Annotated in this window: 391 protein-coding genes, 4 tRNA genes, 5 pseudogenes, 1 riboswitch and 1 other annotated feature (1 of these 402 only partly in view); of the genes and pseudogenes, 232 read left to right on the top strand and 168 right to left on the bottom strand. The window is 40.6% G+C overall.

The features are described 5' to 3' along the window. Positions 1–101: 101 nt before the first annotated feature. Complete coding sequence (gene scpB, locus ACMX3D_RS13980; protein WP_482751998.1) at positions 102–656, bottom strand: SMC-Scp complex subunit ScpB; 555 nt, start codon at positions 654–656, stop codon at positions 102–104. A gap of 189 nt (positions 657–845) precedes the next feature. Next, positions 846–1,532 (bottom strand): 2-C-methyl-D-erythritol 4-phosphate cytidylyltransferase, encoded by a 687-nt coding sequence (gene ispD, locus ACMX3D_RS13975; protein WP_482751997.1) that lies wholly within the window; start codon positions 1,530–1,532, stop codon positions 846–848. Positions 1,533–1,708: 176 nt separating this feature from the next. Between ispD and ACMX3D_RS13970 the strand changes: the two genes are divergently transcribed. Continuing rightward, entirely contained in the window at positions 1,709–2,668 is a 960-nt protein-coding gene (locus tag ACMX3D_RS13970; RefSeq protein ID WP_482751996.1) for a glycosyltransferase family 9 protein, read from the top strand. 498 nt (positions 2,669–3,166) lie between these two features. Next, positions 3,167–4,114 (top strand): ADP-ribosylglycohydrolase family protein, encoded by a 948-nt coding sequence (locus tag ACMX3D_RS13965; protein ID WP_482751995.1) that lies wholly within the window; start codon positions 3,167–3,169, stop codon positions 4,112–4,114. 60 nt (positions 4,115–4,174) lie between these two features. Here the strand turns inward: ACMX3D_RS13965 and ACMX3D_RS13960 are convergent, their stop codons facing one another. The 3 genes from ACMX3D_RS13960 to ACMX3D_RS13950 all read right to left on the bottom strand — a co-directional run bounded on the left by ACMX3D_RS13960 (position 4,175) and on the right by ACMX3D_RS13950 (position 6,898). Continuing rightward, on the bottom strand, positions 4,175–5,173 hold the full coding sequence (locus ACMX3D_RS13960; RefSeq protein ID WP_482752339.1) for a transposase: 999 nt from the start codon (positions 5,171–5,173) through the stop codon (positions 4,175–4,177). Between the two features lie 14 nt (positions 5,174–5,187). Next, a complete protein-coding gene (locus tag ACMX3D_RS13955) occupies positions 5,188–6,039 on the bottom strand; it encodes a hypothetical protein (RefSeq protein WP_482751994.1) in 852 nt (283 codons plus the stop codon). Between the two features lie 199 nt (positions 6,040–6,238). After that, on the bottom strand, positions 6,239–6,898 hold the full coding sequence (locus tag ACMX3D_RS13950; protein ID WP_482751993.1) for an Npun_F0813 family protein: 660 nt from the start codon (positions 6,896–6,898) through the stop codon (positions 6,239–6,241). On the opposite strand from ACMX3D_RS13950, the gene ACMX3D_RS13945 reads away from it, so the two are divergent. The 4 genes from ACMX3D_RS13945 (at position 6,897) to ACMX3D_RS13930 (ending at position 10,701) form a co-directional block, all read left to right on the top strand. After that, entirely contained in the window at positions 6,897–7,037 is a 141-nt protein-coding gene (locus ACMX3D_RS13945) for a hypothetical protein (protein WP_482751992.1), read from the top strand. The genes ACMX3D_RS13950 and ACMX3D_RS13945 overlap by 2 nt on opposite strands. A gap of 197 nt (positions 7,038–7,234) precedes the next feature. Beyond that, a tRNA-Arg gene (locus tag ACMX3D_RS13940) sits at positions 7,235–7,307 on the top strand. A gap of 1,160 nt (positions 7,308–8,467) precedes the next feature. Next, the gene (locus ACMX3D_RS13935; RefSeq protein ID WP_482751991.1) at positions 8,468–9,565 is read left to right on the top strand and encodes a mechanosensitive ion channel family protein; all 1,098 of its coding nucleotides are present in this window, start codon (positions 8,468–8,470) and stop codon (positions 9,563–9,565) included. Positions 9,566–9,570: 5 nt separating this feature from the next. Then, positions 9,571–10,701, top strand: a complete 1,131-nt coding sequence (locus ACMX3D_RS13930; protein WP_482751990.1) for a mechanosensitive ion channel family protein — start codon at positions 9,571–9,573, stop codon at positions 10,699–10,701. A gap of 87 nt (positions 10,702–10,788) precedes the next feature. Here the strand turns inward: ACMX3D_RS13930 and ACMX3D_RS13925 are convergent, their stop codons facing one another. Then, positions 10,789–13,107, bottom strand: coding sequence for a glycoside hydrolase family 65 protein (locus tag ACMX3D_RS13925; protein WP_482751989.1), 2,319 nt, complete (start codon positions 13,105–13,107; stop codon positions 10,789–10,791). Between the two features lie 454 nt (positions 13,108–13,561). On the opposite strand from ACMX3D_RS13925, the gene ACMX3D_RS13920 reads away from it, so the two are divergent. Further along, positions 13,562–16,021: a dynamin family protein gene (locus ACMX3D_RS13920; protein ID WP_482751988.1), complete on the top strand. Its 2,460-nt coding sequence runs from the start codon at positions 13,562–13,564 to the stop codon at positions 16,019–16,021. Positions 16,022–16,154: 133 nt separating this feature from the next. Here the strand turns inward: ACMX3D_RS13920 and ACMX3D_RS13915 are convergent, their stop codons facing one another. Next, positions 16,155–16,694 (bottom strand): hypothetical protein, encoded by a 540-nt coding sequence (locus ACMX3D_RS13915; protein WP_482751987.1) that lies wholly within the window; start codon positions 16,692–16,694, stop codon positions 16,155–16,157. Between the two features lie 203 nt (positions 16,695–16,897). Then, positions 16,898–18,244 carry a helix-hairpin-helix domain-containing protein gene (locus ACMX3D_RS13910; protein ID WP_482751986.1) on the bottom strand — a complete coding sequence of 449 codons (1,347 nt, stop codon included), beginning with the start codon at positions 18,242–18,244 and terminating at the stop codon, positions 16,898–16,900. A 475-nt stretch (positions 18,245–18,719) separates the two neighbouring features. Here ACMX3D_RS13910 and gatA point away from each other — a divergent pair, with 475 nt between their 5' ends. Then, positions 18,720–20,177: an Asp-tRNA(Asn)/Glu-tRNA(Gln) amidotransferase subunit GatA gene (gatA, locus tag ACMX3D_RS13905; RefSeq protein WP_482751985.1), complete on the top strand. Its 1,458-nt coding sequence runs from the start codon at positions 18,720–18,722 to the stop codon at positions 20,175–20,177. A gap of 50 nt (positions 20,178–20,227) precedes the next feature. Here gatA and ACMX3D_RS13900 read toward each other — a convergent pair whose 3' ends face one another. Beyond that, a complete protein-coding gene (locus ACMX3D_RS13900) occupies positions 20,228–21,103 on the bottom strand; it encodes a RodZ domain-containing protein (RefSeq protein ID WP_482751984.1) in 876 nt (291 codons plus the stop codon). A 273-nt stretch (positions 21,104–21,376) separates the two neighbouring features. Between ACMX3D_RS13900 and ACMX3D_RS13895 the strand changes: the two genes are divergently transcribed. The 4 genes from ACMX3D_RS13895 to ACMX3D_RS13880 all read left to right on the top strand — a co-directional run bounded on the left by ACMX3D_RS13895 (position 21,377) and on the right by ACMX3D_RS13880 (position 30,419). Continuing rightward, positions 21,377–22,279, top strand: coding sequence for an alpha/beta hydrolase (locus ACMX3D_RS13895; protein ID WP_482751983.1), 903 nt, complete (start codon positions 21,377–21,379; stop codon positions 22,277–22,279). 417 nt (positions 22,280–22,696) lie between these two features. Beyond that, complete coding sequence (locus ACMX3D_RS13890) at positions 22,697–23,743, top strand: helix-turn-helix domain-containing protein (protein ID WP_482751982.1); 1,047 nt, start codon at positions 22,697–22,699, stop codon at positions 23,741–23,743. A gap of 108 nt (positions 23,744–23,851) precedes the next feature. After that, entirely contained in the window at positions 23,852–25,018 is a 1,167-nt protein-coding gene (gene bioF, locus ACMX3D_RS13885) for an 8-amino-7-oxononanoate synthase (protein ID WP_482751981.1), read from the top strand. Between the two features lie 334 nt (positions 25,019–25,352). Continuing rightward, complete coding sequence (locus tag ACMX3D_RS13880; RefSeq protein ID WP_482751980.1) at positions 25,353–30,419, top strand: PAS domain S-box protein; 5,067 nt, start codon at positions 25,353–25,355, stop codon at positions 30,417–30,419. Positions 30,420–30,550: 131 nt separating this feature from the next. Here ACMX3D_RS13880 and obgE read toward each other — a convergent pair whose 3' ends face one another. Together obgE and ACMX3D_RS13870 are read right to left on the bottom strand one after the other, a co-directional pair. Further along, positions 30,551–31,579: a GTPase ObgE gene (obgE, locus tag ACMX3D_RS13875; RefSeq protein WP_482751979.1), complete on the bottom strand. Its 1,029-nt coding sequence runs from the start codon at positions 31,577–31,579 to the stop codon at positions 30,551–30,553. A 106-nt stretch (positions 31,580–31,685) separates the two neighbouring features. Then, positions 31,686–32,357: a Mo-dependent nitrogenase C-terminal domain-containing protein gene (locus ACMX3D_RS13870; RefSeq protein ID WP_482751978.1), complete on the bottom strand. Its 672-nt coding sequence runs from the start codon at positions 32,355–32,357 to the stop codon at positions 31,686–31,688. 907 nt (positions 32,358–33,264) lie between these two features. Here ACMX3D_RS13870 and ACMX3D_RS13865 point away from each other — a divergent pair. After that, positions 33,265–34,359, top strand: a complete 1,095-nt coding sequence (locus tag ACMX3D_RS13865; protein ID WP_482751977.1) for a glutamate--cysteine ligase — start codon at positions 33,265–33,267, stop codon at positions 34,357–34,359. 1,044 nt (positions 34,360–35,403) lie between these two features. After that, the gene (locus ACMX3D_RS13860; protein ID WP_482751976.1) at positions 35,404–35,574 is read left to right on the top strand and encodes a hypothetical protein; all 171 of its coding nucleotides are present in this window, start codon (positions 35,404–35,406) and stop codon (positions 35,572–35,574) included. A gap of 383 nt (positions 35,575–35,957) precedes the next feature. Here ACMX3D_RS13860 and glgB read toward each other — a convergent pair whose 3' ends face one another. The 3 genes from glgB to ACMX3D_RS13845 form a co-directional block, all read right to left on the bottom strand. Beyond that, positions 35,958–38,252, bottom strand: coding sequence for a 1,4-alpha-glucan branching enzyme (gene glgB / locus ACMX3D_RS13855; RefSeq protein WP_482751975.1), 2,295 nt, complete (start codon positions 38,250–38,252; stop codon positions 35,958–35,960). Between the two features lie 163 nt (positions 38,253–38,415). Continuing rightward, on the bottom strand, positions 38,416–38,748 hold the full coding sequence (locus ACMX3D_RS13850; protein ID WP_482751974.1) for a hypothetical protein: 333 nt from the start codon (positions 38,746–38,748) through the stop codon (positions 38,416–38,418). A gap of 439 nt (positions 38,749–39,187) precedes the next feature. After that, positions 39,188–39,406, bottom strand: a complete 219-nt coding sequence (locus ACMX3D_RS13845; protein WP_482751973.1) for a hypothetical protein — start codon at positions 39,404–39,406, stop codon at positions 39,188–39,190. 536 nt (positions 39,407–39,942) lie between these two features. Between ACMX3D_RS13845 and ACMX3D_RS13840 the strand changes: the two genes are divergently transcribed. The 5 genes from ACMX3D_RS13840 to ACMX3D_RS13820 all read left to right on the top strand — a co-directional run bounded on the left by ACMX3D_RS13840 (position 39,943) and on the right by ACMX3D_RS13820 (position 49,232). Beyond that, a complete protein-coding gene (locus ACMX3D_RS13840; protein ID WP_482751972.1) occupies positions 39,943–40,614 on the top strand; it encodes a hypothetical protein in 672 nt (223 codons plus the stop codon). Positions 40,615–40,811: 197 nt separating this feature from the next. Continuing rightward, positions 40,812–42,647, top strand: a complete 1,836-nt coding sequence (locus tag ACMX3D_RS13835) for a peptidoglycan D,D-transpeptidase FtsI family protein (protein ID WP_482751971.1) — start codon at positions 40,812–40,814, stop codon at positions 42,645–42,647. A gap of 1,117 nt (positions 42,648–43,764) precedes the next feature. Beyond that, positions 43,765–46,014, top strand: coding sequence for a family 2 encapsulin nanocompartment cargo protein terpene cyclase (locus ACMX3D_RS13830; RefSeq protein ID WP_482751970.1), 2,250 nt, complete (start codon positions 43,765–43,767; stop codon positions 46,012–46,014). A gap of 132 nt (positions 46,015–46,146) precedes the next feature. Then, positions 46,147–47,556 (top strand): family 2B encapsulin nanocompartment shell protein, encoded by a 1,410-nt coding sequence (locus ACMX3D_RS13825; protein WP_482751969.1) that lies wholly within the window; start codon positions 46,147–46,149, stop codon positions 47,554–47,556. Positions 47,557–47,825: 269 nt separating this feature from the next. Further along, entirely contained in the window at positions 47,826–49,232 is a 1,407-nt protein-coding gene (locus ACMX3D_RS13820; RefSeq protein WP_482751968.1) for a family 2B encapsulin nanocompartment shell protein, read from the top strand. A 118-nt stretch (positions 49,233–49,350) separates the two neighbouring features. Here the strand turns inward: ACMX3D_RS13820 and ACMX3D_RS13815 are convergent, their stop codons facing one another. From ACMX3D_RS13815 to ACMX3D_RS13805, 3 genes are read right to left on the bottom strand one after another with little or no spacing between them, the layout of a single operon-like run. Further along, positions 49,351–50,517, bottom strand: coding sequence for a cysteine desulfurase family protein (locus tag ACMX3D_RS13815; RefSeq protein ID WP_482751967.1), 1,167 nt, complete (start codon positions 50,515–50,517; stop codon positions 49,351–49,353). Between the two features lie 3 nt (positions 50,518–50,520). After that, positions 50,521–51,147, bottom strand: coding sequence for a restriction endonuclease subunit R (locus tag ACMX3D_RS13810; RefSeq protein ID WP_482751966.1), 627 nt, complete (start codon positions 51,145–51,147; stop codon positions 50,521–50,523). Between the two features lie 44 nt (positions 51,148–51,191). Next, positions 51,192–51,911, bottom strand: a complete 720-nt coding sequence (locus ACMX3D_RS13805) for a Uma2 family endonuclease (protein ID WP_482751965.1) — start codon at positions 51,909–51,911, stop codon at positions 51,192–51,194. Between the two features lie 394 nt (positions 51,912–52,305). Here ACMX3D_RS13805 and serA point away from each other — a divergent pair, with 394 nt between their 5' ends. The 3 genes from serA (at position 52,306) to ACMX3D_RS13790 (ending at position 55,807) form a co-directional block, all read left to right on the top strand. Beyond that, entirely contained in the window at positions 52,306–53,886 is a 1,581-nt protein-coding gene (gene serA / locus ACMX3D_RS13800) for a phosphoglycerate dehydrogenase (RefSeq protein ID WP_482751964.1), read from the top strand. A 120-nt stretch (positions 53,887–54,006) separates the two neighbouring features. Next, a complete protein-coding gene (gene prmA, locus ACMX3D_RS13795; RefSeq protein WP_482751963.1) occupies positions 54,007–54,921 on the top strand; it encodes a 50S ribosomal protein L11 methyltransferase in 915 nt (304 codons plus the stop codon). Between the two features lie 250 nt (positions 54,922–55,171). Then, positions 55,172–55,807, top strand: coding sequence for a helix-turn-helix transcriptional regulator (locus tag ACMX3D_RS13790; RefSeq protein WP_482751962.1), 636 nt, complete (start codon positions 55,172–55,174; stop codon positions 55,805–55,807). A gap of 149 nt (positions 55,808–55,956) precedes the next feature. Here ACMX3D_RS13790 and ACMX3D_RS13785 read toward each other — a convergent pair whose 3' ends face one another. Further along, entirely contained in the window at positions 55,957–56,211 is a 255-nt protein-coding gene (locus tag ACMX3D_RS13785) for a SemiSWEET transporter (protein ID WP_482751961.1), read from the bottom strand. Positions 56,212–56,300: 89 nt separating this feature from the next. Between ACMX3D_RS13785 and ACMX3D_RS13780 the strand changes: the two genes are divergently transcribed. Beyond that, positions 56,301–58,229: a CHAT domain-containing protein gene (locus ACMX3D_RS13780; protein ID WP_482751960.1), complete on the top strand. Its 1,929-nt coding sequence runs from the start codon at positions 56,301–56,303 to the stop codon at positions 58,227–58,229. Between the two features lie 216 nt (positions 58,230–58,445). Here the strand turns inward: ACMX3D_RS13780 and aroC are convergent, their stop codons facing one another. Both aroC and ACMX3D_RS13770 read right to left on the bottom strand, forming a co-directional pair. Beyond that, a complete protein-coding gene (gene aroC, locus ACMX3D_RS13775; protein ID WP_482751959.1) occupies positions 58,446–59,534 on the bottom strand; it encodes a chorismate synthase in 1,089 nt (362 codons plus the stop codon). Positions 59,535–59,621: 87 nt separating this feature from the next. Then, positions 59,622–61,010 (bottom strand): IS110 family transposase, encoded by a 1,389-nt coding sequence (locus tag ACMX3D_RS13770; protein ID WP_482751958.1) that lies wholly within the window; start codon positions 61,008–61,010, stop codon positions 59,622–59,624. 142 nt (positions 61,011–61,152) lie between these two features. On the opposite strand from ACMX3D_RS13770, the gene ACMX3D_RS13765 reads away from it, so the two are divergent. Next, positions 61,153–61,311, top strand: coding sequence for a hypothetical protein (locus tag ACMX3D_RS13765; RefSeq protein ID WP_482751957.1), 159 nt, complete (start codon positions 61,153–61,155; stop codon positions 61,309–61,311). On the opposite strand, the gene ACMX3D_RS13760 is transcribed toward ACMX3D_RS13765, so the two are convergent. From ACMX3D_RS13760 to ACMX3D_RS13745, 4 genes are all read right to left on the bottom strand, one after another. Continuing rightward, positions 61,308–61,631, bottom strand: a complete 324-nt coding sequence (locus tag ACMX3D_RS13760; RefSeq protein WP_482751116.1) for a hypothetical protein — start codon at positions 61,629–61,631, stop codon at positions 61,308–61,310. The two genes, ACMX3D_RS13765 and ACMX3D_RS13760, sit on opposite strands and share 4 nt — an antisense overlap. A 13-nt stretch (positions 61,632–61,644) precedes the next feature. Continuing rightward, positions 61,645–62,109: a hypothetical protein gene (locus tag ACMX3D_RS13755; RefSeq protein WP_482751115.1), complete on the bottom strand. Its 465-nt coding sequence runs from the start codon at positions 62,107–62,109 to the stop codon at positions 61,645–61,647. Next, on the bottom strand, positions 62,106–62,345 hold the full coding sequence (locus tag ACMX3D_RS13750) for a hypothetical protein (protein WP_482751114.1): 240 nt from the start codon (positions 62,343–62,345) through the stop codon (positions 62,106–62,108). The genes ACMX3D_RS13755 and ACMX3D_RS13750 overlap by 4 nt, the downstream gene beginning before the upstream one ends. Positions 62,346–62,486: 141 nt before the next feature. Continuing rightward, positions 62,487–62,672 carry a hypothetical protein gene (locus ACMX3D_RS13745; RefSeq protein ID WP_482751956.1) on the bottom strand — a complete coding sequence of 62 codons (186 nt, stop codon included), beginning with the start codon at positions 62,670–62,672 and terminating at the stop codon, positions 62,487–62,489. A gap of 297 nt (positions 62,673–62,969) precedes the next feature. On the opposite strand from ACMX3D_RS13745, the gene ACMX3D_RS13740 reads away from it, so the two are divergent. The 4 genes from ACMX3D_RS13740 (at position 62,970) to ACMX3D_RS13725 (ending at position 64,833) form a co-directional block, all read left to right on the top strand. Beyond that, a complete protein-coding gene (locus ACMX3D_RS13740; protein WP_482751955.1) occupies positions 62,970–63,101 on the top strand; it encodes a hypothetical protein in 132 nt (43 codons plus the stop codon). Between the two features lie 85 nt (positions 63,102–63,186). Next, entirely contained in the window at positions 63,187–63,588 is a 402-nt protein-coding gene (locus tag ACMX3D_RS13735) for a hypothetical protein (protein ID WP_482751954.1), read from the top strand. Between the two features lie 178 nt (positions 63,589–63,766). Then, positions 63,767–64,411 (top strand): hypothetical protein, encoded by a 645-nt coding sequence (locus tag ACMX3D_RS13730; RefSeq protein ID WP_482751953.1) that lies wholly within the window; start codon positions 63,767–63,769, stop codon positions 64,409–64,411. Continuing rightward, on the top strand, positions 64,408–64,833 hold the full coding sequence (locus tag ACMX3D_RS13725) for a hypothetical protein (protein WP_482751952.1): 426 nt from the start codon (positions 64,408–64,410) through the stop codon (positions 64,831–64,833). Before ACMX3D_RS13730 ends, ACMX3D_RS13725 begins: the two co-directional genes overlap by 4 nt. 400 nt (positions 64,834–65,233) lie before the next feature. Here the strand turns inward: ACMX3D_RS13725 and ACMX3D_RS13720 are convergent, their stop codons facing one another. Then, positions 65,234–65,812 carry a tyrosine-type recombinase/integrase gene (locus ACMX3D_RS13720; RefSeq protein WP_482751951.1) on the bottom strand — a complete coding sequence of 193 codons (579 nt, stop codon included), beginning with the start codon at positions 65,810–65,812 and terminating at the stop codon, positions 65,234–65,236. Positions 65,813–66,027: 215 nt separating this feature from the next. On the opposite strand from ACMX3D_RS13720, the gene ACMX3D_RS13715 reads away from it, so the two are divergent. The 13 genes from ACMX3D_RS13715 to ACMX3D_RS13655 all read left to right on the top strand — a co-directional run bounded on the left by ACMX3D_RS13715 (position 66,028) and on the right by ACMX3D_RS13655 (position 74,136). Further along, a complete protein-coding gene (locus ACMX3D_RS13715) occupies positions 66,028–66,363 on the top strand; it encodes a hypothetical protein (protein ID WP_482751950.1) in 336 nt (111 codons plus the stop codon). After that, positions 66,363–67,136 (top strand): hypothetical protein, encoded by a 774-nt coding sequence (locus ACMX3D_RS13710; RefSeq protein WP_482751949.1) that lies wholly within the window; start codon positions 66,363–66,365, stop codon positions 67,134–67,136. Before ACMX3D_RS13715 ends, ACMX3D_RS13710 begins: the two co-directional genes overlap by 1 nt. 1 nt (position 67,137) lies before the next feature. After that, a complete protein-coding gene (locus ACMX3D_RS13705) occupies positions 67,138–67,608 on the top strand; it encodes a hypothetical protein (RefSeq protein WP_482751948.1) in 471 nt (156 codons plus the stop codon). Between the two features lies 1 nt (position 67,609). Further along, a complete protein-coding gene (locus tag ACMX3D_RS13700; RefSeq protein WP_482751947.1) occupies positions 67,610–68,161 on the top strand; it encodes a hypothetical protein in 552 nt (183 codons plus the stop codon). Further along, positions 68,151–70,526 carry a hypothetical protein gene (locus ACMX3D_RS13695; RefSeq protein WP_482751946.1) on the top strand — a complete coding sequence of 792 codons (2,376 nt, stop codon included), beginning with the start codon at positions 68,151–68,153 and terminating at the stop codon, positions 70,524–70,526. The genes ACMX3D_RS13700 and ACMX3D_RS13695 overlap by 11 nt, the downstream gene beginning before the upstream one ends. A 3-nt stretch (positions 70,527–70,529) precedes the next feature. Then, positions 70,530–71,354: a hypothetical protein gene (locus ACMX3D_RS13690; protein ID WP_482751945.1), complete on the top strand. Its 825-nt coding sequence runs from the start codon at positions 70,530–70,532 to the stop codon at positions 71,352–71,354. 103 nt (positions 71,355–71,457) lie between these two features. Further along, on the top strand, positions 71,458–72,045 hold the full coding sequence (locus ACMX3D_RS13685) for a hypothetical protein (RefSeq protein ID WP_482751944.1): 588 nt from the start codon (positions 71,458–71,460) through the stop codon (positions 72,043–72,045). Beyond that, the gene (locus ACMX3D_RS13680) at positions 72,045–72,275 is read left to right on the top strand and encodes a hypothetical protein (protein ID WP_482751943.1); all 231 of its coding nucleotides are present in this window, start codon (positions 72,045–72,047) and stop codon (positions 72,273–72,275) included. Before ACMX3D_RS13685 ends, ACMX3D_RS13680 begins: the two co-directional genes overlap by 1 nt. Before the next feature lie 3 nt (positions 72,276–72,278). Continuing rightward, complete coding sequence (locus ACMX3D_RS13675) at positions 72,279–72,749, top strand: hypothetical protein (RefSeq protein ID WP_482751942.1); 471 nt, start codon at positions 72,279–72,281, stop codon at positions 72,747–72,749. 73 nt (positions 72,750–72,822) lie between these two features. After that, on the top strand, positions 72,823–73,179 hold the full coding sequence (locus ACMX3D_RS13670) for a hypothetical protein (protein WP_482751941.1): 357 nt from the start codon (positions 72,823–72,825) through the stop codon (positions 73,177–73,179). Between the two features lie 34 nt (positions 73,180–73,213). Next, complete coding sequence (locus ACMX3D_RS13665; protein WP_482751940.1) at positions 73,214–73,402, top strand: hypothetical protein; 189 nt, start codon at positions 73,214–73,216, stop codon at positions 73,400–73,402. 147 nt (positions 73,403–73,549) lie between these two features. Continuing rightward, positions 73,550–73,795, top strand: a complete 246-nt coding sequence (locus ACMX3D_RS13660; RefSeq protein ID WP_482751939.1) for a hypothetical protein — start codon at positions 73,550–73,552, stop codon at positions 73,793–73,795. A gap of 2 nt (positions 73,796–73,797) precedes the next feature. Then, positions 73,798–74,136 (top strand): type II toxin-antitoxin system PemK/MazF family toxin, encoded by a 339-nt coding sequence (locus ACMX3D_RS13655; RefSeq protein ID WP_482751938.1) that lies wholly within the window; start codon positions 73,798–73,800, stop codon positions 74,134–74,136. A 67-nt stretch (positions 74,137–74,203) separates the two neighbouring features. Here ACMX3D_RS13655 and ACMX3D_RS13650 read toward each other — a convergent pair whose 3' ends face one another. After that, complete coding sequence (locus tag ACMX3D_RS13650; protein ID WP_482751937.1) at positions 74,204–75,787, bottom strand: DHA2 family efflux MFS transporter permease subunit; 1,584 nt, start codon at positions 75,785–75,787, stop codon at positions 74,204–74,206. A 268-nt stretch (positions 75,788–76,055) separates the two neighbouring features. On the opposite strand from ACMX3D_RS13650, the gene ACMX3D_RS13645 reads away from it, so the two are divergent. Further along, complete coding sequence (locus tag ACMX3D_RS13645) at positions 76,056–76,640, top strand: TetR/AcrR family transcriptional regulator (protein ID WP_482751936.1); 585 nt, start codon at positions 76,056–76,058, stop codon at positions 76,638–76,640. 283 nt (positions 76,641–76,923) lie between these two features. Here the strand turns inward: ACMX3D_RS13645 and patD are convergent, their stop codons facing one another. After that, positions 76,924–77,283 (bottom strand): heterocyst frequency control protein PatD, encoded by a 360-nt coding sequence (patD, locus tag ACMX3D_RS13640; protein WP_482751935.1) that lies wholly within the window; start codon positions 77,281–77,283, stop codon positions 76,924–76,926. Between the two features lie 283 nt (positions 77,284–77,566). Here patD and ACMX3D_RS13635 point away from each other — a divergent pair, with 283 nt between their 5' ends. Then, positions 77,567–79,837, top strand: coding sequence for a RelA/SpoT family protein (locus ACMX3D_RS13635; RefSeq protein WP_482751934.1), 2,271 nt, complete (start codon positions 77,567–77,569; stop codon positions 79,835–79,837). A 59-nt stretch (positions 79,838–79,896) separates the two neighbouring features. Here ACMX3D_RS13635 and ACMX3D_RS13630 read toward each other — a convergent pair whose 3' ends face one another. The 3 genes from ACMX3D_RS13630 to ACMX3D_RS13620 all read right to left on the bottom strand — a co-directional run bounded on the left by ACMX3D_RS13630 (position 79,897) and on the right by ACMX3D_RS13620 (position 86,170). Further along, positions 79,897–82,026, bottom strand: coding sequence for an O-linked N-acetylglucosamine transferase, SPINDLY family protein (locus ACMX3D_RS13630; protein WP_482751933.1), 2,130 nt, complete (start codon positions 82,024–82,026; stop codon positions 79,897–79,899). A gap of 108 nt (positions 82,027–82,134) precedes the next feature. After that, positions 82,135–85,728 (bottom strand): glycosyltransferase family protein, encoded by a 3,594-nt coding sequence (locus tag ACMX3D_RS13625; RefSeq protein WP_482751932.1) that lies wholly within the window; start codon positions 85,726–85,728, stop codon positions 82,135–82,137. A gap of 52 nt (positions 85,729–85,780) precedes the next feature. Further along, positions 85,781–86,170 (bottom strand): tetratricopeptide repeat protein, encoded by a 390-nt coding sequence (locus ACMX3D_RS13620; RefSeq protein WP_482751931.1) that lies wholly within the window; start codon positions 86,168–86,170, stop codon positions 85,781–85,783. A 672-nt stretch (positions 86,171–86,842) separates the two neighbouring features. Here ACMX3D_RS13620 and ACMX3D_RS13615 point away from each other — a divergent pair. Beyond that, positions 86,843–87,061 carry a DUF4327 family protein gene (locus ACMX3D_RS13615; RefSeq protein WP_062291811.1) on the top strand — a complete coding sequence of 73 codons (219 nt, stop codon included), beginning with the start codon at positions 86,843–86,845 and terminating at the stop codon, positions 87,059–87,061. Between the two features lie 101 nt (positions 87,062–87,162). Here the strand turns inward: ACMX3D_RS13615 and ACMX3D_RS13610 are convergent, their stop codons facing one another. The 4 genes from ACMX3D_RS13610 to ACMX3D_RS13595 all read right to left on the bottom strand — a co-directional run bounded on the left by ACMX3D_RS13610 (position 87,163) and on the right by ACMX3D_RS13595 (position 92,898). Next, positions 87,163–88,422 carry a protein kinase domain-containing protein gene (locus ACMX3D_RS13610; RefSeq protein ID WP_482751930.1) on the bottom strand — a complete coding sequence of 420 codons (1,260 nt, stop codon included), beginning with the start codon at positions 88,420–88,422 and terminating at the stop codon, positions 87,163–87,165. A 77-nt stretch (positions 88,423–88,499) separates the two neighbouring features. After that, a complete protein-coding gene (locus ACMX3D_RS13605) occupies positions 88,500–90,491 on the bottom strand; it encodes a serine/threonine phosphatase (RefSeq protein WP_482751929.1) in 1,992 nt (663 codons plus the stop codon). A 249-nt stretch (positions 90,492–90,740) separates the two neighbouring features. Next, positions 90,741–92,066 carry a PAS domain-containing sensor histidine kinase gene (locus ACMX3D_RS13600; protein ID WP_482751928.1) on the bottom strand — a complete coding sequence of 442 codons (1,326 nt, stop codon included), beginning with the start codon at positions 92,064–92,066 and terminating at the stop codon, positions 90,741–90,743. A gap of 205 nt (positions 92,067–92,271) precedes the next feature. Continuing rightward, a complete protein-coding gene (locus tag ACMX3D_RS13595) occupies positions 92,272–92,898 on the bottom strand; it encodes an rRNA large subunit pseudouridine synthase E (RefSeq protein ID WP_482751927.1) in 627 nt (208 codons plus the stop codon). Between the two features lie 441 nt (positions 92,899–93,339). Here ACMX3D_RS13595 and ACMX3D_RS13590 point away from each other — a divergent pair, with 441 nt between their 5' ends. Further along, on the top strand, positions 93,340–94,086 hold the full coding sequence (locus ACMX3D_RS13590; protein WP_482751926.1) for a Uma2 family endonuclease: 747 nt from the start codon (positions 93,340–93,342) through the stop codon (positions 94,084–94,086). A 67-nt stretch (positions 94,087–94,153) separates the two neighbouring features. Here the strand turns inward: ACMX3D_RS13590 and ACMX3D_RS13585 are convergent, their stop codons facing one another. Together ACMX3D_RS13585 and ACMX3D_RS13580 are read right to left on the bottom strand one after the other, a co-directional pair. Continuing rightward, on the bottom strand, positions 94,154–94,618 hold the full coding sequence (locus ACMX3D_RS13585) for a HEPN domain-containing protein (protein ID WP_482751925.1): 465 nt from the start codon (positions 94,616–94,618) through the stop codon (positions 94,154–94,156). Further along, positions 94,615–95,739, bottom strand: a complete 1,125-nt coding sequence (locus ACMX3D_RS13580; RefSeq protein WP_482751924.1) for a GmrSD restriction endonuclease domain-containing protein — start codon at positions 95,737–95,739, stop codon at positions 94,615–94,617. Before ACMX3D_RS13580 ends, ACMX3D_RS13585 begins: the two co-directional genes overlap by 4 nt. Positions 95,740–95,856: 117 nt before the next feature. Next, positions 95,857–95,953, top strand: a riboswitch (TPP riboswitch). Between the two features lie 6 nt (positions 95,954–95,959). Here ACMX3D_RS13580 and thiC point away from each other — a divergent pair. The 7 genes from thiC to ACMX3D_RS13545 all read left to right on the top strand — a co-directional run bounded on the left by thiC (position 95,960) and on the right by ACMX3D_RS13545 (position 105,830). Next, a complete protein-coding gene (gene thiC / locus ACMX3D_RS13575) occupies positions 95,960–97,333 on the top strand; it encodes a phosphomethylpyrimidine synthase (protein WP_482751923.1) in 1,374 nt (457 codons plus the stop codon). A gap of 81 nt (positions 97,334–97,414) precedes the next feature. After that, positions 97,415–99,898, top strand: a complete 2,484-nt coding sequence (locus ACMX3D_RS13570) for a BsuBI/PstI family type II restriction endonuclease (protein ID WP_482751922.1) — start codon at positions 97,415–97,417, stop codon at positions 99,896–99,898. Between the two features lie 258 nt (positions 99,899–100,156). Continuing rightward, complete coding sequence (locus tag ACMX3D_RS13565; protein ID WP_482751921.1) at positions 100,157–100,531, top strand: NINE protein; 375 nt, start codon at positions 100,157–100,159, stop codon at positions 100,529–100,531. 14 nt (positions 100,532–100,545) lie between these two features. Further along, positions 100,546–101,079 carry a ComEA family DNA-binding protein gene (locus ACMX3D_RS13560; RefSeq protein WP_482752338.1) on the top strand — a complete coding sequence of 178 codons (534 nt, stop codon included), beginning with the start codon at positions 100,546–100,548 and terminating at the stop codon, positions 101,077–101,079. A 686-nt stretch (positions 101,080–101,765) separates the two neighbouring features. After that, a complete protein-coding gene (locus ACMX3D_RS13555; RefSeq protein ID WP_482751920.1) occupies positions 101,766–102,647 on the top strand; it encodes an SDR family NAD(P)-dependent oxidoreductase in 882 nt (293 codons plus the stop codon). Between the two features lie 77 nt (positions 102,648–102,724). Beyond that, positions 102,725–104,218, top strand: coding sequence for a glycosyl hydrolase family 57 (locus tag ACMX3D_RS13550; protein ID WP_482751919.1), 1,494 nt, complete (start codon positions 102,725–102,727; stop codon positions 104,216–104,218). 256 nt (positions 104,219–104,474) lie between these two features. Continuing rightward, positions 104,475–105,830, top strand: coding sequence for a DUF2808 domain-containing protein (locus ACMX3D_RS13545; RefSeq protein ID WP_482751918.1), 1,356 nt, complete (start codon positions 104,475–104,477; stop codon positions 105,828–105,830). A gap of 60 nt (positions 105,831–105,890) precedes the next feature. Here the strand turns inward: ACMX3D_RS13545 and ACMX3D_RS13540 are convergent, their stop codons facing one another. Next, on the bottom strand, positions 105,891–107,249 hold the full coding sequence (locus tag ACMX3D_RS13540) for a sensor histidine kinase (protein ID WP_482751917.1): 1,359 nt from the start codon (positions 107,247–107,249) through the stop codon (positions 105,891–105,893). 821 nt (positions 107,250–108,070) lie between these two features. Here ACMX3D_RS13540 and ACMX3D_RS13535 point away from each other — a divergent pair. Further along, complete coding sequence (locus ACMX3D_RS13535; RefSeq protein ID WP_482751916.1) at positions 108,071–109,126, top strand: permease; 1,056 nt, start codon at positions 108,071–108,073, stop codon at positions 109,124–109,126. A 192-nt stretch (positions 109,127–109,318) separates the two neighbouring features. Further along, entirely contained in the window at positions 109,319–110,080 is a 762-nt protein-coding gene (locus tag ACMX3D_RS13530) for a TIGR03943 family putative permease subunit (RefSeq protein WP_482751915.1), read from the top strand. Here the strand turns inward: ACMX3D_RS13530 and ACMX3D_RS13525 are convergent, their stop codons facing one another. Next, positions 110,081–110,257, bottom strand: a complete 177-nt coding sequence (locus ACMX3D_RS13525) for a hypothetical protein (protein WP_482751914.1) — start codon at positions 110,255–110,257, stop codon at positions 110,081–110,083. On the opposite strand from ACMX3D_RS13525, the gene ACMX3D_RS13520 reads away from it, so the two are divergent. Both ACMX3D_RS13520 and ACMX3D_RS13515 read left to right on the top strand, forming a co-directional pair. Continuing rightward, positions 110,238–111,731, top strand: a complete 1,494-nt coding sequence (locus ACMX3D_RS13520; RefSeq protein WP_482751913.1) for a hypothetical protein — start codon at positions 110,238–110,240, stop codon at positions 111,729–111,731. The two genes, ACMX3D_RS13525 and ACMX3D_RS13520, sit on opposite strands and share 20 nt — an antisense overlap. Before the next feature lie 711 nt (positions 111,732–112,442). Beyond that, on the top strand, positions 112,443–114,017 hold the full coding sequence (locus tag ACMX3D_RS13515; protein WP_482751912.1) for a coiled-coil domain-containing protein: 1,575 nt from the start codon (positions 112,443–112,445) through the stop codon (positions 114,015–114,017). A gap of 261 nt (positions 114,018–114,278) precedes the next feature. On the opposite strand, the gene ACMX3D_RS13510 is transcribed toward ACMX3D_RS13515, so the two are convergent. Then, entirely contained in the window at positions 114,279–116,357 is a 2,079-nt protein-coding gene (locus ACMX3D_RS13510) for an NAD(P)/FAD-dependent oxidoreductase (RefSeq protein WP_482751911.1), read from the bottom strand. Between the two features lie 161 nt (positions 116,358–116,518). Here ACMX3D_RS13510 and ACMX3D_RS13505 point away from each other — a divergent pair, with 161 nt between their 5' ends. Continuing rightward, on the top strand, positions 116,519–116,752 hold the full coding sequence (locus tag ACMX3D_RS13505) for a hypothetical protein (RefSeq protein WP_062287777.1): 234 nt from the start codon (positions 116,519–116,521) through the stop codon (positions 116,750–116,752). Positions 116,753–116,917: 165 nt separating this feature from the next. Here ACMX3D_RS13505 and ACMX3D_RS13500 read toward each other — a convergent pair whose 3' ends face one another. After that, on the bottom strand, positions 116,918–119,983 hold the full coding sequence (locus ACMX3D_RS13500) for a CHAT domain-containing tetratricopeptide repeat protein (protein WP_482751910.1): 3,066 nt from the start codon (positions 119,981–119,983) through the stop codon (positions 116,918–116,920). A gap of 204 nt (positions 119,984–120,187) precedes the next feature. Between ACMX3D_RS13500 and ACMX3D_RS13495 the strand changes: the two genes are divergently transcribed. Next, the gene (locus ACMX3D_RS13495) at positions 120,188–120,484 is read left to right on the top strand and encodes a hypothetical protein (RefSeq protein WP_482751909.1); all 297 of its coding nucleotides are present in this window, start codon (positions 120,188–120,190) and stop codon (positions 120,482–120,484) included. Between the two features lie 175 nt (positions 120,485–120,659). Here the strand turns inward: ACMX3D_RS13495 and cimA are convergent, their stop codons facing one another. After that, the gene (cimA, locus tag ACMX3D_RS13490) at positions 120,660–122,315 is read right to left on the bottom strand and encodes a citramalate synthase (RefSeq protein ID WP_482751908.1); all 1,656 of its coding nucleotides are present in this window, start codon (positions 122,313–122,315) and stop codon (positions 120,660–120,662) included. A gap of 458 nt (positions 122,316–122,773) precedes the next feature. Between cimA and ACMX3D_RS13485 the strand changes: the two genes are divergently transcribed. The 3 genes from ACMX3D_RS13485 (at position 122,774) to ACMX3D_RS13475 (ending at position 127,694) form a co-directional block, all read left to right on the top strand. Next, on the top strand, positions 122,774–123,232 hold the full coding sequence (locus ACMX3D_RS13485; RefSeq protein WP_482751907.1) for a hypothetical protein: 459 nt from the start codon (positions 122,774–122,776) through the stop codon (positions 123,230–123,232). A 169-nt stretch (positions 123,233–123,401) separates the two neighbouring features. Next, a complete protein-coding gene (gene thiO, locus ACMX3D_RS13480) occupies positions 123,402–125,354 on the top strand; it encodes a glycine oxidase ThiO (RefSeq protein WP_482751906.1) in 1,953 nt (650 codons plus the stop codon). Between the two features lie 366 nt (positions 125,355–125,720). Next, the gene (locus tag ACMX3D_RS13475; protein WP_482751905.1) at positions 125,721–127,694 is read left to right on the top strand and encodes a DUF3352 domain-containing protein; all 1,974 of its coding nucleotides are present in this window, start codon (positions 125,721–125,723) and stop codon (positions 127,692–127,694) included. Positions 127,695–127,827: 133 nt separating this feature from the next. Here the strand turns inward: ACMX3D_RS13475 and ACMX3D_RS13470 are convergent, their stop codons facing one another. The 3 genes from ACMX3D_RS13470 to ACMX3D_RS13460 form a co-directional block, all read right to left on the bottom strand. Then, positions 127,828–128,859, bottom strand: coding sequence for an aldo/keto reductase (locus ACMX3D_RS13470; RefSeq protein WP_482751904.1), 1,032 nt, complete (start codon positions 128,857–128,859; stop codon positions 127,828–127,830). A gap of 206 nt (positions 128,860–129,065) precedes the next feature. Continuing rightward, positions 129,066–130,046, bottom strand: a complete 981-nt coding sequence (locus tag ACMX3D_RS13465; RefSeq protein ID WP_482751903.1) for an aldo/keto reductase — start codon at positions 130,044–130,046, stop codon at positions 129,066–129,068. 114 nt (positions 130,047–130,160) lie between these two features. After that, the gene (locus ACMX3D_RS13460; protein ID WP_482751902.1) at positions 130,161–131,552 is read right to left on the bottom strand and encodes a response regulator; all 1,392 of its coding nucleotides are present in this window, start codon (positions 131,550–131,552) and stop codon (positions 130,161–130,163) included. 908 nt (positions 131,553–132,460) lie between these two features. Here ACMX3D_RS13460 and ACMX3D_RS13455 point away from each other — a divergent pair. The 22 genes from ACMX3D_RS13455 (at position 132,461) to ACMX3D_RS13350 (ending at position 160,448) form a co-directional block, all read left to right on the top strand. Then, positions 132,461–133,135, top strand: a complete 675-nt coding sequence (locus tag ACMX3D_RS13455; RefSeq protein WP_482751901.1) for a vWA domain-containing protein — start codon at positions 132,461–132,463, stop codon at positions 133,133–133,135. 50 nt (positions 133,136–133,185) lie between these two features. Next, positions 133,186–133,968 carry a PP2C family serine/threonine-protein phosphatase gene (locus ACMX3D_RS13450; protein ID WP_482751900.1) on the top strand — a complete coding sequence of 261 codons (783 nt, stop codon included), beginning with the start codon at positions 133,186–133,188 and terminating at the stop codon, positions 133,966–133,968. A 55-nt stretch (positions 133,969–134,023) separates the two neighbouring features. Further along, positions 134,024–136,204 carry a tetratricopeptide repeat protein gene (locus ACMX3D_RS13445; protein ID WP_482751899.1) on the top strand — a complete coding sequence of 727 codons (2,181 nt, stop codon included), beginning with the start codon at positions 134,024–134,026 and terminating at the stop codon, positions 136,202–136,204. A 412-nt stretch (positions 136,205–136,616) separates the two neighbouring features. Further along, positions 136,617–137,390: a glucose-1-phosphate cytidylyltransferase gene (gene rfbF, locus ACMX3D_RS13440; RefSeq protein WP_482751898.1), complete on the top strand. Its 774-nt coding sequence runs from the start codon at positions 136,617–136,619 to the stop codon at positions 137,388–137,390. Between the two features lie 86 nt (positions 137,391–137,476). Further along, entirely contained in the window at positions 137,477–138,694 is a 1,218-nt protein-coding gene (lhgO, locus tag ACMX3D_RS13435; protein WP_482751897.1) for an L-2-hydroxyglutarate oxidase, read from the top strand. Positions 138,695–138,818: 124 nt separating this feature from the next. Continuing rightward, entirely contained in the window at positions 138,819–139,760 is a 942-nt protein-coding gene (locus tag ACMX3D_RS13430; protein ID WP_482751896.1) for a glycosyltransferase family 8 protein, read from the top strand. Positions 139,761–139,845: 85 nt separating this feature from the next. Beyond that, positions 139,846–140,874 (top strand): SDR family oxidoreductase, encoded by a 1,029-nt coding sequence (locus tag ACMX3D_RS13425; RefSeq protein WP_482751895.1) that lies wholly within the window; start codon positions 139,846–139,848, stop codon positions 140,872–140,874. Positions 140,875–140,976: 102 nt separating this feature from the next. Continuing rightward, positions 140,977–142,020, top strand: a complete 1,044-nt coding sequence (locus ACMX3D_RS13420; RefSeq protein ID WP_482751894.1) for a glycosyltransferase family 2 protein — start codon at positions 140,977–140,979, stop codon at positions 142,018–142,020. A gap of 9 nt (positions 142,021–142,029) precedes the next feature. After that, a complete protein-coding gene (locus ACMX3D_RS13415) occupies positions 142,030–142,866 on the top strand; it encodes a phytanoyl-CoA dioxygenase family protein (protein ID WP_482751893.1) in 837 nt (278 codons plus the stop codon). 132 nt (positions 142,867–142,998) lie between these two features. Continuing rightward, positions 142,999–143,568, top strand: coding sequence for a dTDP-4-dehydrorhamnose 3,5-epimerase (gene rfbC, locus ACMX3D_RS13410; RefSeq protein ID WP_482751892.1), 570 nt, complete (start codon positions 142,999–143,001; stop codon positions 143,566–143,568). A 71-nt stretch (positions 143,569–143,639) separates the two neighbouring features. Further along, complete coding sequence (locus tag ACMX3D_RS13405) at positions 143,640–144,953, top strand: NAD(P)H-dependent oxidoreductase (RefSeq protein WP_482751891.1); 1,314 nt, start codon at positions 143,640–143,642, stop codon at positions 144,951–144,953. A gap of 403 nt (positions 144,954–145,356) precedes the next feature. Continuing rightward, positions 145,357–146,445: a glycosyltransferase gene (locus tag ACMX3D_RS13400; RefSeq protein ID WP_482751890.1), complete on the top strand. Its 1,089-nt coding sequence runs from the start codon at positions 145,357–145,359 to the stop codon at positions 146,443–146,445. Positions 146,446–146,502: 57 nt separating this feature from the next. Further along, positions 146,503–148,731, top strand: a complete 2,229-nt coding sequence (locus tag ACMX3D_RS13395; protein WP_482751889.1) for a GumC family protein — start codon at positions 146,503–146,505, stop codon at positions 148,729–148,731. Between the two features lie 907 nt (positions 148,732–149,638). Then, positions 149,639–150,394: a heterocyst development glycosyltransferase HepC gene (gene hepC, locus ACMX3D_RS13390; RefSeq protein ID WP_482751888.1), complete on the top strand. Its 756-nt coding sequence runs from the start codon at positions 149,639–149,641 to the stop codon at positions 150,392–150,394. Positions 150,395–150,553: 159 nt separating this feature from the next. Next, entirely contained in the window at positions 150,554–152,404 is a 1,851-nt protein-coding gene (gene hepA / locus ACMX3D_RS13385; protein WP_482751887.1) for a heterocyst formation ABC transporter subunit HepA, read from the top strand. A 145-nt stretch (positions 152,405–152,549) separates the two neighbouring features. Then, positions 152,550–153,389: a hypothetical protein gene (locus tag ACMX3D_RS13380; RefSeq protein ID WP_482751886.1), complete on the top strand. Its 840-nt coding sequence runs from the start codon at positions 152,550–152,552 to the stop codon at positions 153,387–153,389. 1 nt (position 153,390) lies between these two features. Further along, positions 153,391–154,554 (top strand): glycosyltransferase family 4 protein, encoded by a 1,164-nt coding sequence (locus ACMX3D_RS13375; protein ID WP_482751885.1) that lies wholly within the window; start codon positions 153,391–153,393, stop codon positions 154,552–154,554. Between the two features lie 118 nt (positions 154,555–154,672). Then, positions 154,673–155,659, top strand: a complete 987-nt coding sequence (locus ACMX3D_RS13370) for a glycosyltransferase family 2 protein (protein ID WP_482751884.1) — start codon at positions 154,673–154,675, stop codon at positions 155,657–155,659. Between the two features lie 6 nt (positions 155,660–155,665). Then, positions 155,666–156,868: a glycosyltransferase family 4 protein gene (locus ACMX3D_RS13365; protein ID WP_482751883.1), complete on the top strand. Its 1,203-nt coding sequence runs from the start codon at positions 155,666–155,668 to the stop codon at positions 156,866–156,868. Further along, complete coding sequence (locus tag ACMX3D_RS13360; RefSeq protein WP_482751882.1) at positions 156,786–157,751, top strand: glycosyltransferase family 2 protein; 966 nt, start codon at positions 156,786–156,788, stop codon at positions 157,749–157,751. The genes ACMX3D_RS13365 and ACMX3D_RS13360 overlap by 83 nt, the downstream gene beginning before the upstream one ends. Positions 157,752–157,823: 72 nt before the next feature. Continuing rightward, positions 157,824–159,260, top strand: a complete 1,437-nt coding sequence (locus ACMX3D_RS13355; RefSeq protein ID WP_482751881.1) for an O-antigen ligase domain-containing protein — start codon at positions 157,824–157,826, stop codon at positions 159,258–159,260. A gap of 66 nt (positions 159,261–159,326) precedes the next feature. Continuing rightward, on the top strand, positions 159,327–160,448 hold the full coding sequence (locus ACMX3D_RS13350; RefSeq protein ID WP_482751880.1) for a glycosyltransferase family 4 protein: 1,122 nt from the start codon (positions 159,327–159,329) through the stop codon (positions 160,446–160,448). Between the two features lie 19 nt (positions 160,449–160,467). Here ACMX3D_RS13350 and ACMX3D_RS13345 read toward each other — a convergent pair whose 3' ends face one another. The 3 genes from ACMX3D_RS13345 to ACMX3D_RS13335 form a co-directional block, all read right to left on the bottom strand. Next, positions 160,468–161,373 carry a sulfite exporter TauE/SafE family protein gene (locus ACMX3D_RS13345; protein ID WP_482751879.1) on the bottom strand — a complete coding sequence of 302 codons (906 nt, stop codon included), beginning with the start codon at positions 161,371–161,373 and terminating at the stop codon, positions 160,468–160,470. Further along, positions 161,370–161,915: a rhodanese-like domain-containing protein gene (locus ACMX3D_RS13340; protein WP_482751878.1), complete on the bottom strand. Its 546-nt coding sequence runs from the start codon at positions 161,913–161,915 to the stop codon at positions 161,370–161,372. The genes ACMX3D_RS13345 and ACMX3D_RS13340 overlap by 4 nt, the downstream gene beginning before the upstream one ends. Positions 161,916–161,981: 66 nt before the next feature. After that, positions 161,982–162,674, bottom strand: a complete 693-nt coding sequence (locus tag ACMX3D_RS13335; protein WP_482751877.1) for an MBL fold metallo-hydrolase — start codon at positions 162,672–162,674, stop codon at positions 161,982–161,984. Between the two features lie 50 nt (positions 162,675–162,724). On the opposite strand from ACMX3D_RS13335, the gene ACMX3D_RS13330 reads away from it, so the two are divergent. The 3 genes from ACMX3D_RS13330 to ACMX3D_RS13320 all read left to right on the top strand — a co-directional run bounded on the left by ACMX3D_RS13330 (position 162,725) and on the right by ACMX3D_RS13320 (position 164,023). Beyond that, a complete protein-coding gene (locus tag ACMX3D_RS13330) occupies positions 162,725–163,102 on the top strand; it encodes a heterodisulfide reductase-related iron-sulfur binding cluster (protein WP_482751876.1) in 378 nt (125 codons plus the stop codon). 91 nt (positions 163,103–163,193) lie between these two features. After that, on the top strand, positions 163,194–163,379 hold the full coding sequence (locus ACMX3D_RS13325; RefSeq protein ID WP_482751875.1) for a hypothetical protein: 186 nt from the start codon (positions 163,194–163,196) through the stop codon (positions 163,377–163,379). A 110-nt stretch (positions 163,380–163,489) separates the two neighbouring features. Beyond that, positions 163,490–164,023: a rhodanese-like domain-containing protein gene (locus tag ACMX3D_RS13320; RefSeq protein WP_482751874.1), complete on the top strand. Its 534-nt coding sequence runs from the start codon at positions 163,490–163,492 to the stop codon at positions 164,021–164,023. A 73-nt stretch (positions 164,024–164,096) separates the two neighbouring features. On the opposite strand, the gene ACMX3D_RS13315 is transcribed toward ACMX3D_RS13320, so the two are convergent. Together ACMX3D_RS13315 and ACMX3D_RS13310 are read right to left on the bottom strand one after the other, a co-directional pair. Further along, a complete protein-coding gene (locus ACMX3D_RS13315; RefSeq protein WP_482751873.1) occupies positions 164,097–164,636 on the bottom strand; it encodes a ferritin-like domain-containing protein in 540 nt (179 codons plus the stop codon). Positions 164,637–164,669: 33 nt separating this feature from the next. Continuing rightward, positions 164,670–165,971, bottom strand: a complete 1,302-nt coding sequence (locus ACMX3D_RS13310) for an NAD(P)/FAD-dependent oxidoreductase (RefSeq protein WP_482751872.1) — start codon at positions 165,969–165,971, stop codon at positions 164,670–164,672. Between the two features lie 238 nt (positions 165,972–166,209). Here ACMX3D_RS13310 and petC point away from each other — a divergent pair, with 238 nt between their 5' ends. Beyond that, a complete protein-coding gene (gene petC / locus ACMX3D_RS13305) occupies positions 166,210–166,746 on the top strand; it encodes a cytochrome b6-f complex iron-sulfur subunit (RefSeq protein ID WP_482751871.1) in 537 nt (178 codons plus the stop codon). 167 nt (positions 166,747–166,913) lie between these two features. Continuing rightward, the gene (locus tag ACMX3D_RS13300; RefSeq protein WP_482751870.1) at positions 166,914–167,921 is read left to right on the top strand and encodes an NAD(P)/FAD-dependent oxidoreductase; all 1,008 of its coding nucleotides are present in this window, start codon (positions 166,914–166,916) and stop codon (positions 167,919–167,921) included. A 266-nt stretch (positions 167,922–168,187) separates the two neighbouring features. On the opposite strand, the gene ACMX3D_RS13295 is transcribed toward ACMX3D_RS13300, so the two are convergent. Next, entirely contained in the window at positions 168,188–168,538 is a 351-nt protein-coding gene (locus ACMX3D_RS13295) for a DUF6717 family protein (protein WP_482751869.1), read from the bottom strand. A gap of 305 nt (positions 168,539–168,843) precedes the next feature. On the opposite strand from ACMX3D_RS13295, the gene egtC reads away from it, so the two are divergent. From egtC to egtD, 3 genes are all read left to right on the top strand, one after another. Then, entirely contained in the window at positions 168,844–169,632 is a 789-nt protein-coding gene (egtC, locus tag ACMX3D_RS13290) for an ergothioneine biosynthesis protein EgtC (protein WP_482751868.1), read from the top strand. Further along, positions 169,607–170,884, top strand: coding sequence for an ergothioneine biosynthesis protein EgtB (egtB, locus tag ACMX3D_RS13285; protein ID WP_482751867.1), 1,278 nt, complete (start codon positions 169,607–169,609; stop codon positions 170,882–170,884). Before egtC ends, egtB begins: the two co-directional genes overlap by 26 nt. A 160-nt stretch (positions 170,885–171,044) precedes the next feature. Further along, the gene (gene egtD, locus ACMX3D_RS13280) at positions 171,045–172,079 is read left to right on the top strand and encodes an L-histidine N(alpha)-methyltransferase (protein WP_482751866.1); all 1,035 of its coding nucleotides are present in this window, start codon (positions 171,045–171,047) and stop codon (positions 172,077–172,079) included. A 171-nt stretch (positions 172,080–172,250) separates the two neighbouring features. On the opposite strand, the gene ACMX3D_RS13275 is transcribed toward egtD, so the two are convergent. Together ACMX3D_RS13275 and ACMX3D_RS13270 are read right to left on the bottom strand one after the other, a co-directional pair. After that, positions 172,251–173,648: an AAA-like domain-containing protein gene (locus ACMX3D_RS13275; RefSeq protein WP_482751865.1), complete on the bottom strand. Its 1,398-nt coding sequence runs from the start codon at positions 173,646–173,648 to the stop codon at positions 172,251–172,253. 553 nt (positions 173,649–174,201) lie between these two features. Further along, positions 174,202–174,324: a hypothetical protein gene (locus ACMX3D_RS13270; protein ID WP_482751864.1), complete on the bottom strand. Its 123-nt coding sequence runs from the start codon at positions 174,322–174,324 to the stop codon at positions 174,202–174,204. A gap of 944 nt (positions 174,325–175,268) precedes the next feature. Between ACMX3D_RS13270 and ACMX3D_RS13265 the strand changes: the two genes are divergently transcribed. The 7 genes from ACMX3D_RS13265 to ACMX3D_RS13235 all read left to right on the top strand — a co-directional run bounded on the left by ACMX3D_RS13265 (position 175,269) and on the right by ACMX3D_RS13235 (position 189,149). Beyond that, positions 175,269–178,358, top strand: a complete 3,090-nt coding sequence (locus ACMX3D_RS13265; RefSeq protein ID WP_482751863.1) for a cysteine peptidase family C39 domain-containing protein — start codon at positions 175,269–175,271, stop codon at positions 178,356–178,358. 896 nt (positions 178,359–179,254) lie between these two features. After that, positions 179,255–179,710, top strand: a complete 456-nt coding sequence (locus ACMX3D_RS13260) for a HetP family heterocyst commitment protein (RefSeq protein ID WP_482751862.1) — start codon at positions 179,255–179,257, stop codon at positions 179,708–179,710. Positions 179,711–180,664: 954 nt separating this feature from the next. Continuing rightward, positions 180,665–181,396, top strand: coding sequence for a peptidylprolyl isomerase (locus tag ACMX3D_RS13255; protein ID WP_482752337.1), 732 nt, complete (start codon positions 180,665–180,667; stop codon positions 181,394–181,396). 1,277 nt (positions 181,397–182,673) lie between these two features. Next, positions 182,674–183,273, top strand: a complete 600-nt coding sequence (locus ACMX3D_RS13250) for a helix-turn-helix domain-containing protein (RefSeq protein WP_482751861.1) — start codon at positions 182,674–182,676, stop codon at positions 183,271–183,273. A 125-nt stretch (positions 183,274–183,398) separates the two neighbouring features. Beyond that, positions 183,399–186,464: a peptidase domain-containing ABC transporter gene (locus ACMX3D_RS13245; RefSeq protein ID WP_482751860.1), complete on the top strand. Its 3,066-nt coding sequence runs from the start codon at positions 183,399–183,401 to the stop codon at positions 186,462–186,464. Between the two features lie 59 nt (positions 186,465–186,523). Further along, positions 186,524–188,077 (top strand): beta-barrel domain-containing protein, encoded by a 1,554-nt coding sequence (locus ACMX3D_RS13240; RefSeq protein ID WP_482751859.1) that lies wholly within the window; start codon positions 186,524–186,526, stop codon positions 188,075–188,077. 289 nt (positions 188,078–188,366) lie between these two features. Further along, a complete protein-coding gene (locus tag ACMX3D_RS13235; RefSeq protein ID WP_482752336.1) occupies positions 188,367–189,149 on the top strand; it encodes a peptidylprolyl isomerase in 783 nt (260 codons plus the stop codon). Positions 189,150–189,752: 603 nt separating this feature from the next. On the opposite strand, the gene ACMX3D_RS13230 is transcribed toward ACMX3D_RS13235, so the two are convergent. The 15 genes from ACMX3D_RS13230 to ACMX3D_RS13160 all read right to left on the bottom strand — a co-directional run bounded on the left by ACMX3D_RS13230 (position 189,753) and on the right by ACMX3D_RS13160 (position 201,846). Further along, a complete protein-coding gene (locus ACMX3D_RS13230) occupies positions 189,753–189,974 on the bottom strand; it encodes a HetP family heterocyst commitment protein (RefSeq protein WP_482751858.1) in 222 nt (73 codons plus the stop codon). Positions 189,975–190,084: 110 nt separating this feature from the next. Then, positions 190,085–191,188 carry a T3SS effector HopA1 family protein gene (locus ACMX3D_RS13225; RefSeq protein WP_482751857.1) on the bottom strand — a complete coding sequence of 368 codons (1,104 nt, stop codon included), beginning with the start codon at positions 191,186–191,188 and terminating at the stop codon, positions 190,085–190,087. A 179-nt stretch (positions 191,189–191,367) separates the two neighbouring features. Beyond that, positions 191,368–192,549 (bottom strand): phosphotransferase family protein, encoded by a 1,182-nt coding sequence (locus ACMX3D_RS13220; protein ID WP_482751856.1) that lies wholly within the window; start codon positions 192,547–192,549, stop codon positions 191,368–191,370. 617 nt (positions 192,550–193,166) lie between these two features. Next, positions 193,167–193,403: a hypothetical protein gene (locus ACMX3D_RS13215; RefSeq protein ID WP_482751855.1), complete on the bottom strand. Its 237-nt coding sequence runs from the start codon at positions 193,401–193,403 to the stop codon at positions 193,167–193,169. A gap of 237 nt (positions 193,404–193,640) precedes the next feature. Further along, positions 193,641–193,901 (bottom strand): hypothetical protein, encoded by a 261-nt coding sequence (locus ACMX3D_RS13210; protein ID WP_482751854.1) that lies wholly within the window; start codon positions 193,899–193,901, stop codon positions 193,641–193,643. Between the two features lie 109 nt (positions 193,902–194,010). After that, a complete protein-coding gene (locus ACMX3D_RS13205) occupies positions 194,011–194,274 on the bottom strand; it encodes a hypothetical protein (protein ID WP_482751853.1) in 264 nt (87 codons plus the stop codon). Positions 194,275–194,386: 112 nt separating this feature from the next. After that, positions 194,387–194,647 carry a hypothetical protein gene (locus ACMX3D_RS13200; protein ID WP_482751852.1) on the bottom strand — a complete coding sequence of 87 codons (261 nt, stop codon included), beginning with the start codon at positions 194,645–194,647 and terminating at the stop codon, positions 194,387–194,389. Positions 194,648–194,759: 112 nt separating this feature from the next. Then, positions 194,760–195,020, bottom strand: coding sequence for a hypothetical protein (locus tag ACMX3D_RS13195; protein ID WP_482751852.1), 261 nt, complete (start codon positions 195,018–195,020; stop codon positions 194,760–194,762). Positions 195,021–195,129: 109 nt separating this feature from the next. Further along, positions 195,130–195,393 carry a hypothetical protein gene (locus ACMX3D_RS13190; RefSeq protein WP_482751851.1) on the bottom strand — a complete coding sequence of 88 codons (264 nt, stop codon included), beginning with the start codon at positions 195,391–195,393 and terminating at the stop codon, positions 195,130–195,132. Positions 195,394–196,041: 648 nt separating this feature from the next. After that, positions 196,042–196,323, bottom strand: a complete 282-nt coding sequence (locus tag ACMX3D_RS13185) for a hypothetical protein (protein ID WP_482751850.1) — start codon at positions 196,321–196,323, stop codon at positions 196,042–196,044. 314 nt (positions 196,324–196,637) lie between these two features. Next, entirely contained in the window at positions 196,638–198,125 is a 1,488-nt protein-coding gene (locus ACMX3D_RS13180) for a M16 family metallopeptidase (RefSeq protein ID WP_482751849.1), read from the bottom strand. A gap of 218 nt (positions 198,126–198,343) precedes the next feature. Next, positions 198,344–199,984, bottom strand: a complete 1,641-nt coding sequence (locus ACMX3D_RS13175; RefSeq protein WP_482751848.1) for a M16 family metallopeptidase — start codon at positions 199,982–199,984, stop codon at positions 198,344–198,346. Positions 199,985–200,181: 197 nt separating this feature from the next. Next, positions 200,182–200,580 (bottom strand): DUF1634 domain-containing protein, encoded by a 399-nt coding sequence (locus tag ACMX3D_RS13170; protein ID WP_482751847.1) that lies wholly within the window; start codon positions 200,578–200,580, stop codon positions 200,182–200,184. Position 200,581: 1 nt separating this feature from the next. Then, the gene (locus ACMX3D_RS13165) at positions 200,582–201,418 is read right to left on the bottom strand and encodes a sulfite exporter TauE/SafE family protein (protein WP_482751846.1); all 837 of its coding nucleotides are present in this window, start codon (positions 201,416–201,418) and stop codon (positions 200,582–200,584) included. A 47-nt stretch (positions 201,419–201,465) separates the two neighbouring features. After that, a complete protein-coding gene (locus ACMX3D_RS13160) occupies positions 201,466–201,846 on the bottom strand; it encodes a sulfite exporter TauE/SafE family protein (RefSeq protein ID WP_482751845.1) in 381 nt (126 codons plus the stop codon). A 470-nt stretch (positions 201,847–202,316) separates the two neighbouring features. Between ACMX3D_RS13160 and ACMX3D_RS13155 the strand changes: the two genes are divergently transcribed. Then, the gene (locus ACMX3D_RS13155; RefSeq protein ID WP_482751844.1) at positions 202,317–202,931 is read left to right on the top strand and encodes a TetR/AcrR family transcriptional regulator; all 615 of its coding nucleotides are present in this window, start codon (positions 202,317–202,319) and stop codon (positions 202,929–202,931) included. A gap of 21 nt (positions 202,932–202,952) precedes the next feature. On the opposite strand, the gene ACMX3D_RS13150 is transcribed toward ACMX3D_RS13155, so the two are convergent. The 4 genes from ACMX3D_RS13150 to ACMX3D_RS13135 all read right to left on the bottom strand — a co-directional run bounded on the left by ACMX3D_RS13150 (position 202,953) and on the right by ACMX3D_RS13135 (position 209,209). After that, entirely contained in the window at positions 202,953–203,408 is a 456-nt protein-coding gene (locus ACMX3D_RS13150; RefSeq protein WP_482751843.1) for a DUF4332 domain-containing protein, read from the bottom strand. 223 nt (positions 203,409–203,631) lie between these two features. After that, positions 203,632–204,213 carry a TIGR04376 family protein gene (locus ACMX3D_RS13145; protein WP_482751842.1) on the bottom strand — a complete coding sequence of 194 codons (582 nt, stop codon included), beginning with the start codon at positions 204,211–204,213 and terminating at the stop codon, positions 203,632–203,634. A gap of 46 nt (positions 204,214–204,259) precedes the next feature. Further along, the gene (locus ACMX3D_RS13140) at positions 204,260–208,162 is read right to left on the bottom strand and encodes an ATP-binding protein (RefSeq protein WP_482751841.1); all 3,903 of its coding nucleotides are present in this window, start codon (positions 208,160–208,162) and stop codon (positions 204,260–204,262) included. Between the two features lie 213 nt (positions 208,163–208,375). Beyond that, a complete protein-coding gene (locus ACMX3D_RS13135; protein WP_482751840.1) occupies positions 208,376–209,209 on the bottom strand; it encodes a D-alanyl-D-alanine carboxypeptidase family protein in 834 nt (277 codons plus the stop codon). A 260-nt stretch (positions 209,210–209,469) separates the two neighbouring features. On the opposite strand from ACMX3D_RS13135, the gene mnmG reads away from it, so the two are divergent. Then, a complete protein-coding gene (gene mnmG / locus ACMX3D_RS13130) occupies positions 209,470–211,392 on the top strand; it encodes a tRNA uridine-5-carboxymethylaminomethyl(34) synthesis enzyme MnmG (protein ID WP_482751839.1) in 1,923 nt (640 codons plus the stop codon). Between the two features lie 226 nt (positions 211,393–211,618). Beyond that, the gene (locus ACMX3D_RS13125) at positions 211,619–212,986 is read left to right on the top strand and encodes a hypothetical protein (protein ID WP_482751838.1); all 1,368 of its coding nucleotides are present in this window, start codon (positions 211,619–211,621) and stop codon (positions 212,984–212,986) included. Between the two features lie 433 nt (positions 212,987–213,419). Here ACMX3D_RS13125 and ACMX3D_RS13120 read toward each other — a convergent pair whose 3' ends face one another. Then, a complete protein-coding gene (locus ACMX3D_RS13120) occupies positions 213,420–214,115 on the bottom strand; it encodes a hypothetical protein (protein ID WP_482751837.1) in 696 nt (231 codons plus the stop codon). Between the two features lie 326 nt (positions 214,116–214,441). Between ACMX3D_RS13120 and ACMX3D_RS13115 the strand changes: the two genes are divergently transcribed. The 6 genes from ACMX3D_RS13115 (at position 214,442) to ACMX3D_RS13090 (ending at position 220,837) form a co-directional block, all read left to right on the top strand. Further along, complete coding sequence (locus tag ACMX3D_RS13115; RefSeq protein WP_482751836.1) at positions 214,442–215,422, top strand: aldo/keto reductase; 981 nt, start codon at positions 214,442–214,444, stop codon at positions 215,420–215,422. A 479-nt stretch (positions 215,423–215,901) separates the two neighbouring features. Then, on the top strand, positions 215,902–216,492 hold the full coding sequence (locus ACMX3D_RS13110) for a TetR/AcrR family transcriptional regulator (RefSeq protein ID WP_482751835.1): 591 nt from the start codon (positions 215,902–215,904) through the stop codon (positions 216,490–216,492). 33 nt (positions 216,493–216,525) lie between these two features. Further along, positions 216,526–217,812: an ABC exporter membrane fusion protein gene (locus ACMX3D_RS13105; protein ID WP_482751834.1), complete on the top strand. Its 1,287-nt coding sequence runs from the start codon at positions 216,526–216,528 to the stop codon at positions 217,810–217,812. A gap of 239 nt (positions 217,813–218,051) precedes the next feature. Beyond that, on the top strand, positions 218,052–219,212 hold the full coding sequence (gene devC / locus ACMX3D_RS13100) for an ABC transporter permease DevC (RefSeq protein ID WP_482751833.1): 1,161 nt from the start codon (positions 218,052–218,054) through the stop codon (positions 219,210–219,212). A 13-nt stretch (positions 219,213–219,225) separates the two neighbouring features. Then, complete coding sequence (locus ACMX3D_RS13095) at positions 219,226–219,978, top strand: DevA family ABC transporter ATP-binding protein (protein WP_482751832.1); 753 nt, start codon at positions 219,226–219,228, stop codon at positions 219,976–219,978. 220 nt (positions 219,979–220,198) lie between these two features. Then, positions 220,199–220,837: a MotA/TolQ/ExbB proton channel family protein gene (locus tag ACMX3D_RS13090; RefSeq protein ID WP_482752335.1), complete on the top strand. Its 639-nt coding sequence runs from the start codon at positions 220,199–220,201 to the stop codon at positions 220,835–220,837. A gap of 70 nt (positions 220,838–220,907) precedes the next feature. On the opposite strand, the gene ACMX3D_RS13085 is transcribed toward ACMX3D_RS13090, so the two are convergent. From ACMX3D_RS13085 to ACMX3D_RS13060, 6 genes are all read right to left on the bottom strand, one after another. Further along, on the bottom strand, positions 220,908–221,159 hold the full coding sequence (locus ACMX3D_RS13085; RefSeq protein WP_482751831.1) for a UPF0175 family protein: 252 nt from the start codon (positions 221,157–221,159) through the stop codon (positions 220,908–220,910). 41 nt (positions 221,160–221,200) lie between these two features. Next, on the bottom strand, positions 221,201–222,097 hold the full coding sequence (rsmH, locus tag ACMX3D_RS13080) for a 16S rRNA (cytosine(1402)-N(4))-methyltransferase RsmH (protein ID WP_482751830.1): 897 nt from the start codon (positions 222,095–222,097) through the stop codon (positions 221,201–221,203). 85 nt (positions 222,098–222,182) lie between these two features. Next, complete coding sequence (locus ACMX3D_RS13075; RefSeq protein ID WP_482751829.1) at positions 222,183–224,096, bottom strand: M48 family metalloprotease; 1,914 nt, start codon at positions 224,094–224,096, stop codon at positions 222,183–222,185. A 225-nt stretch (positions 224,097–224,321) separates the two neighbouring features. Further along, the gene (locus ACMX3D_RS13070) at positions 224,322–225,017 is read right to left on the bottom strand and encodes a nuclear transport factor 2 family protein (RefSeq protein ID WP_482751828.1); all 696 of its coding nucleotides are present in this window, start codon (positions 225,015–225,017) and stop codon (positions 224,322–224,324) included. Positions 225,018–225,389: 372 nt separating this feature from the next. Next, positions 225,390–230,801 (bottom strand): trifunctional serine/threonine-protein kinase/ATP-binding protein/sensor histidine kinase, encoded by a 5,412-nt coding sequence (locus ACMX3D_RS13065; protein WP_482751827.1) that lies wholly within the window; start codon positions 230,799–230,801, stop codon positions 225,390–225,392. 218 nt (positions 230,802–231,019) lie between these two features. Continuing rightward, entirely contained in the window at positions 231,020–231,202 is a 183-nt protein-coding gene (locus ACMX3D_RS13060; protein WP_482751826.1) for a hypothetical protein, read from the bottom strand. Between the two features lie 224 nt (positions 231,203–231,426). Between ACMX3D_RS13060 and ACMX3D_RS13055 the strand changes: the two genes are divergently transcribed. Together ACMX3D_RS13055 and ACMX3D_RS13050 are read left to right on the top strand one after the other, a co-directional pair. Further along, the gene (locus ACMX3D_RS13055) at positions 231,427–232,611 is read left to right on the top strand and encodes an NAD(P)H-quinone oxidoreductase subunit H (protein ID WP_482751825.1); all 1,185 of its coding nucleotides are present in this window, start codon (positions 231,427–231,429) and stop codon (positions 232,609–232,611) included. 152 nt (positions 232,612–232,763) lie between these two features. Continuing rightward, positions 232,764–233,246: a GNAT family N-acetyltransferase gene (locus ACMX3D_RS13050; RefSeq protein WP_482751824.1), complete on the top strand. Its 483-nt coding sequence runs from the start codon at positions 232,764–232,766 to the stop codon at positions 233,244–233,246. Between the two features lie 121 nt (positions 233,247–233,367). Here the strand turns inward: ACMX3D_RS13050 and ACMX3D_RS13045 are convergent, their stop codons facing one another. Further along, complete coding sequence (locus ACMX3D_RS13045; protein ID WP_482747408.1) at positions 233,368–233,964, bottom strand: transposase; 597 nt, start codon at positions 233,962–233,964, stop codon at positions 233,368–233,370. Next, positions 233,922–234,314 (bottom strand): helix-turn-helix domain-containing protein, encoded by a 393-nt coding sequence (locus ACMX3D_RS13040; RefSeq protein WP_482747409.1) that lies wholly within the window; start codon positions 234,312–234,314, stop codon positions 233,922–233,924. Before ACMX3D_RS13040 ends, ACMX3D_RS13045 begins: the two co-directional genes overlap by 43 nt. Before the next feature lie 337 nt (positions 234,315–234,651). Here ACMX3D_RS13040 and petJ point away from each other — a divergent pair, with 337 nt between their 5' ends. The 9 genes from petJ (at position 234,652) to ACMX3D_RS12995 (ending at position 241,759) form a co-directional block, all read left to right on the top strand. Beyond that, the gene (petJ, locus tag ACMX3D_RS13035; RefSeq protein ID WP_482751823.1) at positions 234,652–234,987 is read left to right on the top strand and encodes a cytochrome c6 PetJ; all 336 of its coding nucleotides are present in this window, start codon (positions 234,652–234,654) and stop codon (positions 234,985–234,987) included. 77 nt (positions 234,988–235,064) lie between these two features. After that, on the top strand, positions 235,065–235,982 hold the full coding sequence (locus ACMX3D_RS13030) for a tetratricopeptide repeat protein (protein ID WP_482751822.1): 918 nt from the start codon (positions 235,065–235,067) through the stop codon (positions 235,980–235,982). Positions 235,983–236,156: 174 nt separating this feature from the next. Continuing rightward, the gene (locus ACMX3D_RS13025; RefSeq protein WP_482751821.1) at positions 236,157–236,390 is read left to right on the top strand and encodes a hypothetical protein; all 234 of its coding nucleotides are present in this window, start codon (positions 236,157–236,159) and stop codon (positions 236,388–236,390) included. 206 nt (positions 236,391–236,596) lie between these two features. Then, entirely contained in the window at positions 236,597–238,690 is a 2,094-nt protein-coding gene (locus tag ACMX3D_RS13020; RefSeq protein WP_482751820.1) for a TonB-dependent receptor plug domain-containing protein, read from the top strand. A 38-nt stretch (positions 238,691–238,728) separates the two neighbouring features. Next, complete coding sequence (locus ACMX3D_RS13015; protein ID WP_482752334.1) at positions 238,729–239,025, top strand: hypothetical protein; 297 nt, start codon at positions 238,729–238,731, stop codon at positions 239,023–239,025. Between the two features lie 120 nt (positions 239,026–239,145). Continuing rightward, positions 239,146–239,637 carry a hypothetical protein gene (locus ACMX3D_RS13010; RefSeq protein ID WP_482751819.1) on the top strand — a complete coding sequence of 164 codons (492 nt, stop codon included), beginning with the start codon at positions 239,146–239,148 and terminating at the stop codon, positions 239,635–239,637. A gap of 300 nt (positions 239,638–239,937) precedes the next feature. Next, positions 239,938–241,215: an EndoU domain-containing protein gene (locus ACMX3D_RS13005; protein WP_482751818.1), complete on the top strand. Its 1,278-nt coding sequence runs from the start codon at positions 239,938–239,940 to the stop codon at positions 241,213–241,215. 30 nt (positions 241,216–241,245) lie between these two features. Then, the gene (locus ACMX3D_RS13000; RefSeq protein ID WP_482751817.1) at positions 241,246–241,416 is read left to right on the top strand and encodes a hypothetical protein; all 171 of its coding nucleotides are present in this window, start codon (positions 241,246–241,248) and stop codon (positions 241,414–241,416) included. Between the two features lie 82 nt (positions 241,417–241,498). Continuing rightward, entirely contained in the window at positions 241,499–241,759 is a 261-nt protein-coding gene (locus ACMX3D_RS12995) for a MoaD/ThiS family protein (RefSeq protein ID WP_482751816.1), read from the top strand. 494 nt (positions 241,760–242,253) lie between these two features. Here ACMX3D_RS12995 and ACMX3D_RS12990 read toward each other — a convergent pair whose 3' ends face one another. Next, positions 242,254–242,778, bottom strand: coding sequence for a DUF937 domain-containing protein (locus ACMX3D_RS12990; protein ID WP_482751815.1), 525 nt, complete (start codon positions 242,776–242,778; stop codon positions 242,254–242,256). Positions 242,779–243,008: 230 nt separating this feature from the next. On the opposite strand from ACMX3D_RS12990, the gene ypfJ reads away from it, so the two are divergent. Further along, entirely contained in the window at positions 243,009–243,857 is an 849-nt protein-coding gene (ypfJ, locus tag ACMX3D_RS12985) for a KPN_02809 family neutral zinc metallopeptidase (RefSeq protein ID WP_482751814.1), read from the top strand. Between the two features lie 202 nt (positions 243,858–244,059). After that, entirely contained in the window at positions 244,060–244,383 is a 324-nt protein-coding gene (locus tag ACMX3D_RS12980; RefSeq protein ID WP_482751813.1) for a DUF1825 family protein, read from the top strand. Between the two features lie 63 nt (positions 244,384–244,446). Here ACMX3D_RS12980 and ACMX3D_RS12975 read toward each other — a convergent pair whose 3' ends face one another. Further along, positions 244,447–246,369, bottom strand: a complete 1,923-nt coding sequence (locus ACMX3D_RS12975; protein WP_482751812.1) for a transglycosylase domain-containing protein — start codon at positions 246,367–246,369, stop codon at positions 244,447–244,449. Positions 246,370–246,543: 174 nt separating this feature from the next. On the opposite strand from ACMX3D_RS12975, the gene tyrS reads away from it, so the two are divergent. The 5 genes and pseudogenes from tyrS (at position 246,544) to ACMX3D_RS12950 (ending at position 249,727) form a co-directional block, all read left to right on the top strand. Next, on the top strand, positions 246,544–247,740 hold the full coding sequence (tyrS, locus tag ACMX3D_RS12970) for a tyrosine--tRNA ligase (protein WP_482752333.1): 1,197 nt from the start codon (positions 246,544–246,546) through the stop codon (positions 247,738–247,740). 98 nt (positions 247,741–247,838) lie between these two features. Continuing rightward, positions 247,839–248,552: an orotidine-5'-phosphate decarboxylase gene (pyrF, locus tag ACMX3D_RS12965; protein WP_482751811.1), complete on the top strand. Its 714-nt coding sequence runs from the start codon at positions 247,839–247,841 to the stop codon at positions 248,550–248,552. Between the two features lie 86 nt (positions 248,553–248,638). Beyond that, a complete protein-coding gene (locus ACMX3D_RS12960; RefSeq protein WP_482751810.1) occupies positions 248,639–249,265 on the top strand; it encodes a hypothetical protein in 627 nt (208 codons plus the stop codon). Positions 249,266–249,281: 16 nt separating this feature from the next. Further along, positions 249,282–249,506 (top strand): annotated as a pseudogene (locus ACMX3D_RS12955) (type II toxin-antitoxin system HicA family toxin). Then, positions 249,503–249,727 carry a type II toxin-antitoxin system HicB family antitoxin gene (locus ACMX3D_RS12950; protein ID WP_482751809.1) on the top strand — a complete coding sequence of 75 codons (225 nt, stop codon included), beginning with the start codon at positions 249,503–249,505 and terminating at the stop codon, positions 249,725–249,727. Before ACMX3D_RS12955 ends, ACMX3D_RS12950 begins: the two are co-directional and overlap by 4 nt. 248 nt (positions 249,728–249,975) lie before the next feature. On the opposite strand, the gene ACMX3D_RS12945 is transcribed toward ACMX3D_RS12950, so the two are convergent. Further along, positions 249,976–251,145, bottom strand: coding sequence for an RpoD/SigA family RNA polymerase sigma factor (locus ACMX3D_RS12945; protein ID WP_482751808.1), 1,170 nt, complete (start codon positions 251,143–251,145; stop codon positions 249,976–249,978). Between the two features lie 782 nt (positions 251,146–251,927). Between ACMX3D_RS12945 and priA the strand changes: the two genes are divergently transcribed. The 9 genes from priA to ACMX3D_RS12900 all read left to right on the top strand — a co-directional run bounded on the left by priA (position 251,928) and on the right by ACMX3D_RS12900 (position 264,356). Beyond that, a complete protein-coding gene (gene priA, locus ACMX3D_RS12940; protein WP_482751807.1) occupies positions 251,928–254,498 on the top strand; it encodes a primosomal protein N' in 2,571 nt (856 codons plus the stop codon). A gap of 609 nt (positions 254,499–255,107) precedes the next feature. Next, positions 255,108–256,793 (top strand): potassium-transporting ATPase subunit KdpA, encoded by a 1,686-nt coding sequence (gene kdpA / locus ACMX3D_RS12935; protein WP_482751806.1) that lies wholly within the window; start codon positions 255,108–255,110, stop codon positions 256,791–256,793. Positions 256,794–256,939: 146 nt separating this feature from the next. Beyond that, positions 256,940–259,045 carry a potassium-transporting ATPase subunit KdpB gene (kdpB, locus tag ACMX3D_RS12930; protein ID WP_482751805.1) on the top strand — a complete coding sequence of 702 codons (2,106 nt, stop codon included), beginning with the start codon at positions 256,940–256,942 and terminating at the stop codon, positions 259,043–259,045. A 262-nt stretch (positions 259,046–259,307) separates the two neighbouring features. Continuing rightward, positions 259,308–259,556: a potassium-transporting ATPase subunit F gene (locus tag ACMX3D_RS12925; RefSeq protein WP_482751804.1), complete on the top strand. Its 249-nt coding sequence runs from the start codon at positions 259,308–259,310 to the stop codon at positions 259,554–259,556. Positions 259,557–259,586: 30 nt separating this feature from the next. Further along, on the top strand, positions 259,587–260,189 hold the full coding sequence (kdpC, locus tag ACMX3D_RS12920; RefSeq protein WP_482751803.1) for a K(+)-transporting ATPase subunit C: 603 nt from the start codon (positions 259,587–259,589) through the stop codon (positions 260,187–260,189). Between the two features lie 102 nt (positions 260,190–260,291). Further along, on the top strand, positions 260,292–261,458 hold the full coding sequence (locus ACMX3D_RS12915; protein WP_482751802.1) for a universal stress protein: 1,167 nt from the start codon (positions 260,292–260,294) through the stop codon (positions 261,456–261,458). A 24-nt stretch (positions 261,459–261,482) separates the two neighbouring features. Beyond that, positions 261,483–262,424 carry a M48 family peptidase gene (locus ACMX3D_RS12910; RefSeq protein ID WP_482751801.1) on the top strand — a complete coding sequence of 314 codons (942 nt, stop codon included), beginning with the start codon at positions 261,483–261,485 and terminating at the stop codon, positions 262,422–262,424. A 167-nt stretch (positions 262,425–262,591) separates the two neighbouring features. Then, a complete protein-coding gene (locus ACMX3D_RS12905; protein ID WP_482751800.1) occupies positions 262,592–263,266 on the top strand; it encodes a hypothetical protein in 675 nt (224 codons plus the stop codon). A 58-nt stretch (positions 263,267–263,324) separates the two neighbouring features. Then, positions 263,325–264,356, top strand: a complete 1,032-nt coding sequence (locus ACMX3D_RS12900) for a glutathione S-transferase family protein (RefSeq protein WP_482751799.1) — start codon at positions 263,325–263,327, stop codon at positions 264,354–264,356. Between the two features lie 185 nt (positions 264,357–264,541). On the opposite strand, the gene ACMX3D_RS12895 is transcribed toward ACMX3D_RS12900, so the two are convergent. The 5 genes from ACMX3D_RS12895 to ACMX3D_RS12875 form a co-directional block, all read right to left on the bottom strand. Then, positions 264,542–264,772, bottom strand: coding sequence for a hypothetical protein (locus ACMX3D_RS12895; RefSeq protein WP_482751798.1), 231 nt, complete (start codon positions 264,770–264,772; stop codon positions 264,542–264,544). Between the two features lie 132 nt (positions 264,773–264,904). Further along, complete coding sequence (locus ACMX3D_RS12890; RefSeq protein ID WP_482751797.1) at positions 264,905–265,675, bottom strand: hypothetical protein; 771 nt, start codon at positions 265,673–265,675, stop codon at positions 264,905–264,907. Between the two features lie 716 nt (positions 265,676–266,391). After that, positions 266,392–269,169 carry a GAF domain-containing protein gene (locus tag ACMX3D_RS12885; RefSeq protein WP_482751796.1) on the bottom strand — a complete coding sequence of 926 codons (2,778 nt, stop codon included), beginning with the start codon at positions 269,167–269,169 and terminating at the stop codon, positions 266,392–266,394. A 327-nt stretch (positions 269,170–269,496) separates the two neighbouring features. Further along, entirely contained in the window at positions 269,497–269,982 is a 486-nt protein-coding gene (locus tag ACMX3D_RS12880; RefSeq protein ID WP_482751795.1) for an NADAR family protein, read from the bottom strand. 221 nt (positions 269,983–270,203) lie between these two features. Further along, positions 270,204–271,253, bottom strand: a complete 1,050-nt coding sequence (locus ACMX3D_RS12875) for a Gfo/Idh/MocA family protein (protein WP_482751794.1) — start codon at positions 271,251–271,253, stop codon at positions 270,204–270,206. Positions 271,254–271,607: 354 nt separating this feature from the next. Here ACMX3D_RS12875 and ACMX3D_RS12870 point away from each other — a divergent pair, with 354 nt between their 5' ends. The 4 genes from ACMX3D_RS12870 to ACMX3D_RS12855 all read left to right on the top strand — a co-directional run bounded on the left by ACMX3D_RS12870 (position 271,608) and on the right by ACMX3D_RS12855 (position 277,739). After that, positions 271,608–272,381 (top strand): DUF928 domain-containing protein, encoded by a 774-nt coding sequence (locus ACMX3D_RS12870; RefSeq protein ID WP_482751793.1) that lies wholly within the window; start codon positions 271,608–271,610, stop codon positions 272,379–272,381. 79 nt (positions 272,382–272,460) lie between these two features. Continuing rightward, complete coding sequence (locus ACMX3D_RS12865) at positions 272,461–274,686, top strand: CHASE2 domain-containing protein (RefSeq protein WP_482751792.1); 2,226 nt, start codon at positions 272,461–272,463, stop codon at positions 274,684–274,686. A 110-nt stretch (positions 274,687–274,796) separates the two neighbouring features. Beyond that, on the top strand, positions 274,797–276,203 hold the full coding sequence (locus ACMX3D_RS12860) for a folate/biopterin family MFS transporter (protein WP_482751791.1): 1,407 nt from the start codon (positions 274,797–274,799) through the stop codon (positions 276,201–276,203). A 45-nt stretch (positions 276,204–276,248) separates the two neighbouring features. Beyond that, complete coding sequence (locus ACMX3D_RS12855; protein WP_482751790.1) at positions 276,249–277,739, top strand: carotenoid oxygenase family protein; 1,491 nt, start codon at positions 276,249–276,251, stop codon at positions 277,737–277,739. A 176-nt stretch (positions 277,740–277,915) separates the two neighbouring features. Here ACMX3D_RS12855 and ACMX3D_RS12850 read toward each other — a convergent pair whose 3' ends face one another. Further along, entirely contained in the window at positions 277,916–278,776 is an 861-nt protein-coding gene (locus ACMX3D_RS12850) for a hypothetical protein (protein WP_482751789.1), read from the bottom strand. Positions 278,777–279,071: 295 nt separating this feature from the next. Between ACMX3D_RS12850 and ACMX3D_RS12845 the strand changes: the two are divergent. The 11 genes and pseudogenes from ACMX3D_RS12845 to rpsN form a co-directional block, all read left to right on the top strand. Further along, positions 279,072–279,233 (top strand): annotated as a pseudogene (locus ACMX3D_RS12845) (carotenoid oxygenase family protein); the annotation flags it as partial. A 195-nt stretch (positions 279,234–279,428) separates the two neighbouring features. Continuing rightward, positions 279,429–280,718: a Glu/Leu/Phe/Val family dehydrogenase gene (locus tag ACMX3D_RS12840; RefSeq protein WP_482751788.1), complete on the top strand. Its 1,290-nt coding sequence runs from the start codon at positions 279,429–279,431 to the stop codon at positions 280,716–280,718. A gap of 219 nt (positions 280,719–280,937) precedes the next feature. Then, positions 280,938–281,555 carry a nucleotidyltransferase family protein gene (locus tag ACMX3D_RS12835; RefSeq protein ID WP_482751787.1) on the top strand — a complete coding sequence of 206 codons (618 nt, stop codon included), beginning with the start codon at positions 280,938–280,940 and terminating at the stop codon, positions 281,553–281,555. A gap of 110 nt (positions 281,556–281,665) precedes the next feature. Then, positions 281,666–282,946, top strand: coding sequence for a serine--tRNA ligase (serS, locus tag ACMX3D_RS12830; RefSeq protein ID WP_482751786.1), 1,281 nt, complete (start codon positions 281,666–281,668; stop codon positions 282,944–282,946). 117 nt (positions 282,947–283,063) lie between these two features. Continuing rightward, on the top strand, positions 283,064–283,588 hold the full coding sequence (locus ACMX3D_RS12825; RefSeq protein WP_482751785.1) for a hypothetical protein: 525 nt from the start codon (positions 283,064–283,066) through the stop codon (positions 283,586–283,588). A 243-nt stretch (positions 283,589–283,831) separates the two neighbouring features. Continuing rightward, positions 283,832–284,071 (top strand): type II toxin-antitoxin system Phd/YefM family antitoxin, encoded by a 240-nt coding sequence (locus ACMX3D_RS12820; RefSeq protein WP_482751784.1) that lies wholly within the window; start codon positions 283,832–283,834, stop codon positions 284,069–284,071. Then, positions 284,068–284,331: a Txe/YoeB family addiction module toxin gene (locus ACMX3D_RS12815; RefSeq protein WP_482751783.1), complete on the top strand. Its 264-nt coding sequence runs from the start codon at positions 284,068–284,070 to the stop codon at positions 284,329–284,331. The genes ACMX3D_RS12820 and ACMX3D_RS12815 overlap by 4 nt, the downstream gene beginning before the upstream one ends. Positions 284,332–284,392: 61 nt before the next feature. After that, positions 284,393–284,632 (top strand): hypothetical protein, encoded by a 240-nt coding sequence (locus ACMX3D_RS12810; RefSeq protein WP_482751782.1) that lies wholly within the window; start codon positions 284,393–284,395, stop codon positions 284,630–284,632. 120 nt (positions 284,633–284,752) lie between these two features. After that, positions 284,753–285,826 (top strand): RIP metalloprotease RseP, encoded by a 1,074-nt coding sequence (gene rseP, locus ACMX3D_RS12805; RefSeq protein ID WP_482751781.1) that lies wholly within the window; start codon positions 284,753–284,755, stop codon positions 285,824–285,826. Between the two features lie 253 nt (positions 285,827–286,079). After that, positions 286,080–286,748 carry an endonuclease III gene (nth, locus tag ACMX3D_RS12800; RefSeq protein WP_482751780.1) on the top strand — a complete coding sequence of 223 codons (669 nt, stop codon included), beginning with the start codon at positions 286,080–286,082 and terminating at the stop codon, positions 286,746–286,748. Between the two features lie 72 nt (positions 286,749–286,820). Next, on the top strand, positions 286,821–287,123 hold the full coding sequence (gene rpsN / locus ACMX3D_RS12795) for a 30S ribosomal protein S14 (protein ID WP_482751779.1): 303 nt from the start codon (positions 286,821–286,823) through the stop codon (positions 287,121–287,123). 54 nt (positions 287,124–287,177) lie between these two features. Here rpsN and ACMX3D_RS12790 read toward each other — a convergent pair whose 3' ends face one another. Next, positions 287,178–287,507, bottom strand: coding sequence for a hypothetical protein (locus ACMX3D_RS12790; protein WP_482751778.1), 330 nt, complete (start codon positions 287,505–287,507; stop codon positions 287,178–287,180). Between the two features lie 104 nt (positions 287,508–287,611). On the opposite strand from ACMX3D_RS12790, the gene aat reads away from it, so the two are divergent. Both aat and ACMX3D_RS12780 read left to right on the top strand, forming a co-directional pair. Further along, positions 287,612–288,187 (top strand): leucyl/phenylalanyl-tRNA--protein transferase, encoded by a 576-nt coding sequence (gene aat / locus ACMX3D_RS12785; protein ID WP_482751777.1) that lies wholly within the window; start codon positions 287,612–287,614, stop codon positions 288,185–288,187. Positions 288,188–288,300: 113 nt separating this feature from the next. After that, positions 288,301–289,464: a hypothetical protein gene (locus tag ACMX3D_RS12780; RefSeq protein ID WP_482751776.1), complete on the top strand. Its 1,164-nt coding sequence runs from the start codon at positions 288,301–288,303 to the stop codon at positions 289,462–289,464. 61 nt (positions 289,465–289,525) lie between these two features. Here the strand turns inward: ACMX3D_RS12780 and ACMX3D_RS12775 are convergent, their stop codons facing one another. Both ACMX3D_RS12775 and ACMX3D_RS12770 read right to left on the bottom strand, forming a co-directional pair. Then, positions 289,526–290,335 (bottom strand): DUF3598 family protein, encoded by an 810-nt coding sequence (locus tag ACMX3D_RS12775; protein ID WP_482751775.1) that lies wholly within the window; start codon positions 290,333–290,335, stop codon positions 289,526–289,528. 83 nt (positions 290,336–290,418) lie between these two features. Then, positions 290,419–291,321: a cell division protein FtsX gene (locus tag ACMX3D_RS12770; protein ID WP_482751774.1), complete on the bottom strand. Its 903-nt coding sequence runs from the start codon at positions 291,319–291,321 to the stop codon at positions 290,419–290,421. Positions 291,322–291,912: 591 nt separating this feature from the next. Between ACMX3D_RS12770 and ACMX3D_RS12765 the strand changes: the two genes are divergently transcribed. The 6 genes from ACMX3D_RS12765 to ACMX3D_RS12740 all read left to right on the top strand — a co-directional run bounded on the left by ACMX3D_RS12765 (position 291,913) and on the right by ACMX3D_RS12740 (position 295,688). Then, on the top strand, positions 291,913–292,899 hold the full coding sequence (locus ACMX3D_RS12765; RefSeq protein WP_482751773.1) for a phosphate/phosphite/phosphonate ABC transporter substrate-binding protein: 987 nt from the start codon (positions 291,913–291,915) through the stop codon (positions 292,897–292,899). A 145-nt stretch (positions 292,900–293,044) separates the two neighbouring features. Next, the gene (locus tag ACMX3D_RS12760) at positions 293,045–293,770 is read left to right on the top strand and encodes a phosphonate ABC transporter ATP-binding protein (RefSeq protein WP_482751772.1); all 726 of its coding nucleotides are present in this window, start codon (positions 293,045–293,047) and stop codon (positions 293,768–293,770) included. After that, positions 293,764–294,549 (top strand): phosphonate ABC transporter, permease protein PhnE, encoded by a 786-nt coding sequence (phnE, locus tag ACMX3D_RS12755; RefSeq protein ID WP_482751771.1) that lies wholly within the window; start codon positions 293,764–293,766, stop codon positions 294,547–294,549. Before ACMX3D_RS12760 ends, phnE begins: the two co-directional genes overlap by 7 nt. A 78-nt stretch (positions 294,550–294,627) precedes the next feature. Continuing rightward, positions 294,628–294,909 (top strand): DUF433 domain-containing protein, encoded by a 282-nt coding sequence (locus tag ACMX3D_RS12750; RefSeq protein ID WP_482751770.1) that lies wholly within the window; start codon positions 294,628–294,630, stop codon positions 294,907–294,909. A 2-nt stretch (positions 294,910–294,911) separates the two neighbouring features. Beyond that, positions 294,912–295,274 (top strand): DUF5615 family PIN-like protein, encoded by a 363-nt coding sequence (locus tag ACMX3D_RS12745; RefSeq protein ID WP_482751769.1) that lies wholly within the window; start codon positions 294,912–294,914, stop codon positions 295,272–295,274. A gap of 93 nt (positions 295,275–295,367) precedes the next feature. Continuing rightward, positions 295,368–295,688 (top strand): hypothetical protein, encoded by a 321-nt coding sequence (locus ACMX3D_RS12740; protein WP_482751768.1) that lies wholly within the window; start codon positions 295,368–295,370, stop codon positions 295,686–295,688. A 132-nt stretch (positions 295,689–295,820) separates the two neighbouring features. Here the strand turns inward: ACMX3D_RS12740 and ACMX3D_RS12735 are convergent, their stop codons facing one another. Both ACMX3D_RS12735 and ACMX3D_RS12730 read right to left on the bottom strand, forming a co-directional pair. Continuing rightward, entirely contained in the window at positions 295,821–296,504 is a 684-nt protein-coding gene (locus ACMX3D_RS12735; RefSeq protein ID WP_482751767.1) for a (2Fe-2S) ferredoxin domain-containing protein, read from the bottom strand. A 74-nt stretch (positions 296,505–296,578) separates the two neighbouring features. Further along, positions 296,579–296,839, bottom strand: a complete 261-nt coding sequence (locus tag ACMX3D_RS12730) for an Asr1405/Asl0597 family protein (protein WP_482751766.1) — start codon at positions 296,837–296,839, stop codon at positions 296,579–296,581. Positions 296,840–297,400: 561 nt separating this feature from the next. On the opposite strand from ACMX3D_RS12730, the gene dpsA reads away from it, so the two are divergent. The 8 genes and pseudogenes from dpsA (at position 297,401) to nblB (ending at position 306,631) form a co-directional block, all read left to right on the top strand. After that, a complete protein-coding gene (dpsA, locus tag ACMX3D_RS12725) occupies positions 297,401–297,955 on the top strand; it encodes a DNA starvation/stress protection protein DpsA (RefSeq protein WP_482751765.1) in 555 nt (184 codons plus the stop codon). A 588-nt stretch (positions 297,956–298,543) separates the two neighbouring features. Then, positions 298,544–301,825 carry a carbamoyl-phosphate synthase large subunit gene (carB, locus tag ACMX3D_RS12720; protein ID WP_482751764.1) on the top strand — a complete coding sequence of 1,094 codons (3,282 nt, stop codon included), beginning with the start codon at positions 298,544–298,546 and terminating at the stop codon, positions 301,823–301,825. Positions 301,826–302,582: 757 nt separating this feature from the next. Beyond that, on the top strand, positions 302,583–303,539 hold the full coding sequence (locus ACMX3D_RS12715; protein WP_482752332.1) for an RNA polymerase sigma factor, RpoD/SigA family: 957 nt from the start codon (positions 302,583–302,585) through the stop codon (positions 303,537–303,539). A gap of 220 nt (positions 303,540–303,759) precedes the next feature. Beyond that, positions 303,760–304,107, top strand: a complete 348-nt coding sequence (locus tag ACMX3D_RS12710; protein ID WP_482751763.1) for a DUF760 domain-containing protein — start codon at positions 303,760–303,762, stop codon at positions 304,105–304,107. 470 nt (positions 304,108–304,577) lie between these two features. Continuing rightward, entirely contained in the window at positions 304,578–305,009 is a 432-nt protein-coding gene (gene mutT / locus ACMX3D_RS12705; RefSeq protein ID WP_482751762.1) for an 8-oxo-dGTP diphosphatase MutT, read from the top strand. A gap of 41 nt (positions 305,010–305,050) precedes the next feature. Continuing rightward, positions 305,051–305,173, top strand: a pseudogene (locus tag ACMX3D_RS12700) (DUF4058 family protein); the annotation flags it as partial. Between the two features lie 214 nt (positions 305,174–305,387). Beyond that, complete coding sequence (locus ACMX3D_RS12695) at positions 305,388–305,846, top strand: CBS domain-containing protein (protein ID WP_482751761.1); 459 nt, start codon at positions 305,388–305,390, stop codon at positions 305,844–305,846. A gap of 119 nt (positions 305,847–305,965) precedes the next feature. Continuing rightward, positions 305,966–306,631 (top strand): phycobilisome degradation protein NblB, encoded by a 666-nt coding sequence (gene nblB / locus ACMX3D_RS12690; RefSeq protein WP_482751760.1) that lies wholly within the window; start codon positions 305,966–305,968, stop codon positions 306,629–306,631. 143 nt (positions 306,632–306,774) lie between these two features. Here nblB and ACMX3D_RS12685 read toward each other — a convergent pair whose 3' ends face one another. Then, on the bottom strand, positions 306,775–308,913 hold the full coding sequence (locus ACMX3D_RS12685; protein WP_482751759.1) for a protein kinase domain-containing protein: 2,139 nt from the start codon (positions 308,911–308,913) through the stop codon (positions 306,775–306,777). 346 nt (positions 308,914–309,259) lie between these two features. On the opposite strand from ACMX3D_RS12685, the gene ACMX3D_RS12680 reads away from it, so the two are divergent. Together ACMX3D_RS12680 and ACMX3D_RS12675 are read left to right on the top strand one after the other, a co-directional pair. Then, positions 309,260–309,418: a DUF6888 family protein gene (locus ACMX3D_RS12680; protein ID WP_482751758.1), complete on the top strand. Its 159-nt coding sequence runs from the start codon at positions 309,260–309,262 to the stop codon at positions 309,416–309,418. Then, on the top strand, positions 309,402–309,647 hold the full coding sequence (locus ACMX3D_RS12675) for a DUF6887 family protein (RefSeq protein WP_482751757.1): 246 nt from the start codon (positions 309,402–309,404) through the stop codon (positions 309,645–309,647). The genes ACMX3D_RS12680 and ACMX3D_RS12675 overlap by 17 nt, the downstream gene beginning before the upstream one ends. 90 nt (positions 309,648–309,737) lie before the next feature. Here the strand turns inward: ACMX3D_RS12675 and ACMX3D_RS12670 are convergent, their stop codons facing one another. From ACMX3D_RS12670 to rpaB, 3 genes are all read right to left on the bottom strand, one after another. Further along, positions 309,738–310,256, bottom strand: coding sequence for a DUF456 domain-containing protein (locus ACMX3D_RS12670; RefSeq protein WP_482751756.1), 519 nt, complete (start codon positions 310,254–310,256; stop codon positions 309,738–309,740). A 16-nt stretch (positions 310,257–310,272) separates the two neighbouring features. Further along, complete coding sequence (locus ACMX3D_RS12665) at positions 310,273–310,929, bottom strand: cofactor assembly of complex C subunit B (RefSeq protein ID WP_482751755.1); 657 nt, start codon at positions 310,927–310,929, stop codon at positions 310,273–310,275. Positions 310,930–311,044: 115 nt separating this feature from the next. Further along, positions 311,045–311,773 (bottom strand): response regulator transcription factor RpaB, encoded by a 729-nt coding sequence (rpaB, locus tag ACMX3D_RS12660; protein WP_010997963.1) that lies wholly within the window; start codon positions 311,771–311,773, stop codon positions 311,045–311,047. Positions 311,774–311,949: 176 nt separating this feature from the next. Here rpaB and radA point away from each other — a divergent pair, with 176 nt between their 5' ends. The 3 genes from radA (at position 311,950) to ACMX3D_RS12645 (ending at position 315,091) form a co-directional block, all read left to right on the top strand. Further along, positions 311,950–313,515: a DNA repair protein RadA gene (gene radA / locus ACMX3D_RS12655; protein ID WP_482751754.1), complete on the top strand. Its 1,566-nt coding sequence runs from the start codon at positions 311,950–311,952 to the stop codon at positions 313,513–313,515. A 52-nt stretch (positions 313,516–313,567) separates the two neighbouring features. Beyond that, complete coding sequence (locus ACMX3D_RS12650) at positions 313,568–314,323, top strand: Uma2 family endonuclease (protein WP_482751753.1); 756 nt, start codon at positions 313,568–313,570, stop codon at positions 314,321–314,323. 150 nt (positions 314,324–314,473) lie between these two features. Continuing rightward, positions 314,474–315,091: an acyltransferase gene (locus ACMX3D_RS12645; protein WP_482751752.1), complete on the top strand. Its 618-nt coding sequence runs from the start codon at positions 314,474–314,476 to the stop codon at positions 315,089–315,091. Positions 315,092–315,290: 199 nt separating this feature from the next. Here the strand turns inward: ACMX3D_RS12645 and ACMX3D_RS12640 are convergent, their stop codons facing one another. Together ACMX3D_RS12640 and ACMX3D_RS12635 are read right to left on the bottom strand one after the other, a co-directional pair. Beyond that, entirely contained in the window at positions 315,291–316,592 is a 1,302-nt protein-coding gene (locus ACMX3D_RS12640; protein WP_482751751.1) for a Rid family detoxifying hydrolase, read from the bottom strand. Between the two features lie 78 nt (positions 316,593–316,670). Continuing rightward, entirely contained in the window at positions 316,671–317,108 is a 438-nt protein-coding gene (locus ACMX3D_RS12635) for an NUDIX domain-containing protein (RefSeq protein ID WP_482751750.1), read from the bottom strand. 166 nt (positions 317,109–317,274) lie between these two features. Between ACMX3D_RS12635 and malQ the strand changes: the two genes are divergently transcribed. After that, a complete protein-coding gene (gene malQ / locus ACMX3D_RS12630; protein ID WP_482751749.1) occupies positions 317,275–318,783 on the top strand; it encodes a 4-alpha-glucanotransferase in 1,509 nt (502 codons plus the stop codon). 93 nt (positions 318,784–318,876) lie between these two features. Here the strand turns inward: malQ and ACMX3D_RS12625 are convergent, their stop codons facing one another. Then, a complete protein-coding gene (locus ACMX3D_RS12625) occupies positions 318,877–319,683 on the bottom strand; it encodes a helix-turn-helix domain-containing protein (protein WP_482751748.1) in 807 nt (268 codons plus the stop codon). Beyond that, complete coding sequence (locus ACMX3D_RS12620; protein ID WP_482751747.1) at positions 319,680–320,474, bottom strand: pseudouridine synthase; 795 nt, start codon at positions 320,472–320,474, stop codon at positions 319,680–319,682. The genes ACMX3D_RS12625 and ACMX3D_RS12620 overlap by 4 nt, the downstream gene beginning before the upstream one ends. Before the next feature lie 140 nt (positions 320,475–320,614). Between ACMX3D_RS12620 and ACMX3D_RS12615 the strand changes: the two genes are divergently transcribed. Next, on the top strand, positions 320,615–321,328 hold the full coding sequence (locus tag ACMX3D_RS12615; protein WP_482751746.1) for an LmeA family phospholipid-binding protein: 714 nt from the start codon (positions 320,615–320,617) through the stop codon (positions 321,326–321,328). A gap of 51 nt (positions 321,329–321,379) precedes the next feature. Here the strand turns inward: ACMX3D_RS12615 and ACMX3D_RS12610 are convergent, their stop codons facing one another. Together ACMX3D_RS12610 and cbiT are read right to left on the bottom strand one after the other, a co-directional pair. Then, positions 321,380–322,264 carry a phosphatidate cytidylyltransferase gene (locus ACMX3D_RS12610; protein ID WP_482751745.1) on the bottom strand — a complete coding sequence of 295 codons (885 nt, stop codon included), beginning with the start codon at positions 322,262–322,264 and terminating at the stop codon, positions 321,380–321,382. Positions 322,265–322,352: 88 nt separating this feature from the next. Next, on the bottom strand, positions 322,353–322,955 hold the full coding sequence (gene cbiT / locus ACMX3D_RS12605) for a precorrin-6Y C5,15-methyltransferase subunit CbiT (protein ID WP_482751744.1): 603 nt from the start codon (positions 322,953–322,955) through the stop codon (positions 322,353–322,355). 92 nt (positions 322,956–323,047) lie between these two features. Here cbiT and ACMX3D_RS12600 point away from each other — a divergent pair, with 92 nt between their 5' ends. After that, positions 323,048–324,439, top strand: coding sequence for a serine/threonine protein kinase (locus ACMX3D_RS12600; RefSeq protein ID WP_482751743.1), 1,392 nt, complete (start codon positions 323,048–323,050; stop codon positions 324,437–324,439). 72 nt (positions 324,440–324,511) lie between these two features. Beyond that, positions 324,512–324,685, top strand: a complete 174-nt coding sequence (gene tatA / locus ACMX3D_RS12595; RefSeq protein ID WP_482751742.1) for a twin-arginine translocase TatA/TatE family subunit — start codon at positions 324,512–324,514, stop codon at positions 324,683–324,685. Between the two features lie 232 nt (positions 324,686–324,917). On the opposite strand, the gene cphA is transcribed toward tatA, so the two are convergent. The 3 genes from cphA to ACMX3D_RS12580 all read right to left on the bottom strand — a co-directional run bounded on the left by cphA (position 324,918) and on the right by ACMX3D_RS12580 (position 328,883). Beyond that, positions 324,918–327,629, bottom strand: coding sequence for a cyanophycin synthetase (cphA, locus tag ACMX3D_RS12590; protein ID WP_482751741.1), 2,712 nt, complete (start codon positions 327,627–327,629; stop codon positions 324,918–324,920). A 173-nt stretch (positions 327,630–327,802) separates the two neighbouring features. Then, positions 327,803–328,666: a cyanophycinase gene (locus ACMX3D_RS12585; protein WP_482751740.1), complete on the bottom strand. Its 864-nt coding sequence runs from the start codon at positions 328,664–328,666 to the stop codon at positions 327,803–327,805. Further along, on the bottom strand, positions 328,647–328,883 hold the full coding sequence (locus tag ACMX3D_RS12580; RefSeq protein WP_482751739.1) for a hypothetical protein: 237 nt from the start codon (positions 328,881–328,883) through the stop codon (positions 328,647–328,649). Before ACMX3D_RS12580 ends, ACMX3D_RS12585 begins: the two co-directional genes overlap by 20 nt. Before the next feature lie 524 nt (positions 328,884–329,407). On the opposite strand from ACMX3D_RS12580, the gene trmD reads away from it, so the two are divergent. The 7 genes from trmD (at position 329,408) to ACMX3D_RS12545 (ending at position 335,226) form a co-directional block, all read left to right on the top strand. Then, entirely contained in the window at positions 329,408–330,118 is a 711-nt protein-coding gene (gene trmD / locus ACMX3D_RS12575) for a tRNA (guanosine(37)-N1)-methyltransferase TrmD (protein WP_482751738.1), read from the top strand. Between the two features lie 62 nt (positions 330,119–330,180). Continuing rightward, the gene (gene ispF / locus ACMX3D_RS12570) at positions 330,181–330,663 is read left to right on the top strand and encodes a 2-C-methyl-D-erythritol 2,4-cyclodiphosphate synthase (protein ID WP_482751737.1); all 483 of its coding nucleotides are present in this window, start codon (positions 330,181–330,183) and stop codon (positions 330,661–330,663) included. A gap of 85 nt (positions 330,664–330,748) precedes the next feature. Next, positions 330,749–331,267 carry a hypothetical protein gene (locus ACMX3D_RS12565; protein ID WP_482751736.1) on the top strand — a complete coding sequence of 173 codons (519 nt, stop codon included), beginning with the start codon at positions 330,749–330,751 and terminating at the stop codon, positions 331,265–331,267. Positions 331,268–331,280: 13 nt separating this feature from the next. After that, positions 331,281–331,874: a PIN domain-containing protein gene (locus ACMX3D_RS12560; protein WP_482751735.1), complete on the top strand. Its 594-nt coding sequence runs from the start codon at positions 331,281–331,283 to the stop codon at positions 331,872–331,874. A 31-nt stretch (positions 331,875–331,905) separates the two neighbouring features. Continuing rightward, positions 331,906–333,672: an ABC transporter substrate-binding protein gene (locus tag ACMX3D_RS12555; RefSeq protein ID WP_482752331.1), complete on the top strand. Its 1,767-nt coding sequence runs from the start codon at positions 331,906–331,908 to the stop codon at positions 333,670–333,672. A 73-nt stretch (positions 333,673–333,745) separates the two neighbouring features. After that, on the top strand, positions 333,746–334,522 hold the full coding sequence (gene larB, locus ACMX3D_RS12550) for a nickel pincer cofactor biosynthesis protein LarB (RefSeq protein ID WP_482752330.1): 777 nt from the start codon (positions 333,746–333,748) through the stop codon (positions 334,520–334,522). A 449-nt stretch (positions 334,523–334,971) separates the two neighbouring features. Continuing rightward, entirely contained in the window at positions 334,972–335,226 is a 255-nt protein-coding gene (locus ACMX3D_RS12545) for a hypothetical protein (RefSeq protein ID WP_482751734.1), read from the top strand. A gap of 332 nt (positions 335,227–335,558) precedes the next feature. On the opposite strand, the gene bchD is transcribed toward ACMX3D_RS12545, so the two are convergent. Beyond that, the gene (bchD, locus tag ACMX3D_RS12540) at positions 335,559–337,571 is read right to left on the bottom strand and encodes a magnesium chelatase ATPase subunit D (RefSeq protein ID WP_482751733.1); all 2,013 of its coding nucleotides are present in this window, start codon (positions 337,569–337,571) and stop codon (positions 335,559–335,561) included. A 463-nt stretch (positions 337,572–338,034) separates the two neighbouring features. Between bchD and ACMX3D_RS12535 the strand changes: the two genes are divergently transcribed. Together ACMX3D_RS12535 and argH are read left to right on the top strand one after the other, a co-directional pair. Next, entirely contained in the window at positions 338,035–338,241 is a 207-nt protein-coding gene (locus tag ACMX3D_RS12535) for a hypothetical protein (RefSeq protein ID WP_482751732.1), read from the top strand. Positions 338,242–338,303: 62 nt separating this feature from the next. Then, entirely contained in the window at positions 338,304–339,695 is a 1,392-nt protein-coding gene (argH, locus tag ACMX3D_RS12530) for an argininosuccinate lyase (RefSeq protein ID WP_482751731.1), read from the top strand. A gap of 207 nt (positions 339,696–339,902) precedes the next feature. On the opposite strand, the gene ACMX3D_RS12525 is transcribed toward argH, so the two are convergent. Further along, positions 339,903–340,067 (bottom strand): hypothetical protein, encoded by a 165-nt coding sequence (locus ACMX3D_RS12525; protein ID WP_009457656.1) that lies wholly within the window; start codon positions 340,065–340,067, stop codon positions 339,903–339,905. 998 nt (positions 340,068–341,065) lie between these two features. Here ACMX3D_RS12525 and ACMX3D_RS12520 point away from each other — a divergent pair. Continuing rightward, the gene (locus tag ACMX3D_RS12520) at positions 341,066–341,560 is read left to right on the top strand and encodes an NUDIX hydrolase (RefSeq protein ID WP_482752329.1); all 495 of its coding nucleotides are present in this window, start codon (positions 341,066–341,068) and stop codon (positions 341,558–341,560) included. Positions 341,561–341,647: 87 nt separating this feature from the next. Then, the gene (locus tag ACMX3D_RS12515) at positions 341,648–342,469 is read left to right on the top strand and encodes an alpha/beta fold hydrolase (RefSeq protein ID WP_482751730.1); all 822 of its coding nucleotides are present in this window, start codon (positions 341,648–341,650) and stop codon (positions 342,467–342,469) included. Positions 342,470–342,868: 399 nt separating this feature from the next. On the opposite strand, the gene ACMX3D_RS12510 is transcribed toward ACMX3D_RS12515, so the two are convergent. After that, positions 342,869–343,645, bottom strand: coding sequence for a pantothenate kinase (locus tag ACMX3D_RS12510; protein WP_482751729.1), 777 nt, complete (start codon positions 343,643–343,645; stop codon positions 342,869–342,871). A 99-nt stretch (positions 343,646–343,744) separates the two neighbouring features. Between ACMX3D_RS12510 and ACMX3D_RS12505 the strand changes: the two genes are divergently transcribed. Continuing rightward, positions 343,745–345,469 (top strand): diflavin flavoprotein, encoded by a 1,725-nt coding sequence (locus ACMX3D_RS12505; protein WP_482751728.1) that lies wholly within the window; start codon positions 343,745–343,747, stop codon positions 345,467–345,469. 57 nt (positions 345,470–345,526) lie between these two features. On the opposite strand, the gene ACMX3D_RS12500 is transcribed toward ACMX3D_RS12505, so the two are convergent. Further along, the gene (locus ACMX3D_RS12500) at positions 345,527–345,700 is read right to left on the bottom strand and encodes a hypothetical protein (RefSeq protein ID WP_482751727.1); all 174 of its coding nucleotides are present in this window, start codon (positions 345,698–345,700) and stop codon (positions 345,527–345,529) included. A 36-nt stretch (positions 345,701–345,736) separates the two neighbouring features. Between ACMX3D_RS12500 and ACMX3D_RS12495 the strand changes: the two genes are divergently transcribed. The 4 genes from ACMX3D_RS12495 (at position 345,737) to ACMX3D_RS12480 (ending at position 351,487) form a co-directional block, all read left to right on the top strand. Continuing rightward, positions 345,737–346,171, top strand: coding sequence for a hypothetical protein (locus ACMX3D_RS12495; RefSeq protein WP_482751726.1), 435 nt, complete (start codon positions 345,737–345,739; stop codon positions 346,169–346,171). Between the two features lie 105 nt (positions 346,172–346,276). Continuing rightward, positions 346,277–348,334, top strand: a complete 2,058-nt coding sequence (locus tag ACMX3D_RS12490) for an NACHT domain-containing protein (protein WP_482751725.1) — start codon at positions 346,277–346,279, stop codon at positions 348,332–348,334. A 435-nt stretch (positions 348,335–348,769) separates the two neighbouring features. Further along, positions 348,770–350,482, top strand: a complete 1,713-nt coding sequence (locus tag ACMX3D_RS12485) for a diflavin flavoprotein (RefSeq protein ID WP_482751724.1) — start codon at positions 348,770–348,772, stop codon at positions 350,480–350,482. Positions 350,483–350,593: 111 nt separating this feature from the next. After that, a complete protein-coding gene (locus tag ACMX3D_RS12480) occupies positions 350,594–351,487 on the top strand; it encodes an SDH family Clp fold serine proteinase (protein ID WP_482751723.1) in 894 nt (297 codons plus the stop codon). A 110-nt stretch (positions 351,488–351,597) separates the two neighbouring features. On the opposite strand, the gene ACMX3D_RS12475 is transcribed toward ACMX3D_RS12480, so the two are convergent. Continuing rightward, positions 351,598–352,320, bottom strand: coding sequence for a peptidoglycan-binding domain-containing protein (locus ACMX3D_RS12475; RefSeq protein ID WP_482751722.1), 723 nt, complete (start codon positions 352,318–352,320; stop codon positions 351,598–351,600). Between the two features lie 251 nt (positions 352,321–352,571). On the opposite strand from ACMX3D_RS12475, the gene ACMX3D_RS12470 reads away from it, so the two are divergent. The 8 genes from ACMX3D_RS12470 (at position 352,572) to ACMX3D_RS12435 (ending at position 361,293) form a co-directional block, all read left to right on the top strand. Continuing rightward, a complete protein-coding gene (locus ACMX3D_RS12470; RefSeq protein ID WP_482751721.1) occupies positions 352,572–354,017 on the top strand; it encodes a hypothetical protein in 1,446 nt (481 codons plus the stop codon). Positions 354,018–354,227: 210 nt separating this feature from the next. Continuing rightward, complete coding sequence (rimP, locus tag ACMX3D_RS12465; RefSeq protein ID WP_482751720.1) at positions 354,228–354,689, top strand: ribosome maturation factor RimP; 462 nt, start codon at positions 354,228–354,230, stop codon at positions 354,687–354,689. Between the two features lie 219 nt (positions 354,690–354,908). Continuing rightward, positions 354,909–356,222, top strand: a complete 1,314-nt coding sequence (gene nusA / locus ACMX3D_RS12460) for a transcription termination factor NusA (RefSeq protein WP_482751719.1) — start codon at positions 354,909–354,911, stop codon at positions 356,220–356,222. Positions 356,223–356,369: 147 nt separating this feature from the next. Beyond that, the gene (locus tag ACMX3D_RS12455) at positions 356,370–356,633 is read left to right on the top strand and encodes a YlxR family protein (RefSeq protein WP_482751718.1); all 264 of its coding nucleotides are present in this window, start codon (positions 356,370–356,372) and stop codon (positions 356,631–356,633) included. A 195-nt stretch (positions 356,634–356,828) separates the two neighbouring features. Beyond that, positions 356,829–356,972, top strand: a complete 144-nt coding sequence (locus ACMX3D_RS12450) for a hypothetical protein (protein ID WP_482751717.1) — start codon at positions 356,829–356,831, stop codon at positions 356,970–356,972. A 139-nt stretch (positions 356,973–357,111) separates the two neighbouring features. Next, positions 357,112–360,228 carry a translation initiation factor IF-2 gene (gene infB / locus ACMX3D_RS12445; RefSeq protein ID WP_482751716.1) on the top strand — a complete coding sequence of 1,039 codons (3,117 nt, stop codon included), beginning with the start codon at positions 357,112–357,114 and terminating at the stop codon, positions 360,226–360,228. A gap of 125 nt (positions 360,229–360,353) precedes the next feature. Continuing rightward, a complete protein-coding gene (locus ACMX3D_RS12440) occupies positions 360,354–360,983 on the top strand; it encodes a low-complexity tail membrane protein (protein WP_482751715.1) in 630 nt (209 codons plus the stop codon). A 112-nt stretch (positions 360,984–361,095) separates the two neighbouring features. Continuing rightward, the gene (locus ACMX3D_RS12435) at positions 361,096–361,293 is read left to right on the top strand and encodes a hypothetical protein (protein WP_482751714.1); all 198 of its coding nucleotides are present in this window, start codon (positions 361,096–361,098) and stop codon (positions 361,291–361,293) included. 90 nt (positions 361,294–361,383) lie between these two features. On the opposite strand, the gene ACMX3D_RS12430 is transcribed toward ACMX3D_RS12435, so the two are convergent. Further along, positions 361,384–361,587, bottom strand: coding sequence for a hypothetical protein (locus ACMX3D_RS12430; protein ID WP_482751713.1), 204 nt, complete (start codon positions 361,585–361,587; stop codon positions 361,384–361,386). A 212-nt stretch (positions 361,588–361,799) separates the two neighbouring features. On the opposite strand from ACMX3D_RS12430, the gene ACMX3D_RS12425 reads away from it, so the two are divergent. Beyond that, positions 361,800–363,176: an S-layer homology domain-containing protein gene (locus tag ACMX3D_RS12425; RefSeq protein ID WP_482751712.1), complete on the top strand. Its 1,377-nt coding sequence runs from the start codon at positions 361,800–361,802 to the stop codon at positions 363,174–363,176. Positions 363,177–363,487: 311 nt separating this feature from the next. Then, positions 363,488–364,591 (top strand): SGNH/GDSL hydrolase family protein, encoded by a 1,104-nt coding sequence (locus ACMX3D_RS12420; protein ID WP_482751711.1) that lies wholly within the window; start codon positions 363,488–363,490, stop codon positions 364,589–364,591. Here ACMX3D_RS12420 and ACMX3D_RS12415 read toward each other — a convergent pair. Beyond that, a complete protein-coding gene (locus ACMX3D_RS12415; RefSeq protein WP_482751710.1) occupies positions 364,533–365,309 on the bottom strand; it encodes a class II aldolase/adducin family protein in 777 nt (258 codons plus the stop codon). The two genes, ACMX3D_RS12420 and ACMX3D_RS12415, sit on opposite strands and share 59 nt — an antisense overlap. A gap of 169 nt (positions 365,310–365,478) precedes the next feature. Between ACMX3D_RS12415 and ACMX3D_RS12410 the strand changes: the two genes are divergently transcribed. Then, the gene (locus ACMX3D_RS12410; RefSeq protein WP_482751709.1) at positions 365,479–366,522 is read left to right on the top strand and encodes a M42 family metallopeptidase; all 1,044 of its coding nucleotides are present in this window, start codon (positions 365,479–365,481) and stop codon (positions 366,520–366,522) included. Here ACMX3D_RS12410 and ACMX3D_RS12405 read toward each other — a convergent pair. Then, positions 366,523–366,594: transfer RNA gene (locus ACMX3D_RS12405), tRNA-Thr, on the bottom strand. 33 nt (positions 366,595–366,627) lie between these two features. Here ACMX3D_RS12405 and ACMX3D_RS12400 point away from each other — a divergent pair. Next, positions 366,628–366,939 (top strand): DUF3493 domain-containing protein, encoded by a 312-nt coding sequence (locus ACMX3D_RS12400; protein ID WP_482751708.1) that lies wholly within the window; start codon positions 366,628–366,630, stop codon positions 366,937–366,939. A gap of 472 nt (positions 366,940–367,411) precedes the next feature. Here the strand turns inward: ACMX3D_RS12400 and ACMX3D_RS12395 are convergent, their stop codons facing one another. After that, complete coding sequence (locus ACMX3D_RS12395; protein ID WP_482751707.1) at positions 367,412–369,088, bottom strand: DUF1565 domain-containing protein; 1,677 nt, start codon at positions 369,086–369,088, stop codon at positions 367,412–367,414. 1,909 nt (positions 369,089–370,997) lie between these two features. On the opposite strand from ACMX3D_RS12395, the gene ACMX3D_RS12390 reads away from it, so the two are divergent. Further along, positions 370,998–372,203: a histidine kinase gene (locus ACMX3D_RS12390; protein WP_482751706.1), complete on the top strand. Its 1,206-nt coding sequence runs from the start codon at positions 370,998–371,000 to the stop codon at positions 372,201–372,203. 51 nt (positions 372,204–372,254) lie between these two features. Here ACMX3D_RS12390 and ACMX3D_RS12385 read toward each other — a convergent pair whose 3' ends face one another. Both ACMX3D_RS12385 and ACMX3D_RS12380 read right to left on the bottom strand, forming a co-directional pair. After that, entirely contained in the window at positions 372,255–374,051 is a 1,797-nt protein-coding gene (locus ACMX3D_RS12385; protein ID WP_482751705.1) for a protein kinase domain-containing protein, read from the bottom strand. A gap of 167 nt (positions 374,052–374,218) precedes the next feature. Continuing rightward, positions 374,219–374,314, bottom strand: a pseudogene (locus ACMX3D_RS12380) (DUF2887 domain-containing protein); the annotation flags it as partial. 731 nt (positions 374,315–375,045) lie between these two features. Here ACMX3D_RS12380 and ACMX3D_RS12375 point away from each other — a divergent pair. Both ACMX3D_RS12375 and ACMX3D_RS12370 read left to right on the top strand, forming a co-directional pair. Next, a complete protein-coding gene (locus ACMX3D_RS12375) occupies positions 375,046–378,516 on the top strand; it encodes a CHAT domain-containing tetratricopeptide repeat protein (protein ID WP_482751704.1) in 3,471 nt (1,156 codons plus the stop codon). Positions 378,517–378,582: 66 nt separating this feature from the next. After that, complete coding sequence (locus ACMX3D_RS12370; RefSeq protein ID WP_482751703.1) at positions 378,583–378,861, top strand: hypothetical protein; 279 nt, start codon at positions 378,583–378,585, stop codon at positions 378,859–378,861. 180 nt (positions 378,862–379,041) lie between these two features. On the opposite strand, the gene ACMX3D_RS12365 is transcribed toward ACMX3D_RS12370, so the two are convergent. Continuing rightward, a protein-coding gene (locus tag ACMX3D_RS12365; protein ID WP_482752268.1) for an ISAzo13 family transposase occupies positions 379,042–380,267 on the bottom strand; the annotation gives its coding sequence in 2 pieces (ribosomal slippage) (positions 379,042–379,787 and positions 379,787–380,267; 1,227 coding nt in all). A 163-nt stretch (positions 380,268–380,430) separates the two neighbouring features. On the opposite strand from ACMX3D_RS12365, the gene ACMX3D_RS12360 reads away from it, so the two are divergent. After that, entirely contained in the window at positions 380,431–381,465 is a 1,035-nt protein-coding gene (locus ACMX3D_RS12360) for a hypothetical protein (RefSeq protein ID WP_482751702.1), read from the top strand. Between the two features lie 35 nt (positions 381,466–381,500). Here ACMX3D_RS12360 and ACMX3D_RS12355 read toward each other — a convergent pair whose 3' ends face one another. The 6 genes from ACMX3D_RS12355 to rpsT form a co-directional block, all read right to left on the bottom strand. Continuing rightward, positions 381,501–382,049: a GIY-YIG nuclease family protein gene (locus ACMX3D_RS12355; protein WP_482751701.1), complete on the bottom strand. Its 549-nt coding sequence runs from the start codon at positions 382,047–382,049 to the stop codon at positions 381,501–381,503. Positions 382,050–382,209: 160 nt separating this feature from the next. Next, complete coding sequence (locus ACMX3D_RS12350) at positions 382,210–386,274, bottom strand: DNA-directed RNA polymerase subunit beta'' (RefSeq protein WP_482751700.1); 4,065 nt, start codon at positions 386,272–386,274, stop codon at positions 382,210–382,212. Positions 386,275–386,366: 92 nt separating this feature from the next. Beyond that, the gene (locus ACMX3D_RS12345) at positions 386,367–388,244 is read right to left on the bottom strand and encodes a DNA-directed RNA polymerase subunit gamma (protein ID WP_482751699.1); all 1,878 of its coding nucleotides are present in this window, start codon (positions 388,242–388,244) and stop codon (positions 386,367–386,369) included. A 327-nt stretch (positions 388,245–388,571) separates the two neighbouring features. After that, positions 388,572–391,871 carry a DNA-directed RNA polymerase subunit beta gene (rpoB, locus tag ACMX3D_RS12340; protein WP_482751698.1) on the bottom strand — a complete coding sequence of 1,100 codons (3,300 nt, stop codon included), beginning with the start codon at positions 391,869–391,871 and terminating at the stop codon, positions 388,572–388,574. 736 nt (positions 391,872–392,607) lie between these two features. Next, positions 392,608–393,393, bottom strand: coding sequence for a TatD family hydrolase (locus ACMX3D_RS12335; RefSeq protein ID WP_482751697.1), 786 nt, complete (start codon positions 393,391–393,393; stop codon positions 392,608–392,610). A 75-nt stretch (positions 393,394–393,468) separates the two neighbouring features. Further along, positions 393,469–393,765, bottom strand: coding sequence for a 30S ribosomal protein S20 (gene rpsT / locus ACMX3D_RS12330; protein WP_482751696.1), 297 nt, complete (start codon positions 393,763–393,765; stop codon positions 393,469–393,471). A gap of 735 nt (positions 393,766–394,500) precedes the next feature. Between rpsT and hisD the strand changes: the two genes are divergently transcribed. The 3 genes and pseudogenes from hisD to ACMX3D_RS12315 all read left to right on the top strand — a co-directional run bounded on the left by hisD (position 394,501) and on the right by ACMX3D_RS12315 (position 397,060). Beyond that, complete coding sequence (hisD, locus tag ACMX3D_RS12325) at positions 394,501–395,802, top strand: histidinol dehydrogenase (RefSeq protein ID WP_482751695.1); 1,302 nt, start codon at positions 394,501–394,503, stop codon at positions 395,800–395,802. Between the two features lie 219 nt (positions 395,803–396,021). After that, positions 396,022–396,453, top strand: a complete 432-nt coding sequence (locus ACMX3D_RS12320) for a universal stress protein (RefSeq protein WP_482751694.1) — start codon at positions 396,022–396,024, stop codon at positions 396,451–396,453. Positions 396,454–396,472: 19 nt separating this feature from the next. Continuing rightward, positions 396,473–397,060 (top strand): annotated as a pseudogene (locus tag ACMX3D_RS12315) (Uma2 family endonuclease). 11 nt (positions 397,061–397,071) lie between these two features. Here ACMX3D_RS12315 and ACMX3D_RS12310 read toward each other — a convergent pair. Further along, positions 397,072–397,395, bottom strand: a complete 324-nt coding sequence (locus ACMX3D_RS12310; RefSeq protein WP_482751693.1) for a hypothetical protein — start codon at positions 397,393–397,395, stop codon at positions 397,072–397,074. A gap of 165 nt (positions 397,396–397,560) precedes the next feature. Then, the gene (locus tag ACMX3D_RS12305) at positions 397,561–397,947 is read right to left on the bottom strand and encodes a hypothetical protein (protein ID WP_482751692.1); all 387 of its coding nucleotides are present in this window, start codon (positions 397,945–397,947) and stop codon (positions 397,561–397,563) included. 140 nt (positions 397,948–398,087) lie between these two features. Between ACMX3D_RS12305 and hslO the strand changes: the two genes are divergently transcribed. Continuing rightward, positions 398,088–398,987 carry an Hsp33 family molecular chaperone HslO gene (hslO, locus tag ACMX3D_RS12300; RefSeq protein ID WP_482751691.1) on the top strand — a complete coding sequence of 300 codons (900 nt, stop codon included), beginning with the start codon at positions 398,088–398,090 and terminating at the stop codon, positions 398,985–398,987. Positions 398,988–399,148: 161 nt separating this feature from the next. Beyond that, positions 399,149–401,209, top strand: coding sequence for a chromosome segregation ATPase (locus tag ACMX3D_RS12295; protein WP_482751690.1), 2,061 nt, complete (start codon positions 399,149–399,151; stop codon positions 401,207–401,209). A gap of 123 nt (positions 401,210–401,332) precedes the next feature. Here ACMX3D_RS12295 and ACMX3D_RS12290 read toward each other — a convergent pair whose 3' ends face one another. The 3 genes from ACMX3D_RS12290 to ACMX3D_RS12280 form a co-directional block, all read right to left on the bottom strand. Then, complete coding sequence (locus ACMX3D_RS12290) at positions 401,333–402,208, bottom strand: hypothetical protein (RefSeq protein ID WP_482751689.1); 876 nt, start codon at positions 402,206–402,208, stop codon at positions 401,333–401,335. A gap of 518 nt (positions 402,209–402,726) precedes the next feature. Beyond that, complete coding sequence (locus ACMX3D_RS12285; RefSeq protein ID WP_482751688.1) at positions 402,727–403,206, bottom strand: DUF2267 domain-containing protein; 480 nt, start codon at positions 403,204–403,206, stop codon at positions 402,727–402,729. A 206-nt stretch (positions 403,207–403,412) separates the two neighbouring features. Beyond that, positions 403,413–404,825 (bottom strand): sensor histidine kinase, encoded by a 1,413-nt coding sequence (locus tag ACMX3D_RS12280; protein WP_482751687.1) that lies wholly within the window; start codon positions 404,823–404,825, stop codon positions 403,413–403,415. 471 nt (positions 404,826–405,296) lie between these two features. On the opposite strand from ACMX3D_RS12280, the gene ACMX3D_RS12275 reads away from it, so the two are divergent. The 6 genes from ACMX3D_RS12275 (at position 405,297) to ACMX3D_RS12250 (ending at position 414,651) form a co-directional block, all read left to right on the top strand. Then, positions 405,297–405,872: a hypothetical protein gene (locus ACMX3D_RS12275; RefSeq protein WP_482751686.1), complete on the top strand. Its 576-nt coding sequence runs from the start codon at positions 405,297–405,299 to the stop codon at positions 405,870–405,872. Between the two features lie 302 nt (positions 405,873–406,174). Next, positions 406,175–406,687 (top strand): hypothetical protein, encoded by a 513-nt coding sequence (locus ACMX3D_RS12270; RefSeq protein WP_482751685.1) that lies wholly within the window; start codon positions 406,175–406,177, stop codon positions 406,685–406,687. A 45-nt stretch (positions 406,688–406,732) separates the two neighbouring features. Next, positions 406,733–407,677, top strand: coding sequence for a fimbrial biogenesis chaperone (locus tag ACMX3D_RS12265; protein WP_482751684.1), 945 nt, complete (start codon positions 406,733–406,735; stop codon positions 407,675–407,677). Between the two features lie 109 nt (positions 407,678–407,786). Then, entirely contained in the window at positions 407,787–411,722 is a 3,936-nt protein-coding gene (locus tag ACMX3D_RS12260; protein ID WP_482751683.1) for a carboxypeptidase regulatory-like domain-containing protein, read from the top strand. 143 nt (positions 411,723–411,865) lie between these two features. Beyond that, positions 411,866–414,076, top strand: coding sequence for a polyphosphate kinase 1 (gene ppk1 / locus ACMX3D_RS12255; protein WP_482751682.1), 2,211 nt, complete (start codon positions 411,866–411,868; stop codon positions 414,074–414,076). Positions 414,077–414,234: 158 nt separating this feature from the next. Beyond that, entirely contained in the window at positions 414,235–414,651 is a 417-nt protein-coding gene (locus tag ACMX3D_RS12250) for a response regulator (RefSeq protein WP_482751681.1), read from the top strand. A 133-nt stretch (positions 414,652–414,784) separates the two neighbouring features. Here ACMX3D_RS12250 and ACMX3D_RS12245 read toward each other — a convergent pair whose 3' ends face one another. Then, a complete protein-coding gene (locus ACMX3D_RS12245; RefSeq protein ID WP_482751680.1) occupies positions 414,785–414,967 on the bottom strand; it encodes a hypothetical protein in 183 nt (60 codons plus the stop codon). Positions 414,968–415,150: 183 nt separating this feature from the next. On the opposite strand from ACMX3D_RS12245, the gene ACMX3D_RS12240 reads away from it, so the two are divergent. Further along, entirely contained in the window at positions 415,151–415,696 is a 546-nt protein-coding gene (locus ACMX3D_RS12240; protein ID WP_482751679.1) for a DUF2854 domain-containing protein, read from the top strand. 104 nt (positions 415,697–415,800) lie between these two features. Here the strand turns inward: ACMX3D_RS12240 and ACMX3D_RS12235 are convergent, their stop codons facing one another. Then, complete coding sequence (locus ACMX3D_RS12235; RefSeq protein WP_482751678.1) at positions 415,801–416,061, bottom strand: CRR7 family NDH-1 assembly protein; 261 nt, start codon at positions 416,059–416,061, stop codon at positions 415,801–415,803. A 937-nt stretch (positions 416,062–416,998) separates the two neighbouring features. Between ACMX3D_RS12235 and ACMX3D_RS12230 the strand changes: the two genes are divergently transcribed. Beyond that, entirely contained in the window at positions 416,999–418,021 is a 1,023-nt protein-coding gene (locus tag ACMX3D_RS12230) for a GGDEF domain-containing response regulator (protein ID WP_482751677.1), read from the top strand. 286 nt (positions 418,022–418,307) lie between these two features. Here ACMX3D_RS12230 and rplL read toward each other — a convergent pair whose 3' ends face one another. The 8 genes from rplL to rplS form a co-directional block, all read right to left on the bottom strand. Continuing rightward, on the bottom strand, positions 418,308–418,700 hold the full coding sequence (gene rplL / locus ACMX3D_RS12225) for a 50S ribosomal protein L7/L12 (RefSeq protein ID WP_482751676.1): 393 nt from the start codon (positions 418,698–418,700) through the stop codon (positions 418,308–418,310). A gap of 172 nt (positions 418,701–418,872) precedes the next feature. Further along, positions 418,873–419,412: a 50S ribosomal protein L10 gene (gene rplJ, locus ACMX3D_RS12220; protein ID WP_482751675.1), complete on the bottom strand. Its 540-nt coding sequence runs from the start codon at positions 419,410–419,412 to the stop codon at positions 418,873–418,875. A 62-nt stretch (positions 419,413–419,474) separates the two neighbouring features. Continuing rightward, positions 419,475–419,640: a sequence feature (ribosomal protein L10 leader region), on the bottom strand. A gap of 53 nt (positions 419,641–419,693) precedes the next feature. Continuing rightward, positions 419,694–420,410, bottom strand: coding sequence for a 50S ribosomal protein L1 (gene rplA / locus ACMX3D_RS12215; protein WP_482751674.1), 717 nt, complete (start codon positions 420,408–420,410; stop codon positions 419,694–419,696). A 141-nt stretch (positions 420,411–420,551) separates the two neighbouring features. Next, positions 420,552–420,977, bottom strand: coding sequence for a 50S ribosomal protein L11 (gene rplK / locus ACMX3D_RS12210; RefSeq protein WP_482751673.1), 426 nt, complete (start codon positions 420,975–420,977; stop codon positions 420,552–420,554). A gap of 6 nt (positions 420,978–420,983) precedes the next feature. Continuing rightward, positions 420,984–421,616, bottom strand: coding sequence for a transcription termination/antitermination protein NusG (gene nusG, locus ACMX3D_RS12205; protein WP_482751672.1), 633 nt, complete (start codon positions 421,614–421,616; stop codon positions 420,984–420,986). After that, on the bottom strand, positions 421,616–421,837 hold the full coding sequence (gene secE, locus ACMX3D_RS12200; RefSeq protein ID WP_482751671.1) for a preprotein translocase subunit SecE: 222 nt from the start codon (positions 421,835–421,837) through the stop codon (positions 421,616–421,618). The genes nusG and secE overlap by 1 nt, the downstream gene beginning before the upstream one ends. A 194-nt stretch (positions 421,838–422,031) precedes the next feature. After that, a tRNA-Trp gene (locus tag ACMX3D_RS12195) sits at positions 422,032–422,104 on the bottom strand. 150 nt (positions 422,105–422,254) lie between these two features. Then, complete coding sequence (rplS, locus tag ACMX3D_RS12190; RefSeq protein WP_190589086.1) at positions 422,255–422,617, bottom strand: 50S ribosomal protein L19; 363 nt, start codon at positions 422,615–422,617, stop codon at positions 422,255–422,257. 151 nt (positions 422,618–422,768) lie between these two features. Here rplS and ACMX3D_RS12185 point away from each other — a divergent pair, with 151 nt between their 5' ends. Beyond that, positions 422,769–423,707, top strand: coding sequence for a glycosyltransferase family 2 protein (locus tag ACMX3D_RS12185; RefSeq protein WP_482751670.1), 939 nt, complete (start codon positions 422,769–422,771; stop codon positions 423,705–423,707). Positions 423,708–423,998: 291 nt separating this feature from the next. Here the strand turns inward: ACMX3D_RS12185 and ACMX3D_RS12180 are convergent, their stop codons facing one another. After that, entirely contained in the window at positions 423,999–427,241 is a 3,243-nt protein-coding gene (locus ACMX3D_RS12180) for an efflux RND transporter permease subunit (protein WP_482751669.1), read from the bottom strand. A 41-nt stretch (positions 427,242–427,282) separates the two neighbouring features. Continuing rightward, on the bottom strand, positions 427,283–428,743 hold the full coding sequence (locus ACMX3D_RS12175) for an efflux RND transporter periplasmic adaptor subunit (RefSeq protein ID WP_482751668.1): 1,461 nt from the start codon (positions 428,741–428,743) through the stop codon (positions 427,283–427,285). Between the two features lie 507 nt (positions 428,744–429,250). On the opposite strand from ACMX3D_RS12175, the gene ACMX3D_RS12170 reads away from it, so the two are divergent. Next, complete coding sequence (locus tag ACMX3D_RS12170) at positions 429,251–429,790, top strand: phycobiliprotein lyase (RefSeq protein ID WP_482751667.1); 540 nt, start codon at positions 429,251–429,253, stop codon at positions 429,788–429,790. Positions 429,791–429,861: 71 nt separating this feature from the next. On the opposite strand, the gene ACMX3D_RS12165 is transcribed toward ACMX3D_RS12170, so the two are convergent. From ACMX3D_RS12165 to ACMX3D_RS12155, 3 genes are all read right to left on the bottom strand, one after another. Further along, on the bottom strand, positions 429,862–430,488 hold the full coding sequence (locus ACMX3D_RS12165; protein WP_482751666.1) for a hypothetical protein: 627 nt from the start codon (positions 430,486–430,488) through the stop codon (positions 429,862–429,864). A 95-nt stretch (positions 430,489–430,583) separates the two neighbouring features. Then, positions 430,584–430,799 carry a DUF2839 domain-containing protein gene (locus tag ACMX3D_RS12160; protein ID WP_482751665.1) on the bottom strand — a complete coding sequence of 72 codons (216 nt, stop codon included), beginning with the start codon at positions 430,797–430,799 and terminating at the stop codon, positions 430,584–430,586. Between the two features lie 122 nt (positions 430,800–430,921). Continuing rightward, entirely contained in the window at positions 430,922–432,478 is a 1,557-nt protein-coding gene (locus ACMX3D_RS12155; RefSeq protein ID WP_482751664.1) for a helicase C-terminal domain-containing protein, read from the bottom strand. A 239-nt stretch (positions 432,479–432,717) separates the two neighbouring features. Between ACMX3D_RS12155 and ACMX3D_RS12150 the strand changes: the two genes are divergently transcribed. Together ACMX3D_RS12150 and ACMX3D_RS12145 are read left to right on the top strand one after the other, a co-directional pair. Continuing rightward, positions 432,718–433,680: a M48 family metallopeptidase gene (locus tag ACMX3D_RS12150; RefSeq protein ID WP_482751663.1), complete on the top strand. Its 963-nt coding sequence runs from the start codon at positions 432,718–432,720 to the stop codon at positions 433,678–433,680. Positions 433,681–434,067: 387 nt separating this feature from the next. Then, complete coding sequence (locus ACMX3D_RS12145; RefSeq protein WP_482751662.1) at positions 434,068–434,496, top strand: hypothetical protein; 429 nt, start codon at positions 434,068–434,070, stop codon at positions 434,494–434,496. A gap of 109 nt (positions 434,497–434,605) precedes the next feature. Here ACMX3D_RS12145 and ACMX3D_RS12140 read toward each other — a convergent pair whose 3' ends face one another. After that, a complete protein-coding gene (locus tag ACMX3D_RS12140; protein ID WP_482752328.1) occupies positions 434,606–434,878 on the bottom strand; it encodes a Uma2 family endonuclease in 273 nt (90 codons plus the stop codon). A gap of 59 nt (positions 434,879–434,937) precedes the next feature. Beyond that, entirely contained in the window at positions 434,938–435,105 is a 168-nt protein-coding gene (locus ACMX3D_RS12135) for a hypothetical protein (RefSeq protein ID WP_482751661.1), read from the bottom strand. Between the two features lie 108 nt (positions 435,106–435,213). On the opposite strand from ACMX3D_RS12135, the gene lysS reads away from it, so the two are divergent. After that, the gene (lysS, locus tag ACMX3D_RS12130; RefSeq protein ID WP_482751660.1) at positions 435,214–436,740 is read left to right on the top strand and encodes a lysine--tRNA ligase; all 1,527 of its coding nucleotides are present in this window, start codon (positions 435,214–435,216) and stop codon (positions 436,738–436,740) included. 166 nt (positions 436,741–436,906) lie between these two features. Here lysS and ACMX3D_RS12125 read toward each other — a convergent pair whose 3' ends face one another. Together ACMX3D_RS12125 and ACMX3D_RS12120 are read right to left on the bottom strand one after the other, a co-directional pair. After that, entirely contained in the window at positions 436,907–437,641 is a 735-nt protein-coding gene (locus ACMX3D_RS12125) for a peptidylprolyl isomerase (protein ID WP_482751659.1), read from the bottom strand. A gap of 112 nt (positions 437,642–437,753) precedes the next feature. Then, on the bottom strand, positions 437,754–438,359 hold the full coding sequence (locus tag ACMX3D_RS12120; protein WP_482752327.1) for a helix-turn-helix domain-containing protein: 606 nt from the start codon (positions 438,357–438,359) through the stop codon (positions 437,754–437,756). A 668-nt stretch (positions 438,360–439,027) separates the two neighbouring features. Between ACMX3D_RS12120 and ACMX3D_RS12115 the strand changes: the two genes are divergently transcribed. Further along, complete coding sequence (locus ACMX3D_RS12115) at positions 439,028–439,333, top strand: hypothetical protein (RefSeq protein WP_482751658.1); 306 nt, start codon at positions 439,028–439,030, stop codon at positions 439,331–439,333. 381 nt (positions 439,334–439,714) lie between these two features. Here the strand turns inward: ACMX3D_RS12115 and ACMX3D_RS12110 are convergent, their stop codons facing one another. The 4 genes from ACMX3D_RS12110 to ACMX3D_RS12095 form a co-directional block, all read right to left on the bottom strand. Beyond that, complete coding sequence (locus tag ACMX3D_RS12110; protein ID WP_482751657.1) at positions 439,715–440,833, bottom strand: T3SS effector HopA1 family protein; 1,119 nt, start codon at positions 440,831–440,833, stop codon at positions 439,715–439,717. A gap of 115 nt (positions 440,834–440,948) precedes the next feature. Then, positions 440,949–441,317: a hypothetical protein gene (locus tag ACMX3D_RS12105; RefSeq protein WP_482751656.1), complete on the bottom strand. Its 369-nt coding sequence runs from the start codon at positions 441,315–441,317 to the stop codon at positions 440,949–440,951. A 185-nt stretch (positions 441,318–441,502) separates the two neighbouring features. Continuing rightward, positions 441,503–441,820 carry a hypothetical protein gene (locus tag ACMX3D_RS12100; protein ID WP_482751655.1) on the bottom strand — a complete coding sequence of 106 codons (318 nt, stop codon included), beginning with the start codon at positions 441,818–441,820 and terminating at the stop codon, positions 441,503–441,505. A gap of 585 nt (positions 441,821–442,405) precedes the next feature. Beyond that, on the bottom strand, positions 442,406–443,122 hold the full coding sequence (locus tag ACMX3D_RS12095; protein ID WP_482751654.1) for a response regulator transcription factor: 717 nt from the start codon (positions 443,120–443,122) through the stop codon (positions 442,406–442,408). 512 nt (positions 443,123–443,634) lie between these two features. Here ACMX3D_RS12095 and ACMX3D_RS12090 point away from each other — a divergent pair. Together ACMX3D_RS12090 and ACMX3D_RS12085 are read left to right on the top strand one after the other, a co-directional pair. Further along, entirely contained in the window at positions 443,635–446,025 is a 2,391-nt protein-coding gene (locus tag ACMX3D_RS12090; protein ID WP_482751653.1) for an NACHT domain-containing protein, read from the top strand. A 193-nt stretch (positions 446,026–446,218) separates the two neighbouring features. Further along, a complete protein-coding gene (locus ACMX3D_RS12085) occupies positions 446,219–446,674 on the top strand; it encodes a rhodanese-like domain-containing protein (RefSeq protein WP_482751652.1) in 456 nt (151 codons plus the stop codon). A 111-nt stretch (positions 446,675–446,785) separates the two neighbouring features. Here the strand turns inward: ACMX3D_RS12085 and ACMX3D_RS12080 are convergent, their stop codons facing one another. The 4 genes from ACMX3D_RS12080 to glmM all read right to left on the bottom strand — a co-directional run bounded on the left by ACMX3D_RS12080 (position 446,786) and on the right by glmM (position 450,740). Further along, on the bottom strand, positions 446,786–447,415 hold the full coding sequence (locus ACMX3D_RS12080; RefSeq protein WP_482751651.1) for a ribonuclease H-like domain-containing protein: 630 nt from the start codon (positions 447,413–447,415) through the stop codon (positions 446,786–446,788). Positions 447,416–447,491: 76 nt separating this feature from the next. After that, on the bottom strand, positions 447,492–448,028 hold the full coding sequence (locus ACMX3D_RS12075) for a CAP domain-containing protein (RefSeq protein ID WP_482751650.1): 537 nt from the start codon (positions 448,026–448,028) through the stop codon (positions 447,492–447,494). Positions 448,029–448,283: 255 nt separating this feature from the next. Further along, positions 448,284–448,823, bottom strand: a complete 540-nt coding sequence (locus ACMX3D_RS12070; protein WP_482751649.1) for a CAP domain-containing protein — start codon at positions 448,821–448,823, stop codon at positions 448,284–448,286. Between the two features lie 444 nt (positions 448,824–449,267). Further along, the gene (gene glmM, locus ACMX3D_RS12065; protein ID WP_482751648.1) at positions 449,268–450,740 is read right to left on the bottom strand and encodes a phosphoglucosamine mutase; all 1,473 of its coding nucleotides are present in this window, start codon (positions 450,738–450,740) and stop codon (positions 449,268–449,270) included. 493 nt (positions 450,741–451,233) lie between these two features. Here glmM and ACMX3D_RS12060 point away from each other — a divergent pair, with 493 nt between their 5' ends. The 3 genes from ACMX3D_RS12060 to ACMX3D_RS12050 all read left to right on the top strand — a co-directional run bounded on the left by ACMX3D_RS12060 (position 451,234) and on the right by ACMX3D_RS12050 (position 453,814). Further along, positions 451,234–451,950, top strand: coding sequence for a biliverdin-producing heme oxygenase (locus ACMX3D_RS12060; RefSeq protein ID WP_482751647.1), 717 nt, complete (start codon positions 451,234–451,236; stop codon positions 451,948–451,950). 241 nt (positions 451,951–452,191) lie between these two features. Continuing rightward, the gene (gene cobW / locus ACMX3D_RS12055; protein ID WP_482751646.1) at positions 452,192–453,232 is read left to right on the top strand and encodes a cobalamin biosynthesis protein CobW; all 1,041 of its coding nucleotides are present in this window, start codon (positions 452,192–452,194) and stop codon (positions 453,230–453,232) included. Positions 453,233–453,331: 99 nt separating this feature from the next. Beyond that, positions 453,332–453,814, top strand: a complete 483-nt coding sequence (locus ACMX3D_RS12050; protein ID WP_482751645.1) for an ABA4-like family protein — start codon at positions 453,332–453,334, stop codon at positions 453,812–453,814. A gap of 89 nt (positions 453,815–453,903) precedes the next feature. Here ACMX3D_RS12050 and ACMX3D_RS12045 read toward each other — a convergent pair whose 3' ends face one another. From ACMX3D_RS12045 to ACMX3D_RS12020, 6 genes are all read right to left on the bottom strand, one after another. Beyond that, positions 453,904–454,125: an acetyltransferase gene (locus ACMX3D_RS12045; protein WP_482751644.1), complete on the bottom strand. Its 222-nt coding sequence runs from the start codon at positions 454,123–454,125 to the stop codon at positions 453,904–453,906. Positions 454,126–454,184: 59 nt separating this feature from the next. Beyond that, a complete protein-coding gene (locus ACMX3D_RS12040) occupies positions 454,185–454,403 on the bottom strand; it encodes a hypothetical protein (protein ID WP_482751643.1) in 219 nt (72 codons plus the stop codon). Positions 454,404–454,468: 65 nt separating this feature from the next. Continuing rightward, a complete protein-coding gene (locus tag ACMX3D_RS12035; RefSeq protein ID WP_482751642.1) occupies positions 454,469–454,777 on the bottom strand; it encodes a DUF3181 family protein in 309 nt (102 codons plus the stop codon). A gap of 120 nt (positions 454,778–454,897) precedes the next feature. Further along, the gene (locus ACMX3D_RS12030; protein ID WP_482751641.1) at positions 454,898–455,155 is read right to left on the bottom strand and encodes a hypothetical protein; all 258 of its coding nucleotides are present in this window, start codon (positions 455,153–455,155) and stop codon (positions 454,898–454,900) included. Between the two features lie 97 nt (positions 455,156–455,252). Then, positions 455,253–455,636, bottom strand: a complete 384-nt coding sequence (locus ACMX3D_RS12025) for a response regulator (RefSeq protein WP_482751640.1) — start codon at positions 455,634–455,636, stop codon at positions 455,253–455,255. Continuing rightward, positions 455,626–456,831, bottom strand: a complete 1,206-nt coding sequence (locus ACMX3D_RS12020; RefSeq protein ID WP_482751639.1) for a GAF domain-containing protein — start codon at positions 456,829–456,831, stop codon at positions 455,626–455,628. Before ACMX3D_RS12020 ends, ACMX3D_RS12025 begins: the two co-directional genes overlap by 11 nt. A 416-nt stretch (positions 456,832–457,247) precedes the next feature. Here ACMX3D_RS12020 and ACMX3D_RS12015 point away from each other — a divergent pair, with 416 nt between their 5' ends. Continuing rightward, positions 457,248–457,445, top strand: a complete 198-nt coding sequence (locus tag ACMX3D_RS12015; protein WP_482751638.1) for a DUF2795 domain-containing protein — start codon at positions 457,248–457,250, stop codon at positions 457,443–457,445. 1 nt (position 457,446) lies between these two features. Here the strand turns inward: ACMX3D_RS12015 and moaC are convergent, their stop codons facing one another. Beyond that, complete coding sequence (moaC, locus tag ACMX3D_RS12010; protein WP_482752326.1) at positions 457,447–457,956, bottom strand: cyclic pyranopterin monophosphate synthase MoaC; 510 nt, start codon at positions 457,954–457,956, stop codon at positions 457,447–457,449. A gap of 37 nt (positions 457,957–457,993) precedes the next feature. Between moaC and ACMX3D_RS12005 the strand changes: the two genes are divergently transcribed. Next, positions 457,994–458,067: transfer RNA gene (locus tag ACMX3D_RS12005), tRNA-Arg, on the top strand. A 58-nt stretch (positions 458,068–458,125) separates the two neighbouring features. On the opposite strand, the gene ACMX3D_RS12000 is transcribed toward ACMX3D_RS12005, so the two are convergent. From ACMX3D_RS12000 to ACMX3D_RS11985, 4 genes are all read right to left on the bottom strand, one after another. Further along, entirely contained in the window at positions 458,126–459,361 is a 1,236-nt protein-coding gene (locus tag ACMX3D_RS12000; RefSeq protein ID WP_482751637.1) for an MFS transporter, read from the bottom strand. A 141-nt stretch (positions 459,362–459,502) separates the two neighbouring features. Next, entirely contained in the window at positions 459,503–460,072 is a 570-nt protein-coding gene (locus ACMX3D_RS11995; protein ID WP_482751636.1) for a Uma2 family endonuclease, read from the bottom strand. A gap of 70 nt (positions 460,073–460,142) precedes the next feature. Then, the gene (locus ACMX3D_RS11990; protein ID WP_482751635.1) at positions 460,143–461,162 is read right to left on the bottom strand and encodes a glycosyltransferase family 2 protein; all 1,020 of its coding nucleotides are present in this window, start codon (positions 461,160–461,162) and stop codon (positions 460,143–460,145) included. Between the two features lie 14 nt (positions 461,163–461,176). After that, on the bottom strand, positions 461,177–461,373 hold the 3' portion of the coding sequence (locus tag ACMX3D_RS11985) for a C40 family peptidase (protein WP_482751634.1). 508 nt of this gene lie beyond the right edge of the window; only the last 197 of its 705 coding nucleotides appear in the window; the start codon falls outside the window, past its right edge; it ends in the stop codon at positions 461,177–461,179.

Here is a 461,373-nt window from a genome sequence, read left to right as displayed (position 1 = left end):
CAACGCTTTTTTGAAACGCATCCATTTCCTTGCAAGCTAATTTCTCAAGCTTTTACAGGGAGAACTCACAAACTAACATAAAAAAGTCTTTTTTCTAGCCTCTAGTCCTTAACTTCTTCTATGTCGTCTTCAACGGCTAAGTTTAGTTCTAGCTGTTGTTCTTTAGTATCAAACGGTTGGGGAAGTTGCTCGATTTGGAAGTACTGATGAAATTTTGGTGTTATTTGTAGCGAATAGGAGCGCGATTCGTTATCTCGACGTTTCTTCACAAAACCCAGTTCGACTAATTCTTGAACGTGTTGGTACGCACCTGAGCCACGTAAATTAATTAAATCGCTTTGCAGTATAGGACTATTGAGGGCGATCGCAGCTAAACTCCTCAATGCGCCTACTCCCAATTCTACAGGTATCAGTGTTTGCACTAAATCTTGAAAATCAGGTCTTAGTTGCAGACTATAACCATCTGTGGTCTCAACAACTTCTAATGCGCTATCTCTACGGGCATAACTGTCTATCAGTTCAAGTATGCCTTCTGCCGCAGTAGAGCGATCGCAAGCGGCATACTCGGCTATTTCGCCCAGAGACAAGGGTTTGCCCTTCAAGTAGAGAATTGCTTCTATTTTAGTCGCTGTCTTGGTCGCGGTGGCTGTTTTCATTGGGTGTTAGTCAATGGTCAATAGTCAATAGTCAATGGTCAATAGTCAATAGTCATTTAACTGACGACGGATGACTGATAACTGACAATTAACAATTGTGTGTGGGATTATACTAGCTATTGTTGCGAAAGTCAAAGGAAATCTTAATTATTTGTAATCTTTAAAAGTGAAGCGTAAAAATGCTACCTCCTATCCTCTTTTTCGGTGGCTGAGGATAAATTCTGCGATCGCTAAATCTTGGGGAGTGGTTACTTTTAAATTTGTCTCCTCACCCTCAACAATCCGAACTTCAATCCCACACCTTTCAAATAAAGCTGCATCGTCAGTCACTTCCCAACCTTGACGAATCCCTTCGGCGTGGCATTGTTTCAATAACTGGACATTAAATCCTTGGGGAGTTTGGGCTGCCCACAGATGCTGTCGGTCGGGTGTACTTTGAATTATGCCACTTTCATCAACAACTTTAATCGTGTCTTTTACAGGTATGGCAGCAATTAAACCAGCACAATGGCGAATTGCTTCTGCACAAGCATTCAGTAAATTCGGTGTAGCTAAACATCTAGCGCCGTCGTGAATTAGTACTTGCTCTGCTGCTTGTGGTAATGCTTGCAAGCCGTTGTACACCGATTCTTGACGCGTAGCACCGCCAATAATAAATTCCACAGGTTTAGTCAGATGCAAATCAGCAATGATATTTTTAAAATCTGGCCAATCACTAGGTTGAGAAATAATTCCAATCCAACTGATAGAACTTGCTGCTTCCGCCGCTAACAGAGTCCAAGCAATAATTGGTTTTGACTGTACCTCAAGTAAAAGTTTATTACGGTTACTACCCATTCTTTTGCCGACACCAGCAGCAGGAATTAATAAATACACAAGCGTCCTCAATTACAAAATTAATTAAGAATAAAGGTTGACGTAGACTCAAAAGGAGTTACAGCAGTCTACAAAGATACAATTTCAGACTTCAGACTTCAGACTTCAGACTTTCGTTAAATATCCAATACCTATATTCCCCTAAAATAAGGAGCGAGTAAGCGTCAATAATTATTATGCGAGTAGTAGCCCTTGTACCTGGCGGAATTGGCGACCAAATTCTCTTCTTTCCGACTTTAGATGATCTGAAGCGTGCTTATCCCAACGCTCAGATAGATGTCGTTACGGAACCCCAGTCAAAGGCTGCCTACCGGGTGAGCAAGTCTGTTCACGAGGTACTGACCTTTGATTATAAAGATCGTAACAGTCTAGCAGATTGGGGTAACTTGGTAGGCACAATTCGCGATCGCGAGTATGATGTTGCCATTGCTTTTGGGCAAAGTTGGTTAGTGGGACTGATGCTCTGGTTAACAGGGATTCCCATGCGTATTGGCTTTCAAGGCAAAGGCGCAGTTTTTCTGACTCATACTGTGCCGTTTAATCCATCTCAATATGCAGCGGCGGCGTATCACGATTTGCTAAAACCATTGGGTGTAACAACATCTGTGTCAGAGTTAGCGGTTAATGTCCCAAAACCAGATATTGAATGGTCACAAAATGAACAAAAACGTCTAGGCGTAAATGAAACAGGCTACGTCTTGATTTATGGAGGTGTTGATGCAGCATCACGAGCGAAAGGTGCTGATAAAACCTATCCGGTTGAGAACTGGCAGCCGATTATTCAAGAGTTTCAAGTTAAGCAGCCAGATATGCCTGTAGTTGTGATTCAAGGTGCTGATGATGAACAATTTGTGCGATCGCTCCGAGAATCCTGTCCTGAAATTAAGGTGACATCTCCTGATAATACAGGCAAGTTGACGGCAATGATTGCCGGTGCAAACTTAATGTTGTCTACCGAAAGTGCGCCATTACAGTTGAGTGTTGCAGTACAGACCTATACTATCGGTCTATTCGGCTCCTCAGATCCGGCAAAGTTGTTACCAAAAAGTGAAAAATTCCTCGCCATTAAATCCCCCTCTGGGAAAGTGGCAGATATTTCACCAACAACAGTTTCCGAAAAAATTTGGGGCGGCTGATTCAGGAATTACGCAAAAATCCAAAATGGTGTGGTGAACTCTGACTAAAAAGTGTCAGCACCACACCATTTTTATCTATCAAGATTGTCTACTAAATCTCACAATTAATTGTTCTCGTGATCATCGTATGAGTAAAGTCAATTAAATTTGATTGTTTTGATATTGCAATTAATGTAGAACAATCGCCTGTAGCAGTAATAGCAATAAGCTCTGACAGAAATATATAAAGTTAATTCATCAGAATTCAGTAGCCAGAATTTACAACTCAGAATTTATCAGGGTTTGATGTGATTTATAGATCTGACTTTTCACGGTATCTGGAAAACCCTCTCCAAACCTCTCTCCTACGAGGAGAGAGGCTTTGACTTCTCCCCCTTCCCTCGTAGGGAAGGGGGCTGGGGGGTTAGGTTTCTAATTTGTTTTTCCACATAACGTGAAAATTCAGAGCTGTCTGTATTCTGGCTGTTAAATTTTGGCAATTTTCGTGGAGATGGCATAATGCTAACCGCTACACAAACATTGTCTGGTTTGATGGGTTTATGTGTCGGTGATGCCTTGGGTGTGCCGGTAGAGTTTACCAGACGCGCTGAACGCATGAAATCCCCTGTCACGAAGATGCTAGGTTACGGCACATGGCATCAACCGCCAGGAACTTGGTCAGAAGATAGTTCCCTGACGTTTTGCTTGGCAGAAAGCCTTTGTCGAGGATATTCCTTGGATGCTATAGCTTTATCTTTTTGGCGATGGTACAAGCAAGCTTACTGGACTCCTAGGGGAGAAATATTTGGTATTGGTCAGAGTACTCATGCAGCCATTATGCGCATTAACCAAGGCGTTCCACCCTTAGAGGCTGGGGGAACCAGCGAAATGAGTAACGGTAATGGTTCTTTGATGAGAATTTTACCGATGGCTTATTGCCATAAAACTTTAGACTTTCCAGAATTAATTTTTCGGGTGCATCAGGTGTCTTGCATCACCCATGCTCATCTGCGATCGCAAATGGCCTGTGGTATTTATACTAGTATCGCCATTGAACTACTACAAGGCGCTAATTTACCAACGGCTTATTCTCAAGGCTTAGAAAAAATTCAAACAATTTATTCTGACCCACAATGTCTTGGAGAAATGGGACATTTCTCCAGAATCTTTAGTGGCGAAATTGCCAGCTTACCAATGGAAGAGATTAAATCTGGCGGCTATGTTATTGACACCCTGGAAGCATCGTTATGGTGTTTGTTAAATAGCTCGTCTTATGCAGAAGCAGTGTTAAAAGCTGTGAACTTGGGTGGACACACAGATACAACTGCGGCTGTCACTGGTGGCTTAGCGGGAATTTACTACGGTATTGAGGGTATTCCTCAACTATGGGTTAATCAAATTGCCCGCAAACAGGACATTATTAATTTAGCTAAGCGTTTTAATTTAGCGGTTTACACGCACAATTAGGGAACAGGGAACAGGGAACAGTGCTTTTCCTAATTCCTTATGTCCCCTGATTCTATTTTGTTAAAGGGTAGACAACGAGTAGACTTGACCATCAATTAACAGTCTGGTGATGCCTTTGGCTTGGAGATGAGTCCGAGCCTTATGGAGCATTCTACTATCGGGAACTTTAATGACGCGATCGCGCTTGGTTGAGAAGCGTTTCGCCACCCTGTGGTTATCAAATATCGGCAGCGTTCTTTGCTGAGTTTCAATAGTAGGAATTTGCCCTAAATCACCAAAATCCTTGAGTGGTCGAGTAATTAGCTCTGCGGAACGGTCAATTACCAAATAACAAGTTCTCGGCAGATTAGCTGCTGATAATGGTAAAACTTGAACTGGTGCTTCACCTAATCTGCGTCTTGTAACTAAAGGTCTTGGCTCTTCAAAGTAATCTTCATCCTCCTCATAATCTTCATCTTCTAGATCTTCATCATCTAAGTCTTCCTCTAAATCATCTAAATCTTCGGACTCATCTAGCAATTCTTCGCCCAGCATTTCAGCGAAGACAGTCACTTTTGGACGTTCCTCATCCAAAATCGGACTAGAAATGGGGGCAATTTCCGGCTGTTCTTCTGGCGGAATCTCTGATTTTTTAATTAATCGTGGCTTTGGTTTTTCTGTCACCGCCGAGGAACGCCGCCGCACCCTTCTAATACCAGAATTAGATTCTTCCGTATCTTCTTCTGGCTGCGGTTCTGCCTCGATAATGGGTTCCTGAGACTTGAGCTTGGGCAACTCTATAGGTTTGCTTTCGCTCTTCGGTGGTTCTATCTCAGGCTCTTTAGGAATCAACAAAGGCAACTGCTCGTAATTTACCTGCGCCCTACCTTCAGGAGTTCTAGCGGCTCGTTTCAAAGAAACTAAGTATTCGTACTCATCTTCTGGTAAGGTACTTTTGAGCAAGCGGCTAATTGTTGAGTTGCTCACGTCATAACGTTCTGCTAAAGTCGAGGTCGTTTCAGCAGTCTCTCGATATAACTTAAGAATTTCTTGTTTGTCTGAATCTGTTAGTTTTCTCACGGTAGACACCAAATCTAAGCTCGTTTACGTCCACGCTCCCGGCGAGTCCGGCTCAATGATGCGTCATGTTCTAGGACTGCGCCCATCCCAAATAGCACTCCACTAAACACCCAAAACACTTCTAATATGTCTCCACTTTGGTAACTAGGCCCTTGCGCGAATTTAAACCACATATCTGCAATGTAAAGCGAAAACGCGGCCGCTGCAATCATTCGCCAAGATTGGGCAACTCGCCCTCCCCAAAAAGCTAAGAGCAATGTGGTAGCGATAATCAGTAGCACTACATCACTAACTACATAAAACCAATTCAAAATTGCAGCCAGTAGTTCTGTTGGCGTTGTTTGTTGCATCGAAATCCACCATGCCACCAAACTGCCAAACACTCCTATTGCTGATACAATCAGCCATTGCCATTTTTCTAAATTAATCCGTCTCGAAGCCACAGCTAAAATCATGCCTACGCCAAGGGAAATATAAGTCAATACAAAAAATACATCGCCAATCGAAACATCTGGTTCTTCTTTTAAAATTATTTCTGTATAGCCAAAAAATATCCCTCCCAGGAAATAAGAAAGCATACCAATGGCAATTGCCAACCACACATTTCGACTACTGACGATTTGGGGGCTACGCCAATTCCTTAAGCATAAAATACCAGCACCCAAGTAAGCTAACGCTTCAAAAATATTTGTGCCAATTACATACCATTCGGCACGACTTTCTACACCGTTGGCTCCTGGAATTTTAGCACTAAATAACAAAAAATATAATAGCGCCATCACAGCCCAGGCAATACTGGCTAAAATGATGTTCCGATTGGTGAAAATGGATTTAGAACGCAGAGAATTGTTGTATGAGCTACTCATAAGAATTGACTATGTATATGCACGCTGGAAGTTTGAAGTCTGAAGTTTGAAGTCTGAAGTTTGAAGTCTGAAGGATAAAGTGAGAGTTTATTGGTGTGTGCCTTGGTCGCTTTTAGCGCGAAAAAGCTTGTTTTTGCCAAAATTCAGGATATAAGTAAGCTTTTCAGACTTCATAATTCATAATTCATCCTTTTTCACGCTATTGCCACAGTTTACTTAGTGAAGATTGATTTAGCCAAGAAATAAATAGCGATCGCTCGCCTTCTGCCATATCCTGTAACCTATCGGCTACTTTATTGGCAAAGTTGGCATTACCAAAATAGGTTTTCCCTAGCTTGTGCAGTTCTTGCAAAAATGTCGTCACATGATTTTCTTGCCAAGCCGGAAGTTTAACTGCTTCTAAGGGATCGATTGTCACTAAGTGTTTAACTGCTTCGGGGGAAGAAGTTTCAGGAAATTTCTGCTGTCGCAAAACTTCACCCAAATCTTTTTCAAATAATGTTAGTTGTTTAGCGCCTAAAAACTCTTCAATATCCAGATGAACAGCTTGCAACAGCAAAATACTGGCTTGGATGAGTATTCCCGTCTTGTTATGACCACCAGTATCACCATCTAGCTGCTCTAAGCGGATTTTACCCCAGACGCTAAAACGATCTGGTTCTTCTAACAAGACACAAGCTTTGCCGCGATTATCTGTCAAATCTCTCCACAAGGCGCGGGCTTCTTCTTCTTGATTAGCTTTAAATAAACTAATCAACCGAAAGGTTAGCCCCTGATAATGGAGGATCGGCACTTGCTGATCCTTTTTTGGGTGCTGAATGCTTGATATTTCAACATCCTGCCGTTTGAGAATAAACATGGCACGCTACAATAACTCCTCACAGGGGCTTTGTGGATATGCGATCTATAATCTGATTTGGTTACATCGCCAAGAGTGCGATTACTTAGTGTGTAATTCAGGTAAGCTGTGCGATCGCTCTTTAGCCACCTTAGTGTAAGCTACCCAAAGGATATCTACACCAACACGCAAATAACCACGCCTCGACCACCCAATATAGCTAATCAATGACTGATTTGCTTTATTCGACTAGCATCTTAGCCTTGCCATAGCAAATCCGCAATTTTTGATTGCTTATCGCTGGCGATAACGATATAATTGTATGGATGGCTCTTGTCAGAGCCATGATTTTATATTGGGCGCGTAGCTCAGTGGATAGAGCAATTGCCTTCTAAGCAATCGGCCGCAGGTTCGAACCCTGCCGCGCTCGTTTTAATTTAAAGAAAAAATCTTAAGTCAATTAACAACATTAACACTTAAGTATGTAGAGTATGCCTATTTAAGGTGACTCTTAAAATTTTCTTTTTCTTTTTCTTTATTTGCTACGCATACTTTACTCAATATTGAGGCACTAGGTTGCTATTAAACAGGGCTGTGCAGAAAATTTGGCAAAGTGAAGATAACCATTGTTGTCGTAATTTTCTTTACATTTAGAAGCCAATAATTTAAAGTAAAATTGCTGAATAAAAGTCTAATTAAACTACGGCTGTTGAGATTTTAAGTATATCTTTACAAAAAGAAATAACATATAAATAAAATTTAGTAGATACTATTAATAACATAAATATCATAAATTACTAATATTAAATTTAGCAAAAATAAAGGTTATTACAGTAAAAATCCTCAATAATTATCATTATTTTAATAAATACTTTCCCTGAGCTTGGCTTACTCAGCCTAGTTAAGGCTAACGATTAATTAGTATTGTTCCCAAAATAAATATTTTCTAAATAAAAAAATATTTGGTAATTATTCTCTGGTTTATTATAAAATGAGGGCAAACAAAAACTGTAGCGATATTCGACTGCATATCATAGGCTAAAAAATACTGGTAATCCAGTCATTTCTACTGACTTTACAGTAGTTTAGGGTTAGCAGTGCAAGCAAAGCTTGGGTGAAAAGCTAGTCAAATATAAGGCAAGTGTAATTCATCACCGTTTAGCCGTATACCTCAACAGAGTTGAGGAAAAACGTTTGCATCTATCTGGTCATTTTATCAATATTAATGACCTAGTTCATTGTGCTTGATTCAAGCTTTTGAATTCATTTTAACGGCATCCTGCTATTTGGATGCTAACTCCAACGTTTACAAATTTATATTTGTAAACTATTCACGCACATTTATCCCGTAATTAAATATTATGAATGACTTTCAGTTTATCCGAACTGTCTGTATCTTAGCGGTAGCCTATCTATCGAGTATTTACTTGTGGTTAGCATTTTACCAACACACAAATGAATAACAAGACTACTGCAACAAAAAATTTAATAATGAGCAAGGTCTAATTAACTTTAGGCCTTGTGCCACTACAATAGCAAATATCAACTGTGAAAATTAGTTGATTCATTGGTAACTTAGTTATTGGAAATATGATGGTTTTATTGCCGGAAATTATGACAGATAAAGAAATACAAATTGGCTTATTTGGTCTGGTGGTTGGTATTTGTATATTATTTATAGGTCGTTCAAGTTTATCCTTAACAAGATTATTGTTCAATAAGTTAAATTTTATCCAAATTGATGATATATATCAAAAGTTATTCAAACCAAATGAAAGTTTATTAATTGTTGTATTTTTAATTGCAATTAGTGAGTTTTTTGCCTTAGTCCTACCGAATAATTCTTGGACAAACTCATTAGAAATTATTATTAGTTTAAGTTTAGCGATCGCAGGTAGTTGGTTAGCAGCACAAATATTTAAAAACTTTTTTGATTTCTATTTACTAAATGCTGCATTTAAGAGTGGTCAAAAAATCAGTAGTGAGTTACTCATTCTTTTAAGGTGGGCAGCGAATATCATCATTATTGTGATTGCAATTCTGATTTATGCTCAAACGCATCAAATTAATATATTAGGGTTATTAGCAAGTTTAGGAATTGGTGGTTTAGCAGTAGCCTTTGCAGCGCAAAAAACCTTAGAACAAATTCTCGGTGGTATTGTTCTTTATCTTGACCGTCCATTTGTCATTGATGATTATATCGGACTACCCGACGGAACTTTTGGCAGAGTGGAATCTATTGGTTTGAGATCCACACGCATTAGAACCTCTGGTAAAGGTACTGTGATCATAGTTCCTAATAGTGCTTTGACTCAATTGAATATTGAGAACTTCACTGGTGCTAAGAAAGTCATGTCTATACTTTATTTGACATTTTACCGAGCAATTAGTAGTGAAGAACGCGCCTTAATTCGTCAAGTAATTCTCGATAGTACTAATGATATTTTTGGCATTGACTCACGCAATACAGAAGTAACATTTAAAAATATTAATCATGTGGACGAAATAGAAAAAACTCAAGCACAAGTAGCTTTCTTTATTTTGGGTTCTGGCGATGTTTCAATGGAATTGCGCCGTCAGCTTTTAGATTTAGCAACTCAAACTATGACTCAGTGTTTGAAAGAATATGGTATTGCTTTTGATATTGAAGAACCAACAATTTATGTAGACTCGCCGATTACAATTTAGAGATAATGACAAATATTTCCCAATTTCTGCTTAATTTTTTTCAACGTGAAACCACAATATTAGCTTTGTCTAGATTTGGTGTATTTCTCGGTTTCATTTTTCTGTCTTTATTGGTAGGGAGATATACCCCAACATTCGTCAGGATTATTACTCAAAGATTTGCACCCCAACAAGTAGCCAGCATTTATAATAATCTCGTCGAACCCCTCAGAAACTTATTTAGAATTGCTGGGACTTTAATTTTAATTTCATTATCTTTAGCGTGGATTGAAGATTACAAATCAATCTATAATTTTTTAGCGCCAATTGTAGATTTATCTGTAATTATTAGCCTTGCATGGCTATCTTCTCGATTATTTCGCCAATTTCTTCGTTCCTATGGCATTGAAATAGTCAGAAAATTTGGTCGTGAAGTAGATGAATTACTTTTAGTATTTGAGACTTTGGCAAATGTTATTATTGGATTTATTGCCGTTTTAGCTTTTGCTCAAAGTCAACAATTTAATTTAGTTGGCTTATTAACTGGGTTAGGAATTGGAGGTTTAGCTGTAGCGTTTGCAGCGCAAAAAACCTTAGAACAGTTGCTGGGAACTATTGTGTTGTATTTGGATAGACCCTTTGTTCCTGGAGAATATATTCGTTTACAGAAATCTAGTCAAATTCCTGAAGGTTTGTTTGGCAGAGTAGAGTCAATTGGAATTAGATCAAGCAAAATACGTACTGCGGCTAAGAGTACCTTATTTATTATCCCTAATTCCATCTTGGCAAACTTAGAAATCGAGAATATTACTCGTGGTAAAAAAGTGATGGTGCTACTTTACCTCGATTTTTTACACATCCTGCAAGAACGAGAACAAGCTTTAGTGCAGCAGGTAATTGTTGAAAGTACTAATTCTCTGTTTGGAATTGACCCTGGCAGTACTAGTATTACTTTTTTAAATCATCAAGATGAACATCTGTTCACGCGCACAAGAGTAACATTTTTTATTTTGGGTTCAAGTGAAAATTCGCTGCAATTGCGTAAACGGTTGTTAGAGTTAGCAAATGAAAAAATCTCTAAAAAGTTGTTTAATCATGGGATTGAATTCAAGCTGCAAGAGCCGACGATTTATGTGGAATCACCTGTGACTATTTAATGATAGAAAAGTTTGATTTTCTCCTAAACTTTCAAGAAACACAAGGGTGTAAGGAAGCCTGCGGAGGCAGGCTTTACTCTGCATTAATTAATGCAATTCAGAAGTCTCTGTTAGCACACTATCCAAATCTAAGGTGACACCACTGTTAGTATTTACCAAAGCGGGAACAGCAACTTCTGGCGTACCCACGACCATTGTGGTTTCTTGGCACAAGTCGAAGTCGTACCATTCGTTACGCCATTGCAAGCGAAACTTGAGGCGTGTCCAGCCAGGAGGTAAGTTGGGACAAGCCACAGGGCCAAATTGTGTCATCCGTACACCGCCAAAGCCATAGACTACAGACTGCCAAACTCCTCCAGCACTGGCGGCGTGAATACCTTCCGCTGCATTGCGTCTGACATCTTCTAAATCTACTAAAGCTGCTCGTAAAAAGTGAGTGTAGGCTTCATGCGGTTGATTTAAGTCACAAGCTAAAATTGCATGAATTGCCGGGCCTAGGGAAGAACCATAGGTGTGGTCGGTGCGTTGAGTGTAATATTCCCAGTTACTGGCTAGGGTGTTATGGTCGTAGCGCTGACGCAGCAAGTACAACAGCATCAACACATCTGGCTGCTTGAGAATTTGTTTTTGGTTGGTGGCTTCAATTCCTAATAGACCTTGCAGAGATTTGGTACGGGGTTCGTAGTCAGCAAGGTTCACATCTTCTAGTTCAAAAAAGCCTTCAAATTGTTCGATTAAACCTGTGGCTGCATCTTGGTTAACAAATATGCGTTCTTGAATTTCTGCCCAACGATGCAGACGTTCTGTAGTTAAGTTTAGTTGTTGCACTAACTCTGAAGATTTTTCGGGATAAGCTTGCTTGAACCAGTCCCAGAACGCTAAAGCAGAGTGTAAATGCCACTGTACCATGAGGTTAGTGAAGGCGTTATTATCGACGCGATCATGATTTTCATCAGGGCCGATGACATCTAAAATATCGTAACTGTGGCGTTCTGCGTTCCACTGCACGCGACTTTCCCAGAAAACTGCGGTATCGAGAATAATTTCTGCGCCATAGTCACGCATCCATTCATCATCGTCGGTGGTTTGCCAATAGTGCCAAACTGCATAGGCGACATCAGCAGTAATATGCACTTCAATGTCACCGCACCAAATACGGACTAACTCACCGTTAGCACCAGGAACCCAACGAGGCGTGACTTCATCTCCGGTTGTGGCGCTTTCCCAGGCAAACATTGCGCCTTGGTAACCGGCTTCTTGGGCTTTACGCCTTGCTCCTGGTAAGGTGTGATAGCGGTAGGTGAGTAGGTTACGGGCTAAGGCTGGTTGGGTAAATGTGAGGAAAGGCAGAATGAAAATTTCTGTATCCCAAAAGATGTGACCACGATAAGCAAAACCAGAGAGGGTTTTTGGGGGGATGCTTACTCGGTTGTCGAGGCGGGGTGCCACAGCCAGAATTTGAAAAAGATTATACCGGACTGTTAACTGCGCTTGGCGATCGCCTTCAATAATAATATCGCTGTCTTCCCAGACTTCCTCCCAGGCAGCAATGTGTGCTGCTAGTAAGGTAATATACCTTGGTTCATCGGCTAGTCTATATAAAGCTGAGGCAATGGGAAGCGTACATTCCCTAGAAGTAAAGACAGTGACAATCTTTTCTACAGTCACTGTTTGGTGTGGCGCACACTCTAAAGTGGTGGTTAAAACTGGTGAACCAGAGGTATTATCTACAAAAATAGGTGCATGATCATCACCATCGACAACCAACTTAGCAGCCATCCCCAAGTTAATATTGGAGTGCAGAGTTCTGCTTTGTTGCCAAATAATTTGATCTAAGCCCCCTTGGTGTAAAGTTTGCCAATGAGGAATGCCTTCGGTTGTTGGTTCGGCATCAAATCCTGCTTCAATTGTAACTTCCCCGTCAAAATCTATAGATGTGATTTGACAACGAATTGCTAAAACATGTTGATCTGCTAAACCTGCAAAACGCTCAAAATGTAAATCTAAGGTATGGCCTTGGGGACTGCGCCAACGCACATCACGACTCAGTAAACCCAAACGCAAATCTAGGCGACGTTCGTATTTGAGAATCTCTCCAGAATCCATACTAAAGCGATCGCCTGCTACAGTCACTATCAATGGCAACCAATTAGGGCAGTTTACCAGTTCGGTATAAGCAATGTTGACATCATCATAAACACCATTAATTAGCGTTGCTGCGCTATCTTGGGGATATCCCTCCTCAAAGCTTCCTCGTGTTCCTAAATAGCCATTACTCAGGCTAAAAACTGTTTCTTTGTGATGTAGCTGTTTTGGGTCAAATTTTGTTTCAATAACGTTCCAGTTATTAGCATCCAGCAATTGCTGAGTATCTATCGAGTTGCTGAAAGATTTGTCGTCAAGCATGAGTAGTTAAACCTACAATTCCAGTATTAGTTGTCAATAGGATGAAATCCATTTATTGGAGTTACAATTACTTGGTTACCTATCTTCAATGCCGATGCTTGAATTCAGTTTCACCAGCAAACATTGATGTTATTGGTATAGAACCAGTTTTGATTTCATCCCTCTCTAGTTAGATTTTATTAATAGCTTAGATTGAAGCCAAAGATTAAATTATTACAGTAATTGATACATTTGTTTATTTAAAATGGAAAAGAAAATTATTTGACAAAAAATATTTTGTTAATTAATACGTTATGTAGTATTCATATCTGGTGTCTGGTGTTCAGATCCCCGACTTCTTAAAGAAGTCGGGGATTTTATCTATCAAATAATTTATTTACTTCAGCGTAAAATTACTGAGGTTTGGCAGATTCAATGGTTATTAATATTGATAAGTAATACCAGGGTATTCAAAATGACTAATCTGCCAATTCAGTGCGCAAATTTAAAAGAGCAAGTAGAATTAATATTGCAACTTTTACAGCAAGAACCATCTTTGCGTTCTCAAGATATCACACCTGTACAAACTTCTTTGGGCAAGGCTATTTCTCCCAAGTTTGAGATTGTGTTTGCAGGTGCATTTAGTGCAGGCAAATCTATGCTAATTAATGCACTACTAGAGAGAGAATTACTCTACAGTGCAGAGGGACACGCTACAGGTACAGAATGCAAAATTGAGTATGCGCAAATAGATAAAGAAAGAGTAGTTTTGACATTTTTAAGCGAAGCTGAGATTCGGGAACAAGTAAGTTATTTATGTCAGCAACTAGGATTTAAAACAGCAGCAAATATAAATCAAACTGAAGTTAGCAATTTACTACATCAAGGCTGTGAAGCCATCATTCAGCAGGAAGGTGGGGAAAGTAAATCTGAACGGGCAAAACAAGCGAAAGCATTAATCTTATTATTGACAGGATATGAAGCTAACCGGGAACATATTCATACAATCAATAATGCCACATATTCAATGGAAAAATTTAACTTTTCTAATTTGAAAGAAGCGGCTGGATATGCACGTCGTGGGAGTAATAGTGCAGTTTTAAAGCGGATTGAATATTATTGTCACCATCCTCTTTTGGAAGATGGTAACGTTATTATTGATACACCAGGAATTGATGCACCAGTAGAGAAGGATGCACAGTTAACTTACGCCAAAATTCAACATCCAGATACATCAGCGGTGGTGTGTGTCTTGAAACCTGCATCTGCTGGTGATATGACAAAAGAAGAAACTGCACTTTTAGAAACAATGCGGGGAAATGGCGGAATCCGCGATCGCGTTTTTTATGTCTTCAACCGCATCGATGAAACTTGGTACAATACGCAACTAAGGCAACGGTTGGATGATTTAATTAATAATCAGTTTCGGGATACTAGCAGAGTTTATAAAACCAGTGGCTTACTTGGTTTTTACGGTAGCCAAATTAAACAGACAAGTTTACAAGATAGATTTGGTTTAGATTCTATCTTTGCTGAAAGTGTGCAAGGATTAAATAATCAAGAAGAAACACCACAGTTTGTCTACGCATTTAATAATTACTGTGTAACTTCTGGTAAGCTTGCTCATACTAATTTTCGGATTTCTCTCAATGGTTATGAAACCCCAAATCAAAACTATTTGCGGATTTTAAATGAACAAGGAACACCTTTAATTAATCAGCTAATTCTCGATAGTGGAATTGAAGAATTTCGAGTAGCAATTAGTCGTTATTTGACTGAAGAAAAGCGTCCCATGCTTTTTCAAAATCTGGCTGATGATTTAGAAGATATTTGTATTAAGCTGAAAGAATATTATCAATCAGCTTATCGAGATTTAGACAGTCAACCACGAGAAATTGAAGCGATGAAGTCACAGGAACTACAGCGACTTAATCAGCAACTACAGCAAATTGGTAAAGATTTTAATCAAGATATTACAGAAGAAGTTAACCATGTAATTAATAATGCTTGTGATGCGTTTGAAACCGATTTTCGCCAATTGCAATCACGCATGATTCGGCGTTTAGATGAATTGCTAGATACTTTTTCTGTAGCTGATGCTTATCGACGTGCGACTCTTACTCATCCGCGTAATGCAACTGCACCATTAATTGCAATTTTAGTAGAGGCTTTTTATTATTTATCCAATCAATTGGAAGATATTTTAGTAGATTGTTCCGAACAAGTAATTGCGAATTTATTTCAACGGTTAATGGAGAAAATTCGCAAAACCGAATACTACCGTCAGTTATATCGTTTGTTGGGTAATGATGGTGGGATTGAACAAGAGTTAAAAGTTGTAGAAAAACAGGTATCATTAGCTTTAGTCAGTGCGGCGCGGGTAGAATGCGATCGCTTCGTTCGAGAAAGTGCTAGATTTTATGATGAAGGTACTTTTTCTATCTATCAGTTTCGTCAGACTTTGCAGCAAACTTCCCAAAGTTACGACTGTGAAAGCATGATAGAAGCTGAACCAGCAATTAGGCAATTATTGAAGTTAGATTTTGAACCAAAAGTTTCGCACACAATTCGCAAATCTTTCCGTCAAACTATCAATCAAATTCTGAAAACTCAGTTGCTACCAATGGCGGAACAACAAGCGGATGCGATTTTACAGCAGTACCCACAGGCGCGTATTTATTTAGAACAGACTTTGCAACACGAAGCTGAAGAGAAAATTTTAAATAATCGCCGTTTGCTAAGTGCTGTTGAACAAAAGATTGAAAGTTATAACACAGCAGTATCTGGTATTAATAGTTGTTTACAGGCAATGCAATTATATGATTATCTATTACCAGTGATTAATCTTGGCGAATTAGATGTTGTGGAAAAAATTGCTGCTAGTAATGGTGTGATTATTTCTGATGGTTTGTTGGATGGTGTAGCCCAAATTTAGAATTGATTAACCGTCACCAGCATAAAACATTAGAGACGCGAATTTCCGCGTCTCTAATAATTTAGTATTAACATAAAATAAAAATATAATTTAATAAAAGTTAAATAATAAATTAATATATTTACAAAAATAGTTAGTTAATTCTTCTATAATTTCTCCGCCATTTTTCTAGCTGATCAATTGCTATTGACTTGGTAATAACATTCATACCATTACCCCGCCATTCCACTTCTGCATCTGTAGTGAAAACGCCACATTCTAATTGATTCAGTTTAATATCCCAATATTCACTAAAGCGATTTTTTAAAGTAATTACTTGCTCAAATACTTTGTTTCTGTGCTTATTTCGTCTTTTTCTTTCTGTAGCACCTGTTGCTTCTGTATCAATAAATTTAGTCTCGATTAAAAACAAATTTCCTTGTAATGTAAGATAGACAAAATCACATTTTCCTAAATCAGTGTAATCTGCAATTGGCGATTTTTCAAATAACAGTAATTCGCAACAATCAGGAAATAAATTTTTAATATTTAAAAACAAATAAGCTTGCAAAAGTAGTTCCTTATCGTAAGGAAAAACTATCACCCCTTCAAAAAACTGTTTGATATCTTCTTGGGTTTGGGGTTGAATTTTTTTACAATAAGAAACAAATCTATGTAAATCATTTGCAATCATTAAGCTTTAGCTCCTTTACTTAGCAATATCACACTCCCTCTAGCATCAAAAAATATCATTACCTACAAGAAAACTTCATCCGCATAAGTCACTAAAAAAACGAGTTTACTACAGTATTACTACGGCAATATACTGTTGACGAAGCAATATTCAAGATATCAATTACAGTAATTTTTGTTACCTAATTTTTTAGTAATCTTTGATTAATTACCAGTCAATTGTTTTACATGAGCAAGAAATCTAGCATTTTGTAGTGCTAAAACAGTTGAGCGTGAATCTTGTACCCAAAATTGCCTTCCAAACCGGACAAGTTGACGAGAGTTACCAGCTTGTACAATTCCAATTACAGGAACTTTGGCTTTTTCTTTATCTGCTGACAGTTCTTTCAAAATTGTACGTAAGCGATCGCGTTCTTCAATTGTGATAGCTTGTTGAGGAGTTAACTCTACCATCACCATTTGCACGGTTTCTACTGGTTCGACATCTTCCACAATTAATTGCAATTGTTCATCTCTTCGGTCAACTTTACCCCAAATAATTAATCTCGCATCAACTTCGAGTGCATTACTCACCCTTTCATAAGTTTTAGGAAAGACCACTGCTTCTAATTGAGCAGTTAAATCTTCTATCTGTAAAATCGCCATCGGATCGCCTTTTTTGGTCATGACTTTTTTCACATTATTTAACATCACAACCGCACAAAGTAATGTGTCTTCTTTCTGTTCACCGAGTTGTGACAAATTAATCGGCGCTAAAATCGAAGACGAATGTTTGATAGATTTTAGTGGATGATCTGAGACATAAAATCCCAGCAATTCTTTTTCCATCTGCAACTTTTTCTGCGGCGGAAAATCTGGTACAGGCTGGGCTTTTGGTGCAGAATCAAAAACGTTATTTACTGTTTTGGTAGTGGCAGAAAATCCGCCTAATAAATCAAATAAATTACCTTGACCACTAGCTCTATCTTTAGCACGAGATTGCGCCCAATCATAAACAAGTTCTAGGTCTTTAATTAATTGATGGCGATTAAGTTCAAATTTGTCAAAAGCTCCACAGTATATCAATGATTCCAAAGTCCGGCGGTTAACTGCGCGTAAATCCACGCGATCGCAAAAATCAGACAGTGATTTAAACTCCCCTTCCTGCTCACGCGCTTCTAAAATACAGGCGATCGCATTCTGCCCCACATTGCGCACTGCGGAAAAACCAAATAAAATTTTGTCTCCTACGGGTGTAAAATCTACACCAGAGCGATTAATATCCGGCGGCTCTATTTGAATATTCATACTCAAACAAGTCGAAATATATTTCTGTACCTTGTCTGTATCACCACTGTTAGCCGTTAACAGTGCTGCCATATATTCTAATGGATAATTCGCTTTTAAATATGCAGTTTGATAAGTCACATATCCATAAGCAGTAGAGTGAGATTTATTAAAGCAATTAGACGCTATTAAATTGTTTTCAATGACAAAATTATGGTCTTGTTCTACTCCAATGTCATATACATTTTCTTGACCAATATATTTACGAGTAATTATTTTGACCATCTCTCTGTTCCCCGCAACAAAATCAATAAAAGTGAATAATATTACTTCAATTATGAATGAATCACCAGACTCAAAAATTTACTTGTGTAAGTTCCACTCCTATCTTCTTACACGACAATAACTGAAATTTATAGCTAAGTTAATAGTTCAAATTTTATAATTTGCAAACATACGCTTATCAAGTATATATTTGCTGTTTTCAAGCTGTAATACAGGAAAGTATGAAGTATGAAGGGTGAAGGGTGAAGTGTGAAGTGTGAAGTATAAAGCAAATACTCAGACTTCTGTATGAGGCTATACAAACTAAACCTGCCAGCACGGGTTTACAGATAGTCCCGTGTTTCTGCACTCATTTCAACATCCAAGACGGGATACCCTATAAACTCACTTCAGACTTTAGACTTTAGACTTCATACTTCATACTTCCCTGCAATATGTACTAAAATCAATGACTTGAGTCACCAAGGGAGCAGTCATGGCATCCATACGCGAGTTGCACGAACAGCTAGTTAAAAAAGAACGTTCTGCCGTTGAAATTACCCAAGAAGCTTTAGATAACATTCAAGCGTTAGAGCCGAAATTGCACAGTTTCTTGCATGTAACCGCACAGCAGGCGTTAGAGCAAGCTCGTGCTGTAGATGCCAAAATTGCTGCTGGCGAAGAAATTGGCCTCTTAGCAGGGATTCCGATTGGCATCAAAGATAACATGTGTACCAAGGGAATTCCTACTACTTGCGCTTCCCGCATTTTGGAAAATTTTGTGCCTCCCTATGAGTCAACAGTGACACAAAAACTGCTGGATGCAGGGGCTGTGATGGTTGGCAAAACCAATCTAGATGAATTTGCAATGGGTAGTTCGACAGAAAACTCTGCCTATCAAGTAACAGCTAATCCGTGGGATTTAACGCGGGTTCCTGGTGGTTCTTCTGGAGGTTCAGCCGCAGCAGTCGCCGGAGGAGAATGTGTTGTTTCCCTTGGTTCGGATACTGGTGGTTCAATTCGCCAACCAGCATCTTTCTGTGGTGTAGTCGGGTTGAAGCCCACATACGGGTTAGTTTCTCGCTATGGTTTGGTGGCTTACGCTTCATCTTTGGATCAAATTGGGCCTTTTGGACGTTCTGTCGAAGATACAGCAATTTTGCTCAGAGCGATCGCAGGTTATGATCCTAAAGATTCCACTAGCCTAAAAGTAGAAATTCCTGACTACGCGGCTACCTTAAGACCAGATCTCAAAGCCAGAAGAAAGTTGCGCATCGGGGTAATTACAGAAACATTTGGTCAAGGTTTAGACTCCGTTGTTGAGGAAGCTGTTACTAAAGCAATCGATCAATTACAAAGTTTAGGCGCAGAAATTCACATAGTTTCTTGTCCTCGTTTCCGCTATGGCTTACCAAGCTACTACATCATTGCTCCATCCGAAGCATCAGCTAATCTAGCTCGTTACGATGGCGTGAAATATGGTTTACGCACACCTGATGCAGATAATTTGCTGTCTATGTACACTCGTACCCGTGCTACTGGTTTTGGCACCGAAGTCAAACGCCGAATTATGATTGGCACATACGCCTTATCTGCTGGGTATTACGATGCTTACTATCTCAAAGCGCAAAAAGTCCGCACCCTCATCAAGCAAGACTTTGAAAATGCGTTTAAAAAAGTCGATGTATTAGTTACTCCTACTTCTCCCACTACAGCATTCAAAGCCGGGGAAAAAACCGCAGATCCCTTGAGTATGTACTTAAATGACCTGATGACTATTCCCGTCAATCTGGCTGGTTTACCTGGTATCAGCTTACCCTGTGGTTTTGACGATAACGGACTGCCCATCGGCTTGCAAGTAATTGGCAATGTCTTAAGAGAAGACCAAATCTTGCAAGTCGCTTACGCTTATGAACAATCGACAGATTGGCATTTACGTCAACCAGAATTATAGTGCTGAGTGCTGAGTGCTGATTGCTGAGAACAAGGGAAAAGAAGGATTGACTATTGACTATTGACTGTTGACTGTTGACTTTTAACTTCTGGAGTAAATGTGACTTCTTTGACTTTACCTGGATTTCCTAAGAGTTTTGCTGGTTGATTGTTCACAGAAATCAATACAGCACCAGCATTTCCAGAACGGACAGTCAACTGTTTTTTGGCTGTCCAAGTTTTGCGATCGCCTTTGTTTAAATCACCCACAAACTCGGTTTTGCCGTCTACTTTGACTTGTAACCAGGATTTACCTTGAAGTTCTAAAGTGACGGCTACAGCTTGACTCGCAGTATTGTTGGGGGATGCTGCGGGGGATGCGACTACAGGTAATGGAGTCGCCGGATTTTGAGCAGATATTGAAGTTTGTTCCTGATTTGAAGATGTAGAAGATTCAGATTTTGGTAATGATGCAGGTGTAGATAATGCTGTTGTTGTTCGTTTTTGTGGCGTTCCTACGTTGAATTTTTTGACCAGAGATTCGGCTGAAAATTGGGGATTGAGTACGTAAATTAGCCCAAATGCAGCAACTAATAACAATACAGCGTAAGGTATAAACACAGGTAAGCGGAATTTTGGTTTATTCTCTGAGTTTTGACTGTAATTACTATCAAATTCTGGAGTCTTAACTTCTGTGGAAAAAGTTTTGGCTAAGGTAGCACCATCTAAGCCTATGACATCTGCATAACGACGGATAAATCCTTGAATGTAAACAGGTTCAGGTAATTCATCGAATTTACCAGCATCTAAAGCTTTTAAGCAAGCCAGTCGAATATTCGTCTTAATTGCTACCTCTTCAAGTTGAATAGATTTTTCTTCTCTTACTTTTTTTAAAGTTTTACTTATTTCTTGTAACTGTTCTTTTTGATTGTCTTGTAAGAGATTCACGCCCTTCTCCTCAAATTAACTCATGTTTACCATTTAACAGAAGAATTACTAAATTAATGTCAATTTTTTTGACTAATTTAATTCTAATTGGAAACTGAAATCGAGAGGCTCAGATCCCCGACTTCTTAGAGAAGTCGAGGATCTCGTCATTTATGAATTGTGTAAAACTGCTCTAGTACACATTGTGGGACTCAGAGAAAAGTCGCTATCGACCCTATACGAACAAAACGAAAACTGCTATACAAGTATTTTTTAAAGCATAAAATCGCTCACATGAAAATACGTAAGCTGCAATTGTTATCGTTATTAGGGTTGAGGCTGCTACTGATTGTCGGCATAATTGCAGCGATCGCTTACTGCACCATCTGTCTATTTTTGTTTGTTCAGCAACCCAGGTTCATCTTTTTTCCCTCTAGTGTTATTGAAAAAACACCAGAGTTATTCAATCTGCCTTATCAAGAAGTCTGGATACCTGTAAAAACTAGCGTGGGAAAGGTGGAAAAAATCCACGGTTGGTGGATTAAAGCCGACCAGCCCGATGCCAAGGTGTTGTTATATCTGCACGGGAATGGCATTAATATTGGCGCAAATATAGCTCATACCCATCGCTTTTATCAACTAGGATTTTCGGTGCTGCTGATTGATTATCGGGGATATGGTCGCAGTCAAGGCGATTTTCCTAATGAAATGAGAGTTTATCAAGATGCTGCTACAGCTTGGCAATATCTCACACAACAACAAAAGATTCCACCCCAGCAAATTTTTATTTACGGCCATTCTTTAGGTGGTGCGATCGCTATTGATTTGGCTGTTAAACAGCCGCAAGCTGCTGGCTTAATTGTGGAAAGTTCGTTTACATCTATCCGTGAGATGGTATCTACTCGCAAATCGTTTTCGCTATTTCCCGTCGATTTGATTCTGACACAGCGCTTTGAATCTATCAAAAAAGTATCTCAGTTGCGAATGCCAGTTTTATTCATTCACGGAACTGCTGACTCAACTGTACCGTCTTACATGAGCCAAAAACTATATGATGCTGCGCCTGAACCGAAACAACTCATTTTGGTTCCAGGTGCAGACCACAACGATGCAGCTGTCGTCTCTGGTGGCAAATATCTGCAATGGGTGCAGTTATTTGTACAAAAAGCCAAGGCACATAATAATTCTCATCCTTGATGTAGTAGGCAATTGGAGGAGTACAAAACTCCTCTTTAATCATGTAATTACTATCAAGTTATTAAATTGATTTAACAAGAAGTAAAAATTTAATCAACTGTTAGGTACAATCCAAACAAGGTTTTATGTAAAATTATTGCTTTTTTAGTTCAGTAATAATACTAAAAAAGCACATAGTTCAATATTTAGATGTTACATAAACCTTGCCAAACTAAGGCAAAACTCTACAAGCATTTCCAGCTATACTTTCTTGGTTGTAGCTGAGATAAGTATTTTATATAAGATTATTATTGAGTAATAATTTTATCCAAAAATTTTACAAATTCATACATAAATATCCGGGTGCAACATTCAAGCGCAAGGAAAATTTATACAGGTATAACCAGTCTTTGCTTGGCATCAGGAGCAACTTCAATCATGACTACAACACCAGCATACTTGTTCAAAATTCCGGGAAATCCTGCTATTGAAATTTCGCAAGACGAACTGCGATCGCTGCTGGGTGAAATTGAAGCCGAACTCCATCGCAGTAAAGTTTATCGTCAAGCGGTGGCTGCACTGCAAAAGTTACTCGGCTCTTCCGCAGAAGCTAAGACTTTGTTTAAAGCTGTAAGTAGAGAAGCAATTGGTTTAGCATTTCAGCAATTTGCACATCATGCAAAAGTGTTAGATAGCAACCAACAGGCAAGTACAGAGCTAGAAAACTCTCATGATGTGGCAAATAGCATCACCAACAATAATCTCGACCCACAAATAACAAAATTATCAACAGCTTTGGCAACTGAAGATGTAACCATTTCCTCTATCAAGGATGCAGAAAGTCCTGAACACAAACATCCTCTGCCAACACTCATGAACTGGCTGAACCCCAATCAAAAAATTACTAAAGCTGAACTAGCCAAGCAAAACTTAGCCCAACAGCGTCGAGAAATTATGCGTCAAATTGGTCAGCAACTGCGACAAGCCCGTGATGCTAAAGGTTTTTGTTTGAGAGACTTGAGTATGTTCACTCACTTGCCAATCCATCAAATGGAAGCAGTAGAAAATGCTGACTTAGATTCATTACCAGAAGATATTTTAGTCCGAGGATTTATCCGGGTTATGGGTAATGCTTTAGGGCTAAATGGTGCAGTTTTAGCCAATTCATTACCTGCAACTAACACCGTACCATCAGTATTACCTTCTTGGTCTCAGCCTAAAAAGACTTCCAAAAAATTGAAGCTAGAATTGCGACCTATACATTTGTATGTGGGCTATACAGCACTCGTCGCTGGGACGGTGGGAGGATTATCAGTAATGTCTCAGCCTGGGAAAATTGACACAACTGTAAATCCAGATGTCACGCCGTCTTCATCTATTTCCCAATCAAGCCAAAATTCTGAAATAATTACTAAACCAGGTATTAAATCCAGTAAAACTGGAATTAGTGTCGGCTCAGATATTGCTCCACCAGAAGCACTTTAATTAAGAGTGCTGAGTTGAAAGTGCTGAGTGCTGAGTAAGGTAAAAAGTACTCAGCATTCAGTATTGAGTAAGGTAAAAAGTAAACAGTATAAGTTTCCTCTTTCGCCTATGACCACAGACCCTTATGCTTGGATAGAACAATCATTGGCGACGATTCATCGGGCGGACTGGTATCGTTCAGTACAGACATTGAGCGATCGCCCTGGTGCAAAGGTTGTTTTGGCAGGGCGAGAGGTGATTAATTTTGCCAGTAACGATTATTTGGGATTGGCTGGAGATGAGCGATTAATTGAGGCGGCGATCGCAGCTATTCATGAATTTGGTACTGGCAGCACTGGTTCTCGATTACTCAGTGGACACAGAAAATTACACAGAGAGTTAGAGATAGCGATCGCATCTTTAAAACAAACCGAAGATGCGATTGTCTTTAGTTCAGGATACCTTGCTAACTTGGGAGCGATCGCGGCTTTAGTTGGCAAACGCGATTTAATTCTTTCTGACCAATACAATCATTCCAGCCTCAAAAACGGGGCAATTCTCAGCGGCGCAGCAATTATTGAATATCCCCACTGTGATGTTGCAGCTTTAAAAACTCAACTCAGCCAACAACGACAAAACTACCGTCGTTGTTTAATTATTACTGATAGTGTCTTCAGTATGGATGGTGATTTATGTCCTTTACCAACATTGTTAGAAATAGCTGAAGAATTTCACTGTATGCTGCTAGTTGATGAAGCTCATGCCACTGGAGTAATTGGTAAAACTGGCGCTGGATGTGTTGAGCATTTTGGATGTACAGGAAAGCAATTAATTCAAATTGGCACTTTGAGTAAAGCTTTGGGTAGTTTGGGCGGTTATGTAGCCGGAAATGCCAACCTAATTGATTTTTTACGCAATCGCGCCCCAACGTGGATTTACACCACAGGACTTTCACCTGCGGATACAGCAGCAGCATTAACCGCAATTCAAATTGTGCAGCAAGAACCCCAGCGGCGAATGCAATTGTGGCGCAATATAGATTACCTGAAAAATTTAATGCAACAGCAGTTACCTAACCTGAAATTGTTGCCTACAGAATCACCTATACTTTGTTTTCAATTAGCCAGTCCAACCGATGCCCTGCGAGTTGGTCAACAACTCAAAGAGGCAGGTATTTTTGCCCCCGCAATTCGTCCACCGACAGTACCTACCAGCCGCATCAGAATTTCTCTAATGGCTACTCATGAAGGAACGCATCTAGAAAAATTAGTTGCTGTATTGAGCAATACACATTAACTCTTCATATTTAATCATACTGATGTTAGAAGCTAATAAATGACAATCAGTTCAAACTTTGTTGCTAATGCAGCCACATTTTTGCTTCTATAGTTTAAGATAAATTGAGAAAAATTAGTTTGTGAATAATTAATAAATTACTATTAATAAAAGCTTGTAATATTACAATCTTATTTAGAAATACATACAATATTTGCGAAAAATTGACCACTAGCAAAAGGTATTTGTTTTTCTAAAGCAAGGATCTATCGGAAGATGAGTTCCAAAAACTTGGAAACTAGCTTAGGGTATGTATAGACCACGCCACAAGTTTTGGTTTTTTGCAAGTGTTTTCATGCCCTACATTCATTATTCGCAGTTTCTCCGTTATGGCTTTGTGGTGTTAATTGTCGCCACAGCACTAGTAGTAATGCTATTGCTTGACCCAATGCTAAACATGCAGGGAACGCCATTCCTGCTATTTTTTGGTGCTGTGATGGTGAGTGCTTGGTATGGTGGTTTGAAAGCAGGGCTGCTGGCAACCTTATTATCGGTAATACTAAGCGATTACTTTTTTCTTTCCCAACAGTACACACTGGATTTAAACTTATCTAATAGTGTCAAGATACTGTTATTTGCTTTACAAGGAATGCTGTTCAGTGTTATCTGCGAAGCATTAAGGCACACTAAGCGCAAAGCTGAAATCAATTACCAAAAACTCAAAGTCAGTGAAGAGCGATTTCGCTTAGCTTTAACCAATTCAGATATTATAGTTTTTCAGCAGGATAGAGATTTACGCTATCAGTGGGTGCATAATCTTCAGGGAGTAGACAAAACAGAATCAGTGCTGGGCAAAACTGATTATGAACTTTTCCCAATTTCAATAGCGCAGGAATTAACAGCGATTAAGCAAAGAGTAATAGAACAAGATGTTTCTTCCCGTGAAGAGGTTTGTGTAACTCTGCGGGGGAAAATTCTTTATTATGACTTGCTAGTGGAACCGCTCAAAGGGGTAGAAGGTGGATTAACTTGTGTAGCGGTGAATATTACTGAACGCAAGCAAGCAGAAATCGAAAAAGCTAAGTTACAAAGCAAACTTCAGCAAGCTCTTCAGCAAAAAGATGAATCTTTGGCGTTGCTGAATGCTTGGTTAACTAGTTCACCAGTAGCACTGGCATTTTTTGATACAGAACTCCGCTATGTTTATGCGAATGAAGCTTTAGCTGCTATTAATGGGATACCGCTAAGTCAACACATTGGCCGGACTTTAAGGGAAATATTACCACAATGGGCAGAGCAATTAGAGCCTGTTTTTCAGCAAGTGATGGAAACGCGGGAACCATTACTGAATCAAGAAGTCAGCGGTGAAACATATCCACCAGGAGTACATCGTCAAAGTTTAGTCAGCTACTTTCCGGTAAGTTTACCAAATGGAAAGTTACTGGGAGTAGGAGTTACTGGCGTTGATATCACTCCTTTAAAACAAGCGGAACAAGCATTGCGGGAAAGCGAAGCGAAGTTTCGCAGTGTGGTTGAATCAAATATGATTGGTATTGGCTTCTGGGAACGCGATGGCAGAATCACAGATGCCAATGATGCTTTGCTAAATATGCTGGGTTACAGCCGCGAAGAATTAAATAGTGGAGAACTAGACTGGCGAAGTCTGACACCTGTGGAATATTTACCACTTGATGAGGAAGCACTGAGACAATTTCAATACAATTCCTTTTGCATTCCGTTTGAGAAAGAATATATCCGCAAAGATGGTAGTCGCTTACCAGTATTAATCGGTAGCAGTCATTTTGAGGACACTTTAGACCGAGGAGCTTTTTTTGTCCTCGATATTACAGAACGCAAACAGACAGAAGAGCAACTCCGTTATGTTGCAGAAATTAGTAGTTTACTTTCTACGTCATTAGATTATGAGGAAACTTTACAGCAGATTGCCAAAATTTCTGTACCCCAACTAGCTGACTGGTGCAGTGTGGAAATTTTCACTGAGGATGGTAGTATTCGTCGCTTACCTGTGGCTTATGCAGATGCGTCTAAGGCAGAGTTAGCCAAGAAACTTCAGGAGTATGTACCGAATACTCAAGGTGAACATCCGATCGCTAGAGTACTGCAAACAGGCAACCCAGAATTAATTGCTGAAGTAACTGATTCTATGTTAGTGGAGGCGGCACAAAACGAGGAACATTTAGCAATTGTCCGGCAGATGAAGGTGAAGTCGGCAATGGTTGTGCCATTGGTAGCACACAAACGCGTATTGGGTTGTATGACATTTGCGATCGCTGATTCTCATCGTTGCTACGATCAAGCTGATTTAAGTTTAGCCACAGATATTGCCTATCGCGCTGCCTTAGCCGTAGAAAATGCCCAACTTTATCGAGATAATCATCAAGCTTTAATCAAATATGCCGAATCGCTGTCACTGTTAGATGCTTTGTTAGCTGGCGCACCCGTAGCTGTCTGCTTTTTAGACCGAGAACTACGCTATATCAGAATTAATCAGTTTTTAGCCGACATTAACGGTTTCCCCATCGAAGCCCATCTAGGACGCAAATTTAGCGAAGTATTTCCCAGTATGGCGGCTCAGTTTGAAGCCCCATTACAGCAAGTCTTACAGACAGGCGAACCGCTGTTGAATATCGAAATTAGTGGGGAACCACCAGGCAAACCAGGAACGTTTGGCTACTGGTTGGGTAACTATTACCCAGTGCGCAATGCTCTGGATGAAACTGAGGGCATTGGCATTATTTTATCGGATGTGACAGCAACCAAAGTCGCTGAAATTGCTCTGCGCGAGAGTGAATCACGATTCCGGGCAATGTTCAACCAAGCAGCAGTAGGAATTGCTTTGGTAGGTTTAAATGGACAATTTCTAAAAGTGAATCCTGCCCTGTGCGACATTACCGGGTACAGCCAAGAAGAATTAATCCAGATGAACTTTCAGGACATTACCCATCCTGATGACTTGGCAAGTGATTGGAAACAAGCTGAAAGAGTGTTAGCTAAGGAAATTAGTGGTTATTCCTTAGAGAAACGCTACATTCGCAAAGATGGTTCTATCGTTTGGGTAAATCTGACTTCTTCAGCAGTTTGGGATATTCATGGGCAAGCGAAGTATGCAGTCGGCATTATTGAAGATATCAGCGAACGGCAAGCCGCTCTACAAGAACGCCAACAAGCCGAAGCAGCCCAAAGCTTTTTATTTGAAGCCAGTAGTCTACTAGCTGCCTCACTCGATTATGAAGTCACTTTGAATAATGTCGCTAAGTTGGTAGTGCCGACTTTAGCAGATTGGTGTGTGATTGATATTGTCAAAGAAGATTATACAGTTCAACAGGTGGCGATGATCGCCGTTAATCCGGCAAAGGTAGAAATAATCACCCAAATGCGACGGCGTTATCCCGTTAAATATGAAAACAACAGTCCTTTTCGGAAAAAATTGCTAAGGGGAGAACCTATCTTTTGTCCTGAAGTTCCATCCAAAATTCTCGCAGCAATGGCTCAAGATGAGGAGCATTTGCAATTACTGCAAAGCCTTGGTATAGGTTCTTTAATGATCATTCCCCTGCATTTGCGAGAGCAAGTATTTGGCGTAATTTCTTTAGTAAGAGGCGAATCTAGCCCCGCCTACAACTCAGCAGACTTGGCATTAGCAGAAGATTTAGCTCGCCATGCTGCTACAGCCATTGACAATGCTAGACTTTACCAAAAAACTCAGCAGGCAAAGCAAGCCGCAGAATTAGCTGTCAGCCGGACTGCGCGTTTACAAAGAATCACTGCTGCCCTTTCAGAAGCTATTACACCGCAACAAGTAGCTGATGTGGTAGTCAACCAAGGAATTTCTGCCTTGGGTGCTACTGCTGGTTCTGTTGTCTTGTTAGCAGAACACGGCAGTTATCTCAAAATTGTCCAAGCAACTGGCTATTCGCAATCAGCACTGAAGGCTTGGGAAAGTTTTCCGGTGACGGCGGCTGTGCCTTTAGCGGAAACGGTGAGAACTGGCAAGCCAATTTTTATTGCCAGTCCAGAAGCCTTAGCAGCTAGTTATCCCCACTTGGCAGAAGCTTTATCTGTCACAGGAAATTGTGCTTTTGCTTGTATTCCACTAATCTTAGAAAAACAAGTCATAGGGGCATTAGGGTTAAGCTTTGCTACTGTCCAAACATTTCCCGAAGCAGATCAAGGATTTATGTTGACACTGGGGCAACAGTGTGCGCAAGCGATCGCCCGCGCTCAACTCTACGAAGCCGAACGCCTTGCCCGTTCCGAAGCCGAAACAGCCAACCGCATCAAAGATGAATTTCTGGCTGTACTTTCCCATGAACTCAGAACACCCCTCAACCCGATTTTGGGCTGGGCAAAATTACTCCGTACCCGCAAAAACGACGAAGCGACAATCTGCCGGGCGTTAGAAACAATCGAGCGCAACGCCAAGTTACAAGCCCAACTTATAGAAGACTTATTAGATGTGTCGCGGATTTTGCGCGGTAAGCTAAGTTTGCATATCCGCATTGTAGATTTAAACAGCACAATTACCGCAGCGTTAGAAACAGTACGTTTAGCCGCCGAAGCCAAATCCATTCAACTGCAAACAGTACTGCCGAATCATAACGTCGAAGTTATGGGCGACGGCGATCGCTTGCAACAAATTGTCTGGAATCTTGTATCCAATGCGGTGAAGTTTACACCAGCAGAGGGACGGGTAGAAGTAAGTTTAGAGCAAGTCGGCAATGAAGCACAAATTCAAGTAATTGATAACGGTAAAGGTATCACTCCCGAATTTTTACCCTACGTGTTTGAATATTTCCGCCAAGCAGATGGCAAAACTACCAGAGTTTTTGGCGGACTCGGTTTAGGACTGGCGATTGTCCGCCATTTAGTAGAACTGCACGGCGGTACAGTCTCGGCAGAAAGCAAAGGAGAAGGACAAGGGGCAACTTTTACCGTCCGACTTCCACTGCATAAAAGTGCTGATTCCGCAGTGCTGAATGCCGAGTCTGCACAGGTAGATATGGCAACTCAGGAGTCATTACTGGCAGGAGTGCGAATTTTATTTGTTGATGATCAAGCTGACGTGTTAGAGTTTTTCACTTTTGCCTTAGAACAATATGGGGCAGAAGTCACAGCAGTATCATCTGCATCTGAGGCATTAGAAGCATTAGTCAAGTTACAGCCAGACATTTTATTAAGCGATATTGGAATGCCAATTACAGATGGCTATATGTTGCTACGCCAAGTCCGACAACTACCCCCAGATAAAGGCGGGCAAATTCCTGCGATCGCCCTTACCGCTTATGCTGGCGAAATTGACTACAAACAAGCAATGGCAGCAGGCTTTCAAAGACATATCCCCAAACCCGTAGATCCGCTTGATTTAGCAATTGCGATCGCTAAATTGATTAGTCAGAAATAAAAGAAAAGCTCGCAAATAACAACTTTTGCAAGAGACTCCATGAGTTGCACTCACAAGGAACAATGAAAATACCTCTTCCTGTTCCCTGTTCCCTGTTCCCTACCTCCACCAAAGAACTTTTTCCGCAAACCCTAACTAAACACTTGCTCTGCTTCAATTGCATTAATTTGGTCAAGAATATTCCAAACTTCTTGTAACATTGGTTCTAACCCAGTACGCGTTACCGCAGAAATCAAGAAAACCGGAGCATAAGAAAGATGATTTAATTGGGTAGCTAATGCTTCTAAATCAACTTCTTCTCGATCAACTGCATCAATTTTATTCAGTGCTAAAATTTGGGGACGCTCTGCTAAACCTCGTCCATAAGCTTGCAATTCTTGTTGAATTGTATTGTAATCTCTGATGACATCATCACTAGTTGCGTCAATCAAGTGTAATAGAACTCGTGTGCGTTCAATGTGACGTAAGAAATCATGCCCCAAACCTGCACCTTGGGCTGCACCTTCAATCAATCCGGGAATATCGGCAAAAACTGTACCATCACCAGTCGGTTTTCGCACTACACCCAAATTCGGCACAAGGGTAGTGAAAGGATAATCGGCAATTTTTGGTCTTGCTGCTGATAAAGATGAAATCAAGGTAGATTTACCAGCATTTGGCAAACCAATAATTCCCACTTCGGCTAATAGTTTCAACTCCAAACGTAAGTGTTTCTTTTCCCCTTCTAAACCTGGGAGCGCATATTCTGGGGCGCGGTTGCGGTTGCTTAAAAAATGTTGATTTCCTAGCCCACCTTTACCGCCTTCAGCAATTACTAAAGTTTGTTCTGGTTCAACCAAATCACCGATGATTTCATCAGTTTCAGCATCATAAATTACTGTACCGCAGGGAACTTCGATGATTAAATCTTTTCCGGATGCACCAGTGCGGTTATTAGGGCCGCCTCGACCACCGTTTTCTGCTTTAAAAAGATGGTTATATTTAAAGTCCAGTAGGGTTTGGAGATTTTCTACAGCTTGGAAAATAACTGAACCACCTCGTCCGCCATTTCCGCCAGAAGGGCCGCCAGCCGGCACATATTTCTCTCTGCGGAAGGCGACAATTCCATCGCCACCTTTACCTGCTTCAACTTCAATTTCTACTTGATCAATGAATTGCATATTTTTACAGTGTTGAGTTGTGAGTTTTAAATTATAAGTTTTTTAATCAATGCTTTACTCTTATTCTCTACTTTTAACTCAGAACTCAACAATCAATACTCAGCACTTAAATATATGGAGTGACATCCTCGCCGCAATCATCTGCCAAATAAGAGAGGGCGCGGAAACGTAAACCTACTAGTTGTTCATAAAGGGGATTAATCTTACACAAAGGCGGTATATGAACAATTTTGCGTCCAAATAAAGTGACATCTCGTTCAAAGGGACACTGAGAAGGAATCATTTTACATAAAAATCGAGCGACTCTGGGGTCTTGAACATCTAGCCCATCTAACCAGTCGCGCAGAGAGTCGAGTGGTAAATGAGGTGGTACTTTGGATATATCTGTTGCAGTAACTAGCTGGTCTTGAATTTCTAGGGTGTGACGGAGGGCGGCGATAATATCTTCTGGTTGTTCTAAAGCTTGGCAAAACTGATGCAGAACTTGATCTTCGCTAGGGGAATATGTACCATCAGCGATCGCTACCATTACAGCTGTACGTAAAAAATTTTCGGCTGCTGGTGTGCTTTTACCCAACACTACGGCTAATTCTTCTGGTGTAATTACCTCAAAAGATTCCCATTTTAGGCTAGGTGCTAACTCTTCTTTGGTGATACTGGCAATTAATTGCTGTTCATGGTCATCAAAGTTACCATCTGCCCAAGCAATCGTTAGCAGTCCACGTAACCAAGCTGCAATTTGTTCGCTACTGTATGGGGATTTTATGACACTTGTCATACACTTCGCCTCAAACTTCTCTCGGTGAATACTAGGCTACCTTGAAGGTCACTGATTGCACAGTTAACTAACAGGCTTTTAAGATTTACGCTTTCGTTAACTACAACCAAAAAGCGATCGCTTCCTGACCACACTACTCTTAAAAAAATCTTGAGAAATTTTTTACTTAAATTTATCGTATAAAAATTAATCCAAGTAGTGTATGTACCTCCAAATTTCTGACTTACAACTCTTATCACACTCAAAGAGTTGAATTTGCTACATTTACTACTGCAAATTAATCTCAAATAAGGTGGTATTTATTAAAGAATAATCCTCAATAATGAAGGCATATACCAACCTCTAACACCATCAGCCGGGATTTTCTATTGAGATTCGGCTATGAGTCAGTGGATAAGCAAAACGCACTAGAGGATCGATTCAGTAATTAAAAACCTAAGAGGATGTTTGGAAAGTCATGAAAGATACTAAAAACCCCTCTCCAAAGCTCTCACGCCAGTTGCTACAACGGGGAGACAGCCGCGTGGGCGGGTTTCCCGACTTGAGCGGACTGTCGTGGGAATCCCCCTTCGGGTTCACAGTCGCCTGGGTCGGGAAACCCTCCCGCAGCGCTGATTCACCGCAACGCACTGGCTCCCGTGCGAGGAGAGAGGCTTTAAAACCCCCATTCCCTTGTAGGGAAGGGGGGCTTGGGGGGTTAGGTTTTTCAGATTTTGATGTTAACAATAATACTTTTCAAACAACCTCTAACTCCCAGCCCTACAAAGGAAGGGGGTAGCGCAACTCCCCTCTCCTCGTAGGAGAGGGGATGGGGGAGAGGTTCTTCTAGCATTACTGAATTGGTGTTCTAGTTGGATGGAAATCTCACAAACGCAGAAATCGACAATTAGGAATTAAGGTATCAGCAATGTTTTATTTTGGTATTGAGCATGAAGTTGCGTTTTTGAACCAAGAAGGAAAATTTGCAGATTTTGACCATACAAAGTTTGCCGATTTCAATCAGATTGTAGAAAGACTACCTACCTACCCCAGCGACTATCCACAATTGCGTGTAGGTGATGCCGGTATTAAAAAGAAGAGATGGTATATCGAAGGATTTGAAAGATTTGCTGATTCTGATCAACCAATTGATTGTTTAGCTAAAGGTATTGAAATTAGGACAACTATACATACTCATATTCAAGGCGCAGTCAATGAATTAACAGAAAGTTTTAATTTACTACGCGAGGTAGCTGCGAGTTATGGTTACTCACCAGTTTTAACTAGTTTTAACCCTTACAAAACTGTGTTTAAACCTCAACCCCCACTCAACGATTTTGAAATTAAACAACTACAAGCTTATCCTGACGAGCAAACTGCCAATATTTACATGGTCAGTTATGGGCCTGATTTGAATATTTCTGTAGCAGATATGTCTACAAAAACTTTAATCGATATTGGCAGAAAATTAACTTATTACAGTCCTTATATTGTCCCTTTTACTTATAGTTCTCCTTTTTACAATGGGAGTTTATGGGAAGGACTATCTGTCAGAACTTTTATCAGAACAGGAAAACGTTCAGCAACCCTAGTTTTTGTTGAAAAACAAGAACAATTAATTCCTAGCGTCCCATCATTAACAAAAATTGCCCGCATTCCCGCAGAAATTGGACGCATCGAATTTAAAGCTTTTGACAGTTGTGATGATTTTAATCTTTATGCTGCCTTACTGGCATTATTAAAAGGTTTGGTATTAGATGAAACTTTACAAGGTAGAGTTACAATACCCGACGCAGTTTTACATCAGATTTCTGCCAAAGAAGGTTTTGATAATGAAGATATTTTTGCTAATGCTAAAAAAGTTTTACAAGCATCTGAGTTCGCCCTTGCTAATGACCCAGATGTCAAATTGCTAACACCATTAAAAGAAATACTTGAGCAACGTAAAACCAAGTCACATGAACTAATAGCAATGTTTCAACAGATAGGTTCAATAGAAGAAGTGTTGCGACAAACTTATTGAATATTTGTTGACTGTTGACTGTTAACAGTCAACACATCTTATCAGTGATTTCAAATTTTATGTTTAAATAATTCAATTTGACGCGAATTATTTCTTGGAAGTCCCTAATTGAATTTACTACGAAAAGAGGGAAGGAAAAGCAGCCACCGGCTGCTTTTCCTTTTGTCACAATGATTATTATTCTTAATTGTTGAGGATTTTATTTTTTTGGAATTCCCTTTGATAGTCTTATTCAATATGCTTATATGCAGCAAGGCAAATTTAATAAAAACTTAAAATGTTAACAGCTAGTATTAAGCTTTAGTAAATTCTAAAACTTTCATTAAAAGGATTTAACACGGTTATATATTAGGTGTAAGCTTATCTATCAAGTAAGCTGTTAAGCAATTGCAACTAAGCTTATATTTGCTACCTACTGGTTTGATTTTAAGTATAATAAAGTATTCTTCATCCTTTGTTAGTAGAGCTACCCTAGCTCTCATCAAGAGCAATCTGGCTAAGAGTTTGTCACAAAACAACCTTGCCTTTTTTGAGTGAGAGATACTTTCTTAGTAAGCTTTCTGGGTAGCAAATTGTACAATCTGTTTCTTGACAGGCTCTAATATCATGTTCGGGTGATCAGTTGTGATTCCGTGCATCTATGCAAAAATCTTTAAACCCTCTCCCCTGCTCAGAAGCTCCCTGCCCCCTGCGGTCTTAATCATAAGTCTTTTACCGGACATGATATAACTTGGCCTCAAACAGAAGGCGCATATCATCAGTGAGATTTTAAGATAATTTGACTTTCGTCAATTAGAAAATATTCTGAAAATTTAGGAAAGATATATGTATGAAATACATCCTTGTACTGAACTTATAGGACAAGAATGAATCATACGTATCAAGATTAAGCGATCGCCTGCTCAAAAATTGTGTTGATGATCGTGATTTTCAGCAATTTTCAGTACTATTGCTGATTGATCAATGGCATTCAACCTTAATCTCTCACAAATGTAAATAACGGGGTTCGAGAACTAATTTTTCTTACTAAAGGAGACCAAAATCATGCCTTTAACAGTTATTAGTCCAGCAGACATCAAAGCTTTGCAGGAAACTGAGGCTGAACACATTATCCCCAAAGAGGACGCATCGAAAGAGCTATTAAGACTAGCAACAGCAAGTAGCGAGTTTGACGGAGGGCGGGACGAGGTTGGCCTGGTACTAGAGTTAAGTTAAAAAATAATAATGGGATTTTAAGCAAAGAAACTTAGAAGTTGTTTGAAAGGTTTTAGTAAGTAATCAAAGCGGACATGATATGAGATAGACTATTTGACTTAACCAGGAAAGGTAACAATTCCACTCATCTCTTCAAGACAGTGCAGATTTTACTTTGAGCAAATCAAGGTTACCAAGATGAAGCAATGCCTACGGCAACCTAACGGAACGCAGACATGTTGAAGGTAAGAGAATCAACAGTTCATCGCACACTTCATCTCAAGTCCGACCGAGCAGTTATAATTCACTGCATCTGTGCAGAAACTGTAAAATCCTCTCCCCTACACCTGTGCGATCGCATTTTCAAAATATAAAAAAAGGTGGGACTATACCCACCCTCACGATTAAGAACCTAACGCTTTAGATGTTTTCTCTTTATCTAACTTGAACATCAACACACCCAACGGTGGTAGACACAAATCCAAAGAATAAGGACGATTGTGCATTGACCAATCATCTGTCCACTTACCGCCTAAGTTACCCATATTGCTACCCCCATACTGACGGGCATCACTATTAAACAACTCGGTATAAAATCCTTTTTCTGGCACACCGATGCGATAGTGGGAATGAGGTTGGGGTGTGAAGTTACAAATCACCACGACAAAATTGTCAGAATCTTTGTCACGGCGAATGAAAGAAACTACACTGTGACGGTTGTCGCTACAATCAATCCACTCAAACCCTTCTCTGGCAAAATCTAAGGTGTACAAAGATGGCTCAGAACGGTAGAGTTGGTTGAGTTCTTGGAAGAACTTTTTCAATTGTTGATGTGGCTCATGCTGTAACAATTGCCACTCCAAGTCAGCCCAAACATTCCACTCACTCCATTGCCCAAATTCCATGCTCATAAACATGGTTTTCTTGCCTGGGTGAGCAAACATATAGGTAAATAAACAACGCACATTCGCCATCTTCTGCCATCGATCACCAGGCATTTTACCGATGATGTTGCTCTTACCATGCACAACTTCATCGTGAGACAACGCCAGCATAAAATTCTCGCTGTGGTTGTACCACATACTAAAGGTGACGTTATTTTGGTGGAATTGACGGAACCAAGGATCCATGCTGAAGTAATCCAGCATATCGTGCATCCAACCCATGTTCCATTTCAAGTTAAAGCCCAAACCGCCTGTGTAGGTTGGCCAAGACACCATCGGCCAAGCAGTGGATTCTTCTGCAATGGAAAGTGCGCCAGGAAAATAACTAAAAATGAGGTAATTTACTTGACGTAAGAAATCCGCCGCTTCTATGTTCTCTCTACCGCCGTACTGGTTAGGTAGCCACTCACCATCTTTACGGCAATAGTCAAGATACAGCATCGAAGCCACAGCATCTACACGAATGCCATCGATGTGATATCTATCGAACCAAAACAAGGCATTTGCGACTAAGAAATTCCTAACTTCGTTGCGGTTGTAGTTGAATACCAGAGTACCCCATTCTTTATGTTCACCTTTACGAGGGTCTGCGTGTTCGTATAAGTGAGTGCCATCAAAGAAAGCCAAACCATGCCCATCTTTGGGGAAGTGACCAGGAACCCAATCGACAATTACCCCAATGCCGTTTTGGTGACATTGGTCAACAAAATACATGAAATCTTCTGGACTACCAAAACGAGAAGTAGGTGCATAATAGCCAGTGACTTGATAACCCCAAGACCCATCAAAAGGATGTTCGGCAATAGGTAGTAGTTCTACATGGGTATATCCTAAATCTTTGACGTAGGGAATCAGTCGGTCTGCTAATTCCCGATAAGTAAGAAAACGCGCACCTGGTTTTAGTTCAGAAACAATAACTACTTGCTCAGTTTCACCATTTGGTAATTTAGCCGGTTCAGCACTAGAAGCGTGTAGCCAAGAACCCAGGTGTACTTCATAAACGGAGACAGGTTGAGTCAGAGGGTCGGTGTGACGACGCTTTTCCATCCAGTCTTCGTCATTCCATTGATATGAATTTAAATTAGTGATGATGGATGCTGTTTTTGGGCGGGGTTCTTGCTGAAAAGCGAAAGGATCAGATTTTTCGTAAATGTGTCCTTCAAAATTTTTAATTTCATATTTGTAATGTTCCCCTACCCCCAATTCGGGAATGAATAATTCCCAAACGCCTGTGGGGCCTTTCCGCATTTGATGTTTGCGTCCGTCCCAAAGGTTAAAATCTCCTAGTACAGAAACGTTCCGGGCATTGGGGGCCCAAACTGCAAAATAAACACCCTTTACACCGTCGATTTCGGTGGGGTGCGCTCCTAGTTTTTCGTAAATTCGATGATGGTTACCTTCAGCAAATAAATGTAAATCAAAGTCTGTTAGGCGAGGAGAACGGAAAGCATAAGGGTCATAAGTAACTCGCTCATGTTCTCCTTCTTGAATCCGTAACTGGTAGTTGGCCAGTTCTGGAGTTTCAATCGTACATTCAAAAAAATGAGGATCATGTACGGGTTGCATAGGGTATTCTTTTCGTTCTTGGGGAACGATTACCCATGCTTGGGTTGCATTTGGGAGGTAGGCACGTACAGCCCACACATTTTTGCCATTTTGTTCTATGGCATGAGAGCCAAGTATTTCAAACGGATCATGATGCTGATTCCAAACGATGCGGTTAACCTGTTCCTGAGCGATCGTAGCTGTGGACATGAAGGTACCTATGTTGAATAAAGTGATTAACTAAACCGACTTTTTTAATATCTATATATATTCTTTACATTTATTTGCAATTTATTGCCACCGTTATAGTACATCAGATGAGTACAACAGGGATGAGGAGAAGAACCAATCACCAATCACAGATGAGAGATGATTATATATCCAAGAATGGAAATAACTGAAGCAAGACTCTACGTATCCGTAGCAGAAACACTGTTTGCCGCAGTTTAGTGTTTAATGTCGGTGGAGGAACTTTTTGGAGTTGGGCTTGTAGCTGTGCGTACTCGGCAGCACTTACAGGTTTGCCATCAATAGGCGATCGCGCATCTATAATAATTTCTGTCCGCAATATCTCTTCTGGTATATCTTCTGACGGTGGTAAAGCCATGACTGCTGCTCCCCAATGGCTCATTAACCACATACTAATACTAGAGGTAATACTCAAAACCCCAAATATTATTCGCTTTCTAGATTTTACTTTGCCCATCTCACCACCCTCAAGTCAAAAATTCAGTAGCTAAATAAAAGAATTACTAATCAAATCTTGCCATCTAATTTTGATTTCTTTTCTTTTTATTCTAGACTTACTAGTTCGATTGAATACAGGTAGTAATAGCCTATTCAATTTTTTCAGAAAAATTGGCGAACTCAGCTTTTCAGGTTTAGACAACAGTGCAGATATAAAATAGAAACTTTTTTATCTAAATCAGGCTAAAAATTTAAATGGACACTTGGTTGTGGTTTAAACCAACATTACCAGTGTCCAATAACTGCTGTTTTACATTAACAGATATCTGAAGTGTGTTTGAGTTGATTATCCACTCGCTGAAGAATACTCAGATTCTTGTTTCTACTCATTAACTCAAACAATTGTACTCAACAGTAATCCCAAGCCATTGCCTTAGAACTGAATCTAAGACAAAGTACTAGGGTGTTTTAGTGGGAGTAGCTGTGGGTGTTGTAGTAGCTGTGGGTGTGATGGTCGCAGCTGGTGTAGTAGTGGTGGGTGTTGACCCAGTATCTGAGGGTTCACCTGTAGCTGCTGGTGAGGTTGTAGCACTTGGCGCATTACCACCACCTTCACACGCGCCCAGAACTGCCGCCAAACTTAACATTAAAGCTAAACCAAAGATTTTTGTCTTCATAACTCCTCTTTCACCAATTGTGGCAATCAAATTTTTGTGCCTTTTGAATAAGATAACCTATATTATTGCTAATTTTTGAAATATCCTGTCTATGAGATATTTAAAAACACTCTTAGGGCTGATTGTTTGTGGTTAAGTTATTAGGCCACAGACTGATGAGGTTCTGTAATTTGGGTATTAAGTTACCATACCAAAGATTGTTAGGCGATCGCTAAGGTTATTTCTTTTTATTTGGTATTGCCAGACTGAGATGCAATACTTAAAATGTCAAGTTAGCCAATGGCTAATGGCTGATTGTAACTATTGCAATACTCAAGTGAAGCACAAATTTGGATTAACTCCCTCAAAAACAACCAATTAAAACAATGACTGCAACAGATTCATAAAACTTAGGCGCAGTCATTCCCAATCCAAGATAGTATAACCAAGCCTAAAGCTTAGAGCTATGCTCCTTCAGATCGCAAAAAATGCTATTTTAACCTGAGCAAAATTTAATAAACAGACTAAAATACATTATTTCCTATCTTTAAAAATCTATGGCTGCTGTTCGTAAATCAGCTGTGTCTGCACCTAGTACTTGGTTCTGGCGGAATTCTCAACCAACTGCACAAAGGCGGCGCTCCGCAGGTCGGGGGTCAGCTATGAGTAGTGTATCCCCACTTCCAGAACAATCTCCGGTAGTATCGCCTAAACGTCAACGGCGTTCTGCTAAAAATTTATCTGTTTCTGCCACCAACAGGACACAAGAATTAACTCAATCCAAAGTTTCTCAGAGCAAAAACCAATCTAAGAAGGCTCCGTCTGGCTCTTTAAATCTGCCTATTGTGCCTACTGCTGAAGCTTTACCTAATTGGTTACTGCGGTTGTACGCTGTACATCGTTACTCATCTGTTGTGACATTTTTATTAGTTGCTGTAGCTCTTGTTGTTTATGGTTGGACAGTCTATTCTCAAGAACTATGGAATCAAGACTTTCGCCGCTTACAAAATCTGCAACGCAATGAGCGACAATTAAGAACAACCAACGCCATGCTGAAAAACCAAATGGCAGAAGAAGCAGAACAACCAAGTGCAGGATTGGTATCACCTACGCCAGATAAGACAATTTTCTTACCTTCAGCATCTGATACTCCTGCCAATTCCACGCTGCCTAACACAACATCTAATTCTCCAATGCAACAGCCAACCTCCTTGCCATTGGGATATTAAAGGCAATACAGCAATCCTATTTGACTTCTCAACTACTCGTAGAGGCAGGGAATAGTGAGGAACTACTGTGTTCGGTCGCCAGACTCCCTCAGTGGTGTTAGGGAGTAAGAAGTAGATTTATTCATAACTCATTTAGGGCTGCGATAGTCATGAGTCATTTTTCCAAGACAAATGACAAATAACAAAGGACGAAGCCGATGCAGAAGTCGTCAAGTAAATTAAAATTCAAAAATTCTAGAAATTCTGGAGTTACAAAGCAGCAGAAGATTTCCCGAAAAAGGTTCATGGGAAAATTTACTGCCAAAATCCAAGAACCTATCCAAAGCAGCAAAGTCCGACTTTTGACAGTATGGGCTATTTTAGTAGCCGCAGGATTAGGGTTAGCTTTTAACTTATACAACTTACAAATTATTCAAGGAAAAAAACTAACTCAGAAGGCACGCAATCAACAAATGGTGAGTTTGCGACCTTTTATGCCTCGTCGTTTAGTAATTGATCGTAATTCCAATATTTTGGCTGTTGACCGTCCTGTATATACCGTTTATGCCCATCCCAAGCTGTTTGATAAGTCTAATGAAGAAATAGCCCAAAAGTTAGCACCAATCATCAGCAAAGAAGCGGCTGATTTAGTTAAAACTTTTCAAAGCCGCAAAAGTGGGATCATACTTATACCGGCGCTACCAGAAGAAATTGCTGAGCGCGTAATTGCACTACGCTTAAATGGCTTAGAATTAATTCCAAAATACTCCCGTTTATATCCGCAAGCAGATGTAACATCAGATGTGGTGGGCTACGTAGACCTGGAACGTCGTGGTCAAGCAGGTGTGGAATATAGTCAAGAGAAACTGCTAGAACGTTCTGTGCAGAAAGTGCGGTTAATGCAGTCTGGGAACGGCGAATTAAAACCAGATAATGCTCCTGAAGGTTTTCTCCATGCTGATGACTTGCAACTGCAATTAACCATTGATACCCGTCTGCAAAGAGCCGCTCGTTTGGCGCTGAAAGCACAGGTAGAAAAGTTTAAGGCTAAACGTGGAGCCGTCATTGTGATGGATGCGTTAGACGGTTCTTTACTAACCCTGGTTTCGCAGCCAACTTATGACCCCAATGAATATGGCAAAGCAAAAATAGGCTTATTTAGAAACTGGACAGTGGCTGATCTTTACGAGCCGGGGTCAACTTTTAAACCATTAAATGTGGCGATCGCCTTAGAAAATGGTGTAATCAAACCAGATGATACATTTAATGATCCTGGTTATATCAAAGTTGCTGACCGTGTAATTAAAAATGCCGAACACAATGGTTATGGGCAAATTAGCATTGCCAAGATTCTGCAAAATTCTAGCAACATCGGGATGGTGCAGATTATCCAAAAAATGCGCCCCTCTGTCTACTACACTTGGTTAGAACGTTTGGGATTAGGACAACCTATAGAAACAGATTTACCTTTTGGAGTTAGTGGTTCGCTGAAAAGTCAATCAAGATTTATTTCCTCGCCCATTGAACCAGCTACTGCATCTTTTGGACAAGGTTTTTCTCTTACTCCCTTACAACTAGTACAGCTGCATGGAGCTTTAGCTAATGGGGGAAAATTGGTAACACCCCATGTAGTCCGGGGACTGGTGGATAGCAATGGGAAAATGCATTACGCACCGACACTTCCTGAACCACGTCAAATTTTCTCGCCTAAAATCACCCAAAAGGTTGTAGAAATGATGGAAACCGTTGTTTCTGAAGGCACTGGTAAACCTTCAAAAATTGCTGGATATCGCATTGGTGGTAAAACAGGCACAGCTCAAAAAGCTAGTCCCAACGGTGGTTATATCCCTGGTGCTAGAATCACCAGCTTTGTAGCAATTTTACCTGTGGAAGCTCCTCGCTATGTAATTTTGGCAATTGTCGATGAACCAAAGGGCGAAAACGCTTATGGTTCCACTGTTGCTGCACCAATTGTCAAATCGGTAATGGAAACACTGATTCCCCTAGAACACCTTCCACCACAACAAGTAAATTCCGCAGCAGAAACACCGTAATGAGAGTGCTGATTCAGTAGTGCTGAGTTGAAAGTGCTGAGTACAACACTATAACTAAAGTTAGGGGATTGAAACAAGGACACATTTTTTCTTGCACTACGTGTGTCGAAAAAAATAAAAATATTTTTTTCATAAATAAATTTAGGGTCTTCAAACCCTATATGCTGAGTGCAGTTAATTTTACCTTTTACTCAGCACTCAGCACGAGCGCACTGTTTTGGCGAAAAGATTTAATTCTGACGTGAATTCGATAAATTTCTCCCCAGCCCCTCTTTGACGCGGAAAGGAGCAAAAATCTTTCTAGTTTTAAACAATAGTCAAAAGACCTCTTGCAAAAGTTGTTATTTGCGAGCTTTTCTTTGTGCCTTTGCATCTTTGCGCGAAACAAAAAAATAGGTAAAGCAGACTCATACCTTTTCTCGATAAAGATGCATGATAAGACAAAAATGCGCCATTTGTTGACAGTAAATTATATGTAAGAAACATAGAACATAATAGAAAAGAGGAGAAAAAACAGTCCTTACTCTGTTCTCTTTCCCCTACTCTCAGCTCATATTCTACAAGTTATATTTGCCGTTAAGCTAAATTTGCTAGGTTTTGAGATCCAAGTTCAGGTTCTTTAAAACTTGTGGACATACCCTATTTTTAAAGAACCTTTTGTGAGGCATTGCTAAAATTGCTAAAACCAGCAAATTATTATCCTGCAAAGGCTTTGTCGATTTTGGCAGAGATTCATTTATGGTATTTGACCCACCAGCTATACATTTAGTTAGTCGCAAAAAATTAACCGTTAGTAATTATTTTTAAATAATTGTTTTAAATCTTTTAACTATCGGCTTAACTGTCTTAACTGTCTTCAATTCTTGATTTAAGTATCGGCTTAAATGTCTTAAATGTCTTAACTGTCTTTTAATTTGCAAATCAATTTTTAGATTATTTCTTGAAGTCCTTTAGTCTACGATTGCTTTTTTTCTACAAATCTGAAAAATTACGAGAGTATCAAAATAAATCACAAACAATTCATCTACCAACATCAAAAAGAAGTAATGACTTAAACAGCTTTTTCAAATGGAAATAAAGATAGCAACCAGACTTCAGAGGAGGTTACGCGCAGATCATGCAACCCTTTGAACTGCCAGAATTTTATATGCCTTGGCCCGCGCGGCTAAACCCAAACCTAGAAGCAGCACGAGTGCATTCTAAGGCGTGGGCTTACGAAATGGGGATACTTGGCTCGCAAGAAGAAGCTGAAGACTCGGCTATCTGGGACGAGAGGACGTTTGATGCCCACGACTATGCCTTGCTTTGCTCGTATACCCATCCAGATGCACCAAGTACGGAACTCGATCTAGTGACTGATTGGTATGTTTGGGTATTCTTCTTCGACGATCATTTCTTGGAAATCTATAAGCGCACTCAAGATATGGCAGGGGCGAAGGAATATCTCGGCAGGCTACCAATGTTCATGCCAATTTATCCTACCGAAACTTTCCCAACACCCACCAATCCCGTGGAAAGAGGCTTGGCTGATTTATGGTCTCGCACCGCGTTTACCAAATCTGTGGATTGGCGGCTGCGGTTCTTCGAGAGTACCAAGAACCTCTTAGAAGAGTCTCTGTGGGAACTCGCCAATATCCGCCAGGATCGCATCGCTAACCCCATCGAATACATTGAGATGCGCCGCAAGGTTGGTGGCGCACCGTGGTCAGCCAATCTGGTCGAACACGCCGCCTTTGTTGAGGTTCCGGCTGAAATCGCTGCTACTCGCCCCATGCGGGTGCTGAAAGACACATTTTCCGATGGAGTGCATCTCCGCAACGATTTGTTCTCCTACCAAAGAGAAGTAGAGGAGGAAGGTGAGAACGCTAACTGCGTTTTGGTCTTGGAGCGATTTTTGAATGTGAGTACCCAAGAGGCGGCTAACCTCACCAACGACCTACTAACCTCGCGGCTACAGCAGTTCGACAACACCGCCATCACCGAGTTACCCCCTCTGTTTGAAGAGTATGGACTAGACCCGGTGGCTCGGATGAACGTTCTTTTATATACCAAAGGACTTCAAGATTGGCAGTCGGGCGGTCATGAGTGGCATATGAGGTCGAGCCGCTACATGAACAAAGGAGGGGATAATTCTGCAACATCCGGGTCGGTTCTGGACGGCCCCACTGGACTAGGCACATCGGCTGCACATATTAGCAAGTTATACAGTGCTTTGGGTTTGGGAAGGTTTAAGAGCTTTACTCACGTTCCATATCAGCCTGTGGGGCCGGTGAAATTGCCGAAGTTTTACATGCCGTTCTCTACAAGTTTGAATCCCCATCTGAATGGAGCGCGGCAGCATTCCAAGGAATGGGCGCGTCAGATGGGGATGTTGGACTCACTACCCGGTATTCCTGATGCCGTCATCTGGAATGACCACAAGTTCGACGTTGCCGACGTAGCCTTATGCGGGGCATTGATTCATCCGAATGCGTCTGCTTCTGAGCTAAATATCACGGCGTGTTGGCTTGTTTGGGGAACCTATGCCGACGATTACTTTCCGGCGCTTTACGGACATAGCCGCAACATGGCGGGTGCGAAAGTATTCAACGCCCGACTGTCGGCATTCATGCCTATTGATTCCAGCCCTACCCCAGAGCCGATTAACCCAGTAGAACGCGGCTTGGCTGACATCTGGTCGCGTACAGCCGGGCCGATGTCTGAAAATGCGCGGAGTCAGTTCCGCCGTGCGATCGAGGACATGACTGAAAGCTGGTTGTGGGAACTTGCCAACCAAATCCAAAATCGGATTCCAGACCCGATAGATTATGTGGAGATGCGCCGTAAGACGTTCGGTTCGGATCTAACGATGAGCCTGTCTCGACTAGCTCAAGGTAACGAGATCCCGCAAGAAATTTACCGCACGCGATCGATGCGCCAGTTGGATAATTCGGCCGCCGACTTCGCCTGTTTGACTAACGATATCTTCTCCTATCAGAAAGAAATTGAATTCGAGGGCGAACTCAATAATGGCGTGCTGGTTATTCAGAATTTCCTCAATTGCGACAAATCCCAGGCTGTCGAGATTGTTAACAATCTGATGACTGCTAGGGCGCAACAGTTTCAAAACATCGTTGCTACCGAACTGCCTGTACTTTTCGACGATTTCGATCTGGATGAAAGTACTCGTAAGAAACTGCACGGATACGTTGAGAAATTACAACAGTGGATGTGCGGCGTTCTCAAGTGGCATATAGCGGTAGACCGATATAAGGAATTTGAATTGCGTAATAGTTCGCCAGCAGAACGGCTGCTGAGAGGCCCTACAGGACTAGGTACATCTGCTGCACGTATTAGATCCTTGGTCAGTACATTCGGTCTCAGTTAGGTAGGCGATCGCAACTACTAAGTAACTCTTGGATTCTCTTTTGATAAATTTTGCGGCTTTGGGTTCCTCGGTCAGCAGTCGTCAGGTAAAACTTGATTTTTTTCTAGTAACTAAAAAGTGGAGGATTAAATTATGACGTATTCTAACGATCCTAATTTGAATGTTGAAGATCGGTTGCCTCAGTTAACCTTGAGTACAGCAGCGGCGCGTAATTTGGCGACAACTGCCAAATCTGCACCGCAGAACCAGGAAATTACATCCCGGTGGTTGTTGAAGCTGTTACCGTGGACACAGACAAAGGGTGGCACCTTTCGAGTCAACCGGCGGTTGAGTTATACGGTGGGTGATGGGCGGATCAGTTTCACCAACACCGGAGCGACAGTACAAGTAATTCCCCAAGAACTGACTGAATTACCCTTGCTACGAGGATTTGAGGACGATGGTGTATTAACCACGTTGGCAAACCAATTTGTTCAGCAGGAGTACGCCCCAGACGACACGATTGTGGAGATTGGTCAGCCAGCCGATCGCGTGATTCTGATTGCTCGTGGTAGGGTGAACAAAATTGGTATTGGCAAGTATGACGAACAGATTGTCTACGATGTGCTAGCCGACGGCGACCATTTCGGCGATGAAACTGTCGTCCAGTCCGAGGACACTTGGCAGTACACCCTCAAAGCGATTACCAGAACCATAGTTCTGTCGCTACCCCAACAGGAGTTTGAGAGGCTAATCGGTCAGTCCGAGGCGTTGCGAACTCATGTCGAACAGTTCCGCATCCGCCTCAGCCAGCCACAGAATGCCGAAGGTGAAGCCGCCATTCAGGTAGCAACCGATCATCCCCAAGAAGCCACATTGTTAGGAACCTTCGCCGATTACGAACTTAGACCCCGCGAATATGAGTTGAGCATCGCTCAAACAGTGTTGCGAGTCAGTACCAGAGTAGCCGATCTGTACAACGAACCCTACAACCAGACAGAAGAACAACTGCGGTTGACTATCGAGACATTACGAGAACGTCAAGAACACGAGTTAATCAATAACCGCGAATTCGGGTTGCTGCACAACGCCGATCTCAAACAGCGCATCTACAGCCGCACCGGCGCACCCACACCCGACGACCTCGACGAGTTGTTGGCAACAGTATGGAAAGAGCCGTCATTCTTCCTAGCTCACCCCCGGACGATCGCTGCCTTCGGCCGCGAAGCCAACCGCCTGGGTGTGTATCCACACAGTGTAGATGTGAACGGCGTTCAGGTTACAGCTTGGCGCGGCGTACCTATCTTTCCTTGCAGCAAGATCCCTATCACCAATAACCGCACTAGTTCTGTACTTTTGCTCCGCACTGGTCTAGAAAAACAAGGGGTAATCGGCTTACATCAAACAGGTATTCCTGATGAGTACCAACCGAGTCTGTCTGTCCGCTTCATGGGCATCGACGAAAAGGCCATCATCTCCTACCTGGTTACCGCCTACTACTCCGCAGCCGTCCTCATTCCTGATGCACTCGGCATTCTCGAAGATGTCGAAATCGGGCGCTGAGTGATTGAATTTTAGATTTTAAATTTTGGATTTTGGATTGAAATAGGACTAGCCCTTTCAAGGTGGGTAAAAATATTAGACTTCTTGCAGAAGTGGGGAAAAGGGTATAGTTCGGCAAGCTCACCAACCGGGGTAAAGGGCTAGTCCTATGAAAGATTCAAAATTTCAACACGTCTGTGATTTATACTCGCTCTGCAACAAGCAAGCTACGTGGAACAAATCTAAAATCTAAAATCTAAAATCCAAAATTGTTACTAGAGGATGAAGTGATGACGGATTTTATTGAATCGAATCGCTTAGTTGAAGGTAGACAACCTCAACTAAGTTTGAGTAAAGATGCTGCCCGTAATTTATCTAAAACAACAAAATCTGCACCGCAAACGCAGGAAATTACGCCGCGGTGGTTGTTGAAGATGTTGCCGTGGGTGCAGACAAAGGGTGGCACTTATCGCTTGAACCGTCGGTTAACTTATACCGTGGGTGATGGGCGGTTAAGTTTCTCCAACACCAGAGCCGAGGTGCAGGTAATTCCCCAGGAACTTTGTGAGTTGCCATTGCTGCGAGGGTTTGACGATGCTGAGGTTTTGACTGCATTGGCGGGTCGGTTTGTGCAGCAGGAGTTCGCACCTGATGACATCATAGTGCAGTCAGGTCAGCCAGCTGATCGGCTTTTTTTAATCGCACATGGCAAAGTAAACAAGATTGGTATTGGCAAGTATGACGAGCCGCCTCTTTTGGATATGCTGGCTGACGGTGATTATTTTGGCGAGCAGGTGTTGGTGCAGTCAGAAAGCAGTTGGAAGTTCACAATCAAAGCTTTGACCAGAACCACAGTATTGGCGCTACCACAACAGGCATTTCGGGAATTGCTCGACCAGTCACAGGTGTTGCAGGCTCAAGTTGACCAGTTTCGGACTCGCGCCCAACAACCACAAAACAAGTACGGAGAAGCTGCGATCGCTTTGTCGGTCGCTCATCCCACAGAGACGACGTTACCAACAACATTTGTTGACTACGAACTCTCACCCCGCGAATATGAATTAAGCATTGCTCAGAGTGTGTTGCGGGTGAGTACTCGCGTTGCGGATCTGTACAACGAACCCTACAACCAAACAGAAGAACAACTGCGGCTGACTATCGAGGCATTGCGGGAACGTCAAGAATACGAGTTGATCAACAACCGCGAGTTTGGGTTGCTGCACAATGCTGACTTAAAACAGCGCATCTACACCCGCAGCGGCCCCCCAACTCCTGATGACCTTGACGAACTAGTTACCCGTCGGCGGAAATCGAAGTTCTTTCTGGCTCACCCGCGGGCGATCGCAGCTTTCGGTCGGGAGTGTAACCGTCGAGGCATCTATCCATCAACCATTGATATTGATGGGAGTAAGATCATTACATGGCGCAATGTACCGATTTTTCCCTGTAACAAGATCCCGATTACTAAGAACCAGACTAGTTCTATTCTGATACTCCGCACGGGTGAGGAAGACCAAGGTGTAATCGGCTTACATCAAACTGGTATCCCTGACGAATACCAACCTAGCTTGTCCGTTCGCTTCATGGGTATCAATGAAAAGGCTATTATCTCCTACCTTGTCACCGCCTACTACTCCGCAGCAGTCCTCGTACCTGATGCACTCGGTATCCTTGAAGATGTCGAAATCGGTCGCTGATGGAAGACTAAACCTGAATTTCTCTATAAATTTAGTTGCTTCTTTCTTAACAAAAATCAGAAAAGAAAAATCAGCCAAGGTTTGCTTCTATTGCTGAGAAGCAGTTGATGATGGCTACTTATACCAAAGTTTTCTGCTTGCGTAAACTTTGAATGGTGGCGATCGCATGTTTGGCTACTATATCAATTTCCGCAGCAGTGTTAAACCTGCCAATGCCAAATCGCACAGAGGCATAGCCTAGTTGCTCAGAATTTCCCAAGGCTGTGAGAACATGGGAAGGTGCGATAACTGCTGATGAACAAGCAGAACCAGAAGATACCGCCATTATCGATTGCAGTCCAAGAGAAAGTGCAGCACCATCAACTCCCTCAACGCTGATATTCAAGTTTCCTGCTAGTCGCTGGGTAGGATGTCCGTTGAGGTGAATTCCTTCTAATTGCGACAGCTGTAACCACAAACTTTGTCTTAGTTGGGTAAGGCGTTTAGTCTCTGTTGCTTGTTCTGCTAAAGCGATTTCTACAGCTTTGCCAAAACCAACAATTTGCGGTGTGTACAAAGTTCCAGAACGCATTCCTCGTTCATGTCCACCGCCATGCTGTTGGGGTGCAAGTTGGACTCTGGGATTGCGCCTGCGGACATACAATGCACCGATGCCTTTGGGGCCGTATACTTTATGAGCAGTCAGAGACATTAAATCGATGTTCATTGCCTGCACATCTAAGGGAATTTTACCAATAGCTTGGGCTGCATCTGTATGGAAGATGATATTGCGATCGCGACAAATTTTCCCAATTTCTGCTAATGGCTGCAACACCCCAATTTCGTTATTAGCCGCCATTGCTGATACCAAAATCGTTTCTGGACGACAGGCTTTTTCTAATTCATTTAAATCAATTAGTCCATCTTGTTGGACTGGCAAAATTGTAATATCAAAACCCAGAGTTTTCAGATACTGGCAGGGATCTAAAACGGCTTTATGTTCTGTAGCTACCGTAATAATATGCTGACCTTTTTGAAAATAAGCTTCAGCCACACCTTTAATGGCTAAATTATTCGCTTCTGTTGCACCACTAGTAAATACAATTTCTTCGGGTGTGGCGTTAATTGCTGCTGCTAATATTTCTCGCGTTTGTTTGACAGCCGCTTCTGCTTCCCAGCCATACACATGGTTAATACTAGCAGGATTGCCAAATTTTTCGGTGAAATATGGCAACATTGCGGCTAATACTCGTTCATCTACAGGTGTAGTCGCATGACAATCAAGATAAATAGGACGATTAGACATAAATTAAATTAAAACTTGACTTAGTTTTTTTAATATTTGCAGAACTTTGTATAGTTCATTTTCTCTTCTTAATAGAGTAAATTCATCAGAAAGCGCATAGATGGGTTTATTTGATTTTATGAGCTTCAAAAAAATAAAGTTGCTGCCGTTAGTTAATAATCCAAATATTGGTTTATCTTGATTGGGACTAGCCAGCATATAAGATAGTGCTTGAGGTATATTCTCTAAAAGAGAAAAACTTGCTCGTTTAGATTCTATTACCAATAGCCAAAATTGCTCTTGAATAACCAAGATATCGATTCTGCCTCTGATAATTTCTTCTCCATCTTGGACTGTAATTTCTACAGATTCTTCAGTGGCGATCGCAAATGGCTCACGATAAAATCCTGCCAAGTCTAATAGAGGTGATAGTATCACCATTTTGACAGCATTTTCTAAAATTGGCGGACGCTTAACTAAACTTAAAAAATTAGATTTTACCCTATCCAAATATTGTCTATCTAAATTTGTAGCTTCCGGTAACTCTTCTAACCATTCTGAGAAAAACCTTTCATCTTGTGAGATTTGTAAACCAAATTTTTCCTCTAAATAGGCAATTCCAATATTTTGAGCTTGGATAATTTTAACCATATTAAGTATGATTAATGTGGATTAATTATTACTCAATCCAACTATTAATTAAGAGTATCTGGATCTATACCCAAGGCTCTTAATTGTTCTGCCAGTTGTTGAGCGCGTCTTGCTTCTTGTTGAGCGCGTTGTTCCGCTAATTCAGCACGTTTTTGTGCTGCTTTAATTTGTTCTTCTGGTGTGGGATATCTTTTACCTTCCTCGTCATACCAATAAAGCCATTCTCTAGTTAAGCCACAATAATTTCCTCGTTCGCAACCAATTCCCAGTCCAATTTCTGCTAACCAAACAGGATTACCTGATTGTAATTGGTATTTCCCATTAACTAATTTATGTACTTCAAAGCGAGGTTTGCGGCGACGACGAGGAGAATAAATCACATAATAAAGTACACCCAAAGCCTCATATTCATTTAGCTTATCGCTGTACTCTTTGCGATAATTTTGAGAAACTACTTCTAACACCAAAATCGGGAGAACATTTTCATCCCACAGCACATAACTAGGACGCAGTTCCTCATCATAAAACCTTTCTACGCCCAAACTCAAAAATCCATCTGGCACAATTGGCAGCTGATCAGGGTGATAATAAATACCCATATCTATGCCAAAAAACCAGTCCCTGCGTTTTGACCAAAGTATTAACAAGATAGCCTTGAGCAACCCTGGTATTAATTCTTGCAGTTCATTATCCACAGGAGTTTCATCAGAGTCTGGCAACTCTTCAGCAGAGGGCAAGTACCTCGGCAAGTTGTACTCTAACATGGCTGGTTTCCCCAAAACTTACGGATACTTGGCAATTTACCCGTACCAATATCCTCACCAGAATTATAGCAATTTCGGATGAGGAGGGAACAGGAGGAGAATTTTATACTCACTACTCCCCTGATATCCATAAGTCTTAACGATTAATAAATATCTTAGTTTTTTGGTTCTGTTATTGGTTTATATTTACCAGAGGGTGTATTAACAGCCACTCATTTTCAGAGACTAGGAGGCAGCGCCATACTATCCCTTCAAGCGATACTCTAAATATCAACACCACAAGGTGGGAAAGCTAAGTTGATATCAAAACGAATATTTTTGCTGAAATGCAGCGGATAAAGACTAAACTAAAAAGTCTTGTGCAGCAAAACCTATAGATTTAAATGAAGTAATCATGTCCAAGGTTCTCGTCTCCGATCCTATTGACCAAGCTGGAATTGACATTCTTTCCCAAGTTGCTACTGTTGATGTCAAAACTGGTCTAAAACCCGCAGAATTAATCGAAATTATTGGTGATTACGATGCGCTAATGATTCGTTCTGGCACAAGGGTGACTGAAGAAATTATTGAGGCTGGCACGCAGTTAAAAATTATTGGTCGTGCTGGTGTAGGTGTTGATAATGTTGATGTGCCTGCGGCTACACGCAAAGGAATCGTTGTAGTTAATTCTCCTGAGGGGAATACGATCGCAGCAGCGGAACACGCATTAGCAATGATGTTGTCTTTGTCTCGTCACATTCCCGATGCTAACGCTTCTGTGAAACGTGGTGAGTGGGATCGTAAAACTTTTGTCGGTGCAGAAGTTTACAAAAAGACTCTCGGTATTGTTGGTTTAGGTAAAATTGGTTCCCACGTTGCGGCTGTAGCTAAAGCAATGGGAATGAAATTACTGGCTTATGACCCTTTTATTTCCAACGAAAGAGCAGAACAAATTGGTTGTCAGTTGGTAGATTTGGATTTGCTCATGCAGCAAGCCGACTACATTACACTTCACATTCCCAAAACCGCAGAAACTACCCATTTAATCAACGCCACAACTCTGGCAAAAATGAAACCCACAGCTCGGATTATCAACTGCGCTCGTGGTGGGATTATTGATGAAGCAGCTTTAGCCGCAGCGATCAAAGAAGGCAAAATTGCTGGTGCAGCGTTGGATGTATTCGAGTCAGAACCTTTGAGCGAATCGGAATTGCGATCGCTTGGTAAAGATATCATCCTCACCCCTCACTTGGGAGCCTCCACCACAGAAGCACAAGTGAATGTGGCAATTGACGTTGCTGAACAAATCCGTGATGTGTTGCTAGGATTACCAGCACGCTCCGCTGTCAACATTCCCGGACTCGGCCCCGATGTCTTGGAAGAACTCAAACCCTATATGCAATTGGCAGAAACCTTGGGTAACTTGGTCGGCCAGTTAGCTGGCGGTCGCGTAGAAACACTGACAGTGAGGTTACAAGGAGAACTAGCAACCAACAAGAGTCAGCCTTTGGTAATAGCATCGCTCAAAGGTCTACTTTACCAAGCTTTGCGGGAACGAGTAAACTACGTCAACGCCAACATCGAAGCCAAAGAACGGGGAATTCGCGTCATTGAAACACGAGATGCTTCAGTGCGCGACTATGCAGGCTCCCTCCGCCTAGAAGCTACAGGTACTTTAGGTACTCACTCAGTTACAGGCGCTTTGTTGGGTGAAAAAGAAATTCATTTAACTGATGTTGACGGCTTCCCGATTAACGTTCCCCCCAGCAAACACATGCTGTTTACCTTACACCGCGATATGCCAGGGATTATCGGTAAACTCGGTTCTCTCCTCGGCAGTTTCAACGTCAACATTGCTAGTATGCAGGTAGGCCGCAAAATTGTTCGTGGTGATGCGGTAATGGCTTTGAGTATTGATGATCCCTTACCCGATGGCATTTTGGCGGAAATTACCAAAGTACCAGGCATCCGGGACGCGTATACAGTCACACTTTAAAAGTGCTGAGTGTTGAGTTGAAAGTGCTGAGTGAAGAACGTCAAAAGTTACTCATAACTCACTTCACTCTCATACTAATTACTCAGCACTCAGCACTCAGCACTCAGCACTTAACATGGCATGGCAAACACTTGGTGGGAATTGCAAATTTTATGTGAACCAGAGCTAGAAGATTCTATCTTTTGGCGGTTGGAAGATTTTGGTAGTCGGGGAACAGCGAGCGAACGCAAAGGAAATTCCTCTTTAGTAAAGGCTTATCTGCCGCAATTTCAAGCACAGTTACTAGACTTGGCTGCATTAGCGCTGCGGCTACGTCAAGATGCTTTGTGTGTAGGTTTATCTGCGCCTAGCTTGCATTGGCAATTAATCGATGAAGAAGATTGGGCGAGTAGCTGGAAACAATATTGGCAACCCCAGGAAATAGGCGATCGCTTTTTGATTAATCCTGCATGGCTACCAGTGCCAGAAACAGAAAGGTTAGTGATCCTGCTTGATCCTGGTGTTGCCTTTGGTACTGGGAACCATGCGACAACTCAGCTTTGTTTAGAAGCACTAGAAATGCGCTTGAGCGAAGTGCCGCAATCGTTTGTTGGTAACGCAGAAAAAGAACCAGTCATAATTGCAGATATTGGTTGCGGTTCTGGGATTTTATCCATCGGTGCAGTCTTGCTAGGAGCGGAAAAAGTTTATGCGGTGGATAATGATCCCTTGGCAGTACAATCAACTTTTAGCAATCGCACCCTCAATAACGTTAGTCCAGAACGCTTAATTCCAGCCGAAGGTAGTGTAGATGTTTTGAGCAAAATCATTGAAAAGCCAGTGGATGGTATTGTCTGTAATATCTTGGCTGATGTGATTATTCAACTAGTTCCCGAAATAACTGCGATCGCTAAACCCAACACTTGGGCAATATTCAGCGGCATTTTAATAGAACAATCCAAATCAGTAGCAGATGCTTTAGAAAAGCATGGTTGGGTTGTGGCGACTCTGTGGAAAAAGAAAGAATGGTGCTGTTTAAATGTGCGGCGTTCTTGATTGCATGACAAGCTATAGCCATCTTATTTGAAATTGAATACTTTCCAGCTTCATCACCCTATTTGTTTAAAGTGGGGTGATTTTTTACTTATGTATTTGACTGAATTAACAAATTATAAAAGAATTATGCCTCTAACTTTCGATAGATTTTTTTCAAAAATTTTCATCCGAAATAGACAATTTCAAAGTTGTATTTAACGTTTGTTGCCTACAAAGCTCTAAAACACACTTAGTAAGTAATAAAATCTTTATGATAATTCAAGATTCTGCTCTACTACCTCTCACTCAAACATCAGCAGAACAATCTATTCAACCACAACATTTACAAAAATTTCCTATCCATATCGGACAACAAGCTGATTTTTTGCAAGAAATTTTGGAGAGTTTTGAAGATGGTATTTTAATTATTAGCAAAACAGGCACGTTGCTTCATGCTAATGCCTCGGCTCATGATATTTGTTGTGAATTAAACCAAGATAAACTAAACTCTAATTTTATTCCCCCAGCTATCTGGAATTTTTGCCAATCCTTACTTAACAGTCAAAATCAATTTCCTGAGGAACTCATGATTTTATCTGACGAAATTGTCCTTGATAAATCAACTGCTTTCCGCATCAGAGTTAGATTGTTAAATTTAGATATGTTGCAATCTCCATGTTTTTTAGTGATTATAGAAAACCGATATGAATCTTTAAAAAATGCTGCGATCTCAGAAGTAAAAAAATATGACCTCACCCCGCGAGAAGCAGAAATTTGGTTTCTCTATCGAGGTGGCTATAGCTATAAAGAAATTGCTGACAAACTTTACATCACTATTAACACAGTCAAAAAACACATGAAAAACATTCATGCTAAACGCCAAGCATTTTTAACAGTTAAATATTAATGATCAATACTTGGTACTTCCTAAAACTTAGGCTATAAACAAAGAGTCTTAGTTAAGTTTAACTTTTACCTTGTTTATAACCTATTTAATGGAATAGTATGGACTTAATTACAGAGGCATTAATAGTGAGAAATTGATGTAATTTAACTTTATTTATACTTGATTTTTAAACACAAAATTATCAAGTTAAAAATAAATGATATGGCGTTGGCAATAATAATTGGCAGTGCTTGTAGAGCAAGACCATAAATTAACCACAATAACAGTCCAGTCATAAATGTAATCAACATCACAAAAGAAACATCTTTTGCTGATTTTGTTTGCCAAGTTTTAAACATCTGGGGCAAAAATGCTATGGTAGTTAATGCCCCAGCAACTAAGCCTAGTATGGTAATTAAATTCATTATTAATTACGATATAAAAAATTTACACAGAAATATTTTAGCAGGTTATAACTGAGAGAAAACTGTCCATTCTCTTAGTATATATACAGATGCAACTACATCAACTTTTTTTGCTCACCAGTATTACTGTTTTAGCTACCTTTGCAACGCCTTTAATCACAATTTTCACAGCACATTCTAGCATTCAGGTTTTAGCACAATCACCAAATGACAGACAAGCAGAAGCATCTCGCTTATTAGATCAAGCTAATCAGCAACTTGATCAAAGTCAATTTGAGGATGCGATTAATTCTTTTCAACAGGCATTAAATATCTATCGAGTCATTAAAGACCGAAATTATGAGGGGATAACCTTGCAAGGTTTAGCGGATACTTACTCTATTTTGGGAAAACATACAATAGCAATTGATTATTACCAACAGAGTTTAACTATTGCCAAAGAAGTTGAAAATATCTCCTTAGAAAGGGAGGCTCTGTTTCGGTTAGTTGAGTCTTATGAACTCATAGGAAAGACGAATCAAGCTGTGAAAGCTTACGAACAACTTTTGCCTTTTTTAGCAGAAAACTCTGCTCGTTATTATGGGGGAACATTGGGACGTTTCGGGAATTTATTTCTCAATGCTGGGAAACTGCAAGAATCTCAAATGAAACTTTTAGGTGGGATCAAGGTAATTGAAGATGGACTGAAAAATATCTTTGCTGATTCTGAGCTATCAGATATATCAAGAGTTTTTGTAGGTGACAGATATGAAGCACCATTTATCACTTTACAGCGTGTATTAGTTGCCCAGAAAAAGCCAGAGGCGGCTTTAGAAACTGCGGAGTGGTCAAAAGCCAGAGTATTAGTAGAGTTAGTCACATCTCGGCTATCTCAACCTGATCAGAAATTTGAGCCACCAAAACCACCTAAAATCAAGCAAATCCAACAAATAGCCAGAGAGCAAAATGCCACACTGGTGGAATATTCGATTATTCATCATCCTTTACTAGTCAAAACTCCAGGAAAAAGAGAATGGCAGGAATCAGAATTATATATTTGGGTAATTACACCTACAGGTAAAATTATATTTCACTCTGTTGACTTGACAAAACTAAAAGATGAAAATCATCTAACCTTAGACCAATTAGTTACTAAAATTCTCACTTCCAATCCTCATGAATGGAGTAACTATTTAAAACAATTACATAAAATTCTCATCCAACCTATTGCTGCCGATCTACCCAAAGATCCGAATGAACATATAATTTTTATTCCTGATGATGCTCTCTTTTTTCTCCCATTTTCAGCACTGCAAGATGAGAATGGCAAATATTTGATTGAGCAACACACTATCTTAACTTCTCCTTCTATTCAGGTTTTATCACTGACTCACCAAGAAAAAGCAAAAGTTAAACAAGCCGCTCTTAAAAATGTGTTAGTGGTAGGTAATCCCACTATGCCCAAAATCTCAACAAATGATGATGAAATTCCTCAACAATTAGAGTCTTTACCGTTTGCAGAAAAGGAAGCAAATAACATTGCTCGTCTGTTTAATACTAAAGCAATTATTGGCAAATATGCCACTAAAAGCAACATTCTACAGCGTATGAAAACAGCCCGAATCATCCATCTAGCGACCCACGGATGGGCTGAAGATCAAGGAGGTTTGGGAAGTTGGATTGCCTTAGCTCCTTCTAATGGAGACAACGGCTTACTCACAGCAGAAGAAATCCTCTCTTTAAAATTAAATGCCGAATTAGTCGTCTTAAGTGCTTGCAAAACTGCACGAGGCTCACTTACTGGAGATGGTGTAGTGGGATTATCGCGTTCTTTGATTGCTGCGGGAATACCCAGTGTAATCGTTTCACTATGGAATATCCCTGATGAATCAACTCAGTTAATCATGACTGAGTTTTATCAACATATTCAGAAAAATCCTGATAAAGCGCAAGCTCTACGTCAGGCGATGCTAAGTTTAATCAAACAACGCTATCATCCTTTGAGTTGGGCAGCATTTACACTAATTGGTGAATCATAATCAGGGACTTTCCACAAATAAACGACTAATTATCAAACATGAACACTGAGAGACTCTAAAGCCTGTTCCCTGTTCCCTGCTATATACTTGGTCGGAGAAAATCCTCGAAGACCTCTGCTTAATCAGCCCAATACACCGGAAAGCGTGTGTTTGGTTAATTTAGTTGCAAAAGCTATCTGCGTCCGGTGATTGGGAACGTTAAACCGATTAGACTTACTACAATACCTGACACTGACCATGATGACGCAATAAGTGGTCACATAGCACCAGCGCCACCATTGCCTCTACCATTGGGACTGCACGGGGTAATACGCAAGGATCGTGTCTGCCTTTGCCTGCTAATACTGTTTCTTCACCTTCACGAGTGACTGTTTTCTGCTCTTTTCTAATAGTTGCTGTGGGTTTAAAAGCAACTCGTAAAATGATGTTTTCGCCGTTAGAAATCCCGCCTTGAATGCCCCCAGAACGGTTAGTTACGGTGCGAATTTCACCATTTTCATCAATATAAAATTCGTCGTTATGTTCAATTCCTGTTAACAGCGTCCCGGCAAAACCTGACCCAATTTCAAAACCTTTACTAGCAGGAAGCGACATCACAGCTTTGGCAATATCGGCTTCTAATTTATCAAAGACTGGTTCACCCAAACCTTTCGGCACATTTCGGGCGACACATTCCACCACACCACCGATAGAATCACCTTGTCTGCCAGTTTGCTCGATTAATTCAATCATGCGATTAGCGCATTCTGCATCAGGGCAGCGGACAATGTTGCTTTCTACTTGTTCTAAGGTGACAGTATTGGGATCAACTATGCCTTCTAAATCTTTGATGCGTTTGACATAACCGATCACTTCTAGATTAGCAACTTGGCGGAGAATTTTTTTAGCGATCGCACCTGCGGCCACTCTACCAATTGTCTCCCGCGCTGATGACCGACCACCACCTTGCCAATTCCGAATTCCGTATTTAGCATCATAAGTCGCATCGGCATGGGAAGGGCGATATTTTACCGCCATCTCATCATAGTCTTGCGATCGCATGTCTTTATTTCGCACCAAAATCGCAATGGGTGTCCCTAGAGTTTTGCCTTCAAACACCCCAGACAAAATTTCACAGGTGTCTGCTTCTTTGCGCGGTGTGGTGATCTTGCTTTGTCCTGGTCGCCTTCTGTCTAACTCAAACTGAATTTCTTCCGCTGTGATCTCCAGTTGCGGGGGACAACCATCAATTACAACTCCCACACCGCCGCCGTGAGATTCACCAAAGGTAGTAATGCGAAATAGATGCCCAAAAGTATTGCCCATGATTGTGAGGAAAAAGGATAAGGCTTATGTATTCACTTTAGAGGGATAAGCTGTGTTTTTGAACTCCCCGTTAGGGGAGTAGTACGGTTATAGTACCGTTTTCTTCAACTCTTTAAATAGGAGCCTGCAACCGTAAGCGGCAGTTTGACTAATTACTAAGTTCCCAAAACCTTTCTTAACTTCCTTTTCCTTAATTCCAGAAGTAATATCACCAGATGCCATATTAGCTGTAAGTGACATTTGTACTGTTTGCATGGTCAAGTTTAAAGTAGCTTCCAGTTGTGGGGCTAAGTCTTTGTTGACCATAGGAAGTAAGTTTTGAGAAAGCGATCGCTTCAATTCCCTGAGTGCCTCGGCTTGTAATCTAGCAACGGCTTTCTTTTTCCACAGTTCTGGATTGTCCTGAAATTGGGCTTTACGCTGATCATAAAATTCACCTAGTTTTTGGCCAAACTCATTTTTAGGACGGGCATGGCTGGGAGCTATGATGTCCAAAACCCACAGATACAGCTGTGATCTGCAAAGCTTAGAACCCGCACCAGTGTTCATGGTTTCTTTGTCACCGCTGGAGCTTTCATCTTTGGCCATGCCCAATCTACGTTTAAACCGACCGAGCGATTCAAATTTGGTAATTGGATAAATTTGACTGAGAAGTAAAGCTTGTGGACGTGACCCAATACCAAATTTACTCATCACCTGACAGTAAGGGGTAAATTGTGGCGACTGCAAGATTTCTAGCATCTCTTGCTCTACTTCAGTTTCCCATTCTTGAAAGTCACACAGTAAATTAGCAAGCCGTCGAGTAAATGTAGAAATTTCTACACCATACTGTTTAGCAATGGATTTGTTGTAAAGGTTGTCATAGTAAAAGTTTTTTCTTTTTGTATGACGTTCTCGACCAGCAAGCCAAGCCCAAAGCGGCGGTAGTCCATCGGCTTCACTTGGATCACTTTTCATTAGTGCAGCTTCGGGGAATTCCCGCGCTAACTGTTGGCGAATCCGGTTAGCACATGGTGACTTGATCCGATTTAGCGACTGTATTTGGAGCCAGCATTCTCGAATTCTTGCCACTTTACCAGATTCAAACTGTAAGAAAAAATCTTCATCTTCCCAGTGAAGTAATGCGTAGGCTGCAAGTGCAAGCGCGTCGGCTTGGTCATTTTTATCTGGCAGTCGGTTTTGTTTTCGATAATGAACTGCCTCTTGATGACCAACCCACAACACTTTAATTCCTTCAGCTTCACAAATGTGTGACCAAATCCAACTGTAATGCACTCCAGTGGGTTCTAAAACAACAGCATCGGGCTTTAGTGCTAATAATTTTTTGACCCCATCAGCGTTAGCTTTAAATGTTAAAGGGTCGTTATCTTTCGGACGTTTATTATCACGAAAATAGCTTCTAAAGTTTTTAGGAATTGATGTTAATTCCCAAGCAACGACACTGTTTTTACATACATCTAAGCCTAATATTCTCATTTCAAGGTACAGTAATTGGGTATTTATTTGCAGCAAAAACTGTGCTAAAATGAGTCACGAATCACCCAAATTAGTAGTGTAACAATTCACTCTTAAACTCAAGCACAGTGGAAATAATTAACAGCAGTGGATTCGTGAATACATGAAACCTTTAAGGTCATTTCTACCGAAAAATCCATACTGCTGTGTTATTTCCCTCTACAAAGTAGAGGCGAGTGAGTTGCGCGACTCAACCCGCGACGCTGGCATAACTGCCAGCGTTTCGGCTACTGAGTCAAGTAGCCATCATCAGGCGGATTAAAACGGGATATCACCCTCTACTTCTATTCCGTGTTTATCAAAAAATTCTTTGATTTTCTCCCATCGGCTTCTAGCATTAGAAACATTAGTTTCTAAAAGTCTAAGGTCACTTTCTAGACTGTGTTTTTTGCTTTCTAAGCTCTGAATTGTTTTTTCTAATTTATCTGCTTTTAGTCCTAGTTCTGAATTTACAAATCCTTGAGCCAGTTGCATTACAGTATGCGGGTCTTCCCCTTCTTCAACTATTAATTCAACCTTTGCTGTTTGGGTATCGTCATATTTTTTAATTGAGCGTTCGTAGACTATAGTTTGATATTTCATGTTTATCCTCGTTTCACATTCCACGTTTTCTTAAAAATCTGTCTAAGTCACCATTGGTTACTTGGTCGATACTGGCTACGATGATTTCTTGTGGCTTAGATACTTGCTGAAGTGATGCTGTAATGCCACGCTCATTTAGTGCTGCTTGAACTTCAGGGGAAGCTAAGGCTATTTCTGCATCTGCATAATCTTGTGCGAGAAATGGAAATATAATTTCTCGCACATCATCACCAGCATTTGTGATGATGCTCAAGATATGATTTTTAGCTTGTTCAACTGGTGACTGTGGAATATAAAATTCAACTGTGACATCTTTTTGTACAAGCATTCGCTGTACATCAAAACTCCTGAGTGCTTGCTCAAATAGAGCTAAATTTGCCTCATCCTCAACGGCGATTCGGATTACTTCACCAATTTGAGCTAATCGAATCTGTTGTTTGATAATTTCTTTACCTCGACTAATCGCGGCTTGGCTCATAATTGCCTCCGATTTTTGATACGGTAATCATTACAAGTGCTTGCTTCTTGCCAAGTGGCCATGATGGCTGTGGCATTTTCACCAAAGAAACTTTGAGTTTCGCCGTTGTGCCAGGTGACAACAGCAACAGGACTGGGTTGTTCTTCAAATTGCAGCTGGCGAATTTGAGCTAAATTCAGCCAGCCGGCTGTGGGTGTTTTGCAAGTGAACACGGTGGGAACTGATATGATTTGCATAATGCTTAAATTCACGTCGCGGTGAGTTTAGGAAAAATTGCGATCGCGGTAATGTCGTTGTTAGTGCGATCGCACCATTCAGAATTTTTTTACCTGGTCGAAAGCGATCGCCGTTCCTGATGCTGCGATCGCTTTCGAGTATTAACCTTGAACCTCAGCCGGCTCCTTATCAAAAACAACTTCATAAACAGCACTAGGATTATGGCTGCGCAGGATGCTCATATAAGCATAGGCATCACTCCGACTGCGAAATCTAGCAACGCAGACATTACCCGATACACGGCAGCTAAAAATTGCCCAAGGTCTAAGGTCGTCTTGGTAACTCATAATAAAAATCCTATTTTTTGAGAAAAGCCAGCACAAACTGACACAATTGCTTGTGCTGGTATTGGCAATGGGAATTTGTATTACAAAAGCTCATCAGAGGGAATCGGCGGTAGGTGTAGACCGCCGAACGATAAAACCCTATAGAAAATTGTTGGTTATTTGTATCTGAATTTTTTCGTCTAAATTGATACCTCCAAAACTAAACAGCATGACTGTATTGGCGCAACTGTGAAGTGTGAAGTATGCACCAGGATTAGCACTAGTCACACATGACTAATGACTGTTGACTATTAACTTTTGACTTGCGAGGGTGTTTCCGCTGCGGTGCTAACAGCTAGTGCTGCGGTGGTGGCTCCTGAATTTGCCCTCACAGGCACGATGGCAAGGGTGAGGGGGGAGCGAAATTTAGTTTTCTATATGAGAAACTAGTGTTATGTTAATCATATAGAAAACTTCCTGTCAACAGTTTTCTATATGGGATTTCATTTTCTATATGTAAAATGGGTTTACCGTTGTGAACACAAAAAAGAATGGCAAGACCAAGGAAGTTAGCAGAAGACGCAAAAAACGTGTCCCTATTCATCAGCGAGAAGGATTGGGAGCTATTCCAGTCGAGAGCGAAAGCAATGGGACTGAGCAGAGCGGATTTAGTAGCCAAGATAGCCAGGGGAGAGATACCACTGGGCCAAATGTCTTCTTCGGATCGGGAAATAGCACTCTTGGGAAAATCTTAAAGCGCCTTGAGTTATTGGAAAAAGCTTTTAATTCATACGTTGGCTCTCACCGTCAACGTCTTGAGGCGCGACTTGATGAGAACAAAGAATTTGTAGATTACTTTGAACAAGAGATGCGGCTGGTTAAAGAGGAGATTTATAACCTAGCTGTTGAATCAAAGGAAGATGAACCCGATTTATAAACCGTCTTTGCCTGCATAGGTGAGGACGGTTTTGATTTACGATCGCAATTTTTAACTACACCAAGCATTAACTACACAAGAGCGATCGCTTAACCTCAACAACAAGCGATCGCCACTGACAATTTTTAAAAACTAAAAACCACCCTACGCAGGGTGGCTGCATTTACGTAATCGAATTATGCCAGGAAACCAGAAATTAAAAAACTCCCAGTGCAACTGGACAGAGCAACACGACGCATACTGCCTAGAACATAAAATTGCCCCCGCGGCCAAACTCCTGTGGCAGTGGCTAGTACGCCAGGGAATTGGAGAAGAAACAGAACCAGACTTAGCCGAGTTCAACGAGTGGGTACAGAAACACCGGGGCAAAGGTTACTGTAGACCAACACTCAAAGCGGCCTTTGCTCAACTAGTCGAACTGCGAGTAGTGCAGTTAGTTAAACAATTTACGTGGCGAATTGTCAGAATAGTTACACGACCCCTTGAATGGCTCAAGCCGAAAAAAAACTTACGCCACCGAAACGAAACTTTCACTTCACAGCACTCAAACCCGCAATCAGTCGAGCAACCCCCTAACAGCAGCAGCAATTCTTATAAGGGTGCAGCCGCGAAAGAGGAGATTCTCGCAGTTTGTGCAGAAGCTGGTATCTTTTATCACCCTGAAAAACCAGCCAAAATCTTTAACTATTCCCTCGATGAGATACTGTCCGCCATTGGCGTGTACAAATTGCGATCAGCTGTCGAGCGAATATTCAACCCTCCCGGCTGGTTGATTGAGTGCTTACAGTGGCGCTACTGGGAAGACTGGGGATTAGGAACATGAAACACCACCACCAGCAGCCAACATTGTTTGACTTAGAACAGTACACGACACCACCAACAATTAATAGTGCTTACGATGACACCTGGGATAAACCCAATTCCGTAAGAGACACTGTTCTGGAGCAAACACAGGATGCACCAAAACATGATTCTACTGTTCTGGAGCAAGCAAGAACAGATACAAACAAATCTGCTCCAGAACAGTCACACTGGGTAGAAAAGTACACCGTCATTCGGTACGCCAAAGAACATTATTATTACCGTTACCTGTGGATGGACGGCCGGAAGCTGCACCACATTCATATTCCTGGTGGCAATGTCAAAAGTGCGATCGCCATTGGTAGAAAATCACAGGTTGAAAGTGCGATCGCTGACGGTCGAACGCCTACAGAAATTAAAAAACTAATTCGCTCCTGGCGCTGAGTCTCCTATACTCCTAGTGTCAAGCATTCTCAATAAATGCAGCTTCACCCGGTGCAGCTTCCTGGGGCTTGTTCGAGCGACTAGAAAGCTTGATTTTTCGTAGAAATTTAGATTGATTTTGATTTATCGCAAAAATTTTATTGAGTATAAATAGCATTAAGACTGAATAAAAAATGCGATCGCGCCAACAGGCAGGAGAATAGCGATCGCACAAAAATGAATATTTCTGGACTTACCATAGCAAGTTGTCACGGCAGCACCCGCTGGTAAATTTCGTCTATGTCATCCCATGCGTGGTTTGCTAGTGCTTCTAGTGCGCGGGCTAAATCTTGTGGGTGGTCATAATCGCCCGCTTGTAGCTTGATATAAAAAATTTCGATTCTTAGGAATAACTCAGATTTCATAGTGTAGCGATCGCCTCACGGACTTCATCATCACTGACCTCGATATAACGAGAAAGAACCTTCAAGTCAGTGTGACCAGTGGCTTTTTTAATAGTTGCAAGGCTAACACCCTTTTTTGCCAGTTTGGTAATAAAGGTGCGGCGGGTGGAATGAGTGCTGATACCTTTAGCTGTCAAACCAGCTTTATCAACTGCACTGCGTAAAATCATATCTGCCCAACGAAGTGAAATCGGCTCACCTCCAGAGCGATCTGGAAATAACCAAGCTCCTTGTTCTGGTTTATAGGTTGTTAATGAATCGCGTAAAACTGGGTGTACAGGTACTTGCCGAGTTTTGCGCTTACCATCAGGACTGGCCTTGCGAGTCCTGGCACGAAAATTTATATAATCTCGTGGTGTACCGTCAGAGTTATAAACATCTGCAACAGTCAGTTTGATTAAAGCCCCCCATCGCTCACCCGTATACCAAGCCAAATCTAAAAGTAACTTATACTTTTGGCTTTTAATGTACCGACGAATTTTAGAATAGTCAGTCTCAGTTAAAATTGCTGACTGACCGTTCCGATTATTTTTCATGCTATTTTTTCTCTGCTTCTGTATTCCGGTTTAACCATTAGCAGTGGTTAAATCGGAATATTTCTAATATTAGTTATTAGTAATATTCTGCTCAATCCTATTGCTGGCAATAGTTACACGCCATCAGTAATACTTCTGCTTTTACATAAAACTGGAAGATTTACGCCTAATTAAATCCCGATTACAACGGATTTATTCACTTCAGTAAATCCGTTATGCCATCACCCACACTTGCACAGGTCTTTGGTGCGAATGCCAGTCAAGATTCATCAGTATTGACCATCAGTAAAACTGACTTAGCCGCGGTTGGACTAACAGCTAGTAATAGTAATACTGCTGAGAGTTTAGCGGTTGCCATCATATTACAAATGGCTAACTATTTAAACGAAACAAACCAAGGAACCAACAGCGATATTCAAGTAACTATTTCACAATCAGATTTTCAGTCTTTAGTAACTCGAAATAGTACTAATTATCGGCAAGTAACATTCAATATAAATCTACAAACCGTAGATACCTCATTCACTGTTGACCCCGATAATTATTTGTAATGGCAGCAACTAAAACTGATTCAAGTATTGTTGGAACGGTAACGCAAACTAGCTTAGTCAACGGCATCAAAACGGCAATGACTAATGCAGGTTTCACAAATCCAATCGATGATTACACAAGCGGCACTGACAGAATACTTGTTTACACAAAAAGCGTAGATGTTTCTAAAACTTACGGCATACTCTATTACAAAATCAGAATAACAACTGCACTGGCTGTATATGCACAGATACATTCTGGATGGAACGCCACAACTCATACAGGTAGCAATCCGGGAACAGAACAAGGTATCGCAACTTATGCAGCGTCAGGGGTTGTGTCTGTATCAGCTTTTAATGGTGGTAGTGAATACAGTCTCATTCAATTAGTGCAAAGCACAAACGTAGGTGCATTAGGGCTACTAGTACCAGCCAATAAGCCGACATGGTGGGATTTAAATAATTATCCTTATGGTATTGCTTTTGGGGTAAACCCTTATGGTGGAGGGCAATTAAGCTCATTGAATCCTTTTGGTAATACCGGGATGACCAATACTATCAATAATTCTGGCATGGGAACAGCTAATCCAATAACAAACAGACGGGATGTGTTAGCAGGAATTATTTATTATTCAAGTTCCAACGCTGGCATTGTTGGTAAAACGTCTGATGATTTAGCTTCTGTAGCTGCAAGTGGGTTGTCTAGATACGATGTAATTCAACCACAAAATACCAGCTACCAATATACAGTATTCAATAACATAGCTGGTGGCTTAGCTATTAGAACACAATAGTATGCCTAATGATTTATGGCAGAATTCATCCCTGTTAACTGATGCTTACCTTGTGGTTTTTGGAAGTCCCATATACGCATCAGAAACATTTATTACTATAGGCACTCCAGTGCCAGGAGATATCTATGGTAGTGAATCACTTTTTGATTCACTCAACAGTTTTCAGTATTACTTTGGATATCCCTTTACTCAAGATATTAACAATATTTATATTGCTAAATCAGAGTTAACAGGATTAACACCAGCAACCAGCAATTCAGCGCAATCATTAGTAGTCGCTTTAATTAATAGATGGATACCAATTTATGGTGACGACAATGTTTACAAGATAGTAGCTAGTGTATGGGGTGGTTATTCTTCTCAAGGCAAGAGAATTATTACTCTAGAAATCAAAGCTTATGATTATGTACTTTTAGATGATACACAAATCATTGAATATCCAGACACAGTAATAGACCCAAACAGATATTAGTATGACTTGTAATGTAGGTGATAAACCAATAATCAAATATAGTTTTAATAACGGCGGTGAACGCACGTACCAAACAACAGTTTCACCTGTAGAGGTAAGCACAGGTGACGCTGATGAAACAGGTTATAGGATTCGCTATACCTCCTATGCTTATGGTGTTCTAGAGCATGGATGTTTATCTGTAATAGGTGTCTTTGCAGGTGTGGAAGGAAGTCAAAACATTCCTTTTCTTAAATATATAGACTGTTTCGGGACAGAGCAATTTGTATTATTAACGAGTGAAAATCCTGTGCAGTATGTTTCTGGTGAGAAATGCGCAGCCAGCAGCGGGAATTGCAAGATTGAAATTAAAAATAGTAGCGGTGCAGTAATTTTCACAGATAGAGGTGAATGTCCCTGTAATTTTGATATTCAATGCGGTAAATGTCCAGAGGGACAATGCGAATGCTCCACGCCTAATTATCCTGGCTATTGTTGTGTTGATTGTGGTGAATTAGCAGGTGAAATTAGCAATATCAGAGGCTTAGTTAGGAGCATAAATAATGGCAGATAGTTGCAGCGAGTTAAGAGCAGAAATTACTGCATTACGTGCCGAAATTGCAGCCATCAAACCAGTGGATGAACAAAGTATTATTCAGCAATCTATTGCAGGTAGTCAAAATGTAATTCTTCCCGCTGTTGGTACATTGATTGCACAAAAATTTAATCCACTACAGGCAGCAATTGATAATGCTGCTGGTAATGCAGCCGAAGCTATGGCAGTGGCTAAAGGTGCGGCTAGTAAAGCAACTGACGCACTTTCTAAAGCTGGTAATGCCATCAGTAAAGCGTCAGACGCACTTGGCAAAGCTGGTAGCGCCCTTGATGCCGCCCTTGATGCTGGTGCAAAAATTGCAAGTGTAGCCGCTACGGTTGTGTCAATTGTCGCAAGCGTGGCATCATTAGCAACTTCTGTAGCTACCCTTCTCACTCTTGGCAGTCGCATAGATGCAGTAGAGTCTCTAGTAGACGGTGTTTCTGCTGGTCTAAGCCAAGCACTAGGTTTACTTAATGGTGTTAAAGGCATTGCTGTAAATGCCTTGAATACGGCGAACGGAGCAAACCAGACAGCTAATCAGGCATACGGCACAGCAAACACTGCCTTAAGTGTGGGTAACAATGCTCTAGCCATGGCCAACAATGCTGTAGGGGCAGCTAATAATGCAGCCAGCAGAGCCGACAACGCTTACAGCGCTGCAAGAGAAGCCAACGGCAACGCTATTGAAGCAGCTAACCGTGCAAATATCGCACAATCTACAGCTAATGAAGCTCTCGGTACTGCAAATCAAGCGGGAAGTGTTGCCCAGAACGCGGCTACCCTTGCACAAAGGGCAATTGGTGATGCTACTCAAGCTAAAGACCTAGCCAGAACGGCTAATAATACTGCAACAAATGCTCAAGGTGCAGCGGATAGAGCGCTAAACACTGCCAACGATGCTAAAGACACAGCTATTAGTGCCAGCAACATAGCAAACAACGCTCTGGCTGATGCTAATCATGCACTCGGAGCGGCAACTAATGCCCAAGCTACGGCTAACAGTGCATCTGGTAAAGCCGATAATGCGATCCAAATTGCCGGAGTTGGAATTGCGATCGCAACAGGTGCAGCCGGGGCAGCTGCATCAGCACAGGGTACTGCCAATAATGCTTTAAGCAAGGCTAATCAAGCATTAGGAAGAATAGGCGGACTAGAAGCAGAAATACGAGGTGCAAACGCATTGAACCAACAAGGATTACAAAAATTAGGACAAATTCAACAGCAAATTACAAGGATGCCCTCAACCTTGGCTAGTAGTGGCGAATTTACTGGAGCGATGGCAACTACAGCGGCTGAAGGAGTTTGTAGAACAACTCGCCCTGGTGGATGTTTAGGAAACAAACTTGATACTCAAAATGCAAAATTAGATGGTATTCAAGGATTTTTAAATCAATTAGGAATTACGGGTTTATCTGCTCAAATGGCTACAGAGTTCGCTGCTACTCGTGCGGCGATGGCAGCAGGCTTTACTAGTGTTTTGGGCAGAGTTGATGCAGTGCTGAATGCTATTAATCTTGCTGCTAATGCAGCTTTAATGAGAGCTATACAAACCGTAAATAATACAGTCAACACTATCAATACAAAACTTGGCGCACAAATTAATGGTGGTATCTCAGGGAAGTTAATACAAACTGTGCAATGGTTACAAATTGATAGAGTTTTAAATGTACTAACTCTTGGAGCAACCATTCATAATGCTGTGATGTTATCAAATGACATTGGGCAAACGCTAATAGGCTCAATTAATAATGTGCTGCAACTTGTAGGGTTAAAGGATGATAATGGACAACCTTTTAATATTGGAGTTGCTATTAGTAGTTCAATAGAAAATTTTATTAAAGGAATGATTGGGGCATCCAATTATCAGACACTAACTGAAAGTTGGGCAAAAGCTAACCGTATTTATCAAGCATCAGTCAACACTCTCAACGCGTTTCAAGGATTGGCCAGCGCAGTTCTAACCGGATTAGAAATGACTGCTGGTCATGTTGCCAAAATAGGTAATGCACTCCGAAAATCTGGCGAGGTTTTGGAATCAGCTTATGCTTGGATGAATCCTCAACCGAAATTCAATCGAGTTACTCAATTTTTAGAAGGGTTACAAAACGGTGCATCAACTATCCAAATGGTGACGCAAGCACCACTTGACATCATCAACGCTACGACTGAATTGACTAATGCAACAACTGAGTTAACTACGGCTATCAAAGAAGATGGAACCCCAGCGAACAAGGGCAAAGAAGCACCAGAACCAGAACAGTTAAAAGCCAATGAATCAACTGCAAAATTAACAAGTGCGGCTCTAGAATTAGCCGATTTAGATTTAGACCCAGATGAGTAAGTTATGCCATTACCAGATAATTTTAACGAGTGGGAGTTTCTTCAAGATACTGTACGCAGATGGCATAACAAAGCCGTGGCTCAGTGGTTTAAAAATCAAGAAGTAAACGACATTTCTACACCAAAAGCCGCCTTACGCCATGCTTGCACCATGAAAGATGGCGATACAAGCACCATGACAATGATGCGACTTTGGCTGTTTGAAATTACTGCGGGTCATGCTCAATCTCTACAGGCTCCTATCTATGGTATTCCTGTTACTGAAATGCAGCGAGATGTAACATTTAGACCACAAATTAAACTCTTTTTTAAAGAGCGTCCTGACGCTGATATGACTGATAGAAATTATCCAGCAACAGGTGAAATTACTTTTAGGTTAATGAATGAAACTTCAGCAACAATCACAAGAGCTAACGCTGAAACATTAGCAAGTGCCATTAAAAGAGAATTTGCAAATCCGATTTTTGTCTGGGAAAAAGGATGGTACAAATACACCTACAAAGACACAGATCATGGTTATGATTTGCGCTTACTTGTTAAATCAAAAGCAGAAGGTACTAGAATCGCTCGAAAAGTTTTAGAAATACAAGGGCATCCATTCAGTGATGATAATCAACAATTTATCGAGCATGACCGGAGCTATTCTTTAAACCCAGGAACTCATTCAGTCTACGGACGAACGATTAAAAAACCTGTACAAAGACCAAGGGTCGATGTCCGATTTCGTTATGCTCAGTTACTGATCAATGGCAGAGTTAACGCTATCAACCTAGTTGCAGTTAGTGAGGTTGGATTAAAGTCAGTTATAGAAAGAGTTTCCAGCGCTTAACTGCTCAAGGTTTTCTCAAAGAGAAGTATACTTGTCCTCTTACGCTTTTCTGCATTTTAGGGGTGCTAAAACCGAGAAAGATACTTTAAACACCAGTAATAATATGGGTAAAAGATTTAACAACCTCGACGCAGCCCTGAAATATCTACGCCCGGTAGGTGCTACCGAAACGACAGAAATACCAGACGCGCCAGCAAGTTCACAACTACGCCAATACCAGGACTACAAAGGTGGTAGGCGTTTAATTACATATACTCGTGCCACTGCTAGTAATCCTGGTGATTTGACAGCAGCAGCACTCAAGCCATTTGCTCTACCTGCGGCTGACACTACTAGTTTTTTGGTGGAAGTTAGTCAACGCGCTATCACTAATTTTAGTAATGCGGGAGTTAGCGCAACTGAATTGAATATAGATACGACTCCAGAGGGAACTGCTGATTTACAGAAGGTCAACGGATTTACACCAGCCAGAGCCGTAATCAAAAATGTCACCGGGACGAGTGCCACAACCAAAACTTCAAAAATCACAGGTGATACTTATAAATCTAAAGCAGGTGCATCCTATACTTACCCGTTTGGTCGCAGTACCGCCGACCCATCATATTCAGAAGTAAAAGCGGGTATTGCTGCGGCTGTAGCTGCTGCTACTGGTAACAAAGGTGTGAGCTTTAAGCCGGAGATTTACCGCTAATGATTAACGAGGTACTCAATCTACAAATCATCACCACAGCAGGGATGAGCATCCAAGAAAGCGAACACTTAATCAAACAATTGGAATGTGCTGAACTTGCAAAAAGTGCATTCATTAGAGGTGAACTAGAACTTGAGGATTATTGTGATATTCTGCAACTTTGCGGTGTAAATGTAGATGAGTATCTCACTTTAGTTGAAACTAATTTGAATGCAGCAGGGATACTATAAAAAGTGGCAGGTGAATTAAACAATTCACAAAACTGGTCTTTAGCTTATCAAGAATATAAGGAAGCTGTACAAGCAACGCCAGAAGGTGGTTATTATCCTCTGCCAGCTTTTGAGGTTCCTATTACTTTTAGTAGCAAAATACTAATAGCTAAAACAGTATCTACTATTCCAGCAGGTAAAAGGTGGAAATGGGCGGGTAATTTGAGAGCCTTTCAATCATTCCCCAATGCTGGTATTAATAGTCAAAAGTCAGAAATAGCACTTTACAGTTTATCTCTTAATCGTTCTAAATTATTAGTTTTACCTGAGATTGCTAGTGGCTATGAGTTGGTATTATCTGATGCTTACTGGCTGAGGAATTTACAACTCACAATTTATGAGTTTACGGGGCAATTAAGCAGTGAACTAACTGATTTAGTTCAGGCTGTTAAAGATGATGTCTTACGTGTTGAATCCAAAATTGATGCTTTATAAGTTGGTCAATCTCGGATTAATTTCCTACTTTTTATTCACGCTAGACAATCGCTGTCTATGCTCATTACATAAAATGATTGATTTTAAAAATTCCCTAGATGTAATTATTGGGATTTGTGCGCTAATTGGGATTGTCTATCGCATTAGCCACATGGAAGCAGCAATTTACAGAGAAATTGATAAAGTCTCAGATAAGATTGCTGACCAAATCCATACCATGCAAACAGATTTTTTGGTTCATAAGGCTGATTATCTTGTTCGCAAGGAATGGCACACCGAAACAGCACATGGACTTAAACAGATGATTAAACACAAGTTTAGTCGGCTGAATTTTCACATTATTGATATTCAGCAACATCTCAAAAAACAAACTGGCTTTGTTGTTCGCTCTCAACCTGCGGTTGATCCGGATGACATTATTGAAGATTAAAGCTTTAACTTGATTAATTTAAGGAGAGATTCAAATGTCTAAGCAAACACTCAATACACTTTCTACAATTCTTGGCTTGATTGCTGGTGCTTCCTCTCTTCTTGGCAGTGCCGGAGTGATTAATCATGGCTTGGCCGGCACAATTGGCGGTTTGGCTACAGCCATGCTTGGCTACCTGGTGCAGCAGCCCGCAACCGGAGAGCAGCAACCGCAGCCTAAATAACTCTGTGGGGATTCTACCGAGAGTTTTTGCAAATGTTAAGTTTCAAGAACTTGGAACTGGAGATTCTGGCAAATACAAAATTATCAACCTTGAAATATTCAGATTAGCTTTGGTTACAATGCCTTGTAGTAGTTCAAAGGTTGAGCCATGCCTGAGTTGACAGTTAATATCAGTGAAACTACTCATCAATCTCTATTAAAACTGGCAGCAACTTCCGGTGAATCAATTCAGACGGTTTTAGATAAAGCGATTGAAAATTACCGTAGGTATGTTTTTTTAGCAGAAGCTAACCAAGCTTTTACTGCTTTAAGGCAAAATGAAACACTTTGGCAAGAAGAACTTGCAGAAAGACAAACTTGGGATCAAACAATGGCTGACGGAGTTGAGGAGTAGTGATGCAAATCGCTAGAGGTGAAGTTTGGTTGGCTAACCTTAATCCTGTTAAAGGTCATGAGCAAGCTGGAAAACGCCCTTGTTTGGTAATATCAGTAGACTTGTTTAATCAAGGTGCATCTGGTTTAGTAGTGGTATTGCCAATCACTTCAAAAGATAAAGGGATTCCATTTCATGTAAACATTAATCCTCCAGAAGGTGGATTAAAAGTAACAAGCTTTATTAAGTGTGAAGATGTGAGATCAATTTCTATAGAACGTCTTGAACAGCGTTTAGGTATAGTATCGTCAATCATCCTGGCAGAAGTGGAAGATAGGCTACGAATATTGATGGGATTGTAGGAACAAATCGTAGTAATATAGCACCTTAATTGACACTATTTCTAAACTCAGAGCATCGATTTTAATCCTAATGTCCTACTGGGGCTTTTGCGCCTGCACCGCCTTTACCTAAGAACAACAACAATGGTAATGAGCAAAGAAACGCTACTCCTACCACTCGAAAGATATCTGCAAATGATAAAACAGCAGCTTGGGTATTGATAGTTTGCTGAAGTAAAGCCAGAGCTTGTTGCTGGGCGGTGGTTGTGTCCATCCCTTGGCTTTGCATTGCGCCAGTCAGCATATCAAGGCGCTGATTGGTTTCTAAATCATAAGGAGTGAGGTTAGTTGATAAAATCGCGCGGTGAAAGGCTTCGCGTTTATCTAACAAAGTCGTGAGGAGCGCAATACCGACACTACCGCCTAGTTGTCGGGTGAGGTTGTAAAAGCCAGAACCAGCAGAAACGTCTTGCTTGGGTAAGGGGCCTAAAGTTGCCAAACTCAAAGGTAGAAACATCAATACAGTAAAAGCTCCCCGCCAGACCAAAGGCCAAAATAAATCATCTGTGCCGGTTTGAACTGTTAGTTTGGACAAATCAAACATCACAAAGGCGGTTCCCACACCACCGATCGCAATTAATAATCTGGCATCGATTTTGGTGGATAATTTACCCAGCATAATCATCACGATCGCCGAGGCTAAAGCACCAGGAGCTAACAATAATCCTGTCTGTGTGGCGGTAAAATGCAAAATACTTTGGGCGAAAATCGGCACAGCAAACAGCGCACCATATAATCCCATCCCGACAATTGCTGATAAAAAACTGCCCGCAGCTAACGAACGGTGACGCAAAACTCTCAAAGCAACGGCGGGATGTGAAGTTTTCAGTTCCCACCAAATAAATAGTCCCAACCCCACAACACTAGCTACCGCCAAACTGGTGATAAACCCAGAGGAAAACCAATCTTCTTTCTCGCCTTCTTCTAACACAGTTTGCATACAGCCAATTGCCACTATCAAAAGGCTAATTCCTAACCAGTCAACGGCTTTACTCTGGGCTTGATTTTTGTTGTCCTTGGGCAGAAACATCCAACACATGGCTACTGCTAAAATCCCAAAGGGAATGTTAATGAAGAAAATCCAGCGCCAACCTAATGCGTCGGTGAGATAACCTCCCAACGTTGGGCCAATTGCTGGGCCAGAAATCACTCCCACGCCAAATACTGCTTGCGCCAAACCTTGCTCGGCTGGTGGAAAGGTTTCAAATAAAATAGCTTGGGCTTTGGCTAGTAATCCTCCACCAAATAAGCCTTGGGCGATGCGGGAAACTATCAGCATTGGGAGATTAATTGATAATCCGCAGACAACCGAGGCGATGGTGAAGCCAATCAAGGAAAAAATAAAGTATGTTTTTTTACCAAAGTAATCTCCTAGCCAAGCAGATAAAGGAATTAACACAACGTTAGCGATCGCATATCCCGTTACTACCCAGCCAATTTCACTGACTGTTGCTCCTAAACTTGCTTGCATGGATGTCAGAGCAACATTCACAATACTAGTATCAATGACTTCGAGAATCGCACCGAGAGCAGCAGAAAAAGCGATCGCCCACTTCAGCGGCCCTTGTACATAACCAGCTTGGTTAAAACTAGAACTTTTAGTAATAGCCATTTTTATCAATAGCAATCATATTGGAAGTAAGAAATTTCTAGAAAAAGCCCTAATTTCTTAGGGCATGGTTGTGCTTATCAATATATTTCGATACGGTAGCGTATCATATTAAGAAAGGTCAAGGGGGAATTCGCTAAAAATAGAAAATACTACCTAAAGGCAGAGAAAATTGCTTGTATAGCAGGAGCCTCAATGAAACTTGTTTCATAACCAAGGAAAGTAGTCCTTCTCCTATTCCCAACTCACTATTCCCTAGTCCCTACTGTCTATGAATAATCCCTCTGGTAGACCACGTAGTACCCACGTAGACCAAGCAATTCTTGAAGCAACCTTAGACTTACTAGCAGAAATCGGATACCAAAGCATGAGTATAGAAGCGATCGCCTCTCGTGCTGGTGTTGGTAAAACAACAATTTACAGGCGTTACACATCCAAAGAAGAATTAGTTGCAGATGCGATAGAAAGTCTGCGAGAAGATGTATCAATACCGGATACTGGTAGTTTCTGGGGAGATATGGATATTGTAATCAACAATGCCGCAAAAAGAATCCAAAGTCCCCTGGGCCGCCAGACACTCGCCTTGATTATTAGTACAGCCTCTAGCAATCCGCAATTTGCCCAAGTTTACTGGAAAAAATATACCAAACCCCGCCGTGATGCTTTTGCACAAGTCATGGAACGTGCCAAGTCTAGAGGAGAAATTCAACCGGATGCGGATATTGATTTAATTATCGACCTAGTGAGTGGGTCACTATATTACGCCTTGGTCTTTAAACCTACTCCAGAACCATTAGCCAGCTATATGCGCCAGACAGTAGAACTGATAATTAAAGGTGTCGGTTATGAAGTATGAGGTATGAAGTCTGAAGTGTGAAATTTCGTACTTTATTCAACTCTCTTCGAGAGAGGCAACAGGGAAGAGGCAACGGGCAACAGTGAGATGTCATCAGGAGGAAAGCTTAACAGGCAACAGGTTGTTTCTTTCTGTTCCCTGTTCCCTGTTCCCTTATTAACCAATAACAAATGACAAGCATACTTAAATATCAGCATTAAATCTTCATAAACCTAAAGCCACTATGTTGGCAATCAGATTTCTTTGATCCTGATCAATTTAACGGCAAAACTTGACAGACAAACTAATCTTCCGTGACTTCTGGTGTCTCTTGTTGCAGTATTGCGTGGCAATATTGAATTAGAGTAGTGAGGCGATCGCCAATGGTTTGAAGTCTTGCTTGTGCCGTTGCAGCCTGTCGTGCGCCTTGGAAAAATGTGACATCAATTTCCAATAAGCGCAGTTGTTTGCTAATTTCCGTCCGATAAGACTGCTCTTTTGAGTCTTCTGCTGCTAAAGGTACAATTTCTCGTTGAAATAACTGCTGTAACTCAACAACACGCTGTCGCAGTTGGGTTTTGTCAAGTTGCACAGCAGCGATATCAGACCGTAATTGCACTAATAAGTTTGCAAGCGCTTGATATTTCTGACAATTTAAAGACATCTAGTGCCATTTAAGATAGTATTAATGACAAGAAATTTTTCTTCTACAGTATATCTTCTTGAACCATTATCTCTATCACAAGCCTCAAATCCCCCTTTGAGGCTTTATTCGCCATCTATGGTTTTTCAAGCTTATGCTTATTAAAACCGAAAATGGATGATTACACAGGCAATTTAGTGATCATCCTCACACTGCATTTACCACCCCCACCAGGGATACAGGATCATCAACCGTTGATGCTGTAAATTTTGTCCATCTCTACTATCCACCGATCACCTCTTGTATGAGCGGCATAGCTACTAGTACTTCAATTGACGTTACACTTCCAGAATGGCTAAACAAGTGTTTACGAGAGTCATCACCTAGAAGTGTCGAACCAGAAGACCGCAGGCAGAATGATGCATCGTTAATTTGTCGAGCATTTTCATTTGCCTATCAACTCCATCATGGACAATTTCGCAAATCTGGAGAACCATACATCTATCATCCCGTCGCCGTAGCTGGTTTGCTGCGTGACTTAGGGGGTAGTCCTGCTATGATAGCAGCTGGTTTTCTTCATGATGTAGTTGAAGATACAGATGTCACAATTGAAGAAATAGAAGAGCTATTTGGCTCAGAAGTACGGCGGTTAGTCGAAGGTGTCACCAAGCTTTCTAAAATTAATTTCAAAAGTAAAACCGAAAGCCAAGCCGAAAATTTCCGCAGAATGTTTTTGGCAATGGCGCAAGATATCAGAGTAATTGTAGTCAAGTTAGCAGATCGTTTGCATAATATGCGAACTCTGCAATACATGTCAGAAGAAAGCCGCCGTCGCAGCGCCCAAGAAACACGAGATATCTTTGCACCTTTAGCCAACCGCTTGGGTATTTGGCATATTAAGTGGGAACTAGAAGATTTAGCATTTAAATATTTAGAACCAGAAGCTTTTCGCCAAATTCAACAGCACGTTTCGGAAAAACGCACAGCGCGAGAAGAAAAATTAGCCAAAGCTACAGAAATTTTACGAGAACGTTTACAACAAGCCGGAATTCGCTGCATAGATATTAGCGGTCGTCCTAAACATTTGTATAGCATTTATCAAAAAATGCAACGACAGCAAAAGGAATTTCATGAAATTTATGATTTAGCAGCACTGCGAATTATTGTACAAACTAACGAAGAATGCTATCGAGCCTTAGCTGTCGTTCATGACGCTTTTCGCCCGATTCCCGGCCGATTTAAGGATTATATCGGATTACCCAAGCCAAACCGTTATCAATCTTTGCATACTGGGGTAATTGGTTTAACTGGTCGTCCTTTAGAAATCCAAATTCGTACCCTGGAAATGCACCGTATCGCTGAATATGGTATTGCAGCCCATTGGAAGTACAAAGAAACAGGTGGTTCTAATAGTACATTGACCGCAGCCGATGAAAAGTTTACTTGGTTACGGCAGCTGTTAGAATGGCAAAGCGATTTGAAAGATGCACAAGAGTATTTAGATAGTGTCAAAGATAACTTATTTGAAGATGATGTTTATGTCTTCACTCCCAAAGGTGATGTTGTATCTTTAAATCCTGGTTCTACCACCATAGATTTTGCTTATCGTATCCATACAGAAGTTGGTAATCATTGTGCAGGCGCACGGGTAAATGGGCGCATAGTACCTTTATCAACCCGACTGCAAAATGGCGATATTGTCGAAATTATTACCCAAAAGAATAGCCATCCGAGTTTGGATTGGTTGAATTTTGCCAGAACATCCACCGCAAAATACCGGATTAAGCAATGGTACAAGCGATCGCGCCGCGAAGAAAACGTCGCCCGTGGCCGAGAATTGTTAGAAAAAGAACTCGGTAAAACTGGCTTTGATAATCTGTTGAAATCAGATGCAATGCAGACTGTCGCCGAAAAATGCAACTATCACAGCGTGGAAGATTTACTCGCAGCTTTGGGTTATGGCGAAGTTACTTTGAATTTGGTACTCAACCGCTGGCGCGAAGTTGTGAAAGCACAGCAACCTGCAACAATGATTATACCGCCATTTGTACCAAAAGAATCATCAGCAACAGCCAAAGCTTTACGAGATGTACCTCACAGTAGTTCCCGTGCCAGCGATTCGCCAATTGTGGGTGTGGAAGGTTTGGTGTATCATCTGGCTGGGTGTTGTACGCCGATCCCTGGAGAATCAATTATTGGCGTAGTCACACGCGGTCGGGGAATTTCCATCCATCGTCAAGGGTGTCACAATTTAGATAATGTGGAAGGCGATCGCTTAGTACCAGTAAAATGGAACTCATCTGTAGAAAATAGTTCTCGTCCCCACACTTACCCTGTCAATATCCAAATAGAAGCTCTTGACCGTGTAGGCGTTTTGAAAGATATTTTATCACGTTTGAGCGACCAAGGGATCAACGTCCGTCATGCCCAAGTCAAAACAGCTAGTGGACAACCAGCATTAATGGACTTAGGTATAGATATACGCGATCGCCCGCAACTAGAACAAGTGTTTGTCCAAATTAAAAAAATGAGCGACATTATCAACATTCGGCGCGTTGGTCAGGCTGAGGAGTAAGGGGACAGGGGACAGGGGACAGGTGACAGGTGATAGATGATAGGGGTAAATAATTTTACTCAGCACTCAAGACTCAGCACTTTCCTATAAAAACTTTCTAAACCTGCAACACAAGCCTGATCATCAAATAATAAATGATGACGCTGACTCATTTTTTCAGTGATGTGGTTTCGCCAAGTTGGGTTAAGTCCTAATTTGACGGCAATATCAATATATTCTGCCTCATTTTCGGTGATGGTGTCGGTCACTCCCAGCATTTTGAGAAAGCTATCAGAGTGACGACCACGCATAAATTCTCCTGGACAGGTAACAATGGGGAGATTGCAAGCGATCGCTTCTAAGGTAGTATTACCACCAGACCAAGTAAAAGTATCCAAATAAACATCTGACAGTAAATTAATCATCAGATAATCTAAGCGTTCTGGGATACTCAAAAATACACAGTAATCTTCACTATCCAAATTAATAGCAGCAAAAGCACGTTGAAGACGCGGCTTGAGTAAAGTTCCTCGCAAAAATACAAATTTAGCTTGCGGAACACGTCGAGCAATTTCCGCCAAAATAAAATCATATTGTGGTAAATATTTAAATGGTGCTTGGCAACATAAATAAATCACCGCATCATCTGAAAGCTGAAAATCTGAGCGAGTTTTGATGATTGGTGGAATATAAGGTTTCGGGTAAGATACACCAATATTAGGTAAGCGAATTAGTTTTTCAGAATAATGTTCTTGTGCATTTTCTGGTTCCATTAACTCGCTAGATAAAAAATAGTCAATTGTTGGTAAGCCTGTTGTTACCGGATGTCCCCAAGCTACACATTGTACAGGCGCAAGCCGCAGTCCAGCTATTTGCATAGTTTGCGGATCCATACCAATTTCTGGAAACACTAAAATATGTAAATTATCAGCAATTATTTGTTCACAAACTCCTGGTAAGTTATGAGGAATATGGTGAAAAATATCGCTGTATTCTTGAAATTGTTGTGTGACTGGATCTGGATCATTGCCTGTATAGTAACAGTAAATTTCAAAAAGTTGATGATTACAATAACGCAGCCAGCCAGTTAACCATAATGTTCCGCTATAAGAATGTAAGAAATGAGAAATATACCCAATGCGAATTTTTTGCTGTGGCTGGAGATTAGGTATAGATAAAGGCGCAACCCATTGAGGATAGTTAGCCGCCATAATTTCATGCACTAATTGTCCATATTGACTTTGCAATTCTCTATCATTTTGTGCTTGATAAGATAGATAAAAGTTTGTCAGCCGACCAATACCAACTAAAGCATTGTTTTTTTCTTCTGGAGTATGCAAGTTGGTTTGTGCAATTAAATCTTTTAATCCTTGGGTGTAACGCTGGCGATAAAAAGCTATTTCAGCTTCGTTATCATAAATACTGGGAACTGTTAAATATTTTAGAAGTTTAAAAGTATAATCATCTGGGAGGCAGTTACAAGCATTTTCAGCACTAGCAATTGCTTCTTGTATCCGACCGTTACGACGTAAATCAATAATTAATAAAAAATGTAAGCTACCTTCTGTTGGGTATAGTTCAATAGCTTGCTGTAGGGTGATAAAATATTCATTGATTAAGTTTAAGTTTCTATAGCAGTGAATTAATTGCCAGTAAATTTGTAAATCATGTAATTGTAACTCTAGCAGTTTTTGATACTGAGCAATCGCAGCTTGCCATTGCTCTTTTTGGAATAATCTATTACCTAAATCCCAAATAAGTTGAACTATCGATATATTACAGAATTCTTCTACTGTATATACTGGAATATTATCAGCTTGCGAATAAAATAAATTTTCCTGATGTGCATCGTTGAAAATAATTTGTGCATGGATTTGAGAAGCTAACATTTCCCACTGGTAAGCATCTAAATTGATCAGGAGAGAAATTTCACATCCTATACTAATATCAGAATCATCTGCCATGATCAGATTCATCAATACACTAGACAAAACTAAATTAGCTATATCTTCAGGAATATTACTACTATCTATAATTAGTGTTATTTGATTACTGTCAGGATGATTATTAACTGCCTGAATCATCCTTGCTAAATTTAGACAAAGAGACTCTTCGGATTGTGACCAATCAGGAAAGATAATTACATTGATATTACTTGTTGTCTTCACATTACATAAATCAGGTATTAATTCTTCTGTTGTAGTAATCAATTGATAAACTCCTGCTGATAATTTCAATATACCTTTTAAATTACAGTGAGTGCTTTAATGTTAAAGCACTCACAATAAATTTGAAACTATTTAGTACTTACTAATGCTTTAAAAAACACAAACTTGATTAATAAAGCTTTCTAGCTCACATGCTGGTATTGATTCTAATGCTAGTTCTGCTAAAGCTGCTTTATCTTCATGTTCTATGATAATTCTGCTGCTGATCTGAGGTAATAAAGCTTGCCACTGGATATCGGCTAAATTACCAACCAAAGAAATCTCTAAACCTTCGCTAACATCCAAATCTTCTGCCATTAACAAATTCATCGTAACACCAGAAAGTAACAGTTCTGCATCCTCAGTAGTTATGTTACTTGTGATAATTAATAGAGTGGTTTTTTGGCTATCAGGATAAGTTGCGATCACTTTAATTACTGATTCCAATTCTAAACCAATTAATTCTTCTGATTGCGACCAATCAGGAAAAATAATTACATTAATTTCCTTGAGATTTAAAGGTAATAAACTGGCGTTAATCAAAGCAGAACTGACTATGTTAGCCATCTTTGTCCAAGAAAACTTTTGCGCTTGAGCTAAACCAGCCTCAATTAATACTTGACGAACTCTAGGTTTCTGCACATCAAACAAAGCATTTGCTAGTCCATCTGTATCATCATCTTTCACATAAATTACCGCTTCTCCTCCTACTTCTGGAATTGAAGCATTAGGACAAGTAATTACCGGACAGCCACAAGCCATCGCTTCAACTACAGGCATACCAAAACCTTCATACTTAGAAGGATAAACTAATGCCACAGCACCAGAATAAGCTGTTGCTAATTCTTCATCAGTAAGCTGCAACATATAAACAGCACTACCTGATGTATAAGCTCTAAATTCAGGTGCTAATATCCCGCCACTGCCTGTACAAACAATATCAAATCCATAGCTACTAGCAAGTTGAGAAAAGGCTTGAAAGAATAAACCACTATTCTTATAACCATTTCCCGCACCAACTAAAATAAAATAAGGTCTTGTAATACCATACTTCGCTTTAAAAGCATTAACTTCTTCTGCTTTTGCAGGCGAAAAAGTATTTTTAACTCCACAATGAGCTACAGTTACAGAGTCTACAGAAATTTCCGGAAAATATTTACTAAGGTCACGCGCCGTTTGTTGGGAAATAGCTATGTAAGAGGATGCACTTTGAATTGCTAAATGCTTTTCTCGCCACATAGGATTATTAATCACATCCCATCCCAGCACTTCTGGTATCATATCGTAAGCCATGAATACAGAAGGCGTTGTTAATGGGGTTGTGTAGTAAGAAGATACAAATAAATCAGCACCTAATTCATCACATACTTGCTGTAACATTTCTCGATCAGCTTGAGTATGGTTATAATCATATTTGGCAATATCTAAATACCTAACTCTAGAAATTTTAGGTGCTGTATTACCACGATCAAGTACAACAATATATTTAGCAAATCCACTATTTGCCCATTCTTCTAACAACGAATTCCAGACACGTGCAATCCCAGTTTGGTAAAGCTGGAAAAATACTCCATCAATAATAACTGTAAAACCTGTATTTGCATCTGAAAAAAATCTACCCAGTGCATTACTTGTTTCACTTAGATTAACTAATGGATTAATGCGCTCTCTAGCTGGAATATTATTGTTTACCCAGTCTATAAGTGTTGTAACTCTACATTTAAGAGTATGTAACTCATGGCATAAATTATAGCCTTGTATAGCAATCTTTTCAGCCAAATCTGGATTCGATATCAAGTATTCAATTTTTTCTATTAAATCCTCTGGTTTATCACCGTCATAAAAGACAGCATGTTCCCAATCTTTGAGTAATTTCTGAGATTCAACACCAGTAATTTTATTTTGTAAAAGCAAACTACCACATCCTATGATTTCAAATGGACGTGCAGTTAATGTTGGTGAATTAGATGGCAAGTTTAAAACTAGCCGATATTCATTAATTTCTTGCACATATTCTTCTAAAATTTTTACAGGATTTCTATCATGTTGTAGATTATTGGAAAATAAATCTACATTCTGATGTTGACTTAAAGCTTCTATTAATCTATGACGTTCTTTGTATGATTCTTCCGTGAAGTAACGAGGCGTGTTACCTCTAAATAAGCCTCGATTTAATCTCTCTGAAAATGGCTTATTCATTCTAAAAAATTCTGAATCAATAGCAAATGGCATGAACATCATTGGCAGAGAGATACCTAATTGCTGTTTCAGGAAATCTACATCAGGTTCATGATTACAAATCAAACCATCTACACAAGGAACCACACTTGCAATAGCTTGGTACATTTGCTGCTGCCATACAGGAGTATTTTGCACTACATTTGTTGAATGGCACTCCTGAACAGTTGCTATTTTAGTTATTGGGGATTGATGCCATCTTTCTTGCCATTTAAGAGTACTATGTAGTGGTTGAGAATGCCAGTCAAAACCCAGCATTAAAATAATATCTGCCTGCGGATTTTGGAGATATTCAAATAAACCATCATCATCTAAAGGTTCTTCTGCACCCCATCCAGCAACTGGTCGAAATACTCGATTTAGCACACCTTCGCGCTGTAAAGTATTTACCCAACCTTGTGAAAAAGACCATCCATGAACGCCAGTGGCTTGTAACACTACATCTATACGTTGTTTATTTTGTGGTGTTTTACTAATAGATAACTTATTAGCTGGAGATTCATTTGCTTGTGTTGTATGAGTTACATTTGGAGACGAGCTAAGTGATATGGATGGATTATTTTTTACTTGTAATAGTATTTGTTCATTTAAACTACTAAGCTCTTTCTGTAATACTACTAATAAGCCATTGTTCGCAAAATGTGTTCTTCCTGGATGAAGCTCTTCTAATTTATTTTGAATTTCTGAAGGAATTGTAGTTATCCCAATTCCTTCAATACGTTGAATTTTAAAGGGGCTTTGATTAATAAACTCTACATAGTCCTCCGTAAAAAAACGATTAATATGTCCAGAATTATAAACATGGTACATTATTAAATCCACAGTTTCTTTATCTATGAATTGATAAAGGTGCTGACAAAGTACTGGAGGACGTATGAGTAGATGTCCCCAAGGAGGAATAGGAGAATTATGAAAATCAAAACTTTTTCCTTTGGTGTCTGTAATTAGGGGTAAATGATGCCCGTCATGAGCAGACCAAATAGGAGAAAAAACAGAAAAAAGCTGACCTCCCGGTTTTAAAGCTAAAAACATTTTTTCTAAAGCTGTAGGAAACTTATGAATGTGTTCAAATGCAGCTATCGAAAAAACTAAATCATATTGATTGTAATAATCAGGAGGTAGTTCTTCTATATTTGCGGCATAAAATCGGTACTTATTAATATTTGTATTTTTATTAGTAAAATCCAGTTTTTCATTATCAGCTAAATGAGGCAAGATTGATGCTTGAGAAATATTGCTAACTCCTTTAAGAGCATCTTCATATTCAGGGGACTCAACAGCAGTCCAAGATTTAACATGTAAATAATCAAAGACAAATTCTTTAGGTAGACTTCCGCCGACCTCTAAAACATTTTTACCAGCAAACCCTACTGTTTCTTCACACCATAAAGCAAAGTTTACATGGTAAGAAAGATTAAATTTTTCTTGGCACTCTAAGATATTAGACTGAGTAAGTTTTTTTGTCATATATGTTTATACCTAAATAATTACAATATTTCTCTAAAAATGAAGCTCGTTATTACTTACCTTGCTGCTTTTTTACCTGCTCTAATACAGCTTTATAATCTTGTCTTTCAGGGTGTAGTTTGACTAACTTTTCCATCAGCGCGATCGCACCTTTGGTATCCTTTAATTGCAGTCGAGCTAAAGCTAGTTTTTCTAAAGCAAGTTGGTTGTTTGGCTCTCGTTGCAAAACCAGCTCATAACCCTGGACTTCTTGCTGTAAAGTAGACTCAACAGATACATTGTTTGTCTGGTGGGGCTGCTGATGTGTTTGTTGTACTCCATTAATCACACCAAATACCGTTGAACCCACAAACGAGCCTATCCCTACGATTGTTAAAATCCTTTTCTTTCGCTCAATTTTCTTTTGACGGGAAATAATATAATCATCCCCAGAGCTAGACATGTTCTAATGGTTGCTGTTAGAAATACTGAGATACCAGCAAGCCTCCAGTTATGAGAGTACCCAGCACCCTAGAGAAACTATCATCTAGGTTGTAAAGTTTTTATAATCCTAGAGTGGAATATCTTACGCATAAAAGAAATAAATCTATCTTTGGTTTTGCTTTTTGAAGAAAACTAACTCAGCTACCGCATAATTTCTGTAAAAAAATTAATAACTTATAAATTTTTGTAATAATTAAGCTTGTCTACGGTTTCCATGCTTGCGGTATTGTATACTACGTTTAAATATACGCGGTAAACCCTCCTTCACCGTGCTTTAAAAACCTCACATCAGCCTAAAATCGTTGTTTTATCAACAAATACTCACATACTGATGGCTGAAGTACATAAAAATCTGCAAGTTTAACTTGTGTTATCACTGCAACTTTCAAAACGGCTGATTTTTTCGTGACGCACACACGATGAGTACTTGGTAAAATTCTCAGTTTTGTGGTGGTAATTACCGTACAAAACCGCATTTTGCCAAAAATAAGTAGAGTTTGTTATGGTATATTTAGAAAGTTAAGACTAGCTTTACCAATTCCAACGCTCTACGCATCGATAAAAATTGCCAAGCGGAAAGCAGTTTTGATTAAGCATTTACCCAAACGAAATCTGAAAATCAATCTAGGTTATGACTCAGCAAGTAATTCACCCAATGGTGAAATTGCAGCGTAACGTGCAATCACTCGTAGAATCCAATATCATCAAACCAACTGATAGCATTTGGAAAATTGCCTTCCTTTACGGCAATGACTGGCAGCACTGGAAACAGGAACTGTTAGACTTCGGCTTCAGTATGCAAGATCCAATCAGTGAACTACTGGCTGTAGAAGCATGGGATGAGGAATAAAGTATGAAGGATGAAGTGTGTAGACGCTTTTAGCGGCTTGCCGCAGGCTAGTATGAAATTAATTTTATACTTTAGCCTTCATTCTTCCTCATCCATAGCACCTAAGCTTTGCAAGCGGCCAATGCTGCGGCTAATTCCCTAGCGGTTTGATAGCGATCGCGTGGCAAAGGCTCTGTAACACGTTCAATCACCTCTCTAATTTGGGGTGTAATCGTGGGAGAGTTTGCCACATCAAACCGAAAATTACGTCCTTTTTGGCGGAAAAACTTGAAAGGGTTTTCCCCAGTCAGCAAAAAAATTAGTGTCGGCCCAATGGCATATAAATCTGATTGAATCAGAGGTTGTCCGCGTTCTTGTTCAGGCGCACAATAACCTTCTGCACCAATTCGAGTGCCTGGTGTCGTGCCAATTTCTTTAACAGCACCAAAATCTAACACCACTATATGATTATTGGCATTGCGCACCATCAGGTTAGCGGGTTTAATGTCACGATGAATTAGTGGTGGTTCTTGGCTATGCAAATAGTCTAAAATGTCGCAGGTTTGAATCATCCAGGCGATCGCTTGGCTTGGCGTGACAGGCCCAGTTAGCTGGACTCGTTTTTCCAAATCTTGCCCATGCACTAATTCCATAGCCAAGTATTTTTTGCCACCTTCCACAAAAAAGTCGTAATACTTGGGAATTCCAGGATGATTGAGAGATTTTAGCGTATGAGCTTCCCGCTCAAATAATTCTTGGGCTTTGGCAATTTTAGCCATATCAGCGTTCATTTGCTTTAAGACCAAAAGTTGCGGATTTCCCGTCATCCAACCTTTTGTATCCCAAGCTAAATAAGTTGTACCCATACCTCCCTGGCCTAAAGTGCGCAATACCTGATACTGACGAATTGTCTGTTGCACTGATAGAGGTTGACCACAATGGATGCAAAACAAATTTTTTGGAGAATTACCTTCATGAGTGCAAGTGTAAGCTGCTCTAGCAGGGTCTTGATTTGCAGACACTGATGCAGCCCATTTTTCTGACTCTGCACTACTTTCGGGCGAAACCTCTTGAATTTGAAATTGCAGTATTGGGCCTCCCTGTGCCAGTTGCAACATGGCATTATTAGGTAGCGGACTTTGAATAACTAAAATGCCATTGAGGAAAGTACCATTTGTACCTTGGCTATATATCTGCCAAGATTCTTCATTACTACCAGCACTGACTTGCCTGAGTTCTAGATGATGTCGGGAAACCAAACTATCAGATAAAACCACATGATTGTCCACCGCTCGACCAATCCGAATCACGGTGGAATTCTCAAAGCACCACTGTTTGAGTGGCGTTTTGTTTTGCGGTTCTAACAGTGTCACAATAACCACAATAAAACCTGCATAAAAAATAGGGAGTAGTGAGTGGGGAACAGGGAGTAGGAAGGCTTAAGGGAAAATTTCAGACTTCATACTTCAGACTTCATACTTTCCATGTTTGGGCGCACTTTTGCCCGCACAAGTATTGCAGTAATGTTGTCATGACCATTTTCTTGGTTTGCCAAATCAATTAATTCGGTGACACCCTGTTCCAGGTTAGCGCCAGAACTTAGCAGAGGAAGTAAATGAGTCTTCCAATGGGTTTCTAGTAAATCATTATCTGATAAACCGTCAGAGGCCAAAATTAGCAGGCAATCTTCATTGATGTCAAAAAACTCAACATCAGGGTAGATAGCGCTTTTGTCACGTGGCCCCAAAGCTTGAGTTAATTGGTAAGCATCTGGACGAGCATAGGCGATGCTGGCTTCGACTCCGCGAGCAATTTCTCGTTGACCAACTTCATGATCTACGGTGAGTTGTTCTAGTCCACGTTTGCGAGTTAAGCGGTAGAGGCGACTATCTCCCACATGGGCAACTGCTGCTTCGGTATCTTGGATGAGAAGGATCACCAAGGTAGTACCCATACGCCCAACTCCCGAACGGGCATCTTGTTGATTTAGCTGATAAATTGCTTGATTAGCTAAATAAACTGCTTCGCGAATATTTTCTTCAGTTGGGCGCTTGTCAGATTTCCAATGTTCTTGAAAGTATTGCCGCACGGTGTTAACAGCCAATTCACTAGCTATTTCACCACCAGCATGGCCACCCATACCATCGCAGAGAATATACAAACCACGGGCTTGTAAAACTCGGTTTTTGGGTAATTCTAGCTTCTCAATTTTAGTTTCAATGCCAAAGTAGTCTTCGTTGTGCTGACGTTGACGACCTACGTCTGTGCGTCCGACATCTTCGAGACTGCTTAATTGCATTGACAGAACAATGGTGGGTAAGTCGTCGCTTTTGGCGAAACTATCTTCATCTACCTCATCTTCTAACTGAATGACGGTGGGTGCTGTAGGAATTTGGTTTGCTGTTGGGGAAAAACTAGGAATCGGTGATGTTTCTAGTTCTGTGGCGATCGCTTCTAGGCGCGATCGCAACTGAGGGATAGTTTGAATTTTCCTGAGTTCCAAATCCTCCAAAATCTGCAATACAGCACCAAACTGTGTGCGTTGGGACTGCCTAAATAATTCCTGCCAAACATCCCCCAATGCTTTCAAACTAAAAGGCTGTTCTGCTAGTGCCAATGTTTCGTCTTCTGCTGTTATATCTGCCTCAAAATCTACATACAATCTTTCTAACGCCAGTGTTTGGTCTTCATCCACTCGCAGATTCGACAACTCCAGCAAACTTTGACGGCATTTAACTGGCTCTAGCACTGCCCAAAGTTGGGTCATTTGATAAAACCAATGTAAAATTTGTAACGAACTTGTTGTGTCTTCTTTCCACAGTTCGATTAACCTTGGCCAATCCGAACGGTCTTCAATTAGCACAACCTGGGTGTTGCCTTCCTGCCAAGCATCATGAATTACTGGTATTCCTGGTTGATTTAACGCATGTAATTCTACATAAGCCTTGGCAAACTTAGGAACACCAATTTCTTTGCCAGATGAAGTTAACAATCCTTGATTGATGTTTTCTAATATTGCTTCGACAGGCGATATTTGATACGGCTGACAATCTAAGACACGAACACAAACTTCTGTCTGGGTTATATTTTCCTCTGAGATTGGCAGGGCTTCTAACAATTGATAACGTTTTTCTTTATCTATGTAAGAACCTGCTTTCAACACGGGTCTAGCAGAAAGTGGTAGAGTCAATTCCGTGGAAAGAGGTAAAGTTGGTAAATCATCCTGATCATCTTGCCAACTGCCTAAATCCCAGTCCCCACTTCCTTCTTTAGTAATAATTGCCCACCACACTTTTCCAGACTCTGCACCGCAGTTATCACAATGTTGGGCATTTAATGGTACATCAGTACCACATTGATGACAAACATGATGAGTTAGGGAGGTGCCACAGTTTTGACAAAATTTATTAGCGTTGGGGTTTTCAAATTTACACTGAGGGCAAATCAGCATAGTGGAAGTTCCTCTATTCCCGTTCCAAGGTGCTTCTAGCCACTAATATCCAAAGTGCCACAATTTTAGTTGCCCCTGCCTACAGTAGACCTACAAGAGATTGTGGTTTCACCAGTGAATTTTGGTGGCAGTATTAATTGTGACGCATATTAGCTAAATATTTTAGACAACGGCAAGTTAATTTTTGCTGATCAAACAGTATTAGCAATGTTGACTTTACTCATGAATTCTCTTTTTAATTTTACCTTTTTACTTTTTACTTAATTGGCGATGCAATGGTAATTCGATAGTAAAACAGGTACGATTTGACTTACTTTCTACCTCTATTGTTCCTTTTAATTGCTGAATTAATTTCTGCACTAATGCCAGCCCCAATCCTGTGCCACCTTGCTTCCACGGATCATTACTAGGAATACGGTAAAATTTTTCAAATATGTTTGGTAATTCCGAGCTTGGGATTTCTACACCTGAATTAATCACTTGAAATTGCATATTTTCTAACTTTAATCGGGTAGAAATCACAATTTCGGCATCTGGAGGGCTAAATTTACAGGCATTAGTCAGCAGTTCTATGAATATGCGTTCTAGGCTGAAAGGATCGCAGGCCAGTAAAGGTAGATTAGGCGCTATGCTTAAACTTACCTTTTGCTTACATATAGCGCGGTTACGTGCTTGAAATAGCTCTACAACCCGCCAAAGCCATTGTTGTACTTGAATAGTTTCCAGTACCCAAGGTTGAGCATTGCTATCTAACCTTTGTAAATCGAGAAAGTTATCAATAAGATTGATTTCGCGATCGCACTCGTTATTTAAAATTTCAAAATAGCGAGATGCTTTTGAGCGTTCTGCTTGTGGCTTGGCCATTTCCACCAACAAATTTTGCTCTTGATGCAGTGCAATTCCTAGCATTTGAATTGCCATTTTCATATTCGTTAGTGGCGTGCGGAGTTCGTGGGAGACGGTGTTAAGAAACGCTTCCTTGAGGCGACTGAGGCTTTCCATCTCTGCCAACTGCACCTGGATTGTCGTTTGGCTTGTTTGTTGATTAACTTCTTGCTGTTTATAAGCGGTGATATCTTCACACACCATCACAATAGCGGGATTTTTCTCAGAATATTCTTCTTTAGGCAATATCTTGAGTGTAGTTTTGACCCATGTAATCTTACTATCAGGGCAGTTGAGCCGATATTCTCCATTGATAGATTGATTGGGGTGAGTATTACTGAAAAGCTGAATGAATGCCTCAGATAGTTTTTGTTTGTCTGTTGGTTCAAACAAATTCAACACAGAGGTGTTGATTAATTGTTCAGGTGTGTAACCCAGACAGTTGGCTCCGAACTGGTTTACAGACACAATTATTCCCGTCGCATTCAAACTAAAGTAAATTGTCGGCGTATTGTCATAGAGACTTCGATACCACTGGAGTTCTGCTTGTGTACGCCGTAGCATTTCTGCTGTGTACAGTTCTAAATCCGAGGTTCGTTCAGGCACAAGTTCCAAGCGAGCCGGAGTGGCTGACAAGGTATCTTGTTGTTCGCGCGTTTGATGCCAGAGCGATCGCTGATTAAAGCTCATAAGACTTAAACTTGTACCCAAAGGCTAAAATTCATTAGTAGGGAATAAAAAAAGTTAATTATACTTTTTTTGACTAAATTTAACCAATTAAATCCAAAAAAGTTGTTTTCCAGTGTTTAATTCTTTCTAGTGATGGCTAATGCTCACAGAGTATTGCTCACGTTTATTTACATCTGTTTAATGGTTGCCCCAAAAAATATATTTACTAAGAGAATTTAGACTTGTGAGTTCTAGATTCTGCATACTTTTTAGGTAAGTTATGCAACAATTTGAGTTCAGATGCACTTAGGTCACGCCACTGACCTAGTTGTAGTCCATCCAAGTTGAGATGGGCTATGCTCACCCTGATGAGTCGCAAAGTTGGGAACCCTACAGCCGCAGTCATGCGCCGCACCTGACGGTTTTTGCCTTCTGTCAAAGTCATTTCTAACCATGCTGTTGGCACATTTTTGCGAAATCGGATAGGTGGATTGCGATCGCATACTGGTGGATCTTCAGGTAACAGCCTCACTTGTGCAGGTCGAGTGCGATAATTTTGGATTTCTACACCCGTTTGCAATTTGGTTATAGCATCTGCATCGGGAATCCGCTCTACTTGTACCCAGTAAGTTCGCTGATGGCCAAAACGCGGATCAGAAAGTCGATGTTGCAATTTTCCATCGTTTGTCAACAGTAATAACCCTTCACTGTCCCAGTCCAAACGCCCTACAGGATACACATCAGGTACATCAATATAATCTTTAAGGGTGCTATGATTCGGTGTTTCCTGCGTAAATTGGCTGAGAACACCGTAGGGTTTGTGAAAAATCAGATACCGAAAGCTACTAGTCATTAGAAATTATCTATTTTTTCTCTACTCCTTGACTTCCCAACTGATACTTAACAGGGTTGACTGCGTGAAATTATGCAGAAATTTGGGAATTTTAAGAAAAATTACATAAAGTTGAATATGCCGAACTCTAAGATTTGCCGACGTTCTTTTTGTTCCTGGGAGGCGCTTCCCTATTAAAGGTATTAATCTATAATGCCAAAAATCCTGCTCCAGCGGCTTTAAAACAAGATTGAATGAGATTTCAAAAAGGCGATCGCCGGGAAATATTTGGTGGTTAGAAGGGTGAGGTGCGATCGCTTCCATTGAGGGCATTTTTACTAATTAACCAGGAGCGATCGCCAGACTTATAATACTTATATGTAGCCAAATTTTTTAATTACATCAGGCAATCTCCCAGCTTTATTTAACTACGAATTCCAAATTAAACTGCGCCAAAGTTCTATGACCCTTGCTAAATCTTCTGAACTAGGCATTACCCATCTTCCAGACCATACTGAATTACCAGAGTCAGACGGAACCTTTGTGAAAAACTTTCAAGAACATCCTCAAAGTATCCTTCTGACCGATTCTATTGCAGGGTTATTACAGCAACTACATCCTGATAATCAATACTGCATTGGCCAAGATTGCGGTATCTACTGGCGTTTAACAGAACCACCAGAAAAAGGCGCAGAAGCACCTGATTGGTTTTATATGCCTAACGTACCGCCAATGTTAAACGGTAAATTTCGCCGTTCTTATGTGTTATGGCAAGAATACGTCGCACCATTAATTGTCTTAGAATTTGTCTCTGGTGATGGTTTAGAAGAACGGGATAAAACACCCCTCACTGGTAAATTTTGGGTATATGAGCAAGCAATTAGAGTGCCATTTTACGGTATTTACGAGTTTAGTAAAGCTTCAGTAGAGGTATATCATCTAGTAGATGGAAAGTATCAATTACTGCCAGCGAATGAAAGAGGTCACTATCCCATTTCCCCGATGGGCGTGGAATTAGGCATTTGGCAAGGGCAGTATAAAAATATGGAAGCACCTTGGTTGCGGTGGTGGGATGCACAGGGAAATTTGTTGCTGAGTAGTGATGAAAAATCCCAACAATTAGCATTTCAGTTAGAACAAGAACAGCAACGAGCCGAACGCTTGGCAGAACGCTTACGTCAAATGGGTATTGACCCTGATCAATTGTAGATATAAGTTTTTATGATATTGATTAGCGTATTTAAAATTTTAAACTGTTTTAATATGTATAATCATGCTAAGGGTTACATTGATTTTCAATAATTTGAATCAATTTAAATGCTTTTTGATAATAGTCTTTTATTGTTGCATATGTGATACCAACATCTTGACCATGTGCGATATTATTTCTGTTAGCAACAATACTATCAATTGCGTCTTTTAATTCACCTTCAGTAGCTTTTCTGAGATTTGATTCCCATTCTAGGCTAAATGCTCCTGTTAACTGAAGTATTTTTTCCATTTTAGGGTTTTGTAAATCATCTAATTTACGTTCTACAAAATTAGCTATATTTGGAATAGCCTTATTTTTTGCATATTGACTATATATTGCACGTACTGAATTTTCTATAAAGCCTGAAACTAATATACATAAATATCTTGCCCAATGTGCCTTAAGCTCATTGTCATCTGGTAACTGATTAACTTTTTCAAATAGGTTATCCAGTTTTTGTTTAGCCCGCATCACCTCACGATTTTTCATTCTATTTCAGCAAACATATCAGTAGCAATTTTTATTCTATTTTTGACATTTTCTTCTTCAGATGTACGAGCTGTATTTACTGTTACTGCGAGAAAATTTTCATTCTCTAAGAGGCTGGTATATTTTGATTTCAATTCTTCACAGTTGTGAATATTACCCTTTTCTATTCGTCGAGCAACACCTACCATAACTGCATCGAAAACAGATGCGTTTAAAATTTTTTTAGGTTTAAAAGCTTTATCACCAATACATTGATAAATTTTGTTAATCGTAATTTCAAATATATGTCTAATTTGGCTAGTAGAATAATATTTTAAATGCCTATTTTTGCCCATAAAATTGTTAAGAAATTCCTTCATAGGTTTTTTGTATTCATTATCTTTAAAATAAAGTGCAAGGAATCGAAGAATGAGTTCTTGATCTCTCAAATTTTTGTCGTTTGTACCATATATAGCCCGCCACGCAGAATTGTTATTGAGTTCCTTTAATAAATCGTTAAATTCTCCATGATAAATAGAAGAACGAATCTCTTGAGGCTCTAATCTTGTACCACCTGTATTCAGTCTTTGAAAAATATGATAAATACTACTGTCATCTTCCGATGGTTCATCTTGATTGACGATTGTTGCGTGTATGATGGAATCATCTAACCTGCGGCGGTCTTCATCTGAAAGAGACTTGTATGTCCGTTCCTCAAATTGAGGTTGTACACCTTTAAGAGCAAACTCTTTATCTTTATTATTAACCGGAAAGATTCCAGCATAGAAATATTGAAGCGTCCGTAATCTTTGTTGACCATCAATTACTAACAGTTTTTGTGTTTCTTTTTCTTTTGATAGAAAAATACCTGGAACTGGTAGTCCAAGTAAAAGTGATTCTATAAAACGTGAAGCTTGCTCTAATTTCCATACATAACGACGTTGAAGTGAAGGTATGTATATACTGCCATTTTTTAAACGGTTTACAAGACTGTCAACAGGGTAATCTGCTCCATAGCTAGTGATTGAGTATTTAAATAGAATGATTTCATTTTCCTCATCCTCCCAATTCTCTGGACTGTGAGTTAAAGTTTCTTCATTTATAAAACCCTGCGCGTCGCTATTTGGTTCAATTGTGTTCATCCTTCAGCGTCGCCTCTTGATATTTCATTACAAAAATATTATAGCGATCGCTCTCACCCACACCTCATAAATTGTTAACCCTCTTGCCCCCAACCCTAAACAAAGTGATACAATCTACATCCATGCTAGGGGTGCCTAAATCATCAGGCTGAGATCACACCCTTAACACCTGAGTCTGGGTAATACCAGCGGAGGGAAGCTGTTTATCGAGGAATTCAATATGCGGAAAGAATGGGTTGCCAAGCGGCGTGGTCAGAGCAATGTAACTCAAATGCACTACGCACGTCAGGGTGTTATCACTGAAGAAATGCACTACGTTGCTCAACGGGAAAATCTTCCTGCTGACCTAATTCGTGAGGAAGTAGCACGGGGGCGGATGATTATCCCGGCGAACATTAATCACACCAACCTAGAGCCGATGTGCATTGGCATTGCTTCTAAATGTAAAGTAAATGCCAATATTGGTGCTTCGCCCAACTCGTCTAACCTTCAAGAAGAAGTAGATAAATTGAAGTTGGCGGTGAAGTATGGCGCTGATACCGTGATGGACTTGTCCACAGGTGGCGGTAACTTAGATGAAATTCGCACCGCTATTATTAACGCCTCACCCGTACCTATTGGTACAGTGCCAGTTTACCAAGCATTAGAAAGCGTCCACGGCAGAATTGAAAACCTCACCGCTGACGACTTCCTCCACGTCATCGAAAAACACGCCCAGCAAGGGGTAGACTATCAAACCATCCACGCTGGCATTTTGATGGAGCATTTGCCCTTAGTCAGAAGCCGCATCACGGGGATTGTTTCTCGTGGTGGTGGTATTTTGGCACGGTGGATGTTGCATCACCATAAACAAAACCCGCTTTACACCCACTTCCAAGACATCATTGAAATTTTCAAGAAATATGATGTTTCTTTCAGCTTAGGAGATTCCCTGCGTCCTGGCTGTACCCATGATGCTTCCGATGCTGCACAGTTAGCGGAATTGAAAACCCTCGGACAGTTAACTCGCAAAGCCTGGGAACACGATGTACAGGTGATGGTAGAAGGGCCTGGACACGTCCCAATGGATCAAATTGAATTTAACGTCCGCAAGCAAATGGAAGAGTGTTCCGAAGCACCTTTTTATGTGTTGGGGCCGTTGGTAACTGATATTGCTCCTGGCTATGACCATATTACTTCTGCTATTGGTGCAGCAATGGCTGGCTGGTATGGTACAGCAATGCTGTGCTACGTTACACCTAAAGAACACTTAGGTCTACCCAACGCTGAAGATGTCCGCAATGGGTTGATTGCCTACAAGATAGCAGCCCACGCAGCTGATATTGCTAGACATCGCCCAGGCGCAAGAGACAGAGACGACGAACTCTCCCGCGCCCGTTACAACTTCGACTGGAACCGTCAGTTTGAATTATCCCTCGACCCCGAAAGAGCTAAGGAATATCACGACGAAACTTTACCCGCAGACATCTACAAAACGGCTGAATTTTGTTCAATGTGCGGGCCTAAGTTCTGTCCCATGCAAACCAAAGTTGATGCTGATGCGCTGACAGAACTAGAGAAGTTCTTGGAGCGAGAAAAGGTAACTCAAGGTTAATTACTAGTTAATAGCCCCAGACGTGCAATCTGGGGCTATACCCGCAAGTCTGCGATCGCAGGCTAATTTTTTCACATTAAAATGACAACGTTCCTCACAGACTCCACTGATATTAACAGGATTCATTTCTCATCAAAACTGAATTTACAGCAGCGCAGTGAATTGGGACAGTTTTTCACTCCCGCACCAATTGCGCGGTTGATGGCGAGACAGTTCAGCAATCTATCTGGTCATATTAGTCTTTTAGATCCTGGGGCTGGAGTTGGTGCGTTAACTGCTGCATTTGTCGAACAACTATTAGCAAATCCTCACAATGTCGAAAGTTGTTTGCTCACCGCTTATGAAATTGAATCAGCCTTGTTACCATCTTTGAGGCAATGCCTTACAGAGTGTTGTGTCGCTTTAGAAAAAATAGGGATCACAGCAAATTATTGCTTACATCAAGAAAGTTTTATTAAGGATATTAGTGAAATCAATTTACCACTTTTCCATCAGTCATCTAGTATTTTTACCCATGCAATTCTCAATCCACCTTATAAAAAAATTAATAGCCAATCAATTGAAAGAAAAATCCTCGCACAACTAGGAATCGAAACTGTAAATTTATATAGTGCTTTTGTTTGGCTAACTTTTTTAAATCTGTATGACAACGGAGAGATAGTTGCTATTACGCCTAGAAGTTTTTGTAATGGTCTTTATTTTCGAGCTTTTCGGCAAGCTTTTTTGCAAACTATGGCAATTTCAAAAATTCATCTTTTTAAGAGCCGTTCAGCAGCTTTTATAGAAGATAGGGTATTACAAGAAAATATTATTTTCCACGCAATTAAAACCAAAGTTAGACCTGATTATGTAGAAATAACCAGAAATATTGAAAGCAAGTTAGATGAGTTTTCAGAATTAAGATATGTTCCTTATAGCCAAGTTGTTGATACACATGATTCTGAAAGTTTTATTCATATTGTGACCAACTCTCTTGAAGATTATCTGAGAGCGCAAATGAATCAATTCTCATCTACTTTAGATGACCTGGGCTTAGAAGTTTCAACCGGGCCAGTTGTGGATTTTCGTCTCAAATCAGCGTTGAGAACTTGCTGGGATGATCACAGTGTGCCATTAATTTATCCAGAAGCAATCAAGGCAGGGAAAGTATTTTTTCCCCCTAGTAATCCCCGTAAAGCGATCGCTATTACACAAAACCCAGAAACAGCAAAATGGTTAGTGCCATCTGGCTGGTATGTTTTAACAAAGCGGTTTTCAGCTAAAGAAGAAAAGCGTCGTGTTGTAGCTGCTGTGTGTCCTCCTAGCGATTTTCCGGTAATTGGTATAGAAAATCATTTAAATTACTACCATGCTCAAGGTCAGGGAATGAACCCTGATTTAGCAAGAGGCTTAACAGCATTTCTCAATTCAACTTTATTAGATAGTTACTTCCGTCAATTTAGTGGACACACACAAGTCAACGCCACAGATTTGCGTAAACTTAAATACCCTAGCAAAGATGATTTAATTCGATTAGGAAGCCAAATAGGTGATTCTCACTTAGATCAGGAACAACTTGATCAAGTTGTACATCAAACTTTGTCGATTATGAGCGAAGCCACAAATGCAATTCAGGCGAGCAAACGAATTGAGGAGGCTTTGGCAATTCTCAAAGATATTTCTGCTCCCAAGGCGCAACAGAACGAACGATCAGCACTGTGTTTACTGGCTTTAGCAGACATTCGACCTGAAACACCTTGGCATCAAGCAACAGCACCAAAACGCAGAATCACAGAAATGATGGATTGGTTTCGTGATCACTACGGTAAACAATACGCACCGAATACACGCGAAACAGTGCGACGACAGACAATGCACCAGTTTGTGCAGATGGGGATAGTTGTGGAGAATCCAGATCGACCGGAACGACCAATTAACAGCCCAAAATGGTGTTATCAACTTCATCAACAAGCATTGTCGCTGATTAAATCCTATGGTTCTGCACAATGGGAAGAAGCTCGTCACAATTATGCTATTTCAGTGACAAATTTATTGCAGGACAGAAAGCGAAATAGACCCATAATTCCCGTTACTTTACCTAATGGTCAAGCTATTCAGCTTTCATCAGGTGGACAGAACTTATTAATCAAGGACATTTTAGAAAGTTTCTGTCCCAAATTTACACCAGGAGGTTTTGTGATTTATGTAGGTGATGCTGGAGATAAGTTTATTATCAATGAAACTCAGCAATTCCGAGAACTGGGAATTGAGATAGACATTCACGGTAAAATGCCAGATGTTGTAGTTTACTATGAGCGACAAGACTGGCTGATATTAATAGAGGCTGTAACAAGTCATGGCCCGGTAAACTTGAAACGTCGCAATGAATTAAAGCAACTGTTTCAGTCTAGCCGTAAAGGATTGGTGTTTGTAACTGCCTTTCCCAGTCGTCAGGAAATGACTCGGTATCTAGCTGAGATTTCTTGGGAAACAGAAGTGTGGGTAGCAGATCAACCTGATCACATGATTCATTTTAATGGGGAAAGATTTCTTGGCCCTTATGAAGACCTAGAAAATCTTTCTTGAAATATTGACGGCGATCGCTTTCTGACAAAACATGAAACAATCCACTCATACACAAGTAGAGTTTGCTGGTGAGTGAAGCAGTGATTAAAACAACACCCACACAGCCCGACCTTGCTGGAAAGATTTTAATATAGCATCAGGATAGGGGTTAAATTTTGGTTATCCTCAGATATTATATGATGCTGAATTTAGTTAGGTATTTTGCTACGATCGCTGTTTGATAGACCTAACTGTGATAGTGGTAAATTTATAGAAAATATGTTAGTAAAACGCAAAAGCCGCAGTATCGCTGCTATTCTCGCTTTTTCTGGTACGCTCACCATCTCAGGATTACACAAGTTTTATTTGGGTCAGCCGTTGTGGGGGATTTTATATGTTCTGCTTTCTTGGACACCGATCCCCAAGGTGGCTAGTGCTATTGAAGGTGTTTGGTATCTAGCTTTAGATGAAGAAGCTTTTGACCGCAATTTTAATCAGGGTAAGTCAGCTGTTAAGTTTTCCCAACAAGCAAGCAATCAAGTAGAAACGGTGGCGAATGCTTTGCGAGAATTAGACGCACTCCGCCAAGATGGTCTAATTTCAGAATATGAATTTGAACAAAAGCGCCGCCAGCTACTCGACCAAATTTCTTGATACAAGCAAAGATGATGCAAAACTGGCTACCTTTAAACTTTAAGTTACAAAAACTCCGCGCCAAACTGCTCAATGATCCTTACTATCGGTTGCAATCTGGTGAAGAAATTCAAATAGCGGCACAATTGGGTATTCGTATTGATGTTAATCAAGCAACGGTGGATGATTGGTTACGCTTACCAGGTTTGTCGATTCACCAAGCGCGATCGCTCGTCGAACTTTCCCGTTCTGGGGTTAAATTTTACTGTATCGAAGATATTGCCGCTGCTTTGAGTTTACCTGTACAGCGTCTCAAGCCATTAGAGCCACTGCTGCATTTTGTTTACTATGACAATGAATCTCTGGTTCATTCAACCCATGTAGTTAACCCAAACACCGCTACAGTCGAGATGTTGGTACAAACGCCATTTATCGATTTATCTCTTGCTCAAGCAGTGGTAGAAAATCGCCTAGCAAATGGAATATACCGTAATTTAGCTGATTTTCAACAGCGATTGCAATTACCTGCGGAAGCGATCGCTCAGTTAATGTATTTTCTGCGCTTTTAATTTATATATTGTTGTTATTTATGTATATAAATTCAATCAATCTGCCTCAAATATTATTGGAGCTATAGCAGAGTGCAAATTGGTGGAGTAGACAATTTAGGACTTAAAGCCAGACATAGAGGCTATTTTATTTCACTAAATTCTGCTGTATATGACTTTTTTATGTCTTTCTTATGTCTAGTAATTAATATAAACTTTCTCTATCTTACTGATAGTTGCTAATAGATACCCTTAAATTTGTAGACCTTATAACTAATTGTCAAGAAATTTATATATTTGAACTACAATATTCATAAAAACTTATTTATCAAAATATTCACCATATATATCATCTGAGTAAAGAAGTATTAAGAAATTCTTATTAAAAAATATTGCAGCTACTTGATTTTGCTGTTAACGTGTGTGTAGCAACGCTGCTGATAAACCCTCGGAATCTAAAAGAGGTAAAAAGTATGAGCCAAGTCTATTCAGCCAATTGCTTGAAGTATTGATTTGCTATCTGGAAGGCAGAGGATTTCTGCAATGTAGATGGAAACAAAAATATCTCATTGCTAAACGCTGAGTTCTCCTCTGAATTCCAACAAGACCGATGATTTGTCTTACCTGTGGGAAACGAGTAACTGTAATTGCGTCTATCTGCAAGCACAAAACGCAGGGTAAGACTTAAATTCTGGAGATGAAAACCGATGAAGATTCAAGGTAACGTTGCTCTAATTACAGGGGCTTCTCGCGGTATTGGAAAAGCGATCGCCCTAGCGCTGGCGCAACAAGGGATGAAAAAGCTAATTTTGATAGCACGCGATCGCCAAAAGTTAACCCAAGTCGCCGAAGAAATTGAAGCGATGGGAACAGAAGCCGTCGTTATGACACTAGATTTAACACGCGCCACTGAGGTGAATATTGCTGTAGCACAACTGTGGCGTAATCATGGCCCGATTCATCTACTGGTTAACTGTGCAGGAGTCGCATATCAAACCTCATTCTTGCGTTCCAAACTTCCCCAAGTGCAAGAAGAACTTTCGGTGAATTTGTTGGGAATGTACACTCTCACCAGTCTCATCGCCCGACGCATGGCCAGCCAAAGACAAGGGACAATTGTTAATGTCTCTAGTTTAATGGGGAAAGTCGCTGCACCCACGATGGCAACATATTCAGCCACAAAGTTTGCCATCTTAGGATTTACCCAAGCCTTGCGTCAAGAACTAGCCGAGTACAACATTCAAGTCACAGCTTTATTACCATCTCTCACCGACACAGATATGGTGCGGAACTTGCAATTATTCCGTTGGGTAATCCCCATGACACCCCAACAAGTAGCGCAAGCATTAATTGTCGGATTGCAGAATGATGCATCAGAAATTTTAGTTGGTTGGCAAAGTCATTTAGCTGTGTGGTGTCAACGTCTCGCCCCTTGGTTGTTAGAGTTGATTTTAAAAATTGCTGTACCGCCAGCACCAAAAAAGCAGCAGTCTGAAGAAAGACCAAGCTTATTGAGTAGAATCAATCGTTTCTTTGATGTATTGCTATCTAGAAACGTAACTGGGTTGGTATCTGCACGTAAGTCTTAAGAGATTCTGGGACGCGATCGCCGATCGCAACAATAGGGATACAGTATGAGGGATGAAAAGTTTTATTCCTCATACTTATGCTTTCCTTCCCTACGACTGTACCGCCAGAAATTGTTGACGGCTTACCAAATATTTCTGGTTGGGAGAAAGAAGTTCTTTCTGTAGTCAACCACAACGAACCTGTCTTTTTACCCTCAACTAATCTCAGGTTAGAGGATATTAATGCAGTATTTGCGATCGCCTTACACATGCACCAGCCAAGCATCCCCGCAGGATATGGTGGCGAACTGATCAGCAATCTGCAATATATGTTTGAACATCCCCACGAAGGCGATAACCACAACGCTGGGCCATTTGCTTATTGTTATAGCCGTATGGGCGATTTCATTCCTGAACTTGTCAGTCAAGGTTGCAATCCCCGCGTCATGCTAGATTACTCTGGCAATTTGTTGTGGGGATTGCGTCAAATGGGACGCAACGATATCCTCGACAACCTCAAACGAATTACTTGCGATACTGCTTATCAACCTTACGTCGAGTGGTTAGGAACAATGTGGAGTCATGCTGTTGTTCCTTCCACACCGATACCTGATATTAAATTGCATATTATTGCTTGGCAACAACATTTTGCTGCTATTTTTGGCTGGGAAGCATTGGCGCGAGTCAAAGGTTTTTCACCTCCAGAAATGCACTTGCCAAATCACCCCGATACACTGTTTGAATTTGTCAAAGCACTGAAAGAATGCGGCTATCGCTGGTTACTAGTACAAGAACATTCTGTAGAAACAATCAATGGCGAACCTCTGACATACAAACATCTACCACACCGTTTAATCGCTCGTAATTCTCAAGGCGAAACAATTAGTATTACAGCTTTAATTAAAACTCAAGGTTCTGATACAAAATTAGTTGCTCAGATGCAACCATACTACGAAGCTAAAACTCTCTCAAAACAACAAATAGGTAATGTATTAGTACCACCAATAGTCAGCCAAATTGGTGATGGTGAAAATGGCGGTGTGATGATGAATGAATTTCCCAGTGCTTTTAAACAAGCTTGGTGGGATATGGTCAATCATGGTGGTGGTAAATCTGGTGTTGTCGGGATGTGCGGCACAGAATATTTAGAGTTAATTGCAGCCGCAGGTTGCAACCCCCAAGATTATCCTCCCTGCCAACCAATAGGACAACATCAAATTTGGCAACGAGTTTCTCCAGAGAATTGTCAACCTGAAGCTGTAGAAAATGCCATCCAAGAATTAAAACAAATAAACCCTAACTTTCATGTAGATGGGGCTTCCTGGACGAATCATATCAGTTGGGTAAAAGGATATGAAAATGTATTATCTCCGATGAATCAACTCAGCAGTTTATTTCATGAAAAAATAGATAAATTGTTTCTAAAGGATGAGCCGGAAGCAATTACTCAACAATCTCAATACCGCCAAAGATTACTCTATAACTTATTGCTGCAAACTAGCTGCTTTCGTTATTGGGGGCAAGGTACTTGGACAGATTATGCCAGAGAAATTTATAAACGTGGGGAGACTTTATTGCAAGCAAATTTATAAACTACAACAGTAGGGTGAGCATGATCATACTCACCCTACAAGCTTTCTTGTAAATTTATTTTCTTCCCTTACATCCTACTCTACCCTTCGGGAACACCTGACGGCGAACGGGAAGCTACTTCTTTTTTATACGTTCTTTACGCTTTATTTAAAAATATTTATGTAATCTCACGGTGGTTAGGAGTAAAATAAATTTAAATTTAGTTTAGATAATCAAATTTAAATTTTTATATAAAAACTCAGCGAGAGTAACAAAATGTTGTGGCAAAAATGGCAACTATTGTTAGGAACTGCGGCACTATTGTTGCCATTAACGTTTAGTTTAGCTCACGCCAGGATAAAGATAGATGGAGCGATCGCAGCCAAAGCTATTGCCCAAAATTCTATCCCTAATCAACGTCAACACCGCACTGCACTGATTATTGGCAATTCCAATTACAAATTAGCAGACACATTAGCTAACCCTGTTAACGATGCTACAGATATTGCTAACTCCTTACAGCAATTGGGATTTGATGTCATACTCCTCAAAGATGCAGATTTGCGACAAATGGAAGAAGCACTTGAAAGCTTTAATCGCCGTTTGCGTCAGGGAGGAGTCGGACTCTTTTACTATGCAGGTCACGGACTACAAGTAGACGGAGAAAATTATTTAATACCTGTAAATGCGCGGCTGGAAAGAGAACAAGATGTACGTTACGAAGCGATGGCGATGGGTAAAGTACTAAACGTCATGGAAGATGCGGCTAACGATGCTAATTTTATTATTTTAGATGCCTGTCGAAATAATCCCTTCTCTCGTCAATGGCGTTCTCTACAACGCGGTTTAGCTACACCAGTACAAGCTGTTAAAGGTACACTCATTGCTTATGCTACCGCACCCGGAAAAGTTGCCTTAGATGGAGATGGGCGCAACAGCCCCTACACTACAGCTTTGTTACGTAATATCAAGACTCCCAGTCTAGATGTCGAGCAAATGTTTAAACAAGTGCGGGCTGATGTACTCCAAACAACTGACGGTAAACAAACGCCTTGGGAATCTTCGTCTTTGGTTGGTTCTTTTGCTTTCAATCAGACAAATAATATTAAAAGAGATAATTTAACACCTTCTATACCTCAACCCTCTCTTCCGACTCCACCAGCTTCACAAGGAACAACAGCTTTTGTCCAACCGCCGAGTTTAGTAGAGGTAACAATTAGTTATAGTCGAATTAAAACCTTGGGAGCTACCTATTACTTTACAGTTCACTTACCAAAAAATGCTGGAACCACATTGCAACAAATTACAATTAACCAGCCTGAAGGTGCAGAATACATTCGCTTCAATCTCAATGAGAGTGTTGCTTTTAAAGGGACACGTTCTCAGCAAGGAGAAAAACTAGAATTAAAAGATATTAGGAGCGACGAAAAAAATCAAAAAGTATCGTTTACTTTTGAGCCTTCTGTGTCTCCTGGTACTGAAATTACTATTGCTTTAAAGGCTGTGCAGAATCCCCAAAAAACTGGTGTTTATAGCTTCGGAGTTACAGCATTTCCAATGGGCGAAACGGCCAATGGTCAATTTCTGGGTTTTGGTAAATTCAATTTTATCAGTACATCTAATACTAATTAGTAATTTTTAATTAATAATTTTCTAGGTGTTTTTTATCTCATTTTGATTAATATCTATACTCTACACCAAAGGTAAAAGTATTTTAAATTCTGTACCTACTCCTTCCTGAGAACGGAAATTTAACTTACCACCATGTCTAGCTGTAATAATTCGGTAGCTAACTCCTAAACTAGTTTCGATATCAGCCCGTTTCTCAGTAGAAAAAGAAGCCAAAATTTGTTTTTGGGCTTCTTCAGACATTCCAGGACTATTATCAACAATGCTAATGCAAACCCAACGAGAATCTGGTGCATTTGGTTGGGTTGCTGCTTGAGAAATAACTGCTGTAGTAATTACAATTTGAGGTTTGTTGCTGTTATTTTCACATTTTGAATGAAACTGCTGTCGCACGGCTTCATCTAATAAACTATCAACAGTTTGACTAAAAATATTCATTAATACTTGGTGTAATTGTCCCATAAAGCAAGAGACAGGTGGAATTTTACCATATTTCTTCACAATCTCAATTTCGCCTTTTAGACGGCTTTTCAAAAGTAGAATAATCCCATCTAGACAAGCATTAATATCTATTGGTTTAGGATAAACTTCATCAATATGACAAAAATTCTGTAAGCTGGTAACGAGTTTTTTTAATCTTTCTGCGCCAGTATGAGCGCTTGCTAGAGCTTTGGATAAATCTTCTTCTAGAAAATCAAATTCAATTTCTTCTTTAAGATGATTAATTGCAGCTGAATCATGGGGTAATTCTTCAGCGTAAGTCGCTATCAGCTTGAGTAAGTCTTGACTATATTTAGAGATGTAAGTTAAATTACCCCAAATAAAGCCTACGGGGTCTAAAATTTCATGGGCTACGCCATCCACTAAACGCCCTAGACGTGCCATTTTATCATTTTGAATCATTTGGGCTTGACTACGTTCGTAGCGTACCTGAGTTTCAATACCGCGAATTTGCCAAGCAGCTAGATTTAGGTCATGAATATCTAATAATTTGTAGATATTTGCGTCTGTTTGGACAACAATAGGTTCAGCAAAAAGTTCTGGCGATCGCTTGAGCGTATGTTGCATCGCTGTTAAAATCGTTGTCGTCTCTGGTAGCAACAAAATTTCTGTGCGTGCATAGCTATAAAGTTCATTTAAGGTAGCTTTAGCAAATAACTCTTGTCCATAGGGACGAATGAAGAATTCTAGTAGTCGCCGCCGAGAAATCATCCCTATGAATTCTTTACTTTCCAGTAAAATTATTCCTGGTAATCGCGGATATTTTTCTAAAAAAATTGCAACTTCAGCAGCCGTACAACTAATATCTATACCAAAGTTGTACATTGGCAGTTCTTGGAGATTTGATTCTAAACTGAGGTAGCGATCGCTGGCAATCGATAAAATTGGTGGTGATATTGCAGAAATGAATTCTTGTGACACTGGAGACCCTGATATATAAAAATTTTAATCAGTAATTAATCAGTAAAAATTAGATATTCCTAGCTTACTAATTAATTTGGTAGAAATAAACATAACTATGTGATGAAACTTCAATAGACCTGAAACCATTAATCATGACAAATTGACGCTTATCACTAGTGATATTTATTTGTTTGCCCTAATGAACTTTGGGCTGAGATAAATAAGTTAATAGCTTGATTAATCACAATTTTAACTAACAATAACAAAAATCTGCATTAGTCAAATTTTCATCAACAACCTCCAAAACAATACTTTGCAACTTTTAAGATAATCAATCCAATAATCTTTACTAAAATTATTTCAGATGGTATTGCAGTTTGCTAGTTTTTATAGTAAAAATCAACCACAGCTTATGACCGATTGGCCAAAACTAAGTTCAAACACTGAGATGCGTAATCAAGGGTGATCCTCAATTGTTTAAAGACTGTAAATCCTTTATGAAAATGCGTGGAAGATAACACACTAATCAGATAATTTACAGTAAGTATAAACATTAGGTAATTAAACGTCACCTAGTTCTATGCACATCAACCGATAATTCGGAACTATTTCGGAATTTAGACAATCTCAAGAATAGCCATCCTCCGTAAATGCACTCATGTAAAATGACTATACTTAAAACTCACAGGCGCTAGATAGCGCTTAAGCAAGACTACGAATTCCACATAGTCTGGTTGTGTCAATGACGTTTAATTATCCATACATGATTTTGATCCCCATTTCGATAGAATGACTAGACATAACCTCAAAACTTTCAACCGCTTTTGACTGCGACACCCATGAATCAACTGAGCAATGGTTTCACGATATTTCTGAGTCTGCTAGTCGAAGCGATGCCGTTTTTGCTGCTAGGGGTTTTATTCTCTAGTTTGCTGCTGTTTTTTGTTGATGAGCGCAAATTAGTCGAAAAAATGCCCAAAAATCCACTGTTGGGCGCGTTAGTTGGCAGTTTGGTCGGTTTTTTATTTCCGGTGTGTGAGTGTGGCAATGTGCCAGTAGCGCGGCGATTGCTGATTCAGGGGGTACCCACACCTGTAGCAATTGGTTTTTTACTAGCAGCACCAACAATTAACCCCATCGTAATTTGGGCAACGTGGACGGCGTTTCGCGATCAGCCAGAGATAGTAGTTTTACGAGTCGTATTTTCCCTATTAATTGCCATAATTGTGGGCTTTGTCTTTAGTTTTCAAAAAGACTTAAATCCCATAGTCCAACCTGCGATCGCCCGGTATATGAAGTTTAATCCACCCACCAAAGTGGAAACTCAACGTCGGGGAAAACGTTACCAAATTCCTCAGGAACCAACAACATCAAGCCTGTTGCAATCTGGGACTTATATTTTGGGCGGTAAAGCAGGTATGCCCATACGTATAGATGGCAGTGTATCACCAGCAGATGATCCACTCGCTACCCCGAATAAACCACTAGCCGCTAAACTGCGCCTGCTGGTAGATAACAGCATTCAAGAATTGCGAGAATTAGGAGCAGTGATGGTGATTGGTAGTGCGGTTGCAGCTGCTATCCAAGTTTTTGCACCCCGTGATTTAATCCTCAGTCTTGGTGCTGGCCCTGTCAGTTCCATCATCGTTATGCTGATTTTGGCAGCAGTTGTCTCAATTTGTTCTACAGTCGATTCTTTCTTTGCCTTATCCTTTGCTTCAGCATTTAGTAGCGGTTCCTTGTTGGCTTTTCTGGTCTTTGGCCCAATGATTGACATCAAAAGCGTTGGGTTAATGTTATCCATTCTGAAACCCAGGGCAATTTTTTACCTCTTTGCCTTAGCCGGACAATTGACATTCTTATTCACGCTGTTTATTAACTTGCACGTTTTGTAAATTGGTCAATAGTCAATGGTGAGTCAGTGCGTTGGGGAGACACTGCGTTGGGCGGCTATGCCGACTTGTAGCAAGTGTCGTCGGGTTTCCCGACTCCCTCACTGACGAACCCGAAGGGTCAATAATTATTTGTTTGATTAATTAAAGACTATTGACTTTGGACTTTGGACTTTTGACTCTGAAAAATGACCAATGACACCTAAACCTAAACGCCCCAATTTATTACTCCCTTGGCTGGATGTTCTAGCAATCACAGCTTGGGGAATTTTGATGTTGAAATACTGGCTAACTGGCAAGCTAAATTTGTTGATTCACCCAAATTACTTTGGTTTGGTAGTAGTGGCAGGTATTGGCTTGATAATTGTCGGTTTATTCAAAATGCAAGAAATTTGGCAACGTCGCCACCGCGATGTTGTGCCAAATGTCCAGCACATGAGTTTATTTCCTCCTGGTTGGAGTGGTGCTTTGCTTTTAACTGCGGCAATTTTGGGTTTCATCATTACCCCGCAAGTGTTTGCCAGTGATAAAGCACTCAACCGAGGTGTAACTGATTTACTCGGAACCTCACGCATTAAACCCCAAGCCTTTCGGGCTTCAATTCGTCCAGAAGAGCGATCGCTTGTAGACTGGGTAAGGACACTCAACGTTTATCCAGAACCAGACGCATATACAGGGCAAAAAACCAAAGTCCAGGGATTTGTCATCCATCCACCAGATTTAAGCAAAGAATATGTGTTCCTAGCCCGATTTGTTCTCTCATGCTGTGCTGCGGATGCTTACCCCGTAGGATTACCCGTGAAATTGCCAGCAAATCAAGAACAGTACGCCCCTGATACTTGGTTAGAAGTTGAAGGACAAATGGCTACCGAAAATCTCAGCAGCAAACGCCAATTAACCATTGTGGCTAACTCCGTCAAAAAAATTCCCCAACCCCAAAATCCTTATAGCTATTAGTCAAGAGGAGCCAGTGCGTTGGGGAGACAGCGCTGTGGGCGGGTTTCCCGACTTGAAGCGACTGTCGTCGGCTATGCCGACTTGTGGCAACTGGCGTTCCAAAGTCCATTGACCATTGACAAATGACCATTGACCATTGACCCTTGACCCTTGACCAATGACTAGTAAAACACTCATCCAACCACTAGACCGCGTAGCGATCGCCTTGATGTTGCTACTAAGTTTGCTGATTGGCTTTATCATCTTACAAGGTGATGTTGTTTCCCCCCGCGTCCGCGATTTTACTTGGCAGAATCAGCAAATTGGTGCTGAAGATATTGCTTTTAGCCTCACCTTTAGCCGTCCAATGGATATTAAAAGCGTTGAGGATAACTTAAAAATTGAGCCGCCTTTGGCAGGAAAATTTAGTTGGGCTGGTAGGCGGATGGTTTATACACTATTAACACCAGCCCCCTACGGCACGAACTATAAAGTACAGCTACAACAAGCCAAAGATAAATTTGCTCAAAAAGAAAGTAACAGTAAAGTTATACAGCCTTTTGTCGGGAATTTTCGTACCCGCGATCGCGTCATTATTTATATTGGAGCCAACCCAGAAGAACAAGGGCAGTTAATTCTTTACAACTTAACCCAAGAGCAAAAAAAAGTACTCACCCCCAAAGACATAACGGTGATGGACTTTAAACCGTTTCCAAATGGGGAAAAAATCTTCTTTTCGGCTCGGACTGCCAACAACGAAGATTTACTCTCTGCCCAGTTGTACACAGTAACAACGGGAATTCCTGGGAAATCAGACACTAAACCAGAAGCGGCGGGTAAAGTTGACTTAATTTTAGATAATAAAGACTATCAAAACCTCAAATTTGACTTATCACCAGATGGCGAAATTCTCGTCGTCCAACGCGGTAATAAAAATAATCCCGGTGACTTTGGGCTGTGGTATATGCCCACAAACTGGGATAAATCAGGCGCAAAACCCACTCCTCAAAAGCTGCAAAGCCAACCAGGAGGAGATTTTATGATCACTCCCGATAGTAAAGCTGTTGCTGTTGCTCAAGGACAAGGGGCTGCGATATTACCACTACAAGCAGATGCGAGGAAACCCTTAGACTTTCTGCCGCAATTTGGTCTAGTGCAGGCTTTCTCCAAAGATGGTTCCCAGGCGGCAATGGTCAAATTTAATACCGATTACACACGAGATTTATTTTTAGTTACTAACCAAGGTATCCAAAAACCTTTGTTAAAAACTACAGGCTCAATAATTAATTGCCAATTTGATCCGGCTTCACCCACTCTCTATTGCTTGTTAACGCAGTTAATCACCCAAGCCGAATACGTAGAGCAACCTTATTTAGTCGCCATTGACCTGAAAACTGGACAACAGAAACCGCTGCTAGTCTTACCAGTGGATCAGCGGAACGTAGAAATGAGCCTATCCCCTGATGGTCTAGGTTTGTTATTTGACCAAGTAGTACCACAACCCAATAACGTGCAAGCACCTGCCAGTAGTTTAAAGACAGATGATGGTGAAGCGATCGCAACTAGCAGTTTATGGTTGATGCCATTGTTACCCATTGCCGATGCAGCTGTGACCACAATTAAACCAGAAAAGCTACCTTTAATTGGTTTCCATCCTCGTTGGTTGCCGTAATCAGAAGCAAGGGTGCAGGGGGCAAGGGTGAAATTGTTCTGTGAATTCCTTGCCTATGCTTTCTTACGCTTAAATGAAGTGGAATGAAATGGAACCCAACATCATCAAGACTGTGTTGGGTTTCGCGGTTGCTTCACCCAACCTACCATTTCTAGTTGCCATAACTAACATTGGGTGTCAGGGTATAAGGGGGTAGAGTTGTAAGTGAAAGAACCAACACATAAAATCGAGAGCCGAACAGCCAACTCTGGTTGGGGTTTTCCCTACACCCTCATACCCCTAAACCACTACTTCCCGCTGTAGTCTCACACCCCTGTTCCCTTAGAACCAGGGTGTTTGCTAAATTATATACAGCGCAGATATTTGTCTAGCGCGTGAATTTCTACCAGGCAGCTATTACTACCAAATACAAATAATTATTGACCGCAGCCAACCTAGATACGACTTTTGTTAAGCATCTATGCTGAAATCTGTACCTCGTAACATTTGCACCATAAACCCTCATCTAGCCTAAGGTTGACGGGTTCTCAGGTTGTAATGTTATAACGTCATCAGTTCTAGATGCAAAATGGGAACACTAACCTATAACTAGTGACTCATGCTTGGGAAAAATTCAACTTGGTTTCTAAATTAAATGCCGAGCGAACAAAGTTGATGAGCAATGCTGAACTGAGCATCGCTGAGTATCTTTAGGTGGGTGGGTCAAGAGTGATGAATGAAGCTGACACCTCAAACAACAGGGCTGTGATGGAATCTCTCAATTCTGCTAACTCGCTACAACCAGAGTCGGCGAGCTGTCCTTTTTATTCAGTTGTGCCTTCTGAAAATCTGGCTATTAGGCAATTGCCACTTCTCAAACCAGCAGAAGAAAAACAACCCGATCCGCCAAATCCTCAACCCTCGGAAAATGTCACCCAAGAAGAATGGGTAGCAGAACCAGACAGTAGCCAACAAGCAGCAATTGATGATGAATTTCAGAAACTGCTGGTATTAAATGAAGAACTGCGTGCAGCTAACAATGAATTGTATGAACAAGTAGAGCATCTCAAAGATGACTTAGCTGAGACAGAAAAGGCTTTGCAGTGGCAGAAACGGCGTTCTAGTGTCACTGAGTCCATGCTCAACCAACAAGCACAGGAACTGATTGCTGCCCAAGAACAAATTCAGTCTTTATTTCAACAGTTAGACACTACTGCACAAACTGTCCAACGTCAAGAAACTCTCATAGAAACTTATAAAGCACAGCTACAAATTAGCCAACAACGCCTTGCTCAGTTAGAACGGGAATGTGCATTATTGCAGACTAATTATAATGAACAGTCTCAGCAGGTATTGCAGTCAGAAACTACTTGTCGAGAATTACGTACTCGGTTGATGCGTCAACAGCGCCAAACACTGCAATTTAAGGCAGCTTTGGAAAAATGTTTAGAACCACCCGCTGTCAACAACGACTCCCCTGACGAGACAGCGAGTAATACTTCTTACAACAGCACTACTAAGCAAAGCAGATTCTCTCGAAAGGCGCGGTCTTTATTTCCTAATGTACAACCAATTAGACCTTGGTCAGCAGAACCAGAAACTCCCTCTGAGAATGTTGCTCATCCTTGGGCTGAATCTTCCGCACCACCTTCACCCAGCCATAATAATCCTGTTCCTCAGCCATCTTCTCCTTGGAACTGGCAGACTCAGGAAGACACACCAGAATCAACTGAACCAGATCCTACTTCAGAAATAGATGATGAGCCAATTACATCAGAAACGGTTTCAGCTGATAGCTCAGCAAAATTAGATGAGCAAATAGATAGTCTCATCCAAATGTTTTTTGCTTCCCAACCGGGAGCTTCACCGTCTGCTACCAGTGAAACCAATGTCACCACCAATACTGCTGATGCACCGATTTGGGAAACTTGGGTGAAAAATGATGAACAATCAGAACCTACACTAGAAGAGCAATTGGAAGCATTAGCAATAGAAAATAATACTCCAATTACTGTGCCTAGTTCGGTAATTGAAGAATCAACAGAAAATAATTCACCAATTTCCTTTACTTTACCGTTGACCAAGAAGACAACTGAAGAGCCAGAAAATTATTGGTTAGAACCCACACCACAGAATACTGAGGAATTGTCAGAGACAGAGTTACCCCAAGAAACATCTGGTGACTATAACAATGATTCTCAATCACCGTCACCAGTTGTTTATCCCCAACGTCCACCCAAGGGACGTAAATCTTTGGCATCAGTGGAATTACCAAATTTTCGTCCTAGGAATAAAAATAATTCGTAATTAAAAATCAGTTTTGTAGGGTGTGTATTCTGTGAGATTACGACACCGCTAGAGATTCGCTGTGCGTTATGGACGTTAGCCTCATGCAAGAGTTCGATAAATTCATAGTAACCCCTCTCCAAACCTCTCCCCGAAGCGGGGAGAGGCTTAAAAATTCTATTATTTCGTACTAAGTTTTAGATTTTCTGCCCCTTCCCTAGTAGGGAAGGGGTTGGGGTTAGGTTCCATCGAATTCACGTTAACGCACTATACCCTGCTCAATTACGAATTAAGAATTACAGTTTCTGGTTTAACTGTTGGCGTTTGATTTGGCGATCGCGGTTTACCTGTGGTAATTGCGTAACGAATAGCTAATAATTGTAACCACAAAGCCGGATTACGAGGTTCCAACCAAGGTTGAATTTTGCACAAAAAACTCGCCAACCAAGGACTCAGCAAAGTACTGACTAGGGCATAGCGACCAAAGTTAAGATAGTTACCAACCCATCTCAAGAAATCTCTGGGGCCAGCCAGTTCCCAAATCCACAAGACTAAAGCTGGGTTTTTGCGGGCGGCTTTGAGTGCCAAGCGGTTAAAGGTTAACCAATTACACCTATCTTTAATGAAATTATCCGCAACCTCCGGCGGTTCATCTGCTAATAGCCCAAAGAAGGTATTCAGCATCGAGTTAATCCGCTGGGGAGGGATAAATTTTCCAGTCGGAACCATCATACCTTTAGAAAATAGCCAGGTTACCGAAACATTGCTTTGGTAAGCACGAATTTTATTCAAGTGGCGGAAACTTAATAAATCATGCTTGAGGGCGGTATCCAACAGTGTAGTCAAGCGTTCTAAGTTCCGCACCAAAGAACCAAAACCTGTAAACACCAGGGGAGACTGAAGAGATGCAGCATCACCGATCGCAATTAATCTATCAAAGGCAACTTTGCGATCGCTACTGCTCACACTAAAATGACCTGGGATGTATCCAAATGTTGGCTTTTTCCACACCAGTTTATCCATATCGCAGCGACGATACTCTGGCAGAATTGTGAAAAAGTCCTCGTACATCTCTAACAGAGAACCTGGATTATCGGGGTGGACTTCGTGGTAGTGAAATAAATAAATCGTTAGTTCTTCACCTGCGCCGGGAAACAGTTCCCAAATCAACTGTCTTCCCCGCGAAATATCGCCGTGACTGTACAGCACATCTCCATACTGAGAATCCCAAACTTGTGGTTCAAATCCACCATCAATAACTGCACCCACTGTCGGACAGACACTATCAAAAGCACGACCACCATTTAATTGCCATGCAATGGGTGAAGCAGTTCCCATTGCATCTACTAATAATCGCCCAGTTACTTGCTTTTCTTCCTGGGTGGGTAAATGTTTGACTGTAACCACAACTTGTGGTTCATCAATATCCACACGGATAAACTCAGTTTCGTCCCAGATATCACCACCAGCCGCCCGCAGTTTTTGACCGCACATTTGCAGCCATTTTTCTGAATCTAAGGCTACGTTTAATACTGTGGGTGTGTGTAGAATAGGCGATCGCAATTTTGGCGGATTATTACCATCAAAAAATTTGTTAAATCCGTCTTTATATTCTCTGACAATAATGCTTTCCAACTCAGTGGTGGTTACCAAACCCAGATTTAATAAGCTTTGGAGTTCATCACGAGAAATATTCCATTCCCGGTTCATCCGCCCAAAAGGTAGACGTTCCACCAACAGCACTTTGTATCCCAGTTTGGCCATAACTGCCGCATGGACTACCCCTAGTGCGCCACCGATGTAAATCAAATCATATTGGGGATTGGGATTTTCTGTCTGCTGGTTTTTTTTAAAGATTACCTGATGCGGTTCTTGGGGATTACGTACACCTTCGCGCCATCGTTGTTCCCACCAATAGGCACGTTTGAGGTCGTATTCGCCATTGGGCATTTTCTGAAAATATTTAACGGTAAGTGGGTAATATGGGGCTAACGCTTCAAAAATTGATTGTTGGGATAAATCTATTGCTGGCGGTTTAGGGTACTGATGGGGAAAGCGTTGTCTAATTTCTGTCTTGAGGCGGAGCAAAATCTCCTTCTCTTGAGGGAAAGGCTGATCTGCCCAACGGAAGACCTTTAAATAGGTAGTTCTCTGCACTGACCACACAAAAATTGATAGTTCTGTCGGTAATTTTTCGGAAATACTCTGGACAGATGTTGTATAGTCTGTAGGTAATTTCAGGCAGAAGCCATCTGGGGTTAGTGATTTCTCGCCAATTCCTGGTTGAAAATCCGCTTGTAGCCACTGACGTACCGCTGCTGTGTCTGGAATTGGAACTTCTAAATAAAGGATTTCTTTCATGTGTTGCTGACATCTCCCTTAAAATACTCATTTCGACAGATTTATTAATGGCGAAAATTCCGCTAAACTCCGCCCTATTAGTCAAATAAAGATTCTGTAAAGAACTTTTAATAATTTGTCAAATTTTTTTCTTCATTTTGTAACTTTGTAAACCTCACGCCATGAATTATCCCATTCCAGATAGCCCTCAAGACATTCTTGCGTTACAACAAAAGCCAGTTGATGAAGAACTTGTAGCTTCTGCGATCGCAGGAGTAATTAAAATTGTCCGTTCTCAAGGTAAATCTTTGGAAGATTTAACCGCGCAGGTACTTGAAGATGATCCATTGCTAGATAGGCAGCAACGACGTTGGTTAAGTCAATTGCTGGCTCAAGCCTGGGAAAGTTTTACTTGAGGAGGCAGAAGGCAGAAGGAGAAATATTCTTACTCCTATAACCTTGCACTCCTTATAAATTAATACTATTCCCGCGTAGGTTGGGTGAAGCGTAGCGAAACCCAACATTCGTATATACTTTGCTGTTAACTGAACTATTTTGATTTAAAGTCCACTATTTTTTGCCTACTTGCCACTCAAAGGTGTCCAATTACCAGAAGGAACAAATGCCGCCCAAAATCGTGGATGCTGATATTCTTGACTATTGAGTAAATCTAACTGTGCAGCACGTAAAGCTTCATGTCTTCCTTTACCCGCCTGCAAATTCTGGTAATACTTCACCATCAAATCCTTTGTCGCCTCATCATCCACCAACCACAGACTTAAAACTTGAGTTTGCGAACCAGCAATTACCAAAGCCCGACGCAAACCATAAACACCATCGCCAACTTTCACGTCTCCCTTACCAGTGTCGCAAGCCGACAGTACAACTAATTGATTAGAACGCAAATCTAAACCAGCCACTTCCAACGCCGTCAACACACCATCATCACTACCGTTTTTGACTTGATTGCGTTTATTTGCACCAGCCAACGCCAAACCAGAACGCAACAGTGGATTTTCCACTTCTATAATCTTCGGTTGACGTGGTATTAATTCTAAATCTGGTGAAGTGTTGAGATTTTGTTCCACATCGGTAATAAAAAAACCGTGAGTCGCCAAATGTAAAATGCTGGGACTGTGTAGTTGTTTAACAGCCGTTTCTGTTGCATCTTTACCTAACAGTAATTTGGCATTAGGTAAAACCTTCTTAATTGCTACAGCTTCATCTTTCGTATTCTCTAAAGGTGGAAATTCCAAAGTCGCCAACTCACCAGAACGGCGATTTTGTAAACCACGTGAACTACTTGTTTTAGCAGAGGCTAAAGTTTGGGTTTGGTTGTTGTAGTCAATATCTGCCAGCACCACAGGTGCAGAAGCATTGTTAACATTTGGTTGAAAATGCAACAAATCCCGCCCACTGGTGAGATAAGAAAAAGCATAACGTTCAATTAAAAATTTATCTTGCTCATCCTTTAATGCTTCAAAAGGAATTAATGTTAATTGCCCATCGGGTGAAATTAAAATATGGCTGGCATCACCCAATAAAGGACGAATGGGTGCGATTAATTTCTCATTTAAAGTACGGGAAAGTTTTTTAAATGGTCTTCCTGTGGCTAAAGCTGCACGAAAATCAATGGCTAATTGATCTATTTCTGCGGCTTCACCTAAATCAAGCCAATGCGGTTCACCTTTAGAGCGTAATACCGCCACCGCATAACGAGGTTTACCCCATTTTTGAGCATCTGTCTTAGCTTTGGCATTGTATGGTTGATACTGCACAATTTCTACCAAAGCTGCATCTTGGGATATCTTGGCTTGAATGGCAGCTAACTCTACTGGTTGTGTCTGCTGACGAAATTCGGAGCTTTGACTACTAATTGCTGCTTCTAATTTCTCTCTTTGTGCTTCCAGTTGTTCTAGTTGAGCTTTCGGGTTAGCGGTTTGTTTTTCTGGCTGAGAGTAGATTAATGTTGAAAGTTGCTGTTGTACTTGCAGCCATTGAGAAAATAATTGTTGAGTTTCTGGACTGCTGTCGAGTTTAGAGCGTAGTATTTGGATGCTGTCAGCTACGGCATCTAACACCAGACCTTTGCGGCGGAGTACAGTAGTTAAAGCCAGAGATGCGGCAGTTGGATTATTCCGAGCTTCTTGTAAAGATAGGGAGACAGCAGCATCTGTTTTCCCTGAAAAAGTTCTGATGTAATCTTGTTTGCTTTTTTCTGAACCAACAGCAAAAATTAGATTAAGATTTTGTGCTTCTACTTCTAACCCACGCCTTAAGAAATCAATAGCACGAGTGATATCACCTTGCGCTTGGTACAGTGCAGCCAAATTATTCAAGCTAATGGCGACATCAGGATGAACATTCCCCAACACCTTCTCTCGAATAGCCAGGGAGCGTTGATACAAAGGTTCGGCTTGTTGATATTTTCCCTGCGCTTGATAAAGTCCAGCCAAATTATTCAAGCTAGTGGCAACATCAGGATGAACATTCCCCAGCACCTTCTCTGTGATAGCCAGGGAGCGTTGATACAAAGGTTCGGCTTGTTGATATTTTCCCTGTGAATCATACAGTTCAGCCAAATTATTCAAGCTTTGGGCGACATCGGGATGTTCTTTGCCCAGCATTTTCTCTCGGATAGCCAGGGAGCGTTGAAACAAAGGTTCGGCTTGTTGATATTTTCCCTGTACACGATACAGTAGAGCCAAATTATTCAAGCTAGTGGCGACCGAGGGATGTTCCTTACCTAGCACCTTCTCATAGATAGTCAGAGAGCGTTGAAACAAAGGTTCGGCTTGTTGATATTTTCCCTGTACACGATACAGTGCAGCCAAATTATTTAAGCTAGTAGCGACATCAGGATGTTCTTGACCCAGCACCTTCTCTCGAATAGTCAGGGAGCGTTGAAACAAAGGTTCGGCTTGTTGATATTTTCCCTGTACACGATACAGTGCAGCCAAATTATTCAAGCTAGTAGCGACATCAGGATGTTCTTTGCCCAGCACCTTCTCTCGAATAGTCAGGGAGCGTTGAAACAAAGGTTCGGCTTGTTGATATTTTCCCTGTTCTCTATACAGTTCAGCCAAATTATTCAAACTAATGGCGACATCAGGATGTTCTTTGCCCAGCACCTTCTCTTGAATAGTCAGGGAGCGTTGAAACAAAGGTTCGGCTTGTTGATATTTTCCCTGTTCTCTGTACAGTTCAGCCAAATTATTCAAGCTAGTAGCGACTAATGAATGTTCTTTGCCCAGCACTTTCTCTCTGATAGCCAGGGAGCGTTGATACAATGATTCGGCTTGTTGATATTTTCCCTGTGCTTGATACAGTCCAGCCAAATTATTCAAGCTAGTAGCGACTAATGAATGTTCTTGTCCCAATGCCTTTTCTCTAATAGCCAATGCGCGTTCTGCTAAAGGGATGGCAGTAGTGTATTTACCTTCTTGATATAACTTAACTACCTGTTCATTCAGTTCTAAAGCTTCTTTTAAAGCTGCTTGTTCCTCTGCTGAATGCACTGGAGTTTGCTGTTGTGCTATTCCTGTGACTGGTGTACTGAAAACTAACCCTGTTGTCATCGCACCTGCTACCATCCAAGGTGCAAGACAGATAGCCGCAGCATTAATCGCGCTGAATAAATTTTTCACAGTCAAATCACAAGCTTTTCGGTTTGGCTATGAAGTAAATCATGCCGGATTCAGCAATTTTCGCAAAGTACTTGTGATAAAAATCTAAAACCCTCTCATTCCTCTTTGCGTCTCTGCGCCTTTACGTGAGAAAATTCAACATCCCACAACACCCAACGCAGAAAATTTCCTGACACTTTCACCTCAAAGCCTCACCTTTCACCCTTGGAACTCGAACATTCGAGTAAAAAGATAGAAACTTTACCTTCCGAACTCGAACTGTCAGCCTTTGAACTCGAACATTCAAGTAAAAAGCAGGAAACTTCGCCTTCTGAACTCGAACTGTCAACCTTGGAACTCCAACATTCGAGTAAAAAACTAGAAACTTCACCTTCCGAACTCGAAAGTTCTCATTTCAAACAAGAATGTTGTTGTTTAAAATCTCAAAAGCCAAGATTAGCCAACACTTTGAAAAATTTGTTCGACAGCCAAATTTTAGTTCTGGGAAAGTTTGTGAGATAAGGCGCTTATTATTTCGGAATTGCTGCACTTGATATTCCCCATCAACTAATGAGTAAACCGAGATAGTGGGTTGTTTGGGATTGCCAATAAACTGAGTGCTGAGTATTGAGTGTTGAGGTACGAGATCCCTGACTTTTTCAAGAAGTCGGGGATCTGACTACTCTCACCAATAGCATTAAACTTTCAATGCTGCTTCTGCTTGGGAATGTAATAACAAACCATATTCCAATCCTTCAACCACAGCTTGATAGGAAGCTGCCAAGATATTGGTTGAAACGCCGACTGTCGTCCAGCGTTGATGGCCATTTCCTGACTCTACTAAGGCTCTGGTTTTGGCTGCTGTACCTGCGTGTCCGTCGAGAATTCGCACTTTGTAGTCGGTCAATTCAAAGGCGGCAAGTTGGGGATAAAAGTTCACTAAAGCTTTGCGTAAGGCTGCATCCAAAGCTGCGACTGGCCCGTTACCTTCCGCTGCTTCTAAAATATTCTGTCCGTTGACGGCGACTTTCACCGTGGCTAAAGCACTACTCGCTTCCTTACCTTCCACTAAGTCACAGTGAACTTGAAACCCTTTCACTTCAAAGAATTCTTGCCTAGCACCCAAAGCTTCATACATTAACAGCGCAAAACTTGCTTCGGCAGCTTCAAATTGATAGCCTTGACTTTCTAATTGTTTGAGGCGTTGGAGAATTTGTCGTGCTTCTGGTGTTTGCTTATCTAATTCAATGCCAAAAGTACGGGCTTTAGCTAACACATTGCTTAATCCTGCTTGTTCGGAAATTACTATCCGCCGACGGTTCCCGACTTGTTCGGGTTGAATGTGTTCGTAAGTGAGAGGATTGCGTTCAACTGCGGAGACATGCACCCCACCTTTATGAGCAAACGCCGAACGTCCAACAAAAGGCGCGTGTTCATCAGGTGCAAGATTTACTACCTCACTGATGAAACGACTCGCTTCTGTGAGTTGAGTAAGCTGGTGTTCTGCGATACAGCTATAACCCATCTTTAATTGTAAGTTGGGAATTAAAGAACAAAGGTTGGCATTGCCGCAACGTTCACCATATCCATTGATTGTTCCTTGCACCATTGTTGCCCCAGCCATCACAGCAGCTAGGGCGTTTGCTACTGCCATATCACAATCATTATGAGTGTGGATGCCGATTTGGGGAGTTATGCTTTGTCCTTGGTTATTAGTCATTAAATTTTGACAAATGACAAGTGACACATGACTAGTTACAGTTTGCACACTTTCGCTGACTTCGTGAGGCAAAGTCCCACCATTTGTGTCACATAAAACTAACCATTCAGCACCAGCTGCGATCGCAGCTTCTAATGTCTGTAAAGCATAATCTCGATTGTTTTTGTAGCCGTCAAACCAATGTTCGGCATCGTAGATCACGCGTCGCCCATGTGAGCGAAAATACTCAATAGTATCGCGGATCATGGCCAAATTTTCCTCTAAAGTTGTCTTGAGACCTTCTGTAACGTGTAAATCCCAAGATTTGCCGAAAATTGTTACCCAGCGAGAACCGGCAGTTAAAATTGCTTGCAGCATTGGTTCAGCCGCAGCTACGGTATGAGGACGACGCGTAGAACAAAATGCCACAATTTCTGCTTGTTTGAGCGGATCTTCTTGTAGTTGCCAGAAAAATTGAACATCCTTTGGGTTAGCACCAGGCCAACCACCTTCAATAAAAGGAATTCCTAATTCGTCAAGTCTTTTGGCAATGCGTAGCTTGTCTTCAATAGACACTGATAGCCCTTCGCATTGAGTGCCATCCCGTAGTGTGGTGTCATAAAGCCAGATTTGAGGAGAGGGATTTGTGGTCATAAGACAAGATCATGCGAGACAACGGTAGAGGAAATGTGCCAAGATACAACAAAAAGCCAGTTTGGTAATTTAAATATGCCCAAAGTACTAGTTCAAGGTACAAAAAATACGTGCATCTGGCGCTGCATCCAACGCCACGTTCAGTTAGATTAAGGCGTAGATGGACAATTTTGGGTTTAAATTACGAAAAATTTTGCTGCAAAATGGTTATAGATCTCTAAAATGGCGGGGCTAAAGCAAAGAACAGTCAGTTAGTTGGTAGTGATGGTGCGATCGCGATCGCTAAAGTTATGTATTGACTGTGAATAAGCGTCACAAAGGTAGCGATCGCTTCCTTGCCATTCTCCTACAATAGAACTGCTTTGAGCCTGTCATATAGAGGATTTTACGGATTATTGGGTCAGGGCTATCGAATAGTTTGGAAATTAAAAGGTTAGGTTACAAAGGAGCAAAATAATATGGGTAGATGGACACCGCTTATTCTCATGGGTGGAGGCTTGGCAATTTTATTGGGTACACTGCTAGGCATCAACTTTCCAATGGGTGGACAACAACAAACTGCCAGTAATAATACTCCCGGCGGCAAAACATCGCGCGTTCTCCCAGCTAATATTAATGTTAATAGTACAGCTCCCAGCAGAGGTAGTCGTGGCTTAAGTGAAGACAGAGCCAGCACTCCCCAGGAAGATACTACTACCACAGAAACTAGAAGCAACAGAAGTGTTGCCCAAGAAAACCTAAATACAACCACAACTGAACGCCGCAACAGCGTTGCTCAAAATACCACTTCTAGTGAATCCTTCTCATCTCCTGACAATACATCAGAGACAACCACAAGAGAAGTACAATCAACAGAAACTGGTACATCCGTTAGTGATAACGAGTCTGTTAGAACACCGATTCGAGCTTTGTGGTAGTGAGTGACTGGGTACTGGGGACTGTAAAGCATAAAAGATGAAATTTCATACTTCATACTTCACACTTCATACTTTCCCCAATCCCTAGTCATTGGTTACAAGTTATTAGTTATAAGTTATGTAGTTGTGTACTAATGATCAATGGCTAATAACCAATGACTAATGACTAATGACTAGTGACATTTTAATTATTGGTGGCGGTGTTATTGGCTTGGCGATCGCCGTCGAACTCAAACTGCGCGGGACAAATGTCACCGTGCTTTGTCGTGATTTCCAGGCTGCTGCTACCCATGCTGCTGCTGGCATGTTAGCACCAGATGCAGAAATTATCCAAGATGAGATGATGGGTAAGTTATGCAGGCGATCGCGTGCCTTATACCCAGAATGGACACGCAAGCTAGAAGATTTAACTGGGATAAATACTGGTTATTGGCCTTGTGGCATTTTAGCGCCTGTATATCAAAGACCAGAATCTCCTACACCTTGTGAATCACCTGCGTATTGGTTAGATAAAACAGCCATTCATCAATATCAGCCAAGATTGGGAAATGATGTCGTTGGTGGTTGGTGGTATCCTGAAGATGCTCAAGTCGATAATCGGGCATTAGCTCAAGCACTATGGACAGCGGCTAAATCCCTCGGTGTGGAAATCAAAGAAAACATCACTGTCGAAGGATTAATCCAACAGCAAGGGCAAGTAATAGGTGTACAAACCAACACAGGCGTAATTCGTGCCAGTCACTATGTTTTAGCTGCTGGTGCTTGGTCAAACCAATTGTTACCTTTGCCTGTGAGTCCGCGTAAAGGGCAAATGCTGAGTGTTCGATTACCTGATTTCGTACCGGAATTGCCCCTCAGAAGAGTTTTATTTGGCGAAAATATTTACATTGTACCCAGGCGAAATCGTTCGATTATTTTGGGTGCGACCAGCGAAGATGTGGGTTTTACCCCGAATAACACCCCTCTTGGAATTCAATCTTTACTTCAGCAAGCTATTCGCTTATATCCACAATTACAAGATTATTCCATTCAAGAATTTTGGTGGGGTTTTCGTCCTGCAACCCCAGATGAATTACCAATTCTGGGAACTAGCCACTGTGAAAACTTAACTTTGGCTACAGGTCATTATCGTAATGGCATTTTACTAGCGCCTGTAACAGCAGCGTTAATTGCTGATTTAATTTGCGAACACAAATCTGATTCATTACTGGCTCATTTCCACTATTCTCGTTTTCACACCCAGCCTTCTACCGCCCCTATGCTCACTCACTCTGCTAATTTTACCAACGGCGATCGCGCAATCTCCCAACTCCCTACTTCCCCACTGGCTGACTCCCCACTCGTGATTGCAGGCAAAACCTTTCAATCTCGCCTGATGACAGGAACCGGGAAGTATCGCAGTATTGCAGAAATGCAACAAAGCATTATCGCTAGTGGTTGTGAAATTGTCACAGTAGCAGTACGCCGAGTCCAAACCAAAACTCCTGGACATGAAGGTTTAGCGGAAGCATTAGATTGGTCAAAAATTTGGATGTTGCCGAATACGGCTGGTTGTCAAACTGCCGAAGAAGCAATTCGCGTCGCCCGTTTAGGTAGAGAAATGGCGAAACTTTTGGGGCAAGAAGATAATAACTTTGTGAAATTAGAAGTAATACCAGATCCAAAATATTTACTCCCAGATCCGATTGGTACACTGCAAGCTGCTGAACAATTGGTAAAAGAAGGGTTTGCGGTATTACCGTATATTAATGCTGACCCGATGTTAGCCAAACGTTTAGAAGAAGTTGGCTGTGCAACAGTTATGCCTTTAGCATCACCCATCGGTTCAGGACAAGGGCTAAAAACCACAGCCAATATCCAAATCATTATTGAAAACGCTAATGTGCCAGTTGTTGTAGATGCAGGGATAGGTTCACCTTCAGAAGCGTCTCAAGCAATGGAATTAGGTGCAGATGCCTTGTTGATTAATAGTGCGATCGCTCTAGCGCAAAATGCCCCAGCAATGGCTTATGCTATGAATTTGGCCACCGTCGCAGGTCGTTTGGCATACTTAGCTGGCAGAATGCCCATCAAATCCTACGCTAGTGCCAGTTCACCTTTGACTGGGACAATTAATACTTGATTAGTTAAAGAAGGCTGAAGTCTGAAGTATGAAGTGTGAAATTATCCTATTTACAATGGGATGAAACCTGAACTGAGGAAAAAAGCTTAATTTTTTCGCCTAGTAGTGATAAGACATATACTGGGTTTCTTTTATCCTTCATCTTTTACACTTCATACTTCTTTAGTCAATAGTCTAAAAAAGCTTGATTTTGGGCTATTGACTATTAACTGTTAAAACTAATTATTGTTTGCGAATTAATTTTAATTTTTTTGAAAATTTATTTATTTATTAGTCATAAAAATATAAAAAAGAAACCTGCACAATTGCATTTTATGCCTTATACATTTAGTTGCTAGGTTTCAATTCTAAAATCTAAAATTCAAAATGGTCTCACCGATTATTACAGTATCGCTATTATCGGCTTTGGCAGTTACTTCTCCTGCGGCTGAGACTAGCGAGTCTGCTGCATCTACTACTCCTACTACCCCAGCGATCGCTAATATCTTACCAGCAGATACACCATTAGTAGGCTTAGTCAACACCAAGGTAGAAGCTTGGACATCTTTAAATCGTTTTTATTTATTTGAAAGAGCCTTTACAGCAGTATCCAAATATTTACCACCAAATTTTAAATTCGACTATGTAAAAGAGATTGAGTCTTTGTTAGGTGATCAAGTAGCATTTGCTTTTTTGCCAAAAGTTGAAGGTACAACCGCAACCATAGATAATAACTTTGTCATGCTGGCTCCCATCAAAGATGAGTCACGCATACAGCCTTTTTTAGACATACTTAAAAATGGCGATCCAAAACGGGTCAAGGTCAGGGAGTATAAAGGCATTACTATTTTGGAAGTGCAACCTCCAGAACAGCCAAAATCAGCACCTATACCGGAATCACCGGAATCAACCACCCCATTACCGGAATTACCCAAAGTACCTGCTCCACCGGAATCAAACACCCCATTACCGGAATTACCCAAAGCACCTGCTCCACCGGAATCAGTTCCCGAACTCAAATTACCAGAATTACCGCCAGCATCAAATAAGTTACCCCAGAGCAAACCCATACCAAAACTCAAGCAGGTTCATTCTCAGCAAAAACTCGACTTAGTTGCGATACCGCCGATTTTGGGTAAACCAGACTGGTTGAATAAACAACGGGGAATTGCGATCGCTACTTTACCAGGTTACATTGTCACCGGCATTACTGCTAAACCCCTTGAGCAAATTATTGATGCGTCCCAAGGAAATACAACGCTCGCGCAAAATCAGCAATTTCAGGACACAATCAAGCATCCTCAATATGCTAAGTCTTTATTTTCAATTTATGAAAACTTGGTGACGTTTGTTCCTTTAATTAACGACATCACCAAAGATCCTAGTTTGCCTTTTCCTGTTATTGGTAGTGATGCCATTAACATTGAGCAATTAAAAAACTTCGGTACTGTTAATGGTTTTCTCACAGTAGAACCAGAAGGATTGCGTTTTCAAGCTACTGCCTATCGCCAAACTCCGAAAACAGAAAAAGATGAATTTCAAAGCGAAAAACACGAGGCGATACTGTCTAGATTACCAGCTGCCACTTATTCTGCTGCCACTGGTCGCAATCTTAATCAGAAATGGCTACTTTTAACGGAAGCTCTTAGTACAAAGCCAAAACTCAAAGAGTATCTCACCCAACTCCGGAGTTTCGTTTTTGATAATACTAAACTTGATTTAGAAAAAGACATCCTTAATTGGATGAATGGTGATTATGCTTTCTTTTTGTTTCCTTCTAAAGGCGGATTACTAGGCTCAATTCCTAATTTGAATTTAGGCATAGGTATGGCTATCGAAACAAATAATCGAGCCGCCGCTGAAGCTACTCTGAAGAAGTTAGATGAATTGATTACATCTTTTTCAACAGGAGAAGTAGCAGTTAAAACTCACAATATTCAAGGTCAAACTGTCACTAGTTGGGATGTAGGCGGCGATGACTCACAAAGCTTGCTGGCTTACAATTGGACAGATGAGAATACTGTTGTAATTACAACTGGGTTTGGCGCAATTAAAGATTTAGTACCGCAGCCTTATATTCCCTTACCTTCGACTTACAATTTCAAAACAGCAACTAATTCTTTACCTCGTCCCAATTACGGATATTTCTATCTCAATGGTGGGTCTACTTTGTCATGGATTTATGGCTTTGTACCCACTTTCTTTGATGATAAAAACTTCCGTCCTTGGAAACCAATAGTTGGCTCAGTTTACAGTTTTAGTGCGACAAGTTCTACCACACCAGATAAAGAACAATTTGATTTCTTAATGGTATTAGCTCCTAGTAGAAAGCCTGTTAATTCCGCAATTAAAGAGGAATGACAAGATAAAAGTCCCCCTTTTTTAGGGGGATTTAGGGGGATCTAAAACGTTGGCTTACTGACAAGAAAGTACATCATTTAGTTCTTCTCAAAGTTAGGTAGAGAGCCTGTTATCGTCTAAATTCTGCTAAAAATCAACCCAACCACTCAGGATTTGTAGCTGTACTATCAAATTGACTAGTAGTTTTAAAGAGTTCATACTGACCTTTGGCAGCAGCTTGACGAGTCCGATTTAGCAGTTCTTGAACTTGCTCTTGGCTCATGGGTTCAAATGTGCGTACTGCTTCTAAAGCTTGGTCTAAGATTTTCATGCTTTCAATGCCTGTAATCACCGTTGAAGTTGGTAGATTCATGGCGTAGTGTAAGCATTCAATAGGTTTGACTGTATTGCTTTTGAGAATGTTTTGATCACCCATTGATTTCATCCCCAGTACACCAATGTCATCCTTGACTAGTCTGGGTAAAACTTGGCGTTCAAAACTACGGAAATGAGCATCCATGACGTTAAGTGGCATTTGTACCGTATCAAAACGAAAGTTGTTTTGAGCCGCAACATCAAGCATTCTGAGGTGAACTAAGGGGTCTTTGTGGCCAGTAAAACCGATGTAGCGAATTTTGCCTGCTTTTTGGGCTTCTAGAACTGCTTCCATTGCGCCACCAGGAGCAAAAATCCGGTCTGGGTCTTCCATGCGGATGATTTCATGATGCTGCAATAAGTCTATGCGATCGCTTTGTAATCGTTTCAAAGATTCATCAATTTGCTTGGCAGCAGCTTCTTTTGTGCGACCATCGATTTTTGTCATCAAAAAGACTTTTTGCCGATAACCATCCCGGAGTGCTTTACCCATGCGAATTTCACTCCCGCCATTGTGATAGTCCCAGCTATTGTCCATAAAGTTGATACCACGATCAATAGCAGCACGGATCAGCCGAATGCCTTCTTCCTCATCTTTTGGTCTGCCAATGTGATGTCCGCCTAACCCAATTACCGATACTTTTTCCCCAGTGCGTCCTAACTGTCGGTAAATCATTTCGCCTTTTTTAATCTGAGTTGGCTGATTTTGGGCTAAAGCTTGTCTGGAAAGCCCTGCTGAAGCTGCCAGTCCTACTGTACATAAACCAGAAGCAGAAGCTATCTTCAGTAAATCTCGTCTGCTGATCTCCACAACTAAATCCTTGAAATCAAACGATTACACCCTCATAGCTTTGCACTGTGTAGCGTAGGATGCATCTAACTGTTGAAGGAGAAAAGTATTGAAACAGAGGTATATTACAATACGGTTTAGTTAAGAAAGTTACTCTGTAAAGGTAAGGGAAAAGGTATACTTTCCCTAGTCTTTAGCCCCTGAAAACGAGATACACTATAAAATTTTTACTTAGTCTGAAAAATATTTTGCACCATTACTTTATCTGTATTCCCTGCTGCTTTATCCAACTCTGCTATTTCTGTTGCATTGAGTTGCCAACCTAAAGCACCAATATTATCTTGTGCTTGGGCTAGGGATTTTGCACCGGGAATAGGAATAGTACCTTTACAGATACACCAGTTAATGGCTACCTGTGACATGGTTTTATTTCTAGATTCTGCAATTTCTTGTAAAGATGCTAACAGCGATCGCACTCCTGGTAATAACTGTCTAAATAACAACCCGCGAATACCTTTGGGAAATGCCCCTTTTTCTGAATATTTACCTGTTAATATCCCCAAACCCAAAGGGCTGTAAGCAATCAGTTTAATGCCCAATTCATCACAAACATCTTTTAATCCCAGTTGCGTTACCGGATAAGTAGACAACAAAGAATACTGTACTTGCAAGGTAGAAATGGGAACACCTCGTTCGGCAAATCTTTGATGCACCATTTTTAACCGTTTTGGCCCATAATTCGATAGACCAACTCCTTTAACTAAACCTTGTTCGTAAAGGTCAGCTAAACCATTTAATAGTCCTTTTTCTTGCCAAGGTGCATAATTGGCTGTTGACCAGTGCATTTGTACCAAATCAACGTTTCTGCCCAAGCGCTTAGCAGAAGACTGACAAGCTTTAATCATGGACTGGCGTGTCCACCTCCAAGGATAAGCGGCTAGTTTTGTGGCAATGCAAATATTGTCTTTGTTTAAACCTTGATATTCTTGAGAAAATCGTCCTAAAAGTAACTCACTACGCCCATTTAATCGGCCAGTACCGTAAGAATCGCCTGTGTCAAATAAGGTAACACCATTACTGACACACAAGTTAAATACGGCTTGCAACTGGTCATCCATACTTTCGTTGTATCCCCACAACAGCTGGTTTCCCCACGCCCAAGTGCCGCAACCCATAGTTGATAGGGATAGTTCTCGACTAATTTGCATTGTTACTGGTTGTACTAGCTCACTATCATCTGTATTCTCAGCTTACAACCCTACGGGAATGTCTCATATAGCAATCTGATTTGATTTCTGAACTTACTCGTGAAGGTAGGGATTTTAAGCCAAGTGCATAAACACCAATTTCAGCAATTCTGCACTGGTAAAAGGTTTAGTTAGATAACCAGATGCTCCGACTAATTTAGCTTTAACTTTATCAACAATTCCTTTATTGCCTGTGACAAAAATAATTGGCGTATGTTTAAACATGGAATTATTGCGAATTATCTTACATAATTCATAGCCATCAATGCCAGCCATGTTGAGATCCAACAAAATTAAGTCTGGTTTATGGCGAATAATTGACATAACAGCTTTTAGCGGATCATCAATCGTTACTACAGCAAAATTCTCACTTTCTAAAAAACGACTAATTTCTTTCAGAATTGTCGGGCTATCATCTACAGAAATGATTTTATAAGTCTTTTTGGCAGTTACAGTAGTAGTCGTTACTCTTTCAGGTGCAGAATTTATGGTATTTGGTATGGTTAATTCCTGAAGATTTTGTCTTGATGGTGGTGAAGTTTGTGGCGATCGCACTACAAGGTTAAAATCTTCTACAGCCAGAGCCGTTTCTGGTTGAGCATTACGGTTACTGGGTTCTACTACCGTATCAATGAATTGTCTGTTGAGTAATGGTGTTATATATCGAGAAGATACTGAGCCTGCTGGCGTATACTTCGGTAACAGATCAAATGGCGGGTCTGGTTCATGCATAATCACCCCACCTTGAACAATATAAGGGTATAAATTTTGCGCCAGTTGCATTTCATCTTGATTCAAGATTACAGCCAGATGACGCAGGCTAAAACCCTTCATCCAATTAGTTAATTCTGGAGGTAGTTGCGGTAAATTTTTGCTGTGGATTTTACTGTTAATTAACAAATATGGACGCTGATAAGGTGAAGAAATTTGTGGGGCAAAAGACTGCCAATTTTGTAATTGAATTTGGCAAATTTCTAAAGTTTTTTCTACATCCAACCGACAGATTTTTGTTACTGTTTGCCGTGCATCACTTAATGCATAAGTCCCTACTTTAATTAACAAAAATGATTCAATCACTTCTTTTACCAATTCTTGAATCAAAATTGTGGCTTGGGCATTATCCAGATAACCTTCGTTTATTAACCAATTAATTGCTTGATAATCAGCAGGTTGACTGGATAAATCGCTGCTATCAGAAATAAGTTGATTTGATAACTCTTGTTCAAACGTCATGCGTAATTGCACGCGGGTTGCACTATGCAACAAGTTGAGACGGCGCAGATGACGTTCCAGCCTATCAAAGGGTTCGACGGAGTTGGTAGCGTAGGTTATTGTTCCCTGTTCTATATAAATAGACCAAGTAACTAAGTTACTAAAAGCTTGCAAACAAGTAGTGTCAACACCATTAGATAGTTGTTTTAATAAACTTTGAGGACGTAAAACTGTAAATGTACCGAAATTATGCATCTTTAAAAATTGTTTTAGGAGATTATACAGAATTTATGTAAATTTGGATTCTTACTTATGTTGTACTTTATTAGTTTTAATATGTCTCCAAGAAAATTATTTTCTACAAGAAGAATATAAATCTATATTAAAAGTGATGGAAATCATCGCCTCACTTACTGAACTGGATGAGCTACTTCGACAAAAGGTAATCTCCATGAAATAAGTGTCATTACCATGTCTGACAAATGGTTGTTGAGGCTGGTATTTCTACCCAGCCAGAGGTCGGAGTGGCGGCTTCACGAAGTATATACATTAAAAATTATCTCAAGGAGTATCAAGCACAAACAAACCTGAAAAAATTGCCAAATCAAAAAATCTCAAGTTTTTTGTGAGATGGGATTTCCCAGTCACGCTAGATTCAGAATAGAAAAGATACCTCGCCTAAAAGATAGATAAGTTATTTCTGGTAAATCCTAGCAAAATGAAGAAAATGTGAAAATTTTACTTTTTCAACTCAGTATTAGAGGAAAATGCCAGCTTCAAGGGTTTCACTACTGTGAACTTGGGTGAATCAACACTTTTGTTTGGGACAAAAGTGAGAGATTCCACACGAAATCTTTAAAATTTTATGTAGGCAAATTTTCATACTTATTATATTCTATGTTTGCCCTACATAAATTCTCGTAGTTTCGTTCTGGTCAGGAACATGAACTCTTCGTAAATTTTTGATTTCTCAACCGGAACTTGATGAAAAATTTATTAAATGTATAGAGAAATTGATGAAAAGTATTTGTTTAATAGTTAAATGAAGGTTCGGCCAGCGATCGCCAAAAATTTACTGATTCCCTTTTAGGCTCCGGAAACTTAACTATATACTTTGAAAAAAGGAAAATAAAGCTTTGGACTATAACATAACACAAAAAGTTATGCAAGATACATTAACACTTGATGAAGTAGTAGAATTTGCGGAAAATCCTGAACCCCGTTGTCCTTGCGTGTTGTTACTAGATACATCTGGCTCAATGCAAGGAGATGCAATAGAAGCACTCAATCAAGGCTTGCTGAGTTTGAAAGATGAATTAGTCAAAAACTCCCTGGCGGCTCGGCGAGTAGAAGTAGCAATAGTTACCTTTGATAGCCAAGTAAATGTAGTCCAAGACTTTGTAACAGCCGATCAATTTAACCCCCCAATTCTCACCGCCCAAGGACTCACCAGTATGGGCGCAGGAATTCATAAAGCCTTAGACATGGTACAAGAGCGCAAATCCTTATATCGGGCTAACGGCATTGCTTATTATCGTCCTTGGGTATTTATGATTACCGATGGCGAACCCCAAGGTGAACAAGAACATCTGGTAGCGCAAGCCGCACAGCGAGTTCAAGGTGACGAAGCCAATAAACGCGTTGCTTTTTTCTCAGTTGGTGTGGAAAATGCCAACATGACAAGGCTGAATCAGTTAGCAGTGCGGACACCGCTCAAACTGCGAGGACTAAACTTTGTAGAAATGTTTATGTGGTTGTCTGCTAGTATGGCTGCTGTTTCCCACTCCAAAGTCGATGAACAAGTAGCACTACCGCCAATTGGCTGGGGTTCCATTTAATCGCGCGATCGCGGTTTAATACTTACACAGCCAGCCCAGACAAAGAATCTATGAACACATCAAAACAGATTTCTCATTGGCGGGTAGTCGCCGCATCTGTATGTGGGGCCAGCCACATCAGAAACAAGCAGCTGTGTCAGGATGCGCATAACTGGCAACTATTGCCAGACAATATATTAGTCGCCGCAGCTGCCGATGGTGCAGGTTCTGCCAGTCAAGGGAAAATTGGCGCGATGGTAGCCACAGAAGCAGCTGTAGAACATTTATCCATCAAAGAAGTCTCTCGCGCTTATTTAGCAGATGATTTAGTAGTGCAATCTTTGTTGAGTGATGCCTTGCTGGCTGCCAAAAAAGCGGTAGAAACTGAAGCCGCAGCCTGTAACCAACAACCCCAAGATTTAGCAACTACCTTAATAATTACAATTGCCACACCAGAAATGGTAGCAGCAGCACAAATCGGTGACGGCATGGCAGTCGCAAAGAATCGTCAAGGAAATTTGATTGCACTAACCATGCCCAATAACGGAGAATATATCAACGAAACGACTTTTTTAACTTCCTTGGATGCTATAGATACAGCACAAATGAGATTATGGCGTGAAGAAATAGTCAACGTTGGTATCCTCACCGATGGACTACAAATGCTGGCTTTGAACATGGTGGTTGGCGAACCTCACAAACCCTTCTTTTTTCCTTTGTTTGACTTTATCGAAAACGCTGAGGATAAGACATTAGCCAAAGAGCAACTGGTGAGGTTTTTAGGTTCTGAGCGGATTACACAACGTACCGACGATGATTTAACGCTAATTATTGCTGCCTTCAACCGCTCATAAACAAGGATTCTGCAAGTTCGGTCTTTTATATAACCCCCGTTAACTGTGATTAAACATGAAGGTACTACGTTGTCTTCCCCAGCCAGAAATCATTAACCTCAGCGTCAGTTTGGGGCGAGGTGGTGAAGCCTGTATTTATGCAGTGCCATCTGATGGCAATTTAGTGGCGAAGGTTTATCACAAACCTACAGCCAATCACACTAAAAAACTGCGAGCCATGCTGGCTAACCCACCGGAAAACCCCACAGCTAACTTGGGGCATATTTCCATCGCTTGGCCACAAGAACTAATCACAACGGCAGATGGGAGTAAAACCGTTGTTGGCTTTATCATGCCCCGCATTCGCGGGATGCGGCCAATTATCGACTTTTACAACCCCAGAACCCGCCGCCAACACTGCCCTTTATTCAACTACCAATATTTAGTCCGCACAGCGCGTAATTTAGCAGCCGCTTTTGCCGCTTTGCACACTAGTGGTTATTGCGTGGGTGATGTCAACGAGTCCAACATTTTAGTTAGTGACACGGCACTGGTAAGCTTGGTAGATACTGATTCTTTCCAAGTGCCAGATTTAAAAAACAATATTGTCTATCGTTGTGGAGTGGGTAAAGCTGAGTTTACCCCACCAGAACTACAAAATAAAGTCTTCGCGCAACACGATCGCGAAGTTTATCACGACTTGTTTGGTTTGGCAGTGCTAATCTTCCAATTATTAATGGAAGGTACACATCCTTTTTCTGGGATTTTTCAAGGTACTGCCGAACCACCAGCTTACGAAGTCCGCATCGCCGCTGGACACTTCACCTACAGTCAAAACCGCCAAGTTCCTTACCTGCCTACTCCCATTGCTCCCCCTTGGGAAATGCTACATCCTAGCTTGCAGGCATTATTTGTTCAGTGTTTTGAAGCAGGCCATAACAATCCACAGTTGCGTCCTAGCGCTCAAACTTGGCTATCTGCCCTTACTGAAGCTGAAGATGCCCTAATTACTTGCACAGCCAACCCGCAGCATCGCTACAGCAACCACTTACACAGCTGCCCTTGGTGTGAACGAGCTTTGCGTCTAGGCGGACGAGATCCTTTTCCATCACAGCGGGCAATTGAAAATAAAGAACATCTCAAGCCGCGTACCATCCCCACAAGGCGCTATAATCAGCCTGCACGCATACCACAGCCAGTAATGTCATTTGCCCAGACAAATCCCTGGCAGGCCAATAATACTCCTAACTATTTTCCTTATAAGCGTCCAAAAGTATCGAGATTTTACCCCATAATTTTGGGTTGTCTGGGTTTGGGGATGTTGGGTTATTTGGATGTGATGGTGAAATTCACTCGTCCGTTGGTGTCGCAAAATGCCTACACCCAACAAAGTTTGATGGTACCTGCTGCACCTAGCCATCAGACTCTAAATTTTGCAGATTATTACAAACAAGGCCATGCCGCTTACCAAGTGCGCGACTATAAGCAAGCAGTCGAAAGTTTTACTAAAGCCATCCAAGAAGAACCAAACTACGCCAAAGCTTTTATTAACCGAGGTAATGCTCGTTACAACTTAAAAGACTACGAAGGAGCCTTAGCAGATTATTCCAAAGCTTTGCAAATCAATCCACAAGAAATCAAAGCTTTCGTGAATCGCGGTAACTCTCGCTACATGCTGGCTGAGTATAGCAACGATCCAGATCGAGAATATCATTTAGCGATCGCAGATTTTAACAATGCCATCCGCCTCAACGTCAAAGAAGCCGAGGCATATATCAGAAGAGGTATTGTTCGGGCGCAAATTGCTAAGTATAGTGGTGAATCTCTCAAAGAGTTTCAACAAGCAATAGCTGATTTTACAGAGGCGATTAAACTTAACGCTTCTAAAGCCGAAGCTTATTTTCAGCGGGGTTCGGTATACTATCAAATGGCACAATACAGTACCGATTACGCTCAACAATACCAAAAAGCGATCGCTGACTTTGACCAAGCATTAAAACTTAACGAAAAACTGGCAAAAGTCTATCTCAAACGCGGTATGGTACGCTATGAAATCGCCCAATACGGTGGTAAAGAAGCTGAACAAAATAACCAGAAAGCCGTTGAAGATTTACAATTAGCCGCCAAACTAGCCTTGGAACAAGAAGATACCGAAAACTACCAGCAAGCACTTAGCAGTATGTGCGTCATCATAGAAAGTCAATGCAATGCTTTACTGCAAAGCTCTAGCGCCTGGGGAACCATCGGCACAAATTAGGCAATAGTTAATAGTTAATAGTCAAAGGTCAATAGTTTTACTTAATTGTTGATTATTGATTGTTAATAATCATGATGCGTGTCAATTTTGGCACTAATTAATTACTCGAAAATATTTATCTTACTCCAACCAAAAGTAAGTAATATCAGGGTTATAGAAATATAATCCTGATTCTTTATTTGGTAATATTTTTATTGCTTTAATTGATAAAACTTTCAGTGTAAAACTATTCATAAACGTTTTACACATAACAGATTTTTATTTACTTCTTCTTTACACAAGTAGCAAAAATTCTAGTTAGATTATGTACTGAGAAAAACAAAGCAAGAGTAGTTTTTCTCAAACCAAGTGCATCCTCTTCATCTCAAGAAAATCAAAACAATAATTCCCTACAAATCTCCGAGGTAATTGCATGAAAGCGGTGATTTTGGCTGGTGGTCTTGGTACACGCCTCAGTGAAGAAACCAGTATCAAACCCAAGCCGATGGTTGAAATTGGTGGTAAACCAATTCTTTGGCATATCATGAAGACTTATTCAGCACACGGCATTAATGATTTCATTATTTGTTGTGGCTACAAAGGTTACGTAATTAAGGAGTATTTTGCGAACTACTTCTTACACATGTCAGATGTTACTTTTGATATGCGTTTTAACCAGATGAATGTGCATTCTGGTTATGCAGAACCTTGGCGTGTCACCTTAGTTAATACAGGTGATAAAACCATGACAGGTGGACGCTTAAAAAGAGTTGCGGAACATGTAGGAAATGACACTTTCTGCTTCACTTATGGTGATGGTGTGAGTGATGTAAATATCACCGAGCTAATTAAATTTCATCAACAACAAAAGACTTTAGCTACACTTACAGCCGTACAACCAGCCGGACGGTTTGGTGCTATTTCTTTAGAACAAGAGCAAACTAAAATCGCCAGCTTCCGCGAAAAACGTGACGGTGAAGGTGCTTGGGTAAATGGTGGTTATTTTGTTCTCGAACCAGACGTGATTGATTTAATTGCGGATGACAGCACCGTTTGGGAGAAAGAACCATTAGAAAAGCTGGCTGACATGGAACAGCTTTCGGCTTTTAGACACAGTGGTTTTTGGCAACCAATGGATACCTTACGTGATAAAAATTATCTCGAAGAATTATGGCAGAGTGGTAAAGCTCCCTGGCAAATCTGGTAAGGAAAGTATGAAGTGTGAAGTATGAAATTTCACTCTTGACCATTGACCATTAACTTATTCACAATCATTTAAGTGCAATAATCCCAATGTACGATTTTGCTATTGTCGGCGGTGGAATAGTTGGATTATCTACAGCAATGGCCTTGGGTAAACGCTATCCACAAGCACGTATTCTAGTTTTAGAAAAAGAAAGCAACTGGGCATTTCACCAAACAGGCAATAATAGTGGTGTAATTCACTCTGGTATTTATTACAAACCAGGGAGTTTTAAAGCTCAATTTTGCCGTGATGGTAGTCGCTCAATGGTAGAATTCTGCCAAGAGCATGGAATTGACCATGAAGTATGCGGTAAAGTTATTGTTGCTACTGATGAACAAGAATTACCACGCTTAGAAAATCTTTACAAGCGTGGCTTAGAAAATAATTTAAAAGTCCAGAAAATCAGCCCAGAAGAAGTAAAAGAAATTGAACCCCATGTTAGTTGTGTAGCTGGCATTCGGGTATTTTCGACTGGTATTGTTAATTATAAGCAAGTTTGTTTAAAATACGCCCAATTAATTCAAAACCAAGGCGGAGATTTACGCCTCAATACCAAAGTATTGAAAATCTCTGCTAGTGGGAAAAATCAAGTACTAGAAACCAATCAAGGCAACTTTGAAACCAAATTTGTGATCAATTGTGCCGGATTGCATAGCGATCGCATTGCTAAATTAGGTGGAGTACAACCCAAAGCGAAAATCGTACCTTTCCGGGGCGAATATTACGAACTCACCCCAGAAAAACGCTATCTGGTGAAAACTCTAATTTATCCAGTGCCTAATCCCGATTTTCCCTTCCTAGGCGTTCACTTTACCAAAATGATTGATGGTACAGTCCACGCTGGGCCTAACGCCGTTCTCAGCCTCAAGCGCGAAGGTTACAAAAAAACCGACTTCGACTTGAGAGATTTTGCCGAAGTTATGACTTACCCAGGTTTCTGGAAACTCGCAGCCAAACACGCTGATGAAGGTATTCAAGAAATCATTCGTTCCTTTAGCAAAGCGGCGTTTGTGAGAAGTTTGCAAAAACTAATTCCCGAAGTCCAAGCCGAGGATTTAATTCCCACCCATGCGGGAGTTCGCGCCCAAGCTTTAATGGATGACGGCAAACTCGTAGACGACTTTTTGATCATTCCCGGTCAAAACTCTATCCATGTCTGCAATGCCCCATCGCCAGCTGCCACATCTTCTTTGGAAATTGGTAAAGCGATCGTTGCACAAATTGCCCAACACTCAGATATGCCAGCAGTCGTCACTGCATGTTAGATGACTGAATTTGACATAACTCCAGAGTTGCGAAGGCTATAAACAGCACTAGCACTCTGGGATAGCTGATGGCATATCAGTCAATTGTTGGAAATTAGTCCATCAGTAATTATTCTTAAAATTTATGTCAGTTGTATCCAATCAGCAGCCCATTGTTCTTGTCTGTGCTGCTGACAACAACTATGCAATGCCTCTTGCTGTCACAGTTCGTTCAGCATTAGCCAATTTTCAGAGCGATCGCAAATTAGCTTTGTTTATCCTGGATGGTGGCATCAGCAAAACTAACAAACGCAAGATTGCTAAATCGATTGACTCAAAACAAGTTGATATTTCTTGGATTAGGCTAGATGATGCCTTATTTGAAAACTTGTCATTGAATAGGCACGTAACTATTCCCACCTATTATCGGTTACTCCTACCTCAAGTTTTACCACCAGAGTTCACTAAAGCTATTTATCTTGATAGCGACATGGTAGTAACAGGCAATTTAGAAGAGTTATGGAATATTGATATAGGAGATAACTATGTATTAGCAGTCCAAGATGATGTCCAACTGAATATATCGATGTGTGAAGCTTTGCAAAACTATCGAGAATTGGGCATTTCTCCAGATTGTAAATACTTTAATGCCGGATTGTTAGTCATCAATATTGCCAAGTGGCGGACTGAAAATATAGGCAATAAGATTCTTGATTATATCAGGAATAATCAAAAATATCGGCCTAACGACCAAGATGGACTAAATGCCATTTTGGCTGATAAATGGGGAGAACTGCATCCAAAATGGAATCAAATGCCTAAAGTTTATGATGATTCTTTTCGGAAAAATAATCCTTTCCCTGAAAATGTTTATCAGGAACTACTGAATCATCCTTGCATTATTCACTTTACTAATACTCCTAAGCCTTGGTATGCCGGATTGAGAGCCGAATGTCAACATCCCAAAAAAGATTTATTCTTTAAATATCTTGACATGACAGCTTGGTCAGGATGGCGAGATACTATTTGGCGGCGCTTAAGCCGAAAATTTCTCAAACTAGCATTAGTAAATAACTCAAAACTCTAAAACTAATGTTGTAATTATTCTCTTTAGTTAGTTGAAGTGGGTTCACTTACCAAAATAATTACTCAACACAAATAATTTGACACAAATGAAAATATTAGTAACTGGAACAGAAGGCTACCTAGGTTCTTTATTGCCTCCTCTGTTAATTGAACGTGGCCATGAAGTGATTGGTGTTGATACAGGCTTTTATAAAGTTGGTTGGCTGTACAACGGTACAGAAATTACAGCTAAAACTCTCAACAAAGATATCCGCCACATCACCCCAGAAGATTTAGAAGGTGTGGAAGCAGTAGTTCACATGGCGGAACTTTCCAACGACCCCACCGGACAATTAGCACCCAATATCACCTACGAAATCAATCATCTCGGTTCAGTGCGTCTGGCTAACTTAGCAAAAACAATGGGTGTGCGTCGCTTCGTTTATATGTCTTCGTGTAGTGTTTATGGTGTTGCTACCGAAGGCGATGTAACAGAAGAATCTCCAGTGAATCCTCAAACCGCCTACGCCGAATGTAAAACCCTCGTAGAACGGGATGTTATACCTCTGGCGGATGATGATTTTTCACCCACATTTATGCGAAACGCTACTGCTTTTGGTGCTTCCCCCAGAATGCGGTTTGATATCGTATTGAACAACCTCGCAGGGTTAGCTTGGACAAGTAAAGAAATTAAAATGACCAGTGATGGTACACCTTGGCGGCCATTAGTCCACGCTTTAGATATTTGTAAAGCTATTATCTGCGCCTTAGAAGCACCCCGTGACATCGTACACAATCAAATCTTCAATGTCGGCGATACTGCTAATAACTATCGAGTCAAAGAAATTGCCGAAATTATTGCTGATACCTTCCCAGGTTGTAAATTAAGCTTTGGTCAAAATGGCGCAGATAACCGCAGCTATCGTGTATCCTTCGAGAAAATTAACAGCATTTTACCTGGTTTCAAATGTGATTGGAATGCTCAATTAGGCGCACAGCAATTGTTCAACTTATTCAGTCAAATTGATATGACTGAAGACACCTTCTTATTTAGAGGCTTTACTCGCTTAAAGCAGCTAGAATATCTCATTCGTACCGAACAAATTGACAAAGATTTCTTCTGGACTAAAAAGTAGGCCCCAATATTAGGCAAGTTAGATACCCGACTTCTTAAAGAAGTCGGGTATCTAGACAGTACTAGTAAACTTCATCCTGAAATCTATTGTTTTTATAAAAACATGAATAAACTACTGACAATTGCCATACCTACTTATAATCGGGCTGAATTACTAGATAAACAGTTGTCTTGGTTAGCAAAAGCCATCCAAGGCTTTGAATCTGAGTGTGAAATTTTAGTATCAGATAACTGTTCTACAGATCATACTCAGGCTGTTATTCAAAAATGGCAAGCAACACTAAGCAATATCACCTTTAAATCTAATAGAAATCCTGAAAACTTAGGCGTAATGCGAAATATTATGTATTGCCTAAGTGCTGCCACCACAAAATATGTTTGGACAATTGGTGATGATGACCCAGTTCAAGATAGAGCTATTCCTTATGTTATCAACAAGCTCAAACAAAATGAAGATTTAGGGTTATTATTTCTGAATTTTTCTGGACGTAATAAAATTACTGGTGAACCAGTTCATCCGCCAACTATAGTTGGTAATCGCTGGTTTGATGCCGATGCAGAAGATGGCTGTGAAGATAGTAAAGCTATTTTTGAATACTGCTTTGCTAAAAGTGTTGGTGCAGTAATTTTTCTCTCAGCTAGTATTTACCGCAGTGACTTAGTAAAACGCGCCTTGCAAATTTGGCCGGATGCTGCGAGTAACTGGATATCTTTAGCATACATAGCTGGTTATTGCGCCGCCAATGGCAAAATCATTGTTACCAAAGAGACGTATTTAGAATGTATTGTTGGTGTGAGTTATTGGCAAAAAGAGCCAAAATCTGCACTATTAATGCAATATAAACACATTCCCGAAGTAATTTTAAAACTAGGTGAATGTGGCTATTCTAAGGAATTTTGCCGAGGAATGGTGTTACGAAATGGTAAAGAAGTTGATTTAAAGGTTTTCTTTGGCGCGTTAAGAAGATGGCCTTTATCTGCTATTCAGGTAGCAATTCCTTTTTTAGCTTTAGTGAGTCTTTCGGCTTTTGATGTGATGGCGATGAAAGACTTTAAACTTGCTGAAGCTAACGAACCAACACCACAAGAAGTACGAACCACAAATAATAGGCGATCGCAGCTTAAATCCATTATTAAAACAAAGTAGAGTCATGCCATGTTAAACATACTTAAAGGCAAAATGGCAACACTAAACTCAGAGTTAGCTTATAAAATAAAACTCTGGCAGTATGCTCCTAATTTACCTGCGCTAGAAGCAGGCGATCGCTTGATTGTTGATACTCTCAAACGAGAAGGCGCTTATGTAACCACACTCGCCGACTTAGGTTTAACATCTACCCCAGAAATGCTACAGGCTGCTTATCATCAATTAAATAGCATGATAGCCGCCAATAACTCTCATCTTGCCCAAAAACTACCACAAATTTATACAGTTACCGATTTACCAGAATTTTTTAATTGGGGAAGTGAAAACAGGCTATTAAAGATAATTGAAAATTACCTTGGTTTACCTGTCGCTTTTCAAGGTGTACATTTACGTAAAGACTTCCCCAACGAACACCAATTTGGCACATTGTTGTGGCATAAAGATTCCGAAGACCGCAAAATGGTTAAAGTAATTATTTATCTCAATGATGTCGAAGAAAAGCATGGGCCGTTTGAGTATATTCCTTTATCTTTAACATCTTTTCCTAATTTAAATTCCTATCGAGTGGACTACAAACTTTGGCAGTCTGGTTACTTAGGAATCAGCGATGAACAAGTAAAAAAAATTATTCCCAAATCAGCTTGGAAATCATGCCCAGGGCCAGCAGGTACAGTTGTAATTGCAGATCCCAGAACTGCTTTACATCACGGTACTCTCCGTACAGAAGCACGGTCAGCACTATTTTTTGTCTATACCGCCAACCCACCCAAGCGACCAGAACTATGTACTCAATATTGGGATGACACTTTTCCTAAACCAGAGTTATTCCAAAGTGCTGAGTGCTGAGTATAATCTCAGTCTCGTCAAAGTTTTGAGTAATCAATACTGTCGTCATCTCAGTGACTACATCTGTCAATTCTGAAATAAATAGATAATTTGTTCAACTTTTTGCAATCCATATTTATATTGAGGTAATTCATGATTTTTACCGCTACAAATCTCCAAGATGCTTACATCATTGACTTAGAAGAAAGAAATGACCATCGCGGTTTTTTTGCTCGATATTTCTGCGCTCAAGAATTTGAAGCTCATGGTTTAAAGCCAGTTGTAGCGCAATGTAACTTGTCTTATAACTATAAAAAAGGCACTCTTCGGGGAATGCACTATCAACTCCACCCCGCAGCCGAAACAAAGTTAGTTCGCTGTACTAAAGGTGCAATTTATGACGTAATTATTGATATGCGTCCTAATTCACCTACATTTTTACAGCATATTGGTGTTGAACTAACCGCAGATAATCGTCGGGCTTTGTATGTACCAGAAATGTTCGCTCACGGCTATCAAGCACTCACAGATGATGCTGAAGTAATTTATCAAGTTGGTGAGTTTTATACACCAGGATATGAGCGAGGTCTGCGCTATAATGACCCATTTTTTAATATTGAATGGCCTTTAGAAGTAACAGAAATTTCTGAAAAAGATTTGAATTGGCCACTAATGAGCATGATGCGTGTAGGCGAGCCTGAGACAGTACCAGTAAGTCTATAGTTGATGGTTCTAATTAAACACCGATAATCGACAAATATTAAAAAATTACCAAGGGAAATCAGAGGAAGTTCATGATTATTATTGATAATGCTTTAAAAGCTCGTGCTGCTGCTGGCAATCCAATCAAAGTGGGAATGATTGGTGCTGGCTTTATGGGGCGAGGAATTGCTAACCAAATTATTAATTCAGTACCGGGGATGGAGTTAGTTGCTATCTTCAACCGCAGTATTGATGGAGCCAAACGAGCTTATACAGAAGCTGGTATTGAAGATATTCAAGTTGTTAGTACTGTTAGCGATTTAGAAGATGCGATCGCCAGTGGTACATATGCTATCACTGAAGATGCTAAGTTAATCTGTCAAGCGGAAAGCATCGAAGCGATTATTGAGGTCACTGGTGCAGTCGAATTTGGCGCTCATGTTGTCATGGAAGCGATCGCTCATCGCAAACATGTAATTATGATGAATGCCGAACTCGACGGTACAGTTGGTTCCATCCTCAAAGTTTATGCTGACAAAGTTGGAGTTATCCTTAGCGCTTGCGATGGCGACCAACCAGGTGTAGAAATGAATCTTTACCGATTTGTGAAAAGCATCGGTCTGACTCCATTATTGTGCGGTAACATCAAAGGTCTACAAGACCCTTATCGCAACCCCACAACCCAAGAAGCATTCGCCAAGCGTTGGGGACAAAAAGCCCACATGGTGACCAGCTTTGCTGATGGGACAAAGATATCATTTGAGCAAGCGATCGTTGCCAATGCTACCGGGATGCAAGTCGCTAAGCGAGGAATGCTAGGCTATGACTTCACTGGTCATGTTGATGAAATGACCAACATGTATGATATCGACCAACTCAAAGAATTAGGCGGAATAGTTGATTATGTAGTTGGTGCTAAACCCGGCCCTGGTGTATTTATCTTCGCCACCCACGATGACCCCAAACAACGCCACTACCTCAACCTCTACAAATTAGGTGAAGGGCCTCTCTATAGCTTCTATACTCCTTATCACCTGTGCCATTTTGAAGTTCCCTTATCTGTGGCTCGTGCTGTTCTGTTCCGCGATGCTGTGATGGCTCCGATTGGTAAACCATTGGTAGATGTAGTTGCAACTGCCAAAATCGATTTGAAAGCTGGAGAAACTCTTGATGGCATTGGTTATTATATGACCTACGGCCAATGTGAAAATTCTCCTGTTGTTCAAGCACAAAAACTTTTACCAATGGGTTTAGCTGAAGGCTGTCGCTTGAAACGAGATATTCCTCGCGATCAAGTCTTGACTTACGACGATGTTGAGTTACCACAAAACAGACTTTGTGATCAACTACGCACTGAACAAAATGCTTATTTTGCTTTTGAAAAAGTTCTCGCCGCTGTTGGATAATCTCTGGTTTTGATATAGCCATCCTCAACATTTTGAGTTAAATAGATACCCGACTTCTTGAAGGAAGTCGGGTATCTGAGCCTTTCAATTATCAATTGAATCATCGCTGAACAAAAAGATCCCCGACTTCTTAGAGAAGTCGGGGATATGAGTCTATCAATTTTTATAATTATCTTTTTATTCTATGTCTAAAGAAATATTTTTGCTGAAGAATGATTTTTAGCCAGAAGTAAATACTATAAATAATTTAATCAAATTAAAAATCAGATAAATATTGCCAAAAAGTATTCCAGTGAACTAATAACTTAATTCTGAAATTTTATAGTGCTAAACACTAAAGTTATAGCAGTATTTGACTCAAATACTTTTCTTACATAATTCAGCAGTAGGTTGGATAAAATTTATGAAAATTGCTCTCGTCCATGATTATTTAACTCAGCGTGGTGGGGCAGAGCGCGTATTTGAATTACTATGTAAGCGCTACCCCGAAGCTGATGTTTTTACATCTTTGTATGACCCGCAAAAAACTATTGATATGGGTGAGCGGATAGTCAAGACAACTTTTTTACAAAAAATTCCGGGTGCAGCCAAATATTTTAGAATGATGGCTCCCTTTTACTTTCCTGCCTTTCGAGCTTTGGATTTGCAAGATTACGATTTAATTATTAGCAGTAGCACTAGTTTTGCTAAAGCTGTACGCAAACGCCCTGATGCTCATCATGTGTGTTTTTGTCATAATGTTACCCGTTTTTTGTGGGATACAGAAACATATTTGCGCGAGTACGGAGATTATAGATATTTTGCGCCTTTAATTGAACAAATTTTTCAATTAATGCGGCAGGTAGACCTGAAATATGCTCAGGAACCTGACCTTTATATTGCGAATTCCAGCGTTGTAGCTAAAAGAATTCAACAGATTTATGGCAAACCAGCAATTGTAGTTAACTATCCAATTGATACCAGTAACTTTGTTTATTCAGATACCAAAGAAGATTATTATTTAGCATCTGCACGGATGATCAGTTATAAGCGGCTAGATATAATCGTCGAAGCTTTTAATTGGTTGGGGTGGCGGTTATTAATCTCAGGTGACGGCCCAGAACAAGCACGCCTCAAAGCCAAGGCATTAAATAATATCGAATTTTTAGGACACGTGAGCGATCGCCAACGTAAAGATTTGTTTGCTAAAGCAAAGTCGGTGATAGTTGCAGCCTTAGAAGACTATGGGTTAGTTCCTGTAGAAGCCAATGCTAGTGGTACACCAGTGATTGCCTATGGCGCTGGTGGTGTGTTAGATACCCAAATACACGGCACAACCGGAGTCTTTTTTAAGAGACAAACACCAGACTCTCTACAAGCTGCATTACTAGAGTCCGGACGCATCACTTGGAATTATGAAAATATTCGTAATCATGCAGTGAACAATTTTTCGGAACCAGTATTTTTCAGGAAGGTTGAGCAACTTATTGATCAAACTTGTATAACTCATTAATTATTCATCTGGCTTGTTAGTTGTTCGTGTAGCGTCTCGCAGAGAAGGATAATAAAAGTGGTTCAGACTAGTCTTAATCCCAGTGTAAATACAATTGCTGACACAGAACCGGGTTATGGACAACTATTAGCAGTTTTTATTCGGAGATTTCCTTGGTTTGTAGCAGTATTTGTAGCTTCAATTGCTATGGCAGCAATTATTACTGCTAAGACAAAGCCTACTTACAAAAGCTCGATGCAACTGTTAGTAGAACCTAACTATCAAGGTAAAAAAGAAACAGGTGGAGTAGAAAATCAGTTCACTGAACCGAATGTGGAGATAGACACAGCCACTCAGTTAAATCTCATGCAGAGTTCGGGACTGATTCAAAAAGCTGTCGATAAACTTCGTAAAGAATATCCGGACACAACTGTTAGTGATATTAAAGGCGCTTTAGCTTTAAACCAGCTAAAAACAAAAGAAGATAATATCGCTACCAAAATTTTCCAAGTAGAGTACACCGATAAAGACCCAATCAAGACACAAAAAGTTCTGACGGCTATTCGGGAAGTTTATGTGGAATACAACAAACAACAGCAGGATGCTCGTCTGCAAAAAGGTCTGCAAGTCATCAGAGAACAGTTAAGCAAGGCCAGTGAAGAAGTAAATGCAGCTGAAACAAACCTGCAAAGATTTCGCCGTAATCAGAATTTAATCGATCCGGTGGCTCAAGCCAAAGCGTTGGAAGATGCGTTGAATAATGTTGAGCAAGAACGCCGCACAACTCGCGCTCAATATCAAGAAGCTGTAGCGCGGCAAAAATCTTTAGAAGAACAACTTAACCGTTCTCCCCAAAATGCGCTGGTTGCTTCTCGGCTCAGTCAGTCTACGCGCTATCAAGGGTTGCTTAACGAAATCCAAAAAACTGAACTAGCACTGGCTCAAGAACGCTTGCGCTTCACAGATGAAACTCCGAATGTGCAGAAGCTGCAAGAACAACTCAGTAGTCAAAAAGCATTATTAGAACAAGAAGTAGGCAGGACTTTAGGCACAAAGTCATCTGGCGTAGTTGGTTCTAGAGAGTCGCTTTTACAACAAGGACAATTCGGCCAAATTGATTTGAATCTGGCTGGTCAATTAGTAGAAACCCAAACAACAATAGTTGCATTGAGTGCTAGGGATCAAACTTTGGCACAAAAAGAAACTCAACTAAGATTTGAAATCAAACGCTTCCCGCCTTTATTGGCTTATTACAATCGCATCCAACCACAGTTGCAATTTAGCCGAGAAAGATTTGAACAATTGTTAAGAGCCGAACAACAATTGCGCCAAGAACTAGCTAAAGGTGGATTTAATTGGGAAGTGGTGGAAGAACCCCATAATGGTGTGCAGTTAGGCCCCAACCTCCAACAAAATCTCTTGTTAGGTGCGGTTGTTGGCTTAATGTTAGGAGGTATTGCTGCATTCTTACGTGAAGCATCTGATGATGCTGTACATACAACCGCTGAGTTAGAGAAGCAAGTAGCGCTACCTTTGTTAGGTACGACTCCTAAATTACCACCAGCTAGAGCCAGAGATTCAATTATCAAATTACCCTTCGGTAAGCCCGAAACACCTGCTCCTTGGACAATTCAGGTGTTACAGTCGCCACCGCGCTGGGAATCGTTGGATTTAATTTACAAAAATATTGAACTTCTCAATACTGTATCTAGTTTGAAGTCTTTGATGATTACTTCGGCTTTACCTGATGAAGCTAAATCAGGTATGGCCTTGGGTTTGGCGATGAGTGCGGCTCGGTTACACAAACGAGTATTACTAATTGATGCGAACTTGCGCGATCCCAGCTTGCACGAACAGCTAAATTTGCCTAATGAACAAGGACTATCAACTTTACTTAGTAGTGAAGTTACTTTACCGAACCAGATTGGGATTCAATCTTTAGGTTCAGCTTACATTGATATTTTGACGGCTGGGCCTAAACCTGCTGATCCTGCTCATCTGTTAAGTTCTCCACGCATGATGCAGCTGATGAGAACTTTTGAAGAGAATTATGATTTGGTACTGGTAGATGCTCCACCAGTATTAGGATTGGTAGATGCTATGTTAACAGCATCATCTTGTCGGAGTGTGGTGTTGGTAGCCAGTATGGGTGTTGTGACTCGCAACCAACTTGCTCAAGCTACAGGTATGTTGAGTAAGTTAAATCTGATTGGAGTTGTAGCTAATGGTGTTTCTAGCTCTGACAGTAATTTTGTGCAGTATCCCAAGGAATATCGTTTGGCTTTGAAACAAGCGGTAGAAAAATAGGATAAAAGTTACATTTTAAATATGTGCGATCGCTCTTTGGGAGGATGCGATCGCACATATTTTTTTGAAAATTTTCACATAAAAAAACAGATCCCCGACTTCTTTAAGAAGTCGGGGATCTGAGACTTTTAATATTTAACCAATAATGTCTTGATTAAACAGTTTTAATGTCAAATTTAAATCTTAGTTACTTACTAAAAATTAAGTATATTTATATCAACTTTATAATTATGATAATCAAGTCTTCGTAATTTAAAGACTAAATAAAGAATCTACTTCAGCATATAGTCATTTCTACAGAGTCTTATATCCTAGAGATTAAAGCTCCTCTAAGCAGCTAAAAGACAAACGTGGACTAGTTTTCTTCGACTGATCAAATTGACAAAATAGGTAGACGCAGTTCACCCAAGTTATCAAGTATCGGGTAAAAGAGTAAGCGGATGATTTGTATCTACATTTACCCAATATCCCTTCTACCCACAAAACAGCAAGTTTACCTGCAAGACTTCCCAAATATTGATTGCTATCTACCTAGTTATTATCTTTGTAGTTTCTACATCTTTACAGCAGCACAATTCTGAAAGATGAATACTTGCTGAAAAAGCAAGTTAAACAAGCAGATGTTTTAACTCAGTCATCTACTAATTTTTAGAACAATTCAGAAGCCAGAATTCAAAAGCAAAAATCAACTATTAGGGAATTCAGACCTACCACTAGTTATAGAGCGTTAAATTGAAGATTTAGTGGTAGTCTTAAATCCACTTATTCATCTGCCAGTCATACATAATTTTTACTGAATTCTGAATTCTGACTCCTGAATTCTGTTGGATAAAAGATTCAGATCAAAGTCTTTGGCATGAATCGCCTTCGAGATCAGCAATTTACTATCATACTTATCCAAAGACACATGACTAGCGCATTAGTTCGTACTCTACAGACTACTTATAGTGTAAATCCACAACCTCAAAGCGAGCGCTCCTCATACTGCACACTACAATGGCGGCGAGGTCAGTTGTTAGTTAAGTCTCCCGGTAAATTTAAACAGCCATATTTACCAGCTTTAGAAAATCAGCAATTATTAGTAAATTGCTTACAGCATTCCCCTGTGAATTTGGTAAGTGTAGACCCTAAAATTGGTGAAACTTGGGTAAAGTTTTGGGCTGATGCTTGTAAAGAAGCTCATAAGCCAATGTTTCTTTGCGGATATTCTGAAAATTTAATGTTTAAACAAAATAGCCAACCTTGGGGATCTTTACTACGACTCATTGATTGGATTACGGCTTTAGTAATGCTGCTATTGCTAACTCCAGTCATGGCGGTATTGCTGCTATTGTTGCAAATTTCCTCACCAGAATCTCTATTTTCTTGTGAGTGGTATGTAGGAGAACGCGGTAAACTCTTTCAAGCTATTAAGTTCTCCACTACAACAAAGCACGGTATCACACCCTTAGGTCGTTGGATGCGTAAATACGGACTCGACAATCTACCACAGTTATTAAATGTGCTGCGGGGTGAGATGAGTTTGATTAAGTCTCGTGCTTGGAATTTAGAAGCAGCAGTGCAATTAAGTTCAGAAGGACAGCGACCAGTTAATCAATTACCTGTCATGACAAATTCGTGGTCAGTCCCAGCAGAATCAAACTTAATAATTAATAATTCATAATTACTGATTCTTGACTGCTCTCTTCTCTATCCAGCTAAAAATCTCTACAAGCAGTGCGGTAATTGATGAATTCAATTTGCCGCACTTAAGCTAGAGCAAAATAAACGCCAAGCATCCATAGCAACTTGTAATAATTAGAAATTATTTGTTCAGAAACTCATGCTTGTTCAACTAAGAAAAAAATTAAGCAATTTATTTAAAGCTAGTACATTCTGGCGAAAAAATTATTTAATATTGCGAGAGTTTAAACATTTTCGCAAAGTTGCTATTCTTGCTTTAATATTTTCCTTTTTAGCAGCAACATTTGAAGGTTTTAGTATTGGCTTTTTGTTGTCGTTTTTGCAAAATTTAACTAATCCAAATGCTAAACCGATTCAAACTGGTATCGAGTGGTTTGATATTTGGATTTTGGCTGCCAATAGTTCGGCAGTTAATAGACTATATCGGATATCTCTGCTGATTTTATTAAGTACTTGGTTACGTGCTGGTTTCAATTATTTGGCACAGGTATATACAGAAACCACTCAATTACTTTTAGCCGATCGCCTGCGGAAGCAAATTTTTGAACAGTTACAAAGTTTGCCGTTGAGCTACTTTGCTAAAACGCGTTCTGGTGAACTGATCAATACAATTACCACAGAAATTGAGCGCATCAAACAGTGGTTTAGCGGTGCTGCTTTTTTGATGACTAGAACTATCACTGCCACTGTCTACTTTATCTCGATGTTTTTGTTATCCTGGCAGCTTTCTATTGTTTCTTTACTTTTATTTACTTTAGCAGGTGTAGGCTTATCCACTCTCAATGCTCGTGCTAGAGAAACCAGTTTTAGTACTTCTATTGCTAACGGTCACTTTACCTCCACAGCCATAGAATTTATTAACGGAATTCGCACAGTTCAAGCATTTGGTACGCAAGATTTTGAGCGACAGCGGTTTTATAATGCTAGTGATAATGTAGTTAATACTTCCAAAAAAGTTATCTTGATTTGGGCGCTGGTGAGACCTCTAGCCGAAAGTATAGCTAGTACAATTCTCATCGGCATGATTATTTTTGCCTTTACAGTTTTTGTGGTGAATGGCACACTCCAAGTGGCTTCTTTGCTCACATTTTTCTTTGTGTTATTTCGGGTTGTCCCTATTATTCAAGATATTAACGGTACGAGAGCGCATCTCAGTACACTTGCAGGGGCAGCAGATAATATTAAAGATTTAGTTAGGACTGATGATAAAACCTACTTACACAATGGCAAAATCCAATTTTCTGGGTTGAAACATTCTATTGATATTGTTTCTGTAGATTTTGGTTATGACCCTAATCAGCTAGTACTAAATAACGTCACCCTCAGCATTGAAAAAGCTAAAACAACAGCTTTAGTAGGAGCAACTGGCGCAGGTAAAAGTACACTGATTGATTTAATTCCCAGATTTTACGATCCTACTGAAGGTCATGTGATGATTGATGGGGTTGATATCCAAAAATTTGATATCAATTCATTGCGGCATAAAATTGCTGTAGTCAGTCAAGATACATTTATTTTCAACACTTCTGTCTGGAAAAATATTGCTTATGGAACACCAAAAGCAACAGAAGCAGAAATTCGAGAAGCGGCGCGTCTAGCAAATGCGATTGAATTTATTGAAGAAATGCCAGAAGGTTTTGATACTAAATTAGGAGATAGAGGCGTAAGATTATCTGGAGGACAACGCCAACGAATTGCGATCGCACGGGCTTTGTTACGTGACCCAGAAATTTTGATTTTAGATGAAGCTACTAGTGCATTAGATTCTGTTACTGAACGCTTAATTCAAGAGTCAATAGAAAAGCTATCAGTAGGTCGGACAGTAATTGCGATCGCTCATCGTCTTTCTACTATCGCCAATGCAGATAAAGTCGTTGTTCTAGAACAAGGACGCATTGTTGAACAAGGCAAATATCAAGAACTTCTAGAGCTAAAAGGTAAGCTTTGGGAATATCACAAAACTCAATACGAAATGGGTCAAGCAGGGTAAGAAAGTATGAAGTATGAAGTGTGAAGTTTGAAGTATGAAGTATGAAATTTTATGCTTCACTATCCTGACTCTTGTTTTTCAAACATAAATTTATCTAGGTGCATCTGCATTTAATTATTATTGCTATATTTTTGAGGTAAATTAAATGGTAAATATTAGCTACCATACTGCTAGAATTCAAGGTCAAATTATTCGTAATCTCTATACAAAATTTATTAACCAAATTAGCTCTTTAGCAATCAAACAAACTCGTCAAATTAATCTCACTGTTTATTCATTTTCTTGCGAACGAGATTTGCCAGAACAAGTAGCAAGTATTCGCTCCTTTATCCGTAACATCGGCGTTCCAGAAAGATTTGTGGTAATTTCTGATGGTAGCTATAGCGACTCTAGCTGTAAATTACTGCGCCGCATTCATCCCTGCGTCGATATCATACCTTTTCCAAAACTGCTACGCCATGATTTACCGCAATGCGTGACTGATTTTGCCCAACTCCATCCAATGGGTAAAAAATTAGCTTCTTTGATGTCAATTCCTGTCAAAGGCGCAACAATTTACACAGATTCAGATATTTTATTTTTTCCTGGTGGCGTAGATTTAGATAACTTCAGCAATTTGCCTGAAACATCTTGCTATTATCTTCCTGATTGCTCTGCTTCATTAGATGAAAGACTTATCTATCATGAAGGCGAAAAATTACAACCAGTTAATGCGGGATTTCTGTTATTTAATCATGAATTAGATTGGAGTTTTGCGATTGAAAGATTAGAAAAACTTCAAGATAAACCGATATATTTTACAGAGCAAACAATTGTCCATTTAACAATTCACCACAATCAAGGTAAACCTTTCTGTTCACAAAAATATATTTTGAATGTAGAAGACCAGTTTATTTATCCAGATAAATTTGCTAGTTCAAAAATTGCTATGAGGCATTATGTCAATGATGTTAGATATAAGTTTTGGATGAATGTTGGTTTGTAAAATGAGCAAAAATGTAACCTATACAGAAATGATTTATCACTGCACTAACACTAATGTTAACGGAGGCGGAGGCATTGAAACCTATGTGGCTTCTTTAGCACTTTCACAAATCTCAGAATCTTGTGAGATTTCCCGAAAAGAGACTGTGCATCAACGCATTCTCAAGTGTATTAAGACAGAGAATCAAAAGCGATTCAAGTTACTACATATTCACGACCCAGAATTTTTAGCAGACTTACGCGAAGAATGTCCAGCAATATTTACCCTGCACAATCACTGTAGCTATTGTCCGAGTGGTACAAAATATTTAGCAGACCGAGGCAAAATTTGCGATCGCGTCATGAATCCTCTGGGATGTGTTTGGGGTCATATGGTAGATGGTTGTGGTAGCAGGCGACCGCAAAAAATCTTCGGTAATTGGTGGAATGCTTACAATCCGCTGAATAACCTCAAGAAACTAAAAATTCCTGTAATTGCTAATAGTGAATATGTGCGTCAGCAAATTATTAGTGCTGGGATAGCACCAGAGCGAGTGATCACTTTGCGCTGTGGTGTACAGTTACCCAAGGTTGTCACAGAACCTCTGAGTCGGACAACTTATCAAAATCAGCGTATTTTATTTGCTGGTCGGATTGTTCCCGATAAAGGTTTAGCGTGGCTACTCAAAGCCTTAACCAAAACCGAGCGACACATTCATTTAGATATTGCTGGTGATGGTTGGGATAAGCCAAATATGGAAAAATTAGCTGATGATTTGGGTGTAAGCGATCGCATCACTTGGCATGGTTGGTGTAACGCTGAACAATTAGAAACCCTTTATCAACAGTGCTTGGCGGTGATTTTTCCCAGTCTTTGGCCGGAACCTGCTGGTCTTGTCACCTTAGAAGCTTATGCGCGTTATCGACCTGTAATTGCTAGTGCTGTCGGGGGAATCCCGGAACACTTACAAGATGGCAAAACAGGGATTTTAGCTGCATCTAACAATGTTGCACAGTTAGCGGCTGCAATTAATGAATTAGCGACGAATTATGCCAAAGCTAGATTAATGGGTGAAAAAGGCCAAGCTTGGTATCAGGAAGAATTTACTATTGATGTTCATGTTCAGCGGTTGACGGAAATTTATGCCAAAACTATCGCTGAATTTCATACTAGTACAAAAGTATGAAGTCTGAAGTCTGAAGTCTGAAGTCTGAAATAAAGAAATCCTAATAATACGCTTTTTAGCCATTTATAATGCATGACTCATTTAGCTCAAAATGTACTAAAGCTAACGATTTAAATGTATGACAATAAATATTGAATTATCAGAACCATTAGTTAGTGTAGTTATCCCGACTTACAATCGCCCAGAGTATTTAAAGCAAGCGATCGCCAGCGCAATTAACCAAACTTACCAAAATATTGAAATTATTGTTTCTGATAATTGTAGTGACGAAAACCCGCAAGCAATTATCGAATCTTTTGACGATTCTCGCATTCGATTTTGGCGACATTCAGAAAATATTGGGATGTTACCTAATCAAATGAATGCCTTTAAAATGGCACGCGGCAAATATGTTGCCAGTCTCCATGATGATGATATGTGGAATGAGGATTTTTTAGCCAAACTTGTTCCTGCACTAGAAGCAAATCCAAATTTGATTTTGGCTTTTTCTGACCAATATATTATTGATGGTAATGGCAACATTAATGAAATTGGCACAGAAGAAAATACACGCGGTTTCAAGCGAGATATTTTAGCTCCAGGTATCCATCAATCTTTTACAAAAATCGGTTTAATTGATAAAAGTATTGCAACTGCCGCCTCTTGTTTAATTCGTAATCATATCATTGATTGGGATAGCATTCCCCAAGAAGTTGGCGGGATGTGGGATTTATATTTAACTTATCTTTGCTGCGTTTCTGGTTATGGGGCTTACTATTATCCCGAAAGATTAACACGCTATCGCGCTCATGAACAAACTGACACGATGCTCAGTGGCAGTAGAGATGCGCAAGCAAAAATTCGCAAAGCCCAAAGCGAAATATTTTGCTATAAAACCTTCATGGAAGATAGCAAAATACAAGAATTTCGTGAGTATTTTAAAACCAAATGGTTAGACGCTCATACAACTTTAGGAATTGGTTTACTGCGAAATCAACAAATAACGGATGCTCGTCATTATCTATGGCAAGCACTCAGCAAACAAAAATTGAATTTCAGAACTTTAGTAGCACTGATACTCAGTTTTACTCCACAACCATTAGCTAATCAATTGCTGGGAGTATAAAAATAAATGAAACTTTGCATTGTTACCCACAAAGTCAAGAAAGGTGATGGTCAAGGAAGAGTAAACTATGAAGTTGCTCTAGAAGCAATTCGTCGTGGTCATCAATTAATATTATTAGCCAGCGAAGTAGCGCCAGAAATTGAACAAAACAATAAAGTTACCTGGGTTCCAATTTCTGTGGATGGTTATCCAAGCGAGTTTATTCGTAATTTTATATTTGCTCATAAAAGTGCTGCTTGGTTACAAAAAAATCGCTCTCAAATCGATTTATTAAAAATTAACGGCGCAATTACAAAAGTTGCTGCTGATGTGAATGCTGTACATTTTGTACATAGTTCTTGGTTGCGATCGCCTGTACATATTTCCCGAATTCGTCGAGATGCTTACGGTTTTTACCAATGGTTGTACACCGCTTTAAATGCACGTTGGGAAAAACAAGCTTTTCAACGCGCTCAAGTTGTTGTCGCCGTCTCCGAGAAAGTTGCCCAAGAGTTAATTAATATTGGCGTACCTCGCGATCGCATTCGCGTAATTGTCAATGGCGTAGATTTGCAAGAATTTACCCCTGGTATCGCCTCTCGCCAAGAATTAGGTTTACCAGAGAACGTAAATTTAGGATTATTTGCCGGAGACATCCGTACACCTAGGAAGAATTTAGATAGCGTCTTACACGCCTTGGTGAAAGTTCCCGATTTACATCTAGCAGTGGTGGGGAGTACCGATGGTAGCCCATTTCCGCAGTTAGCTGCTGATTTAGGACTCAGCGAACGGGTACATTTTCTTGGCTATCGTCGTGATATCGCCGACATCATGCGGGCAGTGGATGTATTTGTCTTTCCCTCCCGATACGAAGCTTGCACCTTGGTATTGTTAGAAGCCCTCGCCTCTGGCTTACCTGTGATTACTGCCACAGCTACCGGGGGTGCAGAGTTGGTAACGCCCGAATGTGGGATTGTTTTACCAGATTCAGACGACGTTGAGGCATTAGCTACTGCCTTGTCGTTTTTAGTAAGCGATCGCACCCTGATGCAACAAATGGGTCAAGCAGCCCGCACTGTCGCTGAACAATACAGTTGGTCAACTATGGCTCAAACCTATATGGATCTATTTGAGGAGTTACAACAGAATGAAGAACACAGTTCTCATCCCGACTTATCGCCGTCCTCTAGATCTATCTCGTTGCCTTTCGGCACTGCAAGCGCAAACTAAATCGGTTGATCAAGTGATCGTCGTTGTCCGAGATACGGATACAGACACTTGGAATTTTCTTGCGGAATTTCCCTTACACAACTTGCCTTTACAAACCGTCATCGTCACTCTACCAGGAGTAGTTGCCGCCCTTAACGCTGGACTCGCAGCAGTTGAGGGAGATGTTGTATCAATTACTGATGATGATGCTGCACCACGTCCTGATTGGTTAGAGCGAATTAACTCTCACTTTCAGGCTAATAGTCAAATTGGCGGTGTTGGTGGGCGAGATTGGATACATCATAGCAATAAACTCGAAAACGACTCTCGCGCCGTAGTCGGTCAACTACAGTGGTTTGGCCGCGTTATTGGCAACCATCACCTCGGAGTTGGTGAACCGCGCCCTGTTGATGTTCTCAAAGGTGTGAACATGAGTTTCCGCACCCAGTCCATCACCAACTTACGTTTTGACGAGCGGATGCGAGGTACAGGCGCACAAGTACACTTTGAAATGGCATTTACCCTCGCCTTAAAACGTGCCGGTTGGCAGATGATTTACGACCCGTATGTTGCTGTTGACCACTATCCCGCACAGCGATTTGACGAAGACCAGCGCAACAACTTTAATGCGATCGCCCAAATTAACTTAGTCCATAACGAAACCCTCGTCTTACTAGAACACTTATCATCCCTACGCCGCATCATCTTCTTGCTCTGGGCCATTTTAATCGGTACAAGAGACTGTTTTGGCTTCATCCAATGGCTAAGATTTTTCCCCAGCCAACGCCAACTAGCCACCCGCAAATTACTAGCCTCCTGGCGTGGTCGCTGGCAAGGATGGCAAACATGGCAGGTTACAGGTGATAGGTTACAGGTTACAGGTTACAGAGCGAAAAATCCTTAAAAACAAAACTCTGCGTACCTCCGCGTTTACCTTTGCGTAACTCTGCGTTCAAAAAATATCAGGAAATGCACAGTGATTTCTCAACCATTACTTTTCAATAGCTTTTTACAAACCCCATTTTCACCACGACAGCGATCGCTACAAGGTTGGATAGTTATATTAGGCTTTGTATTGCTGAGTGTAACTTGCTACTTTGCTGGCGCTGCTAGTCTGTTACGCCTAATTTATCCGGCGACAGCTTTAGTAGTAGCGATATTTTTATACCTGCGCCATCCGATTTTATACATTGGTTTTACTTGGTGGATGTGGTTCCTCACACCCTTAGTTGCTCGTTTAATAGACTATCGCGTTGGTTGGGATCCTACCCGTCAGATTCTCATCGCACCTTATCTAGTCGTATTTGTGACAATTGCCACATTTTTACGGCATTTTCCTCAAGCCTCTCGTCAGGGAGGTTTACCTTTTATTTTGGCTGCTATCGGCGTATTTTATAGTTTTCTCGTAGGATTAATTTATAATGCCCCAGTTCCTGTAGCACGCGGCTTACTAGACTGGCTTAGTCCAATTATCTTTTCTTTTCATTTATTCATGAACTGGCGAGATTATCCCAGTTATCGCCAGAATTTACAACGGACATTTCTGTTTTGTGTCTTGCTAACAGGCGCTTATGGTATTTATCAATTTGTTGTCGCCCCTGAATGGGATAGATATTGGCTAATAGAATCAAAATTATTTACCAGTTCTGGCGACCCTGTACCATTTGGAATGCGTGTCTGGAGTACACTGCACTCAGTCGGGCCATTTGGTGCAGTGATGCAGACCGGGCTGCTATTGTTATTTACAGCTTCCGGGCCGTTAATATTTCCTGCTTCAGCTGTCGGTTACGTCTCGTTTTTACTAGCCCAAGCCAGAACTAACTGGGGAGGCTGGTTACTCGGCGTAATTATGATTATGGGTTCAGTTAAAGCCAAAATTCAAATGCGCTTAATTGCGATCGTTGTAATTATGGCATTGTGTGTTATCCCACTCACAACCATCGAGCCAATTTCTGAGGTGGTATCAGCACGGTTAGAAAGTTTTTCTAATTTAGAAAAAGATACTAGTTTTAAAGATAGATCTGGAAGCTATGACCGCAACCTTGGCATAGCTCTTTCTAATGTTCTTGGTAATGGTTTAGGTAATATTTGGAAGGTCAACGAAAAAACAGGACAAATTGAAGTATTTGTCATTGATAGCGGTATTCTCGATATGTTTTTTACCCTCGGCTGGTTTGGAGCCGTATTTTATTTAGGTGGATTAATCCTGATTCTTTTTAGTGTGATGCAGTATAGCGAAGCGCGGTTTGATAGTTTCGTGAGTGCTGCTCGTGCTATTGGGATAAGTTCTTGCGCTCAATTAATTATCGGTAGCGGTATGTTGAGCGTATCCGGCATGATTTTGTGGGGATTTTTAGCAATGGCAATGTCGGCACATAAATATTATCAGCATGAAAGAATTCGTAATTATTAGATCCCCGGAAATCGGGGATCTGGTTAACCCTACTACGAAGTTTTTATTAAATATTAGGAATACATTATGAAAGCTATAGTTGTAATGCCCCTAGCCGAACAAAGAGGTGGCGGTGAAATGATGTTTTTAGACTTGATGCAGCAAGGGCGTAATGCTGGTGTCGAGTGGATAGCCATCTTTTTAGAATCCGGCCCGATGGTGGAACAAGTCAGGAAGTTGGGTATTGATACGCGAGTAATTGAAAGTGGAAGATTACGGCAAGTTCATAAGTTAATTGCTACTGTGTTGCGAATAGCTGCGATCGCTCGTCGTGAAGGTGCAGATATAATCATCAATTGGATGTGGATTACCCATTTTTACGGCGGTATTGCAGCAATGCTGGCAGGTTTACCATCAGTCTGGTATCAACTGGAAGTTCCCCATGACAAGTTTTGGTTAGTCCGCCTCGCAACTTTATTACCAGCCCGTGCCATTATCACCCTCTCGGAAGATGGCAAGCAAGCCCAAGCCCAAATTTGGCCGCACAGACCAACACCTTTGGTTTATCCTGGTGTAGCCCTAGATAGATTTGAGCCGACTGCGTTACCTTCACCCCAAGCAGCAAGACAAAAACTTGGCTTACCATCACACGGGCCGCTAATTGGCATTGTTGGCAGACTGCAACGCTGGAAAGGAATGCACGTCTTAGTGCAAGCAATGCCGAAAGTTTTGGAGAAATATCCTGATGCTCATTGTGTGGTAGTTGGCGGTAAACACGATTTAGAAGCAGACTACGAAGACTTTCTCAAGTCAGAGATAGCTGCTTTAGGACTGCAAGAAAAAGTAATTATGCCAGGACTCCAGCGCAACATCCCAGAATGGGTACAAGCGATGGATGTCTTTGTCCATGCGTCTGATAAAGAACCATTTGGAATAGTGATTATTGAAGCGATGGCGCTGGGTAAACCTGTAATTGCTGGTAATGCAGGCGGCCCGACTGAAATTATTACAGATGGAATTAATGGCTTATTAACACCATACGGCGATCCAGCGGCATTGGCGATCGCAATTCTTCGCTACCTAGACGAACAAGACTTTGCCCAAAATGTCGCAGTAGCTGCACGACAACGCGCCTTAGACTTCTCCACTCAGCAGTACGCGCAAAACTTTATCAATACTATTCGTTCTGTATTGCCTAGTCTTTCCTAAAGATAGCAATCCTATTTAATTAGTAAAAATCAAGAGATTGAGATCCCCGACTTCTTGAAGAAGTCGGGGATTTTGTATTCCACAAATAATTAAACCCACGAATTTTATTTGCAGGGATATATTCTGAAGTGCGTGTTGACTGAGGCTTATGAAAATTCTGCATCAGTACTAAAGCTGCAATTGCCAGTAAAAAATAACCAAAGCTTTTCTGAAGTTTATTAGCAGGAACAAATTCAGCTAAGTATGCACCAAAAATTGTCCCAGCACTAGCAGCCACAATGAACGATAAAACCAAGTTCCAATTTAAGGAAACATGACCCACATAGCCCACAAAGCCGGCTACTGAATTAAATGCAATGATTAATAGTGATGTTCCAATTGCTTGCTTCATGGGTACTTTTCCCAACAGTACCAAAGCCGGAATAATCGCAAACCCACCACCTACACCAACTAACCCAGTCAGTACCCCAACACCCAAACCTTCAGTGATTAACCACAACCAGCAATATTTACACACAGGTGGAGGATACAATGCCAGTTGATTATCTACTACCGCAGGTTTAGAACTGCGGCGAATCATTAATACCGCAGCCAGCAACATCATGATTGCAAACAGCAACATTTGAAAAGCTGCTGTTACAACTGGTAGGGTAGCGATTTTGGCTCCGACAAATGCTCCCAACATTGTTGCTGAACCGAAAATCAAGCCAGTTTTGAAATTCACATTTTTAGCTCGCCAGTGAGGAATCACACCCAACAAACTGACAGTACCAACAATCACAAGCGTCATTGCGATCGCCGACTTTGGAGGTATCCCCATAACATAAACTAAAATTGGCAATGCTAAAACCGAACCACCCCCACCAATTAAGCCTAAACTCACACCGATACAAGCAGCCAAGACATGCCCTACTATCCAAGTCATACGCTGCTCCGTTGATTATACGGGAATTTTGCTAGTAACATTCCTAACGCACAAGTATCTGTAATTCCCGCAAACATCAATCCTGTTCCGACAAAGCCACTGATTAACAAAAAAGCAGGAGAAACAACTACTCCTAATAATGTGCTGGTAAACACTAAAGAACCCGCGACAATTTGCACCTGTCTCATTAAACTAATAGGGGCATTCTTGTTAACTTTGGTTGGATAACTGGCTTCTTTCCAAGCATTCATACCTCCTTGTAGATGGGTAACTTTGGTAAATCCGGCATCAAATAGCTTTTGCGCCGCCATTGTCGAGCGATTACCAGACCGACAGTAAAAAACTACTTGGGTATCTTCATCTTGGGGAACTTGACGCGGATCGAATTGGGATAAGGAAACTAGTTTTGCACCTGGAATATGTTCTCCTGCATACTCAGACGGTTCTCGGACATCTATAAGTGTGACAGTTTGTTGCTCTAGCAATTGTTTGAGAGTGTGAGCATCAACGGTTTGTAATGTGCGTTTACCAGAAGTAGTCATGAATGTTTGCCCTTGAATAGAGAGGATTCTTAACGCAGAGATCGGGGAAGTTTGTGTGTAATGAGATTAAGCAGCAACGTTACCGCAACGTTGATTGGCGGGTACTGCTTCCATAATCTTTTTCGGGTCGGGTAAATTTAGGTTTGCCATGAATGTGATAAATTCATCACGGTTACGCCCTACAAGCCGAAGATTCCACTGTTTTTCTTCGCCAATAGTGGAAACTGTGTTACCTCGATAATCATGACCGGGATAAACTAAGGTCTCGTCAGGTAATGTAAACAATTTTTGTGTAATCGCGTCGTACAGCATTCCAGCATTACCACTCTGGAAATCAGTCCGTCCACAACCCCGAATTAAGAGCGAATCTCCAGTCAGCAGGTGAGTACCATTGATTAAATAAGCATTATGGCTATCTGTATGACCAGGAGTTGCGATCGCTTCTACTTTCACGCTGCCTAATTCTAATACTTCGCCATCTTTCATAAATCTATCTGCACACACAGCTTGGGCATTTTGGGGTACGATTCCCACACAACCAGTCGCTTCGCGTAGTTTCGCTGTTCCAGTAATATGATCTGCGTGAATATGCGTTTCTAAACAGTATTTGAGAGTTAGCCCTAATTCTTGCAGTAATTGGCGATCGCGTTCTACCTTTTCTACCACCGTATCGACCAACATCGCTGTTTTGGTTTCTAAATCTGCAATTAAATAAGTATATGTACTACTTTCTGGGTCAAATAGCTGTCGAAATAACATGATGCTTAACTCCTGATGAAATTTGCCTAGCTTAATTATGATATAACTATATGGTAATATCATCTAATTGTCCAGCCCAAACATATGGCGCTGAGGTCGTTGATTTTCGATCGAAAACCAAATGTTGTGGCAGTTCTATAGTCATCCCAAAAGAAGATGTCGCCTTGGAATTGACTAAGCAACTATTAGATGAGGCTCAATCTTTGGGGGCTGATTGTATAGTTTTAGCTTGTCCTTTTTGTGCTACTAACTTAGAAATCAAACAACCCGATATTGAGAAGAAATATCACGTTCACTATGGTTTACCGATCATCTACATTACGGAGTTAATTGGACTAGCTTTCGGTATTGTACCCAGAAACTTAGGCTTAAATAAGCACATAATTTCTCATAAGCCAGTTTTGCAAAAATTGAATGTATTTGAGTAAGGAAGGCAGATAAATTATGAAATTGTAATATCAATTGAGTAAGGCATTAACAAGGAATCCTCTTTTCGGTAAATACTGCCTATTTCCAGGGATGACAAAATTACTACTGGTTGGTGTTACTGGCTTTATTCTCCTACCAATGCTGCTACCAACGGTGAAAAAAATTGGTAAATCTATCGCTAAGGAAACCATCAAAAGTGGCATGATTACCTATGAAGGTAGTAAAAAACTTGTCTCTGAAGCTAAAGCAGAAATTGCTGCTAAAAGCTCTAGCTAAATTTTTATATTCACACTTTAATTTGACGTATAAATTGTTTTTATGGTCTAGGATATAGGACAAAATACTTCCTCATTTAAAATCAAAAGAATACCATTAAAATCTAGACCATGAAGCATCAAAAATTCTTAGCAAATTTCTTAGCAATAGGGATATTTCTCTGTAGTCTTGTTGGTGTTACATATAACTCATCAGCATTAGCCTTTACCCTATCATTGCATCAAAACTTACCTACCCCAATTACAAAAATCACAACAGTGTTAAACTCAGATTCAGACCTAAAAACCGCAGTTGATTATTATCTTAATTCCATTCCCAAAGGCTATTACACTGTGGGCAATGTAGAAGAATTGCAACGGTTAATCAGAGAAGATAATATACTTTTGATTGATGTGAGAGAGGCTTCCGAATATGCAACTGGGCATATTGGTAATGCTATTAATATTCCTCTGCCAAAACTAGCGCAAAACCTTGATAAAATTCCGCAAAATCAGCCTGTGGTAATGTACTGTACATCTGGTTATCGTTCAGCAATGGCCGTTATGAGTTTACGTCTTTTAGGTTATGAAAATGTTCGAGGTTTTCCCCCAAGCATCAATGGTTGGAAAGCAGCAGGTCAAGATGTAAATCCTTCTGCCACATAATTGATGATAAGGATGGCAGTTAAGTCGAGGAGGAAATAATACACATCCTCGACTTAATTTATACACATTGAGTCTAGAGGAAATAACGACCTACACAACGTTGAAAAGCAGGAAGATGGTGATTTTGAGAAACATGGCGAAGTTGGGTGAAAGCATCTCGTAAATCAGGTTCTTGCACAAATTCTAAAAAGCGGTCATACATCTGGACATTGGCTATTTCTGATTCTACTCCTGCTTGACAGGCAGCTTGGAGAGTGTCGGGGGCTTGGACATTTCCCATAAAATTATCAGGAGGAATCGGCAATCCATATCTGGTAAATAGATGATTCCACAACGAAACGTGTCTATCCTCGGCGTGAACAATATTGCTAAAAGGACGCACTTCTCCAAATTTGTTGATTACTGCTGTGTAAAAAGCACGAGCATAATATTCATCATTGATGGCATCAATCATTGCCTGTTGGGTGTTGGCATTCAATTCGGTCTTAGGATTAGAAACAGAAGTTGGGCTAGTGGTAGTATTGGCGATCGCTACACCACACATACCTCTTTTACCCCCATAATTTAACCTAGATATTTGATGATGTCGGCGGCGGTTTCCTTGACAATTCATAATTTCTTCCTCATCTTTAATCTCTATTCTTCTTCAACAACTCTCTTGGCTGATATCTCTACTACTCTGTACAGCCAGAGGTGCAACTAAAGACAATCCCAATAATTTCAACGCCAGTTTTTCAAACCAAGGTACTGCTGTCCCAAGGCGCATTTTTGCTAGAAAATACCTTTCAAATGCGACTTTAGCCCAAGTTACCCAAGCACCGCTCAACGCTACAGCCCGCCGACGTTGGCCTGTGGCTACATCAGGTAATACGGGGTTAGCGAGAAATAAAATTCCCGAATCACCAAAGTCAGCAAAGCAAATGGCATCAAGTGTTGGAGTCACAGGCGGGGCAGAAAATACTCCCAATTCAATGGCGATATTATGGGCTACTGCCATGCCCATTGCTTCTGTCATTTGTCCAGTTTTGGGTACTCCCAAAGGGATAGGTGTTACCTCTGGTGGTTTAATCTCTACTACAACTCCCACCGCATAAATTGAGGCATATTTAGGATGTCTGTATGTAGGCAATACTGGAATAAAACCATCCTGATGACTTAATCCCGGTACTTGCCGGACAAAGCGCGGCCCTCGGAAGGGTGGTAGTAACATTGAGTAACCAAATGGCAATACTCTGCCATTTCCCAGATGAATCTGATTTGGCTCAATTGCTGTAACTGCTGCGTTTTCAATAACCTCTATCCCTCGTTCTGCCATGAATTTTGTCACTAACTCGGCAGAATTAGCCATCCCACCAATACCCAAATGTCCCGCATAAGGTTCTGGAGTTACAAAAGTAATCGATACCTGCTCCCGTAATCCCTGTTTTCTCAGTACGTAGTCGGCTAATAGCGTAAACTCGTAGGCAGGGCCTAAACAACTCGTTTTTGGTAATGCCCCTACTACTAATGGCCCCGGTGCTAGGAGAAAGTTTTGCCAAGCCTGAAACGCCTTGAGTGCATGATGCGGGTTACAGACTGATTGAGTATATCCATCGGGGCCTAAACCAGCGATCGCATCTAATGCCAGTTCTGCACCTGTGGCGATAATTAAGTAATCATAAGTAATACTTTGCTCTCCAAACGATATTTTTTGGTCTTGAGGATTCAAGCGATCTACTCGCCCTAGTATCCAGTTAATACCCCTTTGTTTTAACCGTTGTTGCAGGCTCACCTGAATGGACTCTAAGGAAGTTAAGCCCATTGCTACCCAAGGTAATGAAGGAATAAATGTAAAGTAAGGGGTTTCTGAAATGACGGTAACTTGATGTTGTTTGGGGAGGATATGCCGTAATTCATAAGCGGTGGGTAAACCGCCCAACCCTGCACCGACGATAACAATGTGAGCCATTGCAGGAAATCTCCAAATGTTTGATTGCTGATTTGGGGGAATTAGGAGTTAGAAACTAGGGTTTGTAATGCGATGTATGATTGCGATCGTTATTATTTGTCCGCAATCAGAACTCTTGTATTACTTTTAATTAAGCTACTGATTGCAACAAGGGATTCGGGAAAAGAAATCTCCTAAAATTTTATATAACTATATAGTAGTATAATAAATAAATATTAATTAAAGAGTGAGAAAGTTTATGGATGATAGTTTGAGTTTGCCCAACCCTTCCATATCTAGACGGCAACTCCTGAATTTCTTCACTGGAACTATTGTGGCAGCTACGGCTAGTGCGGCCTTATATCCAGCGACTAAGTTTTTTATGCCTCCAGCCGAAAGCACTGATGCAGAAGGTAGTATTCTCGCTAAAGACCAAATCGGTCATCCCATCCCAGCCAGCCAAATTTTAGTTGAACCACCAGGAACACAGGCTTTAATTGCTGGACTAGCTGGTGAGCCTACCTATTTGACTCTTAGAGAAGATGGCACTCTCGATCCAATGGGTATTGTTGATATCTGTACTCATTTGGGTTGTACCTTCCCTTGGAATCCTATCGATGGACAGTTCCAATGTCCTTGTCATGGTTCGCGTTATGATGCCCAAGGTTCTGTAGAACGTGGGCCTGCTAACCGCCCTCTGAAGTTGGTTCGCGTCCAGGTTAAAGATGATTACATTTGGATTTCACCTTGGCAAGAAACAGACCCTCGTACTGGTGAAAAACCTTGGTGGGTTTAAAAACGCAGAGGTATGCGCGGAGGGGTGCAAAGAGAAAATTTAGGGTGCAGCCAAGCATGAAAGTGGTTTTTCATCATTCCCTACTCACCACTTACAAGTCAGAGGTACGCAGATAATTTGTTACAAATGGACGAAATGCTGTACGTGAATAGTAAATAGGTAAGAATATGCAACTATCAAAGAGTAATCTCTCGGAACGTCTTGACCACGTTTATGATGCAATTATTGTCGGTGGTGGTGCTGGTGGTCTCTCTGCTGGAATTTACTTACAAAGATACCGCCTTTCTAGCCTAATTATTGACAAAGGTAAGGCGCGTTCTTTCTGGATGCAGGAATTACATAACTATCTGGGGTTGCCTCCAGATACCCCAGGTCGTGTGTTGTTACAACAAGGTAAAAAACATTATGACTCGTTGGATGGAGATTTTTTAAACGCTTACGTTGAGGATGTGGTGGACGAGGGAGATACTTTTGCTGTACGGGTAAAAGTAGGTCGTCAAAATAGTATTTACCCTGTGTTGCGTTCTAAGTATTTGATTGCGGCTAGTGGGATTATTGACAATTTGCCACCTTTAGAAAATATGCAGAATGTGTTTAAATACGCTGGCTATAACTTGCACGTTTGTATGGTTTGTGATGGCTATGAAATGATTGATAAACAATGCGGTTTTTTTGCGGGGAGTGAAGCCAGTATTGAGGAAATGGTATTTAATCTCAGTTGGTTTACGCCTTACATTACTATCTTCACTCATGGATTGTTTACTGTGAGTGTAGAATTACGTTCTAAATTACAGCAGTATGGTTATCGCTTAGTAGAAACACCAATTAAGCAATTTTTGGGTAAAAATCATCACATGAGCGGTGTGGAATTGGTGGATAGTACTGTGGTTGAGTTGGAAACTGGTTTAATCTCAATGGGTTCGCACTATCACAATACCTATCTCGAAAAATTCGATTTAGCGCGCAAAGGGGGATATTTGATTGCAGATCAGATGTGTAAAACTTCTCATCCGCGCATTTTTGCGATTGGAGACTTGAAGCTAGGTTTGAATCAAGTGGTAATTGCTGCGGGTGATGGCGCATTAGCTGCAACGCAGATTTGGCGAGAAATTCGCCGTGCTGTCGGTGCTAGACCGTGGTTGTCAAATCTGTCGCTAGTTCCAAATTATCAATAGCTAATTGTTAAACAGAAACTTGGTAGCCAATTTTTTGCAATAGAGATGCTACTTATTACTAAAACCAGATTCCTATATGGTGTGTTACGGCTCATCCTGGTTCTCTCAAAATCCCAAATTTTCCATAGCCGTCACACAACGTTAATAGAGCAGGAAGAACATCCACACTGCTTTTTGCCTCCCCTACTTAATACTTACTTTATAAATAGGCTCTATATATCCCCGACTTCTTGAAGAAGTCGGGGATATTTTACTTCACCAATGATTTAGGTATACAAGCTTTCGGCTTTACAATATATTTTTTTTGGAGCTTGATCAAAATATTTAAATAATGCTGGACATAGCCAACCCTCCAGACTTTTTTCTTCCCAGCGATACCAGTTACCGTTATACTCCTCTCCCAACCAAATTAGTTCTGCTTGATAACCAGGGAAAGGACTAGCAGAAAACAGAAGTTTAAATCCTTCATTTACATTAGCTATACCTTGAACAAAAATATCAATCATTTCAGGTACACCGCTAACAAATGGTTCTTGCACCAACCCTAGACGCTCATCATCAAATACCCATGTTTGATTATGTCTATACGGGAAAATAACCATCATTGAGTTAGTCATCAGCAATTGTTAGTTAAGGCTTAGGTACAAAGGTTAGTTATTGAGATTGGGTGTAAGGGTGTACAAGTATAAATGTTTTCTTCATTAACAACCCACACACTTAAATCTCTTGTCTTATTGATAAATAATTCCGTAGTAAAGCTGACTAATTACGACAGAATAATATAAGTTTATCTAAAACTTGAGCTTCATTAGGAGTTTTGCAGGGTGAGGAGGGTAAGTATAGCACAAACTTATTTACTATTCAGTCAATTCTCAGCAATCATGCTTATTCTATATAGCAATTGGGAGTAAATACTTTCATCATGTGCCGTTTACTTGCCTATCTCGGTTCGCCTGTTTCTTTGGAGCATCTTTTGTATAAACCAGAACATTCATTAATTGTCCAAAGTTACCAACCCCGCGAAATGAATTCTGGAGTAGTGAATGCAGATGGTTTTGGTATGGGTTGGTATCATACTCAAAAAGATACTGCTCCTTATATTTACAAAAATACATTGCCGATTTGGAATGATATCAACTTACCTCATCTGAGCCGATATGTTGAATCAAATTGTGTCTTGGCTTATGTACGCAGCGCTACAGCAGGGCAAGCCCTAGATTTTGCTAATTGCCAGCCATTTAATCACGAAAATTGGCTATTTTTACACAACGGATTTATTGAAAATTTTCGGCAAACATTACACCGCAAAATCCGCAGCACTTTAGCGCCTGATTTTTACAACAAAATTTATGGCAGCACTGATTCTGAACATTTGTTTGCGTTTTTACTGTCTCAGAGTCAAATTCACAAACATCGTCCGCCTGAATATGCTTTACGCGCCACTTTATTAACTATTTCAGAGATGGCCAAACGCCATCAAGTCAAGGTTTTAGCAAACATCGTGTTGAGTGACGGAAAACGCTTGATAGCTTCCCGTTTTGCTATTGGTTCACCAAATCCATCTTTGTATTGGATACGGGATGATCTCAATTTTCCGAACTCTGTAATTATTGCTTCGGAACCTTTATTTCCTGGCAATTGGAATCCTTGCCCAGAAAACAGCATTATTAGTGTGGGAGAAGACTGTGATATCAAAATTGACCAGCTATAGCAAAAAAGAGGCTATTTATCATGCCTTAAATGAATGTCGTCAGAAAACTTTAATGTTGTTTGATGAGCTAGACGAAGCTACATTTCGTACTCAGTATCATCCTGATTTTAGCCCTATTGGCTGGCATTTGGGACATATCGCTTACACTGAGTCTTTATGGTTGCTAGAACACAGTGCAGGTGTACGATGTTTATTTCCACAATACCGCAAGTTGTTTGCAGCTGATGGTTTACCTAAATCAGAACGTGTCAAATTACCAAATTTAGCTCAAATCAGTGATTACTTGCAGACAGTTCGAGTCAAAGTGCTGGAATATCTAGAAGTAGCTGATATTGAACCGCAAGAACGTCTCTGGCGGTTTTTAATTCAACACGAAAGTCAACACTGTGAAATTCTCAGCTATGTGTTGGAAATGGCAAAGAGTCAACAGTCAATGGTCAATAGTCAACAGTCAAAATTAATAACTTTTGACTCTGGACTTTGGACTTTTGACTTTGCGAAGCAAGCAGAGATGGTGATGATTCCGGCTGGGGAGTTTGAGCAGGGAAACAATTCTATTGATGCGTTGGATAATGAAAGCCTGAGCTACCGCGTATATTTGGATACTTATTGGATTGACCGTTATCCGGTGACTTGTGGACAATATCGGCAATTTATGGGGGCAGGAGGCTATGAAAACCCACAGTTATGGTCGGAAGCTGGGTGGCAATGGCTACAAACAGAGAAGGTGAGACAACCACTTTATTGGTATAGCGATCGCAGTTATGATGATCATCCAGTATGTGGTGTCAGTTGGTACGAAGCTGAGGCTTACTCGCGGTTTGTTGGGAAGCGTTTACCCACAGAAGCTGAATGGGAAAAAGCCGCTAGTTGGGATGCTCAAGCTAACCGTCGTCGCACCTATCCTTGGGGTGAAGAAATGCCCACAGCTGAATATTGTAATTGCGATCGCCTCCTAGGTCAGACAACCCCAGTTAATAGTTACCCCGCCGGAAAAAGTGCCTATGGTTTATTCGATACTCTCGGCAATGTTTGGGAATGGACAGCTTCTTGGTTTGCGCCTTATCAAGGTTTCCAAAGTTACCCTTATGTCGGTTACTCTCAAGTTTATTTTGACAACAAACACCGCGTCCTAAAAGGTGGTAGTTGGTCTACTCGTCCTTGGGTACTACGTTCTAGTTTTCGTAATTGGTACTATCCGAGTGTACGTCAAATCTTTGCTGGGTTCCGCTGTGCTGCCAATTCTGATTAAGCAAAACTTAGTGCTGTTTTAATGAAAAAAGCAGCAAATATAGTGTTCAATCTAGATTAATCTGGCTCAGGCGTGATGTTAGCAGCTATGGCTGTGTGTTTCACTGGCTAGAGGAAAGTTTGTGTTTACAAGCCATCTACTACAACTCTGCGGAGGATAAATGACAATATCTAAAGCTGTTAACGGCAAAGTTACTTCCCAAAATAGCATTGAAGAACGTTTGCAGATACAGCGTTTGGTAGAAGCAACACGAGTAGTTACATCAACTGCGGGGAGTGATGTAGTTAAAGGTTTAACTCAAAACCCCAAATCTTTACCCCCATATTACTTTTATGATGACCAAGGATCTGAGCTATTTGAACAAATCTGTGAGTTGCCAGAATATTACTTAACTCGCACAGAAACGACAATCCTACAACAATATGCAGGTGAAATTGCCAAAATCACAGGTGCTTGTGAATTAGTGGAACTTGGTAGCGGTAGTTCTACAAAAACTCGGATTTTGCTAGATGCTTACCAAGAGTTGGGATATCTTCAGCGCTATTTGCCAATAGATGTGAGTGCAGGAATGTTGGAAAATAGCGCTAGAAAGTTACTAACAGACTATCCCTCACTACAAGTTTACGCACTGGCTGGAACTTATGAAATGGCTCTAGCACAACTGCCATCAAAGCAGTCACCAAGTAGGATGATTGGTTTTATTGGTAGTTCTTTGGGAAATCTCAAGCCTGAAGAGTGTGATGTTTTCTTTTCTCAAATTACCAATGCGCTGCAAGTAGGTGAGTACTTCTTGCTAGGGATAGATTTACAAAAGCCAAAAGAAATTTTGGAACCTGCTTATAACGATCGCCAAGGTGTGACAGCAGCGTTTAATATTAATATGCTAGAGCATTTAAATCGTAGATTTGAAGGCAATTTTGATACGACGCAGTTTGAACACTGGGCGTTTTATAATGAATCTGCACATCAAATTGAAATGCATTTGCGAAGTATGCGATCGCAAACTGTGCAATTAAAATCCCTCAACCTCACTGTTAATTTTGCACCAGGCGAAACTATTCTGACAGAAATTTCTCGCAAATTTAACCTGAAAAACATTCAGCAACAACTCAAAACACGGGGTTTAGTTCCTATACAAACATGGACTGACTCAAATCAATGGTTTGGTTTGTTGTTGTGTCAGTTGCAGTATTGACATGAAACTCTCTGGTAAGGGCGCATAGCTATAGCAGTCGAAGCATAGATAATGACAAAGACTAATGATCAAACATGGACACTGAGCGACTTTAAAGCCTGTTCCCTGCTATATCTATGCTTCCTTACCAAAAACCTTGACGTAGCAAATTGTGAGTCCGTAAGTCGAATATTAAACAAGAGTTGATAATTGTTTTTTAAAATAAGCTTGATAAAGCTTGCAACGGGGTAGAATGCGATCGCCATCAAAGCAAATTAATCCTAAGCTTTCGAGATTATAAGCATCAACAGGATCAATTAAAATACCTTGTTTTGCTCTGACAAGCTCCGTATATATTTTGAGCAGATGAGAATTGCTTTGTAATTTTACCCAGTGTCGCCATAGGTGATGGCGATATATACCACCATTGGCGATCGCTTCTTGAATCAAATCGTGTAAAGTAATGGTGCGAGAGACAATATGAAATAAAGCTAGTTGAATCAAAGCTGGATGTCCACCGACAAGAGACATCAATTGAGCAGATTCGTGACCAGAACTCCAGTCTAATTCGTATCTACTGGCTAAATCTTCTACTTGCTGCTGCGTAAATTCGCCCAGACGAATAGGTAGTCCGATATTAAATGGTGAACGATTAATATCTAAAGAAATATATTGCTCTGTGGAATAAACTACTACTAACCTCAGCTTTTGCCAGCTGTTATTTTGTCGTGCTTCTTCACACCAAGAACGCAATAATGCAAAAAATTCCTGAGCAATGTGTGGGTAGTTAAAAAAGCGATCAACATCGCTCAACACCAACACTATGGGATTATCACTCTGTTTGAGAATATATTTTTGCAAGTAGAAGCTACAACTTAACTTATAACCAACCTCATCATCCCATTGCTCATCCAGGTTGGGTTCAATTTCTAACTGTTGGGCAATTTGCCAACAAAGACAACGCAAAAGTTTATTTAAATCAGTCAAATAATGGTCATCAACTTGATAGCAATTTATATTAACAGTGCGATATCTTTGTGTATTTGCATAGGCTAAAAGACGCAGCACTAAAGAAGTTTTCCCCATCTGTCTGGGAGAGCGAATCCGAATTACGCAGCCTGGTCGGGTAATTTCTCGATAAACTAATTCTTCTATTGGAGGACGCTCAATATATAAGGGAGAATCTAGAGCTACAGGCCCATCTGGATATGACCAACGGTGTTCGACTTCGTAGTTAGAGAATTGCGCAAAATTTTCTTCCTGTGTATATGAATTCCTGGAGAAAAATTCTAATATTTCGCTTTCATTGTCTCCACTCGAAACTATAAAATCTTCTTCCTGTAATTTGAGATTAAAGGCACTAAAGCACAATTTGAGAGTTTTTTGATCTACGCCTTTACTCAAAGACCACAATCGGCTCAAAGTTTTGGTAGAAATACTGATTTGTGTGCTAAGTTCCTGTAAAGTTAAGCGTTCGCCTTTGTTTCTGGCAACTTCCCAAGATAGAATCGCTTCTTGTAAACGTTGTAACCCTGCGGGAGTTAGTACAACGCCTCTTCTTCTCTTGCTCTTAGTTTGTTTTACTTGCATAGGCTGTGTTCCAACAACTTTTTGTGGACACAAAATCTACTTTGTAGAGTCTGATTATCCAACTGCTCTAAGAATTTAAACAGTGTAAAGCACGGAAAATTTCTTGTTTTAACAGCAGTCGAAACCTCCCCCAATTTTAGAGTATAAAAAATACTAAACTTTATTCCGTGTACTTAATAAATTTACTCATAAACATAGGGAACAGACAATATATTTACTAACAATTCCTTAACGGATTGCTATGTCTGCAAATGAAATTTGTTGCAAAATAAGCTAAAAAGCTTATATTCAGAGAAAATTTGTATTTCAGTCTATTAAAATTCCTAAAATACCTTAAAATCTGAACTTTCAGCTATTTTAAGCTTTATTATGCCCCAAATTTGTTATTTTAAGTTTGTTTTCTGACATTCTACTGTACTTTAAACACTTATGTAATATTTTAAACTTTTCATGAAATTGCCCATGTAAACTATTTACTTTTGTAATAGATTAACCATCTCAACTTACAACATATTAACATCATACTAGATGCAGTAAGTAAATACACCAGATTTTACTCCTGATTAATGGTGCGATCGCTCTTCATCCGTTTGGGTATAACAAAAGACAGCCTTGATAAAACAAGTGCTACTACCAAAAATGATGCTCCTACAAGGCTAAGGAGGTAGTTGCTCATGGTGGTTTATTTGTAAACAGCAAGATCCCCGACTTCTTTCACAAGTCAGGGATCTGAAGTGCAATAGGGAATTTAAAATACGGTAAATCTATCACTGAATCGGATTTGACTAAACGCAGGCTACCACAGAAATTCCAGCAAAATCAAGTCTCATAGCATCAAATATGAGTCCTCTATAAACAGTACGTATATTGAAAGTTACAGCTACTTGATTGTCGATATATAATTAGTAGTTGAGCGATCGCTAAAAAAAGTAGCTTTAGTTACACAAATGTAACCGTAGGTGTCCTACTATTCTGTCTTGGATCACACTCTATCGCAAGCACAAATCAGAGCTTGGCAAGATGTACTTATATTTTCCGGGTATTGCATAAATTAACAGAAAATGTAAGTAACGTAAAATTAAAATTAAATACTTACTTACATGTTACTGAAACAACCCAAAACAATCCTAACTTATATTATGCAATTTAATTGTAGCCAATAGCCTATGTTCAAAATAAACTAACTGCTTATATCTACTCAAATACAAATAATAATTCAGCAGAATTGAATAAAAATTACCGCAGAGTCAGTTTAATTTTGTTTACAGCTATGTGAGTATACGGATGAATAATTTTAATGTCAAAAATAAATTTATAAATACTGGTTAACAGCTAGTAAAATATGAATAAGTAACGACTAATTATTGATCCCTACTATTTTAAATTAAAAAAAATTCAGCTTCTCAGTAAGTTATTGATTATCAAATTCTCGTTTAGGAAAAGCCACTGAAAAATGATTGTTCAGCAATTTTTGAGGGAAAATCCAAATAATTGCGTTTTCCGGAGGCTGTTGCAATGAGGCAAAATTTAAATATTAGAAGTGTTGCCAGCATTGTAGAACTCTAATCAATTAGCTTCAATAAAATCAAAAAAACTTACACTGAGAACAGAAATTAACGCATGAACCCCTCTTCTTCGTTCAGAGTTCAGGGAGAACTGAAAATTAGCAGTCAAAAACAATCTAGTACTTTAGAAGCAATCATTATTAAACTGTTGAACATAGTTGCAGGGGATACAAATCTAGCATCAGAATTTAGACAGTTTTGGACAATTCGCGAGTTTCAACTAGGTGATAATTTAACTCAATACACTGACAATATAGTTGCTGAATCTAAAAGTAATTTTTTTTACTTAGTTTGTCAAGGACGAGTACGTTTGCTAAGTTTTGATGCAACTCTTGGACGGGAAGTTTCTACACAGTTGTTATTAGCAGAGCAGACCTTTGGCGCAGATGATTTATTTTACGATCGCCCCTTATCATACCGTGCGATTGGTGCTAGTCCGGGATTTGTAGCCCAAATCACGATTGCGGATTTACAACTATGGTTACAGCGCTTACCTAATTTAGAAAAGCACCTGCAAAAATTAGCCTTTGAGCGCCAAGCACTGATCTTCTTTAAAAGTTATACCGAATTGCGATCGCTCAACAGTGCAACTCTCCGGCAATTCTTACCTTATATAATTACTACTAAAATTTCTGCGGGTTCAGCTTTAACCACAGCCACACCAGCAACTGCGGGACGTTTTTGGTTGGCGACTGGAACCACTACCTCATTATTACTGGGAGATAGTTGGGGATATCCTGAAGTTGCTTCCCCAGATACAATTGCTGAAACAGACTTGTTAGTTTACCATTTACCTATTGAACAGTGGGAATCAGCCCAAGCATTCGCACCGCAACTATTTACCAGTAAAGATACACAACAGGAAATAGCTGTTGTTAGTAGTTCAGAAATAACCCAAATTCCGCTTCCCAAGCTCAACTACTCCCAACCAGAAATTTCCCCAGAACCAGAGATTGATGTAGTACCACAACTCAATCAACCTCAGCCAAAAGCTAAGCCACGACGAAGATATCCCTTCATTCCCCAACAAAGTTCATCAGATTGTGGTGCAGCTTGTTTAGCAATGATTAGCCAGTATTGGGGTAAACGCTTTAGCCTCAATACTTTGCGGAACTTAGCAGAAGTAGACCGTACAGGTGCATCTTTAGCAGGTTTAGCCACCGCCGCCCAAACCTTGGGGTACGAAGCGCTACAGGTAAGGGCGAGTTTAACTAAGTTGGAATCACAAACTAGTCCTTGGATTGCCCATTGGCAAGGTAATCATTATATTGTGGTTTGGCAAATCAAAGGCGATCGCATTTTAATTGCTAATCCGGCGATCGGTCAAAAATGGCTGTCGCGCTCAGATTTTGAAGCTAATTGGACAGGATACGCGCTTTTATTAGACCCAACGGCAAATTTTCACACCCTCCAAAGCGAGAAACTTTCCTTAAGTCGTTATTGGCAGACATTACAACCTTACCGCCAACTCATTCAACACATTATTCTTGTCTCACTAGTTGTACAAGTATTTGGGTTGGCGACTCCCCTACTTACCCAAGCTGTTCTCGACCAAATCATACTGCTGAAAAATTTTTCGACTTTGAATGCTTTTGCACTCGGCTTTTTGTGCTTGGGTGTGTGGCGTATTGTCTTAACAGCACAACGACAATATCTGCTCGACTATTTTGCTCATCGCATCGATACTAACTTAATTACTGGTTTCGTCCAACATACCTTGCAGCTACCATTGCAGTTTTTTACCTCCCGCCGAGTTGAAGACATTCTCAGTCGCATTCAAGAAAACCGCAAAATTCAACAATTCCTCACTCGTCGCGCTATCACTAGCACAGTCGATACTTTGATGATAGTTGTCTACCTGGGAGTGATGGCTTATTTCAACCTGCAACTGACATTGTTGGTATTGGGTGGAATTGTCCCCGTTGTGATTTTGACTCTGGGAGCAAGTTCTTTCCTCAAGCAAATATCGCGGGAAGTTTTACAAACATCAGCCAGCCAAAATTCCGCTCTAGTGGAAATCATTACTGGAATTGTGACAGTCAAAACCGCCGCAGCTGAACGCTCAGTGCAGACATATTGGCAAGAGCGTTTGATGAAAATGCTCAAGGCGCGGTTGCGAGGTCAGAAGTTAGCCAATGTCTTGCAAATGCTACGGAATTTAATTAGTCACGTTGCAACTACGGTTGTTTTGTGGAGTGGGTTGCAACTGGTTATCAGTGGGGATATGTCACTTGGTAAATTTGTGGCGTTCAATATGCTAATTAGTAATGTGACAAATCCCGTGTTGGCGTTGGTGGAGTTGTGGGATGAATTGCAAGCAGTACTAACAGCAGTGGAGCGAGTTAACGATGTATTAGATTCTCAGCCAGAAGAAAATTCCCAAAAACCTTTACAGGTAATGCCTGCAATTCGTGGTGAAGTGCGGTTTGAGAATGTGTTTTTCCGCTATCATCCTGATGACAAGCGCCATACTTTGCAAAATGTCTCTTTTCGGGTGAGACCGCGACAAACTATCGGCATTATTGGTCAAAGTGGTTGTGGTAAAAGCACTTTAGTAAATTTACTGGCTGGTTTACATCGTCCTAGTAGTGGGCGGATTTTAATTGATGGGATAGATATTAGTAGGGTGTCAACCCAATCTTTACGCAGTCAAATAGGTTTTGTTGCACAGGATAATGTTTTGTTTTCTGGCACGATTTTAGAAAATATCACCCTGCATAATCCAGATTTTAATTATGAACAGGCGATCGCTGCCGCCAAGTTAGCCGAAGCCCACAGTTTCATCCGCGAACTGCCTTTAGGATACAACACCCCAGTTGGGGAGCGAGGTTTGCGGCTTTCTGGTGGTCAGAGACAAAAAATTGCGATCGCGCGTGCATTGATTACCAACCCCAAAATCTTAATTCTAGATGAAGCTACTAGCGGTCTAGACCCTGAATCTGAGCGTTGTTTGTACCAAAAATTAGCTCGATTGAGTCAGTATCATACCACTTTTATCATCTCTCATCGTCTCTCTAGCGTGCGTCACGCTGACCACATCCTTGTTCTCGACCAAGGTATGTTAGTTGAGCAAGGCACTCATCAACAACTTATGGAAACAAATGGTCTTTATTACTGCCTAGCTAAACTGCAATTACAACTGTAATTTTGCTCATTTGAGTACAAACTTAGCAAGCTCAGATACCCGATTTCTTTAAGAAGTCGGGTATCTCTGTATTCCAGCATTCCGGATGAATTTTATATTTTGTTGAAAATATTTTCAACTGCGTAAACTAGATAAAATTACTTTGTTTTTTTTAATGCTATAGAAATTACTATATTTAGTGATTGTTTATTAGACAAGTTAATGGTAAATTTCTATATGAATTTGAACCAAATAATAGTTCCAAATGAACAATAAATGAGGGGTCAAACCCCCCACTGAACAACGAATTCGTGACAATACTAAAACTTGCATAATACAAATGGAGACATCAAAAAAAATCAGTAAATTTAACTGGTAAAATTTTAATTTAGCAGATGACATTTAGAGAAAAACGTAGTATAAATACTAAAGTAGCTATTAATGTTTTTCCTAAATAACCAACTTTTAACTTGTCAGTAACAGTGATAAATTTTTTACTAAATTTTGCTAGATGAACTCCGGCAAAATATTATACGATATCATTATCAGGGCAATAAATTAGACTAAAAATTTAGACCATTCAAAGAGGATAAAACTGCATCTACCAAGAGCCAAGCCAGACTTTTATAGTCAGTGAAATGATATGATGAAAGGTTGAAAAGTAACTGATTACTGGATGAAATACAGTCAACTTTCTGCTCCAAGGTCAAGCTCATGGAAATCATCATCAGAACGTATGCAGTTCTAACCTCAAAACAAGGAATGATATGGTTTTTACAGCAAAAATTTGTCCTTACTTACAGGTATAAACTAAAAAATAAATATATTTAAAAGGTAGTTGTTACAGCCGGCTACTGTGACAGCTATTAATCAAACATTGACTACTTGTAACACCTAATTTCCCAGACAATTACACCATGAATCACGATATGACTAGCATCAGTAACTTTAATAAAGGTATCAATCCTCAACAATTCGACCAAATAGTTGAAGCGATTCTAGCAGGCAAGTATTCATGGGCATGTGTGTTAATGCTACGCGTAGCTGGTTATAATCCATTACATTACATTCCCTATCGCACCTATAACAGATTGCTGAAAGAAAATTCTTCCACAAATAGAGTGCAGCCACAAGAGCGTGAAACTATCACAATTACTCAATCATCTGCTGATAAATCTGTAGCGGCTAACTGCTTAGGTACAATTAAAGACTTAACTTATCTTGAAGTAGTAGGTAAGCAAAAAACACAAATTCGGGGAGGGAATATGGAGCAATGGCTAACACAAGAAATTCAAGAATATCCACCTCTGAACTATGAATCAAATATCGATCACACTCAAGATTTTTGCTTAAAAGTTTGTGAAACTAATTAAATCTTCTATTGCATTCATAGATAGTTTGAGACGATTAAGTGCCTGATAGCCTATTATGCGATCGCAACTTTACAGCATGGTAGGTTATCGGTCACTAGTTACACTTAACAGATAAAAAAGAAAGTAGAGCTTTTATGTAAAGCAAATGAATTGATTTCTTGATTTATATAAATTTCTGTAACAGAATCGCATTAATTATACTTATTCTAATTAACTTACCCGCCTTTAAGCAAACCTCTAAAGGTGGGTTTTGTTTCACTATACCTAGACTTCTAGCGCCTACAGAAGAATAGAGAGCCTGAAACTGAGAATTGGTATAAATAGTCAAAGTAAGGATAAAATTTAATTGTAAAATGTGCCAAAATGGCAAATTTAAACTATTAAAATCAATTAAATTATACATAGAGGTGATGAACCAACACATTCATCAACAATGATAAAATCATTGAATATCTGACTATGAAATACATTTAACTGATTGTTTTTGCTGAAGCAATCAGTATACCAAAGAGTACATAACTCTGAAATCAAGACAGACAATCTAACTGTTGCTATTGGTGGTTCTGTTTTCGAGGAAGCCTGAGCAAATAAAAGTTAGAGAGGTGGATTCCCCCAATTTTAACTTTAAATGCCCTCTATTCAGTTTCTCAATGGTGGGAGAAATTTGGTAGAGTCTTCCATACTTTTGTAGTACAGGAAATAGACAAAGTAACAGTTAGCAATTGTTGTGGCTGATAGAGCATTTAGCTACTAGACTTTTGCTTTGATGCTCGTAATCCTAGTTCTACCAAACAGGATTATATCTGCTGTAATAAGATGTAATGGATACAGCTAACGCTGGAAGCTAAAAACTCAAATAGCTTCCAGTTTTTTATGTATCAAATCAAGCTAAAGTAACTTAGCACTACACAACTGAAGATAGTTGTGGAAACTTCGGAAGAACTATTAATACCAATGACTGACCTTGCCAAAATTTTTATTGAACCAGAAGAAGTTGTAAAATTCCTCAAAAAAGAAATGCGGTTGAAAGAAGTTTATCACAAAATTTTAATTAACCAAGTCATCTGGCAAGCCGCCGAAGCTAGAGGTATTACTATCACAGCTGAAGAAATTGAAGCGGAAGCAGAAAATCAGCGTCGAGAAAGACATTTGGAAAGAGCCGCAGATACACTGGAATGGTTAGCTGATCAATTAGTTACACCATCTGATTGGGAAAGAGGAATCTGCGATCGCCTATTATCGCACAAACTAGCACAAGTATTATTTGCTGATGAAGTAGAGAATTTTTTTACTCAAAATCACGCGGAATTTGATCAAGTTATTTTGTATCAAATCATAATTGACTCTGAAACTCTTGCACAAGAACTTTACTATCAAATTGAAGATGGTGAAATCAGTTTTTATCATGCAGCACAAATTTATGATATTGATATTCATCGTAGGCGGAAGTGTGGATATGAAGGTATAGTTTATCGTTTTGCACTTCAGCCAGATATAGCCACCGTTGTATTTAGAGCATCACCTCAACAGGTAATAGGCCCTTACAAAACTGAGCAAGGTTACCATCTTTTTTTTGTAGAAGAATTTTATCCTGCTGAATTAACACCTGAAAGATATCAGGAAATTCTCGATAAAATGTTTCAGCATTGGTTAAATACTGAACTACAATGTATGCTAAATACATGATTACTTAAGGAATCATCAAGTATATGTATCTTGGTGATATATAAGATTTTATCTAGCATATTTTCAACACTGAGTTATCTGTGGTTTTATTTCAATATCGGATGACTATTCAATATTTTGAAGAAACTCAGTAGACCTTTACTTTCTTGCTAGACAATAATTTTCATCCTAGAGATAGATAGTTATTACTTAGATATATTAAATACTTCTATTTTTTAGATGTACCTTTTGTCCCTGAATATTGATCATTTTATTTTAAACAAACTTAATTGTTAAAATTTGGTAAAGATGATATACTTTTTTTGTAAAGTTCACCTTTTTTTCATAAAACCTATTGACTATGTTTAGAAAAATTCTTAAAAGAATAACAGTTAGGCTAACTTAACAAAGTGAGGAACTGCCACTTTTTCGTAAAACTTCTCTTCCAGATGATTTTTAGATTGCTTGTACTCTGCTGCTGATAGGATAAAGAAATTTAAGGCGAGTGTGAAAAATAGATTTGTCCTCATACCTGACCTTAGTAGCTCTCAGTTCTAATCTGTAGAACAGCTATCAACCTCTCATTAAAAATCACACTCAACTTAATTTGATGAGCTTGAGGTTGAACTGTAAATCTAAATTGCAGAGTTCAGTAACATCCCCAAAATATAAGTCGCCAAAAGGCTCTAGCTTACTTTCCTATACTCATCAAGCAATTTTGTGAAACTCATACCAGCGTTACACCAAACTATAGGAAAGTCTGGCAAATTATTCAGTTTTACTATAGCAGTCGAATCCTAGATTAGGACAGTGTTGATCGCTCAAAGTCTGGAAAATACTAAATTTATACTCAGCACTTTGCTATAGTTCATAGTTTATTGCTTTTAGGTGTTTTACCAGAAACTGCTGTTTATCAAGGAAAACAACAGCTATGCTGGCTAAATATTTGGTCAGTTTTCATACTACTACTGCTCAATTATCTGCGCTCCCAAGGTGTGAGCGCTGTTTTTAACCCAATTTTTATTTCTGAGTAGAATAGTGCGACTAGAAATGTTTGTGATTGTATGATTCTAGGACAAACTATTAACACAGAATTCTAATTTGCAACAACAGAGGCAATATAAAACCCCCGATGATTTATAACTATCAGGGGGTAAACATTCAGCGTCGGACAAACATTAAAACTGGAGTCAGACTTCAAATTCAATAAGGGTTAACTGATTAAATCATCTCTCCATGATTGAAATATTCTGACTTCGTATCAAACACTCGATAATCAACAAAAACTGGTAGTAATTATGTCCAACTATTCCAATCAATATCAAGGTTTGGAAAATTACGATCCTCAAGATAGCAAATTTCTGACACCCTTTCAAAGAAAAGCTTTGTTGAAAAACTTGCACAGTAATTTACAACCAGAATATCTCCGGCGTATCGAAATTATGTTACTGGCAGATATGGGCAAATCTCAAACTCAAATATGTGAAATTGTTGGTTGTTCCCAAGAAATGGCACGCTACTGGATTGGCATAGCAGAAGCTGGTTTAGCACATAAATGGAATGAGCGACCAATAGGCAGACCAAAAATTGTCAACGCTCAATATATCGATAGATTGAAAGAATTAGTAAGTCATAGTCCTCGTGATTATGGCTATGCATTTAGTTATTGGACAGCCCAATGGTTAAGCAAACATTTAGCAAATGAATTGGGAATTTCTATTAGCGATCGCCACGTTAACCGCCTACTCAAACAAATGGGACTATCGACTAAACGTAAAAGTTCCACTCAACAAGAAACAGAAGAGACAAAAGACAACAACATTACCATTGGTGATTTAAAAACTCATAGCGAGCCGACTTTTCCTTGGTCATATAACTTAATGCAGACAAATCAATAAGTGAAGATCCCCCCAACCCCCCTTAAAAAGGGGGGGCTGATAAATCTCTTTTACCCCCTTAAAAAGGGGGTCGCGGTAGGCGGGGGGATCTTATTCGTATAGCCCCAATTGATGAAGGTGAAAAAATGCCATCAGGATTTTCTCAAGAACAGTTAGCGCCACAAATTACCCACGTCTTAGGCGAAGCACTATCAAGTCAAGATATGGAAAAATGCTTGGCAGGAGTGGAAATTATCGAACCACCTGTTGCCAAACAATTTTGGCAAGCAACAACAGCAACCCCAGGCATTTATATCATTCTCACAGGTAAAGTCAGACTACTGGATAGTGCGAATAACTTAATTAGCACCCTGACAACTGGGGGATCATTTGGCGAATTAACTTTGTTTCCCGAAGAAGAGTTTTGTGCTTACGTGGCGAGGGCTTCTGTCAACTTAAAACTATGTTATCTTTCGCAAGCATTGTTGCAGGAGATTATTCAGCTATATCCTAGTGTGGGCGATCGCTTGCAAAAACGCGCAGAACTATGGAATTTACTTTTATTATGCTGCCAAAGTGCGCCCATCACATTGAATGGCTCTGTAGAAGAGATGCTCAAGGCTTTATCGCTATTTCGCCGACACAGTTTAGACAGCGGCCCACCCCCAGCCAAATTATTTCAAGATACTAAACTCTGGTTATTACGTCGCGGTAAATTACTCCACGCTGACGGACGTATATTGACATCCGGGAACATTTATATATATCCCCAAGAAGGGAATTGGCAAGCTACACAACCAACTATTGTCTACAGCCTACACAATGCTGATTGGCAAACAGCCGTGGCATATTGGCCGCAGTTGGCAGATTTGGCGGGAGTAGGGAGTGGAGACTGGGGAAGTGGAGAGCAAGTCAGAAAGCAGAAGGCAGGAGGTAGGAGGGAAGAGTCTGTACCTAATCTGCCTGTACCTAATCCGCCATCTGTGCCGAAACAGAAGCCACGTAAAGCTTACTTTCCTAACCCGACAGTTAGGGCAAGTCATGTGTGGGGACGCTTAACTAAGCGATATCCATTTTTTGAACAACAAAGTGCCGCAGATTGTGGTGCAGCTTGCTTAGTGATGGTAAGTCGCTATTGGGGTAAGCGCTTAAGTATCAATCGACTGCGAGAGTTAGCTAACGTTAGTCGTGGTGGTGCTTCCTTAAGAGGTTTGACAGCCGCAGCAGAGAGTGTTGGTTTTGCGACTCGTCCAGTAAAAGCTAGTTTGGATAAATTAGCTCAACAAACGCTACCGGCGATCGCCCATTGGGAAGGTAAACATTACGTCGTTGTCTATGAAATTAGCAAAAAAAAGGTCATTATTGGTGATCCGGCTATTGGACAACGCACTCTGACAACAGGCGAATTCAAAGCCGGTTGGACTGGTTACGCTTTATTACTACAACCCACAACCTTACTCAAAGAAACTGAAGAAGAAAATATCCAATTCTGGCAGTTTTTTGATTTAGTTAAACCTCACTGGCAAGTGCTACTAGAGGTGTTCACGGCTTCGATATTCATTCAAGTATTTGGACTAGTTACACCTTTATTTACGCAACTACTTTTAGACCGAGTAATTGTCCAAGGTAGCACCCTCACCTTAAACGCTGTGGGTTTAGGGTTGTTGATTTTTGGGTTGTTCCGTGTGGCTATTAACGGACTGCGACAATATCTTTTAGATCACACAGCAAATCGCATCAGCTTGTCGCTATTGGTAGGTTTTATCAAACATACCTTCCGTTTGCCTCTGGCATTTTTTGAATCGCGTTATGTGGGTGATATTGTTTCTCGCGTTCAAGAAAATCAAAAAATTCAGCGCTTCCTCACTGGTGAAGCATTATCTATCACTTTAGATTTGCTGACAGTGTTTATTTATGTCGGGTTGATGTTTTGGTATAGCTCATCAATGGCTTTACTCAGCTTAACCATCGTCCCGCCGTTTGTATTGTTGGCGCTTGTAGCTACACCCTTTTTACGCCGAATTAGTCGTGAGGTGTTTAACGCCACAGCCAACGAAAATAGTTATCTGATTCAATCCTTAACGGGGATTCGTTCAATTCGCTCGATGGCCATTGAGCAAACAGTCCGTTGGCACTGGGAAGAACTGCTGAATAATTTAATTAAAAAGACATTTAGTGGGCAGATAGTAGGGAATCAACTACAAATTTTTAGTGCGACAATTGAAACAGTTGTGTCTACGGGGCTACTGTGGTTTGGGGCATGGTTGGTAATTCAAAATCAACTAACAATCGGACAACTTGTTGCTTTTAATATGCTTTTGGGCAACATTATTCGCCCCTTTCAACGGCTAGTTGTGCTGTGGAACCAAGTGCAAGAAGTGATGATTGCGACTGAGCGAATTAATGATGTTTTAGAAGCAGAACCAGAAGAAGATTTACAACATCAACCCCGGCAGATTTTACCAAGGTTGAGCGGAAATATCCGGTTTGAGAATGTCACCTTTCGCTATCATCCAGACAGCGATATTAATGTCTTAGAAAATCTGAGTTTTGAAATCAAACCTCAGCAAACTGTGGCTGTAGTAGGGCGGAGTGGTTCGGGCAAAACTACCTTATCTAAGTTGATTTTGGGGCTATATCCGCCGACAGATGGCAAAGTTTTAATTGACGCTCACGATGTGACTAGTATTTCTTTGCGATCGCTTCGTTCTCAAATTGGGGTTGTTGATCAAGACACGTTTTTATTCGGCGGTACAATCCGCGAAAATATCAGCATTGCTCACCCAGAAGCCACCTTAGAAGAAATTATCGAGGCGGCGCGTTTAGCCGGCGCAGATGACTTTATTAAACAGTTACCAATGGGTTACGAAACCCAAATTGGTGAAGGTGGAGGAATGTTATCTGGCGGACAGCGCCAACGTTTAGCGATCGCCCGTGCCTTATTGGGCAATCCGCGTTTATTATTATTAGATGAAGCCACCAGTCACCTCGACGCTGAATCTGAACGCATTATTCAAAATAACCTGACAACCATTCTCAAAGGACGCACAAGTTTAATCATTGCTCATCGCCTGTCCACCGTGCGTCACGCAGACTTAATTCTGGTATTAGATCGGGGGTTATTAGTCGAAAGTGGCACCCACGACGAATTAATTGCCAGAAAAGGTCATTATTTTTATCTCAACCAGCAACAACTGGCGCAAACAAATTGAGCATCTGGGAAATTTGCACATGAACAGTTAACGCTCAACAGTAAACTGTTGAATTACCTATGCCAAATTCTTATCCCAATTCTGCATCCTTACTGACTCAACCAAAGCAGGATGAACTTCGCCAGTTTGATGACTCTGATGTAGTTGTCGATCAGCCAATACAGGCAACCGAGATTAACGATTGGTATTACGGTACAGAAGAACTTCTAGATGCCTTACCCAAGCTCTGGACACGTTCAATGCTGTACTTGCTAGTCGCCTTTGCAGGTATTGTTATACCTTGGACAATGCTCACCAAAGTAGACGAGACAGGCTCCGCCAGAGGGCGTTTAGAACCTAAAGGTGCAACGCAAAAATTGGGCGTTCCGGTGACGGGTGCAGTCACAGCCGTCAACGTCCAAGAAGGCGCGACGGTGAAAGCGGGGCAGGTTTTAATGCAGCTAGACTCTGATGTGTTGCAAACAGACTTGCAACAAACACAAACGAAGCTAGAAGGGTTAGTCAGTCGGCTATCGCAGTTGGAACTACTGAAAAACCAATTAATGCTGGCGATTAACATTCAAGAACAGCAAAACCAAGCCCAAGCATTAGAAAAAGTTGCCCAAGTTAACCAAGCACAGCAAAATTTTGATGCCAAAGTCAGTAGTTATAACCTGCAAAAACTCGAAAAACTTGCTTTAGTAGAGCAGGCTAGGCAGAAAATTCGTTCCACACTGATTGACCAAAAATTAGCTTACAGTCGTTTCAATCGAGATTTAGCAGAAGTTGACCGCTATCGGCAACTTTTAGATCAAGGTGCGATCGCGCAAGTTAAAGTAGTGGAACTAGAAAAGACTGCCGAAGAAAGCCAACGCTTGCAAGAACAAGCCAACGCCGATGTCACTCAATCAGAATTAAGTTTAAAGGAGGAACTCAGCCGTTATCATTCCATCATGAATCAAGCCTGGGCAGATATTCAGCAAGCAAAACTACGTTTAGATGAGCAGCAAAGCAGCTATCAAGGCGTGGTGCAAGCAGGGAGACTAGCACTGCTGAAAAGCCAGGAACAACTCAAAGATATGCAGAACCAGATTACTAGTCTGCAATCAGAAATTGCCCAAACCAAGAGCCAAATTACCTCCTTCAAACTGCAACTACAGCAGCGAGTAGTGCGATCGCCAATAGATGGCACAATCTTTGAATTACCTGTGCAGAAACCAGGCCCTGTAGTCGAAGCCGGACAAATAGTTGCTCAAATTGCACCTAAGAATAGTGCTTTAATTTTGAAAGCCCAAATGCCTAGCCAAGAAAGTGGCTTCTTGAAAGTCGGTATGCCCGTCAAAGTCAAATTTGATGCTTATCCCTTCCAAGATTATGGAGTCATCCAAGGGCGCGTCAATTGGATTTCACCTAGCTCGAAAGTACAGACCAACGGCCAACAAGGACAAGCCACTATCGAAACCTATGAATTGGATATTGTCTTAGATCAACCTTATATCCAAGCTGGTGACAAACGAATTGTCTTGACACCAGGTCAAACCGCGAATGCAGAGGTAATTATTCGTCAGCGTCGCGTAATCGACTTTATCTTAGATCCATTCAAGAAATTGCAAAAAGGCGGGCTAGATCTGTAATTATTATTTCTACTTACTTTTGAAATAAAATCATGTATCTTGATTGTGAATAGGGCAGGCTTTTACAGCCTGTCCTAATTTCACATTTTTATTAGTTATTAGTCTAAAATATTTAATTTCTTAAACTGTTAACAAAAGCCTTTTGTCTAAGAAAAAAAACTTTATTATTAGCCGAAACTTCCACTAGATAGAGATAAGAAAACTCCTCTCTAGTAAACATATATAGATATGCAGTTAACTTCGATGCAGCCTGTAAAACACTAATCAGAATTAGTGGAGGAAATTGATGATGCCCAAGCTTTTAAATATTAATGTCGAAGACATTATTTATTACATAAAACTGTCTTGTCAAGTACCTAGTATATTAGATGCGATCGCCACTCAAAAAATTATTGCCGAGACAGTCGAAAAAGTCGGTATTACAGTGGAAGTAGAAGAACTACAACAAGCCGCAGATAGTATGCGTTTTGCCAACAATCTCTTGAGAGCAGAAGATACTTGGGCTTGGTTAGAAAAACATCTTCTTTCTCTAGATGATTTTGAAGAAATAGCGAAAGCAAACATCTTATCTGCTAAATTAGCAAATCATTTATTTGCTGAGAAAGTCGAACCCTATTTTTATGCTCGTCAATTTGAATATTATGGAGCAGCAACTTATGAAGTTGTCTTAGACGATGAAGACTTGGCTTTAGAGCTATTTTATGCTCTGCAAGAAGGCGAAATTAGTTTTCAAGAAGTTGCCCGCCAATACATCGAAAATCCTGAAATTCGCCGTGCTGGAGGTTATCAAGGCATCCGTCGCCGTGCAGACTTTAGACCAGAGATTGCCGCAGCCGTGTTTGCTGCCACTCCACCACAAATTCTTAAACCAATTGTGACCCCAAAAGGAGTACATATAATTGCTGTTGAAGAAATCATTAAACCGCAATTGGATGAGCAGTTACGTCTGCAAATTATGGGAGAATTTTTTACAACTTGGTTACAACAACAAGTTGCTAATTTAGAAATAGTAACAAAGCTACCAAATACTTCTAATTCTCCATCATCGCAAGATTTACTCAAACCTGCTTGATTATATTTGGTGAACAGCTAGAAACCGATTTTTAAAACTCAAGAAAGATGGTGAATAGGAGTATATACACCTCATTTACCTACAAAAAACCTTGTAGAGATGTTGCATTGCAGCATCTCTACATTTAACGCGAGTTCTATGATCCTCTCCCTCCCTATCTCCCTCTCCTGGCGAAGGACGAGCAACAACAAAATACGGTTTTTACTCCCCTCTCCTCGTAGGAGAGGGGTTAGGGGAGAGGTCAAAACTGCTCTGGTCAAACTCACATTACATTGAGTAATATACCGAAAAACAATTTATTTACTATCTATCCCTCTTTAATCACTCTTTCTAGAAAAAAATCTAAAGCCCCTATTTTTTAAGACTTTTATCAATTTCGGCGTAGGTTGGGTTGAAGAACGAAACCCAACATTCAAAAGTCTTGGCATTGTTGGGTTTCACTTCTTTCCGCCCAACCTACACTTATTTTTATTTTCCCAGACTGACAGAAGAGGACTATCGAGTGTGATAAAAATTCTTTGGAAAAAAGCCGAGAAAAAACCCCCTTTCCCCTGATTAAGGGTGGATAAAAGGGGTGTGGAAGGCGGTGAATGCTGTTAAATTTTAGTTATGGCGGTCAAATTTTTTGAAGCTTGACATACCCGGTAGATAGTTATCTTTCATTACTTGCGAATAAGTTTGCTCAGGTATGTATTCTGTAGGATTATAGCCAAGAAAACGCAGGAATAAAATACAAGCCCAAGCATACTTACCCAAGAGGATAGCTTTAATGATTTGGAAAAATTCTTCAGAATGGAGAGTGTACTGCGATACTTCTTTATTCATCGTTCTATCTCTTGTGTATGAAATCTAGCCTGTTTACTGATGAAGATAATTCAGCTTTGTCCAAGAGTAAGCGATTAGTGCAAACATTTACTTCATTCATCTAGGCATCACTATAAAGATAAAGGCACATAGATATCCTGGGACTTAGCATTTAAGTAAGGACGTTGTAATTCCACTTCAGATAGGGAAAATTGTTGGAGAATTGCAGCCATCCGATCTGCTGGCGTATTATTTCCTTGCTCCCAAGCATCAAGCAAGCCATTAGCAATAATTTGACAACGATGAGTACCAAAACTTTCTTGTTCCGCAAATCTGCGGTTAGGTTCTTCTGCGATCGCTAACCCCGGTGCCATAAACTTAGTAAATAAAGGAACTTCTGGCTGAAAATAAGATTGACATTCTGCATACACCCTTTCTAATACTGGGTGAACCGTCTCATAATCCTTTTTGTCAAAGTAAAACACTGCTGAATCGTAACGTTCGTATTCAGAAGGATTGTATAGTGCTTTAAATGAGAAGGGAATCTCTAGAAAGTTGAGTTGAGTAGTCAAGGTGTCCATAACTGCAACTGCACCTTCTGGAGTGACATTAAAGTAAACACGCACTAATTTTTCACGATTTGTCGCAGTTCCGGCATTGGCAACCGCCATGTAAAACCCGTTTTGTACCAAATTTTTAGGCATTTTAACTGCAACGTACTTACCCACAGTTGCGTGTTGGTTTTGTGGTAATAGATGACGACTCCGCTCAATGTGCAGAGTTAAACCATCCTTTTGTACTGCCAAAGTGTCATCTATGTCTTCTTTTACTACCTGCCAATTGTAATTCCAATAGCCTTCGCCTTTATTGCTTTCATGCAGGCGATCGTAAAAAGCCACATCTACACCCAGCAAAGTATTATTTTCTAAATTTTGATTTAAAACGACATTATTTGTCTCTGTATTGGCTGCGAGAGAATTTTTCAAAGAGCCATTGTAATAGATGCCATAGAGAAAACCTCGCAATTGCAGACTTAAGAATTTCTTTTGCAGAGCCGCAGGTAATTGTTGAAAGCGAGAAACCGCTGATTCTGGCAATTCCAAAGGTTTGTAATCTGGGTGCTGAATACAATAAGCAGACTTAATTTCAATTTTAGAAATAATGTCTTGTAGTGATGTATGCAACGACTCAGGAATCTCTGAAAGTTGAGTTACGAGGGAATCTAATATTTGCATAAAAACTGACCTGTAAAAATCAAGTGAAGACAAATGTAGAGAGTATGATGTGTGCAAGGAAGAAAAGTAAAAAATGCAAAATTCAAAATTTACAATTTTGCATTTTTTCGGCATATCACATGAGGTAAAGAAACAGTCAAACCCTGGATAGAAATGGGTATAAGGGAAAGAATTAACTTTTAATTGCGAGATAAGTTTGTTGGTAAAAGTTCTAAAGCTTCCACCCCAAAAATTGTTTTTATAGATGCTTGTGGATTACACAGCAAACTCTTGGCGACTTGGAGCATACAAATTCCGACATTACCAAAAGTTTTTTCATGCTGGAGTCCGGCTTGAATAGCTGTAATTAACGCTAAACCGCAAAATTGCACAACTCGCTGCAAGAAATCTGGATGATTCTCTAAGATTTCTGGAAAATGAGCTAAATAAGTTGACATCAGTGCTGCAATCGAAGGCTGAAGTAGTTCTAACGGTGTTGTAGCAAGACGCAATGACTCTTCAATTGCCATCGATTTACTAGTAGTCATACTATATAGCCAGAATTGCAGATAACTGGCGATGAGCATTCCTAAATCATGAGCCGGATCTCCCCAAGTACCACGTTCCCAGTCAATCAAGCGAACAATACTTTCACCTGAGAAAGAGTCATTTGCGATCGCTTCTTGCCAACTTAAAGATAAAAGGATATTGTTCAGTTTCAGGTCATTATGAGTTAGACAATAGCGAGTGTAAGAACGCCGCAAATCTGCGATCGCCTGTCCCAAACTATCGTAACGTTGATAAAGGGCAAAGAATTTTAATCCATCGCTAGGAACCATACCAAAAATTTCTGGGGTAATTCTATCTAACCCTAAATTGAGGTTGGGATTTTTGGGAATGGATACCTGCTCGTCGATGTTTTGGAAGAATTCCTGATAGTCTGGATGTTGAGTGGTGGCGCGATGAATTGATGCCAAAGTAGTTCCCAGTATCGTTGCAATCTCAGTGGGAAAGACATTCTCTCTCATGTAAAAATCTGCCAAATCCCGATAGTTACTGAGATAATTAAAAACAATTATGGAATTATCGGCATCAAAATGCACTGCTTCTGAACAAAACAAGCGAATATGATTGATATCGGGAAATTGTTGGAAAAACTGGTGAACTCTCCATTCTTCAAAAAATTCACCAGCAGCCTTTCCTTCTCGATTAAGAGGCTCTTGCTTAACTAGAAGTTGCCTACCATCAGGTAAACTAACTAACAAGTTAAAGTTTTTAGCTGGCTTTAGCTCAATCTTGCTTGATGACTGTTCTTCCTGAGTACAAAGTCCAAAAGATAGCAAGTAGTCGAGAACATTTTGAGAGCTTAATAAAAATGGCATAGTGTTAGAATTTTCTCAAGTTAGTTGAATTTTTGGTTGGTTAATCAGGTAATGATAAAAGGTAAGAATACAGAATACAGAAGTCAGCATTGATCAGAGTTGGATAACTAATACTTCTAAATTATTAAAATCTCTGTCTAGGAAGGGCTTGATTTATTAATCATTCTGCATTTTGACTTCTGTGTTCTTACCATTCACTTTGGTCAGGTAGATTTCTAAGTTGCTAGAACTTAGATCAGCAATTATAATTTTTGCCATTTCATTATTCCCAGAAAATCATGAAGCTGTTGTTAAATTGAACCTGATCAATTCATCGATTATTGCCATCAGGTTCAATAATTAACTACAAATTAGTTAGGTGAAGTCAGAGTAAGTTTAACGCTGGTGAATACAGCAGAAAGAATATTCATCTTATGCAGATGAGAGCAATTGATAGTGCTGAAATTACGTGTAAAGGTGGGAGGCTGTTAATAAGGAACAAGTGAGGTAGATGTATAAATAGTTGTTTCAAAAATTAAATAGGAGTCTGATATGATTGGCTCTCTGTGATTGTTTGAACCCTGAAGATGCTTTTTCTATCAAACCCAAGAGAGCTATCTTAGTAAGAAACTACACAGTTAGTAGTAGTTATTATTACTGAAATTTTTAGCTATGCTGTAGATATACTGAATAGCATAGATCCTAACGAAGCTTTCAATCAACTTACTAAATCCGTAAAAGTCGCTGGCGTAACTGCCTTCAGCACCATAAACAGCGATCGCATCAACATCGCTCAAGTCATTGAGAAAGCTTTCAGAATCATGAAATAATTGAGAGCCAGCAACATTTAGTTCCAAAAAAGTGATATTAGCCATAATTTCTTCCTCAAAGTGGTTATACTCAGGTTTTTGCAGGTAATGAAGCAAAATACAGCTTCATTGTTAATGTGCTGACTCATACCAATTCTCTGTGATGCTGCATTTTATCTCAGCCTCAAACTAGAGAAATACAGCCTACATACTTTATAACTATGCCTGATAGTGTTAAATGCAGGCTGATACAGTGCGTCTCTACAGAGAATTGGTATTTATTAGTGAACTATAAAGCTATTATTAGCCGAGGTAGCTGTTGGAGTGAGACTTGCTGAAAGACTTAGCTATGCTATAGATATGTTGAATAGCATAAACATCAACAAAGCTTTCAATCAACTTGTTGAATCCGGACAATCCGCTGACGTGGCTGCCATAGTAAGAACCATCAGCACCATGAACAGCGATCGCATCAACATCGCTCAAGTCATTGAGAAAGCTTTCGGAATCTTGGAACAACTGAGAACCAGCAGCTTTTAATTCAGCAAGAGTAATATTTGCCATGATTTTATCCTCAAAGACTTGCTTAGAATTGATAATTTGTTTGGGGAATTAAGCTATCTTTCGCATAATTATTCAGCGAAAGATAGCTGATTAATGAACTACAAAGCTATTAGTAGCCACCGTAGGTGCTGGAGTGAGACTTGCTGAAAGACTTAGCGATGCCATAGATATGCTGGATAGCATAAGCACCAACAAAGCCTTCAATCAACTTGTTGAATCCAGAAAAGTCGCTGGCGTGACCACCATAGTAAGAACCATCAGCACCATGAACAGTGATCGCATCAACATCGCTCAGGTCATTTAAGAAGCTTTCAGAATCTTGGAACAATTGAGAACCAGCAGCTTTTAATTCTGAAAGAGTGATATTTGCCATGATTTTATCCTCAAAGACTTGCTTAGAATTGATAATTTGTTTGGGAACTTAAGCTATCTTTCGCTGAATAATTATGCGAAAGATAGCTGACTAATAAACTACAAAGCTATAATTAGCCGTAGTAGTTGGAAGAGTGAGATTTGCTGAAGGATTTAGCAATGCCATAGATATGCTGAAGAGCATAAACATCAACAAAGCTTTCAATCAACTTGTTGAATCCGTAAAAGTCGCTAACGTGACCGCCATAGTAAGAACCATCAGCACCATTTGCAGCGATCGCATCAACATCGCTCAGGTCATTTAAGAAGCTTTCAGAATCTTGGAACAATTGAGAACCAGCAGCTTTTAATTCTGAAAGAGTGATATTTGCCATGATTTTATCCTCAAAGACTTGCTTAGAATTGATAATTTGTTTGGGAACTTAAGCTATCTTTCGCTGAATAATTATGCGAAAGATAGCTGACTAATAAACTACAAAGCTATAATTAGCCGTAGTAGTTGGAAGAGTGAGATTTGCTGAAGGATTTAGCAATGCCATAGATATGCTGAAGAGCATAAACATCAACAAAGCTTTCAATCAACTTGTTGAATCCGTAAAAGTCGCTAACGTGACCGCCATAGTAAGAACCATCAGCACCATTTGCAGCGATCGCATCAACATCGCTCAGGTCATTTAAGAAGCTTTCAGAATCTTGGAACAATTGAGAACCAGCAGCTTTTAATTCTGAAAGAGTGATATTTGCCATGATTTTATCCTCAAAGACTTGCTTAGAATTGATAATTTCTGTGGGGAGTTAAGCTATATTTCGCATAATTATTCAGCGAAATATAGCTGATTAATGAACTACAAAGCTATTAGTAGCCACCGTAGCTGTTGGAGTGAGACTTGCTGAAAGACTTAGCGATGCCATAGATATGCTGAAGAGCATAAACATCAACAAAGCTTTCAATCAACTTGTTGAATCCGTAAAAGTCGCTAACGTGACCGCCATAGTAAGAACCATTAGCACCATTTGCAGCGATCGCATCAACATCGCTCAAGTCATTTAAGAAGCTTTCAGAATCTTGGAACAATTGAGAACCAGCAGCTTTTAATTCTGAAAGAGTGATATTTGCCATGATTTACTCCTAATTCAATTGCTTGTCATCAAGTGCTTTTTGCAAGCAGTTAAGCTGTGTTTCGCTTTACTGTTAATGCAATTTTTATTTACCCAAACTGTAAAAATCAACCCTATAAACGCCTTTAGAAAGACTTAAATAAATGTCTTACGTCTTTTTGAAATTTTAGATTTTGCTTGATCATTTTTTTTGAACTGGTAGTAATATCAATAATTAAGGTTGGCAAAGTAAACATCTTGAAGTTTATAGAGATTAGTGCATGAGTAATACTATTTACTTGAATAACCATATAAATAATTTAGTAAGGGCGCACAGACAGATGTGCGCCCTTACGATAAATGTATGTGTATTAGAATTTTTGTACAATTTTATTAGCTGCTTAAATACCTCATGAAAACAAGAATTTCTATAAATTCTCCTGCTAATGATTTACATAAAAAATCGTACCTTCTTATAGTGTTTGAACTTAGAAAGTACGATTATCAATAAAATAATTTAGTTAAAAAACTTGCTTGCTAATGCATTGATATTCATGAGCAGCAAGATAAATCCACAGAAATCGAAGGAGTCAAGAGATAGAATGATCAGTTTCTCATGACTCTTTTGTTTTGGCTACTAACTTTCTGAGCAACAACATATCGTACAGAATTAATAATAATCGTAATAATCGTCGTATGCTGGTCGCCGACCAGCATAACGGTTATTAGGTTGTTGTTGTTGTTGCTGCTGTCCGTAAAATGTTTGCTGTAGCTGATCCGACACACTCCGAAGAATGCCATTGATATTTTGTTGCAGCTTTAACAAATCACTGGTGTCGATTGTGATTGTACTTGCGCCTGCTGCTACAGTTCTAGCTTCCCAAGCAGTTAGTTCAGTAATCTGCTGCTCGTCACTACTAAGATAAAGGTCTGAGATTGTTATTCTTGCCATTGATTTGCCTCCGAAAATACAGTGAAGTTAGTGAATACAGCTTTAAATAGAATAAAGCTGCACACATAATATCTCTCTCTTATATTTTGTAGGTACATTTTTTAAATTCAATATTTTTTACCTGATTTTTTAGACACAATTCAAGGAGTTTCGTCTATAAAAGCGAAAATATTGTTGTCATGTCAATGTTGAAAATACAAATTGAATTGTTGACATAAAACCTAAAAATAAAACTAAAAAAATAGAGGCACGAGATATCATGCCTCTATTTATATCTAGGTATAAAACCCACTTGTGGCTACATTTCTACACAATTAATTTTTCGCTTGTGATGGCGAACCAGGAATTGTTACGTCTATGGGTGTTACTTGTTTGGCTAAACCTGTCAATGGCGGTTGAATGGTAGCTTGATTGCCTACAACCAGGGTTACCAAATTTTCTGGTTTGAGGTATTGCTTGGCTACCCGTTGCACATCTGCTGCTGTGGTGGCGGCGACGGCTTTTTGATAGCGAAACAAAAAGTCTGAGGGGTAGCCGTAATATTCATATCGCATTAACCGCGATAAGGTTTGGCTGGGGTCTTGAAAGTTGAAAACAAAAGAGTTGAGGGTAGATTCTTTAGCGAAGGCTAGTTCTTTAGCGTTAACTGGTTGAGCTTGGATGCGCTTAATTTCTGTCTGTAAGGATTTGACGAACTGCACGGTAGCATCGGAACGGGTTTGTCCACCAGCTAAGAAAATTCCAGGGTAATCAAAGCGGGGACTCCAGTAACCATATACAGAGTAAGCTAAACCTTGACGCGATCGCACTTCATTAAATAAGCGACCGCCAAACCCATTTAACACTCCATTCAATACATCTAGTGCCGCATAGTCTGGACTGTCAAACCTGCCACCTAAATGCCCAATTAGTACACTACTTTGAGTTAACTGTGGCTGATTAACAAAAAATACTCCACCGTCATTGGCTGTTTGCACTTCTGGTAACTGAGGTTTAGTGATTTGAGGGTTGCGTTGCCAATTACTTAATTTAGCTTGAATAAGCGATCGCATTTTTTTGGAGTCAAAATCCCCTACCACCCCCAAAATTATATTATTGGGGTGAAAATATCGCTGGTAGAACTGTACCAAATCGTCACGGTTAATCTGCTCTAACGTTGTATATTCCACCGTTCGCGCATAAGGACTATCTTTGCCATAAATCAATTTGCGAAATTCTCGACTGGCAATCTCATTAGGATTATCATTACGCCGTGCAATTGCGCCATTAACCTGGGTTTTAGCTAAATCCAGCTTTTCTTGAGCAAACACTGGTTCGCGCAACACTTCTGTAAACAGTCCAAATACTGTTTCCACATCTTCACTCAATGCTTCAAAGCTGGCGCTACCTGAACCTTCACCAATGCTAGTTTCTACAGATGCAGCCCGCTGTTCTAACAGTTCATTGAGTTCATCTGGTGAATGCTTTTTAGTTCCACCAGTCCGCATAACTGTACCTGTCAAACCAGCCAACCCAACTTTTTGGGCTGGTTCCCAACGGCTACCTGTACGCACCAAGGCTGTACCACTGACTAACGGCAGTTCATGATCTTCCATTAAATACACAACCATGCCGTTGCGTAAAACAAACCGCTCATACTTGGGTAACTTGACCGCAGGTAGGGCTGGTAGTTGTAAATCAGTGTAATGCTTGGCTGCTGTCGCTGCTAGAGAAAAGTCAAAAGTCAAAAGTAAAAAGGCAAAAGCCAGCATTAAAGCTATCAAAAGCCGCTGACTCTTGTGATTTTTTTTGGATCTTGGCATATTTTTCTTCATATCTTGTCTGTGCGATTTATCAAAACAGAATTCAGAATTCATAGCAAAGTGCTGAGTGCTGAGTATAAAGTCAGTAAAATCAAGGCTTTAAGTAATCAACACTGTCCTAGCGTAAGTGACTACGGCTATCTCTGACGGAATAATCTAAATCACTTACTCATCGATTCTGACTACTGAAATCTGGCTTCTGAATTTTGCTTCAATGTTCAACCTTGTTTTGACAACAGCTTGCCAATGGTGCGATTTTCTGGCGTAAACGTTGCCTTTGCTACTCGCTGAATGTCAGCAGGATTCACCGCCGCAATTTGATCTAACTGCTTAAACAAGTTTTGCCAAGAGCCGGTTTTGACTTCATATTCCAACAACAGCTGTGCCATTCCTGAATTAGAATCAAGGCTGCGTAATAAATCTGCTCTAGCTTGGGTTTTCACGCGCTGTAACTCAACTGTTGTGACTGGTTGAGTTTTTAAGTTGTCAATTTCTTGGCGTAAACCTGTTGCCAATTCATCAACACTATGGCCAGGAGCCGTTAGCGCATAAAATAGCATGAGATTGGGATATTTATCTCCGGGAAATCCACTAAAACCTTGAGCAGTAAGCGCCAAACGCTGTTTTTCTACCAAAGATCGATAAAGTCGGGATGTACGTCCCTCACTCAACAGTCTGCTGATGATTTCATAAACAGCATTATCTGGATGAGTGATTGCGGGACGGTGATAACCTTCTAAATACCAAGGTTGAGAAGGTAGTTCTAAGGATACTTCTCGTGTTTGTGTTTGCTTGGGTTCGACAGGAATTTTTGATTGTGGTTTAGGTTTGGCGGGAAAGCGCCCAAAATAAATTTGCGCTAGTCGTTTAACTTCATTGGGGTTGACATCTCCAACAACTGCGATCGCAATATTATTGGGTGCATAGTAAGTGTTAAAAAACTTCTCCACATCTTCTGGTGTCAGATTACGGATATCTTGGTCATAACCAATAACTGGCCTTCTGTATGGATGGACTTTGTAAGCTGTATCGATAAATTTCTCCACCATTTGGCCAATAGGCGAGTTCTCCACCCGTAAACGCCGTTCTTCCAAAATGACATCTTTTTCTTTGTAAAACTCTCGGCTGAGTACAGGCTCTAGAAATCGCTCTGACTCCAACGACATCCAAAGTTCTAATTTATTAGATGGAAAACTATAAAAATAACGGGTGGCTTCTGTAGAAGTATTGGCATTTAAACCTACCCCTCCCGCTTGTTCGACAATTTGCCCCATCTCGTTTTGCTTAACTAGTTTGGCGGCTTGTGCTTCCACTTGCTTAAATTCAGCTTGCAACCGCCCTACCTCATTTTTTTTACCATCAGCTTTGGCAGTTCTAATTTGGCTATCTAACTGTTCTAAGCGTTCTAGTAAAGGTTTTTCAGCTTTATAATCTGTTGTCCCAATACGTTGCGTACCTTTAAAAGCTAAATGTTCCAAAAAGTGTGCTACGCCTGTTTTTCCGTCTGGCTCATCCACACCACCCACATCAGCATAAGTCAAAAAAGAAACTACAGGTGCTTGATGACGTTCTAAGACAATGAATTTCATCCCATTGTCCAGCTGAAACTGAGTCAATTGCTTAACTACCCGATCCAAATAAGGCTGAATCGAACTGTTATCAGATGGGACGGGTGCTTTGCTAGGTTGTACTGTTCTTGAGGGAGGCGACGCAGTTTGAGTTTGCGCTACCGCAACTTCTGGTAGCGAACCCGAAACTAAAATTGTGATAGCAAAAAGTGTAATAAACAACCGCAAAAGTTTTGCAGACACTTGATTTGTTCTATGGAAAACTGCTTGTCGGCTACTAAACTGATTCATAAGCAAAAATCAATTCCCCTAAAGATAAAATTCAGGATTTGAAGAAGAATCCAGAATCAATTAGTGAGGTATTCAGACCCACCACTAATGACAGACCGCTAAATCTTCGATTTCGCGGGGGTTTTAAACCCGTACAGAATTTATACTGAATTCTGACGACTGACTCCTGAATTCTTACAAAAAATCAAACACTTGTATTACTCAAGTGACAAGTTGGCTCCAGAAAGGCTATAAATTAATCCAGTTAGTACAATCAAAGTCACAGTTATATAAATAAAGTCTCTTTGCCTTACAAAGACTAACAGAGAAATTAATACTCTTGCGATCGGTGTAGCAATTAATAGTAGTAAGCCAAATTGAATGATGCCACGACGACGACCTGATAAAACTGCTGTTCCTACTCCTTCTAAAGAGCGGAAATCGGCGGGTTCTCCCCGAAAAAACTGGTAATTAGCAGGACTATTACCATAGCGAATCAAGTACAAAACACCACCTACTAAAACTACGGTGGTAGCACAAAGCACGCCAAATCTTAAAAGGTTGCCAACAAACTGCTCAACTTGATGGTCGCTCCATCTGCGCCGGAGTTGAGACATTTTAAATCCCTCCTGTTAAACCTTTGTAGATCATCTCAATTCCCAACGCCAAAATAACGAGACTGAAGATATTTCGCAACAGCCCAATCCTAGCGCTTACCAGTACTCTTGCTCCTAACAAAGCACCAAACAGTACCCCTAACATGACTGGCATTGCTAGTCCTGGATCAATATAGCCTCGTTTCAGATACATCCCAGCACTAGCTGCTGCCGTTACCCCAATCATAAAATTGCTGGTGGTGGTAGATACTTTAAATGGAATACGCATAGCTTGATCCATTGCTAGTACTTTCACTGCTCCTGAACCAATACCAAGTAATCCTGAAAGTACCCCAGCAACAAACATCAGTCCAAATCCAACTGGTACAGCACGAACATTGTAAAAATTTTCTCCATCTGGAGTTGGGTAACTACCGTTCAGTTTGAGAGAAGTAGCCAGAGGATCTGGCGGTTCACTGTCGAGGTGTTCAACACGAGGTTGACGCGATAGGTATGCACTGTACAGTAGAACAATACCGAAGACAATTGCGATCGCTCTGGTAGAAACTACCCCCGCCACAATTGCCCCAACTATCGCGCCGCCTGTTGTCGCTACTTCCAAGAACATCCCCAACCGCAGATTAGTGTAACCTTCTTTAACATATGCAGATGCAGCCCCGCTAGATGTAGCAATCACAGATACTAATGAAGCGCCAATAGCATATCGAATATCAACCCCAAACGCTAAAGTTAGCAAAGGTACGATTACTACTCCACCTCCTAACCCTGTGAGTGAACCCAGAAAACCTGCGGTTAAGGAACCAAGCCAAACTAATAGAGAAAATTCTAAAATGTTCACGTTCGTGAATTTTATATTACTTAAATTGCTAGTTTTGCGGTACTAAATTAAAGTGCTGAATCGCTCATGTTTGTCAACATTACTCTGATAGCACTAATAAGCAGCAAAACTCCAAATATTCTCGTTAATATCACATTAGATAATCCCGTTCCTATTTTGGCACCGAGCCAACCACCTAATACAAAACCTAAGCAGAGCAATCCTGCTATCTTCAAGTCTACATATCCTTGCTTGTAGTAAGTCCATGCTGCGAGAATATCAATAGGAGGAACAAGTAAAGCTAGTGTCGTACCTTGAGCTTGATGTTGGGAAAATCCCAATAGAAAAATTAAGGCTGGTAGAATAATTATTCCGCCTCCAATTCCTGTCATACCGCTGACTATTCCTGCTACCAAACCTAAGCCTAGACAGAGCAAAATGTTATCCATATCTCAAAATCCTGAATTTATTACCGTTAGTTAGAACATCTGATATCAACAACAATAGAGATTTTTTTTAATAGCAGCTTGTCATTCTCATGAAGAAAATATGTCAATTTTTTTAACAAATAGTTAAGTTGCTTTGCTAATTTTTAGATGAAAAAATATGATGATTTGCATCTATAGCAGTTCTAAATCATTCGTGAGCAGCAATTACTTGGCTGATTTGAGAAACTAGGTATTAGGCTTGCTATATGAGATTCGGCTTTGATTTGTGAACTATCTGATAACTCTGATGGAATTTCTTGATTGCCAATTTTGCCTCCTGGCATACTTAACTTAGCCAAATTCCTCTACCTGAGAAACATGCAACTAACTCAGCAGGGCGTTAATCTTGTATTAAGCTTTCTGAGCTTTTTGTACTCGACGTTAGACAATAATGCTACCAGTCGTGTTCTGGAGATCACACAGGAACTGTTATGCGAGTTTTTAATTCTCCCCCACCCTCAGAAGCACAAACACGTACCCGCATTTTACAAGCGGCGAGACGATTGTTTGCCTCCCAAGGATTTGATGGCACTACTACCCGCGACTTAGCGCAAGCAGCCGGAGTTGCTGAGGGTACGCTATTTCGTCATTTTCCGAATAAAAAAGCAATTTTGGTGGAGGTGGCCACCAGTGGCTGGGTAGAAATCTTAACAGATTTGCTGACGGAATTGAGTGAAATGGGCAGCTATAAAGCTGTTGCTCAGGTGATGCGTCGCCGGATGTGGAATTTCCAGAAAAATGCTGATTTGATGCGGGTGTGTTTTATGGAGGTGCAGTTTCACCCTGATTTACGCGATCGCATTCAATTAGAAGTTATTAATAAAATGACAGATGTAGCTGAAGCCTTCTTTCAAACGGCAATGGATAAAGGTATCTATCGCCAAACTGATGCCAAACTTGTTGCTAAAGTGTTCCTCGGAATGTTTGCGATCGCAGGTTTTTCTAACAACACTCTCATGGAACCTGATGCTTCTCCCCAAGAAATGCAGCACATGGCCGAAGGACTCGCTGATATTTTCCTCAATGGAGTATTAGCAAAAGAGTAAAACAGAAAGGTAATTTATTACTCAGCACTCAGCACTCAGCACTGTCCTAGCTTGTTGACTCCATTGCTGTACTAACTCAATTGATGGACACAAATCTCGGCGTTGCAAAGTTGCTACTTGCAAACGCATGATTTGTTGGCGCAATCTGTAGCTAGGAGTCTCGGCTAATTGCGCTACAGAACCGATACCGACATGAAGCAATAAGCCACAATATTGTGTGCCTACACTCGGAATTCGAGCTAAATCAGCCAAAGCTACCCATTTATTTACATACTGAAGATGAACTTGTAATTTACTAGCTAACCCTACCCTAGCTTCCAAAGTTTTTCCTTGGTTAAACAGGCTTCGCGTAGTTTTAATGCCATGAACTTGTAGTTGAGTTTGTTCTTCTTGACTCAATCCTGGTAGTTGTTCAATCGGCCAGTCGCCCAATTGAATGGGACTTCGACTTTTAGTTTCCGTGCGTTTAGCAGACATTTTTGCGAAAAAAATATAGGCTTCTATAAATATTGTGACTCCAACAAAGAATTCAGGAGCCAGAATTCAAAATTTAGTAAATCTTAAGTCCCGCAAGGAACTCAAGTTCCTTGCTTATAGCAAAAGTCATCTGAAGATGACTAAATTTTCCAAAATTTTTAGTCTACTAAAGTAGACTTGAGCTATTAGCCTTGAACTTGAGTTCAAAGCGGGTGAATCATACTCATTTTCTTCCCAAATTCCGCTTCATTTCTTCTAACTCGTCCTCTGTTTCCCAACGGCGAAACTTTTCTTCTAAGTCATCAAAACTTTTAGAAGCACTCGCAGATGAATTCCACCAGCCATTAGTTTCGATGCGTTGTTGCTGGGCTTGAGCTTGAGCGCGGGCTGTCTGTGCTTGGGCGGCTTTAGCTTGAACTTCCTGTCGCCGTACCTGGATTTTTCGCAATAGTTCTTGAGATTGGTTGAGGCGTTCTTTCAAACCTTGCATGTGTCCCCATTTTTGGTTTCCTTCTCGCAGTAAGGCTGCTTCGCGTTCTTGGGCGGCGGCGGTTAAATCTTGTCTACCAGCATCTTTGGCTTTCTGTACCCGGATGTGCCAACGCTGAATTTCTTGAGCGGTGGAGAGAATTTCATCTTGCGATCGCTTTTCTTGTACTTGTAAATCTGCTATCAGCTTTAAAGTATCCTCTTCTTGCTGACGTAGTTGGTCTAACAGCGCCTCTAACTCCAAATGCGGATTATTACGCAAGAATTCTTCTAAACGATTTTCTAAAAATCGACTCAAATCATCAAATAAGCCCACTGCCAGAACTCCAAAGTTGGGTGTGACTATTTTATTGTAATAATTATCAACGCGGACGAGAATCAGCCTTCTGGGATGAGTTGACCAGTGTGATTTTAAATTCCGTTCCCTGCTGGGAGTTAATTTCTATTGTTCCCCTTAACTGTTTAACTAAACCTTGTACAAGAGTTATACCTAATGTTTTTTTTGTTTGATGATCAAAGTCTTGAGGTAGCCCTACTCCATTATCTCGAATAATCAGTATTAAATGTTGCTCATCTTGAGATAATTTTACTAGTATTTCTCCTGGAATTTGAGCCGGAAAAGCGTATTTTAAAGCATTAGAAACTAGTTCATTAATAATTAACCCGTAAGGTACAGCACTTTCAATATCCAGCCTGACATCTTGAATTTGCAGATTCAATTTTATCTGGCTGGAACTGACATTATAAGAGTCAAATAAATGTGTTGTTAAATCTAGAATATATTGCGAAAAATCGATGTTTGCCAAATCTTGGGAACGGTAAAGTTTTTCATGCACCAAGGCAATAGAAGCAATACGGTTTTGACTATCACGCAAAATAGCGATCGCTTGCTGATCTTGGATGCGTCGGTGTTGCATTTGCAATAAACTGCTGACAATACTGAGATTATTCTTGACGCGATGGTGAATTTCTTTCAGTAATACTTCTTTTTCTCGTAAGGATGCTTCGATTTGTTCTTGGGCTTGTTTGCGATTACTAATATCTTCAATAACATAAGAAAATCTGGAATATCCAGAGGAACTAACTGCAATTGGACAAACACTTACCGAAAGACACTTTCGACTTGTGGCAGTTTCAGCCAAATATTCAAATTTTACGGGAGCTTGAATTTGCTGTGCTTGACGATAATAACTAATCCATTGGTCAATTCTCTGTTGCGATACTCCTAAATCGCTGGCAAACTTATTCTGCATTGCTTCAGGAGTTGTGCCAAAAAATTCAGCGCTGGCTTGATTATCCGAAATGTGCAGAATGTCGTTATTATGTAGCTCAACAATACCCATCATCATTAAGCCACTGTTAAAGAAGCTACGCAGAGTTGATTCACTTTCTTGTAAATGAGCGTTGATTTTACTTAACTCTGATGTACGTTCTGCTACGCGAATTTCTAACTGTTCATGATATCTTTTCAGTTCTGCCTCGGCACGTTTGCGATCGCTAATATCACGATAAAAAATTCCTAGCCCTTGTTTTGAAGGATAGGCATGAATTTCTACCCACACATCAAAGTTAGGCGGAGCGTAGTAATGATACTCAAAATGAACAGGAATCTGCTGTGCCATTGCATAACGGTATTGGTATTCTAATTCACTGTTAGCCGAAGCTGGCCATTCTTCCCAATGAGTTTTTCCCAGTACCTGAGTGCGGGGTTTGCCATGATTAATTTGTTCGGCGGCGGCATTTTGGTAAACAATTCGCCAGTCTTGATCTAACGCCATAAAGGCATCACTCATACTTTCTAAAATGTGAGATAGGCGTGCGGCTATTGCTTCAGCCTCCTGTTGTGCTTTTTCAGTTGCCAGACGCAGTTCTTGTTCTCGTACCGCCGCTTCTTTGCGAATCTGCGCCATCTTTAAAGTAGCTTCCACTCGTGCCAGCAGTTCACGGGTAGAGAAGGGCTTAGTCAGGTAATCATCGGCTCCAGTTTCTAACCCTTCAATTCGTGCTTCTTCACCAGCACGAGCAGAAAGCAGGATAATTGGCAGTTGTTGCGTTTGAGGATCTGTCCGCAGTTCTCGCAATAGCCCAAAGCCATCTAAGCGAGGCATCATCACATCTGTCAACACTAAATCGGGATGCCATTGCTGAATCGTAGTTAGTGCTGCTATGCCATCTTCTGCCACTTCTACTTGATAACGTTGCTGGAGTAATCGCTTGACGTATTCCCGCATATCAGCATTGTCATCAACTACAAGAATTCTGGCAGACAAAGGTGATAGGTGAGACCACCCCCCGTCTTGGCGGTTTCCGTCACGTAGACGCAAAACGTCTTCCCGTAAGGGTAGGGGGACTGGGGAACCCGAAGGGTGACAGGTGATAGGTGACAGGTCTGATTTGTCGCTGTTCCCTGTTCCCTGTTCCCTGTTCCCTTCTTCTGGTAACCACCGCAAAGCTTCTTCCACATAGGGCATGGCTCCCATTGCTGTTGATGTGAGTGTGCGTGATGCACCAATGCGATCGCTCGGTAGATGAGCAAATCCTGTGGGAATCGTGACTGTAAAACAACTGCCTTGTCCTAACTCACTCGTTACATGGATGTTTCCACCATGTAGTTTGACTAACTCCAGTACCAAGGATAAGCCAATGCCCGAACCTTCAAAACTGCGGACTTGAGCATTTTTAACGCGGTGAAAGCGTTCAAATAAATAAGGTATTTCTTCTGTAGGGATACCAATTCCTGTATCTTTAACAACTAGTTCAATGCGATCGCCAAAACTTTGTAAACAAATGCTAATCGTGCCACTCAAGGTAAACTTAAAGGCATTCGACAACAGATTCAGCACAATTTTTTCCCACATTTCCCGATCAACATAAATCGGTTCACTTAGGGGCGGACATTCTACTACCAGTGACATTCCAGCCCGTTCGATGAGGGAACGAAAATTACTGGCAAGCTCGGCTGTGAAGGAGGCTAAATCTGTTGGCTGATATACCGCCTGCATTCGTCCGGCTTCAATCCGCGAGAAATCAAGCAGTGTATTAACCAACTTCAGCAAACGTAAGCCATTGCGCTGGATAATTTCTAGGCGATCGCGTTGTGTGGGTGGTAAAAGGTTGGTGGTGTCAGCTAAAGCATCCTCTAAAGGAGCCAGCATCAGGGTAAGGGGAGTGCGGAACTCATGGGAGACATTGCTAAAAAACACTGTTTTAGCGCGATCAATTTCTGCTAAAGCTTCAGCCCGTTGGCGTTCGGTTTGATATGCACGGGCATCGGCGATCGTTGATGCTACTTGTCCCGCTACCAATTCCAAAAACCCTTGATAATCATCATCCAAGGCACGCCGAGAACTAATACCTGCCACCAGTAATGCTGTCGGGCGCTCTTGTCCTGGCGATGCTACAGGTAAAACTAACGCTGTGTGGGGCGATTCTTCCCAAAGCCCTACCTGAAGTTCGCCAAATCGCTCAATGACATTTGTAACTTGCTTGACATGAGCAGTATGTACTACTTCTGCCAAAGGCCAAGGTAATTCGGTGAATTCTGTTAAATCAATTAAACTCGGACTGGCGGGAGTGTTTGGTTCTAAGCCTGTAGTGCCTACCAGTTCAGCTTGCTTGCCCTCAGCATCAAGTAAGTAAAGCAGGGCAAAAGGAATATCGGCTGCATTATTAGCCAAAGTTTTAACTGCAATCTCACAAGCTGCCTCCACTTTTTTGGCTTTACCTGCTTGTGCCGCCAAATCACGCAAGGTGCGGAGGCGGCGATCGCCTAAAACTTGTTGTGTGGTTTCTGTACAAGCACAAAACAAGCCACCGATACCGCCTGTTTCATCCCGAATGGGGCTATAAGAGAAAGTAAAGTAAGTTTCTTCTAAATAGCCACTGCGGTGCATGAATAACTGAAAATTATCTGACCAAGTGGGTTCACCTTTCGTCACTACCTGATTCACCAATGGCCCGATTTCATCCCAAATCTCTGGCCAAATTTCAGGTGCAGACCGACCTAATGCTGCTGGATGTTTTGTTGAGCCTAAGACAGGGCGATAAGCATCGTTATAAAGCTTTACTAGTTGCGGCCCCCAAAATGTAAACATGGGGTAACGAGAATTTAACAAAATACTAACGGTGGTGCGTAAGCTTTGCGGCCATTGCTCTACAGGGCCAAGTGGTGTTTGCGACCAATCATGCGATCGCATCAACTTACACATCTCTCCATCACCAGCAAATAAACTGTCCCGCATTTCTGAACTGATTAGTTCCGTCACCTACTCACTCCTTTAGTCGGAAATTTCAAAGGAGCAGAGATAATTGTTAACTCCTGAATTCTAGCTCCTTACTCCGAACTACTCAGCTGTTCCACTTTACAATGGCATATTTTGGATTTAGTAAAAAATTCTTAATACCTCTTCTTTGCTCTTCTACTTACCTGTTAGTTATTAAATTTATAAAATAAATTTGCAACAGCTGACTTTAATGCCTTACAGAGGTGTTACCCAATAAGTAATTCCCTGTATAACTTGATTTTTAAACCCTAACTTTGGCAAATCTTCTGCTGGTACACCAAGATAAGTCCAGTGCGGTACATCTTTAACTACGGTTTGAAACCAACCATTTTGATTCAGTATCTGTCTTTGCTTTGGGTTAGATACACCTAAATCAATTGCTAATCCCCAAAGATGTTGTGATGTTCCTGGCGGTGCAACTAAACCAAGAATTGCTGTTTCCTTACCTTCTTTGACTTTTTCTAAAGTTTTATTATTCGCATATTTATGCCAAAATCTTAAATTCGTAGCGAAACTGCGAGTACAATCACTAGCACCATATCCTGATTTTAGGGGAATATTGTACTGGGTTCTGGCTTTATTTAAAGCCTCGGCTGCTGATTTTTGTAAATAACAGTCATTTGTGCCAACAACTTTTTCTAATGTTAGTTGTGACTGGAATTCTTTAGTATCTTCTTCGTTAGTGAAAAGCAATTTTGGCGGCAATTTCACATCATCTGCTGGGTTGATAAATGCAGCGCCATAGGAACGTAATAAGGTATATTCAAAAGTTCCTGGTTCGGGCATTACTTTTAACTTCTGCATAATTGACGCAACAAAACGCTCTTGCTCACTTAAAGGTTCATTAGCAACAGGTCTTGTTATTTGGGCATTAGCTGTACAGCCAGACACCCCTGGAACTAAGCATTGATTTATTGCTGGAGGATGATTAACTGCTTGATAGTGTTGGATACTATTACTAGCAACCAATGCCAAACAAATAAAAATAGCAGTAAAGATAAATTTTGCTTTTTTAATTAAACGTTTCATTGATTGCTTAATTTTGTAAAAATATTAAATGAAAATTATCTGCACATCTGCTACAAAATAAAGAATTTTGAGATATGCAAACCACAACTAACTAAATTGCTTTGCTGCAACTTAATTAATAATTATAATTACTAAATTTTAAAATTTCACTACTACCAGATGACTAGTTCTTTTGATAGCTTTTTTATTAACAAGGCGCATCCTTGAAAGCACTGGATCAGCTAAAATATCATTGACTCTTAGCTTGCTGTTGTATAAGTATGACCATGCACAATTGTGTTGAATTCCAAGACGCTTATGATGTAATTGTCGTCGGTGCAGGTCACTCCGGTTGCGAAGCCGCCCTGGCCGCTGCCCGTCTTGGTTGTCGAACTCTGCTATTAACACTGAATTTAGATAAAATCGCTTGGCAACCTTGTAACCCCGCCGTCGGTGGCCCGGCTAAATCTCAGTTAACTCATGAGGTAGATGCCCTCGGTGGGGAAATTGGCAAAATGGCAGACCGCACATATTTGCAAAAGCGCATCCTTAATTCTTCACGGGGGCCTGCGGTGTGGGCATTACGCGCCCAAACAGACAAGCGTGAATATGCAGCGGTGATGAAAGCTATTGTTGAAAATCAAGAAAACTTGACCATTCGGGAAGGGATGGTAACAGATTTAGTTTTGGGCGCTAACGATGAAGTTGTTGGTGTGGAAACTTATTTCGGTGTGGCGTTTGAATGTAAAACAGTAATTTTGACAACTGGCACTTTCTTAGGCGGCAAAATTTGGGTTGGTAAAAAATCAATGGCGGCGGGACGCGCCGGAGAATTTGCTGCTGAGGGTTTGACAGAAACTTTAAATCGCTTGGGGTTTGAAACCGGAAGGCTGAAAACAGGGACACCTGCACGGGTAGACAAGCGATCGGTTGACTACAGTAAGATGCAAATTCAGCCGGGAGATGCGGAAGTTCGCTGGTTTAGTTTTGACCCCCAGGTGTGGGTAGAACGGGAACAAATGCCTTGTTACATGACCCGTACCACTGCCGAAACCCACCGCTTAATTCAAGAAAATTTACATCTATCACCTGTTTACGGTGGTTGGGTAGAGGCGAAAGGCCCGCGTTATTGCCCCAGTATTGAAGATAAGATTGTGCGCTTTGTTGATAAGGAAAGCCACCAAATCTTTATTGAACCCGAAGGGCGAGATATTCCCGAACTATATATTCAAGGTTTTTCGACTGGGTTGCCAGAAAATTTGCAATTACAAATGCTGCGGAGTCTTCCTGGTTTGGAAAACTGTGTAATGCTGCGTCCGGCTTATGCGGTAGAGTATGATTATTTACCAGCAACACAGTGTTATCCCACAATGATGACGAAGAAGATTGCCGGTCTATTTTGTGCTGGACAAATTAACGGCACAACAGGCTACGAAGAAGCCGCAGCCCAAGGAATTGTGGCTGGAATTAATGCAGCAAGGTTTGTTCGCGGTCAAGAAATGATTGTATTTCCCCGTGAGCAAAGTTACATCGGTACGCTGATGGATGACTTATGCACGAAAGACTTGCGGGAACCTTACCGGATGCTTACTAGCAGGTCTGAATATCGCTTACTGTTGCGTTCTGATAATGCTGACCAACGCCTCACCCCTTTAGGAAGGGAAATTGGCTTAATTGACGATCGCCGTTGGGAATTATTCACCAACAAACAAGCCCAAATTACTGCGGAAAAAGAACGCTTATACGCCACCCGCATCAAAGAACATGATCAAGTTGGAAAAGCGATCGCATCTGACACTCAACAAGCAATCAAAGGTTCGATTACCTTAGCTGACTTACTGCGGCGACCAGGATTTCATTATGTTGACCTCGACAGATATGGCTTAAGCAATCCCAGCCTCACCCAAGCGGAGAAAGAAGGCGCAGAAATTGACATCAAATATTCTGGCTATCTTGCTAGACAGCAAAATCAAATTGAACAAATTGCCCGTCAAGCCCACCGCCAGCTACCTGCGGATTTAGATTATGCCAAAATTGATACTCTTTCTAAAGAAGCACGGGAAAAATTAACTAAGGTAAAACCACTGACTATCGGCCAAGCTGCCCGTATTGGAGGTGTAAATCCTGCGGATATTAACGCATTGTTAATATTTTTGGAATTGCGTAAAACAAAGAACCAGACTGACTTTCCGGCGTTAACTTAACTTAAAGTTTTAACAAAGGTGAGTATAGTAGAAGGAAGGAGATTGGTATGATTGATGACACGAATTCATAACTGGCATCATTAGCCATCTCCAGACTACAGTTGAATTTAATACCACATAAAAATAAACGCGTCAAGTTTAGGCTGGCAGTTCGATAATTTTTGCAAAACCCTGATTTCCAGGCATTAAAAGCATTGTTTAATCCTGGCAAACAAAACCCAAAATCATGCCTATGTTACAAGAATTCAACACCCATCTCATCGTTCCGGAACCATCAGAAGAATTAATTACCAACGAACCTTGGTCAATAGAAATCTATGCTGATGGCTTGATGGATGATCTGTTTGCCGATATTGACGGTATTTTGGATAGCAGTGGCACTTTGTCTTCTCATACTGTGAGGTATGCTGGTCGCATACCAGGGCGTTCTAAAGAAGAAACATCTGCAAACGATTGGTATTACTCAGACTACGAGCCTCTGCAAACACTGAATATACCGCAGATTGTCTTGCCAAACACGCTGAATCGAACTGTACATGGTGTTCCTCAAGTTAGAAATCCCCATGCAAGTACAGTTGTGGTCGATACTCCGGCAATGTCTTCCGGAATCAGAAGTCCTCAAAAAATCAAACGGGCTTTCAGCAAGCTGGTGATTTTGGGAACAGCCATTGGTGTGGCGATCGCTGGTACGATTTACCTATTACGATCTGAAGTTCTCGCTTTTCTGACTACCAAAGTAACCCAGCAGAATTACTTGGTGTCGCAAGCGCAATTACCCACACGCGCAGATGTTGAGGCGGATTTAGCTGATTATATACTGGGGTCGTTAGCAATCATCGATCAGCAAGGGGCAACAAGTAGTCAAAAATCTGTTCGCACCGGAATCAGTAATAGTATAACTTCTAACCCTACTGCGGTTGCCTACGCTAGTAGTTCACCAATCGGTAATTTACCATCTCCCCTCACTGCTAACAATACAGCACCTACTCCTAACCGTTCTGCCAACAATGTTGTCGAACGTATCTATATTCCTGTGTATCAAGCGCCGTCACCCATGCGCTATGGGCTACCAAGAATTCCTGGTACTCCCTTACCTCTACCGCCAGTAGCCAATGCGAAACAGACAACTCAGCCTAATGCTGTAACAACTGCCTTAAATACTGTTAAGCCACCAGCTAAACCTGTCAGTGTCAATATGTTGGCTGCTGCTGTGCGTACAGATCTCAAGCCTGTGGCTGTGCGTACCGCCCCGATTACTGTACGACAATCTGCTAGTCCGATTCCAGCATTACCTGTTGCGCCACTACGTGCTGCACCAACTCAAATAGCCAGCTTAGTTTCAGCACCAACCACGACTCAACAAGTATTTTTGGCATCGAATACTCAACCGACTCCCAGTCATACCTTAGAGGGAGTGCTGGAGTTAGGCAATAAATCTGCGGCTTTATTTCAAGTTGAGGGTGTGACTCGCCGCATCAATATCGGAGAAACTATTGGTAGTAGTGGCTGGACATTAGTAGAAGTCAATAATGGGGAAGCCATTGTTCGGCGTAACGGTGAAGTCCGCTCTATCTATACAGGACAGAAGCTGTAAAAGCGATCGCTTTTACTAGCAAAATGCGTTGACTCAAAATATAACAATTAAAAACTGACTAAAAGGTTCATAAAAACAAGAGTAGCTTGTAGCTTTAATCTACTCTAATTTCGACATGCTAAATCAGCACTATGTTTTACTTAGCGCTAATAGCTAAAATTACCTGCTTATGCAGGTTTTTTACTTTATGTAATACTGCTTAGACAGTATAACACACTTTTTTGCCTATCCAGTAATATTACCGTAATATATTTTTTATTTTATGAGGGGTGTGACCCCTCATAATTACGGTAATCTTCCACAACTTTTCAGGTATAGCAATAGCCAAAACAGTTAGGACATCAGGAAATAAGAAAACTTAGACAGCAAAAGACTTTTAACTCTGTCACCTGTCACCCATTACCTGTCCCCTGCGATAAATTCATCCTGAGATTTAGCTGCGGATCAAAAGAGAACCTTTGCCTTTACGGCGAATATTTTTTTTAATTCGTACACCGATACCAATTACAGCCATACCAATGAAAGTTATAGCGGCTTTTGGTTCGGGAACTGGCTGCGGAGTTTGTAAGTTAAAATTCAGTTGAGCCAAGCCTTGTGAAGGAGTACCTGGTGGGCTGAGTCTGTCTTCTTCAGTAAAAGTTATCGTACCTGTAGCATTCTTGAATAAGCCTGTACCACCAGTAATAGTTATAGTCCCGCCACCCCTGATCGTACCTTCGGCAAAATTAATTTCAGCGCTGTCACTTGCTGTGCCGAATAACTCATTAGCACCACCATAATACCTATCAGAAAATATTGGTTCTTCATCTAAGCCAAACACCCTAGGATCTGAATTAAAGGTATATCGGTTGATGGCTGGGTTTTCCACAGGATTAAGCTTACCGTAAGTATTGCTAATAAAGAAATTCAAACCATAAGGAGCAGGTTCTACACTTTCACCTGTAATGGTTGCTCTCACAATACCTAAGTCTGGTCTAAAAGTTGGATCAATACTTACTGAAGTAGTGTAATCAGCACTAAATATATAAGAACTATATGCACTCTGCGCTTTTACGCTTTGCACGTTCGACCCTAAACTGACTACTGTGAAAGCGACAGGAACCAGCCAGTTGATTTTTGAATCAAACATAATTGTTTTTCTTTCGGTAAGCAACTAGAATAAAATTTCACTAGTAAATAGGTAAGAAAAATCTACTTATTTATTGGTGAAAACAAGCTTTAAAAACTGTTACAAATCATCTTAAAATTACTGTTCTCCTATTTCAATATTTAATAAATGAATTATTTTTAGATCATTGCTATAAATTAGGTAAAATATTATTTTTATTTGAATTATAAAATTAATCTTAAGTATAAATAGTCGGTAATTGATAGCTAAGTATTCCTTCGGCTAGATGACTAGATGAAAAAAATACTGCTAAATAGCTGTGTTTTCAGTTATTAGGACATTTTTCTATGCAAACTAGAAAACTCGGCAAGCAAGGATTAGAAGTTTCCCAACTAGGACTTGGTTGCATGGGGATGTCTGAATTTTATAGTGGTCGAGATGAACAAGAAGCGATCGCCACTATTCATCGAGCCTTAGAACTTGGTTTGAATTTTTTTGATACGGCTGATATGTACGGGCCGTTTACTAATGAGCAATTAGTAGGCAAAGCAATTAAAGAACATCGTGATCAAGTCGTGTTAGCAACTAAGTTCGGTAATGTCCGGACTGAAGATGGTGGTTGGAAAGGTGTGAATGGTAGTCCAGAATATGTTCATCAAGCTTGCAATGCTTCTCTCAAACGTTTAGGAGTTGAGGTAATTGACCTGTACTATCAACATCGGGTTGATCCAAACGTGCCAATTGAAGACACCGTAGGCGCAATGGCAGAGTTAGTCCAGCAAGGTAAAGTCCGCTATTTAGGACTTTCGGAAGCGGCTCCTAATACAATCAGACGGGCGCAAAAAGTGCATCCAATTACCGCACTACAAACAGAGTACTCTTTATGGAGCCGCGACCCAGAAGATGAAATTTTACCTACTGTCCGCGAACTCGGAATTGGATTTGTGGCTTACAGTCCACTAGGGCGCGGGTTTTTATCAGGTGCGATTACTAGCCCTGATGATTTGGCTGCTGATGACTATCGCAGAAAATCTCCTCGCTTTCAAGATGATAATTTTTACAAAAATTTGCAATTAGTCGAACAAGTAAAAGCGATCGCTACTGAAAAAGGCGTTACACCCAGCCAACTTGCTCTAGCTTGGCTATTAGCACAAGGCGAAGATATTGTTCCTATTCCTGGTACAAAGCGCCGTGTTTATTTAGAAGAAAATATTGCCGCTGCGCAAATTACTCTCACACCAGAAGATTTACATCGCATTGAAACTGTTGCACCCAAAGGCATCACCGCAGGGGAACGCTATCCAGATATGAGTACAGTCAATCGTTGAAGAATAAAGCCCAACAATTACTAGTATGTTGGGTTTTATTTTTCGTTGAGCAAAGCTAATTCAAACGACAACCCACAACTTTTTTGCAAGATTTTTACCCTGCAAAGTTGTAGCCGTATTTAGATATGTTAGATCAGTATTGATTGCTCAAAACCTTCAAATTACTGGGTTTATACTCAGCACTTTGCCATACATTACTTTTGTCTAAGGGCAAATCTAATTTTGCTTGACAGGGCTGACAGTAAAGCATACATTAAGAAGTATATATAAGTGTAAATTTAACACTTATAGCCAATAGCATTTTTTAGCTTAGCAAGTTGCCTGCATTAATAGGTAATTCTTATCTGAGCAGCACTAAATTCAGGTAAAGAAATTTAAAATTTGTCAGTCTAGGAATTATCTCGATGTGTGCATTACCTAAGCTGTGTTTTGCTTATGAATTATAAATAACGACCGTTCGATATAAATAAAATTTACCCATGCCGAAGATTGTTGATCATGACCAATACCGTAAAGAACTTCTGGGCAAATGCTTCGATTTATTTGCCCAAAAAGGATATGGCTCCGTTACCATGCGTCAGATTGCTCAAGGTATGGGAGTTTCCACTGGGACTTTGTATCACTACTTTTCTAGTAAAGAAGCTTTATTTGAACAATTAGTAGAAGAGATTTCACAACAGGATGTGAGTGCGGCGTTAGCAGAGTTAGAGGGAGGAGAAACACTGCCGGAAGCAATGGCAGCCCTAGGAAGATATCTAGCCAAAAATGAAGATTACTTTATTAAATGGACTTTTGTATGGGTTGATTTTTGTCAACATCAAGACTCAAAAAAAATGCTGAATCAGAGTAATGTTTTCAAACGTGCAAATCAGCGATATCAACAGGCAGCTTGTAAGTTTTTGGGAGTTCAAGATGAAACTTTGGCTTCTTTTATTGTGAGCTTTGTTAATGGGTTAATTTTAGAAAAATTATGGGGTGATGAAACAATTGATTTTATTGAAAAATGTGCTTTGCTGGGAAAAATTTTGACAGCTTATTTGCAGCAGAAAGTTACTACTTCTGTTAATTAGCAATTTCATTATTAAGATTTTCTAGAGGGGTATATGGGGCAAAATCTGTTATTTAAACCTGCCAATAAAAAATTACTGGGTTTAGTAATTGCGGCAACAGCAATTACAGGGGGAATTGTGGTTTATGGCGTTTCTCAGTTTGGACAAGTTGGTCGCACCGCCTCTCCGGAACCAGTTGTCATGACATCTGCACCAAAAGTCACAGCCTTGGGCAGACTAGAACCCGAAGCCGAAGTCATTAGCTTATCTGCACCATTGGTTTTAGATGGCGATCGCGTCATGGAAATGCGTGTTAAAGAAGGTGATATTGTCAAACCTGGGCAGATAGTAGCAATTTTAGATTCGCGCGATCGCTTAGAAACAGCTGTACTCCAAGCCGAAAAACAAGTGCGAGTCGCCCAAGCCAAACTTGATCAAGTAAAAGCCGGGGCAAAAGCTGGCGAAATTCAAGCACAAAAAGCCAGCATCGAACGCTTACAAGCCCAATCTCAAGGAGATACAATTGGGCAACAAGAAGCGATCGCCCGCATCGAAGCTCAATGGCAAGGTGATAGAATCGCCCAAGAGGCAAGCATTAGGAAGCTAGAAGCAGAACTCAGCAATGCCCAAGCAGAGTATGAACGTTATCAAAAGCTATACACAGAAGGCGCAATTTCTAATTCTGCCTTTGATAGTAAGCGCTTAGTTGTCGAGACAGCAAAACAACAACTAGACGAAGCCAAAGCAGTTTTGGCAAGAATTAACTCCACCGCCAGCCGACAACTAGCCGAGGCGAAAGTTTCTTTAGCCAGAATTAACACCACAGGTACGAAACAAGTCAGCGAAGCCAAAGCCACACTCACCAGTATTGCCGAAGTCCGACCAGTGGACGTGCAAGCTGCCAAGATGGAAGTTGAAAATGCGATCGCCGCACTCAAACGCGCCCAAACTGACCTACAAGCAGCTTATATCAAAGCGCCAATGACCGGGCAAATACTCAAGATTCACACACGAGTCGGCGAAAAAATCAGTGATAACGGCATTGCAGACTTAGCGCAAACCGAACAGATGATTGCGATCGCAGAAGTTTATCAAACAGATATCGGCAAAGTCAAACTCGGGCAATCAGCAGTAGTCACTAGTCAAGCATTTCCTGGAGAATTGCGCGGTGAAGTTTTCTATGTTGGGTTACAGGTAAATCGTCAAAACGTTTTTAGCAACCAACCCGGAGAAAACTTAGATAGCCGAGTTGTGGAAGTGAAAATTCGCCTCAATCCTGAAGACAGTAAAAAAGTTGCAGGTTTGACAAACTTACAAGTGCAAACAGCAATTGAAATCTAAAAAAGTATGAAGTGTGAAGTATGAAATTTGGCGTTGCTGAATCAGAATATGAAATGCCAAATTAGCCTTTCTGTTTCTTTGTAACTTTGCGTCTTTGCGCGGCAGTCGCTTCAAGTCGGGTAACCCGCCCAACGCGCTGCCTTGCCTTTGCATGAGACAAATTCATAGCTTAAATCAGCAACGCTATGAAATTTAATACTTGAGTCTTTTGATTAATGACAAATGAACATTGACAAAGTATGAAATTTTTTCTCAAAACACCTTTAGCATGGCGACAGTTATTAAAAGAAAGAACTCGGCTATTAGTTGCAGTCGCAGGTATTACCTTTGCCGACATGCTGATATTTATTCAGATGGGATTTGAAGGGGCATTGTTTGATGCGGCTATCAAACCACATCGCAGTTTACAAGCAGATTTAGTACTAATTAATCCCCAATTTCAAACTTTATTTTCTGTTAAAAGCTTTTCGAGAGAGCGACTGTACCAAGCATTAGGTTACGATGGTGTGCAATCGGTAAATTCAATTTATATTGGCACTGGACAATGGCGAAATCCCGAAACACGTTTAGAACGCGCCATCTTAGTTTGGGGTATCGATCCGGCAAAATCTGCGTTTAATTTTCCCGAAGTTCAACAAAATCTAGACCCTATCAAACAGTTAAATCAAGTTTTGTTTGACCAAGCAGGTCGTCCAGAATATGGGGCGGTAGGGGAGATTTTTCAGAAAACAGGAAAGTTTGACACAGAATTGAACAATAAAACTGTCAGAGTCAAGGGAATTTTTAGTAATGGTGCATCTTTTGCAGCTGATGGTAATGTAATTACCAGTGACTCTACCTTTTTACAAATCTTTCCCGAACGCAAACCAGACCGTATTGAAGTTGGGTTAATTACTCTTAAACCAGATGTCGATCCACTAAAAATACAATCACAACTTGCAGCTGGATTACCCAAAGATGTCAGCGTCTTAACTCCAGAACAATTCGCGCAAATTGAAAAAGAATACTGGTCTAATGGTACGGGCATTGGATTTATTTTTGGTTTAGGTGTGGGAGTTGGTTTTATTGTCGGCATCGTGATTGTTTACCAAATTCTCTACTCTGATGTTTCTGACCATTTGCCAGAATATGCCACCCTCAAAGCAATGGGGTATACCGATCGCTATCTGTTGGTAGTCTTATTTCAAGAAGCAATATTTCTCGCTTTCTTAGGTTTTATTCCGTCATTTTTCTTTTCTTTAGGTCTGTATCAACTCGCCTACAGCGCTACTATGTTGCCCATATTTATGAGTTCGCAACGGGCAATTACAGTGTTTATTTTGACAGTAATTATGTGTACAGCATCTGGTGCGATCGCTATGCGGAAACTAAGTGCTGCTGACCCTGCGGATATTTTCTAACAATCAAACTTTTATGTTACAAGAATCTCTGCCAGTAAAATCTTCCGACTCACTCGTTGCTTTAGAACCTGTAATTGTAGTCCGTAACCTGAATCATTACTTTGGCGAAGGTGCGCTAAAAAAACAAGTTTTATTTGATATTAATTTAGAAATTAATGCAGGTGAAATTGTAATTATGACTGGGCCATCCGGTTCAGGTAAAACCACCTTGTTGACCTTATTAGGTGGACTACGTTCTGCCCAAGAAGGTAGTTTAAAAATTTTAGGACAAGAAATTTGTGGAGCCAGTAAACGTAAATTGACAGTACTGCGTCGTCAGATAGGCTATATTTTTCAGGCGCATAATTTGCTGACTTTTCTGACAGCAAAAGAAAACGTTCGGATGTCTTTAGAATTGCATGATGAATATCTCAATCAAGATATTGATGCGAAAGCGATCGCTATGCTAGAAACAGTTGGCTTGGCAGAACGTGTAAATTATTACCCAGAAAAACTTTCTGGCGGACAAAAACAACGAGTAGCGATCGCCCGTGCCTTAGTTAGCCATCCTAAAATTGTTTTAGCAGACGAACCTACAGCCGCACTCGATAAAAAATCTGGGCGCGATGTTGTGGAATTAATGCAGAAACTCGCCAAAGAACAAGGCTGTACAATTTTGTTAGTCACCCATGACAACCGCATCCTAGATATTGCCGATCGCATCATTTACATGGAAGATGGATTGCTGAAAAGTGATGGTCTAGATATAGCTACAACCATGCACTGAGTAGAAGTATAGGACTCATATTTGATTATTGAAAAAAATCAGTACACATCTAGCTTCCCTCTTATCTGTTCCCTGTTCCCCGTTCCCTATTCCCTCCCTATACAAGGATTTTCAGTAATCAAATCGGATTCCTATAGACAGAATCAAAACTCATGACCATTGACTATTGCCCATTAACCCTTGACCATTGACTATTGACTCTTGACTATTGACTGAGGAAATGCAAATTAGCAATTTATTCACGGCTGGTGGCGTGGTTATGTGGCCGCTGCTAGGGTTTTCTTTGTTAGCAGTGGCGCTGATTATTGAACGTATCCTGTTTTGGGTGAAAATTAATAATCGTCAAAATCGTGTTGTCAAAGAAGTGTTAAAGCTTTATCGCTCAGATAACGTGGTTGGTGCAATAAATCAATTGCAGAAAAATACAGACTTACCCATCGCCCGGATTTTTCTAGCAGCTTTAGAATTAGAAGAACCAACACCAGAAGAATTTCGTTTGGCGCTAGAAAGTGAAGCGCAAGCCGAAATTCCTTTACTCAAACGCTTTCAAAACATTTTTGATACGATAATTGGCCTTGCACCGTTGTTAGGATTGTTAGGTACAGTTTTAGGATTAATTACCTCCTTTGCTTCTTTAAATATTGGTGATGTGGGAGGTACAACCACAGTAGGTGTCACTGCTGGGATTAGTGAAGCTTTGGTATCCACAGCATCAGGATTAGTTGTAGCTATTTTTACACTGTTGTTTGCCAATACTTTTCGAGGACTATACCAGCGCCAACTTGCAAGAATTCAAGAGTATGGTGGACAGTTAGAATTACTCTACCGCCGTCGTTATGAAAGGAGAGATAAATTTTAATTATTAACTAAAAAGCAATTTGACTAAAAATTATCACCACTTAGTCTAGTTCCCCAACATCTCGTAGCATTTAATCATCGCGCAATTCGTCAGCGACTTGATCATCATCTAGGTTGATAACAGGAACTTGCAAACGCCCTAGTTCGTACATAAATTGAGGTTTGTTCATACCGCAAAAAGCAGCGGCTTTACCAAGTGATAATCGGCGTAGCTCGAATAGTTTAACTGCAAGTAAAAATGTGAGTTCTGCTTCTAATGCTTGGGGTGATTTACCGGAGGTAATAAGTAAATCATCGGGATATGGAAGGGTTAGAATGTGCATGGTTTGTTGCTTGGTTCATTATCTTAATTATGGTTGAATCTTCAGTTGACTCTTTCTGCTATTCTCAGTTTGGCAGAACGCGATCGCGGGTTACTCGCAATTTCCGATTCTTGTGCAGTGATTGGCTTTTTAGTAATTACCCGCAATAGTGGAGAATTGCGTAAACCATGCTTGACTAAGCGGTCTTCTAAACTATGAAAACTAATAACAGCAATTCTCCCACCGGGGACAAGGGCGTTTGGTGCTTTTTCTAAAAAAGTTTCTAAAGACTTTAACTCATCGTTGACGACAATTCGCAAAGCTTGAAAAGCGCGGGTCGCCGGGTGAATTCTACCATAACGGTATTTAGGTGGCACAGCAGATGCGATCGCTTCAGCTAATTCTGTAGTCGTAGAAAATGGACGGCGTTCGACAATGCGTCTAGCAATGCGTCGGGATAGTCGTTCTTCACCGTATTTAAAGAAAATATCTGCAAGTTCTGCTTCCTCCCACTCATTAATTACATCAGCAGCAGTGAGTGAACCTTGCTTATCCATCCGCATATCTAAACTTGCAGTGTGGCGAAAGCTAAAACCTCGTTCTGGTGTATCTAACTGATAAGAACTCACGCCTAAATCGGCGAGAATACCATTAAAGGTGGCTGTGGGAAACTGATAAGCAGCAAAGTTACTTTGAATAAATTTTACGCGATCGCCAAACTCAGCTAATTCTTTTCTGGCTGCGGCTAAAGCATCCTCATCTTGGTCAATAGCAGTTAACTTTACATCCGGCGCAGTTTGCAAAATCAAGCGACTGTGACCGCCACCGCCTACAGTTGTATCGAGATAATGACCTCCCGCAGACACCGCTAAACCTGCAATTACTTCTTGCGGTAACACAGGTAAATGAGAAAATATCTGTTCGTCAATAGCCAGCGATGGGGAAGAATCAGAATTCATTAGAAGTCAAAAAAATCTAGAGTGGTAGCACACAGATTTATTATCTATTTTTTTGTGGATGTAGGGACGTGACATTGTAATGTCTCTACAATTTTTTTATTTTCTGCTGGTAAATTGCTGTGTCTGGTATTTGTTTAAACTTTTTCTCAAATTTTAAGTTACTATTCAACACAAAACAAAATACTGCACCAGGTAATTCAATTTCTTCTAACAGAGCGTCGATAAGTCTTGTGTTATCGGCTTCATGGTCATTTTCCCAAAAACTGAATTTTCGCATTACACCTAGAACATAAAACGGTTGTTCTGGAAAATATTGCACTACTTTCTGCACTAAGTAAGCAGTTGTAATATTTGGGTAACGAGATAACTTCTGACGCAGTTTATCTATCTCGCTATTTGAAAGATCATGTGCTTGAAATTTATCATTAATTTTTATACTAGCACGTTCTTCCTGACCTCGTAAAAGCAAATCATGATGCTGCTCTGCACGTTCTTGATATAATTTTGCCCTCTCATTTTGGCCTTTGTTTTTGAGAAAATAATAAATTATCCGATAACCATCAGATGCTATGTCTATATCTTGAGCGATCGCTATTTCAATATGTTCTATTCCACTGGCATCGTCGTATCTTAATAGGATTTGTCCAAGTAAATAATTAGCTGATACGTGCTGGCTATCTATCTTAATAACTTCTCTTAATAATGGGACTACAGCTTCTTCACCTTCTAACTCAAATGTTAACAATGCTCTGGTAGTTGCTTCTCCTAATGATAACTGCTGTCTTTCAGCTTTAGCATTCAAATTATCTAATATATCCCATGCTTGTTGAATTTCTGCATATTTTTGCCGCCAAGGTGTGGCTATTTTCTCGCACCAAGCTTGACTAAAATCATCTCTAAATTTTTCTAAAGAATTACCTAAATATTCTTGAGCAGCGCTGAGTCTGATCGGTGCAGATACAGCTAATTCTTCTTGAATACCGGGAATAAACCCCAAAGCTTTTAATCTATCTGTGAGGCACGGGTGAGTATCTGCGTTATTAGTTTTTTCAGCAAGTGATTGAGCTAAATAAATGCTTGCTTCTTTCAAAGGTATTCCCTGAGCTAAAGCTGTTTGCATATCTGTATAACTTGCTTTTGGTGGCTCAATTTCTGTATGTACTTGCTGATAAATATCAGACCAAAAGTAATTTTCTAAAAATCTAGCTTTGACCTTCAAATTCATCAGCATTTTAGCAGATGTTTCTACTCCTGCTACCTCGACAGCACATTTATCGGCTTCGTATTCATCTAACCTTGCTAATACAAAAGAATACGCATCAAAAAATGGAATATACCACTGCAAAAATCGCTGAAAAATGAATCCTGATGATTCATTACCACCTTGTCCAAGTCCTTCCTCAATCCTATCCCAAGCTATACGTTGGCGATAAATCCAAGCAGCGAAACGACTGTGATTTCCCGAAATATGTCCCAACTCATGGGCAATCACAGCCCGAAATTGTTCAGGCGGCAATGCTAACATCAATGGTAAACCCACAATTAGATAATTTTGATGCCAGCCAAGAAAACCTAAGCGTGGTCTTTGGACAACGTTAGCCCTAAAATCTGTGGTTAGCAAGATGTGGTGAAACTTCGGAGCTTTTAATTTTGATGAGATGTCGTCAACCAAGCAATATAGGCGGGGTACATCTTTGCGGCGTAATGCTAAGCCTTTGGGTGAGGGAAATGTTACCCAAAGCGATCGCACCAGTATAATAGCGATCGCTAGTAAAAAAATCACAGCTTTCAGAACTGAAGTATGAAATGACTTGGTGTTGAGCATCAACCAGACAATACCTGATAGTAATGCTACCGCCGCAGCTAAAATCAGTAATATATAGGCATAGCCCAACACAGCCAACAACGCAACGTGCAATCTATAAATATGTGGTTGTTGATTAGCAAAAATTTCTAATTTCTGAATTAGCCTATCAAAACGCTGTTGATCGAAAGCCATAAATGTGTATTAGCTTGTTCAATTTGCAATATAGCTGACATAATATCCGCTTGACTTACGTAGAAATGCAGAAGTTACTAGCCACTTATTCTTTGTTTTATCCCAAGTAAAGGTCTAACTGTCCTACCTAAAATATCCGTTTGGATTTGGTTCCTAATTTTTTAGGACAGGTAAAATACCTGTCCTAACTTTTATCAATCTAAGATTAAAATGTGTGAAGCATTGTTATTTTAAGTGAGGGATGTGCGGTCTGTGTGGTTTTTTAGAATTAGTAAGAGAATCAGAAACAGCAGTATTAGAAACAGCAGTGTTGGATACTGAAGTCTGCTCCGACTCAGGAGAACCAGGAGAAGAAAGGTTTAAGAAATCAATAAGTGTCAGAACACGGCGACTAATTTTCCAGCGCCCATTTTTGTTAATAACTGTATCTACATAAGTACCATTAGCAACATCAATGCTTGTATCTGAAAGCTTATGAGTTGCATGAAGGTAAGAAGACATGGTTGCTTGATTATTTTTCACCTCAATATTTATCGAACCCATTAAATGCTGAGTAGCTTGATATCCATTACCTTGAAATACTGCATAGACAAAATCCGCCCAATCATTTGCACCATATCTTGTTTCACTAGCTCCATTTGGAAAAACAGCAGTTATCTCAGCATCTGGAGTAAAACAATCTTGGTAAATATTTTTTCCTTCTTGAAGATTTCCTCTACCAATAGCATCAGTTCCTAATGCGTAACATACTGCCAACTTTTGGATTTCTGATTCTGCATTTGGTTGTGCTGCTCTTGCTACATCAAATTTACTTCCTACAAACAAAACCATCACACCAGCCAGCAAAATCAAGCTTAACCGATTTAATACTAATGACAGCAAATTAGATACTGTTTGCTTATTTTCTCTGTTCTTTTTCATAGAATTAACTTCTTGATACCTGTTTTGTGTTTTTGAATGTCACTTGCTTCAGGCAAGGTTTCGGTTACTTAGCTAATCAAAATCAACTAAATTCTTTTGACTTTGCCATTTAAAAACAATTTTATGCTCAAAAATTGATTTGCTAAATTTTGAACATATAAACATTCATAGCAATTTATCAATAAGATGTAATTGAGGATTACAACTAATTTAGTGTGATAAAAATAGTGCCAATATTATCAAGTTTTTTTAAGAAATTTTCAGTAAAATTACTTTAGTACCATAAAATTTTCATAAATTAATTTCAAAAATAAAATACCCGTTTTTTTGAAAAAATAGGCATCTAAATAAAATGAATATAACTAATAATTATCAACCAGAAATAGGAATAGAAATTCTAAACTCTGTTCCAACTCCTAACACTGACTCGCAAGTTAAACTCCCACTATGATTATCGACAATAATTTGCCGACTTATAGATAAACCTAATCCTGTGCCTTTGCCCACAGTTTTAGTAGTAAATAAATGGTCAAAAATACATGATTTAACTTCTTCTGTCATACCTTGACCATTATCTTTTATTTTAATGACTACATTTTGATGAACATTATCAACTTCTGTTTTGATAGTAATGGTGTTAATCTTATCTGCTGATGTATTAACAGAGGTTGCTTCATCCAAAGCGTCTATTGCATTGGCTAAGATATTCATAAAAACTTGATTAAGCTGTCCTAGATAACAGTCCACAGAGGGAATGCTGCCATATTCTTTGATAATTTGGATAGCCGGACGGTCATAATTGGCTTTTAAGCGATGTTGTAAAATCATCAAGGTACTATCAAGACCATCATGGATATTAGCTGAGACTTTAGACTTAGTATCAGTGCGAGAAAAGGTACGTAGTGAAGTACTAATTTCTCGAATGCGTTTTGTCCCTATTTTCATCCCATCAATCATTTTGGGTAATTCGTCCAGCAGGACATCTATATCTATTTCTTCAGCTTTTTCATCAATTTCGTCGCCAGGGTTAGGAAATGTTGATTGATAAAGTTGTAGATAATCAATTAAATCAGTAATTGCATCTTTGGCTAAGTCAAGATTACCTGTAATAAAGCCAAGAGGATTGTTGATTTCATGGGCTACTCCGGCAACTAAATTACCTAAAGATGACATCTTTTCACTTTGAATAATTTGTAATTGTGCAGTTTGTAAGTCTTGCAGAGACTGAGCTAATTGTCTAGACTTGTCTTGTTCATTAGCATATAGTCTGGCATTTTCAATTGCGATCGCCATTTGAGAAATCAAGACTTTTAACACTTGCACTCTTTCGGGAATAAACGCTCCTGTTGATATTTGATTTTCTAAATAAATAATTCCAGTCAGTTTTGATTGATAAATAATTGGTAAACAAAGCAATGATTTTGATTGTGATACTTGGATATATCTATCGAAGCTGAAAGGTTCATTATTAATTGCATCATTTAAGATGAGATTTTCCTGGGTGCGGAAAACATAATTAATCACAGACACAGGTAAATCTTGATAACTATCAACAGGCATTGATTGTAAAACTGTAACTATATCATCTACAGCATTACCCGCAGCTTCGATATATAGCTGATTATCTTTTACTAGTAGTAACACTGCTTTTTGAGCAGCAGCATTTTCTAGTAAAATTTTGATTAACTTACTCAATAAGTTTTCTAAAACAATTTCATTAGTGATTGCTTGGGAAACTTTAATGAAGGTATTTAAGTCCAAGAAATCACTTAAACCACTACTTGTAGTCGTGTTAGTTGTCATGTGAGTGACATCTAATTTGATGGTAGACGCTTCGGGAGTAGTAATTTGTTTGACTAAAAAAGGATATTTTACTTCTAAGTGTTTAACTTTAGCGATCGCACCCCAACGAATGCAGGCATAATAAGCTTTAGTGATGTAAGTCTCATGAATTAATTCTTTTCCTAGAGACTGATAAAATTTTCCGGCTAACTCATAAGCTAAAGCTTCATCCAAAAGATAACCATTAACTTGTGCTGTTTTAATAGCAAGTTCATAGTAATCCATCGCCTCTAGGTTTCGCTGCAAAACTCTATATATTTCTGCCTCAACCAAATAAAATTTATGCAGGTGATTCATAGGCGCATGAGTCGCCCAGAGTTCCATTTTTCGTTGATTATTTCGGACTTTCTCTAAAATTGCCGACTGCGTTGATTCTGAAGCTATCTGATAATTTGTTAGTTGTGCTAAAGAATCATAAAAATAGAATAAAGTAACTACAAAAAGCCCCGTAACACCACCTAAAGATTTTTCTGCCATTGCAGCATATTCTACAGCTTGCTGATACTCCCCAAATATATAAGCCAGCATCAGCTTATTAACAAATAGGTGGTTTATAGTGTACAAGTCATTTACCTCCTGATGATTTGGTAACATCACTTGCTCATCGTAAGCTTCACCTTTTAAACAGCAAACATTTTCTGGATTATTTTTCAAATTCAACACTGTTTGCAGATATATTGAGTTCCAAGTAAAGGCAACTTGTTGCTGAATTTTTTTCAGTGATTCACAATAAGCTGCAAGTTCTTTCTCTAAAACCCAGAGTTCTTTACCTAACCAAAATGAATGATAAGGATAGATATAGCCGCAGTATCCGGCATATTCTAAATCTCCGGTTTCTAAACCACTTATATATCCTTTTTTAGATGTGATTAATGTCTCTTGAATATGCTCTTGCCAGTGCATCACATGAGCGCTAACAACGGTGAGAATTTTTGCTTTTAGTTCTTCGGCATTAAATTGTGATACTAAATTTGATGCCAATTTACCAAATTCATAACCAATATCAATTTGCCCTTGAACACCGCAAAGAAGTAATCCATATAAACTGTAACCATAGGCAGAAACAGATGTATTACCATATTTTAAGGATAAAATAACCATTTCATAGGCAATAAGAGGCATTAATTCAGGTGCAGTTTGAAAAGCTGCGGGGAGAACTCCCATCAAAATTCTCATTGCTGCTATCTTTTGCGGATCGGTCATTAATGGTAAGTTGATTAAATCTGCGATCGCTCTGCCTTGTAAATTAGCTGTAATCTCCTCTATTCTTTGTTCATACTCAGCAGCTGTTGGTTTATCAGGAATTTTAATTCCTAATAATTCCAGAACTGATAATGCTGTTTGAATAGCTTTTAGTTGTTGACTTTGAATGATAGAAGCGATAATTTGTACTTCGTATACCTTCACTTTATCTAGTAAAGTTTGAGCCTCCAGCAGCACTACATCAGCCCATTGCTGCATCTGGGCAAAATTCCCCCCAAGATAAGCAACTTCAGCGCCATCTTCATATAAGCTTATTGCTAAGTTATATTCACTTTGCCAAGCATCTGTGCTTAAAAGTTCTATTCCGATTTTGTAATATTTCAAAGCTGCTTCATAAGCTGTAGATGCTTTCGCCTTACGTCCTGCAATTAAATTTAACTTTGCTAATTCCGTCTTTTGAGATTGTTCAACTAACGAAGTATTACCTACATTTAACTGGTTGACAATATCAAAAATATTAGCTTCTATTTCTTCTTTTGCTGTATTTTCAACAAGCAACTGACCTATTTTTAAATGAGTTGCTTGCTTTTGAGATTCTGGAATTAAAGAATAGGCAGCTTGTTGGACTCTATCATGTAAAAACTTATAACTTATTCTTGCAGTTTCAAATTTTAACTGCACCGCTTCTTCTTGATTAAACACTAAAGGAATACGGTAACTTTCGTTTAACGGCAGAATTAACCCAGCTTGTAAAGCAGGATATAACTCATTTGCTGTTATTGATGATGATTTTTCATTGATGATTGTCAAAACATCGAGGCTAAATATATCACCTACACAAGCGGCTAATTTTAACACTTCTTGGGTAACTTGTGGCAACTTTTGTAACCGACTCGCAACTAGTTCTACAACATTTTTATCAGTGATGCCAATTGCTTGAATTTTTTCTAAATTCCACTGCCATTGTTGAGAGCAAAAGTCAAAGTTTAGCAAATTTTCTTGATAAAGTACTTGCAGTAATTGTGTTAAGAAAAAGGGATTACCACCTGTTTTATTAAAAATCAATTCTGCTAATTGGCTAATTTGCTGTTCAAAAGCTGTAGACTTTGTATCTTTGATATATCGACTCGCTTGTAGAGTGTCAGAAATCAGTTGCTTAACATGAGTGAAATCTAAAGGTTTTAAGACAATATTATTCACATACTTGCCAGCAACCTCAATTTCTGCGATTGTCTGAATTAAAGGATGAGTGGGATTTACTTCATTATCTCGGTATGCACCAATGAATAGTAAATATTTGCTGTTGGTATTAGTTGTTAGCAGTTTAATTAAATTTAAAGTAGCAGAATCTGCCCATTGTAAGTCATCCAAAAATATGACTAATGGATGTTCTTTTTGAGTAAAAACTTGGATAAATTCTTCAAAAACACGATGAAAGCGATTTTGTGACTCTGTTGCTCCCAATTCTGGGACTTCTGGTTGTTTACCAATAATTAATTCAATTTCGGGAATAACATCAGTAATAACTTTGCCATTTGTACCTAATGCTGCTGATATTTTAGTTTTCCAAATGGCAATTTTTTCTTGATTCTCTGTTAACAAGCAACGCACTAAATAACTAAAAGCTTGAATTAACGAAGCATAAGGAATATTCCGCTTTAATTGGTCAAATTTACCGGAAATAAAGTAACCTTGGCGTTGGGTAATCGGTTTATTGACTTCATTAACTAACGCAGACTTGCCAATACCAGAATATCCAGAAACAAGCATAATTTCACTGCTTCCAGAATTAACTCGCTCAAATGCAGCTAAAAGTTCATCAACTTGTGCTTCTCGTCCATATAACTTTTGTGGGATTAATAACTGACTTAAAATATCTAAACGTCCTGGAGTAAAGTTAGTAATCTCACTCTTAGTTTTTAATTGTTCAAGACAAGTTTCTAAATCAACTAATAACCCTGTGGCACTTTGATACCTATCTTCTGCATTTTTTGCCATCAGCTTCATCACAATTTCTGAAACTGCGGTAGGAATTTCAGGATTTAAGAACTGAGGATTTATCGGCGGAACAGCAATATGTTTGTAAACAACTTCGAGGGGGTCTTGGCTAAAAAATGGTAGTTGCTGAATGAGCATTTCATATAAAGTTACGCCCAGAGAATAAAAATCGCTGCGATAGTCAAGAATGCGGTTCATTCTCCCTGTTTGTTCAGGCGACATATAGGCGAGTGTGCCTTCAACACAGTTAGGATTAGTAAATTGAGGAGTTTCTTTATTTAAACGAGAAGCTATCCCAAAGTCAGCCAGTTTAACCAGATTTGTTTGCGAATTAATGATGATGTTACTGGGTTTGATATCTTTGTGAATAATTTGGTGTTGATGCAGATAATCTAAAGCTTTAGTTAGTTGAATAGTAATTTTTAAAGCTTGAATTACATCAAGTTTGTCTGTCTGGAGGATTTGTGCTAAAGACTGTCCACCAAAATCTTCTAATAATAGTCCTACACGATGACCAAAATTTTCTAAACTGATTGCTTTAATAATATAGGGAAAGTCTAATTTTTGCTGAATTAGATATTCGTTCTTCAGTCGAGTAAAAGCTTCAAGAGATGGATATTCTTTTTTTAATAACTTGAGAATAACTTGTTGCTTAGTATCAGGAATTTGTGTGCGATAGATAATCGTTTGAATTCCTTCATGGAGAGTGGATATGGTTGGATATTCTGTGAGATGTGCCATTTTTTTATTTTAAAATTACAAAAAATAAAGTAAAAATTTGCTAATTATGGAATAGCTGATTGTTTAATTATTCCCACTGCGCCAGAAATTCTCATCATTATGTAACTTAATGCCTTATATCAGTTTTTTTTGGTAAAAACTTGTAGTTAAAACTGATAGAAATATACAAAGGCAGATTTAAGTCAGCACATTTGGGATTATGGGGAATTTGATTAAATTCAGGAAATTACAAAGTTCAGCCAAAAGGCGATCGCTACCTTCCATCTAAGTACAATAATGCTGTAAAAGCTACTGTACTTGTACTTAAAATAGGGAAAATAGAGCGATCGCGTCCTAGGAGAAGAACTTTCCACTTCACTCACAAGGAGTTGAAAAAATTCCGATGCCTCAATTTCCGGCATCTCAAGCTCCATATAATAGTTGAAGAAGTGAAACAAAAAGAAACATCATAAAATCCCTCTGCTGCCACCCCTTCTCCAACAAACTCATGTATTGGCAATAGATACAGGGTTTACCCTGAAGATATTGCCCCTACAAACTTGATTTTGGCAGACACGATTTTATCGGTCTGGTTGGCATCTACGCGGTTCCATTCAATTTTTGATCATGGGAGAACACGGAATTTATGGCCAGAATAGAAACCCGTACTGAACCAATGGTGCTGAATATGGGGCCACACCACCCCTCAATGCACGGGGTTCTGCGGCTAATTGTCACATTGGATGGCGAGGATGTCATTGATTGTGAACCGGTGATCGGCTACTTACACCGAGGAATGGAAAAAATTGCCGAGAACCGCACCACTGTTATGTATGTTCCCTACGTTAGTCGCTGGGACTACGCAGCGGGAATGTTTAACGAAGCTGTCACAGTTAACGCCCCAGAAAAGTTAGCTGGTATTGCTGTTCCTAAACGCGCCAGCTACATCCGCGTCATTATGCTGGAACTCAATCGCATCGCCAACCACTTGCTGTGGTTCGGCCCGTTCCTCGCTGACGTTGGCGCACAAACTCCCTTCTTCTACCAGTTCCGGGAACGGGAGATGATTTACGACTTGTGGGAAGCGGCTACAGGCTACCGCATGGTAAATAACAACTACTTCCGCGTTGGTGGTTTAGCTGCTGATTTACCTTATGGTTGGGTAGATAAATGTCTGGAATTTTGCGACTACTTCTTACCTGTAGTTGATGAATACGAAAAGTTAGTTACCAATAACCCTATCTTCCGCCGTCGTGTTGAAGGTATTGGTACAATTACCCGCGAAGAAGCAATTAACTGGGGGCTGTCTGGCCCTATGTTACGCGCTTCTGGCGTAAAGTGGGATTTACGCAAAGTTGACCATTACGAGTGCTACGACGATTTTGACTGGGAAGTTCAGTGGGAAACTGCCGGTGATTGTTTAGCCCGTTACATGGTGCGGATGCGGGAAATGCGCGAATCTGTGAAGATTATCAAGCAAGCCATCAAAGGCTTACCCGGCGGCCCCTACGAAAACCTCGAAGCTAAACGCCTAGCTGCTGGCAAAAAATCCGAGTGGGATGCTTTTGATTACCAGTATATCGGCAAGAAAGTTGCACCCACCTTCAAAATGCCCAAAGGCGAAGTTTATGCCCGTGTTGAAAGCGGTAAAGGTGAATTAGGCATTTATCTAGTTGGTGATGATAATGTCTTCCCTTGGCGGTGGAAAATTCGCCCAGCAGATTTCAACAACCTGCAAATTCTGCCTCATTTATTGCGGGGTATGAAAGTCGCAGATATCGTCGTTATTCTCGGCAGTATTGACGTAATCATGGGATCTGTAGACAGATAAGGGATGATTCTTGTAGGGTAGGCATTTTGCCTGCCCGAAAATACAAGGGTGTGTTACGGCAATGCAAAGACTGGAGCGTTAAAAGTCAAAAGACTATTGACTACAGTCCATTAACTATGGACTAATGACTATGGACTAATGACTATGGACTAATGACTGATTTAATTCTGCGTTTTGCTGAACCAGCTGATAGCAATGTACTATTTCAATTAATTAAAGAGTTAGCCGAGTACGAAAAATTATCTCATGCCGTAACTGGAAATGTTTCGGCACTCAAAGAGCATCTATTTGGTTCGCCAAAATATATCGAGGCAATCTTAGCAGAATATCAAGGTCAGGCTGTAGGCTTTGCCTTGTTCTTTCACAATTATTCTACCTTTCTCACCAAGCCAGGAATTTATCTTGAAGATTTGTTTGTTTTACCAGAGTATCGCCGCCAAGGTATTGGTAAAGCGCTTTTGACTAAACTAGCCCAAATTGCTGTAGAGCGAAATTGCGGACGCTTAGAATGGAGCGTGCTTGATTGGAATGAGCCAGCACAAGCATTCTACCGCAGTATGGGAGCCACCATTTTAGATGATTGGCGAATTTGTCGCGTCACAGAAGAAGCAATAAAAAATTTAGCAGCGAAGTAATAAAAAAGAGATTAGAGGCTAGTAATTAAAGAGTAGTTCTTGTAGGTTGAGTGTAACAAAGTGGAACCCAACAATTATGTTGGTTTACGCTACGCTCCACTTGTTACAGCAGATTTGAGGTTCATGAGGTACAGTAGCAGCAATTAGTAAACCAATTTTTTAGATGCTTTGGATCAACTAGTTTCAGCGCAATTTTAATTAAACCATCAACGACAGATGCACTCTTGGGAGAAAATTGTTTCAGAAAAGCTTTTAATTGTGACCACCAATGTTCAATTGGATTGAATTCAGGAGAATAAGGAGATAGATAAAGAACACTTGCTCCCACTCCTTCAATCAAAAGCTGAATCTCTTCGACTTTATGAGCAGGTAGATTATCCATTACAACGACTGCACCAACCCATAATTGCGGAAGTAAAAAATGTTCTACAAAAACTTTATATGCATCTCCATCCATTGAGCCGTTTAAAGTCATCACCGCTAAAACTTTCTTTAAGCTAATTCCTCCGATTACACTTATTTTTGCTCCCCGGTAATATGGTTTAAAATTATACGCTCTAGTGCCGCGCTCGCTTCTTTGATGAGTCCTAGTTAAGCCAAGTAAAACACCCATTTCATCTATAAATACAAGGTTTTCTGGGTCTACTTGCTTTACTTTCTCCCAATACTCTATTCTCAGTTTTTGGACTCTTTCTGTTTTTCCTTGGCTGCTACGCAAAGTCTTTTTTTTCGAGTTAATTTTTGTTTTTGTAATGCACAACACATCACACTTGCACACACCCAAACGTTGTATTTTTCTCCAAAATATTCGCAATATTCCAATAAAGTTGCATCTGGGTAAATTTGAACCATTTCGGCTAATTCGCTCGCGAAATCATCTAGCCTACCCTTCATGGCTCCACCTTGCTTTTTGGGTTCTAGATGTCCTTGCACTCTATGAAGTTGGATTAGCTTTTGCACATAGCTTTTTGCTACACCAAATTGCACAGCAACCTTTCTTATTGAAGTACCACCCTTTTCGTAAGTATTTACTATTTTTTCTCGTAAATCGATTGAGTATGCTTTCATTTTAAGTCTTGATGCACCAATACTATGTGTACCTCATTTACCTCGAAAGTGCTGTATGTAATATTATTCTATCTAATCTCTAGCCTCTAACTTCTATTTTCAAGATAGATAGGAATCTCAATTTGAAATTCTGATTTTTTTAATAAAAACTTAAGCACAACACCTGATTACCGCTGACCTACTACTGTCAACTCATGTTAAGCATATCAAGAAGGCAACTTTTCTTAATCATTGCGGCGAAGTTTGACAGCTTGTCTTTTGACGAAGGCAATTTAATCAATTGAAAATTATAAAGTATATTGCACCAAATCCGCTTTGGTCTCAGAGGGAACACTAGATGAAAAAAATGATTTCAGTAGTGCTGTTAGGCATTGCTATCTTCACATTTGCCTTTAGCAGTCCGGCTTTAGCAGCAGATAGCGCTAATGGCGCTAAAGTATTTAGCGCTAATTGTGCTGCTTGTCATGCAGGTGGGAAAAATTTAGTTCAAGCTAACAAGACTTTGAAGAAAGATGCTCTAGAAAAATATGGCATGAACTCAGCAGAAGCCATTATTTCTCAAGTGACAAATGGTAAAAATGCTATGCCTGCTTTCAAAGGTCGTTTAACATCTGCTCAAATTGAAGATGTAGCTGCTTACGTACTAGGAGAAGCAGAAAAAGACTGGAAGTAGATTAGTATATCTTTCTACAAACTGCGGGACTAAGTGTCCCGCCAATTCTATATTTGCCAAAATTATTGCTAATACTTATGACTAATTTTTGGCGATTTTTGCTCAGCTTGGTAGTTTTTTTTTCTCTAATTTTTGGCATTACATCTTTACATTCATCACCTGTATTGCTTGCTCAAAATATAGTGAGTGATGCTTTCGATTTCGGTGTGATGCAGATGCAACAAGGCAATTATGAGGAAGCAATAGATTATTTTAACCAAGTAATTCAGCAACAGGAAAAAACTGCCGCTGCTTACAGTAATCGCTGTCTTGCTTATCTTGATTTACAAGATTACCATCAAGCGATCGCTGATTGCAATCAGGCAATAAATTTTGCACCAGATAATGTTGAAGCTTATCTAAATCGAGGTTTGGCGCATTACAGGCAAGGTAATTATTTAAGTGCAATTGATGATGATAATCAAGCGATCGCTCTTAAACCTAATGATTTTCGCGCTTATTATAATCGCGGTGTAGCTTTGAACGCGCTTGGTAATTACACAGATGCAATTACTGATTTTAATTTAGCATTAACGCAAATTCCTCAAGTAGCCAATTTATTGTTTGTAGATATTTACAACGATAGGGGTTTAGCTTTTTTTCATCTGCATAATTTCGCAGCAGCAATGCACGATTTTAATCTAGCAATTCGTTTCAATGTTAGCGATTATAGAGCTTATTTTAACCTGGGTTGTGTGTGTGGTCGTAATGGAGACAACACAGGAGCAGTCAGTAATTTTTCTGAAGTTATTAGGCTAGATTCTCATAATGCCCAAGCTTATCTTAATCGAGCTGTAGCTGAGTATAATTTAGGGTATCATCAAAGAGCGATCGCTGATTTAAATAAAGCATCTGAGTACTTTGAACAGCAAAATCAAAAAGTTGCCTACAATAAAACGATACATATCCTCAAGCACTGGCAACATCAAATCCAACTGGCCATACAAGTAGCTTAGTAACAAATTCTTATTGATCTCAAAAAGAATTAGACAGACATATATTCAATATTTATGTCTAATTATTAGATTTTAAAATATTGAATTCTCATAGTAACTTTGCCAACATCGAAATTAGATTAGACAAAAAATCAGTTAAACAGTCTAATCTTTGAAAAGTAAGGAGTAAAATCAATGGCAAATGTTGCAATTAATGAGTTAAATGTTATCGGTTCTGAACTGTTTCACAATTCTGAAAGTTTTCTTGATGAACTAACTAGCCAAGAAATCACATCTCTTGCGGGTGGATTTGGGTTCTTCACTTTTGGTTTTGGTGGCTATGGTGGTCACAGTAGCAGCTATGGTGGGGGAAGTTCCAGTGGCAGTTACGGTGGCGGCTATGGTTTTGGATATAATTCCTGGTGTTAAGCGCTAATTAATAGCAGAGTTAGAAGCTACACCAAATAAATTTGTGTAGAGACGTTTCATAAAACGTCTTTACACAAACGAATAAATTGTATCTTCATCAAGAAAAGGTCTTACCAATAAATACGACAGTATGTCGTTTGACAAGATTTTGCAGTACCAGCAACAATACCCATTGGTGATTGTTGTTACTGGGTGTGAAAGAGTACGTGAAAAATAATTGTTGGCTGCTACTTGCTTTACCAAATTTACTGATAACTTTACCTGCTGCGGCTATTGATACTGAAATTAAACAGCAACCTGGCGGTGAATCAACTCCAGTAACTGCAAATATTCCTAACTTGCAAGAAATTGAGTTACCCATTACAAATGCTGAATTACTAACTCAAGAAACTGATTCCAACGAAGAAGTTAATCAAGAAACTCAGCCAGAATTAGAAACACAACCTGCTGAAGATGCAGATATTACTACAGAAGTAATCGGCGAACAAGATACTTTATCTGGGTCTACACCTGTTTACGTCATCGAAAAAGAAGAAATCCAAAAACAGGGTGCTACTAGCGTTGCTGATGTTTTAAAAAGATTACCTGGTTTTGCTATTAATGATGTCGGTCGTGGTGCAGATATTCATACAGGTACATACTATCGCGGAGCTTCAATTAATCAATCGGTATTTTTGATTAATGGCAGGCCGATTAATAATAATATCAACACTTATCACGGTACAACTGATTTAAATAGTATTCCTGTAGAAGCAATTGAAAGAGTAGAATTATCGAGCGGAGTAGCTTCTACATTGTATGGTTCCTCAACTTTTGGCGGAGTTGTTAATATCATTACCAAAGAAGGTTATGGTAAACCTAAGCTAACTGGTAGCGTGGAGTATGGCTCATTTAGCTTAAATAATCAACAAGTGAGTTTCGGTGGTTCAGTTGGTGATGCTAGATATAATCTCAGTTTTGAAAGATTTTTTACAGATAACCGTTATCGTGTTCCTGTAGGCGCAGCTAACCGTGATGCTCAAGGTTTTTTATCTAATGCAGATACAGCCACAAGTACTTATTTTGCTAACGTCGGTATAGATTTAAATTCCAGAAATACTTTGAATTTAGATGTGACGACACTCAGCAGTCGTCGAGGTTTAATTTTCTTTGGATTCCCGTTACAAAGAGACCGTTTAGACCACAATGGCTTAAATATTGGTTTGTCTTGGAAAGCTCGCTTAGGAAATGGCGATCGCTCTAATTTAACAACTACAATTGGTTACAATCAAGACTATTTCAGTACATACGGCCCCACTGGCAACTTTTATCGTACAGGTGCTTTAGATACACAACAACTATCAGTCAGAATAGACCATGAGTGGCAATTAACCCAGAACAATAAATTACGTTGGGGATTGGATTTAAAAAACACTGACTTAAACGGTGATGTCCTAAGTACCGACCCAACTCGCATAGCTAATAATGAAACTGAAAACAGAAATTTATTAAACACAGCTTTATTTGCTGTTAATAGTTGGAATATTAGCGAGAATTTTCAACTAGATTTAGGACTCAGACAAAACTTTGATACAGAGTTTGGTAATTATCTTAATCCTAGTGTGGGTTTACGTTATGCACTCACACCAACAATTGCCATGCGCGGAAGTTGGGCTGGCGGACAACGTAACCCAGGGCTAGATCAGTTATATGTTTATGATACAGTTCATGGTTGGGAACCAAATCCTGATTTAGAACCAGAAACTGGCTCTACTTGGACTGCGGGAATAGATGTTAAATTCACAGAAAATTTAACTGGACAGTTTACCTATTTCGGCAGCAGTATAGATAATCGTCTGGGCGTGGTCGCAGGACGATGGGCAAATATTGGCCTAGTAGATACTAATGGTTTAGAAGCAGCATTACAACTCAAACTAAATTCTGGTTGGTCAACTTTCCTCAACTATACTTATACAGATGCCCAAATCAAAACAGGTACAGAAAGAGGTTTACAACTTGGTCTGATTCCTTATTCATTACTCCAAGCTGGAGTTGGTTATCAAAATTCAGGTTGGCAAGCTAATTTGTATATGACATACAACAGCGGTGCGCGTCGAGCTTTATTTAACAGACCTGGCGACCAAATTACAGATTTTGCCCCATCGTATTTCAATTTAGATTTTAGTGGTCGCGTCCCTCTAGCTGGCAATTTAGGACTGACGGTTTACTTAGAAAATTTACTAGGTGAGCAATACGAGCGAGTTAACCGCATCTACAGTCCTGGGTTTACTTTCCGTTTGGGCTTAAGTTCCAGTTTGTAGACAAGAGATCTACGCTCCAATCAATTAAAATGGCCGATATGAAAGCCAGAATTGAAAATCAAGTATTGTTTCTTCACCACGAAGATTTGCCAGAGTTTAAAAAAGGCGGTTCAGTGGTGAGAAATTCTTATTTTTGGGCGCTACGTTCGATTGCGGGTCGGGCTTCGCGTTATAATGATTGGGAATACGAACCAGAAGTTTGGTTTGCGCTCAAGCGAATGCTGTTATCGTTTGCTGAGTCTGGGTACTTAGGTTACAGAGAAACTTTGTTGGAATTTCCCTTAGATATGGGAGAAATTCCTGATGTGCTGCGAGATGTGTCAACTTGGGAGTAATGTTGTAACATTGTCATTCGCCATTGGTCATTTGTGCTTGGTTATTTATTACGAATGATTTAGGGTTACTATGACAGGAATTAACCTAGCAAGATACTGCAACTATTTATCTCAATAATCATGAGCGTAAACATATTAGACAATGCAGATTCTTCAGAAATTAGAGAATTGAGAGCAGAAATACTGTCACAACGTATTCTGGGAAATGTTTTGTTTGAAATTAAACAAATAAGCTCTGATGTCACAATTGAAAAACCTGAAGACTTAATCAAAATTATAGATTTATTTGTTAGTCAATTTGGATATGCTGGACTTAGCGATCGCTGGCAAGAAATCACTCAAGAAGCGGCAAGTAAAATTTTAGTATTTGTTCTCACAAAAGATTTGGCTTATTCATCAAAAATCATGACAGTAGAAGCCGCAGAACAAATTTCTACTAAGATGTTCAACTTTTTTAAAAGCAACTGTCAGTTTTTCACCAACGCAGTATTTGTCAACAACTACGCTGCGCTTAGTGCTTGGGATTCTTTAACAGAAGCAACATTTGACACGGGTGTCATTTTTATAAATGATACACTGATTGGAATACTCTGGGTTAAAGATGAAGACTAATCAAAAAATATCATTGAAAGACAAATATCCCCGCCTTCTTGAAGAAGTCGGGGATATTGCTTTTTATTTAAATAGGTAATTACAGGTTTAACTTATATTTAATCAGAATTTAATATAAAACGAGCAATTTCACAAACTATATTACAAATTAAAAATGCAAAATTATAAATATCACGCATATTTATAATTTTGTGTTTTCTCTTGATTACTTCGTTATCAATGAAGTAATTTAGCGTATTTCCTTGACTATTCAGGTTCAGAATCAACTACTAATTAACTCAAGTAACCAACCAATTAAGTATGTCTAAGTTAGCGTTTCCTTTAAAAATATCAACAGGCGCAGTTATACTGCTTACTTTTTGTGTAAATAGTGCTAATGGTGTCACACTTTCTGAAGGATTTGAAAGTGGTACAAAAGGAAGTTATGCAGCAGCTGATGTGAATCTCAGCACAGGCTTATGGAATATGAATGATGCGCTGATTGGGGATCTCAGCACTGATAGAAAAAGTGGCGCAAAGTCGGCCCGCATTCGCAGTAGTGGTAGAGTTTCAATGAGGTTTGATCGCACTACAGGTGCAGGCACTATTACTATCAAACACGCTAAATTTGGTACTGATGCTAATACTACTTGGGGTGTTTGGTGTTCAACTAACAGTGGTTCTTCATGGATACAAGTCGGTTCCACTGTTAATACCACTTCTACAACATTGCAAACAGCAACTTTTACACCCAACATCTCTGGTAGCGTTCGCTGTGAAATTCGTAAAACTGATGGAACCGCCAACAGAACCAACATCGATGACATTGTAATTACTGATTATGGTTCTTCCGGTTCCGGTTCTTCTTCTCTACCAGCGGGTTCTGTACCTTTCTTTGACGATATCGAAAACCCTGTGTCTGGGTTAGCTTATGGTAGCCCAGCTGATGTTACACCTTCAGCCCCACCCCTCAACAGCTTTGATACAGCAGTAGTTAATCTTTGTGGCACTCCAGGTACAGTTGTGAGTCGCACTGCCTTCCAAACTATGATGAATAATAATCCTACTGTATTGGCAAATATTAAAGGTTATGTAGGAGGATATCTCGTATTAGGTCGTACTTCCGATGCTCAGTTTTTGGAAGATTTAACCAATATCTGGTTTAATGTTGCAGGTTTTGATCATGTATTTTGCGGAGAACCAGTTCAAGGCGGTTCCATTGGTGGGATGCATTTTGTTGGTCGTTATGTACAGTTACAAAATCAAGGTTTAGCAGGACGACTGAACAACAATACGTTTAACGAAGAAGTAGTTCCTAACACAATCTACACAATGGGTGCGATCGTTAAGGTAGGTACTGGAACTGCTCAGTCTACTATCAAAGGTTATCCTTACACTCTCAATGCGGAAGAAATTTTGTCAAAGGCATCTTTAGGTTACAAGAATAACCCCAACACTAGCAGCACTAACCAAGCATGTCTTCTCAGCGTCACCGATGAGGGTAGAACTTTTAAAGCTGTATTCGTCAGAAGATCAGGCGGTATTCGTACTTTTTATCCTGATGCTACTCCTGACAGCACTCCCAATTGCACTCAGTAATAAACCAATCAAGGGTATAGGAGTATAGGTGTGCAGGGTGTAAGTCAGCAAAACACCTACACCCTGCGCTATTCTCAACAGACAACCTTTTCGATTAGTTCAGTTTACTTTTCTCATCATTTTTCTGGGCTAATGGATGTTAGTATTTTTGCTAATCACCCTAGCAACATTCAAGTTGTATTGCATGGTGATACCAAGTGACAGTTTCTCAAGTGTTACATCATTTTTCTGTCTGTTTGAGAAACTTAAGATTGAGAATACTTCCAGAATGCCAAGCTTTTGTATGTCTAAATCTGCAATCACAGTCACGGTAAAATTATTCGCTGCTTACCAAGAAGCCTTTGGGGTTCCAGAATTGGCGCTGGAATTTCCGGAAGGTACACCTGTAAAAGCAGTGTGCGATCGCCTGATTGTGGAACGCCCAGAACTCGCCAAATGGCGCGACATCACTCGCTTTGGTATCAATTTAATTTTTGTGGAACCAGATACATTGCTGCAAAATGGTGATGAAGTGGTACTGATTCCTCCTGTGAGTGGAGGATAATCAAAAAGTTAAAAGTGCTGAGTGCTGAGTGCTGAGGAAAATATTCTTGCTTGTTAGTCTTTGTTAGGAGATGGTTCGGGGACGATGTAAAGTAGGAGTTTTTGATTGCGGCGGAGAATGGTTAGTTGCGATCGCATTGGAGTGCGATCTGGTGTTAATAGGTTTTGTAAGGCATCAAGTAGTTATCCATCAGTAGTTGAAGAGCGATCAGCAAAATAATCAGGGGATACAAATCGCGGATCTCTAGTCATGTCTGCCATTCCTATCGGCTCAAAATGATACCAATTTGAAAAATAATTGCGACAGATGGAGTGCTGAAAAGCTTACCAACCAACCTTTTCAGAATCCAAAATCTAAAATCCAAAATGGTATGAGTCAGGAGACAAGGAAGCTATGCTTCTTTTCTCTTGTCTCCTGTCCTTCTTTTTTGATCCTGACAAGCAAGACCAAATTTTGCCAACTAAATTTGTAAATTAATTTTTAAATCAACTTGATCATCTGCCAAGGTATTGACTAGCCAAGCGAATAGCATCAGCAATGTCAACATCGCCATCTCTGTCTGCATCCAAAAATGTACTCAACACTGAATTTCCGCCAGATTGAGGATTTTGGGCATTTGCACCTGATTGCAAGAAGTTTAGAACTACAGGCACAATTAAGGGGAGTAACTGTTGAATAGTTCCAGCATCTAAACCTGTGCGCTGAGCAACCACCTCAGCCACTTGTTGTTGCATCCCAAGAGAAAACAGCGAATTCACAGCTTGGGGATTAGGTGAAGTACCAGCATATTGATTTACCAAAGCTTGGGCTTCGGCTTCACCATCTGTAGCTTGCTTTTCTTGTAAAGAGGAACGTACATAATTGCCCACAATACCCAAAACAGATTGGATAGTAGAAGAATCTGCACCAGTGCGATCGCTCAACTGTTGCACGGTGTTAATAATACCTCCCAGTTGACCCAAGCTACCTTGTTGATTGGGATTAGCGACAGCACCAAGAATTTGGTCGAATAGTCCCATAAATTTTTTCTCCCTGAATATCGGTTTTATAGTTTTGCAGGTTAATTGAACTGTATCGTATTCACAACCTGTCTGAAGAATTACAGTTATTTGTTGCTGGTTAAACCCCAGGTAGAAGAACTTCACCAAGGTAATCAGTAATATCAAGAGAGTAGAGCTAAAAGGTAGGTATAGATTTTATCTGACCTGCTGCAATTGTGCTTTGTATGTGATTTGGGCAAGCAGTAATTATGCGTTGGCAATTAGGTCGTCGGAGTACAAATGTAGAAGACAGAAGGGGAATGCGGGTTTCAGCTCCTGTAGTTGGCGGCGGGATTGGCGCACTGCTGCTATCGTTGCTAGTGGCGCTCTTGGGTGGTGATCCACGAATAATTTTAGAACAGAATAACCGACCAAGCGATCGCCCAGTCACCCAATCACCGCAGAAACCAGCCCAAGACCAAATGGCTGATTTTGTCTCCGTAGTGCTGGCGGATACAGAAGACACATGGAGCCAGATATTTCAACAAAGCGGTAACAGATACGTTGAGCCGAAGTTAGTGTTATATTCCGATGCGGTGGAATCTGCTTGTGGGTTTGCGCGTGCGGCCGTGGGGCCATTTTACTGTCCCCTAGACCAAAAAGTGTATATTGACTTGAGCTTTTACCGTGATTTAAAGAACCGCTACCAAGCACCAGGCGACTTTGCCCAAGCTTATGTAATTGCCCATGAAATTGGACATCATGTCCAAAATTTGCTGGGAATTTCTGATCAAGTGCGATCGCTACAACAACGAGCAGATCAAGTAGAAGCAAATCAGTTATCTGTGCGCCAAGAACTCCAAGCAGATTGTTTTGCGGGAGTTTGGGCAAATCGTGCGGAGCGATCGCGCCAAATTTTGGAGACTGGTGATATCGCAGAAGCCTTAAACGCTGCTAGTAGTATTGGCGATGATCGCTTACAAAAACAAGCCAAAGGTTACGTAGTGCCAGAATCTTTTACCCACGGCAGTTCCGCCCAACGAGTCCGCTGGTTTAAGCGAGGTATTCAAACAGGTGATCCACAGCAATGTAATACATTTAAAACAGCGAATCCTTAGAGATTATCTGGAGTCATGTTAATTCAAATATTGATGCTGCTTTTCAACATCAAGCCACTAAAGTCAAGTGTTGGAATCTAGGTCAAAAACCGTACTTCAACCGAAGTTTGTTTTTTAAATAAATCCCCTAGACTAGAATAAAAATATAAGCATCACTCACTATAAGCTGCTGAGTTCCAGTACTCAGTTTAGTAAAAGTAATATGGGATTCTTTGACTCTGAGATAGTTCAGCAAGAAGCAAAAGAGCTTTTTGAAGATTACCAAGCCCTAATCAAACTTGGTAATAATTATGGCAAATTTGACCGCGAAGGCAAAAAACTGTTTATTGAACAGATGGAAGCCATGATGGATCGCTATCGCATTTTTATGAAGCGCTTCGAGCTATCAGAAGATTTTATGGCGCAAATGACAGTAGAACAGTTAAAAACCCAATTAGGTCAGTTTGGTATTACTCCGCAACAAATGTTTGACCAAATGCACTTTACTCTAGAGCGGATGAAAGCTGAACTAGAAAAACAGCCTTAAAAATCTTAGATTTCAGATTTTGGATTGAGGATTGGTCATTAATCCAAAATCTAAAATCCAAAATTAATTTGACTTTGGTCTAGGAAACTGCGAAGGAGACTTGAATTTTTCTACTGGTACACCTTTGAGAGCCTTAGTCATAAAATCTTTCCAAATAGGAGCCACCATACCACCACCAGTTGCACTGCTGGCTAATTGTTTGTTGTCATCTCGGCCTACCCAGACCGCAGTTGTTAATTGTGGTACAGTACCAACAAACCAAATATCTTTTTCTGAAGATGTTGTACCTGTTTTACCTGCTGCGGGACGATCAATTGCTGCCGCTTTACCAGTTCCTTCCCTAACAACTGTCTCCATCGTATTAATAATTGCAGCCGCAGCCCAAGGATCTAAAACTAACTGGGGTTTAGGAGTATTGTCTAGCAAAACATTACCACTACTGTCAGTAATACGGGCAATGATTGTTGGTGGAGATTGCCAGCCATAATTAGCAAACGTAGCATAAGCACTCGCCATTTCTAGTGGTGTCACACCGATCGCACCTAAAGGCAATGAAGTTACAGGTTCCATCGGACTCATAATTCCTAAAGTCCGACAAGTTTCTATCACTTTAGACATCCCAACAGCTTTACCTATCTTAATTACCGGGATATTGCGAGATTGGGCTAAGGCTGTGCGAATAGGCATTGGCCCTCTAAACGAACCATCGTAGTTTCTTGGGTAATACCAACCATTACCATCTCGATAGCTCACCGGAGAGTCATCTACTGTTGAATCTGGTGTATATTTACCAGTAGCAAAGGCTGTATAGTAAACAAATGGTTTAAAAGAAGAACCTGGTTGACGTTGAGCTTGAGTTGCTCGGTTAAACTCGCTCGCTTTCGAGTCAACACCGCCTACCAAAGCTTTTACAAAATGTGTACGTGGATCAATAGCTACTAAAGCAATTTGATTTTTGTATAAGCCTTGACTAAGAAGATTTTTATGCCATTTTTTGACAGTATCCTCTGCCATGATTTGGAATTGAGCGTCAACTGTCGTTTGAACTCGCATTCCACCTTTAAGTAGTGCATCACGCCCAAACTTTTTCGCTAATTCCTGGGACACAGTGTTAGAAACATAAGGTAGAGCGCTACCTTGGAAAGACCTGATTCTACCTAGTTTGATTTCTTGTTTAAGAGCATCATCATATTCTTGCTGAGTAATCCATTTCAACTCCAGCATCCGCCCCAGAACTTCTTTTTGTTTTTGTTTTGCCAGCTTCATACTTGCAAATGGGCTGAATTCTTCTGGCGCTTGAATTAAACCCGCCATCATGGCAGATTCAGCAATAGTTAAATTTTCGGCGGACTTATCAAAATAACTGCGTGCAGCTGTTTGTACACCGTAATTATTATGACCCCAATACACTTGATTGAGGTACATTTCTAAAATCTGGTCTTTGGTTAAAATTTGCTCTAGCCGAATTGCCAATACAGCCTCGGCTAATTTCCGAGTAATGGCGCGTTTTTGTGACAAAAACAAATTTTTGACCAACTGCATGGTGATGGTAGAACCACCTTCCTTCACACCACCTGCAACTGCGTTGACGACAATGGCACGTCCCACACCTGTAGGATTAATTCCGTGGTGATTGTAGAAATGGCTATCTTCACTAGCTAGTACAGCCCGTTTCAAATTTGGCGAAATTCTATCTAAAGGCACGACTTCACGGTTAGCTTCCCCGTGAACACTGGCCAGCAGTTTACCTTTAATGTCATAAATATAAGTTGTTTCTGTTGGTAAAAAGTTTCGCAGTTGTCTAACATCCGGTAAATTGCGGAAACTAATAGCTAAACCAACAAGCCCTCCAGCTACAATAGAGCTTGTCAGCATGGTTATTGATAAAAGAGTACCGCCAGTTATCTGACCTACGCCTTTGAAAAACTCAAAACCTGATGAAGGCCGACGTTTTGGCTGCTTATTTTCAAGAGTCCTAGACGACACGGTGATATCACTTCCTCACTTGTAAATTTAACTGTAATTCATCCAAATGCAGCAAGGTGGTTAATTTTTTGCAATTATATTAGTTTGGCAGATGAAAAAACGGACAAATTGCCAGTGAATGTAACCAACCTAACTTCTCAAATAAAAAGTGTAGTTAATAGCGAATCTCCTATTATGGCGCAAGATTTTTCTTGGCTGCATCGTGGGATAGTGGAAGTATTCCCAAAACCGACGGATATTGATAGCGAAATTGAAAGTTTAGAGAAACGCCTAGCAAATAGTAACAGACCCCTCAGAGTCAAATTGGGAATTGATCCCACGGGTGCTGATATTCACTTTGGTCATAGCATACCAGTAAGAAAACTGCGAGCGTTTCAAGATGCTGGTCATACGGCAGTCCTCATCATCGGTGATTTTACGGCTCGCATTGGTGATCCGACAGGTAAATCTGAGGTGCGTCGCCAGCTAACAGAAGCTGATGTGGCGCAAAATGCCCAAACTTACTTAGACCAAGTGCGTCCTATATTGGATTTTGACACACCAGGACGGTTAGAAGTGCGTTATAACTCCGAATGGCTTTCCCAGCTTAATTTGGGGAAAATTTTGGAGTTACTGTCTACGATGACGGTGGGGCAGATGTTAGCCAAGGAAGGATTTGCTGAACGTTACAAAAAAGAGAATCCGATTTTCTTGCATGAGTTCCTTTATCCCTTGATGCAGGGCTACGATTCTGTGGCCGTTGAGGCAGATGTAGAATTAGGCGGTACTGATCAGAAATTTAATATTGCTGTAGGACGAGATTTACAGCGTCATTTTGGGCAAAAACCCCAATTTGGGGTACTGTTGCCAATTTTAATTGGTACAGATGGCGTACAGAAAATGTCTAAGTCGCTGGGCAATTACATCGGCTTGTCGGAACATCCAGGACAAAAATATCAGAAGTTACAAGGTGTTCCTGATAATTTGCTGGAACAGTATTTTGAACTACTGACTGATTTACCTTTAGATCAATTGCCAGAAAATCCCCGCGATCGCCAGATGCTTTTAGCTTGGGAAGTGGTAAAACAATATCACGGCGAACAAGCTGCGAATGAAGCCAAAGAAGCAGCGAAAAGTGGTGGTAAAGAAGGTGCTGTTCCTGAATTTTCCCTGGCTGAGATACCACAGTTTCCAGCAAAGTTGGCTTTTATACTCAATGCTAGTGGCTTGTGTAAAAGTACAGGTGAAGGTCGGCGGAAAATTCAAGAAGGTGGTGTACGCTTAGATGGCGATCGCATTACCGATGTTGATACTTCTTACCAAGAACCTAATGAGTTGTACGGACGAGTTTTGCAAGTTGGTAAAAATAAATTTGTGCGTTTAGTACCTTAACAAGTATGAAGTCTGAAGTCTGAAGTCTGAAATTTTATTCTTTAACCTTCTGCCTCCTGCCTTCTGCCCCCTGCCTTTTAACTATTGACCATTGACTAATGACTAATGACAAAATAATCGTGGCTTTGGATGTGCCAGATTTAGAAAGTGCGATCGCTTTGGTAGACAAGTTAGAATCAGTCAGTTTTTGGAAGGTTGGTTTAGAGTTGTTTACCAGCACCGGGCCGAGAATTTTAGAAATATTAAAGTCTCGGCAAAAGCGCATCTTCCTAGATTTAAAATTTCACGACATCCCGAATACTGTGGCTGGGGCTTGTCGCAGTGCAGCGCGTTACGGGGTAGACTTACTAACAATTCATGCCACAGCAGGTAGAGATGCCTTAAAAGCAGCCACAGAAGCAGCCCAAGCTGGTGCAGCCCAAGGTGGAGTTCAACCGCCGAAATTAATTGCCATTACGCTGCTGACGAGTATTTCTAGCAGACAGTTAGCGTTTGATTTAAAAGTTCCCCTAGAGTTGCCAGAATTTGCTTTAGAAATGGCATTGATGGCGAAAGATTCAGGGTTAGACGGGGCGGTGTGTTCACCCCAAGAAGTGGCACAATTGCGGCAAACTTGTGGGGATGATTTTTTGCTAGTTTGTCCGGGGGTGCGTCCTACTTGGGCAGAAAAAGGAGATCAGATGCGATCTCTCACTCCCGCCCAAGCCATACTCGCTGGTGCAAACTATTTAGTAATTGGTCGTCCCATAACTGCTGCTGCTGAACCTGAGTTAGCCTGGAAGCGAATTTCTGAGGAGTTAATTACAAAATAAGCAGGGGTGCAAGGGTGTAGAGGGAAAAGAACTACTAACAAATGACATTTCAAGTCAATCATTCACAAAAAAGCCCATAACTAAGTATGAAAATAGTTTCTTCCCTACTCTCTACTCCCTACTCCCTACTCCCCGTCATAGCTTTTACCTTCTGGCTACTAATTCCCAACAGCATTGATAACTCAGCATTCTCTCTAGCAGCAGAGAGAGGTGTGGAGTTTGCTTGCAAAGAAAAAAATCTCGAAACATTAACTACTCAACTTCTGCAAGATTTACCTGGATATGCCAATCGCGCTAGTCAACGCGCTCGTCGTCGTAAAAGAAGTAGTGATGCTTACAGCTATATGGTGTTAGCAGGTAGACCAGAGTTTCAACCTCTACCTTTAAATCCTGCTGGTGATGATTTAGGTGAGCAAAAAAGTTCAACCACAAAAGTTGAGCAAGTTTTTTTTACTACCTTAGAAAGGCAATATATAGATAGCAAAGCAATTGAGTTACAAGAATTTCATTGGTTATTTTTGACTAAAAATCAAAGTGGCTGGTATTTGGTAACGATGTTCACTCAAACTGGTTCTTTGGCTAACAAACAACCACCAACACCACCACGAGATAGTAGCAATGGTACAGTTGCCCAAGGTGTGAAAGCTTGGTTGCGAGATTGTCAGGCGGGAAGTTTGCGAGAGACAACGAGAAATCAAACCAGCGATAAGTGAACATACACTCTCGATTATGCCTAAGAAAATTAGAGAATTAAAAAGTTTGTTACTGCAAGCAGGGTTTACTTATAAACCAGCAAAGGGTAGCCACAGTAAATAGATACATCCGCTATTGCCTCAAGCTATTATCATCGCTGGTAAAGATGGTAGTGATGCTAAACCTTATTTAGAAAAGCAAGTTAATGAAGCACTGGCAGAATTAAAGAAAATGGAAGAAGGAGAGGAAACAGAAGAATGAAATACACAATTATTATTCAATGGTCAGAAGAAGATAAATGTTATGTAGTTTTATTACCTGAGTTTACTAATGTCATGCAGCCTTGCACTCATGGCGATACTTATGAAGAAGCTTTGAAAAATGCTCAAGAAGTTTTAGAAATGCTGATTGAATCAGCTTTGGAAGATGGTGAACCTTTGCCAGAACCAAAAACGTTAGGACATTCATTTCAGGTGGCATGAATCAGCACCGCGATATAGAGCAATACGGTTCAGTTAGGGTTATCTGGTGAGAATATCAGGTTTGTAGAGACGCGAAATTTCGCGTCTCTACTGGTTTACAAAACATAACGAATTATCTTATCTGAACCGTATTGCGATATGTGGCAATAGCCAAGACAGTTAGGACATCAGCAAATGATAAAACGTAGACAGAAAAAGACTTTTAACCCTGTCACCTGTCAACTGTGACCTGTCCCCTGCTATAACTTTTAAACTAACCAACCTTTTAAACGTTTGGCGATGTGAGGACGGCGTAATTTTCGCATGGCTTTGCTTTGAATTTGGCGCACTCGTTCGCGCGATAAATTAAACATATTGCCAACTTCTTCTAGGGTGCAGGGTTCACTGGTTGTGAGTCCATAGCGTAAAGATATTACGTCTTTTTCTCGTGGAGTTAGCACATCACCTAAGACTTCCCAAATCTCTTGACGCATCATGTTTTCATTCATTTTTGCTTCAGGAGAAAGGTTGTCTTCGTCTTCTAATAAGTCCATCAATTCTGTGTCTTCTTCTTTACCGACACGGTGATTGAGGGAGAGTGCTTGACGACGTAATTGTTGTAGTTGGCGTAATTGTTGGACGGTCATTTCCAAAGAAGCTGCCATTTCTGCTTCTGAAGGGTTACGACCGAGTTTTTGTTTAAGTTCTCGTTGGGCTTTTTTGAGTTTATTAAGTTTTTCTACAATGTGAATTGGTAAGCGAATTGTCCTGGCATCATTAGCGATCGCTCGTGTAATTGCTTGTCTAATCCACCAGTAAGCATAAGTGGAAAACTTATATCCTTTGTCGGGATCAAATTTTTCTGTAGCGCGATTTAATCCCATAGCCCCTTCTTGAATTAAATCCAGAAAAGGCACTCCGCGATTTAAATATCGTTTGGCAATTGATACTACTAGTCTCAGGTTCGAGCGAATCATTTTGCGTTTCGCTACTCGACCTTGATATAAGCGGCTTTCTAGCTGCTTTTCGGTCATATCTAATTGGGCAGCTACTTGAACTTTAGTCGGGTGCTGTCCTAATTCGGCTTGTAAGGCGGCTTGAATTTCTCTAACTTCTTCTAAAAATCGAACTCGCCGCGCTAATTCTACTTCTTCATCTGGTTTTAGCAGCGGATAACGTGCCATTTCTTTAAAAAACGCCCCTACAGCATCATCATGCTCAGTTTTGTTATATCCAGAAGGTCGTGCCGCTGCCATCTCATCCCCATCACGTTCCTCTGGTTCGAGATTTTCTGCAATTGGGGGTTCCTCTTCTACCAATAACTCTAAATTTTCGAGTAGTTGCTCTTCTGTCTCGACAGCGTTTTCCAATATTTCCATTGTTCCCAATTCAGCAATATTCATAGTTTCCTTTAGGGATGGTTGCTTTGTTTGGTACATAATTCCTTGACAGCTACTCGTTTGCAGCTTGGTAGTTTCCCCTTAGAAACAAATGCACCCGTTCTATAGCAAAGTACAAGTTTCTACTAATTACTTAGCAAAACCAAAAATTTTCTTATAGGTGTCATTTTTTGGTTCCTGCTAGATAAAATCTCTGGCAAATACTGGTTATTGCACCTAAAAAATTATTGTCTCAGGTTCTAACAGATATACTTCTTATTTTTTTATTAATCTCTTAATCTGTCAAACTCCCTCAACCATTCTCAACCTTAACAAATATAAAAAAAACCGAGTAATTATTCCCATTTCTTAAAAATTCCTATATTTTTATAAATTTTTTAAGCTTTCTAGGGTGGGAATTAATGTCTTAATTTCAATGCTTGATTCTGGGTTATTTGAACTTCATAAAATTTTTTAAAGGACAAATTTCAGTAAATTAATTTTCTGAAATAAATTATTTGTATAAAAGCATCTCACATACACACAGAAATGAATATCTATCAATGGAGGGAAAAAGGCTACGCCATATTTAGTAAATAGGCAAATGATTTCATAAATAGTCAGGAATATATTTTGGTTTTTATAGTGGATGGACTTCAAATATTTATTGCACGTATGGCTAAGTTTGATTTGTCTAGTAGGTTACATAACAGGAAACTTATCAAGTATCATGAGGGATAAAAGTATTGCGAAATACAATTTACATTCTAGAGAGAAAAAAGTTAATTTTTTTAGAGCTAAATGAAGGGATGATTAATTCCTGTCAATAAAAAGCAAAAAATATGTATATTAATGACGTAAATTTACAAAATTTAGTAGTCGCAGAGTCAGGAGAGTCGTACCAAGCCCAAAATTCGGGTAATCGCTACATTGAAGTGCTGGTAGACTGTCCAGGCGCTACAGGATTATTTACTTATCGGTTGCCACCGCAGTTAGAAATAAAACCAGGGGATATTTTAACGGTGCCATTTGGCGCACAACAATTAGGAGCGATCGCTATTCGGATATTGGCAACACCCAATATTGATTTACCACCAGACAAAATTCGGGAAGTAGAAGATGTAGTGAGTGTGGGGTTTTTTCCCGCTCATTATTGGGAATTATTAAATCGAGTTGCGACATATTATTATACGCCGCTGATGCAAGTCATTCGAGTCGCTTTACCACCGGGATTGTTGGGGCGATCGCAACGTCGTATTCGCTTAACTAGTAATAGCCAAAGCCAAGACAGCACACAACTATCATCACTCAATTTTCTCAGTCCGTCGGCACAGCAAATTCTGCAATTGTTGCAAACTCAACCAACAGGGGATTACAGTTTTGCCTATCTGCAACAGAAAGTCAAGTTCACCTATCGGGGAGTGCGAGAACTGTTGCGTTTGGGCTTGGTGGAAAGTTATTTAGAAGCACCAAGATTAACTCGCCCCAAATTACAAAAAGCGGTAATCTTAATTGATACCAGCGATCGCGATTTAACTCAGCGTCAACGGGAAATTATCGAAGTATTACGCCGACGTGGTGGAGAATTATGGCACAGTGAACTACTACAAATTTGTAATGCCAGTTCTTCCATCCTCAAAACATTGGCACAAAAAGGTTACATCGTTATTGAAGAACGAGAAGTTTTACGCTCAGAACAAAGCCCGACATTAGCTCAAGACCAACCCAAATCCTTAAATGCAGCCCAAGCAAACGCCTTAGCTACTATACAATCTCTAGATAAATTTGCTCAAGTCTTGTTGCATGGAATTACAGGTTCCGGCAAGACAGAAGTATATTTACAAGCGATCGCACCATTACTCAATCAAGGTAAATCAGCCTTAGTATTAGTCCCCGAAATTGGACTCACCCCCCAACTCACGGATAGATTCCGCGCCCGCTTTGGTAACAGAGTCGCCGTTTATCACAGTGCCCTTTCTGAAGGCGAACGTTACGACACATGGCGACAAATGCTCACAGGCGAACCGCAAGTTGTCATCGGGACGCGCAGTGCAATTTTTGCACCCTTACCCAACCTCGGTTTGATTATCTTAGACGAAGAACACGACAGCAGTTTCAAGCAAGATTCTCCCATCCCCACCTATCACGCCCGCACCGTCGCCCAGTGGCGTGCTGAGTTAGAAAATTGTCCGTTAGTTTTAGGTTCCGCAACTCCATCTTTGGAGAGTTGGCTGAGTGTGAGAAGTCAGGAGGTAGGAGGCAGAAGGCAGGAGGCAGAAGAAAATTCTTCCACTCAGCACTCAGCACTCAGCACTCAGCACTCACTCACTCACTACCTCTCCCTTCCCGAACGTATCAACTCGCGCCCACTACCACCAGTAGAAGTGGTAGATATGCGGCAAGAATTACAGCAAGGAAATCGGTCAATTTTTAGTCGCAGTTTGCAAGAAGCTTTAGGACAATTGCAAGAAAAAGGACAGCAGGGCATTTTATTTATTCATCGTCGCGGACACAGTACCTTTGTGTCTTGTCGCAGTTGTGGCTATGTGTTGGAGTGTCCCCACTGTGATGTGTCGTTAGCTTACCACCATGCAGAAGCAGGAGCGCCACAATTATTGCGGTGTCATTACTGTAATTATGGGCGATCGCATCCCCAATACTGCCCTGATTGTAGTTCGCCTTACTTAAAATTCTTTGGTAGCGGTACTCAACGCGTTACGCAGGAATTAGCCAAACAATTTCCCCAGTTGCGCTGCATCCGTTTTGATAGCGATACCACCCGCAACAAAGGCGCACACCGTACCTTATTAACTCAATTTGCTAACGGCGAAGCAGATTTATTAGTAGGGACGCAAATGCTAACCAAAGGTTTAGATTTGCCGCAAGTAACACTAGTGGGAGTTGTCGCCGCTGATGGACTGCTGCATTTATCAGACTACCGCGCTAGTGAACGGGCATTTCAAACTCTCACCCAAGTAGCCGGACGCGCCGGGAGAGGCGACGATGCCGGGAGAGTGATTATGCAAACTTATACTCCAGAACATCCCGTAATTGAAGCAGTCCGCGCCCACGATTATCAGTCTTTTTGCCAAGCCGAATTAGAACAACGGCAAGCCCTGGATTATCCTCCCTACGGCAGGTTAATTTTGTTGCGTCTCAGCAGCCTTGACCCCATTCAAGTGCAGAATACAGCGCAAATCATCGCTACAAATTTAAGTAGCCATGAAGGATTTGAAATACTTGGCCCAGCACCAGCAGGTGTGATGCGAGTAGCGAACCGTTACCGTTGGCAAATCTTGCTTAAATTTAATCCTGATGAATTACCCCAGTTACCCAATTGGGAAGAAATTAGAGAGTTATGTTGTGATAGCGTTAGCTTGACAATAGATGTTGACCCAGTAAATATATTGTGAAATTGCGGTAGTAAAAGGTTGATTGAGAGTAGGGGCGTACAGCTGTGCGCCCCTAACCGTATAATTCATTCAAATAAGAATTGTTATAAAAAAGTTGACAACGCTGAGTCCGTAAGCTCTAAATTTAACGTACATTCGACAGACCTCTCCCTCCTAACCTCCATCTCCTAAAAGGCGAGAAAGGAGCGAAAAATAAGGATTTTACTCCCCTCTTCTCGTAGGAGAGGGACTGGGGGTGAGGTCAAAAACGCACTCATCAAACTCACGTTAAATTTAGAGTGCGTATAAATAAGTAGCTGATATTGAAATTTAAATACTCTTGACAGAAACTTTAAAAAGTCACTAAAAAATTGTAGTGAATTAACAGAGTAAATCGAGATAGAAGTATTGAGACTCAATAAAATATTGCCAAATTGCTCACAATCTCATAGTCAAATAGTTCACTCTTATAGCAAGTGCTGAGTATAAACCCAGTTACTACCCTATGGGAAGCCACTGTGCGTCTACAGGGCTTTGATTAATCAACACTGTCCTAACATAATCTGACTACAGCTTTATATCTAAAATAATTAGCTTTCTCCTTCTTAAGTTAAATTGAGCGCAAAATAAATGGGACAAGGTTTTTTACAAATCGGCTTGACGTTGTGTATCGTCATAGCGATCGCACCAATTTTAGGAAGATACATAGCGCGTGTGTTCATGGGGCAAAGAACGCTGCTTGATCCCCTAATGAACCCGATAGAACGTAGCATTTATCTGTTAGCAGGTGTTAACCGAAAAGATGATATGACAGGCTGGCAGTATATCCGAGCAATACTGTTCAGCAATATTGTCATGGGTATTTTAGTTTTCGGGTTGATACATTATCAAAGATTTTTACCTTGGAATCCCAATGGGTTTTATGCACCACGTTGGGATACATTGCTGCACACAGTAATTTCCTTCGTCACTAATACTGACCAGCAACACTATACCCCAGAGACAACTTTGAGTTACTTCAGCCAAGTAGCTGCTTTAGGCTTTTTGATGTTCACCTCTGCGGGTACAGGTTTGGCGGTGGGGATTGCTTTGATTCGGGGATTAACGAGTAAAAAGTTAGGTAACTTTTATGTTGACCTTAGCCGTGCAATTACGAGAATATTATTGCCGATTTCGGTAGTTGGTGCGATCGCCCTCGTTTTCTTAGGCGTACCACAAACAATCGAGAAACCATTGGTATTGGAAACTTTAGAGGGAAGCACACAATACATTGCTAGAGGCCCTGTAGCTTCCTTTGAAATGATTAAAATGTTGGGCGAGAACGGCGGCGGTTTCTTTGCAGCAAATTCTGCCCATCCCTTTGAAAATCCCAATGGCGCGTCTAACTTAATCGAACTGATTGCGATGATAGCCATTCCCGCCGCCATGATCTTTACATACGGGATGTTTGCCAAAAATATCAAACAAGCTTGGCTACTGTTTTGGATGGTGTTTACCGCTTTCGTGATTCTGGTTTGGGTAACAGTCGGTGGCGAACTAGAAGGAAACCCCCTCATTAACGGCACGTTGGGAGTAGAACTGCCAAATTTAGAAGGTAAAGAAGTGCGATTTGGGGCGGTAGGAACAGCACTTTGGGCAGTTACTACCACAGCCACAATGACTGGTGCTGTCAATGGAATGCACGATTCTTTAATGCCTCAAGGCTTATTTGCCACATTATTTAACTTATTTGTGCAGATTATCTGGGGTGGACAGGGTACAGGTACAGCTTACTTACTGATTTACTTAATTCTCACCGTGTTTTTAACTGGATTAATGGTGGGACGCACACCAGAATTTTTAGGACGCAAAATCGAAAAACGTGAAATTGTCCTCGCTAGTGTAGTGCTGTTAATTCACCCCATCGTGATTTTAATTCCCAGTGCGATCGCTTTAGCTTATCCTTTTTCCCTCTCAGGAATTACTAACCCAGGCTTTCACGGCATTTCCCAAGTAGTTTATGAATATGCCTCAGCCGCAGCTAATAACGGTTCTGGCTTAGAAAAACTAGCTGATAATACTCTGTGGTGGAATTTAAGTACAGGTGTCAGCATGTTTGCCGGGCGCTACATTCCAATTATTGCCATCTTGCTATTGGCAGATAGTATGTCGCGCAAACCCATCACACCAGAAACACCGGGAACACTCAAAACCGATTCATTACTATTCACCACAGTTACAGCTGGCATAGTGCTGATTTTAGGGGTATTGACATTTTTCCCCGTGTTAGCCCTAGGCCCCATTGCCGAAGGATTTAAACTAACATCGGGTGGTTAAGAAAAGTGCTGAGTGAATCAATTTTAGATTTTAAATTTTGGATTTTGGATTATGACAATCTTTCAATCTAAAATCGGCAATCTAAAATCTAAAATTCTTCTGCTTCCTACCTCCTACCTCTATCTTCCCTTGCACTACTAATTATTATGAATCCAGTCGCACCTACCCCTAAGTCTAAAACACCGCGATCGCGTCCGAGCGATCATCGCCAAGCCCGTAAACAAGCCAGAATCAACACTAAAGGAATTTATCTCAGAGCCATCAGGGATGCTTTTATCAAGCTGAATCCCAAAGCTGCGATCAAAAATCCCGTGATGTTTTTGGTATGGATTGGCACATTGATTACTCTCGCCGTCACCATTGATCCCAATTTATTCGGCCCTACTCAACAGAAAAATCCTCAACTGTTCAACGGTATACTCACCGGGATTTTGTTTTTTACTGTCTGGTTTGCTAACTTTGCTGAAGCCGTAGCTGAGGGACGTGGTAAAGCCCAAGCTGATGCGTTGCGATCGACTAAATCAGAGACAACAGCCAAAAAACTCGCCCCTGATGGCTCAATTACCGAAGTTCCTTCTACTAGTCTCAAACAAGGTGACAATATATATGTTGTTGCTGGCGACATTATCCCCGCCGATGGCGAAGTCATCATGGGTGTGGCTTCGGTGGATGAATCAGCAATTACTGGCGAATCTGCACCAGTTCTCAAAGAATCAGGCTCAGATGTAGCCAGTTCCGTTACAGGGGGAACCCGTATCATCTCTGACGAATTAATCATTCGCGTCACAGCTGATCCCGGTAAAGGTTTTATTGATCGGATGATTGCTTTAGTCGAAGGGGCAGAACGTAGCAAAACCCCCAACGAAATTGCACTAACAGTTTTACTGGCAGTATTAAGTTTAGTATTTCTATTTGTTGTTGCTACTCTGCCAGCTTTCGCCTACTACGTCCAAAGTCCAGTCAGCATCCCAATTTTAATCGCGTTATTGGTGGCATTGATCCCTACAACCATTGGTGGCTTACTCAGTGCGATTGGAATTGCAGGTATGGATAGAGTCGCCCAATATAACGTTATTGCTACTTCTGGACGAGCAGTAGAAGCTTGCGGTGATGTCAACACTTTAGTTCTAGATAAAACTGGAACAATTACCCTCGGTAATCGTTTAGCAGAAGAATTTATCCCAATTAACGGTCATTCAATGCAGGAAGTGGCTTATATTGCCCTGATAGCCAGCATATTTGATGATACCCCAGAAGGAAAATCCATTGCTCGGCTCGCAGAAAGATTAGGCGCACGACTAGATTTTGATCCCCACCGCGCCGAAGCTGTAGAATTTTCTGCTAAAACCCGCATGAGTGGTACGAACTTAGCCAATGGACGTGAAGTTCGCAAAGGCGCAGTCGGAGCGATTAAAGCATTTGTCCGTTCTCGCAACGGCCAAGATACCCCAGAATTAGATACTGCATACCAGCGAGTTTCCCAACAAGGCGGTACACCTCTAGCAGTTTGTTTAGATCAAGAAATCTACGGTGTCATCTATCTCAAAGATATTGTCAAACCTGGCATTCGTGAGCGTTTTGCTCAGTTACGCCGTATGGGTGTACATACTGTCATGCTCACAGGCGACAACCACATTACCGCGTCTGTAATTGCCCAAGAAGCCGGTGTGGATGACTTTATTGCCGAAGCCACACCAGAAGATAAAATCAGTGTGATTCAAACAGAGCAAGCAGAAGGCAAACTAGTAGCCATGACAGGCGACGGGACAAACGATGCTCCCGCACTAGCACAGGCGAATGTTGGTGTAGCGATGAATACAGGTACGCAAGCTGCTAAAGAAGCTGCCAACATGGTAGATTTAGACTCTGATCCCACCAAGCTCATCGATATTGTCAGTATTGGTAAACAACTGTTGATTACTCGTGGGGCATTAACAACATTTTCTATTGCTAATGATATTGCCAAGTATTTTGCAATTATTCCGGTAATTTTTGCAGCCGCTAACTTGCAAAGTCTCAATATTATGAATTTGACTAGCACAAATTCGGCTGTGCTATCGGCATTAATTTACAATGCTGTGATTATTCCTGCTTTAATACCTTTGGCTTTGAAAGGTGTGCAATTTAGACCCCTGACAGCTAATCAATTACTACAACGCAATATTTTAATTTATGGCTTAGGTGGGGTGATTGCACCATTTATTGCCATTAAGCTAATAGATTTATTGATTACTGCTGTAGGGTTGGCATAGAAGAAAGTATGAAGTATGAAGTATGAAGTATGAAGTATGAAATTTTGTCCTTTAGCCAACTCTCTTCGAGAGAGGGAACAGGGAAGAGGCAACGGGCAAGAGTGAGATGTCATCAGGAGGAAAGCTTAACAGGTAACAGGTTGTTTCTTTCTATTCCCTATTCCCTGTTCCCTGTTCTCTTATTGACCATTGACCATTGACTAATGACTATTGACAAATTTTTATTTTTTGCCCTGTTAGTAGGGGGAATTAGAAGAGAAATATGAATAAAGAGCAGATAAATTTAATGCAGGCGATCGCCTATATTGGGTCACAATGGCGTAAACAAAAACTGGCAATCAAAATTTTTCTAGCACTGTGCCTCAATTTAGGCATTTCTCGCGTAGTTTATGCGTCTACTAATACCCCATTACAAATTCAATTTACTTGGGCGTATGGTGTTTTAGGTGCAGTACTCTTAGGACTAATAATTTATCTATTTGTTGTTGTTTTCCAACCAGAACGCTTCTAAACATTTAATACTCAGCACTCAGAACTTTGTATGCTAATTATTCGAGAAACTCTCAAAGCTATTCGTATCACTTTCATATTGTGGTTGCTCACTGCACTGATTTATCCTTTAGCAATTCTGGTAATTGGTCAAGGTTTATTTCCTTTTCAAGCTAATGGCAGCATCATGGTAAATATAGATGACCAGCCCATTGGCTCGGCTTTAATTGGGCAAATATTCACCGAAGAGCGCTATTTTCAAGGTCGTCCTAGTACAGTACGATATAGCCAAGGTAGAAAAGCTAAACCCACTGGTATATCTGGTGCTAGTAATCTTGCTCCTAGTAATCCAGAGTTACTCAACCGCGTTATAGAGCAATCAAATCAATACCAAGAACAAAGTATTCAACCAGTTGAAGATTTAATTTATACTTCAGGCTCAGGTATAGATCCACATATTTCTTTGAAAGCCGCCAGACAGCAAATATCACGGGTAGCTAGTGCGCGTGGTATCAAAGAAGATGACATATTACCTTTACTGAACAAGTATACTGATGGCAGATTTTTATGGATTTTTGGCGAACCAGGCGTTAATATTCTACGCTTGAATTATGCTTTGGATTTGCAAGATATTAATCGTAAGCTCAATCAATGAAGTATGAAGTGTGAAGTGTGAAGTATGAAGTGTAAAATTTTATCTTTTAGCCTTCATACTTTATAAGTTCCGAATTGGTGTGAATCTTCAATCACCTAACTCATGTTAAAAAACAATAATTCAGGTGTAGCAGCTACTAATTCTTCTATTCATTCAATACGCAGAGGTAAACACAAAATATTTATTGGTATGGCTCCGGGCGTAGGTAAAACCTATCGGATGTTAGAAGAAGGAACTGCACTCAAACAAGAAGGAATTGATGTAGTTATTGGACTATTAGAAACCCACGGGCGTAAAGAGACAGCAGAAAAAGCAGCAGGTTTAGAAATTATCCCCCGAAAAGAAATTTCTCGCGGTGGGTTGACTCTGACGGAAATGGATACAGAGGCAATTTTACAGCGATGTCTGGGGACAAGTAGTTACGCATCTACGCCTCAATTAGTTTTAATTGATGAACTCGCCCATACCAATGTTCCAGGTTCCCCAAGAGAAAAACGCTACCAAGATGTAGAGGTGATATTGGCGGCGGGTATTGATGTCTATTCCACAATGAATGTGCAGCATTTGGAAAGCCTGAATGACTTGGTAGCCAGAATTACTGGGGTAGTTGTGCGAGAACGGGTTCCGGACAGAATTTTAGAAGAAGCAGATGAGGTAGTGGTAGTAGATGTTACACCAGAAACTCTGCAAGAGCGGCTGTTAGAAGGGAAAATTTACGCGCATTCAAAAATCCAACAAGCTTTAGATAACTTTTTTCAGCGTCGTAACTTGATTGCTTTACGAGAATTAGCTTTGCGAGAGGTAGCAGATAATATCGAAGAAGATGCGATCGCCTCTAATCCTAATGGACAATTTTGTAACATCCATGAACGAGTTTTAGTATGTATATCTACTTATCCTAATTCATTACAATTGCTGCGTCGTGGCGCTAGACTCGCTAATTATATGAATGCGCCACTTTATGTTGTGTTTGTCGCCGATCCTGAGCGCTTCTTGAGTAAAGAGGAAAGCTTACACATACACAACTGTGAAAAGCTGTGTCAAGAATTTGCCGGGACTTTTATTCGCGTCACCAATAGTAATATAGCTCAAGCGATCGCCGAAGTTGCAGAGAAATACCGGATTACCCAAATTGTCATCGGCGAAAGTCAGCGTTCTCGTTGGCAAATCCTCCTCAAAGGTTCGTTAACCCAAAAATTGGTACGCTTATTAAAAAATATCGATATACATATTATTGCTAGTGACAAAGCATCTTCAGCTAAAATCTAAAAATTATTCATTCCGCAGCATCTCATGAAAGTTGAGACTATCAGCATCAAGAACATCAAAGTTCAACAAAATAATATATTACAAAATATTTTTAATTTAGCGTCTTCACCAACTCCAAACGCTGCTCAAATTCAACAATTAACTTATACTTTAAGCAAAACAGTAACAACAATTGAAAGTATCTGCTCTAACCTACAAATCACTCCTGCAAACCTGACCAATTCATCTCGCAAAATCTATTCTTGGTTTAAATTTCTTACAGACGAACAAAATCTCAAGCTTCACCTCAGTAGTACTTATTGTGTGTTAGAAACAACCCAAAAAGTTCTCAAAAACTACGGTAACAATACTGCTAAAATTATGATTGAATTCACTAATTTAGCAGGATTATACCAAGGTAAAAGCTCTAGCAAATTTGTTTCGCTTAAGATTAATGAAGGTTTTATTAATGCGTCTGAAGAAGTTTTTCAAGCATTAGTACAATGTACTCTTTTTGGCAAAAGTCAAGAACATACTAAACTAATTAGAGCATTTGCTAGTTCAGAAGAATATAGTTCTGTTCTCTTAGATTTAGATTTAATTGCTGAAGTAATTGCCGAAAATCCTCAAGGTAATTTTTATAATCTCAATGAATTGTTTGACAAAATTAACCATGAATACTTTGCTGCTAATCTTGTCAAACCCAGGCTTGCATGGAGCCGAATTAAAACCTACCGGAAATTTGGTCACTACGAGCCAGCTAGAGATAGGGTAGTTATTAGTACAACTCTTGATAATGTTAATGTCCCCAACTTTGTGACTGAGTTTGTTTTATACCATGAATTACTGCATAAACATCACGGCACAAAGTGGGTAAATGGTAAACGCATGGTTCACACTACGCAGTTTCGTATTGATGAGAAGAAGTTCAAGTTATACACCGAAGCCGATAGATGGTTAAAAAAGTTAACATCTAATCAGAGTTAATAAAAAAACTTTCGCCTCAAAAACCCTACCCCATCAAGGTTTCATCCCTTTACTCCAAATTTACGTAGGTTTGGGGTTTTTTATTGAAATTTTAGTAGTACAATTGTTCTAGTGATAGAACGCTGAGCGATACTTTGCCGACGCGAAGTTTAAACGATATCAATACTATGATGACACCATTACAGGGTATAGTTGCAGCCCAAGTCAATTCTCAAACCATCACCCAATCAAAGTTTGAGCAATCTACTGAAAACAAATCTCATCGCCGAAAGAGCGTTAACGTCGAAAGTTTGGCTTTTCAAAGGCTCACTGATGTCACGAAGGCAATTTTGTATCATGCCTTTTGGTTAGCAGAACAAAAGCAAAAGCTTTCTTTACGAGACTACAAACAGCTACTTTTAGAACATGGTTGGCAGGGTGAAGAAAAGCGCTATCTGCAAATAGCCGCAGCGTTTGAGAAGTTTTCACCACAAGATGTTGCCCAAGTTGAGCCGAGAACTATCTATCAGTTAGCAGAAAACAGCAAAAAGTATCAACAAGTCATTAATCACTTACTAGACTTAAGCATTATCAATCAAGAAAGTGTCCGTTCCTTAATTAAAAAGCAGCGTCAACCCAGAACCGCTAGACATGAAAAACCAAGTATTTGGCGACGGACAAAAAATGGTGGGAGATATTGTCAAATTCCCCCAATTCATGAACCTTCCGAACAGACTGGTGTGACTTTGCAACGAATGATGGATGAAGAAGGATTGAGCGCCCAGCATATTGTGGCAGAAGCGATCGCTTTACGGCAAGCATATAAACAAGGTCAATTAGTCCGCACTGAAGATAACAATTAAATTTTCCGACACAATAGAGTTGTAATTGAGCATAAGTGCAGTTGCTTACTACTCAACTATGACTAATACCAAAATTAAGAAAAAAGGCAAATCTCTCCCGCCAAAGCTAATCATCGGTTTAGGCAAGTTTGTTTGGACAAGTCTTTGGCATATCATGATGTCCCGACTCGCCCCCCGCAACAAATCAGGAGAATACATTCGTCCCGACAGCCAGTTAAGAAATGTTGTCAGTCAAGCTGAAGGGAACATTTACCAACCAGCATCGGGACGTTACAAACTTTATGTTGGGTTGGGTTGCCCTTGGGCGCACCGCACATTAGTTGTTCGGGCGCTTAAAGGGCTAGAAGATGCTATCTCAGTTACTACTGTGGAACCTTCTGCTGTTTCTGGGGGTTGGGTATTCACTAGCGAAGATGAAGGTTGCCAAACCTTAGCCGAATTATATGAACTTGCCCAACCTGGCTATAGTGGGCGCTGTACAGTTCCTGTATTGTGGGATAAACAAACCAAAACCATTGTCAATAACGAAAGTGCGGAAATTATTGTCATGCTGAACTCAGAATTTAATGAGTTCGCTACAAACCCCACACTAAATCTCTACCCACCGGAATTAAAAGACAAAATTGACTGGTGGAATCAAAAAATTTACACAAGTGTTAATAATGGTGTGTATCGCTGCGGCTTTGCCCAAACGCAAGAAGCGTACAACAAAGCTTGTGATGAACTGTTCAACACTCTTGATGAAATTGATGCAGCGCTAAATACAAGCCGATACCTTTGTGGAAACAATGTCACCTTAGCAGATGTGCGGTTATTCACCACCTTGTTTCGGTTTGACATTGTGTATTACGGTTTATTCAAGTGCAACCGCCACCGCATCCAAGATTATCCCAATTTAGGAGCTTACTTGCGCGACTTGTATCAGTTACCAAGTGTTGCTGGCACTTGCGATTTAGAAAGTGTCAAGCAAGACTATTATGGTAATCTTTTCCCGCTGAATCCTGGTGGAATTGTGCCTGCTGGCCCTGATATGGCATTTATGTTAAAACCACATAATCGTGAAACCGTTGGAGTGAGTTTTACCAATTGAAAAAATGATTGAGACAGATATATTGATAGAACTCAGGCGCAGACAGCAATTCTCAATCCATCTTGAAAAGTTTGCTCAAGTCGGGAAACCCGCCCACGCAACGCCAGGTGCTTCAAGTCGGCAAAGCTGCCCAACGCACTGGCTCAACTTTTCGCAAAATCTAAAATCCAAAGTCTAAAACTGTATTAGCCAGCACTCAAATTAGCAATAGTTATCTGTCTGTCTCCCAAGTTGTCTTCTTTAACATCATCAAAAGGCTGAGGATTAGCAGCATCAACATTTTGATTATCAGGAACAGAATCATTCAACTCATTCATATTTTCTGGGGTTTGTTGATTCCCATCAATATCTAGAAGACTGGGAACTGAGGATTCATGGACTGATAAGTTAATCAGTTTATCTTTTTCCTGAGTCATTTTTACCTCTGGATTCGCATTACATAAGTTAACTACGTATATACGTTAAGAGTTGATACCGCTACTTTTCCTCTAACAATTGGTGTATTTACCAGGTATATATTTTCTTACCTCTAGCCCCTAGCCTCTTCCTTAATAAAATAATTTAAACCGTGCTAACTGAGCTTCTAGTGCTTTAATCAGGATTTTATTGAGTTCTGTACTATTTTTAAATTGCAGAATTTGTTGTGTAGGTAAGTCAAAAGGAATCTTCCCTTCTAACTCTGGGCGTTGCATGTGTGCTAACAAAATTTGTTCGGAGCGTTTACTTTGAATTGCATAACCAATTTCTATGCAAACATTGGGACTAGGAATTAATTGCTGATTTTCTTTACCGTCGATACTGGCTATCGGTGTAGTGTCTGCAATAAACAATAAACTCTTGCGGATTTTTCGCATCATTGCCCGATTTAATCGCAGAGTTCCATCGCTTGGCCGATAGGATTCTACTAATGTTAAGGGAAGGCGCGATCGCATATTCAAAATTTCCAAGCTTTTTTGTAATCCCTCTCGCAGGGCATCGCTGGCTGCACTATACTCAGTTTGATAGCATAAAAAAATCGTTGGGTCTAATTGGGCTAATAATGCTTGTTTAGTGAAATAAATTTCATGACTAATCAAGTCAATATTAGCTACACAATAACCACCACTACCTTCAATATAAAATTCAATATTTTCCCCTTCCAGATAACGCTCAAACCAAACTGACTTTTTCACCGCATCACTATCTTCTAAAAAGTCTGCACGCATTGCTGATCGCAGTAGACTTTTTTTACTAAGGCGAATATCTGGGGGGCGTTTTTCTAATTCCGAAATCGGCTCATAATCCTGAATATACCATGCTCTGAGCGCAATAATTGACATAAGGCGCTATTTTCACTGTCCCTGATTATTTAACTGTTTATTTAACTTTGTACAAGCTTACACTGATTTCCCTAAACACAACAACACCCAAGCATCTACTAACTTTAATTATTTCCTCCTCTTGTTTTTTCTAGCCAGGGATGTAATCTCTTTCACCACTCAAAACAAGCAATGAAAATCAGTTACAGCGCCCCCTGATTTTCAATATTTGAGGAAATATCAGTGTTCGCGTTGGGTGTTGTTGGTTTTGAACGAGACAGACATGAACTCAACAGCGTTTTACCTCTTCTTTTGTTGCAATCTAGCTGTTTTATCTGCCAGGGAAGCTTAGTGGCTTCATTTATTAGATTAACACCTGTATTTTCATGTGGATGTTTCTGCAATTAAACTTTACTTTTAATGGCAGAATCAAGAACTCGCTAGTTAAAGATGAGTGTTTGATTTTATTCAAGAAAGCTCTTTTCTTTATAGTTATAGAAATATTTTGCCTATCAAATTGTTAGCTTTTTGTTGAATAAATTTTAGATTTGCTAAAGTCTTAGCTTGAGTTTTATTAAGAATTATTGAATGAATTCAAATTAATCAGTTGTTTAAGGGACTTGCAGAAAATAAAATATCCAATTTTCAAGAGAGGAGATTTTTCTTTTTCCCCCTGCTCAGAAGCTCCCTGCCCCCTGCCTAAACAGTGATAGTATATCTTTTTAGTTGGAAGTCCCTTAGTCTATTTCTAGCGTCTCTTCTGCTTCCTGCTTTTCTGTAGAATTAACTTTACGCAACAATTTAATAGGAATCTCAATCCAAAACTCTGTTCCTTTACCTGGCTCGGAGATACACTCCATCATGCCACCATGTTTTTCCACAATAATCTGATAACTAATCGCTAGTCCCAGCCCCGTACCCTTGCCTACAGATTTGGTAGTGAAAAACGGATCAAAAATGCGCTTTCTCACTTCTTCTGGCATTCCTGAACCATTGTCAGCTATACGAATCAATACGCGTGATGTATCTGTAGCTAATTGAGTAGAAATCAAAATTCGAGGCTTAGGAAGCTTAGATTTTCCTTGTTCTACTTCGCCTTGTTCTTCTAGAGCATCAATGGCGTTAGTGAGGATATTCATAAAGACTTGATTTATTTGTCCGGCATAGCATTCTATCAATGGTAAATTGCCATAGTCCTTGATTATCTCAATGCCAGTAAAATGAGCATTTGATTTAAGACGGTGTTGCAAAATTAATAAAGTATTATCTATACCTTCATGTAAATCAACTGGTTTATTTTCAGCCTCATCTAAGCGCGAAAAATTACGTAAAGATAATACAATAGAGCGGATGCGATCGGCTCCAATTTGCATCGAAGAAATCATTTTTGGTAAATCTTCGGCTAAAAATTCTAAATCAACAGCTTTGGCTGTAGCGCGAATTTCATTATGAGGTTGGGGATAGTGCAATTGATAAAGTTGGATGATTTTTAACAGGTCTTGGGTATACTTACTCGCATAGTGTAGATTCCCGTAGATAAAGTTAACAGGGTTATTAATTTCGTGGGCTACACCTGCTACTAGCTGACCCAAACTAGACATTTTTTCTGTTTGAATTAGTTGTGTTTGTGTTTCTTGGAGTTCTAATAAAGCTTGTTCTAATTGTGTAGCTTTAGCTCTAGCTTCAGTTTCAGCTAAACAACTTTGTTCATAAAGTTGAGCTTGTTGAATAGCGATCGCCGCTTGGTCTGCTAACTGTCGTAGTAAATTAATTTCTGTATCTTGCCAGTCTCTGGGAGTTTCACACTGATGCACAATCAGTAAACCCCAAAGTTGAAAACCTATATTTATCGGAACAGTTAAGTTGGCTTGTACTTGCAAACTCTGCAAAAATTCTTGGTGACAAGGATCTAAAGAATCTGTAAAGACATTCTTAATTGCTTTAACTTTACCCTGCAAGAAAAAACGAGCAGATTCATCAGGCAAACATCCTTGCGGTGTTGTAATTCCCAATGTTGATAACCAATTACCATTGATGTCTTCAACTATCACTTGACCATGAGATTCACTGGTTCTTTGGTAAATTACAACTCTATCAGAATTCAGCAGAGTACGAACTTCATGAACGATGGTTTGTAAAGTAGTTCTTAAGTCTAAGGAACGGCGAATTTGTTCGGAAACTTGCTTGATTACTTTCGTAAATAATAATGATTTTTCGAGTTCCGCTGTTTGTTCTTTGACTCGTAGTTCTAAATTAGCATTCAGCAGCTGTACCTCTTGGTACATTTGTTGTTGCTGAATAGCAATAGAAAAGCTATAAGATAAAGCCTGCGCTAGAGAAATCTCTTCATCTGTCCACTCAACCGCTTGTCCCTTTTTTTCCTCTCGCCACACATCAAAGGAAATTTGGGGTAACTGTTGCTGGGGATTTTGCTCACGTCGTCCAGCCCATAAGATTTCGGTATTGAATTCCGGGCGAAAAATAGTTAACACACCGATAAATTGTTGTCGGTAGTGCAAAGGCATAACTAACATTCCCCGAATTTGGGTTAACCGAAACGCAAATGCTAAGACGCGCAAATGTTCTTCATCATAAAGATTGGTAGTAGCCCAAATTTGACCTTGTTTGCATTCATCCATCCATTTTTGCCAAACAGGATGTTGTTCGATGATGCTAGTTTCTAACTCGAAGGGAATTTTCGGTTGATCACCATAGGTATAAACTTCTGCTGTTTGTTCAATGTAAAGTCTGCCACCTATTCCATCTAATGCTGTGATAGTTTCTTCTAAAGCTGCTTGTAATTCAAGTTTTGGTAATTTATGCAGTAAGATAGTCACACGGTTAATTGTCTCTTCCCGCTTTTGCCTAGCCAGAGTTTGAGTATACAGGTTACTTTGGGCAATAGCGATCGCTACTTGATCAACAACTTGCTGGACTAATGTCAGTTCTGCTGGCGAAATTTCTCGCGGTTGACTGTGATGCGCTGCTAATAGTCCCCACAGTGAAGGTTTTAGTGATTCCCCTTGCACTTCGCTATGTAAAATTGGCACCACTAGCGAAGACTGCACCCCCATTGCTGTGAGGTATTGAATGTGGCAAGGATCTACTTGTTGATCGTAAAAATTTTCAGTTTCTAGAGGTTGTTCGTTATCATTTGGCTGTAGCGAAGATAACCCTACTCTGCCACTAGATACATCTACAATTACACGTTGTTGTCCTAACAGCAGCCTTTCTCTACTTTCCGGGGGAATATCTGTTGCCGGAAAGTGCAACCCTAGTAGGGATGGTAGAATCTGGTCATGAATAGATTCAGCAATAACTTCACCACTACCATCAGCCTCAAACCGATACACCATAACTCGGTCTGTAGCCAAAAACAAACGGATTTCGGCAACGGTGGCTGTTAAAATATCTGGCAGTTCCAGCGATCGCCTAATCCGGTTTGTTATCCGGTGCAATAAGCCTTCTTGGCCAAAGACTGGCTGCGAACCGCTTGGGTTATCAGTATATTCCATTGCCTAGTAAACCTATACAAAAATAATTAAACTCTCTTAAAAAACCCTGCTAAATCCGAGCCGCCATTTCTATTTCTGACTTTTAATAACTAAAGAGAAAATATTAATTGTCAATTAATTTTATACTTACCTTTGTATGATGTATTCGGTAAAATTATGTAAATCATCAAATTCCAAAATTCTTTCTATTATATTTATATATCTTTATATTTTTTTTATTTTTAAGCGAATTAATTAAGTAAATATAATGGACTAACGTGTAAATTTTTTTAATTTAGGGAATGTCAACATTCCCCACTCTCAGTAGCAATGCCCTTTTATATGTAGCTATTCTGTTAGACAATCACTAGTGATTACAGAGTAAAGGTGTAATCGTCGAATTTCTTCGCGCACACTCATCAGAATTTTTCCAAGATGGTTTTGACCAGTTTTATCTGTACCACAACCCCAGAAATAATCTGTGGGGGAATTCTCGACAATCGTCTCATCACCTGTGGCTAGTAGAACTTCCCGAATATCAGCATGAGTGAGAAATTTTTTGAGTACAGCCTCACGCATAATTTGAGTTTTCACCAAATCCCAATCTAAACGGAGTGTACGTGTACTACAGCGTCCTAAAGCGGCAGCTTCTTCTGGTGTAGCAGCAGCATGAATGACGGATATAATTGCTGCATCCCTGCTGCCTACAAACTTTTGTGCTTGATAATAATGCTCAACCGTTGGCCAATAAGTACCCTGGATTTGGATTGGATGGGACGAAAAGTTAGAAAAACACCCGTAAGGCTGCCAAACTTTGTAAAAGTAAATGGTCATTTGAAAATTTATATTTATATATATTCACTCTAGCTGAGTCTCTACAGCCTTCACCAATTCCCCCAGGTGTAATTTTTTTGCCTACTGTCTTGAAGATAGAAGCTAGAGACTTGGGAATAGAGGCTAGAGAAGACAGTTTTTCATATTTGGTGGCCATGTTTTCTCATGAATACTTGACTTGAAAGTGCGAAGTTATGAGAAAAAATACTAGTCCCTAGCTTCTAGCCTCTAGCTTCTCTTGTCAGAAAAATAGGCTGTCCACCTTGGTTGAGAGATATGGTTAAAGCTGCCAGAATTTTTACTAACTCTGTACCTACCCAGCCCGATGATACTACGGTAGGTTGATTCTGGAGTATGGATTGAATAAAGCGATCGCACACTTGTTGTAAAGGTTCACCGGGTTTTAATTCCACCACTTCTCGGCTTTGATTAACAGGTAAAAAATGACTTCCCTGACGTTCAAACTCTCCATGTAATAAAGTTAATGGTGACGCAGAAGACATTTCATCAAAAATCAAACTACCCAGACTACCCACAACTACCAATCGCCGTTGTTTATCAGGGTTAAGCCAGCACAAATGAATGTATGCTTGAAAGTTATTTGGGTAGGTTAGTGTCACCCACACTAAATCCGCTAAACCCGATGGTGAGTAATTAAATTCCCCACTCCCCTCTGTTTGTAACCAAACTGTCCCCGTTGCTTGTACCTTCACTGGTACTTGACCCAGCCAGTTGTTAAAAATCGCAATATCGTGAATGGCTAAGTCCCAAAGAACATCAACATCTTGTCGGACTGGCCCCAAATGGGTACGAGAAGCATAACCATAACGTAATTCACCTAATTTGCCAGCTTGAACTACCATTTGTCCGGCTTCAACTGCTGGGTGAAATAAATAGGTGTGGTCAACCATCAATATTAACTGCTGTAACTCTGCTAGATGGCAAAGTTCCTCACATTCTTTAGGGTCTAAAGTTAAAGGCTTCTCTGCTAAGACATGATATCCCTGCTGGAGGGCATCTTTGATTAAATGATAGTGAGTTGTGGCTGGTGTGGCGATCGCAACTGCTGCCAAATCTGGTACTTTTTCTAAAGCTTGCCACTCAGTTGTCAACAATATATTGTCATCCAAGTTAAATTGCTGCTTGGCTGCTGTTAATCTTTCCCAATGAGGATCTACTACTGCCGCTACACTAACTTGGGGATGCGCTAAAAAATTCCGCAGTAAATGTACTCCCCAACGCCCCACACCAATAACTGCGATTTTAATCATTAGTCAATAGTCAATAGTCAATAGTCAATAGTCAGCGGTAAAGTTGCGATCGTCAACAGTAGAGACGCGAAATTTCTGATCCTCTAGGATCAATTAGATGTTTTGGACTTTAGTAATTTTTCGTAAATGCAAAATCTGAGGTTGCTTTTGGGAACACTTATATTTAGCTGACTGCTGAATGCCAGGTCTCATACCATTTTGGATTTTAGATTTGGAATTTCTGTCTGTGTCTGAGTTCTGAAAATCCATCTGTCGTATTCTTTCTTCCAATTGGTCTTACTAGATCCTGGAAAAGGCTCATAAGTTAAAATTTATCAGTTTTGGTAAATCTAAAACCAAGGCACTCTCACCAATATGAAAGGGATTAAATCGTCCGTACATTTTGCAGTCTTTTCGATACTGTGCTTAGATTTTCTGATAATTTCTAGTCTTACGGCACAGGTAAAAGCTGAATCTTTTTCTAGAGAAAAAACTTGGCAAATTAGTCAAGCATTTAAGCCACCAAAACGAGCAGATCCACCCCCAAGTGCTGGTGGTTCAACTCGTGGTTCTTCCTGCTTGAAAGGAAATAAGCCACTAACTTCTCTCCTACCGCCAAATAAACTAGGATTGACTTTAGCCGAACGTCCAACGTTTTACTGGTTTGTGCCTCAATCATCAGTCAAAACAGCAAAGTTTCTTCTCCTAACTGACAAAAACGAAAAAGTCGTCTATGAAACTACTTTGACGCTACCAAATAAACCAGGAATTATTAGTTTTACACTTCCTAATACTGCCCCAGAACTAGCAGTAGGTAAAAGCTATCACTGGTATCTGACAGTAGTTTGCAATTCTTTAGATTCCAGCATAAATCCTTGGGTAGATGGCTGGGTAGAACGCACTCTAGCAGAAGCACCTTTGTCAGAAAATCTAGCAAAGGCAAACCCACAAAAGTTACCTATTCTTTATGCAGAAGCTGGGATTTGGCATGACGCACTCACTACTTTAGTGCAGTTACGCCGCAATGATCCAAAAAATGTGAGAGCCAGAATCAATTGGTGGACATTCTTAAAATCAGTTAAGTTGACTGCACTAGCTTCAGAACAATTTATTGACTGCTGTACAAGTGAACAAGTGAGTAGGGAATAGAAGTCAAAATATAAAAGGCAAAAGTAAAAAGACTAACATCTTTTGCCTTTTTACTTTTTATTTTTTATCTTTAAATTTTATGATGTGGTCAAAACTTAAACCGCAAATTTGGCAATGGCGGGGTGTTTTATTTGCTGTTCCTAGTGTAACAGCTTTAGTAATTGGAATGCGGTTAACAGGTTGGCTGCAATTGATGGAATTAGTAGCTTTGGATCGTTTTTTTCAGCTACGTCCATCAGAACCAGTTGATAGCCGCATTGTAATAGTTGAAATTAATGAAGCAGATGTTCGCAAGCAAACGCAATGGCCGATGTCGGATGCAGCTTTAGCTAGTGTATTAGAGAAAATTAAGCAACAAAAACCAAGGGCGATCGGTTTAGATATTTATCGTGATTTACCTGTTAATCCTGGTCATCAAGCTTTAGTTAAGGTATTTGAATCTACGCCTAATATAATTGGGGTGCAAAAAGTCTCGGATACTGCTGATAGTTCCCCTGTTAATGCGTCTCCGGTATTGCAGCAACGCCATCAAATTGGGTCAAATGATTTGCCTATAGATGGAGATGGCAGAATTAGACGCGGATTGCTCTACGTTAATTTTAAAAATGACGAAGTTCTCGAAAGTTTTGCCTTGAAATTAGCTTTGTTGTACTTAAAACCAGAAGGTATTACAGAGAAAGCATCGGCGATTAACCCAAACTATTTGCAGTTAGGTAAAGGTATTTTTCCGATTTTTGAAGCTAATGATGGTAGTTATATTCGCGCGAATGCTGGTAGTTATCAAGTGCTGATCAACTACCGAGGACGAATACAACAGTTTCAGAAAATATCTTTGACAAAAGTCCAAGAAAATCGCATTCCACCAAACTTGATGCGGGATAAAGTTGTACTAATTGGCGCAACGGCTGAAAGTTTAAAAGATTTATTTTATACACCCTATAGTAGTAGTGTCTTTGCTGAACCAGAACGCATGGCTGGTATCACTATTCATGCAAATTTGATTAGTCAAATTTTGAGTGCAGCTATAGATGGTCGTCAACAAATTCAAAGTTTACCTGAACCGTTAGAATATCTGTGGATTTTGAGTTGGTCGATCGCAGGTGCAACTTTATGCTGGATACAGCGCCACAGTAGTCATCAAAAAATCCGTTTGCCGATCAATGTGGTGTTAACAACTGGGACTTTGGTTGGTAGTAGTTTTGTAGCTTTTTTATTCGGTTGGTGGATTCCGGTTGTACCGTCATTCTTCGCATTAGCAGGTTCAGCGATCGCAGTTACGCAATACATTGCTGAAAGTGCATCGGGAATGCGGAAAACTTTTGGTCGTTACCTCACAGATGAGGTAGTTGCTAATTTACTCGAAAATCCTGCTGGCTTAAAAATAGGTGGCGATCGCCGCAAAGTCACCCTGCTATTTTCTGACTTACGTGGATTCTCTGCCATGTCGGAACAATTGTCACCTGAACAAGTAGTGACTATTCTGAATTTTTATTTAGGAACGATGACCGAGGTCATTAATCAATACAAAGGTACAATTAACGAGTTCATGGGTGACGGTATCTTTGTGATGTTTGGTGCGCCGATTAACCGTCCTGATGATTCTCAAAGAGCGATTGCTTGTGCTGTGGCGATGCAATTAGCCATGCAGCAAGTCAATGAACACAATAAGCAAATGAATCTCCCTACCTTAGAAATGGGCATCGGGATTAATACAGGTGAGGTCGTTGCTGGTAATATCGGTTCGCAAAAACGCGCCCAATATACAGTTATTGGTAGCCATGTTAACTTGGCTTCCCGTGTAGAAACTTATACAGTTGGCGGACAAGTTTTAATTTCAGAAAATACCCGTCAAGATGCGAACATTGAATTGCAAATTGGCGGACAAATGCAAATCGAGCCTAAAGGCATCAAAGAACCGATTACAATTTACGAAATTCGCGGCGTTGGTGGTCAATATAACTTATTCTTGCCCAACGATGATGAAGGAATAGTCAATCTAAATGTGCCAGTCCTCATAGAGTATACAGTTTTACAAGGCAAACAAGCAGTTGGCGCAGTATTTCAGGGTGAATTGATCAGCCTTTCTGAAAAAGTTGCACAGATGCGATCGCTAAATTCCTTAGAAATCTTAAATAATCTCAAACTTAAATTACTAGGCACCGAACTCACCACAGAAGAATTTATTTACGCTAAGGTGATGAAAAAATCTGATATTGACGAACATATTGTGACAATTAGATTTACATCTGTGCCACTCAAGGCAAGCACAATTCTTAATAAATTGTCAATGGTCAATAGTCAATAGTCATTTGTCAAAAGGCAGAAAGCCAAAAGACAAAATTTCAGACCTCACACTTCACACTTCAGAAATCGATATTATAGAAAAGTAGACAAAACTTAAAAAATATTTATCAAATGCTCATTGACTCCTCTGGCTTGTCCAAGGTCAAAGACTCGATAACAGAAAAAATCTTCTTCGGCCATGAACCCAGTGCCGAGTTAATTGCTATTCTTAGCGTTTACTTTGTCCAAGGAATTTTAGGACTGGCGCGTTTAGCTGTTAGCTTTTTCCTCAAAGATGAATTATTGCTAAGTCCGGCTGAAGTTTCGGCAATGTTGGGAGTTGTAGCCCTACCTTGGATGATAAAGCCACTATTTGGCTTTATGTCCGATGGCTTGCCTATTTTCGGCTATCGTCGTCGCCCTTATTTAATACTGTCCGGGATATTAGGAGCTATTGCCTGGGTCAGTATGGCCACAATGGTTCATAGTAGCTGGGCAGCAACAATGGCGATCGCCCTGAGTTCACTTGCGATCGCTGTCAGCGATGTCATAGTTGATTCACTGGTCGTAGAACGAGCCAGAGTTGAATCTCAAGCAGATGCAGGCTCATTACAATCTTTGTGCTGGGGTGCAACTGCATTTGGAGGATTAGTCACAGCATACTTTAGCGGGATGCTCCTCGAACATTTCACCACCCGCACAATATTTTTAATTACCGCTAGTTTCCCGTTAATTGTTTCCGGTGTAGCTTGGTTAATAGCTGAATCTCCTGTAAATAAAGAAACTAACGATACTAATAACGCTAACTCCTTAGATATCCGGCATCAACTCAAACAGCTACGCCAAGCAGTCAGCCAAAAAACAATTTGGCTACCAGCCGCTTTCGTCTTTATTTTGCAAGCTACTCCGACTGCTGAATCTGCCTTTTTCTACTTCAGCACTAACGAACTCCACTTTGAACCAGAATTTTTAGGGCGAGTCCGTTTAGTAACAAGTTTGGCATCTTTAGTTGGCATTTGGATTTTTCAAAGGTTTTTGAAAAGCGTGCCATTCCGCGTCATTTTTGGTTGGAGTACCGTTATTTCAGCAGTTTTAGGCATGACAATGCTGCTTTTGGTAACTCACACCAACCGTGCTTTAGGTATAGATGACCGCTGGTTTAGTTTAGGAGACAGTCTCATACTCACAGTTATGGGACAAATCGCCTATATGCCAGTTTTAGTATTAGCAGCCAGACTTTGCCCCCCTGGAGTAGAAGCAACCTTATTCGCCTTGTTAATGTCAATCTTTAACTTAGCTGGAATGGTTTCCTATGAATTTGGAGCCATCATCATGCACTGGCTAGGTATCACCGAGAGTAACTTTGATTCACTGTGGATTTTGGTAATTATCACAAATCTCAGCACCTTATTACCACTAGCATTTCTTAATTGGCTACCAAAAGACGATACAAAAATCGAAGCGTTGCCAAGTAGTAGCGAACAACCATTCATACCAAATTTAATACTTCAAGAACAAGAATCACAAGTTATTGAATAAAACCTCTCTGCGCCTTTGCGTCTCTGCGTGAAAAAAATCAAAACTATGCAAAATTTAAAAAATCAAGAATTACAAAAATCCTACACCCGTGAAGATTGGCAAGGAGGATATCAATCCCTCACCCAAGAATTTGACTATTGGATTGATGATATAGAAGGACAAATCACTCCACAACTGCAAGGTACGCTATTTAGAAACGGCCCTGGCTTACTAGATATCAACGGACAACGCATTCATCATCCTTTTGATGGTGATGGAATGATTAGGCGCATCACCTTTACTAATGGTCGCGCCCATTTCCGCAACAGCTTTGTCCGCACCGAGGGCTACTTAGCAGAACAAAAAGCCGGAAAAATTCTTTATCGTGGTGTTTTTGGTACACAAAAACCCGGTGGTTGGCTGGCTAATATTTTTGACTTCAAACTTAAACATATTGCTAACACCAACGTTATTTATTTGGGCGATAAACTCTTAGCATTATGGGAAGCTGCTGAACCCTATCGCCTCGACCCCTACACCCTAGAAACATTGGGTAAAGAATATTTCAACGGTACGTTATCAGAGGGTGAAGCTTTTAGCGCACATCCCCGACTTGACCCTAGTTGCGAACAAGATGGTGGTCAGCCTTGCCTAGTCAATTTCTCAATTAAACCGGGATTATCCACCACGATTACCATTTTTGAGTTAAACTTAGCCGGAAAAATTATCAGAAAACACGCTCACAGCGTTCCGGGGTTTTGCTTCATTCACGATTTTGTCATTACCCCCAATTACTGCATCTTCTTTCAAAATCCCGTTGCTTTCAATCCCATACCCTTCGCCTTGGGAATGCGCGGTGCAGGCGAATGTATTAAAGTACAGCCAAATCAACCAACTAAAATTATTGTCATTCCCCGTTTTCCCCAGCTAGGACAAACAGAAGTCAAAATTTTAGAAACCACATCAGGGTTCATTTTCCATCATGTGAATGCTTTTGGTATGGGTGATGAAATTATTATTGACTCGATTTGCTACGATTCATTACAACAGGTAGAACCAGAAAGCGATTTTCGCCAAGTTAATTTTGACGCACTTGCGCCAGGACAACTTTGGCGGTTTTACCTCAACCTCAATGATGGAACAGTAAAACGAAAATTAATTGAAGCACGCTGTTGTGAGTTTCCCACCATCAATCCGGCGAAAGTAGGACGCACCTATCGATATCTATATACAGGTGCGGCTCATGCAGAGATGGGGAATGCTCCTTTGCAAGCTATCTTAAAACTAGACTGGGAAACAGGAGAAAGACAACTTTGGAGTGCTGCACCCCGTGGTTTTATGGGTGAACCGATTTTTGTTCCCCGTCCTGGTGCAGAAACAGAAGATGATGGCTGGCTGCTGGCTTTGGTTTATGATGCTGCGTATCGCCGTACAGACATAGTAATTTTAGATGCTAGTGATATCGCAAAAGGTGCGATCGCCCGTCTACATCTCAAGCATCATATTCCCTACGGATTGCATGGGAGCTTCACTTCGCAGGTGTTTTTGCCAGATTGATTCGTTGACGTTTTGTGGGTGTGAAACTTCCCTGACTAATTGGTGTTCATAAACTTACCCAAGCCAGCCTAAAGAACGCTCAAGAACTACAGGAGTGTGAAACTTCCCTGACTAATTGGTGTTCATAAACTGCCCAAGAGTAATGTTTTCGACATATGCTCTTGGGTTTTAATTTGTCATCTTCTCCTGCGCCGCCGCCTCGTGTAGTGATATGATGAACCACTGCTTCTGTAATGGACGTATGAACCGCCACCCCCAGAAAGAACTGAATCACAAGCCGTTCCGTTGCCGTCTCTGTCCAGTTGAGGATTAGCTGGTAAAGCTGCTTGAGCTTGCTCTTGCATGGCAAAATCCTCGCACTTAGCATCTTTGAGAGTGCTTGTGGTGACTTGTGGTTGAATTTGTGTGCCAGCCGTCTCATCAGGGTTAGAAAACGCTAGGCAAGATACAGATTCATCTTTGTACTCAACACACACGTCTTTGCCTGATTCGGGTGCAAGATTGTAATCCCGCCACAGGACTTTTTCAAACCCTGACTCAGCTTGTAACTCTAGAACCAATGGCTCGCCGTTGCCTTTTGCACCAGTGACGACGGAAACAGACTCAGGTTGAATTAAATCGGTATTGAGATACTGGCAGGTGGTATACAAGGCGATGCTGGCTCCGTTGATTGGAAGATAGCGATCGCTTTTACATACACTTGGGTCAAAGGTGACAAATTCAGGTGTGGGTGTTGGAGTTGCTTTTGCTGGCGTGGGTGTGGGCGTTGGGGTTGGTATTACCTCTTGTATTGGCGAGGGTTTCGCTTCTTGCACGGGTGCAGGCTTTGGCTTTGCAACTGGTGTAATTACTACTGGCTCAGGTTTCGGGGCAAAAACGAGCATTCCAATAAAGGAAAGAACAAAAGCAGACAGATAAATCTCAGTGCTTTTGCGTCGAGTGCGCTTTTCCCCACGAAGCACCAGTTTTGGGTTAATCAGTCCAGTAGCAAAGGCAATAATGGAAGCAAAATTAACTAATAAAAGTAGACCAAACATTGAATGACTCACTCATATAATGAGCTTGTCATAACTTACACTTTAAAATTTCAGTGTGATTTAATACTGAATATTGATGAAGAAAGAAAAATAGATTGCACTTAAATCAATTATTCAGAGAAGATTTAATCTAATTACAGGTCAGTGTATCAAAACACTCCGAGTCGCTCACCTCTACAACTGCATCAATCTTAGTGCTACTATAAATGTAACATTAGCTTAGTTGTAAACACATAAGATTATAAAAGTCGTAGAGTCAGAGCAAAGATAGTATTTGGCAAAGATGCAGATACATCTATTAGTTTTGGTTTATGATGCTGCGTATCACCGTACAGACGTAGTAATTTTAGATGCTAATGATATCGAAAAACGTGCGATCGCCCGTCTGCATCTCAAGCATCATATTCCCTATGGATTGCATGGTAGCTTCACTTCTCAGGTGTTTTTGCCAAATTGATCCCTAATTTCTAAATATTGATCCTTAACAGTTTATAAACCATAGTTCACAGTTTTACCGTTGAACTGTGGTTTTTTTAACAAAAAATTAAATTGTAACAAAAACTACAGAATTTTCTTACTTTTTGAATATAGAGGATAAGCTAGGCATATATGTATCCAGTTCGCAAAGATACCGCGATTAGGAGAAACTTTTATGATTGCAACACCTACAATGCCGCTGGAAGCCGCTACGCCAGCACATATATGTCCATTCGATCAAGCTTGTAGCTACTTAGAAGCTGCCGCGAAAGAATTAAGGTTAGATCAAGGTGTACTAGAAATTCTCAGCCACCCGCGCAAGGTTGTGACAGTTTCAATTCCGGTGAAACTAGACAATGGCGAAGTGCGGGTATTGGCGGGACATAGAGTACAACACTCTGATATATTAGGCCCCTACAAAGGTGGAATTCGTTATCATCCAGCTGTTACACTGCGGGAAGTCTCAGCACTAGCAATGTTGATGACTTGGAAATGTGCATTATTGGGTATTCCCTATGGTGGTGCTAAGGGAGGTATTGCAATAGATCCACAACATTATAGTGTTGGGGAATTAGAACGCATTACACGTCGTTACACCAGCGAATTAATCAAAGATATTGGCCCTTCACTAGACATCCCCGCACCAGACATGGGTACTTCTGCCCGTGAAATGGCTTGGATGATGGATACTTATTCAGTGAATGTTGGTCATGCTGTACCAGGGGTTGTGACTGGTAAACCGCTTTCCGTTGGTGGTTCCCTTGGTAGAGAAAAGGCAACTGGACGCGGCACAATGATTATTGTGCGTGAAGCTTTGGCAGACCAAGGTAAAACATTAGAAGGAATACGAGTCGTTATTCAAGGTTTTGGTAATGTTGGTAGCGCAGCTGCCGAATTATTACACCAAGCAGGAGCGAAAGTAATAGCTGTTTCCACAGTTACAGGTGGGGTATATTCGCCCGATGGGTTGGATATCCCGACTTTAAAAGCTTACGCTGCCGAAAATCATCACAATCTTATTGATTTTCCACACACTAGAGCAATTAGCAATGCCGAATTACTGACTTTGCCTTGCGATGTTTTAATTCCGGCTGCTTTAGAAAACCAAATTACTGAAGAAAATGTCCATCAAGTACAGGCGCAAATTATTGCCGAAGCAGCCAACGGCCCTGTGACTCTCGAAGCCAACCGAGTTCTAGAAGCGCGGGGTGTGACTGTGCTACCAGACATTTTGGCGAATGCTGGGGGTGTGGTAGTGAGTTATCTGGAATGGGTGCAAGGTTTGTCTTACTTATTCTGGGATGAGGAACGGGTCAACCGCGAAATGGAACATTTGATGGTGCAAGCTTACCATCAAGTGATTCAGCAATCAAAAGTGCGGCAAGTTCCATTACGATTAGCAGCTTATACTTTGGGTGTAGGAAGAGTAGCACAGGCATTAAGCGATCGCGGTCTGTATCCTTGATAATTTAATACATCTCAACTAAAAAACTATATTGAGGTGTGCCTCATCAGCTAACAAAAATCAGTCTTTGCACTGAGTTTTTGGAGTTCTCAAGTTAACTACTTCCCTACCAGTAAAAGATTACTGAGTGTTAACAAGAAGTCTGGCAAGTTTAAACTATGTCAGGCTTCTAATTTTTTTGGTGCATCGCTCAGGTGCAATTCATGGAGAGAAAATACCATGTCTGGTGTCGGTTTAATTATTCTCGCAGCTGGTGCATCTACTCGGATGGGAACACCTAAACAACTACTAAAGTATGGTCAACAGAGTTTAATTCGTCACATAGTGGAAGTAGCGATCGCCTCTGTTTGTCAACCAATTATAGTTGTACTGGGGGCATACGCTGAACGCATTCAACCAGAGCTTGACTCACTACCAGTACATATTGTCGAAAATCCTCTTTGGGATGAGGGAATGAGTACCTCAATTCGTCTGGGTGTAGAAACCTTGCATACCATCAATCCAGACGCAGAAGCTGTTGTTATCATGCTGTGCGATCAACCTTTTGTCAGTCCGCAACTCATCAATCAGCTAGTTGAAGTGCATCAAACTGATCATAAGCTAATTGTCGCTTCCGAATATGCTTCTACTCTGGGCGTTCCCGCCTTATTTCATCGCGCTTTATTTGCCCAATTAACTACGCTCAGTGGTGTAGCAGGTGCAAAACAGATCATCAAAAACTATGTCCAAGAAGTGCTGGCAATTCCATTTCCCAAAGGTTTAATCGACTTGGATACACCGAAAGATTACGAACAGCTACTGACAGAAAATCATCAACCCACAATTACGCCAATTTGACATTTGATAGATTTTTCCAGTTTCAGCCAGCCAAAATTAATATATGCTGAAACTTTGTATGTTAACTGTATTGATCAAGAAGATTCTAGGCTAGAAACTGAGAAAAATCTGTGCTGGATATTAAGCAAATACGGGAAAATCCGCAATTAGTTCAAGAACGGTTGAATAGTCGTAGCGGTAATTATGACATTCAGCCGATATTAGACTTAGACAAGCACCAACGAGAATTGGAGATGAACCGCAGTCAACTCCAAGCTCGGAGTAACGAAATTGGTAAACTTGTCGGGCAGAAGATGAAATCTGGTGTTAACCCTCAAGACCCAGAAATTCAGGCTTTGCGTGATGAGGGTAACTCAATTAAAGCTCAGTTGAGTGAACTAGAGCCAAAAGAAAAAGAACTGAAAGCTGAAATTACACAGCTGATACTTGCTCTACCCAATTTACCTAGTGACTCTACACCTGTAGGTAAAAGTGAAGAAGAAAACATAGAAGTAAGGCGTTGGGGTGATGAATATCTACCCCATAACCCCAATATTCTTCCCCATTGGGAAATTGGCGAAAAGCTGGGTATTCTCAATTTTGAGCGTGCTGTCAAAGTTGCCCAAAGCCGGTTTGTGAATCTGGTAGGGGCTGGTGCAGCGTTAGAGAGAGCATTAATTAACTTTATGCTGAAGACGCAAACCGAAGCTGGCTATGTAGAAGTTAGTCCGCCGTTGTTAGTGAATACTGATTCTTTAACAGGAACAGGTCAATTACCGAAGTTTGCCGAAGAAAGTTTTAAATGCGCTGATGATGAATTGTGGCTGATTCCTACAGCAGAAGTTCCCGTTACCAACCTTTACCGGGGAGAAATTTTGGCCGCGGAAGATTTGCCTATTTACCACTGTGCTTACACTCCCTGTTTCCGGCGAGAAGCGGGAAGTTATGGGCGGGATATGCGCGGTTTAATTCGGCTGCATCAATTTAATAAAGTTGAATTAGTGAAAGTTGTTCATCCCAGTTCTTCGTTTGATGAATTAGAAAAATTGGTAGGGAATGCAGAAGCAATTTTACAAGCTTTAAAATTACCTTACCGTGTGATTAATCTCTGTACAGGTGATTTAGGTTTCGGAGCAACAAAAACCTACGATTTAGAAGTTTGGTTACCATCTTCTGGGAAGTATCGAGAAATTTCCAGTTGTTCTAATTGTTTTGATTTCCAAGCCCGACGGGCAGATATTCGCTTTAAAGAAGCGGGTAAAAAAGGAACGCAGTTTGTCCATACTCTCAACGGTTCCGGCTTGGCTGTGGGAAGAACTATGGCTGCTATTTTGGAAAATTATCAACAACCAGATGGCAGCATAAAAATACCAGAAGCACTGCAACCTTATCTAGGACGTGAGGTGTTGTAGTTAAATATCTGAGGAACAAGTAGAGGCGTTACCTAAAACGTCTCTACAGTTTTGTATGAATTTGTAGAAAAATCAAACATAGATTGTATAGACTACTACATTATCAGGTTATTTTTAGTGCAAATGTACGACTCGTGGAAAGTCAAGCGTTGGGATACGCCAATTGCTGATGTAATTTCATTGGTGATGGTTTCGTTGATTGACGATGGAATGCTAAATATCACGATTGAAGCACCTCGATTATCAAATCGACCTCGTTGGTGTTTCACCTTTGAAAAATATCCGGCTTATCGCAATATTCTTGAAGAATACCGCCTGAGTTTATGGAAACATCTAGATGAATCAAATCAACGCTATGGTAACACCTTTATTGTTGAAAATTCACCCTGGATTGCTTCGTTCCAATCTCAGGAACCACTTTTGGAATTGTATCATCCACATCTAATGCACTATGTAATCTTAACTGAGGATGATGTTATCGAGGTATTAGCACCTTCTGTAGAAGTGACCTATTTAGGAGATACTGACATAGATGAAGCAAAAGCTGGTAAATCAATAGTTTTTTATAATCCAACTGATAGAGAACAAATTGCAAAAGAATTTAAAGAAATCGTTGAAAGCCAGAAAAATAGCCAAGAGTAGAATATTGAAATTTGCGTAGTGCGTTAGATGGATTAACTATTACATCACTCGGATGTTAGATTGCAAAAAAACCGAAAAACTAAAGTTTGATCGTTCATTTCGTAGTTGCGTATCTAGACTAAAATGTTGAATTAGACTTAGATGAAATTAACCGCCGAGATGAAACATGAAGGTAATCGAGTTGTTTCTATCCCCTTTCATACTGGTAAAAAAATTGGCAAAGGGCTATTGTAAGGATAAAGGATGATGATTCCAATTAATGAAGCTCAACAGCGGTTACAGGATTTAATTGATTCCGTCAATCAGTCCCATCAACCTATTATTATTGCAGGCAATAATAGTAACGCAGTGCTGTTATCTGAGGCAGATTGGGCATCTGTACAAGAAACTCTCTATCTTCTGTCAATTCCAGGGATGCGCGAATCAATTCGGGAAGGATTAGCAACACCGATTGAGGAGTGCAGTCGGGAGTTAGAGTGGTGAGTTGGGAACTAGTTTACACTAAACAAGCACAGAAAGATGCTAAGAAACTAGCTGCAAGCAATTTACAAGATAAGGCGCAAACGTTACTCGATATCATTCAAAGTAATCCGTTTCAGAATCCACCACCTTATGAAAAGTTAGTAGGAGATTTAGAAGGTGCGTACTCTCGCCGAATCAACATTCAGCATCGTTTGGTATATGAAGTGATTGAATCCGAGAATACGGTAAAAATTTTGCGGATGTGGACGCATTATGAATAGTGTAATGCTTGGGTTGGGCGTAGCGATCGCTCACAATATAATCAACAGAGAGCAAAAGTAAATGAAAACATTAGAAATAATTGTCAGTATAACTAGCGATCGCAAGTTGTTAATCAGTTCTTCTGTAGATTTGCCTGTGGGTGACTATCATGCTGTCCTAGTCATAGAAGACCAACCAATCCAAGATAGTGTTAAAACTTCGGTTCAAAATGCTCAGGCTATTTTTAGAAAATATATTCCTGCTAGTAGAAAACTTTCACAAGAGTTGATTGAGGAGCGTAAGTTAGGAGTGGTACGTTAGTGCATGGGTGTAACTTGTAACACAAATCACCTGATATTGTAGGTTGCTTTAAATCTGTGCGTCCGTTCACCAACTACTACAATAAAAATATATATCCGAATATTTTGACTAATTTGCTTTATGTCAGTTTTAGCAGCGATCGCAGTCTTGGCTGTTTTAATTTTGGTACACGAACTGGGACACTTTATAGCCGCAAGGTCTCAAGGCATTCATGTTAACCGCTTTTCTTTGGGTTTTGGCCCGGTTTTGTGGAAATACCAAGGAACGGAAACCGAATATGCTGTCCGTGCCTTTCCCTTGGGTGGCTTTGTGGGCTTTCCCGATGATGACCCAGATAGTGAAATTCCACCCAACGACCCGAATCTGCTGCGTAACCGTCCAATTTTAGATCGGGCGATCGTCATCAGTGCGGGAGTCATAGCAAATTTAATATTTGCCTATTTAGTGCTAGTTCTACAATTGGGTATTGTAGGCATACCAGAAAAGTTCAATTATCAACCAGGCGTAATTGTTCAACCGGTTAATGAACAATCTATTGCTTATCAAGCCGGAATTAGAGAAGGTGATATTGTTCTAGCAGTTAATGGTCAAGAACTGCCTGCTTCGGAAAAGTCCACAGCTATATTGACCAAAGAAATTCAAACTCATCCCAATCAGCAAATTGAACTCAAAGTTCAGCGGAAAAATGAACAACTTTCTCTGAATTTAACCCCATCAAAAGGTGCTGATGGTAAAGGTATGGTGGGCATTCAACTAGGGCCAAATGGTAAACCTGTTTTTCGTAGTCCCCGCACTCCTTTCGAGATTTTTGGTATTGCTGCTAACCGCTTCCAACAACTATTTATTGGTACACTCAACGGTTTTGGTCAGTTAATTACCAACTTCCAACAAACCATTGGACAAGTTTCGGGGCCAGTTAATATTGTCAAAGTTGGTGCTAAATTAGCTGCTGATGACAGTACTAATTTGCTATCTTTTGCAGCCATTATCAGCATTAACTTAGCCATTATCAATATCTTGCCTTTACCTGCATTGGATGGCGGACAATTAGCTTTTCTATTGATTGAAGGTTTGCGCGGTAGACCCTTACCTAGCCGTGTTCAAGAAGGTGTGATGCAAACAGGCTTAGTCCTACTTTTAGGATTAGGAATTTTCCTAATTGTTAAAGAAACCATCCAGTTAACTACTCAGTAGAAATGGGTGCAAAAATTGCCTCAATGCGCTCAGACTTAAGTCTGGCGCTACCTCAACAAAGCCTGCCTATGCAGGCTAATTTATTTTTTACCTACTTTTGGCTATATACAGCGTATTTCAGGTAAATGAGGTACAAGCGTAAAAACCAAAACCATGTAGAGACGTTACATGTAACGTCTCTACAGTATTCCAAAAATATGCAAACTGCTGTATTTCTAAACTACGAATTACGAATTACGAATTATGAATTAGCATGGTAACTACTCGCAAATCTCCATCGAAAAAACAAAGGGCATTAGAAATTCTCCATCGCCTCAAGCATTTGTATCCAGATGCAACTTGCTCATTAAACTACTCAACTCCTGTACAACTACTAGTTGCCACAATTCTCTCGGCTCAGTGTACAGATGAGCGCGTCAATCAAGTGACACCAGCTTTATTTAATCGTTTTCCCGATGCAGCCAGTTTAGCTAATGCTGATTTAGAAGAGTTAGAAAACTTGGTGCGTTCTACAGGGTTTTATCGCAATAAGGCAAAGAATATTCAAGCAGCCTGTCGGATGATTGTGACTGAGTTTGATTCGGTTGTTCCTAATCAAATGGAGCAGTTATTAAAATTGCCTGGTGTGGCTCGAAAAACAGCAAATGTAGTTCTAGCTCATGCTTATGGGATAAATGCTGGGGTGACTGTAGATACTCACGTTAAGCGTCTCAGCCAACGCTTGGGTTTAACTAAGTATTCTGAACCCGTCAAGATAGAACAAGATTTGATGAAGTTATTACCGCAGCCAGATTGGGAAAATTGGTCAATTCGGCTGATTTATCATGGCCGTGCTATTTGTAAAGCCCGTTCTCCAGCTTGTGCAGCTTGTCAACTGGCTGATTTATGTCCTACTGCTCACAAAGTGATTACAATAGGCTAGACAAAATAAAGAGTTTTCCTAGAATTGATGTGGACACTGTAGAATGGAAAATGCTGTCTTTATTTAGAATGTATGGCGAAGAAAAGTATGATTGAGCGCGAGAAAAAACGCGCCAAGTTAGTGGCCAAGTATGCCGAAAAGCGGGAAGCTCTGTTAGAAGAGTTCCAACAGGCAGAATCTTTAGAAGAGAAACTGGATGCTCACCGCAAAATCCAACAACTACCTCGTAACAGTGCGCCCAACCGTCGCCGCAATCGCTGCTGGGTAACTGGTCGTCCCAGAGGTGTTTACCGCGACTTTGGACTGTCTCGGAACGTTCTGCGGGAGTGGGCGCACGAAGGTTTGTTACCTGGAGTGGTTAAGTCTAGCTGGTAGTCATTAGTCATTAGTCAATGGTCAAAATATGGACTGTTGACTTTGGACTTTACTTTATTGACCGCAGCAACGGTCTATCCCCAGACTTTCTAAGAGTAGATCGCTGACGGCGTTAGCGATCGCAAACTCTCCATAAAAGCTTTTGGAAAAATCAAACCCTTGCATCTCTGTGACAATGGCAATTACCAGAGAACCTAAGTCGTTTTCTCCTTCCATGCGTTGACGCACAAAGATTTGCGCTGCTCGTTGGGCAATTTTTTGGTTGATTGCTTCGGGGATAAATTCTGCATCTAGCCATCGTAACAAGCGCTCTTGTAACCACTCACCTTCAAGGATGGGGTCGTTAGCTGGTGGTAGGGTGATGGATGGGATTGGTTGTGTCATCTTTTTAAACGCAGAGTAACGCTAGATATATCCCAGAGGAGCGCAGAGGATGGCGATCGCATCAGATTGCGTTCCTCTGATATTTTTTATTTTTAATTTGATCTATGCAATATGATATCGCTGCTATTATTCAAGGCTATGCTCAAGGCTATTTTCTCATGGCTGACGACAATGATGGCTTGGGTTGGTATGGTAGCCGCGATCGCACTTTGATTCCTTTAGATGAGCGATTCCGCTATCCTAAGTCGTTGCAGCGTGTGTTGAATCAAGAACGGTTTACAGTAGCAATTAACCGTGATTTTTCGGCTGTTGTTGATGGCTGTGCGAACCGGGAAACAACTTGGATTTCGGATGAATTAAAAGAAATTTACTTTTTACTGCATGAGACAGGTTTTGCTCATAGTTTTGAAACTTGGCAAGGTGATGAACTCGCAGGCGGTATTTTAGGAATTGTGATTGGTGGTGCTTTCATCGGGGAATCGATGTTTTACCGCATTCCCGAAGGCTCAAAGGTGGCAATGGTAAAGTTAGTAGAACGATTGCGCCAAAGGCAATTTGTGCTGTTTGATGCTCAAATGATGAACCCGCATTTGGAAAGATTTGGCGCTTATGGTATTGGCAATAAAGAATACCAAGCTTTACTTCAGAAAGCATTGCAGCGTCGCTGTTCTTTGGTGTAACATATCACATAAATATTTATAAATTTTTGATTTTTCAGGTATTAAGCTCATAATATCCAGAAAGTTTCCGTTTAATACTGTAAATGCCATAAATTAAATATTCCGAAATAAAAATGAATAATAAAGAGCAAGATAGTAAATGTCTTTATGAAAAACAGCTAGAGAAAACTAAGGATTCAGATATTCGTGGATCTTTGAAGTTAGAAGCCTCAACATCTAAGCCTCTTACCTCTGCTGGTGAGGAAATTTCTATTTATGTCATAATCAGAAATCCATTTGCTGTCCCTGTTAGAATCTTAAGTACTGAGACACATATTCCGGTTGACATTAATGATCAACTAGCTAAGAAGAGATACAGGAAAAAAATTGAAGAATCCAGACGTAAAATTCTAGAAGAAATAAAAGATAGACTTAATCAAGAAGCAAAAGAAAATAAAAATAAGTTGATAGGAATCAAGAAAGTATTACAAGCTACTTTTATTCAATGCATATTTTATTTACAAGACATATTTCAAACTTTTCTTTCTCTTGAGCTTGTTCAAATATTAGGAATATTTAGATATTTTAAAGCTGAATCTGATGAAAGAGTAGCTGTAGCTGTTAGCCCAGAAGAAGAGGAATCAGTCGGTAGCTTGCGACTTAATGCACCTATAGTCAATTTAAAATCTAGTCAGGCAACTTTCAATGCCTACTCAACAAGTAAGGTTCAAGTAAATAGTGATTCTTCAAGTGTAACGTTTAACTTATACGGTGAAAATGAAAACTATGTCGAGGACAATAAAAACGATGCAGGAGTTTCAGGTAAGTTTGGAATACAATTGTATCCAGGAGATTCTCTAGTAAAACATTTTGTATTAAAGACTAGAATATGGCTTTTTTTTAGTCCTGTTAGTCATACTTTTCAAATACAAGTTCGTTACAGAATCGATGATAGGGATCATATAGATACAATTCCATTTTCTGTAGATATAAGATCACCAATGCGCTCTTCGATCATTGGTGCAATTATTGGTAGTATCTTAGGATTTGTTGTTAGTGATAATAAAAACTCCATTGACTTCTCATCTAGCAGTTTTTGGTTGTCTGTATCTCGAACAATAATTTTTGCTCTAATTATTATTGTTGCATTTGCTCGTAAAAGTAACGTTCAGCAAGTTGTGTCAGTCGAAGACTTTTGGGGCGGTTTATTTACAGGTTTTCTGGTTGGATATTCAGGAGATGCTTTTATCAAATCGATCTTAGGTTTAGGAAATGGCGAGAGTTCAGGGACTAAATAATAAAAAAGAAAAAACATAAATAATTTTTCTCACAATATTTGCTTAATTGTCATAACCACTATTACACCTTTTGTTCAGTTACCAAAGTTAGGCTTACCCATTCACCTTTATCGCTGTAGCTGCGAACCATACGCTGACGCAGATTAGGTTGAATTAACCAACCTACTTCTAAAAATAAGGGTTGGCGTAACTTCACTTGCAATGGAGATGTTGCGGAAGCACCGTTAGGTAATAGTAAAACTTGCACTTGCTTTTGTGGGTCTTGGTCGAAGAGAATGGTAGAACCTATGATAGTGGCAGTTGAAGTGATGGTGCGTTCCCCAAAAGTCAAACTCTGCATTAATCGTCCAGTATTATCCAAATGTAATTTTAAAGTTGAAGAGTAAGTGTCGGGCGATCGCCAGTCAGGATATATTGTAATCGCCTCACCGCGCCATTCTCCCAACAAATCATCTACTGATAAGCGAGGATTTTCTACTTGTTCGGTTCCGGCTAAATGTTCACGAATTAAAGTTATTTTATCTAACTGACCGTTTTTATCAAATATTTGCACTAAACGTAAGCGGCGATTTTCATGAATTAAACCGAGTTCTGCACCAAATTCTGTAAATGGTGCTAACTGAATGGAACCTTGTGAAAATGCACCAGTTTCAAAAAAAAGTGTACTTTTAGATAGAGAACTGTATTCTAAAATTAAATCTTCTTGCTCTTCGCGGCTAACAATTTGGCGGATGGTTTTATTTTCGTTCAATCCTTCCAAGGAAACAACGCTTTTGATATCTTCTATAAGCATACCTTGGGGTGAAAATCGAGTGAATGAACCTTGCCATTCACCGAGATTTTGCAATAAAGATTCCCATTGAGATTTCATAGTAATTTAGTCCTTTGTCATTAGTCATTTGTGATTTACTAAAGCTAATCAATAACTCTTGACCATTGACAATTGACTCTTGACTATGCTTTAGCAAATCGATGTACAGCAAACAAGCTTCCTATTAATCCTACCGTTGCACCGAAACTTAAAAGAATCAGGGGTAATAATAAGATTTGTGAGGGTGCAAGTTGCAAACCATTGGCAATGAATTGGATAAACTCTGGTTGATTAGCTAGTAACTTGCCTAAAAACTGTTCAATTACCGAAATAAAACTCCATGCGATCGCACCGCCAACCAAGCCAAAGGAAATTCCTTGTAAAATAAACGGGAGATAAATCCAAGCGGAAGTTGCGCCTACTAGTTGCATAATCTCAATTTCGCGTCGTCGCGCCAGCACAATTAGGCGAATGGTGGTGGTAGTAACCGCGATCGCAGTTAAAGTCAGGATACTAGTAATGGTCACAGTAAACCAGTTCAAACCTCGATGCAACTGAGCGATGCGTTTGACAGCTTCATCTACATACTGCACAGTATCAACTCCGCGCAATTTGGCCAAATTTGTAGCTAAAATCGGTACTGCTTGAGAGTTACGTGCTTTGACTTTCATCTCATCAACTAAAGGATTTTCCCCTAGTTGTTGGGTAGCACCGTCAATATCAGCAATTCCCAAATCCTTGACTAATTTTGCCCAAGCTTCTGCTTTGGGAATGGTTTGCATCGCCACAACTTCCGGCATTTTTACTACCAAATGCTCGATGCTTTTAGCTTCGACTCCTGGTTCCAAATATACTGAAACTTCTAACTGGCTACCGAATTGATTGAGGAGTTTTTCAACTTGCCAAGAAGTTTGCAGACTCAAGCCGAACAGAAATAGTAACACCGCAACAGTACTGACAGCTGCCCAATTCATCCAACCACCGCGCAACAACCCCAAGAAAGTTTCTTTCAGTAAATAGTCAAGTTTAGTAAGAAATTTGAACACGGATGACCCCAATATCTAAAAACTAATTTGTAATTCGTAATTCATAATTCGTAATTCAAAAAGTCAGATTTTAGCTAGGTTTCCAAGTGTAAATCTGTTGTCCTATACCTGAAGAATTGGAATTACATCACTCTTTATACTCGACGTAATGAAATTTACCAATGCCATTTTTACCAAAAAATTGCTGGGGAAAATCGTTTGGCAGCATTCGCTAGGTATAACACGCGCATAAAATGTATAAAATAGTATCGCAGACTTTTGCCAAAGAGTAATCGTCTTGATCGCAAATTAAATTTTAAGTGTGATTTTATACTTAATTTATATAGATGCCAAATTGTTAACTACGAAATTCTCTACAGCTAATCAGGTAAAAATCTCACAACCAAATACCAAATAAGAATAAGTTCTCCCCTACTTTCTATTGAGAAGCTAATTAATAGCCTGTTTTTTGCTATCTTTAGCACTCATCTTTAACAAGTGATTACACGATTAATATTGACTTTTATTCCTAAAAGTTCTAGATTCTTTCTTTAAAGTAGTTGAAATTTTTTATCAAAAATACTGCTAATAGTTCCTAACGGAGAGTTAGAAATGAGTGTGAGTAAAAAGGGCGTTTTGGGTGCTGGCGCTGCGTTTGCGGCGTTAACAGGTTTGGTAGTCGGCACTTTTGGGGCAATGCAGACAACGAATGCTAATGCGAACTCCATTCCTAATCAACAAGCGCCACGCTTACTTGCCCAAGCCAAAAGACTCAAAAACCTAACAATAATTTTTCCTAGTCGTTCTGACTCTACAGATTTGCAAAATAAAGCCAACGCTGTAGCAAAATTTCTCTCTAACGAGTTAAAAATTCCCGTTAAAGCACAGATTGGTGATGATACTGCGGCGGTGGAAGCTTTGAGAGCCAATCGTGCTGATGTAGCTTTTTTAAGCAGCCGTCCGGCTTTGAAAGCGGAACAGTTGGCAAATGCTAAGTTGTATTTAGCAGAAGTCCGTGACAATTATTCTGGTAGATACACTTATAACTCAATATTTGTTGTTCCCAGTAATAGCCCTCTGAAAACTAGAAATAATGCCAAAGCAACACTAGGACAACTGCGGGGTAAGCGAATGGCGTTTACTTCTCCAACTTCTGGTTCAGGGTTTATTTTTCCAGTCAGTGAGTTGGTGAAGCAGGGATTTGTACCTGACCGCGATCGCCTCGACGGTTTCTTTGGTCAAGTTGCTTATGGTGGTAACTATAGTAAAGCTTTACAAGCAGTAGTACGCGGTCAGGCTGATGTAGCAGTTGTTTCAGAATATGCTATGTTCTCTCCGTATATCACCGCAGAAGAAAAAAGCAAGTTGCGCATACTGCATAAAATTTCTGGTGTTCCCGCCCACGGTATCGCCATTGATGATGATGTAGCAGCCCCAGACAGAGAAAGATTAATCAACGCTTTGCTAAAGCTAAATCAATCACAAAACAACCAACTACTACGTAACTTATACAACTCCACCGAATTGGTAAGAGTTGATCATAATCGTCACCTTGCACCAGTTCGTGATGCCCTCACTCGGATTGGGATTGCACCTTAATTAATAGTGCTGAGTTCTGAGTGCTGAGTTCTGAGTTCTGAGTGAAGCAAAACTACTTAGTATTTAAATATTCTGTGTATATTTCGCATCTGGTTAACTCAGCACTTTCAACTCAGCACTCAGCACTTTTAGAGAGAAGTATAAGATGAGTAATTTTGTAATTGAATGTCATAACCTAGAGACAGCTTATGCTGCATCTCTAAATCGTCCTATCTTGAATGGTATTAGTTGCCAAATCAAACAGGGTGAGTTTGTTGTTTTACTGGGACTCAATGGTGCAGGGAAATCGACGTTATTGCGATCGCTTGTCGGATTAGTCCCCTTCACCAAAGGAGAAATTCAAATCAATGGTGTCACAATGTCTCCCCGCACACTGCCAAAAATCCGGCGTGACGTTGGGATGTTATTTCAGGGAGGCGGATTAATTCGGCAGTTGTCAGCAATTGATAATGTATTGTGTGGCAGACTTGGCGTAAGGACAACTTGGCAGACATTATTTGGATTTCCTGGGCGCGATCGCCTTTTGGCAATGGATTTACTCGCGCAGTTGGGTTTAAAAGAACAAGCTTATCAAAAAACCAGTCAACTCAGTGGTGGACAACAACAACGAGTTGCGATCGCCCGTGCATTAATTCAATCACCGCAGATTCTCTTAGCCGATGAACCGATTACAGGTTTAGATGTTGTCGCCTGTCAACAGGTGATGGAAACTCTATCAGAATTACACCAGCAAGGCATGACGATTGTGACAGTGTTGCACGATTTAGGCATAGCCGCAAAATATGGTCAACGTGCGATCGTTTTAGAAGCGGGACGCATTGTTTACGACGGACTTTGTGAAAACTTGCAAGCCCAATTTGTCAAATGTTAAATTCAAAAATTCTTCACCGTTACCCTTGGATGAGTCCCCTACTCATCCTTTTAATTGTTGTTGTAGTTTATGCTTGGGCTTTGCGAGGTATCAAAGTCGATTTTGAATTACTGACATCTAGCTGGCCTTACATCACCGATTTTGTTTCTCGCTTATTTCCCCCAGATACCACAGTTGTAGATATCGCAATTAAGGCATTAATTGAAACAATCCAAATGTCTTTGTGGGGAACCACCATTGGCGCAATTTTATCTTTACCCATCGCTGTAGCTAGTGCTAGTAATGTTGCGCCGCGTTGGTTGCAATGGTTAGCCAACTTATTGCAAAACGCTGTGCGTTCCGTACCTTCCATCATTTTAGGTTTGATTTTCGTCGCCGCCACTGGCTTAGGCGCACCCGCCGGAACTTTAGCCTTAGCAATTTACACTATTGGCTATTTAGCAAAGTTTTATCAACAAGCAATTGAAGCGGTGAACGCCAAGTCTCTAGAATCTTTGCAAGTCATGGGTGCATCCAGATTTCAGATTGTGCAGTACGGCATCTTACCCCAAGTTTTACCTTTGGGATTAGGTTACACCTTATGGATGTTTGAGTATAATATCCGCGCCGCTTCAGTATTGGGTGTAGTTGGTGCAGGTGGAATTGGCTTTCAACTCAAGAGTTACATTGATGGGTTCGAGTACAACAAAGCCACAACCATGATGCTTGTGCTGTTAGTAATTGTGACTGTGATTGATGCTTTTAGTAGTAAATTGCGTCAGCGATTAGATTCTATGTAGCTTGACAAGTATTTTGTGCGATCGCACTTCCAGAGGTGTAGATTGATGATTAAAGGGCAAAACAAAGGAATGTAGTGGATGCAAACTATTACTGACATTGGTACACTAATTTTTCGCACACCAGATACTCTTGGTGGCCGCCCTTGCATCGCAGGAACCAGAGTATCTGTGCAACGAGTTGCAGCTTGGTACAAAATGGGGCTGAATGCGGAAGAAATCGTGGAACGAATGGGAAATTTGACTTTAGCACAAGTATATGCTGCCTTAACTTACTACCACGCTAATCGAGAGGAAATTGAAGCTTACCTCACGGCTGAGAAGTCAAGCTATGAACAACTTGCTGACCAGATGCCTCACTAAGTATGAGTGAAATACGACTGTTAATTGATGAGGATGCGATGGATCATAGATTCGTCGGGGCATTGAGAGCAAGAGGAGTAGATGTGACAACTGTTGGTGAGCTAACAACAACTGGTTTCAGAGATGAGGAACAGTTAGCGATCGCCACTGAACAGCAACGTGTTTTTTATACATTTAATGCTGGTGATTTCTGCCAGTTGCATAGTGTTTACATGACCGAAAACAGAAATCATTCAGGTATTATTATTTCGACGCAAGACTATTCAGTAGGTGAGCAGATGCAGCGAGTTTTGAAATTAATGGCAACTAAATCTGCTAAAGAAATGGAGAATCAGCTAGTTTTTCTGAGCGCTTATCGTGGATAGTAAGTTGATTAGTGTGTATATCTATAATGTAATGATTCGTTACATACTTACATACAGATTAAAAGTTAAAGGCTTCACAATTAAAAAGCTAATATGGCACTGAACGACTTTAGATCAGTATTTTTACCTTACTGTCTGGACAAGCAATCTGATGGACGATACGTGGTGTTGAACAGAGAATATAAGCCTATCGGCTTTAAGACTACAGAAAACATTGAATATGAAGACTATCCTATTTGTGTTGAATTAAAAGGTATAACTTCAACAACAGCAGCAAAGCTCTCTTATAAGGGAGATCCAAATACAGACAGAATTTATCTATACAATGATGGCTGTGTCCCTACCAAAAGTGCTGAACATATGAAGAGTTATCTTAAACGTTTAGAAATTCTGGCAAAGCTTAAAGTTGACTAGTTCAGCAACTGCAATTATTTTTACCTAAAAACTATATTAAATAACCCAGCTATAACTCTTGCAAACTTTTTGCATAAGTTATAGCCGAGTTTTGAGGGAACACACTAATCTTTTAACTTTAAGATTTTCTCATTAAATTGTGGAAATTTTTGCAGAATCTTTATTGAAATTAGAGATATTTATTGCTAATCCTTCTAAATTAGAAGATTGCTTATCTTCAGGCTTGTCAGCAAAATGCTTATCCATCAGTGTGGAAACTTGGGATGCTTGAATGCGGCTGTAGCGGGTTTTATCTGGCATCACTATATTAGGGCCAGCTTTGCAGTTTTTCATGCAGCCTGTCCCTTTGATGGTAACTTGGTCTTCTAAACCGCGATCGCTTAGTGCGGCCTCAAAAGCCTGACAAACTCCTTTACCACCACGTTTCCAACAGTCCGACTTTTGGCACACAAGAATTGTTTGTTTTGCTTTGGCTGGTTTTGCCTTAACATCATTTCTGACAGGTGGTTCCTGTAATGCAGTGCTAGTCGAAACTCTGCCTAAATCAGACCGCGCCGCCATTACACGTTCTGCTTTCAGCGTCAACTCATCTTTTTTTCCGTCGTATTTTTTTGTACCAACAACTTGCAGCCAAGTACCTTTTGGTAAGCGCCAATCAAAAGCAATCCTTAAATGTTTAGCTAGTTTTACGTAGCATTCACCCTCAGAAGTATCTAATTTTAAACCTTTTAGCTTATAACCATCTTTAATAACAAAATCTATAAATCTGCCTTCCAGGCAAAACTCTGTAATTTCTGTACTGTAGATTGTACCCATATTTTTTGCCCTATTTTTTACCAAATAATTCTGTTCTAACTACGAGAGCGACTCTAGACATCTGTCCTCAGTTATTACTTTTGGTAACGACTGTGCCAGCTATTCTCAAGAATCTGAATCAGATTTTGACGACAATCTGTAAATCGTCGCATTACGCACCAAAATTGCACCATTGCTAAAGGGTTAGCAATTTCAACTTGCAATGGCTGGTTAGTCTCACAGCAACAGGGAATATCTAGCTCGTGTAAACGTTGATAGACTTGCCAGCGGTCTGCCCAATTAACTTCAACAACGTACTTCTGGTCTAATTCTGAACCGGAACTAAACGATTTCAAGAGACGAACCCTCAAAAGTGCGACAAACTTGCAGTAACTAGCGTGCTTTAGCTCCCTGATTTTTAGAATTTTGGGAGTACAGCCTCTTTAAATAAGGATAACCTAAGTGCGAACAATTCTCAGTTATTCGCCAGAAAAAATATGAAAATTTCTCATTAATTCTGCTGATAACAACAAGCTCAACAGCTTATGTCATCAACTTTTGACCTTATTCAGGATTTCGCAAAATTTGCATGAAAAGTTTTTTGACGGGGTATGTCAGGTATTGGCTACCAGATATTGAAAAGCAGAAACAAAGCAGGGTGTAAGGGTAGATGGAAGAAACAAAGTCAGATTTTCCCTGACTTCCTGCGCCCGCAGTTAACAAAGTGCATCTTATGGTAGTAGCTACCCGCTATGTAGTGGGTATAGATTGATTCTATTAACAGTAAAAATTTGCAATTTTAATAACAAAAAATTTAGAAATTTATGATATTCTTTGAGCTTGTTTCTATTTTTAGAATGTTAATATGTAGAAACTAAACAGTTAAAAACTATAACTGTGAAAAAGCGAGGAGAACCATGTCTGATACACAAACTTTGTTACAAAACTTTGGTCAGGTTTATGACAATCCTGTATTGTTAGACCGCAGTGTTACTGCTCCAGTTACAGAAGGATTAAACGTCATATTAGCTAGTTTTCAGGCACTCTACTTGCAGTACCAGAAACATCATTTTGTAGTTGAAGGTGCAGAATTTTACTCATTACATGAGTTTTTCAACGATAGTTATAACGAAGTACAAGACCACGTTCATGAAATTGGCGAAAGACTTAATGGATTAGGTGGTGTACCAGCTGCTTCTTTCAGCAAATTGGCAGAATTAACCTGTTTTGAGCAAGAGTCTGATGGGGTATATTCTTCCCGTAAGATGGTAGAAAATGACCTAGCAGCAGAACAAGCTATCATTAACATTATTCGCCGCCAAGCCGCTCAGGCAGAGAGTTTGGGCGACAGAGGCACACGTTATTTGTACGAAAAAATTCTGTTAAAAACAGAGGAACGAGCTTATCATTTAGCTCATTTCTTGGCAAAAGACAGTTTAACCTTGGGTTTTGTACAGCCTGCTCAAAACTAGAAATTTTATCATCTAGTTCAGCCTCTATAAGGCTGAGACAAAATCTCACAAGTCGGAATATTAAGAAAAAGTAAAAAATGACAGAGAAGCTAATTCTTTCTCTGTCATTTTTTATTTAAATACACAAAAAATAACAAGCTGAAATAATTGCTATTTACTGATATTAAAAATTATTAGCAATTAAGTAGATGAGAAATATTTTTGTTTAAAACATGTTTTTTATATTCCTCAGCAGGAATACAAGCTTGCCACTTATATCTAATAATTAGAATTATGAATAGCTTAAATAAAAATTTATCTCAGATATTGAATAATTTATTTTTTGCGAATTAGTTAAAACTCTGCTCACAAAAAAGTTGAGATATTGAGTCAGTAAACAAGAGTAAAGAGCATGAGATAGTAAAAGATATATATTCGTCAATAGTCCTTTTTTTGCTTGACTGTTGACTGTTGACGGTTAACTCTGTGTATTCCTTTTGCCGTTCTGCTGCGATCGCACTTGGAAAAATTCATAATAGACAACATGAGTGAGGGCAAAGACCCTTAAAATAATCAGGATTTGTATTTTCTTACTCCAACCCAAAGACTATGCCCCGCCGTCAAGACCTCCGAAAAATACTGCTGTTAGGATCTGGCCCAATTGTGATTGGGCAAGCTTGTGAGTTTGACTACTCTGGAACCCAAGCCTGTAAAGCGTTACGAGAAGAAGGCTATGAAGTTGTGCTGGTGAATTCTAACCCAGCAACGATTATGACTGACCCAGAAACGGCCGATCGCACTTATATTGAACCGTTAACACCAGAGTTAGTCGAAAAAGTTATCGCTAAAGAACGCCCAGATGCTTTACTCCCAACAATGGGAGGACAAACCGCCCTCAATATCGCCGTTACCCTCGCCAAAAACGGTGTTCTAGATCAATATAATGTGGAATTAATTGGTGCAAAGTTAGCAGCGATCGAAAAAGCGGAAGACCGCAAATTATTTAACGAAGCGATGGCCAAGATAGGCGTGCAGGTTTGTCCTAGTGGTACAGCTTCATCTTTAGACGAAGCCAAAGCGATCGCCCGTAAAATTGGTACTTATCCTTTAATTATCCGGCCTGCCTTCACCTTGGGCGGTACTGGTGGCGGTATAGCTTACAACCAAGAAGAATTTGAAGAAATGGCGCAGGTAGGGATTGATGCTAGTCCCGTTTCCCAAATTCTTATCGACCAATCTCTCCTCGGTTGGAAAGAATACGAACTGGAAGTCATGCGTGACCTAGCAGATAACGTTGTGATTATCTGTTCCATCGAAAACCTCGACCCGATGGGTATCCACACAGGCGACTCCATTACCGTTGCACCCGCCCAAACCCTTACCGACAAGGAATATCAGCGGTTGCGGGATATGTCAATTAAAATTATCCGCGAGATTGGTGTAGAAACTGGTGGTTCTAATATTCAGTTTGCTGTCAGTCCCGTGACTGGGGATGTAGTAGTCATTGAAATGAATCCCCGTGTTTCCCGCAGTTCGGCTTTAGCTTCTAAAGCTACAGGGTTCCCCATTGCCAAAATGGCGGCGAAATTAGCTGTAGGCTACACCTTGGATGAAATTAATAACGATATCACCAAGAAAACCCCCGCATCCTTTGAACCGACCATTGACTATGTAGTTACCAAAATTCCCCGCTTCGCTTTTGAAAAATTCCCCGGTTCCGAACCAGTGCTGACTACTCAAATGAAGTCAGTAGGGGAAGCGATGGCGATGGGACGCACATTTAACGAATCCTTCCAAAAAGCATTGCGTTCTTTAGAAACTGGACGCGCTGGTTGGGGTTGCGACAAAGCCGAAAAATTACCTAGTGGTGAACAAATCCGCGCCTTATTACGGACACCCAATCCTGAGCGCATTTTTGCTGTGCGTCATGCAATGCAACTAGGGCTAACAAATGAAGAAATCTACGAACTGACAGGGATTGACCCTTGGTTCCTCGATAAAATGCAGCAATTGTTGGAAACAGAAAAATTCCTCAAGCGCACACCTTTAAAACAGTTGACAAAAGAACAACTATATGTAGTAAAACGGGAAGGATATAGCGATCGCCAAATTGCTTTTGCTACCAAAACCACAGAAGATGAAGTTAGGGCATACCGTAAAGAATTAGGAGTTGTGCCAGTTTACAAAACTGTAGACACCTGTGCGGCTGAGTTTGAAGCGTTTACTCCCTATTACTATTCCACCTACGAAGAAGAAACAGAAGTTTTACCCACCGATAAACCCAAGGTAATGATTTTGGGTGGTGGCCCCAACCGCATCGGTCAAGGCATTGAATTTGACTATTGTTGCTGTCATGCTGCTTACGCTTTAAAAGCAGCAGGCTATGAAACCATCATGGTCAATTCCAACCCAGAGACAGTTTCTACAGACTACGATACTAGCGATCGCCTCTACTTTGAGCCATTAACTAAAGAAGATGTTCTCAACATCATCGAAGCCGAGAACCCAGTAGGAATCATCGTCCAGTTCGGTGGACAAACCCCATTAAAGTTAGCACTTCCTCTCCAGCAAGCACTCAGCACTCATAACTCAACACTCAGCACTCAGCACTCAGCACTCAGCACTCGCATTTGGGGTACATCACCCGATTCTATCGACACCGCCGAAGACCGGGAACGGTTTGAGCAGATTCTGAAACAGTTAAATATTGCTCAACCACCTAATGGTATTGCGCGGAGTTATGAAGATGCGCTGATTGTTGCTAAACGCATTGGTTATCCAGTTGTGGTGCGTCCTAGCTATGTATTAGGTGGACGCGCAATGGAAATTGTCTACTCCGATACAGAACTGGAACGCTACATGACCTTTGCGGTGCAAGTAGAACCAGAACATCCAATTTTAATTGACAAGTTCTTAGAGAATGCGATCGAAGTTGATGTAGATGCGATCGCTGATCATACCGGACGGGTCGTGATTGGCGGCATCATGGAACACATCGAACAAGCAGGTATCCACTCTGGAGACTCTGCTTGCTCTTTACCATCAATTTCTCTTCCACCAGCAGTTCTCAATCAAATCCGCACTTGGACTGTGCAACTGGCGCAAGCGCTTTCAGTTGTCGGGTTAATGAATATTCAGTTTGCTGTTGTGGGTGTCGGTACTTATTCTCCCCAAGTCTACATTCTCGAAGCTAACCCCCGCGCTTCTCGGACTGTACCTTTTGTTTCTAAAGCTACAGGCGTACCTCTAGCGAAGCTGGCATCCTTAATTATGTCGGGTAAAACTCTTGAGGAATTAGGCTTTACTGAGGAAGTTATACCTTCTCATATTGCTGTGAAAGAAGCAGTTTTACCGTTTAATAAATTCCCTGGTACAGATACAATACTAGGGCCAGAGATGCGCTCTACTGGTGAGGTGATGGGCATTGATAGTGACTTTGGTCGCGCCTTTGCTAAGGCAGAATTAGCTGCTGGTGAGCGTTTACCCCTGAATGGTACTGTATTTGTGTCGATGAGCGATCGCGACAAAGCAGCAGCAGTTCCTGTGGTGAAGGAATTTATTGACTTAGGCTTTACAGTCATGGCAACTTTTGGCACACGCCAAGTACTTCAGGAACAAGGGTTAAATGTTGAGTTGGTGCTGAAACTCCATGAAGGTCGTCCCCACGTCCTCGATGCGATTAAAAACCAGAAGATTCAACTGATTATTAATACACCTTCTGGTGAAGAAGCTCAGACTGATGCTAGGCTCATCCGCCGTACAGCTTTAGCTTACAAAATCCCCATTATTACTACTATCGCTGGCGCTAAAGCTACCGTTGCTGCTATCCGTTCCCTACAAAATACTACTTTGGACGTAAAAGGCATCCAAGATTATTGCATAAAGCGTTAGTCGTAACTTTGCCCGGCGTGGCACTGAATTTGACTGGAGTATGAGGGGTTGGGAGAAAGTATAAAGATTTGGCTTGTCTCCTACCCTTTTTTTATGAATCTGCTTTAAGCAGTATTTACAAGGAAAATTAAGTAATTATTATAGAAGAAACATTATGGTTTCTATTGAGATATTTTAACAAATATGAGTAAAGTTTTTTCTCTCTAAGAAGATTTATTACTTAACTAGAGCGATCGCTCCTAACAATCTAAAGTAAATATACTTATGTCAAACGCTTTATTAATCAGAGTTTCAGCCCAAGCACCATAGCAAAAATCAGCAAATGACTTTTCTATACCCATTAACCAAAGTCTACAGTTCTCATGATTGCCGGATAAGCAACAAAGGTTTATTAACCACTGTAGTCAGCTTATCACAACCATTCTTAAATCCAATCATCTTCAAGCTGTGGGGCTTTTCAATATTTCTCAGAAATGTTACAATTGTTAATAAAGCTTAAAGAGAAAAGGTGTTGTCCTAGCTACCTTTATCTAACCGTAGATACTTGTACAAACTCAGAAAAAACTGTAACTTCTAGCAGTTAAGAGTCTAATTTTTGATTAATAAAAGCAACCGACACCAACGGGCGCGTAAATCGTAAACAACAGCATAAGTTCCCTGTCAGACTGGGCAGCACCTTCAACAAACATCTATTTATTAGTTATCTACTAGTTGAATGACTCAAGCAATCAACCCAACATCACCAATGAGCAGCGCCATGAAGACCGCTCCGACAGCTACAGACCTCGTGCGGACTTATCTGCGTGAGATCGGCCGTGTCCCACTGTTAACCCATGAAGAAGAAATTCGTTATGGCAAACAGGTGCAGCGTTCAACCGCTTTACAAGAACTCAGAGAATCCTTAGCTAGTCAGTTGGGACGCGAGCCGACTTTAGAAGAGTGGGCAAAAGAGTCGAAACTAGACATAGCCGAGTTAAACGAAGCGATCGCCGAGGGTGAAATTGCTAAACGTAGAATGGTTGAAGCCAATTTACGCTTAGTGGTATCTGTAGCGAAGAAATACATCAAGCGCAACGTTGACTTACTTGACCTAATCCAAGAAGGTAGCATTGGGATGCAGCGGGGTGTAGAAAAATTTGACCCCACCAAAGGATATCGTTTTTCTACCTATGCTTACTGGTGGATTCGGCAAGCAATTACGCGGGCGATCGCCGAAAAAGCTCGTACTATTCGCCTGCCTATTCATATCACCGAAAAACTCAATAAAATCAAAAAAGCCCAGCGTCAGCTATCGCAAAAACTTGGACGCGCCCCCTCTGTAGGAGAATTAGCGCAAGAACTAGACTTAACTCCCAAGCAAGTGCGAGAGTATCTCGAAAAAGCCCGTTTACCCCTTTCCTTAGATCTACGCTTGGGAGATAACTACGACACCGAACTCGGAGAAATGTTGGAAGATCCAGGCGCTTCTCCCGAAGAGTTTGTTATGCAAACTTCTCTTTCATCTGATTTAGAACGAGTCATGGAAGAACTCACCCCGCAGCAGCGAGAAGTAATTACTTTGCGCTTTGGGTTAATTGATGGTCAAGCTCTCACCCTTGCCAGAATCGGTGAAATCTTAAATATCAGCCGGGAACGAGTTCGCCAAATCGAACGCGAAGCCTTAAACAAACTCCGCAAATCCAAAGCTGCAATGAATGAGTATTTGGCAAGTTAGTCAATGGTCAAGAGCTATGGACTATAGACTTTGGACGATTGACTATCAGTCGAGAAAATACTCTGGTTTTGGTACGGTTACACCGACTTCCAAGTGAGAATGTGCCTGTTAAATTATTTAACAGGAACACCAAAGAGGCAGCTAAGTTAAATATATAACAGGCACTTATTATCTCAGTTGCAAACATAGCAGCCAGCAATGGTAGTACAGGAGGTAAAACGTGAGTAACCAATCTAATCGAGTCTCAGAATTTTTTAACAGCGACGCATCAGAAACCAGCAACGTGCTGTGGCAATATCTTAAATCTCTCAGTCCTGAAACAGTTAGCCAATTATCAAAACCAACATCTCCCGAAGTCTTCCAAGTGATGGAACGCAACATTGTTGGTTTGTTAGGCAACTTACCACCCGAACACTTTAATATGACCATTACCACCAGCCGGGAAAGTCTTGGTCGTTTACTTGCTTCCGCAATGATTAGTGGTTATTTCCTGCGTAATGCTGAACAACGCATGGACTTTGAAATGGCATTACAAGGTACAGAAACCAACAATCCAGAAATTGAATAGTGATGGCAAATTTGCCTTCAAAATCTAAAATTGTTGAGTTTATCTTCAGCCATAGCTAAGGTATCTAACTCAAAAACTGGTCTCGTGCGGAATTCTTACAACCTACCTGCTCTAAATTTCAAATCCCAGCCATGCGTTAGCGACATCCTCCATACAGCTACTAATCGTTAACGCAGTTAGGATTTTATTAGTGAAGCAAGGAATATGATTAATCAATAGCATTTAAAGCATATAGCTGTAGCCAGATATGTTATGACATTGTTAACTGCTCAAAGGCTAGATAAAACTGGATTTATACTCAGCACTTTTAACTCAGCACTCAGCGCTTTGCTATAACTTGAGACTTTGAGCAACATCTGCGACAATATTCGATAAATTAAAAGTAATTTTGACTATCAATACATAAACTCGGCAGACACAAAATTAGCCTGCCGAGTTTTTTAATCAGCCATCTATCATTCCTATAAACTATGACTGAAATTACTTCTATTCCACATAAAATTATTGGTGTCGCCGTAATTTGGAACGACCAGCAGCAAATTTTAATTGACCGCCGTCGTCCACAAGGTGCGATGGGTGGTTTGTGGGAATTCCCTGGTGGCAAAATTGAGCCAGGGGAAACAATTGAAGAATGTATCCGCCGGGAAATAGCCGAAGAACTGGGTATAGAAATTGCAGTCAAAGAACATCTCATAACCATTGACCATACTTATACCCATTTACGCGTTACTTTAACCGTGCATCACTGTCACCTGATAGCAGGTATCCCTCAACCCCTAGAATGTGATGAAGTTCTCTGGGTAAGCTTAGATGAACTCGAAAATTACACTTTTCCCGAAGCAAACAGTCAAATTATCACCGCCTTGAAAAATTCTGAGTACAGAGTGCTTAGTGCTGAGTAAAGCCGTCTTTTAACTTTTGACTTTTTCCTTTTTCCTTACTTATGCCTTCTCCATTTCCTGGGATGAATCCCTATTTAGAGCATCCAGCACTATGGTCTGGTATTCATCATCGCGTAATAACTGCGATCGCTAACGATTCAGCTCCACAAATTCGACCAAAATATATTGATTACACTTGTGACCCCATACCCGCACTATCAGCCACAGATACAGCTTGGCTGAATAATTGTTGCATCAACAAGGTTTAAGGTGAGATGGACAATAACAAAGGACAAATGACGATTGTTCACAAGTAACAATCTATTAACTCAATTCCGTTCATCCCGGCAATTTTCTACAATAAGCGCAGGGACTGTAAATAATGGTGTCAGCAAGCAAATGTCTAAAACTGTTGCCGACGTAATGAGCCGCGACCCGATTGTTGTTCGGCCGGAAACTCCTCTGAAGGAAGCCATTCAGATTTTGGCAGAGAAACGCATCAGTGGGCTACCTGTGGTGGATGATGTCGGTAAATTGGTGGGGATTATCTCAGAAACTGATTTGATGTGGCAAGAAACTGGTGTGACTCCACCTGCTTACATCATGTTTTTGGATAGTGTGATCTATTTAAAAAATCCTGCTACTTACGAGCGTGATTTACACAAAGCTTTGGGGCAAATAGTTGGGGAAGTTATGAGTAAAAATCCCGTAACTATTTCTCCCAACAAAACATTAAAAGAAGCAGCACAAATGATGCACGATCGCAATGTGCATCGCTTACCTGTATTAGATAGTGAAGGTCAAGTAGTTGGCATCCTGACCCGTGGTGATGTAATTCGGGCAATGGCAGCAAGTTAATAGTAATCAAGAGTCAAGAGTCATTTGTAAATAGTTAAGAGTATCTTGACTATTGACTATGGACATTTGACTATTGACTATGGACATTTTTAAAACATCTTTGAAATTAGGATAATTAAATGAGTATTACTCCTGAGTCTGTAAGACAAATGCTCAGTTCTGAGGATTTGGGCGATCGCTTGCGTGCGGTAAATAATATTCGTGAATTAGATCCTGCCGTAGGTTTGGAACTAGTGCAAATTGCAATGGGCGATAAGAACTCAAGAGTTCGGTACTCAGCTGTGAGTCAAATGGATACACTCGGTACACAGGATTTGCAATTATCTTTGGATATTTTACGCGATCGCTTGCTCAATGACCCCGAAGCTGATGTACAAGCCGCCGCCGCAGACTGTTTAGGAGCGCTGAAACTACACGATGCTTTTGTAGACTTAGAGCAGCTTTACCACTCTACTGGTGAGTGGTTAGTTCAATTCAGCATTATCGCTACTTTAGGAGAATTGGGAGATCCGCGTTCTTTTGACTTACTCAAAGAAGCACTTTCATCAGAAAATGAATTAGTGCAAACGGCTGCTATTAGTTCTTTTGGAGACTTAGGAAATACTGAAGCGATTCCTTTATTAGCTCCATACTCTACCAATCCCGACTGGCAAATGCGCTATCGAGTTGTCCAAGCTTTAGCGCGTTTAGGTGGCGCAGAAGCTAAATCAATATTAGAAAGTCTAGTAAATGATGAAGTCGAAGCAGTCGCCACAGAAGCGCAGAAATCGTTGGAGACTGTTTAGTTATTAGCGGATCGCACCTTGAATTAATAATGGTGCGATCACTTTACAACATAACTCTATATTATTGAGTTTATGTTGCCATTGTTCAATTCCCTACTTCTACTTGGTTCAACCGTCTTGACTTTAGCGTAGGTCAATCATGGCTACGGTAACCACCAAATTTTGATGGTGTTGTCCATATTGCCACTGGCAAGAGTTTTGCCATCTCGGCTGATGGCAACGGAATTAACCCCGTAATCATCTTCAAGGGTGAGGATTTCCTCTCCCGTTGTGAGATTCCACACTTTAATGGTTTTGTCGCGGCTACCACTGACAAGGGTTTTGCCATCTTGACGAAAAACGACAGAATTAACTTGGGCTTTATGACCTTCTAGGATTTTGATGAGCTTTCCTGTTGCGATATCCCACAGTTTGATGGTTGTATCATTACTACCACTAGCAAGAATTTTGCCATCTGGACTAAAAGCGACGGAACGAACTGATTTTGAATGACCTGGGAGGGTAAGGATTTCCTTTCCTGTTGCAATGTCCCACAGTTTGATGTGGTTGATATTGGAGTTTCTGTCACCACTACCACTGCTAAGAATTTTACCATCTGGACTAAAAGCGACGGAACGAACTGATTCTGAATGACCTGGGAGGGTAAGGATTTCCTTTCCTGTTACGATATCCCACAGTTTAATGTTGGAGTTTTTGTTATCACTAGCACTAGCAAGAATTTTGCCATCTGGACTAAAAGCGACGGAACGAACTGATTCTGAATGACCTGGGAGGGTAAGGATTTCCTTTCCTGTTACGATATCCCACAGTTTGATGTTGGAGTTTTTGTCCTCACTACCACTGGCAAGAATTTTGCCATCTGGACTAAAAGCGACGGAACGAACTGATTCTGAATGACCTGGGAGGGTAAGGATTTCCTTTCCTGTTACGATATCCCACAGTTTAATGTTGGAGTTTTTGTTACCACTACTACAGGCAAGAATCTTGCCATCTTGGCTGATGGCAACGGGACTAGGCAAATTGTAATTGGAATAACCTTTGAGGACATTTTCTAAGAAGAGTTTGCTTGCTTTACTAGCTAATTCACTAACATTTGCAATTATCGGACTAGGTGGAAAAAAGCGATCGCGAAAATAACCATATATTTGAATTCCCACTAAGGTAATAGCAACACCCAGCAGTAATTTTGTTGCCAACTTACCATATTGTCTAGATGGCTGTGGTGATACTTTTGAATTTCCTGATGGCTCCTCCAATATACCTGTTAGAGGTGCTTGAGCTTTAGAAGGTAGGGCAGGAGGCGCTGATGGTGGATATAAAATTGGGTGTGGATTTACTGGTAATTGTGTTGTTGGTAAGTCTGCAAAGTCTGGCTGGATTTTGGTTATAGAAGGTTTTGGTGGTGGATTTAAATCTTGTAATAATTCCTCCACCGACTCATAACGTTGATGAGATTCTTCTTGCAATAATTTATCTAGCATTTGCCCAAATTCTTGACTCACCTCTTGCGGCAAATGCTTTCTCCAACTAGCAACCCAACCATAACCTTGTCGTTTCCATAACTCCCAAGGGTGAATTCCACTCAACAGATGAAAGCAAGTTGCACCAACACTGTATAAATCACTGGCTGGGTAAGCTTCACCACCCTGCATTTGTTCCATTGGTGCATAACCGAAAGAACCAATGTTAGTTCCGCCTTGTGTTATTACCGTTGCTGTAAGTTGTTTGGATGCACCAAAGTCAATCAGTACTAACTTGCCACTATTGTGGCGAATAATATTCTCTGGCTTAATATCACGGTGAATGACTTTGTGTTGATGAACTGTTTTGAGAATATCTAACAAATCCAGTAAGAGTTCTCTAACTTTCTCTTCAGTGAAATGTCTTTGCTGTTGTAATTCCTTTAATAAATTCTGTCCTTCAATAAATTCCTGTACCAAGTAAAGACGTTTATCTTCATTAAAATACGCTAACAGTGTAGGAATTTGGGGATGTTTACCTAACTGTTGCAGTCGCTTTGCTTCTTGTTCAAATAGTTCTGTGGCTTTTTTGAGTGCGCCTGTTCCCTGGACTTGCGGTGCAAATTGCTTGATGACACAACGCTCGTTGAGTTTGTCAATATCTTCTGCCAGATAGGTTTTACCAAATCCCCCGCCACCTATTAATTCAATTGGACGATAGCGGTTTCTCAAAGTGATTAACAACCCACCACAGTTAGAGCAGTGCATTACGTCATCGGGATTGGGTGGGTTATGGCAAGCCGGATCTAGGCAGCAGGTCATGACTGTAATTTTACTGGCAAGTAAATTTATTATTGCTGAAATACATCCTACTTTAGATATAAACCGCAAAAGAATTTACAAAAACTTTATGGTCGGTTAAGACAAGTCAAGCCATTATCCGGCTTGTTCACTGTTGGGTAACGCTTTGCTATACACACTGGCGCTTATACTGTAAATTTCTGCAAAATCTCTATCAGTGAATTCCGATATAACGAATGTATTCGCAAAAACAGCAAATGCGATCGCTTGACTTTTAAGACAGTCGCTACTTGCAGGACTTATGATGATTTATGCCACAATTCAGGAACAGACTATAAATCCTACCAACGAATAAGCACAAGCCTGTGTGCGTGTCTGCCAAATGTTATCAAACAGCTATCGCAGCATAGAGTTATTCCGCTTTGACGATCAAACCAGAATAGTGTTTATTTTCGTCAATGAGGAAATTCAAATCATTGTACCCCCTGATGGAAACTGGAGGTTTTTCAATGCGACCGAATTTTGAAGCTATGACTACTAAGGAATTGATAGCTTACGCACTTGCACATCGGGAGGATGTAGAGCCTTTACGCGTATTATACAGTCGCCGCACTTCTGACTCGGAAGCTACATGGTACGGGCCAATGTTTGCTGAAGATGGTACACCAATTGGAGAAAATATTCGGATAGCGGAAGAAGCAATCAAGCAACGTATTGAGCAAGCAGAGAAAAGAAAGCAAGATTATCAAAGTTAAGCTTTACTTTTCTGAATTTACAGCAGATTTAGGATAAAAAGAAAGTCTCAACGCTGTTAACTGTCTCCTGTCCCCTACTGTAAGTGAAAGCTATCCACCATATACTTGCGGCCAAGTTGTGACCAGAAAAACTGCAACGGCTGCAACTGCTAACAAACCTTGAATTAAATTCCCGACTAATGTACCGACGACAATTCCAATACCTGCTTTTATTGCTGGCCATAATTCTCGACGGTAAATAAATTCTCCAATAATTGCTCCTAATAACGGCCCGAATAACATTCCGAGTAACGGCCCGCCAAAAGGTAAAGCTGGTAATAATCCTAATATTCCTAAAACTAACCCGACAACTGCACCAATTTGTCCCCATTTACTAGCACCTGCTTGTTTTGCTCCTATGTAACTAGCTAAAAAATCAACTCCCACACTTAAAAGCAAAACAATTACTGTTACTATTAACGGTATTTTTATCGCTGTAAAAGAACCGCTAACAAATCCCCAAATAATAATGGCAGTTAAAATTAAACTACTGCCAGGAATTGCAGGCACTACAGCACCAATAATTCCTACTACCATTAAGGCAACAAGTAACCAATAAATAACTTGCATAATTCTTAATTATTAATTATTCAGCTTCAACTCCTAATTTTTGGAGAGTTACAGCTAATTTATCAGCTATACCAGCAATCCAATTTTCATCTTGTTTGGTATAGCTGCGAGGCGCATTTGCTCCTAAAATCATCGCTCCTTGATCTCCAATTGGTTGACAAATTACCCCTTGAGTATTTTCGGGTAAATAATCAAATTCAATTCTGCCAGGATATACATTTAAAGCAACTAAATAAACTGGTTGTTGTTTTTCGAGAACACGTTTTAAGATTGGCCCTGGTACTACTTCAGATTTAGTACCCAGAATACCGCGACGTAACAAAACTTTGCCTTGATATACAACTACCAGCGATCGCGTGACTGTATTAGTTAATATCAAATGAGATGCCCAGGCTAGTTCTGTCTTCACGGCTTCTGGTAAATTATCTGCCAGCACAAAACCTTCTTCACCAATCAGTTCGACCGCATCAGGCGATCGCGGCTGTACTTGTTGCCAAATTAAACCCGTTAAAATTAACACAGCACTCAAAATTACACCCAACACATCGCCACGCGATTGGGATTCTGTAAGTTCTGGTGTTAATACACGGTTTATCAGCAAAAGTATAGCGCCTAACCCACCAACAACTATGGGTAAACGGCGCAGAACTCGATTGGGATCAGGTTTAGTCATCTTTCTAAATTCTGAAGTCTAAAGTCTGAAGTCTGAAAAATATAGTACAGAACAAGGAATAGGCTTGAAACTCTTCAAATTTCATACTTCATACTTCACACTTCATACTTTTTCCTTACTCTTCTCCAGGTTCAATTATGCGTTGAAACAGATACCCTGTACCACGTGCAGTCAGGATTAGTTCTGGGTTACTGGGATCGTCTTCTAATTTTGCCCGTAACCGAGATATATGCACATCTACCACTCGTGTATCTACATGGCGTTCTGGGGTGTATCCCCAAACTTCCTGCAAAATTTCCGAACGAGAAAAAGCTTCACCAGAACGGCTGACTAGCAATTCTAGTAAACTAAATTCCATTCCTGTCAAGCGAATGCGCTCATCGCCTTTGTAAACTTGCCGTTTGTTGGTATCGATTTTAATATTCCCTACGTGAATTACTCCAGAACTGGGAATTCCCGAAGCACCTGTTTTATCTACGCGGCGTAATACTGAGCGAATTCGCGCTTCTAGCTCTTTGGGCGAGAATGGTTTAACTACGTAGTCATCAGCACCTAATTCTAACCCAGTGATGCGATCGGCAACATCACCCAAGGCTGTTAGCATAATAATAGGGACATCTGATTCCTTGCGTAATTCTTGACACACGCCATAGCCATCTAGCTTTGGCATCATCACATCTAAAACGACTAGATCAGGATCAGATTTGCGAAAAGTGTCCAACGCTTCTTCACCGTCGCCAGCAGTTACAACATCGTAGCCAATCATCGAAAGGCGCGTTTCTAAAATCCGGCGAATGCTGGCTTCATCGTCTACCACCAGAATTTTTTCTTTATGACTTTCCAAGTTTCTCAACGCTCCTTAACTAAAATTTTTCATGATTAATTTTTAATACCATAATATTAAGATATCATTCCCACAATTGATTTGAAAAATGCCGTAGAACCCACTTTTCTTTGACTTTAGATTTTTGTAAGAATTAAGAAAAAATTAAGAATAATTAACTTAATTAAGATTTAAGAATGCCTAAGCCGAAAACCTTTTACATTTGTAACGAATGTGGTGCAGAATCTCCCCAATGGTTTGGTAGATGTCCTAATTGCGGAACCTACAATTCTTTAGAAGAACAAATTGCGATTCAATCTTCTGTGGATGTACCCACAAGAGGAGGAGTCAGCAGTTGGCATAAAGAGCAAAATAATGGTAAATCCAATAATAAACCAGCAAAACCACGAGCTTCGCTGACATTTGATCAAATTAGCGATCGCCAAGTTACTCGTTGGGAATCTGGCTATGGAGAATTAGATCGAGTTTTGGGTGGTGGTGTTGTTCCCGGTTCAATGGTATTAATCGGTGGTGATCCGGGAATTGGTAAATCGACATTATTGCTGCAAGTATCTAATCAATTGGCGCAGAGATACCGCATTCTCTACGTTTCTGGCGAAGAATCAGGACAACAAGTAAAATTGCGAGCTTTGCGCTTGGGTGTCTCCAAACCTATGAACGTGGTTAGCAATGGTAATGGCAAAAAAGCTGAAGCCGATGCAGACACAGAAGTTACCGAAGTATCTGCTAATACAGAAGAAACAGAAGCAGAAGCGTCAGAAGGTACAAGCGCAGATTTGTATGTTTTGCCAGAAACAGATTTAGAAGAAATTCTGCGGGAAATGGATTCCCTCAGACCGAATGTAGCGATTATTGATAGTATTCAAACCGTGTTTTTTCCAGCGCTGACATCTGCGCCTGGTTCGGTAGCCCAGGTGAGGGAGTGTACCGCAGCCTTAATGAAAGTGGCAAAGCACGAAGACATCACAATGTTAATTGTCGGACACGTCACTAAAGAAGGTGCGATCGCCGGGCCGAAAGTTTTAGAACACTTAGTAGATACAGTATTGTATTTTGAAGGCGATCGCTTTGCCTCCCACCGCTTATTAAGAACAGTCAAAAACCGTTTTGGGGCAACCCACGAAATCGGCATCTTTGAAATGGTGGAACATGGATTGCGAGAAGTTCCTAACCCTTCAGAGTTATTTTTAGGTAATCGTGATGATCCTGCACCAGGTACAGCTATCGTTGTGGCTTGCGAAGGTACACGCCCGATTGTGGTTGAGTTGCAAGCATTGGTTAGTCCTACGAGTTATCCCTCACCGCGACGCGCAGGCACAGGTATAGATTATAACCGCCTTGTACAGATTCTCGCTGTCTTAGAAAAGCGCGTCGGAATTCCGATGTCCAAACTAGATTCTTACGTGGCTTCGGCTGGCGGGTTAAATGTTGGAGAACCTGCGGTTGATTTAGGCATAGCTATTGCCATTGTCGCTAGTTTCCGCGATCGCATTGTCGATCCAGGTACAGTATTGATTGGGGAAGTTGGATTAGGGGGACAAGTGCGATCAGTTTCCCAGATGGAACTGCGATTAAAAGAAGCTGCTAAATTGGGATTTAAACGAGCGATCGTCCCAAAAGGTCAAAAATTTCCCGACTATAATATTGAGATTTTACCAGTCTCTAAAGTTATCGATGCAATTATCGCCGCCATCCCCCATCACACTCTAGAAGAAAGCGATTTAGATCCAGACGACGAATAAGTATAGTTTCTGTCCCCATTCCCTACTCCCTACTCCCCACTCCCTGATAAATATGACAGCCATCGCTACCCAAAACTACCAAATCACCTGGGAAAAACTACCCGATGATTACGTTCTTCCAGATGAGCCAGTGGACAACATCAACCAACCAGCCATAGCCGCAGCACTCACCGAAAGCTTACAATTAGCAGGAAAAATCCCAGATAATGCACTGACAACCACAAATTATGGCATCTGCGCGACTTTAAACAGCATAATGGTCATTAAAGCGCCTGATTGGGCTTATATTGCCAAAATCAACGTTGATAAAGAAGAAGTAATTCGCAGTTACACTCCCCAACTCCAAGGCGATATCCCAGTAATTGTCATGGAATTTGTTTCCGATACAGAAGGGACAGAGTATTCTGCCAAACCAACCTATCCCCCTGGCAAATGGTTTTTCTACGAGCGCATCTTAAAAGTGCCAAATTATGCCATATTTGAGCCGGATAGCGGAAACTTAGAAGTTTATCGCCTAGATAACAATACAGACAGATACACCATACAAACCCCTGATGAAAACCAACATTACTGGATAGCCGAAATGAATCTTTACCTGGGCGTATGGCAAGGTACACGAGAAAATTGTACAAGTTATTGGTTGCGGTGGTGGGATGAAAACGGACAACTACTACTGTGGGGTTCAGAGTTAGTCGAACAAGAACGGCAACGTGTTGAACAAGAACGACAACGCGCTGAACAAGAACGACAACGCGCTGAACGACTAGCAGCGCAATTGCGAGCAGCAGGTATTGAACCACAAGATTAGAGGCTGGTAAATACCTTTTCATCTCATTTTAAGTACACTCCACCCTTTTTGATGTGATGGTGGGGTGTATTTTAAATTTCAGTATTCTTAAAACTATAAGCGATCGCTAATCTTCAAGGGAATACTAAACAATAATCTTTCAGAAAACCCATGAAACAAATTAGCAATAAAATTACCAATAAATTAGAGCGAATATTAATATCTTTCATCCCTCACATTGTCAAGTGGGAAGAATACTTGCAAACCAAAATCAGGCAATATCAACATCAAGAACTCAAGCGCCAATTAAAATTTGTTGGTTCCCGTGTGCGATTTAGAAATGATATTCGGATTGACCATCCGCAAAATGTTTCCCTAGGCAATAAAATTTACATTGGCACAAATGTCGTATTAGATGGTCGCGGTGGAATTACCATTGGCGATAACACTACAATCGGATTTAACGTTGTCATCTTATCTGCGAATCACGATTATCAAAGTAATGCGCTACCTTACGAACACGATGTTTACATTCATAAACCTGTTGTGATTGGTCGGAACGTTTGGATTGGAGCCAATGTTTTAATTATTCCAGGTATTGTGATTGGAGATGGAGCAATTATCGCAGCAGGTACAGTTGTAACTTCTAATGTTGAACCTCTAGCAATTGTAGGCGGTCAACCTAGTAGAGTTATCAAATATAGAGATAAAGAACACTATGAACGTCTTGCTCAAGAGCAAGTAAGTCAACCTGAAGTCTTAATCGCTAATTCTAGTGTTGAAAGTTAACACTGCCATCAATTCTGGAAACTGCTTAATCAATGTTGGATCTATAGCCATCCTATACTAATAATTTTAATTCAACTAAATCACGGCTGGCAGATGGAGCAATGATATAGCGGCTCATTCCGCCCTCTCTCAGGTATTAAAATGAATTTATAACCCCAACTTTTTAAAGAAGTCGAGGTTATTAGCTGATCAACTAGTTTCAAACCACTGCGATACAATCAATTTCTACCAGCACATCTTTTGGTAACCGCGAAACTTGAACACAAGCACGCGCTGGCGCTGTATCTTCAGGGAAGTATTTAGCATAAACTGCATTCACAGCAGCAAAATCATTCATATCAGCTAAAAATACAGTTGTCTTGACAACATTAGCAAAAGTCGCTCCAGCAGCTTTGAGAATTGCTTCTAGATTTGCTAATACTTGCTCAGTTTGCTTTTTTACATCATCAGTGTAAACAACATCACCAAGCCGAGGATCGATCGCAATTTGTCCAGCCACAAATATCATTTGACCAGAAGCTGCGATCGCTTGATTATATGGCCCCACTGGTGCAGGTGCTTGATCAGTATTAATAACTTTTCGTGTCATAGATATTACTTTTTCTAACGATCCTTCCTGTTTACCGACTTCCACCTCAGCAGCGATCGGTTTGTAGATTTCTCCATCAGGCATTATCGCACCAGTTAGGTCAGCATCTATAAAGGTTGCACCATAGATATCTGCACCCGTTAAGTCAGCCCTTCTCAAGTTTGCTTTATTCAGATTTGCATGGGTTAGTTTTGCCCATCGCAAATTGACTTTTTCTAAATTCGCTCCTTGGAGTAGTGCTTTTTTAAGATTAGTACTTTGAAGTGAGGCTGCTGTAAAGTCTACATTAGCTAAGTTCATCTCTGACAAATTCACTTTATCCAATTTTGCTCTAGAGAATTTAGTGCTTTGGAGTTTAGCACGTTCTAACTTTGCGTCAGTTAAATTTGCTAGAGTCAAGTCAGATCCTATTAAATAAGCATCAACTAAATTGACATTGGATAGGTTAGCTTTACTTAGATTAGCTGAAGCTAATGAAGCTACACTTAGGTCTGCATTACTAAGATTAGCTCCACTCAAGTTCACTGCATCTAAATTTGCAGAAATTAATTTTGCGCTACTTAGATTTGTACCTGTTAGCTTTGCTTGTTCTAAGTTTGCATAATATAAATTAGCACTACTCAGATTTGACCAACTTAAATCAGCACCATTTAGTTCTGTCCAATCAAATGTTGCTGAAGAAGCGTTGACTGAATTTAACTTTGTGTTTTTTAGAGATGCTTTAGTGAGATTTGCATTATTAAGATTCGCTTTTGTTAAGTTGGTCTCATTTAAATCAGCACCGCTCAAATTTGCGTTGTTTAGCTCCATATCACTAAAATCTGATCCTTGAAGATTTTGTTCACTCAGATTTACTGAATGAAATTTTCGTTCACCTGCTGCGTATCTCTCCAAAAGTTCCTCAGCATCCATAATGCACCTTTGAATACCACTGACACAGTATAAGCGCAAGTATTCTGTGTCACCAGTATTCTTTTAATTTGCGGTTTGTTAGTTAAAACCTAACCTGGGGCGTATACCATAATGCCGATAATGCCAATAATCCCGCAGAATGCGATCGTGGTCAAAACATAAATTACTCGGCACACGCCAAGACTCAAAAATGCCTACATTTTTGGCATCATCTCCCGCCTTTGGCTCTCCTGTTGCTGTTGCCAAAAATACCATGCTAATCGTATGCTGACGAGGGTCGCGGCTGGGATCAGAATATACCAAAAATTGTTCAATTAACTCTACCTGCAAATTTGTTTCTTCCTCAGCTTCCCGCTTGGCTGCTACTTCCACAGGTTCACCATAGTCAACAAAACCACCGGGAATTGCCCAGCCAAATGGGGAATTAAGCCTTTCAATTAACACTATTGGCCGATGTGGTCGGTCAACCAATTCAATGATGATATCAACCGTCGGAGCAGGATTACGGTAATTCATAGTCACTAGTCATTAAGTTAATAGTCATTAGATTACTAACTAAAGACAAATGACAAATGACTATGAACAAAAGATAAGAATCTGCTTTTCTGTGATAGATTCAATGCGATCGCTTAGCGTGTCGCCCTTGACAATTGCTTTCGCCTATACTTGAAACTAAATAAATATGCCTTTTCCCAGATCCAGCGGCATTTTGCTGCATCCTACTTCTTTTCCCAGCCGATTTGGTATTGGTGATTTAGGCTTAGAAGCCTACAAGTTTATTGATTTTCTCAGAGAGAGCTACCAGCAATATTGGCAAGTTTTGCCTTTGGGTCCTACTGGTTATGGTAATTCTCCTTATGCTGCTTATTCCGCAATGGCAGGTAATCCTTTGCTCATCAGTCCTGAAAAACTTCAAGAGCAAGGTTTACTTTCTGAAGCAGACTTTGCTAATTTGCCACAATTCAACACTGCTCAGGTAGATTACGACAAAATTTTACCAATTAAGGTGGAATTGCTCAAAACGGCCTGCAAAAATTTTCAAGTGCAAGCAACCCCCATACAACAAACAGAATTTGCAGGTTTTTGTGGCAGCAAAGCTTATTGGTTAGATGATTATGCCTTATTCATGGCGCTCAAAGATGCCCACGAAGGAGCAAGCTGGCATACTTGGGAACCAGCACTAGTAAAGCGCGAACCAGAAGCAATTGAGCAAGCACAGCGGCAGTTAAGTGCTGAGATTTTTTATTACAAATTCATCCAGTTTGAATTTTTCCGTCAGTGGTCGGAACTCAAGGCTTATGCCAATATGAGCGGCATTCACATTATTGGCGATATTCCAATTTATGTAGCTCAAGATAGTTCTGACGTGTGGTCACATCCCGACATCTTTTGTCTAGATGAAGAAACCAGAGAACCGAAACTGATGGCGGGAGTTCCACCAGATTACTTTAGTGCTACTGGTCAATTATGGGGTAACCCAGTTTACGACTGGGAAGAATTGCAAAAACAAAACTTTAAGTGGTGGATAGGTCGCTTTGAAGCGATGCTAGATTACGTAGATGTGATTCGCATTGACCACTTTAGAGGATTTGAAGCTTATTGGGCTGTACCGCAAGGCGAAGAAACAGCCATCAATGGCGAGTGGATGAAAGCACCTGGAGATGAGTTGTTTGATGCAATTAAAAATAAATTGGGTAAGCTACCTGTGTTAGCTGAGGATTTAGGAGTAATTACGCCAGAGGTAGAAGCACTGCGTGATAAGTATGAATTTCCTGGGATGAAGGTGTTGCAGTTTGCCTTTGGTTCTGATCCCGGTAATCCCTTTTTACCTTTCAACTACTCACGGAATTTTGTAGTTTATACCGGAACTCATGACAATGACACAACAGTCGGCTGGTTTGATAAAGCCAATGATTACGAAAAGCGAAACTTCTTACTTTATTTAGGTTGTATTAGCCCTGAAGGTGTGCATTGGGATTTGATTCGCTTGGCTTTAAGTTCTGTGGCCAATCAAGCAATTATTCCGTTGCAGGATGTTTTAGGCTTGGGAACTGAGGCGCGGATGAATTTCCCTAGTGTGGCCGAAGGTAACTGGGGGTGGCGCTATCACTCAGAAGCATTGACCAAAGAGTTAAGCGATCGCTTAAAAGCTCTAACCCAATTATACGGTCGCGCTCCCCAACCAAAATGAGGAAACTTGGCAGGGGGCAGAAAGCCAGGGAGAGAATATTTCCCCCTTGCTCCCTGCGCCTTATCTCCCCAGCCTTTTATCTCCCTCATCTTTTCAAGATTGAGGCTTAGCCGCAGCAATCTTCACTTCTTCTGGTTTACCAGGTTCTCCCATTTGTTTAGCTTCTTGCTGATTGACGCTCATCATCACACTACCAGCATTGTCAGTTTTGACTGTCAATTGCTCGTGGGCTTTCCAAACGCGGTGAGTTCCCTCTGGGAGAATTCCTTCAAACTCGGTTTTGCCATCAGCAACTACACGAATCCAGGATGCTTCCTTCAAAGTGACACCAATCTGCACTGATTGATTTTCTTGATTTGCGCTTACAGATTGAGCTTCTGTATTCTCGTTTTCTGAATTTTGTGCTGGTTGTACAACAGTTTCTGCTTGTGGCTGACTTTCACTATTACTAGCGCTAAAGTCAGCACTATTTAACACCTTAGATAAACTGCTCACAGAGCAGACAATCACAAATATGTACAGTAAGTAAAGATGAATCGGGCGTAATAAACCTAGTGATCTATTTACAGGAACAGTGGCTGTTGTCACCACTGGTGTAGAAGTCACAGGAAAAGCCTTAGCAAATTCTGCTCCATTAAAACCTAAAGCATCGGCATATTGTCTAATGAAACCTTGAATATAAACTGGTTCTGGTAAATCTTCTAGATTTCCTTCTTCAATCGCCTGTAGTAGCCGCCGCGAAATTTTGGTAATCACCACCATTTCTTCTAGAGATAAACTCCGCTCTTGACGAGCAGCCCAAAGTTGAGCGCCCATTTCTTTCAACTTTTCTGCTCTTTGTTGCTCTAGAGTTAGTGTTGGTTGCTCATGATTTTTTCTTTTAAACTTAAACCACTTCATGCTTTTGCTACGCTCCTTACCTCAGCTGAATCTTTAATAGTTATGTGCTTGATGCACTTTTGCAAAAAGCGAACCTCTTCATCCCTTAGAGAACGATACTGACCCTCACGTAATAAGGGTTCCTTTGGCTTTTTTAATTGAATTGAACCTATAGCAGTTCGATGTAATTTAATAACTGGATGTCCTAATATTTCGGCTACGCGCCGAATTTGGCGATTTCTACCCTCCTTTAAAACTATTTCTAAACAGCTATTTTCAGCAAAACTTTCTATAAGATTTACTTGAGCAGGGAGCGTTTTTCTTCCATCTAACATCACACCCTGACACCACTTTTCAATTACTGCTGGCGAAGGATGGCCTTTGACCACAACACGATAAGTTTTAGGAATACTATGACGTGGATGGGTGAGTCCAAATGTCAGTTCTCCATCGTTTGTGAGAATTAATGCGCCTGTAGACTCTGCATCTAAACGACCAACAGGATGAATTCCTAAACCTGCACGTAACTTTTTGGGTAGTAAGTCTAAAACTGTCTTTCTTCCCTGAGGATCATCGCAAGTCGAAACTACTCCTGGTGGTTTGTTTAACAACAAATATATTAAAGGCGGGCGCTCTGCGGCAGAAATTAACTTACCATCAATAGCGATCGCATCTGTTTGCGGGTCAACTTTTTGACCTAAATGTGCCAATACCCCATTTACCTGCACGCGCGACTGCCGAATCATTTCTTCAGCTTCCCGACGTGAAGCAATACCTAGTTGAGACAGAGCTTTCTGTAACCTTACCTCCATGTGGAAATTACTTATTCTTTATTCAATCTTTAAATAATAATAGTATTGGCATTTTGTGCTGAATCGCCATAAATGTTACATTTAAGACTTATTTCAGTTCAGTCAGTTGCTGAGCTAATACTCATCAACACAATAATTCCATGCCTGAAAAAAATTCCCAAGCAAAAGGTGCAAACCATATACGAGTTATTACTAACGTCCTCACAACAGCAGTCAAACTCTGGTTAAGAACGCAAGTGAGTCGTGTATCCCAGTTAGAGGTAGATATTAAAGCGAGCGATCGCCAACTTCTCTCTGGTTGTATTCCTTGGGTTTCTGTTTCTGCAAGCGATGCAGTGTATCAAGGCCTCCATATTACACGAATTCAACTCGTAGCGGAGAATATTCAAATCAACATAGGCGCAGTATTGAAAGGCCAGCCCTTACGACTGTTAGCAACAGTACCAGTAATTGGCGAACTGATCGTAGAAGAGAAGGATCTCAACTGTTCCCTCTCATCCGAACTGTTAGGGACTGCTTTAAATGAAGTACTGGTTAAACTTGTACCAGAACACAGCCCAAAATCCAAGCAAATAACTTGGGAAAAAATTATTTTGGAGAATCATCGAATAATTCTGGGTGCTATCGTAACACGTCCCAGTGAAAATACGCCTCTGGAAATATCTTTAAATTTAGATTTACTGAGTAATCATGAATTACGGTTATCACATATTCAAGTGTTAGAAAATGGTGCGCCGCTAGTTGAAGGTAATGATGATTACGATCTAGATTTAGGTTCGGATGTCGAAATCCAAGAACTAAAAGTGATCCCGGCTCAGTTGGTGTGTCGCGGCAAGATTAATGTTAATCCATAAAAAGTCTGAAGTCTGAAGTCTGAAATTGTTCATAGCTTCTGCCTTCTGCCTTCACCTAATCAACGGCAATAACAGTGTGACGAAATAGTAAACCAATGGGGCTGTGAAGATGTAACTGTCAGTACGATCTAAAATGCCACCATGACCGGGGATCAACTGTCCAGAATCTTTCACCCCAGCGTCGCGCTTGAGCATCGATTCAGTTAAATCGCCTAAAAGACTAGCAATGCCAATCAGTAAACCCAAAGCTGTACCTGTGAAGAGATATTTAGGTAACTGAAGATAATAAGCTCCAGCGATCGCTACAACGACACTGGCTGCAATTCCAAATGCTGCGCCTTCCACAGTCTTTTTCGGGCTGATATCAGACAAGCGGGTTTTGCCGAAGAATTTACCAATCACATAAGCGCCGATGTCAGCAGCCCAAATACATAAAAACGCCAGTATTGTGAAAGTGAACCCTGGCGGTAAAACTGCTAAATTTTTCTGGTCTAAAATCTCATTCCAAGAATTAGGCCAATAACCATTTAACAGAATATTACTAACTGCTGCACTACCAATACCCCGTAATCTTACCCAGTAACTTGACAAGTAAGCTACATAAAATAGTCCCATAATCGAAGCGGAAATATCAGCGATCGTGGCCATTTTGGGCTGAAATAGCAAGTAAAAACAAATTACAGTACCACCTAAAGGCAGTACAGCATCAGCTAAACTGCCATCTACCGTACAGATGATCAGCAAAATTTGGCTGACAAATATAGTAGTTTTCGCAGCAGGAACAATGCCTCTAGTCTGCACTAAATTAAAATATTCCAGTTGACCTAAAAAGATGCTGACCGCAATCACAATGGTGAAATACCAACCGCCTAAAAGGGTTGCCACCAAAGCAAGCGCGATCGCAATAATTCCACTAATAATTCGAGACCAAGGCATAAACGATAAGTATGAAATGTTGAAGTATGAAGTGTGAAGTGTGAAGCATTAATTTCAGACTTCATACTTCAGACTTTATCCTTTAGATTTAGTCTAGTTTCTCACCACTGAGGATAAAAATGGGATCAACTGCGGTAAAAGTCTGAGAAAAGCCACGCGTTTCTAAACGATTTACCGCAGACTGAACAACTTCGATATTTCTAGCTCGCAGTTGCGAAAAGCTTTGAGAAATAGCATACAAGGTTTCTAGATTACCAGCTGTAGCGACGACTCGACCTGATGGAGGCAAATAATTCCACACTGCTTGTAAAATTTCTTGGATGGGTCGTCCGCCTTCAATGCACACGCGATGAGGTACTGTCTTAATCTCATGCAAGCATTCTGGGGCGCTACCTTCTAGAACTTCAACATTCTTTACCTCAAAGCGATCGCAGTTACGCTTGATGAGGTTGGCTACTTCTTCATCTCGTTCTACAGCAATAATCTTACCTTTGGGGCAGAGTAACCCAACTTCTACGGGAATTGTACCTGTCCCTGCACCAATATCCCAAAATACTGAATCGGGTTTTAGTCGGAGTTGTGCAATCAATAACAGCCGCACTTCTCGTTGGCTGAAGGGAATTCCCGGCAAATGCTCGAATAATTCGTCAGGAATGCCTGGGGTAACGTAAGGCCAATGTTGGGAAGGCATAGAAACACACATTTATACTAAAGATGTCGGCTTGTCTAATGGGACAAACCATAAACTATAAAAATTTTTACGATGTAGCGTGATAAGTAATCATGGTCACCGAGCAAATATTAGGCGATCGCTACGAAATTCAACAGCAGTTAGGAAAAAAGGCAGGGCGGCGGACATTTGTTGCTCGTGATTTAAAAACTCAACAATTAGTCATCATTAAGTTACTCTCTTTTAATAGTGACTTTGAATGGGATGATCTCAAGTTATTTGAGCGTGAAGCCGAAACTTTAAAATCTTTATCACATCCTGCGATTCCTCGCTATTTAGACTATTTTGAGGTAAATTCACCTACAATCAAAGGATTTGCTCTTGTACAAACTTATATTCCAGCACAAACTTTAGAGCAATACTTACAATCTGGGCGGACTTTTACAGAACTTGAAGTTAAACAGATAGCCACAGCAGTTTTAGAAATTTTGACTTACTTACACGGTTTAAATCCTCCTGTGATCCACCGTGATATTAAGCCTAGCAATATTTTATTGGGAGAGCGTTCTGGTAATAGTGTCGGTCAAGTCTATTTGATAGATTTTGGTTCAGTGCAAACAGTCCTGGCTACTGAAGGTGGAACACGAACAGTAGTAGGTACTTACGGTTATATGCCGCCAGAACAATTTGGTGGACGCACAGTGCCTGCATCTGACTTATATAGTTTAGGTGCAACTTTAATTTACTTAGTTACAGGCACTCACCCGGCTGATTTACCCCAAAAAGATTTTCGGATTCAGTTTGATAGCGCAGTTAATCTCAGTTCGAGTTTGACTCGGTGGTTAAAGTGGATGACTGAACCTAGTCTGGATAGACGTTTGAGTTCTGCAAATGTAGCCCTGCAAGCTTTAAATGATTCCCATTGGCAACCACCAACTACAGCTTTAACTGTTGGTAAACCAGCTGGGAGCAAAATCCAACTCACAAAAAATTGGGATGCACTAGAAATTAGCATTCCACCAAGTGGTTTTAAGGCATCGATGCTATTTACTGGTGGATTTGCGATCGCCTGGAATTCATTTATTTTATTTTGGACAATCAACGCTCTTGCTGCACCTTTCCCGGCAAATATTCCCTTTGTTTTGTTCTCTTTGCCTTTTTGGAGTGCTGGCTTTGTCATGCTCTGGGGTTTAATATTTGGTTTATTTGGCAGCCTGCGATTACGAATAGATCACCAGGAAATTAGCGTCAAACGTGATTTATGGGGTTGGACATTTTTTAAACCTCAGCGATCGCCTAGAGAAAATATCACCAAGATAGTTTACATTCCCCAGCATTTTATTAAAGATAGTGAAGGTAATCGAACTACCATCCCAGCAAGATTAGATATCTGGGTTGGAGTCAAAAAATATCCGGATGGTAATATTGTCTTATCAGAACCAGAACTGAAATGGTTAGCTCATGAATTAAGCGATTGGTTAGGTATCCCCCTTACCCAAGACTAGACAAGATGCTGTCAGAAATAGCTTGTACATCACAGTTTATAGTTGACTACAGAAGCTTGAGAGGAAACTTGTATGTTTGGACTTGGATGGCCAGAAGTGGGTGTAATTGCCATAGTCGCGCTGCTGATTTTTGGCCCGAAAAAAATTCCTGAACTGGGAAATGCACTAGGCAAGACTTTGCGGGGTTTTAAAGAAGAATTGAATACTCCTAATGATGAAAAAAGTGTGGAAAAAGAACAAGAATAAGGGGATAGGTTACAGGGGACAGGTTACAGGCTAAAGCATTGTTTTGACTGCCATAATAGTCATTACGCTATTGAGTTGAAAATATAAAGGCGCGAAGTTCTCGCGCCTTTACTAATGAAAAATCCTAATTGTATCTACAGCAGATTACAGGTGATTGAGGTACAAATTTTCAGAAAAAAGCGTATATGAAAGTACTTTTAACCTATTGTCTGTTCCTTGTTCCCTGTCCCTGTTATAACAGTGTGTTGATTACCGAGGAAGGTGACACCCCATTGTGATTTTGATTTTCTGTGGCTGCTGTAGGAGTGTTTTGTAGAGGCACTTCCTCTTTAACTAGACCACGTACTTTAATTAATTTAATGGCGCGACTAACGCTCTCTGGCAAAATTACCACTAGGCCGTTTTCTGGAGCCATATCCAAAGCTTTATTAATTGCTTGGGTTTCGTCCATGATAACTTCGCAACGTGCATCGGGTTTAACTTGATTAATACCCTTCATAATCAATTGCGAGGCTGATCCCCGTGGTCTACCACGTGTGTCATCGTCTTCTTTAACAACAATGTAGTCGAAAATATCGGCGGCTAGTTTACCCAAGGTAACAAAGTCTTCATCGCGGCGATCACCAGGGCCACCAACGACACCAATTCTTTGTCCGGTGTTCCAGTTACGGACAAATGCACCCACGGCTTCGTAACTGGCTGGGTTATGGGCGTAGTCTACTAAGGCGTGGAAGGTTCCTAAGTTAAATAGGTTCATCCGGCCTGGTGTTTGACTTACAGAAGCACGGAATGTCTTTAATCCGGCGCGAATTTGTTCAATGGTAACGTTCTGCACAAAGGCTGCCAAACTGGCTGCTAAAGCGTTGGCAATCATAAACGGTGCGCGTCCGCCCATTGTCAGTGGTATTTGTTCTGCCCTTTCGATGCGGTGTGTCCAATCGCCCTTGACAATTGATAGATAGCCGTTTTCATAGACTGCGGCTACTCCCCCTTGTTGAATGTGCTTGCGGACTAATTCTGAGTCCGGGTTCATGGTGAAGTAGGCAATGTTCGCTTTGGTTTTTTCTGCCATTGCAGCCACACGGCGATCGTCAGCATTGAGTACAGCATAGCCATCAGGATATACAGCTTCGGCAACTACACTCTTGAGGTTGGCTAATTGATCGATGGTATCAATATCGCCGATACCCAAATGATCAGCAGCTACATTCAGCACTACACCGACATTTGCCGCTTCAAACCCCAAGCCGGAACGTAAAATACCACCACGAGCGCTTTCTAATACAGCTACTTCTACAGTTGGGTCTTGCAGGATGAGATGGGCGCTTTGGGGGCCTGTGTTATCACCTGCTTCTACTAAGTAATCCCCGATATAAGTTCCATCTGTAGTTGTGTAACCTACTACCTTACCTGTTTGTTTATAAATATGTGCCAGCAGTCGGGTAGTGGTGGTTTTACCATTTGTACCTGTAATGCTGAGGACGGGGATACGGCTAGACTGCTCGTTGGGGAACAGCATATCAATCACCGCACCAGCAACGTTGCGGGGAATCCCAGAACTGGGGGCAACGTGCATCCGAAAACCAGGAGCCGCGTTGACTTCTACAATTACCCCATCGACTTCGCGCAAAGGACGGCTAATATCTGTGGTGACGATATCTAAGCCAGCGATATCTAAACCGATGGTCTTAACTACCCTTTGCGCCAGCCAAATGTTCTCAGGATGGATTTCGTCAGTCCGGTCTACGGCAATGCCACCCGTACTGAGGTTGGCGGTAGCGCGGAGGTAACAAATTGTCCCCTTTGGTAATACACTATTGAGAGTGTAACCTTGGCGTTCTAGTAGTTGGTAGCTAGTCCGGTCTAGTTCAATCTTGGTGAGAACTTTATCGTGTCCTTCACCGCGATTTGGGTCTTTGTTGGTTTCCTCAATTAATTCGGCGATCGTTAATCTACCATCACCAACCACATGAGCAGGCACACGTTCGGCTACGGCCACTACTTTGCCATCTACCACGAGTACCCGATGATCGCGCCCAACGTAATACCGCTCAACAATTATTGACCGAGAAACTTGTCTAGCTGCTTCATAAGCTGCTTCGGCTTCTTCCCAGTTCCTAATATCAATGGTGATGCCACGTCCATGATTACCGTCGAGTGGCTTAATCACGATAGGATAGCCACCAACGTATTCAATCGCTTCTTCTAAATCATCCAAAAAGTTGATTACTGTACCTCTAGGTACTGGGACACCAGCTGCTGCTAAGATACGTTTTGTTGCTTCTTTATCACAAGCTAGTTCCACTCCCAGAATGCCAGTTTTATCCGTCATGGTGGCTTGCATCCGCTTTTGGTTCACGCCGTAGCCTAGTTGAATCAAAAAGCGTGCGCCCAGTTGCATCCAGGGAATGCCTCTTTTTTCTGCTTCTTTGACAATTGCTTCTGTAGAGGGGCCTAAAGAAGCGTCACGCCAGAAGTCCTTTAGGTCTTGGATATCTTGTTCTAGTTCTGCCTTGGGATAGCGGCCGCGGTCTACAATGCTTTGGCACAGCCTGACTGCGGCTCTGCCTGCATAGCGCCCCGCTTCCTCGTTCAGGTATTCTATGACTACCTGATAAACTCCGGGGGTGGAAGTTTCACGGGTGCGACCAAAGCCGACGTGCATTCCAGCTAGTTCTTGGAGTTCTAAAGCTACGTGTTCCACAATGTGGCCCATCATAGTACCTTCTCGTACCCGCATTAGAAAACCACCATGACAGCCAGGCGAACAATAATGACCCTCCAGACTTGGCAGCGCCTCAACTAATCCTTCATAAAATCCAGGGATTTCATTTGAGGGCGTCTCGGCAAGGTTCTCTAAATCGAGGCGCATGACGATCAGTTTGTGGCGTCGAATGCTCCAGTAGTTTGGGCCGCGTAAGGTCTGGATCTTGAGGATTCTCATGGGAATAGGTAGATGGAGATTCGGAACCAAAATTCTAGTTTCATACTGGAATTGACCGCTAAACTGTTTATAGTGAACAGTTTTTTCTGTTTACATGGTATTCCGCTAAATTTTTCTACCGCAATAAATAAACATGCGATCAACCTCAATGTAACCTCGGATACTCTATACCGTCAGCTGGAGATCCGGTGTACCGCAGGCAATACAGTCCGCTGGTACAGGTGAAAGCGATCGCCATAACTGAGGATATGTAGACGTAAGTTGTGCAATGTTAATGGTTCATTAGCACCAACATGAGGTTCATTGGTATGGGTGACTTCAGTCGGGTCGACAATAGTGACACTGCCTTTGCCCATAACTTGTAGCCAACCATCACGTTCAAATACAGCACAGGTATCTTCATCGATACCAATTCCCAGTCGGTCTGGATGAGAGGCGATCGCACTAATCAGACGACCCATACGATTGCGGTTGTGGAAGTGTTGGTCAACAATTACTTCTGGAATAAATCCTAAACCTGTTGCCATATCCACTAAAGAGCGATTTGGTGTTTCGCCACTACCGCCACCAGCAATCATGTGATGCCCCATTACGGCTGCACCAGCACTAGTGCCTGCTAAGGTTAATTGTCCTCCTCTCACCCGCTGACGGATAATTTCCATCGCTGGGGTGTCTGCCAATACGCCACAAAGGCGCAGTTGGTCTCCTCCGGTGAGAAATACCCCGCTACACGCCTCTAGAGATGCCTTGATCTGGGAGGATTCACACTGTTCCCGCTCACGAATGTCTAAGATTTCAACTTTTTCAGCACCCATCTCCTCAAAAATGCGAATGTACCGACCACCGATAATAGCGGGTTCGCGGGAGGCAGATGGAACAATTGTAATATAAGCCTTACTAGCACCAGCACGACCGAAAAAAGTTCTCAGGATTTCGCGCCCATGAACTTTATCTTCAGCGCCACCGATGACCATAACAGCGGTTTTAGTTGCTTGGGGTGTCCTCATTTCCAGCGATTTAGCTTTCAATTGCTGCATTTTGTTCTCCTGTCAACAACTTCAGGAGCCATCGCTTTGGTAAGGCAGCGCGGTCTTGGGGAGCCACTGTGTTGGGCGGCTTTGCCGACTCCCTCAGTGGCGTGGTTTCCCCCATGAGCGACTGCCGCGCATGGTTCCCTGGCTTGTGGCGAATGGCGTGAGCCATCGCTTTGGACGGGTTCCCTGGCTTGTGGCGAATGGCGTGTGAATTTAACAAGGTTCAGTATCCTAATGCTTTGGGCATTTTGCTTTCTTAAGAGGACACTTTTTGGAAGTTGCAAGGGGCAATTTCTGCCAACTTGGCTTCTTGCTTGAGGCACATGAAACATTATTTTTCATGTATCTATTGCCTTTCCTCAAAGCCAGCGCCTTGTTGTTCACCTGTCCACGGTTCCAGACTGGCAGAATATTGTTTAGGATCTAGGGTTCCTTGGGGAAGTTGGGAACTAAGTTTCCTTTCTGGGATTGGGTGTGAGCAGGTCTTAACACGCTGTTTCCGAGTCTGGCTCGATGCATCCTGGAAGTTGTTAACTTTGGTCAGATTATTAATTTAAATGTAGTTGTGACAATATTTAAACATAAATTAAGTAATTAGAAAAACTTTGGTTGCCACTAAAAATCAACAGTTCTAGTACTTTTAGATACTATTGATTAAGCTTATCTGTAGTTGTAACCTACATTTGCTTCTTGTGTTTACTAGACATTCAATTTTAAGATTAGTGTTCTCGAATACGAATTACTGTGCGCTTTGATATAGTTACGCTTTTTCCAGATTGTTTTACCTCAGTTCTTAGTTCTGGGCTGTTAGGTAAAGCTTTAGCCAAACAAATTGCCCTAGTTAATTTAGTAAATCCTAGAGACTTTACAAATGACAAACACCGAAAGGTAGATGATGAACCCTACGGGGGTGGCGTGGGGATGCTGATGAAGCCAGAACCAATATTTGGCGCTGTGGAGTCACTGCCCTGTTTACCTCGCAGAGAGATAATTTTGATGAGTCCGCAAGGTCAAACAATCAACCAACCTCTGTTGCGGGAGTTGGCGACTAATTATGACCAACTAGTGGTCATCTGTGGACATTATGAAGGGGTAGATGAGCGAGTGCAAAATTTAGTGACAAGGGAAGTCTCTTTAGGAGATTTTATTCTCACAGGTGGCGAAATTCCCGCAATGGCTTTAATTAATGGCGTGGTGCGCCTCCTACCTGGAACTGTTGGCAAAGTTGAGTCTCTGAAGGCCGAAAGTTTTGAAGAGGGATTATTGGATTATCCCCAGTATACTCGTCCTGCGAATTTTCGCGGTTGGAAGGTGCCAGATGTCTTACTTTCTGGGAATCACGCCGCCATTGCTCGTTGGCGTTATGAACAACAAATCAAACGCACAGGCGATCGCCGTCCCGATTTGCTCTCAAAATGGCTACAGGACAAAGAGCAGGGGGATGAAAAAGTATGAAGTGTGAAGTCTGAAATACTCCTGCTTCTTGCCTTTTGACCATTGACTATTGACTATTGACTATGAACATCAGAATTGGTAACGGCTACGATATTCACAGATTAGTGAGCGATCGCGCTTTAATTTTGGGTGGAATTCAAATTCCCCACGAACTGGGTTTACTGGGTCATAGTGACGCTGATGTATTAACTCATGCCATTATGGATGCCATGCTAGGAGCTTTATCCTTGGGTGATATTGGCCATTACTTTCCCCCCAGCGATCCCCAATGGGCGGGCGCAGATAGTTTGATACTTTTAACTCAAGTACATCAGCTAATTAAAGAGCAAGGTTGGCAAATAGGCAATATTGATTCAGTAGTAGTAGCAGAACGTCCAAAATTAAAACCGCATATTGAAAAGATGCGAGACAAACTAGCGACTGTTTTAGAATTGCAGCCTAATCAAGTTGGCATCAAAGCTACCACCAACGAAAAACTAGGCCCAGTCGGACGAGAAGAAGGCATCTGTGCTTATGCCGTAGTCTTACTCGTAGCTGCTGATTAAGCTAATAATTTTTTAGCAGCTAGGATAAATGTAAATGAACAATTAATCTATCTAAAATTATTAACTAGCTGGGAGCCTGATAAAAATGGAAGTCGCAAAACTTCAACCTGTTAATTATGTTGCTGATATTGTTGTTTTAAATAAAGACAAAAAGATTGTTTTAGTTGTGGAAGTTAAAAATTTAGAAACAGAAAGAACTGTTGCAAAAGAAAAAGGGTTATCACAACTAAAACTTTACTGGACAATAGCACACAAAAATCCATTTTTAGTAATTAATGATGTCGTCTTTGCTATGCTAGTTGATTTGAAAAACATAGAAATATTTAGATATAAAATATCTAAAAACCTTCCTTCACTACAGAGGCTTAGTTCATTTCAAACATCTGACATTCTTAGCTATTATGATGCAGAATTTAGCCATAAAAGAATATTTAATTTATACATGGAAACGCTGGTAGAAGCATGGCTACGTGATTTAGCATATCACTGGAAATCAGAATTTCCGCCAGCCTCAAATGGATTAGCAGATATTGGTTTATTATCACAACTGGAAGGGGGAAAAACTTATTCTCAGGTAAACATAGGTGCTGATACTTTATATTGAAACCAATTTTTTGATGGCTATTGCCAAGGGAAGAGATTTACAAGCAGAAAATTTACTTCGGAACCCACCACAATCAATTCATATAGTAATACCAGCTATTTGTTATATTGAAGCTCTTTCTACATGGGAAAAAGAAAAGAATTACGCCCAAAAGTTTGGACAAGAGTTAGACAAACAAATTAATAACTCAGAGCGCGATCTAAGCTCTCCTAATGCTAAAGCTTTTTTATCTAATTTAGAGCAAGTCAAAATTTTAAACATATCGTTACTTAATGATATTCAACAGAGATTATCTAATGCAATAAACATTCTTCTAGAAAAAGCTGAATTAATACAGTTAGAACAACGAATTATTCAGGATATTTCTCAATCAACTATCATCCAACCAGAAACTTTGCTTATTCAAAATGATATTATGGACAACTTAATTTTAAGGAGTGTTATTGAACACGCAAACTCACATAGTCAACAAGCTAAAGTGTTTCTGAGTGAGAATAAGACTGATTTTGGCAAGCCAGAAATACAGTCAGCTTTGCATAATGCAGGAAGAAGCTACTTTAGCAGAACTCAAGATTTTTTGGGTTGGCTACAATCTCAAAATAGTTAACATAATTACAATTAGGCAAGCTAATACAAATATGTTTTCGTTAATTAAACGTTTTTGGATATTCATAATTTTATCTGCATTTACAGCAGTTACAGTTGCAGCTTGTAACCCTAGCAACTTTAAAAGTTCGGCTGCACAAATACCCCAAGTAGTAAGCAGTATTCTTAGTGATCCTAAAACATTCAATTATCCTCTTAGTCAAGAATCACCGAATATTTTTGGTTTAACTTACGAAGGCTTGGTTGACCAAAATCCCATTACTGGAAAAGTTGAGCCAAGATTAGCCGAATCTTGGCAAATTTCCGCAGATAAATTGAAGTTTACTTTTACTCTGCGTCAAGGCTTGAAATGGTCTGATGGTAAGCCACTCACAGCCGATGATGTTGTGTTTACCTACAAAGATATTTATTTTAATGAAGCAATTCCGACAGATGTTAGAGATGCTTTCAGAATTGGTATTAGTCGGAAACTACCCACTATTCAAAAAGTAAATGAACGGCAAGTAGAATTTACTTTACCAGAACCCTTTAGACCTTTTCTATTGAATACAGGTACTCCTATATTACCCGCTCATGCTTTGCAAAAATATGTCAAACAGAAAGACAGTGAAGGGAAACCGATATTTTTGAGTAAATGGGGTGTTGATACTCCTCCTAACGAAATTATCGTTAATGGCCCATACAAACTTGAGCGCTATGACACTAGTGAGCGTGTAGTATTTCGGCGTAATCCTTACTATTGGCGTAAAGATGCTCAAGGTAAAGCGCAGCCTTATATTGAACGATTGGTTTGGCAAATTGTTGAAAATACAGATACTTCCTTACTTCAATTTCGTTCTGGTGGGTTAGATACTGTGGGTGTCACACCAGATTACTTTTCTCTGCTTAAGGTGCAAGAAAAACAGGGAAATTTTAAAATTTATGGGAATGAACCTGCAACTGGCACTAGCTTTGTTTTGTTTAATTTGAATAAAGGGAAAAGAAATGGAAAACCATTGGTAGATCCAATAAAATCACGTTGGTTTAACACAGTAGAGTTTAGGCAGGCAGTTGCTTATGCTATTGACCGCCAAACAATGATTAATAATACTTTTCGTGGGTTAGGAAGACCTCAAAACTCACCAGTTACTGTACAGAGTCCCTATTATCTTTCACCAGAAGAAGGATTAAAAACCTACAATTACGATTTGGAAAAAGCCAAACAACTATTAACTAAAGCTGGATTTAAATATAACGCACAAGGTCAATTATTAGATTCTGAAGGGAACCGTGTTCGCTTTACTTTGCTCACTAATTCCGGTAATAAAATTCGTGAAGCAATGGGAGCGCAGATTAAACAAGACCTAGCTAAAATCGGTATGCAAGTTGATTTTACTCCCATCGCATGGAGTACCTATACAGATAAACTTTCTAATACCTTAGACTGGGAAGCTTCTTTACTCGGTTTGACAGGTGGTTTAGAACCAAATGATGGGGCTAATGTTTGGTCACCTGAGGGTGGCTTGCATATGTTTAATCAAAAACCACAACCTGGGCAAAAACCAATTGAAGGCTGGGAAGCTTCTCCTTGGGAGTTAGAAATTGGTAAACTTTATATCCAAGCTACTCAGGAATTTGATGAGGCAAAAGTTAAAGAAATTTATGGTAAAACCCAACAGATTACCCAGGAGAATCTGCCCTTTATTTATTTGGTAAATGGATTATCAATGACAGCAGTACGCAATCGCTTTGAAGGCATTAACTATTCTGCTATTGCTGGGGCATTCTGGAATATTCATGAAATTAAAATTACAAAATAGTTAATAGTCAAGAGTCAATAGTCCATAGTAAAAACCATTGACAAATGACAAATGACAAATGACAAATGACACAATGACAAATGACAAAAATTTGCGATCGCTCCTCGAAGCCGTTGCCAATGGTAAAGTTAGCCCAGATACTGCCTTAGACTCACTCAAAAACTTAGCCTATGAACCTGTGGGTGAGTTTGCCAAAATCGACAACCATCGTACACTGAGAACCGGTTTCCCGGAAGTCATTTGGGGGCCTGGGAAAACTATTGAACAAATTGCCCGCATTATCGAAGTGATGCGCCAACGTAACCCCGTGGTGATGGCTACTCGCATCGAACCATCAGTTTATGCGGTACTGCAATCAAAAGTTCGGGGTTTGCAATACTACGAATTAGCAAGAATTTGCGCTATTACTCCCGAAACTATCGAACCACAGTTTCCGGGAGAGATTGGTATTCTCTCGGCTGGTACTGCTGACTTAGCTGTAGCTGAAGAAGCCGCAGTCACAGCAGAACTTTCTGGTTTTCGCGTCCAGCGACTTTGGGATGTAGGTGTAGCTGGAATTCACCGCTTGCTGAGTAACCGTCACCTAATTGATTCTGCATCAGTGTTAATTGTTGTAGCTGGTATGGAAGGTGCTTTACCAAGTGTGGTTGCAGGTTTGGCTGATTGTCCTGTGATTGCTGTTCCTACAAGTATTGGCTATGGTGCAAGTTTTGGTGGTTTAGCACCTCTATTGACAATGCTTAACTCTTGTGCAGCTGGCGTTGGTGTAGTCAATATTGATAACGGTTTTGGCGCAGCCGTATTAGCAGGGCAAATTTTGCGGACAGCGGCGAAATTACCTCAACTGTAGGACTGCTTTACCTTGGTTTGAAAAACTAACGTTGAAATTATTGTGGTTGTCTTTAGTTGAAACCCTAGCAGTACAGAGTAGTAGAGACATCAGCCAAGAGATTTCTTGAAGAAGAGTAGAGATTAATAATGAGGAAGAAATTATGGTGGGATAAAAATCTCATTAGTACTGCTTTGTTTGGCTTGGGCTGAGTCAGAAAGATGAGTGTGTCTTGGCAGAGAGAAGAGATGACTAATTCTGTCTTTTGATAAATAATGTATCTGCAAAAAGGAATAGCAAAGAGTTATCAGCCTTGAGTAATCTAAGGCTAGGGCGTATTTCAAACTATAACCACAACCGAATTACAGTGATTGAAATTCCTGAGACTACAAGCCCAACAGCTACAGAGACTGGGCTTGCAGCCAAGAAATCGGTTAAGTCCATTTTTTCGAGTCCCAGAGGAATGAAAAATGAGTTTAGAAACTTATCGGAAGGAAGTAGAACACCTGGGAGAATCGCAGGGTGTTAAAGACCACGACCATGATATGGTTCACGATCTGAGTCGAAGACTGGATGCCCTATGGCGTTACGATCAATATATTGCTAATGCTGAGGGGTATGATTCAGTACAAGCCTTTTGGAGAAAGGTTAAGGAACAAGAGAAACAAAACATAGTGGAGTTAAAGAAACTTCTCTCAGAACATATTAGGCTTGGTGATTTCTAAACTTTTGGAGAAGCATCAGTCAAGCTTTTTCCAGAGGTCGAAGGCAAAGACGAATCTACTAAAAAAGGCGATCGCGTCGTTGTAAACTAACGTCAATTTTCAGGTAAATAAACCTCATACCATTTCACGTTAATCATGATAAACATCAATTTTGTAGAGACGCGATATATCGCGTCTCTACACAGTCTGTATTTGTATCAGATTTTTTGTGAAATGGGATCAGTCATTGGGGCGAACGTCTGTTCGCCCTTAAAAATAGTATTGCCGGAGTGGTTGGGAATAAACAAAGACGCATTTTGTCTTTAGACTATTAATTCCAGTGCCTGTTTTATTCATCCTTTGATATCTGCTATTGCGTTCTGCGTCATCGCTGCAATTATTCGCTCTGTTGTTTTAGGTAAGTAATAATATTTACCGCCTGCCCGTTGTACTATCTCTTTGGGCAGCCCACTTGAAATAAACTTATTTTCTGTATCAATGACCAATAGCTGCATTCCTAATCTCCGAAGTTTTACAGCAATATCTAGCACTTCTCCCTTTATATCTGGTTTCTCTTCACCCAAAAACGGTTGACCAAGAGAGCGCGACAGAGAAATATTCGCTCCACCATCGGTAATCAGTACAATTACAACTTGACCAATATCTTTGGATTGCATAGCATTTGAGCCGACTCGCACTGCTTGAGCCAGACCGTGAGCCAGGGGAGTACCTCCACCACAAGGTAAGCAGTCTAGCCGTTTGTGAGCAGTTGTAATTGAGCGAGTGGGAGGCAACAACACCTCTGCACGTTCACCCCGGACGGGAATTAAAGCAATTTGGTCGCGGCTACGATATGCTTGCGCTAACAACTGCAAAGCTGCACCTTTGGCTGATTGCATTCGATTCAAGGCCATTGAGCCAGAAGCATCAACGACAAAAATGACCAATGCTCCAGCTTTGCGGGCTAATCGCTTGACTCGAATATCGTCGTCTTCAATAATCACCCGACGACCTGGCTGACGTTGGTGACGTATCTTTTGGTGGGGAGCAGCAGCACGCAAGGTGGCATCTATAGCAATCCGTTGGATTTTGCCTTTGGGAAACATCGGCTTGACATAGCGCCCTCGGTCTTGGGAAAAAATTAGCCCACGCCCCCCAGCTTTACCCTGTCTGCGGTGGGCGATTTTGGCAAAGTAAAGCACCGCAGGGTCAAGAATGACTCCTTCTGGGGAAAAGACAAATTCTTCAGGGATACTTGGTGTTTCCTGTTCGGTTTTCTCCTGGGTTTCGGTGTCTGTTTGTTCCGGTTGTTCTGGTTGCGGTTCGGGTGGCGGTGGCGGCTGTTCCATCGTCAACTCAATTACCGTTGCTCTGGGTACAATTACTAATTCAACTGCATGGCGCAAATCCTCAGCATTCACTTCTAACCGCCCATTCAAAGCCGCACTCGCTCTAGCGACTCGCAGTGCAAACAATTCGGCTCGATGTCCCTGTACCTGACCGCGAATCGCTTCATTGACTAAGTAGGTAATCTGCTCGCGTTTCACTCGCACATCTTTCAGTAATGCTCGCGCTAGAATAATTTGAGTTTTGAGGTCTGCGATGTCTTCGGCATATTGCTGGAGAAATTTTTGCGGAGATTCTGCGTAACTGACAGCTTGCTCGACAGCTTGAACGCGCTGATCTATACTCAACACCTCATCAGCAGAAAGCGCGATCGCAATTCGGTCAAGTAAATGTTCTCGCAGTTTACCTTCTTCTGGATTGTAGGTAGCAATGAACAAAGGTTTGCAGGGATGCTGAAAACTAATGCCCTCCCGCTCAATTTGGTTGCGCCCCTCAGCTAAAATAGCCATGAGCGGATTAGCGATATGTTCCTCCAGCAAATTAATTTCATCCACATACAAAATTCCCCGGTGAGCCTGTGCCAGTAATCCAGGTTGAAATACCGTCTCTCCCTGCTTGATTGACTGACTGACATCTACTGAACCTAGCAATCTATCTTCGGTCACGCCCAGGGGAACTTGTATAAAAGGGGCGGGAATTACTGCTGTTGGCAGTAGGGATAAATTAGCTTCTCCATTCTTCTGTTGGCTGCTGCTCCTAACTGTTTCATCATCCCACTCATCTGGTTTCTCAGGATCACAGTTGCAGCAAGAACCCTGAACTACTTCGATAGGGGGAAGCAGCGCATGAAGAGCGCGAGCCATAACTGATTTAGCTGTACCGCGACGACCAGAAATTACCACCCCTCCCAAATCAGGGTCTACAGCGACTAGTAATAACGCCAATTTGATCGCCTCATGACCAACAATAGCTGTCAGGGGAAAGGTAGAAATTACAGATGAGTGACTTGATAAATTCATGGGGCGCTCCCCTTGAATATTTGTTGCAACTGGGCGATTTTGAGTAGTTTTTTAATCAGACATCAACATTTACATTGATCTGTTCAACAAACTGTAAACCTTCTAAAACCTATTTCGCTCCTGTCTAAAGCCTCAGCTTTTCAAAAACCTCTCAGCAAACTCCTTGCTTTCTCTTCCCTTTCTCAATCAAGTGATTTGATAAGAAGTTCTAGGGCGATTTAGCCTCTACGACCAGATATGAAATTTATCTAAGCCAGCCAGTAAGACACCCCTAGCCAATCCTAATTAAAGGATAGATTTCTGTTGTGAAAAAGTTGTGAGGGTACTTAAAGCTTAATATCATGTCCAGCTGTTATCTATGCCAACTCAAGCCTCTAGTCTCTAGCTCGTATCAAATTAACCAAATACTGGACATCCCATATATGTAGAGGTTATGACATAAAGGACTTCACGGGGATTTGATATGAACTACCTGAACGATTATACATTTCAATTATTTTGGCATTTACCTATGAATGCCATAGTGCTGGCACAACAAATTACTGACCCTAATCTGCTCGGACAGGTACAAAAAGCTTGGAATCACTTTGTACAGACAGGTCAAATTTGGGCTTTGCTGATTGGTTTGGTGATTGGTTGGCTGTTTCGTAATCTTACCAGCTACGGTTGACATGAATGGGGTGTAAATAGTAGGGATTAGAGTATTTGCCTACTCCCCATTCCCGTTTTTTTATGACGCAACAACAAACTTGGAGCCAGCGATTTGAATCAGCACTGCATCCGGCGATCGCTCGTTTTAATGCCAGCATTAATTTTGATATTGAATTAATAGAATACGACCTGACTGGTTCTCAAGCTCATGCCAAAATGTTGGCGCATACGGGAATAATTTCCCCAGAGGAAGGCGAACAACTTGTTGCAGGTTTAGAACAAATTCGCCAAGAATATCGTCAAGGCAAATTTCAACCAGGAATTGATGCTGAAGACGTACATTTTGCCGTGGAAAAGCGACTTACAGAAATTGTCGGCGATGTTGGTAAAAAGTTACATACAGCGCGATCGCGCAACGACCAAGTAGGTACAGATACTCGGCTTTATCTCCGCGACCAAATTCAGCAAATTCGTCACCAATTGCGGGAATTTCAACAAGTTTTGCTAGATATAGCAGAACAAAACGTTGAAACTCTGATTCCTGGCTACACCCATTTACAACGCGCCCAACCTTTGAGTTTAGCCCATCACCTTTTGGCTTACTTTGAAATGGCGCAACGCGACTGGGAACGCTTGGGTGATGTTTCTCGCCGAGTCAATATTTCACCATTGGGATGCGGTGCTTTGGCTGGAACGACTTTTCCGATTGACCGCCATTACACCGCCCAATTACTCAATTTTGATAATGTTTATGCTAACAGCTTGGATGGAGTGAGCGATCGCGATTTTGCGATCGAATTTTTGTGTGCTGCCAGTTTAATTATGGTTCATCTCAGCCGTCTTTCGGAAGAAATCATTCTGTGGGCATCGGAAGAATTTCGCTTCATCACGCTCAAAGATAGCTGTGCAACTGGTTCTAGCATTATGCCGCAAAAGAAAAATCCCGACGTACCAGAATTAGTACGCGGCAAAACTGGGCGTGTCTTTGGTCATCTTCAGGCAATGTTAGTTATTATGAAAGGCTTGCCTTTGGCATATAACAAAGATTTACAAGAAGACAAAGAAGGTTTATTTGATGGCGTTAATACAGTCAAAGCTTGTTTAGAAGCAATGACAATTTTGCTGCGCGAAGGATTGGAATTTCGTAGTCAGCGCTTGGGTGAAGCGGTTGCAGAAGACTTTTCCAATGCCACAGATGTAGCAGATTACTTAGCAGCAAGAGGTGTTCCTTTCCGTGAAGCCTATAATCTCGTAGGCAAAGTAGTAAAAACTAGCATTGCTGCGGGTAAACTTTTGAAGGACTTAACATTAGACGAATGGCAACAATTACATCCCGCATTCGCCGCAGATATTTATGATGCGATCGCACCTCGTACAGTTGTCGCCGCCCGTAACAGTTATGGCGGTACAGGTTTTGCCCAAGTCAATAAAGCAATTCATACCGCCCGCACTCAAATCAGGGAACAGGAATAAAAGCCTTTCGGTGTCTAAGTTTTATTATTTACCAATATCCTAACTACCTTGGCTATTGCTATAAATCATAAAATTTCAGACTAGCCTGCGGCAAGCCGCTAAAAGCGTCTACAGACTTTACACTTCACACTTCAAAAAATAAGGGCGTACAAGATATACGCCCTTCAAATTAGAATCACTTAAAGAATCAGAAATTAAGCAGGCTGCTTACTCAGCATCAATTGCTGCTGCGCCTTCATCTTCCTCACTCTTAGGTGGTCTTTGCTGGAACCTTCTTTGCATTCTTCCCGTTGTAGTCCGTTTACGAAACTTTCTGGCGTATGCCTGGTTCCGTAGCGCCTTTTCTTTTTTCGGGTTACGGCGCTTAGCCATGTTCACCTCATGAATAAACAACAAAAAAAGATAAACTAGGCATCTCTTAGGCATTATCAGCTACTAGTGCTGATGCTATTGATATGATTTTCCCCTAGTTTAACAGTCTAGATACTTTCTTTGAACAGCATACAATTATATCGTCTTCAATTTTATCATGTCAATATAGATTTTTGATTCTTTCTGTAACTTGACCAATTTGCCAGACTAAAATAATAGTAAAAAGGAAAAATATTTTTAAATTAAGAATATATATAGAAAAAGTATATCTATCGGCTAAAAATTCAATAATGATTCTAAATGCTCAGGATAAATATTGTAGAATTTGCTGGCAATTTCTCACACAAAATTCTTAATTTTTAGAGAAGTTTGGATTTTTTCAACAATAAAACCAATTATTCCTAATAATTAAAATTTATATTTTTAACAAAAATTAAAAGATAATATTGCTTGTTTATTCCCTTAGTGAAAATAATGTATATAGAAATACAAAAACTTTGTTTTAACCAAATGCTAAAATTGAGCTATCATACAAAAACTATTAGATGATATTTGAAAATTATCAGGTATTTTGCTTGATGTGCCTAGTCTACACCAACCAGAAATCAACAGTTGTCAGTTAGCCAAGCCTTGCGGCAATTCCTCTTTGGAAAGACCTAACTAAAAGATTGTAGATTTAAATACTTCCTCATTATTTGAAGGAAAGACAGTCTAAGTGTAGATGTATATTAAATTACTAGTAGCCATGATAAAAGGCCTACACTAGAAAAAACGAAAAAGAGGCTAGAGTCAAGAGAATAAAGAGTAAAATTTTACTTTGCACTCAGCACTCAAAACTCAGCACTTTTTTCAGTTAAATCAGCCAATACTTTTCAAATATCCTCTAACAATAAAATCCCCAAGCACAAGCATCTTTGTGTGAAACAAATCTCAATCATTAGCTATTTGAGTGAATGCGAGTGCAGGAAATAAAAAAACATAACACCAATATTTTCAGCTTGAACGTTCTGGCTTTTTTTGCAGCAGTTGTCCAGTCTACACGCGGTTTATGGCGCTATGGACAAACAGTATTAGGTATTATCTTCCGCCATCCTATTACTGGTACAAGTATTATTCCGATATTACCCGATGGTCGAATTGTATTAATTCGGCGGCGAGATAATGGACTTTGGTCATTACCAGGAGGAATGGTAGACTGGGGAGAAGACATCCCCAGTACAGTTCGCCGAGAATTAATAGAAGAAACTGGACTGGAGTTAGTAGAAATTAAACGTTTGGTAGGTGTTTATTCTGCGCCAGACCGCGATCCTAGAATTCATTCGATTTGCGTCGTGGTGGAAGCAGAAGTACAAGGGAAAATGGAAATTCAAGATGCTTTAGAAGTCATGGAAATCCAAGCTTTTTCTCCCAGTGCTTTACCGACTGGGCCTATGTCTCATGACCATTCCCGACAGCTACAAGACTACTTAAACGGTTTGACGACACTAGCGTAACAATATTTTAGATTTTAGCTTGGGGATTTAATTGCAAAATCCAATATAAAAACTACAATCAGCTATGATGTAATTTTTATATACAAGATGGATACGCTATTACGTAACTCCCGCAGAAAGCTGTCGCAAGGATTATTATTTTGGAGTGAGGCTGGTCAAGGTATTCCTGTGGTTTTGTTACATGGTGCTTGGAACGATAGCAGCCAATGGTCTTCAGTTATGGAAAAGTTGGCACAAAATTTCCATTGCTTTGCACCAGACTTGTTAGGCTTTGGTGAGTCCGATAAGCCTAACGTTCATTATTCGATAGATTTACAGGTAGAGTCTATAGCTGAACTACTACAAGCTCTGCGGCTGGAAAAAGTATACTTAGTAGGCCATTCTCTTGGAGGTTGGATTGCAGCAAGTTATGCTTTGAAATATCCAGAACAAGTTGAAGGTTTAGTACTATTAGCGCCAGAAGGTGTAAACATAGAACAACAAGAAAAGCGTTGGCAGAAAATGAGGAAATTAGTAGAACTTTCACCACTATTAGTCAATATTTTAAAATTCCTCAGACCTTTAATTAAAATGCTGGGTTGGCAAGAGAAAATAGAGCAAGATTTAGAACAACGTCAAATTTGGTTGCAATATCCAACAGCTTGTCAGCTATTATTCCACAGACAAACACCAGAAATTCAAGCAGAGTTATTGCAAGATAAATTATATTTAATTGAAGTTCCAGTTTTAATTTTGCAAGGTGGGCAAGATTCTTTTGATGCTGTGTTTCAAAGCCAAACTTATAAACAATTAATTCCACAAGTAGATTTTAAATTAGTGGCTCACGCTGGTAATGATTTGCCAGAAGCGTGTGCTGGAATTGTGGCGGAAGAAATTCGAGATTTTATTAATACAGTTAAACTGATTTAATTATATAAAGTGGATGAAGTTCAATTTGAAACTTTTGTATCCCAAAGAATATTGACTATCAGGGAAGTAATACAATTATTTTAGTAGGTTGAGTGAAATGAAATTGAACCCAACATGAATTAAGACTTTGTTCTGACTTTTCACGGGATCTGGAAAACCCCTCTCCAAACCTCTCCCCTATAAGGAGGAGCCACTGCGTTGGGCGGCTCTGCCGACTCCCTCAGTGGCGTTAGAGGCTTTGATTCTTGCTCCCCTTCCCTTGTAGGGAAGGGGTTGGGGGTTAGGTTTTATGTTAGCTTTTCCACATAGCGTGAAAAGTTAGAACTTTGTTGGGTTACGCTACGCTCCACCCAACCTACTATTCTCATGCTTGCTTGGGTATTTCTTAGTAAGTCAATATCAATTATCAGTCGTTGCTATTCCCCAAAAAATTAAATTAGGTTCTACAATTAAGCCTGCTGTAATTTCTGGATATAAATTTTGCATATAGTTAATTAGTAAAGTGCGATCGCCTCCTTTAATCGCAACTTTACTATTAGGAAATATATCCCACCACGCTGTAATAAAATCTTTGATTCCTGCTAATAAAGTGTAAATTACTCCACTTTGAATTGCTTTTGATGTATTCAGGGCAAAACGTGGTGGTAAAGATGTAAAATTTGGCGTTTCTAACTGTGGTAATTGACTTGTTTTTTGACCTAAAGTCGCAAATTGTAAACCGAATCCTGGCAGAATTGCACCGCCAACTAATGCTTGCTGACTATCTGCACCTGTAAAAGTAAGTGCAGTTCCCGCATCAATGACTAATATCGGAAATCCCCAATGTGTTCCAGCACCCCACAAAGCTAAAGCACGGTCAATTCCTAATGTGGGATAGGTATTTTTTAAAGGTATGTCCTCTAAGGTAATCACCCGAACATTGGGGTAAGTTTGCCAAAGTGCTGTTTGACTGGGAACAACGGAAGCAATTACCAGGGGAAGAGGACAGGGAAAGTTAAAAATCTCTGCTGGGAAATTATCTACAGTTTGCCCGTTACCCAACTGCTGTATAACTGAATCAGGTAGATAGTCTGTATTCCACGTACAATCAAGGGTTTCGCCTACGAATAACGCCCAATGCAGGCGGGAATTACCTATTTCCAAAGCCAACCAAGGTTTCTGTATACGCGGTTTCACACTTTTGACTTATTTAAGTTTTTTAATAAAAATTTACATTTAAACCGTGTCAAAATAGAAGAAGAGGAATAAATACTCATTGTATTCAGGAGGGGAGTTATGGTATCGCTCACCGAAAAAACGGAAAAACGGCTGACTATACAGACTGAGGAAATTGCTCAAGATACGACGGCAATTCGCTCTCTAGATTGGGATCGCGATCGCTTTGATATTGAGTTCGGTTTACAAAACGGTACTACCTACAACTCATTCCTGATTCGCGGTGAGCAAATTGCCTTAGTTGATACCTCCCATGAGAAATTCCGCAAACTGTATTTTGATACCCTGACAGGATTGATAAATCCTCAAGATATCAATTATTTGATTATCAGCCACACCGAGCCAGACCATAGCGGCTTAGTGAAAGATTTGTTACAAATGGCTCCAGAAATTACAGTTGTCGCCTCGAAAGTAGCAATTCAGTTTTTGGAAGATTTAGTGCATCAGCCATTTAAGCGGAAGATTGTGAAAAATGGCGATCGCTTAGATTTAGGCAACGGTCACGAGATAGAATTCGTAATTGCGCCTAACTTACACTGGCCTGACACAATATTTAGCTTCGACCATAAAGACCAAATTCTCTTCACCTGCGATGCTTTCGGAATGCACTATTGCTCCGATGCAACCTTTGACGAAGACTTAAAAACTATAGAAGCCGACTTTAAATATTATTATGAGTGCTTGATGGGGCCGAATGCGCGGTCGGTGCTATCTGCCTTAAAGCGCATGGGAGAATTGCCAGCTATTAAAATGATTGCTACAGGTCACGGGCCGTTACTCTATCACAACGTTGAGGAATTAACCCAACGTTACCGCAAATGGAGTCAAACCCAAGCCAAACCAGAAACCACCGTTGGTGTATTTTACGTTTCTGAATATGGTTATAGCGATCGCCTCGCCCAATCAATTATTAACGGGATCAGCAAAACTGACGTAGCTGTAGAAATAATAGATTTGGGTTCAGCCACAGATTTGCAAGAATTACGCGAACTGGTTGGACGTTGTTCTGGGTTGGTAATTGGTGCGCCTCCTGCAACTGGTGATACCATTGCTCAAGCTGCACTCAGCACAGTGTTAGGCTCTGCCAAAGATAAACAAGCCATTGGTATATTTGAAACTGCTGGCGGTAATGATGAGCCAACTTACCCCCTATTGAATAAATTCCGGGCTTTGGGACTGCACGTAGCATTCCCCGTGATTCAACTTAGCGAAACACCAAGCGAAAACATTTATAAGCAGTGTGAAGAATCAGGTACAGACTTGGGACAATGGGTAACACGCGATCGCAGCATCAAAGCCATGAAATCCCTAGGTGCAGACTTAGATAAAGCCCTCGGTAGACTCAGTGGCGGATTGTATATTATCACTGCCAAAAAAGGCGATGTATCCAGCGCGATGTTAGCTTCTTGGGTAAGCCAAGCCAGCTTCAAACCCTTAGGTTTTTCCATTGCAGTAGCGAAAGATCGGGCGATTGAATCATTAATGCAAGTAGGCGATCGCTTCGTGCTAAATGTCTTAGAAGAAGGCAATTATCAAACACTCATGCGCCACTTCCTCAAACGGTTCGCCCCTGGCGCAGACCGCTTTGCAGGTGTGCGTACCCAACTGGCTGAAGATGGTACACCCATCCTCGCCGACGCTTTAGCATACATGGAATGCGAAGTAGTTAGTCGGATGGACTGCGGTGATCACTGGGCAGTATACAGCACCGTTGACGGCGGACGAGTTTCCAAGCCTGAAGCATTGACAGCTGTGCATCATCGTAAGGTGGGAAATCACTACTAAGGAATTGTGAAGTCTGAAGTCTGAAGTCTGAATTTTATAAAAGCGATCGCTGTCTTCTTACCGGAATGGAGCGATCGCTTTTATTCTGTTTGAGTTTAGATAAGGGCGATCGCACTTCATCTTACCCGAATTGGTAAAGTTTCGTTCTGTACAATTGACTAAACAGCCGCAAAGAGCGATCGCCATCAGGTTTAGCGCATCAGTAATAAATGAATAACAGCTAAAAAACACTGTATAGTTTTAACTAAACTGCAAATATTCAAAGTTATGGTTGATCCTGTAACCTTTGCTGCTGCCTTAGCGATTGCGAAACTCGCCTGTGGTAAATTCTTTGAATCGAGCGTTGGTAAGTTAGGGGAAAAATTTACCGAAGTTGGATTAAACAAGATTGATCAACTTTATCAAAAGATTCGCACAAAACTTGGTGGTAATGCTAGTGCGGCTAATGCCTTAAAAGCTGTAGAAAACGGGAACGAAGAAGAATTACAGACATTGGCTGTATATTTACGCGATGTGATGAACAATGATAAGGATTTTGCGGCAGATGTTCAGAAAATCGCTGACGAGATAGAGATTCACAAGGTTGAAGATAACAGCCAAATGACTCAGGTTAACAGAGATAACGCCACTGGTTATCAAACAAAGACTGGCTCCCATAATACTAACTTTTTTGGCGGCACTCACCATCACGGCGAGACTTGACTACAGTCGTCCCCAGGGGAGGATGGGACAAAGTTAACTCCTGATGACTGGCGTGAAGTCTGTCGTGAAATAATTGCAGAACGGCGCAAGCTGACAACAAATCCTTTGGCAGCAACTGAAGGCGTAATGCTGCAAGTTGATGATGTTTACGTACCACTGGGATTAGTTGAGCGTAAAAAACCACCCAAGCGTAAGGATCAGGATGATATATCTCCAGAACAGGGTTCAGAACTGTATAAGGAGACAGAAATCACCAAAACATTTGAGCATGGTGCTTTTTTAGAAGAAGTTATCAAACAAAAGAACACACCGAAAAGTCAAGGTAAGCGAATTGCAATTATTGGTGAACCAGGCGCAGGAAAAACAACACTATTACAGCAAATTGCTGATTGGGTATCCCGTGAGATTCAACAGTCGATTGTCATTTGGGTATCTTTAGCAGATTTGCGCGGCAAGGAACTAAAAGCTTATCTGTTTGATACTTGGTTGACTCAAGTGGCTGAAAAAATAGGTAAAGCTGAAGCCACTCAACAGCTAAAGAATGATTTTGTGGATTTATTGAATCAAAAAAATGTCTGGCTGCTGCTAGATGGATTAGATGAAATGTCTGCATCTAATCCTTTAACAGAAATTTCACATCAATTCCAAAAATCAGGTTTAATTTCTCAATCGCGAATTGTTTTAACTTGTCGGGTTAATCTGTGGGATGGTGGCAGTAATGCCCTTGATGATTTTGATATTTATCGAACTTTAGATTTTTCTTATCCAGAACATGTAGAGAGATTTATTGATAAATGGTTTAATAAAATTGAAATTCCTGAAACGGGGAAGCAGTTATGCAATGCGCTGGAAGAGCCGGGTAAAGAACGGATTAGAGATTTAGTGAAAAATCCTCTGCGGTTGACATTGTTGTGTTTAAATTGGCAATCGGGAGATGGAAATTTACCCGATACACAGGCGGGGCTTTATCAGCAATTTGTTGATGATTTCTACAAGTGGAAAAAAGAAGAATTTGCTATAAACTCTCACCAGCGTCAGCAACTCAATATCAAATTAGGGGAATTAGCAAAAGTAGCAATAGATCAAGAAGCAAACCGTTTTCGCTTACGTCAGGATTTTGTTAGTCAGTTTTTGGGTGATGCGGATGATGAAAATTCACTGCTGAAATTAGCACTTAACCGTGGCTGGTTGAATCAAGTAGGGATAGATATAAATAAAAAACCTGTTTACGCTTTCTTTCATGCTTCATTTCAAGAGTATTTTGCTGCTAAAGCAATTGATGACTGGCATTTCTTTCTCAACCATGTTGTCAAAAATCCCAGTCAAGGAACTTATCGCATCTTTGAACCGCAGTGGAAACAGATAATTTTACTGTGGTTAGGAAGAAATGAGCTAGAAAAAGAGTGTAAAGATGTATTTCTAAATCAGTTAATAAAATTTGATGATAAATGTGGAGTTTTAAATTTTTACTGGTCACAAGCACATGAATTAGCTAATTTTGGTCTAAAGGAATTTCCAGAATCTAGCTTTAATGAATGGGTTTTAGATAGAATTGAAGAAGACGGCGAACCAGTTTATATTCGTCATTTTGATGCAATACCTGAAAAAATAGTTGAAGCTTATGAATATCCAATAGATATAGTAGGGGATTACTATAAAGTATATCAATGGCTAGATATAAATCTAACAATACAAATTAGCAAAGAGTTAGGACTGAATAAAAACTACTTTGGCGAAGAAAACTTAAAATTACAATATAGAGCAATCCAATATAAATCCTATGATCAATATGTATATGAAATGATGAAAGTACTGGAAGAAAGAGAAAGAAAATGGAATGATTTTATTTGTAAAATTAATCAATCAAGTTTTAATATTCTGGATGCTTTGAAACAAAAATTATCACTGAATTCTACCAATACAGATGAATTATTCGCAGAATTACTAAAGATGCTTCAATCAAAGCATGACTTTATAACTGGTTGTTCAATAGTTGAAGGTTTAAAACAAATACTGCAACAGGACAAGAAAAAAGAACATTTTTCATTTATAGTTAAAGCTTTAAGCAAGTATGTTGGAAAACAGCATCTTGATCCGTACAGTTGGTGTTTACATATAGTAAAATTTTGTGCATGTCGTTATCACCGCAGAAGTTGTCGTTAGAAATGAAGTTTGTGTCGTAACGACAGCTTGTTTATTTGTGGTAAACGCTTATATTGTTGTTAACAAAACTTAAGTAAAACTTATCAATTATGTTTTGTCGTAACGACAGTTTGTTTATTTATGACAAACCTTCAATCTATCTGTCTCAATCTTTTGGTGAGTTGTTACCGTAGAATGAGTGTGGCAGCAAGTATGGTTTTATTTTAACAGCGTTGTCTTTGACTATCGCTTTCGCAAATCCAAACCTAAGAAAGATGCGCCAGATATCTGCAATTAATTTTGTTATCTTCTTCATAAGAAAAGCTTAAAATTTAATCAACTAAACTAAGCTTTAATTTAGATGGGTACTCTTTTGCTGCAATTGTGGACTCATATATAACAATTGCTGTTTAATTCATAATAAATTCTTAAAAATAAAGAAGTTATTCAAAAATTATGCCAGCTACTAAACCGCGTGACGTGCAAATACTGCCCATTGCTACCGATACAACCTTACTGCGATCGCGCAGTTGGGCAAGGTTAAGATTTGAAATAGAATATGCCTTAGCTAAAGGGACTACAGCTAACTCTTATTTAATTCAAGCTGACAAAATTGCTTTAATTGACCCGCCAGGGGAGACTTTCACGCAAATTTATCTGGATGCGTTGCAACAGCGCATTGATGTCAAAGCAATTGATTATGTCATTCTCGGTCACATCAACCCTAACCGCGCTGCCACTTTAAAAGCTTTATTAGAAATTGCACCACAAATTACCTTTGTTTGTTCTAACCCAGGGGCGATAAATTTACGCGGTGCATTAGAAAATCCCGACTTACCAATTATAGTCATGCGGGGGGAAGAAACCCTAGATTTGGGTAAGGGACATAACTTGCAATTCATTCCCACACCCAACCCCCGCTACGCTGACGAACTCTGCACCTACGACCCCCAAACCGAAATTCTCTACACAGATAAACTATTTGGGGCGCATATCTGCGGCGACCAGGTATTTGATGAAGGTTGGGAAATCATTAACGAAGACCGCCGTTATTATTATGACTGCCTCATGGCTCCCCATGCGCGGCAAGTAGAAACAGCCTTAGAAAAACTGGCTGATTTTCCTGTGCGCTTGTATGCGACAGGACACGGGCCTTTAGTACGTTACGGCTTAATTGATCTGACCAAAGCTTATCGCCAATGGAGTCAACAACAAACATCTGCTGACTTGACAGTAGCCTTAATTTATGCATCGGCGTATGGCAATACCGCAACCTTAGCCCAAGCGATCGCGCGTGGCATCACAAAAGCGGGTGTAGCTGTAGAATCAATTAACTGCGAATTTACCGAGCCAGAAGAAATCCGTGCGGCTGTGGAAAAGTCGGCTGGTTTTGTCATGGGTTCCCCAACTTTGGGCGGTCATGCACCGACACCTGTACAAACAGCTTTAGGGATTGTTTTATCCACAGCAACTAATAATAAACTTGCAGGTGTATTTGGTTCCTTTGGTTGGAGTGGCGAAGCAGTAGATTTAATTGAAAGCCGACTCAAAGATGCTGGCTATCGCTTTGGTTTTGATACCATCCGCGTCAAGTTTAAACCCGATGATGCTACCCTGCAATTGTGCGAAGAAGCCGGAACCGACTTTGCCCAAGCATTGAAGAAAGCTAAAAAAGTGCGATCGCAAAGTGTACCCGCCACAAACGTTGAACAAGCAGTTGGACGCATTATAGGTTCTTTGTGTGTGCTGACAGCCAAACAAGATGATCGAGCCAGTGCCATGTTAGCCTCATGGGTAGCGCAAGCCAGCTTTAATCCGCCAGGGTTAACTATCGCCGTTGCCAAAGACCGGGCAGTAGAACCACTCACCCACTCAGGTAATCAATTTGTCCTCAACATTCTTAAAGAAGGCAATCACATAGGGTTAATGAAACATTTCCTCAAGCCCTTTGGGCCAGGACAAGACCGATTTGCAGGTGTCGCCACCGAAGAAAGTACAAATGGCTCTCCTATCCTCGCAGATGCCTTAGCATATTTGGAGTGTAAAGTGCAGAACCGGATGGAATCAGGAGACCACTGGCTAGTTTATGCCACTGTAGAAAACGGTAAAGTTTTAAATCAGGATGGTGTGACAGCTGTACATCATCGCAAGTCAGCAACTCATTATTAATAATGTGCTGAAGTTATGTGAAATGTGAGATAAACCCCTAGATAGACTTGCGATCGCCCAAAGATTGTCACAATTAATGACAAGAACAGTTATTTTTGGACAATCAAACCTATGGGCTTCGGTATTGGTGATTTATTCTGGATTTTTCTGCTTCTATCTTCTCTACAACCCATCTGGCAAAGGCGGCAGATCGAATATCGGCGGATTCGCAGTCTCCATGAATTCCAGCAGCAACGCAAAAGTCGCGTGATTTTGCTGATACACCGTCAAGAATCTATCAGCCTACTGGGTATCCCCATTTCACGCTACATCACAATTGAAGACTCAGAACAAATACTACGGGCAATTCGCCTCACCCCTCCAGATGTTCCCATTGACTTGATTCTGCACACTCCTGGTGGTTTGGTACTTGCTACCGAACAAATTGCTAGGGCATTAATTCGTCATCCTGCAAAAGTCACAGTTTTCGTACCCCACTACGCCATGAGTGGCGGCACAATGTTGGCATTAGCTGCTGATGAAATTGTGATGGATGCTAACGCAGTCTTGGGGCCAGTTGATCCTCAATTAGGTAACTACCCAGCCGCCAGCATTTTGAAAGTAGTTAAAGATAAACCTATCAGTGAAATTGATGATCAAACTTTGATCATGGCAGACTTGGCAGGTAAAGCCATTCAGCAGGTACAACGCTTTGTGCGGACTCTGCTCAAAGATAATATGCCAAAACAAAAAGTTCAACCAGAAAACATTGAACCGATTATCGAAGCTTTAACAACTGGACGTGTCACCCACGACTATCCCGTCACCGTTGAAGAAGCAACAGAAATGGGGTTGCCCGTCACCGTCGGACTACCCCGTTCCATTTACGATTTGATGGATTTGTATCCACAACCACAGGGAGGACGACCCACCGTACAATACATTCCCATGCCTTACGATGACCGTCGTCCTATTTTACCCACACCCAAAGGCAGACCTTTAGAAGAACCTAATCAAAGACTCTAGGTATAGACAAGTGCTGAGTGCTGAGTTGACAGTGCTGAGTATAAACCTAGTAGTATCAAAACTTTTAGCAATCAGCAATTTCCTAATCTATGTGACTACAGCTATAGCACTTAGGGTGTCGGTGTTGGTGTAGGGGTTGATGTCGCCGTTGGTGTCGCTGTTGGCGTAGAAGATGGTGTTGCCGTTGGTGTTGCTGTTGGGGTTGCCGTTGGTTTTGCTGTCGGTTTCGCTGTCGGTTTCGCCGTTGGTGTCGCTGTCGGTTTCGCTGTCGGTTTCGCCGTTGGTTTAGCCGTTGGTTTTGCTGTCGGTTTCGCTGTCGGTGTTGCCGTTGGTGTTGCCGTCGGTTCAGGTTTAGGCTGACCTACAATTTCCTTAGCTTCTGCATTTAGCTTTTGACGGAGTGCTAAATCAGCAATTCCTGTTTCTGGAAGCTGATTTTTTTTCTGATACTCCTTAATCAACTCTACAGTCCGAGGGCCAAAGAATTGATCACGAGGCAGAGGCTGATTTGGTTTCAGTACCGCATTTAAATTTGCTTGCAGAATTTGCACAATGTTAGCTGCAAAGTCTTGGGTTTTGGGGCCTGCTATGCCATCAACCCCAAGTTTGTAGCCTTTTTGAAAATCACGAATTGCCTTTTTCGTTTCTTCATCTGTCAGAGGTGTGTTCGTGACTTTAACTTTGTAACCTAGCCCCTGCAACACAGCACGCAATTCTTGTGGCGTATAGTTACGTTGACGTGCAGCAAAGGTACTGTTAGAAATCAGTACACTGGAAGTTACTAAACAAGTAGCAGCAATAATTGCGCTAGTTTTACTAAACCCACACCACATATCTCAAACTCCTTGCAGTTAAGTCAGCATTATATAGAAATTAACAGTTGCATTTTACTTTTCTTGAAGTCTTTTTTCTCAAGGTTTAATTATTTGTGATTAATTAACATCCTGTTAATTAAAATTAACTAATATTGCAATAAAATTTTTCCATCTTTCTCAAGAAGTATTTATATTTCCTATTACCTAGTATCAACTCCCTAGTTAGGTTATAACTAAATACTTAAAACTTGTATAATCTAAAACTAAAAATGGTTAATCAAAAATCACCACAACAAAAAAACCTTTGGTTTGAAAGATTGATGGCACTACTTGCCACAGTAAATTTAGGCTTAGTTGTGTTTGATTTGACTTATGTACAATGGCGTGATTTTTACTTGCGGAGATTACCCAAAATTACCCAAATTTACGATCCAATTAAGGGGATTGAACCACATAGAGAAACGCAAAATTATTTAAAAACAGTAGAGGCATTAAAAGAACAGGTCAGCCAGACAGGTTTAACATCCCCACAGGCGAAGGGAAAGTTAATGGAACTGAGTCGCCTGAGTGTCGAAATGATTGATAGCAATCCATTTGCCGGGGTTGGCAAGAGTGGTACTCTAGAAAAAATTAAAAACCGGATGCGCGATCGCGTCGGTAATGATTCTGCAAAGCAGTCCTTTGCTACTTTCTGGAGTCCAGCTTACCTATCCAAAAATGGCTGGAATCAAGAAATTACCTTTTTTAATCAAAAAATTAGTCCTTTAATTGCCAGTAACTACTACCGTCAAATTGGGGAAAATAGCGACTATTTTGATGCTTTCTGGCGAATTGACCTGCCATTTATCACTATATTTGCCATCGAGTTTCTGGCACGCATCTTTTATATCAAACGTCGCCATCTGGGTTATGGCTGGTTAAATGCGATATTAGAGCGTTGGTACGACATATTTCTGCTATTACCATTTTGCCGATGGTTGCGAGTTATACCTGTAGTTGTGCGCCTTGACCAAGCAGAACTATTAAATCTCCAGCCATTGCAGCACCACATTAATCAAACAGTTGTAGCAAATTTTGCCGAAGAACTCACAGAAATTGTCGTAGTCAGAGTTATCAACCAAATTCAAATTTCCATCAAACAAGGTGATTTTACCCGCTGGATTGCGCAACAAGAAAACTTACGTCCCTATGTCGATATCAATAATGTCAATGAAATAGAAGCGATCGCCACAATTTTAGTCCAAACCGTCGTCTACCAAGTTCTCCCCAAAATTCAACCTGATTTAGCTGCAATTTTGCGCCACAACATCGACAGTGTATTACATCAAGTTCCCTTTTACCGCAACTTACAAGGATTACCAGGAATAAGTCAAGTCCAAACCCAACTGGGCGAACAACTAGCAACTCAAATCACTAGTACCTTGTACAGTGCCATCGTCAGTGCTGTTGAAGATTCTGTCGGTGCAAAACTCACAACTCAACTCGTGCAAAGCTTCACCAAAGCTTTAAGCAGCGAAGTGCAGCAAAAACAGGTAGTTGCTGAAATTCAAAGCTTACTGTTTGATTTCCTCGAAGAAGTCAAGCTGAACTACGTCAAGCGCCTATCGCAAGAAGATATAGACGCAATCGTCGAGCAAACCAGACAATTAAGAACACAACCATATATTCAACCAATAGTAGAGAAAAGTTCTGCGATCGTCGAAAAAAAAGTATGAAGTGTGAAGTGTAAAGTATGAAGTATGAAATTTTATGCTTCTGCCTCCTGCCTCCTGCCTTCTGCCTTTTAACCATTGACTATTGACTCTGAAAGAAATGCGCTACACTCAATTTAGGGCGAACTATCATCAGTTCGTTACAAGACTTCTTGGAAGATATCCCTATCGCAGGAAGTGGGTCGAAGCCCACTTTTTTTATTGAAATTTCGCATGACTCATCCTTTAGTCCCACAAATTATTGATTTGGCGACACCAGTAGCAGAACAACTGGGATTAGAAGTCGTTGGCGCAGTTTTTCACACTAACCAACGTCCACCAGTATTGCGGGTAGACATTCGCAATCCCCAGCAGGATACTGGTTTGGATGATTGTGAAAGGATGAGCCGCGCTTTAGAAGCCTGCTTAGACGCGGCGGAGATCATTCCAGATGCCTATGTTTTGGAGGTGTCTAGTCCAGGTATTTCGCGGCAATTGGTAACTGACAGAGAATTTATTTCCTTCAAAGGATTTCCTATAATTGTCACCACTTCGCCACCCCACGACGGACAACCTGAGTGGCATGGTCAGTTGATTCGCCGGGATGAAACCAACATTTATTTAAATCAAAAAGGTCGTGTAGTAGAGATACCTCGTTCTCTCATTACTAGGGTGCAACTAGACGAACGTCGGTAAACGAGGAATTAGGGACTAGTACAAAAAGGCTGAAGTATAAAGTCTGAAGTATGAAATAAAGAAACCCAAGTCAGCTTTTCAGCGATTTATCATGGGTACTTTATTGGCTCAGAAGTGTACTAGGGGCTAGAGGAATGCTCTCTAATCCCTGGCTATTAATGCTTAATTCTACTGCCTACTACCTACTCCCTATTCCCTGATTTTTAAAGGAGATTGCTTATGTCAATGGTTAGTCTACCAGGATTAAAAGAATTAATTGAAAGTATTAGCCGGGAGCGAAATTTACCTCGTCTAGCAGTTCAATCAGCGATTAGAGAAGCGCTGCTGAAAGGTTATGAACGTTATCGCCGTGCGCAAAATTTAGAACGCAAGCAATTTGATGAAGATTACTTTGATAATTTTGAAGTCGAACTAGATATTGATGAAGAAGGATTTCGCGTTCTTTCAACCAAAACCATTGTTGAAGAAGTTAGTAATACCGACCATCAAATTTCCTTAGACGAAGTGCAACAAGTCGCCCCAGAAGCACAATTAGGCGATTCTGTAGTTTTGGATGTCACCCCCGACCAAGGAGAATTTGGTCGGATGGCCGCTATGCAAACCAAGCAAGTCCTGGCGCAAAAATTACGGGATCAACAACGCCAAATGGTGCAAGAAGAGTTCCAAGATTTAGAAGGAACTGTACTGCAAGCCAGAGTTTTGCGCTTTGAAAGACAATCGGTAATTTTGGCAGTTAGCAGTACTTTTGGTCAGCCAGAAGTAGAAGCCGAATTACCAAAGCGAGAACAACTACCAAACGATAACTATCGAGCTAATGCCACCTTTAAGGTATATCTAAAGAAAGTTTCCCAAGGTCAACAGCGGGGGCCACAACTTTTGGTATCTCGTGCTGATGCTGGGTTAGTAGTTTATTTATTTGCCAACGAAGTCCCAGAAATTGAGGATGAAGTAGTGCGGATAGTCGCCGTAGCGCGAGAAGCTAATCCGCCATCGCGTTATGTCGGCCCCCGCACGAAAATAGCTGTAGATACATTAGATCGGGATGTTGACCCAGTAGGCGCTTGTATTGGCGCTAGGGGATCACGAATTCAAGTAGTAGTTAATGAACTACGCGGCGAAAAAATAGATGTAATTCGTTGGTCTCCAGACCCAGCAACATACATTGCCAATGCCTTAAGTCCGGCTAGGGTAGATGAAGTTCGCCTGATGGATCCCGAAACTCGGCAAACTCACGTATTAGTAGCCGAAGACCAACTGAGTTTAGCAATTGGTAAAGAAGGGCAAAACGTTCGCTTAGCAGCTCGGCTAACAGGTTGGAAAATTGATATTAAAGATAAAGCCAAGTACGATCACGCAGGTGAAGATGCGAAATTTGCAGCCGCTCGTGCTAAAGCTCAACTAGAGCAAGAACAGATGGAACTAGAGGAAGATGACATCGAACTAGAAGATGATGATATGGAATTAGAAGAATTAGAGGAGGAAAATCTACAAGAATTAGAAGATGAAACTTATGACCCCAATGAAGAAGAGTAATTTATTAGCATTGGTCAGTTCTGCTAATATTTACCTCAGTCAGAGTTTTAATAATTACTTGAGAAAAGATGAGGTATAAGTCAAAGATTAGCTATGCTAACTTAACTATCACCTGAAGATTTCTGACCTCATGCCTATAAAAAACTGATGAAACCGAATTATCGGCGTTGTATTAGTTGTCGCAAAGTCGGCTTGAAGCAAGACTTTTGGCGAATTGTCCGCGTCTTTCCGTCTGGAAAGGTACAATTAGATGAGGGCATGGGGCGTTCTGCCTATATTTGTCCGCAAGCAAGTTGCTTGCAAGCGGCAAACAAAAAGAATAGATTAGGGCGATCGCTACAAGCATCAGTGCCAGAAACACTGTATCAAACATTGTGGCAACGTCTAGCCCCAAGTCATCAGCAAAATTAAATATCAGGTTGAAAAAACTTTGTGGCGGTAATCTCCAGAGGTTTGTGCCGAAAGCCGAACTACTCGTGCTGAAGACACACCCTCTGCAATTGCTGGGGTTAGTGCCAAAATAGTAAATGGGTGTAGTTAGCAAGCGGCTCTTTAATTTAAAAAGGAACGAAGCAATACTCCCAAAAAGTTTTACTCGATTGTGTTGTGGAAGACTCAGAATCAGCAAAACAAAAAACTACAGAATGGCAACCTGGTAGCGCTCAGGCGCAGTTCGGCATCAAAAGTTCCAATAAAAATTTTTTATGGGAGCTTGTCAACAGCCATATTTGGCAAAGATGCCAACGTTAACCCGAAACATCTCTCTTTCCTGATTGGAGGCACCGGCAAAATTACCAAGGGCAACCGAAAAACAGTGATCTAAGGATGGAGATGTCGCACTTCCAGGCAACCATCCGCCAAAAAACTGTCAATTAAAGGGGAAGAGTGGATGAACAACGGCAAAGTTAGAATCTATGAATTATCAAAGGAATTGAATTTGGATAACAAAGAGCTATTAGCAATTTGCGACCAGCTCAATATTGCGGTCAAAAGCCATAGCAGCACAATTTCAGAATCAGAGGCAGAACGTATCCGGACGGCTGCCGAAAAACTGGCAGTAACGAATGGAACACCCAAAAGAGAACTAGGAACAACCACTCACAAACCAAATTCACACCAAACTGGCTCTCATAGCCGGCCTGCACCACCATCACACAAACAACAAATTTTGGAAATTCGTAAACCCAAAATATTGAGAAATCCTAACACCAATGCCCCAGAGGCATCAGTTGCTAATAATCAATTTGCTTCGTCTGAAGTCAATTCTCCAGCACCTCCACGGCCCTTCGCTACACCAGTCTCACCCATGAAGCCGACGGCACCAACCCGACCTGTACCCCGGAATCAGTCTGAGAACTCACAAGCACCTGCTGTCACAGACGCAACCCCAAAACCGAATACGCAGGTATCAGAAAATATAGCAGCCCAAAAACCAGAAAAAGCGCCTTCGCATAAGCCAAGGCCGGAAAAACCCCAAAAACCGCAATTATCTGCACCACCTGCAAGACCAGAGGCAGAAAAGCCCTCCGTTAGTACTCAGGCAAGTTCCGCAGAAAAACCGATCCTGAAACGCGATCGCGACCAAGCCAAACCAGTTAAGGCTGGTAAACCATCTCAGTCTCAAACAGAAGCACCACAAGCTCCACCAGTGCCGAAACAGGGTCGTTCGACCCCAGGGCCTGCCAAACCAGAGCAGCGGACAAACCGACCTTCTGCCCCAGGCTCAGGAGATGGGCCACGTCCTCAAAGGCCAGTACGTCCCTCAGAACAAGTGGCTGCAATGCCACTGGCAACTCCGCCTAGCCGACCAGCTGCTGGAGCAACAGCAAAAATCGGAGTTGATGATGAGGCTGTCGTTCCAGAACTCTTAGATTTAAAACGACCAACACCGCCTCGTCTAGCTAAAGGTGGGAAGAAGTGGCAAGAAGAAGAAATAATTGACGAAGTTAAAGAGAAAGCTGGCAAAGGAGGCCCCAAAGGTAAGCGGGTCAAACCAATCCTGGATGATGACTTTGAAGATGATGATTTCCTAGATGAAGAAGGTCTAGAAATCCCGGCTACTATCCAGGCAAGTCTTTCTATTGCTCGTCCTCCCAAACCAAAAGCAGCTCGACCTGCACAACCTGTAACTGCCACAGCGATCGCAGCACCAACTACTAGAGGCAAGAAAACTAGCTCTAATCGCGGTGAACAAAATCGTCGTCAAGAAGCCGAGCCAAAACGCGAGCGTCCAGAAAAAATCGTGGTCACAGGCCCGATGACTGTGCAAGAACTCGCTAACGAATTGGTGGTTGCGGATACAGAGATTGTGAAAATCCTGTTCCTCAAAGGTATGGCGGTGAGTATTACTCAAAATTTGGATATCCCGACCATTACCTTAGTAGGTAAAGAGCTAGAAGTAGAAGTTGAAACCGCCGAACCAGAAGCAGAAGCGCGGAAAGTCACAGAAATGATCGACGTGGCAGATTTAGAACATCTCCTTCGTCGTCCGCCAGTCGTGACAATCATGGGTCACGTAGACCACGGTAAAACAACCCTACTCGACTCGATTCGCAAAACCAAAGTTGCAGCCGGGGAAGCTGGTGGAATTACCCAGCACATTGGTGCATACCATGTGGACATAGAACATGAAGGTAAGCCCCATCAGATTGTGTTCTTAGATACCCCTGGTCACGAAGCCTTTACCGCAATGCGGGCAAGGGGCGCTAGGGTGACAGACATAGCCATTTTGGTAGTGGCAGCCGATGACGGTGTGCGTCCCCAAACAGTGGAAGCCATCAGCCATGCGCAAGCCGCAGAAGTGCCAATTGTTGTGGCAATTAACAAAATTGACAAAGAAGGCGCTCAACCAGACAGAGTTAAACAAGAACTCACCCAATATGGTCTAACTCCAGAAGAATGGGGCGGTGAGACCATTATGGTTCCAGTAAGTGCAATTAAGGGCGAAAACCTAGATACCCTACTGGAAATGATTCTGTTGGTAGCAGAAGTCGGAGAACTATCTGCCAACCCCGATCGCCTGGCGAAAGGAACCGTAATTGAAGCACACCTGGATAAAGCCAAGGGAGCCGTTGCTACCTTGCTAATTCAGAACGGGACTCTGCACGTCGGAGATATGCTGGTTGCTGGTTCAGCCTTTGGTAAAGTTCGAGCAATGGTCGATGACCGTGGCCGCAGAGTGGAAGCAGCTTCACCTTCCTTTGCCGTTGAGGTGTTGGGTTTAAGTGATGTACCCGCAGCAGGTGATGAATTCGAGGTCTTCGAGAACGAAAAAGAAGCCCGTTCTATCGCCAGTGATCGCGCCGACAAACAACGCCTATCACGACTGTTGCAAGGACGTGTTACCCTCACAACCTTGTCTGCACAAGCACAAGAAGGCGAGTTGAAAGAACTCAACTTAATCTTGAAAGCCGATGTGCAAGGTTCTGTAGAAGCGATCGTGGGATCACTCAAGCAAATCCCGCAAAACGAAGTGCAAATCAGGATGTTGTTAGCATCGGCTGGGGAAATCACCCAAACAGACATTGACTTAGCTGCTGCCAGTGGCGCAGTCATCATTGGCTTTAACACCACCTACGCCAGTGGCGCAAGACAAGCTGCTGATGAGGCTGGTGTAGATGTCCGGGAGTATAACATTATCTATAAACTCCTCGAAGATATCCAAGGAGCCTTAGAAGGTCTGTTGGAACCAGAGTTGGTGGAAGAACCTCTTGGTCAGTGCGAAGTCCGTGCTGTATTCCCAGTTGGCAAGGGAGCCGTTGCTGGTTGTTATGTGCAATCTGGCAAGTTAGTGCGTAACTGCAAACTGCGTGTCCGCCGTGGCGGTAAAGTCATCTACGAAGGTGTGCTTGACTCCCTCAAACGGATCAAAGATGATGTGCGTGAAGTCAATGCCGGTTATGAATGCGGTATTAACGTAGACAAATTCCATGACTGGGTTGAAGGCGACATCATTGAAGCCTACCAGATGGTTACTAAGCGCCGTACTCTTACCTTGACAAGATAGTGGTTAACACTAAGTGCTGAGTTCAAAAAAGTTTAAGTGTGTTGAACTGAAAATAAGTTAGTTCCACACTAAAAACTTAAAATAAAAAACTCAGCACTCAGCACTCAGCACTCAAAACTTTCTCTATGTCATCGTTTCGCTCTGAACCTATATTGTGGATTCACATTGCTGGATTAGCGGCACTACCAATTTTTTTGGTTTTGTGTTTATTATTCTTAGCTATAGGTGAACCACTTTTACCAGTGTGGGGAGAATTATTATTAGTAGCCACCATTGGTGTTACCCCACTGTTATGGATGCAACTACGTCGTCCATTTTATATATATTCTCTTTTAGGAATAGCTCTCAAACCCGAAAATCTGACCGAACAACAGCGTAAGATACTTTGTTTAATTAATACTAAGTTCAACCGTGTGTTGTCGCTGGTAACAGCAATAATATTAACTGTAGTGCTGTGGCAGCTTTACAAGGCTGTTCCCCAAGTGCAACATTTAGTCAGCTTTTTGCCACAGTGGCGCGGCTTAGGGTTACTGTTGGCGGCTTTAGCTTTTTTAGCCAGTAATTTATTTTTACAAGTTCCTGTGAGTGTGGCACGAATTTTAGTGACAAATGACACAGAATTTGCTGCTCTAGAACCGTTATCTTTAGAAAAAATCAAGCATGATTTCACTATTTTAGGGGTGCAAGTTAATCAAATTTTACCCAGGTTGTTTCAATCCTTAATCGGGATCAATAGAAACTCGCAGCAGCCCTAAAAATCGGAAACTGATCAATATTTCGCAGAGTATACACTGTCTCGTACAGGCAGCTTTGTATTTACTCAAAACGAAAACTGCCATAACTGTTAAAGTTGAGGAATAAGGGACTATGACTCCAACTCCTGCTGCTAGTAATCGCCAATATCCCGCTGATACTGAAATTTGGTATAGCCTTAAATGTGCGATCGCTACCAGTTCCGGTTTCCAACGCTGGCAATTAGAACGCCATGCCCAATTACAAGGGCTGCGCCTGGAACAGCAAGTACAAAAATATTTAAGAGAAACTTTAGAAACTTTAGCTTACTAAAATCAAATCAATTTGGGATACTTGCTCCGAAGCAGCAAGTTTCAAGGGAAGCATTCTTACAGTGCTTCCCTTTAGTTTTTACTAGCAAAATCACAAAAATTTTTGTTGAGCCACTTCTGTGCGATTGCATTTTTGATGATGGAGTTGATGTGGGCGATCGCTTAATTCTTCTAAAGAAAAGCTATCTCCAGCATTCTCATCAAATTCGGCTTGAATTTTGGCATCTCGAAATTTCTCCCAGCCTTGACGAGTTAAAATTACCCCTCGGCTACGTCGAGCTTTTTGCTGTTTCATTCGGGTTAATCTGTTGAATTAACAACACTACTGGGCGATTTCAATTCACAGAAAGCCATAAAATTACAGAACAGCACTTAAATGGATATTATTAATACCAGTAAATTTACTATATTAATTAAGCTTAAGCAAATCTAAACTCTTTAACCAAAGGTGAACTTTCGCCAGTCTGCGCTAGGGTAGAAAAGGACACGTAATATAAATTTCTGCCTGTGCTTCCCTGCAAACGTCCAGCCGCCTTATTAAGTCTGGCTGTTTTACTTACCTCCATAACAGCCTGTAGCAACACTCCAACCGCCAAAAATCTGGAAGATTCTTTAGCGGCAGATCCCAGGCTGCAAAACAACCCAGTTGTGTTTGGAGAAGCTAGTAAAGGCGAACAACCACCAGCACAGAACGAACCCACAGTCCAGTTACCTGCTGATTTTCCTAAAGAGATCCCGTTATATCAAAACGCCAAACTTCAGGAAGTTACACCTGCTAATGGCTCAGATAATAAAGTATCAACGCGCTGGTTGAGTTCCGATCCCAGCAATTTTATCACTAGCTTTTATCGCGGCCAGTTGCAGGATAATAACTGGCAAATCTTACAACAACCAACAGATGATGTCGGTACATTTGAAGCGCGACGCAATGATTTGCTCTTAAATGTAACGATTCAAGCTCAATCAGTGACGAATGCTGCACCTAATCAACCACAAACAGCTACTAGTTTAGTAATTGAGTACGTCCCAAATAGTACTGAGACAGCACAATCCCCGTCAACGAATAATAATGCGCCGCAACCTGGAGATCCGCAGTTTATTGGCCCAGTAGCACCGACAAACTCTGCAACACAGCCAAACACTACGCCTAATAATTCAACTACTACGGCAACTATACCTGCATCTGGAGAATTTTCAGATCTCAACAAAGCACCACAAGAATTACGTCAACATATTCAAGACTTAGCTGCATTGGGTGTTTTGTCCGTTGAATCTCCAGCAAATAAGGCTAATTCTAATACAACAACTTTATTTGAACCGGGTAAAATCATCACCCGAAGAATATATGCACGTTGGTTAGTTGCAGCTAACAATGCTATGTATGCGAACAATTCCGCCAAGCAGATACGTTTAGCGGCGGAAAGTACGCAACCAGCTTTTAGTGATGTAGCAAAAACAGACCCAGATTTTCCGGCGATTCAAGGATTAGCTGAAGCTGGTTTAATTCCCAGTCCCTTGTCGGGAGACTCAACCGCAGTTTTGTTTCGTCCAGATGCACCCCTCACAAGGGAGCAAATGATTTTGTGGAAAGTACCTTTGGATACTCGCCAAGCTTTACCGACGGCAAATTTAGATGCAGTTAAACAAACTTGGGGTTTCCAAGATGCAGGAAAAATTGACCCGAAGGCGTTACGGGCAATATTGGCTGATTTCCAAAGTGCAGAACAATCAAATATTCGGCGGGTGTTTGGTTATACGACGCTGTTTCAACCGAAAAAACCAGTGACTCGTGCTGAGGCGGCTGCGGCGTTGTGGTATTTCGGCACTCTAGGTGATGGAGTATCAGCAGCAGATGCTTTGAAGTTAAAGCGATCGCCTACATAATACCAATCTTGCCAAATAAGACTACGAATGATCAAGCAAGGTAAGTAATATTTACCCTGCTAATTTTGCTGATACAAGTTTTAAGATAGCTTTTTAAAACTCGTGTAATTCTAAAAATACGATAAATGTTTTGTGTATCCGGTTTTTACTTAGCAGTGATTTAGGCATATTAGATAGTATTACTACTTAAATCTTACTATGGCTCTGCTCTTGATTAATTAGGCTGTGCTATGTAAAATTCCGGTTAAAAGCAGTAATTTTTGATAATTAAATTTTACAACAATCACAAACAACACAGGCTTAAAATAAGAATGAAAAAACAGCTTTTAACGGCAGGATTTGTCGCATTTTCAGTTATTCTGCCTCTGAAGGCTTCAGCTGTTCAATTTAGTGGCATTTACGCATTCGGTGATAGTCTTACAGACACAGGTAATGTATACAATGCTGTATCAGCTTCTGTCCCTGGTGTCGAGTTTCCGCCACCACCATACTTTGAAGGACGTTTTTCTAATGGCCCAGTTTGGATAGACGAACTTGCCGAAAAATTAAATTTAGATTCACCAACTCCATTCATTAAAGTTACTCAAGGTTCTACACCAACAGGTGGCATTAACTTTGCCTTTGGCGGAGCTACTACAACAACTGACAATACCCTTTCTCTAACTTTTCCAGAATTGGCAGGACTACCAGGTTTGCCGCAGGAGATTGGAGCATTCCAAAGTTTACTAAATAGCAGTCAGCTTCCAGTTGACTCAAATGCACTTTATATATTGTGGGCAGGTGCAAATGATTACCTTCCAACTCAAGGTAGCTTTGTGCAACGTCTCACCCCTGACGAAACTTTAGGGAATTTATCGAATGCACTGCAAGCCCTGGTAAGTTTGGGTGCGAAAACAGTCTTAGTACCTAATCTGCCAGATTTAGGGACTACACCTGTAGCGCGGAGGTTAGGACAATCTCAAAGACTCAGTGAACTGACTCTGGCACATAATGCCGGATTATCAAAAATTATTCAAGAGTTTGACCAAAATCCTCTTTTAGACCTAGATGTTATTGGGTTGGATATTTATTCTCTGTTCAGCAACCCCCAAGCATTAGGGTTTACTGATGCAGAAAATCCTTGTTTCGACCTTAATGCGACTCCTCCAACTTTATGTAATAACCCAGCAGAGCATTTATTTTGGGATAATCAGCATCCTACAACCACTGCTCATCAAATCTTAGGAAATTACGCCTTTCAACAATTAAGACAGTCAGCAACACCTGTTCCCGAACCTTCTGCTAGTTTAGGGTTGTTGACACTTAGTGCTGTGGTTGCATTTGCCAGACTCAAGCGCCAACAAAAAAAGCTGGCTTTTACTCCAATAAATCAGGTTCTTGACGCACAATCATCTCATATAACGGTTGAAAGCTGAACCAGCCTAGATTGTGTGAACCAACTTGAGTGTGTGCTATCTCAGCAGACTCATGTTTAATTGGACTAGGTTTGCCAGCGGCCTCAGCCAGTAACTGCGCTTGGCAAGAACGTTCCATTGCAATGAACCACCAAGCAGCTTCATCAACCGACTGTCCAACGGTAAGTAAACCGTGGTTTTTCAGGATGATGGCTTTATTTTTGCCGAGGGTTTGGGCAATACGCTGCCCTTCCTGGGGGTCAAGCACCACCCCTGTATAGTCATCAAATAAGCTGTGGTCTTGGTAAAAAGCACAAGCATCTTGGGTGAGGGGGTCAAGCAGGCGACCAAGACTCGACCAGCTTTTACCATAGATAGAATGGGCATGGGCTGCTGCTACTACATCAGGTCTAGCTGCATGAATTTGGGAATGAATCGCAAAAGCAGCTCGATTAACTGGGCGATCGCCTATAATTACCTCACCTTTTTGGTTGACTAAAATCAGGTCACTGACACGAATTAAACCAAAGTGCATCCCAAAAGGATTGACCCAAAAGTGTTCTGGTGTTTCTGGGTCGCGTGCTGTGATGTGACCCGCAATTCCCTCATCAAAACCATAACGGGAAAATAAACGCAATGCTGCTGCTAATCGCTGTTTACGGTGCAGGCGTTCCTCTTCCATAGAACTAAAGGTTGGCGGTTGCGGTGCGTTTGGTTTTGGTACAGATATTGCTTGCATATTATTTTGATGACGTGTGATGGTAAGTACAAATATCGGTTAAAAAGAAGCCAGGAGTTAGAATTCAGAATAAATTAAATTAATGGTAAAGTAAGTCACTGTTGACAAGCAAAGTTTTGTCTTTGGTCGAATCATTCTGAATTCTTTATTCTGATTACTTATTTAATTAATGTGGGATTACGAGCAACTATTTAAGATTATTGAAGAATTAGTCATGCACCATTCTCCTAGTGGTGCAGAAGCGGAGATTAATCAATTTTTGCTTCTGCAATTTGCCGCGCTGGGAGTAGAAGTTTGGAGCGATCGCGCTGATAATATTATTGCTAAAATTCCTGGTCAAGACGCTAGTAGAGCGATCGCTATTACAGCTCACAAAGATGAAATTGGGGCAATTGTCAAAACCATCGGCGATGCAGGTAAGGTAGAAGTTCGCAAGCTTGGCGGTGCTTATCCTTGGGTGTACGGCGAAGGTGTTGTTGATTTACTCGGAGACAATGAAACTATCTCTGGTATCCTTAGCTTTGGTTCTCGCCATGTTTCCCACGAATCACCACAAAAAGTCCAGCAAGAAGATACACCTGTAAAATGGGAAAATGCCTGGATTGAAACCAAACGCACCACCACAGAACTAGAAGCCGCAGGTATTCGACCAGGAACGCGAATGGTAGTTGGTAAGCATCGCAAACATCCCATTCGATTAAACAATCACATCGCCAGTTACACCTTGGATAATAAAGCTTCAGTTGCTATTCTTTTAGGTTTAGCCCAAACACTGAAGCAACCAGCTTGTGATGTGTATTTGGTAGCCTCAGCCAAAGAAGAAGTCGGGGCAATTGGAGCGCTATTTTTTACCCAAAATCAGCAATTAGATGCTTTGATTGCGTTAGAAATTTGCCCCTTATCTGAGGAATACCCAATCAAAGATGGTGAAAGCCCGGTGCTGCTGTCTCAAGATGCTTATGGGATATATGATGAAGCCTTGAATATGCAATTGTGTCGTTCTGCTAAGGAACTAGATATCCCTGTACAATTAGCAATCCTCAACGGGTTTGGCAGTGATGCTTCAATTGCCATGAAATTCGGTCATGTGGGACGTGCTGCTTGTTTGGCATTTCCGACACAAAACACCCACGGATATGAAATTGCTCATTTAGGAGCGATCGCTAACTGTATTAATCTGTTAAAAGGCTTTTGTGAAATTTTCACCAAATAAAGCCGATGACGGGATTTGAACCCGTGGCCTGCTGATTACGAATCAGCTGCTCTACCGCTGAGCCACATCGGCATACACGAATAGAAATTATAGCATTATTTACCTATGGTAGAACCAAATCCCAAAACCAGCCTTAATCCAGAACAATATGCTCGTTTAAAAGCAGAAATCGCCGCACCTTATCGCGGCTTGCGGCAATTTATCTACATTGGTGTTGGTGCTTCTAGTTTTATTGGCGCATTTGTCTTCTTTTTTCGAGTCCTTGCCGGTAGAGAACTTGATAGCGCTTTACCTAATTTGGCATTGCAATTAGGCATTGTAGCTCTGATGGTCTTTTTGTGGCGTTGGGAAAAACGTCTTAAAAGGCAACAGGGAACAGGGAACAGGAAACAGTCTAAGCCCCATAATTCAAATTAAAGGTAAATGGTTTGTTCATAACACATATATTTTTTACAGGATAAGGTTTTATTGGCATAATACAGAACTTACATCGAATTGAGGCTTACATGCCTTGACATAGGTTATTTTTCTTTAACTTATGACACAATCTGCAATACAAGGAAAGAAAATATAAAAAAAATATTAGGAAATTAGCGTAAATCAAAATACTCTGAGAAACTAGAAAATGTTCAAACGGGGTCAGCCAGTATAAAGACCCTGAAAATAAACACATAATATATAGATAGGGTCAAATAATACATAAAGACCCTGTATTTAAGAAAAACTACAAAATCAAAAGCGTCAAGACTAAAAAACTGTTAGTCTTGACGCTTTTGATTTTCTAACTCAGCTGTCACCCCTTCAGTTGCTGACTGTTGACTGTTGAGAGTCAGCAGTCAACAAACCTTACGAATGGTTGTGTAATTTAAAGGCGTAATAGCTGAGAAATTTACTGCACTGTAACTAAATAAGGTGAGGTAATTGGTTGGGCGCGTCCAGCATTAACTAGTGCTTGGTAAACAAAAGCTGCTACTTCGGCTCTAGTTGCTTGACGATTAGGATCAAGCTGTTTAACAGTTGGATAGTTAATCACTAATTGACGTGTAGTAGCCGCAGCAACTGGGCCGGCTGCATAGTTAGGAATTTGTGCCGCATCATTGTAAAAATCAAGCACATTCTGATTATTGGCAGTTAAGCCTAAACCATTGGCTAAGGCAACTAATGCTTGCACTCTCGGAATTTGTTGCTGTGGTTTAAAAGTGCCATCAGGGTAGCCAGAAACAAATTGACTCTGATAAGCAGATCTAATGGCAGTGAAAGCCCAAAAATTACTAGGTACGTCTTTAAAGTTGATTGCACTACGTTTTGCTGATGGATTCAGCGCTTTCGTGACAATAGTAGCAAACTGGGCGCGAGTTACAGGTTCATTAGGTTTAAATGTGCCATCCGGAAAGCCAGCAATAATATTTTGTGAGGCTAAAGCTTCAATGTAGCTTCTTGCCCAAAAATTGCTTGGTACATCTTTAAAGGCAACAGCGCCTCCTGGTGGTGGTTCAACTGTCGCTGCGACAAAATCTACTTGACCAAAGATTTTTTTCTGGTCAACATCATTGCCCACAGCAACGATAGTATTAGTTTTAGTAGCATTATTTACGTCATAGCGAACATTACCACGTATGAGATTGCCACCAGGATTTTCGTTAGTCCCAAGGTCTGGTTGAGCAGTAGTAATTGCAACTACTCCGTCTCGCTTATTATTTTGAATGACATTCTTACGGAGTACAGGTTTAGCAGAGTCGGAAATAAACAGACCGTCTTGGTTTTGGATGATTTGATTTCCTTCAACTAAAGTTGTGGAAGTGCCACCGATCGCCAGCCCAAAACCTGTATCTTGAAATAAGTTGTTTCGGACTTCCCCTTGAGCAGCTTTGGCCAGGGAAATTCCATTACCTTTGTTTTGGACAAATATATTGCCTTCAATTTTAGGATTTCCTGTACCCGTTACAAAAACACCTTCTCTACCATTGTTTGTAAAAGTATTGTTTTGGATAGTAGGGTTAGTTGATTCTACCCAAATACCTGTACCACGTTGAGTCGGGTTGGTGACGGTGACACCTGCGATCGTGGTATTGTTATCAGCCAATATGGTAATTTCTTGTCTCGCAAAAGTCCGACTGGTGTAAAAACCTGCACCAGTAATGATTACTCCTTGACCTTTGGTTGATTCATCACCTTGTAATGTCACGCCTGATTTGAGCAACAGCGGAAATGTTTCTCCAGCCTCTTGGTTATAAGTTCCAGGAGCCAGCCGAATAATTGTACCCGGTTGAGCTTGACTGAGTGCGAAGCTAATAGTTTTGTATGGTGCTGCTTCTGTTGCGCCAGCACCAGCATTGTCTTGACCAGTTGCTGGGTTGACATAAATCACCTTAGCCGTCGCAGGAGCTTGCGCCGTAACACTTGGCAAAGCACCTCCATTCGCTGCGCCTATCAATAATGTAGAACCAGTTGCAGTAACTAACAAAACTGTCAGTCCGGCTCTTAGGGATAAATTAAATCCAAGGTTTCTTCCAGAAACAGAGAAAATATTTTTTACGGAAGAAAAATGAAAACCTTGATATTTCATTTTTGTGTCTGTGATGTGCTGAATTATAGTTGGTTAAAAAGGGTCGAATGTGACAGCTATGTAACTGTCCAACCCATGCAAAACTATAACGGATGACTAGCAAATAATCCGCTAAGTTTCGTAATCAGACACGTAAATAAACAATTATGGTGAAATCTCAGAGACAAAGGTAACAGTTCTTAAGGTACTCAAGGTGCTTCTTAGTTGTCTGACTCGTGTTGCACCGCTAGATTACCCAATATTTTTACCTAGAGGCGTAGCGGTTAGCCGACGACTACTGCAAAGGCAGAAAATCCACCATTGCTTGTTGAGGAAAGTACATTTGCATCAAAGGCAAGAGGCTAGTTTAATGTAACCGATGTAGATGAAAAGTGCTGTAAGTATTCTGATAGCGGTAAGACAATAGGTTGGTTGGATAGAATTTTAGGCTAGGTATGAACACTTCTATTACTAAATAAACTTTTGGTTATTGCTAATAAGCAAGTACAACTGAATATGAATTAAAAAGTAAATTAGTTAGGGTAATAAACAAAATTAAGTTACGAAACGTAAATATCTTTAAAAAATTGACTAATAAACACCAATTACTATAAGTCTACAGAACAGACGACAGTCGCCTCTTGTCTTGGCATTGTCGTAATGGCATACTGAAATTGCTTTTATTTATCTAATAAAATCTCATCTTCTCCTAAAATACACCAAATAAAATTTAGTTACTATAACTTCATAATGCTAAACTAAAAATACATCCCCACTTAGGCTCACCTAACAAGCAAAAATTTTAGCTCTCACTGATTGGTTTTACATTGATTCTGGACAAAATTTAGCCGAGTTTGTTAGGCTAAACTATATAAAAACGCCAAAAAGCCAGTCTTAGGTAATTCCAAAAACTGGATATAAACTTGCGTTTTTTGAGAATCGGTTTTTTAAGTAAAACTGTTAGGCACGGTAGCAATTTTCTCAAGTTCTATCAATGAAATATCAGGACGAATGCACTCGGCGCTACTGTCAATGAATGCTGAGCATTTGTGAAAGCAAAAACTACTGTCTTTGGTAATGCGATCGCAGTTATTAAAATATTCAGTATTTAGCTATGACTGTTGTTGCATTCCAGAGAAAAATTTTGTGGTAGAAGCGGGGAAGATACTTTTGTCAGAAATTCTGATGTGTTTTGGTGCTGTCACTAGCTCATGTTTCCATACTCTCAAAAGAGTCTCTAGTGTTTATGAATCTGGAAACTTTATATAAGGGTTAAGAACAGCATAAAAATCTCGTTGGGATTCACCAGCAACAATTAGTGGGTTGCTAAACTCATACCTAGTCAATTTATTGAGATCGCAATTAATTTAGTACTCAGGAATTTTGCATAAATCCTTACTAAAAGTTGCCAAAAAACAGTACATTTGTGACTATGGCTTAGTAAACTGCTAAAGTAACGGGGAAGCTGTTCTGAAAAAATCGGCTTGATAGCTACACCAAGCTTTAGAGCTTTAGTGCTGATAGTTAAGTAAAACTTATATAGTTTGGCTGGAAAAGTTAATCATTTCCACCAGACAAATGCCCGAAGATTGGCATCTAGTTCATTGAGAGCCAACTTAGTAAAAGCCGCCAAATCAACTTATTCCTGTACCAACTAGCTTGTTTTAGTATAAAAGTTTTCATCAGTTAACTCTGATGCTACATTGTGAATACGCTTACATACGAACTTATACTGACAAGTAAGTTGTTTCTTGGACAGCAAATTAGCTAAAAAGAAAGCAAAAAGTGAAAAAATGCATCTCACATCAAAAACCTAGAGCGGATAGGAGTATGAAAAATCTAAAATAGATATTAAATTGATAAGAACAACGACCATCGACAACCATTAGTCCATTTTTACCTTCTGCAAAGCGTCGCCAGGTTGTTACCAGTGCTGAAACACGATTACATGCAAGTTTCCCAGGATCAGCCTACTTATTTTGAGGCTCCTCTCCAGTTATTACTGTTTGTCGATGGAAGACCCCAGTCTCGACAACAGGTACAGCGAATACGTGCTTACTTGAAAGAATTGCAGGCTGAGTATAACTTTGAAGTTCAAATTATCGATGTCGGTCAACAACCGTATCTGGCAGAACATTTTAAGTTGGTAGCTACGCCAGCATTGATCAAAATTCATCCAGAACCCAGGCAAATTCTTACTGGAAGTAATATCATTGCTCAACTAAAAAACTGGTGGCCGCGCTGGCAAACTGCTGTAGATGCTTATTTAAAATTGCAAGAAGATTTTCAAGAACGTATAGATGACAATGGTCGGGTGTCACCACCCAAGTCTACTATTACTTCTGTAGCAGCTTCGGCAGAACTGATCCGACTCTCAGATGAAATTTTTCATTTGAAGCAAGAAAAAGAAAGACTTCAAGAGCAGCTACAATTTAAAGACCGAGTTATAGCAATGCTGGCTCACGACCTGCGAAATCCTTTAACAGCAGCAGCGATCGCTATTGACACACTTCAATCCAACTACAATGCAGAAGCAGGTGAATTTCAGCGCTTGAAACCAGCAATGACCGCACATCTGCTAAAACAAGCTTTTACTCAAACAAAGATAATTGATCGCTTAATTGCTGATTTATTGCAGGTTGGTCGGGGTAGTGATAAAGAGTTTCCTATCGTACCTCAAAAAATAGAACTAGGTCAACTCTGTTTAGAAGTGTTAGAGGAATTGCGCGATCGCTACATTGCTAAATCTCAAACACTAGAAACAGATATTCCCAAAGACTTACCCTGCGTCTATGCCGATCCAGAACGCATCCGCCAAGTATTGGTGAATCTCTTAGATAATGCCATTAAGTATACACCATTAGGCGGTAAAATTACTGTCGCTGGCTTACACCGCACTACCCAAAAAGTTCAATTTAGTGTCGGTGATACTGGCCCTGGTATTCCCATCGAAAGTCGTGATCTCATTTTTGAAAATCACTTCCGCCTACAAAGAGATGAAGGTACTGAGGGATATGGCATTGGTCTTTGTTTATGCCAGCGTATCATTCGAGCGCATTATGGGCAGATTTGGGTAGATTCTACTCCCAACGGCGGAGCATGGTTCCACTTCACATTGCCAGTGTATCCGTTTTAAATATCTGAACCACATCTTTTTGTAGAGACGTAGCATTGCTACGTCTCTGCTTCACGAACACTGTTTCGCCTCCGATGGTTTGCCAATCGGATGTAAATCTGCTTCCCAAACACTGATATAAATAAAGTCACAATACTGGCGCACAATTTGTATCCTCACAGTACCTAAATCCGCACTAAAATCATCTCTCTGACGCTGTTGAATTTGTTGTAGCCCTTGCTGAATTTGTGAATTAACTCTACCGTTGAGCAGTCCACTTAATGTATTTTGCATAACATCCGGGTCTACTGACTGAGCAAAAGCTACCTCTGTTTGGACTAACTTTCCGGAATTACGGTCGAATAAATAGCCCAAGTCGATTTGATTGGGGACTAATTTATAAGTGACAGCGCGAGTATTACGCCATAAGCCTCTTAAATCACGTTTTTTTCCGAGAGTGGCTTCTACGGTGCTTCTGTTTGTACCTGTGGGAAATGCGGGAACGCTTGGACGGCTTGTTGTACTTTCTTTTTTTTTGTTATCTGGCTTTTCTGGTTCTACCGCAGGTGCTTCCCTTGTAGGAATTACAGCAGGTTGGGTATCTGGGGTAGTTGTCGAATTATTAGTATCTGGAACTACAGGCTGCTCATCGGTTTGTACTGGAGCTTCATTGGCAGAATTAGATTCTGTAGTGCCATTGTTCGCAGATAAAGGCGCAGAATTGATTGGCGACTCTGGAGGAGTGCTAGGTGTAACAGAAAATGATGGTGCAGCAGCAGGCGGATTATTAGCTTCTAAAGTTGGAATAGGAGATGGTTGAGAGTCAGAATTTGTAACAATAGGTACTTCTGATTGTTGCGGACGAGTCAAGCGAGCAATTCCTATCCCAGCAATTAAACCAGCGACTATTAACCCACCAAAGATCCAGATAGGTTTTTTGGAATCTTGTGGAGGAATTCTTGGGGGAGTAGAAAATGTCTGGGTTTGCTGAGTTGATGCAGTTACAGCTGGACTGAAACTGATAGTAGTGGATGTAGAAATATTACTTGCAGAGTTTAAAGCATAAAGCATTTTACTGGCAGTGCTGTAGCGATCGCTCGCTTGGGGCTTAATTGCTTGATTCAGCACCATCGTTAGTTGCGGCGAAACTTGCGGTGCATCATTCTGCCAGAGAATCTCCCCAGTTTGTTGATTTGTTGGTAATTCTGAAGGCTGTTTGCCCGTCAATAAATAAATAGCTGTTAAGCCTAAACTATAAATATCTGTGGCGTAAACTGGTCTTCCGATTGCTTGTTCGCTAGGCATATATCCTGGCGTACCAATTACCAGCGATTGCGTTGGATATCCTGGTTTAATAGCTACTGTCCGGATGGTTTCTTTAACTGCACCGAAATCAATCAAAACTGGCTTGCCATCAACAGCACGCAGAATAATATTATCTGGTTTAATATCGCGGTGAATGATGCCTTTGCTATGCACATAATCCAATACTGATAGTAGACTCAAGAGAATTTTTCGGACTGTGGTTTCACTTTGGCATCCTTTACTTTCGACAAGATGAGTTAAAGTTTCACCGTGAATCCATTCTTGCACCAGATAAAATAATCCATTCTCTGAAAAGTAGGCGTGTAGCCTGGGAATTTGGTCGCTACTTTCCCCCAGATACTCTAAAGTTGCGGCTTCCCTTTCAAACCGCTGTTGAATCAATTGATAGGTTTGAGGATCATTGGCAATCGGTTTTAGTTGCTTAATCACACAGCGACGGCGAGAAGGCATGTGAGTATCTTCTGCCAAAAAGGTTTCCCCAAATCCACCAGCACCGAGTACTTGGATAACTTGATAGCGATTATTCAGCAGAATGGATGTCATGAACAGTTAAATACGTCCGCCATATCTAAATGTACATCACGATGTCAAGGCAGACGATGTTCCCTTGTGAGATAACGAGAGTGTTTATAACACCCCATCGATTTCAAATTTAGCCCTGTGAGCAAAGCCGAAGCGTTAGGTTCTTTGACTGCTACTGAATCAAATCAGTAAGCTTCTGCATTGGTTAGCGGTTCAGCTAGTAGTTGAAACAACAGTGTAGGCAATTGTTGAAATAGTTTGTAAAAGATTGAGTCTCGACGTATGGAGTATTTGTAGCCATTTGTATGCAATATTTTACATTTTTTAGATATTGTATTTTTTGAATTTATCTACTTATCACTGTGTTATTTTCACTCTGGAGTTTTTGTGATGATAGACATAATTTATGTTTGTTAACTCTGGGAAATTATTAACAATAATATTTAATTTTATATTTCAAAAGTATAAATTTATACTTTAATGTTGAAACATGATAAAGGCGATCGCACCCTTCTTGCCGGAACGAGCGATCGTATGTAAAAAACCTTGTTTCCTCTTATAACTCTCCGCGCCTCTGCGACTCTGGGTGAGAGAAAAAATTTTTATTAAAAACACAAACGATCACAGCACACAGAAGTATATTCCCAAAAATACAACCACCTGTGTAAAAATGCTGCTATGCCCAAGAAAATCGCGCCTTACCAAAAGCCTACACGACCTTTCGCAGCATTCACCATTCATACCAATTTTGGATTTTAGATTTTGGATTTTGGATTGAAAACCTTGATTTATTTTTATAGAAATAAATTAAGACATTGTTTTAAAAGTATTTATCTGTAACTTTTAGCACTTATTGATTCCCCCTAGCCCCCTTAAAAAAGGGGCAAAAGGACTTTTCCAACATCCTCTAATGCAATCTCTTTATAAGTCGGTTTTTTTTATTAAAAATTACAAGCTGTACATTACCTAAAAGTATAGTAAATCAGTTACAACTTCATTGCTAAAAAATGCTGTTATGACTAAGAGAATCGAACGTCTCCAGAAGCCAAGAAGATTTTTAGCAGCGTTCAGTCAAACTTCCCTTCTCTTAGTCAGCATAATAATTTTTGCTGAATTAGATGTAGCTGCTGGCTATGAAACACTAAATATTGCCCAACAACCACAAACAATTTCACCAGAAGTCAACCGTACTACCGCAGAGAAAATTTTTCAAGAAGGGGAAGAGTTGCTTCAGCACGGCACAGAAACATCGTTCCGACAAGCGATCGCCAAATTTGAAACTGCCTTGAAGCTCTGGCAAAAAATAGGAGATATTAAACAACAAGCTATTACACTCAACGAGCTTGGCTTTATTCATGATGCCCTGGGTGAAAAACAGCAAGCACTAGTATTCTTCAAGCAGTCTTTGCCTCTGAGAGAGCAAGTAAGCGATCAAGTCGGGCAAGCAATTACTCTCAACAATATCGGCGGTGTCTACGACGCGTTGGGAGACAAACAGCAGGCACTCAAATACTACAACCAATCCTTGCCCTTATCACGACAGGTAGGAGATCAAGCTGGACAAGCAGTGACTCTCAACAATATTGGCGGTGTCTACAATGCCTTGGGAGACAAACAGCAAGCACTTAAATACTACAACCAGTCCCTGCCAATATCACGACAAATGGTAAATAAAGCCCAGGAGGCTATCACTCTCAATAACATTGGCGGTGTCTATGACGCGTTGGGAGACAAACAGCAGGCACTCAAATACTACAACCAATCCTTACCCTTATCACGACAGGTAGGAGATAAAGCCGGGCAAGCAGTTACTCTCAATAACATTGGCGGTGTCTATGACGCGTTGGGAGACAAACAGCAGGCACTTAACTACTACAACCAATCTCTGCCTTTGAGACGGCAAGTCGGTGATAAAACTGGTGAGGCCATCACTCTCAACAACATCGGCGGTATCTACGACGCATTTGGAGACAAACAGCAAGCACTTAACTACTACAACCAGTCCTTAGTGCGATCACGACAAGTAGGTGATAAAGCTGGGCAAGCAGTTACTCTCAATAACATTGGCCGCGTCTACGATGCTTGGGGAGACAAACAGCAAGCACTCAATTACTACAATCAGTCTCTGCCTTTAAGACGACAAGTAGGAGATAAAAGCGGAGAAGCCGCCACTCTCAATAACATCGGTGGTGTCCACGATGGATTAGGAGACAAACAGCAGGCTCTAGGATTCTATAACCAATCCTTAGCCCTATCACGCCAAGTGGGGGATAAAGCTGGGGAAGCAACGACCCTCAACAACATCGGCGGTATATACAATGCCTTAGGAGATAGGCAGCAGGCACTTAAATACTACAATCAATGTCTGCCCTTGAGAAGGCAAGTAGGAGATAAAACTGGAGAAGCCGTCACTCTCAATAACATCGGCCGAATCTACGACGGATTGGGAGATAAACAGCAGGCACTTAAATACTACAACCAGTCAATGCCCTTAAGGCGACAAGTAGGAGATAAAACTGGGGAAGCCGTCACTCTCAATAACATCGGTCGTGTGTATGACTCGTTAGGAGATAAACAACAAGCACTTAAGTATTACGCCCATTCACTTTCCTTATCACGGCGAGTAAGTGATAAAGCAGGTGAAGCAACCACCCTCAATAATATTGGCGGTGTATACTCCGCATTGGGAAACACACAGCAAGCGCTGGTGTATTACAACCAATCCCTGCCCTTAAGACAGCAAATGAAGGATAAAGCTGGGGAAGCAATCACTCTTTATAATATTTCCTATCTAGAACGTAACCAAGGTAACCTCAAACAATCCCTGATTCAAATTGAAGCAGCTATCAAGCTAATCGAAAACTTACGCACAAAAATCACCAACGAGCAACTGCGTACCTCTTACTTTGCCTCGCAGCAAACAATTTACCAGTTTGCCAATGACTTATTAATGCAATTGCACAAACGATACCCAACCCAAGGCTACGATGCTTTGGCGTTGCAAACAAGTGAAAAATATCGTTCTCGCAGTTTGTTGGAACTACTCACGGAAGCTAACGCTGATATTCGCCAAGGTGTTAAACCAAAGCTACTAGAAGCAGAAAAAAACTTGCAACAGCGATTGGATGCAACTGAAAAACGCCGTTTAGAACTTTACAACAGTGGGCAATACACACCAGAACAAGCACAAATCTTAGAAAATGAACTGACCTCACTTCTCAAGGACTATCAAGATGTGCAGGCACAAATTAGATTGACTAGTCCCAAATATGCTGACCTCACTCAACCTCAACCCCTTTCTCTCAAAGAAATTCAACAGCAGGTGTTGGATGATAATACTCTGTTGTTGGAATACTCTTTGGGTGAAGAACGCAGTTATTTGTGGGCGGTTAGTAAAACTAGCATCAGCAGTTATGAATTACCTAAACGAGCAGATATTGAAAAAGTTGTTAAGCAATTTAACTATTTATTGAAAATCCGATATTACAGACTTACTGCCAACACCAAAATAGATGCAAGTTCTGGTTTAGGTACTTTTCGTAGTTCAGAAGTGCTAGAAAAACTCAGTCAAATGCTGTTACAACCAGTCGCTAGTCAATTGGGTAATAAACGTCTAGTTATTGTTAGTAATGGTGCTTTGCAATATCTGCCATTTGCTGCCCTACCTCAACCTGAAACCTCCGGTAAAAATATCAAACCCCTGCTAGAGAAACATGAAATTATTTACTTACCCTCGGCTTCTACTCTAGCTGTAATCAGGCACGAACACAGAGAACGTAAAATTCCTCGTAAAACCTTAGCAGTCATAGCAGATGCCGTATTTAGTAATGATGACGATCGCTTAACTAGTATTATCCATCAACCCTTACCTAAGCAAAAAATTCCATTCATCAACCCAAATTTCTCTTTTGAGCGTTTATCTTTTACTCGCCAAGAAGCCGAGGCAATTGTAGCTTTAGTGCCTAAATCTCAGACTATACAAGCATTAGGATTTGCCGCTAATCGCGCTTTTGTTACTAGTTCTCAACTAAGTGAATACCGCATAATACATTTTGCCACCCACGGCCTTCTCGATACCGAAAACCCAGCTTTATCCGGTGTTGTGCTGTCACTGTTTAACGAAAAAGGTATGCTGCAAAATGGCTTTTTGCGTCTGCAAGATATTTTCAACCTCAAACTCCCCGCCGAATTAGTTGTTCTTAGTGCTTGTGAAACTGGCTTAAGCAAAGAAATTAAAGGCGAAGGATTAGTAGGATTAGCTAGGGGATTTATGTATGCAGGTAGCCCCCGTGTATTGGTGAGTTTGTGGAGTGTGGATGATGAAGCAACATCAGAATTGATGAAGAAATTTTATACCAAAATTCTGAAACAGGGATTGACCCCAGCAGCTGCACTCCGAGCCGCCCAGTTGGAATCGTTGGAAGATGAGAATTACTCTTCACCTTATTATTGGGCGGCTTTTACTTTACAAGGTGAGTGGCAGTAACCCACGACAAATTGTTGTGATTTGAAGCTGAGTTTGGGAATACTAAACTCAGCACTGAATATATATATGACTTTTTTACACAAAATTACTCAAAATTTTTTACGTAATAAATCTCAAAATAGCGCTGGAATTAGCCAACAACCTAAAGTAGTAAAGCAAAAAACATTAGCTGAATTAGAACAGGAAATAGCAGCACAAGCACAACTTAGCAATACACCTCAGAAAAAAACACATAACAAAGCAAAAAGAGGTATAGGTATTAAGCTAATTGGGATAGTTATACTTATTGGCATTCCCGCAGGGGACTTCCAAGAAATAAATTACTCAGCAAAAATCATAATTTGATATCTATAAGATAATGATAATCATTCTGAGGGGGGTGAGAGGCGGTTGCCGACGGCAACCGCCTCTCACCCCCTAAAAACACTCATAAAAAAGTCTGCACTCTGTAAATAATGTCAGGTGCATTATCATCATTAATATTGATATTTTTTTAGCTGAAAGCTTTAAAAATAGTCAGAGAAATTAAGTGCTGCCACAACAAATATCAACAAACCATTTACCTAAATTGGGAAACTTTTCATTTGTGGAGTTAGTCAGACGTTCTATTTGTTCTTCAATAGCAGACATAGCTTTATTGGTTAGCTTAACTCCTGTTTCATAAGTCTGAGTTATTAATTTAACTACTACAGGATGTTTGCCTTTCCATGTCATGTTTTTTGCAAAATTTAAAGCAGTTTCAACTTCATCGAGAATGCTGCCATTCCAAGACTTTTCTAATATCCCCCATACTCTTTCAATGGGGTTATATTTGCTGTGATAGGGTGGATAGTAGGCTAACCGTATATTTAGTTGATATTGATGAACAAACTCGACTATACGTTTCATGAACTGGGTACGTCTAGAATTATTATCTGTCCCATTATCCTGGTTAAGAATCAGGGTTTTTATTGTGGGAAATCGCCAACTCTCACTCTTCCAAAAATCTTGTAGAGCATCTACAATAAAATCACTCGTTACATTAGACTCTGTAAAGTATAAAAATAGTTCGTCTAATTCTGGAAGGAAGATGCCGTAAGGAGTTACGGTAGTTTTTGGATGAAAATTATGGTCTTCTGTTTCTGTGACAACTCGGTTTTTTCCTCCTCTGTCAAAGCAGCCAATATCTACACGGGCTTTGGCATCCAGACTAAGACGTAAGATACTTGGATCATCCAGAGCGGATTGATTAACTATTGCTAATTGTTCAAAAATTGCGTCTGTTTCTGGAATTTTTTTTGAGGTAAAACTTTTGCTACTCGATTGAGTCTATAACCTAAATCATTCAATTTGATACGAATTGTTTCTTCAGTTGGTAACTGTTCGTCACTATAGCCACACTTTTCAATTAATAGTTTTCTGACTTTGCTTGCTGTTAGGCGTGTATATAACCTCTGGCTTTTAAAACTTGGGTCGGTTTGGCTCTGTGAATCAACTAATTTTTTAATATCTTCTAACAACGAAGGTAAGTGTTCTTCTGCTTTCCATCGACCCCTAGCTGAATAATTATCAAAGCAAGTAATCCCACTGGTTAATTCTTTAATTCCTTTACGAATGGTTTTTCTATCCCATCCCAACTCGTTTTGAGCTATGAGTTGTCCTCCATAGCCTAATCCCATAACAGTCTGCGCTTGAAAACGTCGTCTGGCTGCACCTTTCAATTGAGTAGCTGTTTCCTTGAGCAAACTTTTCAATGAGTCAGTTAATTCAATTGACACTCCAACACACCCCAAAACTCGAACCATATATTGAAATTACTACAAAAAGGGAAGTCACGGCAGCCGATGGCTGCCGTGACTTCCTACCCCCCTATAATGATTATCATTATTATGCTTTGGGGATTTTATTTCTTGGAAGTCCCCAGGTGTGGTCTGGGTGGCAAATTTGCCTTACCCAATCATTCGCCGGGCTGTGGTGCAAAATGCGCCGTTTTTGTTACTACCCAGTTACATGAGTATGGAACAACACTATCGCCAGGCATTGGCATCAATTGAGCAAGCTGAATACTTAATTGAACAACCGACTAGTGCAGCAGATTTGGCATTGGGTGAACAGCAATTGCAACAGACAAAAACACATCTCAACAATTTGCCAACTGGTTTGGTTAACGATTCGCCGGAATATAAATATTGGTGGTATGAGTGGCGACTCAGCGTTTACGATATCAATACAGCCCGTCGTCAAGTAGGACAGCTAGAAGCCAAGGTTTTTCAAGAAAAAAATGCTCAAGCTTTGCTTGCTGATAATAGCCAAGCATTATTGAATGCAAAACAGCAGTATCAACAAGCTACAACAATAACTGATAAAAAGTTAGCGATCGCAGCTTGGCGTGCAGCACTAGATAAATTAGCAGAAATTCCTAGCCAAACTTTAGCCGGAAAAACTGCTCAAAATCAACTAGATGGCTACAAGCGTGATTTTAAGGAAGCTGTGGGATTAGCAGCAGGAAATGAACATGTCAGTGCTTTAATTACCGCCGCCCAGCAATTTGCTTGGCAAGCAGCAAAAGCTGGTCAAAATCCACCACACACACTCACTGAATGGGAACAAATCGAAAAGTTGTGGTTAGAAGCCATTAATCGGTTAAAACAAATTTCTTCTGAAGATGTGGTAGGTTATGCCCAAGCACAAAAGTTATTAGCAACTTATGAAACTAATTTGGGTCAGATCAAAATCAGACGACAAGCTGAGGCAGAATCTGTACAAGCTTTATCTAGGGCGCAACGAGAAATCGAAAACTTAGTAGCTTCAATTCCCACTGAACCCCAAAATTTAGATCGTAATCGTGTAATTAGTCAGTTGCACAGTATTATTAACCAATTAGAAAGAGTAGAAAAAGGTACAACTGTTTATTTAAAAGCTCAAGAGTTATTGCGATCGGCAAATAATAAATTCAAGCAATTCCAATAATATTTTCCCATTAGTTCTAGCTTCGGAATTTTTTCTCAAGATTTCAAATCAAGCAACCCTTCTTCTTTTAATTTAGGATTGAAGCGAAGTTGCATTTGCAACCCACGAGATTCTAAAATTTTGATAATTTCTGCTTCTACTCGTCGCGCTACATTCTTAATCACTTTTATTTGTGCTAACTCATCATTAGCTGGATTTTGATGATTCGCCTGTTCTTCTGCTGTCATTAAGCTTTTAACATTGATAGGCTGCGTCCATTTTTCTTTATTGTCTCCATTTCCTAAAGGCATACTTCCATTTTCTGTAATCCACCCATTCTCGATATTTTCTAAAACTGTGCGGCTAGGACGTTCAATAGTTTGAACTTTCACCCAATAACATTGTTCTGGTTGACGAACTAAATGTTGTTTTAGGCTTAAATAAACATCACGAGAATATCCCACAAATTGTAGTGATTTATTCTGGTCAAAAATAGCATACACACCGATTTTTCCTTGAAATATTTCAGGTAGTTTACCTGCTTCATCAATGTAAGGAAAATACTCTAGGTTGGCTAAAGATGGCATATTTGTTTCGTTAGTCATATATCACATTTATTGATTTGCTGATGAGATTGTTTGTATAAGTAAGATTAACCTAAACTTTGTTATTCAATAATTTGACCATAGTTTTTCTCATATAGTCAAAAGAAAAAGGCAAAAGAAACTTTTCTTTTGCCTTTTGAATTAATTATTGACTTTTGATTTACATATCGAAATCATCATCGTCATCGTCAACTTCCTCATATTCATCTTCTTCTTCATCAGATACGAGGTCATGAACTTCATGGACTCCATCGATAATTAAATCATCTTCATCCAAAATTGATCCTGTACGCCGACTACCATAAGTACCTTCTGTCAGAGAAGGTGTATCTAAATTGTAGGCACGAGCAGTGCGATCGTCTAACACCATATCCAGTGGATCATCCACTTCATCCAACACACTTGTGGTGTCTAAAGTAGAGTAATCATCGATCGCACCAGGTTCATCATAAGTATTGTAGCCAGTACCTGCCGGAATCAATCGTCCGATAATTACGTTTTCTTTCAGACCACGTAACCAGTCGGATTTACCTTCAATCGCTGCTTCAGTCAAGACCCGTGTGGTTTCTTGGAAGGATGCAGCCGAGATAAAGCTGTCGGTGTTCAAAGATGCTTTGGTGATACCTAACAATACTGGTGTGTATTGCGCCCTAGCACCACCTGTGATTGCCATTGCTTCGTTAACTTGTTCAACTTGGCGCAATTCTACCAACTCACCGGGCAGCATAGTGGTGTCACCACCATCATCAATCCGTACTTTGTTGGTCATCTGACGCACAATCACTTCAATGTGTTTGTCCGCAATATCAATACCTTGGGACTGATACACCAATTGCACTTCGTTCACCAAGAATGTTTGCACCTTCTGCAAAGCATGGCTGGCGCAAGCGTAGACTCCATCCTCAGAACCCAAGCTGAAGAAAATTTCCAAAATTTCGTGGGGGTTGGATGGGCCATCAGTAATCGGTTGTCCGGCGGAGACGTGGGAACCATCAGGTACTATCAGGTTTTGTCCAGGGCCAAGGGGATAGTCGCTGACTACACCGTTGGATTCGACAATCTTGACAGCGATCGCTTCATCGCCATCACCATAAACTACCTTGACTTCTCCACCTCTTCGTACCAAAATACACGCTTCTTTTGGTTTACGAGCTTCGAGAAGTTCTTCAATCCGAGGCAAACCTTGAATGATGTCTCCAGTTTTGGCACGTTCAAATACCAACAGCACTAAGTTATCACCGCGCTGTACTAAGTCACCATCTTCAATTTGCAATACTGCACCAGGGCTGACTCGGTAAGGACGACCAGCGCGAATAGTTACAGTATAGTTCTGAGTACTGAGTGCTGATTCATCACCAGATGCTGCCGGAGCCGCATTCTTCACCTCTACAATTTCCCCAGATTCTTCTGCAAATACACCCGGAGTAATTTCGGCCCCCTCTACCATCAAATCGCCAACTTTCACCTTGGGTTTGGCGGTAGTAGTCATTGTAATCATGTCGCTGTGACGCAATACTAAGCAACGGCGTACTGCTTCTGTACCTTTTTGGACACCTCGTACAATACCCCCTTCTTTACACAAGATTTGAGTACTTGCGACTACAGCACCAGGGGCAATGGTTTGGCCATCTTGCACTTCCAGACTTGTCTGAGTACTACCTTGGGTAGCATCAGCAACAATGTCACGCCGAATTACTAATGACTCCAAAATTACTAGCTGCAAGCGTTGTATATCTGAATTTTCCGCATCAGGCACCAATTCAATATCTGCCGCTAGGGGAGAAGCATTGTGGTCTTGTTCACCTTCTTGCTCAATTTCCAACACTAGCTGAGTGCGTAGGAGTTCTACGCCTTCTACAGATTTGACACGTTCAGCATCTTTGTAAGGCAGACGCTGTACTGCTCGCAATTCAATTGAACGTCCAGTTTGCTGACTCACAGATGTAGTAGAAGGTACATCTGGGGTGTTTGGTACAGCAAATTCAACTACAGGACGGCTCAACAATGCAGGGCCTTCTGGAGACTCGACATACTGGATGTAGCGCAATTCCGTAAAGGTTTGTCCCAACAATTCTTCGCCAGGTTGGACAAAGGTATTGTCTCTGCCAATAACTGCTTCTGGATCATCCACCATCAGCAGTTCGCCGGGTTTAATGACCACTTCCCGCAGAATGTCGTTTTTCTGGGTGACTTCTACGACACCACTGTTTTGGCAGAAAATATCTTTCACTACCTCAGAACCAGCTTCGACAAACTGACCATCTTCTACCAATAACAAGGAAATATCTTTATTGACTTCGTGGGTTTCTTCAGGAATCCACAGCATTGTGCCTCCCTGTACCACTTCATAACCTTGTTTGGCTTTGCCTTTCTTCTGGACTTCTAGCCCAGCGAATTTCAAAAAGCCACCAGTGGTAGTGCGATAGCGGTCATCAATTAATTCTGCAACTACTTGACCATTCTGTACTTTTGTGCCTGGAGTAGCTCGGAGGTTAAATTCCTGGTTGTTCCCAGTGGAGATCAGGTAGTTGTTACGCCCTTGAGAACTGTTGACGGTAACGGCTGCTTGGTCTAAAACTACCGAAGCGGTAATGATTTCAATTTCTCTAGTACTCTTACCTGGGGTAGCTTCTGGTAAACGCACCACACCACCATGCTGACTAGTGAGCTTGGTTTCTGCTAATACGCCATTACTATCGATGCGATCGCCATTCTTCACCACCAATTCTGCACCAGGGGGCAAGTTATAAACTTCCCCAGACAAAATCCAAATCAAACCACCTCGTGCGGCTGTAGTTGTGGTGTTACCTTGACGGTCTGTTTTTTGTTCAGCAACGACATCAGCAAATTTGACTTCCCCAGCCAAGTCAGTAGCCACATCTTTCACAGCTTTTTCGGTGTTGGCACGAGTTGTCCGTCCACCAATTGCTACTTCTGCCAACAACTGACCTTGTTTTACTTGCTGGCCATCGGTGATGTATAGTGTTGAACCTTGGGTAACTTGAATTTCTTGGTTAACGGGAGTTTCGGAACCTTCTTTAGTGGGTTCTAAAATCAAGGTGCCGTTAGCTTCTACGTACAAAGCATCTTCACCGTGACGGGTACGGTAAGGCCTTGTCCGCAATTTGCGGGGAATTTTGACTGTACCAGCAATTTTCGAGCGCACTTGTTGTGCCACTTCCCCAGTGAACACACCACCTGTGTGGAATGTCCGCATGGTTAGCTGAGTACCTGGTTCACCGATACTTTGAGCAGCAATGATTCCGACAGCTTCGCCCAAGTCTACCATCTTGGCGTGAGCCAAACTCCAGCCGTAGCAGTGTTGACAAACAGAACGTGCGGCTTCACAGGTGAGAGGCGATCGCACCACAACTTCTTTTACCCCAGCTTTTTGAATTTCTTTTGCCAAGTCATCAGAAACCGGAGTATTGCGTGGCGCAATAATTTCGCCCGTAGTAGGATGTACTACATCTTCGCCAATCACCCGTCCCATTAAGCGAGTTGCGATCGGAATCAAGGTTTTGCTACCTTCGGTCATTGATCGTAGTGGAATACCTCTGGTAGTACCGCAATCAAATTCCCGAATAATTACATCTTGGGATACGTCTACTAAACGGCGAGTCAGATAACCAGAGTCAGCCGTCCGTAGCGCCGTATCTACCAATCCTTTCCGCGCACCGTAAGAGGAAATAATATATTCTGTTACAGTCAAACCTTCCCGGAAGTTGGTTTTAATGGGTAAGTCAATAATTTCCCCTTGGGGATCTGCCATCAATCCCCGCATTCCCACTAACTGACGGACTTGGGAAATGTTACCCCGCGCTCCCGAAAACGCCATCATGTACACAGAGTTGAGGGGATTGGTTTTCTTAAAGTGAACAACCACCTCGTCTTTGAGAGCTTCACTAGTACCGTTCCAGGTGTCGATTACTTTCTGGAAGCGTTCGACTTCTGTGATTTCTCCCCGTTGATAACGAGCTTCTGTCGCCCGAATTTCTTCTTCTGCGGCTTCCAAAAGACTACGCTTACTCGGTGGTACCATCAAATCATCCACACTGATGGAAACCCCAGCTCTGGTAGCGTAGCGGAAACCTAAATCTTTGAGTTTGTCTGCCATTACTGCGGTTCGCGCCGTACCGTAGTTGGTAAACGCCCAAGAAATCAAATTTCTCAGTTGACCTTTATCAACTACACGATTGCGAAAAACTTTTTTTTCGTTAGTCATTAGTCATTAGTCCTTAGTCAATAGTCATTGGTCAAGAGTCATTAGTCATCAGTCAAATACTTTTGACTTTTGACTTTTAACTTTTGACTTTTTTAACTTGCTAGTGCTTCCTGAATTGCCTTGTTGTAAATGACGCGGCCAGGTGTTGTGCGTATGTACTGAGAAATTAAATTTCCTTGGGAGTCTTCTCGAACTCGGCGGAACTTATACAGTAATGTCCGACTACCGTCATCGTTATTAGTTACTTCCAAGGGTTCTGTATCAGGTTGATCTGATTCAACCTCACCGTCAAACCGCACGTAGATATAGGCGTGTAAGTCTACTTGCTGTTGCTCAAAGGCCATAATCACATCCTCAAGCGAAGCAAAATAATTACCAGCCCCTTTCGTCGCGTGGGGATTTTCTGCGGTTAGGTAATACGCTCCTAGTACCATGTCTTGGCTAGGCGTGATAATTGGTTTACCTGTAGCTGGCGACAAAATATTGTTAGAAGCCAACATCAACAACCGTGCTTCTGCCTGACTTTCCAAGGACAGTGGTACGTGTACCGCCATTTGGTCGCCGTCGAAGTCAGCGTTAAACGCCGGACAGACCAAAGGATGTAGTTGTATGGCTCGTCCTTCTACCAAAATTGGTTCAAAAGCTTGAATCCCCAAACGGTGCAGTGTTGGTGCGCGATTAAGCATCACTGGGTGTCCTTCGATTACCTCTTCCAGCACATCCCAAACACTTGGGTCGGAACGAGAAATGAGCTTTTTAGCCGCTTTAATGTTATTCACCATCCCACTGCGAATTAAGCGGTTGATGACAAATGGTTGAAATAGCTCAATTGCCATTTCTCTCGGTAAGCCGCACTGGTGAATATTTAGCTTTGGCCCAACCACAATTACAGAACGTCCAGAGTAGTCAACCCGTTTACCCAACAAGTTTTGGCGGAAGCGTCCTTGCTTACCCTCAATAATGTCAGATAAAGATTTTAAAGGTCGGTTGTTTGCCCCAACTACTGTGCGACCACGACGACCGTTATCAATCAAAGCATCTACTGCCTCTTGCAGCATCCGCTTTTCGTTCCGCACAATAATTTCTGGTGCCAAAATTTCTTGTAGGCGTGCCAGACGGTTGTTGCGGTTAATAACGCGTCTGTATAAATCATTCAAGTCACTGGTTGCAAACCGTCCACCATCTAGTTGCACCATTGGGCGCAAGTCAGGGGGAATTACAGGGATGACTGTCATAACCATCCACTCTGGTTTAGAACCAGTCGCAATGAAGTTATCAATTACCCGCAGACGCTTAATGAGTTTTGCTCGCTTTTGTCCTTTAGCAGTACTAATTTCTTCACGTAAGCTTTCCGCTTCTTGCTCTAAATTAATATCAGCCAGTAAGCGTAACAGCGCTTCCGCACCAATACCTACCTCTACCCCTTGTAAGGTAGAATCTTCACTGTAGATTTGGTCTTCAATTTCTAACCACTGGTCTTCACTCAGTAGTTGTTTATAAGTTAGAGTTTCGGCATTACCAGGGCTGAGAACAACATAAGAGTTGAAATAAACTATTTGCTCTACATCCCGCAAAGGCATATCCAACAGGATGGCAATATAACTAGGTATACCTTTGAGATACCAAACGTGAGCTACGGGTGCAGCGAGTTTGATATAACCCATGCGGTGGCGGCGCACTCTAGATTCAGTGACTTCTACACCACAGCGTTCACAAACAATACCTCTGTGGCGGACTCTCTTGTACTTACCACAGTGACATTCCCAATCTTTTGCTGGCCCAAAGATGCGCTCACAAAATAAGCCATCCATCTCTGGCTTTAGAGTCCGGTAATTAATCGTTTCTGGTTTAGTGACTTCACCTACTAATTGACCATTAGGTAGGGTGCGTTCTCCCCATTGCCGAATGCGCTCTGGTGATGCCAAGCCGATTTTTACGTAGTCAAACTGATTAGTTTGGGCTGCTCTCATACTTAAGTGTTGAGTTCTTCGTTATAAGTAAAGTATTCAGTTAAAAGTAATGAATCAAGAGATTTCTAAGCTCTGAGTGCGAACTACTAAGATGTTAAATCCTCAGTAATACCAGTCCGCTCAAGTCGGAAAATTATGCGTGGCAACCGCTCGCTCATGGGGAACCACTCTGTGGCGGTGAATCATCACTGCGGAAGGGTTTCCCGACCCAGTTGACTGTGAATCCGAAGGGGGGTTTCCCCCATTAAAGGAAGTGGCGTGGAAATCCCCAAGACGGTGTTGCCTCACTACGCAGCTGGCTCCTCCGCACTCAGTACTCAGCACTCTCTACTCGTCGTCTTCCAACGATTCACGGGAAAGAGATTCGTAAGTGGGTCGCGGTGGTGTGCGTCTAGCTGCTTGGTCTGCCATTAAATCGACTTCTACATCTAGAGAACTGCCGTCTGCTTGGGTTTCTACTTTGTGAACAGCAATATCCAATCCCAAGGATTGTAGTTCTCGCATCAACACCTTAAAGGATTCAGGTGTTCCTGGACGAGGAATCGCCTTACCTTTAACGATCGCATTTAACGCTTCATTCCGTCCCTGCATATCGTCAGATTTAACTGTCAGCAATTCCTGCAAGGTATAAGCTGCACCAAAGGCTTCCAATGCCCAAACTTCCATTTCTCCGAAGCGTTGACCACCTTGCTGTGCTTTCCCACCCAAGGGCTGCTGAGTAACCAAGGAGTAGGGGCCTGTAGAACGGGCGTGAATCTTATCATCCACCAAATGTACCAGTTTCAGCATATAAGCTACGCCTACTGTGACTGGTCGATCAAAGGGTTCGCCTGTACGACCGTCAAACACCATGATTTTGCCAGGGTCATCAGGGTTATATACCCAGTCTCTACCTGTTTCATCTCGTGCTTCTTGCAATTTGCCATGCACAATGCGGCGCGATGATTCTTCCCCATACATTTCATCAAAAGGAGTAATCTTAAATCTCACGCCCAAGGTATGACCAGCCCAACCTAAAAGACACTCAAATACTTGTCCAACGTTCATCCGGCTGGGTACGCCCAAGGGGTTAAGTACGATGTCTACTGGTGAACCATCTGGCAAGTAAGGCATATCTTCCAGTGGCAATATCCGGGAAATAATTCCTTTGTTACCGTGGCGACCTGCCATTTTGTCCCCAACTTGGATTTTCCGCTTCTGGGCGACATACACCCGTACTACCATGTTGGCTCCAGGTGGCAGTTCATCGCCTTGTTCACGGGTAAACAAGCGCACATCAACTACGCGACCTTTTTCACCGTTAGGTACACGTAACGAGTTGTCTCGCACATCCCGCGCTTTTTCCCCGAATATCGCACGTAGGAGTTTTTCTTCTGGTGGTTGGTCAGATTCACCTTTGGGTGTAACTTTACCAACTAAGATATCTCCTGATTCTACCCACGCCCCAATGCGGATAATGCCTTGTTCATCTAACTGGCGTAAAGCATCTTCCCCGACGTTGGGAATTTCTCTGGTAATTTCTTCTGGGCCTAATTTTGTTTGTCTAGCCTCAATTTCATATTTTTCAATGTGAATTGAGGTGTAAACGTCATCCTGTACCAGCCGTTCAGAAATCAAAATTGCGTCTTCGTAGTTATAGCCTTCCCAAGGCATATAAGCGACGACAATATTTTGCCCCAGCGCTAATTCACCACCTTCTGTGGATGAACCATCTGCTAGTACTTGTCCAGCAACAACTCGTTCACCAATTCGTACCAAGGGTTTTTGGTTTAAACAGGTATCTTGGTTAGAGCGTTGGTATTTAGAAACGGTGTACTTAATTTCTGATGCATTTGGTTTGGGACGTACACGAATTTCTGTGGCATCAACGTAGGTGACCTCACCATCAGTACGGGATACAATTACCATCCCGGAGTCTCTCGCACCTTGGGCTTCCAAACCAGTTCCTACTAAGGGACGCTCTGGTTTGAGCAAGGGTACTGCTTGGCGCTGCATGTTAGAACCCATCAGAGCGCGGTTAGCGTCGTCATGTTCCAAGAAAGGAATCATACTAGTAGCTACAGATACAATCTGTACTGGTGAAACCGCTACATAGTCTACCTGCTCTGGTGTTGTGGTTGAGAATTCTTGACGGTAACGTACTGGTACTTGTGGCCCAATGATGTAACCATTTTCATCAACAGGTACGTCTCCTGGAGCTACCCGCAGATCGTCTTCTTCATCGGCGGTCATGTAGACGGGAGGTAAATCAAATCTTACCCGTGCGTTCTCTACTGGGCGGAATGGTGTTTCTAAAAAGCCATACTGGTTAACGCGAGCATGGGTAGCCAAAGAACCAATCAAACCAGCGTTGGGGCCTTCTGGAGTTTCGATGGGACAAATCCTTCCGTAGTGGGAGGGATGAATGTCTCGCACAGCAAACCCCGCCCGTTCACGAGTCAAACCACCAGGGCCTAAAGCTGAAAGTCGGCGTTTATGTGTCAGTTCTGCCAGCGGATTGGTTTGATCCATGAACTGACTTAATTGGCTGGAACCAAAGAATTCTTTGATAGCTGCGACTAATGGTTTAGGGTTAACCAAGGATGCTGGTGTCAAAACTTCAGCATCAGATACGGTCATCCGTTCCCTAATAATCCGTTCTAAGCGGTTTAATCCTACCCGTACTTGGTTTTGCAGCAATTCGCCGACACTTCTTACACGGCGATTACCTAAGTGGTCAATATCATCAACACTACCGATATCATATTCTAAGTTGATGAGGTAATCGACGGCTGCCAAGATATCACCAGGAGTCAGCACGCGCATGGTATCGGGAACTGACAACCGGAGTTTTTTGTTGAGTTTATAGCGACCAACTCGACCCAAGTCATAACGTTTGGGGTCGAAGAACCGTGAGTCTAACAGCTGTTGTCCACCTAATACGGTTGGTGGTTCACCAGGACGGAGTTTGCGATATAACTCCATCAGGGCTTCTTCTTCTGAGAATTGCCCTTCTTTTTCGATGGTTTTTTGGAAATATTCTGGGTGGCGCAGGGCATCAAAAATTTCGTTGTCTGATAAACCTAAGGCTTTCAAAAGTACCTGCGCTGAAAGTTTCCGGGTTTTGTCGATACGTACCCAGACCAAATCGTTACGGTCGGTTTCAAATTTTAGCCATGCTCCTCGGTTAGGGATGAGGCTGGCTGAATATGTCCGTCGTCCGTTTTTGTCGATTTCAGATTTGTAGTAAACTCCAGGCGATCGCACAATTTGGTTGACAATTACCCGCTCGGCTCCGTTAATAATGAACGTGCCGCGATCGGTCATTAAAGGCAAATCACCAATAAATACTTCTTGTTCTTTGATGTCCCCTGTTTCTTTGTTTAACAAACGTGTGGGGACATACATTTGGACTGCGTAAGTACTATCCCGCCGTTTTGCTTCCTCAACGCTGTACTTTGGCTCCTTAAGTTTATAATTCTGTCCTAAAAAGTGCAGTTCTAATTTGCCTGTATAGTCTGTAATAGGACTAAAGGAGTTTAGTTCTTCTATCAACCCTTCTTCTAAAAACCAGCGAAAGCTTGATCGCTGAATTTCAATCAAGTCGGGCAACAAAAAGGCGGGTTCCATATATTTGTCGTTATTCATGCCTCTACCTTTGTCAACCTGGTTAAACTTTTAGAGGACACTGCTGTGGGACGGTTCCTTTTACTAGCCAGTGTCCTTAGCTGTTTGGGAACTTCTCCTTGTGCCACCTGCTATTGATTCATGCGGATAATCGCAGCAATTTTTTAATCTGGACAGGGCAATTTTGGCAAGGGGGGTAAACGCCCTTGCCAGCAGTCAATAGCTATTAAAAACCAGCTATTAACTTGATTTCTCAACAACAGGTTGAGATGTTTCTGCATTTGATTTACTTTCCTCACTTCCCCTCCCAAAAGCGCGTAAAGTTGCTTACGCCGCTCGAAAATGTTGCATCTTTCAATACACCGTTTATATTGACGGCAATATCTAAAGATAGTAATAATTAATCGCCTGATGTCGGCGTTGAGTCAAAATGGCTTTATTGTGGTGGGTTTTACTCACAAGACAATTACTTTTAACAATTTTCTATAGTTTTAGATACAAAGCAGGGTATATTTTGCCAAAGTTGAGCTACTAATGTTGGTTGCCACGGTTAGTCATGTATTCAGAGCATCCGTATGTGGAGAGTGGAGGATGGTCAAGTTGATAACAATACAATATGCAACTTAAAAGTTTTCAGTTTCTTCCTTTATCATTATGACGCAAGCAAAATGTTTTGGAGGGATTAATATTAACATATTTTTATCCTCCTGAGCTTTTAATTGTTTTTCCTACACCGACTAATCGTCATAGTTAACTCTTATAGAGCCAAACCAAATAATTTACAGGCATTTTGCGTGGTTTGGTGGGCGATCGCTTCTAATGTCTCTCCCCGCAACTCGGCTAACTTTGCCGCTACATAGCGAACATAAGCAGGTTCATTACGTTTTTCGCCCCGTTTCGGAACAGGAGCAAGAAAAGGGCAGTCTGTTTCAATTAATAGGCGATCGCTACTTACCATCGCGGCTGAGGCGTGAATATCTTTAGCGTTTTTGAACGTAACAGTTCCGCTAAAGCTAATATAAAAACCAAGGTCAAGGAACCATTGAGTTTCTTCTGGTGTACCACCCCAGCAATGCATTACACCCCGAATTTTTCCGCCTTTGATTTCCTGCCATTTTTGCAAAATTTCCCTGACATCACTGGCCGCATCACGACAGTGAATAATCACGGGAAGATTGAGTTCGGCTGCGATCGCTAGTTGCGCTGCAAATACCATGCGCTGTTGCTCATGGTTTTCGGCTTTGTAGTAATCCAGCCCCATTTCCCCAATCGCTACCACTTTCGGTTCTGAACTCGCTAAGTATTTAATTTTCTCGGCTGTATCACTTTGCCATTTTTCGGCATCTAAGGGATGCAAACCAACGGCAAAGCTTAGTTCAGGAAATTGGTGAGCGATAGTTTGAATACTGGAAAACTCTGATGGTTCAACACAGGAATGTACTAAACGCACTACTCCCGCTTCTTGCCATCGCGATCGCACTGCTGCTAAATCTGGCTGGAAGTTATCAAAGTTAAGATGAACGTGGGTATCAATCAGCTGCATTTTTAGTCAAATGTCAATTATCCATAGTCCAGAGTCAATAGCCGATTTTTTTGACTATTGACTGTTGACTATTGACTACTTTGCTGTTTGCGTGAGTGGCTTGAGTCTGTGAGCCAATCTCGATTTTTTCCTAGCCCCATTATTGGGATGCAGAACGCCCCGCTTGACAGCTTTATCGATTTTGCTGTAAGCCTCAGCCAGTCGTACTTCTACTTCTTGTTTGAGTTCGGGCGTTGGATTAGCCGCGTAGGTTTCTACCACAGTCAAGTATTTTTTCATCAGCGTCTTAACAGCTGATTTGTAGGTTTTATTCCGCAGCCGATTGCGTTCTGCGATATTGGCGCGTTTAAGAGCAGACTTTGTATTCGCCACAGTCGATTCCAAAAAGACTATTAAGATGTACACACACTACTAGATTTACTAATATAGCATTCATCTTGCCAATGTCAGAATTTCTCAAAAAAATCTTGCTTCTCCAGAACCTAGGCTGAAAGGTCGTCTGTTGAAGCTGGGGATATAAGGCGTAGCTGGATAATTTGCGATTTTCTAATTTGTATGCCTAACCTAGGAAATAAGCTAGAATAAAGTACTTCAATAAATTATCTACCTAACTAATTACCACCTGAACCAGTGGTGTAACTGCCAATGTTGCTGCCAAATCAGGATGTATTTTTAGTAGACAGTAACTATGAATATAGTTAAATTTTAGGTGTTTACATGTATACAACTGAAACATTGCATTTGTAAGTATGTTAGTCGATAAAGTTAGGAAAATTAAGTAAAAACTATACTCAGACCCTATTCTTACTTCTAAATTGGCAAATCAGAATGTATCAACATAAAAAACCTACAGAAAATGAGAGATAGGGAGCGAGAATCGGGGGAATTGACCGCCGCTTTCTGGCGTGAACCAACTAGACAAGTTGAACTGAGCAACTTTGATCATCTAAATTAAGTAACCCATGTGCTGGCAGCCTTGGGAGTATCAAAAAAATCCAGGTTAAGCTAGAGATGAGAATGAAAGCGAAACTCGTCCCTCTTGGGGGTCAAGAGCAAGACTAATTCTCAAGCGGGAATAATCTAAAATTTTGGCATTTTCCTTACTCCATGCTGCGAATCATTACTCAGCAGGCAGATGTTAAAGCAGAACTACAACGTATCTGCGATCGCACCCATGACGAACAGGTGGTTCACAAAGAAGCAACGGTGCGGGAAGTGTTGCAAGCGGTGAAGCGCCAAGGCGACAAAGCTGTGTTACACTACACGGCTGAATTTGACAACCAAACCTTGCAGCTTGAAGAACTGCGCGTCACGGGTTCAGAATTAGATACAGCGTACCAACAAGTATCTAAAGAATTGCTCCAAGCAATTCAGTTAGCTGCTCGTCAAATTGAAGCATTTCACCGTCAACGAGTCCCAAAAAGCTGGGTAAACTTCGGGGAAGATGATGTAGTGTTGGGCAAACGCTACACCCCTGTAGACCGAGCCGGGATATATGTCCCTGGTGGTCGTGCGGCTTATCCCAGTACCGTGTTGATGAATGCCATTCCAGCAAAAGTGGCTGGTGTACCGCGTGTAGTCATGGTAACACCACCAGGGGCGGGGAAAGTCATTAACCCAGCTGTGCTGGTGGCGGCTCAAGAAACAGGAGTGCAAGAAATTTATCGAGTTGGCGGGGCGCAGGCGATCGCAGCTTTAGCCTATGGTACAGAAATAATTCCGAAGGTCAATGTTATTACAGGCCCAGGGAATATTTACGTCACCTTAGCCAAAAAACTCGTCTATGGAACCGTGGGCATTGATATGCTGGCAGGGCCGAGCGAAGTGCTAATTATTGCCGATTCATCGGCAAATCCTGTGCATGTGGCTGCTGATATGTTAGCCCAAGCTGAACATGATCCAATGGCAGCGGCAATTTTGCTGACCACAGATACAGCTTTGGCAAAAAATGTCCAAGTCGCAGTTGAAAGACAATTAGTCGATCATCCAAGGCGGATAGATACCGAAAAAGCGATCGCTCACTATGGCTTAATTGTCCTTGTCGAATCTCTAGCCGCAGCAGCAGAACTGTCAAATGAATTTGCTCCTGAACATTTAGAGTTAGAAGTCAAAGATCCCTGGGCAATTTTGCCACAAATCCGTCACGCTGGAGCTATATTTTTAGGTTACTCGACACCAGAAGCTGTAGGTGACTATTTAGCAGGGCCAAACCATACATTACCCACTTCTGGCGCTGCTCGTTATGCTTCGGCACTAAGTGTGGAAACTTTCTTGAAACACTCTAGTATTATTCAATACTCACCCACTGCCCTGCAAAAAGTGGCTGGCGCAATTGATGCACTCGCAACAGCTGAAGGCTTACCTTCCCATGCTGATTCTGTCCGGCGGCGGATTCAAAAAGATGAGTGATGGGGAATGCTTAATTTTTTCCTATACTTTTAGCAAAAAGGACTCCTGGGCTGCACACTAAAAGATTAAACTGTAGTGCGAAAAAGCGATTTGCGATCGCCCAGCATAAATAAAACACAATCAACTTCAGTTTCCATCAGCAAGATTATTGGTGTAAGCGCTAATAAATGTGGGTGATGTGTTGATTGTCAGGGGTCTACTTTTTAGGAGACGAGGACAGTGCTAAACAATATTTTGGTAGCTCTGGATGGTTCGGATATTGCAGAACGTGTAATTCAGGTTTTGGACGATTTGGTATTATCGCCAGAAACCAAAGTCGTTCTTTGTCATGTGTTTCCGACACCAGAATCAGAAATGGAACTACCCGCAGATCGTCCTCATCCAGAATCTCCAGGGTTGTCTTATTTCCAAATTGAAAAACAGCTGCAATCTTACCAAGAACAGTTATCTGTTAATAGTGAAGTAGAATTGGTGACTGGCGAACCAGCAGATGAGATTATTCGCCTAGCTAATATTTACAAGGCTGATTTGATTATTATTGGTAGTCGCGGGTTAACTGGGATGAAGCGAATTGTCCAGGGTTCTGTTAGTAGTCAAGTAGTAGAAGAAGCTGGTTGTTCCGTATTAGTTGTGAAGCCAAGTAAAAATTAACAATGGCAGCAAAAGAAGTATGACTATAACTACCCCAAAACTAACTTTTGCTGAGTATCTAAAATACAATGATGGCACTGATACTCGTTACGAATTAGGAAATGGAGAATTAATTCCCATGAGTTTGGGGAGTGGACAACATGGTGCAGTAGTGGGATTTCTCAATCAACGCTTTCAAGATGAAATTCTCAGACTAAATTTGGATTGGACTGCCAAACAAATGGTTGTTGGTGTTCGTTCTCCTCGTGGTGGCAAATGGGATACATCAAGAATTCCTGATGTAGTTGTAATTCCATTGTCTCAATGGCGAGAATTGAGACACCGAGAAGCCATTATTGAAATTAATGAACCACCTCCTTTGTTAGTAGTAGAAGTCGTCAGTGAATCAACCTAGACCACAGATTATCGAGCTAAGCGAGTTGAGTATAATGCTCTGAATATTCCAGAGTATTGGATTGTTGATCCATTAATCAACAAAGTGACTGTTTTCACCTTGATTGAAGAATTATATGAACCAGCAGAGTTTGTTGGTACACAAAGGATTTTATCTCCAACTTTTCCAGAATTAGAATTAACAGTTGAGCAAGTTTTATCTGTTGAAGATTAACAGTAAAATGTTTATTTGTATTTCACTTTAAGTTTATAGTTGGTTGTTCCTTTCTGACCCAAGGTTATATTAATACCGTCTATATTTTTTTCAATACCTTTTATGTCTAAACCTTGCACTACTTGACGATCTAATTCTATTTCCATTTCATCTACATTATTATCCTTACCAGCTTTGATAATAGTTTCTATATTTTTAGCATCATCATTTTCAAGATTACCAGGTTTAGAAAATATTTCGAGGATAGGAAAAAAAGCTGGAAAGAGTACCGAAAAGATATCTAGAGGTGACTTACTTTCAAGTTGTTTTGTCCGAGGATTATAATATAAAGTCATCAGCAAGTATAAAGTTGAACTACGTTAATTTATTGTCTTACGACCATAACATAGACTCTTTTTTTCGCCAATTATTTATATTGATTTTTGTTCCCTACTCTTTTAGTTTTGAAAGTACATAAGTTTAAGTCAGAAGTTGCGTTTGGTATTCGTCTTTGTCATTTTTTATTTGCTTTTCTGCGCTAAAAACTGACGTAAGCTCAACAAACTCAGAGTTTGACCTAAATTTAGGGGTAACATCGAAATTCCTTCCAAGCGCGACTGTACCCAACCTTCGCCCCAGTACCATTCATGAAAACCATCAATTCCGCCACTGAGTAGCAAGCGCAGGCAATTGGTTTGAACTACATCCACTTTATGATGGATCGAAACAGGCCCCGTCCAACTTGTAAACTGAAATCCTGGATAAATTTCTTCTGGCATTCCTGGAGTAAAACGTTGACCTAAGAGCCATTTTTCTAGTTGTGCAGGACGTAGCAAGCTATCACCAATTGCCTTGGCTGATGCTTCGATTTCTATCCGCAGTTGGCTTTGTTGAAAGTTACCTAGCATTTTTTAAAGATTCTATGAAACGCTCAATTGTATTTCTAGTATTGCAAATGCGATCGCCAATCATCATACCCTCACTTTAAATTGCAACTGAGAACTTAGAATAGAAAAAGTCAACTTGTTAAGAAATGTAAGGTTTTTTCATGGCGGATCAGTTAATTCGCGCTACAGCAGCCGAAGGTGGGATTCGTGCAGTGGGTGTCATCACTACACGCTTGACAGAAGAGGCTAGGCAGCGCCATCAACTTTCCTATGTGGCAACAGCAGCACTAGGACGGACTATGGCAGCAGGCTTATTAATGGCTTCTAGTATGAAGCGTGTTGGCTCAAGGATTAATGTTCGAGTCAAGGGCGATGGCCCTTTGGGTGGTATATTGGTAGATGCAGGCTTAGATGGCACAGTCCGGGGTTATGTAGGAAACCCTTCTGTGGAACTGCCTCCCAACGCTAAAGGTAAACTTGATGTCGGTGGTGCAGTAGGCGGTGGCTACCTTTACGTTGTTCGTGATATCGGTTATGGTTACCCTTACTCTAGTACGGTAGAACTCGTTTCTGGAGAAATTGGTGATGATGTAGCTCATTATCTAGTAAGCTCCGAACAAACACCTTCAGCTTTAGTGTTAGGAGTATTCGTGGGTGCAGATGGAGTAACTGCCTCTGGAGGGTTATTAGTGCAAGTTTTACCCAAAGCTGCTAGAGATGAAGCCTTAGTTGCAACCTTAGAGTCACGAGTGGCTGCTTTATCAGGATTTACGCCATTGTTGCAAGCAGGTAAGACACTACCAGAAATTTTTGGCGATCTTTTAGGAGATATGGGTTTGTCGATATTTTCCGAAACCCAGATGTTGCGCTTTCACTGCGGTTGCTCTTTTGATCGGATGCTGGGCGCACTTAAGATGTTAGGAGAAGCTGAATTACAAGACATGATTGTTAAAGATGATGGCGCTGAAGCTACTTGTGATTTTTGTGGCAGAGTGTATCAGGCAAGTAGTGATCACTTAGCTCAGTTAATTGTTGATTTACAAGCAGAATCTTCTATTTAAAAGGAAAGTATAAACTAACACTGAATTTGAAAAAGGTTAAAGGTATACCAGGAGAAAGTTCAGCTGAACAGTAGCTTTTTCACAATGAGAAAGTTACTATGGCAACAACTGAATTATTGACCTAGAACCAATCGCTATTTAATAAATTTTTGGTGTGAGAGATGACAGAGCGGGATATTCCAGAAGGTTGGTCTCCAGCCAGAGCCAGAGAGCCAGATCACACAAACCGAACACCAAACTTCGGTGAAACTCAAGCATTTGGCATCCCAGCTACTGGTTCTACCTCTAAGTCAGTGAAGCGACAAACAGAAAATAATTCGGAAGGATTACCAATAACAGATCAACACACCGCAGAAAGTAGTTCACCCAGCAAACGTTCTCGGCCATTGCCACGCTGGATGAAAAGTTGGGTGTTATGGTCAATATTGTTAGCGTTGATTCCTGGCAGTATAGGGTTTTTAGCAATGGCAATGCTGCTGAAGTTGCCAGCTGCTCCTAACTGTCCATCTATTTTTTGGCCTTTGGCTAGTGCTTCGGTGCGGTTGCACTGCGCTCAGTTAGCTGCTTCCAAACAGACAGTTAATGATTTATTACAAGCGATCGCACTAGTTAAACAGCTACCAGAAAATCACCCTCTGCGGGGAGAAATTGATCGGTTTGTCGAACAGTGGTCGCAGGATATTCTACAGTTAGCAGATCAAAGTTTTCAAGCCGGAAATTTAGAAGAAGCGATCGCCACAGCCCAAAAAATCCCTCAAGACCTGCCTGCATATAAGTTAGTAGATGAAAAAATTACCAAATGGGAATCTATTTGGTCTAAGGCAGAAGATATCTACAAAACAGTAGAAGAACAATTGCAACAAAGACGCTGGCAATCAGCCTCGATGTTGGCGGCAAAATTACTGCGTGTAGACAATAAATACTGGTCAAGTACTAAGTATGACCAACTCAGCCGCCTGATTGTATCAGTGCGAGAAGATGGTGATAAGTTAGACAAGGCTGACAGTTTAGCCAAAACCAAAGTAGTAGATAACTTATTAGAAGCGATCAAAATTGCAGAATCGATTGGCAAGGACAGCTATTTTTATGAAAAAGCGCAGGAGTCGATTCCCTTATTTGGACGTAAGATGCTGGAATTAGCACAGGCTAAGTTGGATGCACGGGATGCAGATGCAGCCTTAGATATTGCTAGACAAATTCCTGACAATACCAAATTACAAGCGGATATTGAAGACTTTATATCTTTAGCAGATGCCCAAAGGAGTGCTTGGCTAGGTACAGTTTCTAGTTTAGAGACAGCGATCGCTCAAGCACAAGAAATTGATCCTTCCCGACCAAAATATAACCAAGCACAACAGTTAATTGCCCGTTGGCAATTGGAAATTGAAGATGTTGCCCGCCTCGAAAAAGCACGGACACTCGCCAGCCAAGGTACAATTAACGATTTAGCAGCTGCAATTATTGAAGCCCAGCAGATTCCTTCTAACAATCCTCGTGGTTCAGAAGCTAGGCAAGAAGTAGGCCGTTGGCAAGCTCAAGTGGAGACAATTGAAGACCGTCCCTACTTAGAACGTGCTGAACAAATAGCCTTACTAGAGGATATCAACTCCTTGCAAGCTGCGATCGCTGAAGCCAGTCAAATCCGTAGGGGTCGGGCATTATATCCCGAAGCACGCAAAAGAATTAACACTTGGACAGCGAAAATCCAACGCATCCAAGACCAGCCATACTTAGATCAAGCACGAGATTTAGCTCAAACAGGAGATTTGGCTGCTGCTATTAACACAGCACAGACAATTGCATCTTCCGGAAGAGCGCTTTCTGGTGAAGCCCAAGCGGCTATTGATGATTGGCGAGAGCAAATTCGTGCCAAAGATAACTGGAAAAAGGCACGAGAAGTCGCAGTTGTCGGTACACCCGATGCATTGGTTGAGGCAATTCGTTTAGCTGATAAAGTACCAAGCAGAAATATCCTCCGCTTGGATGCAAATGTTGCTATTGACCAATGGAGTCAACAGTTGCTTGATATTGCACGCGCTCAGAGTAATTCTAATCTCAGCAGAGCAATTGAAATTGCTCAATTGATTCCCAGAGGCACAACTGCATATAACACAGCCCAAGACCAAATTAGAAATTGGCAGCAATTGTTGAATCCTCAACCGCTGCCTCAGCCTGAACCTCTGTTACCTCAGTCATCAACTACAGATGGTACTAATTTGTAATATGAGGGAGTAGAGAGTAGGGAGTGGAAGAATACTAGATATGCGAATTTTTACATACTTATCTAGCATCACAAAAATTTCTTTCCTTATTCCCCATTCACCACTCCCTACTTTCTCATTAGACTAATTCAAGTACACTGAACCGTTTTGTTGAATCCTCATAGCCTTAGTGTCTTGAGCTAAGTCGGTAGTTTCATCTAAAGTTACTTCTAACATTCCTGGTTGCTCTGTAGAAGCTTGGGGTGTAACTGACAGGAGTCCACCATCTTCTCGTTGGAATGTAACTGTAACTGGAGCGCTAACATCTTGCAACATGACATTTGCCTTACCTTCTAGCGATCGCGGTTCTGTATCACCGATAATTTGGTAAGTGATTTTAGCTCCAGTATCATTGATCAACTTCACATTAACTTTACCATTGGCAAGAGCGATCGTTGCACTTGGTGCTTGTCGTTGTGATGGTAGTGGTGGTTGAATTACGTTAGGAGTAGTAGATGTAGGTGTGGTTGCCTGTGGAGTAACAGGAACAACCTGAGTTGAAGTTTCTCGTTGTGGTTGCTGCCCTTGAGAAAATGCGTTAGGTGGGCATCCCTGTGGCACAAGATTTCGACTGTTGAAAGGTTCTTCGTAGAAAATTCGAGGACAAGGGTTTACTTTAGCTGTACCAACTTGAGGGGTTTCACCACCCATACCATATCCTGTTTGGGATGGTGACGGTGTAGCAGCACGAGCAGCAGGAAGCAGACCTTCATTAGCTAGTTTTTGAGTTATAGCATTAGGTGGACATCCTTGGGGTACTATAACTCTGCTATTATGTGGTTCTTCATAAAAAATACTAGGGCAAGGGTTGACCTTGGAAGTTGTCTGCTGTGGTGTTACAGAAGTAGGCTGTTGAGCTACTGCTGTTTGAGAAATAGTAGGCACACTAATTAATAAACCTCCGCAAACAGCACCGAATATTTCAGTAAATTTGCGCAATTTTTGAGAACTCATATTCATTCTTCACTCCTGAGCGATATTGAGTATTAATAGACTTGAAACTTTAGAGATTAGTAAATTCACTTAATACGAATTCAACAGATTGAGCATTAATAATTTCCCAAAAACTTTTCTTTGTACGACTCTTGTCTTGTTGAAAGTGTATTTGAGAAGAAAAATTTAGACGAAATTTATTGATTAAAAAGAGTTTTATCTAGATTTGCTTGACAAACTTTAATGCAATAATTTAAATTTACTATTCCGAATAAAGTTGTGTATCTAACTAGAGTGTTGAAAATTTTAAAATATAACTATTTCTAGAGTAAGACAGCCAGCAGTATAAATTTCATAAAAATTATTTTTGATATTAAATATTAGTAAGTATTTACTAATCCTATATTTAGGAATTGATTGGAAAATAAATTATTTAAAATCTAACTAATTTCAATTATAAGATTATTTAAATTATATTTGGGTTATGAATTGTATTTTAATGGCAATTCATAACCCAAAAGTTTTAGGCAGATAAATTTACGAATCTAAGCTTCTTCCCAAAGTTGGCGAACTTTATCTGGTAACCAACTAGCAATTTCCTCAATTCTTTCTGAAGATAATTCATCTTTAGTAGCAGAAAAAACAGCTTTCACCACCTGTTCACGGTCTACATTTGGTGGCATAGTACCTTCATTAGCTACTCGAAATAAAAAGCGATCGCTATCAATTTTAAAAATGCCAGGGCCTTGCCAAGGTGGACGTACACGGCTCAAAAAGCTGACAATAGGATTTGTATCATGCCACAATTCGGCAATTTCCATTTGCAGAGATTTATCATCAGTTTCTTCGGCTGGTTTGTGCAGTTCTGCTTCAACTCGGTCAGCTGCTTCTGTAGTCATCAGGTCACGCATAACCCGAAATACTACTTCTGTAATATCTCTAGCATCATAAAGGTCTGCTAAACCACTTTGTTGTTTTACCTTTTCTAAAAAAGGTAGATTTTTTTCTGCAATAGGAGTTTGCATCTAATCTCCTCCAATAACTTATTGATTAGCTGCATTTAAGCAAAATAAATCAGCAGTTTATCTGGCTACTCTAGGGAATTAAAAGAGTCAACAATAAACTGTTAGCGCTTCAATTTATGAATTAAAAATGCCAGCTTTGCTATATAAGTTAGTAAGTAACGCCAAATCTATTCATCTGTCACAGGAAACAAAAAAATAAAAAAAATTTAAGACTCTAGAGTTATGGGTAGAGTGACAATGAAAGTTGTTCCTTTGCCAATGGTACTTTCAACTTGGATTTGACCTTGATGATTTTCCACAATAGCTTGAGCGATCGCCAGTCCTAAGCCTGAACCTGTAGCACTGTCTGTAGCTGTATTTCCACTTTTTTTATGAGTCCGTGCAGGATCTACCCGATAAAAGCGGTCAAACAAACGTGGTAATGCTTCTGAGGGAATACCAACACCAGTATCACTGACTTTAATTTGTAACTGAGCAGTACTGACACGCATCCTTGATACCCGACTCATTCCTTCTTGGCGTGTCAACTCTACATTTACTTTTCCACCCGCTGGAGTGTACTGCAAAGCATTACTAATTAAGTTTGTCAATAGCCTTACTAGCTGATCCCAATGACCTACTAATGTGAACCAATTTTCTAGCAGTTCTGGACTAGTTTCAATAGCAGGGGGGTCAACTAGGTTTAAATTCAAAGTAATGCCTTTTTCACTTGCTAAAAGTTGCTGTTCTTCGACAACTTCCATCAGCAACGCATCTAAAGGACAAGGTGAGAACGTATCTTTACTGATACCACTATCTTGACGTGCCAAAAACAGTAAGTCATTAACCAACTTACCCAAGCGTTGCGTCAGTCTTTCTACTACCTTTAACTGCTGGCGATAGTTGGCGGAAGTACTAACTTCTGCTTCCACTAACTCCAATTCACTTAAAGCGACTTGCACATTAGTTTGAATTAAAGTAATGGGACTTCTCAATTCATGAGAAGCATCAGCTGTGAATTGCTTCAGTCTTTGATAAGAATCGCCTACTGGTTCCATTGCTTTACCCGAAAGAAACCAGCCACTTGCAGCTACCGACAGTAACATTAACCAAATCCCCAGTGCTAAATCCAAAATTAGCTGACGGCTGGGTTTAGTAACTTCAAACCAAGGATGACTTACACGCAGATATCCTAATACTTGTCGTCCAAATTCTACGCGCTGAGTTACTTGACGCAACGATAGTTCTGAGTCTCCCCACTGGTCTTGTTTAGGTACTCGTACTGTTTCGCCAGTATGATTACCGTGAATGGGGATATTGAGAGGTTCTGATAAAGTTGACCAAAGTAATTTCCCTGTAGGACTGAACCATTCTAAATCGATGTGGTCATCGTCTACATTATTGGCATTGTTGCGAAAACTGGCTTCTACATTAATGCGGAGTTTGTCAGTTTCATCATTTACTGGTTCGATGACAAGCGATCGCTCTACAATTTCCACGACATGATTCAGCGTATCGTCAATCCGCTCCACCAACGTACTACGGACATATAAATACACACCACTAGCAAACAGTAACAGCAACACCGCAGTTACGGCAGTATACCAAATAGCAAGACGACGGCGAGTAGCTTGAAACATACTTGCAACCCAGAGCTACTTACGTAGATTTATTGATAAAGAAAGCTATTAGCTCAGAATACAGTAAACAAATAGAATATCGCAGCAGAATAATTTTCCTAGCTACTAAGTTAGAACAGTATGATATTGAATTCACTCGAAATTCATCAATATAGCCCGTTAATTAATTAAAAACTTATTATTTCCCATTTATTTTAATTAGTTCTTTACCCTATTTATCAAGTCATACCACTGTAATACTAATAGTAATTATACTGTAATTGAAATTATTTTGAATTAATTTATAGCAATTTACTTAGTTAAATTTTAGGATGATATTTTATTGATGAATTAGGGAAGTACATAGTAGTTGTACTAATCCAAATATGTATAAACTTCATAGATTTTGGTGATTTTTCTGAGGTGACATTTTTGATACAAGGATAGATTGATTGTGTAATCTTTTCGTCAAGAATGATTTACATAGCCCCCATGAAAAAGAATTTTTTTGCAGCTGTATTAGCTCTAGGTACTGCCACTCTAGCAAGTGCTTTATTATCTGCTCCTGCTAAAGCTCAAGTTTCAACTACTGTACCAATTACTGTTTCAATTCCAGACATCGTATATCTGGAAACCTATAGTAGTTTGACTTTCACACCATCACTAACAGATTTGTCATCTGGAACTCCTGGAACACCAATACAAACCGAAGCTGGAACAAACGACTTAACTTCCAGTACTATTGCTTCCCCTCTTAACGGTGGTGCTAGTATCACTTTCGGTACAACGAAAACACTCACAGGAGTTGTTGTCTATAAAACTTGGGGTCTAGGCGGGCCTACTGGAAATATTAGCCACGGGGCAGCATACACTGGTAACTTGACAAAAAATACATCTACCATTGGGCTGACTGTTACTCCTAATACACCTACTAGCAGTGCTGCTCCCGGTCTAGATTACAATAATGCCATTCTAGGAGCATTAGACTTTACATTTGACTTTACTAACGTCAAAGAATCAGGAGACCACACAGGTGGAACTTTGACAATTACAGCTACAGCTCAATAAGTAAAGTTGATCTTCTTTATTTCCAGAGAGCTTAAGTGGCAGTTACAACTGACTCAGAGCAAGGTAATTTTGCTAGGTTAAACGTTCTGTGGTGCATCTTTAATTTTGCACATTTTTGATAAATGTATGCCACAGTCTTTAGATCAACTCGACCTGCTTTAGCGGGCTAAGTTATTTGGGCTGCATTGGCAGCCTTTACCCTTTTTACAGACTTTTCAGTTACAAAGTGAAATATTTCTGTTGCTCTGTCTCTTATCAATTGCCACATTAATCTTTTGTGATATTGCCCCGTGAGGAATTCAATGAAACGGCAATTTTATATTGGCATAGCAGCATCTATCTTTTGTTTATCTCAACTCAGCAATATTGACATAGCACAAGCACAATTAGACTGTCAAAGCGTTGCCGATGGCTGTCTCAAAATCAATACTGATGCGCTCCAAATACCTGTAGTAGTTAGCGATATTGATTCTCAAAATACTGTCCAAAAAGTAGCAGAGGGTAGCGGACTAACAGGGGCATCATTCACTCCTGCAAATAAACAAATTATCCGCACCATTAATAACTTATGGCAGCTAGAAGTAGCAAGCGGTACTGAGAATAATTTCACAGCTAATTATCAATGTAATAATCAGAGTTCAGCAATTCAATTAAGCATTGAACCTATTCCAATTACTCCTGTTGGCCCAAGCTCATCGAATCCAGATAAAGTTGTTATCCAAGGTGGAGCAAAATTCAAGATTGATTTGAACAATACTCAAGCTTCTGGTAACTATTCTTGCGACTTACATATAGATGTAATAGAACAACTGTGAAAAAGTAATTTGCTTGATATTGAATAAATAGTGGTGTGCGGAATTATGAAGAAATTGTGTGTGGGTGTTTTAGCAGCAATTGGTTTAGCAACTTTATATTGTCAACCAATAGCAGCAATATCAATCGGCGTTAGCCCTCCCAGATTTGAGCTAAATATTGGGCAAAAAAAACAAGTCACTCAATCCTTTAAAGTCCTAAATAATGGTAAAAAACCAGCTACTTTTAAAATTTACACTCAAGGCTGGACATTAAATGAAAAAAATGAAGTTCAACCTGTAGCACCAACTGAGCAATCTTTAGACCAATGGATTCTCGTTAATCCCGTTCAGTTTACCCTTCCTCCCGGTAAAGCTCAAACAGTCCGGTTTGCAATTCGTCCCCGCGTTCAACCACAACCCGGAGAACATCGTGCTTTTATCTATGTGGAAGAACTACCGGGGCCAGACGAAAATAATGACCCTAAAGCAACTGCAAATGTCAAAGTTCTTGGGCGTTTTGGCGTTGCTGTTTACGGCTATGTTGGTGATGTCAAAAGAGTTGGTGTACTCAATTCCATCACCGTAGACAATAAAACCGCCCCCATAAAAGCAGCTTTCGATGTTTCCAGTCAAGGTAATGCCTATGTCAGGATGAAAGGTCAATATGCAGTTTGGCCAGCCAACAAATATCCTGGGGCAAGTGTTACTAAAGCAATGGCAGACTTAGGACAAAAGAAAATCAGTCTACCAAACGGTGTATTAGATGCAGGTTCTTTACCTTCAAGCCCTGTACTGCCAGATACTCGTCGTCAAGTGATACTTAAAATTGCTAAAAAATTACCACCTGGCCAATACGTGCTAGATATCAATGGTGATTTAAACGGTACGCCAATTGATAAAGGTATTCCCTTTACAGTCACATCTGCAACCAATACAGCCAGCACAGTAAAACCTTCTAGCAATAGCCTTCCTAGTTCTCTGCGTCGTCTTGTAACGCCTCGCAACCCATAGGGTTTTTTAGTCCTCAATCTCCTTTTAAGTTACTTATTTTGTCTGTCTTTGCGATTTCCTTGCAGCCTACACCCTTTTTAGGCTGTCTTACCAGCATTCGTATTCAAATATGATCTACCAACCCTCCCCTCCTTTATCACCAACAGAAGTCACCACCTTACCTGCAAAAGAGATTCCTACCGTAGCGTTGGATAAAACTAGTACTAAACCAGCCTACAGAAAAGCACGACATACGGTAGCTACTCCTATTCCTCCAGAAACTACACCAGTGGCGGAGTTTTCTACTGAGGAAAATTCTGATAAAGCGGGAGTTTTACAAAATACGACAGATACAGCACTGTCCCAAGTTCTGACGGCTAATACTTCGCAAACATCAGAAGAATCTGCTGATTCGTTGACCGAAGAAATGGTCAAATGTATATCAACAACACCACCAGCAGAAGTTGTTACTACTGACGAAACTACAAAAAAGCCAGAAGAATTTCCTGATTTATTGACTAAACAACTAGTTAAATGTCAAAAAATCAAAGCACCTGTCAAAGTCGCCAGCACTGACAAAGCCACAACAGACAACTCAGTAGCGTTGCTAACCGAACAACCGCCTCAACCGTCGGTTCAACGTACTATAGTTAAAGCACGCACCAAAGTTGCCACCACCAACAACGCTACAACCACAACAGACAATTCAGTGGCGTTGCTAACCGAACAACCGCCTCAGCCTTCGGTTCAACGTACCAAAGTTAAAGCACCTACCAAAGTTTCTACAAGTGATAATTCCAAATCACAGGAAGACTCAGTAGCTTTCAAAAAACCATCTCAACCACAAGTTCAAAATAAAGAAGTTGCCATTCCTGCTGAAATCACTGGTGAAACTACCAAAACTTCCGAAGATTTAGCAGCTTTTTTAATTAAACAGACACCTCAGCCACAAGTTCAACAAACAACACCCACAGCATCTGCCACAGTTGCTACTAATACTCATACTGCCAAACCACCAGAAGATTTAGCAGCTTTTTTAAATAAACAACATTCACAAGTTCAAAACGCAACAGCCACAGCACTTTTTGAAAGTACAGCTACTAGAGATACTTTCCAAACTTCAGAAGATTTAGCAGTCTTTTCCACTACACAAACAGTACAGTCGCAATTCCCCAGTGTAACGAGTGCCACATTCGGCGAGGCTATTGCAACTGGTAAATTTTCTACAAATTCGGATGATTTAGCCAGCTTCTTAACCAAACAACCGCCTCATTCAACAGTTCAAAGCAAAGTTGCTAATCTACCTACTGAAGTTACTGCTACTAATCAAGCGTCTCAGACATCAACAGATTTAGCATCTTTTTTAACAAAACAACCACCTCATCCACAAGTTACGCAGAAAACCGCAACGAACGCAACCACTACACCCAATTCATCAACAGAATCAACCCGAAAACCTGCACAAACTCCTCAAGTACAACCAAAAAAAGAGGATGTGAATGTAAGCACAAATATATTAAATGCTGACGACGCTTCAAGAATCACTTTTACTCAAACAGCAAGTTCCAACTTAGAAAATTTATTACTTGGGGTAATTCTCAATAGACGAGAAGTTGGTAGCTTAGACGTTGTACGTCAAGGAACTTCTTTGTTGTTGCCGTTAGAGGACTTTGCCAAACTTGCTGGCTTTACTGTTGCAATAAAAGAAAATATTACTCAACTCAATACGCCTCTTGGAGTCATTGATCTGGCTGAAGATGAAATTCAAAATATTAAAGGTATTACTTATATTAGTGATGCCATAGTCAGAGAAAAATTATCTTCACGAGTTGAATTTAACTCTTTAGATTTAGCTTTAATAGTTGACTTACCTTGGAGTAGAGATGGCAGAAATACTGTAGCTCAGTCATTTAACTTACAGCCAGAGGTATTTGCTCCTATCAATGGATTTTCTAATTTCCGGCAAGAATTAAATCTTGTTAGTAATTCTGGAGATGTCAGCTTACAAAGTTCTACGCTCTTAGGTGGTAGGTTAGCAGGTGGTTTATGGCGTGTACGTCTCAATAATAATTTTGAGAATACGCCTGATCTTACAGAATATTTTTACTATAAACGGAACAATCGATTTCTTTATCAATTAGGTAGGCAACAAGTTGGTTTACATCCTCTGTTAAACGGACTGAATTTAACAGGGGCGCAAATTGGATACACTAATTTACCTTCAGAAAATTTTAGCATCAATAACAGTGCTAATGAAATTTTGCCCAGACGTTCTAGACCTATTCAAACATTTGAAGGTGTAGCACCTCCTGCAAGTTTTGTACAACTGAGAGTTGCTGGGATTGTAATAGCACAACAACAAGTAGGATTTGATGGCAGATATGAATTTGTTGATGTTAATTTACCTGTTGGTCAGAATAATCAAATCGAACTATTAATTTACGATCGCAATAATCTCAGTGTCCCTATAGAAATTCGCTCTGTTAGAGTCAATGCTTCTGATTTGTTATTACCAGCCGGAGGTAATGTTCAATTAGCTGGTTTAGGGTTCAATGGTAACTTAGCCCAAAATGCTTTGTTAGGTAATGTTAGCTTTGATGGATCTGATCAACCAGTTGGTTTTTATCAATTACGTCAAGGTCTTTCAGATAATTTAACTGTAGAAGCTTCGTTACAAGCTGTTCCAAATGCGTTGCAAAGTCAGGCTGGTTTCACTTGGCGCGTTGCAAATCCGGTAGTTCTATCTGCTAGTGTAGGTAACTCTTTTGATAAATTTGCCTACAATACAGATTTAGATATCCGATTGGGCAGTTTGGATATTAGCGCTAATTCTCAGCTTGTCCCAGCAGGATATAGAAATGGAACGAAATCTGGTGAATTTATAAACCACAGTGCAGAACTGAGTTACCGGTTCAATAATAATTTTCAATTAGGTTTTCTAGCTCGTAGTCGTAAAAGTGATAGTGATTCTGCTGACTATATTTCACCTACTTTTTCTTTCAGACCTTTTTCAAGTTTGTACCTAAGCGGTAGACCTGATATTGACGGACTGTATTTATTTAATGCTTTTTATCAGGTAAATCGTGTTTCTCGATTATCTTTTAATACTTTTGGTGATAGATACAGAACTGACTTTAGCTATGATTTTACTCGGAATTATCAGCTATCTTTAGGTAGTGATTTTGGTGGTGATTTTGCTACTCGCTACACAGCAACTATTAGTCATAATCCTTACAGTCTCAGCCAGTTAAGTTGGAGACTGGGGGTAGCTTATAGTGACGGAGAAATAGGGCCGATTGCTGGTGCTAGTATGCAGGTACTTCCTGGTTTATTTGCCAGAGTTGAATATCAAGGTATTCCTATTAGAAGCAACAGAAGTACTTTTGGGGTATTTGGCGACGATCGCCTGACTGTATCATTAGTATCAGATTTGTCTTTTGCTGGTGGTAGAGCAGTCCCCAGTAATTTTACCTCTCTAGGTAAAGACAGAGGCGCGATCGCCGGACGTATTACTGTCTCAGGCGAAAACCAAGGTTATGACTTAAAAGGTGCTAGTGTACGGGTCATCAATAACCACAACAAAGCAGTTGGCGGTGCAACAACTGACTCTAGTGGCAACTTCTTTGTTGGTGGTTTACCAGAAGGTGTTTATCGAGTCGAAGTTGATCCAGAACAATTACCTGTAGAACTTACTTTACCGAAAACAAGTCGGGTTGCCCAAGTGGGTATGGCAGGTGTAACCAATTTAGATTTTGCTGCCAGATTAGAATACGGTTTAGCTGGTAGAATTACCGATGTTGCAGGTCAACCCATGCCAGATGTGCGAGTAGAACTGGTAAATATTGCAGGTACAGAAGTTTTATCAGCTATGACTGACGAATTTGGTCTGTATCGTGTAGATGGCGTTCCTGTTGGCAAGTATACATTACGCGTTCCACCTCAAGATGCGATCGCAAGTAGTGATACTCTCCCCAAACGCGAAGTAACGATTCGCAACGAGTTTGTCTACGACCAAAATCTGCAATTACCAATTTCTACAGCAGCCAAAGAAATTAAGGAAAAGTAAAGTTTTCTTCGATAAAGCAAGAATACTTGATCAAAGCAAACTGACTTTTGTAAAAAAGCGACTTCTCGTCAATAACCGATTTCCACTACTATGTTTATTGTTCTTCAGTCGTGTGGGCTACTTCTGGCTACCCGCAGATCGTCATGCCGAAATCTAAAAAGAGCGCTAATCCCATCAATCTGAGCGATCCACAATATTATCTCAACCGAGAGTTAAGCTGGTTGGAATTTAATAATCGAGTACTGCACGAAGCCTGCGATTCACGCACACCACTGTTAGAAAGGCTGAAGTTTTTAGCAATCTTCAGTTCCAATTTAGATGAATTCTTTATGGTGCGGATTGCCGCTTTGAAGCAACAGGTGGAAGCTAAAGTTACTCAGTTAACTCCCGATGGTCGTACCCCACAACAACAGCTAGACGATATTCGTTTGAATCTTAGCCCGCAAGTAGTCAAACAGCATCAACATTTTGAAGAAGTCTTGCGTCCACTACTAGCGAAGCATGGTATTCATCTGCTGGATTACATTAATTTAAACCAGAAACAGCGGACTTATTTAGATAATTATTTTGAAGAACAAATATTTCCGGTTTTGACTCCTTTGGCTGTTGACCCTAGCCATCCTTTCCCCTACATTTCCAATCTCAGCTTAAATTTGGCAGTTGTAGTCAAAAACCCTGATACAGAAGAAGAATTTTTTGCCAGAGTTAAAGTTCCTAGCGTTTTACCGCGATTTTTGCCTTTACCACCAGAGTTAGGCATTCAAGAAAATGGACAACCAGCCAACTGGACAGGTGTACCTTTAGAACAGGCGATCGCGCATAATTTACATGCGCTATTTCCGGGTATGAATATTCAGGAATATCATCCCTTTCGTATTACTCGTGATGCTGACTTAGCACTGGAAGAAGATGAAGCAGATGATTTGCTGTTAGCTATTGAACAGGAACTGCGCAAACGCCGCATCGGTGGTAGCCCCGTCAGAATAGAAATTCAATCCCAAACTCCAGAACCAATCCGTACCAGGTTATTACAAGATTTAGATTTAACAGACAGCGATGTTTATGAAGTAGATGGTTTATTGGGTCTACGAGACTTGATGTATTTTATGGCATTACCATTGCCCGAACTCAAAGATCCTCCTCGTCAGTCTGTTGTTCCTCCTCGTCTGCAACGGTTGCGAGAACCCAGTATAGATGCAGATGTTATGGAGATGGAAGAAGGCAAAGACTTTTTTGCTGTGATTCGAGAAAAAGATTTATTTGTACACCATCCCTATCAATCTTTCTCAGCAACGGTGGTGCGGTTTATCACCCATGCAGCCCATGACCCGAATGTACTAGCTATCAAGATGACCCTTTACCGGACTTCCGGTGATTCGCCGATAGTTAACGCCTTAATTGCAGCAGCTGAAAACGGCAAGCAAGTATCAGTATTAGTAGAATTAAAAGCCCGGTTTGATGAAGAAAATAATATTTACTGGGCAAGGCGTTTAGAAAGAGTGGGAGTTCACGTTGTCTATGGATTAGTTGGCTTAAAAACTCATTGCAAAACCGTCATGGTAGTGCGACGGGAAAAAGATAGAATGCGTCGCTATGTACATATCGGTACTGGCAATTACAATCCAAAAACTGCACGACTATATACCGATTTAGGATTGTTTAGTTGTCGTGAAGAATTAGGCGCTGATATTACAGATTTGTTTAATTTTTTAACTGGTTATTCGCGGCAAAAATCCTATCGAGAATTGTTGGTTGCGCCTGTGAATATGCGCGATCGCTTTTTATCTTTAATTCAGCGTGAAATTGAAAATGTGAAGAATGGGTTCTCTGGAAGGATTGTTGCCAAAATGAACTCTCTTGTTGACCCACAAACCATAGCCACGTTGTACGAAGCTTCCCGCGCTGGTGTGCAAATCGACCTCATTATTAGGGGGATTTGCTGCTTACGTCCAGGACTAAAAGACATCAGTGAAAATATTCGCGTAATCAGCATAGTTGGTCGCTTTTTAGAACACTCTCGTATCTATTATTTCTACAATAATGGCCAAGAAGAAATCTATATTGGTAGTGCTGACTGGATGCGCCGCAACCTAGATCGACGAGTGGAAGTCATTACCCCAATTAAAGATCAAGATATTGCTAAAGATTTGCAAGAAATCCTAGGAATTATGCTGGCAGATAACCGCCAAGCTTGGGAATTGCAAGCTGATGGTACTTATATACAACGCCATCCTGGAGATGATTGCCCAGAAGCTAATTCACAAATAACTCTTATGAATATGGCACTGCGTTCTACAGGTTTAACTTCCAATTTGCTTGATTCACAGAAGAGTATTTCTTACGCTGATAACTAGTAAAAATTTGATTTTTTTAGCAAACTTTAATTTTTCTACATTTGCTCTATATGAATGGGTTGAAAAAAAAGCATTTATTCAACCATAAGATAGAGTAATTCTTGGTACTTGCTCTCATAAACTATAAACATTGTTGTCACTAATTTTTATTCCCTTGAATGTTAATGCTCTCCTGTGAGTCTTCTGCGTTACGCGTTCTCGTAGTTGATGACCACGAACTGACTCGTTTAACCCTGCAATTAGCTTTTTCTTGTCAAGAGAATATTCAAGTTGTTGGGTTAGCTAGTAACGGTCAAGAAGCTATAGAAATGGTTCAACGCTACCAGCCTGATGTGATTGTTTTAGATTTACAGATGCCAATCATGGATGGTTGGAGTGCTTCTAGTCAAATAAAAGCCATCTCTCCCCATACCCAGATACTTGCTTACTCTTCGGTAGAAGATGCTAATTCTCCACGCGCAACGGGAATGGCCAACTTTGATGATTTTTGTAAAAAAGATGTACCTACAACTGAGCTGATCGCTTTAGTCAAACAATTAGGATACCGAAGAGGAGATAGTAAAATTGCCAGTTAAATGTAGCAAAATGAATAGCTGATGGGCTTAGGCTTAGCTCAGTTCTGGATGGAGAGTTGGTAACGTTCTGTTATTGAGAAGCGTCGGTATAACTCTGAGTTAAAAGAGATACCGACGCAATTTTTAGTGCAGCTTAATTATTTCCCGTTTCTGGGATAGTTCGTCTATATTCATCAATTAAGTCATCTAGTTCTTCTAAAGCCTGATTGACATCGACTCTTAAAGTTCCCAAGTTGGGCTGTTCTAAAAGGCTCAAAAGGTAGTCACGTTTGCTTTGAACTGCGGTGATTCGTTCTTTTATAGTTTGTAAATCCATTGTTAATCTGCAAATTGTTAACTATAGTCCTCCAGTTTAAAGTTAACGCAAAAATGAGTAAAGCTTGATCAGCCAGCCAAAAGTTGTCAAGAATAAACAAACTAAGTTTTTGGGGTTCCCTAATCTGTTACACATAGCCGATGATAATAAAACTAATGTGTTAATAAATATTATCTTCAGCTCATGTTACGCCAAATATCTTTGGGAACTCTAGGTTTAACCGTTGGTAGCATATTAACCCTTGTCGGCTTTATAGCTTATGCTGCTAATAATGCCACACTAAATCTTGTCGGTTTTTTTTATGGTTTTCCTCTACTCTTGGGAGGACTAGCACTCAAAGCCAACGAACTTAAACCAATACCCTTCAGTCAACCTACAACACCTTCAGTATTGTCTCTACGAGAGCAGCAAGCAACTATAACTCAAAATAAAATCCGCAAAGATATTACTCGGTACTGCTACGGTCAAGATTCTCACTTAGATGGCGCACTATCTTACTTAGGTCTTAGTCCATCCGATGAAGAAAGACCAACTGTTACAGGTTTACGAGAAGAGGATGCTAATGGTGCTTACGCTTTAATTTTAGAATTTGATTCTCCTTTCGTAGCAATTAGTGTTTGGCAAGAAAAACAAGAAAAAATGACCAGCTATTTTGGCCCTGGAGTAGAAATTAAAATTACTCAGCCAGCCGAAGATAAAATTGAGTTAGCGTTAGTTACTAGTCAATAGTCAATGGTCAATAGTCAATGGTCAAATGAAGTATAAGACAATCCGGTTCAGTGAAAAAATTGCTATTAAATCTTGGCTTTGGACTATTGACTATTGACCAAAAATCACTTTTCTAATCGCACTGCATACCACTGTAAATATTTTCCAGTTCCAACATCCAATTCGCAACTAGTATCGATGAGATATTGGACTTTAGCCTCCACAGAATCAATATTTTGTAAATCTGGTGGTAAATCCTGATGATTGATTGTTTGTATAACTGTTTTCAGCTTTTCAAATAATTCTGCTGCTGTCAGAAATTGTTCTGGCTGATTAGTTTCTAAGACAACGAAGTTATCTTGTTGATACATTAAAGAGTCTGGCATAGGTATACTTTAGTTAACTTAAATTTCTTTTTTTAATATACTTAAGAATTATTGTTAAATAAATATTTTGATTTAAAGAATTACGGTTTCTGAATTATGCCTTTATATATTCGAGGTCAGAAATTATAATTTTTTGAAAGGTTCAGCTATATTTTGTAGCATAGATAAGTTGTTCAGCCTGAAATCAGAAATCTTACTTAACTCTCAAGTGAGTTAGCCTCTGAACGATAAAGTTTATTATATAACTTGATATTAACCTCATGTAATTTATGTAATTACACCTCAATTTACATAGGTAAAGTTTTGCCATAGCTATAAATAAAAGACAACTTAGTGATGTTCAGATTGAGGTTGAGCTATTTTCTCAGCAATATTTAGTAATTGCTGAGCATCTACTCTGTAGGTATCTAAAGTAACTTAAGAACTTGATAAACATAGTGTAGATTTGAAGTTTTGCTCAAAATAGTAATTAAACTTTATTACCAGGGAAATATAAACATAAGGCTTCCTCACCTAGCTAGAGCTAGATAACTAAAAATTGCTTTTGTCTTTTCAGTAAATTGTCTATGAAACCTAATTGTCTAAACTTTTCTTTGCTGAAGCTAATTCAATATTCTTTTGTTTCAAAACAATTGATTGTGCAGTCAGATAGCTTAGTAATAAAATTACCAGCCTGGCTAGAACTGTTGTGCGATCGCAGCCTCAGTTGTCAGTCACATAGATTATTTAATCAGAAATTGCTGCTAACATGCACTTACTCAACAGCCACACCATTACTCTACCCACAACTCATACTGCGGTCATGAATTTTGAGCCAGTTGCCTTCCAGTAAGATTTACTGTCACAAAATCTTGCTTATTGGCAGTTTATTTATGTTATTCAGGTTTTCTTAAGTTAATTCCTCACCGATACTTTCATTTTCTGTGGAACGCAATTCATGTCAGGCATAAGCCCATTTTCTCTTCCTAAACAACCTCCAGTAATTCTGGTGGCTGATGATGATAAGACCATCCGCGTGCTGTTGCGTGAAGCTATGGAACAAGAAGGCTATCGAGTTGTTGAGGTTGCAGATGGTAAGCAGTGTTTAGACGCTTATGAGACTGTCAAACCAGACATAGTATTGCTAGATGCAATCATGCCTGTAATGGATGGCTTTACTTGTTGTAAGCACTTGCTCCAAATCGCTAGAAATAATCTCATGTCAGCATTGGCAAATTTTGATACTGACTCTGCCACAGGAAACACTGTCATCTCCAAATTATGGGAACGCACACCAATATTAATGATTACCAGTTTGGATGATGCGGAGTCTGTAGATCGTGCCTTTGAAGCAGGAGCATCTGATTATGTTACCAAGCCAATTCATTGGGCGGTTTTGCGCCAGCGTTTACGTCGTCTGCTACAGCAAGCTCAAGTATATAAGCAGTTAGAAGCCGCAAATCTAGCTTTACAGCAACTTGCTAATGTTGATGGATTAACAGGTCTTGCTAATCGTCGTCGTTTTGATGAATATCTCAATACACAGTGGATTAATCTAGCACAAGAGGAATCTCCTTTGTCATTAATTTTATGTGATATTGATTATTTCAAATTTTATAACGATCAATATGGTCACCCGGCTGGAGATGTTTGTTTGCAAAAGGTCGGTGCGGTTTTAAGTAAAAATGCACAAAAACATCATGATTTAGTGGCACGTTACGGAGGTGAAGAATTTGCTGTAATTATGCCAAATACCCATGCATCTGGTGCATTTCATGTAGCTACAGCCATGCAAACTGGTGTCAAAAATTTACAAATTGTTCATGACGCTTCTATTGTGAATGAATATGTCACGTTAAGCATAGGCGTAGCTACCCTGATTCCTACATGGGAATCTTCCCCTTCAGATTTGATTGTGGCGGCAGACAAAGCACTTTACACAGCAAAGGCCCAAGGGCGTAATCGGATTATTCTCAAGTAAGATATATAGGGGACAGGTAACAGGTAACAGAGTTAAAAGTCTTTTGCTATCGTTTATATTTCCTGATATTCTAATTGCCGGCGTTGCATAAATGCGGGATGAATTGTCTCACGCAGAGGCGCGGAGGTGCAGAGAGAATAAGGAGTTGAATATTTGAGTACCTGAGATTTCATCCCCTAATTCAGCAACGCCTAATTGCCTTGGCTATTGTTCTAAAAATATGATTTACATTAAAAAAAGAAGCCTTGATAGGCTTCTTAATTAAAAACTAGTATTGGAACTGTAACTACTTAACGGTAACTTTACCGCCAGCTTCTTCAATCCGCTTCTTAGCATCTTCAGCTGCATCTTTAGCAATACCTTCTTTAATTGGCTTAGGTGCAGCTTCTACTAAGTCTTTAGCTTCTTTCAGACCTAGACCAGTCAATTCACGTACAATCTTCAGTACGGCAATCTTCTTGTCGGCAGGTACAGCTTCTAGAATTACGTCAAACTCAGTTTTTTCTTCTACTGGTTCAGCAGCAGCTGCAGCACCAGGAGCAGCCATCATCATCATTCCACCAGCAGGTGCAGCAGCACTTACGCCAAAAGCTTCTTCAATTTGCTTAACTAATTCAGCAGCTTCTAGCAAGGTCAAGTTTTTCAATTGGTCTAAAATTTGATCGGTTGTAGCAGACATTGATGTAACTCCGTAATGTTTTATTAGTTATTCATTATTTGTCATTCGTCATTTGTCATTAGCACTGACTACTGACTCTTGACTAAAGAAGTCTAAAGAATGAAAAACTCAGTAAATAAACCACTTTTTTTTATTTGGTTTATTTCACACTTCATACTTCATACTTCATACTTTATTCAGCCGTGCTTCCTTGCTCTTTCTCAGCCACAGCCTGCAAAGCACGAGCCAAGCCACCAGGAACTTCGTTGATACCCACAGCAATTTTGGTAGCCAAAGCATTGATAGCTCCAGCAATTTGACCCATGAGTTGTTCTTTGGATGGCAAGTCACCTAGAGCTTTGACATCTGCTTCTCTCAGCAAGCGGCCTTCCATGACACCGCCACGCATTTCTGTTTTCTTGGTGGCTTTTTGGAAGTCTTGGTAAGCCTTAATTGCTGAGGAGAAATCTTCTTTGACTAACAAAAAGGCGGAAGAACCTTTCAGCAACTCAGACATTGGTTGCCATTTTTCGTCCTCTTGAATGGCAATACCCATTAAGGTATTTTTTGTTACCTTACAAGTAGTACCAGTCGGACGCAGCCGCCGCCGTAAATCTGTGATTTCGGCAACTGTTAGCCCTTGGTATTCAATTACAAGTGCTAAAGTTGACTCACTCAAAGATTGTTTGAGGTCAGCTACTATTTCTTGTTTGTTTTCTAACGTTCTACCCATCTTGTTTCACCTCCAAGGGCAAAATCAGCTATTTTCCTGCTTGTGTGTTCTAGTTCTGAATAACCAAAAACAATAAACCCCAGTTTCTTTAACCGGGGTTCGCAGCAAAACTCTTGACGCTGTAGCGCCTACACCTTGTGGGTAGTACTTCAGGCAATGAGAGTTTTTACCTCGGCAGGATATTAAGCTATTCGCACCTGCTGTCTCCGGTTTGAACTATTTAGTTTTAGGGGAGTCGTGAGTAGGCTTTTCTCTTTCCTGCTCCCTATTCCCATTTATGATTAAGCAGCTTCGGTCAGTTTTAAATCCCGTAGAGCGGTGATATCAACTTTGATCGAAGGCCCCATAGTAGCAGATACATAGAAGCTTCGCCAATAGCGGCCTTTTGCTCCTGAAGGACGGTTACGGTCAATTGTTTCTTGCAACGCCTTCAAGTTTACTAACAAATCTTCTGGGGAGAAAGCTGCCTTACCAAACATAACATGAACAATACCAGTACGGTCAGCCCGGAATTCTAATTTACCTGCTTTAAATTCTGCGATCGCACTTGCAATGTCGAATGTTACTGTACCACCTTTTGGTGATGGCATCAAACCACGAGGCCCTAGTAATTTACCTAGTTTCGCTACCTGTGGCATGACATCTGGTGTCGCAATCAGTTTGTCGAAATCCATCATACCTTTTTGGATTTCGTCAATCAGTTCTTCGGAACCAGCGATATCCGCACCAGCGTTGGTTGCTTCTGTTACTTTTTCACCTCTGGCGATAACTGCTACCCGGACAATTTGTCCTGTACCTTTGGGCAGCGCTACCGTTGTCCGCAACTGTTGGTCTGTATACTTGGGGTCAATTCCCAATCGGATGTGTGCTTCAGCGGCTTCGGAGAATTTAGCTGTTGCTGTTTCTTTGAGTAATGTTAAAGCGTCTAGGGGTGCGTATTCCCTATCCTCTATTTTTGCTTGCAGTTCTCGCAAGCGACGCGATACTTTTTTTGTCATTTTTCTCTCCTGGGGTCAATGGCGAAGCTTAACTTCTCCCCCGATAGTTTTTTAAGTGCTGAGTGCCGAGTGCTGAGTGCTGAGTGCGAAGTCATAATATTTTCCTTCTGCCTCTTGCCTCCTGCCTCCTGCCTTCTTTTACTATTCAGTAATGGTTACACCCATATTTTTAGCGGTTCCTGCCACGATGTTCATTGCCGCTTCGATGTCGTTGGCATTGAGATCGGGTAATTTAGTTTGGGCAATTTCTCTCAATTGCGCCTTAGTAATGGAACCCACTTTCTTTTTGTTGGGTTCGTTGGAACCTCTTTCGATTTTCGCTGCTTTGCGAATCAACACTGATGCTGGTGGGGTTTTGAGTACAAATGTAAAACTCCGGTCTTCATAAACCGAGATTTCTACAGGGATAACCATACCAGCTTGATCTGCTGTTTTGGCGTTGTACTCTTTGCAGAACATCATGATGTTAACACCATGCTGACCCAATGCAGGGCCAACTGGTGGTGCTGGGTTGGCTTTTCCAGCGTTCAGGGCCAGTTTAATGACCGCTACTACTTTTTTCGCCATTGGTATTTAGCTCTGTTTCTCTACCTGATTGAATTCCAATTCAACTGGTGTATCTCTGCCAAAAATCGAGAGCAAGGCTTTGAGTTTACTCCGCTCTGGACTGACTTCAATCACCTCGCCTTCAAAGTCCTTAAATGGGCCAGAAAGCACGACTATCTTATCACCTGTGGCCATGTCAATTTTGACAATTGGCTCTTGTTCGGTGGTTTGTTTGAAGATCCTCTCTACTTCTGAGTAACTCAGAGGTACTGGTTTAACGTGACCACGACCTTTGGCACTGCCACGTTTTTGTTCTGCGCCCACGAAATTGATTACATGAGAGGTGTTACGGACTACCTGCCATGTATCGTCGTTCATAATCATCCTTACTAGCACATAGCCAGGGAACACTTTTTCTTCTGTGTGCTGGCGACTGCCATCTTTCCGGATTTTTACCGCTGGCGTGTGTGGGATTTCCACTTGAATTATTTTGTCTGCTACGTCAAAGGTTTGGATGCGTTGTTCCAAATTTGTTTTGACGCGTTTTTCACAGCCTGAGGCTACTTGCACTGCATACCACCGCGCTTCTTTGAGCGCTGCTTCTGCTGATTCCTCTGACTGCAAATTTGAGTTAAGTGGGTCGTCTGTTGCAAAAGTCATCAGAACACCTGTTTTGCTGCCCAAGCAAACAATCCATCCACCAAATAAATCAAAGATGCGGAGAGTGTCACCATTAACAGCACGGCTGCTGATTCGCTCACTAGCTGTCTACGACTTGGCCAAACTACTTTTTCAAGTTCTTCTTTCGTTCCTTGAATGAAGTTTTGCAAGTTTAACCCGCCAGTATTTTCAGGCATTTCAGCTTCATTTTTTTTAGCCACTGTTGTTTATCCCCCCGTTTCTTGTACAGCTGTATCTTGCTAATTTGTATCTCACTGTTACAGCTTTGATTCCATCCTGCTGACTTGCAGCAAAAAATCTCTAATTATAAAACAATTATACCCGAAATCATCAGCACTAGCTACTGTATTGAGTAGAAGTGCTATTGTTTCGGGTTTTGTTTTTTGCTTGCGAGCGCGCCCTGGAGGACTTGAACCCCCGACATCAGGTTTTGGAGACCTGCGTTCTACCAACTGAACTAAGAGCGCACAGGTTGGTTTGGATTCGGTGATTGCGCTGAACTTTTATCTAGTTTAACGCAATTGCGATTTTTATTGTACATCATTTTTGTCGGGGAGACAACTGAGCGGCAAAAGCCGCTTGTTAATTGAGATTTCTCTCATACCCTGAGCAAAAAATTACAAAGGACGGTCGAAGCGTTGCTTGATCCGAGTTGCTTTACCAACGCGATCGCGTAGATAGTACAGTTTAGCACGACGTACTTTACCGCGTCGTACCACTTTTATACTGTCAATCCGAGGCGAATGTAATAAAAACACTCGCTCTACTCCTACTCCTTGAAAGACGCGGCGAACGGTAATAGTTTCGTTAATACCGCCGTTGCGTTTGGCAATGACAACACCTTCGTAGGGTTGTACGCGGTATTTATCACCTTCTTTGATTTTCACGCCGACTTTGACTGTATCGCCCACATAAATATCGGGCAGATTAGATTTTAGTTGTTCCGCTTCAATGGAGCGGATGATCTCTTGAGCGTTCATAGCCTATCTGCTTAAAAACCCACAATCATCCATAATAAATCGAGAATCTGCTTTCAGTCTAGTGATATATAAGATTTAGAATTTTTCCCCGATTTGACTATCTAAAAATGAAAGCTATATTGCATAAAGCTTTGCTAAAGGTGTGATTTTTATGAAATTTAGCGTCGTTATCACTACCTATAACCGCGTAAGCTTACTACGCCGAGCCGTTGATTCTGCTATCAACCAGACAATTCCTTGTGAAGTGATTGTAGCTGATGATTGTTCTACTGATGACACGCAAGCCTACGTAGAAAGCTTAGGTAATAGAGTAATTTACCATCGCAATGAGGTCAATAAAGGTCATGCGGCCACAGTCAATGCAGGCGTACAAAAAGCCAGTGGTGACTGGATTAAGTTTTTAGATGATGACGATTATCTAGCTGCCAATTGTATCGAAGAGATGGCGAAGGCGATCGCCCTTTGTCCTAGTGCTGTGATTTGCTCTTGTGTGGCGGCGCAAGTAGATGAAAATGAAGTAGAACTCAGTCGTACTCCTCAACTTGGCCCTGGTTTAGCTTTTTATGTTCCTCAAGCAGATATTCACTACGGTATGCTGCTGGAATTACTGCCTTTTGGTACACCTGTACAAGTAGCTTGCAGTCGTGATGCTTTTTGTAAAACTGGAGGTTGGGATTCTCAATTAGATGCTAATTGCGATGATATAGATTCTTGGCTAAGGATTGCTCAATTTGGTGATGCGATTTTTCTCAATCAATGTCTGGCTTACCGGACTATTTGGTCAGGAGCCTATAATCATAAGTTTGCTGTCTATAAACGTCTAGATACTAATATTTTAATTAAAGAAAAAATTTACTCATTAGTTAATGAAAATTATCGTCCATATATCCCTAGTTTTCAAGATATAAAAAACTATTTGAAACTCCATTGGGCTTTTGTAGCACTGAAGCAAAAAAATTTTCAAAACTCCTTTTTAGTATTAGATAAAGCTGTATTTTCACTTACAGCATGGCGACTTTTAATATCTGCTATCTTTTTACGTCATTATCACATCCAAAATTCCCATGTTCGCAAATTTATTTTGCATTAAAGTTCAATATTATAGCCGTAGTCACATAGGTTATACCATTTCACGAAAATCCTGATACAAATTCATTGGTTGTTTACTTTTTCCCCCTGCGCCCTGCTCCCCTGCGGCCTATTTGTATCAAACTTAAAGTGAAACGGTATTAGGGCAGTATTGATTGCTCAAAGCCTTGAAATTACTGGGGTTATACTCAACACTCAGTACTTTGCTATAAGAGGCTGATTCTTAAAAAATACCCCCGATTTTTTATGTCGAGGGTGTTGTAAATACCACAAATTTTTTACCTCATTTCTGTTAGTAAAATCTTTTCTTCCACTTATCAAAGTGGACTAAAATTGGCTGCACCCAACGGAAATCGAGAATATCGTGTAGCAGTGTATAAAAACACGGAATAATAAATAGTGTTAATACAGTTGCTAGTGACAAACCGGAAAACACAACTACACCCAAAGGTTGTAAAAATTCTGAACCTTCGCCAATTCCCAATGCTAAGGGGAACATACCTAAAACGGTGGTAATAGTAGTCATGAGTACAGGGCGTAAACGTTGTGGTGCCGCTTGTAAAATTGCAGTTTTGCGGTCTATTCCATCTCGTTCCCGAAGTTGGTTTGCTAACTCTACCATGATGATGGCGTTGTTCACTACAATACCTACCAACAACACTGCACCGACGATGACTGTTGCACCAATAGCTGTTTTAGTAATGTAAAGTCCGAAAATCCCTCCCGCTAGTGCTAATGGAATGGTAAACATAATCACCAACGGGTCGATGAGGGAATTGTATTGCACTGCCATCACTACAAATACAAGAAAGGTAGCTAATCCACCTAATAGTTGCAGGGAGCTTTGCAATTCTTGATTTGATTGGGCGGCTGCGCTAGGCAAGCGGCTAACACCTTCTGGCAAATCTAGGTTATCTATTACTTCCTGCACTTGCGCTATGGCTTGACTCAAACTAGCGCCCTCAGTTAAATTACCTGCAAGGATGACAACTTGGCGTTGGTTGATGCGTTGAATTTCTCCAGGAGCTTGCCCTTCAACGATTCTGGCAACATCACTTAAACGAATTTGGCGATTGTTGTCTACAAATAATGGCAATCTTTCTAATTGAGATGGTGTTTGTACTGCTGTTTCATTTAACTTGACCCGCACATCTATTAGGCGGTTGCCACGTTGTAATTGGGTGGGGACGCTACCTTCAAGGGCAGTCTGAATTGTATCGCCAATGTCTGTAGTAGTTAAACCTAGGGCTGCAACTCTTTCCCAGTCAGGTAAAATCTGAATTTCTGGTTGTCTATCATCGGCATCGGGACGGAATCTGGCCAGGGTAGCTTGCTCTTCTAAAGCTGCTAAAACTTGACGACCAGCTTGTTGCAATGTGTCTGGGTCATTTCCTTGCAGGATTACGTCAACATCAGCACCACGTACAGGCGAGTTATTGAGAATCAAACCCCGCACTTGTCCAGGGGAAAGGCGCAGACGAATTCCAGCTAAGTTTAATTTGTCAAGTTCTTGGGTGACTCGTTCCACATAAGCTTCGACATCGGTACCAGATTTGAGGGTAATGTTGCTAGTACCGCGTAAGGGGTTGGCATTGGTGGTATTGCCAAATAAGGCTCCACCAGCAGTGGAAAATACATATTCTGTTTCTGGCTGGTTGCGGAGAATCTCATCCACCGCATTCATAACTTTGAGGTTAGTTTCCAAAGGTGTTCCGGGAGGAAACTGGGCATTTAAGTTAGCTTGTCCTGTACTAATCCTGGGCAGAATTTCTTGGGGAATTTGTGGTGCCATCCACAAGCTACCACCACCAAAAAAGAGAATGGCGATCGCAACTGTCACTAACCGCCAACGTAATATCATACTTAAAAAGCCGCCATATCCTCTGGTGGCAGCATCAAAGCGACGGTTAAATTCTTTCAATAGCCAAAATTCACTCAAACGGCTAGAAAACTTCCATCCCAACAAGCGAGATGACATCATTGGGACAACGGTAACAGCAATTAAAATCGAAGCGGCTACAGAAAAGCTGATAGTTAAAATTAATTCATTAAATAGCAGGGCGATAAAGCCACCAATTAGCAAAAATGGTAATACTGCTACCAAGTTAGTACTAGTAGAAGCTATTAATGCTGATTCGACTTCTCGACTACTTTGTTCTGATTGATTGATTAATTGCTGTTTGTTCAACCTGCTTCTAGTACTTTTGCCTGGGGTCATTCCTACACCTTCGGCAATGTTCTCTAACATAACGATGGAGTTGTCCACCACAATACCTACACCCAGCGCTAAACCACCCAAACTAAATACGTTTAGGGACAAGCCAAATAACCCCATCAAGATAATTGCCGCTAGTGTGGCTAGGGGTATAGCGAGGACAATAATCAAAGTTTGCCGTAAGGAACCGAGAAAGAGGAGAACTGCGATCGCAGCTAGTAATGTCCCTATCAAACCAGAACTAGTAACATTGGAAATAGAATTACGGATAAACCGGGATTCATCTAAAGTAGGGGTAATTACTGTTCCTTCAGGAATTACACCAGATTGGCGCAATTCTTCTATACGTTTTTTGACACCATCAACAACGTTGATAGTATTGGCATCTGGCTGTTTTTGAATACTGACTTTTACAGCTGGTTCACCATTGAGGGAAACGAAAACTCTTTGTAGTTCTGAGCCATCTATAACTTCGGCAAAGTCTCGCAAATAAACGCGGCGGCTAGGGACTGATGATTGAGTATTGGTGTTGGTTGTAGAAGACCCAGAAGATACCTCAAACGATAAATCTCTCAACTCCTCGGCGCTACGGAAGCGACCTACAGTCCGCGTTAATGGCTCGGAATTCTGTCCCAAAATTCGACCGCCGGAAATATCTTGGTTGCGGTCTCTCAGTTCATCTAAGACATCCGTTAAACCTACGCCTAAACTTTGCAAGCGGTCTAAATCAATATTGACTCTAACTTCTTCTGGTACTCCTCCCGATACATCTACCCCGGCAACTCCAGGGACAACTCCTAGTTCTCGCGCTAGTTCTTCTTCAGCAAAAACACGTAAATCTACACCTTCTAAGCTTGGTGAAGTTAACGCTATTTCATAAACAGGTAACTGGGAAGGATCTACTTTAAATAAGCGTGGTGCTTCTATAGTGTCTGGTAAAGTACCTCTGGCCCGGTTAAAGGCAGCAGTGGCATCGTTTAAGGCTTGGTCAATATTGCCTCCTGGTTGAAAGTACAAATCCAAACTGACTTGCCCTTCACGGGTTTGAGAAAAGACTTGTACCACACCTTCAGTAGCGGAAAAGGCTTCTTCTAAAGGCTTGGTCACTTCATCAATTGCTACCTCTGGAGAAATACCTGGTGCTTGTACCCGCACACCAATCCGGGGATAGGTAATTGAAGGTAGTAAATCTACGGGCAGTTTAACAATAAAAAATACACCCATCACGATTACCGCCAAGGTAAGCATGAGCGTACCGATATGTTGGCGAATGGATATGGCACTAATACTAAATCCGCCGCTTTTTTGGACTTGCTGCATGGCTATGATTGCACTCCAAATTCAACCTGATTACTGAGTTGTTAATTTCTGGTTCCGCGCGGTGTAGAATTCGATTCGCCTGTTTCGGAAAGAATTGAAAGACGTACAGGGTTGCCATCTTTTAAAGGTCTACCACTGCGAACTACGTAACGTTCTCCTGGTTGTAAACCCGATAAAATTTCTACTTTGCTGTCAGCTTTTTTACCCAAGGTGACGGCTCGCGCTGCTACTTTTGGCTGTCCTGGGGTGTCTGTAAGTACAAATATGGTGCCATTTGTCTGGTTTCTGGAAGCCTGTTTATCTGTGGCTGCTTTTTGAATGGCGGTTTGCGAAACTACAACTCTCGGTGCTGTTTGGTTTTCAAAATTAACTCGTGCTAACAGTCCACTACCGATGTTGCTATCACGGTTGGGAACTTCCACTTCTACAGGTATCAGGCGAGCGGTAGCATCGGCGGCTGGAGATATGCGTATAACTTTGCCAATTAATGTTTTTTGCGGGAAGGCATCTAAGCGTACTTGTACAGATTGCCCAAGTTTAATTTTTGCCAGTTCTAATTCCGAAACTTGGACTACTACTTTCACACGGCTGAAGTCGCCAATTTGCAGAACTTCACCGCCTGCTTGCAAAAGATTTCCTGGTTCTGTAACTTTGCTTGTAACTACACCATTGATGGGAGAAATCAGTCGGGAGTAGGAACGGCGTTCTTTGGCTTGGGCGACGACTGCTTGTTGTGCTAGGACTCTACCTTGATCTGCGGCGACGGCTTGCTGTTCTGTACGTACTTGCTCAGTCGCAGCTCGTAAGGCTTGGGCGGCGGTTTGGGCTTGAGTGCGTGCTTGTTCGGCAGTTTGTTGGGCGATCGCACCTTCTTTATATAATTGCTGTTGTCTTTGTGAGTCGGCTTGCGCTTGCACTAGTTGTAAGCGCAATCTCTCAACTTCCGCACGCGCATTACTCACCTGGGTTGCGGCTCTTGCTACTTCGGATTTTTGGGCTGCTAGTTCTGCTTCGGCTTGTTTTAAGTCTGTCAGCAGCAAAGCATCATCTAACTGCCCGATGTTCTGGCTTCTTCTGACACTATCGCCTACATCTACGTTTAAAGATAATAACCGTGCTTCTACTTGCGATCGCAGCGATACAGTGCGATAAGGTATGGTTGAACCTGTATACTCTTGTGGCTTTTCTAGTGTATCTGTACGGGCGATCGCCACATCTACTGGTGTTGCACCGCCACGTTCCCCACTTCCTCTTTGTGATTGTGCTTCAGCAGCTTCTTTTGGTAGAGAGCCACAACTAGCCGACAGTAATCCTGTGCTTAATAAACAAGCAAATAATGATATGAATTTCTTTGATTGGCTATGGGAACACTTGATATTTTGTGTGGGTTTTTCTGTATCAATCTTGGCGATTAAATCTAACTGGCTATTCATCACTTGGATTGGAGCTATGTAGGTTTGCTGTTTCATCGATTTTTGCGGTTGTTGTCCGGGTAAAATCATTTATTTTGCTTATGTAAAAAGTTTTTCAAACATAACAGCTTTTTATTCCCAAGTAATTTTGTATATATGTCTATAGCTAGATTAAATAATAGTAAATAAATGTTGACTCAAAAATATTTGGTAGCAAAAATTACAATTTTTGCTAAATCAAGGTACAAAAGCCTGCTGCTACTTGCTGATTCAGAAGTAAAATATTTTTTACCTTTTGTGAAATCAAGATTGTAATCTATTTTTCTCAATCATCTTGGCTGTGGCTCAAGATAAGAGGCTTGTAGAAAATCAGATTTAGGGCTAATTTTTGCCCTAATTTTGGCGTTAGCACGCTTAAAATGATGATATTTAGTTTTACTAATTATACATAACATATACTAGCAAAGATGCTAGGAAAGTAATCTGTAATTCTCAGTATTTATGAGATATATTAAAAAATCTAAACCGTAATTGTCTTTTGTCACCCTGTAGTATATGTACAAACGCTATTTTTACCATAGGCGAGGACTATAACGCGTGACATCACCGCTAAGACTGACTCAAACCACTCACGAAGCAGAAATTACAGAATTTTTCCGAAAATCAGCCGGTCAGTGGCGCTCAGAAAGACGCTATTATACCCTCCCAGAGGGAGAAACGAAGGAAATGGTGAGTCTAATCACCATTCGGTTTTTGGAAAGAGGATGCGCCCAATTGCAAAAGTTGGCGCAGTTGCACAATTTACCTGATACAGATACTTTGATTTGTGGTGCGGAAGTAGTTTGGAATAGTACGGATATACTAAAAAATAGGCAAGATTCTCAAGGTTCGACATTATTTGGTGCATTAGGAAATATTTTGTACCGCGATCGCGGTTTTGCCACATCCAAACCAATCACCGCAGAATATTATTTCCCTAATTCTGAAACTCTGTGTTTGCGAACTGAGTACAAAGGTTCAGTGTTTGAGGAAGAATTAAAGTTTATTGGTAACAAATATCGCACCAGACAAACAATTATCTCTCGTGCTGGAGAACAGTTGATGATTGGTCAATATTTGGAAAAGCGAATTGAATAAGCCTTAGAGTTTAATGGGGAATAGATATCTATTTATTGTCTATTCCCTGTTAATCAGTTTTGTTTTAAAAGCTAAGTAAAAGCAATAGCACTCCTATATTCAACACTTGCTCTTGCGACAGTATTTAAATCCAAAAGTAGTGATTTGTGAACGCTTAAAAAATCGCTTTCATTATCTAACTCTTCTTTCCTTTGTTCATAGAGATTGTTTAGGTTAGGAGTAAATTCTCCAAGATTAAAATTTAGTAATTTTGATAAATCTTCTAACTCTTTGACTAAAGCAATACTTGAGCCAAGCCAATAACCAGGTAGATTTTGATCATAGATAACTGTTTCAAAATCAATAGGAACGTAATATCCATCCCAATCAGAATGACAAATTAAATGAGATTTTCTGTCTTCAAGAATATATTCTCTTAAATATGCAGGAATATTTTTATTGTTACTGTCTTCAACTGTTGGATTCCACTCACGATTTTCAAGAAATCTGGCTGCTAAGTATCTGAGATAGTGAATAGTGGAATATGACCAACTAAGTTGTGGAAATTCTAAATTATGAACCCATTCTCCAAATGGCTCCTGATGAGTCGGTAAACCTTGCTGTTGAAGCACATTGTTAATATCAACAAGATCGCCTTCTACAAACTCAAGAAGTTCCTCATCAGCCCATTCTCTAGCTAACCAGATTGTAACGCTCATTTTTTGGATAATTTGAACGTATTTTTTTAATTATTTATTAGGACGGTAGGTTGGGTTGAGTGATAGCAAAACCCAACCATCTGGTGGATTTTTCTTTAACCTACAACTTGCCACCAACCAAAGGCTGGGCCAATAAAACGAATAGTTACCCAAACAGCAACCATAGTACCAATCCCAATCCAGGCTCCGCGAGTAGTCCAAGTCACAAATAATTCGGATTGTTTTTTGGTGATGGGAACCCAAGGTAAAATACGTTCTTCTTGACCGTAATTTTCTCCCAGTGTCTCTTTGCGACGTTTTGCTTCACCCATAATTAGCAATTCAAAATTTCAATTAGTTTGTGTTTTATTCTAAATTTACCCACAAGCTGATAATACCGTTTGCTCAGAGGCGATCGCTATCCGTTGACAAAATATAAATAGTTATCTGTCATTTAGGCAGAATCTTCTTCATCCGGGTTAGAGAATAAACTGGGGTCGAGATAGTTAATACGTGCTAGAGGACTAAGCGCCGCCAGGATTTGTGAGCCATAGCTGCGGTTAACAACTCGACTATCGAGCAAAGCGACTACACCTTGATTTTCGCGTACAGGAGCGATCGCTCGTTGCAGTTCATTTAACGCGGCTGGTAATAAATATAAACGGAACCAATCTTGATGCGATCGCTTATAGTGAGCTACCCTACCAGCCACCAGGGGATTTTCTAAAGATGGCAGGGGCAAAGTCGCAATAATTAATAGATGGGGCGCAGGTAAAACATGTTGATGTTCTCGCCAATATTCCCAACCACTAATCAAAATACCATTTTCATCTAAACAGGTTTTTTCTACCTGCACCCGCGAACCAAACTCTGAAGCCAAAATCGCTCCTACTTGCGCCTTGAGTGGTACATCTCCCACTAAAATAACTGTCAATCCTGGGGCTGTCGCACTCAAACATAGTAGTGTACGAACTTTGTGAATAAAGGCTGGTTGAAATTCTGGCGTGTTAGGTAAAGGTAACTGATGGGGTACATACAGTTGAATAGCTTGAGCTTGACTATCTGAGGAAAACTTTAAGCAAGTTACATCATCCAACCCCAAACGTTGACGAAATACAGGCGCTTCCGTTTCTGCTTCTAAAGCACTACCGATTAACACTACTGGCTGTCGTTGCCAAATCGGCGAAAGTATCTCGCCAAGTTCAATCGGGGCGTAATGCAAAGAAAATAAACCTTGGCGACGAGCAATAGTTGCCCAAAAAAGATGAGGTGGGTGATTTACAAGAGAATTTTCATCGATGTATTGAAATTGCTGCCAGAAATTTTTCCAAACTTCAGGAATAGCCTCTAGTTCTAACTCGGCAAAAAGACGATGAATAATTTCTGCTTCTGGCTGGGAGATGAGATAGCACTCATAAGGATTCGCTGGGTGCTGAAATACTTCTTTTGTCAGTTGTGTTCTAGCAGAACGAATTGCTTCAACTTGGTAAGGACAAGCCAGCATTAGTTCTTCCCAGTCTTGAGGTTGCACATTTTGAATTAATTGATGACGTACCCAATCTTCTAAATCATCTACGCCATCAATAATTGTCGGAATACCTGGGGGAAAGGTATCAGAAGATGTTAACTGTCCTTTTAACCAAGCTTCTGGAGAAGTCAGAAGTAACCCTTGGAACTCGGAATTAGGCCAAACATCGCCTGTCCTGATTGGTTTTTTAGCTTGTAACCACTGTTGTAAGCGGGGTATTTCTACTTGCAATAAACGTTGTTGCACTGTTTCTGGAGCAACAATAATAACAGGGCCATGCCACATCAATGCTGATGCGACAAAGCTAGTGCGATATCGCCCTTGATAGCCACAAGCTGCTCCTACTTGAATTAAGGCACTACGTCCCAGACGCAAGGCGCGTGCTACCAACCTTGCCATCGTCAAATGATGAGGCCAGGAAGGGAACCCCGCCTGCGATCGCAGGAAGTTATGTAGTGACAAATGAACTTCTGCCTCAATCACACGCTTTTAATCCCATACAAAGTGATTTTTACTTCCATTAGCCCCATTTCTATTATCTTGTCATTAGTCAAGAGTCCATAGTCCATAGATTATTGATCCTTGACCCTTCGGGTTCGCCAGTGAGGGAGTCGGGAAACCCGACGACAGTTGCTACAACGGAGGGAACCTCCGCAACGCACTGTCTCCCCAACGCACTGGCTCACCATTGACTACTGGCCATTGACTCATTACTGTAATTTATGCCAACTTACACAGGAATTTCTAGCGAAGCCTTTAGGCATCCACTTGATCGCCAAGCTGAACAAGCTTTACGAAATTTACCAGGATTTGATTTAATTGCCCGTAAATTCATGGAATTTGTCTACGAACGCCCGCAGTTAGTCTATCTAATGGGTAACACCATCCAAGTAGGGCCACGTCAATATTCCACTATTTACCAGATATTTCGGGAATGTGTGCGGGATTTGGACATTTACCCAGAACCTGCACTGTTTGTCTCACAAGATCCCCAAGCAAATAGTTATGCTTTAGGGCAAGATAATCCTTTCATTGTCATAAATACAGGCATACTAGACTTGCTAGAGGAAGTCGAAATTAGGGCTGTTTTAGCCCATGAACTGGGGCATATTAAATGTGGTCATACTATTTTAATTCAAATGGCGATGTGGGCGATGAGCGCTGCTTCTGCTCTAGGTGAATTGACCTTTGGCATTGGTAATTTCGTTACCCAAGCCTTAATCTACGCCTTTTTTGAATGGCGGCGGAAAGCTGAATTAAGTGCGGATCGTGCCGCATTGTTAGTAATTGATGACTTAAATCCTGTGATGTCTTCGATGATGAAGGTATCTGGCGGAAGTAGCAAATATGCCCACGAATGTAGTTTACAAGAATTTATCCGCCAGTCTGAAAATTATCACGCATTGGATGAAGATGGACTGAATCAAATATATAAATTCTTGGTCTACAATGGCGCTCAGGGTGCGATGTTGAGCCATCCTTTTGCTGTAGAACGTATACGTTATTTAAAGGAGTGGGCAGGATCAGAAGAATACCAGCAAATTCGCCGAGGCAACTATCAGCGATCGCCTGCTGAGGGTGCAGTAAATGTTGCATCGGAAAACCCCGCAAGTGAAGCAGAAAATTTACGGCAGCAAATTGAAGAATTACAACAAGAAATTAACAGAATGAAAAGGTCTCAGTAGCCAGTAGGGTGGGTATTATAATTCCCACCCGACAACAGTTTATTTTTATTTATTATCAATGATTAAGTTGATTAAAAACCATAAAATTATCTTATCAATTTTAACTTCAAGTGATAACTTTTGGAGGACAAGCTTTTTACTTGCTTCACTGAACATAAATTTTCTGTAGCGTGATTTATTTTTTAAGATTCCCTGATCTCCGATAATACTTTCTAGGGGTGCATGGCAGAAATCAATATTCAGGAGAAACTTGTCTTCTGTATGTTGCTGTATGCCTTTGTTAAATAAGCTGGAACATCCTCTATACTACCAGCTACCAAGATTCAATATAACTTGAATCTTGCCTAACTAATCTTGGCATGAAATTTCGTTTAGGCATTTCTTAACATGGTACTTAAATTTCCCAAATGGCTATCTGTGGTAGCTAATATTCTTGCTCTTGTCATCTTTATGCCTGGGATTGCTTTAGCTACGCCTCTACAAATTCATGGTAGTTCTAGTGTGATTTCTGCACGAGATAGCCAAGCTACAGTCAATGTCATTTCCTATTCTGAAGCTGATTTTACTCCCCAAGAACGCCAAAAAATTCAGGCTTTACGTCAACGGCGCAATAAAGAAATTAATGCCATATTAACTGCATCACAACGGGAAAAGCTGAAAGAAAAGTTACGGGCAGGAGATAATATTTATCAAGCTCTAGAAAGTTTAGATTTACATCCAGATCAGCAAAACATGATTAAAGCTGTTATGCAATTGATCAACTTGAAAATGAAGGCTATTATGTCTCAGTATTCCTTACAAGTAGGGCAAAGATAGCATATATAATTGCCTAGATAAGCCATAAATTTTGTAAGTTTATAGTTGTGTTAATAGCTGTGTCAATAAAAAGCGATCGCTCTTGATTAAATTGTGGCGATCACTAAACTTATGGAAACAGTTGACTAATTTGAATTGTAATTTCAGGAAAGGCAATTAAGGAGATTGATAAATCTTCGTCTAAAATTAATTGTTGACTGTAACCTGCTAAATTAGGTTCGCGAAAAACATAAACCTGACGCTGATTTACATCTAAAATCCAGTATTCTGTAATTCCTGCCTTAGCATAAAGAGGGGCTTTTTGTTTACGTTCTGTTTCTAGTGTTATATCCGCCACCTCAATCAACAAATACACTTCATCCGGTACAGGATGGTGGTCAATGTATTTTTGTGAATCGATGGCAACAATGGCAATGTCCGGTTCAGGTTGCGAGTATTGGCTTAACTAGATGCACACAATGTTGTAGCAGCGTGGGGAGGGTTTTTCGCACTCATGGGTATTACTTGTCCCTCAATTAATTCCACTCGTTCGTCGGCTTTGATAATACCTGTGTCCAGCATTTGGTGATATTCATCTACATTCCAGAGGCGGACTTTGGTTTGCGTCATTGTCAGATACCTTTGGCGATCGCATTTCAATTTTGCCAAGTGCAAAAATCTCTCACTGTCTACTTTTGCAGCATCTATAATTAATCTTGCCCTATTTAGTTCGTTACCATGTCGGAAGAAGATATCCGTGCCGCAAGGCTGGAAAAAGTAGACCAGATTAAGCAGTTAGGGGCTAATCCCTACGCCTATCGTTGGGAATCCACCCACAACGCCGCCCAATTGCAAGAAAAATTTGCTGATTTAGCCAACGGCGAAGAAGTTGATTTAGAAGTTGCGATCGCCGGTCGGATTATGGCGCGGCGTGTTTTTGGTAAGTTGGCATTCTTCACCTTGCAAGATGAAACCGGCAACATACAGCTTTATCTGGAGAAAAGTCGTATTCAAGAAAGCATGGCAGAAATTGATGCTGATGCTTTCAACCACCTGAAGCAACTCACAGATGCAGGCGATATTCTGGGAGTTAAAGGCACGATTAAACGGACTGAAAAGGGCGAGTTATCAGTCTACGTCAAACAATACACCATCCTCACAAAATCCTTATTGCCCCTACCCGACAAGTGGCATGGATTAACAGATGTTGCCAAGCGCTACCGCCAGCGCTACGTTGACTTGATTGTTAACCCTGAAGTCCGGCAAACTTTTCGCCGTCGCGCCCAAATTACTGCTGGTATTCGCCGCTATCTAGAACAGCGAGATTTCCTCGAAATTGAAACGCCAGTTTTACAAAGTGAAGCTGGTGGTGCAGATGCACGACCTTTTATCACTTACCACAACACTCTCGAAATGGAGTTGTATCTGCGGATTGCCACAGAACTCCATCTCAAGCGGTTGATTGTGGGTGGTTTTGAAAAAGTGTTTGAATTGGGGCGGATTTTCCGTAATGAGGGAATTTCCACCAGACACAACCCCGAATTTACCTCAATCGAAATTTACCAAGCCTACGCCGACTACAACGATATGATGGCACTGACGGAAGGTATTATTACCACCGTTGCCCAAGAAGTTCTCGGCACATTGCAAATTACCTACCAAGGTGAAACTGTAGATTTAACACCACCTTGGCGAAGGGTGACAATGCACGATTTAGTTAAAGAAGCTACAGGCTTAGACTTTAATTCTTTCCAAACTTTGGAAGATGCAAAAGCCGCAGCTAAAAATGCGGGGATTCCTGGTACAGATGAAGCCCAATCAATTGGGAAGTTACTAAATTTAGCTTTTGAAGAAAAGGTAGAAGGAAATTTAATTCAACCTACCTTTGTTATTGACTATCCTGTAGAAATTTCGCCCCTAGCAAAACCCCATCGTTCTCAACCAGGTTTGGTAGAACGATTCGAGTTATTTATTGTGGGACGGGAAACCGCCAACAGTTTCTCAGAATTAACAGATCCCATCGACCAAAGAGAACGTCTCGAAGCCCAAGCCGCCCGCAAAGCTGCTGGTGACTTAGAAGCCCAAGGCGTAGACGAAGACTTTCTTACCGCCCTGGAATATGGAATGCCACCAACAGGCGGTCTAGGGATTGGAATTGATCGGTTAGTAATGTTATTAACTGATTCTGCAAGTATTCGGGATGTCATAGCTTTCCCCTTACTCAAACCAGAAAAAACAGAAGCATCCCCAGAATCAGCAAGTTAAAAAAATCAAAAATGTTCACTAAAGAACCTGTATAAACGTAAAATTTTGCGTTATTACAGGTTTTTTATTTAGTAGTGAGATAAGAGAATGGTAGGTTGGGTGTAGTAACCCAACAAAATCTGGATGATGTTGGGTTCCGTTCTTCCACCCAACCTACACCCTGACATTAAATCTGCACCACAATTTTGATTTCTTCAAGTTGTTGCTTTAACCAAGCAGAAAATAAATCTCTGAGAATTTTGCAGCGTAGTGCTTCGTCTAAATGAGGTTGAATAATTTCTTCAACCCGAATCAGATGAACTCCTTTTTGTGTGAGAATTGGCTTGAGAATTTGTGGTGGATTAGCTGTAAAAACACAACCTGCAATCTCTGGACTCAAATTGCTACGGCATCGTCTTCCGCAATATCCACCAACGCGGCGTAATTCTGGTTCTTGTATGTATTGGTTAGCAATATCTTGGAAAGAAATTTTGTTTTCTTGCAATGCATAAAACAGTTTCCAAGCTAAGTCTTCGTCATCTAAAACAACTTCATAAGTAATACAGGCAGCATAATCGAGTTGATGTACAGAAAAGAAAGGTTCGACTTGTTCTGCAAAGAGATGATGGGCTAACTTTGTAGAAAGTAAGGAAATTTGAACTAATTCTTTGAATTCATTTAAAGAAAGATAATGTTTTTCTAGCCATACTTCCGTATCTTTAGCTTTGATCAGTTTTTTTAGCGATCGCATGTTATCTGCCGCCTGTTGAAGCTCTCCTGCTTTGATTTTTATACCCGCTTGATCAGCAGCATTAGTAATAATTTTCCTAGTAGCTATTGCCTCAATCATCTCTGGAAGTTGGCAAGAAAGCTTTATTTGATACAAGATATCTTCAGGAGAAATAATAAAAAAATCACTCATTATTTAATTCCTGTTTTTTGAAAATAGCAGCCACTAGCTAGATTGTGCCGTTGAAATATTGATAGTACTTTTAACAACACAATCTAAAAAGATATACTCTCTTTTCAAATAATTAGTGATGGGTATTAACGAAATAGAGTAAATCTTGAAAACTATTATGCTCACAGGTAAATTGTAAATCACCTATGAGAATTTCAGAGTCTTGAATATTAGCAGTTTCTTGTTGAAGATTATTATTTATTCGTTTCGTAGACAGTCCCATTTGTTTAAGTAAACGGCTGATATGGCGTTCGGTAATTTTAATTCCCATTTCACTTGCTAAATGTTTACTTAACCATTGTGCTGTCCAGTTTTGGAATGGATAGCCATAATCATGAGGGCTATTAGTTACTAATTCTTTCAAGCGTTCGATATATTTTTCATTAACACTTTTGGGCCTACCTATCTTTTGTTCCTGCCATTGATGAGCTAACCCAGCTTTTGCTACACTGCTCCAATATCGCGCCATATGGTAAGAACAGCCTAATATTTGACAAATTTTACTTGGAGATTTACCTTGATCTGCCAGCAACATAATTTCGATGCGGCGGCGGTATTCAGGTTGTAAACTTGTTTGGAGATTTTTTAACAAAACCTTTTGCTGAAAAGGTGTTAAAAACTTACTGTTATTAACATTAAAATTTTCCAAATCTTGAAGTTGGTTGATTTCATGTGACATAGAAAGTACAAACCTCATCCAAATAGAAAAAGCATCCCAAATTGGTGTTTTTGCTATAACAGCCATTGATTTAGTCTGCTTAGCTCAATATTTTTGCGAAATGTGCATCTATCAATTGATTTAGTATTTTGCTTTTCTCTCCAAGCTCTAGTCAATTCTAATTTAGTGAAATTGAATCACTTGGCTAAATGACTAATTTTTGATTTAGTTGAATAACTTCAATATTAGTAAAGGTGTTTTATCAATCACAGCCATAAATAGTAGTAAAGTAGTTTATCGCTGTTGTATTTAATTTATATCTTCAGCAAGATTTAAATTCATATTTAATTATTAATTAAAATTAAATATGAATATTAATTAAATAAAACAATTTGTTTATTGAAAATTCAAGGTCAAGAAAGCGGTTATATACAGCACATTTCATCTCAATTAAGTACATTACCCCACCCATGCTACGGATACCATTGGTGAACTCTCCAACTTGATCATTTTCAGACATCCTCTGAGGTGCGATTGCGCGGATCGCAGTTTTAACAGCAATCCTATCTTCTCAAACTCACATTTTGATAGGTTTAAAACTCAATATCAAGCTAGGGAAAAAGTTGAGCTAATTTTCTAAACTCAGAAAAACTATCTTAAGTCTTGAATTAAGCGACTGGGGGAAGGTTATGAACATCATCAAAATAGAAATAACTTCAGTGTTGAATCAACGTCTTTTTGCTGCTTTTTTGGCTGTAACAACTTTAACGACTACTGTTGCTGTCAATGTTTCTCCATCATATGGACAAATCAGACCAATTATTAGAAATGGTGTGAAACTGTGTCCCAAAATCGAACAATGTAAAAATTACGTGCGAAATCGTTACCAAGAGCTTAACCCAAAGGTATATGAACAACAGCGTAAACTACAGCAACTACGGCAACAACAGCAACGACAATATCAACAACAGCCATATCAACAACCCAGATATTAGTCGAGTCTGAGGTAAATGTAACACGAATTATGATTGAGCCAAGATATCACCAAAAATCTGTCATATAACGCGGAAAGGCTCAATTTGGGTGAGATGTACAGCAGCAAAAGCATAGATAATGACAAAGACTAATGATCAAATATGGACACTGAGCGAATTTAAAGCCTGTTCCCTGCTATACCTCATGTACTTGCAAAAAAACATTAAAAAAAGTCCTTAGACTAAGATGAATACTTGAGTCTAAGGACACTTATTAAAGGCTAACAATCATCAATAGATATTCAATTAATATTTTTGCGTCTATAATTTTGTACAACAATAAGCTGATTTTATTTTATTGCCTCTAAAAAACCCAAAAAAGATTCCTGACACAATCCATGTTCAAACTAATTGTGTATAAATATCCTGAGAGTTGGAATTAAGATAAGGACGTAGTAATTCAATTCCTTGTAAGGCAAATTGTTTAAGTATTAAAGCTATACGATTTTCTTTTGATTCATCCCCTTGTTGTAAAGCTTCTAGTAAAGCATTGGCAACAATTTGGCAACGATTTATGCCAAAACTTTCTTTCTCAGAAAATTTATTATCTGGTTCTTCTGCAAGAGCAACTCCGGGGGCGAGTAATTTTGTAAATAGTGGAATTTCTTCTCTAAAATGTGATTTATAGTTGACATAAATATCTTGCAGTACTTGTTGAATCAAGGGATATTTGGTTTTCTCAAAGTAAAGTACTGCTGTATCGTAGCGCTCATAGTCTGAAGGATTGTAAAGCGCTTTAAAAGTGAAAGGGATAAACATAGTGTTGAGTTGATCTGTTAGGCTGCTCATGACTGCAACTGCACCTTCAGGACTTAAATTAAAGTAAACACGTACAAGGTGTGAATCGATCGCAGTATCAGCACTTCTTGATATTCCGGCATTTCCCACCGCCATGTAAAAACCATTCTGTACTAAATTACGAGGCATCTTGACAGCAACTATATCGCCAGCGATCGCATTTTTTTCTGTATCTTGAAGAAAGCGATCGCGTTCTATGTGCAAAGTCAATTCACCTTTTTTCACTGCAAGAGTGCGATCGCTTTCTTCTACTAAAACTTGCCAACCGTGGTCAAAATAGCCTATACCTTTATTGGACAAGTGTAATTGCTCATAAAACTCTACATCTACTCCAAGATAAGTATTATTCTCTAAATTCTTGGGCATTGTCGAATCCATTGGATTTATATCTAAAGACAGAGCAGATCGCCCAGCACCGCAATAGTAGATGCTGTAGAGAAAATTGCACAATTGTGAATTAAGAAACTTGTGCTGAAGGTTTAATGGTAATCGCTGAAAGCGTGATACTGCCTCATCGGGAAGTTTTAAAGGTTTATAATTTGGATGGGAAATACAAAAGTTAGATTGAATCTGAACCTTAGTAGCTATATCTTCTAAGGTATTGAGTAATTGCTGGCTCAAAGTATTTGCAGTTTGCAATGTCGGTGAATTTAGCAATTGCATAATTTTCTGTCTGTTATTAAAACTACTTAGATAAGTGCAAAGGTGTAGGATGAATTAATTCAAAAGCTGTCATCCCAAAAATAGTTGGACAGGTAATTAATCACATTTTGGCTGCTTAAGGAAAATAACATTGTTTCAAAAACCTTTCTATTTCTAATTTTTCTGAGGAGATACAATTTTGCGATCGATATTGAGGAATATCAATCAATAACTTGCATAGAGAAATAGTACAAGAGATAGCACATTTAACTAACTCGTACTCTAATAACTTTTTTTCGTAGTTACTCTGATTAGAATAATTATTGTTTTTTCCTCCATTTATCATCATAGAATCTGTATCAGATAATTCTTGTAAAAAGCTTTCATAATCATAAAATGGCTCAGCAGAAGTAGAGTGTAGTTCAGTTAAAGTTCTAGTCATTGCTTTAACTCCTTGAATAGTTATAGCAATCCTAAATGAGTTGCCAACAAATTTATGATCCATGTTCTCTGTTCACTCCCTCAAAGATTAGCTTATCAATCAACTAGGATTGCTATATTGATGTTATTGATTGTTAGCCTAGTAAATCTGAGCAGGATAAAGATATTAATTACTTAATCCTGCTCATTAGCTCATGAAATTAGGATTCAACCATCACAAATTAAATCCTATTTAATAGGGAGATGTTATTACTCACCAGCACCACCGCCACCAGGAACACCACCGCCACCAGGAACACCACCGCCACCAGCAGCACCACCGCCACCAGCAGCACCACCGCCACCACCAAGAATACCGCCACCAGCAGCGCTAAATGACTTAGCGATGGAAGCAATATTATTTAGTGCATACACACTTACACCAAATTCCAGCAATTTTTCAATGTCGGGGCCATAGCCTCCCTGTAAGTTCATAGCATCTGTATCAGCTAAATCTTGCAAAAAACTTTCAGAATCTACAAACAGTTCAGAACCAGCATAATTCAATACGGAATTTTGGGTATTCATGATTAGTTTCCCTCCAATTATTTTGGATCAAAATGTTAGTTTCTGTTTGCGATTAAGCTTTATTTGCTTAACTGCATACTTGCATTATTAGTTGGCAGCCCTTAATTTGCAAGCAAAAAAAATGATTTATTCGACCCAAATTGAATAATTATGTCGAGGTCAACATTTAAAATAAAAATTGGAATTTATATTCCAGTTTTTATTTTAAAAACCATCTTTTAATTAATAAAATTTTCCACATTTCCTTTACATATTGAATGATATTGACAGTCAACAGTTAACAGTCAAGCATCAACATGATCATGAAGTGATGATGCAATGAATATGTGTTTTAGCTAATCTGCTCAGACTGAATATGGCGATTCTAGCAGCTTTGCTACCTAAATTTACTATTTGCTCAATGGTGTATGTGGCGCATAATTTTTAAAGACATAATTAGACAAGTTTTGTCTTTAAAAAAGACATATAAACGTGTTATGACAAGTTTTAGCATTCAACTAAACAGAAGCTAAAATATTAGGAAATTCGGAGATTTCCGGTTATAAATGCTGGATTTGCTTGATTTATTATGTGATGGTAAGCGGCTCAAATATTTGTAGCTTCCGGCAATTCAAATTTATAACCGTAACCGCGAACCGTCTTAATAAACTCAGGTACATTCTGATCAACTTCTAGTTTTTTGCGCAGTTGACCAATATGTACGTCAACAACTCGTCCATCTCCCACATAGTCGCAACCCCAAATTTTTTGGATAAGTTGGGGACGACTCCAAGCTTGCCCAGGATGACTTGCCAAAAAATGTAGAATATTAAATTCCAAAGCCGTTAAATTTAGTGGTTTATCATTTAGTGTGACTTCTCTACCTTCTGGGTTAATTGCTAGTTGTTTGAACACTAAACGCTGTACAGGAGAAGGATTGATGCAACGTACACGTCTTAAAAGTGCTTGTACTCTAACTTCCACTTCTGCCAAACTAAACGGTTTAGTTAAAAAATCATCAGCACCCGCAGAAAGAATCTTAATTTTATCTTCTTCCGCATTTCTACTAGTCAATATCATTACTAAGACATTAGTACGGCTCTGCATTTCTTCGCATAAATTGTAGCCGCTGATATCTGGCAAATTCCAATCCAAAATTACTAAAGCTGGATTAAATTGGTCAAACAAAGATAGAGCTGTTTTACCATCTGCCGCAGACTCTATTTGATATTTTCGACTCAGGAAACGATAAATAAGATTACGCACACTAAAGTCGTCATCTACAACAAGAATTTTCGGATTTGTAGCAGGAAGCATAACCATAAAGTTCTAGCCTATGATTCATTCAGCAACTCGCGGTTGAGGTAGCTTTTTTGGAGTGCGAGCAGCCAGTTTAAAAAAATTTATATTACAAAAATTTTTTAGTTTTTCTTGACCTTTACCTAAGTTGATCACTTAGACATAAAACAGCTTTTTACTAGGCATTGGCACTATTCTACTGAGATACACTTAATTTTCTATTAAATTTAGGAAAACTTCAGCTATCATAGTGCATACCAAATGTATAAGTTTTGTATGAGTTTTGTATGATTTTGAAAATCAAAGTATAATCAAGTACTTTGTTCTTGAAAATAATTGGAATTTTTTGAGTATTTTCTAAGAACAGATAGCTTTCAGACAGAAAGTAAATTGCTCACCAAGCCAGATTGAAATTAATTCTAGGTATAAATCTGGTGGAATATTTTATTTGGGAAAATACAGGTATCTGTCCAGGGTGGATTTACGTACAGCTACATCCCTATGTATAACAAAAATTACTTAATACAGCTGATAGTATGACAAGCCAAGGACTAAGAGCTTCTTCGGAAGGTATCAGGGCTGCAAAAACAGCTTTAACTGACAAAACTTTAAGCCAACACAAATTAGCAACAGCTTTAGGTATCACCCGTCAACCAGTATCTAAGTTTTTTGCAGGTGAGCCAGTTTCTCGCAGTTGTTTTGTACAAATCTGTCAACATTTAGGATTATCATGGCAAAAAGTTGCTGGTCTACCGGAAGATATAACTTCAGAAGCGACGACTAAATCACAAGCTAACAGTAGAGATTTAAATACATTGGTGCAGGAAATTCGTCAAAAGCGCCAAGGCAAAATTCAAGACCAGTGCGGTACTCTGCAAATGTTGGATGTTGCTCAAGCAGTTCCATTGGTCGATATTTATACTACTGTTTATGTCTTAGAAAAAATTACTAACCAACAATGCTTCGACATAGGAGATTTGTTGAATAACTTTTGTTTTGAGTCAGGCTTTAACCGACTCGGACAAGACAAACTTCAAAGAAGATTATCAGGATTAGAAGCTGCATCACTTTACTCAAAGTTGATGGTGCTGGGTAAACCAGGTTTAGGTAAAACAACTTTTTTAAAATACTTGGCGATTAAGTGTAATGAAGGGGAATTTCAACCAAACCACATAGCTATTTTTATCAGTCTCAAGGAATTTGCTGAAGACTCTACAGTTCACAATGACTTTAGTCTGTTGAAATATATTAGCCAAGAATTTCTGAGTTGTAGAGTTGAAGCAGAATCAACACTCAGCATATTAACTGAAGGCAAAGGACTGATTTTGCTAGATGGATTAGATGAAGTACCAGCCCAAGATTTAAATCAGATTAACCGAGAAATTCGTCGATTTTCTCAGACTTATTACAAAAATAAGTTTGTGATTAGCAGTCGAATAGCGGTTCAAAAATACAAATTTCCGGGATTTACAGAAATCGAAATTGCAGACTTTGATCTACAACAAGCCGAAACTTTTATAAAAAAATGGTTTGTTGCAGTTGCTCATGAATCTAGAGAAGATGGGGAAGCTAGAGGCAACTTATTTATTCATCAACTGCATTTACCAGAAAATCAGCAACTACGAGAATTAGCTACAACACCAATTTTACTACATCTAATCTGCTTATTCTTCCAAGCAAAATCTGAATTTAAATTTAAACCTGCTAAGTTGTATGAGCAAGCATTGAATATTTTAGTAAAGCGATGGGATGAAATTCGAGGTATTCAAAGGTATTCAGTTGACTGGTATTTTAACTTTGTTAATATAAAAAACTTAGTTGCTCAAATTGCGGCTTTTACTTTTGAGCAAGGAAATTATTTTTTTGAACAAGAAAAAATTTCATTACTAATATCTCAGTATTTAAATAAACATCATTATCTTTTTCCTAACTCCTCACAAATGAGAACTCGGCACTTGCAAGATAGTGAAAAAATACTGAAATTACTGGAAGTACAGTATGGTTTATTAGTTGAGCGATCGCAGGGAATTTACTCTTTCTCACATTTGGCTTTGCAAGAATATTTAACTGCCAAAAATATTGTAGACAATTCCCAAGAGCAGTCCGTAAATCAGCTAATTAAGCATATAACTGATAAAAAATGGCAAAATGTCTTTTTGCTGACTGTGAGTATGTTACCGACTGCTGATGAAATGCTACATTTAATGAAACAAGAAATTGATTTTTTAGTAGCTAATGAGCAGACAATTCAAGATTTTTTACTATGGTTACATCAAAAATCTAACTCAGTTAATACTCAATATAAACCAGTAGCTATCCGGGCTTTTTATCTAGTTTGTGTTGGTCGTTCATTAGAAGTATTTCTTAAAGGTAATAATTTTCCTCAATTCCAAGTTTTCTGCCATTCATCTAGCTACGGTCTTGAGCGTGCTATTATCGGCAATTTAGCATTCAACCCTGAACTTGCTATTGATGAGTTTCTTACTAGTACTTTTGCCTGTGCTGCGGAACTAGAATTTGCTTGTAACTATATCTTGAATGATGCTGTTGTTTTCGATTATGCTCATGCTTTAAATATTGCATTTGATAAAGCGCTAAATTTGGTTGTTGAATCTAAATTTAAACAATGTCTCCACAATCTTAAAAAACAATTGCCAAATGGACATAGCCATCCTCATAAATTTCGCAAGTGGTGGATAGAACACGGTAAATTCTGGAGTCGAAAATTTAGAGAACTTTTAATTAAATACAGAAATATTTGTCATGATTGGCAGTTTAATAAACAGCAAGTAGAATTACTTCAGCAATATTATAATGCCAATAAATTATTAGTAAATTGTCTGAATAATTCTTATAATATTACACCTGGAATTCGGCAAGAAATTGAAGAAACATTGCTGTTGGCGATCGCAGAGAGAAAAAATTAAATTATATATGATTATTAGCAGGCATTTTTTTTACTTTGATTCCTTATTTAAAATATTTTGAAAGTGCCATAAATCTGGAAAAACCAACTAATATACCAGAAGAAAGACTTTTATAACATTCATCCCAAAGAAAGAGCAATTAAATAGCTTGCTCTCGTTAAATTGCTGTTAGGAAGTCAGTTAGGGATATTTTATGACTAATAATTTAGTAGGCGGTATTATTCCTCAACAGCCAACTATAGAGCCTCAGTCTGATGTTCATGTCCTGAAGTCGCGCTTGGAATGGGGCGAACCAGCTTTTACAATTTTGGATGTACGCGATCGCCAAGTATTTAACGAAGGTCATATCATGGGAGCAATGCCCATGCCAATCAATGAATTAGCTGAGCGAGCTGTACCATCTATAGATAAAAGCCGTGATATCTACGTTTACGGTAGCAATGATGAAGAATCTGCTCAAGCTGCACAAGTTCTGAATTCTGCTGGTTTTGAGCATGTATCTCAACTCAAGGGTGGTCTAGCTGCATGGAAGGCAATCGGCGGCCCAACAGAAGGTATCGTTGAATCTAGAACTCCCGCAGGTGCAGACGACTATAATGTTGTAGCTCGTCTGAAAAATCACACAGAAACTCAGAAAAAAGAAGTCTAGATTTTTGGTTAATGGTCAATAGTCAATGGTCAATGGTCAATAGTGTATAAGAGAATGTTGACACAAGTTTTAACTATGGACTTTTGACTTTTGACTATTGACTCTTCACTACTAATGTTCAAAGATTTCTTTGAACTGTAATAAATCTAATGAAACTATTGTAGGTAAAACTTGAAAGCATTCTTGTGCGAGTTGCCAACGTTCTTCTCGTTTGAGCATTTCACTCAGCTTGTGCTGGACACTGATTAAATAGCGGACATCATTGGCAGCATAACTTAATTGCGCTTCAGTTAAATTCGCAGCATTACCCCAATCAGAACTTTGGGCGCTTTTATCAAGTTCTACTTGTTCTAACTCTTGTACTACATCTTTTAGTCCGTGACGGTTAGTGTAGGTACGGGCTAACTTACTCGCAATTTTTGTACAAAAAACAGGCTGAACGTCAATATCCAAGTTGTAGCGTAAAGTCGCAAGGTCAAAACGAGCAAAGTGAAATATCTTCAGTACATTCTTTGCTTCGAGAAGTTGTTTTAAATTTGGGGATTGGGTTTGGCCTCTGGCGATGCGAATTGCTGTTACTTTACCTTCCGAGTTGCACAGCTGCACGAGACACAAGCGATCGCGCTGTGGTAATAACCCCATTGTTTCTGTATCAACAGCGATTGTCTCAGATTTTAAGTACTCACTGAGGGTAGAGTCATTAATGTCGCGATCGCAAACCTGAAAATCTGGTAATGTCATGAATTACTCAACAATAAATGCAGTGTCTTCCACAAAAGAATACCCTTAGACACTACATAATTTCAGCAACTCAATATTATCTAGTCAGCAGAAAAATCTGCGTTAAGTAGACTTCTCCTTGTTGATTAGTCGCTACACCAACCCCAGTCAGGTTGTATTTGCCTTTGATATTCTTCAAATGTCCAGGACTCTCTAACCAACCAATCACAGCTTGGCTGGCAGGATTACTGTATCCTTGATTAACTGCAACATTTTCACCTGCACTATTGAAGGTTATCGAAGTAGCCCTAACGCGCTTTTCAAATCCGTTATGGCTAAACGGCACTTTTCCCTTAGCCATGTTTTGACTGTGAATCCTTGCTTGTCGGGAAATATTGGCATTCAAGGTTAACTTTGGCAGTTTTTTAGAAACTCGATAGCGATTTATTTGTTCAAAAACTGATTTCTCTAATGCAGCCGTGTTAAAGGTTGTAGTTGATGAGGCCAGCTGACTAGCGGCAATCTGTTGAGTGGTGTTGTTGGTAGATGAGTGGCTTGGTATGGGAGTAGAGATAAATCCACTAGCAAGGACAAGCGTACTTAAAGCGATGCCAAAAGCAGGTTGTCGAAACATGGAGAATTACAAAATATAGATGAGTAAGACCTATACTCTACCTTCGACTTCCCAGAATATGTAACAGGATATTATTAAAAATTGCTCAAATCCAGAAAATAAGGGACTATACGCTAGGGTAAAGAGTTTTTTAGATTTGTTTTTTGGTCTTGAGATTTTCTAAAAATACCGCAACACAGACTAGAAAAAAATTTTGGTGCGGTGCGTTACGCAAATAAAGTAACGCACTGCAAGTTTTAACTGAATGTTATTGTTCTATCGTGAGAGGATAAATATCTGGGTAAAGTAGACCGCACCTCTGTTATTTGCAGCAACACCAATGCCTGTGAGGTTGTAATTACCTTTGATATTAGCCAGATGTCCTGGACTTCTCAGCCAGCCTTGTACAGCTTGGGTAGCCGGATCTCTATATCCCTGGTTGTAAGCAACATTTTCAGCAGCTCCTCTGTAGGGAATAGTAGCTGCGATCGCTTGAACTCGCTGGCCAAAACCATAATGACCAAATCCAACTTGACCACTAGCCATATTTTGGCTGTGAATCCTGGCTTGATTGTCAATAGTAGAGTTACGAGTTAATGGTGGTAGACCTAGAGAAGCTCGATATTGATTAATTTGGTCATAAACCGCAGCTTCGAGTGCAGCAGTATTCACAGTAGATTGTGCCAGTTGAAAGCTTTGGCTGGATATTTTTGCAGGTTGCACAGTAGCAGTTTGACCTGGTGTAGAAAAAGCGATCGCACCCCCAATCAAGGCCAGAGTCGCAACACCAGCACTGTAGATTTTATTCCGAATCATTAATAGGTAGCCCTAAACACACTGAAAGTAAACTTCCAGACAATTTACCGGACTCATGTAAATTGAACAAATGCTCTATTGGTTGGCATCTGGGGATTTATGCTGCCATATCTTGCAATACTTCCAGCCAACTTGCATATTCATAAATTTCCATAGTTCATCATTCTCTGGTTAGAGAAATATTAAAATTGGTAGGAAAATTAGAGCCTAAAGATAGGGACTTCCAATTAAAAAAATAACCGGGAGTAAAGAAAAATCTCATTAAATAAATTGGGTCATTCATTCTCTGGAAGTCCCATATAGCAGGGAACAGGCAGGAAAGTCTGGTGGTGTCGATGTTTGAAGATTATGGCCCTAATACAAACTTAACCCCCGTCCCCTTCCCTTGTAGGGAAGGGGAGTAATACCATTTCACTGCCAGCTACTTTTCTGAACTCAGGACTCTTACGCTAAATGTTGCTGGACTTTAGCAACCAATTCATTTGTCCAATGTTCGGCGAGTTCGGCATCAGCGGCTTCAACCATGACTCTGATGACTGGTTCTGTACCAGAGGCGCGGACTAAGATTCTGCCAGCATCACCCATTGCGGCTTCGGCTAAGGCGATCGCATCTTGAACAGGTTGGCAATCTTTCCACCCTAAACGGCGATCGCGATCTACTACTCTGACATTCTTCAATAGTTGGGGATATGTCTGGAAGCTTTGGTCGATTAATTCCCCTAGGGAAACACCAGATTGTTTGACTAAGTTGGCTACATGTAAGGCTGTTAATAACCCATCGCCAGTAAACCCATAGTGTCTACACAAAATATGACCGGATTGTTCGCCACCCAGCATTCCGCCAGTCCGCAGCATTTCTGCTTGCACGTATTGATCACCAACAGCAGTGCGAATCAATTTACCACCTTGTTGTTGCCATGACCTTTCAAATCCTAAGTTGGCCATGACAGTGGAAACTATCAAGTTATCTGGTAGTTGTTGCTGTTGTTGCAGCTGACGACCCCACAGGTAAAGGATATAATCGCCATTGACTTGTCTGCCAGTGTTATCTACGGCTAAAACGCGATCGGCATCACCATCAAAAGCAAAGCCTATGTCTGCATGATGTTCTTGAACTGCGGCTTGCAAAATATCCAGGTGAGTGGAACCACAATCAACATTGATGCGATCGCCATCTGCGGCATTATGTAAGCAGATAACTTCTGCCCCCATTTCCATAAATACTTGTGGCGCTAACCCAACGGCTGCACCCCAAGCCAAATCTAAAACAATTTTCATCCCTTGCAGATTTCCGTTATGCTGCAAGGGTTGTTTCAATGCTTGGCTGTACTCACTCACTAACTGCGGACGGGAATAATGTCTGCCGCAATTACTCATTCCACCTACAACTGCTAACTTACCGCGCAATCCCGCTTCAATTTCTGCCTGTAATGCTTGCGGTAACTTCGCCCCATCCGCACCAAAAACTTTAATCCCGTTGTCTTCGGGTGGGTTATGACTAGCAGAAATCATCACGCCGCCAATTGCTTCACTTATGCTGGTAAGATAAGCAACGCAGGGAGTAGGACATAATCCTAAATACCAAACTTCGATTCCGGCGGCTGTTAACCCGGCACTCAAAGCCATTGCCAACATATCGCTGGAGTTACGAGAATCTTGTCCGACAATTACTGGTCTTGCTTCACCTGCATGGTTACGTAAAACTACACCTGTCCAATAACCTATTTGTAAAGCTAAGGGCGCATTCAGTAATTCTCCTACTTTTCCCCGAATTCCATCTGTACCAAACAGGGGAGTTGCTGGTAGTGATATCAAGCTAAAAGCTAAATTCTCGTCTATGCCTTTTTCACAATTAGTAGATTCACTGACAGAAAGACCTCGGATGTTGCCTTGAGTTCGAGTTATTGATGAAACCATAATTTTAAACACCCCACACCGTAACACTAGAAAATATTACTTTACTCTCTATTCAACAAATTCAAGTAGCCATCATAAAACTGCATAGAACAAATGAAGCAGAGATGTTGAGGCTAGAGAGTATGATTTTTTTACTCAGCACTCAGCACTCAGCACTTTTTACTAACTATATAATCGTTTTTCTTTCTCAGAATCTATTACCAATAGACTGAATTAAGTGAAAATCTCTAAAATTTTTCTGAGGTTTGTAAATTTTTTATACAAAAAAATCTGGCGATCGCTTTCTTGATCATAAATTTTCCGCTTGGCGATGAGTAGAAAAATTACATATTCGCAGCCTCAGACAGCTTCACAAAAGTATACACTTCCATTGCTTAAAAAATTTTAATATAAATTCTCATCAAATAGTTCTAATGTAACTTTTTAATGACCTTTCTTAGCCGTTCGTAAATCGGAACCTCGGTATATCCCTTTAAAGGTGAGAAATTTTAGTATGAGCAGCAATTTAGCCAGCAAGTTGCGTGTCGGCACTAAAAAAGCCCACACGATGGCAGAAAATGTAGGTTTTGTCAAGTGCTTTTTAAAAGGAGTGGTAGAGAAGAGTTCCTACCGCAAATTAGTGGCTAACTTTTACTTCGTCTACTCGGCAATGGAAGAGGAGATGGAAAAGCATCGCCAGCACCCAATTGTTTCCAAAATTAATTTTGCCCAACTGCACCGCAAGCATAGCCTAGAGCAAGACCTAAGCTACTATTACGGTATTAACTGGCGCGAGCAAATCAAATTATCGCCAGCGGGTGAAGCTTATGTGCAACGCATCCGCGAAATTTCTGCGACAGAACCAGAATTATTAATTGCTCATTCCTACACCCGTTACTTGGGTGACTTATCTGGGGGACAGATTCTCAAGAACATTGCTGTGACAGCGATGAATTTGAGTGATAGCCAAGGAACCGCCTTCTATGAATTTGAGGAAATTCCCGATGAGAAGGCATTTAAAGCTAAGTATCGTCAAACATTGGACGAACTACCCATTGATGATGCTACAGGCGATCGCATCGTGGATGAAGCCAACGCTGCCTTTGGGATGAACATGAAGATGTTCCAAGAATTAGAAGGCAACTTAATTAAAGCTATTGGCATGATGTTGTACAACAGCCTCACCCGTCGCCGGACACGCGGCAGCACCGAACTAGCTACGGCTGAGTAAATTTTTGTAAACTAATCTTAGTTAATTCTGGGGGCAGTTTCCCTGGGGTCATCTTATCAAGAGTAAGGCGATCGCAAGGAAGTTGCCCCATTGAAGTATGAAGGGTGAAGTATGAAGGATGAAATTATTGCTATGTGACACTTTAGCCTTTAGTCCTTCATCCCCTAAACTCAACAAGACCACTAGAAGCAAAAACACTATATACTTCATACTTCAGACTTCACAGTTCATACTTCTCAAAATGGCTACAAAAATTCCTGTCACCGTGATTACAGGCTTCTTAGGCAGTGGTAAAACCAGCCTGATTCGCCACTTATTACAAAACAACCAAGGTCGTCGCATCGCCGTTTTAGTCAACGAATTTGGCGAACTAGGTATTGATGGCGAATTATTGAAATCCTGTCAAATTTGCCCTGAAGATGAAGATGGCGGGAGTAATATTTTTGAGTTAACCAATGGCTGTCTGTGCTGCACAGTGCAGGAAGAGTTTTATCCCACAATGCAAGAGTTAATTAAACGCCGGGATAGCATCGACTGCATTGTGATTGAAACTTCTGGGTTAGCTTTGCCTAAACCACTGGTTAAAGCCTTTCGTTGGCAAGAAATTCGTAACGCTGCAACAGTAGACGCAGTAATTACCGTTGTAGATTGTGCAGCGGTAGCTGGCGGGACATTCGCCAGTGATTTAGAAGCGATCGCCGCCCAACGTCAAGCAGATGATAGCCTAGAACATGAAACACCCTTGCAGGAGTTATTTGAAGACCAACTGGCTTGTGCAGACTTAGTGGTGTTGAGTAAAACTGACTTAGTAGATGCAGAAGCGAAAGCACAAGTTGAGGAATTAGTTAAACAAGAATTGCCCAGAGTGGTGAAAATGGTAGAGAGCGATCGCGGTCAAATCCATCCCTCTGTATTATTAGGATTGCAAGCCGCTGTGGAAGACAATTTAGATAGCCGTCCCAGCCATCACGATACAGAAGAAGACCACGACCACGACGACGAAATCACCTCAACACACGTCATTTTAGACCGCGCCTTTGACCCAGAAAAACTCCAACAACAATTGCAAAAACTTGTCCAGCAACAAGAAATTTACCGCATTAAAGGCTTTGTCGCAGTTACCAATAAACCCATGCGCCTAGTTATGCAAGGTGTAGGAAACCGCTTTGAAAAATTTTATGACCGTCCTTGGCAAGCAGCAGAAGCAAGGCAAACTCGCTTAGTTTTTATCGGTCGTGATTTGAACTCAACAGAAATAGAATCACAACTTGTAGCTTTGTAAATTAGTCTACTTTTGCTATTTATAGCAATAGACATCAAAATACTTTTAATTCTGTAACCTGTAACCTATCACCTGTCACCTAATCTACCTCTTCTTTTTATGACAATCTCTCAATTGTTTGACATTGCCAATCTGTTTGTTTTGCCTTTTTGGGCATTAATAATTCTCCTGCCCAACTGGAAAGTTACAAGGCGAATCATGGAGTCATACATTCCATTTCTGCCCTTAGCTGGAGCATATTTATATTTGTTTATCACCAGCATTACACCAGAAAATGCTCAAGCTTTATCAAATCCCCAACTAGCTGATATTGCTCGATTTTTTGCTGATGAAAAAGCCGCTGCAACAGGCTGGATTCATTTTTTAGTAATGGATTTGTTTGTTGGGAGGTTTATTTATTGGGAAGGACAGAAAACCGGAATTTGGACAATTCATTCTTTAATACTTTGTCTGTTTGCTGGGCCGATGGGAGTGCTATCTCACATCCTCACTGCCTGGATTACTAAAGCAATTTCTCCCAACTTTCAAGCTAATGAAGCAGCTAAATCATCAGAACAAGCTGTATCATCTACTAATGGTTAATTAAAATTAAAATAATGGGTAATTAGATTTACCTAATTACCCATTACAAGAATTCTTAACTAAAAATCAAGATTTCTTTAATTATGTAATCAAGAAGCTTTAACTTTACTACGATAGTTAGCATCTAACCAACAGCGAGGTAAACTTTCACCAGAGGGAAAAACAAGATTTGCTTTTTCAAAAGAATCAGTATCTTGTTCTTCTTGACCTTCTTGGTCTTGTCCGTGAACGATATTAATATTCGGGTCGATTAATTCCTGAATATCAGTAATTTTGACTAAATCGCTGGTATTTTTGATTTGGAGAAACATATAACTAACCTCCTCAAGTAGATGTAAACTATCCACTGCAAAATTGAATAGAGAAATAATTACTTACCAGAAGTCTCGACTAATTTTTTAAAGTGCATATATGCTTGTTCTGGTGTCAGCGGTTGAGATTCTTGTTCGTTAGGAATGTAGTATTGCCTGCTATCAGCAAAATAACGTACAACAAAACTAGGTATCAGATTTAACTGTAAAGCTTTTTTGCCTAGTTTATCTGCTGTTTCTGCTAGAGTATATCCATCATGAAACTCATAGCCAACCATACTTTTCACCTCCTAAAAATAGGGGTGCTAAAGAAGTTATTTTTGAGACTATCAAAGTCTAAAAATTATATTTCGCGTTGAAATTTTTCTAAAATATCCACCAAATTTACCTGACATTGCAAGGGCAGTAAATCTATGAGTGCTAGTTCCCTTCTGCCACCGCCTATCTTCACTGGTATAGATTCCAGCACTGCAATTACGCGGTCTTCATTGACATTATTAGAAGTAATTAAAGGATACAACTGCTCAGCAACAACAGTATGCAGTTTGGCATCCGATAGATAAAGATGCCACTTCGCAATATCTATGTAAACATTTTCACCAATTTCCGATGCTAGGGCTTCTAGTAATTCTGCGGTGTTAGTTTTAGCCATAAAAATCACCCTATATTAAGAAAGAGCGCCAGCTCTCAACCTATATATTATTATTGCTCAATTAATCAAGCTAACTCTACTCCCACAGGTTACAAATGCCCTAGCATCAACTGTCCATCTTCAGGTGGATTTAGGCGGTGTGGATGAATAGTTAGCGATCGCAGCAATATAAACTAGATGCAGCAACAAGATTACTCCCCAACCTGCGGTCAACAATGGCAACCATTCCCAGTTGGCTGCTTTCAGGTTATGGAAAAACCAAAGACCAGAATTAATTGTGGCTGCTACAGCGACATGGACAGCAAAATTCATCCGGTCATCTAACTTACGAAATTCCGGGTCATTGCGATCAGGTTTGCGAGGCCAACGAGGAGGCATAAATATTTGTTACAGATTTCAACATACTTGATTATTCTAAGGTCTTTAGGAGTGCAGTTGCTATTACTAACTTCTTTTTGTCTCAATCTCAGCAACTTTAACCTAGAGAATTTTTGTAAGCAGACTCTATAGTTTTTAACAACTGTGGAATGTCATAGGGTTTAGAAATAAAATGAGCAATTCCCAGGGATGAGGCTAATTCGTCTAGATAGCCGTGTGCAGTGGCTAACACGATTGCTACATTGATACCTTGTGCCTGGAGTTGCTGATACACTTCAACTCCTGTAAGTTCTGGCATTCTATTATCTAAAATTAATAAATCTGGCCGTTCCTGAATCACTATTTCTAAAGCTTCTTTACCATTTTTGGCTTCCTTTACCTCCCAACCTTCCTCTTCTAAGAGAAAACTCAGCATAACTCGACTATCATCGTCATCGTCAGCAATCAGGACTTTGCGCTTTCCCGAATTTTTACTGTTCATCTTTAATTCTTGTGATTGGTAGATAAAAAACCTGCGAGGTTGGTGCTGATTGAGAGATATTAAAGACTGGAATCACTAGAAAACTGATTTGCGCTAACTCAGAATTGGGAATTTTATGGACTACTACTTTAACTATTCCACCTTTGCCTGCATAATCAAAAGCTTGCAGAAAATAATGCAGCAGTTGGCGTAAAAGGCTTCTGGGGTCAGCAACTACTGAGATTGGTTCGTACCAGTCAGTAACTACTTCTACCTGACGAATGGCTACTTCTGTTGACAGAAGATCCACTAAATTGGATATATTATCAGTCAATGATACAGGTTGGAGTGTTCCAATCTCAAAGGATGCTAAACTTCGCCAAATTTCCGCACGGCGACGAAATATTTGAATTGATTTTTCAGCCTGACGCAGCAATTGCATCGCGTAGTCTAGACGGTTAACTGCGACCATCCGCGAAACGACTTCTAGTTTTAAACGTGCCGCTTGGTGTGCTTGAATAATATCTTGGCGTAATTCTTCGAGTGGTTGATATTCGTTAGGATGAGATTCTAAAACCCGACGCACATCTTTTTCTAAGTTGGCAATTAATAATTCTGCTTCGACTCCACCAGATGCACACACTAATATCTCTTTCAGACGTTGTCTAGCATCTGCACTTCGCAGGGAGATACTTAATACTCCGATAATTTCTTGTTTGTCATCACGTAGAGGAATTCCCTGACAGGTAAACGGATGAAACCCATCAATAAAATGTTCTGCACTAATAATTTCTACATAATCTGTTTCTGCTAATGGCGTACCGATCCCATTAGCACCAGCTACAGCCTCCGATAGCAAAGAACCAGGACCAGGAAAAGGTTCTGGCCCTTGTACAGTCTGTTTATCACCCACTACATCCAGCACGATCGCATTCTGATCTCCTAACATAACTGCATGACGATCTGTACCAGCGGCCTGTGAGAGCATCCGAATATAAGGAGTAGCGACTTGAATCAAAGTTTGCTTTTGTTCTCTCAACCGCTCTGTAGCTAGGTTTGATAGTTTTTCGGCTTGGAGCGCGTGCGGGTTAGCTCCTTGTAAATGCGATCGCTCCCAAGCACGATAGATAGTTGAGCGCAATATCTGCGCCGGAATTGCACCAGTAGATTTGTATATTCGTCTTGCTTCTAATACATCAATTTCTGGAGGGGACATAGCTGGAACCTCCCTGAACTTTTTAAGCTGTTATTGCAACTTTTTTATAACTTTATTAACCTCTGAATATTACTAGATTTACGTCCCAAAAAAAACTTAAACTTTTATTGTGTAATTAGTTTTTTTATATCTGAAATTTTTCCCTAAAATCTCATTCATGCTGCAAACAATCATCGAATTTTGAATTTATAACTATATTGAAAAAAATTCTCATCTTAATATTCTTGCTATAAAACAGTAGTAATTAATACAAAAAATTATCCGTTATTAAAGATATCAAATATTAGAATAACTGCATCAACCATTTGAGTGAGCTTTAATTTTCTATATGTTACAAATGATTCTCCTATTTGATAGAGGGAGCCAATATGTCCTCTTGTGAAGATGGTACTAACCATAAGAGGTAGGTGGCAAAAATGGCTAAAGCAAACCCAGTTGAGATTCAAAAACATTTAAAGGGCATTGACTATCCTGCTAGTAAGGACGAATTAGTTAAACATGCTCAAAAACAGGGAGCCGATCGCAAGGTTCTATCGTTATTAGAGCAACTACCAGATGATGAGGAATTTGGCAATCCCACCGATGTCAACAAAGCTATAGGTGAGATTAAGTAGGCTAGATTTCTGATGCAGAATAATCTCCAGATTTTCCGCCAGTTTTACTAATTAAATGAATCGATTCAATTTGAATCGACTTTTCTAAGGCTTTTGCCATATCGTATAAAGTCAACGCTGCTACGGAAACGGCAGTTAAAGCTTCCATTTCAACACCAGTTTCAGCTTTGGTTTTAACGGTAGCTTGGATGTGATAACCAGGTAATTGAAAGTCAGGGGTAATTTCGACGGCGACTTTTTGCAATGGCAGGGGATGACATAAGGGAATTAAATTAGCTGTCTGTTTGGCTGCCATAATCCCTGCTATGCGAGCTGTGGCTAACACATCACCTTTCGGAGTATTGCCATCCTGAATGGCAATCAAAGTTTCTGGCAGCATCCTCACCCTCCCAACGGCAACCGCCTGGCGGACTGTGGAAGCTTTGCCAGAAACATCCACCATCTGTGCTTGTCCTTGAGAATCCAGATGACTTAACTCGGCAGAAAAATTTTTTTGAGAATTGTCTTGCATCATTTGGGAATATAGTGCTAATATGTTTTTCTGGCAGGGGCGTGTAGCTCAGTGGACTAGAGCACGTGGCTACGGACCACGGTGTCGGGGGTTCGAATCCCTCCTCGCCCGTTATAAAAAGTAAAAAGGTAAAAGGCAAAAGTGATACGTGCTTTTGCCTTTTGCATTTTCAATCCATATTATTCAATGAAAAGGCATCTTCACCACGACCGAGAGCAAAACGCAAAGAATCCGGTAAAGTTTTGTTAGATAAGGTGAGGAAAATTAGCAGTGCCAAAAAAGTGAGTGCAGCACTATAGCCAAACATATTGCGGTAGCCTACAAACTCACTGACATAGCCAAATATCGGGGCAGCGATCGCAATTCCTAGGTCAAATCCAGCCATACAAATAGCAAAAATTTGCCCGCGTTCTTGTGTTAGTGAACGATCTGCCATCATCGTCACCATCATGGAAATCACCGTTCCACCACCAATGCCTTCCACTATGGCAGAGATTAAAAAAGCAGTAGTACTGTTAGCTTGCCATAGTAATACACAAGCTAAAGCATAGGCAGCAATTCCAAAGGTAATAAACAAACCCCGACCGAAGCGATCGCTGGCTCGACCAGCAAACACCCTGATCGTGAAACTTGCAATGGCGGCAATTGTGAAAAACCAGGCGCCATTAAAATTTACTTCGGTAGATTTAATAAATAACGACACAAAGACATGCATAGCGCCAACAGATGTACCTACCAGTAACATCACAATCGCTGGTATTCTCACCCTTGGACTCAGCAAAATTTGCCAAAAATTACTGTTTTGGCGTTCTGATTGTCGTTGTGTATTTAATGGTGGATTAATAACTTGTGATGCACACAATACACCAACAACAGCGACTGCTGCGGTAAACAAAAATAAACGTGCGTAGCCAGAAGTATCTTGTAAATATCCACCAATTGCTGGCCCCACGGCTAAACCAATGGGAGCAGTTAAACTCATATAGCTAATAATTTCTCCACGAATGGCGACAGGTGCTAAATCAGCCACCAAAGCACTGTAGCCAGTAGTAAAGGCTGCAATGCTAATTCCGTGAAAAATTCGCAGGAAAAATAATACTGGGATGGATGTAAATACTAAATAGCCAAAAGGTGCGATCGCTGCTACTGCTGTCCCAATTAATAAGACGATTTTACGTCCACGTTTATCAGCTAGTTTTCCCAGCATCGGACGAAACAGCAATAACCCAATGGCAAAGCCACCCATAACTATGCCAATTTCTTGCTTACTACCACCCACATGCTCAATGTATAGCGGTAGCGTCGGTAAAAAGGCAGCAGTACTTGACCAGAATAACAAACCTGCCGTAAACAGAATCAGCAGGTTTCGCCGGAGGTCGGCATCAAATGTATTAAAAGCTTTCAAAGCAGATGCAAATAACGCTAACTATATTGTTCTAATATTTTTACGTTAGTTAACATTTTTTGCCACCACTTCCCGTAACCAATATGGTGGTTGTTCGAGTTTCGCTGCGTTTCGCCTACGGAAGATTACTTTCACTCAACATTATTCAAACGCTACATCTTCGTAAACTTCTGCCATTGTTCCTTCAAAATTAATACTATTGAGTCGAAAAGATTTTTCTTGAGATGTGTATGTTTGCAAAACCCATAATCCTTCATTATTACGTCGAAAACATTCAATTCGCTGGCGTTTCGTGTTAATTAAAACGTATTCTTGTAGACTTTCTAGTACTTGATAATCAGCAAATTTATCACCTCTATCAAAGGCTTCAGTAGAGTCAGATAAAACTTCGACAATTACACAGGGAAATCTTTTGTAGGTAGGTGTTTCCTGATCTCTGGCATCGCAAGTCACCATCACATCAGGATAGTAGTATCTATTCAAAGATTCAATTCGAGCTTTCATATCAGCAATGTAAACACGGCAGCCAGAACCGCGCACATGATTTCGCAGAAGTGCAGCAATGTTGAGAGCAACGGTAACATGAGGGTCACTTGCTCCAGCCATTGCGTAAATGTAGCCGTCGATATATTCATGTTTAATGGAGCTTGCTTCCTCCATTTGCAGATATTCTTCCGGTGAAAGGTAGTTGGGTTGAGGGGAGGCTATCATAATAAATCAAAAGTCAAAAGGTAAAAGTTAAAAAAGAAAAACCTACAATTAATATTAACTACCAATTACATCAAGTTCGGTTATTTTTATTTTCAACTACTTCCCTTACCCGATAAATTGGTCGTCCTTGAGATTCATGATAGGTACGCATCAACAACTCTGCTAACAGACCAAAGCAAAATAGTTGTACTCCAGTTACTAATAACAGAACTGCCAAAATCAACAACGGGCGATTACCAATCATTTCACCCATAGCTAACTTGACAAACGTCAAATAAATTCCTAACCCCGCGCCCAATACCATTGAACTCAAACCCAACAACCCAAAAACGTGCATTGGGCGGGTAAGGAACTTCTTCATAAACAAAATCGTTAACAAATCCATTAACACCCGAAAAGTTCGGGAGATGCCGTACTTACTGCGACCAAATCGCCTCGCGTGGTGACGCACAGGCATTTCTGTAATTCTTGCCCCTTCAATGTAAGCCAGGGCTGGTAAAAATCGGTGCAATTCGCCGTAGAGATTCATATCTGCCACCAATTCTGCCCGATAGGCTTTGAGAGAGCAGCCATAGTCATGAATATACACACTTGTCGTGCGACGAATCAGCCAGTTAGCAATTTTGGAAGGTAACAAGCGATTCACAGCCCCATCTTGGCGTTTTTGCCGCCAACCGCTAACTAAATCGTAGCCTTCATCCAACTTGGCTAACAGCATTGGGATATCAGCAGGATCATTTTGCAAATCAGCATCTAAAGTGACAACTGTTTTGCCCACTGCATAGTTAAAGCCAGCAGACATCGCGGCTGTTTGTCCGTAATTGCGCCGTAGAATTACCGCCTTTAAATCACTGCGGCTTTGGGCTTGTGCTTTGAGAAATTCTGCCGAACCATCTGTGGAACCATCATCTACACAGATGATTTCATAACTGATTTGACTATCAGATAAAGTAGATGCGATCGCCTCTAATAAATGTGGTAAGCTTTCCACTTCATCACGTACCGGCACTACCACCGACACTGCTGGTACATTTGCGGAAATTCCCTGATTTTCCTCAGTCGTTATTTCTGGAATCAACCCACTCCTCATAACTCTCTGCGTCCTCAACGCTTCTGTGGTTCGTAACTTTTCACAACTCTGCCAGCACCTCGCAGTTGCTGATAATATGACCGACTCACCTCATCTCCCTGTTCCGAGAGAATATCAATCCCAATTCCATTACGTCCTTGAGTGGCTCCCGAACTATGGATATATGCAGCATCACCTAAATAAAGCCCAACATGAGTAGCTTTTTGCGGTG

The organism is Anabaena sp. TISTR 8404 (assembly GCF_056847745.1).
This window is presented reverse-complemented; position numbering and strand designations above follow the sequence as displayed.

Bases quoted from the DNA above. Each gene is read 5' to 3' on its own strand.
- ACMX3D_RS12820 (WP_482751784.1), top strand. From the start codon at position 283,832: ATGATGATTCCAATTAATGAAGCTCAACAGCGGTTACAGGATTTAATT.
- nusA (WP_482751719.1), top strand. From the start codon at position 354,909: ATGTCAATGGTTAGTCTACCAGGATTAAAAGAATTAATTGAAAGTATT.
- ACMX3D_RS12945 (WP_482751808.1), bottom strand. From the start codon at position 251,145: ATGTACCAAACAAAGCAACCATCCCTAAAGGAAACTATGAATATTGCT.
- ACMX3D_RS13370 (WP_482751884.1), top strand. From the start codon at position 154,673: ATGACAATAAATATTGAATTATCAGAACCATTAGTTAGTGTAGTTATC.
- ACMX3D_RS12165 (WP_482751666.1), bottom strand. From the start codon at position 430,488: ATGAGCGTTACAATCTGGTTAGCTAGAGAATGGGCTGATGAGGAACTT.
- ACMX3D_RS13725 (WP_482751952.1), top strand. From the start codon at position 64,408: ATGAAACACCACCACCAGCAGCCAACATTGTTTGACTTAGAACAGTAC.
- ACMX3D_RS13560 (WP_482752338.1), top strand. From the start codon at position 100,546: ATGCAAAACTGGCTACCTTTAAACTTTAAGTTACAAAAACTCCGCGCC.
- ACMX3D_RS13040 (WP_482747409.1), bottom strand. From the start codon at position 234,314: ATGAAAGCATACTCAATCGATTTACGAGAAAAAATAGTAAATACTTAC.
- ACMX3D_RS13155 (WP_482751844.1), top strand. From the start codon at position 202,317: ATGCGAGTTTTTAATTCTCCCCCACCCTCAGAAGCACAAACACGTACC.
- ACMX3D_RS13170 (WP_482751847.1), bottom strand. From the start codon at position 200,580: ATGTCTCAACTCCGGCGCAGATGGAGCGACCATCAAGTTGAGCAGTTT.
- ACMX3D_RS13695 (WP_482751946.1), top strand. From the start codon at position 68,151: ATGGCAGATAGTTGCAGCGAGTTAAGAGCAGAAATTACTGCATTACGT.
- ACMX3D_RS12780 (WP_482751776.1), top strand. From the start codon at position 288,301: ATGAATAATAAAGAGCAAGATAGTAAATGTCTTTATGAAAAACAGCTA.
- ACMX3D_RS13830 (WP_482751970.1), top strand. From the start codon at position 43,765: ATGCAACCCTTTGAACTGCCAGAATTTTATATGCCTTGGCCCGCGCGG.
- ACMX3D_RS13920 (WP_482751988.1), top strand. From the start codon at position 13,562: ATGACTAATCTGCCAATTCAGTGCGCAAATTTAAAAGAGCAAGTAGAA.
- ACMX3D_RS13620 (WP_482751931.1), bottom strand. From the start codon at position 86,170: ATGTCTAGCTCTGGGGATGATTATATTATTTCCCGTCAAAAGAAAATT.
- ACMX3D_RS13615 (WP_062291811.1), top strand. From the start codon at position 86,843: ATGACTCAGCAAGTAATTCACCCAATGGTGAAATTGCAGCGTAACGTG.
- ACMX3D_RS13720 (WP_482751951.1), bottom strand. From the start codon at position 65,812: ATGAAAAATAATCGGAACGGTCAGTCAGCAATTTTAACTGAGACTGAC.
- ACMX3D_RS12505 (WP_482751728.1), top strand. From the start codon at position 343,745: ATGGTATCGCTCACCGAAAAAACGGAAAAACGGCTGACTATACAGACT.
- ACMX3D_RS12040 (WP_482751643.1), bottom strand. From the start codon at position 454,403: ATGGTTGGCTATGAGTTTCATGATGGATATACTCTAGCAGAAACAGCA.
- rplK (WP_482751673.1), bottom strand. From the start codon at position 420,977: ATGGCGAAAAAAGTAGTAGCGGTCATTAAACTGGCCCTGAACGCTGGA.
- ACMX3D_RS12875 (WP_482751794.1), bottom strand. From the start codon at position 271,253: ATGATTAAAATCGCAGTTATTGGTGTGGGGCGTTGGGGAGTACATTTA.
- ACMX3D_RS12105 (WP_482751656.1), bottom strand. From the start codon at position 441,317: ATGGATCATAAATTTGTTGGCAACTCATTTAGGATTGCTATAACTATT.
- ACMX3D_RS13195 (WP_482751852.1), bottom strand. From the start codon at position 195,020: ATGGCAAATATCACTCTTTCAGAATTAAAAGCTGCTGGTTCTCAATTG.
- ACMX3D_RS13715 (WP_482751950.1), top strand. From the start codon at position 66,028: ATGCCATCACCCACACTTGCACAGGTCTTTGGTGCGAATGCCAGTCAA.
- phnE (WP_482751771.1), top strand. From the start codon at position 293,764: ATGTTAAATTCAAAAATTCTTCACCGTTACCCTTGGATGAGTCCCCTA.
- ACMX3D_RS13955 (WP_482751994.1), bottom strand. From the start codon at position 6,039: ATGAGTAGCTCATACAACAATTCTCTGCGTTCTAAATCCATTTTCACC.
- patD (WP_482751935.1), bottom strand. From the start codon at position 77,283: ATGTCTTTAAATTGTCAGAAATATCAAGCGCTTGCAAACTTATTAGTG.
- ACMX3D_RS12900 (WP_482751799.1), top strand. From the start codon at position 263,325: ATGACTAATACCAAAATTAAGAAAAAAGGCAAATCTCTCCCGCCAAAG.
- ACMX3D_RS13070 (WP_482751828.1), bottom strand. From the start codon at position 225,017: ATGAAAAAGAACAGAGAAAATAAGCAAACAGTATCTAATTTGCTGTCA.
- ACMX3D_RS13870 (WP_482751978.1), bottom strand. From the start codon at position 32,357: ATGACAAGTGTCATAAAATCCCCATACAGTAGCGAACAAATTGCAGCT.
- obgE (WP_482751979.1), bottom strand. From the start codon at position 31,579: ATGCAATTCATTGATCAAGTAGAAATTGAAGTTGAAGCAGGTAAAGGT.
- prmA (WP_482751963.1), top strand. From the start codon at position 54,007: ATGGCAAACACTTGGTGGGAATTGCAAATTTTATGTGAACCAGAGCTA.
- ACMX3D_RS12440 (WP_482751715.1), top strand. From the start codon at position 360,354: ATGTCATCGTTTCGCTCTGAACCTATATTGTGGATTCACATTGCTGGA.
- ACMX3D_RS12355 (WP_482751701.1), bottom strand. From the start codon at position 382,049: ATGACTAACGAAACAAATATGCCATCTTTAGCCAACCTAGAGTATTTT.
- ACMX3D_RS12565 (WP_482751736.1), top strand. From the start codon at position 330,749: ATGGAAGTCGCAAAACTTCAACCTGTTAATTATGTTGCTGATATTGTT.
- ACMX3D_RS13810 (WP_482751966.1), bottom strand. From the start codon at position 51,147: ATGGTTAAAATTATCCAAGCTCAAAATATTGGAATTGCCTATTTAGAG.
- ACMX3D_RS13785 (WP_482751961.1), bottom strand. From the start codon at position 56,211: ATGAATTTAATTACCATACTAGGCTTAGTTGCTGGGGCATTAACTACC.
- moaC (WP_482752326.1), bottom strand. From the start codon at position 457,956: ATGCAAGACAATTCTCAAAAAAATTTTTCTGCCGAGTTAAGTCATCTG.
- ACMX3D_RS13745 (WP_482751956.1), bottom strand. From the start codon at position 62,672: ATGAGTTACCAAGACGACCTTAGACCTTGGGCAATTTTTAGCTGCCGT.
- ACMX3D_RS13465 (WP_482751903.1), bottom strand. From the start codon at position 130,046: ATGCAAATTAGTCGAGAACTATCCCTATCAACTATGGGTTGCGGCACT.
- ACMX3D_RS12385 (WP_482751705.1), bottom strand. From the start codon at position 374,051: ATGACATCCATTCTGCTGAATAATCGCTATCAAGTTATCCAAGTACTC.
- ACMX3D_RS13925 (WP_482751989.1), bottom strand. From the start codon at position 13,107: ATGCTTGACGACAAATCTTTCAGCAACTCGATAGATACTCAGCAATTG.
- carB (WP_482751764.1), top strand. From the start codon at position 298,544: ATGCCCCGCCGTCAAGACCTCCGAAAAATACTGCTGTTAGGATCTGGC.
- hepC (WP_482751888.1), top strand. From the start codon at position 149,639: ATGACTAGCGCATTAGTTCGTACTCTACAGACTACTTATAGTGTAAAT.
- ACMX3D_RS12430 (WP_482751713.1), bottom strand. From the start codon at position 361,587: ATGAAACAGCAAAAAGCTCGACGTAGCCGAGGGGTAATTTTAACTCGT.
- ACMX3D_RS12990 (WP_482751815.1), bottom strand. From the start codon at position 242,778: ATGGGACTATTCGACCAAATTCTTGGTGCTGTCGCTAATCCCAATCAA.
- ACMX3D_RS12870 (WP_482751793.1), top strand. From the start codon at position 271,608: ATGAAAGGGATTAAATCGTCCGTACATTTTGCAGTCTTTTCGATACTG.
- ACMX3D_RS13820 (WP_482751968.1), top strand. From the start codon at position 47,826: ATGACGGATTTTATTGAATCGAATCGCTTAGTTGAAGGTAGACAACCT.
- ACMX3D_RS13415 (WP_482751893.1), top strand. From the start codon at position 142,030: ATGTTAAACATACTTAAAGGCAAAATGGCAACACTAAACTCAGAGTTA.
- ACMX3D_RS13335 (WP_482751877.1), bottom strand. From the start codon at position 162,674: ATGTTATTTCGACAGCTATTTGACCCAGAAAGTAGTACATATACTTAT.
- ACMX3D_RS12610 (WP_482751745.1), bottom strand. From the start codon at position 322,264: ATGCCTTGGTCTCGAATTATTAGTGGAATTATTGCGATCGCGCTTGCT.
- ACMX3D_RS12335 (WP_482751697.1), bottom strand. From the start codon at position 393,393: ATGCAGCTGATTGATACCCACGTTCATCTTAACTTTGATAACTTCCAG.
- rpsN (WP_482751779.1), top strand. From the start codon at position 286,821: ATGGCGAAGAAAAGTATGATTGAGCGCGAGAAAAAACGCGCCAAGTTA.
- ACMX3D_RS13310 (WP_482751872.1), bottom strand. From the start codon at position 165,971: ATGGCTCACATTGTTATCGTCGGTGCAGGGTTGGGCGGTTTACCCACC.
- ACMX3D_RS13650 (WP_482751937.1), bottom strand. From the start codon at position 75,787: ATGGCTATTACTAAAAGTTCTAGTTTTAACCAAGCTGGTTATGTACAA.
- ACMX3D_RS13520 (WP_482751913.1), top strand. From the start codon at position 110,238: ATGACTAGTAAAACACTCATCCAACCACTAGACCGCGTAGCGATCGCC.
- rpoB (WP_482751698.1), bottom strand. From the start codon at position 391,871: ATGAATAACGACAAATATATGGAACCCGCCTTTTTGTTGCCCGACTTG.
- aroC (WP_482751959.1), bottom strand. From the start codon at position 59,534: ATGGGCAATACTTTTGGGCATCTATTTCGCATTACTACCTTTGGTGAA.
- priA (WP_482751807.1), top strand. From the start codon at position 251,928: ATGTATATTAATGACGTAAATTTACAAAATTTAGTAGTCGCAGAGTCA.
- rseP (WP_482751781.1), top strand. From the start codon at position 284,753: ATGTCAGTTTTAGCAGCGATCGCAGTCTTGGCTGTTTTAATTTTGGTA.
- ACMX3D_RS13340 (WP_482751878.1), bottom strand. From the start codon at position 161,915: ATGACTACTTCTGGTAAACGCACATTACAAACCGTTGATGCTCACACT.
- ACMX3D_RS13665 (WP_482751940.1), top strand. From the start codon at position 73,214: ATGTCTAAGCAAACACTCAATACACTTTCTACAATTCTTGGCTTGATT.
- ACMX3D_RS12370 (WP_482751703.1), top strand. From the start codon at position 378,583: ATGACTTTTTTACACAAAATTACTCAAAATTTTTTACGTAATAAATCT.
- ACMX3D_RS13185 (WP_482751850.1), bottom strand. From the start codon at position 196,323: ATGGCAAGAATAACAATCTCAGACCTTTATCTTAGTAGTGACGAGCAG.
- ACMX3D_RS13005 (WP_482751818.1), top strand. From the start codon at position 239,938: ATGTCTAAGTTAGCGTTTCCTTTAAAAATATCAACAGGCGCAGTTATA.
- bioF (WP_482751981.1), top strand. From the start codon at position 23,852: ATGACCACAGACCCTTATGCTTGGATAGAACAATCATTGGCGACGATT.
- nusG (WP_482751672.1), bottom strand. From the start codon at position 421,616: ATGACTTTTGCAACAGACGACCCACTTAACTCAAATTTGCAGTCAGAG.
- ACMX3D_RS13190 (WP_482751851.1), bottom strand. From the start codon at position 195,393: ATGGCAAATATCACTCTTTCAGAATTAAAAGCTGCTGGTTCTCAATTG.
- ACMX3D_RS13300 (WP_482751870.1), top strand. From the start codon at position 166,914: ATGCAACTATCAAAGAGTAATCTCTCGGAACGTCTTGACCACGTTTAT.
- ACMX3D_RS12045 (WP_482751644.1), bottom strand. From the start codon at position 454,125: ATGTTTCTCCAAATCAAAAATACCAGCGATTTAGTCAAAATTACTGAT.
- ACMX3D_RS13525 (WP_482751914.1), bottom strand. From the start codon at position 110,257: ATGAGTGTTTTACTAGTCATTGGTCAAGGGTCAAGGGTCAATGGTCAA.
- ACMX3D_RS12635 (WP_482751750.1), bottom strand. From the start codon at position 317,108: ATGAATTACCGTAATCCTGCTCCGACGGTTGATATCATCATTGAATTG.
- ACMX3D_RS12620 (WP_482751747.1), bottom strand. From the start codon at position 320,474: ATGGAGGTAAGGTTACAGAAAGCTCTGTCTCAACTAGGTATTGCTTCA.
- ACMX3D_RS13545 (WP_482751918.1), top strand. From the start codon at position 104,475: ATGTTGTGGCAAAAATGGCAACTATTGTTAGGAACTGCGGCACTATTG.
- ACMX3D_RS12625 (WP_482751748.1), bottom strand. From the start codon at position 319,683: ATGAAGTGGTTTAAGTTTAAAAGAAAAAATCATGAGCAACCAACACTA.
- ACMX3D_RS13235 (WP_482752336.1), top strand. From the start codon at position 188,367: ATGCCCAAGCTTTTAAATATTAATGTCGAAGACATTATTTATTACATA.
- ACMX3D_RS13215 (WP_482751855.1), bottom strand. From the start codon at position 193,403: ATGGCTAATATCACTTTTTTGGAACTAAATGTTGCTGGCTCTCAATTA.
- ACMX3D_RS12765 (WP_482751773.1), top strand. From the start codon at position 291,913: ATGAGTGTGAGTAAAAAGGGCGTTTTGGGTGCTGGCGCTGCGTTTGCG.
- ACMX3D_RS12760 (WP_482751772.1), top strand. From the start codon at position 293,045: ATGAGTAATTTTGTAATTGAATGTCATAACCTAGAGACAGCTTATGCT.
- ACMX3D_RS12545 (WP_482751734.1), top strand. From the start codon at position 334,972: ATGAGTTTAGAAACTTATCGGAAGGAAGTAGAACACCTGGGAGAATCG.
- ACMX3D_RS13425 (WP_482751895.1), top strand. From the start codon at position 139,846: ATGAAAATATTAGTAACTGGAACAGAAGGCTACCTAGGTTCTTTATTG.
- ACMX3D_RS13205 (WP_482751853.1), bottom strand. From the start codon at position 194,274: ATGGCAAATATCACTCTTTCAGAATTAAAAGCTGCTGGTTCTCAATTG.
- ACMX3D_RS13935 (WP_482751991.1), top strand. From the start codon at position 8,468: ATGATGGTTTTATTGCCGGAAATTATGACAGATAAAGAAATACAAATT.
- ACMX3D_RS13350 (WP_482751880.1), top strand. From the start codon at position 159,327: ATGAAAGCTATAGTTGTAATGCCCCTAGCCGAACAAAGAGGTGGCGGT.
- ACMX3D_RS13270 (WP_482751864.1), bottom strand. From the start codon at position 174,324: ATGAGCAACTACCTCCTTAGCCTTGTAGGAGCATCATTTTTGGTAGTA.
- ACMX3D_RS12600 (WP_482751743.1), top strand. From the start codon at position 323,048: ATGGTCACCGAGCAAATATTAGGCGATCGCTACGAAATTCAACAGCAG.
- ACMX3D_RS13840 (WP_482751972.1), top strand. From the start codon at position 39,943: ATGGCTGCTGTTCGTAAATCAGCTGTGTCTGCACCTAGTACTTGGTTC.
- ACMX3D_RS13230 (WP_482751858.1), bottom strand. From the start codon at position 189,974: ATGAATAAAGAAGTATCGCAGTACACTCTCCATTCTGAAGAATTTTTC.
- ACMX3D_RS13010 (WP_482751819.1), top strand. From the start codon at position 239,146: ATGAGCGTAAACATATTAGACAATGCAGATTCTTCAGAAATTAGAGAA.
- ACMX3D_RS13160 (WP_482751845.1), bottom strand. From the start codon at position 201,846: ATGGATAACATTTTGCTCTGTCTAGGCTTAGGTTTGGTAGCAGGAATA.
- ACMX3D_RS13025 (WP_482751821.1), top strand. From the start codon at position 236,157: ATGGCAAATGTTGCAATTAATGAGTTAAATGTTATCGGTTCTGAACTG.
- ACMX3D_RS13225 (WP_482751857.1), bottom strand. From the start codon at position 191,188: ATGCAAATATTAGATTCCCTCGTAACTCAACTTTCAGAGATTCCTGAG.
- ACMX3D_RS13890 (WP_482751982.1), top strand. From the start codon at position 22,697: ATGACTACAACACCAGCATACTTGTTCAAAATTCCGGGAAATCCTGCT.
- ACMX3D_RS13245 (WP_482751860.1), top strand. From the start codon at position 183,399: ATGCCATCAGGATTTTCTCAAGAACAGTTAGCGCCACAAATTACCCAC.
- ACMX3D_RS13210 (WP_482751854.1), bottom strand. From the start codon at position 193,901: ATGGCAAATATTACTCTTGCTGAATTAAAAGCTGCTGGTTCTCAGTTG.
- ACMX3D_RS13255 (WP_482752337.1), top strand. From the start codon at position 180,665: ATGACTGACCTTGCCAAAATTTTTATTGAACCAGAAGAAGTTGTAAAA.
- scpB (WP_482751998.1), bottom strand. From the start codon at position 656: ATGAAAACAGCCACCGCGACCAAGACAGCGACTAAAATAGAAGCAATT.
- ACMX3D_RS12670 (WP_482751756.1), bottom strand. From the start codon at position 310,256: ATGCAAGTTATTTATTGGTTACTTGTTGCCTTAATGGTAGTAGGAATT.
- ACMX3D_RS12960 (WP_482751810.1), top strand. From the start codon at position 248,639: ATGAAAATAGTTTCTTCCCTACTCTCTACTCCCTACTCCCTACTCCCC.
- ACMX3D_RS13295 (WP_482751869.1), bottom strand. From the start codon at position 168,538: ATGACTAACTCAATGATGGTTATTTTCCCGTATAGACATAATCAAACA.
- ACMX3D_RS13345 (WP_482751879.1), bottom strand. From the start codon at position 161,373: ATGACTTGGATAGTAGGGCATGTCTTGGCTGCTTGTATCGGTGTGAGT.
- ACMX3D_RS13805 (WP_482751965.1), bottom strand. From the start codon at position 51,911: ATGTTAGAGTACAACTTGCCGAGGTACTTGCCCTCTGCTGAAGAGTTG.
- ACMX3D_RS12910 (WP_482751801.1), top strand. From the start codon at position 261,483: ATGAAAGTTGAGACTATCAGCATCAAGAACATCAAAGTTCAACAAAAT.
- ACMX3D_RS12905 (WP_482751800.1), top strand. From the start codon at position 262,592: ATGATGACACCATTACAGGGTATAGTTGCAGCCCAAGTCAATTCTCAA.
- ACMX3D_RS13220 (WP_482751856.1), bottom strand. From the start codon at position 192,549: ATGCCATTTTTATTAAGCTCTCAAAATGTTCTCGACTACTTGCTATCT.
- ACMX3D_RS13450 (WP_482751900.1), top strand. From the start codon at position 133,186: ATGAACACATCAAAACAGATTTCTCATTGGCGGGTAGTCGCCGCATCT.
- ACMX3D_RS13705 (WP_482751948.1), top strand. From the start codon at position 67,138: ATGCCTAATGATTTATGGCAGAATTCATCCCTGTTAACTGATGCTTAC.
- ACMX3D_RS12775 (WP_482751775.1), bottom strand. From the start codon at position 290,335: ATGAAATCTCAATGGGAATCTTTATTGCAAAATCTCGGTGAATGGCAA.
- ACMX3D_RS12740 (WP_482751768.1), top strand. From the start codon at position 295,368: ATGGCACTGAACGACTTTAGATCAGTATTTTTACCTTACTGTCTGGAC.
- ACMX3D_RS13655 (WP_482751938.1), top strand. From the start codon at position 73,798: ATGCAAATCGCTAGAGGTGAAGTTTGGTTGGCTAACCTTAATCCTGTT.
- ACMX3D_RS12120 (WP_482752327.1), bottom strand. From the start codon at position 438,359: ATGTCACATGAAATCAACCAACTTCAAGATTTGGAAAATTTTAATGTT.
- ACMX3D_RS12135 (WP_482751661.1), bottom strand. From the start codon at position 435,105: ATGACGCAAACCAAAGTCCGCCTCTGGAATGTAGATGAATATCACCAA.
- ACMX3D_RS13060 (WP_482751826.1), bottom strand. From the start codon at position 231,202: ATGCCGGAAATTGAGGCATCGGAATTTTTTCAACTCCTTGTGAGTGAA.
- ACMX3D_RS13175 (WP_482751848.1), bottom strand. From the start codon at position 199,984: ATGAATCAGTTTAGTAGCCGACAAGCAGTTTTCCATAGAACAAATCAA.
- rfbF (WP_482751898.1), top strand. From the start codon at position 136,617: ATGAAAGCGGTGATTTTGGCTGGTGGTCTTGGTACACGCCTCAGTGAA.
- ACMX3D_RS12640 (WP_482751751.1), bottom strand. From the start codon at position 316,592: ATGGATGCTGAGGAACTTTTGGAGAGATACGCAGCAGGTGAACGAAAA.
- ACMX3D_RS13815 (WP_482751967.1), bottom strand. From the start codon at position 50,517: ATGTCTAATCGTCCTATTTATCTTGATTGTCATGCGACTACACCTGTA.
- ACMX3D_RS12180 (WP_482751669.1), bottom strand. From the start codon at position 427,241: ATGCAGCAAGTCCAAAAAAGCGGCGGATTTAGTATTAGTGCCATATCC.
- ACMX3D_RS13700 (WP_482751947.1), top strand. From the start codon at position 67,610: ATGACTTGTAATGTAGGTGATAAACCAATAATCAAATATAGTTTTAAT.
- ACMX3D_RS13550 (WP_482751919.1), top strand. From the start codon at position 102,725: ATGCTTTCCTTCCCTACGACTGTACCGCCAGAAATTGTTGACGGCTTA.
- ACMX3D_RS12375 (WP_482751704.1), top strand. From the start codon at position 375,046: ATGACTAAGAGAATCGAACGTCTCCAGAAGCCAAGAAGATTTTTAGCA.
- ACMX3D_RS13635 (WP_482751934.1), top strand. From the start codon at position 77,567: ATGAGCGGCATAGCTACTAGTACTTCAATTGACGTTACACTTCCAGAA.
- ACMX3D_RS12070 (WP_482751649.1), bottom strand. From the start codon at position 448,823: ATGATTCGGAATAAAATCTACAGTGCTGGTGTTGCGACTCTGGCCTTG.
- ACMX3D_RS12840 (WP_482751788.1), top strand. From the start codon at position 279,429: ATGATTGCAACACCTACAATGCCGCTGGAAGCCGCTACGCCAGCACAT.
- ACMX3D_RS12665 (WP_482751755.1), bottom strand. From the start codon at position 310,929: ATGACTAAACCTGATCCCAATCGAGTTCTGCGCCGTTTACCCATAGTT.
- ACMX3D_RS13400 (WP_482751890.1), top strand. From the start codon at position 145,357: ATGAAAATTGCTCTCGTCCATGATTATTTAACTCAGCGTGGTGGGGCA.
- ACMX3D_RS13135 (WP_482751840.1), bottom strand. From the start codon at position 209,209: ATGAAACGTTTAATTAAAAAAGCAAAATTTATCTTTACTGCTATTTTT.
- nblB (WP_482751760.1), top strand. From the start codon at position 305,966: ATGAGTATTACTCCTGAGTCTGTAAGACAAATGCTCAGTTCTGAGGAT.
- thiO (WP_482751906.1), top strand. From the start codon at position 123,402: ATGACTAGTGACATTTTAATTATTGGTGGCGGTGTTATTGGCTTGGCG.
- ACMX3D_RS12090 (WP_482751653.1), top strand. From the start codon at position 443,635: ATGACAAGCCAAGGACTAAGAGCTTCTTCGGAAGGTATCAGGGCTGCA.
- ACMX3D_RS12560 (WP_482751735.1), top strand. From the start codon at position 331,281: ATGGCTATTGCCAAGGGAAGAGATTTACAAGCAGAAAATTTACTTCGG.
- ACMX3D_RS13835 (WP_482751971.1), top strand. From the start codon at position 40,812: ATGCAGAAGTCGTCAAGTAAATTAAAATTCAAAAATTCTAGAAATTCT.
- ACMX3D_RS12085 (WP_482751652.1), top strand. From the start codon at position 446,219: ATGACTAATAATTTAGTAGGCGGTATTATTCCTCAACAGCCAACTATA.
- ACMX3D_RS12675 (WP_482751757.1), top strand. From the start codon at position 309,402: ATGCGACCGAATTTTGAAGCTATGACTACTAAGGAATTGATAGCTTAC.
- ACMX3D_RS13910 (WP_482751986.1), bottom strand. From the start codon at position 18,244: ATGGTCAAAATAATTACTCGTAAATATATTGGTCAAGAAAATGTATAT.
- ACMX3D_RS12855 (WP_482751790.1), top strand. From the start codon at position 276,249: ATGCAAAATTTAAAAAATCAAGAATTACAAAAATCCTACACCCGTGAA.
- ACMX3D_RS13930 (WP_482751990.1), top strand. From the start codon at position 9,571: ATGACAAATATTTCCCAATTTCTGCTTAATTTTTTTCAACGTGAAACC.
- ACMX3D_RS12950 (WP_482751809.1), top strand. From the start codon at position 249,503: ATGAAATACACAATTATTATTCAATGGTCAGAAGAAGATAAATGTTAT.
- ACMX3D_RS13260 (WP_482751862.1), top strand. From the start codon at position 179,255: ATGAATCACGATATGACTAGCATCAGTAACTTTAATAAAGGTATCAAT.
- ACMX3D_RS13365 (WP_482751883.1), top strand. From the start codon at position 155,666: ATGAAACTTTGCATTGTTACCCACAAAGTCAAGAAAGGTGATGGTCAA.
- ACMX3D_RS12410 (WP_482751709.1), top strand. From the start codon at position 365,479: ATGTGGGATTACGAGCAACTATTTAAGATTATTGAAGAATTAGTCATG.
- ACMX3D_RS12230 (WP_482751677.1), top strand. From the start codon at position 416,999: ATGTCAGGCATAAGCCCATTTTCTCTTCCTAAACAACCTCCAGTAATT.
- ACMX3D_RS12145 (WP_482751662.1), top strand. From the start codon at position 434,068: ATGGTACTTAAATTTCCCAAATGGCTATCTGTGGTAGCTAATATTCTT.
- ACMX3D_RS13085 (WP_482751831.1), bottom strand. From the start codon at position 221,159: ATGCACATTCTAACCCTTCCATATCCCGATGATTTACTTATTACCTCC.
- ACMX3D_RS12890 (WP_482751797.1), bottom strand. From the start codon at position 265,675: ATGTCAATTATTGCGCTCAGAGCATGGTATATTCAGGATTATGAGCCG.
- ACMX3D_RS12245 (WP_482751680.1), bottom strand. From the start codon at position 414,967: ATGGATTTACAAACTATAAAAGAACGAATCACCGCAGTTCAAAGCAAA.
- ACMX3D_RS13570 (WP_482751922.1), top strand. From the start codon at position 97,415: ATGACAACGTTCCTCACAGACTCCACTGATATTAACAGGATTCATTTC.
- ACMX3D_RS13360 (WP_482751882.1), top strand. From the start codon at position 156,786: ATGAAGAACACAGTTCTCATCCCGACTTATCGCCGTCCTCTAGATCTA.
- ACMX3D_RS12485 (WP_482751724.1), top strand. From the start codon at position 348,770: ATGCCAGCTACTAAACCGCGTGACGTGCAAATACTGCCCATTGCTACC.
- ACMX3D_RS13765 (WP_482751957.1), top strand. From the start codon at position 61,153: ATGAAACCTTTAAGGTCATTTCTACCGAAAAATCCATACTGCTGTGTT.
- ACMX3D_RS12125 (WP_482751659.1), bottom strand. From the start codon at position 437,641: ATGAGTGATTTTTTTATTATTTCTCCTGAAGATATCTTGTATCAAATA.
- ACMX3D_RS12400 (WP_482751708.1), top strand. From the start codon at position 366,628: ATGGTAGAACCAAATCCCAAAACCAGCCTTAATCCAGAACAATATGCT.
- rplJ (WP_482751675.1), bottom strand. From the start codon at position 419,412: ATGGGTAGAACGTTAGAAAACAAACAAGAAATAGTAGCTGACCTCAAA.
- ACMX3D_RS13515 (WP_482751912.1), top strand. From the start codon at position 112,443: ATGAATGAAGCTGACACCTCAAACAACAGGGCTGTGATGGAATCTCTC.
- ACMX3D_RS13585 (WP_482751925.1), bottom strand. From the start codon at position 94,618: ATGAAAAATCGTGAGGTGATGCGGGCTAAACAAAAACTGGATAACCTA.
- ACMX3D_RS12175 (WP_482751668.1), bottom strand. From the start codon at position 428,743: ATGATTTTACCCGGACAACAACCGCAAAAATCGATGAAACAGCAAACC.
- ACMX3D_RS12685 (WP_482751759.1), bottom strand. From the start codon at position 308,913: ATGACCTGCTGCCTAGATCCGGCTTGCCATAACCCACCCAATCCCGAT.
- ACMX3D_RS12790 (WP_482751778.1), bottom strand. From the start codon at position 287,507: ATGACACAACCAATCCCATCCATCACCCTACCACCAGCTAACGACCCC.
- ACMX3D_RS13780 (WP_482751960.1), top strand. From the start codon at position 56,301: ATGCAACTACATCAACTTTTTTTGCTCACCAGTATTACTGTTTTAGCT.
- ACMX3D_RS13445 (WP_482751899.1), top strand. From the start codon at position 134,024: ATGAAGGTACTACGTTGTCTTCCCCAGCCAGAAATCATTAACCTCAGC.
- ACMX3D_RS13315 (WP_482751873.1), bottom strand. From the start codon at position 164,636: ATGAATTGTCAAGGAAACCGCCGCCGACATCATCAAATATCTAGGTTA.
- egtD (WP_482751866.1), top strand. From the start codon at position 171,045: ATGACAATATCTAAAGCTGTTAACGGCAAAGTTACTTCCCAAAATAGC.
- ACMX3D_RS13555 (WP_482751920.1), top strand. From the start codon at position 101,766: ATGAAGATTCAAGGTAACGTTGCTCTAATTACAGGGGCTTCTCGCGGT.
- ACMX3D_RS12475 (WP_482751722.1), bottom strand. From the start codon at position 352,320: ATGTGGTGTGGGTTTAGTAAAACTAGCGCAATTATTGCTGCTACTTGT.
- ypfJ (WP_482751814.1), top strand. From the start codon at position 243,009: ATGCGTTGGCAATTAGGTCGTCGGAGTACAAATGTAGAAGACAGAAGG.
- ACMX3D_RS12980 (WP_482751813.1), top strand. From the start codon at position 244,060: ATGGGATTCTTTGACTCTGAGATAGTTCAGCAAGAAGCAAAAGAGCTT.
- rsmH (WP_482751830.1), bottom strand. From the start codon at position 222,097: ATGAATTCTGATTCTTCCCCATCGCTGGCTATTGACGAACAGATATTT.
- ACMX3D_RS13770 (WP_482751958.1), bottom strand. From the start codon at position 61,010: ATGAGAATATTAGGCTTAGATGTATGTAAAAACAGTGTCGTTGCTTGG.
- ACMX3D_RS11995 (WP_482751636.1), bottom strand. From the start codon at position 460,072: ATGATAGCCTCCCCTCAACCCAACTACCTTTCACCGGAAGAATATCTG.
- ACMX3D_RS12035 (WP_482751642.1), bottom strand. From the start codon at position 454,777: ATGGCTAAAACTAACACCGCAGAATTACTAGAAGCCCTAGCATCGGAA.
- lhgO (WP_482751897.1), top strand. From the start codon at position 137,477: ATGTACGATTTTGCTATTGTCGGCGGTGGAATAGTTGGATTATCTACA.
- ACMX3D_RS13690 (WP_482751945.1), top strand. From the start codon at position 70,530: ATGCCATTACCAGATAATTTTAACGAGTGGGAGTTTCTTCAAGATACT.
- ACMX3D_RS12150 (WP_482751663.1), top strand. From the start codon at position 432,718: ATGCCAACTTACACAGGAATTTCTAGCGAAGCCTTTAGGCATCCACTT.
- ACMX3D_RS12745 (WP_482751769.1), top strand. From the start codon at position 294,912: ATGAGTGAAATACGACTGTTAATTGATGAGGATGCGATGGATCATAGA.
- ACMX3D_RS13180 (WP_482751849.1), bottom strand. From the start codon at position 198,125: ATGCCAAGATCCAAAAAAAATCACAAGAGTCAGCGGCTTTTGATAGCT.
- ACMX3D_RS12280 (WP_482751687.1), bottom strand. From the start codon at position 404,825: ATGTTTCAAGCTACTCGCCGTCGTCTTGCTATTTGGTATACTGCCGTA.
- ACMX3D_RS12270 (WP_482751685.1), top strand. From the start codon at position 406,175: ATGAAACGGCAATTTTATATTGGCATAGCAGCATCTATCTTTTGTTTA.
- ACMX3D_RS12695 (WP_482751761.1), top strand. From the start codon at position 305,388: ATGTCTAAAACTGTTGCCGACGTAATGAGCCGCGACCCGATTGTTGTT.
- ACMX3D_RS13050 (WP_482751824.1), top strand. From the start codon at position 232,764: ATGACTGATTTAATTCTGCGTTTTGCTGAACCAGCTGATAGCAATGTA.
- ACMX3D_RS12615 (WP_482751746.1), top strand. From the start codon at position 320,615: ATGCCTGAAAAAAATTCCCAAGCAAAAGGTGCAAACCATATACGAGTT.
- ACMX3D_RS12285 (WP_482751688.1), bottom strand. From the start codon at position 403,206: ATGCAAACTCCTATTGCAGAAAAAAATCTACCTTTTTTAGAAAAGGTA.
- ACMX3D_RS12585 (WP_482751740.1), bottom strand. From the start codon at position 328,666: ATGCAGCAATTGAAAGCTAAATCGCTGGAAATGAGGACACCCCAAGCA.
- ACMX3D_RS12420 (WP_482751711.1), top strand. From the start codon at position 363,488: ATGAAAAAACAGCTTTTAACGGCAGGATTTGTCGCATTTTCAGTTATT.
- ACMX3D_RS13590 (WP_482751926.1), top strand. From the start codon at position 93,340: ATGACCCTTGCTAAATCTTCTGAACTAGGCATTACCCATCTTCCAGAC.
- ACMX3D_RS12235 (WP_482751678.1), bottom strand. From the start codon at position 416,061: ATGCCAGACTCTTTAATGTATCAACAAGATAACTTCGTTGTCTTAGAA.
- ACMX3D_RS12075 (WP_482751650.1), bottom strand. From the start codon at position 448,028: ATGTTTCGACAACCTGCTTTTGGCATCGCTTTAAGTACGCTTGTCCTT.
- ACMX3D_RS12535 (WP_482751732.1), top strand. From the start codon at position 338,035: ATGAACTACCTGAACGATTATACATTTCAATTATTTTGGCATTTACCT.
- ACMX3D_RS13845 (WP_482751973.1), bottom strand. From the start codon at position 39,406: ATGAAGACAAAAATCTTTGGTTTAGCTTTAATGTTAAGTTTGGCGGCA.
- ACMX3D_RS12850 (WP_482751789.1), bottom strand. From the start codon at position 278,776: ATGTTTGGTCTACTTTTATTAGTTAATTTTGCTTCCATTATTGCCTTT.
- ACMX3D_RS12250 (WP_482751681.1), top strand. From the start codon at position 414,235: ATGTTAATGCTCTCCTGTGAGTCTTCTGCGTTACGCGTTCTCGTAGTT.
- ACMX3D_RS13320 (WP_482751874.1), top strand. From the start codon at position 163,490: ATGAAGCATCAAAAATTCTTAGCAAATTTCTTAGCAATAGGGATATTT.
- ACMX3D_RS13685 (WP_482751944.1), top strand. From the start codon at position 71,458: ATGGGTAAAAGATTTAACAACCTCGACGCAGCCCTGAAATATCTACGC.
- ACMX3D_RS13240 (WP_482751859.1), top strand. From the start codon at position 186,524: ATGCCAAATTCTTATCCCAATTCTGCATCCTTACTGACTCAACCAAAG.
- ACMX3D_RS12265 (WP_482751684.1), top strand. From the start codon at position 406,733: ATGAAGAAATTGTGTGTGGGTGTTTTAGCAGCAATTGGTTTAGCAACT.
- ACMX3D_RS12835 (WP_482751787.1), top strand. From the start codon at position 280,938: ATGTCTGGTGTCGGTTTAATTATTCTCGCAGCTGGTGCATCTACTCGG.
- ACMX3D_RS13055 (WP_482751825.1), top strand. From the start codon at position 231,427: ATGGCCAGAATAGAAACCCGTACTGAACCAATGGTGCTGAATATGGGG.
- ACMX3D_RS13645 (WP_482751936.1), top strand. From the start codon at position 76,056: ATGAATAATCCCTCTGGTAGACCACGTAGTACCCACGTAGACCAAGCA.
- ACMX3D_RS12435 (WP_482751714.1), top strand. From the start codon at position 361,096: ATGACTCCAACTCCTGCTGCTAGTAATCGCCAATATCCCGCTGATACT.
- ACMX3D_RS13865 (WP_482751977.1), top strand. From the start codon at position 33,265: ATGTTTTATTTTGGTATTGAGCATGAAGTTGCGTTTTTGAACCAAGAA.
- ACMX3D_RS12810 (WP_482751782.1), top strand. From the start codon at position 284,393: ATGAAAACATTAGAAATAATTGTCAGTATAACTAGCGATCGCAAGTTG.
- ACMX3D_RS13530 (WP_482751915.1), top strand. From the start codon at position 109,319: ATGACACCTAAACCTAAACGCCCCAATTTATTACTCCCTTGGCTGGAT.
- ACMX3D_RS13475 (WP_482751905.1), top strand. From the start codon at position 125,721: ATGGTCTCACCGATTATTACAGTATCGCTATTATCGGCTTTGGCAGTT.
- ACMX3D_RS13825 (WP_482751969.1), top strand. From the start codon at position 46,147: ATGACGTATTCTAACGATCCTAATTTGAATGTTGAAGATCGGTTGCCT.
- kdpB (WP_482751805.1), top strand. From the start codon at position 256,940: ATGAATCCAGTCGCACCTACCCCTAAGTCTAAAACACCGCGATCGCGT.
- ACMX3D_RS13380 (WP_482751886.1), top strand. From the start codon at position 152,550: ATGGTAAATATTAGCTACCATACTGCTAGAATTCAAGGTCAAATTATT.
- ACMX3D_RS12310 (WP_482751693.1), bottom strand. From the start codon at position 397,395: ATGACTTTATATTATAATCCTCGGACAAAACAACTTGAAAGTAAGTCA.
- ACMX3D_RS12895 (WP_482751798.1), bottom strand. From the start codon at position 264,772: ATGACTCAGGAAAAAGATAAACTGATTAACTTATCAGTCCATGAATCC.
- ACMX3D_RS12555 (WP_482752331.1), top strand. From the start codon at position 331,906: ATGTTTTCGTTAATTAAACGTTTTTGGATATTCATAATTTTATCTGCA.
- ACMX3D_RS13095 (WP_482751832.1), top strand. From the start codon at position 219,226: ATGTTACAAGAATCTCTGCCAGTAAAATCTTCCGACTCACTCGTTGCT.
- ACMX3D_RS13970 (WP_482751996.1), top strand. From the start codon at position 1,709: ATGCGAGTAGTAGCCCTTGTACCTGGCGGAATTGGCGACCAAATTCTC.
- hisD (WP_482751695.1), top strand. From the start codon at position 394,501: ATGCTGCGAATCATTACTCAGCAGGCAGATGTTAAAGCAGAACTACAA.
- ACMX3D_RS13075 (WP_482751829.1), bottom strand. From the start codon at position 224,096: ATGGCTTTCGATCAACAGCGTTTTGATAGGCTAATTCAGAAATTAGAA.
- ACMX3D_RS13115 (WP_482751836.1), top strand. From the start codon at position 214,442: ATGCAAACTAGAAAACTCGGCAAGCAAGGATTAGAAGTTTCCCAACTA.
- gatA (WP_482751985.1), top strand. From the start codon at position 18,720: ATGGCATCCATACGCGAGTTGCACGAACAGCTAGTTAAAAAAGAACGT.
- ACMX3D_RS13580 (WP_482751924.1), bottom strand. From the start codon at position 95,739: ATGAACACAATTGAACCAAATAGCGACGCGCAGGGTTTTATAAATGAA.
- petC (WP_482751871.1), top strand. From the start codon at position 166,210: ATGGATGATAGTTTGAGTTTGCCCAACCCTTCCATATCTAGACGGCAA.
- ACMX3D_RS13200 (WP_482751852.1), bottom strand. From the start codon at position 194,647: ATGGCAAATATCACTCTTTCAGAATTAAAAGCTGCTGGTTCTCAATTG.
- ACMX3D_RS12395 (WP_482751707.1), bottom strand. From the start codon at position 369,088: ATGAAATATCAAGGTTTTCATTTTTCTTCCGTAAAAAATATTTTCTCT.
- kdpC (WP_482751803.1), top strand. From the start codon at position 259,587: ATGCTAATTATTCGAGAAACTCTCAAAGCTATTCGTATCACTTTCATA.
- ACMX3D_RS13460 (WP_482751902.1), bottom strand. From the start codon at position 131,552: ATGCATAATTTCGGTACATTTACAGTTTTACGTCCTCAAAGTTTATTA.
- ACMX3D_RS13790 (WP_482751962.1), top strand. From the start codon at position 55,172: ATGATAATTCAAGATTCTGCTCTACTACCTCTCACTCAAACATCAGCA.
- ACMX3D_RS13750 (WP_482751114.1), bottom strand. From the start codon at position 62,345: ATGCAAATCATATCAGTTCCCACCGTGTTCACTTGCAAAACACCCACA.
- argH (WP_482751731.1), top strand. From the start codon at position 338,304: ATGACGCAACAACAAACTTGGAGCCAGCGATTTGAATCAGCACTGCAT.
- ACMX3D_RS13150 (WP_482751843.1), bottom strand. From the start codon at position 203,408: ATGTCTGCTAAACGCACGGAAACTAAAAGTCGAAGTCCCATTCAATTG.
- ACMX3D_RS13730 (WP_482751953.1), top strand. From the start codon at position 63,767: ATGCCAGGAAACCAGAAATTAAAAAACTCCCAGTGCAACTGGACAGAG.
- ACMX3D_RS13375 (WP_482751885.1), top strand. From the start codon at position 153,391: ATGAGCAAAAATGTAACCTATACAGAAATGATTTATCACTGCACTAAC.
- ACMX3D_RS13950 (WP_482751993.1), bottom strand. From the start codon at position 6,898: ATGTTTATTCTCAAACGGCAGGATGTTGAAATATCAAGCATTCAGCAC.
- serA (WP_482751964.1), top strand. From the start codon at position 52,306: ATGTCCAAGGTTCTCGTCTCCGATCCTATTGACCAAGCTGGAATTGAC.
- ACMX3D_RS13860 (WP_482751976.1), top strand. From the start codon at position 35,404: ATGCCTTTAACAGTTATTAGTCCAGCAGACATCAAAGCTTTGCAGGAA.
- ACMX3D_RS12735 (WP_482751767.1), bottom strand. From the start codon at position 296,504: ATGGGTACAATCTACAGTACAGAAATTACAGAGTTTTGCCTGGAAGGC.
- petJ (WP_482751823.1), top strand. From the start codon at position 234,652: ATGAAAAAAATGATTTCAGTAGTGCTGTTAGGCATTGCTATCTTCACA.
- ACMX3D_RS13880 (WP_482751980.1), top strand. From the start codon at position 25,353: ATGCCCTACATTCATTATTCGCAGTTTCTCCGTTATGGCTTTGTGGTG.
- ACMX3D_RS13850 (WP_482751974.1), bottom strand. From the start codon at position 38,748: ATGGGCAAAGTAAAATCTAGAAAGCGAATAATATTTGGGGTTTTGAGT.
- glmM (WP_482751648.1), bottom strand. From the start codon at position 450,740: ATGGTTTCATCAATAACTCGAACTCAAGGCAACATCCGAGGTCTTTCT.
- ACMX3D_RS12025 (WP_482751640.1), bottom strand. From the start codon at position 455,636: ATGAACAGTAAAAATTCGGGAAAGCGCAAAGTCCTGATTGCTGACGAT.
- ACMX3D_RS13420 (WP_482751894.1), top strand. From the start codon at position 140,977: ATGAATAAACTACTGACAATTGCCATACCTACTTATAATCGGGCTGAA.
- ACMX3D_RS13455 (WP_482751901.1), top strand. From the start codon at position 132,461: ATGCAAGATACATTAACACTTGATGAAGTAGTAGAATTTGCGGAAAAT.
- ACMX3D_RS12495 (WP_482751726.1), top strand. From the start codon at position 345,737: ATGGTTGATCCTGTAACCTTTGCTGCTGCCTTAGCGATTGCGAAACTC.
- nth (WP_482751780.1), top strand. From the start codon at position 286,080: ATGGTAACTACTCGCAAATCTCCATCGAAAAAACAAAGGGCATTAGAA.
- ACMX3D_RS12750 (WP_482751770.1), top strand. From the start codon at position 294,628: ATGCAAACTATTACTGACATTGGTACACTAATTTTTCGCACACCAGAT.
- ACMX3D_RS13680 (WP_482751943.1), top strand. From the start codon at position 72,045: ATGATTAACGAGGTACTCAATCTACAAATCATCACCACAGCAGGGATG.
- ACMX3D_RS13090 (WP_482752335.1), top strand. From the start codon at position 220,199: ATGCAAATTAGCAATTTATTCACGGCTGGTGGCGTGGTTATGTGGCCG.
- ACMX3D_RS13710 (WP_482751949.1), top strand. From the start codon at position 66,363: ATGGCAGCAACTAAAACTGATTCAAGTATTGTTGGAACGGTAACGCAA.
- ACMX3D_RS12480 (WP_482751723.1), top strand. From the start codon at position 350,594: ATGGGCTTCGGTATTGGTGATTTATTCTGGATTTTTCTGCTTCTATCT.
- ACMX3D_RS13915 (WP_482751987.1), bottom strand. From the start codon at position 16,694: ATGATTGCAAATGATTTACATAGATTTGTTTCTTATTGTAAAAAAATT.
- cobW (WP_482751646.1), top strand. From the start codon at position 452,192: ATGGCTACAAAAATTCCTGTCACCGTGATTACAGGCTTCTTAGGCAGT.
- ACMX3D_RS12995 (WP_482751816.1), top strand. From the start codon at position 241,499: ATGTCTAAATCTGCAATCACAGTCACGGTAAAATTATTCGCTGCTTAC.
- cbiT (WP_482751744.1), bottom strand. From the start codon at position 322,955: ATGCCTTCCCAACATTGGCCTTACGTTACCCCAGGCATTCCTGACGAA.
- ACMX3D_RS12110 (WP_482751657.1), bottom strand. From the start codon at position 440,833: ATGCAATTGCTAAATTCACCGACATTGCAAACTGCAAATACTTTGAGC.
- ACMX3D_RS12455 (WP_482751718.1), top strand. From the start codon at position 356,370: ATGAAACCGAATTATCGGCGTTGTATTAGTTGTCGCAAAGTCGGCTTG.
- aat (WP_482751777.1), top strand. From the start codon at position 287,612: ATGCAATATGATATCGCTGCTATTATTCAAGGCTATGCTCAAGGCTAT.
- hepA (WP_482751887.1), top strand. From the start codon at position 150,554: ATGCTTGTTCAACTAAGAAAAAAATTAAGCAATTTATTTAAAGCTAGT.
- ACMX3D_RS12525 (WP_009457656.1), bottom strand. From the start codon at position 340,067: ATGGCTAAGCGCCGTAACCCGAAAAAAGAAAAGGCGCTACGGAACCAG.
- rfbC (WP_482751892.1), top strand. From the start codon at position 142,999: ATGATTTTTACCGCTACAAATCTCCAAGATGCTTACATCATTGACTTA.
- ACMX3D_RS13250 (WP_482751861.1), top strand. From the start codon at position 182,674: ATGTCCAACTATTCCAATCAATATCAAGGTTTGGAAAATTACGATCCT.
- ACMX3D_RS13625 (WP_482751932.1), bottom strand. From the start codon at position 85,728: ATGACAAAAAAACTTACTCAGTCTAATATCTTAGAGTGCCAAGAAAAA.
- ACMX3D_RS12415 (WP_482751710.1), bottom strand. From the start codon at position 365,309: ATGCAAGCAATATCTGTACCAAAACCAAACGCACCGCAACCGCCAACC.
- thiC (WP_482751923.1), top strand. From the start codon at position 95,960: ATGCGGAAAGAATGGGTTGCCAAGCGGCGTGGTCAGAGCAATGTAACT.
- rplA (WP_482751674.1), bottom strand. From the start codon at position 420,410: ATGACAAAAAAAGTATCGCGTCGCTTGCGAGAACTGCAAGCAAAAATA.
- hslO (WP_482751691.1), top strand. From the start codon at position 398,088: ATGGCGGATCAGTTAATTCGCGCTACAGCAGCCGAAGGTGGGATTCGT.
- ACMX3D_RS12185 (WP_482751670.1), top strand. From the start codon at position 422,769: ATGAAATTTAGCGTCGTTATCACTACCTATAACCGCGTAAGCTTACTA.
- ACMX3D_RS13535 (WP_482751916.1), top strand. From the start codon at position 108,071: ATGAATCAACTGAGCAATGGTTTCACGATATTTCTGAGTCTGCTAGTC.
- ACMX3D_RS13105 (WP_482751834.1), top strand. From the start codon at position 216,526: ATGGGGCAAAATCTGTTATTTAAACCTGCCAATAAAAAATTACTGGGT.
- mutT (WP_482751762.1), top strand. From the start codon at position 304,578: ATGACTGAAATTACTTCTATTCCACATAAAATTATTGGTGTCGCCGTA.
- ACMX3D_RS12885 (WP_482751796.1), bottom strand. From the start codon at position 269,169: ATGGAATATACTGATAACCCAAGCGGTTCGCAGCCAGTCTTTGGCCAA.
- tatA (WP_482751742.1), top strand. From the start codon at position 324,512: ATGTTTGGACTTGGATGGCCAGAAGTGGGTGTAATTGCCATAGTCGCG.
- ACMX3D_RS12880 (WP_482751795.1), bottom strand. From the start codon at position 269,982: ATGACCATTTACTTTTACAAAGTTTGGCAGCCTTACGGGTGTTTTTCT.
- ACMX3D_RS12345 (WP_482751699.1), bottom strand. From the start codon at position 388,244: ATGAGAGCAGCCCAAACTAATCAGTTTGACTACGTAAAAATCGGCTTG.
- ACMX3D_RS11990 (WP_482751635.1), bottom strand. From the start codon at position 461,162: ATGAGGAGTGGGTTGATTCCAGAAATAACGACTGAGGAAAATCAGGGA.
- ACMX3D_RS12305 (WP_482751692.1), bottom strand. From the start codon at position 397,947: ATGCTAGGTAACTTTCAACAAAGCCAACTGCGGATAGAAATCGAAGCA.
- ACMX3D_RS13965 (WP_482751995.1), top strand. From the start codon at position 3,167: ATGCTAACCGCTACACAAACATTGTCTGGTTTGATGGGTTTATGTGTC.
- devC (WP_482751833.1), top strand. From the start codon at position 218,052: ATGAAATTTTTTCTCAAAACACCTTTAGCATGGCGACAGTTATTAAAA.
- egtC (WP_482751868.1), top strand. From the start codon at position 168,844: ATGTGCCGTTTACTTGCCTATCTCGGTTCGCCTGTTTCTTTGGAGCAT.
- kdpA (WP_482751806.1), top strand. From the start codon at position 255,108: ATGGGACAAGGTTTTTTACAAATCGGCTTGACGTTGTGTATCGTCATA.
- ACMX3D_RS13120 (WP_482751837.1), bottom strand. From the start codon at position 214,115: ATGTTTGATTCAAAAATCAACTGGCTGGTTCCTGTCGCTTTCACAGTA.
- ACMX3D_RS12860 (WP_482751791.1), top strand. From the start codon at position 274,797: ATGCTCATTGACTCCTCTGGCTTGTCCAAGGTCAAAGACTCGATAACA.
- ACMX3D_RS12295 (WP_482751690.1), top strand. From the start codon at position 399,149: ATGACAGAGCGGGATATTCCAGAAGGTTGGTCTCCAGCCAGAGCCAGA.
- ACMX3D_RS13595 (WP_482751927.1), bottom strand. From the start codon at position 92,898: ATGACTAGTAGCTTTCGGTATCTGATTTTTCACAAACCCTACGGTGTT.
- ACMX3D_RS13110 (WP_482751835.1), top strand. From the start codon at position 215,902: ATGCCGAAGATTGTTGATCATGACCAATACCGTAAAGAACTTCTGGGC.
- ACMX3D_RS12080 (WP_482751651.1), bottom strand. From the start codon at position 447,415: ATGACATTACCAGATTTTCAGGTTTGCGATCGCGACATTAATGACTCT.
- ACMX3D_RS13895 (WP_482751983.1), top strand. From the start codon at position 21,377: ATGAAAATACGTAAGCTGCAATTGTTATCGTTATTAGGGTTGAGGCTG.
- rplS (WP_190589086.1), bottom strand. From the start codon at position 422,617: ATGAACGCTCAAGAGATCATCCGCTCCATTGAAGCGGAACAACTAAAA.
- malQ (WP_482751749.1), top strand. From the start codon at position 317,275: ATGCCTTTTCCCAGATCCAGCGGCATTTTGCTGCATCCTACTTCTTTT.
- ACMX3D_RS13125 (WP_482751838.1), top strand. From the start codon at position 211,619: ATGCCTATGTTACAAGAATTCAACACCCATCTCATCGTTCCGGAACCA.
- ACMX3D_RS12915 (WP_482751802.1), top strand. From the start codon at position 260,292: ATGTTAAAAAACAATAATTCAGGTGTAGCAGCTACTAATTCTTCTATT.
- mnmG (WP_482751839.1), top strand. From the start codon at position 209,470: ATGACCATGCACAATTGTGTTGAATTCCAAGACGCTTATGATGTAATT.
- ACMX3D_RS12030 (WP_482751641.1), bottom strand. From the start codon at position 455,155: ATGCCTCCTCGTTGGCCTCGCAAACCTGATCGCAATGACCCGGAATTT.
- ACMX3D_RS12650 (WP_482751753.1), top strand. From the start codon at position 313,568: ATGACAGCCATCGCTACCCAAAACTACCAAATCACCTGGGAAAAACTA.
- rplL (WP_482751676.1), bottom strand. From the start codon at position 418,700: ATGTCTGCTACAACCGATCAAATTTTAGACCAATTGAAAAACTTGACC.
- ACMX3D_RS12095 (WP_482751654.1), bottom strand. From the start codon at position 443,122: ATGGTTATGCTTCCTGCTACAAATCCGAAAATTCTTGTTGTAGATGAC.
- ACMX3D_RS12100 (WP_482751655.1), bottom strand. From the start codon at position 441,820: ATGAATACCCAAAATTCCGTATTGAATTATGCTGGTTCTGAACTGTTT.
- ACMX3D_RS13325 (WP_482751875.1), top strand. From the start codon at position 163,194: ATGACAAAATTACTACTGGTTGGTGTTACTGGCTTTATTCTCCTACCA.
- ACMX3D_RS12515 (WP_482751730.1), top strand. From the start codon at position 341,648: ATGGATACGCTATTACGTAACTCCCGCAGAAAGCTGTCGCAAGGATTA.
- ACMX3D_RS13265 (WP_482751863.1), top strand. From the start codon at position 175,269: ATGAACCCCTCTTCTTCGTTCAGAGTTCAGGGAGAACTGAAAATTAGC.
- ACMX3D_RS12925 (WP_482751804.1), top strand. From the start codon at position 259,308: ATGAATAAAGAGCAGATAAATTTAATGCAGGCGATCGCCTATATTGGG.
- ACMX3D_RS12865 (WP_482751792.1), top strand. From the start codon at position 272,461: ATGATGTGGTCAAAACTTAAACCGCAAATTTGGCAATGGCGGGGTGTT.
- ACMX3D_RS12290 (WP_482751689.1), bottom strand. From the start codon at position 402,208: ATGAATATGAGTTCTCAAAAATTGCGCAAATTTACTGAAATATTCGGT.
- cphA (WP_482751741.1), bottom strand. From the start codon at position 327,629: ATGAGAATCCTCAAGATCCAGACCTTACGCGGCCCAAACTACTGGAGC.
- ACMX3D_RS13505 (WP_062287777.1), top strand. From the start codon at position 116,519: ATGAATTATCCCATTCCAGATAGCCCTCAAGACATTCTTGCGTTACAA.
- ACMX3D_RS13510 (WP_482751911.1), bottom strand. From the start codon at position 116,357: ATGAAAGAAATCCTTTATTTAGAAGTTCCAATTCCAGACACAGCAGCG.
- ACMX3D_RS12115 (WP_482751658.1), top strand. From the start codon at position 439,028: ATGAACATCATCAAAATAGAAATAACTTCAGTGTTGAATCAACGTCTT.
- ACMX3D_RS13605 (WP_482751929.1), bottom strand. From the start codon at position 90,491: ATGCTGATTTGCCCTCAGTGTAAATTTGAAAACCCCAACGCTAATAAA.
- bchD (WP_482751733.1), bottom strand. From the start codon at position 337,571: ATGAATTTATCAAGTCACTCATCTGTAATTTCTACCTTTCCCCTGACA.
- ACMX3D_RS12160 (WP_482751665.1), bottom strand. From the start codon at position 430,799: ATGGGTGAAGCAAAACGTCGCAAAGAGACACTGGGAGAAAATTACGGT.
- ACMX3D_RS13755 (WP_482751115.1), bottom strand. From the start codon at position 62,109: ATGAGCCAAGCCGCGATTAGTCGAGGTAAAGAAATTATCAAACAACAG.
- ACMX3D_RS13330 (WP_482751876.1), top strand. From the start codon at position 162,725: ATGGTAATATCATCTAATTGTCCAGCCCAAACATATGGCGCTGAGGTC.
- ACMX3D_RS13660 (WP_482751939.1), top strand. From the start codon at position 73,550: ATGCCTGAGTTGACAGTTAATATCAGTGAAACTACTCATCAATCTCTA.
- tyrS (WP_482752333.1), top strand. From the start codon at position 246,544: ATGGCGCAAGATTTTTCTTGGCTGCATCGTGGGATAGTGGAAGTATTC.
- ACMX3D_RS12715 (WP_482752332.1), top strand. From the start codon at position 302,583: ATGAAGACCGCTCCGACAGCTACAGACCTCGTGCGGACTTATCTGCGT.
- ACMX3D_RS12020 (WP_482751639.1), bottom strand. From the start codon at position 456,831: ATGTCCCCTCCAGAAATTGATGTATTAGAAGCAAGACGAATATACAAA.
- pyrF (WP_482751811.1), top strand. From the start codon at position 247,839: ATGACTAATGACAAAATAATCGTGGCTTTGGATGTGCCAGATTTAGAA.
- ACMX3D_RS12240 (WP_482751679.1), top strand. From the start codon at position 415,151: ATGTTACGCCAAATATCTTTGGGAACTCTAGGTTTAACCGTTGGTAGC.
- dpsA (WP_482751765.1), top strand. From the start codon at position 297,401: ATGTCTGATACACAAACTTTGTTACAAAACTTTGGTCAGGTTTATGAC.
- ACMX3D_RS12260 (WP_482751683.1), top strand. From the start codon at position 407,787: ATGATCTACCAACCCTCCCCTCCTTTATCACCAACAGAAGTCACCACC.
- ACMX3D_RS12275 (WP_482751686.1), top strand. From the start codon at position 405,297: ATGAAAAAGAATTTTTTTGCAGCTGTATTAGCTCTAGGTACTGCCACT.
- infB (WP_482751716.1), top strand. From the start codon at position 357,112: ATGAACAACGGCAAAGTTAGAATCTATGAATTATCAAAGGAATTGAAT.
- ACMX3D_RS12470 (WP_482751721.1), top strand. From the start codon at position 352,572: ATGGTTAATCAAAAATCACCACAACAAAAAAACCTTTGGTTTGAAAGA.
- ispF (WP_482751737.1), top strand. From the start codon at position 330,181: ATGAACATCAGAATTGGTAACGGCTACGATATTCACAGATTAGTGAGC.
- rimP (WP_482751720.1), top strand. From the start codon at position 354,228: ATGACTCATCCTTTAGTCCCACAAATTATTGATTTGGCGACACCAGTA.
- cimA (WP_482751908.1), bottom strand. From the start codon at position 122,315: ATGACCACAAATCCCTCTCCTCAAATCTGGCTTTATGACACCACACTA.
- radA (WP_482751754.1), top strand. From the start codon at position 311,950: ATGCCTAAGCCGAAAACCTTTTACATTTGTAACGAATGTGGTGCAGAA.
- ACMX3D_RS13600 (WP_482751928.1), bottom strand. From the start codon at position 92,066: ATGAGCTTTAATCAGCGATCGCTCTGGCATCAAACGCGCGAACAACAA.
- ACMX3D_RS12015 (WP_482751638.1), top strand. From the start codon at position 457,248: ATGGCTAAAGCAAACCCAGTTGAGATTCAAAAACATTTAAAGGGCATT.
- ACMX3D_RS13275 (WP_482751865.1), bottom strand. From the start codon at position 173,648: ATGCAAGTAAAACAAACTAAGAGCAAGAGAAGAAGAGGCGTTGTACTA.
- larB (WP_482752330.1), top strand. From the start codon at position 333,746: ATGACAAATGACAAAAATTTGCGATCGCTCCTCGAAGCCGTTGCCAAT.
- glgB (WP_482751975.1), bottom strand. From the start codon at position 38,252: ATGTCCACAGCTACGATCGCTCAGGAACAGGTTAACCGCATCGTTTGG.
- ACMX3D_RS13065 (WP_482751827.1), bottom strand. From the start codon at position 230,801: ATGGCACATCTCACAGAATATCCAACCATATCCACTCTCCATGAAGGA.
- ACMX3D_RS12060 (WP_482751647.1), top strand. From the start codon at position 451,234: ATGAGCAGCAATTTAGCCAGCAAGTTGCGTGTCGGCACTAAAAAAGCC.
- ACMX3D_RS13760 (WP_482751116.1), bottom strand. From the start codon at position 61,631: ATGAAATATCAAACTATAGTCTACGAACGCTCAATTAAAAAATATGAC.
- ACMX3D_RS13405 (WP_482751891.1), top strand. From the start codon at position 143,640: ATGATTATTATTGATAATGCTTTAAAAGCTCGTGCTGCTGCTGGCAAT.
- ACMX3D_RS13670 (WP_482751941.1), top strand. From the start codon at position 72,823: ATGATTGATTTTAAAAATTCCCTAGATGTAATTATTGGGATTTGTGCG.
- ACMX3D_RS12350 (WP_482751700.1), bottom strand. From the start codon at position 386,274: ATGACTAACGAAAAAAAAGTTTTTCGCAATCGTGTAGTTGATAAAGGT.
- ACMX3D_RS13565 (WP_482751921.1), top strand. From the start codon at position 100,157: ATGTTAGTAAAACGCAAAAGCCGCAGTATCGCTGCTATTCTCGCTTTT.
- ACMX3D_RS12050 (WP_482751645.1), top strand. From the start codon at position 453,332: ATGACAATCTCTCAATTGTTTGACATTGCCAATCTGTTTGTTTTGCCT.
- ACMX3D_RS13945 (WP_482751992.1), top strand. From the start codon at position 6,897: ATGGCACGCTACAATAACTCCTCACAGGGGCTTTGTGGATATGCGATC.
- ACMX3D_RS13030 (WP_482751822.1), top strand. From the start codon at position 235,065: ATGACTAATTTTTGGCGATTTTTGCTCAGCTTGGTAGTTTTTTTTTCT.
- lysS (WP_482751660.1), top strand. From the start codon at position 435,214: ATGTCGGAAGAAGATATCCGTGCCGCAAGGCTGGAAAAAGTAGACCAG.
- ACMX3D_RS13015 (WP_482752334.1), top strand. From the start codon at position 238,729: ATGAAAGCCAGAATTGAAAATCAAGTATTGTTTCTTCACCACGAAGAT.
- ACMX3D_RS12645 (WP_482751752.1), top strand. From the start codon at position 314,474: ATGAAACAAATTAGCAATAAAATTACCAATAAATTAGAGCGAATATTA.
- ACMX3D_RS13485 (WP_482751907.1), top strand. From the start codon at position 122,774: ATGGGTAGATGGACACCGCTTATTCTCATGGGTGGAGGCTTGGCAATT.
- ppk1 (WP_482751682.1), top strand. From the start codon at position 411,866: ATGCCGAAATCTAAAAAGAGCGCTAATCCCATCAATCTGAGCGATCCA.
- ACMX3D_RS13430 (WP_482751896.1), top strand. From the start codon at position 138,819: ATGTCAGTTGTATCCAATCAGCAGCCCATTGTTCTTGTCTGTGCTGCT.